The following is a 452,883-nucleotide window of genomic DNA, read 5'->3' as shown; positions in this document are numbered from 1 at the left end:
CGGTCTTGCCGGTTCCGGTGGCGGCCTGGCCGAGCAGGTCACGGCCCTCCATCAGGGAGGGGATGGTCTCCCGCTGGATCGCCGTGGGCTCCTCGTAGCCGAGGTCGGCGAGCGCGTCGAGCAGTTCCGGACGGAGTCCCAGGTCGGCGAAGTAGACCTGTTCCTCGATGGTGTTCTGGGTCATTGCGGCTCCTCGTCGCTGAACAGACGCACGGGACCGGCCGACTGCCTCGGCGTCTCACCCCCGCGCTCACAACGGCCCCTTACCGTGCGCGATCCCCCCCTCGCTCAGCACGGTCAGCCGCCGCGCCCCGTGGGGCGCGGAAGACACCGGGGATCAGGGACATCCGCGCCCGCCTTCCGGGGTGGGCGCGGAGAAGACCGCTCAATCAAGAAGCCACTGTAGGTTTACCACTCTCCTCACCCGGATGCGGACCGGCATGCCTGCCGCCGGGGGCTCCGTCCCCGGTGCGCGGCTGCCCGGGCCCCCGGGCGGCCTCGGCCGCTCCGGCGAGCATGGCCGAGGCGATCCACTCGTAGACCGTGACCCACGCCGAGCCCACCGAGGGCGCCCACTCCAGGGAGACGTCGCGGGCCGCCTCGATGAGGGCGTGGCCGACGCAGCGGTACTCCTCCGGGCCGAGTCCCCACCGGACGTAGTGGTACCCACCGAGTCTACGCAGGTTGTCCCAGGTTTTGTCGGGTTCGTCCAGGTGGTGGACGACCTCGACGAGGACCCGGGCCATCCGGACGTGCTGGCTGCCCATGTCGGACGGGAACAGGTCGCGGCTGCTCGGCAGCAGTCGGAACAGGTGGTGGTAGAAGCGCTCGGCCAGTACCTCCGGCTGGTCCAGCAGGTCCGCGCAGAGGGCCCGGACCGTCGTGACGGTCCGGGCGTCGGGGCGGGGCAGTTCACGGGTCGCCATGATGGCCATAACGCTTCTCTCCTGTTCTCCGGTCGTCCAGAAACCTTTTCTCCGCGGCCCCTCAGGCCCCGGGGTGCCGCGTGGAATTCAGAATTTCCCGTGAACCATTCCTCATCCTCTTGAAAAAATGACGTAGAAAGTCCCGGAAGTCATTCGTCACCTGCCAGGACGCCGTTCAGGGACACTGTAAACCGCCGTTTTCGAAGGGGTTGACACAGGGTTGCTCCCCACGGGCGGACACCTTTTTTTCAAACGGACTTCTCTCGACTGTTTTCGGGACTTTGGCCCCTGGCGCTCCCGGGATCGCGCCCGTTTTCTCCAGCGCTTTCGGCACGCTGCGGAGCGGAGCGGGCGCACAGCGGAGCCGCACCCCCGAAAAACGGTGATTTCACCGACTGCGCCCCCGGAATCCCTGTGATAGACATCACGACAACCCGGCGTGACCGGCCCCTGACCGTCCCGACAGATCCGGAGCAGCCATGAACGCCGTCCCTTCCCCGTCTTCCGCCTCCCCGTCCGCCCTCCGGTCGCTGAACGCGGCCACCGTCCCCCTGCTGTGTTCGGGTTCCCGCTTCGAGATGGCCCAGGTCGAGGTGGGCGGCGTCCCCGTCCGGGTCTGGGCCGGCTCCAGCCCCCACCTGCGCGCCGTGCTGGAGGCCAGCCTGGAGCACGGCGACCGGGAGGCGCTCGTCTTCGAGGGCGAGCGGATCTCCCACACCGAGCACTTCCGCCGCGCCGCGACCCTGGCCCGCCGTCTCGTCGAGGACTACGGCGTGGCCAGGGGCGACCGGGTGGCCCTGGCGATGCGCAACTACCCCGAGTGGGTGACCGCGTTCTTCGCGGCCGTGAGCGTCGGCGCGATCGTGGTGCCGGTCAACGCCTGGCTGAGCGCCCCGGAACTGGAGTTCGTGCTGCGCGACAGCGGGGCGCGCCTGCTCGTCGCCGACTCCGAGCGGCTGGAGCGGCTCGGCGCGGCGCTGGAGCGGCTGGACCTGGCGGTGATCGCGGTCCGCTGTGCGGGCCCGCTGCCCCGTGGGGCGCGGGCCTGGGCGGAGGTGCTCGGCGAGGTGGCCCCCGATGCCGTGCCGCCCGAGGTGGCCCTGGCCCCCGACGATCCCGCCACGCTCTTCTACACCTCGGGGACCACCGGCAGGCCCAGGGGCGCGCTGGGGTCGCACCGCAACATGGTCAGCAACGTGCTGTCCATGGCCTTCATGAAGGCCCGCACCCTGCTGCGGATGGGAGCGGACGTCGCCGAGGCGCTCGCGCTCACCTTCGAGGCGGCCCCCGCGAAGGTGCTGTGCGTGTTGCCGCTGTTCCACGTCACCGGAGCGCAGACGGTCATGCTGCCCACCCTGTCGGCCGGGGGCACCCTGGTGTTGCTGCGCCGGTGGGACGCCGAGGCGGCGCTGGAGACGATCGAGCGCGAACGCGTCAGCGGGATGACCGGCGTCCCCACGATGCTGGCCCAGCTGTTCGCCGCGCCGAGCTTCGCCGAACGCGACCTGTCCAGCCTGGTGTCGCTGGGCAGCGGGGGCGCGCCCGCCGCCCCCGCCCTGGTGGAGCGGGCCCTGCGGGGCGGCCTGCGGCCGGAGGCGACGCTGCTGGGCGCCGGGTACGGGCTGACCGAGTGCTCGGCGACGGCCTCGGTCAGCTACGGTCCCGACTACCTGGCCCGCCCCGACAGCGTCGGCCTGCCCGTGCCGGTGGTGGACGTGCGGATCGTGGGCGCGGACGGTGCGGACCAGCCGCCCGGCCGGGTCGGGGAGATCTGGATCAGCGGCCCGGGCGTGGTGCACGGGTACTGGAACCGTCCCGAGGAGACCGCCGCGACCTTCGTCGACGGCTGGCTGCGCACCGGCGACCTGGGGCGGGTGGACGACGCGGGGTTCCTCTACGTCGTGGACCGCGCCAAGGACATGATCCTGCGCGGCGGCGAGAACGTGTACTGCGCCGAGGTGGAGGCCGCGCTGCTGGAACACCCGGCGGTGCTGGACGCGGCCGTGCTGGGCCTGGCCCACGAGGAGCTGGGCGAGGAGGTCGGCGCGGTGGTGCGGGTGGCCGCCCAGGCGCCGCCGGACGCCGGGGAGCTGCGTTCCTTCCTGGCGGGCCGGCTGGCGGCCTTCAAGATCCCCTCCCGGATCGCCTTCACCGTCGACGAGCTGCCCCGCAACGCCGCGGGGAAGCTGCTGAAGCGGCGGCTGCGCGACGAGGCGGCCTGGCCGTCGGCCGACTGATCCGGGCACGCCGCGGGCCCCGCCGGGCAGGTGGCCGGGCGGGGCCTCGTCGCGGTCGCCGGGGTCAGGGGCTGGGGTCGTCGGGGGGCGGCGTTGCGGGGGCGTCCTTCTTGCGGGGGCGGCCCCGTCGGGGGATGGCCTTGGCCTGCCTGGGCATGCGGCCCGCGTCGGTCAGCGCCCGACGCAGCAGGAACTCGATCTGCGCGTTGGTGCTGCGCAGCTCGTCACCGGCCCATCTGGCGAGCGCGTCGTATACCGCCGGGTCGAGCCGGAGCAGGATCTTCTTGCGCTCACTTGCCACCGGACCAACCTTATGAGTAGAGCGTTCCCGTGTTGATGACCGGCTGGGTGGCGCGGTCGGCGCACAGCACGACCAGCAGGTTGCTCACCATCGCGGCCTTGCGTTCCTCGTCCAGTTCCACCACGTCCTGCTCGGCCAGGCGGCTGAGCGCCAGGTCCACCATGCCCACCGCGCCTTCGACGATACGCTGGCGCGCGGCGATGATCGCGCCCGCCTGCTGGCGCTGCAGCATGGCCTGGGCGATCTCGGGGGCGTAGGCCAGGTGGGTCAGCCGCGACTCGATGATGCGCACGCCCGCGGACTCCACGCGTTCGGCGATCTCGGTGGAGAGCTTCTCGGTGATCTCGTCGGCGTTGTCGCGCAGGGACAGCCGGTCGGTGTCGTCGTGGTTGTCGTAGGGGTAGTTGTTGGCGATGTGCCGGACGGCCGCCTCGGTCTGGGTGCTGACGAACTGGACGAAGTCGTCGACCTCGAAGACGGCGCGGGCGGTGTCCTGGACCTGCCAGACCACGACGGCGGCGATCTCGATGGGGCTGCCGCCCGCGTCGTTGACCTTCATGACGGCGGTCTCGTGGTTGCGGATGCGGGTGGAGACGGGCTTGCGGGTGCTGAGCGGGTTGACCCAGCGCAGTCCGTCGGTGCGGACGGTGCCGATGTAGCGGCCGAAGAACTGCAGGACCCGCGCCTCGTTGGGGGCGACGATCGTCAGTCCGCAGGCGAGGAAGAGCCCGACCAGCAGGACCAGTGATCCCGTGGCGAGCAGCGCCACCGCCGCGGCGTCCATGGTGCCGGTGACGCCCGTGTAGACCCCCCAGCCACCCATGGCGGCCCCGGCCAGCAGCAGCGCCAGCACGAGGAGGAGCATCGGCAGTCCCGCCAGGCCGTCGGTGGTGTGCTCCCGTACCTGGGGCTCGGGCATCTCCACCGAGGAGAGGGCTTCTCGGTTCATCTCTGTTTCCTTTCGCTGTCAACCTGATGACTTGAGACTAGCATTGTGATATCACTTTTTCTAGCCCCGGAGAGAAGGGACGACCGCGATGATCCGAGTACGCGGACTCACCAAGCGCTACGGCGCCACCACCGCCGTGGACCGCCTCGACTTCGACGTCCACCCCGGCGTGGTCACCGGCTTCCTCGGCCCCAACGGCGCCGGGAAGAGCACGACCATGCGGATGATCCTCGGCCTGGACACCCCCACCGCCGGAACGGCCACGGTCAACGGCCGCCGCTACCGCGACCTGCCCGCACCGACCCGCGAGGTTGGCGCGCTCCTCGACCCCGGTGCGGCCCACCCGGGCCGCACCGCCCGCGCCCACCTGCTGTGGCTGGCCCGCGGCGCCGGCCTGCCCCGCCGCCGCGTCGAGGAGGTCCTCGACCTGGTCGGACTGGCCTCCGCCGCCCACCGCCGCGTCGGCGGCTTCTCCCTCGGCATGCGCCAGCGCCTGGGCATCGCCGCCGCACTGCTGGGCGACCCGGGGGTGCTGCTGTTCGACGAGCCCGTCAACGGCCTGGACCCCGAGGGCATCCGGTGGATCCGCGGCCTGCTGCGGGACCTGGCCGCCGAGGGCCGCACCGTGCTGGTCTCCAGCCACCTGATGAGCGAGATGCAGGCCACCGCCGACCACGTGCTCGTCATCGGCCGCGGACGGCTGATCGCCGACGTGGGCGTGGCCGAACTGACCGCGCGCGGCTCCGGTGACGTGCGGGTCGCCGCGGCCGATCCCGCCGTCCTCGCCGCGGCGCTCGCCGCGGAGGGCGCCGCGGTCCGCACCGCCGACGACGGTGCGCTGCTGGTGGGCGGGCTGGACGCGGCGCGCGTCGGAGAGGTCGCCCTGCGCCGCCGCATCGCGCTGCGGGAGCTCACCCCCCGGCGCGCCAGCCTGGAGGAGGCCTTCATGGAGCTGACCGCCGCGAGCGTGCAGCACCGCTCCGGCACCACCCCCGTCCCCGAAGGGAGCCCGGCATGACCACGACCACCACCGCGCGCACCACCACCCCGCGCGTCGTCTCCCCCGGCCTGGGAGCGGCGGTCCTGACGGAGTGGACCAAGCTCTTCTCGCTGCGCTCCACCTACGTGTGCGTGGCCCTGGCGCCGCTCATCGGCGTCGGCCTGAGCGCGCTGGTCTCCCTGGGCGCCGGCGCGGCCGGTCCCGAGGCCCTGCCTCCCGGGGCCGACCCGGCCGACCAGGCCGCGATACTGGCCTACCTCGGGCCGGTCTTCGGGGTGATCGCGCTCGTCGTGCTCGCCGCCCAGGTCTCGGCCGGGGAGTACCCGGACCGGATCAGGCTCACCCTCACCCTCCACCCGCGCCGCTGGCGGGTGCTGGCGGCCAAGACCGCGGTGCTGTCCGCCGTCAGCCTGGCCGTGGGACTGGTGACCGCCTTCGCCGCCTTCCTGGCCGCCCAGGCGGTCCTGGACTCCTTCGGCATGCCCACGGTCGGCCTGGGCGACGCCGACCGCCTGCGCACCACGCTGCTGCTGGGCGCGACCTTCCCCGTCTTCCCACTGCTGACGCTGGGCCTGGGGTTCCTGCTGCGCGGCACCGCGGGGGCGATCACCGCCTCCCTCTCGCTGATGCTGCTGCCCCCCATGTTCGGCGGCCTGCTGCCCCCGTCCGTCCAGGAGCACGTGCTGCGCTACCTGCCGGCCAGCGCCTGGGACAACGTCACGGGGGTCAACCAGCCGCAGGCGCCGGTCCACATGGACCCCTGGGCGGCGTTCGCGGTGGTCGTCTGCTGGCTGGCGCTCAGCCTGGGCGCGGCCCTGTGGGTGCTGCACCGCAGGGACCCCTGACCCCCCGGCGGCGGCCACGGGCACGCGCCGCCGCCGGGGCCGCCGCTCCGGCGACCGCGACCACGCCGCCCCCGTACGGCGTGGTCGCGGTCGCCGCTGCTTCCCGGAACGGCGCGGCAACAGGCACGGCTTGGTGACGATTTGGCGGTAAGTCTGGCGAGAAGATGGCGGGCAGTTGTATTTTGCGCGACAATACGCCAAACCATCGGAGATTTTAGTGACACAGATCACCCAACGTAGTGCCCTGCGTCTCAAAATGGGCTTGCTTTATTCCGCCAATAACGGTTAGCTCTGAACTCTCAGACGGACCTTCCGTTTCGGGCACACGGGCCGCATCCCGTCTGTCCTCCGCACAGCCATCCCCCCCATCCGCACTCAGAGCGAGTCCATGACCAAAGAGCAGCGCCGTCCCCTCCGCTGGCTGCGCCTCCTGTCCGCAGAACAGCGCGGCACCATCCGTTCGCGTCTCCTCGCGCTGGCCCTCATCCCGAGCAGTGCCCTGCTGATCCTCTGGGTCGGCACCCTCGTCACGCCGGTGAGCAGCCTGCTCTCCCTGCACCGGAGCACCGCGTTCATCGAGGAGGCGGGCATCCCCTCCCTGGAGGTCATCTCCGCACTGCAGGCGGAACGCCAGTCCACGATGGAGTACCTCGCCCACGCGGGGACCTCGGCCGGCGGCCGCTCCCTCACCCCGGAACTGCGGGAGGACCGCGCGGCCACCGACGCGGCCGTCTCCGACTTCCGCGCCGGGATCGAGGAGGCCGGCCTGAACAGCTTCCCGGAGCAGACCCGCGACCGCATCGAGCGCTTCCTCAGCACCCTGGAGGTGCTCCCGATGCACCGCGACGTCCTCGACACCTCCACGCCCGCCCGGGAGGGCGCCGTCTCCACCTACAACGAGGCGATCGAGGCCGGCCTGCAACTGTGGGACCTCCAGGAGAAGCTGGTCGACAGCGAGCGGACCCACCGGATGCGCAGCCTCACCTCCCTCATCCGGGCCGAGGAGCTGCTCTCCCAGGAGGACGGGATGCTGGCCTACTCCAGCATCTCCGGCGTCTTCACCACCGCCGACCACATCGACTTCGCGACCGCGGTCGGCGCCCAGCGCTACCTGTACTCCCAGATCGCCCCCGAACTCACCGGACCCGTCCGGGCCGACTACGACGAGGTCATCGGAAGCGCCCAGTTCCGCACCGTGCAGTCGCTGGAGAACGAGGCCATCCGCTCCGGGGCCGCCTCCGACGAGCCCCCCATCGACATCGAGCTGTGGCAGTCCGCCCGGGAGACGCTGGACCAGTCCTTCAGGGAGCTGACGGACAAGCGCATCGCCGCCCTCGCCGAGGAGAGCCGCTCCGAGGCCCTGCAGCTCACCGCCCTCCTCGCCCTGTTCAGCGTCGCGACCCTGGCCGTGGTCGTGGCCTCCGTGCTGTTCAGCTCCCGGGCCGTCGCCTGGCTCAACCGGCGGCTCGGCACGCTGCGCGAGGCCACCCTGGACTACGCCAACCGCCGCCTGCCCGAGATCACCGCCCGGCTGCGCGCCGGGGAGAAGGTGGACGTCGACACCGACGCCCCGCTGATCCCCGTCGACGTCAACGACGAGATCGGCCAGGTCACCGAGGCGTTCAACACCGCGCAGCGCGCGGCCGTGACCTCGGCGACCCAGGAGGCGAAGCTGCGCGAGGGCGTGCGCAACATCTTCCGCAACATCGCGCGGCGCGCCCAGACCCTGGTGCACCGCCAGCTCAGCCTGCTGGACTCCCTGGAGCAGTCCGAGACCGACCCGAAGGTGCTGGAGTCGCTGTTCCGGATCGACCACCTGAGCACCCAGATGCGGCGCAACGCCGAGAACCTGATGCTGCTCACCGACGACCGGCCGTCCCGCAAGCCCGGCGAGCCGCTCTCCCTGGCCCAGGCGGCACGTGCCGCCTCCAGCGAGATCGAGGACTACTCCCGGGTCAAACTGCTGCCGATGCCCGCGGTGCAGCTCAAGGGCTCCGTCGCCTCCGACAGCGTGCGGCTGCTGGCGGAACTGCTGGAGAACGCCGCCTCCTTCTCCCCGCCCAACACCACGGTGACGGTGCGCGGCGAGGCCCTGCCCCACGGCAGCTACGCCCTGGAGGTCGAGGACCGGGGCCTGGGCATGCTCCCCGAGGGCTACGCCGAGGCCAACGAGCTGCTCGGCGGCTCCTCCCGCCGTTTCAACCTCGCCGACATGCGCGAGGACTCCCAACTGGGTCTGATCGTGGTCGCCACCATCGCCCAGCGGCACAACCTGAAGGTGACCCTGCGCCCCTCCCCCTACAACGGGACCCAGGCGATCATCGTGTTCCCGCCCGAGACGATCGACACCACCCCCGTCACCCCGCCCGCGGTCCCCCTCGAACCCGCGCGCCCCGCCCCCGCAGAACTGGAGGCACCTCCCGTGACGGCCCCCTCCGCCCCCGCCGAGTCCGCGCCGGCGGCCCCGGCCACCAGCGCCACCGGTGCCACCGCGCTGCCCGCCGCCCCGCGCTCCGCGGAGTCCGACACCTACAAGGGCCTGCCGCGCCGCAGGCGCTCCCAGCGACGCCCCCAACCGACACCACCGGCACCCGCACCGTCCATCTCCCGCCCGGTCAGCACCGACCGGTCACTGGAGGAGATCCGGCAGATGATGAGCGCCTTCCAACGGGGCACCCGGACCGGACGCGCCGAAGGCAACACCGATCACCCCACCACGGAGACACGATGACTGAGCAGACGACCACCCACCGTTCCACCTCCTCCGAACTGGACTGGCTGCTGACCGACCTGGTCTCCCGGACCGAGGGAGCCCGCGAGGCCGTACTGCTGTCCGCGGACGGACTGCTGCTGTCGGCCTCCAGCGGCATGGACCAGGAGCGCGCCGAACGGATCAGCGCCATCGCCTCGGGCTTCTCCAGCCTGGCTCGGGGCGCCGGCAAGCAGCTGGGCGCGGCCGAGGTCCGCCAGACCGTGGTGGAGATGGACAACGTCTTCCTGTTCGTGCTGTCCGCCGGGCACGGCGCCTGCCTGGCGCTGGTCGCCGCCTCCTCCTGCGACGTCGGACTGGTCGCCTACGAGATCAACCGGCTGGTGCGCCAGGTCGGCCCGCACCTGTCCACCCTGCCCCGACACCGCCGGCCTGTGCAGGGGCGAGTGGCCGAGGGGCTCTGAGCGCCATGTCCGGCTCCCCCGACGACGGCGGTCGGCTGATCCGGCCGTACTCGCTGACGCGGGGACGCACCCGTCCCTCGCGTTCCGACTTCGCGATGACCTCCCAGGTGGTGGCGGTGCCGACCGTGGCGCCGCCCACCGATCTGGAACCCGAGCACCACTCGATCCTGGACGCGTGTGCGGCCCCGGCCTCGGTGGCCGAGCTGGCCTCGCGCACCGGACTGCCGCTGGGCGTCCTGCGTATCCTGCTGTCCGACCTGCTCGACGGAGGACACGTCATGGTGCACGAGTCGCAGTGGCAGCGTAGGCGACCGGATGTCCACACCCTGAGAACGGTCCTCGACCGCATCCGTGCGCTGTGAAAGGAGACCTCTGCATGTCCGAGAGGGTCGGGCCCGTTCCCGACGCGTTGAAGATCCTGGTGGCCGGCGGGTTCGGTGCCGGGAAGACGACTCTGGTGTCCGCGCTCAGCGAGGTGGAGTCGCTGCACACCGAGGAGGTGATGACCGCCGAGAGCGTCGGTGTGGACGACCTCGACGGGGTGGAGTCCAAGACGACCACCACCGTCGCGTTGGACTTCGGCCGCATCACCCTGGACGAGCAGACCGTCATCTACATGTTCGGAACCCCGGGCCAGCAGCGTTTCTCCTTCATGTGGGAGGAGTTGGCCGAGGGGGCGCTGGGCGCGATCGTCCTGGCCGACACCCGCCGCCTGGAGGACTGCTTCGAGACGATCGACTTCTTCGAGCAGCGCGGCGTGCCCTTCGTCGTCGCGGTGAACTGCTTCGACGGGGTGCGCACCCACATGCCCGCCGACGTGCGGATCGCCCTGGACGTGGACCCCGACGTCCCGGTGCTGCTGTGCGACGCCCGGGAGCGCGAGTCGGTCAAGCGGGTGATGATCGAACTGGTCTCCCACGTCCTGGAACTGGAACTGTCGGGGGCCTGAGCAGGGGAGCGGACCGGCTGCCGCGGCGGTCCGCACACCGTCGCGGGGCACCGCGCCGCGAGGGGGTGGGCCGCCCACCGCCACGGCGCGGCCGCGCCCGACCGGCGCCGGTCACTCGCAGCCGCGGACCCCCGTGAAGGGCCCCTCCTCGTAGCGCTGGTGGGCGGTGTGGACCAGGGCGGCCTCGACGATCGGGTAGACCTCGAAGTCGCGCTCCAGGTGGAGTGCGGCCAGCACCCGCTCGACCGCGGCCGAGGGCTCGGCCAGCACCATGTGCCGCCCCTCCCAGGTCAGGACACGGAAGCACTCGTACAGCGCCCGCACACCGCTGAGGTCCATGAACTCCACCCTGGACAGGTCGACGACCAGACAGTGGCACTCGGGCCGGTCGGTGGCGTGCAGCAGCGCCGCGCACAACTGGGTGGCGTTGGCGATGTCGATCTCGCCGCGCACGGCGAAAACGACCGCCTCACCACACGGAAAAGACTCCTGCCTCTGTCCGGACACGCCGCCACACCCTCCCTCTCGACAACGCCTGCCGTCCCCCCCGTGACCCACGATCGTATCCGTCCGGGGGGCGCCGTACCGGGAGAAACGCAAAACCGAAGGGATATACGGCGTTTTTGCACTGATTGGTGCATTTTCGTAGCGGCGCTGACCGCTGTGACTGTCCCCACCCTCCGCTGGTTTCTGCTTCGGCCCCGCACCCCGAAGCGACCACCTCGGGAGGAGCACCGTGTCCCCCGCGCCCGACCCCCTGGCGCTCTTCCCGGAGCTGCGGGAGTTCGGCCGCCCCGCGCTGCTGCTGCATCCGCGGCTGAGCGACCGCCCGCTCACCCCGCACGACAGTTCGTTCGCCGCCCCCCGCTGTGGCCCGCCGAACCCCGGCCCACCCGCGCCCAGGAGCACCTCGTGGGGACGCCCGGTTCTCCGGGCTTCGCGGAGGTGGTCTTCGACGAACCGGTCGCCCTGCAGCCGGTCCTGCAGATGTTCGCCCGCGACCTGCCCGAGGGAGCCGCCGTGCTGCAGGTGCTGTGGTGTCCCAACGAGCCCGAGGAGACCCCCGAGTCGTTCGGGGGCCTCTTCGGCCCCTCCGTCGCCGTCCGCCGGTGGCGCGACGCCGACCTCACCGACCCGCGGGACGACCGCCCCACCGCGCACCCGAGGAACCCGGACCACGACCTCTCCGGCCGCCCCGGCGGCGCCCCGGCCCCCGAGAGCACCGTCGACCACCCCTCGGTCTTCGCCCTGCCGGACTCCCCTGCCGAGCGGATCCGCGCCTGGCAGGAGGAGACCGGCACCACCGCCTCCACCGACGGCCTGTCCTCACTGCAAGGGCTGAACCCCGGCGGCCATCCGGCCTGGGGGTGAGCTCCCCCTTCCCCATGCCCGGCACCGAGTGCGGGGCCGAACTGGAGCACCTGCTGCAGACCGGCACCACCAGCCTCGGCGAGACGCCCGTCTTCCTGGGCCGGGGCTACGCGCTGAGCGTCTACCGCTGCCCGGCCTCCCTGGCCCACCCGCACCGCATCGACATCCGGTGACGCCCGTGTCCCGGTGCGGCGCGCACCGTCGCCGCACCGGGACACGGGCGGGCCTCACAGCCAGCCGCGGCGCTTGAAGATCGCGTACAGCGCCACGCTCACCGCCGCCATCAGCCCGACCGCCATCACGTAGCCGTACTTCCAGTGCAGCTCCGGCATGAAGTCGAAGTTCATCCCGTAGATGCCGCCGACCACGGTGGGGGCGAACAGGATGGCCGCCCACGAGGAGATCTTCTTGACCTCCTCGCTCTGCGCGTAACTGGCCTCGGTGAGGTGCTTCATCTCCTCGTTCTGGGCCTGGCTGACCAGGGTGGCGTTGACCGCGAGGATGGAGTTGAGCAGCTGGCGGAAGCCGTCCACCCGTTCGGCCACGGTGGTCGCGTGGTCGGCGACGTCACGCAGGTGGCGCTGCAGCTCCTCGCCCGTGCCGTACTTGTCGAACCCGGCCTCCAGGTCGGCGAGGATCCCCAGCAGCGGACTGGCGGCCCGCTGGAACTCGATGACCTCGCGCAGCAGTTCGTAGATGCGCCGCGACACCCGGGGGTCGCGGTTGAACACCTGGGTCTCGATCTCGTCGATGTCGTTCTGCAGCCCGGCGACGACCGGCGCGTAGCCGTCCACCACCGCGTCGAGCACCGCGTACAGCACCGCCTCGGGGCCCAGCCGCAGCAGGTCGGGGTCGTCCTCCAGGCGGCGGCGCACCGCCGACAGGTCGGGGGCCTGGCCGTGCCGCACGGTCAGCACGAAGTCGGTGCCGACGAACAGGTGGATCTCGCCGAAGCACACCTCCTCCGCCTCGTCCAGGTAGCGGGCGGCGCGCAGCACCACGAACAGGGTGTCGCCGTAGCGTTCCAGTTTGGGCCGCTGGTGGGCGACGATGGCGTCCTCCACGGCCAGTTCGTGCAGGCCGAACTGGTCGGCGGCGGCGAGCAGCTGGGCCTCGGAGGGCTGGTGCAGCCCGATCCACGCCATCGCGCCATCGCGCCGCGGCACCAGGGCGCGCAGCCGGGACAGGTCGGGACTGCCGGGCTGGCGGCGGCCGTCGACGTAGATCGCGGCGTCGACGACGCTGTCCTCCACGGGAGGGGCGCTCTCCTCCGCGCGGGGGTCCATGGAGTACTCGGGTGCGTCGGTGTGGTCCTTGCCGCCCGAGACGGCGGCGGGGCGCAGGCTGGGCAGCCACACCCGCATGCGGCGTTGCGACATGGGGACTCCCGGGGCGAGTTCGACGGTTCTGCGGCAACCGGTCGCGGGGCGCGCGCACGGCGGACGCCGGGGCACACTCCGCGGGGGAAGGGGCTGGGGCTGGGGTGCCGTGCCCTCGGGACGCTCTACCCGCCAGGGGGAGCACACACGGGAGGACGCTCCCGTGGACCGTGATCACCAGCGCGGAGCGCTGGCCGGGCACCGCACTAGTTGGTACTAGGAGGTTGGCTCATGGTCGGCCTCACCTCCACAGTCCACGGCCCGACGGCCTCGAATCTCGCTACGCCCCAACCTTAGTACGACCGGTGCGCTGTTTGGACCCGCGCGGATCCGGTAGCGGAACGGCACTCCCGAGACGTGAGAGGACCCCCCTCATGGGCATGGCCGTAAGTCTGCTGTTCATCGCCGTGGGAGCGGTGTTGGTGTTCGCCCTGCGACTCGACGGCGTCGGAGTGCTCAACATCACCATGATCGGCTGGATCCTCATGGGCACCGGTCTGGTCGCTCTGGGGCTGCGGTTCGTGTCCTGGCGTCCCCGCCGCCCCACACCCCGGGTGCCGCCGGGGGAGGAGGAGCGCGGCCCGGGTTTCCGGGACGCCGGTCCCCCGCCGTGACGGCGTGCCCCGCGGCGCGGGTGCCGGGAGGCATCCCGCTGCCCGCGGCCTCTCCCCGCCGAGGTGCCCGGCGCCGCACCCGGGCGGCCGCACTGTCCGACCCGCGGGGAAGAATCACCCTGCTATGACTGATCCGCTTTTTTCCCCCGCCCCCGTCGAGATCGCTCCGGGGGCGGTGCACGTGCCCGGCTGGCTGGACCACGCCGAACAACGCAGACTGGTGGACCTGTGCCGCGCGTGGGTGCGCGGCCCCGGCGGGATGACGCGCCACCGGACGCGCGGCGGGACGATGAGCGTCGCGATGACCTCGCTGGGCTGGTACTGGCGTCCCTACCGCTACTCCGCGACCCTGCCCGACGGCACTCCCGTGCCGCCCCTCCCGCCGATCCTGGGAGAACTGGCGCTGCGCGCCCTCAAGGACGCCTACGGCGCCCTTCCCGATCCCGCTCCCGACTACGACGTGGCGCTGGTGAACTTCTACGGCGCCGGCGCGACCATGGGCATGCACCAGGACCGCGACGAGCGCGACGACGCACCGGTGGTGTCGCTGAGCCTGGGCGACACGTGCGTGTTCCGCTTCGGCAACACCGCCACCCGCACGCGTCCCTACACCGACGTGGAGCTGCGCGGCGGCGACCTGTTCGTGTTCGGCGGGCCGTCGCGGCTGGCCTACCACGGGGTGCCGCGCACCCGGCCGGGCACGGCCGACCCGGCCTCGGGGATGCGGTCGGGCCGGCTCAACATCACGGTGCGCGCCTCGGGCCTGCGCCGCGACTGAGCCGGCGCGTCCCCCGCACCGCCCCGCCGGCCGGGGGCCGACCGGCCTCCGGCCTCCGTTCCCGGCCCGCGGGCGGGCCTGCCCGCGGGCCCGCTCAGCGTCGCAGCAGGTCGCGGAGGTTGATGTAGAGCAGGCTGACCACGGCCAGCGCCATCGGCACCAGGACGGTGATCCGCCAGTTGACCAGGAACGCCGCGATGACCGCGCTCACCAGTCCCACCGCCACGACGACGAGCGCCAGGCCCACCAGGAAGGACAGGAACCGGCGGCGGGCCAGCGCGTCGAAGGCGGCGAACAGCACCACCACGCCCAGCGCCGCCAGCAGCGCCAGGCTGCCGCGCAGCAGCACCATGACCGTGCCCAGGGCGATGAGCAGCAGCGGCGTGCTCAGCGTCGCCCACACGTGCAGGAACCGGGTGGTGCGCTGCTTGCCGGAGGCGTACGGCAGGTGCGGGGAGCGCAGGTGCGCCTGCGGCGGCAGCTCCAGCGCCTCACCGCTGTCCAGGGCGGCGCGGTGCATGTCGCGCTCGTCCGCCAGGTGGGTGCGTTCGCGGTAGCGGGCGGCCAGGGCGCGTTCGGCCTCGGCGATGCGCTGGCGGTACTCCTTGGCGCGCGACTCGGCGTTGGCGTGGCGGCTCAGCACGATCTCGGCGGCGGCCAGGCGGCGCAGCGCCGCCCGCTCCTCCTCGATCGCGGCGTCGGCCTCGGCGATGCGGGCGTCCAGGTCCTCCAGGTGGGCCAGCAGGTCCGCGCGCGCGGCCTCGGGCGTGGGCGGGACCTTGTGCAGCCCCACCCACCACAGCGGGTCGGACCAGGAGCGGCGGACGGTGCCGTCGCGTTCGTAGCGGGGGCCGCTGGGGGCGCGTTCGCCGTCGAACCAGTCGCGGGTGTTGCGGCCCCACAGGCCGCGGTAGCCCCGGATCCAGGGGGTGGTGTCGTCGATGACGACCGGGGTCCACACGCGCTGCCCGCCGGGGCCCACGCGCACGCCGTCGCCGCGCGCGTAGTCGACGAAGGGCACCCCGATGCCGCGGAGCCGGTGCGAGGAGGGCAGGAAGCGGGCGGTGAAGCGGCGCCAGGCCCGCAGCGCCCCGCGCAGGAAGGAGGGGTCGACCTGGATGAGGTAGTCGCCGGGCAGCATCTGGTGGGAGTGCGATCCGGCGCCCACGTAGATGATCGGGTGGTCGCCGTCGCGGTGCAGTTCCGGGTCGTCCCAGCGGCGGCGCAGGTCGTCGCCGAGGTACTCGTGGGAGGAGGCGCCCACCCACGCCGGCCGGTACTCTCCGTCGGCGTCCTGGACCAGGTAGACGGTGACCTTCTCCCAGTCGGCCTCGTGGTCGTTGACGCCGCCGTAGACCGACCGCCAGTCGTTCATGGCGTAGAAGAACCAGTACTGCAGGGCGACGTAGCCGCCCTCGCGGACGACGCGCCCGTAGTAGGTGGCGGTGTCGCCGGTGTCGATGCGGTCGTGGTAGCGGGTGGCCGCGGCCGCGGCCACCCCGCCGGGAACCGCTCCGCGGATCAGCAGGGACAGCTTCATCAGCACGTCCACGATCCGGCCCAGGACGCCGACCGCGGCCAGCCGGCCGCTCTTGGGGATGATGGGGCGTTCCCGGCGGCGGAAGCGGCGTGCCTCGGCCCGTAGCGACGATTCCTGCACGAACCGCAGGTGCTGGCGGTACCCCGGCCACTCGGTGTCGGCCCGGGCGAGCCTGTCGATGGTGAGCTCGCCCGCCGGGACGACCTCCCGCTCCCCGCCTCCGGGCAGGTCCAGCCACAGGCTGCAGCAGCGCAGGTAGGCCTCGACGTCGGTGGGGAAGAACAACTCCCCCTTGGTGAACATCAGCACCGGCTCAAAAGCGCGCAGGAGTTCCAGGTCAGTTTTAGCGCTCATGATTGCGCCTGACATTAACGGATGCTCCGGACGGTTGGGCACGGGTCCGGCCTTCCCCCTCTTCCCGGTGTCGCGGGCCCGCCCCCGGTTCGCCGCCCGTTCCCCGCCGCGGCCGTGCGGACCTGCGTCGGTGCGGAGGCGGACCGGTCCGGGGAGCGCACCGCCCCGTACCGCGCGCCGGTTCGTGTAACGATGATCACACCGGGGCCGGGGCGGCGGCGTCCCGCCGTTCGTCGTCACCCCGGCGGGGATCGGTGTCCTCCGGTCCGCCGCTTCCCGATCCGGCCTCCCGCGTCCCGTCCGCGGGGCGGGCGCCGTCGCCGCGGGTGGCGCCCAGGCCCGCGGCCACGACCAGCGCCATGCCCGCCAGCTGTACCGCGACGGGCACCTGGCCGATCAGGAGCAGCCCCATGAGCAGGCCGATCGCCGGGTCCACGGAAGCGAGGACGCCGAACGCGCCGCGGCTCATCCGCTGCAGGGCCGCCATCTCCAGCAGCAGCGGCAGCAGCGGGTAGACCACGGCGAGCGCGAGGGTGGCCGCCAGGAGGCGCCCGTCGGCCGCCGCGGCGGCGCGCGGCAGCCCCAGGGGGAGGGTGACCAGGGCGGAGACGGTCATCGCGAGGGTCAGTCCGGGCAGGACTCCCAGACGGGAGCCGACGCTCTGGGAGAAGACGATGTACAGCGCCACGCAGGCGCCCCCGAGCAGGCCGAAGGCCACGCCGAGCAGGTCGGCCTCCCCCTGCCAGGGCCGGGTGAGCAGCAGCACCCCGGCGAGGGCGAGGAGGATCCACAGCGCTTCCCGGCGGCGGCGCAGGGCCAGCACGGCCACGGTGAGGGGGCCGAGGAACTCCACGGCGGCGGCGGTGCCCAGCGGGATGCGGTCGGTGGCCAGCGAGAACATCACCGTCATCCCGGCGCTGACCACGCCCAGGACCGCGGTGGCGGCGATGTCGGCCCAGGTCGCGGTGCGCACGGCGCGCAGCAGCGGCCGGCCGCCCACCGCGGCCAGGAGCAGCGCCGCCCAGCTCAGGCGCAGCCAGGTGACGCCGAGGGGGCCCGCGGTGTCGAACAGGTGCACCGCGCCCGCGCTGCCCGTGTGCAGCAGGACCATCCCGGCGACCAGGAGCAGCGGAGCGGGCACCCGTCGCCGGGCACGACGAAGCGACAGAGGAAGAGAGCGGATCATCCCACCACTGTGTCCCCCGTTGTCTGTTGCCGTCCAGGCACCGTTGGTTGATGAAATGTTTCCTTCTGGTGGAAGGTTGGCGGCCCTGAGGGCAGGGTCACGGGATTTGTCAGGTTTAGTCACGCCCGGGAGCGGTATGAACCTGAGTCGGCGGACATCAATTTTGGTGAGCAGCCACCGGGAGGAGGTTCCGCGCACCGCGTGGAGCGACCGAGTCACACCCCCCGATGTCCGCCCGACGGCCGGTCCGCCCGGTACGACCACCGCGGACCGCAGACCTCTCGGCCCTGGGCGGACCACTGCCCCGGGCGCGGCGCGTACGGCCCACCCGGCCGCGCGACCGCGGGACCGCTGCCCCGCCACGACGATGAGAGGAGAACTGTGCTGACCCAGGTTGAGGCACCGGCGACGCGAACGCTGAACCCCTTCCGCCGGACGCGCGCGATCGCCGAGCACACCCTGCGCGAGGCCAAGGACGACATCACTCATCTGCAACTGCTCTCCCTGTTCCACGCGCTCGCCGCGTGCGAAACCGCGCTCGCCAACGCCCCCGGGACCCTGGCGGAGCGGCTGGACGGGCTCCGCTCGGCAGCGGCCGACCTGGTGGGCGGGGCATGGCTGAGCGCCAACGCCGACCACCCCGACGTCCGGGCGTTCGACCGCTTCGACGGTACGGCCCTGCTGAGCCGGCTGGACGAGGTCCTCGCCAACCTGCTGCGGGCGCGCTTCTTCCGTCTCGCGGCCTGAGCCGTTGAGGCGGCGGGCGCCGGTCGGGAACGGTCCCGACCGGCGCCCGCCGTCTTCTACGGTTGGAGGGTGGACCTGACACGGCTGAGACTGCTGGTGGAACTGCGGAGGCTGGGCACGATGACGGCGGTCTCCGAGGTCACCGGCATGGGCACCTCGGCGGTCTCCAAGCACCTGGCCGTGCTGGAGCAGGAGGCGGGGGTGCGGCTGCTCGCCCCGGACGGGCGCCGGGTCCGGCTGACCCCTGCGGGGCGGCGGCTGGCCGAGCACGCGGTGGACATCCTGGGCCGGGTGGAGGCGGCCCGGGCCGAGATGGCGGGCGAGGGGCCGCCGGTGGGCCGGATCGACCTGGTGACGTTCGTCAGCATGACCGTCCCCGTGGTGCTGCCCGCGATGGAGCGGCTACGCGAGGAGCATCCGGGCATCGAGGTGCGCCTGATCGAGCACGAACCCGACCAGGCCATGGACCTGCTGCTGGGCGGCGAGGCCGACCTGGGGCTGATCTACGAGTACAGCCTGGTGCCCCGCCGGATCCCCGAGGGGATCACGCTGCACCCCGTGGGCTGCGAACCGCTGTTCCTCGCGCAGTCCTCGGCGACCGCTCCGAGCCGCGCGCCCATGACCCGCGAACGGCTGCGCGCACTGGCGGACGCCTCCTGGATCGCCAACTCGCGCGGCAGCGACGAGGACGAACTGGTGCGCCGCATGTGCGCGGCCGCCGGGTTCCGGCCGCTCATCCGGCACCGCATCGACACGCTGGAGGCGGTCAGCGCGGTCGTGGCCGCCGGGTGGGGGGTGGGGCTGCTGCCCAAGCTGGCCGCCGCCCCGCGCCGCCGCGGGGTGGTGCACACCCCCCTGGGCGAGCTGGCCGGGGTGCGCCGGATCTACCTGGCCTCCCGGACCGGGGCGTGGGCGTGGCGTCCGCTGCGCGCGGTGGCCCGCCGGATCCGGCTCGCCGCACGCGACGTGCTGGACCCCGTCGCGGAGGCCGCGCCCGAGGAGGGGGTCGAGCGGTGATCAGGCGCTGAGGATGAACCGGCCGGAGGGGACGGTGATCCTGCTGGCGGCCTGCCGCATCGCGGTGAGCAGCGGTTCGGGGTCGGCTCCGCTGCGGGTGACGGCCAGGACGTGGCGCCGGGGGCCGTTGCGGACCGAGCGCACCACCATATAGGGGGTGCCCGCCCCGTGCCAGGCCAGACGGGGCACCATCGCCACGCCCAGACCCGCGGTGACCAGGGAGAACGCCGCACCGAAATCGGTGACGACATGGGTGTTGCGGGGGTGGAACCCGGCCTGGTGGCAGGCGGCGGCCACCGTGTCGAACCAGGCGGTGCCGGGCCCGGACATGATCCAGTCGGCGTCGCTGAGGTCGGCGGCCAGGTCCAGTTCCGGCCTGGTCGCCAGCGGGTGCTCGTAGGGCAGGACCACGTCCAGCGGTTCGACCATGACCGGGTGGAACTGGAAGCCCGGGGTGCCGCTGGCGGGCAGGTGCGGTGAGGACATGGTGACGGCGATGTCGATCGCGCCGCTGCACAGCAGTTCCGTGCTGTGCTCGGGTTCGGCCTGCACGACGGAGAAGCGCCAGCCCGGGTGGGTGCGGCGCAGTCCGGCCACGGCGGGGGCGACCAGGTTGGAGATGCCGGTGGCGAAGGAGCCGACCCGCACTACCCCGAGGGACCCCTCCGCGTACCTGGCCAGGTCGGCCTGGGCCCGTTCCAGTTCGGTGAAGACCACCTCGGCGCGTTCCAGCAGCACCCGGCCCGCCCCGGTGAGGGCGAACCGGCGTCCGACCCGCTCGACCAGGGGGACCTCGGTCTCCTTGGCCAGGGCCGTGAGTTGCTGGGAGACCGCCGACGGGGTCACTCCCAGCGCTTCTGCGGTGGCCGCCACGGTGTGGTGCTCGGCGAGCGCGCGCAGCACCTGCAACCGCCGGACATCAATCATGGGTTCATCCTATGAAACGTCTCACCCTGCTCTTCGCCCCCCGCCCCGCACCGGCCCGGACGTGATCCCTCACACTTTGCCACAACTTTCGGTGTCCCCCCGGCCACCGGGGGCAGCCGGAGGGCAGCCCACAGACGGGGAACACCTGTTAAAAAAGACAAAACTTTCGCTCTAGTCACGAGAGGCGCCCTTTTCCCTTCCCCTCTGACGCAGCACTCCCCAAACTGGCAAGTAGGCTCATAAGCAACGCTCAGACCGGCATCGAATAGGGACGATCGCCACTGCGCGCATCACATCACCACATCGGGGACAGGTGAGAAAAAGATGCAAACTTCGTTGGAGACCAAACCCCACACCGGGGTTTCGGGCGTGCTGCGCTTCCGCTACATCGGTCCCTTCGAGGTAGCAGAACTGGCCGAGCTGTGGGGGGCCCTGCACCGGCAGCACACGACGATCGCGTCTCACCTGGAAGACCTCCTCGGCTCGGTGAGCGTGGAGGAGTCGTGGCGCCGCCGCAGTCGGCGCTACGTGGAGTGGCTGTCCGAGCCCGACACGATCGCCGTCATCGCGGAGAGCGACGGGGTCGACGTCGGCTACGCGATGGTGACCGTCCGTGACGAGTACCACGGCTCCTGGGACCGGGGCGACCGGGTCGCGGTCGTCCAGACGCTGTCGGTGCACCCCGACCACTCCCTGGACGTCGTGGGCGGCGGCCTGCTCGACGAGGTCCGCCGGCAGCTCGCCGAGATCGGCGTGCGCGACCTGGAGCTGCCCGCCGTGTCCGGCAACTCCGCGGCCATCCGCTTCTACGAGAGCCAGGGCTTCCGCCCGTTCGTGACCACCATGGTCTCGCGGATCGGCGCGGGCCCGCACGACTGACCGACGGCTCTCTCCTCCCGGGGCCGTGCCGAAGGCCGAGGACGTCCGCTCCTCGGCCTTCGGCGTGCCGCGGACCTCCGCGCGTACCGACCGCCCGCGCGGCCACGCCGCCGGCGCCGATCGCCCCACCGGTCCCGTGCGGAGCCGTTAGGCTCGTCGGCGTGGCCGAAACCGACTCCACCCTGTGCAACTTCCCCGGGTGCACCCGTCCCGTCGTCCGCCCCTCCTCCCCGGGACGCCCACCGCAGTACTGCGACCTTCCCGAGCACACCCGGTGGCGCGCCTGGCGGGAACGCCAGCGCCTGCAGCAGGAGGCGCAGGCCGCACAGGAGCAGGCCGCACCCCGGCGACCGGCCGACGGGAGCACCCCGTCCCCGCCCCCAGCCTCCCTCGCCGAGGCCGCCCCGATCACCACCGCGCGGCTGCGCGCCGAGGACCTGCTGACCCGTTTCGCGGTCCAGGCCGAGCAGCTCACCGCGACCCTGCAGGAGGCCACCGCGGCCTTCACCACCATGACCGATCCGGCCGCCGCCGAGGCCCAGGTGGAAGCGGCCCGGATCGCCGCGGCACGCCAGGTCGCCGACGCCGAGGCGGCCCGGCTGGCCGCCGACGAGGAGCGGCGATCCGCCGAACGGGCGCGCCGGGCGGCCGAGTCCGAGGCCGCGCGGGCCGGGGAGGCCGCCGAGGCGGCGGTCGCCGCGGCGGGCGCGGCCGAGCGCATGGCCGATGCGGCGCTGGTCGAACGGGACGAGGCCCTGGCCGAACGGGAGAAAGCCCTGGCCCAGGCCCGCGAACGCGCCGAGGAGCGCGACGCGGCCGCCGCCGAGGCGGCGGCCGCCATCGCCGAACGGGACGCGGCGCGGGCCGAGGCCCGTGAGCAGGTGGCGCGGGCCCGTGCCGAGGCCGAAGCCCTGGTGGCGCGGGAACGCGACCGGGCCGGTCAGCGCGTCGCCGAGGTCGAACGGCGGGCCGCCGCCGAGCGGGCTGACCTCGCCGAGCAACTGGACCGGCTCCGGGAACGCCTGGCCGAGGCCGCCGCCGCCCGCGACGCGGCCGAGGCGCGCGCCGAGCGGTCCCTCGCCGAGCGCGACCGGCTCGCCGCGGAACTGGACCGGGTCCGGGAGGCCGCCCGCGCCGACCTGAAGGCCGAACGCGACGCCTTCACCGCCTCGCTGGCCGAGGCCCGGCAGGCCGCCGCCGAACGCCTGGCCGCGCTGGAGGAGGCACGCGCCCAGACCCTGCGCCGCGCCGAACGCGCCGAGGCCCAGCTCGACGACGCCCTGGCCGAACTCCGCCGCCTGCGCGCGGCCGCCGCGGAACCGGACCGCCCCGCCGGGGCCCACCACCGCGGCGAGGACCCGCCGGACCGGTCCTGAGCCCCGAGCCCGTCCGCTTCCGCGGCGGGCCCGGGGCTCCTCCGGGCCTGCCGCAGGCGCCGGGACGTTTCGCCGGGGTCCGATCCGGGCCCGGACGGCGGTGAGCGGTGGTGTGCTGTGGCACGGCCCGCGGCCACCGGGCGTCCGCCGGGGTCTCCAGGCCCCGCAGGCGCCGACGGTCGGGCCGCCGCCCCGCGGCCCGTGCCGCGTTCCGTTCCCGCCGCGGGCGTCCCGCCTTCGCGGCACTCCCACCACCGAAAGGCGACAAGGCCGACAAATTACCAAAAATTGCAGGCTCTAGCATGGGCCTCGTGAACGGTCAGGAAACGGACGACAGCAGCAGTCCCCCGCCCGAGGGGCGGCCGCCCGCCCGGATCCGGGCCAGGATCGCCGAGCGCCCCCGGCCGCGCCTCGACCTCCGCGCGGTCTTCGGTCTGGCCCCGGGCCCCTGGGGGTGGACCCGGGGGCTGCGCGCCGGAATCGCGATGAGCCTCTCCTTCGGCCTGGTCGCCGCCCTCTTCTCCCCGTCCCTCGGCTCACTGGCCGCCCTGGGCTCGATGACCGCGCTGTACGAGCGGAACACCCCCTACGCGCACCGGGCCGCCTCACTGGCGCTGATCGCGGCGGGGTTCGTCGCCAGCGTCGCGGTCGGCTCGCTCAGCGCGGTCTCGCCGTGGTCGGCGGCGCTGGCCATCGGCGCGGTGGCGGGCACCGCCACCTGGGCCTGCCAGTCGCTGCGCGTCGAAGCGCCCGGACCGTTCTACTTCGTCCTGGTCTGCGCGATCGCCACCATCGTGCCCGGCGGGATCGCCGCGGTTCCCCAGCACGCCGGGGTGGCCGCGATCGGCGCGGGCGTCGGCTGGCTGGTGTCCATGTCGGGCGTGCTGCTGCGCTCCCGCCGCCCCGAGGAGCGGGCGGTGGCCGCCGCCTTCCGCCACCTGGGCGCGCTGCTGCGGGCCGTGGGCACCCCCCGGGTGGACCACGCCCAGCACGACGCGTCGCTGGCGGTCGCCGCCGCGTGGCGGATCGTGCTCCAGGCCCAGACCCGCGGCCACCGGGACAGCCCGCGCGCCGCCCGGCTGCGCGCGCTGCTGCGCTGGGTCTCCGACATCCACCTGATGGCCACCGAGGTGACACTGGGCCGCACCACTCCCCTGCCCGGGGTGGTCGCCGACTTCGCCGACGACCTGGCCCGCGCGGTGGCCCGGCCCGAGGCCTCGCCCGCCCCGGAGCGGCTCGACGGGGCGCGCCGCGGGCTGCGGCCCCGCTCCCTGGAGTCGCGGCTGTACCGGCTGCTGGCGCGGGCCGCGCGCAGCGCCCGCCGGCTCGACCACGAGGTGGAGGGGCGCGGGGTACAGCTGTACGACCGGCGCACCCCGCCGCTGCTGGACTCGCTGCGCTCGGGGTGGAGCAGCGAGTCGCTGGTCCGGCCGACCGCGCTGCGCATGGGCATCACCGTGGCCGTCGCCGGGCTGCTGGCCATCCTGCTGGGTTTCGAGCGGTTCTACTGGGTGCCGATCACCGCGGCCTCGGTCCTGCAGGGCGGCAACGTGGTGCTCACCGCCAACCGGTCGGCCCAGCGCGCGATCGGCACCGCGGTCGGCGTGGTGCTCGGCGGGCTCATACTGGCCCTCCCGCTCCCGCTGCCCGCGGTGGTCGCGGTCGCGGCGCTGCTGCAGGCGCTGGCCCAGACGGTGCTGCCGCGCAGCTTCTGCTACGCCAGCATCGCGCTGACCCCGATGGCGCTGCTGCTGGCGTACACGGCCGCGCCGTACCCGGTGGAACTGCTGGTGCGCGAACGCATCGTGGACACCCTGGTCGGTTCGCTGGTGGGAGTGGCGGGGGCGCTGCTGCTGTGGCGGCGCGCCTCGGCGAGCCGCCTGCCCCAGACCATCGCCACGACACTGCGGACCAGCCGCCGGGTGCTGCTGGAGGCCCTGGACCCGGATGTGCGCCTCGGGCCGGAACAGCGCTACCGGCTGCGCCGGGACCTGCGCGCGGACCTGCTGCGGCTGCGCGGCGTCTACGACAGCGCGGTGGGCGACGTGCCGCGCGCCGAGCACACCGCCCCGCTGTGGCCGGTGGTCATCGCCGCCCAGCGCACCGGCTACCTGGCGCTGGCGACGCTGGCGGCCGAGGACGTGCCGCCCACCACGCACATCACGCTGCAGCGGCTGGGACTGGCCTTCGACGAACTGTCGGCGGCGCTGCGGGAGCGGCGCGCCCCCCGCCTGGGGGCGCTGCCCAGCATGCCCGACCACCCCCGGCTGGTCATGGAGGTGCGGGCGCTGGCTGCGGCCCTGCGCACCGCGGCCGCGGGCCGGGGCTCCCCGCAGTCGTGACCCGGCCGGAGGGGGCGGGGGCGCCCCGGCGGAGCCGAGCGGGGCCCGCCAGGGCTTCCGGCCTGCGGTCCCCCCAGGGGAGGAGCGGCCCCGTCCCGGGCCTCAGACGAGGGCGAAGGCGCGGACCGGCATCGTGCCCATGCCGCGGACCTTCACCGGGACCGCGAAGAACTGGAAGCCCTCCTCGGGCAGCTGGTGGAGCAGGCACAGGTGCTCCACCACGGGGATGCCGGCGGCCAGCAGGACCGAGTGCGCGGGACGGGCTCCCCCGCTGTCGGGCGAGGTGTCGTCGATGTTGACCGAGTCGATGCCCACCAGGGTGGCGCCGGCGTCGACCAGCGCCTTGGCGCCGTCCTCGGTGAGGAAGGGGTGGTCGGGTCCGCCGTAGGCCTCGGTGCGCCAGTGCCGGTCCCAGCCGGTGCGGATCAGCACGGCCCGGCCCGCCAGGTCCAGGCCGCGGAAGGCCTCGGGGCCGACCCCGCGGCCGACGGCGTCGACCACGCGTCCCGGCAGCGCGGCGACCTTCTCCAGCGGGAGGTCGGCCAGGTCCGAGCCGTCCCGGTAGCGGTGGGAGGGAGTGTCCAGGTAGGTGCCGGTGTTGCCGACCATCGAGATGCGGCGGATCTGGAACTCGGTGCCGGAGGCGTAGTCCTCCCGCGACTCCTCGAACGACAGGTGGTCCTCGACGACCGGGGCGGGAAGTCCCGGGTAGGTGGTCATACCAGCCACGATCTGGTGGCTGACATCAATCAGACGCGCCATGGTATGGATCCTCGTCTCTTCCCCGATAGGTCTAGACCACTGTAGCGCGAGATGCCGGGGAGGATTTTCCCGGCACTCCGTGACCACGCCGTTGTCTGCGACCGGTAGAGTTCCGCGCGGTCGATCGTGGCCCCGCGCGGCCACGCGCGGGTGACGACAGGGTGAAGCGAGGGGGAACGGGCCGTGCCGCTGACGCTGTACGAGGCCGCCAAGGTGATCGTGGCTCCGACCACCCGGGCGCTGTGGCCCCTGCACGTGGAGGGCCTGCACCACATCCCCGCGCACGGCCCGGTGATCCTCGCCTGCAACCACCTGTCCAACCTCGACCCGCTGTTCCTGGGCGTGGTGGTGCCGCGGCCGATCGTCTTCATCGCCAAGAAGGAGCTGTTCGCCGAGGGCAACCCGGCGCAGCGGGCCTTCACCCGGGCACTGCGCGCCATCGGCCAGCTGTCGGTGGACCGCCGCCCCGGGCAGAGCGCGCAGGAGGCGATGGACAACAGCCTCGCCGTGCTGGCCGAGGGCAGGGTGTTCGGGATCTTCCCCGAGGGCACCCGCTCCCCCGACGGCCGCCTGTACAAGGGGCAGACCGGACTGGCCTGGCTGGCGCTGTCCTCCGGCGCCCCGGTGGTCCCGGCCGCACTGGCGGGCACCAACCGCATCATGCCCGCGGGGCGCCGGATCCCCTCGCTGCGCCGGATCGGGGTGCGCTTCGGCGAACCGGTGGACCTGTCCCCGTGGGAGGGGCAGGCGGGACGGGCACGCGCCCGGCGGGAGGCCACCGAGGCGGTGATGGCCGCCATCCAGAAGCTCTCCGGCCAGGAGCGGGTGGCGCGGTTCGCCTCCTCGGTCAAGGCCGAACTGGCGGCGGGACGGACGGCTCCCGCGGCGTGACGGCGGCGCACGGCTGACCGCGCCCCCCTCCTGCCACCCGGTGTGGCCACCGCTACACTCTCGGTGGATCGTTTCCTTCGGCATATTGCCTACCTGACCGATCGGTTGACTGGATAACCGCACTCCCAGTCGGCCCCGGTCGGGTCGATCTCAACACCTCCGGGCGTCGGGGAGCGCACCGCGTTTCGCCTGACGCACCGCCCGCACGGCCCGGAGACGAGGGGAGAACCGATGACGCACCAGCTGCGCGTGGGAATCGTGGGCGCGGGGCCCGCCGGGATCTACGCCGCCGACCTGCTCACCAAGGACGAGACCCTGGCCGCCGCCGGGGTACGGCCCAGCATCGACGTCCTGGACCGGCTGCCCGCCCCCTACGGCCTGGTCCGCTACGGCGTCGCCCCCGACCATCCCCGGATCAGGCAGATCCAGGGGGCGCTGCACAAGGTCCTCGACCGGCCGCAGGTCCGTTTCCTCGGCAACGTCGACTACGGCGTCGACCTGAAGCTGGAGGACCTGCGCCGCCACTACGACGCCGTCGTCTTCGCCACCGGCTCCGACCGGGACCGGAGACTGGACATCCCCGGAATCGACCTGCCCGGCAGCCACGGCGCCGCGGACTTCGTGGCCTGGTACGACAGCCATCCCGACGCCCCCGAGGCCTGGCCCCTCGGCGGCACCGCCGCCGCCGTGCTGGGGGCGGGCAACGTCGCCGTGGACGTCGCCCGCATCCTCGCCAAACACGCCGACGACCTGCTCGACACCGACATCACCGACAACGTGCACCGCGACCTGGCCGCCAAGCGCATCACCGACGTGCACGTCTTCGCCCGCCGCGGCATCGCCCAGGCCAAGTTCACCCCCATGGAACTGCGGGAGCTCGACCAGCAGCCCGGAGTGGAGGTGGTCGTCGACCCCGAGGAGTGCGAGCTCGACGCGGCCGGCATCGCCGCCGTCAACGGCTCCAACCAGATCAGGACCAACGTCAGGATCCTGCAGGACTGGGCGGTCCGCGATCCCCGCGGGGAGCCCCGCCGGGTCCACCTGCACTTCCTGCAGCGCCCGGTGGCCGTCCTGGGCGCCGACCGCGTCACCGGGCTGCGCACCGAACGCACGGAACCGGACGGCTCCGGCGGGGTGCGCGGCACCGGAAGGTTCCTGGAGTACGAGGTGCAGAGCGTCTACCGCGCCATCGGCTACCTCGGTTCGCCCCTGGCCGACCTGCCCTTCGACGAGGAGCGCGGTGTCGTGCCGAACGCGCGGGGACGGGTCCTGGACCTCGACGAGCGGCCGGTGCCCGGCGTCTACGTCACCGGCTGGATCAAACGCGGCCCGGTCGGCCTCATCGGCCACACCAAGGGCGACGCCCTGGAGACCGTGGCCTGCCTCGCCGCCGACCTCGCCGCACTGCCGCGCGCCGCCGAACCGGACCCCGAGGCCCTGATCCGCCTGCTGCACGCGCGCGGCGTCCCGTTCACCACCTGGGAGGGGTGGCAGCGGCTGGAACGGCACGAGGAGGAGCTGGGACGCGCCCGGGGGCGCCGGCGGACCAAGGTCCGCTCCCGGGCGGAGATGACCCGGATCTGCCGGACCCGGGACTGACCGGAGACGCTCCGTCGTCCCGCTTCGCCCCCCGCGGCCGTCACGATGGGTTAGAGTCTCTGCTTGGCTGGTGTGGTAGCAAGTGTCCCCCGGGCTCTAACCCACGCCTTCGCGGAATACCGCGTGCGGCCCGCACACCGCGGCTCGCCCGCACGGTCCTTCGGAGCCGCGTTGTGCCCTGTGCCGAGAGGCGACCGCCGCACCAGCCACACACCTCTCCGTCCCGCGTCCCCTCTGCTCGCGGGGCTTCCTCCTCCCCGACCCCGATCCCTAAGGACGACGCTCTTGAGCGCGGACGACGAACGGACGTCCCGAGAACGTCCCTCTCCCTCCGAGCCTCTCCCCGCTCCCCGCCGTTGGCATGGACCACCGGGCGACCCCCACCACGACTCCGGCCCCGGCCGCCCGTACGACCCCCCGCGCGGCCGCCGTCCGGCCCCCCACCCGGCCGAGCACCACCACCGGTACGACCCCGACGAACCCCGGTACGACCACCCTGCCCCCGGCCGCCGGCACCCTTCTGACGACCCGTACGACTCCGAGGACGAGCACCGCCGCGGAGGCGGGCCGCGGAGGCGGGCCCGGCGCGGCCCGCTCCTGGCCGTCCTGGCCGCGGTCCTGGTCGTGGCCCTCGTGGGCGGAGGCGTCTACTGGTACCTGGCCTCCCGTCCCGCCCCCGAGGACACCGTGGCCGCGTACGCGGCCGCCTGGAGCTCCGGCGACCACCCGGCCCTGGACCGGCTGGCCACCTCGGGGGAGGCCTCCGCTCTCCACTCCGCGGTCGCCGAGAACCTGGGCGTGGAGTCGGTCGAGGTGACCACGGGCGCGACCGTGGTGGACGGCGACACGGCCACCGCCCCGTTCACCGCCACCCTGGCCCTCGGCGACACCGGGGAGTGGACCTACGAGGGCGAACTGCCGCTGCGACGCGTCGACGGACAGTGGAAGGTCGACTTCAGCCCCGCCGCGCTGCACCCGGCCCTCGGCCCCGGCCAGACCCTGGCACGCTCCGACACCTGGGGAGAACGCGGTCGCGTCCTGGCCTCCGACGGCACCCCCGTGGACACCCCGGACGTCTCCGGGTCGATCCAGATGATCGTCGGGGAGGTCGGCCCCGCCACCGCCGAGGACGTCGCGGAACTCGGCCCCGCCTACGACGAGGGCGACCCGGTGGGCAAGAGCGGCCTGCAGCGCTCCCTGCAGGCGCGCCTGGCCGGCACCCCCACCACCCTGATCCAGGTGGTCGAGGAGGGCACAGAACCCGTCGAGGAGCCGGAGGACTCCGCGGTCGTGGGCACCGTCGAGGGCGCCCCGGGGCAGGACGTCACCCTCTCCATCGACCTGGAGGTCCAGCAGGCCGCCGCCAACGCGATCATCGGGCAGAGCAAGGAGACCGCCCTGGTCGCGATCCGCCCCTCCACCGGAGAGGTCCTGGCCGTGGCCAACGTCCCCGGCGGGTTCAACCGCGCCCTGGAGGGCCAGTACGCTCCCGGATCGACCTTCAAGATCATCTCCTACGACGCGCTGCTCGGCGCCGGGCTGGGCACCGACGCCACCATGGACTGCGCCGAGACCGTCGACGTCGGCGGCTGGCCGTTCCGGAACGCCGGAGAGGCCGCCTACGGCGCCCAGAGCGTCACCGAGGCGTTCGCGACCTCCTGCAACACCGCGCTGATCTCCGAGGTCGTCACCCGGTTGGACGCCTCCTCCCTGGTCGCCGCGGCCGAGAGGTACGGCTTCAACCGCGACCTCGACCTCGGCGTGCCCACCTTCACCCCGACCTTCCCCACCCCGGAGAACGAGACCCTGCTGGCCGCCATGAGCATCGGCCAAGGCCAGATGCTGACCTCCCCGGTGCACATGGCCACCGTTCCCGCGGCCGTGGCCGACGGGCACTGGCGTGCGCCGGTGCTGGTCACCGATCCCGCCCCGGCCGACCGGCCCGCCCCGGTGCCGGTCGACCACGCCGAGCAGCTGCGCGCCATGATGCGCGCGGTCGTCACCGACGGCACCGCCGAGGACGTCGGCTTCACCGGCGAGGTGCACGGCAAGACCGGCACCGCCGAGTACGGCGAGTACGTCGAGGACGAGGAGATGTCGGCGCACGGCTGGTTCGTGGGCTTCGAGGGCGACGTGGCCTTCGCGGTGATCGTCGAGGACGGCGGCAGCGGCGCGGGAGCCGCCGCCCCGCTGGCCCAGCGCTTCCTCGCCGGGCTGTGACCCGGTTCCGCCGCGGGCTCTCCGGCCTGTCCGGGGAGCCCGCGCCCGCGCTCAGGGCGTGAGCGTCTGCGACACCCCGCCGCCCGGGCGGTCGGCGGGCGCGGGCTCCCCCTCAGGCCCGGCACCGGGCACCGCCACGAACAGCGCGACCAGCAGCCCCGCCACCACGACCGCGATCGCGCCGCACACCGCCCAGGGCTTCCACGCCTCCGCGACCTCCTCGGAGTCGCTGTAGTCGTCCGTGTCGAAGGAGGCCAGCACCTCGGCGAGCTCGGGATCGTCGGCGCTGAGCCGGTCCTCGATCTCGGCCAGAATCCGCCGCTCGTTCTCCCGCAAAGACATGGCGCCCTCCTTCACCGACCGGGACCCAGCACCGGTGCGCGTCTGCGACTCTGCCCCGCTACCCAGTTTCTATCCGTTCGGCGGCGGGCGATACCCGGCCTGTTGCGCCCCGACCTAACCAGAAGGTTGGTGTTGGCTCACCCCGGGGCCACCACGACGCCCTCCGCGGGCGCGCTCTCCACCCGGAAGGCGTCCAGCGCGGTCACGTGGTAGCGCACCGCCTCGGAGCCGTCGTAGGCGTCACGGTAGGTCCGCTGCTCTCCGCCGAGCACCGCCACCAGGTGTTCGGCGTCGGCGAGCGCGCAGAGGTCGGCGTCGGCGGGCACCCGGTAGACGGCGTACATCCGGTCGTCCGCCCCGCCCTCCCAGCTCAGCGTCACCCCCTCGGCGTCGGCCTCGGCGGCCAGTCCGCCCACCGGCGCGGGCGTGCCGCGGGCGTCGTCCGCCGTCGGCGGCAGCGCCGGGCGCGTGTAGTGGTCGGCCGCCACCCGCTCGACGGCCTGGCGTGCCCGGCCGTCGAGGTCCTTCATCGAGAAGTAGACGTCGCCGGTGATCTCGGGGTGGGCGGTGTTGAGGTCCAGCTGCCGCGACAGCGCGTCGGCGCCCCGCCAGCCGTCCTCCCCCACCCGGTAGGCGGCCTGTCCGATGTACAGGTCCACGCCGGTGCCCGCCACCTCCGCGGCCCACCACGGCGCCAGTTCGGCGTAGTCGGCGGTGGCGAAGCCCTGCGGCCAGTACAGCTGCGGGACGACGTAGTCGATCCAGCCCTCCCGGATCCAGGTGCGGGTGTCGGCGTTGAGGGCGTCGTAGGACTGCAGGCCGCTGGTGGCCGACCCGGACGGGTCGCTGCTGCGGTTGCGCCAGATCCCGAACGGGCTCACCCCGAACCGCACCCACGGCTTGGTCTGCTCGACGCGTTCGTGCACGTCCCGGATCAGCTGGTTGACGTTGTCGCGCCGCCACTCGGCCCGGTCGTCGAAGCCGTCCCCGTGGGCCCGCCAGCTGGCGTCGTCGTCGAAGGCCTCCCCCGCGGCCGGATAGGGGTAGAAGTAGTCGTCGAAGTGCACGCCGTCGATGTCGTAGCGGTCCACGACGTCGGCGACCACGTCGACGACCCATGCGCGGGCCTCGGGGTTGCCGGGGTCGAGGTAGCCCTGGTCGTCGTAGGTGATCATCCAGTCGGGGTTGCGGCGCACCGGGTGGTCGTCGACGAGGTGGTCGATGTCGGCCTCCTGCCAGCCGACCCGGTAGGGGTTGAACCAGGCGTGCAGTTCCAGGCCGCGCGCGTGCGCCTGGTCGACGGCGAACTCCAGCGGATCGTAGCCGGGGTCGCCGCCCTGCTTTCCGGTCAGGTAGCGGGCCCACGGTTCCCGTTCGGAGCGGTAGACGGCGTCGGCAGTGGGCCGCACGTGGAAGAACACCGCGTTGAGTCCCAGTTCGGCGGCCCGGTCCAGCTGTGCGACGAGCTCGTCCCGCTGCTCGTCGGCGCTCAGTCCGGACTCGGAGGGCCAGTCGATGTTGCGCACGGTGGCGATCCACACACCGCGCAGCTGCCGTTTGGGGAACTCGGCGGAGGTCGCGCAGTCCTCGGGCACGGGTTCGGCGCCCGCCGTACCGTTCGCCGTGGGCGGCGCCGATCCGCCGCCCGTGTCGGCGGCCGCACCGGACACGTCGGGCACGGCCCCCTCGGGGACCGATCCGCACGCGGCCGTCACCGACAGCAGCGCCGCGGCGGCGACGGCACGGGTCAACCATCCCATTGGGCACTCCCCCACAGCACACCTCGACACGGGACGAACGTTCGCCAGCCTAGACGCCCCGGACACCGCCGACACCGCTCCGGCGTTTCTGTGCTGGTGGCGGCGTCGGGGCGGTCGAGGCGGCGGCATAGACTCCATCCTCGTGATCTCTCCGACCTCCTGTGAACGTCTGACCGTGCGAACCACGGCGCTGCCCGAGGAGCGCGCCCTGCTCGACCTGCTTCCCCCCGCTGCACCGCTGAGTTGGGTACGGCGCGGTGAGGGCCTGGTGGCGTGGGGGACCGCGGCGCGGCTGGACCTGCCCGCCGAGAGCGAGCGGTCCGGCGTGTGGCGCTTCACGGCGGCGGCCGAGTGGCTGGAGTCGCTGTTCGCGGGGATCACCGTGGACGACGAGGTGCGCCGGCCGGGCAGCGGCCCCGTGGTGTTCGGCTCGTTCACCTTCGACGGCCGCGACGCCGGGTCGACGCTGGTCCTGCCGCGCGTGGTCGTGGGGCGGCGCGGCGGCCGCACGTGGCTGACGGTGGTGGGCGAGGAGGACGCCCCCCTCGCGGCCGCGCCGCCGCCGCGGCCGGTGGGCGCGCTGCGGTGGTTGCCGGGCACGGTGGGCGAGGACGCGTGGACCTCGACGGTGGCCCGGGCGGTGGAGCGCATCCGCGACACCGGGCTGGCGAAGGTGGTGCTGGCCCGCGACGTGGTGGCCGAGGCCGCGCACCCCATCGACGTGCGCACCCCGCTGGCGCGGCTGGCGGCCGACTACCCGGACTGCTACGTCTACTCGGTGGCCGGGCTCACCGGGGCCACCCCCGAACTGCTGCTGCGGCGGGCCGGGGACCGCCTGGAGTCGCTGGTGCTGGCCGGGACGGCGCCGCGGGGGGCCACCGGGCGCGAGGACGCCGCCCTGGCCGAGGCGCTGCTGGCCTCCGCCAAGGACGTCGAGGAGCACGCCTACGCGGTGGAGTCGCTGCGCGAGGCGCTGGGGCCGTTCTGCGCGGAGCTGCGCGCCCCCCGCCGCCCCGAGCTGCTGCGGCTGGCCAACGTGCAGCACCTGGCCACCCCGGTGCACGCGACGCTGGCTCCGGGGACGGCGACGCTGCGGGTGCTGGCGGCGCTGCACCCCACGGCCGCGGTGGGCGGCACCCCGACCCGGACGGCGATGGAGGTCATCGGCGAACTGGAGGGGATGCGGCGGGACCGCTACGCCGGTCCCGTGGGGTGGATCGACGCGCACGGCAACGGCGAGTGGGGGATCGCGCTGCGCTGCGCCCAGATCGACGGCGCACGGGCCCGCCTGTTCGCCGGGGCCGGCATCGTCGGCGACTCCGACCCGCGGGCGGAACTGGCCGAGACCACCGCGAAGTTCCGCGCGATGCGCGCGGCCCTGACGGACTGACCGCGCCGGGGCGGGGCCCGGTCAGTCCCGGACGGCGCGCATCCTTCCCTGCTCGTCCTGGTAGGTGCGCCAGCGCACCGGGGTGCCGTCGTGGTGGAAGTCGTGCTTGTCCAGCATCCTGCGGCGGTAGCGGCCGGTGGTCGGCAGCGACGTGAGCACGAGGAGCAGGGCCACGGTCGCCATGATCGCGGTCCGGTCCATGCTCAGCCCGAACAGGTCCACGGTGGGCCGCGGGGGCAGGAGGCACAGGGGGACGGCGACGGCCAGGTGGAGGGCGAGGAGCGACACGCCCCGGCGCAGCCAGTAGCGGCGGCCCAGGAGGTCGTCGCGCGCCCACATGCGGTACCGGAACGGCACCCGCACGTCGAACAGCCGGTACAGCAGCCAGCGTCCCATCGGGGGGCGTTCCCGCCACCGGGTGGCCAGCCCCGCGCGCACCAGGTCGCGGTACTGGGTCCGGAGCGACGCCGGGTCGGCAGGGTCGGCCAGTTCCAGCGCGGTGGCGACGATCTCCTCGCCGTGGCGTTCCCGGTAGTGGCGGGGGTAGTAGCGCAGGGCGCGGCGCAGCCGGTGCTCGTGGCGGTCACTCATCAGGCGGTCCCCCATCCCGGTCGCATCGCCAGCAGGCGGGTCCGGGCGAGGCGGGCCATCCGCGCCATGCGTTCGGTCTCCTCGGCCAGCACCCGGCGGCCCTGCTCGGTCAGCTCGTAGTAGCGGCGGTTGCGTCCGTTGACGACCTCTTCGCGGGCGACCGCGACCAGTCCCTGCTCGGCGAGGCGGTCGAGCGCTCCGTAGAGGGTCCCCGCACCGAGTCGGACGCGCTCTTCGGACAGCTCCCGCACGGTGGTGGTGATGGCGTACCCGTGCCGCGGCCCGTCGGTCAGCGCCAGCAGCACGAGATAGCTCTGCTCTCTCAATCGCATGAACTTAATATATCGGATACCGATATATATTGAAATATGAAGTGCTCCCCGGCGCGCCCCCGTCCCACCGGCCAGAGCGTGGCAGCGCCGTACCGCACCGGCCCGGGGAGGCGGGAGAACGCGCGGCGGAGGCGCCGGGTCACCGGGTGTCGTCGGCCACGTGCACCACGGCGACGGGCACCACGGCGTGGTGCAGCACGGACCGGCTGACCGACCCCAGCAGCAGTCCGGCGAACCCGCCGCGGCCGCGCGAGCCCACCACGACCAGGTCGGCGTCGGCCCCCTCGGCCAGCAGCGCGGCCGCGGGGTGGCCCTCGGGGGCCTCCGCCCGCACCGGGACCCGCTCGGTCAGCGGGGTGCGGGCGTCGTCGACCGTCCGCAGCAGCCAGTCGCGGACGCGGGCGACCTGCTGCTCGCGGTCGATGTCGACGTCGGCGTGCAGCACCGTGAACGGGTCGACGGGCGCCTCGGGCGCCTGCCAGGCGGACACGGCGACCAGCTCGGCGCGCAGCCGCTCGGCCTCGACCAGCGCAAACCGCAGCGCGGCGGCGGCGTGCACGGAGCCGTCCACGCCCACCACGACACGTCCGCGGCGCGCCGCGGGCTCCTGGCTGGTCGGCGGGACCACCACGACCGGGCAGGAGGCGTGGGCGGCGACCCGCTGGGCGACCGAGCCGAGGAAGAGCGACCTGACGCCGCTGAGGCCCCGCGAGCCCACCACGACCAGGTCGGCGGCCTCGGAGGCCCGGATCAGCGCGTGGTGCGGCTCGATCCGGGAGACCTCGGTGTCGGCGTCCAGGCTGGGCGCGGCCGCGTGCACCCGCTGCAGCGCCTCGGCCAGCAGCGCGGCGGCGGCGTCGGAGACCTCCTGGGAGGGCGCCGTCCGGATCGGTCCGCCCAGCGGAGTGGTCACCAACGGCAGGCTCATCGCGTAGACCAGGCGCAGCCTCGCACCGCGTCCCGCGGCGGCGTCGACGGCCCAGTCCAGGGCGTGCAGGCTGCCCTCGGAGCCGTCCACTCCGACCACGACCGTGCCCGCTGCGGCTTCTCGGTGCGACATGCGCTCTCCTTCTGGTTGGGGTCCCCGTGCCTTACTACCCCGGTCCTCCTCCCGCCGCTCGCGCCACCTGTCGGCGGGGCCCACGGCCAGGCGGGGTCCGCCTCTACGGCGATCAGCCGCCCCGGGAACCGGAGCACGGCCAGGAAGGCGTGGTGGAACCGGTCGGGGACGGGGGTCGGGGAGCGACGGTTCCGCACGCCCCCTCCTCGTGTCTGCCTGTGCACGACCAGATACACGTACACCTACCAAGGCGTGAACCGAGCCCCCACCCGGCCCCGAGAAGGCGCGACACCACTCGCAGCACACTCAGAGGGCCGGTGAACGCGACGAACAGGACCCGTCTCCCGCCCCTTCTTCGGAAGAGGGGCCCGCAAGAGCCCCGCGCCGCCTGCCCGCCCCGGCGGCGACGCGGCCGCGGGCGCCGGAAGGCGGCGCCCCTCCTCGGTCCCCGCTCACCGCACCGCGTCGGCCACCGCGTCCTGCAGCGCGCGGCGCAGGCGGGCCGAGGCGGCGCGGTCGGTGCGCACCTCCACCAGCCGCAGCCCCTCCCCCAACAAGGCCTTGGGCAGGTCGGTGGCCCACTCCAGGCGCGTGTAGGGCAGGTCCGCGGTGGCCGCGACCTGCTCCACGGACACTCCGTGGGGAGTGCCGAAGACCCGCTCGAAGTCGGGGTGCCCGGCCTGCTCCAGTCCGGAGAAGATCCCGCCGCCGTCGTTGTTGACCACCACGACCGCCAGGTCCGGGCGGGGCTCGTCCGCCCCCAGCAGCAGCCCGTTCTGGTCGTGCAGCAGCGCCAGGTCCCCCAGCAGCGCGAACGCCTCTCCCCCGCCGTCGGCCTGGTGGGCCAGGGCCGCGCCCACCGCGCTGGAGACCGTGCCGTCGATGCCGCTCACCCCCCGGTTGCCGACCAGGCGCAGCCCGCAGCGCGGCCGCATCACCGCGTCGAGGTCGCGGATCGGCATGCTGGCCCCGGCGAACAGCAGCGCCCCGGCCGGCAGGTGGGCGGCCAGGTCACGGGCCAGCCGCAGCTCCGACAGCGCCTCGTCGGCGTCCAGCAGCCGGTCGGCGGCCTCCCGGGCGGCCGCCTCCGCCGCCGTCCACGACGCGGCCCAGGCGGTGTCGGGCGTGGCCGCCTCCGGCGCGCGCACCGCGCCGACCACGTCGGTGGCGGTCCGCACCGGATCGGCGAACGCCGCCGGGTCCCCCACCACCACGTGCCGCTCGGCGCGGCGCAGGTAGGCCAGCAGCTGCCGGGACAGTCCCGGACGGCCCACGCTCACCACCAGTTCGGGTTCGTGGGCGGCGACGAACTCGGGGACCGCCAGCAGTTGCCGGTAGCTGGAGAGCGCCTCGGCGCGGCGGGCGTTGGAGGTGGGTTCGGCCAGCAGCGGCCATCCGGTCCGGGCGGCCAGCGCCAGCAGCGGCACCGGGTCGTAGTCGCCGTCGCCGCACACGATGACGCCCCGCTCCACCGCGGGCAGCTCCACCGGTTCGGGTTCCCCGGGCCGCGGGGCCGCCTCGATCCACGGCCGCTGCCCCGGCCTCCCGGCCAGGGGCTCCGGCCACGGCCGGCCGCCCTGGCCGGGCACCAGCGGTTCCCGGAACGCCAGGTTGAGGTGGACCGGGCCGGGTCTGCTCCCCTGGGCCGCCGCCCAGGCCCGGCAGGCCAGCGACCGCCAGTAGGCGACCATGCCCGCCTCCGGTTCGGGCACCCCCACCTCGGCGAAGAAGCGCACCGCCGACCCGTACAGGCCGATCTGGTCCACCGTCTGGTTGGCGCCGGTCCCCCGCAGCTCCGGCGGCCGGTCCGCGGTGAGCACCACCAGCCCCACCTCGCTCTGGTCGGCTTCCAGCACCGCGGGGTGGAAGTTGGCCGCGGCAGTGCCCGACGTGCACACCAGGGCCACGGGGCGGCGCGACACCCGGGCCAGCCCCACCGCCAGGAAGGATGCCGACCGCTCGTCGATACGGACGTGGGTGCGGATCCGGGGGTCGGCCACCAGGGCCAGGGCCAGGGGAGTCGAACGGGACCCCGGCGCGACGACGGCCTCGGCCAGCCCCAACCGGGCCAGCTCGTCGACCAGGACACGCGCCAGTGCGGTAGACGGATTCATGCACACTCTCTTACCGCAAGACCTACTTGCCAGTCGTATCCGCGCAAACCTGGACACCTCGTCCAGGACTCCCGCTCGGCCCTCCCGTGCGACCACCGCGAACCGACCGGGTAGGACCCGAGAATATGCCCCCTCCGCGGCGGAATCGTCACCGCCGCCCGCGGCGGCCCGCCCCAGGCCCCCGTGGTCCGCCCCGCCGGCTCACACCGCGGGTCCGCGCCCCGTCGGCGGGTTCACGGCCACGGCGACCGCTCGACGCGCTCCCACTCGGCGCGCGCCGCCGCCATCCGCTCCCGCCACGCCGCCGGATCGACCTCGACCTCGGCCAGCCGCCGCTCGGATACCTCCACCCGGCGCACGGGCAGCATTCCGCCCTCGGGCAGCAGCGGGTCGTCGCACACGTCGGAGCGCAGCAGCCGCATCGTGGCCAGCCCGCAGGCGTACGGCAGCTCCGGCAGGGCCGCGGCCAGCGCCACGCCGGCGGCCAGCCCCACCGAGGTCTCCACCGCGCTGGAGACCACCACCGGCAGCCCGCACTCCTCGGCCAGCCGCAGCGCGGCGCGTACCCCGCCCAGCGGCTGCACCTTGAGCACCACCACGTCGGCGGCCTCGGCGTCGCGCACCCGCAGCGGGTCCTCGGCGCGCCGGACCGACTCGTCGGCCGCGACCGGCACCGACACCCGCCGCCGCACCCGGGCCAGCTCCTCCACCGTGGCGCACGGCTGCTCCACGTACTCCAGGTCGAAGCGGTCCAGCAGCCGGATCATGCGGACCGCGGTGTCGACGTCCCAGGCCCCGTTGACGTCGATGCGCACCTTCCCGCGCGGACCGATCGCGTCCCGCACCGCCTCCACGCGGGCCAGGTCGTCGGCCTCGGTCTGCCCCCGCTCGGCCACCTTCACCTTGGCCGTGGCGCAGCCGGAGGAGGTGACGAGGCGCGCCGCCTCCTCCGGCCCCACCGCCGGAACCGTGGCGTTGACCGGCACCGCGTCGCGCACCGGCGCCGGCCAGCCGACCTCGGCGGCCTCGTGGCAGGCCGCCCACCAGCGGGCGCACTCGGCGGGACCGTACTCGGCGAACGGCGAGAACTCCCCCCATCCCGCCGCGCCGCGCACCAGCATCCCCTCGCGTACGGTGACGCCGCGGAACCGCGTGCGCAGCGGAATGGCGAACGCCCGGCCCGTCACGGGCGGCGCGGGAACTTGTCGAACTCGGGACGGCGCTTCTCCTTGAACGCGTCGCGCCCCTCCTGGGCCTCCTCGCTCATGTAGTAGAGCATGGTGGCGTCCCCGGCGAACTGCTGCATGCCCGCGGCGCCGTCGCTGACCGCGTTCAGCGCGCCCTTGAGCATGCGCAGCGCCAGCGGGGACTTCTCCAGCAGCTCCCGCGCCCAGGCGACGGTCTCCTCCTCCAGGCGCTCCAGCGGCACCACCGTGTTGACCATGCCCATCTCCAGGGCCTCCTGGGCGGTGTACTGGCGGCACAGGTACCAGATCTCGCGGGCCTTCTTCAGCCCCACGGTCTCGGCCAGCAGCCAGGAGCCGTAGCCACCGTCGAAGGAGCCGACCTTGGGACCGGTCTGCCCGAAGCGGGCGTTGTCGGCGGCGATGGTCAGGTCGCAGCAGACCTGCAGCACGTTGCCGCCGCCGATGGAGTAGCCCGCCACCATGGCGATGACCGGCTTGGGCAGCCGCCGGATCTGCACCTGCAGGTCCAGCACGTTGAGCCGGCCGATGCCCTGTTGGGCCACCGCGTCGTCGCCCAGGTAGCCGTCGTCGCCGCGGATCTTCTGGTCGCCACCGGAGCAGAACGCCTGGTCCCCGGCTCCGGTGAAGATGATCACCCCGACCGAGGAGTCGTCCCGGGCCACGTTGAAGGCGTGCTGCAGCTCGAACAGGGTCTGCGGACGGAAGGCGTTGTGCACCTCCGGGCGGTTGATGGTGATCTTGGCGATGCCCTCGGCGGTCTCGTAGATGATGTCGGTGTAGTCCCCGGACCGCTTCCAGTCCACCACGCTGCCCACGTCCTCGCCTCTCCTGGTCTGGTTCAACCTTGCACTTCCGGGGGTCAACCCTAGCCGCCTCCACCACCCGGTCACGCACTACCCTTGACAACCATGCCGAACCGACGTCCCCTGGAGGCGGTGGTGGGGCTCGCCGCCGAACACCTCGCCGAGCTCCTGGACGCCGCCCTGGACGGACGCGGACCCGCCCTGCTGCCGATCCCCGCGGACGTCCCCGAACCCCGCCGCCGCGTCCTGCTGGAGACGATGCGCCCGACCAGCGTGCGCACCCCCGAGGGGGTGGCGGCGCTGGCCGACGGCGTCCCCGTGGCCGACGGCACCGCGCTGGTCATCGCCACCTCCGGCTCCACCGGCCGTCCCAAGGGCGTGGAGCTGGGCTCCGCCGCGCTGCTGGCCTCCGTCCGCGCCGCCACGGCGCGGATCGGTGCGCGGCCGGGCGAGCCGTGGCTGTGCGTCCTGCCCACCGCGCACATCTCCGGCCTGCAGGTGCTGCTGCGCGCCCGCCTGCTGGACGCACCGGTGCTGCACCGCTCCTTCGACGCGGCGGCGGTCGCGGCCGCCGCCGGGCACCGCCCGCACGTGTCGCTGGTCCCCACCCAGCTGCGCCGCCTGCTGGACGCGGGCGCGGACCTGTCGCCGTTCCGCACCGTGCTGCTGGGCGGCGCCGCCGCCGACGCCGGCCTGCTGACCGCCGCCCGCACGGCCGGCGCCCGCGTCGTGACCACCTACGGCATGAGCGAGACCTGCGGCGGGTGCGTCTACGACGGTGTGCCCCTGGACGGGGTCGCGGTCGACCTCGACGAGGAGGGCCGCGTCCTGCTGTCGGGGCCCGTGCTGTTCCACGGCTACCGGCTGCGCCCCGACCTGACCGACCGCCACCTGGTGGAACGGGACGGCCGCCGCTGGTTTCGCACCTCGGACCTGGGGGTGTGGGAGGAGGGGCGGCTGCGCGTCCGCGGCCGCGCCGACGACGTCATCAACACCGGCGGCCACAAGGTGGTGGCCGCGGAGGTGGCGGCCCTGCTCACCCGGCTGGACGCGGTCGCCGAGGCCGCCGTCGTGGGGCGCCCCGACCCCGAGTGGGGGCAGCGCGTCACCGCCGTCGTCGTCCCCGCCGACCCCGCGGCGCCTCCCACCCTGGAGCAGATCCGCGACTGGGTGGGCGCCCACCTGCCGCGCTACGCCGCGCCCCGGGAACTGGACCTGCGCGCCGAACTGCCGCTGCTGCCGTCCGGGAAACCCGACCTGCGCCGGCTGAGCCGGGCCTGACCGGGAACTCCGCGGCACCGCGGACCGTCATACCCTCCACAGGGCGGGGGGCCGGGCTCCCGGCTCCCCGCCCCGGGTCCGGACCGTCTCTCTTACCCCATCCGCGACGCGTCCACCACCGAACAGGCTGGTGATCGCGCTCACTTCTGTCGATATCCAATCGAGATTCGGGAACATTTGACTCTTCCACACGTTGGACATAGTGGCGCGCCCAAGACGGCGGTTCTCCTCTTCCGCCGCGCGCCCGATTGTCTTGAAGGGAGGGAGGTGCCCTCATGTCGCGCACTGCCCTAGCCGCCTCTCCCATGACGGCGGAGGTCGAGGCCGCCTCGGCAACGCTCGACGAGCTGATCGCCCGGGGACGCGCCCAGGGACACGTGTCTCTCTCCGAGCTGCGCACCGCGTTCTCCGAGGCCGGGATCTCCCCGTCCGAGGGCCGTTCCATTCTCCGGGAGCTGTCCGAGGCCGGCGTTCGGCTCGCCAACGGCGAGGACACCGTACTGGAGTCGGTCGACCCCGACGACAACGAAGCGCTGGAAGCCGCGCTGGAGACCACGTCCGCCGGGACCACCGGCCAACGCCGCCCCCGCAGGGGCAAGAGCCGCAGGAAGAAGGCGGCCCGGGCCGAGACGGAGCAGCACGACACCCAGGAGGCCGACCTCGACGACCACTCGTCGTCCCTGGGCGACTCCGTCCACACCTACCTCAAAGCTATCGGACGCCGTCAACTGCTCACCGCCGAGCAGGAGGTCGACCTCGCCAAGCGGATCGAGGCGGGGCTGCTCGCCGAGTACAAGCTGGGCCGGCTCGACGGCGCCCCCGAACCGACCCGGCTGAGCGACTCCGAGCGCGAGGAGCTGGAGTGGATCGCCGAGGACGGCCGCCGCGCCAAGGCGCACATGCTGGAGGCCAACCTGCGCCTGGTGGTGTCGGTGGCCAAGAAGTACAGCGACCGCGGCATGTCCCTGCTCGACGTCGTGCAGGAGGGCAACCTCGGCCTGATCCGCGCGGTGGAGAAGTTCGACTACGCCAAGGGCTACAAGTTCTCCACCTACGCCATGTGGTGGATCCGCCAGGCGATCCAGCGCGGCTTCGCCGACTCGGCGCGCACCATCCGGCTGCCCGTGCACGTCCTGGAGCTGCTGAGCAAGGTCAGCCGCCTGGAACGCGACATGCACCAGGCCATGGGGCGCGAGCCCACGCCCGAGGAGCTGGCCCGCGAGCTCGACAAGACTCCCGCCCAGATCGAGGAGCTGCTGCGGGTGACCCGCCAGCCGATCAGCCTCGACTCCACGATCGGCGAGGACGGCGAGACCCGCATCGGCGACCTCATCGAGGACGTGGACGCCTCCGAGGCCTCCGAGGTGGTGGACCGCCAGCTCATGGCCGACCAGCTGCGCCGCGCGCTCGACGACCTGGAGCCGCGCGAGGCCACCATCATGTCGCTGCGGTTCGGCCTGCTCGACGGGCGGCCGCGCACCCTCGACGAGATCGGCAAGCACCTGGGCCTGACCCGGGAGCGCATCCGCCAGTTGGAGAAGCAGTCCCTGTCCAAACTGCGGCACCCCAGCCGCGCCCGGCAGCTGCTGGACTTCGCGAGCTGATCCGGCCCGCCCACGCGTCGCGGCTCCCACACCCCGGGGACGGTGTGCCGGAGCCGCGACGCGTTTCGGCTCCCCTTCGGGGACATCCCTGATCAATCCCGGAAAACCCCCCATACCGGTCTACGGCACTTCCCCGTGGCCGATACTGGGGACCATGAGCACCGATCCTGTCTCCCGCGACACCCGCGACGAGATCGCCACCTCGCTGGAGACCAGTCGCGAACTCGGCCCCGACTACGACGACGCGGTGGCCTCCGCACTCGCCGAACGCCTCGACCAGAGCATCGCCCAGCAGGTCAGCGCCCAGATCGACGCGCGGATCGCCTCCGGGGCCCTGCCCCAGGGCAAGGGGGTCCGGGGCAACACCGTGCGCCTGGTCATGGCGATCGTCTCGCTGGGCGTGTCCGTCCCGCTCACCGCGATCGGCGCGGGTCTGGCGGGTCCCGCCGGAATGGTGGTGGCCTGGTTGGGCGTCCTCATGCTCTACTTCGTCGTGGCGCGCAGCGTCAGCGACTGATGCTCTCCACCGCCGCGCGTACGATGTCGACGGCCTCCTGCCGGGGGATGCCCAGCCGGGAGACGGTCTCGGCGTAGCGGCGCGCGGCCGCCAGCGCCTCGGCGCGCTGCCGGTCGCCGCCCGCCGCGATGAAGGTCCCCGACCGGCCCCGCGTCTCCACCACGCCGGCCTGCTCCAGTTCCCGGTAGGCGCGCGCGGCCGTGTTCACCGCCACCGACAGCTCACCGGCCAGCGCGCGCACCGTGGGCAGTTTGTACCCCACCGGCAGCAGCCCGCTGGCGGCGGCGTTGGCGACGGCCGCGCGGATCTGCTCGTACGGCGGAACCTTGGAGTTCGGGTCGATGCGCACGAAGTCCGTCGCCATGGCGCTCCTTCCCTCAGGCCGCCACCGGGTCGCGCGGCACCCGCTCGATGCCGTGCAGGCGGTGCTGCTCCCGCAGGGTCAGCAGCCGCTCGGCGCATTCGGTGACCTCCTTGACCTCCGGCCGGGCCAGCCTGCGCCGCCGGTAGATGCGGTCCTCGTAGCCGCGGAGGCCGGCCAGCACCCGCTGACGGGCGTAGGCGGCGCGCACCGCCTCGGTGAGGGCGGCGTCGTAGGCGACGCCCAGCCGGTTCAGCTCCGCCGCGTCGGCGCCGTCGCGGCGGGCCCGCACCAGCTCCTCCTCGGCCTTCCGGGCCGCCTCCAGCAGCTCCGGCAGCCGCTCCGCCCTCTCCGTGTCCTCGGCGTACCGCGCACGCGCCTCTGTTCCGACCCTGCGGGCCCTCAGCACCATGCTCGCTCCCTTGTCTCGGATGGCTAGCACCAACTCTAGAGGGCTTCGGCGGCGCCGCTCCGCCACCCGACCGCCCCTGGCTTTACGCAGTAAGTCTAGGATGGCGGTGTGAGTCGCAACAACGCCGGTCTCAGCCCCGAGCTGATCGTCACCGAGGCCCTTCGCATCATCGACGGAATGGGGCTGCGCAACCTCACCATGCGCCGCCTGGGGGACGCGCTCAAGGTCGAGGCGATGGCCATCTACCACCACTTCCCCCTGGGCAAGGAGCAGCTGTTCGGCGCGATCGTGGAGTACATCAGCGATCCCGCGCGCGCCGCCGCGCCCCGCGACGCCGCGGATCCCGAGGATTCCGGGGCCGGGGAGCCCGCGGCCGACACCCGCCCCTGGGACCAGCGGCTGCGCGACTGGGCGCACGACTACCGCGCCGCGCTGCTGCGCCACTCGGGCGCTCTGCCGCTGATGATCCACCGCCGCCCCGACACGGTGGCGGCGCTGCGCGCCACCGAACTGCACTACGCGGCGTTCACCGAGGCCGGACTGCCTCCGGAGGAGGTGCCCGGCGCCGCCGCGGCCCTGGACTCCTACGTCCTGGGCGCGGTGGTGCACCAGGTGCGCGCCGAGGGGCTGCCCAGCCGCGAACCCGCGGTCCTGGACGGGCGCTTCCCCACCGTCACGGCTCTGCGCGACGTCGAGGTCGACCACGACCGGGTGTTCGCCGCAGGCCTCGACGCGCTGCTGGCGGGTCTGACCGCCCGCCGGTGACCGCCGCCGCGCGTTCCCTCGTCAGCCAGCTCCCGCCTCCCGGGCGACGATGGCCGCCTGCACCCGGCTGCGCAGGCCGAGCTTGGTCAGGATACGGCTGACGTGGGTCTTGGCGGTGGTCTCGGTGATGTACAGGCGGCGCGCGATCTGCTGGTTGGACAGCCCCTCCCCGATGCAGGCCAGCACCTCGCGCTCGCGCGGGGTGAGCCGCTCCAGCAGCGCCGGGTCCACCCCCTCCGGCCGCCTGGGCCGGGTGCCGGCGAACTCGCGGATGAGCCTGCGGGTCACCGCGGGCGCGATCATGCCCTCGCCGCGCGCCACCGTGTGCACCGCCTCGACCAGGTCGGCGGCCTCCACGTCCTTGAGCAGGAACCCCGCCGCGCCCGCGCGCAGCGCCCCGAACACGTACTCGTCCAGGTCGAACGTGGTCAGCACGAGCACGTCCACGCCGGCCGCGGCCAGCTCCCGGGTGGCGGAGATACCGTCCCTGCGGGGCATGCGCACGTCCATGAGCACCACGTCCGGACGCAGCCGCAGGGCGGTCTCCACCGCCTCCTGTCCGTCGGCGGCCTCGGCCACCACCGTGATGTCGGGGTCGGTCCGCAGGATCATCACCAGTCCCGCGCGCACCGCCGCCTGGTCCTCGGCCACCACGACCCTGACCACGTGTCCTCGTCTCCTCTGCTCCGTCACGACTCGACCGGCAACTCGGCCCGCACCCGCCAGTTTCCGGCACCGTCGGGTCCCGCGCTCAACCGGCCGCCCAGCAGCACGGCCCGCTCCCGCATCCCGGCCAGCCCCGTGCCCGCCCCCAGCTCTCCGGGCGCGGCCGGCCCGACCGGTTCCGCGACCGGGTTGACCGCCTCCACCACCAGCCTTTCGACCGCGCCGTCCGACGCCCCCGTGCGGCGCACCGTGATGCGGACCCGCTGGGGCGCGGCGTAGCGCAGCGCGTTGGTCAGGCACTCCTGCACGATCCGGTAGGCCGCGGCGTCCACCTGCGCGGGCAGCGCGCCGACCTCCGCCACACCGTCGAGCAGCACGTCCAGACCGGCGTCCCGCGCGGTGGCGGCCAGCCGCTCCGCCTCGCTGAGGCGGGGGGTGACCCGCTCCGCCTCGGCCTCCTCCCCCGCCCGCAGCACCTCGATCATCCGGCGCATCTCGGCCAGGCCCCGCACACTGTTGTCCCGGACCGTCCGCAGCACGCCGCGCACCTGCTCGGGGTCGAAGTCGCGCAGTGCCAGGGCCGCCGTGGACTGCAGGGCCACCGCGCTCAGGTGGTTGGCGACGACGTCGTGCAGCTCGCGGGCCATCCGCGCCCGCTCCGCCGCGACCGCGTTGGCCCGGTCCAGTTCGGCCATGCGCGTGACCTGCACGGCCCGCTGCCGCTCCAGCTCGGCCCGCGCCCGGTGGGCGCGCACGCTCAGCCCGCTCGCCAGCGGCGTGCCGAAGGCCAGGACGTAGAGGCCGAGCAGTTGCAGCAGCCCGAGCAGGCCGCTGTGGAAGGAATCGGAGGGCTCCAGGAAGCCGCCCGCCGCCAGGACCGCCGCACCGCCCGCGACGACCGCGGCGACCACCCCGCGGACCAGCCGCCCCCCGCCCCACACCGAGGCCGCGTACAGCAGGTCGCTGTAGGTGATCACCACCCACGGCGACGGCCCCAGCACCACCAGGTCCACGACCAGGCCGGCCGTGCCCAGGGCCAGACCGACCCCGGGGCGGGTGCGCCGCAGCAGCAGCACCGCGCACACCACCGCCAGGGGGACCAGCAGCCAGCGCGGGTCGACCCCGTCCCGGCGCACGTACACCCCCAGGGCCCACAACAGCAGCCCCACGGCCAGGTGGGCCGCCGCCCACAGCAGGCTGCCCAGCCGCGAGAGCCCGCCCAGCACCTCGCGGTCCAGCAACTCCGCCCACACCTGTCGCATGCCTCCCATCTCAGCACGGCCCCGCCACCGGCACGTCGTCCGAAAGCAGTACCTCCTCTCCTTCCTTGCGCGGACGCGCCGGGACGCTTCCGCGCGACACAGTGGGGCGGGACAACGGACCGTGGAAGACGTGGAGGAGCCCTCATGGTCGTGGCCGCGATCCTCGCGTGCGAAGTGCTGTTCTGGGTGGTGCTGCTGGGCGGGCTGAGCGCGCGCTACCTGCTGCGCCTGCGCCGGCTGAGCACCCTGCTGCTCCTGCTGGTCCCGGTGCTGGACGTGGTGCTGCTGCTGGTCATCGCCTGGCACCTGCGCTCCGGCGGCCACGCCGATTTCAGCCACGGGGTCGGCGCGCTGTACCTGGGCTTCACCGTGGCCTACGGGCACAGTGTGATCGCCTGGGCCGACGCGCGGTTCGCGCACCGCTTCGCGGGCGGCCCCCCGCCGCCGCGGCGCCCCCGCTCCGGGCTGCCCGCCCTGCGGTACGAGACGGCGGGGTGGGTGCGCGGACTGGTGGGCGCGGGGGTGGGCGCGGCCGTGCTCGGCGGCCTGGTCTGGTTCGTCGGCGACGTCGAGCGCACCGCGGCGCTGCTGCGGTTCTTCCCGCCGCTCGTGATGTTCACGGTGGTCAACACCGTGGTCTTCGTCTGGGGCTGTGCGGCGGCGCTGTCCCCCTCCCGGGATGCGAAGGACCCCGAACGCATGGCAGGTTGATCGGGTCCCTCCGCCGACCCGATCGAGGTGAGTCCGTGCCGCGTGTGATCCCCGAACTGGCCCGTGAGTCGCTGTGGCCCGCCGACGCCGACGAGGCGCGGGCCCTGCAGGACCGGTTGGCCCCCCGGGTGCGGGTGGAGCCGCTCGACCCGGGCGGGGTGCGCCTGGTGGCGGGGCTGGACGTCAGCTACGGCGCGGCCGAGCTGGTGGCGGCCGCGGTCGTGCTGGACGCGGTGACGCTGGAGGTCGTGGCGCAGGCCACGGTGCGCGCCGCGCCGTCTTTCCCCTACGTGCCGGGCCTGTTCGCGTTCCGGGAGCTGCCGCCGCTGCTGGCCGCCCTGGAGCGGTTGACCGTGGAACCCGACGCCTACGTCTGCGACGGCTACGGCCTGGCCCATCCGCGCCGGTTCGGGCTGGCCTGCCACCTGGGCGTGCTGCTGGACCGGCCGGTGCTCGGCGTGGCCAAGAACGCGTTCGTGAGCGAGGCGGCCGAGCCCGGCCCGACGCGGGGCGCGGCCGCCGACCTGGTCGACGGCGGCGAGGTGGTGGGCCGCTGCCTGCGCGTCCAGGACGGGGTCAGGCCCGTGTACGTGTCCGTCGGGCACCGCGCGGACCTGGACTCCGCGTGCGCGCTGGTGCTGCGGCTGTCGCCGCGCCACCGGATCTGCGAGCCGATCCGCCGCGCCGACCGGCTGTCCCGCGCGGAGCTGGCCGCCCCCGCTGGTGGAAAGCAAACTTGACACACCAGAATGTCAAGCGTACTTTCCATAGTGAGGACACTGTGACGGGGAGAGGAATGGACAACGACGTTCGCGCGTTGCGCACCGCACGGGGCTGGTCCCAGCAGGCCCTCGGCGAACGCCTCGGGGTCTCGCGGCAGACGGTCAACGCCATCGAGAAAGGCCGCTACGACCCCTCGCTGCCGCTGGCGATCCGTATCGCGCGCCTCTTCCAACGACCCGTGGAGGAGATCTTCCATGCAGACGAAGAACCGGCCGCGCCCTGAGAAGTCCCCGCCCGCGGGCGGCTGGCTCGTCCCCGGGCTCTCCGTGGCCCTGGGCGTGCTGCTGGCCGTCCCGGTCGCCCTGCGCGGCGACCTCGGCCTGGCCGCCGCACTGCTGGCCGTCATGGTCGGCTACGCGGTCGTCCTGGTGGTGCTGTCCCGCCGCTTCGAAGCCGCCGACCTGCTGCGCGGCGCGGCCGTCGACGAACGCCAGCACTCGGTGCACGCCAGGGCCGCGTCCTTCTGCGGCTACGCGATGGCCACGGCGGCCGTGGGCGGCTTCGGCTACGGCGTGCTCACCGACCACCCCGCCACGACGGCCTTCGCCCTGCTGTGCTTCGTCGGAGGGGTCAGCTACATCGCGGCGATGGTCTACCACGCGGTGCGCGGCTGAACCGGGCGGTCACTCGGCGCCGGGAGCGGTGCCGCGCAGCCGCGCGCGGACGTCCTCGCGCAGGGCGGCGCCCCACACGTAGTCGTCGGGCACCCGCAGCGCCTCGGCGAGCGCGGCAGGCGGCCGGGCCGCCGGACCGGTCCCGCCCGCCTCCACCGCCAGCAGGGCGTACATCCGGCTGAGCGCCGCGAACAGCTCCCCGGCGAGCAACGGCGCGCTGTCGGAGGCCACCGCCGCCTCCAGGTAGGGGTCCCACCAGAAACCGGTCTCACCGGTCTGCGCGACGGCCTCGGGGTCGGGCTCCGGAAAACCGCGCCGCAACCGGGCGCGGACCAGCGCCGCGACCCGCCCGTCGCGGTGCCCCAGACCGTCGTGCCACACCCGCTCGGCCGTCTCCGCGTCACCGCGCACCGCCAGCAGCCGCGCCAGCAGTTCCCGGGCGACCGCGACACTCGCCGGATCGTCCTCGCCGGAGTCCTGCGCCACGGCGGCGTCGAACTCGGCGATGGCCTGCTCCACGCGCACCGCGCCGAGCAGCGCCCGCAGCGCGGGCGTCTCGCGGGCGGCCAGTCCCCGCGCGACGGCCTCGGCGGCCTCGTCCGCCGCGCCGCGCTCCAGCAGCCGTTCGGCGCGGTCGCGGGCCGCCTCCGCCACCGCCACCGGGTCGTCGGACGCCTCCAGGGCCCGCTGCCAGTGGTCACGCGCGGTCTCGTGGTCGCCGGACGCCTCGTACAGGCGGGCCAGCCCGTGGTGGGCCGCCGCGGCGTGGCGCCCGCCGCCCAGGTCCAGCACCGCCCGCCAGGCGTCGGCGGCTCCCGCCGGGTCGCCCTCCCCCTCGCACAGCAGCGCCAGGTGGTAGGCGGCGCGCGGTGCGAACTCCGCGTCGGCGGTGGCGATCGCCGCCTCGTCGGCGCGCCGCGCGGCCGCGGTGTCGCCGCCGAGCTCGCGCACCACCGCCAGGCCCAGCCCGGCCTGCGCCCTGCGGCGCGGTCCGGCCTGCTGCGCCACGCGCTCGTACAGTGCGGCCGCGCGGTCCAGGCGTCCCGCCTCGGCCAGGTCCCGGGCCTGGTCGCACAGGAGGGCGGCCTCGGCGTCGTCGAGCGTGGGGGCGGAGGCGGGGCTGTCGGGCATCACGGTCGAACGCTGCTTTCCGGCCGGGGGCGAAGACTGCATCGGAGACTAGCCGCTGCCGCCCGATCGCGCACCGCGCAAAGGTCGGTCCGCTCGCGACCGCGGGGCGTCTCCCCGCCCACGCTCCCGGCCCGCCGCGGCCCGGTCTCCGGCAGTCTCCGGGGCCCGGGAAGAGTCCGGCCGCCCCCTGCCGCGGACGTCTTCCGTCCCTCCGCTTCTCTCTCCCCCGGCTTCCCGGGGTTTCCCGTCGGCCACCGGAACCGGGGGCTTTACGTCGTAGATTCACAGAGTCGTGGGTGGTGCCCGGCGTCCCGTGGGGCGGCGCGGACGTCGCGCCGCCCCACGGGACGGCTCACTCCCCGAACGCTTCCGGCGGCGGGCAGGCGCACACCAGGTTGCGGTCCCCGTAGGCCTGGTCGATGCGGCCCACCGGGGCCCAGTACTTGTTCCGCCGCAGGCTCGGCACCGGGTAGGCGGCCTCCGACCGGGAGTAGGCGTGCTTCCAGTCGTCGGCGGTGACCTCCTCGGCGGTGTGCGGGGCGTTGCGCAGCGGGTTGTCCTCGCGGTCGTAGCCGCCGTCGGCCACCCGGTCGATCTCGGCTCGGATCGCGATCATCGCGTCGACGAACCGGTCCAGTTCCGCGAGGTCCTCGCTCTCGGTCGGCTCGATCATCAGCGTCCCCGGCACCGGGAAGGACATGGTCGGCGCGTGGAAGCCGTAGTCGACGAGCCGCTTGGTGACGTCGTCGTTGCTGATCCCGGTGCGCTTCTGCAGCCCCCGCAGGTCGATGATGCACTCGTGGGCGACCAGTCCGCCCGGGCCGGTGTAGAGCACCGGGTAGTACGGGGCCAGCCGCCGGGCCACGTAGTTGGCGGCCAGCACGGCCTGCTCGGTGGCCGCGCGCAGGCCCGGCTCCCCCATCATGCGGACGTAGGCCCACGAGATCGGCAGGATCCCCGCCGAGCCGAACGGTGCCGCCGCCACCGGCCCCACGCCGGTGCGCGGCCCCGCCGCGGCCTGGAGCGGGTGGTTGGGCAGGAAGTCGGCCAGGTGGGCGCGCACCGCCACCGGTCCGACCCCCGGCCCTCCGCCGCCGTGCGGGATGCAGAAGGTCTTGTGCAGGTTCAGGTGGCTGACGTCCGCGCCGAACTCCCCCGGCTTGGCCCAGCCCACCAGCGCGTTGAGGTTGGCGCCGTCCACGTAGACCTGGCCTCCCGCCTCGTGCACCAGGCGGCAGACCTCGGCGATGGTCGCCTCGTACACGCCGTGCGTGGAGGGGTAGGTGACCATGAGCGCCGCCAGGCGGTCGCCCGCGGCGTCGATCTTGGCGCGCAGGTCGGCCAGGTCGATGTTGCCGCCGTCGTCGCAGGCCACCACGGACACCCGCATGCCCGCCATGACGGCGCTGGCGGCGTTGGTGCCGTGCGCGGAGCTGGGGATCAGGCACACGTCGCGCTGCTCCTCGCCGCGGCTGCGGTGGTAGCCGCGGATGGCCAGCAGCCCGGCGAACTCGCCCTGGGAGCCCGCGTTGGGCTGGAGCGACACCGCGTCGTAGCCGGTGACCTCGGCCAGCCACGCCTCCAGGTCCCGCACGATCCGCACCAGTCCCTCGGCCTGGTCCAGCGGCGCGAACGGGTGCAGTTCGGCGAAGGCCGGCCAGGTGATCGCCTCCATCTCCGCGGTGGCGTTGAGCTTCATCGTGCACGAGCCCAGCGGGATCATGGTGCGGTCCAGGGCCAGGTCCCGGTCGGCCAGCCGCCGCAGGTAGCGCAGCAGCGAGGTCTCGCTGCGGTGGGTGTGGAACACCGGGTGGGTGAGGTAGTCGACGTCGCGGCGCAGGTCCGCGGGGAGCGCGGCGGGTGCTGCGGCGTCCCGCTGCGGGGTCCGGGCCCCGAAGGCGCGCAGCACCGTCTCCACGTGCTCGGGGGTGGTGGTCTCGTCGCAGGAGACGCCGACGGTGTCGGCATCGGCGAGGAACAGGTTGACGCCGAGGTCCCTGGCGGCGCGGACCACGTCGGCGGCGCGTGCGGGCACCCGCACCCGCAGCGTGTCGAAGAAGGAGTCGGTGAGCACCTCCACCCCCAGTCCGCGCAGGCCCGCGGCGAGTTCGGCGGTGCGCCGGTGCACCCGCTCGGCGATGGCCCGCAGCCCGTAGGGGCCGTGGTGGACGGCGTACATCCCGGCCATGACGGCGAGCAGCACCTGGGCGGTGCAGATGTTGCTGGTGGCCTTCTCCCGGCGGATGTGCTGCTCCCGGGTCTGCAGCGCCAGGCGGTAGGCGGGCCTGCCGGCGGCGTCCACCGACACGCCGACCAGCCGTCCCGGGAGCTGGCGCTGCAGGCCCTCGCGCACCGACATGTAGGCGGCGTGCGGGCCGCCGAAGCCCATGGGCACCCCGAAGCGCTGGGTGGAGCCAACGGCGACGTCGGCGCCCAGTTCGCCAGGGCTGCGCAGCAGGGTCAGGGCGAGGAGGTCGGCGGCGACCACGGCGAGCGCCCCCCGCTCGTGGGCGGCCTCGACCACCGGCCGCACGTCGCGCACCCGTCCGCTGGCCGCCGGGTACTGCACCAGGACCCCGAACGCGTCGACGTCGGGCAGCCCGTCGGCCAGGTCGGCGACGACCAGGTCGATGCCGAGGGGCTCGGCGCGGGTCCGCAGCACCGCCAGGGTCTGTGCGAACACGTCGGCGTCCACCACGAACACCGACCGCTTCCGCTTGTCGACCCGGCGGGCCAGGGTCATCGCCTCGGCCGCGGCGGTGGCCTCGTCCAGCAGGGAGGCCCCGGCCACCGGGAGTCCGGTGAGGTCGGCGACCATCGTCTGGAAGTTCAGCAGCGCCTCCAGCCGCCCCTGGGAGATCTCCGGCTGGTAGGGGGTGTAGGCGGTGTACCAGGCGGGGTTCTCCAGGACGTTGCGGCGGATCACCGGCGGGGTGACGGTGCCGTAGTAGCCCTGGCCGATCATGGAGACCAGCACGCGGTTGCGGTCGGCCAGGGCGCGCAGCTCGGCCAGCGCCTCGGCCTCGCCGACCGGTTCGGGCAGCGCCAGCGGAGCGGGGGCACCCGGGGCGGTCAGGATGTCGGCGGGCAGCGCCGCGGCCATCAGTTCGGCGGTGGAGGCGTACCCCACGGCTTCCAGCATCGCGGCGCGCTCGGCGGGATCGGGTCCGATGTGCCGGTCGGTGAAGGTGAGCGCCGGGGGACGGAAAGCGTGACGGTCCGACATGGAGACCTCCTGGTCGCTGGGCCGGGGTACGGCGTGCTCCTTGGTCTCCCCCTCTGTCACCTGCGGTCGGCGTGCCGCCGTGCTCCAGAGTGCCTGTCCCACACGGTCCCTGGTGCCTGAGAGGTTGCTGGGGAGGTTTGCCCCGTCGGCGCTCCGCGGCGCGGAGTCTCTCCCGTGTGGTGTCAACGGCCGGTTGTCGGCGGCCGGTCAGCAGTCCGGTCCACCGCACCTCTCATGGTAGCGGCCCGCTCCTCCGAGACCTTCCGGGACTCTGCGGGATCGGCCACATCCGGCGGGACGTGCCGGGGTCAGCCGGTGCGGCGCTGCCGTCGGCGCCGGGCCAGCTCGTCCGCGGGGTGCGGGTCGGCGGCGCGCCGCTCCTCCTCGCTCAGCGGCTCCCCGTGCAGCTCGCCGAGGGTGCCCTCCAGCTCCCGCCACACCCGTCCCAACGCGATCCCGAACATGCCCTGGCCGCCCTGGAGCAGGTCCACGACCTCGTCGGGCGAGGTGCACTCGTAGACGCTGACGCCGTCGCTCATCAGGGTGATGTGGGCGAGATCGGCGGTGGCGCGCTGCCTGAGGTGCTCCACCGCGGTGCGGATCTGCTGCAGGGAGATGCCCGTGTCGAGCAGCCGCTTGACGACCTTGAGGATGAGGATGTCGCGGAAGCTGTACAACCGGTGCCCCGGGGACCCGTCGGGCACGCTGACGCTCGGCTCGACCAGGTGGGTCCGCGCCCAGTAGTCGAGCTGGCGATACGTGATCCCCGCTGCCACGCAGGCGGCGGGGCCACGGTATCCGACGTCCATCGGCAGCCCCACCACGTCCTCTTCACACAGCAGGCCCTGCTCACCCGCCAACCGCACGGCTGACCGCCGATGCTCGGAGGCTTTCTGCTTGCCGCTGATAACCGCCACGCCGAACCTCCGGCTTCCCGGCCTGCGACGGTCTGACTAGGGGAGACAACGGATTTTGACGCCGCAGGCTGCTTCACCTCCGACGGTAAGCCGGGGGCATGGACAGCGTCAACGACAGCTCTCGGCGCGTCGCGGACGACATCGTTTCGCCGATCCGCCCGGCCCGGAACGCACCTGTCCGGCACCGGCCGGAGCCGCTCAGGTCATCCTGCCGAAGTCCTCGGGCGTGATGTTGTCGAGGAACGCCCGGAAGCGCTCCACCTCGTCCTCTTGCTCGTCGGGAATCGCCACCCCGGCCTCGTCGAGGACGTCGTCGCGCACGTAGATGGGCGCGCCCGTGCGCAGCGCCAGCGCGATCGAGTCCGAGGGACGCGCGCTGACCTGCACGCCGTTGGAGAAGACCAGTTCGGCGTAGAAGACGCCGTCCTCCAGGGCGGTGATGTTGACCGTGGTCAGGGTGGTGTTCAACGCGTCCAGGACGTCGCGGAGAAGGTCATGGGTGAGCGGGCGCGCGGGCTTGACGCCCTGCTGCGCCAGCGCGATGGCGGTGGCCTCGACCGCGCCGATCCAGATGGGGAGGTAGCGCTCCCCGTCGGTCTCCTTGAGCAGGACAATCGGTTGGTTGGCCGGCATCTCGACCCGGACGCCGACGACCTCCATATGCTTCACTGCGGCTCCGTCCCACGACTTGTCGCGTTCGGAGGGGCACACGCCGAAGTGCGCTCTGCTCCATTCCCCACGGTACACCGCCGGGGGTCGCCCGCGTCAGGGCGGACGGCGCTCCCGAGGCGGGTCCTCCCCTAAAGCTCTCCGGTCCTGGGCGCGGCAAACCTGTTCCGCGGGCGGGGCCTCGGCCTGGTCGGTCCCGCCCGCTCCGCACGGTCGGCGTCGGTCGCCGGTCAGCCGCGGCGCGGGTTGGTGAGCAGTACCAGCCGGAACTTGCCGATCTGGATCTCGTCCCCGCCGCCGAGCTCCGCTTCGTCGATGCGCTCGCGGTTGACGTAGGTGCCGTTGAGGCTGCCCACGTCACGGACGCCGAAGGAGCCGCCGCGTCGGTAGAACTCCACGTGCCGCCGGGAGACCGTCACGTCGTCGAGGAAGATGTCGCTGTTGGGGTGGCGTCCCGCGGTGGTGAGGTCCTTGTCCAGCAGGAAGCGGCTGCCCGCGTTGGGGCCGCGTTTGACCACCAGCAGGGCGGTCCCGGGGGGCAGGGCCTCCACCGCGGCCGTGTCGGGGGCCGCGTCCTCGACGCTGTCGGCCTCGGCCTCCAGCGCCTGGATGCCGCTGATGGAGATCGTGGACGTCGTCTCGCCGACGCGGTCGCGGCGCTCACGTGGCTGAGACAGATCCCCTCGCGACCGGTTGACGGGGGAACCGCAGTTGGAGCAGAAGCGGGCATCATCCGCGACGGCGTGACCGCACTGCGTGCAGTTCGACATAGGTCGGCTCGGCCTCCTACCGCACGGGGCGGTCCTTGAATCGGCTTGGTGACTTACAGGTGACGGAGATGGCGGTCCGTGGACCCCGCGCCTCAGGTCAGGTCCTTTCCATATCCCTTCCCCACAATCACCTCTTTTTTCACCATCTCTTACACCAAGAGCGCTCGGCTCTAAACCTTATCCGCACGGCGCTGGGAACCGTGCAGTCCTGGAGTCTTCCCTGATTCCAGGTCGATTTCAAACTCCGCACACGCCGGGCGCGCGGCTCCGGGACCCCGGGGCCGCGCGCCCGGTCCTGGGTCAGCCCTCGGCCCGCTCGACCACGGCCGCCCACTCCTCCAGGAGGCGCTGGGCGGTGTCGTCGTCGGGGCCCTCGGCCCACAGGTGGGTGACCGCCTCGGCGGTGTCGGGGAGCACCAGCGCCCAGGAGCCGTCGGGCTCGATGACCCGGACCCCGTCGGTGGTGTCGATCTCGCGGCCGGCAGCGGCCTCCACCACCTCGCGCATGACACTGCCCTTGACCGCCCAGGGGGTGGGCACCGAGCGGCGCAGCAGGTGCGCCTGCGGAATCCTCTGGTCGATCTGGCTGAGCGACATCTTAGTGCGCGCCACCAGTCCGATCAGTCGCACGAACGCGGCGATTCCGTCGCTGGTGCGGGAGAACTCCGGCAGGATGAACCCGCCCCGGCCGTCGGCAGCGAAGATGATGTCCTCGGCCAGCGCGGCCTTGGTCAGCTCGTCGGTGGCCGTGGGGGTCCACTGCACCTGGACGCCGTGGAAGTTGGCGACCTGCTCGGCCACCCGGGTCGTGGTGACCGGGAGCGCCACCCGGCCGCCCTTCCGTTCGGCCGCCACCAGGTCGAGCACCACCAGCAGCGCACGCTCGTTGTCGACCAGTTCACCGCTGCCGTCCACCAGCTGCAGCCGCTCGGCCACCGGGTCGAAGCGGACCCCGAAGTCGGCGCGTGCCGAGGCCACCAGCTCGCCCAGGCGCTGCAGGTCACGCGTCTGCTTGGCCAGCGTGTCGGTGGGCGAGGCCTCGTCGAGGCGGTTGTTGACGGTGAGCACCTCGGCGCCGATCCGGCTGAGCAGGGCGGGCAGGATCAGCGATCCGGTGCCGCCCGCGCAGTCCACCACGACCTTGAGGTTGGCCTCGTCCACCCCGCTCAGATCGATGCTGCGCAGCAGTTCCTGCGTGTAGGCCTCGATACTGCGGGAGGGGAAGGACAACTCGGCGATCTCGCCGGGGAAGGCCCTGCGGTACTCCTGGCGGGAGAAGACCCGCTCCAGCTTGCGCTGGGCGGCCGGGGACAGGTCGGCCCCGCTGGAGTCGAGGAAGACGAGGTCCACCGACTGCGGGTCCCCCGGGGTGGTGCGCAGCGCGATGCCGCCGCTGATCCCCGACTGGGACGTGTGGAAGCGGGCCAGCGGCAGCGGGGCCGCCTCCAGGTCCTGGACGTTGATGGCCGCCGCGGTCAGCGCGCTGACCACCGCCCGTTTGAGGGTCCGCGCCGCCCGGGAGACGTCCCGGGAGGCGGTGACCACCGCGCCCTTCTTCAGGGTGGTGGCGTAGGCGCTGGCCAGCCGCACCACCAGCTCCGGGGTGATCTCCACGTTGATCAGCCCGGACACGCCGCGGGGGCCGAACAGCGAGCGCTGCCCCTTGGACTCCCAGATGACGTTGGTGTTGACGACCGCGCCGGCCTCGATCGTCTTGAAGGGATAGACCTTGATGTTGTTGGCGAGGTAGGCCTCGGCCTCGATGACGCACTCCTCGCCGACGACCGTGCCCTCCTCGACCCGGGCCCCGGCCATGATGTCGGTGTTCTTGCCGACGACGCAGCCGCGCAGGTTGGTGCGGGTGCCCACGTACACGTTGTCGTGGACCACCGCCCGGTGCAGGAACGCCTCGGAGCGCACCACCACGTTGCTGCCGAGCACGGTGAACTCGCGCAGTTCCGCCCCGGCCTCGACCTTGGCGTAGTCGCCGATGTAGAGGGGGCCCTTGAGGACCGCGTCGGGGTCGACCTCGGCGCCCTCGGCCACCCAGATGCCGGGGGAGACCTCGAAGCCGTCGATCTCGACGTCGACCTTGCCGGAGAGCACGTCGGCCTGGGCGCTCAGGTAGCTCTCGTGGGTGCCCACGTCCTCCCAGTAGCCCTCGGCGATGTAGCCGTACAGCGGCGCACCGTCCTTGAGCAGCTTGGGGAAGACGTCGCTGGACCAGTCGACGTTCTCGCCGGCGGCGACGTGGTCCAGGACCTCGGGCTCCATGATGTAGATGCCGGTGTTGACGGTGTCGGAGAAGACCTGGCCCCAGGTGGGCTTCTCCAGGAACCGCTGGATGCGGCCGTCGTCGTCGACGATGATGATGCCGAACTCCAGCGGGTTGGCGACCCGCTTGAGTCCGATGGTCACCATCGCGCCGTTCTCGCGGTGGAACCGGACCATGTCGGTCAGGTCGATGTCGGTGAGCGCGTCGCCGGAGATGACGATGAACGGCTCGCCCCGCAGGTGCTCCTCGGCGTTCTTGACGCTGCCCGCGGTGCCGAGCGGCACCTCCTCGGCGACGTAGCGCAGATTCATTCCGAGTTCCTCGCCGTCACCGAAGTAGTTGCGGATGAGGGTGGCGAGGAACTGCACGGTCACGACCGTGTCGTCGAACCCGTGTCGCTTCAGCAGGCGGAGCACGTGCTCCATGATCGGCCGGTTGACAACGGGTAGTAGTGGTTTGGGCTGGTTGGCGGTCATCGGGCGGAGTCGGGTGCCCTCACCGCCGGCCATCACGACGGCCTTCATCTCGGCCACCTCCAAGCCCCGGGGATCGTTCGGCGAACCGCCATGGCACGGGGTCTCATGGTGGGGATGCTGCTCCCTTCGTTGTCACGACGCGGTGGCCCGGAGTGACCGGAGGCGGGCTGTCCGGGCGTTCGTGCCCGGGTGCCGTGCTTCACCGCCGGTGCGGTGCCGACCGGTCCGTCCGCCGTTCGCGTCCGGGGCCCGTGTCACCTCCCTGGACGCGTTCCAGGGCGCGACTGCGTCTGATCAGCCGTGAGCCCTGGACCGAGTACAGCAGTCCGGCCCACCAGTAGAGGGCTGTTCCCCATATCGCGAAGGCCCAACCAACGATTTGCGCCACATATCCGACGGCTCCGGAATACCCGGCCAGGAACAGCAGCGGAAAGGCGTAGAGAAGGCACAGCGTGGCCGCCTTTCCGGCGAAATTGACCGGAAGCGGCCCGTACCCGTAGTAGCGCAGCACCGGCAGCGCGCCGATGATGAGCACGTCGCGCAGGACCAGGATCGCCATCAGCCACCAGGGGATGATGTCGCGCACGACCAGTCCCAGCAGCGCGGCGAAGATGTAGAGCCGGTCGGCCATGGGGTCCAGGAGCGTGCCGAGCCGGCTGGTCTGGTTCCAGGCCCGTGCGATCTTGCCGTCGAGCCAGTCCGACAGTCCGGCCGCGGCGAGCACGCCCAGTGCCCAGACGTCGGCCCGCGGGCCGAGGACCAGCCAGAGGAACAGCGGGACGCCGAGCAGCCGCAGGACGCTGATCATGTTCGGGACCGTCCAGATCCGGTCCGCGGCGTCGTCGCGCTCCCCCTGGTTCGTCGCGGTCGCCATCTCACCTCCCCGTTTGAGGTGAGCCTACCCGGCGTGCGGGGGTCCTCCTCCTGCCGCGCGCGGGAGGGGGAGGCCTGCCCCGCGGCGGCCTCAGCCTCCGGCGTGTTCGACCAGCGCCCGGAACAGCCGGCGGTCCGTCGCCTCCTCGGGACGCCAGCGCACCGCGACCCCGAAGGGGTGGTCGGCGACCTCCAGGGCCTCCACCGCCCGGGTGCCGTCCCAGGCCACGGGGACCAGTTCCGCGCCGATCCGGTTGACGCCGGGGCCGTCGGCCCGGCGCACGCGGGCGCGGTCGCCCAGGACCTTGCCGAGCACGCTGCTGACGTTGACCGTCACGTCGGTGTCGACCAGGCGTACCGCGTGGCCGGCGGCGGGCAGCAGGCTGCCCCCCATCGCGACGTTGAGGACCTGGAGTCCGCGTTCGACGGCGAGGAAGGGGCGGCGGGCGGTGACGGCGGCGCGGACGAGTTCGGTCTCGAAGCGGTCCCGCCGCGGGTCGGCCTCGCCGGAGTCCTCGTCGGCGCCCACGGGCGCCCCGGTGGTGAGGACGAAGCCGTCGAAGCGGGCGAGGAGGTCGCCGACCCGCCGGGGGTGGACCGGGGCGAGGACGACGGGCAGCCCGCCCGCGCGGTCGACCTCCCGCAGGAACGGGGTGGCCACGACCGCCGCCTCGCGCACCCAACTCCCCCAGCGCGCCGGTTCGAGGTGACTGGTGATCCCGATGAGCGGACGGGGCATACGTCCTCCTGGACGGCCGGGGAAGCGGGCGGTGAAGCGGAAATCCTATTGCCTGCGGGCTTCGCGCGCACCCTCCGCGACGTTGACGGCTTTTCCCTGTCGCCGTGCCGGCGGAGTCGGGGCGCTGACGGGGAGCGGGACCGGCCGGCCATTCCCCTTTCCCGCCTTTTCATGAAAAAGGGGCTTGTTGTGCCGCTGCCGCTCCGGGCAGGCCCTTCAGCGGCCGCGGTCGGGCTCCGGCACGAGCAGGGGCGGCAGGGTGCGCAGCGCCTCCGGTCCGAGGGGCTCCTCCGCCAGCAGCGGCACCTCCACGAGCCCGGGGGCGGCGAACAGGGCGCGGATCCGCTCCATCGTCGCCGGGGCGGGCCGGGCCGGGACCTGGTTGACGGCCCCGACCCCCAGGGTGAACCCCTCCGCCTCCAGGGCCCGGGCGGCGCGGCGCGTCTCGGCCACCACCGCCTCGCGGGGCAGGGTCACCAGGCACACCACCGCGTCGGAGCGCAGCCGCGCGGCGGCGGCCTCCAGGCGGCGCCGCCGCGCGTGCAGCTTCTCCAGCATCGGATCGGCGGTCCGGTCCGCCGCGTCGAACAGTGCCGCGGCGGGGCGGTCCGCGGCCACGGCGCGTTCCCGCTGGTGCGCCAGGCCCTGGATCCAGGGGGTGAGCAGGGTCGGCAGTGCGAGCATCCGCAGCAGGTGGCCGGTCGGCGCGCTGTCCACGACCAGCCGGTCCCAGGTGCCGGGCACCTGTTCGAGGTAGTCGACCAGCCGGTCGTTGAGCGCCGACTCGGCCATCCCGGGGGCGGCCGCGGCGTGCCGCAGGTGCCGGTGCACCGCGGGCATGACCTCGTCGGGCACCACGGTGCGCGCGTCGTCGGCGATCCGGGCGACCCTGCGGCGCACCGTCGCCCCGGCGTCGGGTTCGACCGCCCAGAGGCGGTCGGCGACCCGCCGGGGGCGGTCGCCCAGCCGTGCCTGCAGGACGTCGCCGAGGGAGTGGGCGGGGTCGACGGAGACGAGCAGCGTGCGCTGTCCGCGGTCGGCCAGGGCGAGGGCGTGGGCGGCGGCCAGCGTGGTCTTGCCGACGCCGCCCTTGCCTCCGACGAAGGTGACGGCCGCCCCGGTCAACAACACACCCCCGGGTCGCCGAACCGCTCCCGGCCCATCCGGCGGTGCCACTCGTGCAGGTCGGCGACCAGGTACGGGATGAGGTCGAGGGTCTCGTAGGACGCCGGGTCGTCCACGCCGAGCGACCGCAGCAGCAGCACCGCCCGGAAGGCGTCGGCCCGGCGGCGGTCCTCGCGGCGCAGCGCCTGGCGCCAGCGCGCGGCGAACCACTCCTCGTGGACCGCCTCGACGCGCCGCCAGGCGCGGGCCAGGCGGCCGCGGCGTGCCGGGGTCACCGCTCCCCCGATCCGGCCGGCTCCGCCGGGTCGGCGGGGTTGGCTCCGGCCGCCTCGGCCGTGCCCTCCTCCGCGCGGCCCCCGTCCGCCGGGCCGGCGGGCCCGGCGGCACCGGCGGGCCGGGCGGTGCGCGCCGTCCACGCCGAGCGCAGCGCCAGCGACGCCTCGACGATCAGCCACAGGGCCAGCGCGAAGATGACCGCGTCCAGGGGGGCGAGCAGGAACACCTGCACGGGGTCGTCGGCGGTGACGAAGCGGACCAGGTTGATCACCAGCGCCCAGGAGGTCATCACCAGCAGGAACACCAGCGGGACGAGCACCGCCAGCGGGTTGCGGCTGCTCTTGGTGACCCACACCGCGATGACGGCCAGCGCCAGTCCGGCGGTGAGCTGGTTGGTGGTGCCGAACAGCTGCCACAGGGTGCCGAAGGCGAAGTCGCCGGGGACGAGCGCCAGGGCCAGCGGCACGGCCACCGCCACCAGGGTCGCCAGGGTGAGGTTGCGGGCCAGCGGCCGGAACCGGGCGGTCTCGGCGATCTCCTGCACGATGTAGCGCTGCAGCCGCACGCCGGTGTCCATGGTGGTGGAGGCGAAGCTGATGATCACCACGGCGGCGAAGACGACGCCGACGCTCTGGGGGACTCCGAGGTTGGCGGCGAAGCTCGCCACGCCGGCGACGAAGTTGTCGGTGGCGCCGCCCGAGGCGGTCGCGTAGTCGACGTAGAGCGCGTCCCAGTCGGCGCGGGTCGCCGCCACACCCGCGGTGCAGGCCAGGATCGCGCACAGCGCGAGCGTCCCCTCGCCGAGGGCGCCCAGGTAGCCGACGTAGCGGGCGTCGGTCTCCCGGTCGAGCTGCTTGGCGGTGGTGCCCGAGGCGACCAGGCTGTGGAAGCCGGAGATCGCGCCGCAGGCGATGGTGATGAACAGCAGCGGGAACCAGGGCGGGGAGCCGTCGGGCACGTCGTTGACGACCGGCGCCACGATCCGGTCGAGGCCCACGACCACGCCGAGCAGGATCACCGCCAGCGCCACCAGCATCTGCTGCTGGTTGACGTAGTCGCGCGGCTGCAGCAGCAGCCACACCGGCAGCCGGGAGGCGACGAAGGCGTAGCCGAAGACCAGGATGATCCACAGGGTCTTGGGGGTCAGGCCGACCGCGGCGGCCAGCGGGTCGATGGTGATCGGCAGCAGCAGGCCCAGCGGGATGGAGGCGTACACCAGCGCCAGCACGACCAGGGAGGGCAGCAGCGCCGCGCTGCGCGTGCGGTAGACGTACTGGCCCACGCCGACGGCCAGGGGGATGGTGACCAGGGTGGGCAGCACCGCGCTGGGGGTGGCGACGAACAGGTTGGCGATGACCACCGAGAAGACCGCGTTGACCAGGGTCAGCAGGAAGAAGATGATGACGAGGAACAGGACGCCGGCGCGGCGGCCCACGACCTCGCCGGCCAGGGTGCCGATGCTCTTGGCGCGGTGGCGGACCGAGACCGCGAGCGCGCCGAAGTCGTGCGCGCCGGCGGCGAAGACCGTGCCCAGCACGACCCACAGCAGCGCGGGCCCCCAGCCCCAGAACACCGCGACCGCGGGGCCGACGATGGGGGCGGCTCCGGCGACCGAGATGAAGTGGTGGCTGAAGAGGACGTACCGGTTGGTGGGGACGAAGTCGACCCCGTCGGAGTAGCGGTGGGCGGGGGTGACGTAGTCGGGGTCCAGCCCGTAGACGCGCCGGGCCAGGTAGGAGGAGTAGTAGCGGTACCCCAGGGCGAAGAGCGCCAGGACGGCGACCAGCACGACGACGGCAGGCATGTCGCTCCTTCGGTCGCGGCGGCGCCCGCGGCGCGGGGTCGCCGCGCACGTTCCGTAGCGCCGCCGGTCGGCTGCGTCAGGATCCCACCGAAAGTAACATGAGATCCACGCCACACAAAGGGGGTGTCGTGGGTTCCCTCGCCACGGTCTGGGAGCGGTCGGCGGCCGCGGAGCTGTCCTGGGTCTCCCCGTCGGGACCGGTCGGTGTGCCCGTGGTCCCGCTCGTGTGGGAGGGGCGTCCGTGCGTCGCGCTGCCCTTCTCCCAGCTCGCGCTGGCCGACACGCTCACCGGCGGGCACGCCGCGTTCAGCGTCACCGACGCCCGCGCGCTGCCGGAGGGCTCTCCCGCGGTGGCCGCCGCCGGTCCGGTGCGCGTCAGCCACGACCTGTCCGGCGACGTCTTCGTGGGCGCGCTGCTGGAGCAGGAGGTCCGCAAGCACCCGCCGACCCGCCGGCGCGCGGGCGGGCTGCTGGCCCGCCGGGAGAACTGGTGGTGGGTGCCGCGCGTGCTGGTCACCCTCCTCGACACCGTGGAGGAGCGGGTGCTGCCGCCGCGCTCCCGCCCCGGCGACGCCGTGCTGGTCGGCGCCCGTGCGCGGCGGCCGACCGTCGACGTGGTGACCGCTTCCGCCTGGCCCGCGGCCCCCGGGTCGCGCATCGGGCTGCGCGGTCCCGACGGCGGTGCCCCCGCCGCACCGGCCGGGGACGGCTACGTCTTCGCCCACCGCCACAGCCCGGACTTCGAGGAGTGGGAGCGCTGGCACCGCCGCGGCGTCCTGGCGGGGGCGGTGCTGACCGTCACCGATGCGGCCGGCGCTCCGGCGGAGTCGGTGCGGCCGCTGGGGCTGTGGGCGCGGCTGCGCGCCCACCGGGACCTGGCCGGGGCCTGCCGCCGGGGCATCGCCGCCGCCGAGGCGCGCACCGGGCTGCGGTGAGCCCCGGGGCAGCACCCGGGCTCAGACCTTGCGCCACTCGGGCACCCAGGCGCCGTCGGTGACCGTGTAGTCGCCGAACAGCGCGGGGGCCTCCTTGACCAGCAGCTCGCCGATCCGGTGGAACACCAGGCGGATCTCCTCCTCCGCGCCGGGGGCGGTGCGGGTCTCCAGGGTGTGGCGGAGGGTGCGCACGTTGGCGGTCCACACCAGGCCGGTCGCCACTCCCTCGGGGGCGAAGCGGCGCATGAAGGAGGTGCGGTGCTTCTTGACCGCGAAGGGCACCCCCTCGTCGTCGAGGCCGAAGTGCTCGGCCATCCAGTGCTGGAACTCCTCCATGCGCTCCAGCAGCTCGGTGGCGCGCCCCATCAGCTCGGGGTCCTCCCGAGCCCAGTCGGGGAACCAGAACGGCAGGTCGGTCAGGCGCACGAAGCGCAGCGACTCCTGGGAGATCGCCACGCCGGGGCGGTGCCGGACGAGTTCGTGGGTGGCCACCCGGGACACGTTGTGCAGCACGAAGCTGAAGCTGACGTGCTCCAGCACCGACCCGTGCATGCTGGCCAGGATGTTGCCGAGGTAGGCGTCCTGGTCGGTGCGGACCCGGGTGACGTTGGGGTTGAGGCCGGGCTTCCAGGAGCGGTAGCACAGCCGTCCGGCGAACTCGGCGAGGTTCTGCGGGTCGTTGAGGGGTTCGTCGAGTTCCCCCCGGTCCAGCCGCGCCAGCCAGTCGCTCCCGCCCACGTCTGCGAGGTAGCGCGCGATCTCGTCGTAGTCCAGTTGCGGCCGCGCGATCAGGTGGACCTCGGGCTCGACGTGTTTCACCACCGGTTCCGTCCCCCAGCTCAGTTCCGTGTCTGCGGTCCCGGGGCGCTCGGGGCGCGGCCGGGACCGCAGAAGAACCTAGCAGTCGTACGGGGCGGGGGCCCACTCCGGTCGTGTCCGGCGGCCGTCACAGTCCCGCGAAGCTGCTCGGGGCCAGGATGACGCCGACGACGACCAGTACGACGCCCCACAGCAGCTGTCGGCGGAGGAGGGCCGCGACGCCGGCCACGATCAGCACGATTCCGAGGAGCAGCAGGAGAATGCTCAGGATGCTCATGGCCCCGCTGCTGCCCGGGGACCTCCCGGGGAAACGGCCCTCCTACCAGACGGGGCGGAAAACGCCGGTCAACCGGGGCACAATGATTTTCCCGCCTTGGTCACCGGCGGGCCAGCCGCAGCACGTTGGCCAGGATCGGCTCCCCCACCCGGGCGCTGAGGATCGACTCGGGGTGGAACTGCACCGCCCACCGGCGCTTCCCGGGGTTCTCGATCGCCATGACCACCGGGACGCCGCGGTCCTCGGTCACCGCGGTGACGTCGAAGCCCTTCACCCGTTCGGGAGTGGTGTAGGTGGAGTGGTAGCGGGCCGCGGTGAACTCGCCGTTCCCGCCCAGGCCGGACAGCAGTTCGCCGCCGGTGACCCGGATCCGTCCGGGTTTGCCGTGCACCGGTTCGTCCAGGGTGAGCAGTTCGCCGCCGGCGTGCTCCACCATCGCCTGCAGGCCCAGGCACACCCCGAAGACGGGCAGGTCGCGGGCGTCCAGTTCGTCCAGCAGTGCGCTCATCGCGAAGTCGGCGGGCAGTCCCGGTCCCGGGGACAGCACCACCAGGTCCGGGCGCATCCGGTCGAGCAGGGCCGGGTCGAAGCCGTAGCGCACCGTGGTGACCTCGGCTCCGTGGCGGCGCACGTAGTCGGCCAGGGTGTTGACGAAGGAGTCCTCGTGGTCGACGAGCAGCACCCGCATCCCCGCCCCCACCTGTTCGACGGTGCGCTCCGCGTGCTCGGGTTCCGCTCCGGCCTCGTCGGTGAGGGTCTCCAGCAGCGCGCGGGCCTTGAGGAAGGTCTCGCGTTCCTCGGCGTCGGGGTCGGAGTCGTAGAGCAGGGTCGCACCCGCCCGCACCGTGGCCACGCCGTCGCGGATGTGGGCGGTGCGCAGGGTCAGGCCGGTGTTCATCGACCCGTCGAAGTTGACCACGCCGACCGCGCCGCCGTACCAGCGGCGGGGGGAGCTCTCGTGCTGTTCGATGAAGCGCATCGCCCAGGTCTTGGGGGCGCCGGTGACGGTGACGGCCCACATGTGGGTGAGGAAGGCGTCGAAGGCGTCGAACTCGGCGCGCAGGGTGCCCTCGATGTGGTCGACCGTGTGGATGAGGCGGCTGTACATCTCGATCTGGCGGCGGCCGATCACCCGCACGCTGCCGGGTTCGCACACCCGGGACTTGTCGTTGCGGTCCACGTCGGTGCACATGGTCAGCTCCGACTCCTCCTTGGCGGAGGAGAGCAGCTCCTTGATGTTCTCGGCGTCGCCGACGGCGTCCGCGCCGCGCCTGATGGTACCGGAGATGGGGCAGGTCTCCACCCGCTGGCCCGCCCCGGGGCGGCCGCTGACCCGCACGAACATCTCCGGGGAGGCGCCGACCAGGTACTCGCCCTCGCCGAGGTTGAGGAAGAACTCGTAGGGGGCGGGGTTGCGTTCGCGCAGCCGCTCGTAGAAGCGCGCGGGCGAGGCGCAGGGGGCGTAGAGGCGGTGGCTGGGCACGACCTCGAACAGGTCGCCGCGGCGGAACCGCTCCTTGGCCTCGGCCACGATCCGGGCGTAGGAGCCGGGCTCGGGCGGCGGGGGCACCTCGGCGGCCACCACGGGCGGGGTGGGGTCGGTGCTGCGGGGCAGGCCGCGGGTGGCGGAGCCGACCGGGCCGCTGAGCGCCGCCGGGACGGTGAAGTCGTAGGAGTAGCGACGGCAGACCTCGCGCTTGCGGTCGTGCACGATGATCTCGTCGGGCAGGTGCAGCACCAGGTCGCGGTCGTCCGGGTCGCGCTTGAGGACCTGTTCGATCGGTTCGAACTGGAAGGCGAGGTCGTAGCCGAACGCGCCGTACAGGCCCAGGTGGGGGTCGCCGTCGTGGAAGAACAGCGCCACCAGGGCGCGCAGCGCGGAGAAGACGCTGGGGCGGCGGCTGCGCTCCTCCTCGGTGAAGAACTCGTCGGGGGCGGGCTCGGGGACGGCGACCTCGACCGAGTCGTCGGTGCGGGCCGTCACGGCGCCGTGGGCGGCGAGCGCCCGGACCACGGCGGGCAGCAGCACCCGGCCGCGGTCGTTGAGGGCGGCGGCGCCGATCCGCCGGTCCCGCGCGACGACCTCCAGGCACGGGTCGACGTATCCCAGGTGCCAGCGGCTGTAGCGGCCGGGGTACTCCATGCCGGAGGAGAGGACGCCGCCTCGGTGCCGTTCCACCTTGGCGGTCAGTTCGGTGAGCGCACTGGGGTCGCAGGGGACGGCCGTGCGGTGCACGGTGATGCCGCCGCCGGTTGTGTAGGAGTGGGAGGTGTCGTCCACGGGCCGGTCCTTCACTGAGGTGGTTGCTGGCTGTCGACACCCGGACCGCGGACAGCAGAAACGACCGCCGGCCCGGGCGGTCGCTGGTCATCGGGAATGCGAACCACAAGCGCCGCCTAGGAGCGGCGCCACCACTGATGCCGAGTCGGTGCTGTTCGCATGCGCAGCAGTGTAGCGCGTGACACAGGGTTTCGGGGAGCCCACGGAGAAATGATAAGCTCCCCTCTCGTTCCCAAGAGAGAATAGAAATCCTCACTTAGGAGTTTACCATAGCCATGGAGCTTCGTCAAGGCTCTGATGTCTCGCCGGGACCGGACGGCTCCGCGGCCGATCCCCGCTCCGCCGAGCTCGCCGCCGAGCAGGAACGGCTCCGCCTGCGGTACGCACGGCTGGACGAGGTGCGCGCCGAGACCGAGCGGGCGCTGCGCGCGACCTTCGGCTCCCACGGCACGGGCACCCGCCAGGCCGCGGTGGAGCGGGAGGTGCGGGCCGACGAGCTGGCGCGCCGGCTGTCCCAGCTGTCGGGGGTGGAGCGGGGCCTGTGCTTCGGCCGGATCGACCTGGCGGGTGCCGACGGCGAGGCCGGCGAGACCTACTACATCGGCCGGATCGGCCTGCGCGACGCCGACCACGAGCCGCTGCTGGTCGACTGGCGCGCCCCCGCCGCGGCCCCCTTCTACACCGCCACCCCGGCCCGCCCCCGCAACCTGGTGCGCCGCCGCCACCTGCACACCCGCGACCGCCGGGTCCTCGGCCTCGACGACGAGGTCTTCGACCTGGACGGGCTGGCCGAATCCGACCGCCGCGGCCTGGTCGGCGAGGGCGCGCTGCTGGCGGCGCTGCGCCGCGAGCGCACCGGACGGATGGGCGACGTGGTCGCCACCATCCAGGCCGAGCAGGACCGGGTGATCCGCTCGGAGCTGCCCGGAGCGCTGGTGGTGCAGGGCGGCCCCGGAACCGGCAAGACCGTGGCCGCGCTGCACCGGGCGGCCTACCTGCTCTACACGCACCGCCGCGTCCTGGCCCGCCGCGGCGTGCTGGTCGTCGGCCCCAACACCACCTTCCTGCGCTACATCGGCCAGGTGCTGCCCTCGCTCGGCGAGACCGACGTGGTGCTGTCCACCCTGGGCGAGCTGTTCCCGGGCGTGGCGGCCACACGCGACGAACCCGACCCCGAGACCGCGCGCGTCAAGGGGGACGCGCGCATGGCCGACCTGCTGCGCCACGCCGTGCGCGGGCGCCAGCGCGCCCCGCGCCGCGGGATCACCGCGCACGTCGACGACATGACGCTGCACGTGCCCGGCGAGGTCTGCCGGCGCGCCCGCGACCGGGGGCGGGCCCTGCGCCGCCCGCACAACGCGGCCCACCGGACCGTGGCGGCCGAGCTGCTCACCGCCTTCGCCCGCGACCAGGCCCGGCAGTTGTCGCGCCCCCTGGACGACGAGGACCTGCGCTACGCGCGGGCCGCGCTGCGGCAGGAGGAGTCGGTCCGCGCCGCGCTCGCCGAGGTGTGGCCGCTGCTGACCCCGCAGCAGCTGCTCACCGACCTGTTCGCCGATCCCGGCCGGCTGCACCGCGCGGCGCGGTCGGCCGGGCTGTCGCGGGAGGAGGAGCGGGCGCTGCTGCGCCCCGCGGGCGCGGAGTGGACGGTGGCGGACGTGCCGCTGCTGGACGAGGCCGCCGAACTGCTGGGTGAGGACGACTCCGCGGCGCGGGCCGCGGCCCGCGCCGCCGAACGGCTGCGGCGCGCCGAGGAACGCTACGCCCAGGGGGTCCTGGAGATCACCGGGCTGGCCGGCCGGGGCTTCCTCGACGCCGCGATCCTGGCCGGACGCCACCGCGCCCCCGAGGCGCACCTGACCACCGCCGAACGCGCGGCCGCCGACCGCACCTGGGCCTACGGGCACGCCATCGTGGACGAGGCCCAGGAGCTGTCGGCGATGGCCTGGCGCACGGTGCTGCGCCGGGTCCCCACCCGGTCGCTGACCGTCGTCGGCGACATCGCGCAGACCAGCAGCCCCGCCGGGGCGCGCTCGTGGGCGCAGGTGCTCGACCCGCACCTGGGCGGCCGCTGGCGGGAGGAGCGGCTGACCGTCAACTACCGCACCCCCGCCGAGATCATGGCGGTCGCCGCCGACGTCCTCGCCGAGGTCGCCCCCGACGTGGAGCCGCCCGAGTCGGTGCGCGACGGCGGCACCCCGCCGCGCGCGGTCCGGGTGGTCGAGGGGGCCCTGGCGGCCGAACTGCCCCCCGTGGTCGCCGCGGAGTCGGCGGCCGTCGGCACGGGGCGGCTGGCGGTGATCGCGCCGGCCGCGCGCCTGGGAGAACTGCGGCGCGCCCTGCCCGACGCCGTGTTCGGCGCGGCCTCCGACGTCCTGGACTCCCCCGTGGCGGTCCTCACCCCCGTCCAGGCCAAGGGGCTGGAGTTCGACGCGGTGGTCGTGGTCGACCCCGCGGGGATCGTCGCCGCGGCCCCGCAGGGCGGCCGCGACCTCTACGTCGCGATCACGCGGGCGACCCGCCGCCTCACCGTGGTGCACGAGGGGCCGCTGCCGCCGGTGCTGAAGCGGTTGGCGGACGCGGACTAGGCCCCGGAGCGCCCCCGCGGGGCGGCCACCGCCGCCTCCCCGCCGGGGCGGGCCGCCCGACCGGCCCGCGGGGTCCGGCCGCGGGGCGCGGCGGTCCCCCGGTCCCGGGGAGGGACCGGGGCCGGACTCAGCCCGCCGTGTCGAGGCGGGCCCGCTGCTCGGCGGTCAACTCCAGGTCGGCCGCGTCCAGCGCCTCGTCGAGCTGGGCGACCGTGCTGACCCCCACCAGCGGGATGACCGCGGGGTCGCCGCCCATCAGCCAGGCCAGCACCACCTGGTTGGCGGTGGCCCCGCACTCCGCGGCGACCTCGCGCAGCGCGGCCCGGCGCGCCTCGGTGCCGGGGTGGGCGTAGGGGGGCGACAGCTCCCGGTCGGGGCGCACGTAGGCGCCGTAGAGCAGGGAGGTGTAGGCGACCAGCGCCAGCGGACGGCCGTCCCGGTTCTCCTGGACGATGTGGTCGAGGTGGTCGACAGTGGCGTGCATGTGCCCCGCCTGGGGCAGCGGAACGTCGAAGCGGGGCTGCAGGTAGCTGTAGCGCAGCTGGGCGACCTCGTAGCGGGGCCAGCCGCGGGCGTCGCTGAGGGCGCGCGCCCGCTCCAGCCGCCAGGCCCGGTGGTTGCTGGCGCCGAGCAGTCCCACCTGCCCCTCGTCGACCAGTTCGGCCAGCGTCGCCAGGGTCTCCTCCAGCGGCACCGAGCGGTCCTCGATGTGCGGGTAGACCAGGTCGAGGCGGTCCATGCCGAGCCGTTTGCGGCTGCCCTCGACCGCGGCGCGCACCGCGGCGGCGGACAGGCCCTCGGCGTCCTCCAGTCCCCGCCCCGGGGTGCGGGGCCGGCCGCCGAACTTGGTGGCGACGAGGACCTCGTCGGTGACGCCGCGCGCGGCCCGCCACCGGCCCAGCAGCGTCTCGCTCTCGTCCCCGACGAACCCCTCCACCCAGAACTGGTAGTTGTTGGCGGTGTCGACGAAGGTGCCGCCCCGTTCCACGAAGCGGTCCAGGATCGCGAAGGAGTCCTCCTCGCCGACCTCGCTGCCGAACTTCATCGCGCCCAGGCAGATCGCGCTGACCCGGCGGGCCCGCTCCCCGCTGCCGATGGTCGTGTAGCGCATCAGCGCACCTCCTCCTTCTCCTGGTCCGGGCGGCGCTCGGCGAGCACGCCCCGGTAGTAGTCGATCTTGTGTCGGATGGCTTCCTGGCGGCGGCACAGCTCGGCGATGCGCTCGGTCAGCTGCGCGTCGTGCTCCTCCAGGAGTTCGACGCGCAGCGGAATCGTGTGGTCGCCGTCGCGGACGAGTTCGGCGAACTCGCGCAGCCGGGCGATGGGCATGTCGGTCTCCCGCAGGCAGCGCACCAGGTCGAGCAGTTCGACGTCGCCGGCGCGGTAGCGGCGGTGCCCGGAGGGGGCGCGCTCCACCTGGGTGAGCAGCCCCTCCCGCTCGTAGTAGCGCAGGGTGTCCAGGCTCAGCCCGAACCGCTGGGCCACCTCGCCGGGGGTGTAGTAGTCGGTCATGGACCACAGCCTGGATGCTGGAGTGCACTCCAGGTCAAGTCCCGGCGGCGCTTCACCCGGCGTGCGGGGCCCCGCCGCCGGTGACGGCGCCCACGACGGCCTCGGTCAGGTCCTCGATGACGTCGTCGTAGGCGATCTCGGGGTGGTCCAGCCACCACTCCCCCGCGGCCTGGACCATGCCGATGACGGCGTGCGCCACGATCTGGGCGCGCACCGGGTCGGCGATGTGCCGCTCGGCGACCAGCGTCTCGGCGAACTCCTCGCCGAAGCGGCGCACCATCAGGCCGACGTCGCCGCGGGTGCGCGGGTCCTCGGCAGTGGCGCGGTGCATCAGGAAGCGGTAGAGGTTGAGGTTGTCGCCGATCATCCGCAGGTAGGTTCCGACGGTGGCGCGCACCCGCGGGCGCAGGTCGGCGGGCTCCCGCAGTTTCTCCCGGACCCGTTCCATGAGCGGGTCGACGTGCCGTTCGGCCAGGGCGCGGTACAGGCCGCTCTTGTCCCCGAAGTGGCGGTACAGGATGGGTTTGCTGATCCCCGCCTCGGCCGCGATCGCGGTCATGGGGGCGTCGGGGCCTTCGCGCTGGATGACGGCGTCGGCGGCGTCCAGGATGGCGCGCCGGCGGCGGGGGTCGCGGCCGCGCAGGGCTCGCCCGCCCCGGGCGGTCGCCGGCGGCACTACGGGATCGGGGCTCACACCCTCACACGGTAGCGCGCACCCCGGGGATCCGGCGGAGGACGGCGGTGGCGAGGAGGCTGGCGGCCAGCACGGCGGCGGTCTGGGCGAGCACGGTGGCGACCATGGCGACCGGGTGGTCGGGGATGCCGGTGAACGAGCGCAGTTCCCGCAGCAGGATCAGGTGCACCAGGAAGACGCCGAAGCTCAGGTCGGCCAGCGTGCGCAGCCGCCGGCGGGCCGCGGTGGTGTCGCGGTCGGGCGCGGTGAGCCGCCGCCAGCGTCCGGTGAGCGGCTTGAACAGCAGGAACAGTGCCACGGACATGGCCAGCACGGTCGGTGAGAGGTAGTCGTAGGCGTAGGCGGTCTGGGCGTTCCATTCGCCGTGGGCCAGGGCGGTGGCGCCGACCAGGCCGGCGGTGGCGGCGACGGAGGCGACGAAGACCGCGCCGGCGGTCCAGACGCCCCGCCGTCCCAGGACGGTGCCGCGCAGCAGGTGTCCCAGGAGGTAGTAGCCGAGGTAGGGCAGGAAGCGGGTGACCGCGTTGGCCTCGCCGATCCCGGCGAGGTCGGAGATCGCCTGGTCCGCCACGCCCAGGGCGGTCGTCAGGACGGCCGCCCACCACAGGGTGCGCCTCGGGGCGTGGGCGGTGAGGACCCGCAGGAAGGGGGTGAGCGCGTACAGCCCGGCGAGTACGAACAGGAAGTACAGGTGCACCGCGGGCTGCCCGGCCAGGATCCGGTGCAGCGCGTCGGGCCAGTCGTTCCACCGCTCCACGAACAGGTCGACGGACAGGTAGAAGGCGCTCCAGGCGGCCAGGGGGATTCCGATGCGGCTGAACCGCCGCCGGTAGAAGGCGCGCAGGCCCTCGCGCCGGGGGGTGAGCAGCAGCGCCCCGCTGATCATGATGAACACCGGGACGCACCAGCGCACCGCCGAGTCCACCACGTTGGCGGTCCACCAGGTGGCCGTGCCCAGCGCGGTGTGGTCGCGGGTGACGACCACGGCGACGGCGTGCAGCAGGACCACGGCCGTGATGGCCGCGATCCGGGCCACGTCGAGCCAGGCCGTCTCCACCGGTGTGGCACCGGTCACGGAGCGTCGCGGCGCGGACGGTCGAGAAGCGTAGGAGGTCTGGACGGTCATGGAGGCACCCGGTGCGGTCGACGGCGAAACTGATCGAGATCGTACCGTTACCGGATTCCCATCCGACTCCCAGGTGAACGGAATCGCCGTCTCAGGGCTGCCGGAGGCGGATCCACACGGCCTCGGCGCGGGCCAGTTCGGCGCCCGCGGTGTCGTAGAGGGCGCTGGCGGTGTGGACCTTGCGCCCCTCGACGCCGAGCAGGCGGCCCAGTACCACGTGGGGCTCTCCCGGGCGGGGGACGGCGAACACGGCCGCGGTCAGCTGTCCGAGCAGCATGGGGCGCCCGGTGATGTCGACCGACCAGCCGCCCGGGCAGTCGAGCGCGGCCCAGGCCAGCGGGACTCCCGCGGGGTCCGCTCCCGGCGTCCACGCGCAGGCCACCGTGTCCGTCCGCGCCTCGTCGTCCAGCGGCCCGGCGAACAGGCGCAGCCCGTCGCCAACCCGCCGCGCGGGCCCGCACACGAAGCAGGTGGGGAAGGGGTGGCCGTGGCGGCCGCGGTAGCCCGCGCTCGCACGTTCGGCCTCGGCGAGCGGCACCGGTTCGATCCGCCGCGCCGGCACCGGCGCGGGAACCGCCTCGGCGACCGTGTCCTCGCCGAGCAGCAGGCGGACGCCGCCTCCGGGAGCGCGGCGCACCGGCATCGGGGTCCGCAGCGGCGGCGGCTGGTGCAGGCGGACGCGGACGGCGGGGGCGTCGACGTGCTGGGCGAGGAGGCCCGAGAGGTAGCCGCCGTTGGCGGAGTCGGGCGGGCCGTTGAACCGGGCGGCGACGGTGAGTTCGGTGTCGCGGCCGGAGTGCTCGGTCATCGCGTGCGCGGCGCACTCTGGGCGGGGCGGCGCCGCTGCCTCCCTTCTCCCGGACGGGGGTGCTGTCCACCGGTGGTGCCCGGCTGACACACTCTCACACCCGCGGGCCCGGACCGGGCCCCGTCCCGGCCCGGGCGGGGGCGGCGTCAGCGCTTGACGCCCAGGCCCGCCAGCATGAACTGCTGGTAGGGGTTGAGGTTGTCGGGGTCGACCGGGGTGTCGGGGCGCCACAGCGCGTGGAACACCAGCCCGGGCTCGACCAGTTCGAGGTCGCCGAAGAACGCCCGGATCTCCTCCCGGCTGCGGGCGTAGCCGACCCCCAGGGCCTCGCGCGCCATGTCGGTGATCTCCTTCTGCACCTGCAGGCCGGTGTAGGCCCAGGAGGTGATGGCCACCATGCTGCCCGCGGGCAGGGCGTCGACGTAGCGGCGCACCAGCCCAGCGGGGTCGGCCTCGTCCGGGATGTGGTGCAGGATCGCGATCAGCATCAGCCCCACCGGCTGGTCCAGGTCGATGAGCCGCTTCACCTCGGGGGTGTCGAGCACCTCGTCGGGGCGGAGGAAGTCGGCGGTGGTCACGGCCGTGTTCTCGTTCTCGGCCAGCAGCGCGCGGCCGTGGGCCAGCACCACGGGGTCGTTGTCGATGTAGACGACCCGGCAGTCGGGGTTGACCTGCTGCACGACCTGGTGGGTGTTCTGCGCGGTGGGCAGGCCCGAGCCGAGGTCGATGAACTGCGTGATGCCCTGTTCGGCCATGTGGCGGGCCAGGCGGACCAGGGTCCTGCGGTTCTGGATCGAGACCTCTTTGACGCCGGGGTAGCGGGCCTCCATCTGGTCGACCAGGGCGCGGTCGACGGGGAAGTTGTCCTTGCCGCCGAGGGAGTAGTCGTAGGCGCGGGCGATGCTCGGGACGTTCGGGTCGATGCCTTCGGGCAGCTCCCGGGGGGCGGGGAAGGTCGTCTTCATCCAGGAATGGCGGGACTCGTTCGGCATGGCGCAATGCTAGCCAGCGGTGACCCGCGGTGGGGCCGGAACTCCGGATCGGTCGGCGGACGCGTGTATTTCCGGTCCGCCGTTTCCGGCTCTGCGCAGGAAGCCGCGCACGGCGGCCGCAGATCGCTCCGGAGCGGCCGGACCGCAATCCCTCCCCGCCGGCGGTCCGGGGAAGGGGGCAGCGACGGCCCCGCAGGGTCCCCTCCGCCCTGCGGGGCCGTTCTCCTGTCGGCCGAAGAGCGTCGGCCCCCGTCCCGGACACGGCGGGGACCGGCCGGAACGACCGGATCCGGTTCCGCTTCCCGGCCGTCGCACCCCGCTGCACCCCGCCGAACGGCGAAGACGTCAGCGCAGCGGCAGGCCGGTGATGGTGCGGCCGATGATGAGGCGCTGGATCTCGGAGGCGCCCTCGAAGATGGTGAAGATCGTGGCGTCGCGGTGCCAGCGCTCCACCGGGTACTCGCGGGTGTAGCCGTTGCCGCCGAGCAGGCGGATGGCGTTCTGGGTGACCCAGGTGGCGGTCTCGCTGGCGAACAGCTTGCTCATGGAGCCCTCGGCCTGGGCGAAGTCCTTGCCCCGGCTGGCCATCCAGGAGGCCCGCCACACCAGCAGGCGGGCCGCGTCGATGCGGGTGGCCATGTCGGCGAGGGTGAAGGCGACCGCCTGGTTGTCGCCGAGCGGCCGGCCGAACTGCTCGCGCTGGCGGACGTAGTCGAGGGTGTACTCGTAGGCGGCGCGGGCGCAGCCCACCGCCATCGCGCCGACGGCGGGGCGGGACGCCTCGAAGGTCTTCATCGCGGCCTGTCCGCCGGAGCGGCGGCCCTCGCGGGCGCGGGCCAGGCGCTCGTCCAGTCTCTCCTTGCCGCCGAGCAGGCAGCGGCCGGGCACGCGCACGTCGTCGAGGATCACCTCGGCGGTGTGCGAGGCGCGGATGCCGTGCTTGCGGAACTTCTGCCCCTGGGACAGCCCCTTGGTGCGGGGCGGGACGACGAAGCTGGCCTGGCCGCGCGAGCCCAGTTCGGGGTCGACGGAGGCCACGACCACGTGGACGTCGGCGATGCCGCCGTTGGTGATCCAGGTCTTGGTCCCGTTGAGCACCCACTCGTCGGTGGCCTCGTCGTAGACGGCGCGGGTGCGGATCGCGCCGACGTCGCTGCCCGCGTCGGGCTCGGAGGAGCAGAAGGCGCCCAGCCGCACGTCGTCGGGGGTGCCGAACATCTCCGGGGTCCACTCCAGGACCTGCTCCTGGGTGCCGTTGGCGGTGACGGCCACCGCGGCCAGCGTGGTGCCGGTCAGCGACAGCGCGATGCCGGGGTCGCCCCAGTACAGCTCCTCGTAGACGACGGGGATGGCCACGCCGCTGGGGTCGAACATCTGGCTGGCGAAGAAGTCGAGGGAGTACAGGCCGATCTTGGCGGCCTCCTGCAGGATCGGCCAGGGGGTCTCCTCCCGTTCGTCCCACTCCGCGGCGGCGGGGCGGATGACGTCGCGGGCGAAGGCGTGCACCCAGTCGCGGACCTCGCGCAGGTCCTCGCCCAGTTCGAGGCTGAACGTCGGCGCGGGCGTCTCGTCGCTCATGTCGGTGTCCTCCGAGGGGTGTGGACAACAGGTGTTACCAACGGTAACATGTGTTCGGGGTCATGACACGGGGGTGGCTCCGGCGCCTGCCGGAACCACCCCCGACTTCCTCCTCCGCCCGCGGACTAGGCGATCTCGTACTTCTCCAGGAAGGTGTAGACGTCGGTCTCGTCGACCCCGGGGAACTGGCCGGTGGGCAGCGCGGCCAGGACGTGGGAGTGGGCGCGCGCCGAGGGCCAGACGTTGCCCTCCCAGCGGGAGGCCAGCTCCGAGGGCGGCCGCACGCAGCACTCGCCGACCGGGCACTCCGACTTGGTGCGGTTGGTGGTCTCCCGGCCGCGGAACCAGCGCGACTCCTTGTAGGGCACGCCCAGGGTGATCGCGAAGTTGCGCTCCCGGCTGGGGTCGACGTGCGCCACGCACCAGTGGGTGCCGTTGGGCTTGTCGGTGTACTGGTAGTAGATGGAGTAGCGGTCGGGCGAGGCGAAGACCTGCCGTCCCGACCAGTAGCGGCACAGCCGCTGGCCCTCCACCGCGCCGGTGTCGTCGGTGGGGAAGATCAGCCCGTCGTTCTGGTACGCCTTGTAGATGATGCCGGTCTCGTCGTTGCGGATGAAGTGGCAGACGAGGTCGAGGTGGCGGGTGGCCAGGTTGGTGAACCGGTGCGCGGCCATCTCGTAGGAGACGGCGTAGACGTCGCGCAGGTCCTCCACCGACAGGTCGCGCACCTGCTTGGCGTCGGCCAGGAACGGCACGGCGGTGGACTCGGGGATCAGCACCGCGGCGGCGAAGTAGTTGGCCTCCACCCGCTGGCGCAGGAAGTCGGCGAAGTCGCGGGGCGGGGTGTGGCCGAGCACGAAGTGCCCCAGCGTCTGCAGCAGGATGGTGCGGGGCGTGTGCATGCCCAGCGACTCGCGCTTGAGGTAGATGCGGCGGTTGCGGGTGTCGGTGACCGAGCGCACCGAGCGCGGCAGGTCGGGGACGTAGCGCAGGGTGAACCCGTGGTGGGCGACCATCGACAGGATCATCCCCTGCGACAGCGCGCCGCCGCGGTAGCCCACCGCGTCCAGGGTCTGCTGGGCGGCCTTCTCGATCTCGGGGAAGTAGTTGTCGCGCTCGCTCATCAGGCGGCGCAGGTCGGCGTTGGCGCGGCGGGCCTCCTCCGGGGTGGTGGTCGGCTTGGTCTCGCGCCGCTTCAGCTCCTCGTACAGGCCGACGATGTGCTCCAGCACGTCGTTGGGCACCCGCTTGCCGACCTTGAGGTGGGGCAGGTTGAGGGACTGGTACAGCGGGTCCCGCTGGGCCTCCTCCAGCGTGATCTCCAGCTGGGCGCGGCGGCTGGGGGGCTGGCGGGAGAGCAGCTCCTCCACCGAGACGTCCAGCACCTTGGCCAGCGCGGTGAGCAGGGAGAGCTTGGGCTCCCGCTTGCCGTTCTCCAGCAGTGACAGCTGCGACGGCGCGCGTCCCACGCGTTCTCCCAGCTCAGCCAGTGTCATGTTGCGGGAACGGCGAAGATGCCGGAGTCGCTGGCCAAAGGTGACGAGATCTAGGTCACCCGGCAAAGTCGGTATTTCTTCAGTCCCAAAGTACGGCATGCGTTCATCATAGGGAAAAAACTGCAAATCTTCACCCGAATCCGGCTCGAAGAACCGTGGAAGTTTGCGAAGAATGGTGATCACCGGCGGGGAACGAACCGCGAACCGCACCACCTGACGTGGGGGCTCTCCAGCCGGTGGACTTACCAGGGGATCAGACTCGTAAGGCGGGAAGACCATGAGCATCACCGGTCGTCAGCAGGAAGCCAGCGCGGCTCTCCAGAGGCAGTGGGAGACCGACCCGCGCTGGAAGGGCATCGAGCGGACCTACTCCGCCGAGGACGTGATCCGGCTGCGCGGCTCGGTCACCGAGGAGCACACGCTGGCCCGTCTCGGCGCGGAGCGCCTCTGGAACCTGCTGCACACCGAGGACTACATCAACGCCCTCGGCGCGCTCACCGGCAACCAGGCCGTCCAGCAGGTCCGCGCCGGCCTCAAGGCCATCTACCTGTCGGGCTGGCAGGTCGCCGCCGACGCCAACCTGTCCGGGCACACCTACCCCGACCAGAGCCTCTACCCGGCCAACTCGGTCCCGCAGGTCGTGCGCCGGATCAACAACGCGCTGCTGCGCGCCGACCAGATCTCCTGGTCCGAGGGCGACGAGAACGCCCCGCACTGGCTGGCGCCGATCGTCGCCGACGCCGAAGCCGGCTTCGGCGGTGTCCTCAACGCCTACGAGCTGATGAAGGCCATGATCGCCGCGGGCGCGGCGGGCGTGCACTGGGAGGACCAGCTGGCCTCCGAGAAGAAGTGCGGCCACCTGGGCGGCAAGGTCCTCATCCCCACCGGCCAGCACATCAAGACCCTCAACGCCGCGCGGCTGGCCGCCGACGTGGCCGGGGTCCCCAGCCTGATCATCGCGCGCACCGACGCCCAGGCCGCCACCCTGATCACCAGCGACGTCGACGGGCGCGACCGGCCGTTCATCACCGGCGAGCGCACCGCCGAGGGCTTCTACCGGGTCCGCAACGGCCTGGAGGCCTGCATCGCCCGCGGCCTGGCCTACGCGCCCCACTCCGACCTGCTGTGGATGGAGACCTCCACGCCGGACCTGGAGGTGGCCCGCCAGTTCGCCGAGGCGATCAAGGCCGAGTACCCCGACCAGATGCTGGCCTACAACTGCTCGCCGTCCTTCAACTGGAAGCGCCACCTGGACGACGCCACCATCGCCAAGTTCCAGCGCGAACTCGGCCACATGGGCTACAAGTTCCAGTTCATCACCCTGGCGGGCTTCCACTCGCTCAACTACTCGATGTTCAACCTCGCCAAGGGCTACGCGGCCAGCGGCATGAGCGCCTACGTCGAGCTCCAGGAGGCGGAGTTCGCCGCCGAGTCCGACGGCTACACCGCCACCCGCCACCAGCGCGAGGTCGGCACCGGCTACTTCGACCTGATCAGCACCACGATCTCGCCGGACGCCTCCACCACGGCGCTGGCCGGGTCCACCGAAGAGGAGCAGTTCCACTAATTCCCCGTCCCCCGCGCACCGGGCGGCCCCTCCCCCGCCCGGTGCGCCCCCAGACCTTCCCCCCGAGGAAGACCGGCGCTCAGCGGCTCACTGACGTCGCGGTCTTCCCCCGACGTCCGTCCCGCCCCCGCTTTCGTGGCTGGGGCGCGGGTGGGACGGACGTCCCGCCGCCGGCCCTGCGGCTCCCGTGTCACCCGCGGGGCCGGCGGCCCCCGGACCTCCCTCCCCCCGAGGAAGACCGGCGCTCAGCGGCTCACTGACGTCGCGGTCTTCCCCCGACGTCCGTCCCGCCCCCGCTTTCGTGGCTGGGGCGCGGGTGGGACGGACGTCCCGCCGCCGGCCCCGCGGTTCCCGTGTCACCCGCGGGGCCGGCGGCCCTCTCCGTTTCCGGCCCCGGCGCCGCGGCCGCCCCGTCGGCTCCGCTGGCAGAATTCGGGCATGGCCGAACCGACCCTGAACCCCGCCGACGGCTCCCCCTCCGCCCCGAGCGCCCCCGCCCCGCCGACGCGCCGGACGCTCTGGGTGGAGGTCTGCTGCGTCCTGGCCCTGTCGCTGGGCGCCTCGGCGGTGGCCGCGACGATCTCCTTCGTCGGTGCGCTCACCGCGCCGGCGGCCCTCTCCGAGCAGACCGCGAGCCTGGTGACCTCGGCCGCCGACGCCGAACGCCCCTGGCTGGACCTGTCCTGGCAGCTGTACCGGCTGCTGTTCGCGTTCGCCCCGGTGGCCCTGGTGCTGTACCTGCTGCACCGGTCCGGCGAGTCGGCCCGGACGATCGGCTTCGACCTGCGCCGCCCCGGTTTCGACCTGGGCTGGGGCGTCCTGCTGGCCGCGGGCATCGGCCTGGGCGGCCTGGTGGTCTACCTGGTGTCGGTGCAGCTGGGCGTCAACCGCCCCATCGCGCCGAGCACCCTGCACGGGCACTGGTGGCAGCACGCGGTCCTGGTCCTGCAGGCGGTCAAGAACGGCGTGCTGGAGGAGGTCGTCGTGGTCGGCTACCTGCTGCTGCGGCTGGAGCGGCTCGGCTGGTCGCCGGTGCGCGCGGCGGCGGCCTCCGCGGTGCTGCGCGCCTTCTACCACCTCTACCAGGGGGTGGGCATGTTCGTCGGCAACCTGGTGATGGGGCTGGTGTTCTGCTGGTTCCACCGCCGCTTCGGCCGGGTCATGCCGCTGGTGGTGGCGCACGCGCTGATCGACGTCGTGGCGTTCGTGGGCTCGGTGTACCTCATCGGCCGCCTCGACTGGCTGCCCGGCGCCTGAGTCGGCTCAGCGGCCCGCGGCGACCGGCTCGCCCCCCACGGCCCCCTCGATGTGGCGGGGGCGGCTGAGGAGCACGCCGCAGCCGCCGTGGGTCAGCGCGAGCACCACCAGCAGGGCGATCGACAGCCGCCAGTCCCCGCTGGCCTCCCGCAGCAGGCCGAAGAGGAGCGGCCCGGTCCCGGCCAGCAGGTAGCCGACGCCCTGGGTGGCGGCCGACAGCGCCGCGGTGCCCTGCGGGCTGCGGGCGCGCAGTCCGAAGAAGGTCAGCGCCAGGGGGAAGGAGGCCATGCCCGTTCCGATGAGGGTGGCCCACAGCCACGCGCCGCCGACCGGGGCCGTGAGCAGTCCGGCGAATCCGACCAGGTAGCAGAGGACGAAGAGGGCGACCAGGGGCCACTGGTTGCGCAGCCGGGCCACCAGCGCGGGCACCGCCAGCGAGGCGGGGATCGACAGCGCCGTCAGGTACGACAGCACCAGGCCGGCCTCGGGGGCGGGCATGCCGTGGTCGCGCAGCAGGTGCGCGAACCAGCCGAACATGATGTAGGCGACGGCCGACTGGGTGGCGAAGAACAGGACGCTCTGCCAGCCCAGGGCGGTGCCCAGGACCGCGCGCACGCTCATCGCCCGGTCCCGCGCGTCCCGTGGCGGCTCGTGGCGCAGCGCCGCGATCCAGGGCACGGCCGCGACCAGGCCGAGCAGGGCGTAGCCGCCCAGCGCGGGGCGCCAGTCGCCGCCGAAGGCGGTGGCGACGGGGACGGTGGCGGCGGCCGCCGCGGTGGTGCCCAGCGCCATCGCGGTGGTGTAGGCGGCGGTCAGCGCCCCCACCCGGTCCGGGAAGTGCTGTTTGACCAGGGTGGGCAGCAGCACGTTGCCGACCGCGCCGCCGGCCAGCGCCAGGGAGCTCAGCGCCAGGAACAGCCACTGGTCGCCGACCAGGACCCGGCCGGCCAGGCCCGCGGTGAGCGCGACCAGGGAGGAGAGCAGCACGCGGTGCTCGCCCCAGCGGCGCAGCAGGGCGGGGGTGAGCGCGCCGAAGGCCGCGAAGCACAGCACCGGCAGCGTGGTGAGCAGCCCGGCCGTGGCCGGCGACATCCGCAGTTCGGCGGTGATCTCCGCCAGCAGCGGTCCGACGCTGGTGATCGCCGTGCGCAGGTTGAGCGCGGCCAGGACCACTCCTGCGGCCAGCAGCCACCACACCCGGCGCGCCGTCCCCGTTCTCGGCGTCACACGCTCCCCCGATTGATAGGATGATCGGATATCTTCTAGAGGGTAACGTACCGGTCGCCAAGAGCCACTCCCCGCGAGAGACTTGGTCTAAGCTCCCGCGGTAACGGACATCCCCTAGGAGGTAGCGCGTGCCCCTCGCCTCGACGCGTCGCACCGGACTTGTCGACCAGGTCATCACCCAGCTGAAAGCGCAGATCGACTCGGGCGAGTGGTCGATCGGCGACCGCATCCCCACCGAGGCCGAACTGTCCGACCAGCTCGAAGTCGGCCGCAACACCGTACGCGAGGCCGTACGGGCGCTCGCCCACACCGGCCTGCTGGAGATCCGCCAGGGGGCGGGCACCTTCGTGCGCGCCTCCAGCGAACTGGGCGGCGCGCTGCGCCGCCGCCTCAAACGCTCCGAACTGCGGGAGAACTTCGAGGTACGCCGCGCCCTGGAACTGGAGGCCGCCCGGTTGGCCGCGCTCCGCCACACCGACGACGACCTCGCCGCCATCGACACCGCGATGGGCGAGCGGCTGGCCGCCTGGCGCTCCCGCGACATGCAGGCGTTCGTCGAGGCCGACTTCGCCTTCCACAAGGCGGTGGTGGCGGCCACGCACAACTCGCTGCTCATCGAGCTGTACGACGACATCGCCCAGGCCGTCTACGAGAGCATCGCGCACACGGTGTACGAGGAGGCCCCCGAGGCCCTCACCGAGGACCCCGCCCTGGACCACCAGCGGCTGGCCGACGCCATCCACGCGGGCGACGCCGACGGCGCGCTGCGCGAGGCCGCCTGCTACCTGGACGAACTGGTCACCCAGGCCGGCCCCTGAGCCCGGGCGGGAGCCTTCCCCTGCCTTCCCTCTCCGGTCCCGCCCCGCCCACCGCCCCTCACGCAGGGTGTCCAACCCGTTCCGGTCAGCCATCTCCGTCCTCCTCCGGGACGTGCTAGGATCTTCGCCCGCGGCGACCCGGACCTGCTGCGCTCCGCGCAGGGACGTGCCCCTTCCCTTGTCAAGAGGTCTTCCAAGGAGTACGGCACGTGCGGGTCTTCTGCGCGGTGTTCGCCCTCGGGCTGCGCCGCCATTCCACCTACCGGGCGGCGACCCTCTCCGCCATCGTCGTCAACTGCGTCTTCGGCGTGGTCAACGCCCTGGTCCTGCTGGCGGTGTTCGACGCGCGCCCCCGCATCAACGGCTACACCGCCGCCGACGCCGTCACCCAGGTGTTCGTCGCCCAGGCGCTGATCGGCGTCACCGCGATCTTCGGCCCGCCACTGGACGTGGGCGGACGCGTCCGTGACGGGTCGGTCGCCGCGGACCTGCTGCGTCCGGTCGACCCCCTGCTCTGGTGGCTCGCCCAGGACCTGGGCCGCGCCGTGTTCGGCCTGCTGGTCCGCAGCGTTCCCACGTTCGCCTCCGGCGCGGTGCTGTTCGCGCTGCCGCTGCCCGCCGACCCGCTGCGCTGGGCCGTCCTGCCGGCCTCCGCCGTGCTGGCCGCGCTGGTCGGGTTCGGGCTGCGCCACCTGTACGCGCTGAGCGCGTTCTGGCTGGGCGACAGCAGGGGCGTGGAGTCCGTCGGCTGGCTGCTGGGGCCGTTCTGCTCCGGCATGCTGCTGCCGCTCACCCTGTTTCCCGACGCCGCGGCCGCGGTGCTGCGCCTGCTGCCGTGGGCGGCGCTGGTGCAGATCCCCGCCGAGGTGTTCCTGGGCCGCACCGGCACCGCGGTCGGCCTGCTCCACCAGGCGCTGTGGGCCGCGGCGCTGCTGGTGCTGGGCGCGGTGCTGGGGGCGCGGGCCAGGCGCAGGGTGGTGGTCCAGGGTGGTTGACCGCGTCCTGGCCCCCTACGCGCTGCTGGTGTGGGCGTGGTGCCGCGCCGCCGCGCAGTACCCGGTGTCGCTGACGCTGCTGACACTGGCCCAGCTCGGCGCGATCGGCTCCGAACTGGTGGCCCTGCTCTTCGTGTTCGGGCACACCGAGGCGCTCGGCGGCTTCACCCTGGCCGAGGCGCTGCTGGTCTACGGGCTGGCCGTGACCTCGTTCCGGACGGCCGACCTGCTGTTGGGCAACACCGAACGGCTCGGGGAGCACATCCGCGACGGCTCCTTCGACGTCATGCTGGTGCGCCCGGTCGCCCCGCTGGTGCAGCTGGCCACCGACGGCTTCTCCCCGCGGCGGGTCGGCTCGGTCGTGCCCGGCGTGGCCGCGCTGGCGGTCGGCCTGGCCTCGGCGGGCGTGGAGTGGACGGCCGGGCGCGTCGCCGCGCTGGCCGTCCTGCTCGCCTCGGGCACCGCCCTGTGCTGCGCGGTCTGGCTGGCCGGGGCGTGCCTGCAGTTCTTCGTCACCGAGGCGCGGCAGCTCGCCCACTCCGTCACCTACGGCGGCCAGGCGCTGACCGAGTACCCGCTGTCGCTCTACCCCCGCGCCGTGGTGCGTGCGGTGACCTTCGTGGTGCCGCTGGCCTTCGTCAGCTACCAGCCCGCCCTGTACCTGCTCGACCGGCCCGACCCGCTGGGCCTGTGGCCGGGACTGCGCCACCTCTGCCCCGCCGTGGCCGTGCTCGGATGCGTCCTGGCCGCCCTGGCCTGGCGCGCGGGACTGCGCCACTACCGATCCACCGGGAGTTGACCTTGGAGCCCGTCGTCGACGCCCGCGGCCTGGGCCGCGACTTCGTCCGCACCACCGGTCCGCTGCTGCGCCGCAGACGCGAGCGGGTGAACGCGGTGCACGACGTGACGTTCTCGGTGGCCCCCGGCGAGATCGTCGGCTACCTGGGCCCCAACGGGGCGGGCAAGTCCACCACGATGAAGATGCTCACCGGCGTCCTCACCCCCACCCGGGGGCGGCTGCGGGTGTGCGGCCTGGAGCCGGCCCGGCACCGCACCCGGCTGGCCGCGCGCGTCGGCGTGGTGTTCGGGCAGCGGACGGCGCTGTGGTGGGACCTGCCGCTGCGCGACAGCCTCGCCCTGACCCGCCACCTGTACCGGGTGGACGCCGCGACCCACTCCGCCCGGCTGGCCGAACTGGTCGACCTGCTGGACCTGGGGCCGTTCCTGGGCACCCCGGTGCGCCAGCTCAGCCTGGGCCAGCGCATGCGCGGCGACCTCGCGGCGGCGCTGCTGCACGACCCCGGCCTGCTGGTGCTGGACGAGCCGACGATCGGGCTGGACGTGGTGAGCAGGTCCGCGATCCGGGAGTTCCTGCTGCGCCGCAACGCCGAACGGGGCACCACGATCCTGCTGACCACGCACGACCTGGGCGACGTGGAGCGGCTGTGCCGCCGGGTGGTGGTGATCGACCACGGCCGGCTGGTCTTCGACGGCGGCCTGGACGGGCTGCGGGCCACCGCGCCCACGCCGCGCGTCCTGGTGGTGGACCTGGCGGCCCCGGCCGACCCGGTCGAGGTCGCGGGGGCGCGCACGGTGCGTGTCGAGGGGCCGCGCCAGTGGCTGGAGCTGTCGGCCAACCCGGCGGAGGTGATCGCGGCCCTCTCCCGGTCCCACGCCGTGGCCGACCTGACGCTGCGCGAGCCCGACATCGAGGACGTGGTGGCCCGGCTGTACGCGCGCGGCCGCGGCGCCGAAGCGCCCGCTCCCGGCGGCACGGCGGACTGAGCGGGCGGCGCGCCGCCGCCGGAACCGCCGACCGGCGGGCCCGGACCGCTCCGCTCCGGCGGCGGCGCGCCGTTCCGGCTCACCCCCCGCGGGGCTGCGGAACGGCCGTGTAGGACTGGCCGTCGATGCGCTGCCGCTCCTTGGCCACCGCCAGGTAATCCCAGGTCTCGGTGTAGCTGACCTCGGGGGAGCGGCGGATCGTCTCCAGCGTCTCCACGATGGTGCGCCGGTCGGCCGCGGTGACCCCGCCGACGATGTCGTAACTGCCGAACCCGGTGGCCGCGAACGACACCCCGGTGAGCGAGGCCAGGCCGCCCGCCAGCGCCGACGCGTCGCCGCGGCAGCGCAGTCCGAAGCCCAGCCGCTCGGTCACCCCGACCGCCGAGGCCTCGATGAGTGCCGTGACGTGGATGACGCCCGCGTCGATCAGCCGGACCACCCGGGAGCGCGCCGCGGCCTGGGACAGGCCCACGGTCCGGGCGAGGTCGGCGTAGGAGGCCCGCCCGTCGGCCTGCAGGCAGCGCACCAGCCGCCAGTCCAGCGGGTCGATGGAGACCTCCCGCAGCGGCCGCACGCTGGAGTACTCGTCCTTGGCGATCTGGTCGCCGCGGAAGACCTCCGCTTCGACGACTCCGGGGATCTTCCGCACCTGGGTGAGTTCGGCGGCCAGCGCGTTGTCGTCGCGGACCCGCACGTGCGCCACCACGGGGAAGCGCCCGGCGGTCTGCGCGGTGAAGACCACCGCCTCGCGCTGGACCAGTTCCTCTATCACCGGGCGAACCGGTCCGCAAACACGGAGTGAAATGTGTCCGAACACCTCCATTCCCATGACACCGGCGTGCAGCACCCCGACGATCCGGATCGCTCCGGTCGCGATGAGGTGCCTGACCCGGGCCCGGACCGCCGTACGCGACAGCCCCACCCGGTCCGCCAGGGCCTGATAGGTCGCTCTTCCGTCCCCCTGCAGCGCCCGCACGAGCGCCGCGTCGACCGCATCGAGCACGATGAGTGCCTTTCGTTGCTGTGACGACGCCTCCATCCCCCCGGGCGTCGCCCCCTCCTGCGGCCCGATCATGGCAGCTGGCGGGGCTGTTAACTACCGATCACGGAAGAAACGGGGCCGACTTCGGCCAGCCAACCGCAAGGAATCAGACATAACATCTAGATATCCAGACAAATCACTCGGCAGGTGGAGGTACCCCATCCCGGGGACGCCGTCCCAGCCACTCCGGCGAAGCGCCACACTGGATGCGCACGACAACGCGCCCACGGGCGAGAAGCGGGACACGGCCCCGGCCCGTCCGGGCGCCCGGTGGGACGGCAGAGAAAGGGAACGGATCCCATGGGCAGAAGACGGCGGTTGACCGAAACCCCCGACCGCCCGAGGAACATGACGCGGGCCCTGCTGTGGACCGCCGCCTCCACGGTGCTCCCCGGCGCAGCGCACCTGCGCGTCGGACGCCGCTGGGCCGGAGCCGTCATCCTGACCTGCTACCTGCTGCTGGTCGCGGTCCTGGTCTCCGGCGCCCTGGTGCTGCGCGGCGACCTGGTGCTGAGCGCCACCCTGGCGACGCAGGACCACTGGCTGCTGCTCGCCGGGATCACCGCCTTCGCCGTGGCGGTGCTGTGGATGACCGTGGTGGTCCACTCCTACGTGATCACCCGCCCCGAGTCGCGGGGACTGGGCCGCCGCCTCGCCGCGGGCGTGGTCGTCACGGCGCTGTGCCTGACCGTCGCGACCCCCGCGGCCGCGGTCGGCTACGCCTCCTACACCGCCTACGACCTGTCCAACACGCTGTTCGGCTCGGCTTCCGGGGAGCCGCACGACGACGCCGACCCGTGGAACGGCCAGGACCGGGTCAACGTGCTGCTGCTGGGCGGGGACGCGGGCCAAAACCGCTACGGCATGCGCACCGACACCATGATCGTGGCCAGCATCGACGTGGAGACCGGCGACGTGCTGCTCATCGGCCTGCCGCGCAACCTGGAGAACGTGCCCTTCCCGCCGGGCAGCGCGCTGGCCGAGCGCTACCCCGCGCCCTACGGCTTCACCGACCTGCTCAACGAGGTCTACCAGGCGGTCGCCGACGACCCGACGCTGGCGCTCAACCCCTACGTCACCGACCCCGCGGCCGACACCCTCAAGCAGGTGATCGGCGCCGCCCTCGCCCTCGACATCGACTACTACGCGCTGGTCGACATGCAGGGCTTCGAGGACATCATCGACGCCATCGGCGGTATCCGGGTCTACCTGGAGGAGCCCCTCCCCTACGGACAGCGCGGCGAGTACATCGACGCGGGCTGGCAGACCCTCGACGGCCGTGAGGCGCTGTGGTACGGGCGGACCCGGGTCAACAGCGACGACTACTCCCGGATGGGCCGCCAGGGGTGCCTGATCAAGTACGTGGCCGAGCAGGCCGACCCCGCCACCATCCTCACCAGCTTCCGGTCGCTGGCCGCGGCCGCCAAGAGCACCCTGCGCACCGACATCCCCCAGCCCAAGCTCCCGCACTTCGTGGAACTGGCCGAGAAGGTCGCCGAGGCCGACATGGACACCCTGCAGCTGTCCCCGCCGCAGGTCAACACCGCCTACCCCGACTGGGAGCGCATCCGCGAACTGGTGCGCGACGCGGTCCACGGCGCGCCGGAGCCCACGTCCTCCCCCTCCGTCCCCTCCACCCCCTCCACCGCTCCCGGCACCGACGTCTCCGCCGACGCCTCCGCGGAGTCCTCCGAGTTGACCGAGTGGCAGGAGTACACCGGGCTGCCCGAGCCCTCCCCCGACTCCCCGGGCCGCCAGGTCGGGGAGGAGGCCACCGCGCTCGACGACCTGTGCCCCTGACCCCGCCGCCTCCGTCCCGAACGGCCGGGCCGGATCAACGGAACGGCTCCGGCGATCTATGATCGGCCACGGGGGACGGGCTCAACGGGGCGCCCGATCACCACCCCACACGGCCACAACCGGTGCTTCCTCCCGGCACGCCCCGAGCCGGGGCGTGCCCGTGAGGCGCGCCCCGACCCGGAGGCGACCATGTCGGCAAATCTCGACGAGAAACTCACTCCGATCTACGAAGAGATCCTGCGGCGCAACCCGGGGGAGATCGAGTTCCACCAGGCGGTACGGGAGGTTCTGGAGAGCCTCGGCCCCGTGGTGGCCAAGCACCCCGAGATCAGCCACGCCAAGATCATCGAGCGGCTGTGCGAGCCGGAGCGGCAGTTGATCTTCCGGGTGCCCTGGACCGACGACTCCGGTGAGATCCACGTCAACCGGGGTTTCCGGGTGGAGTTCAGCAGCACCCTCGGCCCGTACAAGGGCGGGCTGCGCTTCCACCCCTCGGTCAACCTCGGCATCGTCAAGTTCCTCGGCTTCGAGCAGATCTTCAAGAACTCGCTGACCGGGCTGCCGATCGGCGGCGCCAAGGGCGGCAGCGACTTCGACCCCAAGGGGCGCTCCGACGCCGAGATCATGCGGTTCTGCCAGTCCTTCATGACCGAGCTGTACCGGTACCTGGGCGAGTACACCGACGTGCCGGCGGGTGACATCGGCGTGGGCAGCCGCGAGATCGGCTACCTGTTCGGCCAGTACAAGCGGATCACCAACCGCTACGAGTCGGGGGTGCTCACCGGCAAGGGGCTGAGCTGGGGCGGCTCCCAGGTCCGCCGGGAGGCCACCGGCTACGGCTGTGTCATGTTCACCGCCGAGATGCTGCGGGCCCGCGGCGACTCCCTGGAGGGCAAGCGGGTCGCGGTGTCCGGCGCGGGCAACGTGGCGATCTACGCGATCGAGAAGGCCCAGCAGCTCGGCGCGCACGTGGTGACCTGCTCCGACTCCAACGGCTACGTGGTGGACGAGAAGGGCATCGACCTGGAGCTGCTCAAGCAGGTCAAGGAGGTCGAACGCGGGCGGGTGTCCGACTACGCCAAGCGGCGCGGGTCGCACGTCCGCTACATCGACTCCGCCTCCTCCAGCGTCTGGGAGGTGCCCTGCGACGTGGCGCTGCCGTCGGCCACGCAGAACGAGCTGACCGGGCGCGACGCCGCCGCCCTGGTGCGCAACGGCGTCATGGCCGTGGCCGAGGGCGCGAACATGCCCACCACCCCCGAGGGGATCCGGGTGTTCTCCGAGGCCGGGGTGGCGTTCGCGCCGGGCAAGGCCGCCAACGCAGGCGGGGTGGCCACCAGTGCGCTGGAGATGCAGCAGAACGCCTCCCGCGACTCCTGGAGCTTCGAGCACACGGAGCGGCGGCTCGCGGAGATCATGCGCCACATCCACGACACCTGCTACGAGACGGCCGACCGCTACGGGCGTCCCGGCGACTACGTCGCGGGCGCCAACATCGCCGGGTTCGAGATGGTCGCCGAGGCGATGCTCGCTCAGGGACTGATCTGACCGGCCCGGACGGGACCCGTCGCAGGGGCGCACCCGGAAGCGTCGCGCTCCGCACCGCTCCCCTTCCGGAGCGTTGCCAGCGCCGCGGCTCCGTGTGAAGATGCGGGGGTCCGCGACGTGTGGGACGGAGCCCCCTCATGGCCACCAACCAGCTGTGGGTCCTGATCGGTCTGGGAGTCTTCCACGGGCTGCACCCCGGGATGGGGTGGCTGCTCGCGGTCTCGCGCGGCCTGCAGGAACGCAGCCGCGCCGCGGTGGTGGGCGCCCTGCCGCTGCTGGCGCTGGGACACGCGGCCTCGGTGGGGCTGGTGGCGGTCGCGGTGACCGTGACGGACGCGGTGGCGGATTCCGGCCTCTTCCCCGTGGGCGGCGCCGCAGTGCTGGTCGCCTCCGGCCTGTGGTTCCTGCTGCGGCCCCTGGCCCACCGCGGCCACAGCCCCGACGCGCGCCTGTCGCCGTGGCAGCTGGTCGCCGTCTCCTTCCTGATGGCGTGCGCGCACGGTTCGGGGCTGATGCTGCTGCCGGTGCTGGCGGGACAGCTGGACCACGGCGCGCACGTCCACGGCGGCGCGGCCCCCGCTCCAGCCGATGCCGGGGAGGCCGCCGCGGGCGGGGCGGACGTGGCCGGTTCCGGCCACGTCGACCTGCTGGACGCGACCCTGCTGGGACTGGCCGCCACGGGCGTGCACACGCTGGCGATGCTGGCCGCGGCGGGCATCGCGGCGCTGGTCGTGCACGACTTCTTCGCCGTGCACGCGCTGCGGCTGCGCTGGGCGACCATGGACCGCGTCTGGGGGCTGACCCTCGTGGCGGGCGGCGTCTTCGTCCTGTGGGGCGCGTGGTGGTGAGGCGGGGCGGCTATCGTCGGGGGCATGACGAGACGGTGGCGGGGCCCGGTGGCGGTGCTCGCGGTCGTGGCGCTGCTCGTCGCGGGCGCGGTCGCGGGCGGGTCGTGGCTGCTGCGCAGGGCGGGCGTCGACACACTCGCCCCGTGGTGGGGGCCCGACTGCACGGTCCTGGTCGCCGGGGAGCGTGTCGGCCTGGACCGGGAGCAGGCGATGGCCGCCACCACCGCGGCCGTGCGGCGCCTCCGCGGGGAAGCCGCCGCGGACGTCGACGGTGTGCCCCCGGAGGCGGTGGCCGCCCTGGCGGAGGGGCCCGCGGACGGTCCCGGGCCGGTGCTCACCTGCTTCTCCGGTTCCGACGCCGAGCTCCCCGAGGAGGCGATGGGGCCCTCGGGGCTGACCCCGCGCGCCGAGACGCTGCTCGCGGAGATGACCGAGGTGCACGGCGAGCTGAGCCTCGGCGGCTTCCAGCCGGGCGGGGTCAGCGACGGCCACGGCGCGGACTCCACGCACTACCGCGGCGAGGCCGTCGACGTGTTCTTCCGCCCCGTCAGCGAGGAGAACCGGCGCCGGGGCTGGCTGCTGGCGCAGTGGCTGGTGGCGCACGCCGAACGGCTGGAGGTGTCGGTGGTGATCTTCGACGACCGGATCTGGAGCACCCGGTTCGCCCTGGCCGGCTGGCGGCCCTACACCTCCTCCGACGTGGCCAACGACATCCTGCAGCACCGCGACCACGTCCACGTCGACGTGCGGCGCGGCACATGAATCGGCCGCCTTCACCTGACAGGGGCGGCAGAACGCGTTACGTTTCCACCGTGCGCGAAATCGATCCCGAATTCCTCTCCCTTCCGCTACGCTCCCTCGCCGACGCGGCGTTGCAGCGTGCCCGCGACCTCGGCGCCGACCACGCCGACTTCCGACTCGAACGCATCCGCGGCCGCCACCTCGTGCTGGCCGACGGTTCCGTGGAGACCGCCCAGGAGACCGACACGCTCGGTTTCGCGGTGCGGGTGGTCCACAACGGCGCGTGGGGGTTCGCCGCGGGGACGGAGCTGGTCCCCGACGCCGCCGCCGCGGTCGCCGCGCAGGCCGTCGAGGTCGCCAAGCTCGCGTCGGTGCTCAGCAGCGACCGCGTGGAGCTGGCCCCCGAACCCGCCCACCCGGACGCCGTGTGGGTCTCCTCCTACGAGGTCGACCCGTTCACGGTCCCGCTGCGCGACACCGCCGACCAGCTCGCCGAGTGGAGCCGCCGCCTGCTGGCCGACCCCCGGGTGGACCACGTCGACGCGAGCCTGCTGGCGGCCAAGGAGCAGAAGTTCTACGCCGACACCGCCGGAACCGTGACCACCCAGCAGCGGGTGCGCCTGCACCCGGTGGTGGAGGTGATGTCCACCGCCCAGGGGCGGCTGGAGAGCATGCGGACCCTCTCCCCGCCGGTGGGGCAGGGCCAGGAGTACCTGCCGACGGTGGAGGCCGAACTCGCCGAGCTGCCCGAACTGCTGGCCGAGAAGGTCGCCGCGCCCGGGGTGGAGCCGGGCGTCTACGACCTGGTCATCGACCCGTCCAACCTGTGGCTGACGATCCACGAGTCCATCGGGCACGCCACCGAACTGGACCGCGCCCTCGGCTACGAGGCCGCCTACGCGGGCACCTCCTTCGCCACGCCCGACCAGGTCGGCTCGCTGCGCTACGGTTCGGAGATCATGAACGTCACCGGAGACCGCACCGTCGAGCACGGCCTGGCCACCATCGGCTACGACGACGAGGGCGTGGCCACCTCGTCGTTCCCCCTGGTGACCGAGGGGGTGCTCACCGGGTTCCAGCGGGACCGGCGCATCTCGCACCTGACGGGCCACGAGCGTTCCAACGGCTGCGCGTTCGCCGACTCCCCGGCGACCATGCCGATCCAGCGCATGGCCAACGTCTCGCTCCAGCCCGACCCGCGCGGCCCCGACACCCGGGAGCTGATCCGCCAGGTCGACGACGGCCTCTACATCGTGGGCGACCGCAGCTGGTCGATCGACATGCAGCGGTACAACTTCCAGTTCACCGGGCAGCGCTTCTACCGGATCCGGGACGGCCGCATCACCCACCAGGTGCGTGACGTGGCCTACCAGGCGACCACCACCGAGTTCTGGAACTCGCTGCGCGCCCTGGGCGGCCCCGAGACCTACGTGCTGGGCGGGGCGTTCAACTGCGGCAAGGGCCAGCCCGGACAGGTCGCCCCGGTCAGCCACGGCTGTCCCAGCGCCCTGTTCGAGGCGGTGCGGGTGCTCAACACCGCCCGGGAGGCCCGGTCGTGAACGGCGCGCACTCCTTGCAACCGAAGGGAACAACCGTGAGCCAGTCGCTGTCCGCGCAGGCCGTGACCGAGCGCGCGCTGGAGCTGTCGCGCGCCGACGACTGCATGGTGCTGGTGACCGAGACCAGCACGGCCAACCTGCGCTGGGCCAACAACTCGCTGACCACCAACGGGGTCACCCGGAGCCGCTCGGTCACGGTGATCTCGCTGGTGACGGACTCCGCGGGGGTCCGGGTGGGCTCGGTGACCCGCAGCGGGCTGCGCGACGACCAGCTGGAGGAACTGGTGCGCGCCTCCGAGGAGGCCGCGCGCGGGGCGGCGCCCGCCGAGGGGGCGCACCCGCTGCCGGACCCCGGTTCCGCGGGCCGCTCCACGTGCGCCTGGGACGCCCCGGTCCCCGCCTCCGACATCGGGGTGTTCTCCGACTTCGCGCCGGAGCTGGGCAAGGCGTTCCAACGGTCCGTGCAGGCGGGGGTGCGGCTGTACGGCTACGCGCAGCACTCGCTGTCCGCCACCTTCCTGGGCTCCTCCACGGGGCTGCGGCTCCGCCACGACCAGCCGTCCGGCAGCCTCGACCTCAACGCCAAGTCCGAGGGCCCGCACCACTCCACCTGGGTGGGTCAGGCCACGCGCGACTTCACCGACGTCGACGTCGCGGCGCTGGAGGCCGAGCTGGAGCGGCGGATCGCCTGGGCGCGCACCACCGTGGAGCTGCCCGCGGGACGCTACGAGACGCTGCTGCCGCCCGCCGCAGTCGCCGACCTGATGACCGACCTGTACTGGGGTCTGGGGGCGCGCGACGCCTTCGAGGGGCGCACGGCCTTCTCCTCGCCGCGGGGCGGCACCCGGGTGGGCGAGCGGCTGTCCCCGCTGCCGCTGCGGCTGCGTTCCGACCCGGCCGAGCCCGGGCTGGAGTGCGCGCCGTTCGTGCTGGCCGACGCGCCGGGGCGGCGGATCAGCGCCTTCGACAACGGAAGACCGGTCGGCGCGACCGAGTGGATCAGCGACGGCGAACTGGCGCGGCTGGTGCAGACCTACGACTCGGCGACACTGACCGCGCTGCCGCTGACGCCGGAGGCCGACAACCTGGTCCTGGAGCTGCCGGGGGCGACGGCGTCCCTGGACGACATGGTGGCCGCCACCGAGCGGGGGCTGCTGCTGACCTGCCTGTGGTACATCAGGATGGTGGATCCGCGGACCATGCTCCTCACGGGTCTCACCCGCGACGGGGTGTACCTGGTCGAGGACGGCGAGGTGCGGGGGGCGGTGAACAACTTCCGGTTCAACGAGTCGCCGGTGAGCCTGCTGGAGCGGGTGAGCGAGGTCGGCCGGACGACTCCGACGTTCTCCCGCGAGTTCGGCGAGTACTTCCCGCGGACCGCGATGCCGCCGGTGCGCGTCCCGGATTTCAACATGTCGTCGGTGAGCCAGGCTTCCTGAGCTGCCTGTCCGGTGTGCGACGGCCGGGACGTCCGTTTTCCGTGCCGTCGCACATTGGCTCCGTTTTGGTTGATCTTTTGAACAATTCGTGCTCCACGCCTCCCGCTCCGCAAAACGGGGCCTCGTCGGCAAACCCCGTGGAATCAGCGGAACTCTCCCGAGATCCCGTCGTAATAGACTCTTGACGTAATTTAGGGCACAGCGGTGTAGATTAGTCACCAGCGCCTCAGTCCCCCGCTGAGGCGTACAGACCGGTGTTTCGAGCCCCCGTCGAAACACCGATCACGACGTCGGGTGGTTTGCCCCCGTAGCCACCCGGCGTCGTTTTTCTTTTTGCCCGCCTCCTAGGCGCGCTTTCTTCGCCACGGTGCGTCAGAAAAACCGCGGCGACGCCCGGGATGCCTGGAATCCGGTTCGGATCGGCGTGGCCGCGGCCGTGTTCCCGCCGGGCGGCGCACTTTCCCCGCGGTGCTCACCGGTCGCGGCGGGCCCGCGCCAACTCCTCGGGCGTGTCGCAGTCCCGGGCGGCCTCCGCAAACGCCACCCGGGCCGGCCCCAGGGGGGCGAGCAGGCCGCGCAGCGAACTCCCGGCGTAGTCGGCGACGGCGGCGCGCACCGCCGCGGTGCGCCACACCCCCGCCAGCCACTGCGGCTGCCCCTCCGCGTCCACCAGGACGGCCCCGGCCCCGGGGGCGGCGGCCGCGCGCAGTGCCGCCACCGCAGCGCCGTCGAGGAACGGCATGTCGGCGGCCAGCAGCGCGAACCAGGCCGAGCCGACCTCGGCCAGGCCGGTGCGCAGGGCGGGCAGCGGCCCCGCGCCGGGCGGGTCCTCGCGGACGTAGCGGGCCGGCGGGCTGGGACGCGCCGGCCCCACCACGACGACCGCGGAGGCCTCGTGCACCGCCTCGACCACCCACTCCAGCATGGCGCGCCCGCCCACCCGCAGGCCGGGCTTGTCGACGCCGCCCAGCCGCCGCGCCGCCCCGCCCGCCAGGATCACCGCGTCGAAACCGTCCACTCCCGCTCCCCGTCGTCCCGTGCCGTGCGGTCCCTACGGTTTCATGGACCCATGCTGGTCCGTAACGCCCGCCCCGACGAGCTGCCCCGTGTCGGCGAACTGCGCGTACGCGCCTACACCGAGCAGGGAGTGCTCGCCCCCGACTCCCCCTACGCCCCCGTGCTGCGTGCCCTGGGCACCAGCGGCATCGGGGAGGTGCTGGTCGCCGTGGACGGCGACGACCTCCTCGGTACCGTCACGCTGCGCCCCTTCCAAGAGGACAGCGAGATCACCGTCTCCCCGGACGAGGCCGAGGTGCGTGCGCTGGCCGTGGCGCCGCACGCGCAGCGGCGCGGCGTGGGCAGGCTGCTGCTGCGCACCGTGGTCGAGCGGGCGGCGCGGGCGGGCACGGCGCACCTGGTGCTGTCCACCCAGCCGGTCATGGTCGCCGCGCGGCGGCTGTACGCCTCGGAGGGGTTCGTCCGGCTCCCGGAACGCGACTGGAGCCCGCAGCCGGGACTGCCCCTGCTCGCCTACGGGCTGCGGCTGGACTCCGCGCGGCGGGACTGAGCCGCCGGCCCCTCGGCCCCGCCGCGCTGTGCGGACACGGCGGCCGCCGCACGGGTCACCACGGCGTCATGGTGAGCTGGTCGAGCAGGGAGCGGTACTCCCGCAGCGCCACGCGCAGCCGCTCGGTGTCGCCGCCGCCCTCGCTGCGCCGCTGCCAGCTCGACTCGATGCGCCGCCTGCGTTCGTTGAGGCGGGCGGTGAGCTGTTCGATGGCTTCGCCGACGAGACCGTCGGCGGCGGCGACACTGGCACGCGGGTCGTCGACGAAGTCGCTCTGGATCCTGCGCCAGCGGGCCTGGAACCGGTCCGCGCCGGCGGGCTCGTCGGCCTCCTCTGCGGTGCGTGGCCGCGGCGCGGCGAGGCCCCGGTCGGCCCGGCCGCCGGGCTGTGCGGTGTGCTCGGTGGAGTGCGCCGCAGGCGTGTGGGTGTCGGTGCGGACGTCACGGGGTTCGTGCACGTGGTGTGCCACGGTCGTCGCCTCCTCGGTGCCGTGGTGTGGCGGTCGCTGTCGTGCCCCGGTCCTCAGCGGCGGTGCCGGCCGGTTGCGGCGGTCGGGTCGCGTTCGGCGCTGTCGCGGGGCGCCGGGACGGCGTGCCGTCCCGAGGGCTGCTCGCCGCGGGCGGTGTGGCCCAGCAGTTCGGCGAAGAGCGCGCGGTAGCGGACCATCGCGTCGCGCAGCTCCTCGGTGGTCGCCGCACCGGTGCGGCCGCGTTCGGCGCTCTCGTGGGCGCGCCGGTAGTCGCCGACGACGTCGGCGTGCTCCGCCGACCGGTCGGCGCCGTCGACGGGGTAGCCGCGGTCGGCCATCACCCGGGCCGTGAGCCGGTCGGCGCCGTCCACGGCGGCCACCGGGTCGTCGACGAAGCGTTCCTGGGTGCGCGCCCACTCGTCCTCGTAGCGGGCGCGCTCCTCGGGAGCGAGGTCGCGCAGGCCGGACGCGGAGCGCCGGCTCCTCCGCCCGCGGAGGTCCCGGTCCGCCCGTCCGCGGCCCCGCCGGTCCGCCCCGCGGCCGTGCTCGGGACCGGACCGCTCCCCCGGGTGGTCTCCTCGCTGGTGCTCCCGGAAGACGACGACCGCGGCGGCCGCGATCACCACCAGGCCGAGAAACACCGCGATACCGGTGATCAGGTCGTTGTCCATCGTGTCGTTCCTCGATCGGTTCCGGTGCCGGACTGGGGACGCCCGGCTGTGCGTCTTCACGCCTTGCGTCTGCCCGGACCGCCTCCACGAAAACCCCCGGGGTGTTCGGCGGCGGGGATCACCGCTGGTCGCAGCGGGGAGGACCGGGTCGCGGTCCCCGGTGGAGGCGGGGTGGACGCAGAGGTGTCCGGGGGCGGGACGGCTGTCGGCGGGTGGGGCCCGGTGCGCTCGCACGGCCCGTTCCGGGTCCTGTTCCGCTCCCGTACGGTGTCGGCGCCGGGCGAGTCGGTCACGCTGGTCGCGCTCATGCTGTCCGTCGCGGAGTCGACCGGCCAGGCGCTCGCGGTGGCGGCGCTGCTGCTCGTGGGGGACTTCGTGCCCGCGCTGCCGGCGCCGCTCACCGGGGTGGCGGCCGACCGGTCCGGGCCGCGGCGGGTGATGGTCGGCTGCGGGGCCGTCCGGGCGGCGGTGCCGGCGGCCGCGGCCCTGTGGCTGCCGCCGCTGCTGACGCTGGTCTCGGTGCACCCGGCCGCCGGGCAGGTGTTCCTGGCCTCCTCGCGGGCGGGCGGTGCCCGGACTGGTGCGCGGGCCTGCCCTGGCCTCCGCCAACGCCGCTGTGGGGTTCGACGCGCACGGGGCCGAGGCGCTCGGCCCGCTGCTGGCGGCGGCGCTGTTCCCGCTCGTCGGGATCAGGGGGGCGCTCGCGGTGGCGGCGCTCTGCTTCCTGTGCTCAGCGGTGTGGCTGCCGCCGCTGCCCGCCGGCGGCGGGCAGCGGGCCTTCCGGCCGTGGGCCGGGGCGCGGGACGGCCCGGGGGTGCTGCGGCGCGCCCCGGGTACGGGCGGTGGTGCTGGGGTCCGGCGCGGTGGTCGCCTGCAACGGAATCGACGACGTGGCGCGACACTGCCGACAGCCGAGCCCCTGGGCGCGGACGGCTCTGCGGTGGGGCTGCTGCTCGGCACGGTCGGGATCGGTCTGGCTGCCGGTGACGCGTGGCCGCCCCGGTCCGGGCGGTCCGTCGCGCCGGTGGTGCTGCTGCTCGCCGGGGTCGCGGTGAGCAGTCCGGCACCCTGCTGACCGGTCTGGCGTGGGCGGTGGCGGCGGCCTTCACGGTGCGGGCGGTGCGCGGCGCGGGCATCGCGGCGATGGACGTCGCGGCGACCACCCTGCTGCAGCACGGGGTGGCGCCGCGGGCACCGGGCCGCGGGTTCGGCAACTTCTCCGGGATGTTCGACACGGCCGCGGGCGTGTCCTGCGTGGGCGACGGCCTGCTGCTGGACACGCCCTCGCCGCCGGTGGTGTTCCTGGCCTCGGGGGCGGGCGGCCCGGCGGCCGCGGCCGCGACGGCGCTCCTGCTGCGCCTGCCCTCCTGACACCGCCGGCCCCGCCCTTCGGGCCGCGAAGGGCGGGGCCGGTGGTCAGCCCTTGACGCACACCACCTGCCGCAGGTGCGCCACGACCTCCACCAGGTCGGTCTGGGCCGCGATGACCTCGTTGATGTCCTTGTAGGCGGCGGGGATCTCGTCAAGGAAATACCGACGGGCACCTACTAAGCCCTGAGGGCAGCCACCCACGACCGCCCCACGGATGACCTGCACAGGAGCCTCTCAATGACCGACACCACCTCGCCTGCCCTCACCGGGCAGCCCACCAACTACCCCCTCGGGCGTCTACCGGTCGAAATCGACCCCCGTCGACGAGCGCCAGAACCAGACGAAGTCCACCATGACGCGCTGGCCCCTGCTCCTCATCGCTGCCCCGCCGCAGTAGCCACCTGGTCTGGCTGGGTCGAGTTGGGACGCATGACCGGTTTCGGCGAGGTAGCTCCCCTGCCCGGTATCTGGGACGAGCTGGTGATCAACACCGCCATCACGCTCCCGATCGGTGTGGAAGCCTATGCCGTATATGCGATCGGAGCGTGGATGTCCCTCCGTCGTCTCTCCAGGGGAACCCGCCGGTTTGCGGCTATCTCCGGCAGACGCTGCGTGGCCGAGTGATCCGGTTCCCGGTCCAGGCCGCCCCCGGTGGCATGCCACCCGAGGAACGGCACGGTACGGCAGCCGGTGGCATGCCACCCCCGCCCTCTGTTAGGCGCTGGCAACCGTGCCGGTTGGCACGTGCGTTTGGCAGGCATGGTTTGGCGGAGGGGCGTGCCGACGATTACCGGCGTGTCATCGCGACCGGGCCTGTGTTCGTGGAGAGCGTGCGGTACCGCCGCCGTCGCACGGCATGGGTGGCTGCCGGGGTTGTGGCAGCCGGTGGCATGGTCGACGTCCTGGAGGTGGGCGTGGTCGTGCCAGTTGGCATGCTGGCTGCCGTGGCTGCCACTGGCACCGCCATCGAGGCTCGCCGCCGCCTGCCAGTGGCGAGCCGTTCTCACTGCTTCCTGGCAGGCGTGGCATGCCGACTGAGAACGCGGTGGCGCATGCCCTGCCGCCGCTCGCCTAGGTGGCAGTGTCGCCCCTGCCAAGTACCGGCTGGCAGCTCCGGTCTTGGCGGGCGCTGCCGCCGAGGGGGCGGTTCTACTGGAGCACTTCATTGGTGCGTTCGGTGGGGAGGATCGGCTGTGGGCCGAGGAACTGCGGCAGCGGAACCGGTCCCCGTACCGGAGAGCGACAGCGCTCTCGCGAAGATGCTGCCCCTATGGGATCGGTCCTCGGCAGACGTGGTGCGCGGACGAGACGGGGCGGGATCGCAACCGGCAGGGGGTACCACCGCGCCGGCTTTGAGCAGGCCCTAGACCGAGCCCTGGGTGGACGCTAGAGGTGGGCTGGCCCTCTAGCTCCTCGATCCCGCCTGACCTGGGTTTTAGGGGGTATGGGTGGCTGGTGGATCTAGTGTGGAAGCCGGGTTCGGGCGTTGAGTCGGAAACGGTGAAGCCCTCCCACAAACACCTAGTGGGAGGGCTTCACCGTGCCCATGGCTGGACAGCCCTTCGCGGCCTAACAGGCCCGACGACGAGACCCTGTCCCTATCCTGGGAAGTTGCCACACTTTTCAGGAAAGGCAGGACCTCTATGTCCGAAGGGTACCAAGAGGCGTCATTCGGAAAGCGTGTCCAGGCTATTCGAGAACGGAACGGCATGACCCGTGCCACCCTTGGCGGACTCGTGGGTCGCTCTGCTGAGTGGGTTAAGAGCATCGAAAAGGGGCGTCTTCAGATGCCGCGCCTCGACATGCTCACCCAGTTGGCTGCGGCACTTGGGTGCGACCTTGCGGAGCTGGTCGGCGGAAAGCACCCGATCATCGTCGCCCCCTATGTGAAGGAGGCGCATCCCGCCCTTCTGGAGATACGGGAGGCGCTCACCTCCTATCCGATCGGGCGGGATGAGGAGCCTGCTACTGCGGCAGAGCTTGCCGAGCGGGTGCGGCACGCCTGGATGGTGTGGCATGGCAGCCGCGCCAACCACCGGACCCGTATCGCTGCGCTCCTGCCGCCGTTGCTGGCAGACCTGCGATACGCCGCTCGCGTGCATGAGGGCAAGGAGCGGCGTTCGGTGCTGGCGTCGCTGGCCGAGGCGTACCACCTTGCGCAGTTGTTTCTCAGCTTCCAGCCTGCCCCGGACCTAGTGCTGCTGACGGGTGACCGTGGCATGGAGGCCGCGTTGGAGGCCGACAACCCGAGAGCGATCGCGTCGGCGGCGTGGTACATGAACCACGTCTTCCGTGACGCTGGGGAGAGGCACGAGGCTCGGGTTGAGCTGGCCATGCAGGCCGCACGCCTGCTGGACCCCGAGAAGGACTCCGACGAACTGGCGCGGTGGGGACTGCTGCACCTGGCGGTCGCCCTGTCCTACGCGAAGGTTGGACGCGCTGGCGATGCGTGGCGCTACTGGGACATCGCGTATGAAGCGGCCCAGAAGCTGGGGCGGTCGTATGCGCACCCGTACCTGATCTTCGGTATGGGCATTGTCGAGGGCTATGCGGTGACGATGCATGACGACCTCATGCAGGGCGGGAAGGCGGTGGAGGCCGCCGCGAAGGTCGACCTGGGGCTGATCCCGTCGGCGACCCGGCGGGCGTTCCACATCATCGAGACGGCGCGTGGGCACTGGCAGCGCGGCGAACAGGCTGCCGTGGTTCACCTGCTGAACAAGGCTCATCGAGAGAGCCCGGAGACGATTAGGTTCAACATCTTCTCGCGGAGGGCCGTGTCGGACATGGTGTCGAACCCTCCGTCGATGTTGCGCGAGGACGTGGACAGTCTGGCCCAGAAGCTGGGGGTCGTAGCCCGGTAGGAGTCCAAACTGTACCCCTTGAGGTAGGGGTACCGACTGTCCCTTGAGCCGCCTGGTTCAGCCATACGGTCTTGGCATGGCCATTATTGGTTTAGGAGCAGTCGTGCGTTCCGACCCGGACCGGGCGGCTCGTGCTTTCTGCCGCCGCACTCCTGGGTGGAAGTGCCGATAGATTCCAGAGTCGGGGGTGTTCGAAGCGTGGACCTTCCGGCGTGGTCAACGGATCGTTCTCCGCGATGCTGATCTGAGCGTCTTGGAGGCTGTCGCCGACGGACGCTTGAGCTTGGAGGAGAGGCTCACCGAGGACCTCGCCAAGTTGATCCGCGAGGGGATCGAGAAGGGCGTGTTTGCGTCCTCCGAGGTCCCGGAAAGCCTGCTTGGTTCTTGGGGTGATGTCTTGCACCCGAGCGCCGGGGAGGGTTCGGGTTGATGCGCTTCGTAGCTTTGTACGGAGGTCCCCTCGACGGCGCTTGTGTCCCTGCCACGCCGATTGAAGCCTACGTTCGCCAGGGGGTTACCCGCATCCTGTTCCGGGAGCGAAGACCGGGAGGAGCTGCCGGGTTGTATCAGCTCGTCCACGGCCGGTGGACCTTTGACAGCAGGACGCCTCTATCCGATTGACGACAAGGAATCATGGAAGACATCCCCTGGGAAGACGAGAACCGCGCTGACCTGATCACCACGGACGAAGCCTTGGAGCTGCTCGCGTACTACGACATCCCCGAAGAAACCATGCAGGAGTGGGTGAAGAGCGGAACGCTCGAACAAGTCCTCACTTCTGACGGTGCGGTCCGGTATCGCCGGAAGGATATCCTCGCACTTCAGCAGCACTACTTTCCTGCCGGTGGGGAGCCGGTACCGGTTCCCTCGGCATTGATCGATCTGCGGTCCGCTGTCCTGCGCACCCTGGTGGTTCCGGGGGCGGTGCACATCGAGGTCACCGGTGACGACAGCGTGCACCTCTACCTCGGGGAGAGTGTCCTGGTCGTCCGGGAAAGGGAGCTCGGCAAGACCGGGGTTGACCTTCTCTACCGAATCGGCCAGGCGTTCATCGAAGCGGCAGCCCTCGCCCGCGATCCCGACCGCCTGAAGTCGTGGAAGAGCAACAAGCAGCTCCTCCGCTTGTTGACCAAGGAAGCCACCCGGAAAGGGCCCACCCAGGAGGGAGGGTAGGGTGCCAGCGGCCACGGCCGCCACCGCGGTCCTGCTGTGCCGGGGCCCGTGACGCCGGCGGGCGCCGGCGCCGCGGGCGGGGCGGGTCACCCCTTGACGCACACCACTTGCCGCAGGTGCGTCACCACTTCCACAAGATCAGTCTGGGCGGCGATCACCTCGTTGATGTCCTTGTACGCCGCGGGGATCTCATCGACCACGCCGAGATCCTTGCGGCACTCCACTCCCCTGGTCTGTTCGACCAGGTCGGCCTGGGTGAAGGTCTTGCGGGCCCGGGTCCGGCTCATGCGGCGGCCCGCGCCGTGCGAGGCGGAGTTGTACGACGCCGGGTTGCCCAGGCCGCGCACGATGTAGGTGCCGGTGGCCATCGATCCGGGGATGATCCCCAGGTCGCCGCGGCCAGCGCGGATCGCGCCCTTGCGGGTGACGAGCACGTCGACGCCGTCGTAGGTCTCCTCCGCCACGTAGTTGTGGTGGCAGGAGATCCACTCGGGGAACTCCACCCCGGGGAACTGCTCGCGCAGCACACCGCAGGCCAGGCCCATCATCACCTCGCGGTTGCGGCGCGCGTACTCCTGCGCCCAGAACAGGTCGCGGCGGTAGGCCTCCATCTCGGGCGTGCCCGCGACGAACACCGCGAGGTCGCGGTCGGGCAGGTCCTGGTTGTGCGGCAGTTCGCGGGCCCGGTCGATGTGGTACTTGGCCAGTTCGTTGCCGATGTTGCGCGACCCGGAGTGCAGCACCACCCACACCGCGCCGTCGTCGTCCAGGCACACCTCCAGGAAGTGGTTGCCGCCGCCGAGGGTGCCCATCTGGCAGGCGGCGCGCTCGCGGCGGTCGCGCACCCCCTCGGCGAGGGTGTCGAACCGGGCCCAGAACGCGTCCCAGTCGCGGCTGCGCACCTCCGGGACGCGGCGCACGTCGACGGGGTCGCGGTGCGCGGCGTGGCCGACGGGGACCGCCCGCTCCAGCCCGGACCGCAGCTTCCGCAGGTCGTCGGGCAGGTCCTCGGCACGCAGCGAGGTCCGCACCGCGGTCATGCCGCAGCCGATGTCGACGCCGACGGCGGCCGGGGAGACCGCGTCGCGCATCGCGATGACCGAGCCGACGGTGGCGCCCTTGCCGTAGTGCACGTCCGGCATGACGGCCAGCCCGTGCACCCACGGCAGCGTGGTGACGTTGTGGAGCTGCTCCATGGCCTGCTGCTCCACCGTGTTCGGGTCGGTCCACATCCGGATCGGGACGCGCGCTCCCGGAACCTCGGTGTAGGGCATGAGCCACCTCCTCAGGGGTTGACACGGGGCCGTGCCGACCGCTCCGGGGTCGGCTCCCCACCATGACGCCAGATCCGCCCCGGCGGGGCAACCGGTTTTCCCCGCCACTGCCCGCTCGGGGCCTCGTGCAACACCCCGCCGCGCGGTCTGCGCGGAGCGGGGACGCCGGACGCCCGGGCCGCTCAGCGGTCCGGGTCGGTGCGGGAGGCGACGCGCAGGGCGAACTCCGGTGCGTCGACCAGGCAGGCCAGGGCCTCGGTGCGGTGGGGTGGGCGGCGCCCGCCCCGGCGACGTCCACCGCGACCGCCTCCGGGGCCGCGGCCGCGCGGCGCTCCTGCTCCTCCAGCGCGGCGGCCCGCACCCGCGCCGCGTAGGACTCCAGCAGTTCGATCCGCCCGGTCACCTCCACCACGTCCTGCTCCAGCACCGCGCGGGCCTGTTCGGCCGCGGCGCGGCTGCGCTCCCCCGGGGTGGGGGTGGTGTCGATGCGCCGCCTGGCCCCGGACCGGCGCAGCAGGCTCTCGGCCACGGCCCCCTCCACGTCGGCGAGGACCACCCGGTCGCGCGTCCCGTCCAGCAGCAGTCCCCGGTGGTGCAGCGGCGAGTCCAGCACCGCGTCCACCTCCTCCTGCGTCCGCCGCAGCGGTTCCCGTGCGGGGGCGTCGAGCATGTCGGCGGTGACGCGCCGCTCCTCCGGGGCCGCGGCGGGCGGCCGGGGTTCCGGCCGCCGGACCCGTCCGGTGCGGTTCCCGACGGCCCAGGACAGGCCGAGGACCGCGCCCCAGACCGTCAGGGCCGTGAGGAACACGGGTCCGCCTCCCGTCGAGGACAGGACGGGGACGGCCAGCAGCCCGCCCACGGCGACCACGAGTGCGGCTCCGCCTTCCAGCAGCGTGAGCGGGACCCCCGCCCCGGCCCCTCCCGGCCGTCGCGGGGGCGCCGCCCGTCCGCTCCGCCCGGTCGACGACGAGGTCGGGGTGGACGGTGGCCCGCCGCGGGGCGCCCGTCCCGGAAACGGGCCGCTGTCCGGTTCCCGCCGGCCCCGGCGCCTCCGACTCCAGCAGTCCCGTGCGGACCTCGCGGCCGGACGGGGTGAGCGTCCACCGGCCCGACTCCGGATCGTAGACGACCAGGCCGAGTTGCCTCAGCCGGGTCGCGGCCCCGGTGGAGCCGTGTCCTCGGCGCAGTCTCAGCAGTGCCGGCTCCGCGGCCGCGGTCTCCGCGTCGCGGAGGGCCGCCGCCGGGTCGGGGGTGATCCGGACGGTCGTTCCGGTGGGGAGCGTGAGCCGCACTGCCGCCCTTTCCGTGGGGGTTCCGGTCCTCTCAGAGAGGATGTCGCCGCTGTCGCCCACCCGGTTCCGGAGAGTGAGGACGTGCTGCTCTGCCATCGAACCGTACAGGGCTGGAGCAGTCGGATCATACGGCACAATAGGCACGTCAGCGGCTTCTTTGGTATCCGAGGGCGGATGCCGCTGACCCGACTCCGGGGGTGGGTCCCACCCCCGGAGTTTTTCCGTCTCCCGCCGCTTCCGCCCCCGGAACTCTCTTCGGATTCCGGACAGGAACCGGCCGCAACGGCTTCTAGTCTGGGGCTGTGCGGTGGGCGTCCGACCCCCGCGCGGAAAGGCAGCGGACACCATGACACCCCTGGGACGCCGCGCCCTGAACCGGGCGACCCTGGAGCGGCAGCTGCTGCTGCGCCGCACCGACCGCTCCGCGTCGGAGGTGGTCGCCCACCTGGTCGGCCTGCAGGGCCAGGACCCCGACCCGCCGTACCTGGGGCTGTGGAACCGCATCACCGGTTTCACCGTCGAGGACCTGGCCCGCCTGCTGTACGGGCGCCGGGTGGTCCGCGCGACCCTGTTCCGAGGCACCCAGCACCTGCTGGCCGCCGACGACTACCTGTGGATCCGGCCGCTGCTGCAACCGGTGCAGGAACGCGTCTGGCGGGGGCACTTCCAACGGGCGCTGGCCGGGATCGACCCGGTCGACCTGGCCGCCGCCGCACGCGAACTCCTGGACGGCCGGGTGGTGCCGCGCCCCGAACTGGGCCGGGCACTGGCCGAGCGGTGGCCCGGCCGCGACCCCGTGGCGCTGGCCCGCTCCGTGCAGCACCTGCTGCCGATCCTGCACCCGCCGCCCGACGGCCTGTGGCGGCGGCACGGCCCCACCCCGTTCACGCTCGCCGAGCAGTGGCTGGGCCGCCCCCTGGCGGACCGCCCCGCACCGGGCGACCTGGTGCTGCGCTACCTGGCGGCGTTCGGTCCGGCCACGGTCGCCGACGTGCAGGCGTGGAGCGGCCTGACCCGGCTGCGCGAGGTGGTCGAGGAACTGCGGCCGCGGTTGCGCGTGTTCCGCGGCGAGGACGGGCGGGAACTGTTCGACCTGCCCGATGCGCCGCTGCCCGACCCGGACACGGCCGCGCCCGCGCGGTTCCTGGCCCTGCTGGACAACGTGGTGCTCGCCCACGCCGACCGCAGCCGCCTGATGACCGACGAGCAGCGCGCCCACGTCGGCTGGGAGCCGGTGCTGCTCGTAGACGGCTTCGTGCGCGGCCTGTGGCACCTGCGGCGCGGCCGCGGCGAGGCGGTGCTGACGGTGCGGCTCTTCGCCCCGCTGTCGGCCGCCCAGCGGGCCGAGGTCGCCGAGGAGGCCGCGGCCCTGCTGCGGTTCGCTGCGGAAGGAGACCGGCACGACCTGCGGTTGCGCCCGGTACAGGAGTGAGGCGGCCCGGCCCCTCACGGGTGCTCTCCGCGCACCGGCACGACACGCCCGGCTCCCCCGGCACTCCCCCGGACGCGGCGGTCGGGCCGCCAGGTGAGCAGCAGCGCCAGGGCCAGCAGGAGTTCGGCGATGTCGCCGCCGTAGTACATCAGTTCCGCACCGCCGCGCACCTGGTCGGCGGGAGCGTCCACCGCCACGAGCAGTCCGGCGTACATCAGCTGCGCCAGGGCGGCGTGCGCGGCGACGGCCACGCCCAGCACGACCAGGCGCACCGGGACCGACGGCCGCCGCGGCGCGGGGTCGGGGCCGGCGACCACCCACGCGAACAGGACACCGGAGAGCAGGAAGTGCAGGTGCACCAGGTGGTGCAGGAGCGGGTGGTGCCCGGTCGCGGCGTACAGCGGGGTGAAGTACAGCGCGGCGAGCCCGCCGACGGTGAGCAGCAGCGCGGTGACCGGGTGGGCGAGCAGCCGCACCGGAGCCAGGTGCAGCAGGCGGCCGATCCGCTGCCCGGTGCGGGACGGCACCGAGCGCAGCAGCAGGGTGACCGGGGCGGCCAGCACCAGGCCCAGCGGCGCGACCATGCCGATGAGCAGGTGCTGGAGCATGTGGCGGCGGAAGTCGCCGGCGGCGAAGGGCAGGGCCTGCGGCAGCAGCGCCCACGCCAGCAGCGCGCATCCGGCGAGGAAGGCCGCGGTGCGCCAGGAGCTCCAGCCGCGTGGTTCGCGGCGCCGCCTCCCGGCCAGGACCAGGTAGCCCACCGCGAGCGCGGCGACGGCCGCCACCGGCAGTGTCTCGACGGCGGTGTGCGCGCCGTGCGCGGTGGTCACCGCCGGGCCTCCTCGGCGGACGGCGCCGTCCCGACCGGGACGGCGCCGCGCTGCAGCAGCCACCCGCCGACGGCCAGCAGGACGCCCAGGGCGAGGAACCCCAGGTCCCACCAGAGCTGGTGGGGGCCCGGACGCACGTGGTGGATGCCGAGGACGTGGTGGTCGACGACGCCCTCGACGAGGTTGAACAGGCCCCAGCCGACCAGGACCCAGCCCCACAGCGCCCGCGATCCCCACACCCGGCCGCGGGCCTCGGTCACCCGCGAGTACAGCAGGGCCAGCCCGACCAGCACCGCCAGCCAGACGACCACGTGGAAGACACCGTCCCACACCGTGTTCATCCGCAGGCCCGGCACGGTGTCCGGTGGATAGGGGCGCAGGCCGATGGTGTCGCTGCCGGCACTGGACAGCATGTGGTGCCACTGCAGGATCTGGTGGAGCAGGATGCCGTCGACGAACCCGCCCAGGCCGAAGCCGAGGACGGTGCCGGGCAGCGCGATCTGCGCGCGGCGTGCCCCCGACCGGTGTGCCGTCCGCGATACCCGTGCTGCCACGGCGCCTCCCGTCGCTTCCGGTGGCTGACCCGTTCCGGTTACCCCGCCGCCCTCCCGCTACACACGGGCCCGCCCCGGCGGTGTCCCGGCACCGCCGGGTGGGCGGGACGGGCGCTTCCCCGGCCGGCGACGGGTGACTGTCACCGGTCGCCGCCATGATGGGGCCATGCGACGTTGTGACCACTGCGACCTGCTCGTCGGCGCCGGATGCGCCTGTTCCCCGTCTCGGCGTCCCGCCTCGGAGCACAGCGGGGCCCCGGAGTCCGGGACGTCCCCGGACAGCGGTTTTCCGCCCGGCACGATCCTGATCTCCCCGCGCAGAATCGCCCACCGGCTGGGCTGCACGCACCAGTCCGACTCCGAGATCGCGGCCCCGCTGTGGGGGTGGATCATCGACCCCGACCCGCACCTGTGGCGGCGCATCAGCCCCACCAACCCCGCCCGCGCCACGCACGGCAACACCGACCGCTCCGCGGTGCGGCGCTGCCAGAGCTGCGACTCCTGACCGGTCCGCCGCCGCGTCCGGAACGGACGGCACCGCGGGCGGACCGGGTGGTGCCGGTGGAGGGGCCGCGGTGCCGGGCACGCAGGCCCGGAGCGTACCGGAGGCCGTGTGGTTCACCCCCACGCCGGTGGCAGCCCGACACGGGCGGCGACGGCTTGTGGGGCGAGGGTGCGGCTCGACGAACCGGACCCCCGGTCCCGTCGCCTCTCCCCGGCTGCTCCCGCTTCCGAACCCGCCCTCGGCGCTCCCGCGACCGGCGGCACGACCACGGATCGCCGGTCCTCGACGATTGTCCGCTTCCGGCCAGTTTTTACTGTCACCTTGCTCCGCGACGCCCGGTCTGTTGGGTTAACAGACGACTGCCGGCGAGAACCGGAGGATGGCGTGGCGCGCTTCTCACCATTCCCGAAGACGGCACCGCCCCGGCCCCGGGGGTGCTGCCGCGGCCGTTCCCCGCAGCCGGCCGGGAACGGCGACGCCTCCCCCCTGTGCGCCGCGGCCGTTCGGACGGCCCCGGCCGTGGCGCCGGTTCTGTGGTCGCCCCACCGGCTCGGCGGCGGGACCGCACCGTACGGAGACGGGGCGTCCGCATGAACCGGGGGTGGACCGAGTGGCTGGTCGCGCTGCTGTTCGCGGTCGGGGCTCCGGTCGCCGGACTGGTGCTCGTCGTCGTCAGCACGGCCCTGGAGGTCGCGTACGGTCCCGCGTGGCTGGCCGAGAACCAGGTCGGAGGCACGCTGATAGGCCTGCTCAGGTTCACCGGGTACGCCCTGGTGCTGCTCCCCCAGCTCCGGTACACCAGCTTCGTGGTGCTCTTCGGGTCCTCCCTCGCCTTCGTCCTCGGCCTGTTCATGATCACCGACACGATCGAGGAGCGCGTGCTGCACGCACGCGGGGTGACCGACGCGTGCGTGGTGCTCCAGGTCGACAGCCGGGTGGAGACCTCGACCGACAGCGAGGAGAACACGACCGCCCGCACCTACTACGACCACACGCTGGACTGCCTGAACGCGTTGGCCACCGAGCTGACCACCGGCAGCCGGGTGTCCGAGGAGGGCGAAGAGGTCGACGTCCGCTACGACCCCGCCGACCCCCGTCCCGCCGACTCCGTGGACGAGCCGCCCGGCCTGCTGTGGCCCGGCGTCGCACTGTTCGGTGTCGGGATCGTGCTCCGCCTGCTCAGCGAACTGGGCGTCCCGGTGCTCCGCAACGAGTCCTAGGGCCTCGGCCGGGGCCGCCGTCCCGGACCGGCCTGTGCCCAGAGCCGCCTTCAGCGCCCTCCGTGTCCCCGACGGCATGGTCACCGGACTCCCCCGCCCGCTCCGGCGACCGTGGCGAGGATGTATCCGGGCCGTTTCAGGTCCTCCCAGGTGAAGCGGACGATCCGCACCCCCGGGACGTGCGCCTGCAGGGCGTTCTGGCGGACCCGGTCGCGGGCCAGCGCCTCGGGGAGGCTGTGCGGGCCCAGCCCGTCGGCCTCGCCGACGAGCCGCCGGTCGGCCCACCAGAAGTCGACGCGCGCCAGCAGGTTGCCCCGCTCGTCGTGGAACGGGTGCTGCAGGTCGCTGGGCGGCAGTCCGCCGTCGACGCAGACCAGGCGCACCCGGGTCTCCAGCGGGCTCTGCGCGCGCCCGTCCGCCAGCGACCACCACGGCCGGCTCCGGCGGCAGCCGCGCCGCCCCCGGTTGGCGGCCTCCAGCGCGGCCAGGTCCTCGGCGCGGACCAGCCGCTGGTGCAGCGCCGAGTCGAGCAGGCACACGGCGGTGGCGCGGTCCACGTCCAGCAGCAGGTCGCGCAGGGTGCGGCCGGGCGTGGTCAGCCGCAGGCCCGAGCCGGTCCGGGCGACCTCCTCGGGCGCGGTGTCCCAGGTGTGCAGCCGGATGCCGGTGATCTGCCGCTGGGCGGCGGGGGCGGGGACGACCATGTGCACCTCCTGGCCGTCCCAGGGCCGCAGCCCCTGCAGGCCCCACAGCCGGGCTGCGGTGTGCGTCCCCGCGAAGGCGGCCGGTCCCAGGGCGAGCTGGGCGGCCATGACCGCCTGGCGCAGCCTCTCCGCCTCGTCGCCCCCGTCGGTGAGGGCGCGCACCGCGTAGACCCGGGGCAGGCGGCGGCGCCACTCCTGTCTGCGGACCAGGCGGCGCACGTCGCCCCGGGGCAGCCCGCAGGAGCGCGCCTGGGCCCAGGTGAGCAGTCCGTGCTGCCGCGCGGCCACGCCCAGGGCCAGGGAGAGGGGAGCGTGGGAACGGTGGAGAGCGGAGGAAACCATGCCCCCACCCTGGCCACCGCACTCGGGCTGCGGCCACCCCGACGCGCGCCCTGTGGACAACCCCGGCCGCGGTGCTACGTGATCATGTCCCCAGTGCCATCACAGACACCCACGATGGCCCCAGAACCATGGTCGTCAGAGCCGCTCTAGGCCACGTCAGCGCGGCGGGGACGGCCGAGGAGCAGGGCGGCGGCGACGGTCAGCCTTACTTCTCTTCAGTCGGCGGGGCGGACCACTCATGAGCGAGAACAGCCCAAACGTCGCTGTCGTGACGGACACCGTTGACCATGACAGCGCTGCGGAGTGTGCCCTCATAGGTCATCCCGAGGCGTCGGGCAAGAGAGCGACCATGCGTGTTGCGCGGGCTGCTCTGGAGTTGAACACGTTGGATTCCCCGCTGGTTGATGGCCCAGTCGATCAGGTGCCGTAGCGCCTGAGTTGCCAATCTTCGGCCATGAGCCTCCGGCACAAGCCACGCACCGACCTCGGCGGTAGCCATGCAGGGGTCGAAGCTTCGGAACATCGCGGCACCAACCAGGTGACCGTTCAGCCAGATCCCTCCGTAATGGCCGGTGTCGCGGACGTGTTGGCGTGTGTACTCCTGGAGGAGACGGCGGGCACCGGTGAGGTCACGGACTCGATCTGCTATGAAAGTCCGCGACGCCAGGTACTCGCGGTTCTCCTCCACACAGGCGAATAGCGCTTCGGCATGCCAGGGCCCCAGCAGACGCAGTTCGGCATCATCGTCGAGAGGAAAGGAGAACATCGCGCCTCACCGTGCTCGGGGTGTGTCGGGGACGGGGAAGCGGGCCTTGAGATGGTGGTAGACCGCCGCCGGATCGGCAACCTCGTGTCCGAGGACGCTTCGGAGGACGTCCCGGCCGTCATCGGGTGGTGCTTGGGCCAGAACCTCCATGACCTGGGGAACTTTCTCAGCGAGAAACAGTCCGTCTCGACTTGGTATGGCCGTGCGCAGGGAGAAGAACGCCACCGGTGGAGGAAGCATGGCCCTGCCTCGGCTGTCGGTGAGTTCCACACCGGTCCAGAACCTGCCCACCATCAGCCGGACCGGAGCGTAGAGATTACGGGCCAACCAGGCAGGCCATTGCAGCAGCCGACGCGCTTCCTCCTGGTCTTTCGGCCCCAGCACAGCTATGTTGCGGCAGGCCAGTATCCCCGTGGAGCGGCGGGCGACCCGCAGTTCCTCAGCGTGCCCGAGCAACATGGCGAACAGGTCGGCCTGCTCCCCGGGTGCGGCTTGGTAAGCGGACCACAAGGTCAGTCCGCGCTGCACCGACGGTCCCAGATAGGGGCATCTGGCAATCATGTCCTGCTGGTGTGCGACCAACCCGGGGTGGATTTCGGCCGGATCGGCGGTAGCGGAGACGACACAGTGCATCAATGTCCTCGGAAATGGGTCAGTTCGGGCTGGGCGGGGGCGGCATGCAGTTCCCCCGCCCTAGGACTGTTCGGTCCGCAAGATCGGGATAACTACTCGTCTTCGTCGTTGGTGGTGGGGGTGCAGTCCCAGGACACGATCAGCGGACGCTGCTCAGCCCGCTGCCCGGAGACCCGGGTGGCCAGGTAGCGCTTGTACATCTCCTCGTCCACGGTGCCCTCGGCGTCGGCGAACCACACCCTGGGGAGGTTGCCGTAGCGCTCGTGGTACACCTCCAGCCACGACGGCGTCCCCTGTCCGGCGTCAGCCCGGTGCCCGACGAGCCGACCGACCGCCTCCAGGCACAGGGCCTCGTATTCGCGGCTGCCCAACAGCCGGTGCCACTCGGCGTCGATGTAGGCGGAGAACATCTCCGGTGCCTTCTCCGCCGTCTCCATGACGGTGAAGAACCGCGCCAGTTCCGTGCGTGCGGCCTCCCGGCTCACCTCTTGGACGCCGCAGCGCTGTTCGATAACGGCCATAAACGTCACCTTCCGTGTTTCTCTGGCCGTGGATGATTACGTCCACGACGGTAGAAGCAGCGGAGGAGTGGCCTCAACGAGTGTGCACGAGTGTGCAGAAACTCAGCCGCCCAAGATGTCGAGAGCGTTGACGACTATTTCGCGCGCCCGTTTTCCGTGGACCGCCATCCGCGAAAGCAATCCGAAGGTCTGGTCGTACATGGCGATCTCCCGGGGAGTCGTGACCCGTAGCCAACCAGAGACGAACTCTACGTTGACCTGTACCTCATCGAACATAAAGAACATTTCGACCGGGCGGAGCAGTGACCGGTCGGCGTCCAGCGGAATGATCCCCAGGCTCACAGAGGGAAGTGACATGACGCTCAGAAGATGGCGGAGCTGTGTTTCAAGGACGGCGGGACCACCGATCCGGTAACGCAGCACCGACTCTTCCAGCAGGATCGCGAATCGGTGCTCCCCCTTGTACAGGACGTCTTGTTTGGCGAGGCGGACCGCTGTCGCCTGGTCAACGTCGTCAAGCAGTTTCCGGCGGCGTCGTGTCGCATCGAGAAGGGCACGTATATAGCCTTCGGTTTGCAGCGGACCGGGAATCAGCCAGGACGAGTAGATCCTGATCCTTCGAGTCCGCTCCCACAGCGGAAGCACTGCCTCTTGGACGTGGCGCAGTCCGGTACGTTCCAGTCGCCGCCACTCGGTCCACATCGTGTCCACAGCGACCAGAGAAGACACCAGCTCCGCTGCCTGGTCCTCCGCACCGCACAGGCGACACCAGGTCCTGATGTCCTCGGCAGAGGGCATCGTGGCCGAGTGTTCCAGTTTGGAAACCTTGGTGCGGTGCCATCCAGCCGCCGCGGCCAGAGCACTGGCGGTAAGCCCAGCTTCCACCCGGATTTCTCGCAGTCTGACCGCGAGTGCCTGCCGGGCCTGTTGCAGCATTGAGGAGGTGGACACACCCCCAGGCTAGAAGAAGGACGAAGGCTTGATCACACGCGATAGTCCGCGTGGTCGATCCCGCGCTGCCACACGGACTCGAACGCTGTGGCGCACAGTTCGACGACCGCCCGGTCCGCGGAGATCTCCTTGCCTTCCGGGGAGAGCTCGCCGTCACCGGTGAAGTGGTTCCACAGCACCAGCCGTCCGTCGAACAGCCAGAAGTCGTTTCCTGGAAGGGCCAGGTCGGAGGCACGGCGGCGGGGCAGCCAGCGCACCTGTTCTCCCGCAGCGATGTTCTGGTAGGTGATGTCGTATTCGAAGCGGATGTACTCGCTCACCGGTTCGGAGACGATCCGCGCCCGACGGACCACCACGCCTCGTTCGACGGCTGAGGCGACGACGTCATGCCACGGTCGCCACCACTGCTCCCGGTCGGTGGGGTCGGGATGGTGACCGCTCTGCCAGGCGATGAATTTCGGGTCCGAACGCATGTAGCCGTCGCGCATCTCCAGATGCACCGCCGATCGTTCGGCTTTCTCCAGCAGCTCAGCGGGGGTCGGAACCGGCGAACCCACCGTCAGCCACCTCCCGGAGCAGGTTCACCATGTCTGCGGGAAAACGGATGACCGTCTCATTCTCGGGTATTTCGGAACGCTCGGAGGTCTCCAATAGTTCCGCTATCTCTTCCTGATCGTCGATCTTCCATCCTTGCAGGATCACATCACCTGTCTCTTCATCCATCCACAGGGCCGGAGAGTCACCGTCCGGTGAACGGTTCCATTTCCCGATAAACCTGAAGGCCAACGAGTTCTCCTTCATCTCACGAAGAGCCGGGTTGGTCACTGACTCTCGTACTTCAGAACGGCCCTGTCAAGCGCACTCGGTTCCAGGACCGCCGCTGCCTCGCCCGCAGCAAGTCCGGGGCCGAGTGCGCCACCAGACCCCCTCTTCCAAGGAATCAACTCTTTCGGTTCGGGGAGGACCGGATTTTTCTCTGCCCGTACGGCTGTCCTCTTTTCGGGTTCCCGGAAAGAGGACAGCCGGTTCCCGGGTCAGCCGAGGTGGCCGAGGAGGGTGCCGAGGTGGTGGGCGAGGGCTCCGGCGGCCACGGCCAGGGCGTAGCCGAGGGCGTCCAGGACCGGGGCGGGGACGGGCACGCGGAGGCGGCGACGCCGGCGGGGGCCTGGGCGGGGACGGCCGAGGAGCAGGGCGGCGGCGACGGTCAGGCGGGAGTACTCGGTGGGTGGATAGATGCTCATGTCCTGTCTTCCGGCCGGTCGCTCGATCTCCGCTTCGCGGAGCGGGATGTCTGGTCGTCAGGTGCACCGGAGTGCCGCTGCCACGGCGGTTCTGAACCCGACCGTGGCAGCGCTGTCACTTTCGTGAGTGTTCGAAGCCGTACTCGCGGAGTATCCGACCGGTCCGCGCGTCCGCCCACGCCTGGGCCAGGAAGTCCAGCGCGTCGTCGGGCAGCGCGTCCGGGTCCGCCCAGACGAGTTCGCTGCACTTGTGCGGTTCCCGGATCCGCGGCTCGCCGTCCCACTCCGACGCGGTGAAGAAGAGATCCACCCTCGGTTCCAGGGAGCGTCGAAACATCGTCCCGCACGCCCTCAGCCGTCCCGGGTCCAGGATGATCCCCACCTCCTCGGCGACCTCCCGCACCGCGCACTCGATGGGTGTCTCCCCGAGGTCGACGTGGCCCGCAGGCAGGCCGAGTTGGCCGTCGGCGTACCCGCTGCCAGCCCGGCGCATCAACAGCACCCGACCGTGCCCGTCGAGGAGGAAGACGTGCACGGCCAGCGGGTAGCGGTCGTGCCTGGTGTCGAACACGTACTCGGGGCGGGGCAACTCGGGGCTCCAAACCTTCGGTTCTCTATCACGGGCAGCATGGCTGCCGTGCCGGTACGAGGTCACCTGTTCTGTGCTTCCCGATAGGTGTTCAGCACGGCTTTCACCTCGTCGGCCACGGGCTGGTCGTCGGTGAGGGGCGTCCAGGTGTGGCCGTCGCACTCCTGGAGTGCCACGGGTTCGGGTGTGGCCACGTCCACCGCGAAGGTGAACTGTCGGCTCCTCTTCCCGCTGCCGGAAACGTAGTCGAAGCTGCCGAGGTAGCCACCGACGGCGGTCACGTCCAGGCCGGTCCCTTCGGCGACCTCCCGAACCAGCGCGGCGTCCAGTGCCTCCCCCGCTTCGACCTTGCCGCTCGGCAACTCGAAGATCCCACCCATGAAGTCGTCCCGGGGTCGCTGAAGCAGCAGCACCTTCCCGCCGTGCTGTACGACAGCGCCGACGATGAACTGCTGCACACCGTTTCGGTCGGCCTCGGCGGTGAGATCGGCAAGCAGGGAAGAAAGGTCCATGCTTTTCCTCGTTCCAGCGGGTCGCGGTGGTTCTCAGTCACTCGGTTCTTGGCCTCCGGAAGCCTTCGGGCGGGTGCTCCGGTCCGCCACCGTATCCGGAAGGCGACGGCTCGGGCCGGTGAAACAGCGAAAGTGAATTGAGCGGACACGTCGATCCTGACCGGTTCCTTCGCGGCGGCCCTCGGCCGGGGCCGTGGACCGGTGAGTGTCACCGCTGGGTGTCCGGCCGCGTCGCCTCCCGGAGTTCTCTTTCTGTCTGTCGGGTCGCCGGATGGTCCTCCCCGAGGACCGACCGCCGGATATCGAGGATCGCGGCCAGTTCGTTCCGCGCCTCCGCGGCCTGTCCCACGCCGAGCAGTGCGAGAGCCAGTCCGTGTCGGATGATCAGCGTGTTCGGATGGTCTGCGCCGTAGACCCGGTCTGCGACGGCCGCCACCTCCCGGTACTCCTCCAGTGCGGCTTGGAAGGCTCCCCGTTCCCGCAGGGTCTCCGCGAGTTCGTAGCGGAGATCCAGGGTGGTGAGGTCGGTCGCCGGGAAGGCAGAGAGTCAGGCAGTGAGGGCTTCCCGGTAGAGACTCTCTGCCTCGGCGTACCGCTGCCGGTCACGCAGGGTGCGGGCCAGGTTGTACATGGCTGCCAGGGTGTCGGGGTGGTGGTCGCCCAGGACTCTGCGCGCCATTCGGCTGATGTCCGCGAACTCGGTTTGGGCTGTCACGGAATCGCCCCGTTCACGAATCGTGCGAGCCAGGTTGACGCGGATGCTCAGGGTTTCCGGGTGCTCGTCGCCGAGCACCCGCCGCGCGGTCTCCAGTACTGCCCGGAACTCCTTCTCCGCCGCCGCGCTGTGGCCTCTCTCCCGCATGGAGCGGGCCAGCCTGTTGCGTACCCGGAGTGTTGCGGGGTCTTCGGGGCCGAAGACGGAGCTGACCGCGGCGTGGATGGTCGACAGGTCGCCGGTGGAGCGCTCGTAGCGTCCGGCCATGTACTGGTACCAGGCGGCTCCCAGCGCTGGACGCAGCGCCCGGGCCACTCGGTCGCGGTCCGGCGTCGGCGCCCCGGCCGCCGAGGACAGCGCCGCCAGCGCGTGTTCGGCGAGAAGTTCCCACCGGGGCCAGTCGCGGGTGTCCTCCGGGTCAAGGCCGGTGCTCGCGGCTTCGAGAAGGTCGACGAACAGGTCCCGGCAGTTCTCGAACATTCCCGAACGTTTCAGGTTGCCCCGGGTCACGGCGCGGACCAGGGGGTGCAGGGTGACCGTGCGGCCCCATTCGGCTTCGGCTCCGTCAGCGGTCTCGAAGGCGATCAGGCCGAGTCTCGCCAGCGCCCGCAGCGAACCGCCGAGCCGCCCGTGGGAGACGCCCGCGAAGAGTTCGTGCCGTCCGAGGATTCTGAGGTCGAGGAACGGTCGGTACGGAAGGGGAGTCGCGGCCGAACACGCCAGCAGTCGGAGCAGCGGACGCGCGAACTCATGTCCCTGGGCGGTGAGGAGGTCGAGGGAGATCTCCCAGGTCGTCGACAGCACGCGCCGGTCACGGCCACCGGAGGGCGGGGCTTCGTCCAGGGGCAGCGCGGTCAGCCTCTGTTCGAAGAATGCCCGGTAGTCCGTGAAGGAGGTGATCGCGTCCGGTGGCGGGAACGGGTCGGTGGCGGCCGAGGCCAGGTATCGTCCCGCCAGTTCCAGAGCGAGCGGGACTCCTCCCAGGGCGGCGGCCAGTGCCCGTGCGTCCCCGTGCGTCCCGCCTTCGGGCGCCAGGTCGAGGAGTACCTGCGCCCCGTCGTCAGGGGTGAGTGATTCCACGGGCAGCATCGTCGTCCAGGAAGGCCATCGGTTTCTTCGGCCGTCGCGGCTGGTGACCAGGACTGAGCCCTGCTGCCCGGTGGGGCGCAGCCATCCCGTTCCCGCTGTGAGGGTTCCGCCGTCCACGGACAGGACGTCCGGGTCGTCGACGTTGTCGAGCACCACCAGCCAGGGGCCGCCGTACGAGTCCAGATTGTTCCAGAGGACGTCGGCGGGATGGGCGTGGTCGAACTCGGTGTCGGCCGCTCCGGCGGCAAAGGCCAGGGCGTGCAGTGCGGCGGTCAGGACCGTTGTGCTGCTTCCGTTGAGCCACCAGACCCGCGTTCCCCGTCCTGCCGCCCGGTGGGCGAGTTCCAGAGCGAGGGTGGTCTTGCCGACGCCGCCGATTCCGTGCAGCACCACGGTGGAGGTTGCCTGTGCCTCCGCCTCGCGGGCACGGACGAGTTGTTCCTCCGCCAGGCGGAGTGTTTCGGTGCGGCCTCGGAGGAAGTCTGGCGGTATGCGGCGCTGCGGCAGCGCGATCGGTGGAGCCGCCGATGCCACGGACTTGGCCTGAAGCGCGCCGATGAACGTGTTGACCTGCACCCCAGAGTGCTGGGCCGCCTGTTGGGCGGAGTTCAGCGCCTGCGCGACCTGCTGTCCGTCCATGGTTGCGTCCAGCGGTGGGTCACCGCCGCGGGTCGCGGGTGAAGGTGTTGGTCTGGGTACCGCTGTACTGCACGGCCTGCTGGGCCTGACCCTCGGCGTGGGCGTGCTGGTTCCCGGTGGCGAACTGCGTCCCGATGTTCGGGGTGAGTTCCCTGATCAGCCCCAGGAGTTCCTCGGCGACCCGGAAGTCCTCGACCATCGCTTCCCTGAGCAGGTCCCGGAGACGTTCCCGCTGCGCCGAGAGGTCCCCTTCCGGATTGCGGACGACCTCTTCGTGGACCTCGTCGATCACGGTGGTGCGTTCCGCCTCCTTCTCCGGGGTACTGCGGCTGAGGATGCGCGACACCCTGTCCCGTACGGCGCTCCAGGTGTCGCCGACCATCGCCGTGACCAGGGTGGTGGCTCCGGCGGTGGAGACTGAACCGATCACTTCCACGAGTTCGGCGGACATGCACTCTTCCAGGGGATGACGGGGGCCTGTCGGTTCGGGGCGAAAGCGGTGCGTTTCACCGTTTTCGCCAGGAGGCGTAGATCGGGCTGTCCAGCAGCGGGGCCGACCGGTTGATCAGTTCGTCGGAGAGCGCGACGTACCGGGCGACGAGTTCGGGGTCCTCCACCAGGCGCGCCTCGCGCAGCCTCGCCGTGTCCTCGTCGTAGAGGAGCGCGACGACCCGCCGGTCGTCGAACAGGACGTAGTCGGAGACTCCCGTCTGCGCGAGCAGGTCGGCGACATCGGCGGAGTCGACCAGGCGGATGTCCTCGCCGCACTCCACGTCGGCCAGGTAGGCGGCCATCTCGTAGTGGACCAGGTAGGGGCTGAGCGGCAGGTCGCAGATCCGGACCCGGACCATCGAGATGCCCCGTTCCCGCACCAGCGAGTAGAACCCGGTCTGGCTTTTGACCATCTCCCGGACGAGCCGCTGGGCTTCGGCGTGGTCGCCGCGCCGGAAGGCCAGGTAGCCCTCGAAGGGCGACTCGTCGTACTCCTGGAGGCGTTCCACCTTCACCCACCGGGTGCGCAGTTCGTTGAAGAGCGCACCGAACTCCTCGACACGGCCGTCGGCGACGGTCAGGCGGGAGTACTCGGCGGGCGGGTAGATGCTTATGTCCTGCCTTCCGCTGGTTTCTCTGGTGGTCTGTTCGGTCACGGTCCGGTGGGGTCGTCTCGTCGGGGAACCGCGCGGGGACGGGGCAACGGATTATTCGAGGGGAATGTTCTCACGAGCTTTCACGAGGACACTGCGAGGCAGGACAACAATCGCCTCTCCCGGGTCGACGAAGGCATCGGGGGGAAGGTGGGGCAGGAGTTGTGCGGTGCGTTCGAAGCCGATCACCGCGAAGTCGCCGGAGTCGAGTTCCCATATGTCAGGACAGCTGTTCACCGCGGCGCTCTCGCCACCTTCGTGCGGGGGAGGACCGATACGGAGTTTGAACATCGCTTCTCCCAGCGGGATCGTGGACGGGCAACGATTGACAGTCTCCCAGAGCGGGACATGTCTGTGAAGTCCGTTGCGCACCTCAGAGAAAACACCGATCACTCTTCTGGTGATCAGCACATTCACGAGGAAAATGCATCTGGTACGGCAACCGGGCTGACACCATCGGAACGCGAATCCTCTCCCAAAAATCTCACTTTTCGAGGCGTTGGCATCCCGGGAGAAGGGTGGTGGTAGCGCACTGGTCGACGTGAAGAGGACGGGACGCCTCTCCGGTATGGCACGGGACAGCCTGCGTCTCTTCGACTGTCAGCTGTCGCCGCTAGGATCCGCTCATGCTCGATTCAGAAGCCGGCTTCGTCTACGTCCTGACCCACCCCCGTTTTCCCGAATTGGTCAAGATCGGCTTCACCTCGCGTCTTGTCGAGGAACGGATCGCTGATCTGAGCACAGCCGTTCCCGAGGACTTCACCATTGCTCTTCGCCTCACGACCCTCAACGCGCGCACAGTGGAGCGGTACACACATGAACTGCTCGGCGAGCACCGGTTCCGAAAGGACAAGGAGTTCTTCGAAGTCACCGAGGAACAGGCCTGCGCTGCAGTACACACAGCGGCCGAAGCTGTCAATGGAATTCGCGCCTGGGCTTCGGAGAAACTGCACCGCCTGCGAGCCAAGCACCGGGTTTTCCTTCCGCTACGGGCGGGCCAACACTTCGTGTGGTTGCGCTACACCGATCCGCTCGCTCTGCTCGCAGGTGGCCCGCCGTCCGTTGTCGACATCTGGGAGGTCCATTCCGAGGGGGACGTCCTCGAACTCCATGGAGCTTCTTCGGCGAAGCACATAGCGGGGTTCAGCGACGACGATCCGAACTCCTGCGATGACCCGGTGCCCTATCTGAACCGAACGGGAACTGCACCCAACGGTGATCTCCTGAGCCGGGAGCGTCTGCTCGCCGGGGATCGACTGGTCTGGCTCTCCGTCGACGAACAGACTGAGGAGTGCACGTCCGCTGTATTCGAGGTGGCTCACTACTGCCAGGCCGTCTACCGGACGTGGAACCCCCAGTCCTCGCCAGAAGGTTTTCCTCTTTTCCCCACCGACACCCTTTCGCTTCCCTCTCCCCCGGCTCAGGAACGTCTCCGGGAAATCCTGAATTTCGGCCCCCCTCGGAGCTGGTCCGAAGAGTCTCTTCACGATTCCCTGTCTTCACGGTTCGGCATCGAACCGCAACCACCGGCCCACTGGCTCCCCCCGTTGGGGGACCGCAGGGGCAGGTCGCGGCGGCGGTCCGGGCCTTCTTCTCCCACCACGTGACCATGTCCCCAGTGCCGTTTTCGGTGCTTCGCATGGCACTGGGGACATGATCGTCGGTGCGGGGTCAGCCGAGGTGGCCGAGGAGGGTGCCGAGGTGGTGGGCGAGGGCTCCGGCGGCCACGGCCAGGGCGTAGCCGAGGGTGTCCAGGACCGGGGCGGGGACGGGCACGCGGAGGCGGCGACGCCGGCGGGTGCCCGGGCGGGGACGCGCCGGGACTTCGGGGAACTCCACGCGGGTGGGAGTGGCGCGCATCCAGGCGGGCAGTTCGCCCTCCCTGATGCGGCGGGCCACCCACGGGTTGTCGCGCATCTGCTCCAGCAGGGCCTTCTCCCGGGCGAGGCGTTCGGCCTCGGTGAGCCGCCGCGCGGGCGGCGGGGCGGGGGTGTGGGAGAAGCGGCGGCCGTGCGGGGTGCCCAGGACGCTGCGCACGCGGGGTGTGAGGGCGCGGCTCATCGGGCCGCCTCGGTTCGGACGGGGCCGAACTCGGCCCACACGACGGTGCCGAGGTGGGCGCAGCCGGGGAAGGCCACTACCGGCCGGGTGCCCCACGCGGCGGCCAGGGCACTGATGAGCAGCAGGCCGCGCCCGGTCTCGGCCGTGGCCCATTCCTCGGCGGTGCGCCCGACCGGGATGCGGGGCGCGGTGTGGGGGGTGCCGTCGTCGACGACGGCCAGGCGCAGCCGGTCGGGGGCGGGCCGGGTGAGGGCGCGCACCACCCGACCGCCCGCCCGGCCGGAGCGGGTGTGGGCCACGGCGTTGGCGAAGGCTTCGCCGGCGCACAGTTCGACGGCGTCGACCAGGTCGGCGCCCGTGCCGGGCAGGGCGGCGAGGTCGGCGCGGACCTCGGCGCGCACGCGGGCGGCGTGCGCGAGGTCGCCGGGGTAGATCCGGCACGGCCACGCCCCCGTCACGGGAGGCGGGAACGGCGGGGTGTGCGGCATCATGGACATGTCGGCAACTCCTTGCTTGAGAGTGCTGTGGTTGCTGGCCGTGCTCCGGGGGTGTTGGCTCACCCGCCGGAGCTTTGCCGTGTGCGGGTGCGGGGGTCAGCGTGCGGGTTCGCGGTCGCGGCCGGCGGCCGGGACGGGTGCGGGGGCGGTCCCGGCGGTGAGGGCGCGGCGCGGCCGGTCCTCGCCCGCGCTGGCGGCGGCGTCGGCCAGCAGCGCCAGGGAGGCGTCGGCGGACAGGGCCGCGCCCTGGAGGGTGGCGAACAGGTCGGCGTAGCCCTTGACGTGGACGGCGTCGGTGACCAGGTGGCCGCTGCCGCGCGGGTGCGGCAGATAGGCCAGCGCGTGGCGGGGCGAGTACGACAGCGTCCAGAACGCACCGCGCAGCCCCGGGTGCTGGCGGGTGCCGCTGGGGATGACGTGCACGGTGACGTGGCGGGCTTGGGCCAGGTCGTGCAGGTGGGCCAGTTGCGCGCGCATCACCTCGGGCGTGCCGACCACGCGGTGCAGCGCGGTCTCGTCCACCACCAGGCAGTGGTACGGCGGGCCGGAGCAGGTCGCCATCAGGCGGCGCGAGTGCGGCCGGTCGGCGACCACGTAGTGCGGTTCCAGGGGCCGTTCGGCGGCGTCCAGGGCGCGGGTGTAGTCGGCGGTCTGGAAGTGCTCGGGGACGACGAGCGGCGCGTAGGCGCGGATCTGGAACGCCTCGGGCCACAGCCCGTCGATGTCTGATCCGCTGCTCAGGCGGTCGCTGATGTGCGCGTGCGCCCAGGCGTCCAGCAGCACTCCCTGAGCTTCGAACTCCCGGTCCAGGATCTCCACGATCCGCCGCCCCGGGTCCATGCGCCCGGCCTCCACCTCCTCCAGCACGTAGACACTGCTGACCGCGGTCTCGGCGAGGTCGTCGAGCAGTCGTCCGGTCCTCTCCCGGGCGGCACGCAGACGGGCGCCGAAACGGGGCCAGGGGTCGGAGACCGGAGGGCTGCTGCCTGCCCGCTGGTCAGTCTGTTTGTTCCTCACGAGACCCTCCCTGGAGGTCTTTGGGAAGTTTTCCGACAAGTTGCCGATAGCAAGAGAGCGTCCACACAGACAGAGATGCGGGAATCTTCTGCATGGACACGGCCGATCGGCCACAGTTAGAGTATGACTCTGCGTCACACAAATGACAAGGCTAATTGGCAACTCTAATTTGTGAGGCTTTGATGGCGACCACCCCTACCGTCGCGCAGTGGCAGCTCGCTCGCGAACTCCAAGCCCTACGAGAGCGTCGTGGTCTGAACCTCACCGAGGTGTCCGAGATCCTGAGCGTCCGGATCTCGACGGTGAGCCGCTGGGAGGCAGCGGAACGTGTCCCCAGGGAGAAGGAACTGCGAGAACTGCTGCAGTACTACGAACTCCCTGAACAGGAAGCCGAAGCTCTCCTCCAACTCCGCCGCCAAGCAGGCAAACGCGGCTGGTGGCAGTCCTATGACCTGGAGCAGCGCTACGGCACCTTCATCGGTCTCGAAGCAAGTGCGGCGGAGATCGAGGTGTACAGCAGCACTGTGGTGACGGGTCTGCTCCAGACCGAGCGCTACGCCCGCGCCGTCATCTCCGGGGTTAACAGCGCTGTCACCCCTGAAGACCTTGAACGGCAGATAGAGGTTCGCCGCGCTCGCATCAACCAGGCCCTTTCGGACGACGGCCCGAACCTGTGGGTGATCATGGGCGAGGCCGCTATCCGCCAGCAGGTCGGCGGCACCGAGGTGATGCGTGAGCAGATCACCCACCTCCAAGACCTGTCCACGCATCCAAAGGTCACGTTGCAGGTGATTCCGTATGCCGCAGGAGCCCACATCGGTCTGGTGGTGCCGACTTTCATGATCCTGAAGCTGCCCCACCCCGGACTCTCGACCGTATACGTGGAGGGGTACCGAAGTAACCTTTTTCTGGACAGCGCCCAGGATCTGACCAACCACGAAGCGATCTTCAACCAACTTCGGCTCGCAGGCGTGGGTGGCAACATGCTGCGGAACCTGCTGTCCGACATCCACAGAGAGCTATAAGAAGGACCAACAATGGTGTCGCAGAATCCGCAGGCCACGCTGAACACAGCCAACTGGAGGAAGTCGAGCTACAGCGCTGACCAGACGGCCTGCGTCGAGGTCGCCGACTGGGCCGCTGGTGCGGCGATCCGCGACACCAAGCACCGGGACCTCGGCGCGCTGGTCTTCCCCGCTGACGAGTGGCAGGCGTTCCTCGGTGCGGTGAAGAGACGCGGTCTCTGACACCTCCGCAGAACTCCCCGCACGGCAGGCTGGGATGGTCGGCGCTGGAGCGTCCTGCCACGCGCGCCTTCCAATCCCTCCCCCGGCCCAGGGGGCGGGGGAGGGACCAGCCCCTTCCCCGCCGCTCTGGGCCACACCTCTTGCACCCAGGGTCATCTTCTCCATGCCCCCGGGTACAAGTCCGGGTGGAGGACACCGACTCGCGGTCGCTGATACCCATCACACGCGGCCACCGGAGACGGAAGGACTGACGTGCACTCCACTCCCAAGACCAGTTGGTTCAAATCCAGCCACAGTGCCGCACACGGAGACTGTGTCGAGGTGACCCACTTCCCGGATTCGTTCCGAAAGTCCAGTTACAGCGCGACTGAAAGTCACTGCGTCGAGGTCGCGCACCTCCCCACCCCGTTCCGCAAGTCTTCTCACAGTGGGACGTCTTCGAACTGCGTCGAGGTGGCCCACCTCCCTGCCCCATTCCGTAAGTCGAGCTACTCGCAGGGCGAAGCCGCTTGCGTCGAGGTCGCCGACTGGGCGACCGGCGCGGCGATCCGCGACACCAAACACCGGGACCTCGGCGCACTGGTGTTCCCCGCCAACGAGTGGCAGGCGTTCCTCAACGCGGTGAAAAAACGCGACCTCTGACACCCCCGCAGCACTCCCCGCGCAACAAGCCGGGAGGGTCGACACTGGAGCGCCCTACCACCCGCGCCTTCCAACCCCTCCCCCACCCGAGGAAAGGACAAGGTTGCCGGGCCTCCCGGCCGAAGCAAGCCTGTCGGCCAACCGGGGACAGCTGCCACACACCCGGTCTGCTTCGGCCGGGAGGCCCGGCAACCTTGAGGTGGGCACAGGGCCGGTGAGGGATTAGCCCCTCCCCCACCACTGTGGGGCGCGGTCGTGTCCCTGGGGGCATGCTCGTACGCCGAGGATGGCCCCAGGGACAAGATCACTGCGGTTTTCAAGCCGGATCGTGGCGCGGGCCGTGGCCAGGCGGCGGGGTGAGGTCGGACGTAAAGTTCTCGCCGTCGATCAGCGGAGTGTCGAGGGAGACCCCGGCGTCGGCCATCCGGTCGTAGACCTCCAGGATCAGGTTCTTGGTGCGGTAGGTGCCGTACTTCCTGATCTCGTTGTTCTTGAGGCCGCCATTCTCGGTCTGGAAAGACTCCATGATGTAGTCAACATCATCACGGTCGATTCCGTAGAGGTAGAAGAAGTAGGCGTCCAACTCGGCGCGGATGATCGCGCGGCGCTCCTCGTCCCAGCGGAACGGCTCTCCCTCGTCTCCCAGGTCGCGGGCGAGCGGGGCCATGTCGTAGGCGGTGTAGACCAACTCCAGGACACGCGGGACGATGAAAGTGGTGTGGGGCTTCAAGTCCTCTGGACGCGGGACCGGAAGCTGCTTCCACGTCATGAGCGCCATATGCGCCCCGCTGCTCTTCTGACGACTGATGTAGTCGTACACGAAGGAACTCTGCACTGCCCCCAGGACCGCGACAAGGGTCGGCTGTTGCATCGGGAGCATGAGCGGGTACGTATGGCCGACCCCAACGCGAGGAATGAAGGCGGGGATGGCTGTCCGCTCATCCGTCGCCCGGGCCACATCACGCCACCCGTAGAGCCACCCCCTGTCCCACCCCAATGAGTCCAGGGCCGTCGAGACTCCCGCCGCCATGACCGGAAGGCCCTTACGGTCTGTCTTCCCCGTCGGAGTGTCCGCTTCAGGAACCCAGTAGCGAGGCATGGCCGCCGTATCCGGTGACTGCTTCTCTGAGAGTTCAAGCCCTCGGACATCGTCCGTCTCCATGCCGGTGAAGTGGTTCCACCGGTGGTCGAAGTGGTGGACCATCTTGCCTTCGTACAGCGGAAGCATCCGGCTTCCGTCACGCACGAAGACGTTCCCCTCCAGGGTCCACCCTTCGTTCTCCAAGGACTCGCGGGACCGGAAGAGCGCCGAATCGTCGGTCATGTTGAACAGGTTCTTGAACTTGATGCTCCAGTGGTTCCCGTCCCGCTTCTTCTCGTTCCACAGCACGGGAATCCGCTTGTACACGGACGCCGTGAGTTCCGCGTCGCGGCGCTTGCGGAAGATGGGAAGCGTTCCCGTGTTGGGGTTGATGAGCTTGATCTCTTCCGGGCTCAACTCGAACACCCGGTCGGCTTTACTCAGGTCCTCGACGTCGTGCAGGAAGAACGCGAGTTTGGTCACCGGTTCATGCAGTCCCTGACCGACCAGGGAGATCATGCAGAACGGGTAGCTGGAGTGAACGCTCGGGAACAGTGGTTTAGCGTTCTCGAACCCGTACAGCACCCGAATCGCACCGCGCCCGGTGAACTCCTTGAAGAGATGCTGTGCACCCGCTCCCGTGGCGATCGTCGTGGGGATGATGGCGGCATACCGCCCTTCCGGAGCGGCGATGGCCGCGAACCGCTCGGTGAACAGGTGGTCCGTCTGTAGGGAGTTGACCCCCTTGACCTTCAGCCCGTCCGCGCAGCGCTCGAAACTCCCCGACTGCGCCGCGAAGTGGAAGGTGGCCTTCTGCGTCCGTCTCGCCTCCCGGTACCGCTCCCCCGCTTCCGGGTTCTCCTCGATCCACTCGGCGATGCGGGTGCGGCGTGCTGTTCCGGCGATCGCCGCGATGGACGGTTCGACGGTCGCGAAGTACTTCTTGTCCTCGAAGTCGACCTTGTCCCACGGGGGGTTGCCCATCACGCAGTCGAAGCCGCCGGACCATCCGGTTCTCTCGTCCACTCCCCGACGGTCGTCGGGGACCGGAAACACGTCCGGGAACTCCAGGTGCCAGTGGAAGAACCGGTACTGTTCGCGCAGGCGGACGATCTCGGCGTTGGTGGCCTCCGACGCCCCGGCGCCCTCCGGGTCCTGAAGGGCCTGGAAGACGCTGTAGGTGACCGGACGCGGCGCGTCCGGTGTCTTCTTCCACATGAAGGCCGCGCACCAGGCGTCCGCGATGTGCTTGGCCTGGACGTACTCGGCGTCCTTCTGCCAGTCGCGGTACTCCTCCTCCTGGCGGCGGACGTCAGCCAGGGAGTCGGCCGGAGCGGCCGTGATCCGGCGCAGACGGCTCGCGAAGACCGTGTTGGCGACCTTGACCGCGTCCTCGTCGATGTCGAAGAAGCTCAACTGGTCGCCCCGCTCGTTGGCGTTGACCTTCTCCAACGCGTTCGCGTGTTTCGGGTCGTCGCCCTCGATCGGCTTGAACGCCTTGTCCGGAATCCCCTTGCGCAGCAGTGCCGGTGTCGCCCCGATGAGCGCGTTGCCGTGCTTGATGTGCGCGTCGAGGAAGCCGAGCGGCCTGCCCGGTTCCAGCGCCTCCAGCCACAGGGACACCTTCGCCAGTTCGACCGCCATCGGGTTGAGGTCGACCCCGTAGATGCACCGGGCGACGACCTCGTGCAGGGCGCGGCGGACCGCCGGGAGGGTCGGTTCCGGGTTGCGTTCGCGTACCGCGGCGACCTTCTTGGCGATGCGGCGGGCCGCCGCGACGAGGAAGTGCCCGGAGCCGCAGGCCGGGTCGCAGACCTTCAACTCCAGCAGTTCGGCGGCGATGCGGTCGGCCGGGTCGGGTTCTCCCGCAGCCGCGGCCTTGGCTTCGCCGCGTTTGACCGCCTCGTCGACGACCGGGTCGAGGGCGGAGTCGAGCAGGCATTCGATCAGTGAGGACGGCGTGTAGTACGAGCCGGTGGTCTTGCGGGTGTTGCCCGCCAGCTCGACGAGTTCGAAGACGCGCTCCGAGGCGCTGTACTTGGGGACCAGTTCCAGCAGGGACTCGTAGATCGACCCGAGTTCCTCGGCGTCGAGGTTGCGGTAGTCCACGGTGCGCCAGCGGCGCGACTTGGGGTCGCGGACCTGGGCGAGGTGGCGGACGGCGCCGAGCAGGGACTCGTTGGACAGTTCCAGGCCGTCGAGCACCGTGTCGGCGTCGGTGTGGTCGAACAGGCCGCCGAGGGCGGGCAGCGCCAGTTCGGGGCGGCCGTTCTCGTCGCCGAGGGCGTCCAGGACGAGGCGCAGCGCCCGGTAGCGGTCGCCGTGCGCGGTGCCCCTGCGTCTGCGGGCGTGCCTGCGCAGCCGGGCGGAGGAGAAGTACTTCTCGTACCGCTTCCGGGCCTTCTCGTGCGCCTGCTTCACCTCGGCGGGGGCGTCGTCGGGGACCGGCGGGTGCAGGGCGTCGCGGTCCTCGGCGACGAACAGGAACAGCATCCGGTACACCAGGCGCAGCAGCGCGGTGTGGAACTCGCGGGCGTCCAGGTTCTCGCGCAGCGCGGTGTTGGCGGGGTGGCGCAGGAAGCCGGTGCCGAGCACGGTGACGGCCTCCTGCACTCCCCTGCGCAGCTGCTCCAGGGCGCGGGTGCCGGAGTCGATGGCGTGGGTGCGCCACTTCTCCAGCCAGCACGCCGAGGGGGCCTCGTCGTCGGCGGTCTCGAAGCGGGTGGCGTGCAGCAGCCGGTACAGCAGCACGAACTCGCTGAACAGTTCGCCGTCGAAGATCGCTTCCAGGTCGAACTCGACGTAGGCGGCGGTGGCCAGGGCGCTGGAGTCGCGCAGCAGCCGCAGCTGCCGTCCGTTGGTGAGCACGGCCCACAGGTGAGCGGAGGTGCGGTTGAGGCACTCCTGCACCAGCGACTGCGGGGGCACGGCGCCCGCACCGGCGGGGCGCCGGTCCAGGTCGGTGTGCCACGCGGTGACGTGGACGGGCACGTGCCGCCAGTGGTGGCTGACCGGGAAGGTCTTCGTGCCGTCGTCGGCGGTGATGCCGGGCGCGGCGACCGCGGCGAGGCGGCCGAAGCCGAGTTCGGCGAAGAGCGGTTCCACCCACTCCCTGACCGCCCGGCCCGTGGGGTCGGACGGCGGCTCGGCGGGCGGGGCGACCGGCAGGTGGGTGCGCAGGTCCTTCCAGAGGCTCTTGAGGTAGTCCCAGTGGCGTTCGGCCTCGTCGCGCACCGAGCGGGAGCCGACCACGCCGTAGTCGGCGGGCGCGCAGCCGGGCACGTCCCTGCCCTCGCTGATGCGGGCCAGCATGTCGGCGGGCAGCAGGCCGCCGACGGTGTGCACGGCGGTGAAGACCTGGTTTCGGGCGATCGCGGACATCAGGCGGCTCCGGCGGAGACGGCGGGGAGGTAGACGTAGACGCCGAGCACGTCGGCGGGTTTCTGCACGGTGACCTTGAGGCCGCGGATGATCTCGCCGGCGGCGCTGCGCACGCGGCGGTGCGACTCGGCGAGTTCGGCGGCCAGTCGCTCACCGTGGGCGTCGAGGTGGCCGGTGGTGGCGGCCAGTCCGGTCAGGGTTCGGGTCATGGTGCGTTCGGCGAAGAGCGGGTCGGTGTTCTCGGTGGCCTCGGCGTCCAGCAGGGCCGTGGCCTGCCCGTGGTCGAGCCATTCGGGGTTGGCGGGGGTGCCGGTGAACGCGAGCAGGCGGGCGTCCTCGGCGACGAGCTGCCGGGTGCCGCTGCGCGAGGGCAGGGTCAGGTGGAAGCGGTAGCGGACCAGCAGCAGCGTGGTGACGCGGGTGACCGCGTCGGTGCGGACCACTCCGCAGCGGCGGGCCGGGCGGGGGCCGGTGGCGGCGGCGTCCAGGGCGGTGTCGAGGACGTAGGAGGCCAGGGCGCTCACCGCCGGGTCGGTGCGGACCAGGGCGGCCTCGCCCCGGGCCACGGCGGCGGTGCCGCGGAACGGCACCGGGCGGCCCGACTCGACGGCTTCGGCGCCGAGCGGCTGGGCGAGGGCGTCGCGCAGCCCCGCCGGGGTGGCCGACACGTCGGCGGTGAACCCGTCGTCGGCGGGACGCAGCAGGCCGCCGAGGGCGCGCAGCGACTCCTCCACGAAGGCGCGGACCTCGCCCGCGCCGCCGAGGGCGTCGCGGATCGCGGCGACCTCGCGGGCCACCTCCTCGGGGTGGATGGCGCGCTGCGCGAACCGGGTGCGGGAGGCCTTCTCGCGTTCGGCCGCGGACTGCCACTCGGCTTGCGCCCGGGCGGCCTTCGCGTCCAGCTCCTCGGCGCCGAACAGGGCCTCCTGTTCGCCGCGGCGGGACCGCAGCAGCAGCCACTCCACGATGGCGTCGGTGACCCCGGCCGACGTCTCGTCGGGCACGGAGACGCTGATGCCGAGGTCCTTGCGGATCTGGCGGTGCTTGGTGATGAGGACCTCCAGCACCTTGCCGTCGATGCCGTTGTCGCTGCCGTAGATGGTGACGACCTTCACCCGGTCGCGTTTTTGGCCGTAGCGGTCCACGCGGCCCTCGCGCTGGTCGTGGCGGGTGGGGTTCCACGCCAGGTCGTAGTGGACGACGGCGTCGAAGTAGTGCTGGAGGTTGACGCCCTCCGACAGGCAGTCAGTGGCCACGAGGACGCGGCGTGCGCCGGTGCCGGTCCCGGCCTCCTTGGCGGCCTCCTCCGCGAGTTCCTCGATGCGCTGCACGCGCTGCTGCGGGGACAGGGTGCCGGTGACGGAGCGGACCACGGTCTTCCAGCCGGGGCGGTCGCCTCTGGCGCGGCCGTTGAGCCTGCCGTCGAGGTGTTCGGCGACGTACTCGGCGGTGTCGATGTAGCGGCAGAAGACGATGGGGTTGTAGCCCTCGGCGAGCAGGTCCTTGAGCTGTGTGACGAGGACCTTGAGTTTGGTGTCCCGTTCCGGCCCTTCCAGGGCGGCGGCGCGTTCGGCGAGTTCGCGCAGGCGCGGGTCGCCCTTGGCGGCGGTCTGCTCGGTTTCGCCTTCGGTGTCGGCGCCGGGTGCGGCGTCCAGGCCCTCCAGGGTGTCGGCGTCGGCGGAGTCGCGGATGACGGGGGCGCCCAGTTCGTCGGCTTCCCGGTCCGTCTTCGCGGCCGCGGCGGCCGAGCGGGTGGTGAGTGTCTTGGCGGCGGCGCGCGGCGAGGACACCAGGGAGCGCAGCAGCGCGATCGCCGACCACCAGGCGATGCGGGCCTCACGGCGGCCCTGTTCGCCCGCCCGCTCCACGCGTTCGCCCGCGTAGGCGAGGGCGTCCTCCAGCAGTGCCCGGTACTGCGGGGACAGGGTGTAGGTCTCGTCCTTGAACAGGCGGTCGGCGGGGAAGGCGGTGCGTTCGGTGAGCGTGTCGTCGGCCAGGCCGTCCTCCGTGCCCAGGTAGGTGCGCACGTCGGCGCGTTTGCGCTGCACGAAGTGGCGGGCCAGCAGTCTGCGGCCCGCGTCGGTGTCCAGGTCGGCGTCGGCGAGTGCGGGGTTGAGCAGGCCCAGCAGGTTGCGGAACGCCGACTCCTTGCCGCTGTGCGGGGTGGCGGTCACCAGGATCAGGTGGCGTTCGGGGTCGGCGGCGACGCGTTGGAGGAGTTCGTAGCGCAGCTGGTTCTGCCGGGAGCCGACGTCGTCGGCGGCCACGCAGGTGTGCGCCTCGTCCACGATGACCAGGTCGGGGCAGTGGCGGACGAAGTCGTCGCGGTGGCGGGTGGACTTGATGAAGTCGGTGGAGACGATGACGTGCTTGTGCCGGTCGAACAGGGACTGGCCGAGGTCGAGGTCGCGTTCCAGGCGGGAGACGGTGGAGGCGAGCACCAGTTCGGCGTCGATGCCGAACTTGGTGCGCAGCTCGTCCTGCCACTGCTCGGCCAGCGCCGGGGAGCACAGGACGGCCAGGCCGCTCGCGTCGCCCTGCTCCAGCAGTTCGGCGGCGATCAGGGCGGCCTCGACGGTCTTGCCGATGCCGACGTCGTCGCTGATGAGCAGGCGCACGGTCGACTGGCGCAGCGCCATGAGCAGCGGGACGAGCTGGTAGGCGCGGGGTTGCACGGCGATCCCGGCGAGGGAGCGGAACGGGCCGGCACCGGAGCGGAAGCCGATGCGCAGCGCCGAACGCAGCAGTCCGGCGGCGCGGGCGTCGCCCAGGTCGGCGGGGGTGGGCGGGGCGAAGCTGGCGGGCTCCACTTTCTCGAAGGCGGGGAACAGCGCGGCGACGTCGTCGTCACCGCCGCCGAGGGGGCGCAGCACCAGCATGTCGGGTTCGCTCTCGGGGAGCACCACCCATTCCCGGCCGCGGGCGGCAACCAGGGTGCCGGGGGCGTACGTGGTGGTCATCGGGTGTCCTCGTGACGGGGTCGGTAGTCGGAAAAGGAGGGCGGGGCTGCGGGAGGACGGCGCCGGGCGGGGCGGCGGCGGGGGCGCGCCGGTCACGGCGCCGGCCCCCGCCGCCGCCCTCAGCGGGGGCCGGTCGGGCGGTCGGGGGTGCGGCTGCTTCCCGGGCCGAAGTAGGACGGCATGGTCGCGACGATGGCCGCCCAGTCGGCGTCGTGCGGGAAGCGCACCACGTCCCATCCGGCGTCGTACAGGCGCTGCTCGGCCTGGGCGTCGCGTTCGGCGACGCGGGCGTCGGCGTGCACGGGGCCGTCCACGAACACCGCGACCGGTGCGCCCGGCAGCCGGTACACGAAGTCGGGTCGGGCGTTCGCCTCGGGCACGTACACCTGGGCCTCGTGGGGCATGCGGTGGCCGCGCTCCTTCAACCAGGCCAGGAACCGCTGTTCCAGGTTGGTCTCGGAGCGCTCGGCCAGGACCCGCATCTGCTCGGTGCGGGTCACGCCCACGCCGGTGGGCAGGGTCTCGGCCGCGGCCAGGCGCAGCAGCAGGTCGCGTACGGCGTGCCGGTCGATCAGCCCGTGGTGGCGCTGGTTGCCGTAGGTGAGCAGGCAGTTGTAGCAGCCGCGAGAGCAGTTGTTGCCGCCCTCGGTGCCCAGGTCGGCGCCGTCCGGGCCGAAGTGGCAGATCTCCAGTGCGGTGCGCGCGGCCTTCGCCAGGTTGCCGGGCAGGGCCAGCAGCTGCCGCAGCACCCCGGCGCCGCCCTCGGCGGCCTCGGTGAACAGCATCCGGTCCCGGGTGCCGCCCTCCGGGGGCAGCAGTTCGCTGGTGAGCTCGTCGTCCTCCAGTTGGAAGGCCGCCTCGACGCCGCGTTCCAGGGCGTACATCAGGGACACGGCCCCGGCCTCCGACAGCGCCTCGGCCAGGTGCAGCACCAGGATGTTGCGGCGGTCCTCCACGTAGGGGATGACGCGCTTCTTGCGGCCGCGCGGCTCCTCGCCGTCCTCCACCAGCGGCAGCTCCTCGGCGTCGCCGACGGCCTTCTTGGCGTCCTGCTCGTTGAGCCACCGGCCGGTGGCCGGGTCCAGCCAGAAGCCGTCGGGTTCGTTCTCCCGGGCGCGCAGGCGGCCCAGGTTGGTGATGCGCACCGTCGCGGAGTCGCCGTAGTGCAGGGTCGCGATCCTCCCGGCGTCGTCGGCGACGTGGGCGTCCTGGCGGCCCAGCCGGTCGCCGTGGTCCTGGAACCGGTAGGAGGTGACCAGGCGGAACCCGGCGCGGCGGCGCTCCTCCTCGTCGGAGGAGATCTTCTCGCGGCGCCGCGTGTAGACGGTGTGCAGGTGCAGCAGGCCGTGGGCGGCCGCGCCCAGCGGGTGCCCGCACAGCTCGCAGCGGTCGGCGCGGTCGCTCGGGTCGTGGTGGTAGCCGCACTGTTCGCAGCGCTTGGCCTGGGAGGTGACCAGGTCACCGGTGCTCTCCGGCGGCAGCTGGATGCGGGTGACCTGGTAGCGGGCGCCCTCGTGGTAGATGAGCGCGCCGGGCCCGAACTCGCGGATCGCCACGAAGCGGGGGCGCTGCAGGAAGTCGCCCTCCTCGGCGCGGCGGCCGGAGGCGGGGATGTAGGCGGCCAGCGGCAGGCGCGGGAACGAGTAGCCCGGCAGGAAGCCCTCGCTGGCCAGGTAGCGGTACGGGTTGAAGTCGCTGAGCAGCGACTTGCTGTCGACGCTCTCGTTCTTGAGCAGGGTGAGCTGGGTCTCGGCCTCGCGGCGGCGGCGCGCCGCCTGGTTGCGGTCGCGTTCGGACAGGCTGTGGTCGAGGATGCGGCGGTGCTGTTCGGCGCGGTCCACCAGCGCGGCCCGGTACAGGGACCGCCAGCGGTCGAAGGCGCGGTCGAACTCGGCGGGGGCGGCCTTGACCCTCCGTTCCAGCCACTCGTCGTCCCACCAGGTCGTCGCCGCCAGCTTGGGGAGGATGTCGTCGAACACCTGCCGGGCGGCGGCGACGGTGCGCCGCTGGGCCGCCTCGTCGCCGATCGCGGCGGCGACCGTGTCGTGCAGCGGCAGTGCCGGGTCGGGGCGGCGCTGGTCCTCGTCGAAGCTGACGTCGATGACCTCGGGGACGGCGCGGCCCAGCCGCAGCCCGGTCTCGGCCAGCCAGATCGCCTGCAGGTGCGCGGCGACGAGGTCCTCGTTGGCCAGGTCCAGCCGGGGCGGCACGACCACACCGGAGACCATGCGGTCGGAGTGGCGGAAGTAGTACTGGTCGTGGCTGTTGCCGGTGGCGCAGTAGGTGGTGACCAGGGCGGGCTGGCCGCTGCGCCCGGCGCGGCCGCTGCGCTGGGCGTAGTTGGCGGGGGTGGGGGGCACGTTGCGCATCATCACCGCGTTGAGTTCGGCGATGTCCACGCCCAGTTCCATGGTGGGCGAGCAGTACAGCAGCTTCAGGTCGCCCCTGCTGAACTGCTCCTCCCGTGCCTCCCGGTCCTCCGGGGACACCTGGGCGGTGTGCTCGCGCGCGGCGAGCCCGGCCAGGGACGCGGCGGCGTCGCGGTACAGGTCGCGGAAGAAGGTGTTGACGCGCGGCCCCTGCCCGGCGGCGTAGGTGCGGGTGAGCGGGTCGTGCACGCCGTTGCGGCCGTCCCCGGCCCGCCAGATCAGGCAGGCGGCGTCAATCCGGTAGCCGGTGGCGGCCGGGGTGCTGGAGCGGCGGTACCCCGCCCGCCGCGGCGCGGCCTCCACCTCGCTGACCAGCCCCACCCCGGCCAGCGCCCGCAGCAGGAACTCGATGGCGTGCTGGGCGTCGTCGACGCCCATGTCCGGGAAGTGGACGCGGCGCAGGTACTTGCCGAACTTGCCGCGGCCCGACAGGAAGAGTCCGCTGCGGTCCATGCCGGGCCGGGAGGGCTGCGGGTAGGCGGTGCCGACGCGGGGCCGGTCGGACTCGGTGAGCGTCCACGCGTCGGAGAGCCGCTCCTCGCTGGCGCGGCGCAGGACGTCGAAGTCGTCGCGGAAGCACTGCACGTCGATGGCGAGGGAGCGGCGCATCTCGTCCATGAGGACCCGCAGGATCTCCTCGCGGACGTGCGGTTCGGCGGCGCGCAGCCAGTGCGGGGCGTCCTGCCAGGCGTCCTCCTTGGCGGCCAGCCAGTCCAGGTCGGCGTAGTCGACGCGCAGCAGCCCGGTCTGCTCCAGGTTGGGCATGGTGACCCGCCAGCCGCGTTCCAGGTCCAGGTAGAGGCGGAAGGCGACGACGTCGCGGAGCGTGGCGGCGGCGTTGGAGAGCATCTTGGGGCTCAGCTCGGTCCGGTCGGCCTTGCGGGCGTAGTCGGCCGGGTCCAGGGCGAGGGCCTCGGTGACCCGCCTGGACAGGTCCTCGTGGGTCAGTCCGTCCTCCCCCGCCTCGGCCAGCGCCCGGTACAGCGCCCCGCGCAACTGGGTGACCTGCACGAAGTCGTTGAAGTGTCCGGCCTGCAGAGAGGCGTCCTGGCGGTTGTCGACGAAAGTGAGGAGTTTGCGGGCCTCGGCGGGCAGCGCCTCGGGCGGCACCGCGTTGAGGGAGCGGACGATGGACGCCGACACCAGGGAGGTCGCCGAGGAGCGGCCTTCCTGGTCGAGGGAGGCGAGCTTCGCGAAGTCCTTGCCGCGCACCTGCTCGTAGCTGACGCCGCAGTGCAGGCAGAACAGGAACGGCGCGGGGATGAACGCGGCCTGCAGCTCGCCCCGGTCCTCGACGCCGTACGGGTCGACGGTGACGCGGCGCGGCACCCGGTCCCGGTAGGTCTTGCGGAGGCGTTCCTGGCCGTGCTCGTCGAGCTCCAGCCAGGACTCGGGGAGCCGACGCTGCTCGACGGCGTCGGCGGCCGTGGCGGGCCAGGGGTTGTCGGGGGCGACGTACAGGTAGCCCTCGACACCGCCGTCGGCGGCGGCGGTGGTGTCGCGGCGGGGCCGGTAGACCGTGCCGTCGGGGGTGTCGGCGCGCCAGACCGTCAGGTACTCCTGTCCGCACTCGCGGCAGAACGCGAGCGGCAGCAGCACCTTGCCGCCGGAGCCGGGCTGCTCCATCTGGTAGTCGCGGGTGAGGTAGCGGTGCTCGGGGTGTTCCAGGGTGACGTAGACGGTGTCGCCCTTGGACAGGAACTGGTGCAGGCGGAACGCGAACAGGGGGCGCTCGCTGACCGGGTGGCGGGCCTCGGCCCCGGCCTCCAGGGTGCTGCGGATGGCGTGCGCGCACCGGTCGTGGGGCACGCCGGTGGCCGCGGCGAGTTCGGCGGCGGCGTCCTCGATGCGGCCGGGGCGTTGGCGCACCAGGCGGCCGGTGGGCTCCTCGGCCAGTCCGAAGCGGCTCTCGATCCACCGGGCCAGCGGGTCGCGCACCAGGTCGGCGTAGGCACGCGGCGCGTCCGCGCGGGTCAGGCACTCGACGGGGACGGTGTCCGGCGCCTCGCCGGTGGCGCGGACCAGAGTCTCGGTGATGACGTCGGCCGGGTCGATCCCGGTGCCGAAGATCTCGCCGGCGACCTTGGCCACGACCTCCTTCTGGTCCTCGACGCCCCCCTCGGAGGACATGGTGGCGGAGGTGCCGACGCACTGCACGTCCGGCGCCTCGCAGGCCTGGCGGACGCGGCGGATGAGCAGGGCCACGTCGGCGCCCTGGCGGCCCCGGTAGGTGTGCAGTTCGTCGAAGACGAGGAAGTCCAGGCCGCGCGCCATGGAGATGAGGGAGCTGCGGTCGCCGGGACGGGTGAGCATCAACTCCAGCATCACGTAGTTGGTGAGCAGGATGTCGGGCGGGTTGTCGCGCAGCTCCTTGCGGCGGCGCTCGTCCTCTTGGCCGGTGTAGCGGGCGAAGGTGACCGGTTCGCGGCCCCTGCCGTAGCCGTGGACCAGGTACTTCTCCAGTTCGTTGAGCTGGCTGTTGGCCAGGGCGTTCATCGGGTAGACGATGATGGCGCGGACCCTCTTGGCGGCCCTGGCGCCCTGGGCCTCGCGGTCGCGCAGCACCCGGTCGACGATCGGGATGATGTAGGACAGCGACTTGCCGGAGCCGGTGCCGGTGGTCAGCACGTAGGACCGGCCGCTGCGGGCCGCGTGGATCGCCTCCAGTTGGTGGCGGTGGAGTTCGAGAGGGCGCCCGGTGCTGCCCGTGGTGTCGTGGGGGGACTTCCTGGTGCGGAAGATGCGGGCGCACTCGGGGTGCAGCAGTCCTTCGGCGACCAGGTTGGGCACGGTGCCGCCGGAGGCGAAGAACGGGTTGAGCGACAGCCACGGGTCGGGCCACTGGGACTTGGCGTCCAGGTCCTCGGCGAGGAACGCGGCGATGCGCTCGTCGCGGATGACGGTGCCGCCTTCGGTGAAGGCGCGGTAGTCGTCGATCAGCTGCTGGTGCAGGTCGAAGACGTCCATGACGTTGGCGGGCGCGGTGCTCGGGGCGTCCGCCCGGGAGGGGGGCCGGACGGCGGAGGCGGTCCCGGGCAGGCAGCGCAGCGGGTTGTACTCCTCCCAGCCGGGCACCGTGTCGTCGCCGGCGGCCAGCGGCAGCAGGGCGTCGCGGACCTCGGCGGCCCCGGCCGGTCGCTCGGCGGGGTCCTTGCGCAGCAGCCGGTCGACGAGGCGGGCCAGCGATCCGGGCACGTTCTTGCGCACCACGCCCACCGGGGCCGCCTCGGCCTTCTGGTGGGCCTGCCCCAGTTCCAGGAAGGTGTTCCCGGTGAACGGCGGGCCTCCGGTGAGCAGTTCGTAGAGGACGCAGCCCAGCGCGTACAGGTCGGCGGCGGCGGTGACCCGGCTGTCGAGGAACTGCTCGGGAGCCATGTAGCGGGCGGTGCCCACGGTCGCGGCGGTGCTGGTGAGCCTGCTGAGGTCGGGGTCGTCGACGACGCGGCCCATGCCGAAGTCGAGGACCTTGACCCGGCCGCCGCGCACCAGCATCACGTTGGCGGGCTTGAGGTCGCGGTGGACGATGCCGGCGGTGTGCGCGGCGTCCAGGGCGTCGGCGATCTGCGCGCCGAACGCGGCGACCCAGGAGACCGGCAGGCGCGGCTCCTCCTCGGCGAGGTCGCGCAGCGGGTGGCCGTCCAGCAGTTCCATGGCGAGGTAGGGCCGGACGCCGTCGGAGGTGTCCACGCCCCCGTCGACCAGGCGGGGGATGCCCGGGTGGTCGAGGCGGCGCATGATCTCCACCTCGCGGGCGAACCGCTTGACCCGGGCCTCGTCGGGGGCGACCGGTGCGCCGGAACGGCGCTGCAGGATCAGTTTGACGGCGACCTGACGGTCAGGAGACCCTTCGTCAGCTCTGGTGTCCTCGGCCCGGTGAACCTCGCCCATGTTGCCCCGGCCGAGGAGTCCACACAGCCGGAACCGGTCCGCCACGATCTGCCGTTCCATCGCTCTTTCTCACGCTCCGCCGTCTCCGTGGGCGCACCTGTCGGCGCGTGCGGCCATAATCCCAGACGTGATGCGGCGCTGTCAGGAGTAAACGGGATTCCCCCAGCAACCACCGCGCACCACTGTTTACTCTGCAAACATACACTGCTTTCCTGCGGCGAACAAGCCCGACCGCTCTGGAGACCAAACTCCGACCACCCCTCCCCACCGCCGTCGGCTTCGTACCGGTCCCCGGTGTTAGCGCAGCACACGCCTGTGTACTGTAGGGAGCATGGACAGCACCGCGCGCACTGTCGACGAGCAGCACGTCACCGCGGCCGACATCGCCCGGCTCGCCGGGGTGACGCGGGCCGCCGTGTCGAACTGGCGGCGGCGCCACGACGACTTCCCCGAACCGGTCGCGGGCACCAAGTCCAGCCCGCTGTTCGCGCTGTCGCAGGTGCGCGCCTGGCTGGAACGGCAGCACAAGGGCGCCGAGGAGTCGCCCGAGGTGCGGCTCTGGCACGCGCTGCGCGGCGAGTACCCCGAGAGCATGGTCCGCGGCATCTGCGAGGTCGTCGAGGCGCTGCGCGACGGCGTCGAGGACGACTCGGCGGCGCTGCGGGCCGCCCGCGCGCTCGCCGCCGAGACCTCGCCCGTGCAGGTGCTGGGCGCGCTGGTGGCGCGGCTGCGCAACTCCCCGCAGCGCGGCGACACCGACACCTCCTCCACCGACCGCCTGGTGCGCGCCGTCGCGCACGTCGCCGGGACCGACGCGGCCAGCGTGTTCGACCCGGCCTGCGGCATCGGCTCGCTGCTGCTGGCGGTGGGCTCACCCGACGCGCGGCGCACCGGCCAGGAGACCGACGCGGACGCGGCGCGGCTGGTCCAACTGCGCGCCGAGATGGAGCGCTCCACCACCGCCGAGGTGCGCCTGGGCGACTCGCTGCGCGCCGACGCCTGGCCGGACCACCGGGCCGACCTGGTGGTCTGCGACCCGCCGACGGCCAACGCCGACTGGGGCCGCGAGGAGCTGCTGCTGGACCCGCGCTGGGAGCTGGGGCTGCCGCCGCGCGCCGAGGCGGAGCTGGCCTGGCTGCAGCACGCCTACGCGCACACCGAGCCCGGCGGCCGCGCCGTGGTCGTCATGTCCACCTCGGCCGCCTACCGCCGCACGGGCCGCCGCATCCGCGCCGAGATGGTGCGGCGCGGCCTGCTCACCGACGTCGTCGCGCTGCCCGCCGGGATGGCCTCCGCGCACTCCCAGCCGGTGCACCTGTGGGTGCTGCGCCGTCCCGTCGACGCCGCCGACGCGGCCTCCGTGGTGCGCATGGTCGACCTGTCCGAGGCCGACCCCGACGGCCCGCTGGAGGCGGCCGAGCACCAGCGGGCCGAGGTGCCGCTGGTCGACCTGCTCGACGACCGGGTCGACCTGACCCCGGCCCACCACGTCACCCAGCCCGCCCCCGACCACTCCGCCGAGTACGCAGCCGTGCGCGCCGAGCTGCGCGAGGTCCTCGACGCGCTGGCGCTCGCCCTGCCCGCCCTGGGCGAGGGCGCCCCGGACGAGGCCGGCCCCCAGGTGCGCGTCGGCGACCTCATCGACAACGGCCTGGTGGAGGTGTCCGGCGACGAGCTGCGCTCCACCAGCGACCTGCTGGACACCGACTTCCTCAACGGGTTCCTGCGCAGCGCGGCCAACACACGCCGCTCCACCAGCGCCAGCGGCGTGTTCCGCACCGACGCCCGCTCGGCGCGGGTGCCGCAGATGGACGTGGCCGAGCAGCGCCGCTACGGGGCGGCGTTCCGTTCCCTGGAGGAGTTCGAACGGCAGGCGAAACGGCTGTCGGAGCTGGCGGCGCGGGCGGCGCGGCTGGCCCGCGACGGCCTCACCAACGGCGCGCTCGTCCCCGAGGAGGACTGAGCGGGCATCTGGTTGCCACCAATGGCACGCTCACCGCAGCGTCGAAGGACGGTCAGAATTCGTCCAGTCCTGCAGTGAAGGCGGTCCACTCCCTCGGAGAGAAGCAAAGAACAGTTTGGTAAGGGTGTACGGAGTCGCGGAGGCCGATGATGTTGGGGGTGTGATGGGTGATGGCAGCCTCAACGCAGCCGTAGTCGCCACTGCGATCGGACTTGCGGAAGTCAGCATCGGTGAACGGGTGGTCGTTCATGGTTCCTCCAGGAATCGGTCAGCGTTCGGCTGACAGGCCAGCGGATTCGAGGTAGTCGTCCAGCGGGATCGCGGCATCCTGGGCGGCGCGCCGCCAGGCGGCGTGCCGGGCGACGCGCTCCGGGCCGACGAACTCGACGCCGAGGAACTCCCCGCCGTCGCCGTAGTGGAGCAGGGCCGAGCGCTCGTCGTCGAACAGCCAGTAGTCCTCGGCCTCCGGCAGGCCCAGCGCGTCGGCGGTCGCCCGGTCGAGGATGCGCACGTCCTCTCCGGCGTCCACGCTGGAGGGGTAGGCGCAGGTGAGCTCGAACCTCAGGTAGTCGGTCAGCTCGTCGGGGACGATGTGGACCCGGCCGATGCTGCGCCCGCTAGAGCGGATGTCGCGGACCAGTCGCTGCCAGGGGCGCCGCCACGCCAGGTCCTGGGGGAGGCCCGCCAGGAAGCGGCGGTAGGGCTCGCGTTCGTTGTCGGCCGTGTAGGCGTCGAGGGTCTCCAGGCGGAACACCGAGGTGCGGAACCAGGAGAGGAAACGTGCGGCAAATTCGGAGGGAGGGATGATGCTCATGGTGCTCCTTGCGCCCCGCGATGCGGCCGTAGTCCTTGTGAGTAGGGTGCTTCCCCGAACACCCTCTCTTAGACTAGAAAAAGACTAGAAAAGGAAGACTTTTGTCTGAGTCGATCCAGCAACACGCGGCCCGTGCAGAACTGGCGCGACTCCTGCGCTCCCTCCGGTTGGACAGTGGCAGGTCGGGAGAGCAACTGGCCACCATACTGGGCTGGTCGCAGTCAAAAGTCTCCAAGATCGAACGAGGCCGTACTCGTCCTTCCCTAAGCGACGCCGAGTCCTGGGCACGGGTATGCGGCGCGAATACGGCTGCACTGACCAGGGTGACGGAGTTGGCCGAGGCCGCACTGGTGGAGGCACGGCACTGGCGGGTCTCGCACCAAGGAGGCCTGGCGCGTCGGCAATGCGAAATCGCCGCGATCGAAGAGCGCGCCGCTCTGGTCCGGTCTTTCCAACCCACCTTGGTGCCGGGACTGTTGCAAACGGCTGCTTACGCGCGCCAAGTGCTCGCGCTCGCCGACCTCTCGGGACGAGGGGACGTCGCAGCGGCAGTGGCCGAACGCCTGCGACGGCAGGAAGCACTCTATCGGGAGCAGACCGGCTTCGCGTTCGTGCTCACCGAAGCCGCGCTGTGGTGGCACGCCGAGGAGCGCTCCGTACTGCTGCCTCAGATCGACCGTTTGCTGTCGGTGGCTACCCTGCCCAACGTCACTATCCGGGTGCTGCCTCTGGACGCTCCTTCCGGCGCGGTGCCCTCCCACGGCTTTCTCCTGTATGAGGAGGACGAGGAGTCCCGTGTCATTGTTGAGACCCATACCCGCGAGCTCATCTTGACCGACCCTGACGAGGTCGCCGCCTACCGTGTCCTCCATCAACGCTTCACCGAACGCGCTCTGTCCGTGGCGGACACCCGCGACTTCCTGCTCGCACTGCGACAACGGATCAACGACGGATACTGAGCGGCTCCATCTCGCTCTCTTGGACACAGCCAAGTCTTTTACTAGTCTTAATTTAGTCTGATTTACTGTCTTGGCAGTTGCGAGCGAACGGGAGAGCGTGTTGGACACCTGGAAGTTGGTCAAGCCCCGGACCGCAGCAGGGGGAGCAGTCTGGCGTTCCAGGGATGGCACCCTGTTCAAGCGGACCGGCGGGATTGAGGTGCGCGACGAGGCCCGCTTCCAGCGCATGCTGGCAGAGCAGGGTTTCCCGGTGCCTCGAATCGTGCAGACCGGTCGGGGGCAGGAAGGGTTCTTCTTCGTCGAGCAGAGCCTGGGCACACAGTCGCTGCACGATATGGCGATACGCGACACCCAGGAGACCGGAGCCGTGCGTCAGACCACAGTGGACACAGCAGCAAAAGTCTCCGCCCGGCTACTGACTGCCCAGCTTCGTACAGCCGAGCCCTCCGGACAGGCGGCGGACTGGGTGAGGTGAGCCGGCTTCGTCGACACCGTGTTCGCCGAAAACCCCGATCTGGACACCCACCGGACATGTACAGCCCTGGATACAGTCTCCACTCGGCTGAGCGGGGTTCCGGTGTCGTTCGGCCACCTCGACTACGGCTTACCCAACGTCTTTCCCACCGGAGTCATCGACTGGCAGCACCACGCCTTGGTTCCTGTCGGGTTCGACGTGTATCCGATGCTCGATATCGCAGCGTTCAAAGGTGGTGACAGAGGCTACATCTTCACCCGCAGCCAGCGCCGGTCCTACCTCGCTGCTCTGGACGAGGTCAGCGAGAATCTGGCCGGTCTCCGTCTGAGTCGTTTCCTTGGCGACTTCCTGCTGGTCAAGTGCTTCTTCTTCCTCGCCCTAATGCGCCCGAAAGACCCAAACGATCGACGCAAACGAGCCAAGTGGGCTTACCGCAGAAAACTGCTCGCCCTAGGCCTCGACTCCTACGAACGTGACCACCGGATCGACACCGCGGCGTTTCCCACCCTGACGGCCTTCCCCACCGACTACGACCGGAAAGACGGGTGAACATGACCACGGCGTTCCTCGGCACCACTCTGGTACGGGACCGCGACTATCTACTGGCTGACAATGAGATCGGTTCTAGACGCACGAGCAGCGGTACACATAGCCGCTCTTGCTGAAACTCGCCGTCTGCGGGGCACTGAGATCGTCATGACCGCCACTCCCAAGGCGATAGCCAACATTGCCGCCCACGGTCTCCTGTTCCGGGAACACGAGGGCATCCGCCTGCGCTATGGCCCACATGGCCGCGTTCCCGCCCCTGCCGTGCGCCTGACGGACGTCGACCCAGCGGACCACCAGCGCATTCTGTTCCGGCGCTGGTTTCTGCCCTTGACAGTACTAGGACGGACCACCGATCTATCCAGCTCCCAAATTCCCGCCATCTTCACGTACTTCCGTAAGGCATGGTTGCTCCGCGAACAGAAAACGGCAGGGTACACGCTCCACAACGTTCGGAAGGCAATCAGAACCGGCGATCACCAGTGGATCATGCGCAAACACGTATTAGCCTCTCTACTGCGCACACTGGCACCGCCCACCACGTGCGTCAGAGACCACTCCAGCAGCATCGGAAAAGCCAGGGACCCTCTATCAGGGTAAGTTGTCAGCCGCCGATGGCGGACATGGGGCGGGCCGGTTGCAGGAAGCCGGGGTCGTCGATGCCGTGGCCGGGCCGTTTCGTGGCGACCGCGGCGCGCCACCGCTCGGCGAGTTCGGCGTCGGTGGCGCCCGCGCGCAGCGGGCCGCGCAGGTCGGACTCCTCGCGGGCGAACAGGCAGTTGCGGACCTGGCCGTCGGCGGTGAGCCGCACCCGGTCGCAGGCCCCGCAGAACGGGCGGGTGACCGAGCCGATGACGCCGACCGTGGCGGGGCCGCCGTCGACGAGGAACAGCTCCGCCGGGGCGCTGCCGCGTGCGGCCCCGCCGGCGGGGGTGAGGGTGTGGGCGGCGCTGAGGCGGTCCAGGATCTCGTCGGCGGTGACCATGCTCTCGCGCTGCCAGCCGTGCTGGGCGTCCAGCGGCATCTGCTCGATGAACCGCAGCTGGTAGCCGTGTTCCAGGCAGTAGGCGAGCAGGTCGGCCGCCTCGTGGTCGTTGACGCCGCGCATCAGGACCGCGTTGACCTTCACCGGCGTCAGTCCGGCCCGGGCCGCCCCCGCCAGGCCCGCCAGCACGTCGTCCAGCCGCCGCCGGCGCGTCAGCCTCTCGAACACGTCGGCGTCGAGGGTGTCCAGGGAGACGTTGACGCGGTCCAGGCCCGCCTCGGCCAGCGCGGGCGCCAGCCGCGCCAGGCCGATGCCGTTGGTGGTGAGCGCGGTCCTGGGGCGCGGCTCCAGCGCGGCGGCGGCCGCGACGATGCCGGGCAGGCCGCGGCGCAGCAGCGGCTCGCCGCCGGTGAACCGCACCTCGCGGATGCCCAGCAGGGTCACGCCGACCCGGACGAGGCGGACGACCTCCTCGTCGGTGAGCAGCTCCGGCCCGGGCAGCCAGTCCAGCCCCTCCGGCGGCATGCAGTAGGTGCAGCGCAGGTTGCACCGGTCGGTGAGGGAGACTCTCAGGTCGGTGGCGATCCTGCCGTAGGCGTCGGACAGCACCGGCGTCACCTCCCGTGACGTGTCGGGGCGCGGGACCGTGGCCTCCCACCCTAGCTAGTGCGCGCCGCGCCCGCGGGGGCGGCGACGGCCGGGGCGCCGCCGCCGCGGGGCGCAGGCCCGTTATCGTCGGGAGGCGACAGGCACGGCACGGAGAGGGGCTGTTGTGATCAGCGTGCGCGACTGGAACCTGCCCGGCGGGCCGCAGGGCTCGCAGCGGCTGCACGTGCGGGCGTGGGCGCACGCCGAGGCCGAACCCGACCACCTGGTGGTGCTGGTGCACGGCTACGGCGAGCACATCGGGCGCTACGAGCACGTGGCGCGCTGGCTGTGCGAGCACGGCGCGGTCTGCTACGGCGCCGACCACCGGGGCCACGGGCTGTCGTCGGGCGAGCGGGTGCTGGTCGAGGACTTCGCCGGGATCGTCGAGGACGTGCACCGCGTGGTCACCCAGGCGCGCAGCGCCTACCGGTCGCTGCCGCTGGTGCTGGTCGGACACTCCATGGGCGGGCTGGTCGCCGCCCGCTACGCGCAGACCCACCCCGGCGAGGTGGCGGGCCTGGTGCTGAGCGGCCCGGTGCTGGGCGAGTGGGCGGTCGTGGACCGCCTGCTGGAGGCGGACGAGATCCCCGACGAGCCCGTCGACCCGGCGACGCTGTCGCGCGACCCCGGGGTCGGCGCGGCCTACGCCGCCGACGAACTGGTCTGGCACGGCCCGTTCAAGCGGCCCACCGTGCGGGCGTTGCGCGTGGAGCTGGACCGCGCCGCGGCGGCCGGGCGGGTCGGGGTGCCGCTGCTGTGGCTGCACGGCTCCGACGACCGCCTGGTGCCCCTGGAGGGCACGCTGCGCGGCGTCCTCGCCCTGGCCGGTCCCGACACGGCGGCGCGGGTCTTCCCCGGGGCGCGGCACGAGGTGTTCAACGAGACCAACCGCGAGGAGGTGCTGGCGGAGGTGTCCCGCTTCGCCGCGCGGGTGGTCGCGGGGGCGCGCGGGGAGCGGTGAGCCCACCGGGCGGCGCCCGCGGAACGACGGACAACCCTTTCCGTTCCATCCCGTTCTGTCGTGATTACCCCTTCGGGGCGGCGGCACGCCAGGATCGTGCCCATGACACGACCGACTCCCCCCGGCGGCCCGTCCGCCCGCTGGCGCTCCCTGGTCGACCGGGCCTTCATCACCCCCCTGCTGCCCCCTCCCCGGCTGCGCCGCCTGGTGCAGCTGTGCGTCGGCCTGTACCTGTTCGGCCTCGGCCTGGCCGCGCAGGTGGTCACCGGACTGGGCGTGGCCCCGTGGGACGTGCTGCACCAGGGCCTGCACCTGCGCACCGGCTGGTCCATCGGCACGTGGGCGGTGGTCACCGGGGCCGCGGTGATCGTCCTGTGGATTCCGCTGCGGCAGCGCGCCGGGCTGGGCACCCTGCTCAACGTGGTGGGCGTCGGCACGGCGATGGACGTGTCGCTGCTGTGGCTGCCCGTGCCCCAGACCCTGGCGGGGCAGGTGGCGCTGCTGGCGGCGGGGATCGTGGCGGTGGCCGCGGGCAGCGGCCTGTACATCGGCGCGGGGCTGGGGCCCGGCCCCCGCGACGGGCTGATGACGGGGCTGGCCGACCGCGGCATGTCGATCCTGGCGGCCCGCACGCTCATCGAGGTGGCCGTGGTCGCCGCCGGGTTCGCCCTGGGCGGGACAGTGGGGGTGGGCACCCTGCTGTTCGCGGTGGCGATCGGGCCGTTGACCCAGGTCTTCCTGCCGATACTGCGCGCGGACCGGCGCGCGGGCGGATAGCGTGGAGGGACGGGGCCGCCGTCGCCGCCCGGCCCCCCGGGGGGCCTCCGGCGACAGAAAGGGACAATGCACACGAACGACGCAATGAGATTCTTACCTACCCTTCTTTCCGCTGAAATCTCCTCTTCGTGAGCGTTGTGTCGGGAACGTGACCTATACATCGGTCTAGGTGGCAACAGACACGCTCCGGCATGACTAACGTTGCCTCCAACAGAGCCCGGGGGGCTGCGCGTGGGGGAACCACCGCCGCACCCCCGCATTCGGCGACCCGTCCACGCACGGGGCCATCCGCAAACACTTGATGGGGGTGATCGGCGTGTCCGCACTGATCGAGGACTACGCGATGATCGGCGACATGCAGACCGCTGCCCTGGTCGGGCGAGACGGGTCGGTCGACTGGATGTGCCTGCCGCACTTCGACTCCCCCGCGTGCTTCGCCGCCCTGCTGGGAGACGAGCAGAACGGCAACTGGTGGATCCGTCCCGCGGTCGGGGAGCCCCGGGCCACCCGCCGCCGCTACCGCCACGAGACGCTGATCCTGGAGAGCGAGTGGGACACCCCCACCGGGACCGTGCGGCTCATCGACTTCATGCCCCCGCGCGGCGGCCACCCCCACCTGGTGCGCATCGTCGAGGGCGTGAGCGGGACCGTGCCGATGCGGACCGCCATCCGGCTGCGGTTCGACTACGGCAACGTGGTGCCGTGGATCCACCGCATCGACAGCGAGGTGGTGGCCGTCGCCGGACCCGACTCGGTGTGGCTGAGCGGGCCGGTGCCGCTGGAGGGCCACAACTTCATGCACGACGCGGACTTCACCGTCACCGCGGGCCAGCGCATCCCGTTCGTGATGGCCTGGCACCCCTCGCACGTCCAGGAGTCCGACCACCTCGACGCGGAGAAGGCCCTCGCGCAGACCGAGCGGTTCTGGCGCGACTGGGTGTCCCAGTGCACCTACCAGGGCCGCTACCGCGACGCCGTGGTGCGCTCCCTGATCACCCTCAAGGCCCTCACCTACCGGCCCACCGGCGGCATCGTGGCGGCGCCCACCACCTCGCTGCCCGAGGACATCGGCGGCGTGCGCAACTGGGACTACCGCTACTGCTGGCTGCGCGACGCCACCATCACCCTGGAGGCGCTGATCCGCAGCGGCTACACCGACGAGGCGCACGCCTGGCGGGAGTGGCTGGTGCGGGCCGTCGCCGGGGAGCCCCAGCACATCCAGATCATGTACGGGGTGCGCGGCGAACGGCGGCTGACCGAGTGGGAGGCCGACTGGCTGCCCGGCTACGAGGACTCGCGGCCGGTGCGCATCGGCAACGCCGCCGTGGGCCAGTACCAGCTCGACGTCTACGGCGAGGTCATGGAGGTGCTGTACCTCGCGCAGAAGTCAGGGATGAGCGCGGGCGAGCACGTGTGGGGCCTGCAGCGCTCCCTCGTCAACTACCTGGAGTGGTGCTGGTCGGAGCCGGACGAGGGCCTGTGGGAGGTGCGCGGGCCGCGCCAGCACTTCGTGCACTCCAAGGTCATGGCGTGGGTCGCCGCCGACCGGGCGGTGCGGATGATCGAGGAGTACGGCAAGGAGGGGCCGCTGGAGCGCTGGAAGGCGCTGCGCGACACCATCCACGCCGAGGTGTGCGAGTACGGCTACGACGCCGAACGCAACACCTTCACCCAGTACTACGGCAGCCGGGAGCTGGACGCGGCGCTGCTGCTCATCCCCGAGGTGGGCTTCCTGCCCTACGACGACCCGCGGGTGATCGGCACCATCGAGGCGATCCGCGAGGACCTCATGGTGGACGGCTTCGTGCTGCGCTACCGCACCGGCCTGGAGGACGCCGCCGACAAGCTGCCCGGTGACGAGGGCGCGTTCCTGGCGTGCAGCTTCTGGCTGGCCAACGCGCTGCTGTCGATCGGCCGGGAGAAGGAGGCGCGGGAGCTGTTCGAGCGGCTGCTGGCGCTCCGCAACGACGTGGGTCTGCTCGCCGAGGAGTACGACCCGCGCATCGGCCGCCAGGTCGGCAACTTCCCGCAGGCGTTCAGCCACTTCCCGCTGGTGACGACGGCGCTGAACCTGTCCCACCACGACGGGCACCGGCGCAGCGACGAGGTCTGCTGATTGGGCCGGGGGCCACGGGATAGGGGGTGGCCATGGGCGCGAGGACGGCCATGGCCACCAACCTCACCGATTTCGCGGCGCAGAGTTGGCCGCAGGCGCTGGCGCTGCTCAGCGCGCTCGTGCTGTGCTCCCTGATCGGCTTGGAACGGGAGTGGCGCAACAAGAACGCCGGGCTGCGCACCCACACCCTGGTCGGGTTGGGGTCCGCGCTGTTCATGCTGGTCGGCAAGTACGGCTTCGGGGACGTGCTCGCCGGCGACCTGGTGATGCTGGACCCCTCCCGGGTCGCCGGGCAGATCGTGTCGGGCATCGGCTTCATCGGCGCCGGGCTGATCTTCGTCCGCCGCGACATGGTGCGCGGGCTGACCACCGCCGCGGCCGTGTGGGTGTCCTGCGCGGTCGGCATGGCCTGCGGCGCGGGGCTGTGGCTGCTGGGCGTGTGGGTGACCGCCGGCTACTTCCTGGTGATGTTCGCCTACCCGCCGCTGCTGCGGCTGCTCACCCGCTCCCAGCCCACGACGGCCCTGCTGCGGGTCAACTACGACGACGGGCGCGGGGTGCTGCGGACGATCCTGGCCCTGGCCGTCGACCACGGTTTCGCGGTCCACGACGTGCACACCCAGCGCCGCACGGAACGGGACGGGGCGGCCACCGTCGACCTGGACCTGCGGTTGGCGGGCCGGACCGCCACCGGGGTCCTCGCCGCGGCGCTGTCGGAGACCGACGGGGTGCGCCAGGTGCGGGTGCTCCAGCCCGTCGAGGGCGACTGAGCCTCACCGGGCCCGCCACAGCAGCACCCCCACCACCAGGCCGGGCAGGGCCAGCACCGCGAACAGCGGACCGGGCCCCGCCCACGCCGCCCCCGCCCCGTAGGCGGCGTAGACCAGCAGTGCCACCACCTCCTCACCGACTCCGGCCAGCGAGGTGACCGTGGCCCGCGCCCGGTCGCCGACCCGCTCCTGCAACCGCGCCTCCACGGCCACGCCCGCCCACGCGAAGACCCCGAACCCGGCGGCCACCCCCAGCAGGCCCGCCGGGTGGCCGCTGAGCGCGCCGAACGCCAGCAGCACCACGCCCGCGCCCAGCACGGGGCCCGCCCACCTCATGCCGCGCCCCGCACACCACTGGCCCGCCGCGGTCCCCGCGGTGACCAGCACCACCAGCAGCGGAACGGTGGTGTCGGAGACGCCCGTGGCACGCGCCAGCAGGGGCAGGTACTCCTCCAGCGCGTCGACCACCGTGAGCGCCGACAGCAGTGCCAGCACCCCCAGCAGCGCGGGTGAGCGCCGCACCTCGGCCAGCGCACCGCGCAGCACGCCCGGCCGCGGCCCCTGCCCGGCGGCGCGGCCCCGCGGAGCCTCGGGCAGCGTCCACCCCGCGGCCGCGGCGAGCAGGCTCACCGCGACGCTGGCCCACCCCACCGCGGGGTAGCCGCCCACGGCCAGCACCGGACCGGCGAGCACGCCCGCGGCCAGCACCGCCACGGTGCCCAGCGCCCGGGAGCGGCCGATCAGGCGCGGGTAGCGGTGTGCCGCGCCCGCGGCGGCCAGCCCCTCGTAGACGAGCGCCTCCAACGCCCCGGACGCCAGCGCGCCGCCCGCGCCCCACAGCACGAAGCCGACGGCGAAGGCCGGGTAGGCGGGCAGGAAGGTCCACAGCGCGAAGGCCGCGCCGGCGCACAGGGGCGCGGCGGCCACCAGCAGGCGGCGGGAGAAGCGGTCGGCGAGCAGGCCCGAGGGGACTTCGAGGGCGAACGCGGTCAGCGACCACAGGGCGAACAGCGAGGAGAGCTGCGCGCCGGTCAGTCCGGTGTCGGCGAACAGCAGCGCGTACACCGGGTAGAGCAGGACGAGGTCCTGCAGGAACGCGTAGGCGTAGAGGCCCCGCGCCAGTCGGGACTCGGGTGAGGGTCAATGTCGCCACGTCACGGCATCCACCCTAGCGCGCGGTCCCGCCGCCGACCAGTGCGCGGCGGGACGGGAGCGCGCGGTGCTAGCTGAGGATCCGGGGGTCGCCCCACACCGCGTAGGCGTCACCGCAGTCGGGTCCCGGCTCGACCTGCAGGCGCAGCCGCAGCCCGCCGGTGACGTCGACGCTGAGCTCCCGCTCCGTGCCCAGGCCGACGGTCTCGGTGGCCACCTCGTCGCCGTCCACGATCACGCTGAAGGTGACGGTGGCCCCGGACTCGGAGGTGTCCTCCAGGCCGACGACGGTTTCGAAGGTGGTCCAGGAGCGGTTGAGGTCGTACTCGATCCACTCCTCGTCGGAGTAGCAGTCCAGGGAGCTGGCCAGCGCCCGCGGGTAGGTGACGGTGTTGACCTTCACGTTGGCCGGTTCCACGCCGTACTCGTCGATGTGCTCCAGGGCGGCCAGGTACTGCTCGCCACTGGCGGGGCGGTCCGGCCGGTCGGCGCCGACCTCCTCGGACGCGGGCTGCGCGTCGGGCTCGTCCGCCGCCTGCTCCGGTTCGGCCTCGCCGGTCCGCGGGCCGGGGGCCGGCTCCTCGGCCGCCGTGTTGATCTGGTTCCACCAGTTCATGGCGTAGAAGGTGGCGGCCGACCCGCCGGCCATCGCCAGCACCATCAGGGCGGCCACGCCGATCACCAGCGGTTTGCGCGACCTGCGTTTGGCGGGCTTGCCGGGGTCGCCGCCCGCCCCGTGGGCGGCCGGCTGCGGCGGCGGGCCGGCGGGCGGCCCCGACACGGGGGGCGCGCTCCGCGGGAGCGGGGTGGTCGGCTGCGTCGCGGGGGCGGGCATGCCGCGCAGTCCGCCGACCGGGCGCTGCGGGCCAAGACCGCCGAACGGGGCGTCCGGCTGCCGCGGGACGGCGGGCTCCTGCGGGGTGGCGGGTCCCCCCTGCTGCGGCACGGAGGGGCGGGGCGCGCCGGCCCCCTCGGCGGCCGCGGGGCCGCCCGGGGCGGGGTGGTCCGGTCCGCTCTGCGGCGGCGGACCGCTCACCCGGGGGCCGCTCGGGGGCGGCGCCGCGGGACCGGGCGGCGCGGCCGGCGTGGGCCGCGGCAGGCCCGGCTCGGTCACCGGGGCGCTCCACGGCGCCGAGGTGCTGACCGAGCGGACCGTCCTGATCCAGTCGAGCGCCGTGGGTCGGGCGTCCGGGTCGGCGGCGAACATCGCGGCGACCCGCTCCCGCTGGTCGGGGCCTGCCGCGGCCATGACCGGCAGGTTCACGAAGGCGTCGCGCAGCTGTTCGGGGGAGGGCGGCGGCTCCTCGCCCGACAGCACGAAGTAGGCGACGGCGCCGAAGGCGTAGCGGTCGCCGGCCGGGGAGTACTCGCCGTTGAAGATCTCGGGGGCGGCGTAGCCGGGGGTGAACCACGGCCGCGAGGTCAGGTGCCGGGCGGCGATGCGGCTCAGTCCGAAGTCCACCAGGACGGCCTGGCCGTCCTCGTTGACCATGATGTTGCCGGGGGACAGGTCGCCGTGCACCACCGGGCGTTTGGAGGGGGTGGCCCGGCCGGAGTGCAGCACGTCGAGGACCTCGGCGACCTGCTCCAGGTAGCCCAGCGCCGTCCGCTGCCCCCGCAGGCCCTCCACGGCGTGCTCGGCCCGCCAGTCGCGCAGGTCCACGCCCTCGACGTGGTTCATCACCAGGTACAGGGCCCGGCCGGTGGCCTCGGCGGCTGTGCCCGCGCGGTGCTCGGGGGCGCCCTCGAAGTGCTCGCGCACCCCGACCACGCCCAGCCGGGTGATGAACCGCAGCAGTTCGGCCTGCTCGCTCCAGCGCCTGCTGAGTTCGGCGAACTGCTCGGGGGAGGCGGCCGCGTCCGCGTCGAGGACCTTGACGACCACCGGCTCGGTCTGGCCCGCCAGAGTCACCTCGGCGAGGTAGAGGGTGGCCTCACCGCCCCGTCCCACCGACCGCACCAGACGGTACTTGTCCGGTTGGGAGTCCGGGCCGACGTACAACGTAGAACTCACTGGTCTGCTTCACTTTCCGGTTCGGGGGTTCGGCTGGACGGTGGAAAGCGCGAGGAGAAACGATAGCCCCTCGCGGTCACGGCGGGGGAGCCCTTCACCCCTCTGTGATCCGGATGTCCGGCGGCCGGGTTCGGCTGGATAGGTTGGCCTCGGGAGGCTCCCGCTGGAGGACGACGTGGCACAGCGTGTACTGGACGGCCGCTACCGCCTGGTCGAACGACTGGGTTCCGGAGGCATGGGGGAGGTCTGGCGTGGTCACGACGAGCGGCTGGACCGCCCCGTGGCGGTCAAGCTGGTTCACCCCGAGGCGATCTCGGACGACGGGACGGTAGCACGGTTCCGCCGGGAGGCCCGGGTGACCGCGCGGCTGGCCGGGCACCCCAACATCGTCATCCTCTACGACTACGGCGCCGACGGGCAGACCGTCTACGCGGTCATGGAACTGGTCGCGGGCCGCCCCCTCAACGTGCTGCTGCGGGAGCGGGGGCGGCTGCCGGTCGCGCTGGCCGCGCGCTGGGGCGCCCAGGTGTGCGCGGGCCTGGCCGCCGCGCACGCGGCGGGGGTGGTGCACCGCGACGTCAAACCCGGCAACCTCATGGTCGTGGACGCCGCCGCGGCCGACGGCGGCACGGTGAAGGTGCTGGACTTCGGCATCGCCGGGTTCCACGAGGCCGCGTTGCAGAGCCGTCGGCTGACCCGCACCGGCGACCTGTTCGGCACGCCGCTGTACATGTCCCCCGAGCAGATCCAGATGCTGTCCGTGGGGGCGGCCAGCGACCTGTACTCCTTCGGCGCGGTGCTGTTCCAGATGCTGACCGGGCGGCCCCCGTTCCAGGCCCCCGACCCGATGCCGGTGCTGCGCATGCACCTGACCGAGCCCCCGCCCGACCTCGCCGGGCTGCGTCCGGACGTGCCCGCGGACCTCGCCGAACTGGTGGCCGCGCTGCTGGCCAAGGACCCCGCCGAGCGGCCGGAGAGCGCCCTGTGGGTCCGCGACCGGCTGCTGTCGCTGCGCCTGGACGGCTCCGGCGCCCGGTCCGCGCCGACGGTCCCGCCGACCGCTCCCCCGCCGCCGGCGGCGGGCGCCGCCCCGGCTCCGACGGTCGCTCCGGAGCGGCGGCGGTCCCTGGAGCGGTCGCTGGAGGAGGCCGAACGCCTCGCCGACGGCGGTGCGGCGGCCGAGGCGGCGCGGCTGCTGGGCGGTCTGCTGGGCGAACTGGCCGAGGTCTACGGCGCCGACCATCCCGAGACGCTGCGGGCCCGCCGCCGCCACGCCCAGCTCACCGGCAAGGCCGGCGAGTACGCGCGGGCCGCGGAACTGCTGGGCGCCCTCGTCGCCGACCTGGACCGCCACTACGGCCGCGGCCACCCGGAGACGCAGACCGCCCGCCACTACCTGGCCGTCAACACCGGCCGGGCGGGGCGGCGCGCCGAGGCCGCAGCCCTGCGCCGGGAACTGCTGGACGACCTGGTGGCCGCGTACGGGCCGGACGCCACGCGGGTGCTCGACAACCGGCTGTTCCTCGCCGTGGACGTCGGCGAGTCGGGCCAGTACGCGCGGGCGGCGGAGCTGCTGGGCGCCCTCGTCTCCGACCTGGAGCGGCTGCTGGGCGCGGACGCCTCCCGCACCCTGGAGGCCCGCCACTACCTGGCCGCCTACACCGGGCTGGCGGGCGATCCGGCCGGGGCGGTGCGGCTGTACCGGGCGCTGCTCGACGACCACGTGCGCCGCCACGGCCCGGACCACCCGGCGACGGCGCGGACCCGGCAGCGGCTGTCCCGCTGGCTGCGTCCGGGGCACTGAGCCGCACTCCGGGACCGGGAGGCGCGAATCCGCCGCCGCTGTCGTCGGCCGCCGCTAGGGTGCCAACCATGTCGAGACCGTTGCACGAGATCATGGACAGCGGCTGGGCCGAGGCGCTGGCGCCGGTGGCCGACCGCATCGCGCAGATGGGCGACTTCCTGCGGCAGGAGGTGGCCGAGGGCCGCACCTACCTGCCCGCCGGGGAGAACGTGCTGCGCGCCTTCCGGCAGCCCTTCGAGGAGGTGCGGGTGCTGCTGGTGGGGCAGGACCCCTACCCCACCCCGGGGCACGCCGTGGGGTTGAGCTTCTCGGTGTCGCCGGAGACCCGCCGCCTGCCGGGCAGCCTGCGCAACATCTTCACCGAGTACACCCAGGACCTGGGGTACCCGATGCCGTCCAGCGGGGACCTCACCCCGTGGGCCGAACGCGGGGTGCTGCTGCTCAACAGGGTGCTGACCGTCGCGCCGCGCAAGGCGGGGTCGCACCGCGGCAAGGGCTGGGAGGAGGTCACCGATCAGGCGATCCGCGCGCTGGCCGCCCGCGACAAGCCCCTGGTCGCGATCCTGTGGGGCCGCGACGCCCGCAACCTGCGCCCCCTCATGCCGCACGTGCCGTGCGTGGAGTCCACCCACCCCAGCCCGATGTCGGCGCACAACGGCTTCTTCGGCTCCCGCCCGTTCAGCCGCGCCAACGCCCTGCTGGAGAAGCAGGGCGCCGAACCGATGGACTGGCGCCTGCCGTAACCCCGCGGCCGCCCGGACCGGAATCCTTCCCTTCCCGGCGTCCCGCTCCGGGCGGCGGGCCGCCGGGAGGCAGAATGGGAAGGGCTCCGGGCACGACGTGCCCTCGCCCTTCCCTTCCCGGAGGCTGCCGGTCTTGTCCCAGAAACCTTCCTCCGCCGCCCTGCGCGCCGACTGCTCCCGCTGCTTCGCGCTGTGCTGCGTCGCCCTGCCCTTCGCCGCCTCGGCGGACTTCGCGGTGGACAAGCCCGCGGGCAGGCCGTGCCACCACCTCCTCGGCGACTTCTCCTGCGGCATCCACGCGCGGCTGCGCGAGGAGGGGTTCGCCGGCTGCGCGGTCTTCGACTGCTTCGGCGCGGGGCAGCAGGTCGCCCAGACCACCTTCGGCGGGCGGGACTGGCGGCGCTTCCCCGAGCTCGCCCGGCCCATGTTCGCGGTCTTCCCCGTCATGCGGCACCTGCACGAACTGCTGTGGTACCTGACCGAGGCGGCGGCCCTGCCCCGGGCCCGCCCCGTCCACGGCGCGCTGCGCCGCCGCCGAGACGCAGTCGAACAGCTCACCCGCGCCGACGCCGAGACGCTGTCGGCGGTGGACGTGGCGGCCCTGCGCGACGAGGTCAACCCGCTGCTGCTGCGGGCCAGCGAGCTGGCCCGGGCCGCCGCCCCGGGCAGGCGGCAGAACCTGCGGGGAGCCGACCTGGCGGGCGCGGACCTGCGCGGCGCCGACCTGCGGGGCGCCAGTCTGCGGGGGGCGCTGCTCGTCGCGGCCGACCTGAGCGGCGCCGACCTGCGCCTGGCCGACCTGACCGGCGCGGACCTGCGCGGGGCCGACCTGTGCGGGGCCGACCTCGGCGACGCGCTCTTCCTCACCCGGTCCCAGCTCGCCTCGGCCGTCGGCGACACCTCCACCCGGCTGCCCGCCCACCTGGAGCGGCCCCCGCACTGGAGGCCGCGCCGCTGATCCCGCCCCGGGCGCCGCGGGGGTGCGGCCCGCGCCCGCGGCCCCGGATCACCCGGACACCACGCAGAACTCGTTGCCCTCGGGGTCGGCGAGCACCACGCCCCCCTTCCCGTCGGCCCCGCGGAGGTCGGAGACGAAGGTCGCGCCCAGGCCGACCAGCCGCTCCACCTCCCTGTCGCGGTCGGTGCCCGCCCCTGTCAGGTCCAGGTGGACCCGGTTCTTGGCCACCTTGTTCTCCGGCACCCGCTGGAACAGCAGCCGCGGCTGGCCGTCGGGGGTGTCGACGGAGACCTCGGGGTCGCCGGGCCTGCTGCCGGGGGCGATGGCGGCGCCGAGGGCCCCCGCCCAGAACTCGGCCAGGGCGTAGGGGTCGGCGCAGTCGAAGGTGACCGCCCGGATGATCGATCGCATTCCTCTTCTTTCCTCCCGGGTGTGCCGCCGCCGCATGGGCTCGTGCCCACAGCGGAATTTGGGCAACCGTCACGGGAACGTCACAATGGACATCCCTCCCACTCCGTAGCCGGAAGGCGGCCCCCCGTGGCGAAGAAGACCCTCTCCTACGCCGACGCCCTGCGGATCCTCGGCGGCGACGACCCGACCCTACTCGGGTTCGGTGAGGCCGTGGTCACAGGCACTCTCGGCGCGTTGGGGGTTCCCGACGTGCTGGGACTGCAGTCGCAGGTGGTGCGGTACGGGCAGGCCGCGGTCACCGGCATCCGGGAGAAGATCACCGGGGTGAGCCGCTGGGACCGCACCGAACGGGTCGCCGCCGCCGACCTGGTCCTGCGGATCACCGCGCTGTTCGAGGCCCTGGACGAGGCGCTGGACCGGCCCGGCTGCCCGCTGGCCCTGCGCGACCTGCGCATCACCCGGGAGGAGCAGTACGCGCTGTTCGGCGACGTGCTGCGCGCCCCCGAACAGGACGCCCCGACCCTGCCGCCGGCCGCGGACGGCGGCGAGCACGCGCCGCCCTACCGGGCCGCGACCGCCGCCCTGCTCCGGTTCCTGCAGGGCCTGGAGGCGTGGGAGGGGCTCGACGAGGCCGGTCGGGCCCGGGTCGCCGCGGCCCTGGACGAGGTGCCCGCACTGGCCCGCCGCCGCCACGTCGAGTCGTACCGAAAACTCGCCGCCGACGTTCCGGAATTCGGGGTGTGGGCGAACCTGGCCGCGCACGAGGACACCCGCGCACGGGTCGCGGAGGTCCGCGTCGGCCTGACCGAGATCGCCGACCTGCTGGGGCAGCTGACCGCCCCGGGCGCGCGGCGCAGGCTCACCGAACTGGAACGGCTCTACCAGTCGGTGCTGGAGGAGCCGCTGCTCGCCACCGGCGAGGCCCCCGACGGGGTGGTGCTGCCCTTGGTGCGCGACGCCTACGTGGACCTGGGCGGCCGGCTGCGGTTCACCGACGCCGACGCCGCCCCCTCCGCGGACCCGTGGTGGGACGGCGCCGCCCGCCACGACGACCTGCAGCCGCTGCTGGTGTCGCTGCTCACCCAGCGCGAGTGCCACTTCCGGCCGATCGTGCTGCTCGGCCACCCCGGTGCGGGCAAGTCGCAGCTCACCCGGATGCTGGCGGCGCGGCTGCCGTTCGGCGACTTCCTGCCGCTGCGCGTGGAGCTGCGGTCGGTGCCGGCCGACGCGCCGATCCACGCGCAGCTCGACGAGGGGCTCTCCGCGACTCTGCACACCCGCGTGTCCTGGCGGGACCTGGCCGACGCGGCCGAGGGCGCGCTGCCCGTGGTGATCCTCGACGGCTTCGACGAACTGCTCCAGGCCACCGGGGTGCACCGGTCCGACTACCTGGAGCAGGTGCAGCGGTTCCAGGAGCACCAGGCCGCCCTGGGCCGCCCGGTGGCGGTGGTCGTCACCAGCCGCACCGTGGTCGCCGACCGCGTCCGCTTCCCGCCGGGCACGCCGGTGATCCGGTTGGAGCCGTTCACCGACGCCCGGGTCACCCGCATGCTGGCGGTCTGGAACAGGGCCAACGCCGCAGCGCTGGCCGCGCGGGGGCTGCGCCCGCTGCCGGAGGAGACGCTGCTGCGCTACCGGGAGCTGGCCGAGCAGCCGCTGCTGCTGCTCATGCTGCTGGTGTTCGACGCCGACGGCAACCGGCTGCAGCGGGACGCCGCCGCGCTGGGCCGCGCCGAGCTGTACGAGCGGCTGCTGACCGCGTTCGCCGAACGGGAGGTGCGCAAGCACCGCCCCCGGCTGGGCGGGGCGGAGCTGGCGCGGGCTGTGGAGGAGGAGCTGCGCCGCCTGGAGGTGGTGGCCGTGGCCATGTTCGTCCGCCACCAGCAGTGGGTGGGCGCCGAGCAGCTGGAGGCCGACCTGGCGGTGCTGTTCCCCGACGCCGCGGTGGACGCGGGCGAGGCCGGGCTGGGCGGCCGGATCAGCGCCGCCCACCAGGTGCTGGGCCGGTTCTTCTTCGTGCACGAGGCCCGCGCCGTGCAGCAGGGGCAGACCCGCAGCGTCTACGAGTTCCTGCACGCCACCTTCGGGGAGTACCTGGTGGCGCGCACGGTCGTGGGCGAGCTCGCCGACCTGGTCGCCGACCGCGCGCACGCCGCGCGCAGGCGCACCCCCGTCCCCGTGGACACCGGCCGGTTCCACGCGCTGACCTCGTTCGCCGCGCTCGCGGGGCGTGCCGCTGCGGTGGAGTTCGCCGCCGAACTGCTCGCCGCACGCACCCGGGACGCGCGCGACCGCGCGGAGTACCGGTCGCTGCTGGTGGAGATGTTCCGGGCCGCGCTGTACCCGCGCGCCGGGGCGACGGTGGACTACCGGCCCTACGAGGCGACCGTCACGCGCCGCCTGGCCGCGCACACCGCCAACCTGGTGACCCTGCTGGTGCTGGTGGCCGACGAGGTCGGCCTGGACGAGCTGTTCCCGGACTCCGGGCAGCCGTGGCTGCCGTGGCGCGAGGTGGCCGGGACGTGGCGGGCGCTGTCCGGCGACGAGTGGTTCGGCTTCATGGACACGGTGCGGCTGCGCCACCTGGGGCACTGGGAGGAGGACGGCACACCGCGCGCGCTGCTGGTCCGGGAGCGCCGCGAGCCGGTCAACGTCGGCGAGTGCGTGGGCTTCGAGCTGCGCGTCAACGCCGCGGGACGGCTGGACATCACCGACCCGTACACCGTCACCGTGGACTACGACGGCACCACCTCGCGGCTGCTGCGCTCCCTGGGCCTGCGGATGCAGGGGTGGACGGCGCGGCTGGTGCTCATGCTCGGTCCGTACCTGAAGTACGCCAGCGCGGACCTGGGAACGTGGATCTCCGAGCCCGACCTTGCCTCGGCTCTGTCCACACGGCGCGCCGGAGAGCCGCTGCCGGTTCTCTCCTGGTCGGAGATCAGCGACGTCCTGGAGCTGCGGCTGGGACCGCCCGGCGACGAGGAAAACCAACGCAACCGGGGCAACCGGTATGCCAGACTCCTGCGAGGCCGCCAGTTGGGCCGTCTGGAGTTGGCCGTGCTGCGCCAGGCCGCCGAAGAGCTCTCCGCTCGACGGACCCAGACTTCGGCCCCCGCTGCGGTCGGCGCACACACCGCGCTTCGCTCGGTGATCCTGAGTTACCTCGAAAGGATCGACTCCGTGGTCACCGGTCCCCGGCTGGCCTCCCGGTTCGTCCGGCCGGTCCTGGACGCGCTGCGGCCCCATTTCGAGGGTTCCGAGCTCTCCGAAACCTTCGACCGAAACTGCGACCGAATCCTGGCCCTCGCCGCCGCCAACGACGCCCTCGACTCCCCCGACGGCCCCGCCGACACCCCTGTCCACCTGCCCGAAGACGGGCGGGGCGGGGCCTCGGGCCACAGCGGGTGACGGCTCTTCACCGTCTCGTACCCGTTCCGTTATCACGAAAAATCCCAAAAGACCACTGCTCGTCGTCCGGGCACGTCATGATGGGCGCTGAGACTCGGTAGCCTGCTGCCGACGGCCGTTCCCTGCGGCGTCGGCCCTTGGCGAACTTCGGTGGTGGCATTGCGCGAACCCGTCCGGTACTGCGACGCGATCCGGCTCCTCGGCGCCGACGACCCGGACGTGGTCGACCTGATCGACCGGTTGGTCGCGGACGAGGCCACCGACCTGCTCGCCGCCCGCACCGACCTGGTGGGGTTCGCCCACCAGGCCCTCAACCGGCTGGACCGGGAGTCCCACCTGCTCAGCCGGGTGGAGCGCACCCGGTTCATCGCCGCCGCGCACAGCGTCGTCGTCGTCACCGCGTTCTTCGAGTCGCTGGACGACACCGAACTGCCGTTCCGGCTGGACAACGGGCTGGACGACGCGGCGGCGGGGGTGGCCGACCGCAAACGGCTCGGCGAGTTCGTGGCGCTGCTGGTGGCGTCCGCGCCGCCGCTGCCCCGCCCGCAGCGCTCCGCCGCCGACGGGCGCACCCGGGTCCGCCGCTTCTACCTGCGCCGCTGCAAGCAGCTGCCGTCGGTGCTGCGCGGCATGCCGCTGTGGGAGGAGCTGGACCGGTCGCAGCGCGAGGCGATCACCGACCGGCTCGGCGCCTCGCTCGCCGACCGCTGCGTGCGCCGCTACGAGGAGCTGCGCGACAAGCTCGCCGCGGGCTTCCCCGAGTTCGGGGCGTGGGCGGCGCTGTCGACGGCGCGGTTCCGGCCGTCGGCGACGGACGTCCCGATGGGGCTGTCCCGGTTGCAGCACCGGCTGCAGTCGATCAGCACGGGCCGGGTGCCCAGCGCGGTGCGCGGCGCGCTGGCCCGCGCCCACCGGGAGCGGCTGGCGCTGCCGTCCACCGCGCAGACCGGCGGCACGCACGTCCCGCCGCTGTCCATCTCCTACGTCAACCCGTGCTTCCGGGTCACCGAGATCACCGCGCAGACGCGGCCGCACGACGTCGAGTGGTGGCGTGAGCACACCGAGGTCCGCGACGACCTGGCCGAGTTCCTGCTCGGCCACATCACCTCGCCGCGCGCGCTGACCCACCCCCTGGTGGTGCTGGGGCCCGCCGGGTCGGGCAAGTCGGCGCTGGCGTCGGTGCTGGCCGCGCGGCTGCCGGAGAGCGACTTCACGGCGGTGCGGGTCAGCGGCCGCAACCTGCCCGCCGACGCCGGCGCCCAGGCGCTGGCCGACCGGTTCGACCAGGCGCTGGCGGCCTCCGGCGGCGGCAACTGCGAGGCGCTGCCGGTGCTGATCCTGGACGGGGTCGAGGAGCTGACCACCCGTTCGCCGACCTCGCGCAGCGAGCTGCTGGCCGCCCTGGCCCGCTTCCAGCAGGAGCGCGCTGCGGGCCCCGACCCGGTGGCGATCGTGCTGACCTGCCGGGACTCCACGGCGGCCCGGTTGCGCTTCCCCCTCGACAGCGTGGCGGTGCGCCTGGAGGACTTCACCAAACCCCAGCTCGCGACGTGGCTGTCCATCTGGAACCGGGTCAACTCCAGCTACTTCCACCACCACGGGGTGGCCTCGCTGGACTGGGAGACGCTGGAGGCGCACTTCCCGCTGGCGCGGCGCCCCCTGCCGCTGCTGATGCTGGCGGTCTACGACGGCGTGGGCAACGCGCTGCGCCGGCTGCAGGCGCCGCTGCGGGAGACCGCGCTGTACGAGCGGTGGCTGCGGATGCTCACCGACGCCGCCGACCGGGCCGACCCGGCGAGTACGGGACGGCCCCCCGAGGCCGAGAGCGATCCCGCGGTCCGGTCGGGGCGGATCGAGCAGGCGCTGCTGACCGCGTCCCTGCTGGCACTGTCGCTGTTCCACCGCGGCGGCGCGGCGGTGGACCCCGCGACGGTGGCGGCCGACCGCGACGAGCTGGTGCGCTGGCCGTCGCACTACGCCCGCCCGCTGGACCCGCTGCGGCTGCCGTGCGTGCACCGCACCGACGCGTTGGAGGGCGCGCCGTCCGGTCTAGCGTTCACCGACCCGGTGCTCGGCGACTACCTGGTGGCGCGGCTCATCGCCGAGGAGCTCGCGGAGCTCGCCGAGGCGCGGATCCGGGAGCTGCGGTCGATCCGCCCGGCGCCGCTGGACGACTCGTTCCTGTACGCGCTGCTGTCGTTCACCCCGCTGTCGGTCTCCGGGGAGGTGCCGCGGTTCCTCGCCGAGCGGCTGCGGCTGCTGGCCCCGCACGTGCGCGACGAGCTGCGGCTGGCCCTGGCCGACCTGCTGCGGGAGGCGGGACGGCACCGCCGGGAGGCGCACTACGGCGGCTACCGGCCGGTGGACCTGGGGGCGGCGCCCCGCGACGCCGTCTACACCGCGAACCTGATGCTGGTGCTGGTGGCGGTGCACGGCGGCGCGGTGCCGCTGCGCGAGCTGTTCGGCGCGGACGCGGCGGTGCGGTGGCGGTCGCTGGCGCACCTGTGGCGCTCCCAGCTGCCCCCGGAGCAGTGGACGAGCCTGACGGACACGCTGCGGGTCCGCGACGACGGCCGCGGCGGCCTGGTGGTGCACCCGTGCGACGGGGGTCCTCCCGACGACGATCCGGGGGCGCAGACCGACCTGGGCGAGGTCGCGCGGGACGCGGCGCTGCTGGCCGACTGCGGTACGCAGCGGCTGCTGCACTCACTGTCCCCGCTGATCCGGTTGTTCGGCGGGGACGTGACGGCCCGCGTCGACGGCGGTGTCTCCGACGCGTACGCCGTGCTGGCGTTGGCCTTCGGCTCCGCGGAGCTGGCCGACGAGGACCTGGTGGCCTGCTACGAGCGGGCCTTCGCGCTGGCCGACGTGCTGGGTTCGGACGAGCGGCTGCGGTTCACCGTGTTCCTGCTGCGGCAGCTGCGGGGGCACGCGCACCGGTTGGGGGCGCGGCTGGTGCCGCTGACCGCGCGGTACGTGCGTCCGATCGGCGTGGCCCGGAGCGCGCGGGCCGCGGTGCGCCGGCTGGCCGAGGAGCACAACGGGCACGTGGCGGCGATCCGCGACGTGCTCGCGGGCCGCTGGTGACCGGTTCCGGTCAGCGGCACCACCTGCGGGGCGGGCGAAATAGTCATTCTTGAGGGTGGCGGCGGCCGGTTTTCCGGTGTTATCCCTTGAGGCGGCACTTCCCAGACTGCTCAGAAACGAGGGCGCCGTGGACCCCGAGGACGTGTTCGAACTGGCCGAGGCCATCGTGGAGGGCGACACCGAGGAGATCGTCGAGGAGACCCTGGAGATCCTCTTCGACGTCGACCTCTGATCGCGGACACGGCGGCGGCCCCGGCGGGTCCTCCGTCGGGGCCGCCGCCGTGTCCGGTCCGGTTCAGTCCGCCCCGGCGGCCAGTTTCACCAGTTCCGGCAGGACGGTCTCGACGGGGTCGCGGAGGACGGCGTCGGCGGCCTCGTCGTAGGGGGTGGGTTCGGCGTTGACGACGACCAGCCGCGCGCCGCTGCGCAGGGCGACGTCGCACAGCCCCGCCACCGGGTGCACCGTCAGGGAGGTGCCGACCGCCACGAACAGGTCGCAGTCCTCGGCCGCGGCGACGGCGGCGTCCAGGACGGCGGCGTCGAGGCGCTGGCCGAAGGAGATCGTGGCGGCCTTCTGGATGCCGCCGCAGGCCAGGCAGTGCGGGTCGGACTCCTCCGCCAGGCGGGCCAGCACCTCGGGGGTGGGGGTGCGCCGCCCGCAGGCCAGGCACTCCACCTCGTGGAGGGTGCCGTGCACCTCGATGACGCGGTCGGGGTCCATTCCGGCTTTCTGGTGCAGGCCGTCGATGTTCTGGGTGACGACGGCGCGCAGCCGCCCGGTGCGGTCCAGGTCGACCAGGGCCCGGTGGGCGGCGTTGGGTTCGGCGGTGAACGCGGGGTGGTCGCGGCGCATCTGCCACACCTCGCGCCGCACGTTGACGTCGGAGCGGTAGATGTCGATGTCGAACATGGCGGCGGCGGCCGGGTTCCGCGTCCACAGGCCCTGCGGTCCCCGGAAGTCGGGGATGCCCGAGGCGGTGGAGACGCCCGCTCCGGTGAGCACCGTCGCCCGCGCGTCGGCGAGCCAGGTTGCGACGTCGGTGATGTTCGCGGTGGCGGCCACGGCCTTCCTCTCCTCCTCAGGGGGACCGCACTCCGACGGCCTCGGCTTCGGGCGGGGGGCCGGGTCCGCGGTCGGCTGCACGGTTACCGCCTCCACCCTAGCCGCGGCCGTGACGCGTCCGTTCCCGTGTCGTGACGCCTTGGAGGAGCCCACCCCCTGACAAGCTCCCAAAACATGACAAAATCAGACCACATATGAGACAACCGCCGCACATCCTCGTGGTCAACGGGACAAAGATCCGCCGTCCCGTCTTCGTGCTGGGCGCCCCCCACTCGGGGGTCGGCCTCATCGCCCGCGCGCTGCGCCGCGTTCCCGGGTTCCACCTGGGCGGCGGCCATCCCAGCGTGCTGGACGCGGTGCACGCCGTGGCCCGGCAGCCGTCAATGGTGCACACCAGGGAGTCGGGGACGGCGGTGCTGCTGCGGGACGCCCTGGCCGAGTCGTGGACGCTCACCCCCGCCACCTGTGTGCGCTGCCGCGGGGTGCCGGTGCCGCTGCGCGAGGCGGTGGAGCCGTGCCGGCACGCGGCGGAGGCCCACCGCTACGGGGACGCCGGACCGGACCTGCTCTACAGCGCCACCGCGCTCGCGCGGGCCTTCGGTGACGCCGTGTTCATCCAGGTCATCCGGGACGGGCGGGACGTGGTGGCGGACATGCTCGACGACGAGCACCAGCTCGCCTGGTTCCGGCCCGGCGTGGCCAACCTGGACGAGGAGTTCCCCCACCCGTTCTTCGGGGTGGAGACGGAGGAGGAGCGGGAGGAGTACCCGAACCTGTCGCTGGCGGGCAAGTGCGCGCTGCGCTGGCGCAGCGCGGTGCGACTGTCGGCGCGGCTGCGCGCCGAGCTGTCCGCGGACCGGTTGATGACGGTGCGCTACGAGGAGATCCCCGGCAAGGAGATCGAGACCGCCCGGCGGCTGTCGGAGTTCGTGGACGCGCGGGTGTCGGCGGTGGAGCTGGTGAACACCGGGGACGACGGGACCGGGTCGTGGCGGACCCGGCTGGACTCCCAGCAGCGCGCCGACGTGCTGAACGCGGCCCGCCCGGAGCTGGGCCGGCTCGGATACCTCTGAGGCGGGGCGGCCTTCGCCGCGGCGCGCGGGCGGCGGGAGGGCGTCCCCACCGGCGCGGGCTCCCCGGTCCCGGTGCTCGCCTCCCGCACCGGCCTCCGCCCCTGACGCCGCCTCCCCCTCCTCCGACGGTTCCGCCGCCCTGCCGTGGGGCGTGGCGGCGGAGACCGCGGTCCTGTTCCTGCTGGCGGCGGCCGCGCTCGTCGTCGTGCCGGTCGTGGTGGTCCGCGAGCTCTCCGGCCCCGCCGCCGGGCGGCGCTTTCGGAGTCCGGGGGCCGGTGACGGGCGGGCGGTGCCGCTTCTAGGATGGGCGCATGGGAGCACTCGGAATTCCGGAACTCGTCGCGCTCGCCGTGATCATGGCCGCGCCGGTCGCCGTCCTCGTCGCGGGGATCGTCTTCACCGTCCGCATCGCCCGGCACGGCGCCCCGGCCGTCTTCGCCCGCGCCCGCCGCCACCGCGAGATCCGCTGACGGCTACCCCGCCCCGGCCGTGCCGGGGACCACGGCCGCGACCAGCTGCCTGACCGCGTCGACCAGTTCCAGGGGGCGGTCGAACATCAGGTGGTGGTAGCCGCCGGGGATCTCGATGTAGGAGGAGGGGGGCCGGTTCGGGCCGCCCCTGGCGAACTCCGCCAGCCGCTCCCGGTCCGGTGGGGGGACGACGCCCCGCTCGGCGACGACCGCCCCGAACGGGCAGCGCACCCGCGCCATGTCCGCGCCGAGGTCGGCGGGGCGGTCGGGCTGCCCGTCGGCGAACACCCGCGGGTCGAACTTGAAGGTCCACCCCTCGGGGGCGGCGGTGACGCTGTGCTCGGCGACGTGCCGGACCAGACTCGGCTCGGCCGTCGGCTGCTGCGGCAGCGGCCGGAACCGCGCGACCGCCTCCTCCCGGGTGCGGTACCACCGGCTCCGGCCGTAGGTGCGGCGGCTCCTGCTGGTGGAGGTGTGCAGCGGCGCGTCGATCGCGATCGCCGCGGCGAGGTCGGCGTCGGGCTGCTGGGCGGCGAACATCGTCACCATCCCGCCCATCGAGTGCCCGACGAGGACCGGTTTGGCCTCGGAGGGCAGGGAGTGCGCCACGGCCAGCGCCTCGGCGGCCCACAGGGCGAAGCGGTACTTCTCGCGGCGGCCGCTGTCACCGTGGCCGGACAGGTCGAGGGCGACCACGTGGTGGGTGTCGGCGAGCAGCGGGGCGGTGAAGCTCCACCACCACGCGTGGGCGGCGCCGCCGTGCACGAGGACCAGCGGCTGCCTGCCGGGCTCCCCCCAGGACAACCAGGCGATGTCGCAGTCCGCCACCCGGGTGCTCCCCCTGACGGGTCTGCGCGTGATCGCTTCGGCCACCGGTCCTGGAAGCTCCGACATCGCCACCCCTGTCGACGGTCCGTCCGTGTCGTCCCGCCGTCCGGAACCCCGGCGCCCCCGGGGTTTCCGAACAACGTTCGGAGGACACGATATCCACCGGCCCGTACCGGGCGGCCGCCCCCTCGGCCGTAGCGGACGGCGGACGCGTCGCGGAGCGTCCGCGACCGGGCGTCCTGTGCCGGGGCCCGGTCCGCCGCCCGGGTCAGGAGAGCAGTTCGCGGCGGAGCTGGCGAAGCGTCTGCGAGAGCAGACGGGAGACGTGCATCTGGGACAGTCCCACGTCGGCCGCGATCTCGCTCTGGGTCTTGTTGCCGAAGAACCGCAGCAGGATCACCCGGCGCTCCCGTTCGGGCAGGCGGTCCAGGGCGTCCTTGAGCGAGGTGCGGTCGACCACGTTCTCCAGGTCGACGTCGGCGGACCCCAGGGTGTCGCCCAGGGCGGACTCGTCGTCGGCCTCGCCGAAGGGCATGTCCAGGGAGAGCGCGCTGTAGGCGGAGGAGGCGTCGATGAGTTCGATGGCGGCCTCCAGGTCCAGCTCCAGCGCTTCGGCGATCTCCCGGGTGGTGGGCGTGCGTCCGTGCTTCTGGGTGAACTCGGCGATCACCCGGTTGAGTTCACTGCGCCGCTCCTGGTGGACGCGCGGCACCCGGACCGCCCAGGTGGTGTCCCGGAAGTGCCGTTTGAGCTCTCCGGTGACCATCGGCAGCAGGTAGGCGACGAAGGGTTTGCCGTACGACGGGTCGAAGCCCTTGATGGCCTTCATCAGGCCCAGCATGCCGACCTGGTAGAGGTCGTCCATGGGCTCGCCCCGGTTGCGGTAGCGGCGCGCCTCACGGCGGATCAGGGGCGTGTACAGCCGTACCAGTTCGTCACGGATCCGCGCGCAGGCTTGCCCGTCCCCCTGGTTGGCGGCCAGCGCGGCCAGCAGCCGCTCCGCCTGCCCGGTGCTGCGCGAGTGGTGCGCGGGGGGTCGGACCGACCCGCCGCGACGCTGGGCTGGGCTGCGGCGGCGCGCCGTCGTGCTGTTGGTGGTCATGTCGACCTCCTCGTCGCAGGCTTGTTCCGGCAGGACCGCTCCGGCCGGGCTCCCCCGCTGATCGGCCCGGTCGTTTCCCTCCCGGTCGGGGCGGGCCCGGCTGGGCGGACAAGACCGCCTTAATCGGACCTGCCCTCGCCATGCCCCCCGCATCAGGTCACAAACACGTCACACGAAGAAGCCTGAGAATTCTGGGAGTCCGCGCCCCGAAGGCGGACCGAAACCGGGCGCTTTACCTGCCTTGACCCCCGGATCTGGAACGGCGAATCCGGTTTTCGTGAAGCAGGCCACGTTTTTCTCGAACTGCCGCGGACTCCCTCCCGCGGCACCGTCCCGAAAAAGACAGGAGTGTTCCCGGAAACCGCTGGGCGAAACCGGGGGGCCGAGTGCGGACGAGAAGCGACGGTCCAGGTGGAAAGGGAAGTCCTCCCGTTCTGTTGCCGCAGCGGCCGTTCACGAACGGTTCGGCGCGTCCACCCGAGCGGAACCGGGACACCGGACCGGTCACCCCTCCGGCATTGTTCTGAGAATCCTGGGAAGCACCACCGTTGAAGACCGACCGAAATACGGTGCCCCGGGAACGGCTGCCGCCGTCCCCGGGAGCCCTCTGCCCCGCCCCGGTGGCCGGACCGCGGTGCTCCCCGCCTTCCCGCACCGGCCCGGGACCGCCCCGCGGGCTCCGCGCGCCCCGTCCCCGGTCCGGTCACCCGTCGAAGCAGCGGCGCAGCACCCGGCTCCACCGGTTCGCGCCCATCCCCGGATTGACCACGGCCACCGCCGCCGCGTACTTGCTGAAGCCCACCGGACGCACCCCGTGGCGGTGCAGCAGCCGCTCCGTGCCGGTCATCCCGTGCCGGGTCTTGACCTCCAGCAGCACCAGGTCCTCCCGCATCGTCGCCACCTGCCCGGCGTGCCGGCACACCAGGCCGGTGTCGCAGGTGATCCGCTCGGTCCCGGAGAGTTCCACCAGCGTGGTGCGCCGGTAGTCGGTCACCGCCGCGACCCGCAGCGGCCGCGGCGGCGCGGCACCGTACTCGTCCAGGACGTCGCGCAGGAACGCCGCCCCGGCGGGCGTCAGCTCGCCGGGACGCCCGTCGTGGGGGGTGCGGCGCTTGTCCGTGACCCCCCGCGCGCCCTTCAGCTTGGCCTCCAGCATGGTCAGGTCCGAGTCCAGGTAGCTGCGGGTGCGGATCTTGAAGCGGCGCCGCCGCTGCTGCCGGTGCTGGCGGAAGGTCAGCAGGTCGGGGGTGTCCAGGTAGGCGGAGGAGTAGCGGAACGCGGTGCGCCCGCCCTCGCACAGCACCCCGAAGTCGCGCTCCATGTGCTCCAGCAGGACCGGCAGCAGCCCGGCGGGGACGACGTACTTGCGGCAGGAGCGCAGGGTCAGCGACGCCAGGGCGTTGACCTCCGCCAGGGACAGCGGCCGCAGCGCGGCCGCCTCGGCCAGCGCGGTCACCGCCCCACCCCCGCGGTGCCGTGCGCGGTCCGCACCGCCTCGGCGCTCTCGCGGAACCGCACGTCGACGACCATGAGGTCGCGGACGTAGTCCACCTCCAGCACGGTCATCGCGCTGACCCTGCCGCCCAGCCGGGTCTCCAGGTCGGCGCGGAGCATCTCCGGGTTGCGGTGCACCACGTCCAGGGTGACCGTCTGCCGGCGGGTGCGCGCCATCAGCCGGGGATGGTCGGCGACGAACGCCACGGCCAGCAGCACCACGTTGAGGCCCACCAGCAGGACGGGCGTGTCCCGGGCCGCCGAGTTCACCAGGCCCAGCGCGATCGCGGTGAAGTAGTAGGCGACCTCGGTCTGGGTGACGGAGTCCGACCGCAGCCGGATGATCGACAGCACCCCGAACAGGCCGAAGCCCACCGCGAGCTCGACGCCGGCCGTCACCATCACCGCCATGGCCGCGAACACCCCGACGTTCAACGCGACGTAGGCGAACAGCAGGTCACGGCGACCGTGCCGGCGGAAGTAGAGGAAGTGGCCCAGAAGGGCGACGGCCACCAGGTCGACAGCGAGCGCAAACCAGATGTTCATGCCCTCGATGCTTCCTGGCGGCCGTGAGCCGGTCATGAGCGGATGATGAGGAGTTCCTCATCATCCGTCCAGCCGGTACCCCATGCCCCGGACCGTCTCGATCCGGTGCGCGCCGATCTTCTTGCGCAGCGCCCGGATGAAGACGTCGACCACGTTGGAACCGGGGTCGTAGTCGTAGCCCCACACGTGGGAGAGGATCTGCTGGCGGGAGAGCACCTGGCCGTGGTGGCGCAGGAACAGTTCCAGCAGGGCGAACTCGCGGGCGGTCAGGTCGACGGTGGCCTCCGGGGTGGAGGCGCGGCGGGTGCGCAGGTCCAGGGCGAGGTCGCCGGCGCGCAGCACCGTCGACTCCGCGCTGTGCCCGGAGCGCATCCGCAGCCGGATGCGGGCCAGCAGTTCCTCGAAGCGGAACGGCTTGGTCATGTAGTCGTCGGCGCCCGCCTCCAGGCCGGTGACGGTGTCGTGCACCCCGTCGCGGGCGGTCAGGATGAGGATCGGCAGTCGGCAGCCCTCCTCCCGCAGCCGCCGCAGCACCGTGAACCCGTCGGCGTCGGGCAGTCCCAGGTCGAGGACCATCAGGTCGAAGTCGCCGGTCAGGGCGTAGTCGACGGCCGCGCCCGCGCTGTCCACCACGGTGCTGGTGAACCCGTTGGCGCTCAGCCCCTTGCGGACGAACGACGCGATGCGCTCCTCGTCCTCGGCGATCAGGATGCGTCCCACGGTCCCGTACTCCTTTCGTCCACGGGCAGCACGAGTGTGAACGTCGAGCCGCGCCCCACCGCCGAGTCCAGCCGCACGGTGCCGTGGTGGGCTTCGGCGATGGCCCGCACGATGGCCAGTCCCAGCCCCGCGCCGGGACGGTCGCCGCGGGCGCTCCCGGCCCGGGCGAACCGGTCGAAGATCCGTTCCCGGTCCTCGGGGGCGATCCCGGGACCGAAGTCGCGCACCCACAGCAGTGCGGTGCGCCGGCCGTCCCGCTCGGTCAGGGCCGAGCCGAGGACGATGGTGTCCCCCGGGCCGCTGTGCCGCACCGCGTTGCTGGCCAGCTGCACCACGGCCTGGGTGACGCGCTGCGGGTCCAGCCGCACGGTGCCCTCCCCGACCTCGTCGAGCCGCCAGTCGCGGTCCCCCAGGGCCCGCACCTTGGCGTCGATGTCGCTGGTCAGCTCCGCCAGCGACACCTCGTCGCAGTGCAGGAAGTCGGGGCGCTGCGCCTTGGCGAGCAGCAGCAGGTCCTCCACGATGCGCGCCATGCGGTCCAGTTCGTCGGTGACCAGGCGCACCACCTCGCGGCGCTCCTCCGGGTCGTCGCCCATCAGCTCCAGGTGGCCGCGCACGATGGTGATGGGGGTGCGCAGTTCGTGGCTGGCGTCGTCGACGAAGCGGCGCTGGGTGGAGAACGCCTCCTCCAACCGGTCGAGCATGGCGTTGAACTGCTCGGCGAGCGCGGCGATGTCGTCGTTGCCGGTGACGTCGATGCGGCGGGTGAGGTCCTCCTCGGTGATCTGCGCCGCGGTCTGGCGCACCAGGCGGACGGGGGCCAGGATGCGTCCGGCCACCCACCAGGCGGCGCTTCCGGCCAGCACCAGTCCGGCCGCGCTGACCAGCAGCAGCAGGCGCAGGAAGCGGTGCATGTCGGCGCGGTCGGCGTCGACGAAGTAGCCGACGACGAACCAGCCGGCCGGCACGTCCGAGCCGGCCGGGGGGCCGACCCGGAGTTTGGCCCAGCGCAGTTCGCCCTCGGGGGTGTCGACCGTTCCCCGGCCGCTGGGCGAGGCGAGGACCGCCCCCAGGGTGGCGGGGTCGGCGGAGACGTCGAACAGCGGTTCCTGTCCCTGGCGGACGCGGCCGGTGGGCACGGTGGCGTCGGGGACCTCGTCGACGTGGCCGAAGATGATCTCGTTGCGGTCGGGGTACTGGCGGCCCAGGTGGACCCGGAACAGGTTGTCCAGATCGGTGAAGCCCGCCCCGGTGCGGGGGTCCACCCCGGCGGCGGCGAACTCCTCGAACTCCGCCATCTCCTGGTCGAGAGCCTGGTCGACCCGTTCGCTGACCCTGGTCTCCAGGGTCTGCCACACGACGAGGTTCACCAGCGTCAGCACGGCGGCCATGAGCAGGACGACCCACGCCATGATCCGCACCCTGGCGGGCATCCGGAACCGGCGGCCCTCCTCGGGGGGATCAGTCGTCATCGTCGTCCCAGTCGTCGTCCCCGTCGTCGTCCTCCCAGTCGTCGTCATCGTCGTCGTCATCGTCACCGTCGTCCCAGTCGTCATCGTCGTCGGTGACGGCGGGCGGCGGGTTCACCACGTCGTCCTCGGCCGGATCGGAAGCGGCGGGCGGCGACGGATCGGGCGAGCGGGAGAAGTCCTCGGAGGACTCTCCCACGACGACCTCCCCCGGCGGTCCGGGCGGCGGGTCGTTGGTCGACCGCAGCCACAGCAGCGCGGCCACCACGGCCCACACGGCGACGAAGGAGAGACAGGCGAGCAGGACACCTCGGGATATCGCTCTCATGTCTCCACACCCTGCCGCGCACGCCTTGAACCACCATGAAACGGAAATGAGGTTCTTTTCATCTTCGCAGGTGGCAGGGATGGCTCGTGCCCCCTCCCGGTCGTCCCGCAGCGTGGCCGAGGACGGCCACCGCCGTTTCCGGCCCACGCGAACCGGTCGGGGCCGGCACCGTGCGAAGGGGGTGGAAGCAACCGGCCGGCTCCCGGGAGTACGCCTGGCTGTCCGCTCCGTCCCCTCCGGCCCGGGAGCCTCCCGGAGGCCGGCCCGCCGGGAACGCCCCTGCCGGTCCCCCGTCTCCTTCCGGACCTCGATCCCCCACCGGGCCCACCGGTGCTCGGGTTCGGCGTCCCGGCCGGGGCCCGCTCCGGCTCCTCCACGGATCTCCCGGGGCCGGTCGTCCGCGAGAGGAGGCCGCTGCCCGGCCGGGGCCGGGGGCACCGCCGGAGTGCTGGCCGTTTGCGTCCGGTACGCGGTATGGGCGACCATCCGTGCAGAGGAGAAGCGGGCGTGGTCCTGTTCGTGCTCGCCGTCGTGACCGCACCGAATCTGCTCGCATCGCCGGCCGCGTTCCCGGTCGCGGCCTGGCCGGATCCGGCCGCCCCGCCGTCCGCAGCAGAGAGTACGGAGGCCGTCCCGCCGTGAACGCCCACGCCGGTCCCCCTCGCTCCTTCTTCTCCCTGTTCTCCTCCCCGGCCTCCGCCCTGCTGCGCCTGCCCGGCCGACTGTGGCCGCTTCCCCGGCGCGTCCTGTCCCTCGTGCGGCGCACCCTCCTCCCGCTGGCCGTCGGGATGGTCTCCGCCGTCCTCATGGTGTTCGGCCTCGTCCACCTTCCCCGGCTCCACCCGGACCTCCCCCTCATGCCGCCCGCTCCGGTGCTCGGGCTCGGTGTCCTCGCCGGGTTCTACTCCGGCTGCGCCGTCCTCCTGCTGAGGACCGTGCTCCGCGGGAGGAGGCCCCCGACCGGGAGGACGGACCACGACCGGCGGTCCGTCCCGGAACCGGCCCACCACGTGCGGCGCATGTTCGCGGTGGTCTTCCCCCTGGTCTTCGGCGGACAGGTGTGGCAGCTCCTGGACACGTGGCCGACCCGCGCGGTGTTCCTCGTCGCGATCAGCCCGTTCGTCTCCGTGACCCTGTTCTTCCTCCTCCTGTCCCCCCTGGCCGAGCGCCGCCGCCGGGCCCGGTCCCCGCACGGGGGCACGCCGTGAGCGCTTCCCCGGCCCCCGCTCCCGGCCGGCACCGTGCGGGCCGACGGGGTTCCCGCACCGCGGGCGCTGCGGACAGGTTCACGGTGTGCGCACGCCCGATCCCTCCGCCCCCGACGCCCCGCTCCCCCGGTTCTGGTCGTCCGCCCGGCGCTTCCCCCGGGCCTGCGCCGTGGTGGCCGCGGTGTGCGCCGGAGCGTTCTGCGGGATTCCGCTGGGGTTCGTCGGTGCGCTGACCGGTTTCAACCGTTTCGGAGCCTCCGTTCCCCTCGAAGCGGCCCACCTGCCGTTGCGGCCGGTGGTGGCTACCCTGGCCTTCCTGGTGGCCGGGGGCATCACCGGGCTTCAGACCGGTTGCCCGTGCGCCGTGCTGCTCCGTTCCGACCACGGGGGACACCTGCTGCGCGGGCGCGCCGCCCCCGCGCCGGTCCGCGCCGCCCTGGAGCGGCTGCGCTCCGGCGTCCTCGGCCCCGACCCCGAAACCAACCGGCTCGCCCGCGCCCTGGTCGATCCCGCGACGGCTCTGCTGGACCTGGCCGTGGGAGGCGCCGTGCTGTTCGGCTTCTTCGCCGCGCTGTTCCACGTCCTCCTGCTCCGGGCGGTGCGTCTCGACTTCGTCCCCGAGACGCTGCTCTTCGGTTCGCTCCTGGCACTGTTCGCGCTGCTGCTCCTGGCCGCGCTGCTCCGGCTGCCGCGGCAGCGCCGCCGGATCCGCTCCTTCCGCTGGTCCTACGACCGGGCGGCGCACCCCGGCCCCGGCCGCCCCGGCCGGCCTGCGCGCGACGAGACGTGACTCCCGCCCGGGCCGGTCCCGGTCGGATGCGGTGCCGTGGACGACCGGTTCACGGTGGTTGAGCGTCTTTGTATAGTGAATGCGGAACCCGAGGAGGAGGTGAGCTGATGGCCGTCGCGGTGGCTGCCGCCGTTGTGCGCAACGTTCGGTCCGTCCTCATCTCCCGGGACCTCGGCTGACCTCTCTCTTCTGCTTTCCCGCCCGAGCCCCGCCCGCTTTCGCGGGTCGTCCGGGTGCCTCCGGCGTGCCGGGGTCCCTTCACACGAAGGGTTTCCCACCGTTGTCCTCTGAGTTCACCTCTGCACCGTCCGACTCCGGGCTGCTCGCCGCCTACGGCTGGAACGCCTCGTTGGACGCCGCCTTCGCCGACCACCGCGCCGCCGGACTCCTGCCCTGCCGGGTCACCGGGGTGGACCGCGGCCGCTGCGACGTGGTCACCGACCACGGCCCGGTACGGGCCGTGAGCACCCCGGTCCTCTCCCCCGACCCGGTGCGTACCGTGTGCGTCGGGGACTGGGGGGCGCTGCGTCCCCGGACCGGGGAGCCGCCGCTGCTGACCGCGCTGCTGCCCCGGCGCAGCGCGATCGTGCGGTCCACCGCCTCGGCCCGTTCCGAGGGGCAAGTGCTGGCCGCCAACGTCGACACCGCCGCCGTGGTGGAGCCGTTGACCGGCCGCGTGTCCCCCGCCCGCGTCGAACGGCTGCTCGCGCTGGCCTGGGAGAGCGGCGCCGCGCCGGTGGTCGTGCTCACCAAGGCCGACCGGCATCCCGCCCCCGGCCGTGCAGCCGCCGAGACGGCCGCGGTCGCGCCGGGCGCGGACGTGGTCGCGGTCAGCGCCGTCACCGGTGACGGCCTCGACGCGCTCACCGCCCTGCTGCGGGGGACGGTGGTGCTGCTGGGCCCCTCCGGAGCGGGCAAGTCCACCCTGGTCAACACCCTGCTCGGTGCCGATGTGCTGGCCACCGGCGAGGTGCGGGACCGTGACGGCAAGGGCCGCCACACCACGGTCCGCCGGGACCTGCTGCCGCTGGGCGACGGCCGCGTGCTCATGACACCCCCGGGCTGCGCGGGGTGGGGCTGTGGGACGCCGCCGAGGGGCTGCACCGCGCCTTCCCCGAGATCGGGGAACTCGCCGAGGAGTGCCGCTTCCACGACTGCTCCCACACGAGCGAACCGGGCTGCGCGGTGCTGGCCGCCGTCGACGGCGGCATCCTGCCGCAGCGCCGCCTGGACAGCTACCGCACACTGCTGCGGGAGAACGAGTGGACGGCCGCGCGCAGCGACGCCCGCCTGCGCGCCGAGATCCGCCGCCGGCACCGGGAGGGCTCCCGGTCGCTGCGCCAGTTCTACCGGCTGCGCGGCAGGAAGGAGTAGGTTCCGGCCCGCACCGGGGCACCGCCCCGGTGCGGGCCTCGGTGCGGCCGTGGCGCGAGCGCGGCGGTCGCGTCCGGGCCCGGTCGGCACGGGCCCGTCCCGCTGGTGTTCGGACGGGTCGCGGGCGCACCCCGCCGGTCGACGGCACCGGGACGACGCGGCGGACCGTCGGCTCCGGTGATGCCGTCTCTCCCCGGGGCCGCCTCGCGCGGCGTCGCCGCCCGGCCCTCCAGGCGCCGTCTTCTCCGGTTCGGCCGCTTCCGGCGGCTCTCCCCTCGCGCACCGGGGAGGACGGTGCGGACGGCGGCGCTCAGTGCGCGGTGTCGGTGCGCAGGGAGAACGCCGACAGGCCGCGGACGGGCACCCCGGCGCGTTCGGCGTAGGTGTGCACCAGGGTGTTGACGGCACGCGGGCGGGGCCGGGTCTGCGCGATGCTCCCGCCCCGTCGCAGGCGGCGCACCAGCGGTGCGGCGGAGTCGCGTTCGGGCGCGGTCAGCACCGTGCAGGCGTGGGCCGCGTCGCCGATGCCGCGGGTGGGCAGGGCCGCGAACTCCTTCTCCAGCTGCGCGTAGCCGCCGTGGTCGGCGATGTCGAGGATCTCGCGCCAGTGGACGAACGCGCACACCGCGCACTCCAGGGGGTCGTCGGCGGGGGCGAGCAGCAGGGCGTCGCGGTCCGTGTCGACCCGCAGCGCGGGGGCGTCCTCCCGGCGGACGGCCGACAGGGGCAGGGCGAGCAGCGGGTCGGGTCCCAGGCCGGTGCCCCGGGCGAGGGTGAGGACGAGGCGGTCGCGGCGCCGGGTGACGGCTTCGGGCCAGGTGTCGGGGGGCAGGGCCGTGAGCAGGCGGCGGTACTCGGTGCCGGTCAGCGTCCTGGAGATGAGCTTGCGTCCGGGGCGGGCGCTGCGGACCAGGCGCAGCAGTTCGGTGAGCGCGGGGTCTGCGACGGGGTTGGGCAGACCGTGCGCGGTGTGCACGACCGCGATGACCGCGCTCCACCGGTCGACGGTGGCGGCCGATGCCGCCGGGCGTCCGGTGGCGGGGTCGGTCAGGTGGGAGGTGGCGAGGTAGACGGCGAGGTCGGCGGGGTCGGCGGGCAGCGGCGGCCGGTTGTTGCGCACACACCAGGCCCACCAGCGCCGCCAGTCGGAGACGTAGGCGCGGCGGGTGGTCTCCGGCCGGTCGCGCAGCCGGTCGCACAGCACGTCCAGGGTGGCCTGCTCCTCGACGGAGACCGGCCGGTCGGCGAGGGAGAAGCCGCTGGGCAGCGGGACGGCCCCGGCCAGCCGCGGCAGGAGCGCGGGCGGCAGCGCGTCCCGAACCCGGTCGTCGTGGCTGCGGGCCGGCGTGGCCACGGTCCTCCCCTCCCGGAACTGCGGAAACGTCCCCGCTTCGATTCTGGCCCACGGGAAACGGTGGCGCGTGAAAGGCGGGGACGGCGTGCCGTCGGGCCCGTCGCCCCCGCCCCGGGAAGCCGTCGTCCCGGATGCTTCGCATGCTCCACCGCGGACAGGGCGGCGGCGCGTCGTCCGTGGCCGCGGGAAGCGGGCCCCGCTCCCGGGGCTCCTCTCCGCTGGTCGGACTGTGCCCTTCGGCCCCCGCGGGCTACCCCGCCCGGAACGCCCCCCGCAGCCAGCGTCCGGCCAGGGTGCCGTCCGCCTCCACCAGCAGCCGGGGAACAAACGTCTGTTCTATCGGGCGACCGGCCAGCAGCCGCAGCCGGTCGCCCGCGACGAGGCGGGGGGCGAGGGTCAGGCACAGCTCGTCCAGGAGGTCGGCCGCGGCCAGGTCGTGCAGCAGGTGCGGGCCGCCCTCGCACAGGACGCGGCGCAGTCCCCGGTCGGCGAGCACCCGCAGCACGTCGGCGGGGGCGACCCCGTCCCCGTCGACCACGACGACCTGCTCCTCGCCCAGCCCGGCCCGGGCCTGCTCCAGCGCCTCGGAGTCGGCGGCGCGGCAGGTGAGCAGCAGGACCCCGCCCGCGTCGGCGCAGGGCTCCAGGAGCGAGGACGGCAGCCGCGCGGAGCGGCTGACCACCGCGACCACGGGGTGCGGCGCCTGGTCGGCGCGGCGCACCCAGCGCCACCGCGGCGCGGTCCTGGCCCGCCGGTACTCCTCGGTCCGCACGGTTCCCGCGCCCGCGACGATGACGTCGGACAGGGCCCGCAGCAGCGAGAAGACCGCGCGGTCGGCGCCGGTGTTGATCGACCCGGACCTGCCGTCGTCGCCGGTGACCGCGCCGTCCAGGGTCGTCACGAAGTTCGCGCGCACCCACGGCCGCCGCGCGGCCTCCTCCGGGTAGGCGTACAGCTCCGCCAGTTCCGGCCCGTCGACCTCCCGGCCCGGCCCGGCGGTGGCGGGGGCCACCTCGTTGAGCAGGACTCGCACGCAGACTCGCCTCTTTCCGTCTCTCCGGTCACCAGCGCCACTCGGCGACCGCGTACATCACCCCGTAGGGGTCGTCAGCGTAGACCAGGTCGGCCCGGGGCGGCGCGTCCTGTGCGGCGGCCGCGCCCGCGAGGACCTGGAGGGCGGCGCGGCCCTGGGCCATGAGGTCGCGGGCCAGGCCGGCGTCGAGTCCGGCCAGCCGCGCCGGGTCGCCCTCCCGCAGGGCGTCCACCAGGTCGGCGTCGAAACCGTGGGCCCGTTCGTCGAAGTGGCCGGGGGCCCTGGGGCCGCGCCGCGCGCTGCCGTCCCCCATCACCAGCAGGGCCGTGGGCCGCGGGGCCGCCGCCAGTGCGCGCCCCCGGCGCAGGCACTCGTCGGTCGGGGTGTCGTCGGCCACCGGGTGCAGTTCCACCGAGTGGGCCCAGCCGGCCTCCTCCAGCAGGTGCACGCCCACGCGCAGGCTCAGCGGCAGGCCGCGCGCCAGGTCGGGGTGGGCCGTGCCGGGGACGGCGGGCGCCCCGCCCACGACGGCGACGTGGTCGGCGTCGCGCAGGACGCGGGCCAGGACGGTGCGGCACGCGTCGCGCACCTCGGCGGCCCCGTCCTGCCGGCCGGTGAGGTCGGGCAGGAGCATCGGGGGGTGCGGGCAGACCGCTGCGATGGTGATCACGTGATCGTCTTCCTAGGCCAGTCCGCGCACGGCCCGGGCGGGGGCGCGGAGTCCCTTGATACTGCTGACCATGTCGAGGACCTGACGGGTCTCGACCACCTGGTGGACCCGGTAGACGCGGGCGCCGTGCCAGGCGCACACCGCGGTGGCGGCGAGGGTGCCCACGAGGCGCTCCTCGACCGGCAGGTCCAGGGTCTCGCCGACGAAGTCCTTGTTGGACAGCGACACCAGCACCGGCCACCCGGTCGCGGTCATCTCGTCGAGCCGGCGGGTGACCTCCAGGGAGTGCCGGGTGGTCTTGCCGAAGTCGTGCGCGGGGTCGATGAGGACGCGGGAGCGGTCCACCCCCAGCGACACGGCGCGTTCGGCGAGGGCGACGGTGTCGTCGATCGCGGAGCGCACCACGTCGTCGTAGTGGACGCGGTGCGGCCGGGTGCGCGGCCGGACCCCGCCGGTGTGGGTGCACACGAGGCCCACGTCGAACTCGGCGGCCACCTCGGCGAGGCGCGGGTCGTAGCCGCCCCACGCGTCGTTGAGGAGGTCGGCTCCGGCCCGGCACACCTCGCGTCCCACCTCGGCGCGCCAGGTGTCGACGCTGATGACGAGGTCGGGGTAGGCGTCGCGGACCTTCGCGACGAACCCGGCGACGCGGTCGATCTCCTCGGCGACGGGGATCTCCTCGCCGGGCGCGGCCTTGACCCCGCCGATGTCGACGATGTCGGCCCCCTCCGCGACGACCTGGTGCACACGGTCCAGGGCGCGCTCCTCCTGCCAGGTGGCGCCCCGGTCGTAGAAGGAGTCGGGGGTGCGGTTGACGATCGCCATGACGAGCGTCTGGTCGTCGGTGAACGTGCGACTGCCCAGTCTCAGCATCGGGCTGCCCCTCTCTCAGCCTCCGGCCCCGGTGCCGGTGGTCGTTCCGTCCGGACGGCATACCCAACGGCCGGGGGTGTCGCCCGGGGGTGCGGGTGTCCCGCGGGGGTCCGCGGCCGAGGGGCGTGCTCCGCACTCCGCCGCGGCGCGACCGGGTGCGTCGCGTCGCGACTCCCGCGCCCCCACCGCACCCCGCTCCTCCCCCCTGCCGTGTCCCCGTGTCCGGCGCGTCCGGGACGGGGAACGGCCGCCATGCTACCCATCCGCCCGCGGCGCGGGCGCCGTGGCCGCGGCCTCACCGGGGCGCGGCGTCGGCGGCGCGGTGCGGACCGGGCGGCGGCACGGGCGCGTACCGCCGCTCCTCGTACCCGGCGTCGCCGCGGCCGGTGCGTTCGGCGATCGCCCCGGCCGCCCCGGAGAGGTCGTCCGTCCCCGGCGGTGCCGTCGGCCGGCAGGGTGCGGGCGAGCCGGTGCGGACCGGTCCGGGTTCGACCGGCACCACGTCCACCCCGAAGGGCCGCACCTCGTGGCGCAGGGCCTCGCCCATCGCCTCCAGAGCGTGCTTGGTCGCGGCGTCGTGGCCGGCCAGCGGCATCACGCGGCGTCCGGCGACGGAGGAGACGTTGACGATGCGTCCGCTGCCGCGCTCCCGCATCGCGGGCGGGAACGCGCGGATCAGGCGGAGCGGGCCCGGGACGGTGGTCTCCCACGGGGTGCGCAGGTCCTCGTCGACGGCCGGCTCGACGGGGGGCGCATGCCCCGGCCCGCGTTGTCGACCAGCACGTCCACCGCCCCGACGCGGTGGGCGGCGCGCCGCACCGACTCCGGGTCGGTGCCGTCGAGTCCGCCCCGTCCGGCGACGGGCAGGTCGTCGCGGGCGGCCGCGGAACGCGCGGCGGCGACCCCCTCGTGGCCGCGTCGCGCCAGGCGGGCGGCGGGCGCGCCCCACTCCCCCCGGGGCATCCGGTGATCAGCGCACGGCGACTGCGCACGGTCCCCTCCCCGGACCTCCCGCCGCGCTTCCCGGGCCGGTACCGGGAGGCCCGGGAAGCGCGGGCTCGTCCGGGAGGGTATCCGGCCCCTCCCGGCCGCCTTCCGGCGGGGCTCCGGTCAGCCGCGGGAGCGGCGCAGGATCGCGCGGGCCTGGCGCAGCAGCGGCTCGTCGATCATCCTGCCGCGGAAGCGGAACACGCCCGAGGGCGTCCTTTCGGCCTCCTCCAGCACGCCGCGCGCCCACTCCACGGCGGCGGGGTCGGGGGCGAACGCCGCGCGGATGGGGGCCACGTGGGAGGGGTGGACGCACAGGCGCGCGCTGAACCCCACCTGGGCGGCCTCGGCGGAGGACGCGGCGAGCCCGGCGAGGTCGTCGAGGTCCAGGTGGACCGTTTCCACGGCGGGCCGCCCGGCCGCCGCGGCGGCCAGCAGCACCTGGGAGCGGGCGTGCCGGGCCACGTCGTGGTAGGAGCCGTCGGCGCGGCGGCTGGCGGCCCCGCCCAGGTCCGCCATCAGGTCCTCGGCGCCCCAGCTGAGCGCCGCGCACGAGGGGGAGGCCGCGAGGCGGGGGGCGGCGAGCACCCCGGCCGCCGTCTCGCACAGGGCGATCACGCGGGCGGGGGCGAGCGCCTCGACGTCCTCGGGGCGTTCCGCCTTCGGCAGCATCACCAGCCGCACGCCGGCCTCCCGCACCGCCGCCACGTCGGCGTCCCACCACGGGCTGCCCGGCGCGTTGACCCGCACGACCACCCGGTCGGGGTCGAGGTCGGCGAGGCCGGCGACGAGGAGGGCGCGGGCGCGGTCCTTGTGTTCGGCGGCGACGCCGTCCTCCAGGTCCAGGACGACCGCGTCGGCGCGCTCGGCGGCCTTGGCGTAGCGGTCGGGCCGGTCCGCCGGGCAGAACAGCAGGGCCGGTCCGGGCAGGTCGACCTCGGCGCGGTTCACCGCCGCTCCTCGGGCAGGCGCAGCATCAGCGCGGAGCGCTCCACCCGGGCCACCAGCACCCCGTCCTGGTTGCGGGCGCGGTGCTCGAAGCGGACGACCCCGTTGTCCGGGCGGGACCGCGACAGCCGCTTGTCCAGCACCCGGGTCTCGGCGTACAGGGTGTCCCCGGCGAACACCGGGTGCGGGAAGGAGACTTCCCCGAACCCGAGGTTGGCGACCGTGGTGGCCTGGGTGAGCTGGTTGACGCTCAGCCCCACCAGGGTCGACAGCGTGAACAGGCTGTTGACCAGGGGGCGGCCGAACTCGGTGGCCGCGCTGAAGTGGGCGTCCAGGTGCAGGCTCTGCGGGTTCATGGTGAGCGTGCTGAACAGGACGTTGTCGGCGTCGGTGACGGTGCGCCCGGGGCGGTGGACGTAGACCGCACCGGTTTGCAGCTCCTCGTAGTACAGTCCCCGCTGCTCGACGCGGACCTCTTCCTCTTCCGGCGCTGCGCCGTCCGCCGTCATCAGCTCCTCCTCGTCCCAGCGGTCCCCGTCCGTGAAACGGCCCCACCCTACCGACACCGCCGCTGCGGGGAAACGGCGCCGCTCCGGCGGACGCGGCCGGGAACCACGGCCCCGGCGGGGTGCTTCGGAGCGGGAATCGGGGGTAGTGCGCCGGGCAGGACCGGAGAGGACGCGTCCCGGGGGGCCGGGGCGCACCGCCCCACGCCTCGCAGAGGGGGAGCGCATGACCATCGACCTCGGAGCCGACGCGGCCCACGCCCTGCTCACCGACGGCACGATCGTGCTGGTGCGTCCCGCCCGCGCGGAGGACGAGGAGCGGGTGCGCGCGATGCACGAGGCGATGTCCCCGGAGAACCGGCGGATGCGTTTCTTCGTCTCCGGCTCCGTCGCGGTCGACGAGCTCTCCCACCGCATCTGCGCGGAGCCCGGCCGGGACCACCAGGCGCTGCTCGCGGTCCTCGACGGCGAGGTGATCGGCGCCGCCAGCTACGACGCCACCGACCGGCCCGACGTCGCCGAGGTGGCGCTGGCCGTCGCCGACCGGTTCCACGGCAGGGGGGTGGGCACCCTGCTGCTGGAGCACCTGGCCTCCCGGGCCCGCCGCAACGGGATCACCGCGTTCCGGGCCGACGTGCTGCCCGACAACCACGGGATGCTGCGGGTCTTCGCCGACATCGGGCTGCGTCCGCGGCAGCGCTTCGACCGCGGCGTGGTGGAGCTGACCATTCCGCTCGCCCCCGACGACCGCTACCTGGACGCCGTCGGTGAACGGGAGAGCCTCGCGGGCCGGGAGAGCCTGCAGCCGCTGCTGCGTCCGGCGTCGGTGGTGGTCCTCGGCGGCACCCGGCGCCCGGTGTCCGTCGGCAACGCGATCCTGCGCAACATCCGCGACGGCGGGTTCACCGGCCGCCTGTACGCGGTGCACCCGCAGGCCGCGACCGTGGCCGGCGTCGCCGCCTCCGCGTCGGTGGCCGATCTGCCGGAGGCTCCGGATCTGGCGGTGGTGTCGGTGCCGCCGGGCGCGGTGGTCGACGTGGCCCGCGACTGCGGCGAGCGGGGCGTGGGCGCGCTCGTGGTCATCACCGCCGACCTGGACGCGGACGCCGGCCGGGAACTGCTTGCGGTGTGCCGCCGCCACGGGATGCGGCTGGTCGGCCCGAACTGCTTCGGGGTGGCGTCCCTGACCGAGGACGTGCGTCTGCAGGCGACGTTCGCCGCGAACCCGCCGCTGCCCGGGCGGGCGGGCCTGGTCGTGCAGTCCGGCGGCATCGGCATCACGCTGCTGGAGCACCTGTCCCGGTTGGGCATCGGCGTCTCCTCGTTCGTGTCCACCGGCAACAAGCTCGACGTCAGCAGCAACGACCTGCTGCGGTGGTGGGAGGCCGACCCGGCCACCACGATGGCGATCATGCACGTGGAGTCCTTCGGCAACCCGCGCAAGTTCTCCCGGGTGGCCCGCCGCCTGGGACGCCGGATGCCGGTGCTCACGGTGCTGGCGGGGCGCTCCGCCGCCGGGCAGCGGGCCGCGGCCTCGCACACCGGGGCCTCCCTGACGCCCGCGCTGACCACGGAGACGCTGTTCGCGCAGGCGGGCGTGCTGGCGGCGCGCAGCCTCGGGGAACTGGTCGGCACCGCCGCGTTCCTCGCCCACCAGCCGCTTCCGTCGGGTCCGCGGATCGCGATCGTCACCAACGCCGGAGGCACCGGGGTGCTGGCGGCCGACGCGTGCGCCGACGCCGGGCTGGAGGTGCACGAACTCGGCGAGCGGACCCGCCGCGACATCGAGGCGCTGCTGCCGGCCGGGGCGGCCTGCGCCAATCCGGTCGACACCACGCCCGCCGCGCGCAGCGACCAGTTGCGGGCCTGTCTGGAACGGCTCGTCGCCGCCCCGGAGGTCGACGCGGTCATCGCGATCATGGTGCGGACCGCGCTGGCCGACCCGCTGCCGGTGGTGGCGACCGCGGGCCACGGCAAGCCGGTGGTCGCCGTCGCCCCGGGCCAGGCGGAGACGGTGACCAGCCTTCCCGCGGGCGAGCACGGCGTGGTGCCCTCCTACAGCGGCCCCGAGGCGGCCGCCGCCGCGCTGGGGCACGCGTGGGCGCGCGCCCGGTGGCTGGCCCGCCCTGTGGGCGCCCCGCCGACCCTCACCGCGGTGGCCGCCGACCGCGCCCGCACCATCGTGCAGGACTTCCTGAGACGCCACCCGGAGGGCGGCTGGCTGCCGCTGGACCAGGTGATGGACCTGCTGGGCTGCTACGGGATCACGGTCGCGCCGTGGCGGTGGACCCACGGCCCGGAGGAGTCGGCGCGGGCCCGGCAGGAGCTGAACGGCCCGGTGGCGTTGAAGGCGGACGTGGCCGGGGTGGTGCACAAGAAGCGGGCGGGCGCGCTGCGCCTGGACCTGACCGACGCCGGGCACGTGCGCCGGGCGCACGCGGAGCTGGCCGACCGGTTCGGTCCGCGGCTGCGCGGGGTGCTGGTGCAGGCGATGGCGCCGCGCGGGTTCGAGGTGCTGCTGGGGCTGGTGCAGCAGCCGGTGTTCGGGCCGCTCGTGGTGTGCGGGCTGGGCGGCACCTACACCGAGGCGCTGCGCACCCGGGCGGCACGGCTGGCCCCGCTCACCGACGTCGACGCCGACGAACTGGTCCGCTCGGTCCCCGCGCTGCGCACCCTGGGCGAGCAGGAGGGCGACACCGCGGTGGACCTGACGGCGCTGCGCGAGATGGCGCTGCGGCTGTCGCAGTTGGCGGTGGACCTGACGCAGGTGTCGGAGTTGGACCTGAACCCGGTGATGGCGACCCCGTCGGGGGCGGTGTGCGTGGACGCGCGCATCCGCCTGGCGGTGCCGCCGGCGGGCGACCCCTACCTGCGGGCGCTGCGGCCGCTGTGACCCGGCGGGCCGGGCCCCGCGTTCCCCGTCCCGGGGCCCGAAGACGGGCGGACCCTGAAGGAGCAACCCATGTCCAGCACTGTCGGCGACCTCATGACCACCCACGTCGTGGCCGCGTTCGAGGAGGCCGGATTCAAGAGGCTCGCGATGTCGCTGCGGATGAACGGCGTCAGCGCGCTTCCCGTCCTGGACGCCGACCACCGCGTGGTCGGCATCGTCTCGGAGAGCGATCTGCTGCTCAAGCTCGCCGCCCCGGACCTGGAGGAGGCGGTCTTCCACAGGGAGGAGTCGGGCGGGCCGGTGGCGCGGGACCTGATGAGCGCGCCCGCGGTCACCATCACCGCGGACGCGACGCCGCGGGAGGCCGCCGAGCGGATGCGCCGCCACCGGATCAAACGGCTGCCGGTGGTCACCGACGACGGGCGGCTGCTGGGCATCGTCAGCCGCTCCGACCTGCTGCGCGTCTACTTCGTCTCCGACGGTGAACTGCGGGACACGGTGGAGCGGGAGGTGCTGCGCGGCGAGTTCGACCTGTCGGGCGTGGCCGTGTCGGTGGACAACGGCGTGGTCACCCTGGACGGGCGGGTACCGGTGCGCTCGGTCATCCCCCGCCTGGTCCGCTCGGTGCGCCGGGTGGAGGGCGTGGTGCGGGTGCACGACAGGCTCTCCTACGCCGCCGACGACCTGGCTCCGCTGCACCGGGTGCGGTGAGCGTGCCCGGCCGGTTCAGCGGGCGGACGCGGCGTGCGCGGCGAGGAGGCGGCGCAACCGGTCCCGTTTCCGCTCGTCGTCGCGGACCTGCGCGCCCCAGGTGCCGCCGAGGGCGAGCGCGTGATCGCCTTCGGCGAGGGCGCGCAGCGCGGACGGCAGCCCGGCCGCGTCCGCGCCGAGTTCGCGCAGCGTCTCGGCCAGCCACTCCGGTTCGGCCAGCCACTCCCGGGTGCCCTTCCGCTCCTGTTGCAGGCGGGCACGGCACTCGTCGAGGAGCGGCCCGGCCTCGCCGGTGATCCGGCGCAGCGCCAGGGCCGCGGGGTGTCCGGCGTGGGGGTCGCCGAGCAGCGCGCGAAGCCGCGGGACCAGGCCGCGGACGGCCTCGCCGAGCCGCCCGGCGAGGTCTGCGGCCTCCGCCACGGCTCGCGCGATCCGGCCCCGTTCCAGCGTGTGCGCGGCGGCGCGCAGCGGGACCGCGGTCTCGCCGGTGGTCTCGTGCAGCAGTCGGGCGGCGACGCGGTCCGTGTCCGCGGCACGGCCCCCGGCGAGGGCGCGCAGCGCGGGCAGCAGCGGTTCGACGTCCAGGTCGTGCTGGTGGACGAGCCGTGCCGCGGCGTCCGCGGAACCGTCGGCGACCAGCCGGGCGAGGCACTGTTCCAGGGGTGTGGTGTCGCCGGTGAGGGTGGCGAGCGCCGCGGCGCAGTCCGCACGGACGTGGTCGGGTGAGGCGGGGGCCTCGAAGGCCCGCCGCAGGGCGGGAACGGCGGCGCGGGCGCGCTCCCCCATCGCGGCGAGCGCGGGGACGGCCCAGTGCTGTCCGTCCTCGACCAGGGGGAGGAGGTCGTCGACCGCGTCGGCCGCCGCCTCACCCCAGTGCCGCAGCAGCAGGGACAGTTCGACGAGCTCGTTGTGGTGCTCCTGGTGCGACCAGGGGTCCGACGGGTCGGGGCCGGCCTCCAGGACGGCGGCGGACGGCGGCGAGCAGGGCGGGGTGGTAGGCCAGGCCGCGTTCGTCGAGCAGGTCGAGCAGGGGGATGCGGCCGTGGGCGAGCGCGGCGGCGAGCAGATTCGGCACCGGGGGTCGTCGATACGGATCAGGGCGTCCAGGGCGTGGCGGACGAACACGGCCCCGGTCGACTCCTCGTCGGCGAGCGCGTCCGTCTGTGCGGCGGTGCGGGCGGCGAGGGAGTCGGCGGCGAGGCGGGCGGCCGCGAGGACGTCGTCGACCGCGAAGGCCGCTGCGGAGCGGACCGCGGGAGCGGGGTGGTCGACCGCGCAGGCCAGGAGCGGGGCCAGGGCGGGACGCGCGGACCGCTGGGCGGTGCAGCGGTCGTGGGCGACGGCGCGGGCGGCGACTCCGGCGGTGCCGTGCCGCAGCAGGGCGTCGAGCATCGCCGCCACGGCCCGCACGTCGGCGACGCCGAGGGCGATGTCGCCGAGCATGCCGCTGTCCGACCAGTGCCAGGGTCCTTTGACGGGTTCCCCGTCCCGCCAGCAGTCGACGACCGCGCTGCCGGCCTCCTCCGTCCAGGGCAGGCCGTACCGGGCGATGGCCCACGCCGCTCCGGCGCGGGCCGCGGCGGGGCGGTCGGCGGCGAGTTCGCGGGTCAGCCAGGCGCGGCCGCCCTCCGGGGCGAGCCGTCCGATGGCCGCGGTGACGCCTGCGAGCGCCGGGGGCGAGGTCTCGACCCGGCTGCGTTCCCGTAGTGCGGCCAGGACGGCGGACGCGCAGTCGGCGGGCAGGTGGCCGAGCAGGCAGGTGGCGGCGTGCCGGATCTCGTCGTCGGGGTCGTCCAGCAGCGGCAGCAGCCGGTCCGCCTCGGCGACCAGGGCCGCGCCGGTGTGCGTGAGGACCTCGTCGGGGGCGTCGTCGGCGGCGGCGACGGCGGTGAGCAGGAGGGTCCACGTCCGTCGGTGCGGGGCGGTGGGCTCGATGGCGAGCCGGGCCAGGAAGGGCACCGTAAACGTGGTGCAGTGCGGCCCAGTCGACGGCGTCGAGTCCGGTCAGGAGGGCAGGCGGCATGGGGGTCCTTCCGGGAGGGGACGTGTCCGGGAAGGGTGGCCGCGGCCCGTGACAGTTCCGGGAGCGAGGCGCCGTGGCTTCGGCGCAGGTCAGGTGTTACCTACCCCTTGTTGCACCGTAACGGACATCACGTAACATTCGTGACGAACAGCCACATACGACCACATACTTCTCAGGATCCCTGGGAGGCCGCCCCCTCTGAGTCCGACCAGATCGACCGGGCAGTACGCTCTGTTCGGCTCACTCAAATCATGATAACAATAATAAACCTCATAATGAGTTCACTCACCCCCGTCATTGGAGGAGCGATGAGTACACGCCGCTGGCTGCCGATCGGCTCGGTCGCCCTGGCCCTCACCCTGTTCGCGACCGCCTGCGGCGGCGGAGGATCCGCCGGCTCCGAGGGCGGCGACCTGGTCGAGGCGGCCCAGAACGAGGGCATCGTCACCTGGTACGTCTCCATCCCCGACGAACCTGTCCAGGCCGCGGCCGCCGCCTTCGAGGAGGAGTACGGCATCCCCGTCGAGGTGGTCCGGATGGGCTCCCCCGTCCTGGCCCAGCGCTACTCCACCGAGCGCGACTCCGGACAGTCCGTGGGCGACCTGGTCACCATCCCCGAGGCCCACGTGCTCGACGAGTACCTGGAGAAGGGCTGGATCCGCGAACTCCCCGCCGACCAGGTCGAGAACATGGCCGACTGGCCGGAGGAGGCCCTGCACAAGGACGCCTACTTCCTGGTCAACTCCCAGCCCATCGGCGTCGCCTACAACACCGACAAGCTCTCCGCCTCCGACGTGGAGAGCTGGGAGGACCTGCTCGACCCCAAGCTGAAGGGCGAGATCGACACCGCCGACCCCCAGTCGTTCCTGTCCTGGACCGAACTGCTGCGCATCCTCAAGGAGGAGTACGGCGAGGAGTTCCTGGAGGGCCTGGCCGACAACGACATCAAGAAGGTCGACAGCGCCATCCCCGGAACCCAGCAGGTGGCCGCCGGCGAGTCCCTGACCACCTTCCCCAGCCTGCCCTCGGTGGTCAACCCGCTGCAGGAGTCCGGCGCCCCCGTGGAGCTGGCCTACCTCGCCCCCACCACCGGCGTCGAGCAGTACACGGCCGTGGCGGAGGGCTCCCCGCACCCCAACGCCGCGCTGCTGTTCGCCAACTTCCTGATGTCGGAGAAGGGCCAGATCGCCCTCAACGAGGGCTTCGGCATCTCGCCGCTCGGTGAGCTGGAGGGCACCCTGCCCGAGCCCGAGGGCTACGTCACCCCGGACCTGAGCCTCGCACTGGAGGAGCAGGACCACCTCAACGAGCTGCTCGGCTTCTGATCCACCCTTCTAGGAGAACTCCCGATGACCATGACCACGCACGACACCCCGGCGTCCGCCGTCACGGAGGAGCCGCGCAACGGGGTGGACATCGTCGGTCTGCGCAAACGCTTCCGCGCGCCCGACGGAACGATCGTGGCGGCCGTCGATGACGTCACCCTGCACATGCCCAAGGGCGACTTCTGCGTCCTGCTCGGCCCCAGCGGCTGCGGCAAGACCACGCTGCTGCGCTGCCTGGCCGGTCTGGAGCACCCCGACGAAGGCCGCATCACCATCGACGGCCAGCCGGTCTTCGGGCCCGGACTGCGCACCGTCGAACCCCAGGACCGTCCGGTGGGCATGGTGTTCCAGAGCTACGCGCTGTGGCCCAACATGACCGTGGCCGACAACGTGGCCTTCCCGCTCACCACCGGCCCCCGCAAGGACCGGATGCCCAAGGAGCAGATCCGCGCCCGGGTGGACGAGGTCCTCAAGATCATGGGCCTGTCCTCGCACGGCACCCGCGCGATCGGGCAGCTCAGCGGCGGCCAGCAGCAGCGTGTGGCGCTGGCCCGCGCCATCGTCGCGGGCACCGACGTGGTGCTGTTCGACGAGCCGCTGTCCAACATCGACGCCAAGGTCCGCGAGATCCTGCGCCGGGAACTGCGCGCCATGCAGCAGGACCTGGGCTTCACCGCGGTCTACGTCACCCACGACCAGGCCGAGGCGATGGAGCTGGCCGACCAGATCACCGTGATGCGCTCCGGAAAGGTCATGCAGAACGGGTCGGCCCGCGACATCTACGAGCGGCCCCGCAACCGCTACGTCGCCGAGTTCATCGGCACCGCCAACCTGATCCCGGTGACCTCGGCCGGCGGTGACTCCCACCAGGTGGCGACCGCCATCGGGCCGATGCGGATCGCCGACCCCGGCCCCGGGGCGTCCGCGGACGGCTCCCGGTTCGTGGCCAGCCGCGCCCACCGCTGGTGGATCGACACCGTCGAGCGTTCCGGTGAGAACGTCTGGTCCGGGGAGATCACCAACGCCGTCTTCGCCGGCTCCTACACCGAGTACGTGGTCCGGGTCGGCGAGACCAGCGTCCGGGTGTGGGCGGACGACGATCCGGAACTGGTCCCAGGTCGGAAGGTGTGGGTCGGTGTGGACCCCGCCGCGTGCGTTGTGGTGCTCGATCATGACTAGTACGTTGCAACGGCCTGAAACCGTTCCCGCAGCCGCCGCGCGGCCGGCCCGGTCCGGCCGCAGGTTCTCCTCCTTCCAGCTGGTGAGCTGGGTGGCCGCGGCCGTCGTGGTCGCCTTCATCGTCTACCCGGTGGGCCGCGCCTTCATCGGCGAGCTGGGCATGGAACTGCCCGCCGTGCTCGACGTGCTCACCAGCGCCAGGACCCTGGAGGTGCTCCGCAACGCGGTCGTGGCCGTGGCCCTGGGCGGCGGGCTGGCCTTCCTCATCGGCGCCGTGCTGGCGTGGATCAACGTGCGCACCGACGCCCGGATGGGGTGGGCCGCCGAGGCGCTGCCGCTGATGCCGCTGTTCGTGCCCGCCATCGCGGGTTCGATCGGCTGGGTCTTCCTGGCCACGCCCGAGGCGGGCTTCCTCAACCACTGGCTGCGGAAGCTGCTGGGGCTGGTCGGCGTCCACCTGGAGACCGGGCCGCTGGACATCTTCACCTGGCCCGGGCTGGTCTTCGTCTACGCCCTCTACCTGACCCCCTACGCCTACCTGGCGATCTCCAGCGGGTTGCAGTCGCTGGACCCGGCGCTGGAGGAGGCGGCCCGGGTCTCCGGGTGCGGGCCGGTCAAGACCCTGTTCCGGGTGACCCTGCCCAACCTCAAGCCCGCCATGGGCGCGGCGGTGCTGCAGCTGATCACCATCGGCTTCGCGCTGTTCTCGGTCCCCGTGGTCATCGGCACCTCCGCCCAGATCCAGGTGCTTCCGGTGTCCATCGTGCAGGCGGTGACCCGCAAGTACCCGCCGGACCTGATCACGGCGCTGAGCATGAGCCTGATCCTGATCACCATCGTGGTCGTCGCCTGGTCGGTGGAGCGCCGCATCATGGCCAAGGGGCGGTTCGCCCGCATCGGCGGGCGCGGGGCCCGCGCGGCGCTGGTCTCGCTGGGCCGCTGGAAGCTTCCGGCGCGGCTGCTGGTGCTCGGCTACCTGGGGGCCACCTCGGTGCTGCCGTTCCTGGCCCTGCTGCTGGTCTCCTTCCAGGGCTTCTGGACGCCGCAGGTCGACTTCGGCACCCTGAGCGTCGACAACTACGTCGACCTGTGGGGACGCCTGGCGGTGCGCCGGGGCATCACCAACAGCCTGCTGCTGGCGCTGCTGACCGCGACCATCACCACCCTGCTGGCGGCGCTGCTGGCCTACCTGTCCTACCGGCGCCGCTCGTTCCTGGGGCGTCTCGTCGACGGCGTCATCAAGGTTCCGGCGGCGATCTCGCACATCGTGGTGGGCATCGCCTTCCTGGTGGCGTTCGCCGGTCCGCCCTTCCGCTGGAACGGGACCCTGCTGCTGCTGGTCAGCACCTACGTGGTGATCTTCCTGCCGCAGGCGTCGTTCTACGCCAACTCCGCGATCCAGCAGATCGGTCCGGAGATGCGGGAGGCCGCGGAGGTCTCCGGCGCCCGCGACTGGCGGGTCTTCCTCCGGGTGATCCTGCCGCTGATGGCGCCGAGCCTGGTGGCGGGCTGGTCGCTGCTGTTCATCCTGTCGGCGGGCGAGATCAACGCCTCGGCGATGCTCGCCGGACCGGGCTCCCCGGTCGTGGGCCAGGCCATCCTGGACCTGTGGACCGCGGGCACGTTCCCGCTGCTGGCCTCGCTGTCGGTGGTCATCACCGTGGTCTCCACGGCGGTGGTGCTGACGGTGCTGGCCCTGGGCGGCCGCCCCAACAGCGGCAGCGCCCCGTAGCGGACCGCGCCCCCGCGCCACGGCCCTCCCGCGACCCGGTCGCGGGAGGGCCGTCGTCGTGTCTCACGGCCGCAGACGGCACGGATGTCAGTCGGTGAACAGGTCGTGGGCGGTGCGTGCGGTCAGGGCCCGCTCCAGCCACCGGTCCAGGACGTCCGGATCGGCGCACTCCAGCACCCGCCGACGCGCCTCCTCGGTCACCTCCACCCCCCGCGCGGCCAGCACCCGCAGCACGGCACGGGCCTCACCCTCCGCGCGCCCCTCCGCGCGCCCCTCTGCGCGCCCCTTCTCCACGTAGCGCCTGGCGAAGTCGCTCCTGTACTCGTAGGTTCCGGTCGCCATCAGCTCCTCCAGGTGCTCACGGGCGGCTCGTCCGGACGCGTGAGGCTCCGTCGCGCTGGGCTCCGCTCTTCCCCAAGCCTCAGTCGGTGAACAGGTCGTGGGCGGTGCGTGCGGTCAGGGCCCGCTCCAGCCACCGGTCCAGGACGTCCGGATCGGCGCACTCCAGCACCCGCCGACGCGCCTCCTCGGTCACCTCCACCCCCCGCGCGGCCAGTACCCGCAGCACGGCACGGGCCTCACCCTCCGCGCGCCCCTTCTCCACGTAGCGCCTGGCGAAGTCGCTCCTGTACTCGTAGGTTCCGGTCGCCATCAGTTCCTCCAGGTGCTTACGAGCGGCCTCGGGAAGCGCCGCGAGTACGAAATCAGCGTACAACTGGGCCTGCTCCACGTCCTCGGCACTCGCCAGGGCCCCGTACAGCGCGTCCAGGACCCGGGGCTGGGACTCGCCGTGGGCCAGGGCCGACAGCACGGCCAGCTCGGGCAGGCGGGCGGCCTCCGCCACCTCGGTCACGGCGGGCAGCACGCCCGGCCCCACCACCAGGGGCCGCAGCACCCAGCCGGGGTGGCCGGTGTCGATGGGCTCGGCGCACCAGCGGGCGGTGGCGTCGTCGGGGCAGACCACCAGCAGCACCGTGGGGCAGCGCATCCGGGAACGGAGCGTGGCCAGGTAGGCGGGCCAGCTCCACTGCTTGGACCGCCGGACGTGCGCGCCGTCGCGCTGGACCTCCACCACCACCGCCATGCGTTCCCGCTCACCGCGGAGCGTCACCACCGCGTCGGCGCGGTACTCGGTGGGCGCGCACTCGGTGAGGTCCCCCGACTCCAGTCGCGCCCGGGCGTCCGCGGGCACCTCGACGTCGAACACGTCGTCGAGCAGCGCCGCGGCCAGGTCGGGCCGGTTGCGGAACAGTTCGATGAGCATCTCGTGCTCTTGGGTCGGCATGCGGCCGACGCTACCGACCGCGGCCGGGGCGTGTGACGGAATCGCGGAATTTCCCCGCTCCGCCCACTGATCCGGACGGTTCGGAACGCTTCTTTCTCCGTTCCGAACGTCTCGGAGCGCTTTGTGCGACGCATCCGCCCCGGGGCCCGTCCTTCCCGTCGGAGGGCCGCGGAAGCGAACGTCCCGCGCCGCGGGCGCGAACGCCCGTGGCGCGGGACGCCCGGCAGGCGCGGGCGGGGACGGTCCGCCGCTGCGCCGCCGGGTCTCAGACCGCCCTGTCGCTGTTCTTCCACAGCAGCGCCCGGCGGGTGACCAGGTTCATCAGCCGGTCCACGAGGAAGCCGACGATGAGCAGCGCCAGGATCGCGGCGAACGTGCCGTCGCTGTTGAACGTGCCCGCGTTCATCGACACCAGGAAGCCCAGGCCGCGGTCTCCCGCCAGCATCTCGGCGACCACCACGCCGACGATCGCCTGCGGGACGGCCAGCTTCAACGCGGCGAACACCCAGATCAGCGCGGACGGCAGCATCACCCGGAAGAGCACGTCGAGCGGGGTTCCGCCCATCACCCGGACCGAGTCGACCAGGTTCTGGCTGACGTCGCGGATGCCGAAGAAGGTGTTGTAGAAGACCAGGAAGAACACGATCGCCGCGGCGGTGAGCACCCGCAGCTCCGAGCCGATCCCGACCCACATGATGAACAGGGGGATCAGCGCGTGCTTGGGCATGGTGTAGAACGCGGTGATGAACGGTTCGAACACCTGCGCCAGCCGTTTCGACTGGCCGAGCACGCAGCCCACGACCAGCCCGGCCGCCCCTCCGCTGAGGAGCCCGAGGAAGGCGTCCTTGAAGGTGCTGGAGGCGTGGTAGAGCAGCTCGCCGGAGACGATCCAGGACCAGAAGGTCGGGAAGATCTCGGAGGGGCGGCTGGTGAGCAGGTCGTCGACCAGCCGTCCGGCGCTCAGCTCCCAGGCCGCCAGGATCGCGGCGATGAGTCCCACCTGCACCAGGTGGATCCTCCACCGGATCCGGGTGCGGCCGCGGCCCGGCTTGGCCGCCTCGGGGGCCTGCTCGGCGGTCGCCTCCCGTTCGGTGACCACGGTGCTCACCGACCTCACCCCTCTTCCTTCGCCGCCGGTACCCGCGCCTTGGTCAGCGCCTCCTGCAACTCCTGCTGGACCTGGGCGAAGCCGTCCTCGTAGGGCAGCGTCGCGGGGTCCCGTTCCGCGCCGAAGGGCATGGTGAACTCGGCCACCACTCCCCCGGGCGGTCCGCCGCCGATGACGAGGACCCGGTCGGCCAGCACCGCGGCCTCGGTGAGGTCGTGGGTGACGAACAGGACCGTCTGCTCCGTGCTGCGGACGGCCCGGCGCAGGTCGGCGTGGAGTTGCTGGCGCATCTGCGCGTCCAGCGCGGCGAACGGCTCGTCCATGAGCAGCAGCGCCGGATCGTAGATCATGCTGCGCGCGAGCAGCGCCCGGCGCCGCATGCCGCCGCTGAGCTGGGCGGGGTACAGTCCGGCCGCGTGCTCCAGGTCCAGGAAGGCGAGGTAGCGTGCGACCTCTTCCTGGATGCGCTGCTTGGGGAACCGGCGCATCCGCAGCGGCAGCGCGACGTTGGCGGCGACCGTCCGCCACGGCAGCAGGGTGTCGTCCTGCGTCATGTACCCGACGGAGGTGTTCACCCCGGTGACGGGGCGTCCGTCGAAGAGCACCTCGCCGCGGCGCGGGCGCAGCAGGCCCGCTGCCGTGTTGAGGATGGTGGACTTGCCGCAGCCGCTGGGGCCGAGCAGGGCCACGAACTCTCCCGCGCCGACGCGCAGGTCCACGCCGGCGAGGACGTCGGGCCGGTCGCCGAATCCCACGGCCATGCCCCGGGTCTCGAAGATGGTCCGCCCTGGGGCGCGGCCGGTGTCCTGGTGGTGCATGGGGGCTTCCTCGATGGAGCTTCGCACGGTCCGGGCCTCAGGACTCGCCGCGGGCGGGCTCGGCGACGAAGTCCTCGTAGTCGATGCTCGTCAGGTCCTTGTCCGTGGCCTCTCCGAAGAGCTCCACGTAGGTGTCCCAGTTCTCGCGGGTGAACAGCGCGCCCTCGGGGTATCCGGTCCGCGCCTGCTCCCAGGAGGTGGCGAAGACGTCGGCGTCCAGGTCGGCGAAGGAGTTGGCGTGCAGGGCCTCCCCGGCCGCCTCGGGGTCGGAGGCGACGAACTCCTGGGCGTCGGCGAGTGCGGCGTGGAAGGCCTCGATCACCTCGGGGTTGTTGTCCACGAACTCCCGGGTGCTGACGATGCAGACGCCGATCAGGTCGTCGAACTCCTCGATGTCGCCGCGCGGCAGCGAGATCCACAGTGTTCCGGACCCGTCGGCGATGTTGGCGTCGGCGATGCCGACGCCGAAGAAGCTGCCGTCGAACTGGCCCTGGCGGATGCCGGAGACCAGGGCGGAGGTGTCGTTGACCGGGACGATGTTGAGGTCCTTGTCGGGGTCGAGTCCCTGCTCCCTGACCAGGTGGCGCAGGGTGAGGTTGCTGGAGGAGCCGGGCGGGCTGGTGGCGATCGTCAGGCCGCGCAGGGCCTTGATCCGCTCCTCCACCGGGGCGTCGGCAGAGACGTCGAGTCCCTCGGCGACCTCGGAGTTGAGGACCACGTTGTTGATGAGTCCTCCGGTTCCGGCGACGACGACCAGTCCCGCGCCCTCGGCGACGGCGTCGGCCGCGGTGGCGGTGCCGACCCCGGCGAAGTCGTACTCGCCGGCGCGCAGCGCCGCGATCTGGTTGGTGCTGCCCGCGCCGCTCCTGGTGGGCTGCATGTCGAGGCCGTGCTCGGCGTCCAGGTCCTCGTCGATCACCAGGTTGATCAGGGCCGTGTTGAACGTGGGGGCGGCCAGGCCCACTTTCACCGTGGTGAGGCCGTCCGCGTTCTGCTCGGGGGTGTCGGACGCGGACCGGCCGCAGGCGCTGAGCGCGAGGGCCAGGGTGGCGGTCAGGGCGAGGGCGCGGACAGCTCCGCCACTGCGGGCGATACCCATCGTTTCGTCCTTCTGGTCGGGGGGAGTCCACCGCCGCGGTGCGGCGGGACGGTGGCGTTCACCGGTGGCACGGGCCGGGGCTCGGCCTCCCGACCGTGCGGGGGGAGGTGAGCCGGCCCACACCAACCTCCGCTCATGATTCAGATAATTATCAGCAATGTCAACCAATCAAGTGACTTGCGTCACTAATTTTCCGCAACGAGACGGCGGACCCGCGCCGGTGGTGTTCCGGTCCGCTGGGTCCGCCGGTCGATTCGGGGCCGGACGCTACTTCTGCAGCTCCTTGGCCAGCGCGTAGGCCTGGCGGGTGACCGCCACCAGGCGGGTGGGGGCGAAGGCGTCGCCGAGGATGTGCAGGTCCGGCACGCGCCCGCGCAGCTCGTCGTGGAGCGCCGAGTCGGAGTCGCCGCCGCAGGCCAGCACCACCGAGTCGAAGGCGCCCAGCTCGCTCTCCTGGTGGGAGTAGGTGTGGCGCAGCCGGATGCGCTCCTCCTCGATGCCGATGACGTCCTCCATGAAGCGGAACACCACGCCCCGGGCGGACAGCCGCGCCAGCATGCCGCCCAGGATGTAGCGGCCGAGCATCGGGGCGGGACCGGCCGTGGGGTAGACGATCGTCACGTCGTGTCCGCGTTCGCTGAGGTGGTCGGCGACCATCAGCGGCGGCAGGTGGTCGTCCTGGGCGACCACCAGGACCTCCTGGCCGACCGCCACGTTCCCGAGCAGCACGTCGCGGATGTCGTAGACGAAGTGGTCCTGGTCGACCCCCTCGATCTCGGCGGGACGCCGGGGGGTGGCGCCCGTGGCGACCGCGACCACGTCGAAGCCGGCGGCGAGCACGCTGTCGGCGGTGGCGCGCTCGCCGAGGCGGACCCGCACCCCCGCCGTCGCCAGGCGGCGCTCCTGCCACTCCAGGTAGCGGGCCATCTGCTGCTGGAACGGCGCGTTGACCACCGCGCGCAACTGCCCGCCCAGCCGGTCGGCGGCCTCCCACAGCTCCACGGTGTGGCCGCTCTCGGCGGTGAGGGCCGCCAGCTCCATGCCGGCGGGACCGCCGCCCACCACCAGCACCCGGCGGGGGTTGGCCGCACGCCGCCACGGCCCCTCGATCTCGTGGCTGGTGTGCGGGTTGACCGCGCAGCCGAACGGCAGCCGGTCCACGTAGCGGCGGGTGATGCACTCGTTGCCGCCGACGCACGGCCGGATGTCGTCGACGCGGCCCTCGCGCGCCTTGCTCAGCAGGTCGCCGTCGGCGATGAACGCCCGGGCCATGCCCACCACGTCGGCGTTGCCCTCGGCGAGCACCCGCTCGGCGACCCGGACGTCGTTGATCCGGCCCGTGTGGACGACCGGCAGCGACACCGCCCGCCGCAGCTCCCCGGCGAGGTCGGCCCACTGCGCGGGTTCGTAGAAGTAGGGCTGGATGTAGCTGGGGTCGCCCCACGGGCTGCCGATGACGGCGTGCAGGAAGTCCAGCAGGCCGGTGGACTCCAGGTACTGGGCGATCTCGATGCCGTCGGCGGCGGTGTAGCCGCCGGGCTCCTCCTCCCGCAGGTTGAAGCGGACGCCCAGTGCCATGTCGGAGCCGATCTCCTCGCGGACGGCGGTGAGCACCTCGACCGCGAAGCGCGCCCGGTTCTCCAGGGAGCCGCCGTAGGCGTCGTCGCGCTGGTTGGTCAGCGGCGACAGGAACCACTCCAGCATGTCGTCGTGGTTGAGGTGCAGCTCGATGCCGTCGAGCCCGGCCTTGCGGGCCTGGCGGGCGGAGAACCGGTACTCCTCCACGAACTCGGCGATCTCGTCGACGTGCAGCACGTGCGGACGGTGGTTGTACAGCGTGGAGCTGCGCCGGGTCGAGGGGGCGTGCGGCACGCCGCCGAGCAGGGTCAGCTGGGTGGTGACCACCGCTCCGGCGGAGTGCATCTCCTCGACGAAGCGCCCGATGCGCTCCACGTAGAAGGGCAGGCGGAAGTAGCCGACGGTCTCCGCGCCGTAGCCGTGCGGCTCGAACCCGGGGATCAGCTTGTTGCGGACCCGCCCGGTCACACCTCCGACCCAGGCGGGGCCGCCGTCGCTGACCCGTGAGTGCCAGTAGGCGAAGGTGCGCTCGGCCTCCTCCTCGGTGCCCCACAGGTTGCCGATCGCGGAGGAGTGCGGCGGGGCCATCACGCGGTTGCGCAGCCGCATCGGCCCGATCTGGACGGGGCTGAACAGGTGGGGGAACGCCGCGCCGTCCGTGGCCGGCACGCTCTGCTCCTGCTGGTTCTGCGTACTCCGCATCGTGCTTCCTCGTTCGTGGTTGCGGGTGTGCTCTGCGCGGACGCCCCCGCTCCGTGTAGAGCGGGGGCGGCGTGCCTCGGCAGTCCTGTGGTGCGGTCGACTTCCTCGGCGGGTTCGGGGAGGTCAGGCGCGGGGGGCCAGGCCGATGACGGCGTCCACCGCCGCCGCGCCCTGTCCGCGGAGGCCGACGATGACCGGGTTGAGGTCGACCTCGGTCATCCACGGGCTTCCGGCGAAGACCCGGGAAAGCGCGACCGCGGCGTCCACCAGCGCGTCCACGTCGTGGTGGCGGCCGCGGGCGCCCGCGAGCACGGGGTGGACGGCCAGCCGCTCGATCGCGGCGCGCACCTGCTCGGGGGCGGCGGGGCAGGGCAGGAAGACCCGGTCGGCGAAGTGCTCGGCGAGGATGCCGCCCGCCCCCACCATGAGCACCGGGCCGAAGGTGTCGTCGCGGACCGCGCCGAGGATGATCTCGGTGCCCGACAGCCGTTCGGCGACCAGGTAGCCCTCGACGGAGAGGTTCTCCTTCTCCGCGGTGCGGGCCAGGTCGGCGAGCACGGCCTCGGCCTCCTCCGCGCTGTCGAGCAGCCGCACCAGGCCCAGTTCGGACTTGTGGGTGATGCCGGAGGCGACCAGTTTGACCACGAGCGGACCGTCGATCTCGCGGGCGGCGCGCAGCGCGGCGTCGGTGTCGGCGGCGAGGGTCTCGGCGACGACGGGCACACCGCCCTCGGCGAGCAGCCGTTTGGCGGCGTGCTCGTTGAGTTCGTCGACGTCGGGCCGGGGCAGGGCGACGGGCGCGGGGGTCTCGGCGGAGGGCGTGCGGCGGACGAGTTCGGCGTAGCGCCACACGTTGGCCAGCGCGGCCATGGCGTCGTCGGAGCTGGCGAACCAGCACACCCCGGACTCGCGCAGCAGCTCCTCGGCCCGCTCGGTGAGGTCGCGGGCGGTCCAGGCGGAGATCACCGCGGGCTTGTCGCAGGCCTTGACCGCCTCGATGATGCGCGGCAGCAGCGCGTCGGAGTCGTAGGGCCCCCAGGTGGGGATGCCCAGGTTGACCATGTCCAGGTTCGGGTCGGCGGTGAAGATCCGCATGACCTCGCTGAGCAGGTCGCCGTCGCCGATGACCTGCCCGGTGGTGTCCAGCGGGTTGCCGGGCAGCGCCAGCTTCAGCCGCTCGCTCAGCTCGTCGAGGGTCTGCCGGGTGGGCAGGGGCATGTCCAGGCCGTGGGCGCTGGCGCGGTCGGCGATGTAGCCGCACTCGCCGCCGGAGGGGCTCAGCGCGCCGAGGCGGGGGCCGGCGGGCAGCGGCAGGCGGCTCAGCGCGTAGGCGGTGTTGAGCAGTTCGTCGACCGTGGCGACCTCCACCACGCCCAGGTGGTGCATCATGCTGGAGAAGACCGCCTGCTCCCCGGCCATGGCCCCGGTGTGGCCCAGGACGGTGCGCCGTCCGGCCTCCGATCCGCCGACCTTGAGCAGCACGATCGGCTTGCCGGCCGCGCGGGCGCGTTCGGCGGCGGCGGCGAACCGCTCGGCGTCGCGCAGCTGCTCCACGTAGACCGCGATCACCTCGGTCTGCGGGTCGGCGACGAAGGCGTCGAGCAGCTCCCCCATCTGGATGTCGGCCTCGTTGCCGAGGCTGACCATCGCCCGGATGCCGATGGAGCGGCCCTGCGCCCGGTTGAACAGCGCGGCGGCCATGCCGCCGCTCTGGCTGAGCAGGGCGATGGAGCCGGGCGTGTAGGAGTAGGTGATGTTGAAGGTGGGGCAGCCGACGTAGGTGTCGACCGGGTTGAGCACGCCGATGCAGTTGGGGCCGAGCAGGCGGACCCCGCGCTCCCGGGCGCGCTCCACCAGGCGCCGCTGGCGCTGCGCGCCCTCCTCGCCGAGTTCGGCGTAGCCCGCCGAGCAGATGGTGACCGTGCGGATGCCGCGCTCCAGGCAGTCCTCCAGCGCGCTCTCCACGGCCCGGGCGGGGACGAGCAGGTAGGCCGCGTCCACCTGCTCGGGCAGGTCACGGGCGGAGGGGTAGCAGGTGTGCGCGCCGATGCTGTCGTACTTGGGGTTGACCGGGTAGATGCGGCCGGGGTAGCCGGTCCGCTCCAGGTTGGCCAGGCAGCGTCCGGCGTGCCCGGCCTCGTTGGGCGAGGCGCCGATGATGGCCACCGAATCCGGGTTGATCAGCGGTTTGAGGTCGAGAGCCATGCCGTGCCGTCCTGGAAGTCGTGAACCGTATCGCATCTATCAAGACAATCATTAACATAGTTAAGGACCGCCCCTCAACCCCAGGCACCCCCTTGCCCCCCGGGGACGAGTAGGCTAATTTCATTATCATCAATAACATCGAAAGAGTGGGGTGTGCTTCATGGCGCTGAAGTTCGGTCTCGCCATCATGAACGACTTCCCCCCGGACGTGGTCCCCGCCGACCGCATCGCCGCCATGCGGGAGCAGGTCCGGATCGCCCGCGACTCGGGCATCTCGTCCATCTGGGTGCTGCAGCACTACCTCGGCAACATGCCGACCCTCCAGCCGGTGCCGATCCTGTCCGCGCTGGCCCAGGAGGCGGGCGACATGACCCTGGGCACCAACATGTTCATCCTGCCCCTGCACCACCCGGTCCAGGTCGCCGAGGACTTCGCGACCCTCGACCACATCACCGGCGGCCGCGCCATCGCCGGGTTCGGCATGGGCTACCGGGAGAACGAGTTCGACTCCTTCGGCGTCCCGATGGACCAGCGTGTGACCCGCTTCGAGGAGAGCGTCTCGCTGATCCGCCAACTGTGGTCGGGCGAGCGGATCACCTTCGAGGGGACCCACTACTCCGTCCGCGACCAGCACATCAGCCTCAAGCCGGTCCAGCCGGGCGGCCCGCAGATCTGGATCGGCGCGGGCCCGCACAAGAAGGGCGCCCAGCGCGCCGCGCGGCTCGGCGACGCCTGGATCGTCCCGCCGCACGTCAGCCCGGAGAAGCTGAAGGTCGTCCTGGGCCACTACCAGGCCGAACGCGAACGCCTGGGCCGCGGCCCCTCCGAACTGGTGGTGCGCCGGGAGCTGCTGCTCGACCGCGACGCCGAGCGCGCCCGGGAACTGGGGCTGCGCTACCGCGGCGCGCTCACCCGCAAGTACGCGGAGTTCAACGCGCCGGAGAAGGGCGAGAACTACCGCCACCTGAGCACGGAGCAGGCCGCGGTGGAGGTCGCCGACTCCTCCTACCTGTTCACCGACCCCGAGGGCGCCATCCGCGCGCTCAAGGACCTGGAGAGCCAGGGGCTGACCTACATCGTGCTGCGGGCGCAGTGGTACGACACCCCGCAGGAGCAGGTCCTGTCCACGCTGGAACTGTTCAAGAACGAGGTGCTGCCCGCGTTCCGCTGACCGTCCCGCGCAAGGCCGCGGCCCGGACCCTGGTGCCAGGGTCCGGGCCGCGGCCTTCGTCTGCTCCGGCGGGGTGCGTCCCGGTGCCCCGGAACACTCCCCGCCCGCCTCACGCGTCGGGGCCGCCCGGTTCCGGGCGGCCCCGAACAGGGTGCGGGGCGGCGTCCGCTCAGCGGCTCCGGACGCCGCCCCGGCGCGGGGCCGGCCGGCTCTGCGGCGGCCGGCCCCGCCGGCTCAGCGCTGCTGACCGGCCAGCCGGTCGTGGGTGTCGGCGGTGATGCCCTCCTCCCGCAGCACGGCCTTCTGCACCTTCTCCGAGGGGGTCTTGGGCAGCGTCTCCACGAAGCGCAGGAAGCGCGGGACGGCGAAGGCCGGGAGTCGGGAGTCGCACCACTTCCACAGGTCCTCGGGGGAGATCGGCTCGCGCACGACCACGCACGCCATGACCTCGTCCTCGCCCGCGTCGACCTCGGCGGGCACCGCGATGACCGCGCACTCCACCACCGCGTCGTAGCCGAGGATGGCCTGCTCGACCTCGTAGGAGCTGATGTTCTCGCCGCGGCGGCGCAGCGCGTCCTTGTAGCGGTCGACGAAGTAGTACCAGCCGTCGGCGTCGCGGCGCAGCGCGTCGCCGGTGTGGAACCACAGGTTGCGCCAGGCCTCGGCGGTCTTCTCCGGCATCCCGTAGTAGCCCATGCTGGTGATCCACGGGACCTTGGGGCGCACGACCAGCTCGCCGACCTCGCCGACGGGGACCTCCTCGTCGGTCTCGGGGTCGACCAGGCGCACGTCGAACCAGTCGTCGGCGGCGAGTCCGGCCGCGCCCGCGGGGCGGTCCTCGCCGTAGGGCGACAGGATCGGCGCGGAGGTCTCGGTGAGGCCGAAGACCTCGACGAAGGCCTCGATGCCGAAGCGCTTCTTGAAGTCCTCCAGGATGGAGGAGGCGGTGGGGGCGGCGAAGATGCAGCGCAGCGGGTTGTCGGCGTCGTCGGGGCGGCGCGGCTGCTTGTAGACGAAGTCCATCATGACGCCGATGAAGTTGGTGACCGTGACCTGCGACTCGCGGATCTGGTCGATCCACCGGCTGGCGCTGAACCGGCTGCGCAGCACGAACCGGGCGCCGCTGAGCAGCGCCGGGTAGGCCGACATGAACTGGGCGTTGCCGTGGAACAGCGGGGTGACCGCCATGGCCGCGTCGCGGTCGGTGAGCCGGGTCAGGCAGGCGGTCTCCGCGGAGAAGAAGAACATCTGCGCGTGCGGCATCGCCACGCCCTTGGACGGGCCGGTGGTGCCGGAGGTGAAGAAGATGGAGGCCAGGGAGCGCGGCGAGACCTCGGGCAGTTCGCCCTCGCGCTCGGTGGTCAGCTCCTCCCAGCGGTCGGCCCGCCACCCGGCCTCGCGCAGCGCGGTGATCGCCGCGTCGACGTCGCCGTTGTCGATGACCCAGAAGCGCTCGATGTCGGCGCACTCGGAGGCCACCTCGGTGAAGCGCTCGGCGAGCTCGGCGTCGATGACCGCCCAGCGGGGCCGCGAGACGCGCACCTGGTGGGTGAGGAAGTCGCCCTTGTAGGCGGTGTTGATGGGGACCTCGACCATGCCCGCCATGGCACTGCCCAGCCAGGTGAAGATGAACGCCGAGGAGTTGCGGGCCATGATGAGCACCCGGTCGCCGGGAGAGCCCTCGGCGAGCAGCGAGCGGCCGACGTTCTCGGCGGTGGCCAGCGTCTCGGCGTAGGTCCAGCGCCGGCCCTCCTCCGGGGCGTCCAGGTAGATCGCGTCGGGGGCCAGCTCGACACGGCGGCGCAGCACCGTGGGCAGGGCCCAGTCCTCGCGGTCGGGGAAGGCGGGGCGGAGATCCTTGTAGGTGCGCATCAGTTCTCCTCGGGGCTGGTGAAGAGGGGGGCGAAACGGGGGGGCCGCTTCTCGGCGAAGGCCCGGGCGCCTTCGAGCATGTCGTGGCTGGCGATGGCCTGGGCGAGCATGCCGATCCCGGAGCGGAAGGAGTCGCGGGCGCTGTTCCACCACAGGTTGGAGCTGATCTTGGCGATCTCCAGGTAGCGGGGGCTGAGCGCGAGGAGTTCGGCCGCCCACTCCTCGACGGTGGACTCCAGCTCCTCGGGTTCCACGACCGCGTTGACCAGTCCCATCTCCAGGGCCTGGGCCGCGGTGTAGCGGCGGCAGAGGAAGGACAGCTCCTTGGCGCGCTTCTCCCCGATCTGGATCGGCATGATGTTGGTGCCGCCGAGGACGGGGGCGCTGCCGACCCGGGGGCCGGTCTGGCCGAAGGTGGCCTTCGACGAGGCGACGGCCAGGTCGCAGGCGATGACCAGTTCGTTGCCGCCGCCGGCCGCCGCGCCGTTGACGGCGGCGATGACCGGGCGCGGAGAGGTGCGGATCGCGTCGAGGAGGGCGAGCGAGCCCTCGTACATGGCGCGCACCTCACGCGGGTCGGGGTCGTCCATGGTGGCCAGGTAGCCGCCCGCGCAGAATCCCCTCCCCTCACCCGTGATCACGATCACACCGCTGTCGACGCAGTCCTCGATCGCTGCGACCACGGACCGTGCCATCGGTCCGTCAAAGGCGTTGAACCGTTCCGGACGGTTCAGTCGAATCCAGGCGACCTGTCCTCGCCGTTCGACGAGCACGTCTTCCTCTGCCATGACACCTCCCACGCTTACCATATAATCATATTCATGATTAATGTTCGAGCGGTCACATTCAATCCCGCCGACCGCCCCGCCCCCTCTGGCGCCACGGCGTCATAATCATTATAATAATTAAGTGTGGCTTCCGGAGGCAGCGGGCCGGTGCGGCTCCCGCCGGGCGTACTGCGGTGAGGCGCCCACCCAGCCGACGGCAGAGGTACCGCAGCAGTCAACCACGAGTAGGAGAGTCACCGGTGTTGGACCGACCCCTGATCCACCCCTACCCCACACCCCCGACTCCGCGCCCCGCGGGGGGGTGGGCCTGATGGCGGGAGAACTCGAAGGCAAGGTCGCGCTCGTCACCGGTGCCAGCCGCGGCATCGGGGCCGCGATCGCCCGCGGCTACGCCGAACGCGGCGCGCTGGTGGTCGGCGCGGCCCGCTCCACCGACCAGCTGCGCGAACTGGAGGCCAAGGACCCGGAGCGCATCTCCACCGCCACCGTCGACCTGCGCGACGAGGAGTCGCTGAACGGCCTGGTCGACCTCGTCGTCGAGCGGCACGGCCGGATCGACATCCTGGTCAACAACGCCGGCGTGGCCCCGGCCGCCGACTTCGCCACCGAACCCGTCGCACAGTGGCGCAGCACCCTGGAGGTCAACGTCATCGCCCCGATGACGCTGGCCCAGGCCGCCGGACGCCACTTCATCACCCAGGGCGGCGGCAAGATCATCAACATCGCCTCGACCACCGGCGTGCGCGGCAAGCCCGGCCTGGTCGGCTACGCCACCTCCAAGGGCGCGGTGGTGCGGTTCACCGAGTCGCTGGCCGCGGAGTGGGCCCGCCACAACATCCAGGTCAACTGCATCGCCCCCGGCGCGTTCGCCACCGACGCGCAGAGCGCGGTGCTGGAGTCGCCCGACCTGCTGCACCGCAGGGTGCGCCGCATCCCCGCCAAGCGCATGGGGGACGTCTCCGAACTGGTGCCGCTGGCCTGCCTGCTGGCCGCACCCGGCTCCGACTTCATCACCGGATCGGTCTTCGTCATCGACGGCGGCGAGTCCGGGAAACTGTGAGGCAACCATGATCATCGACGCACACACCCATGTCTGGCCGGAGAAGATCGCGGCCAAGGCCCTGGCCGGACGCGTTCCCGGCATGGAGGCGCTGTACGACGGCACCGTCCCCGGGCTGAAGCGCTCCATGGCGGCCGCCGGGATCGACCACTGCGTCGCCTTCGGCATCGCCGACCACGCCCGCCACGTCGACCGCGCCAACGAGTTCATCTCCTCCCAGCGCAGCGACTGGCTCACCCCGTTCGGCACCGTCCACCTCGACCTGTCGGTCGAGGAGAACATGGAGATCCTGCAGCGCCACGGCATCAAGGGCGTGAAGCTGCACCCGCTGTACCAGCGGTTCTCCCTGGACGACCGGCGGCTGTGGGACCTGTTCGACGCCTTCGGCTCCGACATCGCGGTCATCACCCACGTGGGCTTCGGCGGGGAGGGCTCGGCCAACGACAACTCCACCCCGCAGATGCTCGCCGACGTGGTGCGCAACTTCCCGAAGCTGCGGCTGATGGCCTGCCACTTCGGCGGCTTCCGGCGGCTGGACGACGCGGAGAAGTACGTGGTGGGGCTGCCCCTGGTGCTGGAGACCTCGTGGCCGCCGAGCCTGGCCGAGATCCCCACCGAGCGGCTGCGCGCCCTGGTGCACCGGCACGGCCCCGACCGGATGATCTTCGGCTCCGACTGGCCGATGGTGGACCCGGCCGCCGAGATCGAGGCCATCCGGCGGCTGGAACTGCACCCCGACGACGAGGCCGCGATCCTGGGCGGCAACCTCGCCCGGATCCTCGGCCTGGAGAGCTGAGCCCGCAGAGGCTCCACAGACCGTCGCGGTGCGGCAGCGGGGACACGGCGCCGCACCGCGACCAACCACGTCCGCCAACCCCCGCTCCGTACCCCTGCTGTCCCCTGGTGCGGAGGCACGGAGCGGGCCCGGACCGGCGCCGGTGTCGGGGGAGGGACCCGGCGCCGGTCCCCGAACCTCCCGGGAACGGGGGAACGGGAGCGGAGAAGAGAAGAGGCGTCGGGGCAGCCCGGTCCGGGCCGCCCCGACGCCTCTTGGTGTCACAGTTCGCTCGGCGCGGGTTCGGTCCCCGGCCAGCGCAGGGTGAGCGGGGTGCGGAAGATCTCCGCGAGGTGCTGCACCGGGGTGACGTAGAGGAACTTCGACCTGCGCTCCCGGAACCGCCAGGCGCCGTCCTGCCGGACGTAGGAGTCGTGGTAGCGGAACGCGGCGAGGAGGAACTCCCCGTCGCGTTCGATTTCGGCGTGCCCGGCGACGGTGCCCCGCGCCGTGTCGTCGTCCACCCACTCGATCGCGATGGTGTGCGGCGAGTGCACGGTCCTGCCGTTCAGCTTCGCCCGCTCCCGCAGGAACTCCACGATCGCCTCACGGCCGCGCAGGACGGCCCCCGCGTGGTCGAACACCGCGTCGGCGGCGTACATCCCGGCCAGCGCGGCGTAGTCGCGGTCGTCCACCGCCAGGGCGTAGCGTGCGACCAGGTCGTGGATCTCCGCCCGGTCCTCCAGGCGGCGCAGCCGCCGCTCGACGTCCTCGGTCATCCCGTTGTCCTCCTGTCATCGGATGTCTCGCTCCGCGGGTGGTCCCCGGCCGCTGTCCGCTCCGACTCCGGGTCCCGCGCCGCGGCGCGCCCCGCGCGCCGTCCCCGCCCGCTCCGCCGGGCGCCGCCCGCCACGGTGGAGACCACCAGCGGCACCAGGAACAGGGCCAGCAGGTTGAGCAGCGCGGCCAGGCTGTAGTCGATCGTGAACCCCGCCCGCAGCGGGTACTGCGCCCCCTCGGGGGTCCACAGGACCAGCACCACCGTGGTCACCTGCGACAGGAGCGCCATGGAGATGGTGCGGATGATGGTGTTGATCCCGTTGGTCGCGCCCACCTCGTGCTCCGGCACCGACTCGGAGATGAGGACCGGGAGCACGCTGTAGACCGTTCCGCCGCCGATCCCGGTGATCCCCGCCCCGAGCAGGACCGTGGCCGGGCTGGTCGGGCAGAAGGCCAGGATCGCCAGTCCGGCCACGGCCGAGGCCGCGCCCACCGCCAGCGGGGGCCGGGTCCCGAAGCGTGCGACGGCCCGGCCGGTCAGCGCCCCCGCCACCAGGGTGGTCAGCGAGAAGGGCAGCAGGTACATCCCGGCCTGGGTCGCCCCCGCCCCCAGGCCGACCCCGCCCCCGGCCGGCATCTGGACCATCTGCGGCACCAGCAGGAAGGCCGTGATCTGCCCGCAGTTCACCAGGAATCCGATGACGTGCGCCAGCCAGACGTTGCGCACCCGCATCAGGCCCAGGTTGATCAGCGGGTCGCGGACCCGGCGCTCCACCACCAGCAGCGCGACCAGGGCCGCGCTCCCCGCGCCGACCAGGGCGACGACCGGGGCGGAGCGCCATCCCCACGTCGCCCCCTGGCTGACCGCGAGCAGCACGGTGCTCAGCGCGAAGGTGAGCAGGACCGCGCCGGTCCAGTCGATCCGGCCCTCGCCGTGTCCGGGCACCCCCGGCACCAGGACCGCGATCGCGGCCAGGGACACCGCCGCCATGCCCGCCGAGCCCCAGAAGAGCCCCTGGTAGCCGAAGTGGTCGGCGACCAGGCCGCCCAGGGGCAGCCCGAGCGCGCCGCCCAGGCCGAGCATGGAGCTGACCATGCCCATGCCGACCGCCGCCCGGTCCCGGGGCAGCAGCCGGCCGAGAATGGCGAAGGCCAGCGGGAAGACGCCGCCCGCCGCCCCCATGACCACCCGTCCGGCGACCACCGCGCCCAGCGATCCGCCCGCCGCGGCGATCACGCCGCCGAGCGCGAACAGGGCCAGCACGGCGAGCAGCACCGGCTTGCGGCCGAGCAGGTCCCCCAGGCGCCCGGCGATCACGGCCAGCACCGCCGAGGAGATGAAGAAGCCGGTGACCACCCAGGCCGCCTCGCTGACGGTGGAGCCGGTGGCGCGCTGGATCTCCGCGAGGACCGGGACGATCGCGTTCTGCGACATGGCGTAGGTCAGTCCGCCGAGGACCAGCGGGACGATGACCCGGCTCGGGGAGACCTCGGAGGTTTCGGTCGGGGTTCGCGACACGCTTCACCGCCTTCGTACTGTCGCGGAAAGGCCGTGCGTCACGAACGCACGGCGGCGGGGCCGTGCCGGGCACGGCCCCGCCGTTGGTCGGGGTCAGGAACCGAGCGCCGCCTCCCCCAGGAAGGCGCGGACCACCGAGGTGTTGCGGCGGGCCTGCTCCGCCGGGCCGCTGAACACCACCTCACCGCGCGCCACGACCACGACGTCGTCGGCGATCTCCAGCCCCATGTCGGCGTTCTGCTCCACCATGAGCAGCGCGATGCCGGAGTCGGCGATGGTGCGGACCGCGCCGAACACGGACTCGACCATCGTGGGGGCCAGCCCCATGGAGGGCTCGTCCAGCATCATCGCCCGCGGCGAGGACATCAGCGCCCGTCCGAAGGCGAGCATCTGCTGCTCCCCGCCGCTGAGCAGGCCGGCCGGACCGTTGCGCCGCTCCTTGAGGATGGGGAACATCTCGTAGGCGCGCTCCAGGGTTCCCGACGCCTTCTCCCGGCTCACGGTGTAGCCGCCGAGGGTCAGGTTCTCCTCCACGGTCAGCGGGGCGAAGACCTGCCGCCCCTCCGGCACCAGGGCCAGGCCCTCGCGCACGATGCGGTGGGTCGGCCGGCCGGTGACCGGCGTGCCGTCCAGCACCACCTCGCCCGAGCGGACCGGCAGCAGGCCCATGGCCGCCCGCAGCGTCGTGGTCTTGCCCGCGCCGTTGGCCCCGAGCACCAGGGTGATCCGGCCGGGGGCCGCCGAGGCGCTCACCCCGCGGACGGCCTCGATCTTTCCGTAGCTGACGTGCAGATCACGGATCTCAAGCATGGGACCGCCACCGCTTCCCCAGATAGGCCTCCTGCACCGCGGGATGGGAGACGACCTCCGAGGGCGAGCCCTCGGCCACGAGCGTGCCGGAGTTCATCGCCACGAGGTGGTCGCAGGTGTCCACCATCATCTGGACGTCGTGCTCGACGATCAGCTGGGCCAGCCCCTCGTCCCGCAGTTTGCGCATCAGCTCCGAGACCTCCTGCCGCTCGGAGTGGTTCATGCCCGCGGTCGGCTCGTCGAGCAGGAGCAGCCGCGGCCGCGCCGCCAGGGCCCGGGCGATCTCCACCCGGCGCGCCATTCCGTAGGACAGCTCCCCCGGCCAGGCGGAACGGACGTCGCCCAGCCCGGTCCGCTCGATCGCCTCCTCGACCGCCTCGGACGGCTTGTCCCGGCCCAGCCAGGACCTCAGCCGTCCTCCGGAGGCGTTCGTGTCCGCGCCGAGCTGGACGTTCTCCAGGACGGTCAGCTCCGGCAGCAGCCGCACGGTCTGGAAGGTCCGGGCCAGGCCCTTGCGGGCCAGCGTGGTCGGCGACTCCGTGTGGTACTCCCTGCCGTCGATGAGCAGACGTCCCCGGGTGAGCGGCACCAGCCGGGTCACGGCCGCCAGGAAGGTGCTCTTGCCGGAGCCGTTCGGGCCGAGGATTCCGTAGATCTTCCCCGCCGGAAGCCGGAGCCCGAAGCCGTCCACGGCCTTGATGCCGCCGTAGTGCACCGCCACGTCCTCGGCCTCCAGCACGGGAGGCGCGGTCTGGGCCGTCGTCATCGCACCCCCTCCGTGGAGTCGTCGCTGAGCGTCTCGAACACCTCGCGCTCCTCCTTGACGTCGTCCGAAGCGGTCGGGACCGTCCTGTTGCGGCCGCGGATCCGCCGGTGGAGGTCCTTGACCGCGCCCACCAGGCCGGTCGGCATGAAGATCGCGGCGAGGACGACGACCACGCCGTAGACGACGCCCTGCCACTCGCCCACGACCGACAGCAGGCTCGGCAGCCAGGTGAAGATCACGGCGCCGATGAAGGCGCCGACCCACGACCGGGAACCGCCGATGACGACCATCGTCAGGGCGAGGACGATCAGGTGGAAGTTGAGCTCCTCGGGAGAGACGGTGGTGCGCAGCAGCGTGTTCATCGCGCCGGCGCACGCGCCGAGCGCGCCGCTGACGGTGAAGGCCAGCTGCCGCATCGGAACGACCCCGATGCCCATGGACAGGGACAGCTCCGGGTCCTCCCGGACCGCCTCGATCCGCCTGCGCAGCGGTCCCCGTTCGGTGAGCGTGAGCAGCGCCGCCACCACGACGCACACCGCGATCACGCCGCCGGTGGTCAGGTCGCTGAGCGCCCCGTACAGGCCGTGCGCGCCCCCGGTCAGCTCGCCGCCGTTGACCGCGAGCACCGAGATGATCAGCACGAACGCGACCGTGGCCATCGCCAGGTACAGGCCGCTGAGCCGGGCCACCACCAGGGAGAAGAGGTAGCCGACGACCGCCGCGAGGACGACGGCGGCGCCGATCGCGGCGAAGGCGGGGACGTCGTAGCGGATGGTCAGGATCGCCGCGGCGTAGGCGCCGATCCCGTAGCTTCCGACGCCGGCGAAGGAGAAGACTCCGACCCGCAGCGGGATCTGGATGCTCAGCGCCAGGAGGAAGTTGATGAACGTGGCCTCGATCAGGACCAGGTTCGCCTCGTACCAGATCACGTCCGCCGTACCTCCTTACGGCCGAAGATGCCGCGGGGCAGGAAGAGCAGCACCAGGAAGATGAGCCCGAAAGCCACCGCGTTGGCCCAGGTGCCCGACAGGTGGGTCACCACGAGCGTCTCGGCGAAGGCCAGGATCATCGTTCCGGTGACCACGCCGGCGACCGATCCGACGCCGCCGAGAATGATCGCCGCGAACGCGCTGATGAGGAGGCTGTCTCCGGTCTCCGCGGCGATCGACCCCAGGTAGTAGGTCAGCAGGATCCCGGCGATCCCGGCCAGGGCCCCGGCCGCCGCCATCGTGCCGAGCGCCATCCGTCCCCGGTCGACGCCCATGAGGCTGGCGACCTCGGGGTTGACGCCGATGGCGCGCAGGGCCAGCCCGGCCCGGGCCGACCGCAGCCACCACGCGGTCAGCCCGGCCAGGACGGCGGCCGCCACCAGAATGACCAGTTGCACGTTGGAGATCTGCACCGGGCCGACCCAGTAGGCCCTGATCGTGAACGTGCTGGCCGAGAAGCCGAACGGCACGCTCTTGGTGAGGTTCTGGGCGATGGCCAGCAGGACGCTGGCCACCCCGATGCCGCCCACCACGATCTGCATCTCGGCCTTGAGGAGGTCGGGATTGCGGCGCTGGATCGGGTTGAAGACCAGCGCCTGGGTCAGCACGGAGACCAGCATGCCCACCGCGCCCCCGATCAGGATCATGACCGGCATGGGCAGCGAGACCTGCTGCACGAGGTAGTAGGCCACCATCGCGGAGATCATGAACGTGCTGCCGTGGGCGAAGTTGAGGATGCCGATGGTCCCCCACGCCACGCTCATGCCGAGCGCGAACAGCAGGTAGATCGACCCGAGGGTGACCGCGTTGATCAGGGTCTCCACCACTGGGGGGACCTCCTCTCAACCGTGGTGTGCCGTGTGGGTGTGGAGCGAGTGCTCACCGCTGCCTGTCTTCTTCCGACGTCTCTGGTGGTCGGGCGGTCCATCGTCAGGAACCGTCCAGCGTGATGACGATCTCCTCGGAGCCGTCCCAGCTGGCCAGCACTCCCTCGACGCGCACGTCGTTGCCCTCGAAGGTCAGCGGCCCCTGGGCGCCGTCGAAGCCCTCCTGGGCGACCTTGGCGATGCCCTCCTGGATGGCGACGCGGTCGGCGCTGTTGGCCTCCTTGATACCGCGGGCCAGCAGCCACGTCGCGTCGTAGCCCTCGGCGGCGTAGTTGTTGGGGATCTCGCCGTCGTACTTGGCCTTGTACGCCTCGACGAACTCCTGGGTGGAGGGGGCCTCGCTGCGCGCGCTGAAGTTGCTGGGCCACACGACGCCGGCGGCGTCCTCGCCCGCGGTCTCCAGGTTGCCGGCGCCCATCGTGGTCATGCCGATGATCTCGCCCTCGTAGCCCTTCTGCCGGAGCTGGCTGACGGCGCGGGGGTTCTGGGGGCCGAGGAGCAGGAGGAAGACCGCGTCCGTGTCGGCCTTGACGATCTGGGAGCTGACCGCGGTGAAGTCCTGGGTCTCGTTGGTGACCGTGTCGGAGCGCTCGATGGAGACGCCGTTGTCCTCGATCACTCCGGGGACCACGTTCTCGCCGAGTTCGGTGAGCGTCGGGTTGGCGCTGTTGTAGAGGAGCGCGGCGGTCTCGATCTTCTTCTCGGCCAGGTAGTCGCCGATGATGTGGTAGTAGCTCTCCGCGGGCGCGGTGACCCGGTAGGTGTAGTCGCCGGTGAGGACGCCCTTGCTGCCCGCCTGGTAGTAGATGACCGGCATCTGGTTCTTCTCCGCGATCGGCGAGATGGCGGAGGCCTGGCTACTGAGGCCGGGGCCGAGGATCGCGGAGTAGGAGGAGTCGGAGATCGCCTGCGTGGCGAGGCTGGCGGCCTCCTGGGTGCTGTCGGATCCGTCCTCCAGGACGACCTCCAGCTTGGTGTCGCCGAGGAACCCCTGCTCGTTGATCTGCTCGACCGCCAGGTCGACGCCCTTGGTGCTGTTCTCCCCCGCGAAGGAGACCGCACCGGTCATCTCCTTGATGGACATGACCTTGATCGTGTCCGGCAGTCCCTCGCCGGCCGTGCTCTCCGCCGGGTCGCCGCCGCATCCGGCGGCTCCCGCGAGCAGGACCGCGGCTCCGGTGGCGGCCAGAACGGAACGGGACCAGCTCTTGCGCATGTTCATGGGCCATCCAATCAACTGACCACGTAACCATGATGATTATCGTGATGGTTATCACGTTAGAGGCCCTGGTCACACCTGTCCAGCCCCGCGCAACGCGCCCACCGGCACAGAACAGCCCACCCGCCCCCGGAAACCCTCCATTCCACCCCTCCCACCTGCAGTGATGACGACAAGCGAGGGGGCGAACACAGAGAACCTCAAAGGTTCACGAGATTATAACTATTACTATCATTAGAGGGGAAGAGGCCGGGGAGGCTCTCCTCCCCGGCCGCGGTCCCCCGCCCACCGCGGCGTGGCCGACGGGGCCGCTGACGACGGCGCCCCGGTCGCCTTCGACTCCGCAAGGCAGGGAGTCGGAGGCGACCGGGGCGCCGTGGAAGCAGGACCGGTCCGGCGAACGGTTCCCGGTCGACTGTTCTCCTGGTGGTGGTGCGACCGCCGGATCGGGCCGCGCCGCTACCGCCAGTCGACGACCTCGTTCATCAGATTCGGTTCGCGTTCGGCGACCACCTCCACGTACTCCTGGAGGTGGTCGCGCATCAGACGCTCCGCGGTCTCGGCGTCACCGCCGATGACCGCCTCGGCAATCTGGGAATGCGCCTCCCTGACGTGGTCACCCTCATTGGCCACATAGACGGTCGAGGCGCGCTCGGTGAAAATGTCCTTCAACGCGCAGGCGATGAGCGTGAGCATGCCGTTTCCGGACATCGACAGCACTTTGGTGTGGAACGCGTCGGTGGCGCGCAGCCAGGCGTCGTTACTCTTGGCCTCGTACCCCTGCCGCACGATCTCCCGCAGTTCCTCGTTGTCGTCCGGGTCGTGCCGTTCGGCCGCGAGCCGGGCGACGAACGGCTCCAGCATGAGCCGGGCCTCGACGAGTTCGCTGAACCGAATGTCGAGCACCTGGAAGAACAGAGTGGCCATCCGGCCGAAGTCGCGGCTGTTCACCTCCGACAGCACGGGGCCGCCGCCCGGCCCCGGTTTCATCCGGATCAGCCCGTGCACCTCCAGGATGCGCAGGGCCTCGCGGAGTGAACCGCGCGCCACCTGGTAGCGCTTGATCATGGCGCTCTCGGATTCCAGGACGGAATTCGGAGCGGGACGTCTCTTGGCGATATCGCGCACGATCTCGCGGGCGACGATCTCGGAGACCTTCTCACTGCGCCGTTCCCACGTGACGCCGGATGACCCAAATCCACTCATAATGTTCGGCAGCATACCGCTATTCCACTCCCCCGCCGATTTCACGACGGTTTATCCCGGGAAAAGCACAGGGCCCAAATCCCGGTGACGACCGTTCCGCGAGCACGGCGGAGGAGTGGCTTCACGGTTCCTCAGCTCACCGGTCCGCGGGAGCGCTGATGACGCCGCTGTCGGCCAGTTGTGTCAACTCCGTCTCGGAGAACCGGAACTCCTCGGCCAGCACCGCGTGGGTGTGCTCGCCGACCGAGGGCACCCCGCGGTACTCCGGTCCCGAGTAGCTGGCCATGTGCAGCACCGGACCGGGCATCAGCACCGACTTGAGCGTCTCGTTGCCGGTGATCGGCACCAGGGTGCGCTCCAGGAAGTGCGGATCGGCCACGATGTCGCTGGCGTCGTTGACCGGGGAGCTGACCACCTCGTGCTCCTCCAGCACGGCCAGCACCTGGTCGCGCGGGAGGGAGCCGACCCAGTCGGCGACCTGCTTCTGCACCAGCTCGTTGTTGGCGAGCCGGGCCGCGTTGGTCGCGAACCGCGGGTCCTTGATGAGGTCGGGCTGCCCCATGGCCGCGAACAGCCGCGCCGCGATCGTCTGGCTGGAGGCGGCGATGGCCAGGTACTTGCCGTCGGCCGCCTGGTAGATGCCGCGGGGCGAGGCCGCTCCGGTGTCGTTGCCGATGCGGCTCTGGATCTCGCCCAGCCCGGTGTAGCGCAGGACCAGGTCGCCGATGATGAACATCAGCGGCTCGTACAGCGCCACGTCGACCACGTCTCCCTGGCCGGTGCGCTCCCGGCGGAACAGCGCCATGGCCGTGCCCAGGGCCGCCGAGATCCCGGCGATGGAGTCCGCGAAACCGAACGGCGGCGCGGTCGGCGGGGTGTCCGGCCACCCGTTGATGTGGGCGAACCCGCAGGCCGTCTCGGCCACGGTGCCGAACCCGGGCCGCTCGCGGTAGGGGCCGGTCTGTCCGAACCCGGAGACCCGGGTCAGCACCAGACCGGGGTTGTGCTCGCTGAGCGCGTCGTAGCCCAGTCCCCACTCCTCCAGCCGTCCCGGCCGGAAGGACTCGACCACGACGTCCACCTCGGCGGCCAGCCGCCGGACGAGCTGCTGGCCCTCCGGCTTGCGCAGGTCGACGCCGACCGAGCGCTTGCCGGAGTTGAGCCGGGAGAAGCCCAGCGACAGTCCGTCCTTCTGCGGAACCCACTGCCGGGCGTAGTCCCCGGCGACCGGGTCCTCCACCTTGATGACCTGGGCGCCGAAGTCCCGCAGCATCCGTCCCGCGGTGGGGGCGGCGTACATCGAGCCGAGTTCGAGGACCCGCACCCCCGCGAGAGGACCGCCCGCTCCGGCCCTGTTGTCCGTCATGTTCGCCTACTTTCCCAAAACCGTGCCGACGAGGGGATGGACGCGGGCGTCAGACGGCCCACTGGATGTGGCGGGGCTCCAGGAACTCCCGGATCCCCCACTCGCCCAGCTCCCTGCCGACACCGGAGCGACCCGAGCCGCCGAAGGGAGCGTCGGGGCGCATCGCGCCGCCGCCGTTGATCCACACCGTGCCGGCGCGCAGCTGCTCGGCGACGCGGCGGCCCTCCGCCAGGTCGGGCGCCCACACGTTGGCGGCCAGCCCGTAGGCGGTATCGTTGGCCAGGCGGATCGCCTCGTCGGTGTCCTTGAAGGGCAGGACGACCGCGACCGGGCCGAAGATCTCCTCCTGCACCGCGCGGGCGCTGTGCGGCAGGTTGCCCAGCAGCACGGGGTTGACGTACCAGCCCTTCTCCGGCAGCGGGGTGTCCACCTGGAGCAGCGCCTTGCCGCCCTGCTCCAGCGCCTCGGTGATGAACCCGTTGACGCGGTCGCGGTGGTCGGGGCGGATCAGCGGACCGATGTTGGTGGCCGGGTCCCACGGGTCGCCCACCTTCATCTGGTTGAAGGCCTCGGCCCCCGACTCCAGGAAGCGGTCGTAGAGGTCCTCGTGGACGAGCAGCCGGGCCAGCGCCGCGCAGCCCTGGCCGGCGTTGCGGGACCAGCGCAGGTGCATGTCGACCGAGAAGGACTCGACGTCGCAGCCGGGCAGCACGATGTTGGCGGACTTGCCGCCCAGCTCCAGGACGACGTCGTTGAGGTTGGTCGCCGCCTGCGCCATGATCTTGGCGCCCACCGCGTCGGAGCCGGTGAAGGACACCTTGTCCACGCCGGGGTGGGAGGAGAGGTACTGGCCGATGTCGGCGCCGCCGGTGACGACGTTGATCACGCCGTCGGGCAGGTTCGACTCGCGGACCAGCTCGCCCAGCAGCAGGGTGGTCAGCGGGGTGCGGGGCGAGGGCAGCAGCACCACGGTGCAGCCCGCGGCCAGCGCCGCGCCGTACTTGAAGCCCGCCAGGTTGAGCGGGTAGTTGTAGCCGGTGATCGCGGCGACCACGCCCACCGGGTAGTGGTCGACGTCGCTCTTCGTGGGCACCGGGACGTCGTAGGGGCCCAGGTGGACGGTGCGGTCCTTCTTGGCCGCCTCGGCGAACCAGCGCAGGTGGCCGATGCCCATCTTCACCTGGAGGAACTCGGCGAGGGAGACGGGGGTGCCCACCTCGTTGACGATGGAGGCCAGCAGCTCCTCCCAGCGTTCCTCCAGCAGGTCGGCGAGGCTGTTCATGGCGGCGCACCGCTCCTCGCCCGACATCGCCGACCAGGTGCCGAAGGCGGCGCGGGCCGCCCGGATGGCCTCGTCGACCTGCTCGGTGGTGGCTCCGCCGACCGTGGCGAGGACCTCCTCGGTGGCGGGGTTGTAGACGTCCCACCGCTCACCGGCGGGCTCGACGGCCCGGCCGCCGATGGTCAGGTTCCGCTCCCGGGGGACGTAGTCGCGCAGGGCCGCGATCCGTTCGGCGCTGAGGCTCATCAGGACTCCTTCTCGTTGCTGTCGGCGTCGGCAGGCTTCTTGAGCATGAGTCCCACCCGGCGGCACAGGCAGACCAGGACGTCGTCCTGGTTGTAGCCGCGGTGCTCGAACCAGACGATCCCGGAGTCGGTGCGGCTCTTGGACTCGCGTTTGTCGAGGATGGTGGTCTCGGCGCGCAGGGTGTCGCCGTGGAAGACCGGGTGGGGGAACTTGACCTCGTCGTAGCCGAGGTTGCCCAGGGTGGTGCCCATGGTCAGCTCGGGGACGTGGAACGCGCCGATGAGCGCCAGGGTGAACAGGCTGTTGAAGACGCGGCGGCCGTGGATGGTGGTCTTGGCGAACTCCTCGTCCAGGTGCAGCGGCTGCAGGTTCATCGTCAGCGAGGTGAACATGATGTTGTCCATCTCGGTGACGGTCCGGGTGAACGGGTGCTTGTACACCTTGCCCACCTCGAACTCCTCGAAGTACAGCCCTCGCATCGTCATTTCGCTTCCTCCCCGTTCGTCGCGTCGCGTGCCCGCAGGCGCTCGGCACGCTCCAGCCACTCCAGTGCCTTGTCGTAGTGGGCCTTGTCGATGTGCACGCCCCGGTAGCGCAGCGCTCCGATCCCCTCCGCGGCGGCCTTCTCGTAGGCCTCGACCAGGCCCCGGTAGAAGGCGACGTCGGCGTCGGAGGGGGTGAACACGTCGTTGATGACCGCGACGTGGCTGGGATGGATCGCGATCATGCCCCGGAAGCCGAGCTGGCGGCCCCGCCGCGCGAACTCGCGCAGGCCGTCGAGGTTCTCCAGGTCCTCCCAGAGCCCGGTGAGGGCGTGGATGCCGGCCTCGCGGCAGGCGAGCAGGATGCGGCTGCGGTGGTAGAGCGTCTCGGTGCCCTCCAGCGTCCACTCGTACCCGACGGCCCGGGCGATGTCGGCGTGCTCGGCGGTCGGGCCGATCATGGCGCCCACCCGGGGGGAGGCGGTGGCCACCTCCAGGCAGGAGTGGATGGCCCGCACCGTCTCCACCGGGATGATGTACTCCAGTCCGCTGACGCCGTTGCGGGCCTCGAAGTGGTCCAGCAGCGCGTCGTAGCGCAGCACGTCGGTGGCCTGCTCCACCTTGGGCGCGAAGATGCCGGTCAGCCCGGGGACCACGACCTCCTCCAGGTCCGCCCCGGTCATCTTGGTATTGAGCGGGTTGACCCGGACGAACAGGCCCACGTCGGGGTTGTCGGCGCGCACCCGCCGGATGGACTCGGCGACCGTGGCCCGGGCGGCGGCCTTCTCCGCCTGGGGCACCGAGTCCTCCAGGTCCAGCACGATCGCGTCGGCTCCGGAGGCCAGCGCCTTGGCCACCCACGCGGGGCGGTGGCCGGGGACGAAGAGGACGGAACGGTACGGCTGCATCAGTAGCTCCTCGGCAGTCCCAGGACGTGCTCGGCCACGTAGTTGAGGACCATCTCCTGGCTGATCGGCGCGATGCGCATCAGCCGCGCCTCACGGAAGTACCGCTCGATGTGGTACTCCTTGCTGTAGCCGTAGCCGCCGTGCGCGCTCAGCGCCGCGTCCGCGGCGAAGAACCCGGCCTCGGCCGCGAGGTACTTGGCCGCGTTGGCCTCCCGGCCGCTGGGGTGGCCGTTGTCGATGAGCCAGGCGGCGCGCTGGCACATCACGTCGGCGGCGTCCAGCTTGATGAGGGCCTCGGCCAGCGGGAAGGCGATGCCCTGGTTCTGGCCGATCGGGCGGCCGAAGACGGTGCGCTCCTTGGCGTAGTTGGTGGCGCGGCGCAGCGCGGCGCGGCCGATGCCGATGGCGGCGTTGGCGGAGATGACCCGCTCGGCGTTGAGGCCGGCCAGGATGGTCCGGAAGCCCTTGCCGACCTCGCCGATGACGTCTTCGTCGGCGACGAAGAGGTCGTCGATGAACAGCTCGTTGGTGTCGATGGCGTTGCGGCCCATCTTGGGGATGGGGCGCACGGTGACGCGCTCGCGGTCCATGGGCGCGAAGAACAGGGTCAGCCCGTCGGTCTTCTTGGCCACCTGGTCGCGCGGGGTGGTGCGGGCCAGCAGGATCAGCCGCTCGGCCTCCTGGGCCTTGGTGATCCAGACCTTCTTGCCGGAGACCAGCCAGCCGCCGTCGACCTTGCGGGCGAAGGTGGAGAGGTTGGTGGTGTCGGTGCCCGCGTCGGGTTCGGTGACGGCGAAGGACACGTGCAGGTCGCCGGTGACCAGGCGGGGCAGGAAGCGCTGCTTGAGGTCCTCGCTGCCGTGCTTGATGATCGGCTCGAAGCCGAAGATGCCGATGTGCACCGCGCTGCAGCCGTTCATGCCCGCGCCGGAGGCGGCGATCTCCTGCTCCACGATGGCGGCCTCGGTGACGCCGAGTCCGCCGCCGCCGTACTCGGTGGGAACGGTCAGGCCCAGCCAGCCGCCCTTGACGACCGCGTTGTAGAAGTCCCAGGGGAACTCCTGCGACTGGTCGTGCTCCATCCAGTAGTCGTCGGAGAAGTTGGCGCACAGGTCCCGCACCGCCGCGCGGATGTCCTCGTGCACCGTGTCCTTGCTGAAGTCCATGGGGTCCTCCCGGTCGGCCCCCGTCCGCGCGGCGTGCGGGACCGCGTGGACGGGGGTGGTGTCCGTGTCGCTACTTGGCGGTCAGCCCGCCGTCGACGGGGATGGTGACGCCGGTGACGTAGCTGGCGTCGTCGCTGGCGAGGAAGGCGATGACGGAGGCGATCTCCTCGGGCTGGGCACCGCGGCCGAGCGGGATTCCGCTGATGAAGTCCTTGGTCAGCTCGGAGACGTCGGCTCCGGGCTCACGGCCGAAGAACTGGGCGAGCATGGGGGTCTGCACGGTGCCGGGGCAGATCACGTTGACACGGATGCCGTCGGGGGCGCCCTTGAGGGCGAGGGCGCGGGTGAAGGGGACGAGGGCTCCCTTGGTCATCGAGTAGAGGGGGCTGAAGGGGGAGCCGACGAGCGCCGAGGTGGAGGAGGTCATGGTGATCGACCCCTTGCCCTCGGCGGCCTTGAGCAGGTCGTATCCGAGGGTGCAGGTGTAGTAGGCGCTCTTGACGTTGACGTCGATGTTCTTCTGCCACTGGGCGTCGTCGGTGTCGATGCCGCCGGGGCCGGGCATGCCGACCTGGGCGTGCAGGACGTGCAGGACGCCGTGCTCGGAGCGGATGCGGTCGAACAGCGCCTTGAGGCTGTCGTTGTCGGTGGCGTCGACCTGGACCGGGGTCGCCTTGCCGCCCTCGGCGGCGATCTCCTCGGAGACCTTGCGCGCCGCGTCCTCGCTGAGGTCGGCCACGTAGACGGTGGCGCCCTCGGAGGCCAGGCGGTGCGAGATGGCGCGGCCCATGCCGGATCCACCGCCGACAACGGCGGCGATACGTCCTTCAAAACGGCGCATTATCGCGTCCCTTCACAGTGGTCTCGTGTCGTGATCGTCCGTGTGGCGCTTCCCGTCCGCCGCGACGTCGCGATTCCCCACACCGTATTACTTCTAATCATCATAATGGTTTTCTGTGATGTGGGTCAAGGGAGTCGGTCGCGCAGGACACACGCTGCGTCGCGGCGGGACGGGAGAGGGATCAGCGGCTCCGCTTGTCGAGGCGGCGGGCCAGGGAGTCGAGCAGCACCTCGGTGGCGCCCTCGTAGATGCGCAGCGGGCGCGCGTTGCGGTAGAGCCGCTCGATCTTGGAACCGCGGACCAGGCCGAAGCGCCCCATGGTCTGCACCGAGCGGTCGACCACCCTCCCGGCCGCCTCCGTCGCGCTGACCTTGGCAATCGAAGAGTAGTCCAGGTGGGCCAGCGGATCGCTCTTGGCCAGCGCCGCCGCCCGGTAGGTGATGGCCCGGGCCGTCTCGACCTCGGTCCACGACCACGCCAGGCTCTGCGAGACCGCGCCCAGCTCCAGCAGCGGACGGCCGAACTGCTCCCGGGTCCGGGCGTGGTTCAGCGCCTCGTCCAGGGCCGCCTGGGCCAGCCCGACGGCCGAGCCCGCCACGGTCACCCGGAACACCGCCAGGGTCTGCAGCATCAGGGAGAACGCCTTGCCCGGCACGCCGAGGCGGTGGCTCTCGGGCACCTCGACGCCGTCGAAGTGCAGCTCGCCCAGGATGTGCGGGGCGATCAGGTCGTCCCCGCGCCGGATGGTGAGTCCGGGCGAGTCCGCCGGGACCAGCACCATGGAGTAGCCCTCGCCCTCGCGGCCGAGGACGCAGTAGAAGTCGGCGGCGCCGCCGTTGGTGATGAACGACTTGCGGCCGTCGACCCGCACGCCCGTGGCGGTGGCCTCGATCGTCGTGGTGACGCCGCGCAGGTCGGAGCCGATGTCGGGCTCGGTCAGGGCGAGCCCGGCGATCGCCTCCAGGCGCGCCACCCGGGGCAGCCACTCGCGCTTCAGCTCCTCGGTCCCGCCGACGGTGAGCGAGTAGCTTCCCACCCCCTGCATGCCGAACAGGGAGTCCAGGTGGGCCGAGCTGTACATGAGCGCCTCGCGGACGACGGCGATGGCCAGCGGGTCGAGGACGTCGCTCTCACCCCCGTAGGCCGCGGGCACCACCTGGCGCGCCAGGCCGCTGTCGCGCAGCACCTCCGCCACACCCTGGTGCACCTCCACCGCGGCGTCCGCCTCGTCGGCGAACTCCGCCACGCGTTCGGCCACGGAACGCGCGACCCTCTGGACCTCGCGGTGGCGCGGCCCCAGGTCGAACATCTGCCCCTCTTCCACGATCGCCCTCTTCTCGCTCGAAGCTGTGTGCTGAAACGGCCCGTCCAGGGCCTGTCCGGCAGACCGTCCCGCGGACACCGCCCGGGTGGCCCCGCCGCATCCCGCGGCGGGGCCACCCGTTCCCCGGGCCCGCCGAGAGGCCCTAGCGGCGCTGGTTGAACTTGCGGCCCAGCAGTTCGGAGACGATGCGCATGCGCTGCATGTTCGGCGTGCCGCCCGCGATGGCCCAGCCGTGGGCGTCGCGGTGCAGCCGCTCGATGCCGTACTCCTCGGTGTACCCGTTGCCGCCGTGCAGCTGCATGGCCAGGTCGGTGACCCGCTTGGCCATCTCGTTGGCGGCGCACTTGGCCAGGGAGACCTGCAGCGGGTCGGGCAGCTTGCCGCCCTCGGCGCTGGCCGCGGCGCGCTGCTGCAGCAGCCGGGCGGAGTCCACCTGCATCACCATGTCGGCCAGGGTGAGCTGGACGCTCTGGAACTCGATGAGCTGCTTGCCGAACTGCTCGCGCTCCTGGACGTACTTGATGGTGCGGTCCAGCGCCTCCTGGCCGATGGCCAGGCTCATCGTGGTGTTGCCGAGCCGCTCGATGGAGAAGACCCCGAACAGCTTGCCGAAACCGCCCGCGGGGACGACCAGGTTCTCCTTGGGGACCCACACCTCGTCGAAGATGACGTCGGCCGAGGGGATGCCGCGGAAGCCCATGAGCCGTTCCGGGGGGCCGAAGCTGAGGCCGGGGGTGCCCTTGTCGACCACCAGCGCGCCGATCGCCCGGGAGCCGGGTTCGTCGTTGAGCCGGGCGTAGACGAGGTACTGGTCGGCCTCGCCGCCGTTGGAGATCCACCGCTTGTTGCCGGTGATCACGTAGCCGTCGCCGGAGGGGCGGGCGGTGGTGCGCATGTCGGTCGCGGCGGAGCCGGCGTCGGGCTCGGAGATGGCGACGGCCATGGTCTTGGCCCCGGAGATGATGTCCGGCAGCCAGCGCTCGCGCTGCTCCTCGGTGCCCAGGTGGTTGATCACCTGGGCCGGTCCGGTGTTGGCCTCGAAGATCTGGAAGGCGGCCGGGCGGCAGACCCGGGCGAACTCCTCGATCACCGCCAGGGCCTGGGCCAGCGGGGCCCCGGCGCCGCCGTAGCGCTCCGGGTGGGCGATGCCGAGGAAGCCGAGTTCGCCCAGGCGGAGCCGCTCTTCGACCGAGATCGGCTTCCGCTCGACGTCCAACTGCTCGGCGATCGGTCCGTACACCTCACGGGCGACCTTCGCAGCCAGTTCGCGGATCTCCGTGTACTCATCGACGGGTCTGGCCGTCATGGGGCTGTCCCCTTCCGGTCTTGGTTAATCATTATACTAGATTTCAGCATCCAGCTTCCCCCAGGTCAACAGCCACCTCACGGCGACCGCCCCCGGGGGCACTCCCCCGCCGTCCGGAACACCGGGCACCGGACGCGCCCTTCGACCCGCCCTCCCCCGCGAAACCCCCGCCCCGCGACTCCGGGACGGGCGCCCGCCGGGCGTGCCGGGAGGCCGCGGCGACACCTCTCACATCAGAAACGATCCTACCATAATTATGCTTATGTTGATCAGCAATTATGTGCTGATTTCGGTCCCGGGCCGGCCCCCGCCGTGACACGTCGGGGGCGCCCCCGTGAGGGCGCCCCCGAGCTTTCCGTATTCCACACCCCGCGCGGCCGCGGCGGTGCGGTCCCGGTCCTCCCCGGACCGCACCGCCTGCGCGAACCGGCCTACCGGCCGGTCCAGCGCGGCTCGCGCTTCTCGACGAACGCGAGCGCCCCCTCCTTGGCGTCGGCGGAGTTGCGCACCGGGTCGACGTACTCCTCCTGGCGCTCGAACTGGGTGTCCAGCGGCCAGTCCACCGAGTTGACCAGCACCTGCTTGGAGGCGGCCAGGGCCAGGGGCGCGTTGGCGGCGACCTCCTCGGCGAGGTCGAGCGCCGCTTCGAACGCCTTGCCGGGCTCGGTGAGCCGGTTGACCAGACGCACCTCGGCGGCCTCGGTGGCCGGCCACATCCGGCCGGTGAGGACGAGTTCCATGGCCAGGTGGTAGGGGATGCGGTGCTGCAGCCGCAGCAGGCCGCCCGCCGCGGCGGTGAGCCCGCGCTTGACCTCGGGCAGGCCGAACTTCGCCTCCCTGGAGGCCACGATCAGGTCGCTCGCGAGCACGATCTCGAAGCCCCCGGCCAGCGCGTAGCCCTCCACCGCCGCGATCAGCGGCTTGCGCGGCGGCTTCTGGACCAGGCCGGCGAACCCCCGCCCCGGCACGATCGGACGCTCGCCGCGGGCGAAGCCCTTGAGGTCCATCCCCGCGCAGAACGTGCCGCCCGCCCCGGTGATGACGCCGACGCTGAGGTCGGGGCGGCTGTCCAGGGTCTCCAGGGCCTCGGCGATCTGGAAGGCCATCGCCTGCGACATCGCGTTGCGGGCCCGGGGACGGTTCATGGTGAGCACGAGCACCCGCCCGCGTTCCTCGACGAGGAGCTCGGGTGCGTCGTCGTTGGTGGTGCTGCTCATCTTCGGTTCTCTCTCCTGCTGCCCCGCCGCGGCGGGTGGGTCCGGTTCCTCAGCGCGCGCTCATGCGCATGGCGCCGTCGAGACGGATGACCTCGCCGTTGATCATCTTGTTCTCGATGATGTGCTGGGCGAGCATGGCGTACTCGTCGACGTGGCCCAGCCGGTTGGGGTGCGGCACCGACCTGCCGAGGGCGTCGCGGATCTCCTGGGAGAAGCGGCTGAGGATGGGGGTGTCGAACACGCCCGGGGCGATCGTGGCGACCCTGATCTTCTTGGAGGCCAGGTCGCGGGCGGCGACGATGGTCATCCCCGCCACACCGGCCTTGGCCGAGGCGTAGGGGATCTGCCCGATCTGGCCCTCGTAGGCGGCGACCGAGGCGGTCAGCACGCACACGCCCCGCTCCTCGTCGGCGACCTCGTTCTTCGCCATCCGGGCGGCGGCCAGGCGCAGCACGTTGAACGTGCCGAACAGGTTGATCCGGACGATCTGCTCGTAGGTCTCCAGGGAGCCGGGGCTGCCGTCCTTCTCGACCACGCGCACGGTGGCGCCGCGGCCGGCGCAGTGCACCAGCGCGCGCAGCGGGGCCTTGGCCTCGGCGAGGTCGAGCGCGGCGTCGACCGCGTCGGGGTCGGTCACGTCCGCGGGGGCGAACTGCCCGCCGATCTGCTCGGCCACCTCCGCGCCCTTCGACTGGGGCAGGTCGACGATGACCACGTGGGCCCCCTGCTTGGCCAGCCGCGCCGCGGTCGCCGCGCCCAGGCCGGAGGCCCCTCCGGTCACGACGACGGAAGCTCCGTTGACGTCCACGCTGTCTCCTCCGAAAGTCGGTGTCGCTGTCAGATGCGTTCGATGATGGTGGCGTTGGCCATCCCGCCGGCCTCGCACATCAACTGCAGGCCGAACTGCTGGTCGTTGTCCTCCAGGGCGTGCAGCATCGTGGTCATCAGCCGCGCGCCCGAGGCGCCGAGCGGGTGTCCGAGCGCGATCGCGCCGCCCCTGGGGTTGACCTTCGCGGCGTCGATGTCGAACTCGGCGAGCCAGGCCAGGGGGACCGGGGCGAACGCCTCGTTGATCTCGACGTGGTCGATGTCGGACAGCGACAGGCCGGAGCGCTCCAGGACCTTCCGGGTGGCCGGGATGGGCGCGGTCAGCATGAGCAGCGGGTCGTCACCGCACACCGCCATGGAGTGGACGCGGGCGCGCGGGGTGTAGCCGAGCTCCTCGCACTTGGCGCGGCTCATCAGCAGCAGCGCGCTGGCCCCGTCGGTGATCTGCGAGGAGTTGCCCGCGGTGATGCTCCAGTCGATCTCGGGGAAGCGCTCGGACAGCTCGGGGGTGGCGAAGACGGTCTTGAGGCCGGCGAGCTTCTCGACGGTGCTGTTCGGGCGGATCGTCTCGTCGCGGTCGACGGTGCCCGCAGGCGTCTGTACCGGGACGATCTCCCGGTCGAACAGGCCCGCCTCCTGGGTCTGGGCGGCGAGTCGGTGGGAGCGGACGGAGTACTCGTCCAGCGCGGTGCGGTCCAGTTTCCAGCGCGCCGCGACCAGTTCGGCCGCCACTCCCTGGGAGACCAGGCCGGGGGCGTAGCGCTCGGCGACCAGGGCGCCGTAGGGGTCGGCACCCATGCGCGCGGAACCCATGACGACGCGGCTCATCGACTCCACGCCGCCGGCGACCACGATGTCGTAGGAGCCGGCCATGATGCCCTGGGCGGCGAAGTGGACCGCCTGCTGGCTGGAGCCGCACTTGCGGTCGATGGTCGTGGCCGGGACGTGGGTGGGGAAGCCGGCGCCGAGCCAGGCCATGCGGCCGGGGGTCGCCGACTGCTCGCCCACCTGCGACACGCATCCGATGATGACGTCGTCCACGGTCCCCGGGTCCAGGTCGTGGCGCGAGATCAGTTGGCTGAGGGTCTGGGCGAGCAGGTCCACCGGGTGGACGTCGGCGAGGGCTCCGCCCTCACGTCCGCGACCGGCGGCGGTGCGCACCGCGTCGACGATGACCACATCGTTGGATCGCGCTTTTGCCATACATATTTCTTATCATGATTCAGATCATTCGTCTATATGTATGGTGGTGTGGGCGTGGACCTTTGACGCGGACCACCGGGACGGGGTGGCGTCGCCGCCGTCACCGTGCGCCGCTCAGGAGCTCCAGACGATGGGCGCGTCGAGCACGTCGGGGAACTTCTTCTCGGCGTAGCGGACGTACTCGTGGATGTGCCGGGCCATCGCCTCGGCGGACGCCTCGGGGTCGCGGGAGGCGATCGCCTCGTAGATGCTCAGATGGGCCTTGTGCACCGCGGCGCGCCGGAACTGGGGGTAGTCGATGCCTATGGCCGAACCGTCCAGGATGCCGAGCAGGGAGTCCACCAGGTAGCCGAACATGACGTTGCCGGAGCCGTGGGCGATGAGGTCGTGGAAGCGCTTGTTCTCCTCCAGGAAGACCTCCTGGTCCTCCAGGTTCTCGTGCATGTTGTCCACGCTCTCCTTGAGCTCCGCCAGCTTCTCGTCGCTCATGCGCTCCGAGGCCAGCCGCGCCATCATCGGCTCCAGCGCGGTGCGCGCCTCGGTGATGGTGCGGAAGGGCGCCTTCTCGAACTGCATGAGCAGGGTCAGCGTGGTGGTCAGGCTGCTGGCGTCCGGCTGCTGGACGACGGGGCCGCCGCCCGGGCCGGGACGCAGCGAGATGACCCCCTGCAACTCCAGGAAGCGCAGCGACTCGCGCAGGGTCCCCCGCCCCACGGAGTACTCGTCGAGCATGACCCGCTCGGGGGGCAGTCGGTCTCCCACCGTGTTGCCCCGTCGATTGATGTCGGCCACGATCTGCTGGGCGACCAGCATCGCCGTCTTCTGCGGCCTCAGGGGCGGCTGCGCCATGGCAAGCACCTCCACGTCTCGGTCGGCTCTCCGGCGGCACGGATACCCCCGGATAGATTAATGATACGCATGGTTAAACTAATTTACCTTAGTACTAATACCACCCGTAACAAATCAAGCACAGAGAGCCTTAGATTGGGCCAATTTCCGCGCACGAACGGGTGGGCCGCCGCTCCGCGCGGAGCGGCGGCCCACCCGTGACATCCCTCGGGGGCTGCGCCCCGAGGGGCTCAGGCCCGAAAACCGGGCGCCGGCGCGGCCCCGGCCCTCACCGGGTGAAGACGATCTTGCCGAACAGCTCCCCCGCGATCATGGCCGCGAAACCGTCGCGCGCCCGCTCCAGCGGCATCGTGTCGTGGATGACCGGACGCACTCCGGTGATGTCGAGGAAGTTCACCAGCTGGTCGAGTTCGCGGCGGGTGCCCATGGTGGAGCCCTGCACGCGCATCTGCTGGAAGAAGATCCGCGTCAGTTCGGCGTTGTCGGGGTTGGCGCCCGAGGTCGTCCCCGCGATGACCACGGTGCCTCCGGGACGCAGCGACTTGACCGAGTGCGACCAGGTGGCCCTGCCGACGGTCTCCATGACGGCGTCCACCCGCGCCGGAAGACGCTCGCCGGGCTCGAAGGTCTCGTGCGCGCCCAGTTCCAGGGCGCGTTCGCGTTTGGCGCTGTCGCGGCTGGTGGCGAAGACCCGCAGTCCCGCCGCGCGGCCCAGGGCGATCAGCGCGGTGGCCACACCGCCGCCCGCACCCTGCACCAGCACGCTGTCCCCCGGCTTCAGCCCGGCCTGGGTGAACAGCATCCGGTAGGCGGTCAGCCACGCGGTCGGCAGGCAGGCGGCCTCCTCGAAGGACAGCGACTTCGGTTTGGGGACGAGGTTGCGCCGGGGCACGGCCACCTTCTCGGCCAGGGTCCCCTGGTGGCGTTCGCTGAGCAGGGAGCGCTTCGGGTCGAGGGTCTCGTCGCCGACCCAGTCGGGGCTGCTGACGACGGCGTGGACGACCACCTCGTTGCCGTCCTCGTCGTACCCGGCGGCATCGCAGCCGAGGATCATCGGCAGCTGCTCCTCGCGCAGGCCCACCCCGCGCAGCGACCAGACGTCGTGGTGGTTGAGGGAGGCGGCCCGGACCGTGACCACCGCCCAGCCCGCGGCGGGTTCGGGGTCGGGGCGCTCCCCCAGGCGCAGCGCGGACAGCGGGTCATCGGGCGAGAAGCTCTCGGCGTAGACGGCGAACATCCACTTTCCCCTCGGCGTCGTGGGCGATCGGTCTGCCGGAGTATAGATCCCGCCCCTTCTCGGAGCTGCTGCGACCACCGGGACCGGGCCGTGTGCCGGGGCCCCGCCTCTCCAGGGGGAGACGCGGCCCCGCGCCCGGTTCGCCTCACTCGACGGTGATGGCCCGCTCCGGGCAGACGTCCGCGCCCTCCCTGGCCGCGGCCTCCAACTCCGGGCCCACCTCGTCGTGGAGCACGTAGGCGTGCCCGTCCTCCTCGCGCGGCGCGAACACGTCGGGCGCGGTCATGTAGCACACACCGTGCCCCTGGCACTGCTTTCCGTCGACTCGGACGCGCATGTTGCCCTCCTCGGGACCAGAGACCCCTTACTCCCTGGCCATCTTGACATTGATGCTTTTGAGTATAACGATTATCACCAGGACCGCAATGAAAATCACACAGCATCCGAGCACTGGTCACAGACCATAACCACACAGGTCACAACGGACTTCCGCGCACGACAGGAAGGGCACACAGCATGAGCAACCCCACGCGCTGCCCGGTGATCAACTTCGACCACCACTCACCGGAGCACGCCAGCGACCCGGTGGCCTCGTACCGCGCCCTGCGGCAGTCCCACAAGCGAGGCTGGACCGAGGCGCACGGCGGCTACTGGGTGCTGTCGGACTACCAGAGCGTGTTCGACGCGGCCCGTGACGACGAGCTGTTCTCCTCCACCCGCGAGGCCGCCGGCACCGACGGCCTGGCCATCGTCATCCCCCCGACCCCGATGTACCACCACATCCCCATCGAGGTCGACCCGCCGGAGTTCCGCAAGTACCGCAAGATCGTCAACCAGGTCACCGCGCCCTCCGCGGTGGACCGGATGAAGGAGATGGTGGAGCGCTACACCACCGCCTTCGTCGACAGCGTCATCGAGACGGGCGAGTGCGACTTCACCACGATCATCGGCGTGCCCGCGATCGTCACCATCGACTGGCTGGGCCTGCCCGTGAAGGACTGGAAGCGCTACGCCGACGCCCACCGCGCCACCCTGGCCGAGCCCCAGGGCAGCGAGGCGTTCCGCCACGCCGTCGAGGTGGAACTGCCCGCCCTGTCCCAGCAGATGTGGGACACCATCCGGGCCCGGCGCGAGCAGCCCACCGACGACGTGATCAGCTTCCTGGTCTCCCAGGAGATCGACGGCCGCCCGATCACCGACGAGGAGGTCTTCGCCATGGTCGACCTGCTCGTCTCCGGCGGCACCGGCACCACGGCCTCGCTGGTGAGCCAGGCCCTGGTCTGGCTGGCCAAGAACCCCGACGTCCGCCAGGAGCTCATCGACGACCTCAGCCTGCTCGACCGCGCGGTGGAGGAGTTCCTCCGCGTCTTCTCCCCCACCCAGGCCCTGGCCCGGACCGTCACCCGCGACGTGGAGTTCCACGGCTGCCCGATGAAGAAGGGCGACCGGGTCCTGCTGTCGTGGGCCTCGGCCAACCGCGACGAGGAGCAGTTCGAGAACCCCGACACCATCGACATCAAGCGGTGGCCCAACCGCCACGTCGCCTTCGGCATCGGCGTCCACCGGTGCGCGGGCTCCCACCTCGGCCGCCTGATGGCCAAGCGGCTGCTGCAGGAGATCCTCACCCGCATGCCCGACTACACGATCGACTTCGACTCCCTGCAGCACTTCCACGACCAGGGCACCAACGTGGGCTTCCGCAGCATCCCCGCGAAGTTCACCCCCGGCGAGCGGGTGCTGCCCCCGTCCGAAGCCGTCATCGGCTGACCCCGCCGGCGGGAGGCGTCCACGACCATGGAACGATCCACGACCATGGAACGAATCGTCATCGCGGGCGGCGGGCTGGCCGCCGCCCGCACGTGCGAGCAGCTCCGCTCCCGGGGGTACGAGGGGGAGCTGGTCATGCTCTGCGCCGAGCCGCACCGGCCCTACGACCGGCCGCCGCTGTCGAAGGCCGCGCTCACCGAGGAGGAGCACGACTCCACCTTCCCCACCGACTACGCGGAGCTGTCGGTGGACCTGCGCCTCGGTGTCGCCGCCACCGCGCTGGACCCCGCGTCCCGCACCGTGCGGACCACCGGGGGCGACGTGACCTACGACGCGCTCGTCATCGCCACCGGCGCCTCCCCCGTCCGGCTGCCCGGACCGGGCCGCCAGTTCACGGTGCGCACCGTGGAGGACGCGGCCCGGCTCAGGGCCGAGCTGAAGCCCGGCCAGCGGGTGGTCCTGGTGGGGGCCAGCTGGATCAGCGCCGAGGTCGCCACCGCGGCGCTGCGCCGGGGCTGCTCGGTGACCTGCGTCGAGGCGGGGCCGGCGCCGCTCTCCGCCGCCCTGGGGGCGAAGGTGGGCGAGCGTTTCCTGCCCTGGTGGTCGCAGGTCGACCTGCGGCTCGGCACGGGAGTCGCGGAGGTCACCGAGACCGGCGTGCGGCTGACCGACGGCGACCACGTGGACGCCGACGTGGTCGTGGCCGGCGTCGGGGTCCGCCCCGACACCGGCTGGCTGGCCGGCTCCGGGATCGAACTGGACCGGGGCGTGGTGGTGGACGAACACCTGCGCACCTCGCTGCCGGGGGTCCTCGCCCTCGGCGACGTGGCGGTGCGCTGGTCGCCGCGGTGGAACGCCCGGGTGCACGTCGAGCACTGGGACGACGCGCGGGAGGCGGCGCGGACCGTCGCGGGTGTCCTCCTGCACGACCCGTCCGAAGGGACGCCGCTGCCCGTGCACGACCCGGTCCCCTACTTCTGGAGCGACCAGTTCGGCCACAAGATCCAGTACGTGGGGCACCACGGCCCCGACGACACCCTGGTCGTCCGCGGCGACGGCGGTGCGCGGTGGGCCGCGGCGTGGCTGGCCCCCGACGGTCGGCTCACCGCCCACCTGAGCATCGACTCGCCCCGGCAGATGATCGACGCGCGGATGGCCATCGAGGCGGGGGCGCGCCCCGACGAGGCCGTGCTGCGCGACCCCGAGGCGAAACTCGCACCGCCCCGCAGGAAGTAGCCCTGCGGCGGAGGCCCGCCTGCCGTCCCCGGCTCCGCGGCCGCGGAGCCGGGGACGGCGTGTTCGGCGGCACCGGCGTTCCGGAACGCCGGTGCGTCCGCACCCGGCCGGGTAGGGGGTCGGGCATGCAGACCTTCCTGCCGCTTCCCACCTTCGCGGCCTGCGCCGCGGTCCTGGACGACCGCCGGCTGGGCAAGCAGCGCGTGGAGACCCTGCAGATCCTGCGCGCGCTGGTGTGGCCCGCCTACGGCTGGCAGCGGCACCCGGCCGTGGCCATGTGGCGCGGGTTCGTCCCGGCGCTGGTGGCCTACGGGGTGGCGGTCTGCGCCGAGTGGCGCCGGCGGGGCCGCTCCGACGCCACGCTGCCCGCCCTGCTGGAGTTCACCGGGGGGCGCGTCCCCCGGGAGGGGGACCTGTTCGCCCGCGACCTGCTGCCGCCGTGGCTGGGCGACGCGGCCCTGCACCGGTCGCACCGCTCGGCCCTGCTCCGCAAGGATCCCGGGTACTACCGGCCGCTCTTCGGCGACCTTCCCGACCACCTGCCCTACGTGTGGCCGCCGCCGGTCTTCCCCCGCTGGCCGCTGCGCCGCACCGGACACGACCCGCTGCCGCTCGACGCGGCCCTGGAGCTGCTGGACTGGGCGGACCCGCCGCCGGAGCAGGTGGCGGCGGTGCGGCGGCTCGCCGCCGGGGCCGACGCCGCCGTGCACGTGCCCGATCCGCACGGCCATCCCGCGGTGGCGCTGCTGGCCGGGCTGTGCACGCCCGGGGTGACGCTGTGGCTGGTGCCCGGGCAGCCCCCGCCCGAGCCTCCGCCGCACGATCCCGCCGCGGAGGCCGACTTCACCCGGGCGGTGGGCCGCATCAGCCGCTCCGTGGCCCGCCGGCCCGGTCCGGCGGAGACCGCGGCGACCCTGGAGGAGGCCGTCGCCGAACCGGAGTTCCACTTCCGCCGGGTGCCTCCCCCGGGAAAGGCCGCGGCGGCGCCCGCGGGGACCGGACTCGTCGTGGTCTCCGGGGCCGACCTGGCCGCCCCCGAAGGGGCCGCGCCGGTGCTGCGCCTGCTCCCCGCCCCGCCGGCGCCGTCCTGACCGGGGCTTCCCGCTCTCCCCGAGCGAAAGCCGACACGGCGGCTAAGACTGCGCCAAGCGGACACGATGTGTAACCATACACTCACCAAGCGACGTGACATTGGGGGGAGTCATGCGTCGTTTCACCAAGATCGCTCTGACCGGAGCGCTGACCGGCGCTCTGGTGGCCGCGGGCATGTCCGGAGCCGCGGCCGAAATCGACCATCAACCGGTGATCCTGCCCGACTGCGCGGTGACCTTCGTGCCCGACGGCGGGGACCTCGGGGACGCCGAGTGCCTGCAGCCGGCCCGGGAGACCGCCAGCGCGTCCAGCGGCCGGGACTGCCGGGACGGGAGGGACGGGCGGCACCGGGGCTGCCGGGACGGCCACGGCCACGACGACCACGTCTCCTACGTGGTCGTGACCGAGCACGGCCCGTGGGGCTCCCGCGCCGAACGCGAGGGCTGGCACCTCTACTTCGTCGAGCCCGGCCTCTACTACGTCCCGCGCCGGTTCAACGACCAGGCCAGCGCGTGGGCGTCCTACGGGTTCTGCGGCCACTTCCACGTCCACGCCCCGGGCACCCAGCCGGCGGCGTTCTTCCCGAAGAACCGGGCGGGCAACTTCCCGTACGGCAGGGTCGGCAACGACGAACTGTCCGGAGTGAGCGTCTACGACCACTGCGGCTAGCGGTCCGGCCGCGGGGCGGGTGCGCGCACAGCGCTTCCCGCCTCCGCGGCCGCCGAGGTTACGGCGCGCCGGCGGGGGCAGATGAGCAGCGTTGGGGAACAGTCGCACCCGCGCGGAGAGTTCCTTATGGCGCACCGGACAGAACACCGCCGACACCCCAACGGGTCCGCTGTCGCGGACCCGTTGCTGCTCCAGAAGGCCCTGACCGGACTGGACGTCGGCGTGTACGTGACCGACGAGCAGGAACGGATCGTCGCGGTCAACCCGCACGCGGAGGAACTGCTGGCCCGGTCCGCAGCGTTCCTCGTCGGCCGCAACGCCCACGACCTGCTGCACCGGGGAGCGGGCGGCACCCCGCTGCCGCGCGCCCAGTGCCAGTTGATGAAGGTCTTCCGCAGGGGGCGGGGCAGCCACGGCGGCAGCAAGTGGTTCATGCGCGGCGACGGGACGCTGCTGCCGGTGGTCTGGCTGGTCACCCCGTACGAACTGGCCGACGGGTCGACCGGGGTGGCGGTGCTGTTCCACGAACGCGCCGCGGAGCAGTCCGAGGCGCTCGGCGCGGTGGAGTCCGGCGACCACGTGGCGGCGTTGGCGGCCCTGGCCGACAGCCTGTCCCTGATCTCCGCGACCACCACGGTGCTGACCTCCAGCCTGGAGATGGCCGAGGCGCTGCGCCGACTGGTCCGGCTGGTCCTGCCGCGCCTGGCCGACTGGGCCGTGGTGGACCTGGTGGACGAGGACGGCGATCTGCAACGGGTCGCCGTGACGCACTACCGGGACGGACAGCACGTGCGGGTCGAGGAGTTGGAGGGACCGCTGCCGGCGGTTCCCCCGGACTCCGTGATGCCGCTGTCGCGGGTGCTGATGGGAGCGCCCGTGACCCGGCTCAGCTCCAGGGACTACACCGATCCCCTGGACTCGGACATGGCGGTGGTGCAGCGGAGGCTGTTCGAGGCGACGGGGATGCGCTCGGCGATCGCCGCGCCGCTGCGCGGCCGGGGCGGTGAGGTGCTGGGAGTGCTGACCCTGGGACGTTCCGGGCAGCGCCGCGACTTCGACTCCACCGAGATCACGCTGGTCGACGACATCGCCCACCAGGCGGGGCTGGCGCTCGACTACGAGCAGCAGCGCCGGGTGGCCGAGGCGATGCAGCGCTACCTGCTGCCGCAGCTCCCCCGGGTCCCGGGGGTGGACCTGGAGGCGCGCTACCATCCCGCGCCGCAGTCCTCCCGGGTCGGCGGCGACTGGTACGACGCGTTCGTGCTGCCCGACGGCACGCTCACCCTGGTGCTGGGCGACGTGATGGGGCACGACCTGCGCTCGGCGGCCCGCATGGCCGAGGTCCGCAGCATGCTGCGCGCGTTCGCCTGGGACCGCGAGTCGTCTCCCGCCGAGATCGTCTCCCGGCTCGACCGGGCGCTGGCCACCATCGGCATCCCCACCATGGCCACCCTGGTGTTCGCCCGGCTCGTCCGGACGGCGGCCGGTTCCTGGACGTTGAGCTGGACCAACGCGGGGCATCCGCCGCCGCTGCTGCTGACCCCCGACGGCGGTGCCCGCTTCCTCGACCACGGCAGCGACCTCCTGGTGGGCCCCGACCCCCTCACCGACCGGCACACCGCCGGCGTCGCGCTGGAGCCGTCGTCCACGGTGGTGCTCTACACCGACGGCCTCGTCGAGTCCGCCACGCACTCCATCGACGCGGGTCTGGCCGCGCTGCGCCGCCACGCCGTCGACCTGGTGCGCGGCCCGCTCACGGACCTGTGCCGGGGCCTCATCGAACGCGTCCGCCCCTCCGACAACGACGACGACGTGGCTCTGCTGGCCCTGCGTGTCGCCGACGGCCGGACCTCGACGGCCTCGGGGGAGGACGCCGGTCCGCGCTGACCGGTCCGCCGTCCCGGCGACCGGGTCGTGCGCCCCGGCGCACCGCCCACGGCCTCCGCCCTGCGTCCGGTGCCCCGGCCGGAGCCTCCTGCCGGGGCGTCCGCGCCGCTTCCCCGGGCCCCTACCCCTGGGCAACCATCTATGAAATTAATAATAAGCAATATATTGTTATCTGCGTCTCACAGTCGAGCCCAGGGGAGGCGTTGATGAAAGCTGCCGTCCTGCACGAGTTCCACAAGGATCTGGTGATCGAGGACGTCACTGTCTCGGAGCCCGCTCCCGACGAGGTCCTCGTCCGGGTCGTCGCCTCCGGCGTCTGCCACACGGACCGGACCATGCAACTGGGGGCCAACGACCTTCCCCTGCCGCTCATCCTCGGCCACGAGGCCGCCGGGATCGTGGAGCGCGTGGGAAGCGCCGTCACCTACGTCAAACCCGGCGACCCCGTCGCGACCTGCGCCTCCGCCTTCTGCGGCAGCTGCCGCTGGTGCATGCGCGGCGAACTGCAGCACTGCGAGCGCAAGCGGCGCTCCCGCGAGCCCGGCCGGCCGCCCCGGCTCTCCCAGGGCGACACGCCCGTCGAGCCGTTCGTCGGCCTCGGCGGGTTCGCCGAGCAGCTCCTCGTGCACGAGAGCGCCGTGGTGAAACTGCCCGAGGAGATGCCCCTGGACCGTGCCGCGCTGCTGGGCTGCTCGGTCATCACCGGCGTGGGCGCGGTCCGCAACGCCGCGAAGGTCCAGGTCGGCCAGACCGTGGCGGTCATCGGCTGCGGCGGTGTCGGCCTCAACGTGGTGCAGGGGGCCCGCATCGCCGGAGCCGCGCAGATCATCGCGGTCGACCGGATCCCCGACAAGCTCGCCCTCGCCCGGCAGTTCGGCGCCACCCACACCGTCGATGCCGGCACCACCGACCCGGTGGAGGCCGTGCGGGAGCTGACCGGCGGCGGTGTGGACCACGCCATCGAGGTGGTCGGCATCGCCGCGACCATGGAGCAGGCGTTCCAGATGCTCGACACCCAGGGCACCGCCACCGTCGTGGGCGTGGCCCGCCCCGACGTGCAGGTCCGCGTCCCGGCCACCGACCTGCTGCTGGAGAAGCGCCTCCAGGGCTCCAAGATGGGGTCGTCCCGGTTCCGGATCGACATCCCCCTCTACTGCCGGCTCTACCTGGACGGCCGCCTGAAGCTCGACGAACTCCTCAGCGCCAGGGTCCCCCTCACCGAGGTCAACCGCGCCCTCGCCGACCTCGACAACCCCCTCGGCGCACGCACCGTCCTCACCTTCTGAGCCTCCCAGCCGCCGATGCCCCCCGCCGTCTCTCCCGCGGGGTGTTCCGGTTCTCCTCCGTACCGCATCCGGTCAACGGCATCGGCCCCGGGGCGCCCCCGCGGGGGCGCCCCGGTTTCCCCCCGACCGCACGCGGGTAGCGGCGGACGGCACGGGAGGAGGTCCGCACAGGGCGGCACGGACCGAACCGTTCGTCGCGGCCTCGGGCCGGTGGACGGACGAGGACGGCGTGCGGCTGCCCGCGGGTGAGGCGCGCGCCTGTTGGCCGGGGCAGAACCAGACGCTGTGCGGGCTGGCACTGCACCGCTCCCGGCTGTGGCGCTTCCCCCACGTGCCGTGGCCGGACGTGTTCCCCGAGTCCGGAGGCGCGGCGGACGAGGTCCGCCGCCTCCGCCCGAAGTGCCGCGCAGCCGCGGGCGGGAAACGCTCCGCGCGTCGTGGACACGGCTGGACCAGGACGTTCCCCCGCCCCTGACCCCGCGTCCGCCGCCTGCTGGGAGAGAGGGTGTCCGTGCTGCGCGACCGGGCCGCCTCCCCGGTGCGGCCGTGGGCGCCCGCACCGCCCGAGGGGAGGCGGGAGTACCGGCGCGAACGCCTGCGACTGGTGGCCAAGGCCCCTGGCCACCGTGGTGGCCTGGGTGGTCGCCGGGTACGCGCTGGGGCACGCCGCCCCGTCCCTCGCGCCCGCTGGCCGCGCTGCTGGGCGTCCACCCCACCATCGCGCTGTCGGTTCGGGAGGGCCCTCCGGTTTTCTGCTCGGCGGGCTCCCGGCGGTCCCCGTCGGCGCGCTCCTCGGCCCCACCACGCCGGGCATCGCCGTGGTGGTCGCGCTCTCACCGCTGCTGTCGAGCTGGCGGCGGATCCTGGGCGGCCAGAGTCCGCAGGTGTCCTCCACCGCGCTGTTCGCCCTCCTGTTCGGCGGCACCGACCTGGCGTCCCACGTGCTGCCCCGCCTCGCCGACGTCGGTGTCGGGGGGTGGGACCGGGGGCAGTGCCCTGCTGTTTCCCCCACCCACCTGGGACGGGCGCACCGCGTCCTGCCGACGCTGCGCTCCGACGCGGCCGCCGCGGCACAGGCCCTCGCCGACGGCTTCGCCGATCCGGCGGAGGACCTGTCCCGGAGGAGCGGTCCACGGCCGGGGTCCGTTCAGGACTTCTCCACGAGCGCGGCGAGGCGGTCCATGCTCTCGCGGGCCCCCTCCTCCATGCCCGACTCGGTCATGGCGTCGCGGTCGGCCACCGACTGGAAGACGGAGGTGGCCACGTACCGGGTCTTCGCGCCCTCGGCCTCCTCCAGGACGGCGGTCTCCAGCGAGACGTGGCCGGGCATCCCCTCGTACTCGAAGGTCTGCACCATCCGCTCGGGCGCCGCGACGTCGTGGAAGATCCCCCGGAACGCGTACTCGTCGCCCTGGTCGCCCTGGTGGATCATCCGCCAGGAGCCCCCGGGCCGCGCGTCCAGGTGCTCCACCACGGTCCGGTACTCCTTCGGCCCCCACCACTGCGCCAGGAGGTCGGGGTCGGTGAGCGCCCGGAACACCGCGTCGCGGGGCGCGTCGAAAACACGCGTCATGACGATGTCCTGGTGGCCCGGTTCGATGACGATCTCGGTCTCACCCATCGGTCTCTCCTCACTTCCCGCCGCTGGGTTCGCGGGGTCTCCCGGTCGCAACGGCCACTCCGGGTCGTCCGGCCACCCGGAGGGCGCCGGGTCCCCTGCTCCTCACGCCGGGGCCGCGGAGCACCGGGAGGCCCCGCCATCCCCCTTCCCGCGGCTCCCGGGGCAGTCCGCCCGCACCGCAAAAAGAGTCCAAAAAATCAGTTGATCCTTTGCCACAAATGGCAATTCTCCACGTTTTTCGGCTTCAGCGCAGAACACCTGAGACGTAGACTCGGCCCCATAAAGACCCGCAAAAGCCGCTACTCCTGGACAGCATGGAGGCAACCGCCATGACCATGACGACCAGCAAGGAATCCGCTGTTGCGGAATTTCGTCGACTCAGCGATTCCGACCCGGAAATCCAGGCGCACGGGAAATATTTCTCCTGTTCGTTTCTGTGGGACATGGAGGAGAAGAAGTTCCTCATCCGGATGCACCGGGGCAAGGTCGAGGACCTGATCGTCGACCCCGAACCGCTGGAGGCCTACGACTTCGCCATCCGGGCCAGCGCCGACACCTGGCGGGAGTTCGGCCGACCGACGCCCGCCCCGATGTTCCACGGCATCTGGGCCGCCACCTTCCAACGCGACATGCGCCTGGAGGGCGACCTCCTGGTGCTCATGCAGAACCTGCGCTGCGTGACCCGGCAGATCGAACTGCTGCGCACCACCGGCCCGCTGGTCTGACCCCGGAAAGGACACTCCCGATGACCACACCGATACAAGTCTCCCCGGTGACCGGCCACTACGTCACCATCGAGGTCGAGGGGACGCAGTACCGCGTCTTCTACCTGGAGAACGGCAGCGGCCAGCCGCTGGTCTGCCAGCACACCGCCGGCTGCCACAACCACCAGTGGATGGGGCTGCTGGAGGACCCGGAGATCACCGAGAACCACCGGGTGATCGCCTACGACCTGGCCCGGCACGGCAAGTCCGACCCGCCGATGAACGCGGAGTGGTGGAAGGAGGAGTACCGGCTCACCGCCGACCACTACGTCGCGTTCGTCGTGGCCTTCTGCGACGCCCTCGGCCTGGAGGACCCGATCTTCATGGGCTCCTCCTTCGGCGGCAACGTCGCCCTGCAACTGGCGCTGCGCCACCCCGACCGGTTCAAGGCGGTCATCCCGGTGGAGGCGGCCGACTACTCGCCCGGCTTCTTCCTCGACTGGTGGCAGCACCCGCACGCCAACGCCGCACAGGTGTGCGCGAGCGGCGTGTGGGACCTGATGGCGCCCCAGTCGCCGGAGCACGACCGCTGGCGCACGTGGTTCTACTACTCGCAGGGCTCCGAGGCGTTCCGCGGCGACCTGTACTTCTACTCGGTCGACCACGACCTGCGGGGCCGCTGCGGGGAGATCGACACCTCGCGCTGCCCGGTGGTCATGCTGACCGGCGAGTACGACTACCTGACTCCGCCCGAGGCCGGCCGGCGCACCGCCGAGCAGATCCCGGGGGCCGAGTTCATCGAGATGACGGAGATCGGGCACTTCCCGATGAGCGAGAACTACCCGAGGTTCGCCGGCTACCTGAAGCAGGCGCTCGACCTCATCGAACGCCGTCTGGGGTCGGAGGAGGCGGCCGCACCCCGCCCCAGGACCCCGGGCGAACCCGTCAGCGGCAGGTGACCGGCCCTTCGGGCCGCTTCCGGCCGCCCGGTCCGCCGGGCGGGGCCGCTCCCTCCGGGGCCGCGTCCCGCCCGCCGGCCGTTCAGCGCCGTCCGTCCTCCCGCTTCTCCCGCCACCGGCGGACGACCTCGTCCGCGTCGTAGGGCACGAGGGTGAGCGGGGGCCCGGGGATCGGGCGCAGCATCAGCGCGCGGATCTGGCCGTTGAGGTCCGCCACGATGCGGCGCACCTCGGTCTCGGAGCGCGCCCGCATCGCCTCGGCCATCGCCCGCTCGGCCTCCTTGCGCAGGGCGAGCGCGGGCGGCAGTGCGGAGACGCCCTCCCGCTCCAGCTTCCGCCTGACCCACCACATCTCGTCGTAGGGCCGGTCGATGTCGGGGATCGGCTTGCCCAGGCCGGGCAGGTCGTCGAACTCGCCCCGTTCGACCGCCTCGCGGATCTGCCGGTCCACCCACGACTCGAACGGCTCTCCGGACGGCCTGCGCTCGGTCACGGCTTCCCCTCTCCCTCCGGGCCGGGCGGACGACTCCCCCTCCAGCCTACGTTCGGCCGTGCGGCGCGGACCGGTCCGCGCCAGCAGCGTCGGGGCGCTCGCGCGGCCCCGCCCCGCCTTCCCATACACTCCGTCGACTTTCCCGCGAACACCAGGGCGTTTTGTACATATTTTTTCCTTTTATCACTACACAGCGAACAGGTGGAACAACGGATTGACCAGGACAGATCCCCTTATTTTGGTCACTGTCTGTTTTTGATCAATATCTCTGGGTAACATGCCCTTAGCGTGGGAACGCTCCCACGCCCGGAACCCCCACATCCGGAATTTGGAGATCAGACAATGCATCGTCATGTTCACGCCGGGACCTCCCGGTGGACCGTGCGCGCTCTGGCCGTGCTGTTCGCGGCCCTGCTGGGCCTGACCCAGTGGACCGCCCCCGCGGCCGCCCACGGGTCGGTCATCAACCCGGCGACGCGCAACTACGGCTGCTGGCTGCGGTGGGGCAACGACCACCTCAACCCCAACATGCAGCACGAAGACCCCATGTGCTGGCAGGCCTGGCAGGACAACCCCAACGCCATGTGGAACTGGAACGGCCTGTACCGCGACAACGTGGGCGGCAACCACCGGGCCGCGCTGCCCGACGGGCAGCTGTGCAGCGGCGGTCTGGCCGAGGGCGGCCGCTACCGCTCCATGGACGCCGTGGGCCCGTGGAAGACCACCGACATCAACAACACCTTCACGATCCACCTGTACGACCAGGCCAGCCACGGTGCGGACTACTTCGAGGTCTACGTCACCAAGCAGGGCTTCGACCCGACCACCCAGCCGCTGACCTGGGGCAGCCTGGACCTGGTCCACCGGACCGGCAGCTACGCGCCCAGCCAGAACATCCAGTTCACGGTCAACGCGCCCAACCGCAGCGGCCGCCACGTGGTCTTCACCATCTGGAAGGCCTCGCACATGGACCAGACCTACTACCTGTGCAGTGACGTGAACTTCGTCTGATCCACCCGTTCGGACCGACACGTCACGGGCCCCGCCGGAAGCCACACCGGCGGGGCCGCCGCGTCCTCCGCCACGGCGTCCTTCCCGGCACGCGCGGCGGCCGGAGTTCAGGCCGCGGACTCGCGCGCGTGCTCGTGGGCGGCGCGCAGCGCCGACAGGAACGTCCCCACGGGCTGGGCCCCGGAGACCGCGAAGGCGCGGTTGAGCACGAAAAACGGCACCCCGCTGACGCCCAGCGCACGCGCCTCGGCGAGGTCGGCCCGGACGTCCCGGACGTAGTCGTTGCCCAGGACGACCCGGCGGGTCTCCTGCTCGGGCAGTCCGATCTCCACCCCCAGCCGGACCAGGGTGTCGACGTCGTCGAGGACCTGCGCCTCGACGAGCTGGGCGCGCAGCAGCCGCTCGTGGGCCGCGTCCCCCAGGCCGTGCGCCCGGGCCAGGTGGGTCAGGCGGTGGGCGTCGACCGTGTTGACCATCGTGGCGCGGTCGAGGTCGTAGGCCAGGCCCTCCTGCGCGGCCAGTTCGGTGATCTCCGCGTTCATCCGGCGGGCCTGCTCGACCGAGCCGCCGATCTTCTCCGCCAGCATCTCGGGCACCGGCTGGCGGACTCCCACGGGAAAGGTCGGGTCGAGCTGGAAGCTGCGCCAGACCACCTCGACCTCGGCGGCGTGCTCGAACTGCTCCAGGGCGCTCTCCAGGCGGCGCTTGCCGATGTAGCACCACGGGCAGACGATGTCCGACCAGACCTCGACCGTCACGGTCCGGTCCGGGGCGTTCACCGGCACACCCCGTCGGTGCACGCGGGGGCGTCGGAGTCGCCGAGCACGACCAGTCCGGGCGCTGCCGTGAGCGGGGCGGCCTCGGCGCCGTGCTGCGGGTCCGGCTGTGCGGAGGGCGGCGCCTCCGCGGGGTGCGGCGTGTCCATGGGGGTCCTCACCTACCTGATCTGGGGAACAAACCCGACCATAACGGGTCAAGCTTCCAGATCAACGCCCACGGCCGCCGTGGTCTTCCCACCGGCTGCCGCCCGCACACTGCCGCCTTCCGCCGTCGCGGTCCCGCGACGGGACCGCGACGGCGCACACCGCACCGTCAGTCCGCGGTCCGCTCCACCGGGATCCACAGCTGGGCCTCGGCGTGCGCACCGTCCTGCGACAGGACGGTGCGCAGGATCTCCGGGCCCGGCACGCTCCGGTACGGGTTGGACGGGAACCACTGGGTGAACACGTCCCGCCACAGGTACTGGATGGCGTGCGGCGCCTCGCCGGAGGCCTCGAACACCGCCCATGTGCCTGCCGCGACCGGCAGGACCTCCATGTCCTCGGGCGCCTCCGCGCCGGTCACCACACCGTGGTAGTAGTCCAGCTCGGTGCCCTCCGGCGCGTCCACCCGGTGGCCGGCGAAGTTGTGGACGGCCGCGACGATCCCGCGCGGCTCCTGGTCGGACAGCTCCGCCAGGCGCCGCAGCGTCGCGGTGCCGATGCCCCGCACGAACTCGACGATCGCCGGGTTCTGCCCCTCGTACACCAGGGGCACCCGGGCCCTCTTCCCGACGACGCGGAAGGCGTCCTTCTCCACGATCCGGTACCGCATGTCACCGCTCCCTTCGACGACGAGGCGGAAGGACATCCGGGGCTGGGAGCGCAGCTCCGCGCCGGTGCGGCGGGCCTCGCCGGGGCCCACGCCGTGCATGGCGCGGAACGCCCTCGCGAACGCCTCACCCGAGCCGTAGCCGTAGCGCACCGCGATGTCGAGCAGGGTGTGCTTCCCCGCGAGCACCTCGGCCCCGGCGACGGTGAGCCGCCTGCGCCGGACGTACTCCGACAACGGCATCCCCGCCAGCGCGGAGAACAGCCGCCGCAGGTGGTACTCGGAGGTGGCGGCGATCCGCGCCAGCTCGGCCCCGTCGATCCGCTGGTCGAGGTTGCGCTCGATGTGCTCCATGACCTGGTTGAGCCGGTCCAGCATCCCGGGTCTCCTTCCCGTACGGCACCCACGTTAGGAAGGGGCGCCCCCGCCGCACCCGACCTTCGGTGCCCGATCCGGTCGGGTGGGCGGCCCCGTCCGGCGGTACCGGCCCCCGCACCGACCGGGGATCTGCTCGACGAGGACCGCCGCATCCCTGCGGAGGAATTCCCCAATATCGATGAATTCCGGGAGAAACCCCTGGACCGGAGCGACCAGCGCATAAGTTACCGAACGACGCGACCGCCCCACGACGAGGAGGCGTCCGTCCGAGAAACCTCGCGCGGGGGACTTCGCCCCCCGCGCAGCCCACCGGGTCCCTCCCTGCTCCAGGAGTCGTCATCTACCGTTACAACCCGCCCCCGAACTGGCCCGTTCCACCCGACGGGTGGACTCCTCCACCGGGCTGGCGTCCTGATCCCTCCTGGGGGCCGCCGCCTCCGGGATGGCAGTTCTGGCTCCCCGCCGGCTCCCCGCAGCCCTCCCCCGCCACCGCCGTCCCGGCCCCGCCGGGCTCCGCTCATCCGCAGCCCTCGACCTCCCCGGTCGGCTCCCCGGCCACCGCGTCCCCCACGGTCCAGCGGGTCGACACCACCATCGGCCTGTTCGGGGTCCGCGGCAAGGCGAAGGAACTCGCCCACGAGGTGAACCGGCTCTCCGCGGAGAACACGGAACTGCGTGCCTCCCTGGAGCGGCTCGGAGCGCTCGACGTTCCCGAACTGGAACGTCTCAAACAGCGGTTGCGGGAGGAGATCACCGCCGAACGCGCGAACCGGGAGGCCGAACGGCAGCGGATGCGGACCGAGCACGAGGCTCGGCTCGCACAGGCCGCCGCCGAACTCGACGCGGTCGCCGAGCGGCTCGCCGCACTCCGGCAGCAGGTGGTCCTCACCGAGGACCTGCTGGTCCTCCAGGAAGCGGGGGTCTACGAGTACACCCACCCGCTCGACGACTCGGTCGCCCACAAGACCGCCCTCACCTCCCTCAAAGAGCAGATCCGGGCGATGGCCCGCAAGAACGGCGGCGCGGTGGAGGCCACGACCTCGTTCACGATGAACGGCTCGCTGGCACAGGGCAGGAAGATGGTGGGCGAGTTCTCCACCCTCCTGTTGCGCGCCTACAACAACGAAGCCGACAACCTGGTGCGCGGAATGAAGCCGTACAGGCTCGCCGCGGCCAAGGACCGGCTGGAGAAGTCCCGCGCGACGATCGAGAAGCTCGGACGGTCCATGGACATCCGGATCTCGGCCCGCTACCACGCGCTCCGTGTGAAGGAACTGGAACTGACCGCCGACCACCTCGCCAAGGTCGCCGAGGAGAGGGAATGCGAGCGCGCGGAGAAGGCCCGCCTCCGGGAGGAACGCCGGGCCCAGGCCGAGCTCGAACGAGAGCGGGCGCGGCTGGACAAGGAGCGTCAACACTACGAGAACGCCCTGGCGGCGCTGCGCGCCAAGGGGGACGACGAGGGAGCCTCCCGTCTGGCGGTCCGGCTGGACGAGATCTCCCGGGCCATCGACAACGTCGACGACCGGGCCGCGAACGCCCGGGCCGGATACGTGTACGTGATCTCCAACATCGGTTCCTTCGGCGAAGGCGTGGTCAAGATCGGCATGACCCGGCGGCTGGACCCGATGGACCGGGTCCGTGAACTCGGTGACGCCTCGGTCCCGTTCACCTTCGACGTGCACGCCCTGCACTTCTCCGAGGACGCCGTCGGAGTCGAGGCGGAACTGCACCGCCGGTTGGCGGACCGTCGGGTCAACCGGGTCAACCAGCGGCGTGAGTTCTTCCACGCCACCCCGGCGGAGGTGCGGACGCTGCTCTCCGAGGTCGCCGGAGACCTGCTGGAGTACACCGAGGTGCCCGAAGCCGCGGAGTACCGGCAAAGCCGCGCCGGGAGCGCGTGACCCCGGCGGCCCGTTCTCCCGGGACTCCCGACGCCGCTGCGGCGCTCCGGTGCCTGCTCCCCCTCTCACCGCACCGGTCCCGCGTTGTGGAGTACCGACGGAGGAGGCCTGCCTTTGACTGCGCGTTCAGGGACTCGACTCCGCCGTGCCTCTGGCCGGGAGGCCGGCTCCGGTCGAGCCGCCCGTGCGAACGGCGCCGTCCCGGCCCCGGTCGGGGTTTTCCGATCGGAGCCGGTTCCCCGAGGGTGCGGCGCTGCGCAACGCGGTGACGGCGGCGCCCACGGCTCTGCGCGGGAGCGGCTGCCTCCCGGCGGAGTCACTCGCGTCCGGAGAGGCGGGCGACGGTGCGGAAGAGCGCGGAGTGGTCGAGGTTCCCGTCGCCGCTCGCGCGGGCGGCGGCGACGAGCTGGGCGGCCAGTGCGGCGACCGGGGTGACGACGCCGGCCTCGCGGGCGGCGGAGGTGACGATGCCGAGGTCCTTGTGGTGCAGGTCGAGGCGGAAACCCGGTTCGAAGGAGCGGTCCAGCATCTGGGGGGCCTTGTGCTCCATGATCGCCGAGTGCGCGAGTCCTCCGCCGAGGACCTCGATCGCGGCCGCGGTGTCCACGCCGTAGGCCTCCAGGAAGACGACGGCCTCGGCGAGCACCGCGAGGTGCCCGGCCACGATGAGCTGGTTGGCGGCCTTGACGGTCTGGCCGGAGCCGTTGGGGCCGACGTGCACGACCGTCCGGCCGACGACGTCGAGCACGGGCCGGGCGGCGGCGAAGTCCTCCTCGGTGCCGCCGACCATGATGGACAGCGTGGCGTTGCGGGCGCCCGCCTCGCCGCCGGAGACGGGGGCGTCGATGATGCGGAAGCCCTTGCGGCGGGCCTGTTCGGCGAGGTCGGCGGTGACGTCGGGACGGATGGTGGAGAAGTCGATGACGAGGGTGCCGGGCCTGGCGGTCTCGAAGACCCCGCCCTCGCCGGTGAGGATCTCGACGACGTCGGGGGTGTCGGTGACCATGAGCGCGACGACGTCGGCGTCGGCGACGGCCTCGGCGACGCTCGCCGCAGCACTTCCCCCGGCCTCGACCAGCGCTCGGGTCTTGTCCGGGGTGCGGTTGTAGCCGACGACCCGGTGTCCGGCGTTGTGCAGGTGGACGGCCATGGGGCTGCCCATGATGCCCAGTCCGATGAAGGCGATGCGGGCCATGTCGCTGTGGTTCCTCTCCACTCGGTCGGGTTCAGGCGGCGCGTGCGGCGCGCGGCAGCCAGGCGAACGGGTCGGCGTCCCCGCTCGTGTACTCCAGCCCCACCGGGCCGGTGTAGCCGCCGCGGCGCAGGTCCTCGATCCAGTCGGCGACGGGCAGTCCGCCGGTGCCGGGGGCGCCCCTGCCCGGGGCGTCGGCGATCTGCACGTGGGCGATCCGGTCGCGGTGGGCGGCGATCTCGGCGGCGACGTCCGCGCCGTTGACGGAGAGATGGTAGACGTCGCAGAGCAGCCCGAGGTTGGTCGAGCCGTGCTCCGCGGCGACCCGGTCCAGTACGGCGACGGCGTCGGCGGAGGTCCGCAGCGGATAGGCGGGGGCTCCGGAGAGCGGTTCGAGCAGCACGGTGCCGCCGATGCGGGCCACCGCCCGGGCGGCCAGGTGCAGGTTCTCCGCCCCCAGGGCGTCCTGGGCCGCGGGGTCGGCTCCGGGGATGCGGTTGCCGTAGAGCGCGTTGAAGGCCCGGCAGCCGGTCCGCTCCCCGATCTCGGTGACCACGTCGAGGTTGGCGCGCAGTTCGGCGGAACGGTCGGGGTGGGAGACGAGCCCCCGGTCGCCGCCCGGCATGTCGCCCGCGTCGAAGTTCAGCCCGGTGAGCTGGACTCCGGCGGTGGTGACGGCGGTGACGAAGGCGTCGACGTCAGCCCGGTCGGGGGTGGGGGTGGGGAAGGGCCACCAGAACTCGACGCCGCTGAAGCCCGCCGCCCTCGCCGCCGCGGGGCGTTGGAGGAGGGGCAGGTCCGTCAGCAGGATCGAGCAGTTGACGGTGTACGGGACGGGTGGAGCGACCATCACACAATTCCACCATGCGAAATCATTCTTTTGGCTGGCGAAACCCTATCCGGGTCGTGCGGAGCGGTCAACACTCCGTCCCGTCCCCGCGGGTCGGCGGCCTCCCTCCCGCGGCACCGTCACGCGGCCCCGGGCCCCTCCCCGGCGGCGCGGGGCGGGCCCCGGCACGGGCTACAGGTTGGCCTCCTGGCGGAGGCGTTCGGCCTGTCCGGCGTGGGTGGCGTCGACGTAGACGTCGTAGCGCTGCGCCTGCAGGGTCTGCACGCTGGAGAAGTCCCGCTGGCCCCGGGTCGCCCAGTGGGCGATGAACCCGAAGACCCCGCCCCACAGCGCGCCGATGGCCACACTGACCAGGATCACCCAGAACCATGCCGGACCGACCGCGAACAGGCCGAACAGCAGGCCGATGAACAGGCCGAACCAGGCTCCGGCCCCGGCTCCGGCCAGCGCGGCCTTGCCCTTGGTCATCCGTCCCGTGACCTGTTCGACGGTACGCACGCCGTCCCCGATGATGCGCACGTGCTCCACGGGGAACCCCCGGTCGGACATCTGGTCCACCAGCCGCTGGGCTTCGACGTAGGTGGAATAGCTCGCCACCAGCCGCTGCCCCCGCTGGGCGGGGACGCCGCCGGAGGGAGCGTCGAACTCGGGACCGTTCATCATCGCCTCCGTGGACTCGTCCGTCTGTCCGGGACCGCGCGGGCCGGGCTCGGCGGTCCGTGTTCTCTGGCACGGCTGCCCGCAGCGGCTCGGTCCAATCGCGTCGCACGGCGACGGCGTCCCACGTCCACCGCCCTGTTGTCCCGCCCGCGGCCACGGGTAGGGGGCGGATGTCGCCGTCCGAAGAGGACTCATGGAGAACTACACCGTCCAACTCGCCCTCGTCGCGGTGCTGGTGCTGCTGAACGCGGTCTTCGCGGGCAGCGAGATCGCGCTGATCACGTTGCGCGAGAGTCAGCTGAGGAGGCTGGAGCGGCGCGGGGCGGGCGGCCGCGCGGTGGCGCGTCTGGCGCGGGACCCGAACCGCTTCCTGGCCACCATCCAGGTCGGCATCACCCTGGCCGGGTTCCTGGCCTCGGCGACCGCGGCCGTCTCCCTGGCCCGGCCCCTGGTCGATCCCCTGGGGGCGCTGCTGGGCGCGGCGGCCGCACCGGTCGCGGTCGTGCTGGTCACCGTGGCGCTCACCTTCGTCACCCTGGTGTTCGGGGAACTCGCCCCCAAACGCGTCGCCATGCAGCGGGCCGAGACCTGGGCGCTGCTGGTGGCCCGGCCGCTGACCCTGCTCTCGGTGCTCTCCCGGCCCGCGGTGTGGCTGCTCAGCGTCTCCACCGACCTGGTGGTGCGGCTCAGCGGCGGCGATCCGGAGGCGGCCCGGGAGGAGATGTCGGAGGAGGAGCTGCGCGACATCCTCGCCACCCAGCCCGGTATCACCCGGGAGCAGCGCACCATCCTCACCGGCGCCTTCGAGATCACCGACCGGAGCCTGCGGCAGGTCCTCGTCCCCCGCCGCGACGTCGTCGTCGTGCCCGCGTCCATGCCCGCCGGCGAGGCCGCGCGCTTCCTCGCCGAACAGGGGCACTCGCGCGCCCCGGTCGTGGCCGACGGCGACCGCGACACGGTGGTGGGCGTCGTGCACTGGTCGGACCTGCTGCTCGGCCGGGGCAGCACCGGTGCCGTGGCCCGCCCTCCGCTGCTGCTGGCCGACTCCCTGCCGGTGTCGCTGGCGCTGGAGCGCATGATCGCCGAACGCCAGCACCTGGCGCTGGTCGTCGACGGCACGGGGGCGGTCGACGGCATCGTGAGCCTGGAGGACCTGCTGGAGGAGATCGTCGGCGACATCTACGACGAGACCGACTCCGACGTCCGCACCGCCACCCGGCTGCCCGACGGCTCGCTGCGGCTGCCCGGCACGTTCCCCGTGCACGACCTGCCCGACGTCGACGTGCACCTCACCGCGCCGCCCCCGGGCGACTACGTGACCGTGGCCGGGATGCTGCTGGCACGGCTCGGCCACATCCCGCAGCAGCCGGGGGAGCAGGTGGACCTGGGCTCCTGGACGGGCACGGTCACGGCCGTGGCCGGGCACGCCATCACCGAGGTGGTCCTCACCCCCCGGTGACTCCGGCGCCGGGGCCCGGGTGTCCTGCGGCCCCGCGGAAACCGGGCGACAGCCGGCCGCCGTCGCCCCTGGACTCCGCGGCATGGACGGCTCCCCGGATCTGCTCGACGTCGTCGACGTCGAGGCCACCTGCTGGGCGGGCGCGCCACCTCCCGGACAGGTCAGTGAGATCATCGAGGTCGGGGTGACCGTCGTCGACCTGGCCGCGGGACGGCGTCTGGAGCGGCACCGTGTGCTGGTCCGGCCCGAACGCTGCACCGTCAGCGCCTTCTGCACCGAACTGACCGGGCTGTCCCAGGAGGAGGTGGCGGACGGCGTCAGCTTCGCCGAGGCCTGCCGCCTGCTCGCGACGCGGCACCGGGCCGGAGCCCGTCCGTGGGCCAGTTGGGGCGACTACGACCGCAAACAGTTCGTCCGGCAGTGTGCGGCCACGGGGACGGCCTACCCCTTCGGCCCCCGGCACACCAACGCCGAGGCGGTCTGCGCCGACGCCCACGGCCTGCGCGGACAGCTCGGTATGGCGCGGGCGCTGGAGTTCGCGGGCCTGCCGTTGGAGGGACGCCACCACCGGGGCGAGGACGACGCCTGGAACATCGCCGCGCTGGTGCTGCACCTGGCCGGACGCGGCTCCTGGCCCCTCCTCTCCCGGGGATGAGCCCCGGCCGTTCCCCGACGGCCCCGCAGGCGCCCGCGGCAAGCGGGGACGGCCTCCCGCCGCGTCGGGCGAGGCGGTCGGCGCAACGCAGTCGGGGCACCGGAGCAGCCCTCGCCGCGCCACCTCCGTCCCGCCCACCGGCCCGTCGCCGGGGTCGACGTCTGCCCGACCCTCCGGCCTGCGGGGCGGGCACGGCCCGGCCGGGCAGACGGACGTCGGGGGCCACGGTCCGCGCCTCCCGGACGCACGCGTCCGCCGGGTGGGCGGTGATCGGTGTCGTGAACCGCTGCCGGGTCCTCCCGTCGTCCGCGCCGTCTCCCCGGATCCGCGGGGCTCCGGCACCGTCCCGGGGACGGCGCCCCGGGGCAGGGGTCGGGAAGACCGCGGCCGTCGACGCGGCGCCCCGGTACCGGTGTCGTCGACCGTCTTCCCCGTCGTGCCTCCCACCCCGCCGAGGGGCCGCCCGGGCGCCATCCCCGGGACGGGAAGCCTGTTCGCGCCTCTGTGAATTGCGGACACCAGCTGACCGCAACAGCACCTGGTCCGGTCGGGGACGGCGGGGGAACCGGCCTGTCGTCCCGGTGTGTGCGAACGCGACTCCCCGCCGGTCCTCCTCGGCGTACGGGGGCTGCGCACGGCTCACCGGCGGGCAGGACCGCTCGCGTCCCGCCTCCGGCGCGCCCCCCCGACGCCCCCGGCCGGGCGGACACCGCCGGGGCGTCGGACCGAGCACCGGGAAACCCTGTTCCCGGGGACTGCCTCCTCCGCACCGGTCGCCACCGGGCCGGGCGGACCGGCGGTTCCTCCGGGGGCGGGTCAGTGCCGGGCGGCGTGGTAGGCGTCGATGATCGCCTGCGCGATGCGTCCCCGGTCGCTGACCTGCCGGCCCTGGGCCTTGGCCCAGGCCCGGATGGCGGCGCTGCGGTCCCGCCCCACGGCTGCGTCCCCGTCCGCGTGGGGCCGGGGGCGCCGGGGCGGGACCCGGCGGGCGGCGGTGATGAACGGGGCGAGCGCCTCGCGCAGCCGGGCGGCGTTGGCGTCGCTGAGGTCGATCTCGTAGGCGCGGCCGTCGAGGTTGAACGAGACGGTCTGCCCGGCCTCGCCTCCGTCGAGGTCGTCGATGAGCAGCACCCGGGCCTTTCGCGCCATGACGGTTCTCCGTTCCGTTGGGAAATGGCGTGGTGATCCCGGTCAATTTAACGGGATCGCCTTCTCCCGGATGTCGCCGCTGTCGGAAATCCGCCGTGTTCTGCGTCACGCGGAGGCCGCGTCCTCCGCTCCCGTCCCCCCGGTCCCGGCCCCGTCGCCGGGGCGGTCAGCCGAGCATTCCCCTGAGCAGTTCGCGCAGGCCGAGGCGGAGGTCCTCCGGTGTCGGCTCGGTTCCCGCCCCGGCGATCGCGTCGAACAGCACCCCCTCCGCGAAGGCCACGAGCCGGTGGCCGTGCCGCACGGGGTCGGTGGAGCCCGCCGCGGAGAGCACGGTGACGGCGGCCTCCCGGAAGCGCCGTCCGGAACGGTCGTAGATCCTGCGCAGCTCGGGGCGGCGGGTGGCCTCCAACGCCAGTTCGTAGCGGGCGATGGTGCGTTCGCGCCCGACAGTGAGCTGGAGGTGCGCCAGGTGCGCCATCAGGTCGACGAGCGTGTCCACGTCGGCGGGCGGTCCGCCGGCCAGCAGGGGCGCGAACAGGGCCTCCTCCTGCTCGGTGAGGTGGTCCAGGGTGAGTTCCAGCAGGGCGGCGCGGGTGCGGGCCAGGTTGGAGGTGGATCCCGGCGGCAGGCCCGCGGCCTCGTCCACCGCGCGGTGCGTGAGCCCGCGCATCCCCCGTTCGACCAGCAGGGCGATGGCCGCCTCCGCGATGACCTCGGCTCGCTTCACAGCAGGGATACTACAGTTGCAGTGATACTACGCCTGTAGTATTTTTCACTACACAAGTAGTGGAGGAGGGGACGTGTCCCACGCGGTGGTGGTCGGCGGCGGCATCGGCGGACTCGCGGCGGCGCTGGCGCTGCAGCAGCGGAACTGGGCGGTGACCGTCTGCGAGCGGGCCCCGTCGCTGGACCCGGTGGGCTCGGGCCTGGCCGTGGCCGCCAACGCGCTGAAGGCCCTGGACGTCCTCGGGGTCGGCGACGCGGTCCGCGCACTGTCGACGCTCAGGGGGGAGGGCGGGATCCGCAGGCGGGACGGGCGCTGGCTGGTCCGCACCACCGAGGAGGCCGCCGCGGCACGCTACGGCGACTCGGTCGTGCTGCTGACCCGCGCCGCCCTCGTCGACCTGCTCGCCGAACACCTCGCCCCCGGCACGCTGCGGCTGGGCACCGAGGTGCACGCGGTCGATCCGGACACCGGACGGGTGTCCACCGGGGCGGGCGAGCTGACCGCCGACCTGGTGGTGGCCGCCGACGGCCTCCACTCCGCGGTCCGCCGCGCCCTGTTCCCCGACCACCCCGGCCCGGCCTACGCGGGCGTGACGAGCTGGCGCCTGCTGGTCCCGCGCGGCGGCCTGCCCTGCCCGGCGTCGGAGACCTGGGGCGCGGGACAGGTCTTCGGGGTGCTGCCGCTCGCCGGTGACCTGGTGTACTGCTACGGCACCGCCACCGTTCCCGCGGGCGGCCGCGCCGACGACGAACGGGCCGAACTGCTCCGCCGGTTCGGGGACTGGCACGCCCCGATCCCCCGGCTGCTGGAGGCCGCCGGGGCGGGGCGCATCCTGCGCACCGACCTGTACTCGCTGGCCACCCCGCTGCCCGCCTTCCACCGGGGCAGGGTCGTCCTGCTCGGCGACGCCGCGCACGCCATGACGCCCTACCTCGGCCAGGGCGCCTGCCAGGCGATCGAGGACGCGGTCGTGCTCGCCCACCTGGCCGACCGGCCGGACGGCCCGGCCGCCTACACCGCTGCCCGGCTGCCCCGGGCCACGCGGGTGGTACGGGCCTCCGACACGCTCTGCCGGATCACGAAGCTGCGCAACCCGCTGGCGGTGCGGCTGCGGGAGGCGGCGATGGTGCTGGGCGGACGGCTCCGACCCGACCTGATGCTCACCGCCGCGGACGAGATCCTGCGGTGGCGCCCCCCGGTCTGACCGGTACCGGCCAACCGGCCCTCGCCCCGCGCGCGGGCGGCTACGGTCGTCGACCGTGACCGAGTCCCTCCTGCGCACCGTCCGCGCCTCCTACGACGCCATCGCCGCCGACTACGCCGCGCTGTTCGACGACGAGCCCTGCAGGCCGCTGGACCGGGCGCTGCTCGCGGCGTTCGCCGAACTCGTGCGGGACTCCGGCGCCGGGCCGGTCGCCGACCTCGGCTGCGGCCCCGGCCGGGTGACGGCCCACCTCCACTCCCTCGGCGTGGAGGTCTTCGGTGTCGACCTGTCGCCGCGGATGGTCGCCCTGGCCCGCGCCGGGTACCCGCACCTGCGCTTCGTCGAGGGGAGGCTGGACTCCCTGGGGGTGGCGGACGGCTCTCTGGGCGGCGTCGTCTCCTGGTACTCCATCATCCACACCCCGCCGGAGCGGCTGCCCGCGGTGCTGGCCGAGTTCCACCGGGTGCTCGTGCCGGGCGGGCACCTGCTGCTCGCCTTCCAGGTCGGCGACGAACCGCTGCGCCTGCGGGAGGCGTTCGGCCGTGCCGTGGAACTCGACTTCCTGCGCTGGCGGCCCGACCGCGTCGCCGAGGCGCTGGAGCGGGCCCGCTTCAGCGTGACCGCCCGGACGCTCCGCCAGCCGGACGGCACCGAACGGGTCCCGCAGGCCTGCCTGCTGGCCCGCCGCTCCGGGGCAGGAAAGCCACCGGAGGCCGCTGCGGCCGCGCACCACGGCGACGTGTCGACGCGGAAATAACGGCGCGCCGAAAAACGACGGACGGGCTCCGGCCCGCCCCGGGCCCCCTTCCGCACGGAAACGGCAAAGACCCTCGCGGACCAGAAATACCGACAACAATTCCGAGAAGTTTTTCCGGTGACTGCCCCGGGGTCGTTCCACGGCCACCGGGGCGCCCGCGGCCGACGGCCCTCTCAGGCCGCCTCGGGCCGCGGGCCGAACAGGTAGCACACCGACATCTCGACGAGGTGGCGTACGAAGGCGTCGTGGTCCAGCACCGGCTGGACGAATTCCGGTCCGTAGCCGATGCGCATGACCAGGGCGGAGTAGACGGAGGTGAAGCACACCCGCACGGCCGTCTCCGGGTCGGGGTGGGCGATGTGCGGCTTGATCGTCAGGAGCAGGCCGGCCATCCGGTCGGCGAGCCGGTGGCTGTAGCAGTGGGCCCGCTGGTAGATCCCGCTGTGGGTGGCGGGGGAGATGGACATGAGCGACCTCGTGAAGGCCTCGTGGCGGCGGAGGATGTCGCCGAACTCGGCGAAGAGCGCTGCGACCAGTTCGGGGCCGTCGAGGCCGGCCCAGCGCTCCTCGTCGTCGAAGACGCGCATCTCCTCCCAGATCTGGCTGACCCGGTGCTCGTAGACAGCGACGAACAGCGCCTCCTTGCTGGGAGTCCGGTCGTAGATGGCACGGGGGGCGACCCTGGCCCGCTCGCAGACGGCCGCGATGGTGAACGCCTCGTACCCGCCCTCCTCGAACAGGGCCACACCGGCTTCCAGCACCCGCGCCCACGCCCTGCGACTCCGCTCCTGACGCGGCGGCCGGATCAAGAATTCCTCGGTGAGCGCCTGCGCGCCTGCCTCTTTCACGGTCTTCCCCTCACCCGTCCAGACCACCGGGGAAAACCCTACCCCTCTCCAGGCTATTCTTCAGGTGTTTGCCCGCCATTCCATTAACCGTAGCTAAAGTTACGTTCTTTGCAGGGGGAGAGCGTCCGACGCCGCACCGAATAATCCGCTGTTTCCCCCGGACGGTTTCGCGGGAACGCTTTTCCTCACCTGCACGCGGAGAACGGCGGACCGCTGCGGGCGAGGGCACACCACCGGCAGCCGTTTCCGCGCCCCGGGGCACTCCGGTGTCCCGCCCCGCCTGCCGGGCCGCGCTCCGCCGAAGAAGTCCGGGGCCGGGAAGGTGCCGACCGTGGAGCCGGGGTCAGGGGGACAGCGCCCGGTACGCCGCCTCGACCGCGGCCTCCCGCACCTCCGGGGCGGGGTCGGCGGCGAGGATCGCGGCGTCCTGGAGGCCGCCCGTGGCGACCGTCGCCCGGACCGCGTCCACCGCGGTGGCGCCGGGGCCGATCAGCACGCCGTGGACCCGGCCGCGCCAGGCGAAGATCTCGGCGACGAGGTCCAGTTCCTCCAGCGTCCCGATGTCGTTGAGCAGCACCATGAACACGGCGCGGTTGCGGGAGATCGCGTCGAAGTAGTCCCCCAGGAAGGCGCGGGGCTCCAGCCGGTCGGCCCGCTCGGCCGCGTCGAGCAGTGCCGCGACGTCGTCCATCAACGGCTGGACCAGTTCGCGCAGCAGGTCGGTCTTGGAGGGGAAGTGGTAGTACAGCGCGGCCTTGGTGATGCCGAGGCGCTCGGCGATCTCGCGCAGGCTGGTCTTGGCGAACCCCTTCTCCGCGAAGAGCTCCAGGGCGACCGCACGGATCTCCGCCCTGGTGTCGGTCCGCTGCCTCGCCACTCCCCCGCCTCCTCGCACGACGGCCTCCCGCCCCGCCGCTCCACCCTATCGGAGACCGGTCGGCCGGTAACTTACTTGCCGCCCGGCAAGTACGGCGCCTACTCTGGGCGGCGAGCGGTCCACGGCGCGGCCACGGGGCCCGCCCGGGCCGCCACTCCAGAAAGGAGGAGGACATGCCCTCCACCGACCGCACCGTCCTCGTCTCCGGGGCGAGCATCGCCGGCCCCGCCCTCGCCTACTGGCTGCACCGGCTCGGCTTCACCCCCGTCGTCGTCGAGCGCGCACCCCGCCTGCGCGACGGCGGCTACGCCATCGACGTCCGCGGCGCCGCCGTCGAGGTCCTCGACCGGATGGGCCTGCTGCCGCAGGTCCGCCGCGCCTACACCGACCTGCGCCGGATGTCCGTGGCCGACTCCACCGGACGCCGCCGCGTCACCGTCGACATCACCCTGTTCGACGACGGCACCGGCGGGCGCGACGTCGAACTGATGCGCGGCCACCTCAGCCGCATCCTGTATGCCGCGACCGAACACGACGTCGAGTACGTCTTCGACGACTCGGTCGCCGCCCTGGAGGAGACCGCCGACGGGGTGCGCGTGACCTTCGAACGCGGCGCACCGCGCACCTTCGGCCTCGTCGTCGGCGCGGACGGCCTGCACTCCACCGTCCGCCGCACCGCCTTCGGCCCCGAGGAGCGGTTCCGCCGCGACCTGGACCGCTACATCTCCATCTTCGGCGTGCCCAACCACCTGGGCCTGGACCGCGAGGTGGTGCTGCACAACGTCCCCGGCAGGCTCGTCGGCCTCTACAGCGCAGCTCCCCACACCGGCCGCGTCGAACCGCCCGCCCCGCAGGAGGAGGCCGCGTCCGGGGTGAACCCGGAGGCCAAGGCGGTCCTCGCGTTCTCCGCCCGCGCACCGATCCCCTTCGACCCCCGCGACGCCTCCGCCCAGAAGCAGATCCTGCGGACCGTCTTCGCCGACATGGGGTGGGAGACACCGAGGCTGCTGCGGCTGCTGGACGACACCCCGGACTTCTACTTCGACTCCATCAGCCAGATCCGCATGGACCGCTGGTGGCGAGGGCGCGTGGTGCTCCTCGGCGACGCCGCGCACTGCCCCTCCCCGCTGTCCGGCCAGGGCACCAGCCTGGCCCTGGTCGGCGCCTACGTCCTCGCCTGCGAACTCGCCGCCGCCGACGGCGACCACCGCACCGCGTTCCCCCGCTACGAGGCCCGGATGCGTCCCTACGTCGAACAGAACCAGGCCCTCGTCTCCTCCGGGGGCGGCCTGCTCCTCCCCGCCACCCGCCCGCGCCTCTGGCTGCGCGACCAGCTGCTGCGTCTCGCCGCGCGCCTTCCCGCCCTCAGCCGGCTCGGCAGCGGCGTCCAGCGCGCCGCCAACGCCGTGGAACTGCCCGACCACCGGGCCGCGACCGGCCACGCCACCTGACCGGGCCCCGGCGGGGAACCCCGTGTCCGCGGGCCCCTTTCGAAGGCCCGCCGCCGCTCCTCCACCGCCCGGGCCGGGGCACCGCCTCCGGTGGCGCCCCGCTATCCTGTGCGGCGGCGAGGTCGCGGGCCTCGGCCCCGGACGAGGTGCGTCGTACCCGGTCAGGACAAGACGGCGCGGCACTTCCCACGATTCGGAGGCAACGATGGCCTGGCTGCTCCTCATCCTGTCCGGACTGCTGGAGACCGTGTGGGCGATCGCGTTGGACGCGTCGCGCGGTTTCACCCGGCTGTGGCCCTCGGTGGTCTTCCTCGTCGCCCTGGTACTGAGCATGGGCGGCCTGGCGCTGGCGCTGCGGTCCATCCCGGTGGGCACCGGCTACGCGGTGTGGGTGGGCATCGGCGCGATCGGCACCGCCGTGGTCGGCATGGTCTGGCTCGGCGAGGCGGTGAGCGTGGCGCGGATCTGCTGCCTGCTGCTCATCGTCGGCGGCGTCGTCGGCCTCAGACTGCTGCACTGAGCGGCCGGGGCCGCGGCTGCCGAGGCCCCGCAGCGGCCTACAGTTCCCGGATGACGCGCGCCGGGTTGCCGACCGCCACCACGTTGGCCGGCAGGTCGCGGGCGACGACCGCTCCCGCACCCACCACCGTGTTGTCGCCGATGGTCACGCCGGGGCAGACGATGACGCCGCCGCCCAGCCAGACGTTGTCGCCGATGGTGATGGGCTCGGCGGCCTCCCACTTGGCCCGCCGCTGCTCGGGGTCGAGCGGGTGGGTGGGGGTGAGCAGCTGCACGTTGGGGCCCAACTGGGTGTCGGCGCCGATGCGGATGGGCGCCACGTCCAGCATGACCGCGCCGAAGTTGACGAACGTGCGCGGCCCGACGCTGATCTGGTAGCCGTAGTCCACGTACAGCGGCGGACGGATCTCCACCTCCTCGCCGACCTCGCCCAGCAGTTCGCCGAGGATCTCCCGCCGCTGCTCGGGGTCCTCGGCGGTGGAGGCGTTGAACCGCTCCATCAGCGTCGCCGCGCGCAGGGCGTCGGCCGCCAGTTCGGGGTCGTCGGCGATGTAGAGCTCACCGGCGAGCATGCGCTCCTTCTGACTTGCCACGGTCCGCCTCCTGTCGGCTCCGGGGGTCCGCCGGCCCCACCCTACCGGCGGGGCCCGTCCGGCGTCCCGGGCACCGCGGGACACCGGACGGGGACGGTCACCGCGCGAGGAACGCGTCGATCAGCCGGGCCGCGTCGTCGGTGGCGACCGCCCGACCGATCGTCGCGGCCTCCTCGGCGACGCTCTGCTGCGGCGTCACCGTCCAGGAGCCGCGGATCAGCCGCTTGGCCTGGCCGAGCGCGAACGCCGGCCCGTCGGCGAGCCGCGCGGCGACCTCCTCGGCCCGGGCGACCGCGTCCGCGTCGTCGACGACCTGCGTGACCAGACCCCACTCCTGGGCCTCCGCGGCGGTGAGCGCGCGGTTGAGGAGGGCCATCTCCAGGGCGCGCTGCTGTCCGACCGCCCGGGGCAGCAGGTAGGAGACCCCGCAGTCGGGGGTCAGGCCCACACCGGAGTAGGCCATGAGGAACCTGGTGGAGCGCGCCGCCACCACCAGGTCGGCGGTGAGCACGAAGGCGAGTCCCGCGCCGGCGACGGCGCCGTGCACGGCGGCCACCACGGGCTTGTCCAGTTCGGCGAGCCGCAGCAGTTCCGTGCCGAGCGCGGCGGCGAGCTCGTTCAGGTACGCCGACCGGTCCTCGGCCGCCGCCATCGACGCCACGTCCCCGCCGGCGCAGAACCGCTTGCCCTCACCGGTGATCAGGACGGCCCGCACCGACGGGTCCTGGGCCCGGTCGACGGCCTCGCCGAAGGCCCGCGCGGTCGCCATGTCGACGGAGTTCGACACCTCCGGGCGGGCGAGCGTGATCCGCGCGACCCCTCCGTCCACGGCACAACGGACACCGTTCATCCGACCAACCACCCTCTCCTCGCGCCTGTACCGTTCCCCCGGCCGCGGGAAGCAGGAACCGCCGAGGTCGGCGCCGCTGCCGGAGCACCACCGAAACCCTAGGACGCCGCGTGGTCGGACCGTCCGGCGGCCCCGCCCGCGCGCCCCGGCGCCTCTCGGACCGGTACCGGCCCGTTACCGGTAGGTGAGCAGGGCGCGCCGCTCGCCGGAGAAGTGCGCGTGGTCGTTGAAGGACAGCAGGCTCGTCCCGGAGGCGCCCACCGCCAGGGTGGTGATCGCGGCGTTGACGGCGACCCGGTTGAGCGCCACCACGCCCTCCGCGGACGCCGACAGCAGTCCGGCGCACAGCGCGGCCAGCACCCCGCCGGAGGTGACCACGACCGCGTCGCGTCCGGGGCCGAGGTCGGCCGCCAGCGCGTCGAGCGCCGCCGCGGCCCCCGCGGCGAACCGGCGCCACCCGTCGCCCTCCTCGATCCACGCCCGCAGCGCGTGGTCCAGCAGCACCTGGAAGCCGTGCGGCTCCGCGGAGCTCCGGTCGGAGGCGGTCCCGTAGCGGTCCACCAGGTCGGTGTGGTCGTACTCGTTCCACCGGGCGTCGGTGCGCGGCCGTCCGGGCAGTCCGGCCGCCTTCATGAGGATCTCCGCCGTGTCGTGCTGCCGCCGCAGGGTGCCGCAGACCACCAGCGGGGAGCGCGGGCCGCGCCGGGCCAGTTCCGCGCCGACGACCTCCGCCTGGCGGCGTCCCAGGTCGGACAGCACGTCGTAGTCGCTGGCGCCGTAGGACGCCTGGCCGTGGCGGACGAGGTAGATGACCGGCATCGCCGTCTCCTGGAGTGGGGGGAGGGGGAACGGTGTCGGTCCGGTGCCCGGTGGATGCGGCCACCGGCCGGTTCGGCCCCGACCCTACGCCAGCGCCGGTTGCGGCCCCGCAGCGGGTGGGCGCGTGCGGCCGGCCGCTCGTCGCCGCCGGGACCGTGGACGGCGAAGAAGGTGCCGCGCCGCCGCCCCGCCGGGGCCGGGCGCCCGGCCCCGGCGGGGCGGCGGCGCGGCGGACGTTCCGGTCGTCGGCGCCCGCGCCCCTCTCAGGCGGGGTCCGCGGTCACCCACAGTTCACGGGGGCGGTTCACGAACAGGCTCCTGACCCGCTCGGGTTCGCCGTCGAGCAGGGCCAGGCCGGGGAAGCGCGCGAACAGCTCGGGCAGCACCACGGTGAGTTCCAGGCGGGCCAGGGGCGCGCCCAGGCAGTGGTGGGGGCCGTGCCCGAACGTCACGTGGCGGCTGTCGGTCCGGGTGACGTCGAAGGCGTCGGGGGCGGTACGGGCCCGGCCGTCGCGGTTGGCCGCCAGGTAGACCATCATCACCGGCTCGCCCGCGCCGATGGTGTGGCCGCCCAGCTCCAGGTCGCGGGTGGGGAAGCAGAACGGCAGCATCGCCACCGACGCGCTGTGGCGCAGGCACTCCTCCACCGCCCGCTCCCACGGCACCGCGCCGGAGGCGACCAGGGCGAGCTGGTCGGGATGCTCCAGCAGCAGCCGCACGGCGTTGGAGATCTGCCCGACCGTGGTCTCGTAGCCCGCGTCGACGAGCAGGACCACCGTCCAGACGAGCTCCTCCTCCGACAGCCTGGCGCCGTCCTCGTCGTGGACCCGCAGCAGGGCGCTGATCAGCCCCTCGTCCGGGCTCTTCCGCTTGGCCGCCACCATGTCGGCGACGTAGGCGTACAGCTCCTCGTGCACCGTGGCGTCGGTGCCCGACAGCAGGCGGGTGACCAGGGAGTCGAGGGCTTCCCGGTCCGCTTCGGGAACCCCCAGCAGGCGGCCGAGGACGCCCGTGGGCACCGGACGGGCCAGGGCCGCGACGACGTCGAACGGCCGCGCGGCGTCGATGCCGTCCAGGCAGGCCCGGGTGAGGTCGCGCACCGCCGGGCGCAGTGCCTCGACCCGGCGGGTGGTGAACGCGTACTGGACGAGGCGGCGCAGCCGGGTGTGCTCGGGCGGGTTCTTGCTGAGCATCGACCCCATGGAGACCAGCTTCACCAGCGGGTGCCCGGCGGGGACCTCCCCCCGGGCCACGGCCGCCCAGTGCTCGCCCCCGCGTTTCACCGCGGGGTCGGCCATGAGCGCCCGCAACTCCTCGTCGCCGGTCACGGCCCACACGTCCAGACCCATCACATCGAGCCGGACCACGGGACCCAGAAGAGTCAGGGCGCGAATGTCGTCCTCGGTGACACCGCTGTCGGCGTCGAGCACGATCCGGGGTGGGGAAGCCAAGGGGACTCCTTACTTCGGGAGCGGGACAACCGGGGGTCTCCTACCCCGTTGGAGTCCGTTCCCGCCCCCGCGGGGGACTCCGCCGCTCGGAGCACGCCGCTTCGCGGACGGCCGTGTGCCCGGACCGCTGCCGGGTAGAGGCCCGGTCAGTCGACACGGGAGGTCACCATGCTGCAGGAACGGACACGGGAGGTCGCGGACGCGACGAGGCGTCCGGCCCGGCTCGCGGCCGGCGTGGCGGGCGCGCTGTTCCTCCTCGCCGGAATCCTCGGCTTCGTTCCGGGTGTCACCAGCGACTACGCCTCCCTGGCCCTGTCGGGCCACTACTCGGAGGCGAGGCTGTTCGGCGTGTTCCAGGTGTCGGTGCTGCACAACCTGCTGCACCTGCTGCTCGGTGCCGCCGGACTGGCCGCGGCATGGCTGGGCGCCCGGCTCTCCCGCCTGTACCTGCTGGCCGGCGGCCTGGTCTACCTGGCGCTGTGGCTGTACGGGGCGCTTCTGGACCTGACGACCGTGGAGAAACTGTTCGGTCCTATCCCGTCCGGGACGAGCCTCGTGTCGTTCGCCCCCGCCGACGACTGGCTGCGCTTCCTGGTGGCGGCGGGGATGCTCGCCCTGTACTTCCTGGTGCGGCCGGCGCGCGGCATCCCGGAGTGACCGGCCCCGGAGCCAGAGGTGAGGAGACCGCAGGCCGCGTCCGTGGGGACGGGGCCGACCGAGCAGACGGGGGGACCAGTGGAGCTGAACGACTACCGCATCGTCGTCACCGGGGCCGCGCGCGGCATGGGAGCGGCCACGGTCCGCGCCTACGTCGGCGCCGGGGCCACCGTGGTGGCCATGGACGTCAACGAGGCCGACGGCGTCCGGGTCGCCGAGGAGGCGACCCGGGTGGGGCCGGGCCGGGCGACGTTCACGGCCGTGGACGTGTCCGACGCCGACGACGTGGCACGCGCCTTCGACGCCGCGGCCGACCGGATGGGCGGGCTGGACGTGCTGGCGCACCCCGCCGCCATCCAGCGGCCCGCCAGCGCCTCCGACGTCCCGGTCGCCGACTGGGACCTGATGATGGCGGTGAACGTGCGCGGCACCGTGCTCACCAACCAGGCCGCCCACCGCCTGATGGCGCCGAACCGGCGCGGGTCCGTCATCAACTTCGGGTCGATCTCCGGGCTGCGCCCCGAACCGTCCGCGGCGGCGTACTCGGCGTCCAAGGGCGCCGTGCACTCCTGGACCCGCACCGCCGCCGCGACCTGGGGCCCCGACGGCATCCGGGTCAACGCGATCCTGCCCGCCATCGCCACCCCCATGTACGAGGAGGCCAAGGCGCGCATGACCGAGGAGCAGCTGACCGCGCACTACTGGCAGAACGAGAACTCGATCGCGCTGGGCCACGCCTACGGCGACCCGGACCGCGACCTGGGGCCGGTCATGGTCTTCCTCGCCTCGGAGGCGTCCCGGTTCATCACCGGGCAGCTCATCCCGGTCGACGGCGGCCAGGCGTCGGTGCGCTGAGGGCGCCCGGACGTGTCCGGCGGCGGGGGCGGGGCGGCCGGCCTCCGCCGCCGGACGGATAACGGCACCGTGGAAAAGGGGGATCCACCCCTGACCGGAACCGGGGTGTCCGGGGTCCCGCCTCTCCCCGAACTGTTCGGAAGCACGTCCTTGACCTGCGAGATCATGGTGCTTTCCGGGGCTCGCCCGCCCGGCGCCGCCTCGGCCGCGCCGGGGGCGGAACTCGCTTCGGGAACCGGGCGTTGCCGGGACGTCATGGCGCCGCGCGCCTCCCGCACCGGGCCGGTCCCGGAAACGGCGGTCGCGGGCCTTCCCCGTAACGGCGAGAAGGGCAGCATGGTCTTCAAGCGTTTTCTCATGGCTTTCGGGGTGGGCGGTCCCAGCATCGACACGGTGCTGCGTTCCCCGCACACCAGTCCCGGCGCGTTCCTGGAGGGGGTGGTCGAACTCTCCGGCGGCGACAGCCACGTGCTCATCGAGGAGATCGCCGTGTGCCTGGCCTCGACCGTGGAGGTGGAGGCCGGTGACTCCGAGGGCGTCGCCGGCATCGAGTTCGCCCGCTTCCCCGTGGCCGGTGCGTTCCACCTCGCGGCCGGGGAGCGTCGCTCGATCCCGTTCCGCTACCCGGTGCCCTGGCAGGCGCCGGTCACCGCGGCGGGCGGCGGCCCGCTGCCGGGGACCGGGGTGGGCCTGCGCACCGACGTGGTCGTCGGCCAGGCCCCCGACAAGGGCGACCTGGACCCCGTGCTGATCCATCCGCTGCCCGTCCAGGACCGCATCCTGGAGGCGTTCGCGCGGCTCGGTTTCGCCCTCAAGCACACCGACCTGGAGCACGGGCACCTGGTGGGCACCGCGCAGCAGTTCCCGTTCTTCCAGGAGATCGAGTTCCACCCCTCTCCCCGCTACGCCCACGAGATCGAGGAGGTCGAGGTCAGCTTCGTCGCCGACCCCGAGGGCGTGGACGTGATCATCGAGTTCGACCGGCGCGGCGGACTGTTCACCGAGGGGCAGGACCTCTACGGCCGGTTCCGGGTCGCCCACTACGACGTCGACCGCGTGGACTGGGTCGCGCAGGTCGACGCGTGGATCGCCCAGTCCCTGGAACGGCACCGCAGCCTCTTCGGCGGCTACGGCCACGGGTACCCGGGGCACCCCGGCCACGGCTATCCCGGACACCCCGGGCACGGCTATCCCGGCCACGGGTACCCCGAGCACGCGTCCCCCAAGTACCAGGAGCACGGCCACCACGGCGGAAGCGGGCTGGGCGGGGTCGTCGCGGGGATCGCCGGAGGACTGGCGGCCGGCTACGTCGCGGGCGAGATCATCGACGAGATCGGCGACGCGTTCGAGGGCGACGACGAGGACGAGGGCGGCTGGGAGGAGGACGAGTAGCCGCCGGCGCGGGTCCGAGGGCAACGCCGGTGGCGACCAGGACGCTGTCGGCGCCCGCCCCGGACGCCGTGCCCGAGCCGAGCACGGCGGCGCCGTCCCGCGGTGCGGGCGGCGACGTCGAGGCGGTCGTGCCGGTGCTGGAGGTGTTCGGCACGGTGCCGCGCCGCGGGCCGTCCGGTTCCGGCGCGGCACTGAAGGCGGTGCTGGTCAACGCGATGATCGGCGGCGTCGCACTGGTCGGCGGGGCCCTGGCACTGGGCGACGCCCCGGGCCTGCCCGAAGACCTGCTCCGCACCGGACCGGACCGGGGACCGCTGGGCGGCCTGCTGCGGCGGGCCTGGGCCGCCGACGCCCGCTCCCCGCCGCGCCTCGCGGCCGAGGACGTCGACCTGGGCCGCCTGACCGACCGCCTCCGCTCCCCCGAAGGGAAACCCGGTGAACATGGCCGCGCGGTCCCGGCACGTGCTGCGCGCCGAGGGCGCGTCGCCGGCCGACGCGGTGAGTACCCGCACCTTCGTCACCGACCTGTCCCGGCTCGCCGAATACGGGGCCGTGCGCGCCGAGTTCTTCCCCGCCCCGCCGACCAGTGTCACCGTCGAGGTCTCCGCCCTGTTCCGCCCGGGCGCGGTCATCGAGGTGGAGGCGGTCGCCGCCGTTCCCGCGGCGTCGACCGGCCGCTGAGCGGCCCGGGCGGTGGGGCGGCACCGCACGGCCGGCAAATCGCATGACACCGCACGGGGGCCGCTCTAGGATCGGCCGGACGCGACGGTTGCGCCGCAGCCCGCTTCCCGCTTCGGCTGAAAGGCGGTCCCCATGACCGACACCCTCCAGTATCTCGACGGTGTCCCCGTTCTCGTGTGCGGTGCCGACGGCGAACCGGTGCGGGGCGAACGTGAGGCCACCGACCTGCTCGGCAACGCCTTCCACCACGGCGCCGCCTGGGTCGCCGTCCCCGTGGAACGGCTGACCGACGACTTCTTCCGGCTGCGCACCCGCCTCGCCGGGAACATCGCGCAGAAGTTCGTCAACTACCGGATCGGCCTGGCCGTTCTCGGCGACGTCTCCCGCCACGTCGAGCAGAGCACCGCGCTGCGCGACTTCGTCCGCGAGAGCAACCGGGGCGGGCAGTTGTGGTTCCTCGCCGACCTGGCGGAACTGCGGGCCCGCCTGGCCGGGGCGGGACGCTGAGCCGCCGCGCCGACCTGACCGGCGCGGCGGAACCGGTGGCACGGGACGTGCCGCCGGTGGCATCATGCCGGGATGCCGGTCTCCCGTGTCGATCTGCTGCTGCGCCAACTCGACATCGCCTGGGCGCTGCTGGAGTACCACCTGGACGGCCTCGACGACGAGGTGTGCCTGTGGCAGCCCGCGCCGCACTGCTGGACGGTCCGTCCCGACGGGCGCGGCCGGTGGACGGCCGACTGGCAGGTTCCCGAGCCCGACCCGGTGCCGGCCGTGACCATCGGCTGGCTGACCTGGCACATCGGTTTCTGGTGGACCACCACCCTGGGCCACTGCTTCGGCTCAGGGGCTCCCGAACGGGAGGAGATCACCTGGCCGGGCAGTCTGGCCGCCGCGGCCGCGTGGCTGCGCGGGCTGAAGGACCGGTGGCGCTCCCACCTGTCCGGCCTCACCGACGCCGACCTGGACTCCACCGACCGGACCGCGTCCCTGCCCTGGGGCGGGGGGCAGACCCTGGCCGACGTCGCGGGCTGGGTGAACGTGGAACTGACCAAGAACGTCGCCGAGATCGGCCTGCTCCACACCCTGCACGGAGCGCGCGGGTGAACCGGGCCGTCCCGCACCGGTGATCCGTCGTCCCGGACCTGTCGCCCGCGCCTTCCCCGCGCCGAAGCGGTCCCCGTCCGGGGCTGCTCACGGTGTGGTCTCGCCGAGCAGGCCGGGGGCGGCGTAGACCCACCGGCCGCCGGTCTCCCGGTAGAGGCCGGCGACTCCGAAGCGGGTGAGGAAGAGGAGGCGTTCGGATCCGTCGTCCCGCACCAGCCCGGTCAGGTCGGCGGCGGGAATGGCCAGTCCGTCCAGAGGACCGGCGTACAGGGTCACGAGACTGTCGGTGTGGTTCATGTGTGTGCCTGGAATGCGGGGTGGGACCGGGACCGGGCGCGGACGGCCTCGTGTCACCGGTCGGGGATTCGGAACGGCCGCTGTGAACCGGTCGGGCCGTCAGGGGGAACGGGGGTGGCGGCCGTCCGGGCGTTCCGGGGGCCGAAGGGCTCGCCGGGGTCGCCGGAGCGGGGGCGGCGGACGGCGTCGGCGGCCGGTTCCGCCGCGCTCGGCCCAGCCCGTTCGGCCGTCCTGCCGGAGGCGTCGGCTCCGGGCCGCGGGCGCGGCGCACCGGTGGGGGCGGCCGCTTCGTCGGGGGTGCCGGAGAAGGTCGCGGGGGCACCGCCGGTCCCGCGCACGGGACGCGGGGCGCGCCGCACGCGCCGGACCGCAGCCTGGTTCACGGATCACCACCTGGATGACAGATTCGGGGTCGGCTTCCCGGCTCAACGCTGTCGTCCCGAATCGGGAAAGCACCGGGGAGGCCGGCGCCGGGAGGAAACGGGTTCTTCCGTCCTCCTCCGCTGTTCAGCGTCTCCGAACCGATGGTCGCCTTCCACCCGTTTGACTAAAGTGGAGCAACAAGTCCGACACGGTGGTTAACTGTGCCGAATTAGTGCAGAATCGGGGAAAGGTGTGCAGAAAGACGGGGGGCGCTGGGTCCGGATCGGGGGGAAGATCCGAGAACACCGCCAACACGCTGGGCTTTCCCAGGAGGGGTTGGCGAGGCTGGTGGCCCTCTCGCCGACCATGCTCAGCGCGATGGAGCGTGGTGTACGCGGCATCAAAAGGGACCATGTGGAACGTATCGACACCGCGCTCGGCACAGCCGGTTCACTGACCGAATTATGGGACCGGTCCCAGACCACCGGTCCGCCGACGTGGTACGAGAAGGTGGCCGACATCGAACGGGCCGCCTCGGAGATCTGGGTCTACCACCCTCTTGCAGTCCCGGAACTGCTGCAGACCGAGGAGTACGCCCAGCACCTCTTCCGGGTCGGCCGCCCCCGGGCCACTCCCGCCGAGATCGAGGACCTGGTGCGCGGTCGGACGAGCCGCCAGGCGGTCCTCGACCAGGAGCGTCCGCCCCGACTGGTCGTGGTCCTGGACGAAGGAGTGCTGCGCCGTCCCACCGGGGGGCGCGAGGTGATGCGGCGGCAGCTCGGACACCTGTTGGCCGAAAGCGCCAAACCGTCCGTGTCCCTCCAGGTGGTGCCCTACGACAGCGACCACCATCCGGGGCTGTCCAACGGCTTCACCCTGTTCGCGGTCCCGCGGAGGAGTCCCGTCCTGTACGTGGAGGCCCGGCACTTCGCCAAGCCCACGGAGGAGGCGGAGGCGGTGGAGGACTACGTCCAACTGTTTTCCGACCTGCGGGGCGCGGCCCTGCCCCTGGGGGCGTCCCGCAGGCTGGTCGCACAACTCCACCGGGAGCTCTGCGGGGGAGCGCGGCCCGGCCTGCCCCCGCTCCGCTTTTAACGCGACAAAAGTAGCATTAGGCTAGCCCCATGCCTCCTTCCGGGATCCGGAGACGACCCGGCGGCCGGAGCGCACGGGTCCGCGCCACCGTCCTCGCCGCCGTGGACGCCCTGCTCGCCGAGGTCGGTGACGAGGGGCTGACCCTCGACGCGGTCGCCGAACGCTCCGGCGTCCACCGCACCACGCTCTACCGCAGGTGGGGCAGCGTGCCGATGCTCCTGGTCGACCTGCTCGACGCGGGCACCGAGGACGACTGGCGGGCGCCGGACACCGGTTCGCTGGAGGGTGACCTGGTCGCGATCAACCGGGAGGTCCACGCCGCGCTGACCGCCGAACCGTCGGTGACCGCCGCGGTGGTCGCGGCCTCCTTCCGCTCCCCCGAGGCCGGGGAGGCGCTGCGCCGGTTCTGGGAGGACCGCTACGAGCGGTGTGCGGCGGTGGTCCACCGGGCCGTGGAGCGCGGCGAGGTCCCTCCCGGCACCGATCCGCGGAGGCTGCTGGTCGCGGCGACCGGACCGCTCTACCACCAGCGGATCCTGCTGGGCGGGCCGCTCACCCGCGAGGAGGCCGACGCCCACGCCCGCGCCGCCCGCGCCGCGGCGGCCTCCGGCCTGCTGTGACCCCGGCCGCGGCCCTTCCGCGAACGCCGTGGCCCCGAAGGACTCCCCGCTGCTCGTGCCCTCCCGGGAACGGGACCGCTCCCGGGAGGGCCCGGTCACGGCGCCCGCCCCCGGTCCGCACGGATCAGGCGCGCACCGGGTACGGGCGGTCCGGCCAGCGGAGGACGAAGTAGACGCCCTCGGCCGGGGTGGCCAGGCCGCCCCACCTGGTGGCCAGCAGGTCGACGAGGAACAGGCCGCGGCCGGTCGCGCGGCAGGGGTCGCCGGCGTGGGGGAGCACGTGCGGCGCGGTGTGGGGCGTACGGGGTTCCCGGGTGCGGACCTCGGCGCGGATCTCGCTGCGGTCCACCTCGACGCGGACCTCGTAGGAGCCGCCGGGGTCTCCGGAGCGGGTGTGGCGCACGGCGTTGGTGGCGAGTTCGGAGGTGATCAGTTCGGCCCGCTCGACCAGCTCGTCGGGGACGGTGCTCCCCGGAGTGCTCCGCAGGCACTCGACCACGAACGCGCGGGCGGCGGCCACGCTGTCGGGAATCCCCGGAAGAACCGTGGAGGACACGCTCATCCTCCCGCTCCCGCGCGCCGGGCGGACCGAGGGCGGGGCTCCCGGAGGCGCGCACGGGGTGTTCGCCACGACTCGGACAGGTGACAGACAGCCTCAACCATCAGGTCCTCATCCTGCGCTCTCGGTCGGGGGGCGCGGTGCCGGTCCACATGGTGCGCGTACCGGAAACCCCACCCCTGTTCTCGGTGGTGCGGGGCCCGGTCCGGCGTGCCGCTCCGCGGGCGGGGCCGTTCGGCCGGAACCGCACCACTCGTCCCAGCAGGGGTGACCGTCACGCTACGCGTGATCGCCCTCACAGGAAAGCGAAGGACCCACCTTTTCCGACACTTCATGACGAAAGCCAGGAAAGTGACTATTTCGCCCCGTGCCGTACGGTTGGCCGGCCGACGCCCCGCCGGCTCGCTTCCGCGGGGCTCCCGTCGAAGCGGACGGGGCCGACCTCCCGGGGGACGAGCGTCGCCGTTGAGTGCGCCGACCACAGGCGCGATGCCCGCCGGTCTCCGCCCGCGCCCCGGCCGGTGCCGCCGGTGGGCGGTCGGTCCCGTCCTGCTGCCAGCCCCGACCGCCCGGCGGCCACGGGGCGCCGTCGGCCCGAGCGGACCCCCGCGTCCCCGGTCGGGGCCGCGACTCGACGTGCGCAGGCTCTGACGGCGGAAGCGGGAGCCGCGTTCGACGTCGTCCCCGGAGGCGGCCCGGCGTCCACTGTTTCATCCCGTCGGCGCCCTCCTCCAACGGAATCCGACAGCGGTGCGGTCCCGGGCCTGCGCCCGCGGCCCGCGGGCGGGCCGCGGGCGGGCGGCCCCGAGCCGCATTCCCTGTCGGAACGCAGAGCAGGATGGTGACGCGGGGGCGGCCGCCCGCGCGACGGCCGCCCCGGTCCGCGTCTCAGAACTGTCGGTTTCGAGGACTTGACTTTTCGCCCGAAACCGGCTCTCCAGCGTGTGGGAACGCTCCCGAAAAGACGGTCACTCCCGACGGGCCCCCTCCGGCCAGATGACGTCGACCGGCACTCCCCTGGCCCGCGCGGCCGCGACCGCGTCGGCGGTCCCGCCCTTCCCCGCGGCGGGCCGGCCGTCCCAGACCGCGAACAGCCGGTCGACACTGCCGATGACCGCCTCGTTGGCGTCCTCGTAGGCCTGGCGGCCCGCGCTCAGGTGCGACATGTAGCGCACCCACGAGGAGCGGACCAGCAGCCGGTCGAACCGCTCCCGGTTGTCCGGCTTCACCTTGGTCTCCCGGTAGTCCGCGGACGGCAGCACCACCTCCAACCGCCCCCCGGCGTCCAGCACCGCCTCGGCGAAGAGCTGGTCGGCGCCGCGTGCCAGGCAGGAGACCCCCACCAGGTCGGAATCCGCGTACGGCGCGAGCGCGTCGGCCAGCGCCCGGCGCACCGGGTCCATGCTGTCAGCGGTCAGATTGGAATGCCCGGTAATCCCAATTCGCACTCCTGAAGCCCTTTCATCACGTTTGACTCTTGGCCAGGAGCGTACGGGACAGTTCCGCGCGCAGTTCCGCCACCACCGGTTCCCGGTGGAACGGCGCGGCCTCCCGGTGCCAGTCGTGCAGGCGCCGCCGGACCCGGCCCGAGCCCAGTCCGCCCGCGACGGCCACGGCGTCGCGGACGGCCCTGGCGGCCTCCACCGGTTCACCCAGCAGCAGGTAGGTGCGTCCCAGGCCGATGAGGTCGAACGCCTGGTTGCGGCGCTGCTCGGCCGGCCGCAGCCGCAGGGCCCTGGTGATGTGGTGGACCGCCTCCTCCGCGTTCTTCCGTTTCGCCGCCGGGTCCTCCTGCCCCTGGGCGAGGTCCCGGTAACGGGCCCCCACCACCCCGGACAGCTCCGCGTGGTCGATCGTCCTCGCCCACTCCGGCAGCGACTCCGACGTGTCGCCGTCGAGCAGCTCCTCGGCCTGCGCGACGGTCCTCCGGTAGGCCTGGACGCGTCCCATCCGCGCGTACGCCCACCCCTCCCGGGTGTACAGCATCGACATCATCGGTGCGGGGGCCCTGCGGGCCCGGGCGCCGTCCAGCGCCAGCCGGGAGATCTCCAGCGCGTCCTGGGGCCGGTGCAGGTCGAGCATCTGCCGGGCCATGTCCGCGAGCACGCCCACCCCGTACAGCTCGTATCCGGGCCCCGCCTGGTGGGCGGCCCGCAGGGACAGCGTGTAGTACTTCTGCGCGTTGGGGTGGTCGCCCTCGTCGTAGGACATCGACGCCACGATCCGCGACAGTTCGGCCATCGCCAGGAACAGCCGGGGCTGCACCGCCGCGGGCTGCATGCCCCCGGCCAGCTCCGCCACCTCCGACAGCTGGGCCACCACCGCCTTGCGGCCGATGCCCAGCCGCCACCGGTCGTCCCAGCGCCGCAGGACGGCCACCCCGGCCTCGATCCGCTCCAGGTCCGACTCCCCGAGCGCGCCGCGACGCGGCGCGCTCGGGGGCCGGGCCGGGACGAGCCAGTTCTCCAACGTCTCGGTCAGCGCCGTTCCGACGACCAGCGCACCGCCCGCCGCCAGCGCGTTTCTGCGTTTCATCAGATCATTCACCGTGGTCTCAGCGATGTCGCGGATCGTTCCCGATACCGGCCACAGGTCACGGGAAGACCCTGGAGGAGAATGGTCGGCGCCGGTGGACGACCCCGTCGTTTTTCCGCCACTGTCTGACTTTGTGTCGGAATCCCCAGCGGCCGCAGTGACCAAACGCAGGGCACGGCTGAGAACTCCCCCTGTTTCGAGCACTTCGTCGAAGTGCCGCGCCAGATCAGGCGGGCAGGAACGCTCGGCGGCCTCGATCCGTCCGACCAGGCTCGTGCTGACCCACACGCGCTGGGCGAGTTCCCGCTGGGTCAGTTTCCGGTGTTCACGCCAGTACCGAAGTTCCGCGCCGAACCAGTCGGCGGGCGACCGTTCGGGCCGCAGCGGCTTCGGGGGTCGGGGCACCGCTTCCTCCTCTGCGGTTCAGGACGGCGGGACACGATGTCGGATTCAGCATCTCCTTTTACCGGGTAGCGGTCTACTGATTGGTAAGGATTATTCATGATCGGACTGGGTTATGCGGGTTTCAGGGGGCGCCTCCTCTCCCCTCTCCCAGCGGAACCGCTTCCACCAGCGACGACATCGATCTCCTGTGTCAAGGCTCACCTTCCGGCGGTCCCCGGAACCACCCGCACCGTTTCCCCGCTGACCTGCGCTTCTGCGGAAAGGGACGGAATTTCCGCTTCCGGATTCCCCGTCCCCGGTTTTCGCGGCACGCGGTCAAAGCGGCGGAGGCGGGAAGTCCGGTGGACGGCCGAGGCCGGCGGCGGCCTGCCCCGGTCGGAGCGTTCGGCGCTGCGGTGGCCCCCGACGCGGCCCGGGAATTCCGGTGTTTCCGACCGTTGGCGGTGTCCGTTTCCGGGGCTCGACCCCGCGGGGTCCGATACCGCTCAATAGGTGGGGCAGCGGCACCCGAGAACAGCGCTGCCCTCTCCCCGAGAACTGCACAGGAAGAGGAACCATGCGCGGCGGCAGGCCACCCGAAACCTCCACCGGGAACTGCATCCAGGCCCTCCTCGCCACGGGGCGGACCGCGATGACGGGGCACGGGCAGACCACTGTTTCTCCCCTCCCGCCGGCGCCCCGCCCCGGCGACGGGCACGGCACCGCCGCGCGGTGGGAGATCGGCTCGGGGCTTCCCCACCGCTGCCCCCCGAAAACCCGCGGCTACGTGGGACGGCGCCGCCGGAACCGCCCCCCGGTCACCGAACTCCACCGGGTACGGGTCCACGATCCGGGCAGGCTGCTGCCCGTCGACCTGCCCCGGCCCGCGGCGGTGGTCTACGCGTCCTGTCTGCGCGCGGGTCCTGCCGGGGCGCGGGTGGTGGACCTCGCGGTCGACGCGGGCCTGCCGCTGGGAACGACCGCGGTGCTGGTGGGACTGCTGCGGGAGGCTGCTCTGGTGGTCGACGTGCCTCCCGCCCGCGTCGACCGGGCCCTGCTGGAGCGGGTGCTGGTGGGACTGCGCAGCCTGTGAGCGGCGGCCGCCCGGGCCTCGGCGTACGGCGGCGCGGCCCGCCGACCGGGCCCGTGGGACCGTGGCGTCCCGGGGGCCCGGTCGGCGGCACAACAGGAACGGTGACCGCCTCGCCCGGGGCGTGAAGGCCCCGGCCGGCCGGACCGCCGCGGTTCTCGGCCGGGAGTGCGGCGGGGCCAGAGGTCACCCCCAGTCCACGGCCGGATACAACCCGAACCCGTACCTCGACGGCACCCGCAGGTCCCAGTACAGGACGGTGAAGACACCCACGGTGATGAAGGCCACCGCCGTCACGGTCGCGAGCCGCGCCGGTTTGGCGGTCAACCAGTTGACGAAACGGCCCCGGCTCCCGTGCACGAGGACGGGGAACAGCACGGCGACGACGGTGATGTTGCCCAGCGACTGCAGGACGAAGACCCCCGCACCGTACAGCGGGTTGGCGGTTTCGACCGCGTACTCGAACATCGCCCGGAACAGGGGGAACGGCCGTCCGATCAGGAATCCGCCGATCAGGGCGCCGATCACCACGGACCGGGCGTTGGGGAACCGGGCGGGCAGGGCGCGCAGCGGGCCGGGGACCAGGCGCAGCGCGGCCAGGCCGAGGTAGCTGAAGGCCAGACCGATCACCCCGAAGACGATCGAGGCCTGCAGCAGCCGCACCGGCACCCCCGAGGCGAGCGTCGCCTCCGACAGTTGGGGGAGCCGGTCCCCGACCAGTACGCCGACCACGCCGTATCCGGCGGAGACGACGACCGCGCCGAGGCACAGCCAGCCGATCGGCCGCAGCGAGGCCGCGATCCCGGACGCGGGGACAGTCTCCCCCTGCCGTCGGCGAGGCCCGTGGTGTGCGTCATGGGTGCGATCGCACCGAACACCGCGATGTTGCAGGCCGTGAACGCCCCGGCCAGTCCCGTGACGAAGGCGAAGACCGTGCCCGCCACGAGCCCGCTGATCGGCGTCTCCTTGGCGTCGTACCCCAGCAGCGTGTTGGCGACGTTGTCGCCGATGACGCGGTCGACGAGTTCGAAGGACCACAGCGAGGCGGCCAGCGCCCCGGCCAGGACGCTGAGGACGACCACGACCCACCGCCGCCGCGGCAGGTCCGGCGGGCGGCTTCGGGGGGGGAGGAGGCGGCGGTGTCGGAACCGGTCTGGGGCATCGGATCCCCCTCCTGTCCTGCTCGGTCTGTGCGGTCCCCGCGTCGCACCGGGGGGTGTCGTTGCTTCGTCGGGTGTCTTCACGCCGCCTTCCGGCGGGCGGTCCACGGGACCGGTGCTGTCCGCGGACAGCACCGGTCCCGTGGTCAAGGACGGTGCGGCGGTGGGTCCTCCGCTTCGGGGGTGCCGGGCGGTCCGGGCCGTGCCGTGCTCTGCGTCGGGGACACCGTTGTCCCCGCGCTCCGGCGGGTCGTGCACCGCCGGACCGGTACGCCTGGGGGCACCCCGCCGGGGCCCGCTGCTCTCCGTCACCTGCTGAGCGCTCTCAGCATGGGCCGCCGGGGGCACGTCGTCTTCTCTGTTCGTGCTTGATGCGGGAGTCGGTTCGGTTCCGGCAGGAGGCGGGCAGGACCGTTCTTCGCCGGTGGGGCGGGCTGACTCGCGGCGGAACACGCCGCCCCCGCGCGTCGGGGCTCCGGAAGCGACCGGGGTCGCGCGGGAGTCCCCCGGCGGCACGGAGGTGCGGCCGGGCCGGATCAGGCCGCCGTGCTCCCCTCGGTCGCGCAGGACCGCGGCGACGGGATCCGCGCGCTCAGGGTGATGGCGATCGGCGGGTCGAGCGGTGTCAGGTCGCGCAACCGCGGTGACCCGGGTGGCGTGTCCCGGGGTGACCTCCACCCGCCTTCGAAAACTTCCGAGGAGGCGGGGGTGCGGGCCGGTTCCGGCCCGGCAGGCCACCACGATGACCGTCCACCGGCCCGCGGGGACGTTCTGGATGGCCATCTCGGCGGCGTCGGCTCCGCTTCCGGCACGGTAGGCGACGGGGGCACGCTGCGGAATGGGATCGGTGAAGAGTCCGGCCAGGACATGCACGCGTCCCGCCGAACGCGGCAGTTCGATCGCGCAGTCGACGGCTCCGGCGCCCAGCCTCCTCACCCCCTCGGCGGTCCTCGCCCGCCGGATCAGGTCGAGGGCCGGGAGACGCTGGAACTCCGGGGAGATCGCGAGCATCGCCCTGCGGACCTCGGGGTGGCGGTAGTGTGTCGGCGACATCCCGACGGCTCGGGTGAACTTGCTGGTGAATGTGCCCACGCTGGTGTAGCCGACTCGGCCGACGCTGTTGGAGACCGTCAGGGAGGTCGTCAGCAGCAGCCGTTTCGCCTCGAAGAACCGGACCCCGGACAGGTACTGGCCGGGGGTCACCCGGCCTCACTGGAGAAGACGCGCGAGAAGTGGTAGGGGCTACGAAGGCTTCCGCCGCAAGGCCGCTCAGGGTGAGCGGCTCGGAGTATCTGCTGCGGATGGAAGACACGGCTTGCCGGATGACTTCTCTCACTATCACTCCAGTCGAATCACGGCGCACAGCAGGAGTCACACCAGAGGAAACGCCGGTCCGACCGGAAGCGTCTTCGGGGGCTGGATCTCCGAAGAGCGGAGTGGCATTCTTTTCCCGCCCCTTTCAAAGAAGTGAAGAGAACCAAACTTTTCCGGCCGCCCCGACACCCCCGCAACGCGGGCGCAGACACCGTCTCCGGTAAATACCGGGATTCGTCGATCCGCAAAATAAAAGAAGCGCAGGAAAGAGCTTTCTATACCCGCTTTCCATCGAAGTCGACCAGTTCCCACCTCCACAGGAATCTCTCCTGATCAGGAATGAATGACCAGGTCAGATGACAGGTTCGAACGGGAGGCCTCCGGCCCTGAAACCGGTCCAGCGCCTGCTCGAAGGGAGATTTCCGCTGCTCAGAGAACAGAAAGGCAGGCCGGTCGTCCGGGCACCAGGACCGCACGAATAGCTCACTGAACGGCAGCCGGAGCCGCGCCCCCTCACGGCAGTTGGTTCGGAGCCGAAACGCCCGTCGAACGGTTTCGAACGAAATGGAACACGTTCACTGCCTGCCGGTTTCCGGTCACGGCCGCGGACGGCGCTCGCACGAGACCCCCGAGGCCCCGAAGAGCCCGGTGGCCGGCCCCGGGCCGCGGGGGCGGGCCGGCCGTGCCGCCGGGGCGTCGAGCCGCTCCCGGGGAGGCCGACGCGGAGCGGGCGGGGGCCGGGGCGGCTCTCGGTCGTCCGAGAGGCCAGGGGTCCTTCAGGACACTTCCTGCCCTCCTGCGGAGGGGGCCCGGGATGTCGGTCGCCTGCCCGGCGGGCCGGACGCGCAGTGCGGTGCGGTGACCGCCGAGCGGTCGGGCACTCCCCGGCCTCCCGGCCGGGCCGGGGTCGGGCGAGGAGCGCTCATCCGCCCGCGAGCGTCCGCACGGCCCGCGCGGCCTGCGCGGCGGTCGGCAGCGCCTCCGGGGCGAGGAGCCCCTGCAGGATGTAGCCGACGATCAGGGAGTACACCAGCGACCCCAGCCCCCGGGCGGTGTCGTCGTCGACCTCCTCGGGGGACACGCCCAGGATCATGGCCGCCAGTCCCTCCCGCGCCTGCTCGAACGCCCCCACGAGGAACCGGCGGACCTCCTCGACGAACTGGGCCTGCTCATAGGCCTGCACGGTCGCCACCAGCAGCGGCCGTTCCCGCGGGATCGCCGCGAAGAGCTCGTCGAGGAAGACCTCCAGCCTGCGGGAGTGGGTCTCCGCCCGGGCCGCCCGCACCGCGGCCTCGATCGTGTCGCCCCACTCGCTCGTCGCCTCAAGGACCGCCGTGTTCATGAGGTTGTCCTTGGAGCCGAAGTGGTAGCCGATGGACGCCAGGTGCGCGCCCGAGGCGGCGGCGATGTCGCGCGCCGTGGTGCGGCTGTACCCCTTCTCGACGAGGCACTTCTTGGCTCCGGCCAGCAGGTCCTCTCGTTGTCCCATGGCGGCAGCCTAGCATTTGTACGGACGTACGTCTTGTACATGGATTTGTACGGACGTACGATCAAAACATGGCTTCTTCTCTCTCACCCCGAGCGTCGGCCCGCACCTGGTGCGGGCTGGCCGTGCTGCTCCTGCCCGCCCTGCTGGTCTCGATGGACCTGTCGGTCCTGTTCGTGGCCGGACCGGCCATCACCGAGACGCTCGCCCCCACCGCGACGCAGTGGCTGTGGATGATGGACGTCTACGGCTTCGTCCTGGCGGGCCTGCTCATCACGATGGGCAGCCTCGGCGACCGGATCGGCCGCAGGAGACTGCTGCTGGCCGGAGCGGCGCTGTTCGGCGCGGCCTCGGCCGTGGTCGCCTTCGCCTCCTCTCCCGAGACGTTCATCCTCGCCCGGGCCCTGCTGGGGCTCGGCGGCGCCACCCTCGCCCCGTCGACGCTGTCCCTCATTCGCGGGATGTTCACCGACCCGCGGCAGCGGAGCACCGCGGTGGGCGCCTGGACCGCCGCGTTCAGCGGCGGAGCGGTCGTCGGCCCCGTCCTCGGCGGCCTGCTGCTGGAGCACTTCTGGTGGGGGACGGTCTTCCTGGTCAACGTCCCCGTCATGCTCCTGCTGCTGGCGACGGCCCCGCTTCTGGTCCCCGAGGCCGAAAAGGCCGCGCCCACCCCGTTCGACCTCGTGGGCGCGCTCTCCTCACTGACGGCGGTCCTCGCCCTGGTGTTCACGATGAAGCACCTGGCCGGGCACGGCCCGGACCCGGTCGCCGCCGCTGCCGCAGCCGTCGGCGCCGCGGCGGCCGCGGTGTTCCTGCGGCGGCAGCGACGCGCCGCGCATCCGCTCGTCGACGTCGACCTGTTCCGCGTCCCGGCCTTCAGCGCCTCCGTCTGCGCCAACACCGCCGTGGCCCTGGCCGCCTCGGGCCTGGGCGTGCTCGCGTTCACCTTCCTGCAGACCGTCCACGGCCTGAGTCCGCTGCACGCGGCGCTGTGGGCCCTGCCGACCTTCGCCGGAACCCTGGCGGGTGTCGCGGCGGCGACCACCCTGGCCTCCCGGCTCACCCCGGCGGTCCTGGTCTTCGGCGGGCTCCTCGTCACGGCCTGCGGGTTCGGCGTCGTCGCCGTGGCGCCGCCGGAGACCGGACCGTGGGGGTTCATCGGCGGCTACACCGTCCTCACGCTCGGCGTCGGCGTAACCGCCACCGTGACCAACTCCCTCATCCTCACCGCCGCGCCTCCCGAACGCGCCGGGACCGCCGCCGGGATCTCCGAGACCAGCAGCGAACTCGGCGCCGCCCTGGGCATCGCCGTCCTGGGGACGGTCGCGCACACGGTCTACCGCTCCGTCATGACCGCACACGCCCCCGAGGGCACGGACCCCGCCGCGGTCGAGACGGTCTCGGGAGCCGTCGCCGCGGCCGGACCGGACCCCGCGGGCGCCGCGGCCGAACTCCTGGGCACGGCCCTGTCCGCCTACACCGACGGCGTCACCGCGGCGGCCCTCACCGGCGCGGTGCTGCTCACGGCGGTGGCGGTACCGGTCTCCCTCGCCGTGCGCGGCCTGCCCCGACCGGGCTGAGGGGCCGCCGCCACGCCCCCGAGGCACCGTCCTTCGCGGAGACCGCGTTCCACGACACGTCCCCCCGCCTCGGTGCTCCACGGCCTCCTCGACGGCGCCGCCACCCGGCTCAGCGGCGTCCACCCCGGACTGACCCGCCGAGCCGGCGACGCCGGGAGCAGGCGGGCCCGGCGGGCCCGGCGGGCCCGGCGCCGGGCCGTGGAGGAGCAGCGGCACGCGGCGGTCACCGTGGTGCCGCTGCCTGCGGTCCGCCGGGGTGCTCCCCGGAGTCCGGGCGGCGTGCCCGGCGCCGCCCGGCCGCGCGGGCGTGGGCCGCGCGCAGCAGGGAGCGCGCCAGCTCGCCGGTGGCCTCCCCCGGGTTGAGGATGCGGATCCAGCCCTGGGCGGCGTACACCGGGTGCGGCAGGATCCGGTCGGCCGCCGTGTAGTCGATGCGGGCGTGGTGCTCGGCGTGCGCCGCGGGCGGGTAGCCGAGGCACTGGTGGAACCCGGTGCGGCCCACGTCGATGTTGAGCGCGAACACCCCGGGCCGGTTCAGGGCGGAGGCGGTGTCGAAGCCGTCGTAGTCGCTGACGACGAGGGTCGCGAAGGGGAAGCGCTGGTCCGCCTCCTCCCCGTCGGGGGCGTGGAAGAAGAAGGAGTCGCCCCACGCGGCCTCGGGGGCTCCGCCGGCCTCGTCAGCGGTCATGACGACGGTCTCGGGCAGGCCGGAGACGAAGCGGATGACGTCGTCGGCGTCCATCGGGATTCCTTTCGCAGGAGAAGGGGTCCACGGTGCTCTGCCTTCGATGTTCTCATTGGACTGCTTTCGAGGCTTTCTCCGTGATCAGCGGCATCGTCCGAGGAGAACGTCCCCTGACCCTCAAACGGGGCGGAATCCCGGTCGGGAGGTGCGGCGCGCCGTCCCGTCCGCCGCGGACGCCGCCGCCACCGGCGACGGGACGCGGCCGCGGCGACGGACCGCGGGCGGCCTGTCACTCGGAGTGTTTGACGGCGCGGCGGGCAGGCTAGTCGCCGGGCATGGACGACACGGAAAACGCGGTCGGGCCACCGCGCACCCCAGCAGCCTCCCGGTCCCGGACGACGGTTCCCGGCCGGTGCTTCGCCGCCGTGTGGCTTCTGCTGTCCCGGATGTGGTTCGTCGTGTTCTGCGCGGCGGTCACCGCGCTGTGGGCGTGGTCGTTCCTCCTGGCCGACGGCGTCGACACCGGGTGGCCGGTGCTCGGTTCGGTCGTCGCGACCGTCTCGGTGCTGCCGGGAGCGCTGCTGCTGTTCCTCCAGATCCGTTCCCAGCGGGAGGCCCGCAGAGGTCCCGCCGCGGTCCCCGTCAGCCTGACCGACCTCCTCACCGACCCGGACCGGCGGGCCGCCGCGTGGGAGGGCTGCTCCGGGGAGCTGCGGGCCCTCCTGTGCAGGATCCGGGAGGCCGCGCCCCCGCCGCTGCGCCTCGACCGGGCCGGCCGCGGACGGGGGTGAGGAGCCCGCACCCGGTCCCGGGGCTCGGCCGTCCCCGTCGCGTGCGCCGCGGCGGCGCACCGCCTCCCCGCCGTTTCCACCGGACCGGCACCGACAGGGCCTTGGGCTCGGGGCGTGCGCTCGACGTGCCGGTGTTCCCCGCTTCGACCGCCGCCCCGCTCAGGCGCCCAGGTAGGTGAGCACCGCCAGGACGCGGCGGTTGTCCTCCGGCGCCACCGGCAGTCCGAGCTTGGCGAAGATCCCGCTGACGTGCTTGGCCACCGCGGCCTCGGTGATCACCAGCGCCCTGGCGATGGCCGCGTTGGAGCGGCCCTGCGCCATCAGGCCCAGCACCTCCCGTTCCCGCGGACTCAGCCGGTCCAGCGCCGACCGGTTGCGGTGGCGGCCCAGCAGCCGCCGCACCACCTCACGGTCGACCGCCGTCCCCCCGGCGGCCACCCGTTCCAGGGTGCGGAGGAACTCGGCGACGTCGCCGACCCGGTCCTTGAGCAGGTAGCCGACCCCCGCCGTGGCGCTCTCCAGCAGTTCCGCGGCGGTCGCCCGCATGACGTACTGGGACAGGACCAGGATGGCCACCCCGGGATGGGTCCGGGTCAGCCGCACCGCCGCACGCAGCCCGTCGTCCTCGTGGCCCGGCGGCATGCGCACGTCGGTGACCACGACGTCCGGCTCGTGCTCGGCCACGGCCGCCAGCAGTCCCGGAGCGTCGCCGACCGTCGCCACGACCTCGTGGCCCCCCAGGGCGACCAGCTGCGCCAGGCCCTCGCGCAGCAGGGCCGAGTCCTCGGCGATCACGACACGCACGGAATCCTCACCTCCACCGTCGTGGGGCCTCCTCGGGGGCTGTGCAGCACGACCGTGCCGCCGTGGACCGCCACCCGGTCCGCCAGTCCCGTCAGCCCTGTTCCCCGCCGGGGATCGGCGCCGCCCACACCGTCGTCGGTCACGGTGATCACCAGGAGCCTCCTCCTCGTCCCGGTGACGCGCAGGCACAGCCGTACCCGGTCGGCCCGTGCGTGCCGGACCGCGTTGGCGACGAGCTCGGCGACGCAGAAGTAGGCGGTGGACTCCACCGGCTCGGGCAGCCGTCCGACCGTGTCGGCGTCGACGGCCACCTCCACCGGGCAGGAGTCGGCCAGTTCCTCCACGGCCGCGGCGAGCCCCCGTTCGGTCAGGGCCGCGGGATGGATGCCGCGGACGAGGTCGCGCAGCTCCTCCAGGGTCTCCTGCGCCTCCCGGTGCGCCCGCTCGACCAGGGTGCGGGCCGCTTCCGGATCGTCGTCGAACCGGGCCAGCGCCATGCCCAACCGCATGACGAGGGCGGTGAGGCGCTGCTGGGCGCCGTCGTGCAGGTTCCGTTCGATGCTGCGCCGCTCGGCGGTGAAGGCGTCCACGATCCGGGCGCGCGACCGGATCACCTCGCCGAGCCTCCGGTCGAGCTCCTCCCCGCGGTCGGCGGTGAGCAGCAGCCGCGCCACCCTCGCGTGCCCCGCCGCCAGCACCGTCACGAGGTAGGCGGCCACCGGCAGCGCGAGCAGTCCGAGGAGTACGCTGCCGGCGTCGCCGAGGCCCGGGAGCAGCCGCCCCCCGGCGAGTCCGGCCAGGTCGCCCGCCGGCACGAGGCCGGCGGCCCGCAGGACGGGCGCGGCCAGGAGCGTGAGCGGAATCCCCGCCGCGACGACCGCGGCCACCCACTCGACCAGGCCGAACACCGTCAGCAGCAGGCCGTAGGAGAGCTCCAGCCACGTCGCCGCCTCCCGCAGCCGCAGCCTCGCCCAGCCGAACGGCCCCCCAGAGCCCGCCGGCTCGTGGGGGGTGTCCGCGGGCCGCCGTTCCAGCAGCCGCAGCCTGCGCCGCTCCACCGCGCCCAGGGGTATCCCCGCGACCGCCAGCAGCGGCCAGCACAGCGACAGCCAGAGCACGGCCAGGGGGAGGGACGTCACCAGGTAGAGCAGGCCGCGCCACGGCCACGAGGTGGCCAGCACCCCCAGCGGCGCCCGCGCGGCGGCCTGCCAGAAGGTCGCGTCCGCCGTGCGGCGCTCCCGCCCCGCCGTGGGACGGGGTCGGTCGGGCGTCCCCGTCCCGCTGTCTTGCGCGCCCGTCGCGGCAGGCCCACGCACCCGCCCTCCCCGTTCGTCCTCCGCCGCTTCCGGCGTCCCGCTGCTCTCCGACCGCATTCAAGCACGGGGCCGGTAGGCGGCACAGGAGGAGAAGTTCGACCGTCGACGGTCGAACTTCTTCGACCCGGTTCCTCCCACCACCGCCAGTGACGGGGCCGCTCCGTCCCGCTTGACTGGGCGGCGCGGTCGTCGTGCGGCGCGCAGCACGGCCGCGTTCCCCCTGTTTCACCAGCTGAGGAAGACGGAGCAGCGCATGGAGCGGACCACGACCGGAGCCGGCCGCGACCGGCCGGACCGGGCACGCCGCGACAGGTCCACGCCGGTGTGGACGGTCGCTCTGACCAAGACCCACGGGAAGGGCCCCGCCGCCGTCCGCGCCCTGGACGGAGTGACCGCGTCCTTCGAACGGGGCGCCCTCACCGCGGTCATGGGGCCGTCCGGTTCCGGCAAGAGCACCCTGCTGCACTGCCTGGCGGGGCTGGAGCGCCCCGACTCGGGGGAGGTCGTCGTGGCGGGCCGCGACATCACCCGGCTGTCCGAACGGGAGCTGACCCGGCTGCGCTCGGAGCTGCTCGGGTTCGTGTTCCAGTCGTTCAACCTGCTGCCCACCCTGACCGTGGCGGAGAACATCACCATCGGCCAGCGCCTGTCCGGCCGTCCCGTGGACCCCTCGTGGCGGGACGAGCTCATCGCCTCCCTGGGGCTGGTCGAGCGGGTGCGGCACCGGCCGTCCGAGCTCTCGGGCGGCCAGCAGCAGCGGGTCGCGGTCGCCCGCGCCCTGGTCCACCGGCCGGCGGTGGTCCTCGCCGACGAACCCACCGGCAACCTCGACTCCCGGTCCGGGGAGCGGGTGCTGGACGCCCTGCGCCAGGCGGTGACCCGCCACGGGCAGAGCGTCGTCATGGTCACGCACGACCCGGTGGCGGCCGGGTACGCCGACCGGGTGCTGTTCCTGCGTGACGGGCGGCTCGCCGGCGAGCTCGCCTCCCCCGCCCCCGCCGCCGTCCTGGAGCGGCTCCGGCAGTTGGAGCAGCCGTGATCACGCTGGTCGTCCGCAGTGTCGCGGCACGGATGCGTGTCCTGCTGCTGTCCCTGCTGGCGGTGGCGCTGGGCGGCGGGTTGACCACCGCCGCGTTCGCGTTGCAGGACTCCGCGGACCGTCTGTCCGCCGCGGGCGGGACCGCGTCCTGGCGGTTGGCGGCGGCCCCCGTCGTGGTGACGGGACGGGTGCCCGCGGAAGGCACCGCGCTCGCCGCCACCCCCTCGGGGGAGCCGGTCCGGCTGCCCCCCGCGACCGTGGCGGAGATCGCGGCCCTGCCCGGGGTCGGCCGCGTCGAGACCGAGGCCCCCTTCCCCGCCTACGTGCTCGCGGACGGCCGCCCGCTCGGAGGCATGGCGGACCGCTCCTGGGGCCACTCCTGGGCCCTGGCCGACGCCGAACCGGCCGCACCGGTCACCGGGCGCGGCCCCCGGCATCCCGGGGAGGTCGCGGTCGACGAACGGACCGCGGCCGAGGCCGGTCTGGCCGTGGGGGACCGGGCACGGGTGCTGACCCCCGAGGGGGTGGTGCAGGCGCGGGTCAGCGGGACGGTCGCGAGCCGGACCGCGGAGCGGTCGGTGTTCTTCCCGCCCGGCACGGCCGAGAGGCTCGGCGGGGATCCGGTGGCCGCCCTGGTCTGGCCCTCCCCCGGCACCGACCCGCTCACGGTCGCCGAGGCCGTCCGCGAGGCCGCGCCGCAGACCCGGGTCCTCACCGGCGCGGCCCGTTCCGACGCGCTCCTCCTGGACCGCACGGAACGGGAGCTGACCCTGGGCATGGGCCGTTTCCTGGGCACGATGGCCGGACTGGCGCTGGCGGTCGCGGCGGTCATGGTGGCGAGCCTGGCGGCGTTGACGGTGCGGGACCGCCTCCGGGAGTTCGCGCTGCTGCGCCTGGCGGGGGCGACTCCGGGCCGGATCCGCCGCCTCGTGCTCGGCGAGGCGCTCGTGCTGGGAGGCCTCGCGGTCCCGCTCGCCTGCGGGGTCGGGGTGCTGCTCGTCGAGGGGCTGGTCCGGCTCTTCGACCACCGGGGGGTGCTCCCCCACGGGTTCGAACCGGTCGTCGGCTGGCCGTCGCTGGCCGCCGGCGCGGCCGTGTCCGTGGCGGTCCCCCTCGTCGCCTCCTGGCGTCCGGCGCGGACCGCGGGCCGCACCCCTCCGGTGGAGGCGCTGCGCGCGGCCGAGATCGACCCCGCTCCGCTTCCCCGTCTCCGGACGGCCGCGGGCGTGGGGGCGGCGTGCGCGGGAGCCGGTCTGCTGGCGGCCGCCGTGGTCGCAGCCGGCACCCAGGGCGCGGTCGTCGCGGCGCTCTTCGGGGCGGCCGTGCTCGTGCTCGGCGCCGTGCTGCTCGCCCCGCTGCTGGTGCGGGGAGCGCTGCCGCTCCTCCTCCGGGCGGGCGGGCGCGGGCCGGTGGCGCTCCTGGTGCTGCGGGACCTGCGGGCGGATCCGCGGCGCGCGGCCGGGACGCTCGTCCCGCTGCTGGTCACGACCGCGGTGGCGGTTCTGCTGCTGTTCCAGGGGCCCACCACGGACCGTGCCCTGCTCCACATCCACGGGGAACGGATCGCGGCCCAGGCGGTGGTCTCCGGGGCGACCGGGGTCGGTCTGCCCGACCGGGTCGTGCGGACCGCCGAACGGGTTCCCGGGGTCGCCGCCGCGGGAGGGTTCCGGCAGACGGCCACCGCCGCGGTCGGCCCGGGCGGCCCCGGCCCCTCCCTGTCCACCTACCTCGTGGACCCGGCGGCGGTGCCGCACGTCTACCGGCTCGGCCCGGTGGAGGGCTCCTGGGAGGACTTCGGCGCGGGCACGGTCGCCCTGCACGCGGACGTCGCCCGGGAGCACGGGTGGGCGGTCGGCGACACCGCGACCCTGCTGGGCCCCGACGGGGTCCGCCTGGAGGCGCGGGTCGCGGTCGTCTACCGGGCGGGACTCGACTTCCCCAGGGTGCTGCTCCCCCGGGAGTCGCTTGCTCCGCGCATGCTGGACAGCATGGCCGGCGCCGTCTACGTCGCCTTCGCCTCCGACGCCGACCCGGCACAGACCCTGCGCGCCCTGGAGCGGGCGCTCGACGCCGGCCCCGCGACGCTGGTCACCGACCGCGCCGCGTACCTGCACCAGCAGGGACAGCTCGGTGCGGAGGACGACTGGATCCTGCACCTGATGGTGGCGCTGGTCGCGGGCTACGCCGGGATCAGCGCGGTCCACTCCCTCCTCGTCTCCGTCAGGGGGCGCGGCCGCCGGTTCGCGCTGCTGCGTCTCGTGGGCGCCTCCCCCCGGCAGGTCGTCGGCGTGGTCGCGGCCGAGGCGCTGCTAGTCTGCCTCACCGCGCTCCTGGTGGGCAGCGGCGTGGCGTTCCTGGGGCTCGCCGCCATGAGCGCCGCCCTGACCGGGGGGACCGTCGTGCTCGCGGTGGCTGCGGACCAGTACGCGGCGGTGGTGACCGTCGTCACGGCGGTCGGCCTGGCCGCGAGCACGGTCCCCGCCGCCGTGGCGCTGCGCTCCCGTCCCCTGCACGCGGCGCGGCGGTCCTGACCGTCCGGGCCTCCGCTGCCGGGCTCACGGCCGGGGGACGTCCGCCGGGGCGGTTCCCCGGCGCCTGCTCCGCGAGGAGGTCAGGCGACGGTCTCGGGGGTGGCGCCCCCGACCGGCACCGCGTCGGCGGCGATCCGGTCGACCGCGGCGAGGTCCTCGGCGCTGAGGCGGGCCTCCGCCGCGGCGAGGCAGCGGTCGATGGTGTGGAGGCTGTGCACCCCCACGACCGCCGCGTGCACGCCGGGCTGCGCCAGCACCCACGCGATCGCCAGTTGGCCGACCGTGAGGCCGCCGGCGCCCGCCAGGTCCGCCAACCGGTCGACGAGCGCGAGGTTGCGGCGCAGCGCCTCACCGTGGAACGCCGGGGAGTGCGCCCGCCAGTCGCCGGGCGCGAACACGGTGTCCGCGGTGAGGCGGCCGGTGAGCAGCCCGCCGGCCAGCGGGCTGTGGACCAGCGTCCCGATGCCGTGTTCGCGGGCGTAGGGCAGGAGCTCCTCCTCGATGCCGCGGCGGAACAGGTGGTACGGCGACTGCGCGGTGTCGACCGGACGGACCGCGTCGAGGGCGGCCAGCTCCTCGGCGCCGTAGTCGGCCACGCCGACGTAGCGGACCTTGCCCTCGTCGACCAGCTCCTGCAGGACCTCGGCGACCGCCTCGGCCGGGGTCGCCGGGTCGGGCCAGTGCACCTGGTAGAGGTCGAGGTGGTCGACGCCGAGGGCGCGCAGGGCGCCCTCGGCGTCCTGGCGCAGCCAGGTGGGCCGGGAGTCGCGCGGGCGGCCGGGGTTGGCGGTGAGCCCGCCCTTGGCGGCGATCACCAGGCCGTCCCGGTCGCGGCGGAGTTCGTCGCGCAGCGCCGCGCCCAGCACCCGCTCCGCGTATCCGGCGCCGTAGACCTGCGCGGTGTCGAAGAGGTTCACGCCGAGTTCGCGGGCGCGGTGGACGGCGCGCACCGCGTCGCGTTCGTCGAAGACCCCCCGGTCCGTACCGAACTGCCCGGTCCCGAAGGCGATCCGGGAGACCTCCAGACCTGTCCTGCCCAGAAGGGTGTAGCGCATGTCTCCATGACAGCCCACCCTCGGTCATCGGTCGGCAAGGCGCGCCACCACCCACCTCACAGAAAGGACAAAAAGGGGGCAACCGGGCATGGGGTGCGGGGGCCGGCCGGGACCGGTTCCTCAGCGGTATCCGGTCGGGTCGGCGGGTTTCCCGGCGTCCTGGACCTCGACGAGGTAGCGCCAGGAGTCGGGGCGGCTGCCGTCCAGGTCGGTGAAGCCGTAGACCTGCGCGAGCTGCCCGCTGGACAGGGAGGCCCCGTTCCAGCGGGCGACGTCGGGGTCGGCGGCCAGGGCGGCGACCGCGCGTCCGACGTAGCGCGGGGTCTCGGAGATGCAGAAGTGCGGTTCCCGCTCCAGCGCGTCCCGCCAGTTCTCCTCGGTGACCCCGTAGATGTCCAGCATGAGCTCGGAGCGCAGCCACCCGGGGGTGAGCGCCACCGAGGTGGCGCCGCGCGGCCCCACCTCGCGGGACAGGGCGAAGGCCATGCGCAGCACGGCCGTCTTGACCAGGTCGTAGAAGAACGAGCTGCGGTAGTGGGCGCCGTTGTACTCGGCGGTGCCGTCGGTCACCTCCACCACCAGTCCGCCGGGGCGGCGCAGCAGCAGCGGCAGGGCGTGGTGGCTGGTGATGGCGTGGGTGTCCACGCCCAGCCGCAGCATCCGCAGCCCGTTGTCCAGGTTGTGCTCCCACACGGGAGCGTCCCACTCGAAGAGCAGTTCGCCGCCCCAGATGTCGTTGACCAGGACGTCGAGCCGCCCCTGCTCCTCGTCGATGCGCCGCACCAGGGCGCGGACCTGGTCGGACACCAGGTGGTCGGTGGGCACCGCGATGCCCCGGCCGCCCGCGGCGGTGACCAGGTCCGCGGTGTCCTCGATGGTCTCGGGCCGGTTGTACTCCGAGCGTCGTGCGCGGGTGCTGCGCCCGGTCACGTAGACGGTGGCCCCGGCCGCGCCGAGTTCCACCGCGATCCCCCGGCCCGCGCCCCGGGTGGCCCCCGCCACCAGGGCGACCTTCCCCCGAAGCGCCGGTGTCCTGTCTGCGTCCATGCCGCGTCCCCTTTCCGGGTGCCCGTTCCGTACGGTCGCCCGCGATACTGCCTCCGGTCCCTGACATCTCCTGTCAGGTTTCCCGGAAGAGGCCGTCCGCGTCCGGAGCGCCTCGTCCCGGACGCTCCGCGCCGACGCGCGGCGTCGCCGGCCCGGCCGCCGGCGGTCGGGGCTAGGCCGTCCTGACGCGCAGTCCGTCGCGCCCGCTGATCCGAGCGAGGTGCGCGGCCTCGGCCGCCAGCTCCTCTTCCGGCGGCGGTTCGGCGCCGGGGAACAGCGAGACGACCACCTCGTCGTCGGCGAGTTCCCAGACCCCGCGGATGCGGCCGCCCACGACGACGACCGGGGAGATCCACCCGGCTCGCCGGCTCACCCTGCTCCGGTGTTCGGCGGGCAGGATCCAGGTGTCCTTGGTGCCGGGGCCGAGGACGTACTGGTCGAACGCGCCGAGCAGGCGCACCGACCGGCTCGGTGTGCCGTCGGCCAGTTCGTCGGCGTGCTCGGCCAGCAGGTAGGCGGACCGGCCGTCCGCCTCGACCCGGGTCAGGTGCTCCCCCATGTCCTCGAACCATCGGCGCAGGAGCGTCTTGCGCAGGCTGTTGCGGGTCAGCCACGCGTCGAACGCCTCCGGGGTCGCCGGGCCGTGGGCGCCCAGGTAGGCGGCGATCACGACCGGCGCGGCCGCGTCCGGTTCGGGCAGTCCCCTCCAGTGGGGGACCAGGTCGGCGGGCCGGGCGAAGACGGTCCTGCTGCCCTGGCCCGGCGCGTGGCACAGCACCCCCTGCCACGCCAGCGGTTTGAGCAGCGCTCCCCACCCGGACCGCAGCTGTTCCGCCATGCCGTGGAACCTGCGGTCGGCGAGGAGTTCGGCGACCAGCTCCTCCCGGGTGAGCGCGCGGCCGTCCAGGATCTCGGTGACCGCGTCGGCGAGTGCGGCCACGTCCTGCGGTGTCGCGCCGAAGTGCCGCTGCCACACGGGCTTGGTCCAGGTGCGCGCCGCGGCGATCAGCGACAGGTAGGCGGGGGCTTCGGCGGAGCGGAGCAGGTGCAGGGTGCCGCGCATCGCCCAGATCCGCAGCAGCGAGCCGTCGGCGAGCCCCCGCCCGATCCCCGCTGTCGCGGGGGTGCGCTGCCTGGCCCCCACGGCTGTCTCCGCGGCGGAGGCGACCTGCGCCTGTACGCCGCACAGCCGGCCGATGACCTCGGCGGCCGCCGCGTCGCCGCGCGGGTCGACGAACTGCCTCCGCAACCGCCAGGCGAGGACCTGGTCCCGGGTGACCTTCACGTCGTCATCCCCCTTGGACGGGATCGGGGTTCGCGTGTTCTGTGGGCGGCTCACCCTACAACCGCGCTCTGACACTCCGGGGGAGCCGTGCCCGGCCGGACGGGCCCGGCCCGTCCGGCCCTCCGGAGGGGACCCGCGCCGTGGGGACGGCGGTGGGGCCGTGGCGGGAGGGGCGGCCGACGGGCTCTCGGCCGCGGTGTCGGCCCGTGCGTGTGACGCGGGGGCCCGGCGTGCGCGTCCGGACGGGGTCGGCCGGTCAGGACGCAGGAGACGTCGAGGCTCGATCAGCCTGGGGGCGGGCCCCACCGGGCAGCACGGAGGCTCCCGGGGACTCCGGAAGCTCCTCGGCGCCGGCACCCCGGACCGGTTCCGGTGGCGGGCGACCGGCGCCGGACCGGGGCGGAGGAGCCCGTACAGGCCGTCAGCGCGCCCCTCGTTCCGCTCCACCCGGTACTGCTCGACCAGTTCGGAGTAGAACTCCCGGAGGGTCATGGGGTCGTCGTGTCCGTCGATCAGAGTGTCCCCGTCGAAGCCGGAGATCCCCCAGGGGACCCTGCAGGGCCCCCGGTGCTCGGGATCGGGGCGCAGCAGCAGCGCGATACGTTCCACCACCTGCTCCACCTGGGTGCGGGTGGCGTAGACACCGACCCTGGTCTCGTGGGCGTCACGCTGCTCCGGTGGGCGCTCCTCACTCACCGCCCCTTCCAGCCGCGCCGTGTCGGCGCCTGCGGTGCTCCTTCCCGTGCCGACCGCCGCGGGCCCGGTGTCGGCCTCTTCCCGACCGCGGGTGTGTCCCCGGCCTCCTCTGTTCTCCTTCGGGCTCGGTGGCCCTCCACCGCAGCACGGAAACCCCCGGGAGGCCACCGAGTGGTCCGACCGGCGGTCCGCGGCCCGCCGCCGACCACGGGCTGCGGGGTGGTTCAGGAGGTGACCGGGCCCGGGTCCGTGGCCGACGTCGGTTGTCCGGAGACCGCCGTCCCGGTCACCGGGGGCTGAGTTCCTGGCGCCACCCGGCTTCCTTCTTGATGTACTCGTTGTCGGCGTAGTCGGCGAAGTCCTCCATCTCGTTGACCCGCCGCACCTCCAGCTTGGTGCCGGGGCCCAGCGGGGCGCGCTTCGCCCACTCCACGGCCTCCTCCCGGCTGGCAGCCTGGATGATCCAGAAGCCGTTGAACAGCTCGTGGGTCTCGCCGTAGGGCCCGTCGGTGACCAGGGGCTCCTCGGCGTCGAAGTCGACGACGGCCCCCTCGGCCGCGTCGGCCAGGCCCTCCCCGGCCAGCAGCACGCCCGCCTTGACCATCGCCTCGTTGTAGGCGCCCATCTCGTTGATGACCTCTTCGAAGTCCCGCTCCTTGGACGCCTGCACGGCCTCGTCGGTGGCGCGCATGATGAGCATGTACTTCATCGTCTCTCCCGGTGTCGGGGGAACCGCTGTCCGTGTCCCTCTACCCCCTGCGTCGAACGGGCACCGCCCCGATCGACACCGGTCCGGGAAAAACTTCGGCGGACCTGTCTCCCGGACCGTCCCCGACGGCCCCGATGACACCGAAGACAAGAGCACCGGGGCACGAATACGGATGCGCCACACCCTCCGGAGAGGTTATATGTACTGAGAGTAGGGAATACACCACTAGACGTGTTGACTGGTTCCGGTGGCGGGAGGACCGCACTCCTCGCCGCCCCGGTGACCGGTCGACGGGGGCACACCCGCAACACCCTCATGGGAGACGTCATGGACCCACTGCTCTGGCAGGTGACCGTCCACCCCGCGTTCGAGGGCCGGCCGACGATGCTGACCGTGGTGCGGTCGGACGGCAACCCCGTCACCCAGGCCGACGCGGACCGGGCGGCGGCCCTCCTCAACCGGTCCGAGACCCCCGAACCGCGCCCCCAGGGGCCCTGCTGGTGGGCGTCCATGCTGTTCATGGCCTCGACTGTGGCGATGCTGTGCGCGTGGGCCTGGACGGAGGAGTGGCGGTGGGGCCTCACCGCGCTCCTTTCCGGACTGGCCGGACTCGTGTGCTTCTCCTCCTCCCTTCCCCCCGGACCGGTCGAGAGCCCGGCGGCTGACGGCGGCTGGACGGCCCGCCGACGGCCCCGCGGCCCCGAACCGTTCCCGGGGTAGGGGGCCGCACCCCGGTCACCCGGTGGCCGCCCGTCGGCCGCGGAGCACGGCGGGGGCGAGCGCGAGCGCGGCGGCGGCGAGGACCAGGTTGCCGACGAGCGCGGCGGTGAAGGCGGTGGCGGAGGCGGCCGGTCCCGCGCCGGCTTCCAGGCCGACCGCGAAGACCAGGCCCAGCACGGTGACGCCGAAGGACATGCCGATCTGCGTCGTGGTCTCCACCACGCCGGAGGCCGCTCCGGCGTCGGACCGCGGCACGTGGGCGAGGACCGCGCCGAACAGCGGACTCACCCCGAGCCCTTCGCCGAAGCCGACGGCCGCCAGCGCCGGTGCCATGATCCAGCCGCTGAGGCCGGCGTCGAAGGCCAGCGCGCATCCCAGCAGCATCAGGGTTCCCGCGGCGTTGACGGCGTAGCCGAGGACCAGCACCCGCGGGCCGACGCGTTCCTGGATCCTGGGCGCCAGCAGCGAGGCGGCGACGAAAGCCACCGCGAGCGGGGTGAAGGTCAGCCCCGCGGCCAGCGGCGAGTACCCCATGCCGCCCTGCAGGTGCAGGGTCAGCACGAAGAACAGTCCGGCGTTTCCCGCGAAGAACACCAGCGCGAGGACGGTTCCCGCGGTGAAACCCGGCAGCCGGAACAGCGACGGGGGCAGCAGGGGGAGACCGCCGGCCCCGGCCAGTCGGCGCTCCCAGACGGCGAAGGAGACGAACCCCGGGACGGCCAGGAGCAGCATGCCCCAGGCCCACAGCGGCCACCCCGCTGCCTGCCCCTGCACCAGGGGAACGGACACCAGCAGCAGCGCGGCGCTGAGCAGCGCGACGCCGCACAGGTCGAGGCCGGGACGCGCGGCCGCGCGCGCGGCGGGCAGGACCGCGGCGGCGAGGAGGAGCGTGGCCACGCCGACGGGGATGTTGATCAGGAAGATCGGCCGCCAGGACAGGCCGAACAGGTCCGCGCTGACCAGTGCCCCGCCGACGAGCTGACCGGCGACGGAGGCCAGGCCGATGGTGGCGCCGAAGACCGAGAAGGCGCGGGTGCGGGCGCTTCCGGTGAACGCGGTCTGCAGCACCGACAGCACCTGCGGGTAGAACAGGGCCGCGCCGGCGGCCTGCACGACGCGGGCGGCGACGAGGAACTCCGGGGTGGGCGCCAGTCCGCACGCCAGCGAGGCCGCGGTGAACAGCGCCAGCCCCGCCAGGAACACGCCCCGGTAGCCGAACAGGTCGCCCAGGCGTCCTCCCGTGACCAGCAGCAGCCCGTACACGAGGACGTATCCGGCGACGGCGAGTTCGGTCTGGGCGTAACTGGCGTCCAGGTCGGCGCGGATCGACGGCAGGGCGACGTTGACGATGAACGAGTCCATGATCGCGACGAACGTGGCGGCCATGACGGCGAGCAGGAGCCACCGCCGGCGGGCGGGCCGCCCTGTTCCCCCCGACCGGACGGCCGCGGCGGAATCGGCCGCGGGAAAAGAGGCTGCTTCAGCCACAGGAATGCGTCCTTTCGTGGAAAAGACCTCACAAGAATGGCCGCAGGGCCTTCTCCACGGTGTCGGCCCTTTCGGTGTGGAACAATGGCGGATCGTGAAAGCAGCGAGAAGTCCCGCTCATCATCGGGGTGGCGGTGCTGGACCTGCGTGAGATCGAGGCGTTTCTCGCCGTCGCCGAGGAGGCGCATTTCGGGCGGGCCGCCGAGCGGCTGCGGATTTCCCAGCCCCGTATCAGCCAGCTCGTGCGGGCCCTGGAGCGCCGTATCGGCGCGGCGCTGTTCGTCCGCTCCAGTCGGCGTGTCGAACTGACCCCGCTGGGCGGGCAGCTCCACGAGGAGCTGGTGCCCGTCCACAGCCGACTGCACGAGGTGGTGCGCCGGGCGCGCGACGCCGCGCGCGGCGTCGAGGGCGTGCTGCGCGTCGGCTTCCTCGGTTCGGCGGCCAACGAGTTGACCCCGCGGATCCTGTCCGCCTTCCACGACCGCCATCCCGGATGCGAGGTGCTGATGGTGGAGACGCACTTCGCCGATCCGCTCGGGCCGCTGCGCCGCGGAGAGGTCGACCTCGTCTTCACCCGGCTGCCGGTGGAGGAGCCGGACCTGGTGGTCGGCCCGGTCGTGGTCCGCGAGCCCCGCGTGCTCGCGGTGGGCGCCTCCCACCCCTTCGCCCGACGGGAGCAGGCCAGCCTGGAGGACCTGGCCCGCGACCGGGTCTTCGCCGTGGCCTCACCGGCTCCCGCCTACTGGTGGGACTTCCACGTCCCGCCGACCACGCCCAGCGGGGTTCCCGTGGAACGCGGCCCGGCCGTGGCCACCTTCCAGGAACTGCTGGCGCACATCGCCGCCGGGCACGGAATCTCTCCGGTGGCCGCGTCCGTGGCCCGCTATTACGGCCGTCCCGACATCGTCTACGTTCCCCTGCCCGACGCGCCGCCCACCGAGGTGGCGCTGGTGTGGCGCGCCCAGGGGGCGACCGCCCGCGTGGCGGCGTTCGCCCGTGCGGCGGCCGACGTCGTCCGGCTCAACGGCGGTCCCGCCGGCCTGGCGGAGCAGGGCTGAGGCCGGGCTGTCCGCCCGGCCGTCCGGTGCGGGGAGCACACCGGCGCCGAAAGACCGGAAGAGGGTGTCCGGCGCCCACCGGGGGCGGCCGCTCCCCGCGGGCCCCACGGGCCGACCGTCACGCCCGGATCTCCTCCCCCGGCTCCGTCCCGGGCAGCTCCCGCCCGGTGCCGCACGCCCCGCCACAGCGCGGCCGGCAGTGGCGGGGTGGTCGCCAAACTTCCGTAACCTCCGGCGATTGCCGGCGGGACACCGCCGCCACCCCTGGAAAAGCGGGGGCATGGCCACTTCGCACAGCAGTCCGACCGTCTCGCCCTTCCGCATCGAGATCCCCGAGGAGTCCCTGGCCGACCTGCGCTCCCGGCTGCGGTCGGCCCGGTTCCCGCAGCCGCTGCCGGGCGACGACTGGGACACCGGTGTCCCCGTGGCGTACCTGCGCCGCCTGGTCGAGGCGTGGGAGGGGTTCGACTGGCGCGCCTTCGAGGCCCGGCTGAACCGCCTGCCGCACCACACCACCGACATCGACGGGCAGACCATCCACTTCGTCCACGTCCGCTCCGCCGTTCCCGGCGCGCTCCCCCTGCTGCTGACCCACGGCTGGCCGGGTTCGTTCCTGGAGTTCGTCGACCTGATCGGTCCGTTGACCGACCCCGAGGCCCACGGCGGCACCGCCGCGGACGCCTTCGACGTGGTGATCCCCTCGCTGCCCGGGTTCGTGTTCTCCACGCCCCTGCACGGCACCGGCTGGACCTTCACGCGGATCGCCTCGGCCTGGATCACTCTCATGGACCGGCTCGGTTACCGGCGTTTCGCCGTCCAGGGCGGCGACCTCGGTGCCGCGATCGCCCCGCAGGTCGGCCGGCTCGCCGCCGACCGGGTGATCGGGGTGCACGTCAACGGCGCGCTGGGCGACTTCGCCGGCGAGATGGACGAGGAGGCCCTGGCCTCCCTCACCCCGCTGGAGCAGGACCGGATGCGCCGTATCGGCGAGTTCATGCGCTCGGGGTTCGGTTACATCGCCGTGCAGTCCACCCGCCCCGGCCTCATCGGCGTGATGGCCGCCGACAGTCCGGTCGCCCAGCTCGCGTGGATCGTCGACAAGCTGCGCGCCTGGACCCACCCGCTCGACGCGCTGCCCGAGGAGGTCCTCGGCTGGGATTTCGTGCTCGGCAACGCCTCCCTGTACTGGTTCACCGCCTGCGCGGGGGCCGCCGCGTACGTGGGCTACGCCCAGCGCGAGGAGCCGGAGGCGACCTCCCGGAATTCGGGTGTGCCGACCGGGGCCGTCCAGTTCGCGCACGACATCGGGATACGCCGCTTCGCCGAGCGGTCGAACACGATCGTGCGCTGGACCGATGTCGAGGGCCGGGGCGGCCACTTCGCCGCGTTGGAGGAGCCGGAGCTGTTCCTCGACGACCTCCAGGCGTTTTTCCGTCCGCTGCGCGGGGTCCACTCCGCCTGACGGCCGGGGTCCGTCCTGTCCGCGCTCTCCCGCCCGGCAGCGGCCCGCGTGGCATGCTGGGTCCATGGACGAAGCGGCCCTGGTTCTGCGTTTCTCCCCCGATCTGCGGTTCTTTCTCGCGCCACGCAACCGCGGGGCCCAGGTGCGGGTCGACCACGACGGCTCCTCCTCCCTGGGCCACGTGGTGGAGTCGCTGGGGGTGCCGCTGACCGAGGTCGGTCTCCTCAGCGTGGACGGCCGCACCGTCGCCCCCTCCCACCGGCCCCGCCACGGCGCCGTCGTCGACGTCGCCGCCGTGCGGTGGCCGCAGCCGCTGCCGTTCTCCCCGGTGCGGTTCCTGCTCGACGTCCACCTGGGCACCCTGGCCCGGCGGCTGCGGCTGCTGGGCGTGGACACGGCCTACCACACCGACCGCGACGACCCGGAACTGGTCGAGCAGGCCAACGCCGAACAGCGGGTGCTGCTGACCCGCGACCGCGGCCTGCTGCACCGCAGGAACCTGCGCGCGGGCGGGCACGTCCGCGCCGACCGGCCCGACCACCAGTGGCGGGAGGTACTGGACCGGTTCGCCCCTCCGCTGCGGCCGTGGACCCGCTGCCTGGCGTGCAACGGGCTGCTGTCCCGGGTCGCCAAGGACGAGGTTGCCGCGGAACTCCCGGAGGGCACCCGCGCCACCTACGGCACCTTCCTGCGCTGCGCCGACTGCGACCAGGTGTACTGGCCGGGGGCCCACCACCGGCGGCTCGCCCAGCTCGTGCGCGAGGCCGAGGAGTACGTGGCGGCCCGTTGACGGGTTGTCTGCGGAGCCGCCGTCGGGAACGCTCGACCGTCTCCGACGCCGTCGACCGCACGGCACCGGTCGGCGACCTGGGTGGTCGTGCGTCCCGGTTCGTCCTCGGGCGGTTCCCGGCAGCGGGCTCGTCCCGGTGGGTCCGTACCGGAAGCCCGGCTCTCCCTGGAGGCGCGCGAAAAGCTGTCACGACCATGCCGCGCGATGCGCTACAGTTGAACGCGTTGGCAGGCGAAAGCGGCCGACACCGGGACGTAGCGCAGTTTGGCAGCGCACTTGACTGGGGGTCAAGGGGTCGTGGGTTCAAATCCCGCCGTCCCGACCGAGAAACAGCAGGTCAGGGGCCTGTCACCCAACGAGGTGGCGGGCCCCTGAAGCCGTTTTGGGAAAAGAGTGGGAAAAAACTGCCCGGGCGGACAGCTGGATCGGGATATAGGTCGACCGAAAACCCCGGTAAGGGTCAAGGAGACGGTCGAGAATCGGCAGCTGCGATGAAGGCCACATTCGGGCGCGGGTCTTCAGGGACTCCTCCCAGTGCCGCTCCAGGAGCGTGATCAGCTCCTCACGCATGGCGGGGGTCACGTGGGTGTAGGCGCTCTGCACGGTGCCGTCGGTGTGGCCGAGGCGCTCGTCCTGGAGGGCGCGGTGAATGCGGGCCTCCTCCATCAGGGTCTTGTGGGAGTGGCGTAGTCCGTGCGCGGTCAGCCCTGGGGCGGATCGGCAGCCAGCTCAGCTCAGATCGCTCTGCGGCGTTCTTGGTGCCGGTGATGGGGTTACCGGTCCATCCGGCGCGTTTCAGCGGGACGGGGTGCTGCGGAGTGGAGCCCTTCCGGAGGATCTGGCCCTCGGCGGCTGGCTTCCAGACCCACTGGCTGAAACCGTTGCGGCGGTAGTGGGGCGCGGCTCTGCCTGCTCCTCGGCCGGGGCGGCCGCGGAACAGGTGCACGCCGACGGGGTGGCCGTACTGGGCGACGTATTCGGGGTCGTCGAGGAACTTCACGCAGCGGCAGATGCGGGTGGTGGCCGGTTTGTCGGGGAGGGAGCGGAGCTGGTGGTGCAGCAGGTCGACGCTGGTGCGGTTGTGTTCGAGGGCTCAGCACCAGACTGCGCTGCCCGAAGTAGACCACGATGATGTCGGGGGTGGGCACGTTGATGTGGATCCGTCCCGGGTAGGCGAGAGCTTCGGCCACGGCCACGCTGAGGTCGACCGTCTCGTCGTAGGCGTAGGGCCACCAGCCCAGCGGCCGGTCCGGATCCGGTTTTTCCGGATTGTTCCGGTCCCAGTCGCGCAGCTGCATGAACTCCTTGATCGACGACCTGCGGTAGACGAACTTCCCGTCAGGTCGAAGCTCGTGGGGGAAGTAGGGGCGCCACTCCTGGAGCTGCTGAACGGTGATCCCCAGCATGCCCGCGGCCTTGCGGGCGCTGATGACGTCGTCATCGGTGGTTGTCTGCTCCGTCTCCATGAGGGGTAGCGTAGCCGCACGTGAACGCGGTTAACCCGAGTTAACTGCGCTGGTATCTGTTTGAGAGCGCTGGCCTGCGGTTATCTAGGGTCGCGTCATGGACTGGACCGTTCCCAACGACCGCTACGGCCCCGACACCGAACTCGATCCGGAGGCCGCAGACCCGGTGTGGTACCAGCTCGCCGCGATCCTTACTGCGCGGATCGTGGCTGGCCGCTACAAGCGGGGCCGGGTGATTCCGTCGGAGAACCAGGTGATCGGCGAATTCGGGGTGGCCCGCTCCACGGTCCGCAAGGCCGTGAAGCTCCTCGTGGAGAAGGGCCTGGTGCGCACGGTGCACGGTCGCGGCTCCTACGTCAGAGAGGACCTGGACGTGTGAACCCGGGCGGCAGACCGCGGTCGGGGACGTGGACCCACTGTCCGTCCACCAGTTGGTAGACGCCGTTGCGCCCGTCCGGGGTGGCGAACCGGATCACGGAGCAGTCCGGAAAGCCAGCCTTCCGCACCAGCCGGTCCAGTTCGGCGCGACCGAGTACGGCCCCGTCCAGCGGGCCGCCCCGCAAGGTGACCTTGTCGTCCACGGTCACCTCCTGCTTCGGGACAGTTCGAACCACACGCTGGTGCGGCCGTCAGCGTGCCATGCCGTCCCCCACTGGGTGGCGGTGGTGTGGACAAAGAACAGCCCGAACCCGCCCTCGCTGTCGACGTCCGGCGGCCGCGGGACGGGGAATCGCAGTTCTCCCTCGGGTTGGCCGTCGTCGATGACGCGGACCTGCACCCGGTCGGGCAGCATCACCAGGGTCACGGTGACCTCGCCTCCGGGCAGGCCGGAGGCGGTGTGGCGGATCGCGTTGTTGAACAGCTCGCTGGCCAGCAATTGGATGCTGTCGCGGAGGCCGACCGGGAGGGCTGCGGTGAGTACCGCCAGGCGGCTGCGCACCTCCGTGGCCTGCTCGGGCAGGCCGGGCAGGGTCACCGAGCGGCCGTCCACGGTCGTGTCGAGCACCATCGGGGCCCGGTCATGCGGGTTGGTGGTGCGGCGGGGCAGTGTCGTGGTCACCGGGCCACCCCCGCGGGCAGTGCGGCCAGGTGGGCCGGGACGGCCTGGGGCAGGCACCGGTGGGTGACGCCCCAGCGGAGCAGGAAGGCCAGCTCGGCGTCGAGCCGCTTCTCCCGGGACAAGTGCTGGATGGCCTGCCAGGCCACCCATTCGGTGCAGTTACGCGGGCAGAGGGTCACTGGGAGTTCTCCTCCCCCGCGTCCTGGGCACCGTGGTCTGAGGGCAGTTCGGGGGGCTCGTCCGGCCAGGGGCCGTGCAGCAGGTCCCGTTCCTCTTGTCGGTCTCGTCTGCTCATGTCCACCTCCACTGGAGTGGACGTTACACACCGCTCACCAGGGGTAACAGTGACGGAGCGCACCCGTTCGAGACAGGTGCGCTCCCAGTGTGTGCGCGACGTACCAACCCGCAGGTCAGGCAGGCACACCGAGGAAATCGGCGAGGTCCCGCTGCTCGGCCGAGGGCATGCGGGTGCGCGCGGCGAGGATATCCTCTGCGACCTCACGCGCTGACTGCTGGTGGCGCAGCCACCCCGGCACGGTGGAACGCAGCTCGGCGAGGGTTCCGGTGGCGGCCTCGGCGTCCCCGAGCAGCACCTGAGACTTGGCCACGTCGATGCGGTGGCGGTGGACAGCGAGCGAGTAGGTCAACCCCACGTCTTGTGGCAGCTGTTCGGCGAGCTGGAGAGCCCGGTCCGGGCGCCCGGAAATGAGGATGTTCTCCACCTCCTTCATCGCCACGGTCAGCGGCCCGAACGGCCTGCGGCCCGTCACCTCGGTCTCGCGGCCCAGGCGGGCCGCGGCCGCCGCCGCTGCCCGTAGGTAGTCCGCGGCCTCCTCAGGCCGGTTGTTGCGGGCGGCTGCCGCGGACGCCCACAGCAGCAGGTGGCCCCATGCGCCGAGCTCGTCAGGGGTGGCCTTGGACAGTTTGGTGGGCTCCACCTTGTCCGCGGTGCGCTCGCACAGCTTCTCGACCTCGTCGAAGCGCGCCTGGCGCAGCAGTGCCCAGCTCTGCACGGGCACCACGGCCGCGGCGAACACCGGGTCGTCTGCGGTCAGCGCGTCGGTGAGCGCGTCCCGCAACGCCATCAGCGCCAGGTCGTGCTCGCGCACCTGGATCAGCCACCGGCCCGCGGAGACGAGGATGTCGGCGCGCAGCCGGTGGGCCCGCCGCCTCTCGTGTCCGTCCAGGGCCTGGACGTGCTGGTGGGCCGACTGCACCACGGCGGGTAGCAGCGACGCCAGCTCGTTGTAGGTGCCTCGGGCGTAGTGCCCGGCCAGGGCGTCGGCGGCGCTGCTGAGGATGTCCAGGTTCGGTTCGGCGTCCTCCACGGCGGGGAAGATCAGGCCGCCATCGATGGAGACGGGCGGGTTGATGACGGCGCGGATCTGCGCTAGGGCCGTGTCGCGGTGAGGGTCCGCGACCGGCTCGGGGTCTTGGGGGGGAGACGAACATCAGGGTGCGCACGCCCAAGGCGCGGGCGATCGCGTGGTAGGTCTCCATGCGCGCTGTTCCGCCGAGCTCGATCTTGGCGACGACTTCCCGGGAGAGGTCGGCGCGTGCGGCGAGTTCCTCCTGCGTCCAGCCGCGCCGCTGGCGCAGCTTGCGAATTTCGGTACCGATAGTCGTATCCTTCACTTGAGCCCCGTTCCTGTCCTGTGCGTGTCCCACCGTCAGGATAGGGCGGGGCTGTAGGTCTGTCAGGGGCTTTCAACCAGCCAGCTCCACCGTGAACATGCCCTCCCCGCGTCCAGCAGATCGGTGTAGGTGCACACGACCTCGTCACCGTCCCGGACCGCATGGGATTGCACGACTTCCCATCCGCTACAGGTGCGGCGGATCACTGCGTTCGCTCTCGCGCCCAGCAGCATCCACCGGTACCGCAGGGGCGCGGCGAGCAGCGGGTGAGCAGTCTCAGGCACAGCAGGACTCCAGGAGTGTTCGGCAAGGGGAGGGCAGGCTGATTGTCGTAGTGTGCAGCAGCAGCCAGCAGGGAACGCGGTCACGCCTGTGGATAACACCGTCTAGAAGGACGGATGGCCCGCCCCGCAGCGAGGAAAACAGGCTGCCCTGTCACACTTTGTGACGTTCATTCTTGCAGGTCGCGGGCGTGACACGGGGTAACAGCGGGCGTGACAAACACCCCTGTGTCGCACCACCTGTCACCCGCCTGTCACAGGGGATGGAACCAGCGTTCCACCTCCGGTGGCACATCCCGGCGGCCCTCACGGACCGTTTCGGCGGCGGCCTCACGGACGGCCTCGCCGTGCTCCCACATGGTCTTGGCGATCTCGTAGGCCCGGGTTGTCCCATGCCTGGGCCGCGGCCCGCAGCGGGGTGTACCTGTCGATCAGAGCGGTGACGGACGCCTGCCTCCCAGCCGTTCACGCCGTTGGCCAGGGATCGCACCTTCTCCCACGCCGCGTCCATCGCAGCGCGTGCCTCCTGGTATTTCTCCCAGGCGGGAGCCGCGTCGCGGATGAGCTCCTTCAGGGTGGTGACGGTGCGGCACATAGCCCACATCCGGTAGGCCGCCTGGTATTCGTCGTAGACCAGCTCGGCTACCTCCCGGCCCTCACGGTCCAGCAGTTCGCGGTCGAGCAGCGTCAGCGGGTCGGGGGCGTCCTCGCTGAACGTCTCCCAGGTGTACCGCTGCTGGGTGCCCCGGGGGAGTTGCTCCAGTTGGAGGCAGGCAGCCGCGGGTGGTGGGGGTGCTTCGGCTCCCAGGTGGTGATCTTCGAGCTACCGGTGGGGCACTGGTGGGCGCGGGCCTCCTTCAGTTCCTCGACGGCCTGGTCGAGCTGGGCACGGAGCTGATGGGCCTCGGTGGCTGTGCCTTCCGCGTCCTGACGCAGGCCTTCGGCCCGCTGCTGCAGGGCGTCGATCTGCTTACGCAGACCGTTCAGGTGCTTGGTGGTGGTCACGGTGATCACAGGTGTCTCCTTCTCGAGAGTCGTGTGGATGCGTGCGGTCCCCCGGAACCCGCCCGAAGGCAGCGGTCGGATGCCGGGGCCACCGCACGCGGGTGGAAGAGGATCTAAGCAGCAGGTGGGCTCACGTTGTCGGGGACGCAGGCGAGGCTGGCGCACTGAGGTTCGGGCGCCGTTCACCTCAGCGGCCGCGGCGGTGGCGCGGCGCAGGCTTCTACTTGTACCGGCCCTGTCCTCAGCGGTCCCAGCGCACGCTCAGCAGGAGGAGACGGAGGGAGCCAGAAGCACCCAAATCCTCTCGAATTTGGTGTTTCCGCAGGTAGCGGCATTGGGAGCGCCAACCTGGAGACAGGGGGTCGCAGGTTCAAATCCTGTCAGCCCGAAAATGGAAACCCTGGCGAGAGTAGGTTTCTCATCGGGGCTTCGTCATGTCCGAGGGTGGTTTTTCGTGGTCCCCTCTGGTTCACAGCAAGATCCCCGCTTTGACGAGGATTTTGGCATTTCAAAGAGGGCGGTTGCGCTTTCGTTCGCGTGCTGAAGTCCATCGAGCGCTGTCTCGCATCACTCCATCAGCGTTCCTTGTTCCAGGTTGCGAACCCGAAACTGTCCGCGCAACAGTTCGCGTCCATGGTTCGTGTCGTTCCGAGCAACCGCACCATGCTTCTCGGAACGACACGGACCATGGACGCGGACGACCTCCGCTCGATCATCGACGACGGCGTCGATGCCTTTCTCCGCGCACACAGTATGACAAGACCATCGGGTGAGAGGCTGTCGTCATGAAAACGATGGCCTGGTCCTTGCCCACACTGTGCTCCGATGAACTCCGAACTGACGCGCAACTTCCTTCACGCTGATTCCTTGCTCGCGGGTTGTTCGTACAGCGTCCACTTCCTTGTCCGTGAACCGTGTTCGAGGTCGTCTACTTGGTTCCGCCACCGCACCGATCAGCGGATCATCAGCACTCCCCGTAAACTCGGCGGCACCGTGGAGGCCTTGATTTCACGCGGAAACTAGCTTCTCGACTCGTGGTCGCCTGTTCCCACAACGCTCCATTGCTTCCACCCAAGTCGTCTTACGGGAACACGCGGCACTGAAACAATGTTGTGGGTTCCCGTTTGGCGTTTCCGAGTCCGTTCCCCGTGCTGCCGCGTCAGTCGAGTTGTATCGACATTTGATAGTTCCGAAATGCGACACCTCGCACGGTAGGCGTGCGCACGTTGTCTACCGCGAACCCGTGGGATTCAAAAAATGGCCGTGCCGTAATGCTGGCATGGGTGGAGAGTTCTCCAGCACCGGCCATCCGTGCGTGTTCTCTCGCCCACCTCAAGAGCGCAGAAGCCACCCCCTGCCTCTGATGGGATGGATCAACGAAGAGCATGCCGATGTACCCGCTCGGCGATACGCCGATAAACCCCACGAGCCGCCCGTCAATCACGGCGACCTGCGTGCTTGTGCTTGCTCGCGCATCATGCCAATGCGCTAGGTTTCGGTCAGGGCCAGCCCAGGCATCGACCTGGCGCTGAGAGTAATCGCGACGCGCCGTGACCTGCACGGCCCGTGTAAAGACATCGAGCGTTTCCCTGGCATCTGACTCGCTATAAGCACGGAGGAGCATGACCCGGACTCTAGTTCCTACCCCACTTCTCCCCGGCCTCTGGCAGTCTGCAACTCAACCTCTGTTCTGCCGAATGCACTCAGCTACTCCCATCAGCACCGTTAAGATTCGTGCCCGCGTGAACGGGCACGCCCGGTGCGGTCGTCACTGCGATGGGGTGGATGAGGTCGGAGCGGAAGCGCTGCTGCCTAGCAGCCCGTCGAGGAACGCTGAGATTCCCTCGGCATACGTGTCACGCCGGGCGATCTCAGGCCAGGCATCGCCGATGGCTGCGATGGTCGGTAGCGCTTGGGCATCGCGGCTGGTGAAGCGGGTTTCCCCCTCCCGGAGCAGCTTGGTCCGGTCGATCGGCGCAACGGCAGACCGCGCCCGCACGAGGATCTCTCCGACCGTGTAGAACCACAAGTGCCGAAACACCTCGACGGCGCGCTCCTTGCTGCAGCCTGCCTCGATCGCCGCGTTGAGGACCACTTCGACCATCCAGATCGAGTTGTCCCCGAGGCGTCCCATGAAGCCGTCCACGGTCAGCACCTCTGCAGCCCAGGGCATCGATGCCAACACGTCGCGGGAACGGTGCATCACCGTCACGATCCTGGCCCGAGGGTCGGCGGGTAGGTCAGGCCGCTCGATCTGCTCGATCGCCTGCCCGACCAGAAGCACCAGCAGTTCCTCTCGGTCGCGCACATGGTGATAGAGGGTCGTGGCTCCGATTCCGAGCTCTGCAGCGAGCCGGCGCATGGTCAGACGCTGCCATCCGTCGGCTTCGATGAGCCGACGCGCAGCGGCGAGGATCTGCCCGCGGGAGGTCACCGGTGGCCGACCGGTCCTACCACTGCTGGTGCGCGACGAGACCATAAGTTCATTCTACTTCGCCTGTCTCGACACCGCTGTGCTACTTTAGGAACATGTTCCATAAATCATCTACGGCAGCGATCCTCACCACCGTGGCTCTAGCACAGTTCCTGGTGTCGCTGGACCTGTCAGTGATGAATGTCGGGCTGCCGAGAATCCAGGCGGCCCTGCAGTTTGGCCCGGCCGCACTGTCCTGGGTGATCCACGCGTATGCGTTGGCCTTCGGTGGACTCCTGCTGCTCGGCGGTCGACTGGCTGACCGGTACGGCCGACGCCGGTTGCTTCTGATCGGACTGACCCTCTTCGCGGCCGCCTCGCTGCTCGGCGGGTTCGCGGCCACACCAGCGCACCTCGTGGCGGCCCGCGCTGCCCAAGGCATCGGCGCCGCCATGCTCGCACCAGCGGCGCTGGCGCTGCTCACCTCGACATTCCCGAGCGGGAAGGCGCGAGTCCGTGCTTTCGGAGTGTGGAGCGCCACCAACGCCGCTGGTGGTGCTGCGGGTGTTCTCGTCGGCGGACTGCTGACCGAGTACGCGGGGTGGCAGTGGGTGATGTGGGTCAATGTGCCGATGGCCCTGCTCACCATGCTTTTGGCCTGGAAGGGCATGGAGGATGACGGCACGCACTCGGGTGGTCGCGCGGACGTGCTCGGCGCCGTGCTGGTCACGGCAGGGATGGCCCTGACCGTGTTCGCCGTGGTGCGTACGGAGGTGGTCGGCTGGGCCTCACTGGCCACCCTGGGGTGCCTCGGTGCCGCTGTGGTGCTCCTGGTGCTGTTCGTGCGGGTGGAGCAGACCACCAGCCGAGAGCCGATCGTGCGCCTGGAGGTCCTGACGAACCGATCGGTGGCCGGGGCGAACCTGGCCAACCTGATGATCGGCGGTGCGATGGCCTCAGCCTTCTACTTCATGACCCTCTACCTCCAGGAGGTCCTCGGGCACGGGGCAGCACGGGCAGGAGTGGAGTTTCTCCCGTTCGCCCTCGGCGTGGTGGCAGGTTCGGTCCTCGCCATCAAGCTCGGGTACCGGCTCCCGGCGCGCACACTGCTGATCGGTGGCGCCATCGTGTCTGCTGCCGGGTTTGCCTGGTTCTCCTTGATCGACGCCAACGGCACGTTCGCCGCTGATGTCCTGGGGCCCTCCCTAGTGGCTAGCGTCGGTTTCGGTCTGTGTCTGGGACCCGTGGTCTCGACAGCCACGATCGGCGTCCCTGCCAGCCAGAGCGGTGCTGCCTCAGCGTTGCTGAATGCCTCGAGGCAGATCGGCGCCTCGTTAGGGCTCGCCGTCCTCGGAACCGCCTCGCTGGCACGGATCAACGGTTCCACCTCGGCCTCGGCACTGGCCAGCGGATACTCCCTCGGACTCGCTCTGGCCGCCGGCCTTCTCCTCATCGCTGCCGTGTTCACCGCCACCGTCGTACCACGATCATCAACCTCCACTCCCGAAAGGAGCGTTCTCTCATGACGATGCCTGCCCTCCGAGCTACCCGGGTCCTGACTGTGCTTGGTCTCGTCCTCACCCTGGCGCTGGGTCTGTGGCCCTTCATGACGCCGGATCTGTTGGCCGATCACATCCAGCACGGATACCCCGATTACACCGATGCTGAGGTCGGCGCTGCCGTGAACACCTGGCAGGTGGCACTCGCCACCGTGGCAGGCCTCGGTGTGATCGGCTGGATCTGGACCCTCGTGACACTGCGTCAGCCACACCGATGGGCGCCGTTCTCAGCGACGGCGTTGCTCGCCGTGGCGCTCATCGTCGCCGTAGTTCTGATCACCACGCCGGACACCTCCGGCGAGGTAGGGCTCGTACCCGTCATGGGATGGGCGTGGCTGGCACCATGCGTGGTCGGCATCGTGGTCACCGGTTCTACCTGGCGCATCCGCCGCGCCGCGTCGCCGTCTCGATGAACCGTATCCTGAGAACGGTCCACCATGCGATCGCGCGCCGCCTGTATCCAGGTGGACGCCCGTCATCGATCGCCCGCGCACTGAACCGAGTCGCGGCTCGCCACCATGCACGAGGAGTGCTGACGGACCGTGCCAGCGCAACGTTGATCGTTGCCGGGCGTCGTACCGGGCGGACGATCGCCGTCGCTGTGGCGGTGGCCGAGGTCAGCGGCGACGACTACCTGGTGTCGATGCTCGGTGAGACGGCCGACTGGGTGCGCAATGTCCGAGCGGCGCACGGACGGGCAGTCCTCGTGCGCCATCGGCAGCGCCGGCAGGTTCGCTTGCGCGAGGTACCGGTCGACGAGCGAGCACCGATCCTGCAGAGCTATCTCGATGTGGCTCCCGGAGCCCGTCCGCATCTGGGGGTCGACCGGAGCGAGCCACTGGAGTCGTTCGCCCGGATCGCTGGGGACTTTCCCGTGTTCCTGGTGTGCCCGGACGCCGAGTGACCACGCGGTGCCAGGGATCGATACCGACAGCCCAGGACCTCAGGTCGATACGACCGTTGAGGGCGCTCAGCCGACGGGTTCTCAATCTCGTCAACGACAGTCTGCGGCGGAGAGGCAGGACTGGCCACGATCGTCGGTGAGCAGCACGGTGGAACCGCACCAGTACCGCCCGCTGCGGTCGACGGACTCGAGGACAGCCGGTGGGCTCAAATAGGTCCAGCCCCGGGCGCGATGGTCACCGCAGACACCCAACTGGGCGATGTTGACACGGGCGATCGGTTGCCATTAGTCGGGGACGAGGCTGCTCTCGTCGACTACGCGCCGTCGGTCATTGCAGGGCGAGGTGAAAGGGCCTGAGCCGCCGACGACGAGCACCCAGGTGCCCGTCGCCACGGCGGCTTCCAGCACTGCCATGGTGAGCCCGGTGAGCTGATCCTCCTGCCCAGCGGCGGGGCGGAGCCCCAAAACCGCGGCGTCGGCACCGGTCAGTGTGGGGCCGACGTCGTCTACTCCGACGTCGATGCGTCGAACCTCGGGCCGGTCGTGGATGCCGTGGTCGCGAGACCGCGGTGATCTGGTTCCCTCACGCCAGCGCCTCGGTCACGGCCTCGCGACCGACTATGCCCGCGGCTCCGAGTACAGCCATCTTCATCGTCGTCTTCAGGGTGAGACGATGGGCCGGTAGTCGTCCTCCGGCTCAGGACGTATCAGCGGCCCGCGAAGAAATCGGCGACCTTGCGGGAGAAAATCCGCATCGGTCACAGAGTTGTGCGAGCCGGCTACGACCCCGAACTACTGACGTGCAGGCCAGCGCGTGCGCCGGCATCGACGGATGACTCTTGGTGCAGCGGATCGCATCAAAGGCGTTGGATCGGTGCGCTGCTGGTGAGTCGGCGTGGACTCGCACCGTCCAAGAACCCGCCACCCGCATCAGCACTGAGGCAGGCGTCCGCGGCGCCCCTCAGGAGTTGCGCGAACAGATCGCAGTGGCAAACACCTTGGCGCTTGAGGACTGTTTCTCGATTCCCCGCCCGACTTCGCCTGCGCCGGAGCATGTCGCGAACCTGACGAACTTGCGGGTAGTGCAGGTCGAGACAGAACTGCGCGCACTCATCACCGCCCATATCCCCGAACGGGAGCCGGAGCACCCCGACATGCGCGAACACGCGGCCGTGCTCGGGCAGCGCCTCGACGTAGGTCAGTTCGACACCTCCGCAGCGGTCGCCTCGCATGATCCGCTGCTAATCGTGGAGGACGCGACAGGCGCGGGCAAGACGAACATGCTCGCAACGGCAATCCACACCACCGAACAACAAGGCGGCAGCGTAAGGGACGTTACACCGACGAAGCACGCCGCTGTTCATTTTCCGAACTCGCCGCACACGCCTGCCTCTCCACCAGCCGGTACGGCCAACTGTTCAAAGATCCGTTCGGGGCGACGCCCTGTGTCGATCCTGCGCGTGCAGGAAACGGCCTGCCTGATCCGCGAGGCAGACCTGCTCATTGGCACGATCACCCATCAAGTCGGCTGGTGCCAGCATTGAGGTTTTCTTTTCTCAACGGATCGAGTGTTCGTAGCGGTGGAGGACCAGGGCAGCCTGGACGATACGGCCAACAGCGGAGGGGCTGAGGCTGATGCGGCGCAGAGTTGTGCACCGTCCGACCGGTACGGCCATGGCGCGTTCGCCCACCGCGCGCAGGCCGCGCAGCAGCCGGTTGTAGGCCAGGTTGTCGATGTGCATGCGCGCATACGACACCCTTCGAGAGGCGCGGACCGGGGTGTGGATGCCGACACCGGCGCCGTCGTAGCCGCCATCAGCCAGCACCATCAGGCCCTCGCGGGCCGCGGCGTGGCGCAGCAGCGGCAGGGCGTGGATGCGCGGCACCCAGCTCCGAGACCGATCCGGGTTCGGCATCGAAGACGCACAGCGGGCTGCCTGCGGCATCGGCAAAGAACTGGATGTTGGGGCCGTGGTGGTGCTTGTGCGCCGAGTACCACACATCGGTACCGCGCTCACCTGGCTGGGCGCACCGGGTAGTAGCGAAGACCTTGCCTTCGAGGATGGCCAGAGACTCGTCCCGGTCACGCAGTTCGCACAGCACCTGCTGCAACTCAGGGGCTTGGGCGGCGAGTACGTCGATGCCTTCGTGTACGTAACGATAGGCGGTGGCCAGGCTGACGGCATGGTCGCGGGCCAGGGCATCGGCACGGCTGCCGTCACGGAACCAGCGCAGGACCATCACCGCTTGACGGAACGGGGTAAGTGCACGCGAGCGGCGTGGGGTGCTGATGGTGCGGCGGTAGGCGGCCAGCAGGCGAGCCAAGTAGGTGACCACAGGGCGGGGAACATCGAGCATGGCAGAATAGGGAACCAACGGAAGCCTCTGCTTCAGTAGACGCAGTCTTGTGCCGAGAACCGTCCTACCAGGGACTTCACGGCTGCCTAGAGTCAGAGGGCGCCCTCACCGCCTCGCCCCCGCTCCACTGATCCGTTGAGAAAACCTCAATGAGCCTCGTGCTACTCGGCTACGTCCGAGTCCAGGAGCACGAAGCCCGAAAGGATGCCAGCGCAGACGATGGTGAGGGGGACCAGAATCATGGGAACCGTGCATGTCGTGACGTGCTCTGCATGATCTTAGGCCCAGAATCACGCGGAAATCGGTCTCACGGAAGCCGTCTGAACGCCTGGGGGTCAAGGGGTCGTGGGTCCAAATCCCGCCGTCCCGACAGGAGACGGGCGTTCACCCAGGTGAACGCCCGTTGGTCGTTTCCTGGGGAAGATCGGTCCCGGCTGCGGTGCACCTCCAGTGCATATGGACACCGGCGGCGCCACCCCGGTCAGGTCCCGTGGGCACCCGCTCCGCTGCCGGTCGCCGTCCCCCCGTTGAAGCGTCGGGAACGGCCGGCGCGCCCTGGGACGGCCCGGGCGGGGACCGGCGTCGACCGCGGTCACCAGTCGCCGTCGCGGACGTACGGGTGCGCCCACAGTGCCGCCTGCAGGGCCACCGCCTTGAACCACGCCTGGTGCATGGCCTCCACCTGCTCGGCGCTGTGGCCCTTGGCGGCCAGGAAGGGCCGCACGGTGGCGGTGATCGGGTAGATGAAGGCGATGACGTAGCGCAGCGGGATGTTGTCCACCGCTCCGGCGCCGTCGGCGGTGTTCTTCTTCTCGTGGGTGTGGCGCAGGGCGATCTCTTCCTGGTAGTCCAGCCAGGACTGGTCGTAGGGGCGGCGGCAGGTGTCGAGGATCCACTGGCCGAACCGCGACCGCACCCGGTCCAGGTACTCCTGGACCGGCTTGCCGTCGGGGGTGGAGAAGTAGGCCAGCAGGTGGGGGTGGTCGGCCACGAAGCCGTACCACACGTCGAGCACCTGCCCGACCTGGTCTTCGAGGACGTCTCCGGCCATGCGCAGCGCCTCCTCGTCGGCGCTGGTGAACATCACGGTGGCCTTGAGCCGGTCCAGCTCCTCCAGCCCGATCGGCGACCGGGGCAGGGTGTCGCTGCCGTAGGTGTAGCCGGGGATCATCGTCTTCGGCATTTCCACTCCTCCACGCGTTTCCGGAGATGACGGACTTGCAGCGTAGGTTCCGCGGGAGAGCGGGTGGAGGAGGGACACTCAGCGGTCAGCGGGTTTTTAGGGAGACCAGGGCTGGCGGTGACGCCGTCGGCCCGGCGGCCGCTGTCCGGCCGGACAGCGGAGTGGCGCGGCGGCTCACCGCCGCCGCGCCACGTGCGCGGTGTCTGGGCCCTCAGAGGGTCAGTTCGCGCTGCAGGAGACCGACGGCCAGGTCCAGTTGCCGTTGTGCTGGATCGTCATGCCCCAGTTGTTGCCGTTGCCGTTGGGGCGGGCCACCAGCGTCTGGGCGTCGGGGTAGTTGGCGGTGATGTTCCACGTGGCCATGACCTTCGCCGGGGCGGGCACGTTCACCGTCACGGTCCAGTTGTTGGAGCCGCTGACCGAGACGTTGAGGTTGTAGCGGTCGCCCCACTGCTGTCCCGCGGACAGCGTCGCGGTGCAGCCGCCCCCACCCGGGTTGCCCGGGTTGCCGGGGTCGCCGCCGTTGGAGGAGCCCAGGGTCACGTTGGAGCTTCCGCTGCTCTGGTAGCCCTCGGTCGCCATGATCATGTAGTCGTGGCTGCCCAGGTGCATACCGTGGCGGGCCCAGGCGTCGAAGTGGTTGCCGGCGGTGATGGTTCCGCTCGTCCGCTTCTGCTGCCGGACGCTCCAGTACTGGTCGAAGGTCCGGGTGCCCTCGATGGAGGGGGCGTTGTACCGCGTCGTCTTGTAGATGTCGTACGTTCCACCGTCGGTGGTCACCGTGCCCATGTAGGTTCCGGTGGGCCGGTAGGTGCCCCAGCTCTCGACGATGTAGTACTCCACGAGCGGGTTCCGGGTCCAGCCGTAGAGGGTCAGGTAGGCGTTGCCGGACGGGTTGAAGCTGGCCGAGTAGCTCACCGTCCTGCGTCCACCGGTGCTCCATCCCTTGCCGGCGACGAAGTTTCCGGTGTTCCGCCACGAGGTGCTGTAGTTGCCGCCGGAGCCCAGCTCCATGGAGACCGTTCCGGGGGCGTCCGTCCAGAAGGAGTAGAAGTAGCCGCCGTGGTTGCCGGTCTGGTTGGAGGTCACGGCCGCGTTGGCGGTACCGGGCAGCATCGTCACCGCCGCGACCAGCGCCGCGGCGAAGGCTCGGCCGATGAGTCGCCCGGTGCGGCCGCGTCTGCGGCTTCTCGGGCGGGCGGGGGCGTCGATCATGTGAGTCTTTCCTCCTTGTGAGGGATGGAGGGACCAGGCAGCGCGGCACGGCCCGGCGGGGCTGTCGGCGACCGGGGGTGGCGGCCGCACGTCGGCGTCGTGCGACGCGGCGGGATCGGCCGACTGCACGAGGTCGACGACCGGGGCCAGGACGCGGCGGCTGGCCTGGATCGACAGTGGGCAAGATCTGTCGACACCGACAGTGTTCGCCCAACTCTGAGGAGTTGTCAATAGTTTCCGGAACCTTTCGGAAAAATTCTCACCTCGAGAGCCCTTCCGAGGACATCAGACCTCGCACCCCATCCCACCTCTCCCCCGCCCTTTCACAGGTCATCCACACCGCACCGGGACCTCCGAAACTTTCGAAGAATTTCTGAACCACGCCGTGCGCAGTGCGGTGTGACGGACAGGGGCCGTCGCCGAGGCGGTACCGCTCCCCCGCGCCCCGGGACGGGAACGCCCCGGACTCCCCTCCCCTGCGGAGCCGGGGCGCCCGGCGTTCCGCCCCGGGAGCCGGTCAGTCCCCGGCAGGCCAGTACGGGGTCTGGCGGGTGATGTCGAGCAGGGACAGCACGGCGTCGCGCAGCCCGGGAGTGACCGCGATCGTGCACCGGGACCGCGTGGTGTGCGGACTGCCGTCACTGTCGACGACGGCCGCGCCCGCCTCACGGGCGATCACGGCTCCGGCGGCGGTGTCCCAGGTGCAGTTGCCCAGGGTGATGCTGGCGTCCAGGGCCCCCGCGGCGAGGAAGGCGAGGTCCACGGCCGTGGCGCCCAGGCGGCGCAGCCCCTGGGTGCGGACGGACAGTGTGCGGTCCAGCTCCGCGGAGATCAGGTCGCGCACGGGGGCGTCCCCGCCTCCGCCGTAGTTGCTGAGCGCGACCAGCGCCTCGGACAGGTCGGTGGTCTCGGACACGCGCAGCCGGGTGTCGTCCCGGTAGGCGCCGTGGCCGTCGGCGGCCCAGTAGCGGCCGCCCAGGAACGGCAGCGCGATCACCCCGAGCACCGGCTGGTCCCCGTGCACCAGGCCGAGCGAGACCGCGTTGAGGGGCAGCCCGTGGGAGAAGTTGGTGGTGCCGTCGACGGGGTCGAGCACCCAGTAGGTGTCGCGGCCGCCGGTGGCCCCGGTCTCCTCCCCGAGGAAACCCAGGTCGGGGGTCTGTCGGGTGAGGCGGTCGCGGACGATGCGTTCCACGGCCTCGTCGGTGTCGGTGACGATCTGCCGGCCGCCCTTGTCGCGGATTCCGGTGACGGGATGGGTCACCACGTACTCGACGGCCGCGTCGACGGCCTCCTGGGCGACGGGCAGCAGCGCCTTGGCGTCGGACAGTGGCATGGGGGGCTCCTCCGGTCTCGGCTGGTGGGGAACGGGAAGGGAGACGCCGATTCGGGCCGTCGCGGCGTGGGCGGCGCCGACGGCACCACCGGCCGCTCCGGCGCCTCCGTCTGGGACTCTACGCACCCGTCGCCCACCGTCCGGAGACGGACCGTCGTCAGCGCCGCGCGTGTCGGCGGCCAGGGGCGGCGGGCGCTGCGGGCCCGTCTCCCGGACCGCCGACCGGTCCGGTCGCCCCGCTCCGCCCGTGCAGGCATAAGCTTCTTCGGGGACGTGCCCACCGGCGGGTCGGCGGTCCGGCGTGTTGCGGAAACCCGGCGGCCGCGCCAGGATGAGTTGTCTAACAAACGGTAGGTTTCATTAGTGTCACGGGGAGTGCGATCGCGCTCACCACGGTCACGGGGGAAACGATGGCGAACCCGACAGGGCTGGCAGGACGCCGCTCGGCGGCGGAGCGCAAGCCGCGGAAAGAGCGCTGGGCCGAACTGATCGAAACAGCCACCCAGGTCTTCTACGAGAGGGGCTATGAGGCCGCTTCGCTGCAGGAGATCGCCAACCGGATCGGCATGCTGAAAGGCAGCCTGTACTACTACATCCAGTCCAAGGAGGACCTCCTCTTCGAGGTGGTCAACGAGGTGCACCAGAAGGGGCTGGCCGTGGTCACCGCGCTCGCCCAGGGGCCGTCGCCCTCCCCGTTGGAGCGCCTGCACCGGGTGATCCGGGGGCACGTGGAGCACACCTGCCACAACCTGGTCCCCACCGCGGTCTTCCTGCACGAGCTCTCCGCCCTGCCCGAGGACAGGCGCCGGCAGGTCCTGGGCGACAAGCACTCCTACCAGGGGGTGTTCCGCTCACTGATCGAAGAGGCGAAAGCCGCCGGCGAGGTCCGCGAGGACGTCGACCCCAAGCTCGCCGCCCTCTCGATCCTGGGCTCGGCGAACTGGGTCTACCGCTGGTACCGCCCCGACGGCGAGTTCTCCGCCCAGCAGATCGCGTCGCACCTGGCGGAGACGGCGATCCGGGGCATCGCCTCGGAGGCCGGCCTGGCCTCCTGCACCCGCTGACGCGCGGGTCCCGGGTTTCTCGCCTCCGACAGCGGCGGGGCCGCGACACCGGCCGACGGACGGAGCGAGCGTGACCGACGACAGACACGTGACGGGAGGGACACACGTGGCCGAACTGCTGCCGCTCCGTGCGGAGGACCCCGAGCGGCCCTGGAGCGAGCCGGGGGTCTACACCGTGGCTCCGGGAATCCACAGGATTCCCCTTCCTCTTCCCGGAGACGCGTTGAAAGCCGTCAACGTGTACGCCGTTGATCTGGACAGCACCGGCGGCACGATGCTCGTGGACTCCGGCCAGATCGGCAGCGGGGCCCTCGAAGGGCTCGCCGCCGCCCTGGCCGCCCTGGGCCGCGGCCTCTCCGACGTACGCCGGATCCTCGTGACCCACCTGCACCGGGACCACTTCACCTTGGCCGTCGAACTGCGGCGGCTCTTCGGCGCGACCGTGGAGTTGGGCGCCGGCGAGCGCGACTCGCTGTCCGCGGTGCGAAAGATGGTGCACGGCCTCGAAGCGCAGCTGGACGTACTGGTCCGCTGCGGCGCCCGGGACCTCGTGGCGCAGCTGCGGACGGTGGACGGCACGGGCGGCATGCCCCAGGAGATCTGGGAGGAGCCCGACCACTGGCTGCTCGACGGCGCCGTCGTCCCCGCGGGGCAACGCTCCCTGACCGCCGTGACGACTCCCGGCCACACCCGCGGCCACCTGGTCTTCCACGATCCGCGCGGGGCTGTGATGTTCACCGGCGACCACGTGCTGCCGCACATCACCCCCTCCATCGGTTTCGAGGCCGCGCCGGTCGCCCAACCGCTGCGGGACTTCCTCGACTCGCTGCGTCGTCTCCGTGCGCTGCCGGACGCCCGCATGCTGCCCGCCCACGGTCCGGTCTCTCCCAGCGTCCACGCCCGCGTCGACGAACTCCTGGCCCACCACGACGCCCGCCTCGCCGCGACGGCCGCCCAGGTGGCGCGGGGGCGGGACAGTGCGGCCTCCGTCGCCGCCGGCCTGACCTGGACGCGCAGGGAGCGCACCCTGGCGGAGCTGGACCCGTTCAACCGGATGCTGGCGGTGTTGGAGACCAAGGCCCACCTGGACCTGCTCGAACTCCAGGGGGTGCTGACCGGCGAAGAGGTGGACGGAGTGCGGCGCTACCGCACCCGGTGACGGACACGGGCGCCCCGCCGCCCGTCTCGCCGCCGTCTCTCCGTTCGCTGCGGACACGACGAGGCTCCCCGCGCCGATACGGCGCGGGGAGCCTGCTCGATGCCGCACGGGTGCGGCGGTCCCGCTGCCCGGGGGTGCGGGGGACCGTTCCCGCCCCGGGCCCCGGCTCGCCGGGGCGGCGGTCCCTACGACGCCTCGCCCGCCGCTGCCTTGGCCTGGTACCTGAGCCGCGGCGCCTCGGTGATGCCCTTCTCACGGAGTTCCTGGGTGATCTGCTCGCGCAGCACGTACTTCTTGATCTTGGTCCCCGACATGGGCCACTCGTCGACGAAGCGGACGTACCGCGGGACGCGGTACGTGGCGATCTTCCCCAGGCAGAAGTCGATGAGCTCCTCCTCGGTGACGGTCATCCCCGGCTTGCACTGGATGAACGCCGCGGGGACCTCGGTGTAGTAGGCGTCCGGTGCGGCGACCACCTGGGCGAAGTCCACAGCGGGGTGGCGCATCAGATAGCCCTCGGCCTCGGCGGCCGCGACGTTCTCGCCCCCGACTTTCAGCATGTCCTTCACCCGGCTGACGAAGGTCACCCGGCCGTCCGGGTCGATCGTGCCCAGGTCGCCGCTGTGGAACCAGCCGTCCTCGTCGAAGACCTTCCGGGTCAGCTCCGGATCGCGGAAGTAGCCGTGGAAGCAGTTCGGACCGCGGTAGATCAGTTCGCCCAGGGTGTTGGGCGGGACGTCCTTTCCGGTCTCGGGGTCGACCACCCGGCACTCCATGCCGGGCAGGACCTGGCCGCCGGTGGTCACCCGTTCCTCAAGGGAGTCGTCGACCGAGCTCACCGAGAGAACGGAGCACGCCTCCGTGGCGCCGAACGTCGACACCTGGACCACGTGCGGCAGCTGCTCCTGCATCGCCCGCAGCCGTTCGGCCACCCCGGTCACCAGCACGGTCCGGAGCGCGGACAGGTCGTACTCGGCGAAGTCCGGCCGGTCGAGGACCGGCTTCCAGATCGTCTCGAAGCAGGGGAGCGCAAGGGTGCACCGCTCCTCCTGCAACTGCTGGAGAGCGGTGTCGGGCCGGTAGAACCCGGAATGCACGTACACGCTCCTGGCGTGGATGGTCATGACCGAGAAGGCGATGCCGCCGATGTGGAACAGGGGGAGCGGCACCCACACCCGGTCGTCGGGGGTGAGCCGGAAGCGGTCGTTCGCCAGGGTGTCCGCGAAGCGGCACAACGCCTCGTGGCTCAGCATCGCTCCCTTGGGCGCCGCGGTGGTCCCGGAGGTGTAGATGATGATGGCCGTGTCGCGGGTCTTGACCCGCTGCGCCCTTCTGGTCACCTCGTCTGCGGAGGCGGCCCGGGCCACCGCGTCGAAGCTCGCCTCCGGGAGGTAGCCGGGGCGTTCCTCGCTGCCGAGCAGCAGGACCTGCCGCAGGTCGGGGGCGTCGGCCAGGTCCAGCCGCTCCGGACGGGCCTCTGCCAGTCCCGGCAGCACCGCGTCGACGAGTTCGGGGAAGTCGGTCCCGCCGGGCTGCGGGGGCCTGGTGACCAGCACGCTCATACCGGAGTGGTTGAGCAGGTGGGAGAGCTCGTACTCCTTGAACCTCCCGTTGACCGGGACGGGGATGACGCCGACCTTGGCCGCGCCGAAGATGGCCGCGATGATGTCGGCGCAGTCGGGCAGGAGGATCCCCACCCGGTCGCCGGCGCCGACGCCGAGGCCGACGAAGCCGCGCGCGAACCAGTCGGCGCGTTCGGCGAGCTCCGCGTAGGTCATCCGCCTGTCGGGGAACACGAGGGCTTCGCGGTCCGGGTGCTCCGCTGCCCGTGCGTCCAACAGGTCTCCCAAGCTGGTAACGGCGATCCATCTGCGTTGCGCAGCCTTTACCACCACAACCGCTCCCCTTTAAAGGACGAGTAAGTCCCAGCGCAAGACCAGCTGCAGTGACGTTAGCCACACGGCAACCGTACTGTCAACCATACGGTTGGTTGATTAATCGGCACCCGCTCCGGACGCGGAGTCCCGCACCCCCGCCGGGCCCGACCGGCCACCCCTCCGGGCCGCGCCCGCCACGCACCGCCGGGGGGCTGGAAATCGACTAACTGGTAAGTCAACTTTGGTGGCACCGGAGGTTCGGCTTCCGCCCCCGTGCGGCGGTCGCGTTCACCGCCGCGGCGGCACGGCGCTCCCGCCGCTTCCCCGACCTGCCGGCGTCGCCGCGCCACCACCCGCCCTCGACACCGTCCGGCCCCGGAGGCCCCTCCGGTCCGGCGAGCCGGCAGCCGTCCGAGCCCTCCCCCTCTCAAAGATCCCACCTCGTAAGGAAGAGCCGTGGATTTCTCGTTCACTGCGGAACAGCAGGAGTTTCGGAAGGTCGTCCGCGACTGGGTCGAGAAGAACTGTCCCAAGAACGTGGCCCGGGACCTGGAGAAGGAAGAGTTCGCCTACCCGTTCGAACTCTGGGACAAGATGAGCGCCGCGGGACTGCACGGCATCGGCATCGACGAACGCTACGGAGGATCCGGGGGCGACATCGTCGTCCAGGCGATCACCGCGCGGGAGCTCGCCAGGTCACTCGCCGGCCTCACCTGGGTCTGGGCGATCTCGTCGTTCGCCGGCGCCAAGTCCGTCGGCCTGTACGGCTCCGAGGAGCAGAAGGAGCGGTTCCTCCCGGAACTGGCCCAGGGCAGACTGCGCTTCTCGATCGCGGTCACCGAACCGTCGGGCGGCACCGACCTCCTCGGCGGGATGCGCACGAAGGCGAGGAAGGTGGACGGCGGCTGGCGCATCACCGGGCAGAAGATGTGGTCCACCGCCGCACACGTCGCCGACTACCTGCTCCTCCTCGCCATCTCGGACGAGGAGGCGCCCAAGAGGACCCAGGGCAAGACCCTGTTCCTGGTCCCCGCGGACTCCCCCGGTGTGGAGACCCGCCAGATCCCCAAACTGGGCATGCGGGCCGTCGGCTCGTGCGGGGTGTTCCTCGACGACGTCTTCGTCCCCGACGACCTGGTCCTGGGAGAGGTCGGCCGGGGCTGGTACACGCTGCTCGGAACCCTGAACAACGAGCGGATCCTCCTGGCGGCGCTGTGCACCGGCATCATCGACGGCGTCCTCGAAGAGTCCCTCGCCCACATGGACACTCGGACCGCGTTCGGCCGGAAGATCGGCCAGTTCCAGTCGCTCCAGCACTACATCGCCGACATGGTGATGTGGCAGAAGCAGGCCGAGCTGATGGTGTTCAACGCCGCCTGGCTGCAGAGCCAGGGCAAGCCCTGCGGTCTGGAGGCCAACATGGCGAAGGTCGTCGCCTCCGAGTACGCCAACCGCGCCGCCGACCTCGGTATCCAGATCCTGGGCGGCATGGGCTACGCGGCGGAGACGGACGCCCAGCGGTACTGGCGGGACAGCCGCCTGCTGCGCATCGGCCCCATCTCAAGCGAGATGGCCCGCAACTCCATCGCCGAGAGCGTGGGGCTGCCGCGCTCGTTCTGACCTTCCGGTTCCGCGCCGCCCGGTCGGCCCCGGGCGGCGCGGAACCGAGACGCCGTCGACAGCCGGGGACCGGCGGGCCGCACCGGGGCACGGCGGCGCTCCCCTCCCGGTCACGGGCTCCCCGGCCCCGCGACGCGGGGACGTCCGGTCGACGGCACCCCGGGAGCGGGCCTCTCCGGTGGGCGGCACCGGCGTGGGCCGACCAACCGCGCCCACCGTGGCCGCCCCGGCCTGGCCCTCCGACGCGCCCGCCCTCAAGAATCCGGACTCCGCTCCCCGGTGCCCGCAGGCGCCGATGAGGGCACCGCCCCTCGCGGGCGCGCGCACGTCGGCACCGGAGCAGAGCCACCTGCGACGGCACCGCTGCCGCCACCGGCGTCCTCGGCCGGCGGCCCCGCGCCCCGGCACCGCTCACGTCCGCACCTGTGCGCGGGCGCGTGCGTCCGGCCACAAAGGCGGACGCCTGGCCCGACCGTCCTCGTCCGGCGGAGCCAGGCGTCCGTGTGCCACGGGGACGGCGTCAGCCCGCAGCGGGCTGCGGCTCCCCCGCACCACCGGTGTCGGCGACCATCCCCGCCCTGCTGTCGAGCCGCGGTGCTCTGGTGATGCCCTTGGCCTTCAGCTCCTCGGCGATCCGCGCGCGCAGGTCGACCTTCTTGATCTTCGTGCCGGACATCGGCCACTCGGTGACGAACCGTACGTACCGCGGCACCCGGTAGGTGGCGATCTTGCCCAGGCAGAAGTGGATCAGCTCCTCCTCGGTCGCTTCCTGGCCGGGCTTGAGTTCGATGAAGGCGGCGGGGACCTCCACGTAGTAGTCGTCCGGGGCCGCGACCACCTGGGCCAGCTTCACCGCGGGGTGGGTGATGAGCAGCCCCTCCACCTCCGCGGCCGAAACGTTCTCCCCGCCGACCTTCAGCATGTCCTTCAACCGGCTGACGAAGGTGATCCGGCCGTCCTCGTCCCGGCGGACCACGTCACCGGAGTGGAACCAGCCCTCCTCGTCGAAGACCTCCCGGGTCAGCTCCGGATCGCGGAAGTAGCCGTCGAAGGCGTTCGGTCCCCGGAAGAGGAGCTCCCCCTCCGCGCCGGGCGGCAGGTCCTCCCCGGTCTCGGGGTCGACCACGCGGACCTCCATGCCGGGCATGGGGTGGCCGCCGGTGGTGACCCGGACCTCGAAGGGGTCGTCCAGCCGGTGCAGCGACAGGAAGGCGCAGGACTCCGTCATCGCGACGCACGAGACCTGCGTCGCCCACGGCAGGGCCTCCGCCATCTGGCGGAGCCGCTCCTCCACTCCGACGACCATCACCGCCCGGATGCTCGTCAGGTCGTGCTCCTGCGGGTTGTAGCGCGAGAGCACCGGCAGCCAGATCGTCTCGAAGGCGGCGAGCGCCACGGTCACCCGGTTGTCGATGAGGAGCGGGAGCGTGGTGGCGGGGTCGAACAGTCCCGGGTGGACGAAGGTCGCGCCGGCGCTGAGCGTGCTGATCAGGAAGCTGATACCGCCGCCGTGGAAGAGCGGGATGGCGGTCCAGACGTTGTCCTGCCGGGTCAGTTCGAGCCGCTCGACGATCCCCGTGGTCAGGCGGCTCACCGCCTCGTGGCTCAGCATCGCGCCCTTGGGGGCCGCGGTGGTCCCCGAGGTGTAGACCAGCATCATCGTGTCCCGCAGGCGGACGGAGCTCTGCCGGGCGCGGACCTGCTCGGCGCTGATCGCACCGCCCATCTCGATCGCCTCGGCCACGCCGATCGCGTACCCCGGGACCTGTGCGCCCTCGCTCACCACCACGCGCCGCAGTTCCGGCAGTGTGGGCAGCTCCACCGCTCCGCCCGTGACGTCCGCCAGTTCCAGGAAGGTGCGGACCAGCAGCTCCAGCGGCGAGTTCACCGGCGTCTCCGCGGTGAACAGCACCTTCATCCCGGAGTGCTTGACGATGTGCTCCAGCTCGACCGGCTTGAACCGGGCGTTGACCGGAACCGCGACGGCTCCGATCTTCGCCGCCGCGAACAGCAGTGCGGCCAGCTCGGTACAGGCCGGCATGAGGATTCCCACCCGGTCGCCCCGGTCCACCCCCATCGCGAGCATGCTTCTCGCCAGAGCGTCGGCTCGGGCCGCCAGCTCCTGGTAGGTCGCGCGCTCCTCCGGGAAGACCAGGGCCGGCTCAGAGCCGAGCGCCTCCGCCCGGCTGTCGAGCAGGTCTCCAACGGTCTCCGCACGGACCCATCCAGAGCCCGACAAGGACTGCAGCTCGCTCACCTCTGACCACGCTTCCTTCCTGACATCGCTCCACAGGCCGAAGCCCCGCGCTGCCCACAGTCAGCGGCACCGGCCTTTATCTGACGGCCGTTTGTTTGACGGGGGACTATAAGCTACATCACACCGGACAGACCCGCCAGTGTTGGCGACCCTCCGGCCCACAGCGCGACAGAAACCCTGTTCTGTCAGGTCATGCGGCTGAAACTCCCCCCGGGAGAGTGACCGCGACGGTGCGGAGCGCACCGGCCTCCCGGTGCGCGGGCCCCGGAAACGGACCGGTCCTGCGTGCCGCTCCTCCCGGGGAGGCCGTCGGAGCCCCGGGAGGAGGACGGCCAAACCGTCGCGGGCATCCGCTACCCGACCGTGCCCCGGCCCCCGGTCACCACTGCCGGTCCCCCCGGAGTTGTGCGTCGGCACCGCCGTCGACATACACCGTCTGCCCGGTGACGGCGGTGTTGTCCGGGTCCGCGAGGAACCGCACGGTCCGCACGATCTGGCCCACGTCGATCGGCCCCCGGGTCAACGGCATCGGAACCTGCCTGCTCAGGGCCTCCCGCCCGGCCGGGCTGGCCCACTCCGCGGCGATCATCGGGGTCAGCACCACCCCCGGCCCCACCGCGTTCAACGCGATCCCGTGTCCGGCCCACGCCTCGGTGGACGCCGTCCGCCGCACCCAGCGCGCCAGGGCCTGCTTGGACGCGGCGTAGATGCCGATGCCCTTGCCCGCCTCCACCGCCCGCCGCCCCAGGTCCAGCGCCGCCTCCTCGTCGTGGTCCAGGCAGGCCTGGACGAGGGAGTCCAGTGTCCGGTGCACCGCGGCCACCGACGACACCACCACGACCCGGGGCGACCGGCCGCGCCGCAGCAGCGGCAGCAGCCCCGCCAGCAGGTCGACCACGCCGAAGTAGTTGACGCTGAGGGTCACCGGCTCGGGCCGCGCCAGTCCCGCACAGGCCACCACCACGTCCACGGCGGCCGCCCGCCGCGTGAGCTGCTCGACGGCGAAGCGACGCCCGTCGGGCCGGGACAGGTCCGCGTGGACGTCGCCTCCGGCCACGTCCACGCCGATGACGGTGTGTCCGCTCGCCCGGAAGCTCTCGGCCACCGCGGCGCCGATCCCGGACGCGGCTCCGGTGACCACACACGTGCGCTCCGTCACGATCCTGCCTCCTCTGCCGTCTTCCGGCGGCTCCGCCACTCCTCGATGGTGTCGCGGATCGCCGCGACCAGTTCGAGCGGGCGGTCGAACATGAGGTGGTGCCCCCCGTCGATCGGCCAGTACACGACAGGGCGCTCGGCCGGCGCCGTGCGCGCCATGTCCGCGATCCGTTCCCGGTCGGACTCGGGGACCACGTCGGACTTCTCCGCCGCGATGACGCCCAGGGGGCAGACGAGGGAGTCGAGCACGCCCAGCAGGTCCTTGAGGCGGTCCTCCGGATGCTCCAGGAAGACCTTCGCGTCGAACTTCCACGACCAGCGGCCGTCGCCGGTGGACGCCACGCTGTGCCGGGCGACGTGGGCGAGGAGCTCGTCGGCGACGACGTCCTGGGGCGGCAGCAGGCGGAACCTGGCCACGGCCTCGTCCCTGCTGGAGTAGCTCCTCGTCTGCGCCAGGACCCCGTTGTCCTTGGTGAAGTTGGCCGCGTCCGCCTTCGACAGCGGCGAGTCGATGCTGATGAGCCCCGCCATTCGGCTTCCGTGTTCGAGGGCGAAGAGCGTGGCCACCATCCCGCCCATCGAATGCCCCACCACGATGGGCGGGAGCCCGCCGGGAAGCCGCTCGACCACCGCGGCGACCTCCTCCACCCACCCCGCGAAAGAGTAGTGGGCACGGTGACCGCTGTCACCGTGCCCGGACAGGTCGAGTGCGACCACGTGGTAGCGGTCGCTGAGCAGCGGCGCGGTGAAACTCCACCACCAGCTGTGCGCGGCCCCGCCGTGGACGAACACCACGGGCTGCCGGGTGGCGTCCCCCCAGGAGAACCACGAGATGTCGCATCCCGCCACCGTGGTCACCTGCGGGACCGGGGCCGCTGCCAGGGCCTCTCGCAGCGGTGCCGGCACACCGGGGAGTGCCTCTTGTGTCACCTGTCCTCGTCCTCTTTCCGTTTCCGTGGTCACCCTTGCCCTTCCGGCCCGTGCGCCGCCTCCGCTCTGCGCGCGTTCGCCGGTCCCGGAGCGGGACACGGCACGGTCCCCGGGGACCGCCGGTGCGGCCGGAGGGATCCGGCCGCACCGGGCCTGCCCCGGAGGAGCGCCGCCGGGCCGGGACGGGTCAGTCGATCAGGCGCAGCGCCGCCACGGGGCAGGCCGACACCCCCTGCTGCGCCTGCCGCTCCTCGTCCGGCGGGACCTGCATCCCCGCGTCGGTGAGCGCGGTGTAGCCGTCCTCGTTCAGCGGGAACAGGTCCGGATCGGCGATGTTGCACTGGGCGTGGCCTTCGCACCGGCTGCTGTCTGCGATGATCTTCACGTTCGTCTCCTGCGGGCGGTCGTCACCGGTGGGTGGGCAGTGCGTCGTGGGCGACGGGAAGCCTGTGGAGGGCGCGGGCGGCGAGGCTCTCCTTGTAGGAGAGTTCTCCTGCCAGGCGCAGTCCCGGCAGCCGCCGCACGACGCTGCCGATGGCGATTCTGGTCTCCAGGCGTGCGAGCTGCGCCCCCAGGCAGGCGTGGATCCCCTTGCCGAAGGCGATGTGCGGGTTGGGGCTGCGCCGCAGGTCCAGGGCGTCCGGGTCGGTGAACTTCGCGGGGTCCCGGTTGGCCGCGGACAGCACCAGGTAGACGCGCTCTCCGGCCCGGATCTGCTGACCGGCCAGCTCGGTGTCCTGCGTCACCCAGCGGTTGATCACCTTGATCGGGCCGTCGAAGCGGAGGAGCTCCTCCACCGCGGAGGAGATGAGATCCGGCTCCTCCCGCAGCAGGGCCAGCTGGTCGGGGTGCTGGAGCAGGGCCACGATCCCGTTGGCGATCGAGTTCGTGGTCGTCTCGTGGCCGGCGAAGAGCAGCAGGGCGCACATGGCGACGAGTTCGTCCTCGGTGAGCTCGTCGCCGCTCCCGTCGCCGGCCATCATCGCGGTGAGCATGTCGTCCCCCGGTTCCCGGCGGCGGAGTTCGATGAGCTCGCGGAAGAACGAGACCATCTCCTCCATCCCGCGCAGCGCCCGCTCGTGCCGCTCCTCCCTGGCGTCTCCCCCGGCCCCGAAGGCCACCAGCGCCAGTTCGTCGGACCAGTGCCGGAAGCGGTCACGGTCCTCCTGGGGAGCGCCGAGCATCTCCGCGATCACGATCGCGGGCAGCGGGTAGGCGAGGTGTTCGATGAGGTCGGTGTGCCCCCCGGCGATGAACCGGTCGAGCAGGTCGTCGACGAGCTGCTGGATCCGCTGGTTCATGTCCACGATCCGCTGCTGCTTGAAGGCGCCCGCGGCGAGGCGGCGCAGCCGCGTGTGCTGCGGCGGATCGCTGACCACCATCCACTGGCTCAGCAGTTCCCGTACGCGGGTCGTCGCGGTCGACTGCTCGTTCTCGTCCTTGTTCATGGCGAGCAGCGGGCGGACCCGGTCGGACGACAGCGCACGGTTCCGGTAGGCCTCCGAGATGTCGTTGTAGCGGGTGGCCAGCCAGGCGCGGTGGGGCTCGCTCCAGTGGATCGAGTCCAGCTCACGCAGACGGGCGAGCGCCTGGTGCGGGTCGGCATTGACATCGGGCCTCAGGAGGTCGTCGATGATCTGGGCACCAGCGGCCATGACGGTCGTCCTTTCCACCACACGAATCCGGTCGACACCCACGCCGCCCGCGCGGGCGCTTCCGCACGCAGACGGCACCGGTCGGCCTTCTTGGTCTCCAGACCCCGGCCGGCCCCGGGCTTTGGGACCCTGTCGGGCGTCCCGCCACTATACTAACTTACTAGTAAGTCGAATTTCAAAGCCTTCCGCTCCCTCTCGGGGACGGCGGGGCGGGCGGCACGTGCGGCCCGCCTCCGTCGACGCGGCCGGGACGCCTGCTTCCCCGGCGGCCGGGCGGTCAGGCCGTCTCCGCCTCCAGTTCGGTCAGGCGGGCCTGGGCCTCGGGGAGCTCGTCCTCGCTGAAGACGTCGATGCCGTGGTCGCGCAGCAGCAGGGTGGTCAGTCCCGCGCCCGGGGCCCTGGTGCCGGTGAAGGACCCGTCGAAGACCCGGTGGACCCCGCAGGAGGGGCTGTTCTCCTTCAGCACGGCCAGCCGCACCCCCTGCTCCCGGGCGGCGTGCAGGGCCGCCCGGGCCCCGGCGAGGAAGAACGCGGTGACGTCGCGGCCCTCGGGGGTGCGGATGCGCGCCCGGCCCTCCAGGACGGCGCGCGCTCCCCGGCCGCCCTCGATCTCGGCGGGCGGTCGGGGGACCGGCAGGCCGCCGACGACCTCGGGGCAGAACGGGATGAGCCGGCCCTCCTCCCGCCAGCGCAGGAAGATCTCGTGGTCGGTGGGTTTGGCCCGTCCGTCGAAACGCACCGCCCGCCCCATCAGGCAGGCGCTGACCAGAATCCGCTCCATCGGCTCCTCCTCACGGCTTCCCGTCCGGGCGCGCCCGCACCGGCGCCGGGTCCTGCTCCGCGCGTCCGTCGTGGCGTCCACGGACCCGCCGGGCCCCGGCGCCCCTCCCCGGACTCCGACCGCGGTCACGGGCTTTCCGGTGCGCGAAGGCCGGGGACGGTGTCCGTGAGGCGCCTCCGTACCCGCCAAGGTACCGCCTGCCGTGCAGGCCGCCCGACGGTCGGACTGCGGACCGCGTCCGGAGCCTCCCGGGCGGGCTCGGGGCCCGCGGGGCCGGGGAGCGTCTGCTCCGGGTCCGGGCGGGGCGTGACCGCGGCGCGTCCCGTGCCCCGGGGGCTCACCGGTCGAACAGCAGCCGGATGACGGGACGGGCGGCCTCCCCCGGGTCGTCGCCCGGGGCGGCGGGCAGGGCGCCGTTGAGCCACAGTTCGGCGAAGCCGTGCACGATCGACCAGGCGGCCCGTGCGGCGGTGTCGCTCTCCCCGTCCACCGCCCGCCGGACCCCGCCGTGCAGGACGTCGTGGGTACGGGCCCGGGCGGCGCGCACCTTCGGGTCGTCGGCCCGGTACAGCCGGGGGCGGAACATCACCTCGAAGTGGGCCCGGTGGGTGTCGGCGAAGCGCACGTAGGCCACTCCCATGTCGAGCAGGTCCCCGCCCGCGCCGGCCAGCGCCTCGGCGAGCAGGTCGAAGCCCTCGGCGGCGACCGCCGTGAGCAGTCCCGCCCTGTCGCCGAAGTGGTGGGCGGGCGCGGCGTGGGAGACTCCCGCGCGGCGGGCCAGTTCACGCAGGCTCCATCCGGACGGCCCCGACTCGGCGATCGCGGCGACCGCCTCGTCCAGCAGGGCCCGTCTCAGGTCGCCGTGGTGGTAGCTGCGGGCGCCGATCGTCCTCACGTCCTCTCACTCGCGGCGGGTGCCGCCCCCGACCCCAATCTTGCCATTGACAAGTTCCTTGCGGACGGGGTGGAATCTTGTCACTGTCCAGATCAGGGGGTTCCCGTGGTTCCGCTCATCGTCCTGCTCGGCGGTTTCGCCGCGCTGCGCCTGCTCGGCCTCGCCGGTGTCGACGCACTCGACCACTGGCAGGCGGCACTGCGCGGCGGACTCGCGCTGATGTTCGCCGTCACCGGCTCCGCGCACTTCACCCGGCCCCGGCGCGACGACCTCGTCGCGATGGTCCCGCCCGCCCTCCCCCGCCCCGCCCTGCTGGTCACCGTCACCGGCGTCCTGGAGTTCGCGGGCGCCGCGGCCCTGCTGCTCCCCCCGGTCGCCCCCTACGCCGCGGTCGCCCTGGCGCTGCTGCTGCTCGCCCTGTTCCCCGCGAACGTCTCCGCCGCCCGCCGCGGCCTCACCCTGGCCGGACGCCCCGTCACCCCGCTGCCGCAGCGCACGGCGCTGCAGGCGGTGTTCGTCGGCGCGGCCCTGGCCGCCGCGGTCCCGGTGTGATCCCGGAACCGCGGCCCCGCGGGTCTAGCTCCGCCTGCCGTGCACCTTCTGGACCTTTCCGCCCTTCTTCTCGCGGATGCGCATGCTCACCTTGATGGGCGTGCCCTCGAACCCGAAGTCCTCGCGCAGGCGCCGCTCGATGAACCGGCGGTAGCTGTCCTCCAGGAAGCCGGTGGTGAACAGCACGATGTGCGGCGGCCGGGTGTCGGCCTGGGTGGCGAACAGGATCTTGGGCTGCCTGCCGCCGCGCGCGGGCGGCGGGGTCGCCGCGACCAGCTCCTTGAACCAGGTGTTGAGGCGTCCCGTGGGAATGCGGGTGTCCCAGCTGGCCAGTCCCTGCTCGATGGCCGGAACCAGGCGCTCGACGTGCCGCCCGGTCCTGGCGGAGATGTTGACGCGCGGCGCCCAGCTGACCCGCGACAGCTGCCGGTCGATCTCCTTCTCCAGGTAGTAGCGGCGCTCCTCGTCCAGCAGGTCCCACTTGTTGAACGCCAGCACCAGCGCCCGGCCGGCCTCGACGACCTGCTCGACGATCCGCACGTCCTGGTCGGCCAGCGGTTCGCTGACGTCCAGCAGCACCACGGCGACCTCGGCGCGCTCCAGCGCCGTGGTGGTGCGCATCGTGGCGTAGTAGTCGGCGCCCTGCAACGCGCGGAACCGGCGCCGGATACCGGCGGTGTCGATGAACTTCCAGGTCCTGCCGCCCAGTTCGACGAGCTCGTCGACGGCGTCGCGGGTGGTGCCCGCCACCGAGTCCACGACCACCCGCTCCTCCCCGGCGAGCTTGTTGAGCAGGCTGGACTTGCCGACGTTGGGCCGCCCCACCAGGGCGATGCGGCGCGGTCCGCCCGGCCCGGGCTCGGACTCGCGGGGCGCCTCCTCGGGCATGGCCGCCAGCACCGCGTCGAGCAGGTCCCCGGTGCCGCGGCCGTGCAGCGCGCTGACCGGGTACGGCTCGCCCACGCCCAGGTTCCACAGCTCCAGCGCGTCGGCCTCGCCCATCGGCCCGTCGACCTTGTTCGCGGCCAGCACCACGGGCCGCCTGGTGGCGCGCAGGACACGGGTGACCGCCTCGTCGGCGTCGGTGATGCCGACGGTGGCGTCCACCACGAACAGGATCACGTCGGCGGTCTCGGCGGCGTACTCGGCCTGGCGGGCCACCATCGCCGCCAGCCCGCTGGCGCTGGTCTCCCATCCGCCGGTGTCGACGAGGGTGAACTCGCGGCCCTGCCAGACGGCGTCGTAGGCCACCCGGTCACGGGTGACCCCGGGGACGTCCTCCACGACCGCCTCGCGGCGTCCGATGATCCTGTTGACCAGGGACGACTTGCCCACGTTGGGGCGTCCCACCACGGCCACCACGGGTTTGACCCGTGTCGTCTCGTCGCTGGTGGCCGCTGCGGCGCGCTCGTCGACGATGTCACTCATCACACATACTCCCGGTAGCAGTGTCCCCACGCGCCCAGGATGCGTGCCGTGAGGACCGTGTTCTCCGCGCCGGTCCCGGCACGGGTGCCGCGGCCCCGGCGGGGCCGCGGGGAATCAGGCGGCCGACGCCCGCGCCTCGTCGGCGAGTTTGACCACCAGCGCGATGACCTCGTCCAGGGACAGGCCGGTGGTGTCCAGTTCGGTGGCGTCGGGGGTCTGCGTCAGGGGGGACACCGCGCGGGTGGAGTCGAGCCGGTCGCGTCGGACCAGGGCCTCCCGGGTGGCCGCGACGTCGTCGGACCGCACCTCCCTGCTGCGCCGCTGCGCGCGGGCCTCGGCGCTGGCGGTCAGGAACAGCTTCACCGGCGCGTCGGGCGCGACCACGGTGGTGATGTCGCGGCCCTCGACGACGATGCCGGGGGCGGTGGCGCACGCCTCGGCGATGATCTCCCGCTGGCGGGCCACGAGCAGCTCCCGCACCCGGGGCACGGCGCTGACCGCGCTGACGTTGGCGGTGACCTCGTCGGTGCGGATCTGCCGGGCCACGTCCACCCCGTCGACGTGGACGGTGGGCGCGTCCGGGTCGGTGCCCATGGTGATGACCGGGCGGGCGGCCGCGTCGGCGACGGCCGAGGCGTCGGCGACGTCGATCCCGTTGGTCAGCATCCACCAGGTCATGGCGCGGTACATCGCGCCGGTGTCGAGGTACCTGAGGTCACGCGCCCGGGCCACGCCCTTGGCCGTGCTGGACTTTCCCGACCCCGAAGGGCCGTCGATGGCGATGACGAACCCCTCGCCGCGCCCCTGCCCGCTCACGTCTGCCGCTCCCTGCACAACGTCCGCCTTGTCGTCTTTTCCGGTTCAGACTACAGGCCGTCCGGCCCGCCTCCGCCATCGTCGGGGGACGGCCGGGACCGGCCGACGCCTCAGCGGTGCACCGACCAGCCGCCCTCCGTCAGGGCGCGCGCCAGACGGTCCCGCGCCTCGGGCACCACCGACAGCTGCGCCACGCCCAACGGCAGCCCCGGGGAGTGGTCGATCCGCACGTCCTCGACGTTGACCCCCGCCTCGGCCGCCGCCGCGAACAGCCGCCCCAGCGCGCCGGGCTCGTCGGGGATCACCACCGACAGCACCGCGTCGTCGGGGGTGGGTCCGGCTCCGCGCTTGCCGGGGACCCGGGCGTGTCCGGCACGGCCGCGCTCCAGCAGGTCCTCGACCACCCCCGGGTCGCCGGACCGCAGTGCGGCGGCCGCGGCGGCCAGGTCCGCGGCGACCCGCTCCAGCACGGCGGCCACGGGCCCGGCGTTGTGGCCGAGGATCTCCCGCCACAGGCCCACGTCCCCTCCGGCGATGCGGGTCATGTCGCGCACCCCCTGGCCGGCCAGGGCGAGCGCGGTGGCGTCGCCGTCAAGCAGGCTCGCGGCCACCGCGGCCGAGACCGCGTGGGGGGCGTGGGAGACCAGCGCCACCGCCCGGTCGTGCGCGGCCTCGTCGACCACCAGCGGGTCGGCCCCGCACAGCTCGGCGAGCAGGGTGACGGTCTTGACCGCGGCGGGATCGGTCCCGGCGGCGGGGCACAGGGCCCAGGACCGTCCCAGGAACAGGTCGGCGCGGGCCGCGCCGGGCCCCTGGCGTTCGCGTCCGCCCATGGGGTGGCCCGGCACGTAGCTGGTCAGGTCGCAGCCGAGTTCCGCGACCCGGCGGACCACGGAGGACTTGACGCTGGCCACATCGGTGTAGACGCGGGCGAGACCGCGCCGCTGGGCGTCGCGCAGCACCGCGGGCACCGCGCCCGGCGGCACCGCGACCACGGCGACGTCGGCGGGTTCGGTCTGCTCCTGGGCGAGGGGGCGTCCGGCGCCCAGGTCGCAGGCCAGCCGCAGGGCCGCCGGATCACGGTCGCTCAGCGCCACGTCGACGCCGCGCTGGTGCAGCGCCAACGCGATCGACGTCCCGATCAGCCCGGTCCCGACCACGACCGCGCTCTCGACCATGTCCCCTCCTCGTCTCCCGTTTCCGGCCGTCCGCACCGGGTTCCCGCCCGGGCCGGGGCGGTCCGCGGCGGCGGGGTCCGCCCCCGCCGCCGGCTACTGCGCGATGTCCAACCGCAGGACCTGGGCGCCCCGCAGGTAGACGTGGTGCAGCTCCGAGCGGGGACGGTCGGTCTCGACGTGCGCCATGAGACGCACCACCCGGGGCAGCGCGTGCGGCACCGCGATCTCGGTCGAGCACATCAGGGGGACGTCGGTGAACCCGAGTTTGCGTGCGGCCAGGGCCGGGAACTCCGCGTTGAGGTCCTGGGTCGCGGTGAACAGCACACTGATGAAGTCGTCGGTGCCCAGTTCGTTCCGGCGCATGACCTCCGCGACCAGCTCCTCGGTCGCCTCCAACACGAGGTCACGCTCGTTGGCGTCGACCTGGACCGCGCCGCGGATCGCTCGTACCGCCACTGTTCTCGTCCTCCCGAATCCTGGGCTACATCCCTGCGGCAGTGTAGAGCTCACTGACCTCCTTCGAGGTCAACGCCCTCACCGTGCCGGTCTTGAGGTTGTTGAGTCCGACCGGCCCGATCTGCGTGCGGGCGAGGTCCGACACGGGGTAGCCCACCGCCTCCATGAGGCGGCGCACGATGTGCTTGCGCCCCTCGTGCAACCGGATCTCCACCAGCGCCTTCGGCTCGATGTTGTCGACCACCCGGAAGGAGTCGACCGCCACGAACCCGTCGTCCAGCTCCACCCCCCTGCGGATGCGTCGGACGACCTCGCGCGGCACCGGCCCCGGCACCTTCGCGATGTAGGTCTTGACCACCTTGTAGCGGGGATGGGTGAGCCGGTTGGCCAGCTCGCCGTCGTTGGTGAGCAGGATGAGGCCCTCGGTCTCGGTGTCGAGCCGGCCGACATGGAACAGCCGTTCGTCGCTCTGGCCCGCGTAGTCGGCGATCGTGGGCCGTCCCTGCGGGTCGAACATGGTGCTGACCACGCCGCGCGGCTTGTTCAGGGCGTAGTAGCGCAGGTCCGGGGCGGTGACCACCCGCATGCCGTCGACGCGGATCTCGGACTTCTCCGGGTCGACGCGGGCGCCGAAGCGCCGCACGACCTGGCCGTCGACGGTGACCCGTCCGGCGGCGATCAGTTCCTCGCTGGCGCGGCGGCTGGCCACCCCCGCCTGGGCGAGGGCCTTCTGCAGCCGGATGCCGCCGGGGACGTCGGCGTAGGTGTCGCGCTCCTCGTCGACGGGGTCGTCGTCACGGGGGTCGTACTCGGCGCGCAGCACCCTGAGCCGGGCCCTGGCCTGGGCCGACAGCTCCCGTTCGGAGCCGTGTCCGGTGCGGGGCCGCCCCGGACGGCGGTCGCGTCCGGGCCGCTCGGCACGCGGTCGGCCGTCCCGCCGGTCGTCGCGGCGGTCCCGCTCGTCCCGGTCGCGGAAGCCGCGTCCGCTCCCCCCGGACGCCCGGTCGAAGCGTTCGGCCCGGTCGTCCCGCTCGCGGCCACCGCGCCGCTCGCCGCGGGCACGGGGGTCGCGTCCGGGCCGCTCGGTGCGCGAACGGCGGTCCCGCTCGCGGGACCCCCCGTCCCGCCGGTCGTCACGCCCGCCGCGGTCGCCGCGGTGGTCCCGGCCGCCGCGGCGGCCGGACTGGTCGTGGTCGCCGCGCCCACCGCGCGGGGTGGAACGGCCGCGCCCACCGCGCGGCCCGCCGTCGCCGCCGTGGCGACGGGTGTCATCATCGTGTGGCTTGTTCACCGGTGTCGTCGAGACCTTCGATGTCGTCGGGTAGGAAGGGGGCGAGGTCGGGAAGTTCGTCCAGGCTGCGCAGCCCCAGCCGCTCCAGGAAGTAGCTGGTGGTGCGGTACAGCACCGCCCCCGACTCCGGGTCCTGGCCGGCTTCTTCGATCAGCCCCCGCAGTACGAGGGTACGCATAACTCCGTCGCAGTTCACCCCGCGTACCGCCGAGACCCGGCCCCGGGAGACGGGCTGGCGGTAGGCGACCACCGCCAGCGTCTCCAGCGCCGCCTGGGTGAGCCGCACCTCGTGGCCGTCGCGCAGGAAGTGCTCGACGGCCTCGGCGCACTCGGGACGGGTGTAGAAGCGCCACCCCTCGGCGACCTCCCGCAGGTCGAAACCGCGCCCCTGCTCGGTGTACTCGCGGGCGGTCTCGCGCAGCAGGCGGGTGACGGTGTCGACGTCGGAGCCGAAGGCGCGCGCCAGGTCGTAGGCGGTGACCGGCTGGTCGACGACCATCAGCACCGCCTCCAGGTTGCGGCGCAGCACCGCCGGTCCGGTGTCGGGCGCGGTGTGGCTCACTGTGTCCCCCCGTCGTCGCGATCCCTGGTCTGGCCGTAGTCGTCGGCCACCGTGACCTCGCCCCGGCCGCTGCCGGTCCAGGTGACCCGCAGCTCTCCCAGGGGTTCGGGCTGGTCGAAACTGACGTTGGCGGCCCGGTACAGCTCCAGCAGCGCCAGGAACCGCGCCACCACCTCAAAGGTACCGGTGCACTCGCGGGTCAGTTCGGCGAAGGTGAGGGAGCCGTGTTCGCGCAGCGCCGCCACGACCAGCACCGCCTGCTCGGCCACGGAGGTCTTGGGCTGGTGGATGTGGGTGACCGGGACACTGGGCGGCTCGCGCGGGGTGAGGGTACGGGCGGCCAGCGCCGCGAACTCCTGCGGGCCGAGCCGGAGGAACACGTCGGGGCGCAGCGCGGCGAAGCGCGGCTCCGGCGGCACGGCCCGTGCGAAGCAGCGGCCCTGCGCGGCGATCCGCTCCGCGAACAGCGCCGCGACCTCCTTGTAGGCCCGGTACTGCAGCAGCCGGGCGAAAAGCAGGTCGCGTGCCTCCAGCAGCGCCAGGTCGGCCTCGTCCTCCACCTCCCCGCGGGGCAGCAGCCGCGCCGCCTTCAGGTCCAGCAGGGTGGCCGCCACCAGCAGGAAGTTGCTCGCCAGGTCCAGGTCCCAGGAGTCCCCGTAGGCCTTGATGTGCGCGATGAACTCGTCGGTGACCTTCGACAGCGCCACCTCGGTGATGTCCAGTTTGTGCTTGGCGATCAGCGCGAGCAGCAGGTCGAAGGGCCCCTCGAAGTTGTCGAGGCGGACCAGGAACCCCCCCTCGGGGGCGTCCTGGGCCGTCATGGGCGCCCCGGGGCACGCCCCGGCGTCGTTCGTCGGATCATGGCCACCGGACGGGTCAGGTCTCGCTGAGCCGCTGCACCAGCATGCTGGCCTCGCCGTACTCCTCGAAGTCGGCGAGCAGCACCGCGACGGCCTCCCGCACGATCCGGCCGCGGTCGGCGGTCAGTCCGTAGTCGGCGCGCAGGGCCAGCCTGGTCTGTTCCAGGGCGAGCAGTTCCGCCGCGGAGATGTAGACGGTGATCTTCTCGTCGTGGCGCTGCCGTCCGCTGGGCTGCGGCACGATCCGCCGCCGGACGGCCGGGGTCCGGTCCCGCTGCGGCGGCTCGGCGTCCGCGTCCGCCGCCTCCGCGGGGGTCCGGGACGCTTCGCCGCGGGGTGCGGTGGAGCGGAAGAACAGTTCGTCCGCGCCGGGCAGCGTCACGCGTCGCGAACGCCGAGAGGCCACCGGGCGAGCACCTCCTTGGCCAGGTCCCGGTAGGCGCGGGCGCCCGCCGACGAGGAGTCGAAGCGGGTGATCGGCTCACCGGCGACGGTGGCGTCGGGAAACCGGACGGTCCGGTTGATCACGGTGTGGAACACCTTGTCGCCGAACCCCTCGACGATGGTGGCCAGCACCTCGCGCGCGTGCAGGGTCCTCGGGTCGTACATGGTGCCGAGGAACCCGTCGATGACCAGGCGGTCGTTGAGGCGTTCCTGGACCTTCTGGATGGTGTCCATGAGCAGGGCCACCCCGCGCAGCGCGAAGAACTCGCACTCCAGCGGCACGATGACGCCGTGCGCGGCGGTGAGCGCGTTGACGGTGAGCAGGCCCAGCGACGGCTGGCAGTCGATGAGCACCACGTCGTAGTCGTCCAGCACCGGCGCCAGGGCTCGGCTGAGCATCTGCTCGCGGGCGACCTCACCCACCAGCTGCACCTCGGCGGCCGACAGGTCGATGTTGCTGGGGATCAGGTCCAGCCCCTCGACCTCGGTCTTGAGCAGCACCTTGTCGATGGTGACGTCGCGCTGCATGAGCAGGTTGTAGATGGTCAGATCCAGTTCGCGCGGGTCGCGCCGGCCCAGCCCCACCGAGAGCGCGCCCTGGGGGTCGAAGTCCACGAGCAGGACCCGGCGCCCGTACTCGGCGAGGGCCGCGCCCAGGTTGATGGTGGTGGTGGTCTTGCCGACCCCGCCCTTCTGGTTGCACAGCGCCACCACCCGCGCGGGGCCGTGGTGGTCGAGCGGGGCCGGTTCCGGAAATTCTGGTTTCGGCCGTTTCATGCCGCCCAACATCGCCCCCGTGCTGTGCGTCTGCGCCCAGGGGCTGTTCGCCGGCTCGGCCGCCGCAGTGTCTGCGGACGCCCGCGCGTCCACGTCGTCGTATCCGGACCAGCTCACAACCCAGGACCTCCCTACGGACCACACCGCTTCCCACGAACCGGTTGACAGGCCGTTGGAAAAACTCAATTTGTCGACAAGTGTTGCACCGTCGTGCGGCGACTCTAGGCCGTCGGGTGCGGTGAATCAACGCGACACTCGCGCCCGGGGGTGTGCCGCAGCGTACACCTCCCGCAGCCGGTCCACGGTGACGAGGGTGTAGACCTGCGTGGTGGTGACGGACGCGTGCCCTAAAAGCTCCTGGACGACCCGCACGTCCGCGCCCCCGTCGATGAGGTGGGTGGCGAAGGAGTGCCGCAGGGTGTGCGGGGACACGTCGCTGAGCCCGGCCCGTTCGGCCGCCGCGCGCAGCACCGCCCAGGCGCCCTGGCGGGTGAGCCTGCCGCCGCGCGCGTTGAGGAACAGCGCGGGCGTGCCCCGCCCGGCGGCGGCCAGTCCGGGACGGGCGCGCACCAGGTAGGTGTCCAGGGCGGCGCGCGCGTACCTGCCGACGGGCACCACCCGCTCCCTGCCGCCCTTGCCCCGGAACCGCACCACGCCGACCTCGGTTCCGGAGTGCGGGCCGGAACGCAGCCGGGTGACGTCGTCCACGTCCAGTCCGACCACCTCGGAGATGCGTGCCCCCGTGCCGTACAGCAGCTCCAGCAGGGCGCGGTCGCGCAGCGCCCGGGGGCCCTCCTCGGTGTCGGCCGCGGCGATCAGCGCCTCCACCTGCTCCAGGGGGATGGCCTTGGGCAGTCTCCGCGGCGGGGTCGGCGGCCGTACCTGGTGGGCGGGGTCGTGCGCGGTCATCCCCTCCCGCAGCGCGAACCGGTGCAGGCCGCGGACCGCGACGACGGCCCGTCCGGCGGAGTTCGCACACAGCGGCCGGTGCCCGGGGCCGCCCTCGCGGAGGGTGCGGACGAAGCAGGCGATGTCCTCGGAACGCACCTCGTCGAGGTCGTCGATCCCGCGTTCGACCAGGAAGTCCAGGTAGCGGCGGAGGTCCCGGCGGTAGGACAGCAGGGTGTTGGCGGCCAGGCCGCGCTCCACCGTCAGGTGGTCCAGGTATCCACGCACCGCCGAACGCAGTCGGGGCGCCCGTTCCGGCATCCTGCTGCCTCCCTCCACTGCGTTGGTTCCGACGGCGGCGGGCACCGCACCTGTGGTCGCGGTGCCCGCCGCCGTCAGGATCAGCCGAGCGCGGGGCGAAGGGACGCGAAACCGTCCCGGGACGCGGCGTGCGCGGCGAGGATCCCGATCACGGTGGCGGCGTTGTGCAGCCGCCCCGCCAGGACCGCGGCCACCGCCTCGTCCAACGGCAGCCACTCGACGGGCATGTCGGCCTCCTCGTGGATGCGGACGAAGTCCACCTCCTCTTCGGGGACCCGGACGAGGTCACGGGCGAGGAAGACGTGGATGCGCTCGGTGGAGAACCCCGCCGAGGGGAAGAAGTCGGCGAGCTCGTGCCAGGTGTCGGCCCGGTAGCCGGCCTCCTCCAGCAGTTCGCGTTGCGCCGTGCGCACCGGGGGCTCGCCCTCGACGTCGCGGACGCCCGCGGGCAGCTCCCACAGCCGGTGCCGCACCGCGTGCCGGTACTGGCGCAGCAGCAGCACCCGCCCGTCCTCGTCCAGGGCCAGCGCCGCGACCGCTCCGGGATGGACGAAGCGGTCACGGGCGACGGTCTCCTCCCCGTCCAGCCCGGGCATGCGCACCCAGTCGGTGACCATGCCGACGATGCGGCTGCGGTAGCGCGTCTCGGAACGCTCCACCGGCCAGGAGTCGGGGGTGTCGGCGATCCCGCCGTGGCCGCCCATCAGTGCGCGACCTTTTCCACGGAGTACTTCAGTGCCGCGTTGATGAGCCCCACGAACAGCGGGTGCGGGCGCGTCGGTCTGGAGCGCAGCTCCGGGTGGGCCTGGGTGCCGACGAAGAACGGGTGCCTGTCCTGCGGCAGCTCCACGTACTCGACCAGCGAGCCGTCGGGGGACAGCCCCGAGAAGACCAGTCCGGCCTCCTGGAGTGCGGACCGGTAGGCGTTGGCCACCTCGAAGCGGTGGCGGTGCCGCTCGGAGACCTCCGCGGCCCCTCCGTAGAGCTCCCGCACCAGCGAGTCCTCGACGAGCCGGGCCGGGTACAGCCCCAGCCGCATCGTGCCGCCCATGGCCCGCTCCCCGGCGACCACGTCGACCTGGTCGGACATGGTGGAGATGACCGGGTGCTCGGCCTTGTCCTCGAACTCGGTGCTGTTGGCGCCGTGCAGCCCGGCCACGTCGCGGGCGTACTCGATGACCATGCACTGCATGCCCAGGCAGATGCCGAGCAGGGGGATGCCGTGCTCGCGGGCGTGGCGGATCGCCCCCACCTTGCCCTCGATGCCGCGCACCCCGAAGCCTCCGGGGACGAGCACGCCGTCGACCCCGTCCAGTTCGCGTCGGGCCCCCTCGGCGTCGGCGCAGTCGTCGCTGGCCACCCAGCGGATGTTCACCCGGGTACGGTGGGCGAACCCGCCGGCGCGCAGCGCCTCGGTGACCGACAGGTAGGCGTCGGGGAGGTCGACGTACTTGCCGACCAGGGCGATGGTGACCTCGTGGTCGGGCTGGTGGACGCGGCTGAGCACGTCGTTCCACTCGGTCCAGTCCACGTCGCGGAAGGCCAGCCCCAGCCGGCGCACCACGTAGGCGTCCAGTCCCTCGCGGTGCAGCACCTTGGGGATGTCGTAGATGGAGGGCGCGTCCGGGCAGGAGACGACGCCGGCCTCCTCCACGTCGCACATGAGGCTGATCTTCTGCTTCAGGCTGGTGGGGATCGGCCGGTCGGCGCGGCAGACGATCGCGTCGGGCTGGATGCCGATGCTGCGCAGCGCGGCCACCGAGTGCTGGGTGGGCTTGGTCTTCAGCTCACCGGAGGGCCCCAGGTACGGCAGCAGGGAGATGTGCAGGAAGAAGCAGTTGTCGCGGCCGATCTCGTGCCTGATCTGTCGGGCCGCCTCAAGGAACGGCTGCGACTCGATGTCGCCGACCGTACCGCCGATCTCGGTGATGACGACGTCCACGTCCTCGCCGTCCATCGCGAGGATGCGGGCCTTGATCTCGTTGGTGATATGCGGAATGACCTGCACGGTGTCGCCGAGGTAGGCGCCCTGGCGCTCCTTGGCGATCACGCTGGAGTAGATCTGACCGGTGGTGACGTTGGCCGAGGCGGACAGCTCGGTGTCCAGGAACCGCTCGTAGTGGCCGATGTCCAGGTCGGTCTCCGCCCCGTCGTCGGTGACGAACACCTCACCGTGCTGGAACGGGTTCATCGTGCCCGGGTCGACGTTGAGGTAGGGGTCGAGCTTCTGCATCGTGACCCGCAGCCCTCGCGACTTCAGCAACCGTCCGAGGCTGGAAGCGGTCAGTCCCTTGCCGAGGCTGGAGGCGACGCCGCCGGTGACGAAAAGGTGTTTGCTACTCGCGGCGGATGCCAAGGTTGCTCCCGTGGTTGTGCGGCTACGGAACGCCTTCAAGTCCGACAGGCGACCGTGCGGTGTCCGCCGACGGCACGCAGCCGAACACACTCTGCGGACTCCACGGGCCCCCAGGATAACACCCTGTCCGCACGGGCGGATGACGGCGGCCTCCCGCCGGAAACGGGCACGGACCGAGAGCCGGTCCGCGCCCGTGCCCCGCTGCTCAGCGCAGCGCCAACGCCGGGCGGACCTCCCAGGTGGTCCACAGCGGCCGGTAGCCCATCCGGTGCCAGAACGGCCCCGACAACGGGTTCATCACCGCGTAGTTGAGCAGGGTGACCTCGATGCCGTGGGTGTCCAGGGCGTGGTGCGCATGGCTGATCAGGGTCGTCCCGATGCCCTGCCCCCGCTCCTCCTCGGCCACCGCTCCGTAGCCGATGTAGGCGGCGGGAGCCGCGTTGACGAGGGGGGCGACCCAGCGCGCCCGGTGCGGCGGGGACACCCACACCAGGCCGACGGGGCGGCCGCGCCGTTCGGCCAGCCAGATCCACGACGGGTTCCGGCTCAGCGCCCGGGCCGCCACGCGCCGCGTCTGCTCGGCCGTCTCCGGCTGGATGAACACGCTGCCGAAGTGCTCCTCGTAGCGGTGCTCCTCCATGACCAGGCTGACCACGGCGGCCAGGTCCTGGAGGTCGGCGAGCCGGATCGTGACGTCCCGCGGCGGCAGCGCGGGCGGCACGCCCCGGCGCCGCTGCCGCACCGCCATGACGGTGGCCGGCTGCATGCCGTGGCGCTGCAGCGGACGGATCCCGCACACGTCCCGGGCGGGCCAGGTCAGCAGCGCCGCCGATTCCGAACCGGTCCCGCTGGGCAGTTCCTCCAACTGGTCGCGCCAGCTGGTCAGCAGCGAGTCGAGCGCCCCTTCGGGGTCGGAACCGCCCACGAGCGGAGTGATCCAGTGCTGGTCGGGGACTCCCCAGGTCCGTCCCGCCTCCCCGGGCTGGTACCAGGAGTAGCGCATGGTGCCGATCGCCATCGGGCGGCCCATCTCGTCGCTGACGGTCAACAGCGGGTGGGTGTTGAGCCTCGGGTGCGACGGCTCGGGCAGCAGCGGGTCCACCGCCGCCCACCGCCTGGCCACCGATTCCACGAGTCGGTCGAATTCGGCTGTCCCGTTCGGTGGACTGTCATGTCGCACCCGTGCGACATAACCGCTCATTCATCCCTCCCTGGCGGTGGCACGCTCGCGCGTACGCACCGGGGGTCGCTAGCGCCCCGCCGCTAGAACCCTTGTCGATCACTTAAAGTCGTACATCGACTACCGAAGCGTACGGTATCGCCTCAGACCGCGGAATACAGGTAAAACGCCAGAAGTTCTCGCCTTTGTTCTGAAATTGTCGTCAGACAATCTCCCGCGGTCCACCCGTTCGGCGACAGACCTTCTCAACCGTAACCAAAATCAAAGAATCTTCAGAAACCGGCCTGGCAGTGGCTGACACCAGGGACGGTCACGGTACGGCGTCACCGCCTTCCTCAACGACGTTTCCGCTCCCCAGATCGGTGACGACCGGATCCCCCGAAGCGTAGTGGACGGTGTTGTCGGACCCCAGCAGGCTCACCTCCGTGGCCGACCCCACACTCACCTGGTTGCCGCTTCCGGCGATGGTGACCAGGGCACAGGAGCCGTTGAGCGTGACCGTGGCCCCGCTGGCCACCACGTTCGCGCTGCGTCCGCCGCAGTCCTGGGTCACCGTCCCCCCGTCCGTGGCGACGTTGATCAGTTCGTCGGTGACCAGGGCGCCCCCGTCCGAGGACCCCGGGGTCCCGTCCCCGGAGATCTCGACCTCGGTGCTGCCGTCCCCCACCGAGATGTCGCCGTCCCCGTCGATCGAGATCCCCGCACCGTTCTCGTCACGCAGGTCGATGCCGCCCGCACAGCCTGTTCCCACGGCCGCGACGAGCACCACCGCACCGGCCACCACCGGAATCCGGCTCCGCATCCCGCCTCCTCGTCTCCCTCTCCGCACGGCACACCGGCCGCTTCCTCCATGAGATCCTCCCGACGGCGGAAAAGTTCGCGGCGGCCGGTCAGCCGATGCCGGCCTCCTCCATCCCGCGCAGTTCGCGCTTGAGCTCCCGGATCTCGTCGCGCAGCCGGGCCGCCAGTTCGAACTGCAGGTCGGCCGCGGCCTGGTGCATCTGCTGGGTGAGCTGCTCGACCAGGTCGGCCAGTTCCTCGCGCGGCAGGTTCGCCACCCCCTCGGCACGCCCCCGGCCGCGCACCTGCCCCGGGACCGGGGTCGCGGCCCCCCGCTCCCCGCGCCGGCCCTCGGCGAGCAGTTCGGCGGTGTCGGCGTCCTCGCGGGCCAGCGAGTCGAGGATGTCGGCGATCTTCTTGCGCAGCGGCTGGGGGTCGATGCCGTGCTCGGCGTTGTAGGCGAGCTGTTTGGCCCGCCGCCGGTTGGTCTCCTCGATGGCCGCCGCCATCGAATCGGTGACCTGGTCGGCGTACATGTGCACCTGTCCGGCCACGTGGCGCGCGGCCCGCCCGATCGTCTGGATCAGCGAGGTCTCCGACCGCAGGAACCCCTCCTTGTCCGCGTCCAGGATCGCCACCAGCGACACCTCCGGCAGGTCCAGTCCCTCCCGCAGCAGGTTGATGCCGACCAGCACGTCGAAGACCCCCACCCGCAGCTCGCGCAGCAGCTCCACCCGGCGCAGCGTGTCGACCTCGCTGTGCAGGTAGCGCACCCGGATGCCGAGGTCGGTGAGGTAGTCGGTGAGGTCCTCGGCCATCTTCTTGGTGAGCGTGGTCACCAGCACCCGCTCGTCGCGTTCGGCGCGGACCCGGATCTCGTGCACCAGGTCGTCGATCTGCCCCTCGGTGGGCTTGACCACCACCTCCGGGTCCACCAGCCCGGTGGGCCGGATGACCTGCTCCACCACGTCGCCGCCGACCCGCTCCAGCTCGTAGGGGCCCGGCGTGGCCGACAGGTAGAGGGTCTGGCCGATACGCTCGCGGAACTCGTCCCACTTCAGGGGGCGGTTGTCCATCGCCGACGGCAGCCGGAAGCCGTGGTCGACCAGGGTGCGCTTGCGCGCGGCGTCCCCCTCGTACATGCCGCCGATCTGCGGCACGGTGACGTGCGACTCGTCGATGACCAGCAGGAAGTCCTCGGGGAAGTAGTCGAGCAGGGTGTTGGGCGGGGTCCCGGGAGCACGGCCGTCGAAGTGCCGGGAGTAGTTCTCGACGCCGGCGCAGGTGCCCATCTGCTCCAGCATCTCCAGGTCGTAGGTGGTGCGCATGCGCAGCCGCTGCGCCTCCAGCAGCTTGCCCGCCGCCTCCAGTTCCGCCAGCCGCTCGGCCAGTTCGGCCTGGATGTCGGCGATGGCGCGCCGCATCCGCTCGGGCCCGGCCACGTAGTGGGAGGCGGGGAAGATGTAGACCCGCTCGCTCTCCCCCAGCACCTCGCCGGTGATCGGGTGCAGCGTCAGCAGCCGCTCCACCTCGTCGCCGAACATCTCGACGCGGATCGCCAGCTCCTCGTAGACCGGGATGATCTCGACGGTGTCGCCGCGCACCCGGAAGGTGCCCCGGGTGAACGCGACGTCGTTGCGGCTGTACTGCATCTCCACGAGCCGGCGCAGCAGCTCGTCGCGGTCGATCTCCATGCCGACCTCGACGGTCGCCATGCGGTCGACGTACTCCTGGGGGGTGCCCAGGCCGTAGATGCACGACACCGACGCCACCACGACGGTGTCGCGGCGGGTGAGCAGCGAGGTGGTCGCCGAGTGGCGCAGCCGCTCCACCTCCTCGTTGATGGAGGAGTCCTTCTCGATGTAGGTGTCGGTCTGCGGGACGTAGGCCTCGGGCTGGTAGTAGTCGTAGTAGGAGACGAAGTACTCGACGGCGTTGCCGGGCAGCATCTCGCGCAGCTCGTTGGCGAACTGCGCGGCCAGCGTCTTGTTGGGCTGCATGACCAGTGTGGGGCGCTGCAGCTTCTCCACCAGCCAGGCCACGGTGGCGGTCTTGCCCGTGCCGGTGGCGCCCAGCAGCACCGTGTCGGCGGCCCCGCCCTCGATCCGGCGGGCCAGTTCGGCGATCGCCGCGGGCTGGTCTCCCGCCGGGACCATCTCCGAGACCACCTCGAACGGCTTGGCCGTGCGCTGGATGTCGGTGACCGGTCGCATGCGTCCCCCTGGCGTGTCGAAAGCCTCCCCGACCCTGTCCACTCTAGGCGGCGCCGGGGACACTCCGCGCGGGTCCCGGCCCCGCCACCGCGTCAGCGGGCGACCGCGGTGGCCGCGAGCAGCCGGCGGGCGGCCTGCTCGGCGGCCGTGGCCTGCTCGGTGGAGAAGTCCCGCCGGTCCACGGCTCGCCGCCGGCGACCGAGGAGGTCTCCCGCGGGGAGAGCACGGCCCGGGAGAGCCGGGCGCGGGCCGGGGGCAGCGCCCGGGGCCCCGGCGCGGACACGGCGCAGTTCCGCCTCCGCGGCCCGGCCCCTCCAGTGCCGCACGCAGTCGCGCAGCGGCCCCGCGGCCGGCCGCCACGGTGCTGACGCCGCCCCGGCCAAGCGCGCCGAGCCGGGTCGCCGCCCCCGCCCCGCAACGGCCTGCGCGGCCTCTCCGGTTCGGCCAGCGGGGGACCGCCGGGGCCAGCGGGGTGGCGAACACGACCGCGAACGCGGAGCTGGCCATGATGACCGGGTCCGCCGCGACCCGGCAGAGCACCACCGCCGCGACGCTCCCCGCCGGGGGGTGAGGTCCAGGCCGCACAGGGCCGGGGCCGCGCCGAGCGGGGTGCCGGTCGCGCGCTGCACGGTGCGGTGCCCCAGCCGACCGGCCATCGCCCACACCGGCACCCCGCGACCGCGCCCGCCGCCGCAGCGGCCTCCCACAGCACCGCCTGCGCGGTCCGGGGCAGGCCGACCGCCGCGCCGACCGCGGACCGCGTCCCAGCCGGCTCACCCGCGAGACGGTCCCCTCGGCAGCGGCGACGGCCGAACGGCCGGCCCGACCGGAACGCGACGGCCTGCTCACCCGGGCCGTCTCCGCGCACGACCGCCGCGAGGTGGACGTGCGGCTCACCGCGGACGGACGGCGGCTCGTCGACCGCCTGCCGCCGCCGGGGCCGGCCTCCCGGAGGCGCTCTTTGCCGAGGAGCGCGCGCACCTGTCCGCACTGCCGACCAGGATCCTCACCCCTCCGGAGGGCCCGGCCCGGTGACCGGCCGGACCGCGGGCCCCGTCGGCGCCCCGCCCGCGCCTGACGGGGTCAGGGCCGCCGGAGCAGCCGCACGACCTCCCCCAACTCCAGACCGGCGCCCTCGTCGAGCGCGCGCTCCAGCCCCCGCTCCCCCAGGTCCGCGCGGAGCCTCGCCACACAGCGCTCCTGCTGCCGCAGCAGGTAGGGAAAACCGAGGAGGCGGGGGACCGCTCCGCGCAGCAGCGTCCGGGCCGCCCCCAGCAGGCGCGCCGCGAGCACCGCCTCCCCCCGCTCCGCCAACGTCCAGGCGAGTGCGTCGACCACCATCTCGCCGCCGAGCCGGTCGTCGAACTCCGCGTTGATCTCCAGGCCCTCCAGGAGCGCCTCGACCGCCGCGGCCGTCTCCCCCCGCCGCCGGAGGTACAGCCCGAACGTGTACAGCAGATAGGAGCGGTGCCACCGCTCCCCCCGCCGCCTGCTCGACTCCAGCGCCTCCCGGTGGTACTCCGCCACCGGCTCGCCGTCGCCCGCACCGGTCAGCGTGAGCAGCCCCAGGGTGACCTGCGCACCGAACCGGTCGTCGTGACGGCGGTACTCCTGCAGCGCCCGCAGCGCCTGGGCGCGGGCCGCTCCCACCTCGCCGCGGGAGAACGCGGCCAGTCCCCGCAGCAGGGCCGCACCGGCCCCGGCCGTCGGCTCGCCGCCGTCCAGCCCCATCCGCTCGATCTCCTCGGCGCAGCGGTCCACCGCGTCGAGATCCCGCTGCAGGGCCGCGACGAACCCGCACGCCCACAGCGCCTTCACGCGCTCCTCCCCCGGCTCCCCGCAGCACCGCAGCGCCGACTCCAGCCAGTGGCGGCTCTCGCTGAGCGGTACGCACAGCAGCCAGTACGGCCACAGCGTCCCCATCGCCCGGAGCGTGCGCCGCGCGGTGGCGGGGTCGGCGAGCCCCGCGTCCAGCGCCGCCCGCAGGTCGGCGTGGCCCCGGCGGAGCCGACGGAACCAGAGCGCCTGCTCGGCCCCGCTCCACGCGCTCTCGGCCTGCTCCACCAGCGCCAGGTACCAGTCGCGGTGGCGGCGGCGGACCTCCTCGGCCGCGCCGCTCTCGGCCAGCCGGTCGCGGCCGTAGCGCCGGACCGGCTCCAGCATCCGGTAGCACCGGTCCTCCCCGGCCTCGTGGACGGTCAGCACCGACTGGTCCAGCAGCCCGGTGACGGCGGCGAGCGCGCTCTCCGGCCCGCGGCCGTCACCGGCCAGCACCGCCTGCGCCCCCTCCAGCGTGAAGTCCCCGGCGAAGACCGACAACCGCGCCCAGGCCCGCCGTTCCTCCTCGGAACAGAGGTCGTGGCTCCAGTCCAGGACCGCGCGCAGGGTCCGGTGCCGGTCCGGCGCGGTGCGCAGCGAACCGTCCGGAAGCGGCAGCCCCTCCTCCAGGCGCTCCAGAAGCTGCTGCGGGGACAGCACACGCAGCCCGCGAGCCGCCAGCTCCAGCAGCAGCGGCACCCCGTCGAGCAGCCGGCACAGCCCCGCCACCGCCCGGTGGTTGCCCTCGTCCACGGCGAATCCCGGAACCACCGCCGCGGCCCGGTCCGTCAGCAGCGCGACCGCCTCGTAGGCACCCAGCCGTTCGACCGGTGTCGCGGTCGCCGGCACCCTCAGGGGCGGGACCCGCCAGAGGACCTCCCCGGAGTATCCGAGGGCCCGTCGGCTGGTCGCCAGGACCCGCACCCCCGGGGCCCGGCGCCGCAGGGCCTCCACCAGGGCGGCGCAGCTCTCCTGCTGGTGCTCGCAGTTGTCGAGCACCAGCAGGAGCTCGCGGTCGGCCAGGGCCTCCGCCAGCGCGTCCGCCGGCGAGTCCGCGGAGCCGTCCGAGATCCGCAGGGCGGCTCCCACCGCCCAGGCCACCGCCCCCGGGTCCACGACCGCGGCCAGTTCCACCAGGCACGCCCCGTCCCGGTAGCGGTCGCGCAGCCGGGCGGCGACCCGCAGTGCGAGCCTGGTCTTGCCGATGCCGCCGGCCCCGGTGAGCGTCACCGTTCCGCCGTGCTCCAGCCGTTCCACCACCTCGGCCAGGTCCGTCTCGCGTCCCACGAACGTGGTGACCTCGGCGGGCAGGCCGCCCGCCGGGACCACCTGCGCGGACGGGCCGTCCGCGGCCCCGGCCGGGGGATCCGGCGGTGCGGCGGCCAACGCGTCGCGGGTGCGCCGCCACCGCCGCTTCCACTGGTCGACCAGGGCGTCCTCGTCCCACCGCCCGGTCCGGTCGGGGCGGGTCCGGGCGTGGGCGGCGCAGGCCCGGACGAACACCACCGTGGCCTCCAGGGTGGGCAGCACCCGTCCGGAGGCCACGGTGCGCAGGGTCGTGTCGGAGTACCGGCCCCCCAGTTCGGCGGTGAGCGCAGAAAGTGTCCGAAAAGTCGGCATTCCCGCCCTCGTCCGCAACTCGCGCAACCCTGTTGCGAATTTTCCCAGCGGACTTTCGGGTTCGGGTACCGGATTGGGTCGACGTCCCGGCCGCGTCTCCTGGACCACCAGACCTCCGTTTCGCAACCGCCGTACCGTCCACCAGTATTCCGAAAAAGAGCCGAACGCGGAACTCCGCGGCCTCCCCCACCCGGTTCCCGGCATCCTCCCAGATGAGGCCCCACAGCCACCGGTCCGCCCCCGCGGAGCACGCAAAAGAAGAACAGCACCGACGCGCAATCAATCAATTAATTGATCACCTCGGGCAAGGGAACGGAGAATTGTTATCTCTTCTGGAGCAGGGGCAGGGAAATCATGGGCCGCCACGCCTTTCAGAAGACACAGCGGTGATTGCTGCCGGAGGAAACCACCTCCCCGAACTCCAAAAGCTCACAGAACTGCTTCACCGGAGGGGCGATCGGCTCCCCGAGCAGCGAAAGCCGAACATCGTCGTCTGCGGACAGACCGGAGTCGGCAGGACCACCACGAGCAACCCCCTCTTCGGCAGGGAGGGGGGCGCCGTCGGCGACTACTCCAGAGGCAGTGTGACCGACGAACTCCACGAGTGGGAGGCGCCCGGTCAGTACATCGACATCGTCGACCTCCCCGGTCCGGGGCCCCCCGAACGCGACCGCGCGTACCGCGAGATGGACCGGCGCCGGATCCCCGAGGCCGACGGCTTCCTCGTGGTCGGCACCCCTCCCCGCCCGTTCAACTCCGCCACGAAGGGCACCGTTGCCCTGCTCATCGCCTGCGGGGTGGAGCCGGAGAAGATCGTCTTCGCCCACAACCGCCTCGGGTCGCTCACCGCGCGGACCAACGGGGAACGGCGTCCCGTCACGCTCAACGGGATCACCGGTCCCGTCTCGGAAGCCGACCGTGAGGCCGTCGAACTGGCCCGCCGTGCTTTTCACGAGGACCTGCGGGAGGGGATCCACGGCGGCCGGTACCGCGAACGCTGCTCCCTCGACCAGATCGTGCCCTACGACGCCCTGCACGGATGGACCATCTTCGCCCTCTTCACCCAGGTCCTGCACCCCCTCCCCGGGGAGGCCCCGGCCGACTGGCACAACGCCGTCTCCCGGGGCGTCCGCGAACTCCAGGACCGCGCCCCGCGGACAGATTCGCGCCGAGAAGGAGCAGTTGCTCCACGACTGGGAGGAGTTCCCGACGAAACAGGAGAAGGCGATCACCCAACGGGAACGGGAGCTCGCCCGCCGCGGGAAGTCACTCTCCCGGCGCGAGGAGGAGATCGACGGACGGGAGCCGAACAGAAAACCAACAGCGCGAGCCGGTGGGAGAGGCGACCGGTGGGGCAGCCGCGGGATGCCGGTCCCCCGAAACGCTTCACCCCCTCGCCGCTCTCTGCCCCGACCCCTCGGGACGACACCGCCGGCACGCGCCGGAAACTCCGGGAACGCACGGAGCGGATCAGAGAACGGCAGGAGGGGGTGGACCGGCTCGCCGCGGACGTGGCCGAGCACGAAACGCAGACCGAACGCCGGTTCCGGGACTGGCTCTCGGGCACGTTGGAACAGGGAGCCGAACTGGTCGGAAGGTTCGTCCACGGCCTGTGGCAGGCGTCCGTGGAGGGCTGGCCCCGTCCCGGCAGGACCGCGGCGGTCCGGACCTCAGGAGGCCGGGTCGGCGGGACGGGTGTCGCGCAGCCGGCGCTGCAGCTCCTCCCAGACCTCGGCGACGCGGACGTCCAACTCCTGTTCGGAACCGGAGTTGTCGATGAGGATGTCGGCGACCGCGCGACGCTGCTCCCGGGTGGCCTGGGCCCTGATACGGGCGCGCACCTGCTCCTCCGGCATCCCCCGGGTGGCCGTCACCCGCTCCACCTGGGTCCGGACCGGGACGTCCACCACGACCACCACGTCGTAGAGGTCAGCCAGACCGTTCTCGACCAGCAGGGGCACGTCGTAGACGACGACCGTGCCCTCCTCGGCGCGTTCCATCAGCTCCTGGGTGCGCTGCCCCACCCGGGGGTGCACGATCGCGTTCAACCGGGCCAGTCGAGCCTCGTCGGCGAACACGATCTCGCCGAGCTTCGGCCGGTCCAGCCGCCCCTCGGGGGTGAGCACCTGTTCGCCGAACTCGGCGACGATCTCGGCCAGCGCCTCCGTGCCCGGCTCCACCACCTCGCGGGCGATGGCGTCGGCGTCGATGACCAGGGCCCCGTATTCGGCCAGACGGCGCGCCACCGAGCTCTTCCCCGAGCCGATCCCGCCGGTCAGTCCCACTTTCAGCATGCCGACGATCCTACGGACCGCCTCCGCCGAACGCGGAGGGGGCCGCCCCGTTCCCGGGACGGCCCCCTCCGGTCAGCCGGTGGGACGGATCAGCTCTCGCCGCCGCCCGCGAGCTTCTCCCGCAGCGCGGCCAGGGCCTCGTCGGAGGCCAGCGCGCCGCTGCCCTGCCCGGCACCGGTGTCCTCCGGCTCGGGCTGGTACGGGGCCTGCGCGGCCTCGGCCTCGGCGGCCTGGGCCTCCTGGACCTGCTTGCGGTGCGCCTCGAAGCGGGCCTGCGCCAAGGCGTACTGGCGCTCCCACTCGTCGCGCTGGGCCTCGTAGCCCTCCATCCACTCGCCGGTCTCGGGGTCGAAGCCCTCGGGGTACTTGTAGTTGCCGTGCTCGTCGTACTCGGCGGTCATGCCGTACAGAGTCGGGTCGAACTCGGTCTGGTCCGGCGAGACGCTCTCGTTGGCCTGCTTCAGCGACAGGCTGATGCGGCGCCGGTCCAGGTCGATGTCGATGATCTTGACGAAGATCTCGGTGCCCACCTGGACGACCTGCTCGGGGATCTCCACGTGGCGCTCGGCCAGCTCGGAGATGTGCACCAGGCCCTCGATGCCCTCCTCGACGCGGACGAACGCGCCGAACGGCACCAGCTTGGTGACCTTGCCCGGGACGACCTGCCCGATCTGGTGGGTGCGGGCGAACTGCTGCCACGGGTCTTCCTGGGTGGCCTTCAGCGACAGGGAGACGCGCTCGCGCTCCATGTCGACGTCGAGGACCTCGACCGTGACCTCCTGGCCGACCTCGACGACCTCGCTCGGGTGGTCGATGTGCTTCCAGGACAGCTCGGACACGTGCACCAGACCGTCGACACCGCCGAGGTCGACGAACGCGCCGAAGTTGACGATCGAGGAGACCACACCCTTGCGGATCTGGCCCTTCTGCAGGGTGTTGAGGAAGGTCTGGCGGACCTCGGACTGGGTCTGCTCCAGCCAGGCGCGGCGCGACAGCACGACGTTGTTACGGTTCTTGTCAAGCTCGATGATCTTGGCTTCGAGCTCGCGACCCACGTAGGGCTGCAGGTCACGCACGCGACGCATCTCGACGAGGGAGGCGGGCAGGAAGCCGCGAAGGCCGATGTCGAGGATGAGACCGCCCTTGACGACCTCGATAACGGTGCCGGTGACGACGCCGTCCTCCTCCTTGATCTTTTCGATCGTGCCCCAGGCGCGCTCGTACTGGGCGCGCTTCTTGGACAGGATGAGGCGGCCCTCCTTGTCCTCCTTCTGGAGGACAAGAGCCTCGACATGGTCCCCGACGGCGACGACCTCGTTCGGATCGACGTCGTGCTTGATCGAGAGTTCGCGTGAGGGGATCACACCCTCGGTCTTGTAGCCGATGTCGAGCAAGACCTCGTCTCGATCGACCTTCACGATGGTGCCTTCGACGATGTCACCGTCGTTGAAGTACTTGATGGTCTCGTCGATCGCGGCGAGGAAGGCTTCCTCGGAACCGATGTCGTTGACCGCTACCTGCGGTGTCGAGGTGGCCTCGGTGCTGCTCGTCATGTGTGGGTGGACTCCGGTACGGACATGGATAGAAGCTTGGACACGCTGTGAGTACACATTGATTCGGACCCGGCCGGCAGTGTCCGGACGGAAGGTCCGCCACACCGGGGCGTGGCTTCCCCCACCATCCGCACGTCGACCGGTCGACTCTCCCCCGACCCCGGGCGAACCCCGAATCGAGTGTGTGCATGCGAATCCACAACGCTCACACCAGCCTATGAGACGACTGCCCCTTGGTCAATCGCAAGCGGGGGTGAGCGCCGGGATCAATCCTGTTTCACCGTGTTTCGAGGCTGCGGAGGGAGCAGACTCACCTCTCAGTGACCTTGACCGAAGTCCACAACGGATGCTACAAGGCGCAACTCCGTCTTTGAAGGTTTCCGGTGAGTAAAATTTCCGTCAAGAGCGTTTGGCGGCCTCAGTCGTCGTGGCGTCCCGAACGGAGGCGCTTGAGGGCGGAGCGGTGCCGCTTCTCCCGCAGCCGGCGTTCCCTGGCCGCCCGTTTCGGCCTGGTGGGCCGCCTGCTCCGCGCCGGGGGCCGCGCCGCCTCGCCCAGCAGTTCGGCCAGTCTCCGCCGCGCCGCCTCCCGGTTGCGCCCCTGGGACCGGAAGTCCTGCACCGACACCGTCAGCACCCCGTCGACCAGCCGCGGCCCCAGCCGCCGCAGGGCGCGCTCGCGCTCCTCCTCGGTGAGCACCGCGGTGGCGGTGACGTCCAGGGACAGCGACACCCGGGTGTCGGAGGTGTTGACGTGCTGCCCGCCCGGCCCCGAGGAACGAGAGAAACGCCACATCAGCTCGTCCTCGCGCAACTCCACGGCGGGAGCACCGCGCGGCCTTCCCATCACCGCTCCCTCCACGGATCGACACCCTTCACCGGAATTTTACCCGCTTGTCGCATGCCGGGGAGGCGTTTCGGGGAGGCTCCGTCGCCCCCCCGACGCCCTCCCCGGCCCCTGTCCTGCTCAGTGCGCCGCGTCGTGCCAGTTGGGGCCCACCCCCACCGACACGGCCAGCGGGACCCGCAGCTGCTGGGCGCCCGCCATGTGCTCGACCACCAGCTCCCGCACCGTGTCCAGTTCGCCGGGAGCAACCTCCAGCACCAGTTCGTCGTGGACCTGCAGCAGCATCCGCGAGGCGAGCCCCTCGTCCCGCAGTGCCCGGTCCACCCGCAGCATCGCGAGCTTGATGATGTCGGCGGCCGACCCCTGGATGGGCGCGTTGAGCGCCATGCGCTCGGCCATCTCCCGACGCTGCCGGTTGTCGCTGTTGAGGTCCGGCAGATAGCGGCGCCGCCCCAGCATGGTCGCGGTGTAGCCGTCGCGCCGCGCCTGGGACACCACGGCCTCCAGGTAGTCGCGGACCCTGCCGAAGTGGGAGAAGTAGTCCTCCATGAGGACCCGCGCCTCCTTGGGCGTGATGCCCAGCTGCTGCGACAGCCCGTAGTCGCTCAGCCCGTAGGCCAGGCCGTAGTTCATGGCCTTGATCCTGGCCCGCGCCTCGCCGTCGACCTGCTCCACCGGGATGCGGAAGACCCGCGCGGCGATCTGAGCGTGGAAGTCGTAGCCGCTCTGGAACGCCTCGATCAAGGCCTCGTCCTGGGACAGGTGCGCCATGATGCGCAACTCGATCTGGCTGTAGTCGGCGGTGAGCAGCTGCTCGTAGCCCTCGCCCACCACGAAGGCACGGCGGATGCGCCGCCCCGCGTCGGTGCGCACCGGGATGTTCTGCAGGTTGGGGTCGGCCGAGCTGAGCCGTCCGGTGGCGGCCACCGTCTGGTTGAAGGTGGTGTGGATGCGCCCGTCCTCGGCGACGGTCTTGATCAGCCCCTCCACCGTGGTGCGCAGCTTGGTCTGGTCGCGGTGGCGCAGCAGGATGACGGGGAGCTCGTTGTCGCTCTGGGTCGCCAGCCAGGCCAACGCGTCGGCGTCGGTGGTGTAGCCGGTCTTGATCCGCTTCGTCTTGGGCAGCCCCAGCTCGTCGAAGAGGATCTGCTGCAACTGCTTGGGCGAACCGAGGTTGAACTCGCGGCCCACCAGCCGGTGGGCCTCGTCCACCGCCTGGCGCACCGCGGCGGCGAACTCGGCCTCCAGCTCCCGCAGGTAGTCGAGGTCGGCGGCGATGCCCGCGGCCTCCATCCGGGCCAGCACCCCCGCCAGGGGGATCTCCAGGTCGCGCAGCAGTTCGGCGGCCCCCCGCTTGGCGAGGTCGGCGTCCAGGGCCAGGGCCAGCTCCAGCGTGGCCAGGGCACGGGTGGCCAGCAGGTGGCGGGCCGCCTGCTGGTCGTCCCCCGTGCCGTCGAGGTCGAGCGCGAGCTGGGTGCCGTCGGAGTCGCGCTCGGTCAGCTCCCGGCCGAGGTAGCGGGTGCACAGGTCGGCCAGGTCGAAGTTGCGGCGGCCGGGCATCGCCAGGTATCCGGCGATGGCGGTGTCGGAGTCGAGTCCGGCCAGTTCCCAGCCGCGCGCCCGCAGCGCCAGCATCGGCCCCTTGGCATCGTGCAGCGCCTTGGGGTAGGCCGGGTCGGCCAGCCACGCCGCGAGCGCGGCCTCGTCGGCGGGGTCCAGCCGCGCCGGATCGAGGCAGACCGCCCGCCCCGACGGCGCCGCGAGGGCCAGCCGGACGACGTCGCCGCCGCCGCGCTCCCAGGTCCCCTCGACGGCCAGCCCGGTGCGGGCCCCGGCCGCGACCTCGGCGGCCAGCCACTCGCCGAGCGCGCCGGGCGCCACCTCGACCAGTTCGACGGCGAACCCCTCGTCCGGTTCCGCCTCCGCGTCCTCGGCGGACGTGCTCTCCCCCAGCACCGCGAACAGCCGGTCGCGCAGCGTCGAGGCGAACTCCAGGTTGTCGAAGAGCAGGTTGACCCCGTCGCGGTTCCAGCCGTCCAGCGTCATGTCGCCCACCTCGACCCCGACCTCGACATCGGTGTCGAGCCGGTTGAGCCGCTGGTTGCGCAGCACGTCGTCGAGGTGGTCGCGGAAGTTCTGCCCGGCCTTGCCGCCGATCTCGTCGGCGCGGGCCACCAGCTCGTCCAGGGACCCGTACTTGGCCAGCCACTTGGCGGCGGTCTTGGGCCCCACCCCCGGAACCCCCGGCAGGTTGTCGGCCTTCTCCCCCACCAGCGCCGCCAGGTCGCGGTAGCGCTCGGGCCGCACCGCGTACTTGGCCTCCACCGCCTCGGGGGTCATGCGGACCAGGTCGGACAGGCTCTTGCCCGGGTACAGCACCGTGCAGTCGTCCCCGACCAGCTGGAAGGTGTCGCGGTCCCCCGAGGCGATGAGCACCTCCATCCCCTCGGCGAGCCCGCGGGTGGCCAGCGTGGCGATGATGTCGTCGGCCTCGTAGCCGGCGGCCGACAGGCTGGTGACGCCGATCAGCCCCAGCAGCTCCTGCAGCAGCCCCACCTGGCCGGGGAACTCCGGAGGGGTCTCGGAGCGCCCTGCCTTGTACTCGGCGTACTCCTCGTGCCGGAAGGTCGGCTCGGAACGGTCCCAGGCCACCGCGATGTGCGTGGGCCGCTCGTCGCGCAGCAGCTTGACCAGCATCGAGGTGAAACCGTAGATCGCGTTGGTGGCCTGGCCCGCGCTGTTGACGAACTTCTCCGCCGGAAGCGCGAAGAACGCGCGGAACGCCAGGGAGTGGCCGTCCACCAGCAGCAGCCGGGGACGCCCACCCCCCTCGCCGGTCTCGGAGGAACGGGTCTGCCCGGGAGTCGCCTGTGTGTTCACCACACGACGAATCCTAGGATGCGCGGGAGACATTTTCGCGGTCCCGGCGGCACTCCGCCCGAACCGCCCCGCACGACGACGGAGCGGCCCATGTCACTGGACATCGAGAAGCTGACCGAACTCCTCGGCCACGCGCCCACCCTCGGCACGCTGGCCGAGCGGATGGGCATGGAACTGCTGGAGGCCTCCGCCGAGCGCGTGGTCGGCCGCCTCCCCGTCGAGGGCAACACCCAGCCCTACGGCCTGCTGCACGGCGGCGCCTCCTGCGTGCTCGCCGAGACCCTCGGCTCGATCGGCTCGGCCCTCCTCGCCGGACCGGGCCGCATCGCCGTGGGCATCGAGATCAACGCGACCCACCACCGCAGCGCCACCTCCGGCCACGTCACCGGGGTGGCCGTCCCCGTCCACGCCGGCCGCACCCTGGCCACCTGGGACATCGAGATCACCGACGACACCGGTCGGCGCGTGTGCACCTCCCGCCTGACCTGCATGCTGCGCGACGCCCCGGGCCGCTGAGCCCCCGTACCGGAAGACATCGGAGGACCGGATGCCTGGCCTGGGCACCCTCGTCAACGTCGTCGCGATCACCGTGGGCTCGGGACTCGGCCTCGCCCTCGGCAGCCGCCTGCCGGAACGCACCCGCACCGTGGTCACCGACGCGCTCGGCCTCGTGGTGCTCCTCATCGCCGCGCTCAACGCCGCCGAGGTCGGCTCCCCCGCCCTCGGCGCGGCGGTCGGCACGGCCGCCCCCACCCTCATCGTGCTCGGCTCGCTGCTCCTCGGCGGGATCATCGGCTCCCTGCTCCACGTGGAACAACGCCTGGAACAGCTGGGACGCCTGGTCCGCACCGCACTGACCCGCCGCGCCGCCGCGGTCGCCGCCCCCGCCCCGGCGGACGGCCCCCCGTCCCCCCGCTCCTCCCCGACCGAACGCTTCGTCGAGGGCTTCGTCAGCTCCTCCCTGGTCTTCCTCGTCGGCCCCCTGGCCATCCTCGGCGCCCTCAGCGACGGCCTGGGCAACGGCATCGACCAGCTCGCTCTCAAAGCCGCCCTGGACGGCTTCGCCTCGATCGCCTTCGCCGCCGCCCTGGGCGCGGGCGTCCTCGCCTCCGCGCTGCCCGTCCTCCTCTACCAGGGCGCCTTCACCCTGCTCGGCGTCGCCCTGGGCAGCGTCCTGCCCGACGCCCACATCGCCGCACTCACCGCGACCGGAGGGCTGCTGCTCGTCGGGGTGGCCCTGCGCCTGCTGCGCATCCGCGACCTCCCCGTCGCCGACCTGCTGCCCGCCCTGTTCGTCGCCCCCGTCCTCACCGCGGTCGTCGCCGCTTTCTGAACCGAATCCCGCCACCGTTCCACCCCGCCCTTTTCAGGGGTTTCCGTAATCCGATATTCCCCCTCCACCACCAAAAGCCCACAGCGCACAACTCTCCGTAAAAACTCCCAACACCCCCCAGATATTCGGCTACAGGTGCGTAACAGCATGAACCCGAGTCGGCAGCGACAGATCGCACCATCTTCCTGAACCGCAGAGCTCGGAGTTAAGCTCCGCTAACGCCCGCCGTTAAGCCCGTCGGAACATGACGGCCGGGCGGACGTGGAGATTCACACGCGATCAACGCGGGTCGAATGGAGAGATGGATGCCTAACACGAAGGCGCTGGGCTTCACTGCCGCGGTCGCGGCGCTGGCCCTGGGACTCACCGCGTGCGGCGGTGGCGGCGAAGACGGAGGGGAAGGCGGCGGAGGCGACGCCCTGCAGTTCGGCTACATCTTCCCCGAAAGCGGCGACCTGTCCTTCCTCGGCCCGCCCCAGATCGCCGCGGCCGAATACGCGATCCAGGAGATCAACGACGCCGGAGGCGTCCTGGAAACCGAACTGCCCGGCCTCATCGGCGGCGACGAGGCCGGCGACGCCGCCCAGGCCAACGAGGCCGCCAACCGCATCCTCGACCAGGGGGTGGACGCCGTCCTGGGCGCCGCCGCCTCCGGCATGACCATGGCGATCATCGACTCCGTCACCGGCGCCGAGGTCGTGCAGTGCTCCGGCTCCAACACCTCGCCCGACCTCACCGACTACGAGGACGGCGGCTACTACTTCCGCACCGCCCCCAGCGACCTGCTGCAGGGACCGGTGCTCGCCGAGACCATCCTCGGCGACGGCCACCAGAGCGTCGCCGTAGCCTACCGCGCCGACGACTACGGCGAGGGCCTGGCCAACTCCGTCATCGAGGCCCTGGAGGCCAGCGGCGCGGAGATCACCGCCAAGGAGAGCTACGACCCCAACGCCACCAACTTCGACTCCGTGGTCAACGCCATCGCCGACTCCAAGCCCGACGCGGTCTTCCTGGCCTCCTTCGAAGAGGGCGTCCAGGCCATCTCCGGCCTCCTGGAAGCCGGCATCGGCGCCGACCAGATGTACAGCGCCGACGGCATGAACTCCAGCGGCCTGAGCTCCACCGTCGACGAGAACGACCCCTCGGTCCTGGCCGGCTTCAAGGGCACCGCCCCCGGCGTGAACGCCCCCGAGTTCGAGCAGGCCCTCTCCGAGTTCGACCCGGAGCTGCAGGACTACCAGTTCGCCGCCCAGGTCTACGACTGCGCCATCACCGTGGCCCTGGCCGCCGAGGCCGCGGGCAGCACCCAGCCGTCGGACTTCGTCGCGGAGATGGTCAACGTCAGCCGCGACGGCGAGAAGTGCACCACCTTCGTCGAATGCCGTGACCTGCTGGCCGACGGCGTCGACATCGACTACGACGGCGTCAGCGGTCCCCTGGACTTCGACGACAACGGCGACGTCACCGCCGCCTCCTTCATGATCTACGGCTTCAACGACGACGGCGAGTACGAGGTCCTCGACTACGTCCAGAGCGGCGAGGAGTAACCCCTCCCGCCCCGCTCCCCGGGGGTCGGAACCGACCGGTTCCGGCCCCCTTTCCCGTCCCCGGCCACGGCCCCGGCACGCGAAGAGGGGCCCCGGAACACTCCGGGGCCCCTCCGGGACGACCGGCGCCGCTCAGGCCTTGGCCAGCGTCCCCAGGTACAGCTCGATCACGTTGGGGTCGTTCAGCAGCTCCCGCCCCGTGCCGGTGTAGGCGTTGCGCCCCTGGTCCAGCACGTAGCCCCGGTCGCAGATCTGCAGGCAGCGCCGGGCGTTCTGCTCCACCATGAGCACCGAGACCCCGGTGGCGTTGATCTGCCGGACCCGCTGGAAGACCTCCTCCTGGTAGATCGGCGACAGGCCCGCCGTCGGCTCGTCCAGCAGCAGCACCGACGGGTTCATCATCAGCGCCCGCCCCATCGCCACCATCTGCCGCTCACCCCCCGACAGCGACCCGGCCTTGGCCTTGCGCCGCTTCGCCAGCAGCGGGAACAGCTCGGCGACCGCCTCGAACCGCTCGGGCACCTGCTTGGGCCGCAGGTAGGCGCCCATCTGCAGGTTCTCCTCGATCGTCAGCGACGGGAACACGTTGCGCGTCTGCGGGACGTAGCCCACCCCCCGCTTCACCAGCTCGTGCGCGGGCAGCCCCACGATGCTCCGCCCCCGCAGCGACAGACCGCCGCTGCGCACCGGGATCAACCCGAAGACCGTCTTGATCAGCGTGGACTTGCCCGCGCCGTTGGGGCCGATGATCGCCACGATCTCGCCCTCCGACAGCGTCAACGTGCACCCGTTGAGGATGTTCACCCCGGGCACGTACCCCGCCACCAGGTCGCGCGCCACCACCAGGTAGTCGCCGTCGTCCCCGACCTCCTCGGCCGCGGCGCGCTCCAGGACCTCCTCCCGCGCCTGCTGCTGGGCCTCGACGGCCGCCTCGTCCGGCACCGCGCCGCGGCCGCTCTCCTCGTGCTCACTCATGGCTCTCCCCGGTGTCGGTCTGCGGTTCCTGCTCCGCCCCGTCGTCGTGGCCGGCCCCCAGGTAGGCGTCGATCACCCGCTGGTCGGCGCGGATGTCCGACGGCCGCCCCTCGGCGATCACCCTCCCCTCCGCCAGCACCACGATCCAGTCGCTGATCCCCATGATGACGTCCATGTCGTGCTCGACGAAGAGCACCGTCACCCCGTCGTCGCGCAGCGCGGTGATGTGCTCCAGCAACGACTGCACCAGCGCCGGGTTCACCCCCGCCATGGGCTCGTCGAGCATGATCATCGACGGGTTCACCATGAGCGCCCGGGCCATCTCCAACAGCTTGCGCTGGCCCCCGGACAGGCTGCCCGCCATCTCGTCCTTCTTGGCCAGCAGCTTGAAGCGCTCCAGCAGCTGCTCGGCGCGGGCCCGGTTGGCCTCCTCCTGCCCGCGCCACACCGGACGCAGCAGCGCGCCCAGCATCCGCTCCCCGGTCTGCCCCGGCGCGGCCAGCAGCATGTTCTCCATGACCGTCAGCCGGGTCAGCGCCTTGGTCAGCTGGAAGGTCCGGACCATCCCCCGCCGGGCCACCCGGTGCCCGCCCAGGCCGTTCAGCCGCCTGCCCTCGAACGTCCACTCGCCGGCGTCGACCCGGTCGAACCCGGTCAGCAGGTTGAACAGCGTGGACTTGCCCGCGCCGTTGGGGCCGATCAGCGCCGTGATCGTGCCGCGCTGCACCTCCAGGTGCGCCACGTCGACCGCGGTCAGCCCGCCGAAGGAGCGCCGCACCCCGGTCGCCACGAGGATCGGGTCGGGCTTGGCCACCCCGGGAACCGGTTCCACCCCGGCCATCCGGTCGACCGCGGCCCCGTTCACGTCACTTGACATTGACCAGCATCTCCTTGCGGTTGCCGATGAGCCCCTGCGGCCGGAAGACGATCAGCACCAGAAGCGCCACACCCACCAGCGCGTGCCGGATCCCGCCGATGTCGGAACTACTGATGAACGTGATCACCTCGGCGGAGGTGAGCTGGCGCAGCACACTGTCGGAGGCGGACAGCAGGAACCACATCACCACCGACCCCAGCACCGGTCCCAGGGTGCGCCCCGCCCCGCCCAGCAGGAGGATCGCCCACAGGTAGAACGTCACCTGCGGCATGAACTGGTCGGGGGTGATCGTCTGCTGGTTGATCACGAACATCGCACCGGCCAGCGCACCGAACACGCCGCCCAGGACCAGGCTCTGCATCTTGTAGACGAAGACGTTCTTGCCCAGACTGCGCACCGCGTCCTCGTCCTCGCGGATGCCCTTGACCGCCCGCCCCCACGGACTGTGGACCAGCAGCCACATCAGCACGCTGCACAGCAGCACCAGCCCCCACGTCACCGTCATCATCCACAGGTCGCGGGCCCCGAAACTGAACCATCCGAAGCCGTAGCTGCCCGCGGGAAACGGGTTCCAGTCGTAGAAGCTCCCCGCGAAGCCCTGGAGGCCGTAGACCCCTCCGGTGACGTCACGGAGGAACTCCGCCCGGTAGACCAACCGCGCCACCTCGGCCACCGCGATCGTGGTGATCGCCAGGTAGTCGGCGCGCAGCCGCAGCGTCGAGACCCCCAGCAGCAGCGCCAGCACCACCGCGCAGGCGATCCCCACCAGGAAGCCCGCCCACAGCGGCAGGTCGAAGGTCCGCACACTGACCGCGACGCCGTAGCCGCCCACGAGCATGAAGCCCACCTGGCCGAAGTTGAGCAGGCCGGTGTAGCCGAAGTGCATGTTCAGGCCGATGGCGGCCAGCGCGTAGGCGGCGGCCACCGGACCGATCGCCGACCGGGTGGCGTCGGCGAGGACCTGCAGAATATCCATCGTCGCTCTCCTAGCCGACCCGCTCGCGCCGGCCCAGGATGCCCTGCGGCCGGACCAACAGCATGATGATCATGAGCCCCAACGCCCAGGCGTTCATGAGCTGCGAGGGGAACCACAGCGTGGACAGCTGCGCCACCAGGCCGATGACCAGGCCGCCGACCATCGCGCCGTAGGCGGTGCCCAGACCGCCCAGGATGACCGCGGCGAACATCAGCAGCAGCAGGTGGAAGCCCATCTGCCAGTAGACGACCTGGTTGAGCCCGTAGAAGACGCCGCCCAGCGCGGACAGGGCGCCGCCCAGCGTCCACACGTACAGCGTCACCCGGTCCACGTTGATCCCCGAGGACTCGGCGAGGTCGCGGTTGTCGGAGACCGCCCGCATCGCCTTGCCGACCCGGGTGAACTGCAGCAGGGCGGCCACCCCCACCAGGACCAGCACCGACAGGACCATGAGCGTCAGGTCCCGGGGGGTGATCGCGACCGGCCCCAGCCGCATCACCTCCTGCAGCTGGAAGTCGGGGTAGGTCATCCGGTTGCTGCCGAAGGCCACCATCAGGACGTGCCGCAGCACCATCGCCAGACCGATGGAGACGATGAACATCTGGATCAGCGCCACGTTGCGCCTGCGCAGCGGACGCCAGACGAACCGCTCCAGCGCCGCGCCCAGGGCCGCGCCCAGCAGGACCGCCACCAGCGTGGCGAGCACCATGGGCCGGAACACGAAGCCCAGCGCCGGCCCCAGCAGCCACACGCCCGACAGCGCGTCGGCGATCGCGGCGTGCAGCCGGGAGAACAGCGTCATGCCGCTGAACACCAGGGCCATCAGGGCGCCGAAGGTCACCATGTCGCCGTGGGCGAAGTTGGTCAGCCCGGTCGTGCCGAAGATCAGGGACAGGCCGACCGCGGAGATGGCGATGATGAGCCCGTAGAGCAGTCCGGCGACGGTGAGCTGGACGACCCGGTCGCCGAAGGAGGAGCCGGCGGAGACGCCCGGTACGGTCGCCGCCCCCTCGGCCTCGTCCCCCGAGCCCTCCGGGGTCCCCTCCGCGGAGTCGCCGCTGCTCTGTGTGGGCGACGGCGAGGAGCCCCCCTCCTCACCGGGGTGGGCGAGGACGAAGATCACGGTACGTTGCTGTCCCGGTCGGACGTTGACGCCGGTGTGCTCGGCTCCGGGCCGTTCGGCGACGACGAACTCCTCGGGGACGGACTCCTCGTCCAGTACGACGCGGTAGTCGCCCGGTCCGGGCAGCTCCACTTCCCATCTTCCCTCAGAGTCGGTGGTCGCGGTCCCGATCTCCTCGTCCCCCCGGAAGACCGTGATGTCGATGCCCTCGACGGTCTCGGGTTTGCGGATCTGACCGTTGAGCGTCTCACCGCCCTGGGTGTCTGCCACCGCCACCACCGGTGTCGCCAGGATGGCGGCGACCACGGCGAGGAGGACAGTCACGAGGCGTCTGCGCACGTGCGCGCTCCCTTGCGCATCTTGAGAAGGCCCCTGGGGCTCACCCACTGGGCCGTACCTGGGTTGTTTCGGTGGCGCGAGTTTAGCCCGATTTAGCCGATTCGTTCAGGAGCGCTTAAGCCACGTGATCCAAACGTCACTGCTTCGTGCGCAACCGTGACGCAATCGGAACCCTTCTGCAGTTGACCCGTCTTCCCTGCTGCAAGCAGCGAAAAGGCCGCCCGCCGAGGTGCGGGCGGCCCTGGGGCGCGGTCGGGGTCCGGCGGTTCTCCGGAGGGTCGGCTACTGGTCACCCAGGGTCTCCACCACCGTCTCGGCCACCCTGCGCATGGTGAGCCTGCGGTCCATGGAGTTCTTCTGGATCCACCGGAACGCCTCGGGTTCGCTGAGGCCGTAACGGCTCTGCAGCAGCCCTTTGGCGCGCTCGACGATCTTGCGGGTCTCCAGACGCTCGTTGAGCCCGGTGACCTCGGCCTCCAGGGCGGTGATCTCCGCGTACCGGCTCACCGCCATCTCGATGGCGGGCACCAGGTCGCTCTTGGTGAACGGCTTGACCAGGTAGGCCATCGCCCCGGCGTCGCGGGCCCGCTCCACCAGGTCGCGCTGGGAGAAGGCGGTCAGGATGACCACGGGCGCGATCCGCTCGGCGGCGATCCGCTCGGCGGCGGACAGTCCGTCCAGAACGGGCATCTTGATGTCGAGGATGACGAGATCAGGCCGCAGCTCGGTGGCGAGGCGGACGGCGGCCTCCCCGTCGCCGGCCTCTCCCACGACCTCGTAGCCGTCCTCCTCCAGCATCTCCTTGAGATCCAGTCGGATCAGGGCCTCGTCTTCCGCGATCACCACGCGGCTCTGCGTCTGCGTCTGCGTCACAGACAAGAGGGTACAGAGATCCGCTAAGATGGTCTGCACCGCCGGGGCTCGACGTCCCACGGACAGAGCGCCCCGGAGAAGCGGTCGAGAATTTTGGAAAAGCGTTTTTCAAACACTCGACAAATCAACAGAGCCCCGGTAATCCAATTGGCAGAGATGGTGGATTCAAAATCCATAAAGTGTCGGTTCGAATCCGACCCGGGGTACTTTTCAATTCAAATGAGAAAGTCGCCTTGCGCAGGCGACTTTCTCATTTGAAACCCCCTTTCCACAAGATTTCCCCAATTTCACTGTTCATCGAACAAAAGTTCGACGGTTGGCCGATCGTGGAGACATGTACCCTCTCCACATCCGCCGCCAGGCGGTCTCCATGCACCGTTCCGGGCTGTCCATCAGTGAGGTCAGCCGCCAGACCGGCATCTCCCGCGCGGCTATCCGCGACTGGGTCGTCAACCCCGAGAAACTGACCGAACGCGCGGAAGAGATGTGCGTCCGCTGCGCTCCATTCCCTTCTCTGCCTGAGCCGCAGTCCTCCTACAGCTACCTGCTCGGCCTCTACCTCGGCGACGGCTGCATCAGTTACGCCGGCGACCGCAAGAAGGAGGTGTGGGGTCTGCGCATCTTCTGCGCCAACACCTGGCCCGGTCTCACCCACGAGTGCGTCGGCACTCTCCAGGCCCTCCTGCCTCACCACAGGATCGGCACCGTTCCCAGGCCGGGGTGCACCGAGGTGGTCGCCCGGTGGAAGCACTGGCCCTGCCTTTTCCCGCAGCACGGCCCCGGCAGGAAGCACAAGCGCAGGATCGAACTGACTCCCTGGCAACGCGACATTGTCGACCGCCACCCCGAGAAACTGGTCCGCGGCCTGTTCCACTCCGACGGCTGCCGCGTCACCAACCGGGTCAGGCGCACGGTCGCGGGCCGGGAGAAATGGTACGAGTACCCGCGCTACTTCTTCGCCAACGAGTCGCAGGACATCATGGAAATCCTGGGCTCCGCCCTCGACCGCATTCACATCGAGTGGAAGGTGTCCAGCGCCAGGAACCTGTCCGTCGCCAAGCGCGACTCGGTCGCCCGCCTCGACTCCTTCGTCGGCCCCAAGTACTGCCCCTTCGCCCCGCACTCTCCGCAGCGGACCCTGTCCACAAGCTCCCCGAAATTCGAACAAAGGTTCGATAAATGGGCGACAATCACGGCATGGACCCTCGCGAAATCGTGGACAGGGCCCTCCGACTGCACGCCCGGGGATGGACCGACCGCGCCGTGGCCCAGGCGTGCGGCGTGTCTGTCCACACCGTCCGCCACTGGCGCTCCGGCAGGCGCCGCGGCCCCGAGGTCGAGGCGCGGCGGGCCGCCCGTACCTCCTACTGCCCGCGCTGCTCCTCCGCCGAACTCGATGCCGCCGCCTACGCCTACCTGCTCGGCCTCTACCTCGGCGACGGGCACATCACCGCGCACCGGCGCGGTGTCCACTTCCTGGCGGTCTTCTGCGACAACGCCTACCCCGGCCTGATCCGGGCGTGCGGCGAGGCGATGGAGGCGGTCTTTCCCGTCTCCGCTTTCTCCGTGCCCCGCCGGGGCTACACCGAGGTGAAGAGCGCCTCCACGCACTGGCCGTGCCTGTTCCCCCAGCACGGCCCCGGCAGGAAGCACAGTCGGACGATCAGCCTGGACCGGTGGCAGCAGGAGGTCGTCGACGCCCGCACCCGCGAGTTCGTCCGCGGCCTGTTCCACTCCGACGGCTGCCGCGTCACCAACCGGGTCAGGCGCACGGTCGGCGGGACGTGGAAGTACTACGAGTACCCCCGCTCCCTCTTCTCCAACACCTCCGAGGGGATCCTCGACCTGCTCGGGACCGCGCTCGACCGACTCGGCGTCCGGTGGTCGCTGCGGTTCCGGGACAACGGTCCGCACCGGCGGTCCGGAATCCTCTCCGTGGCCGAGCGCACCTCCGCGGCACTCCTCGACTCCTTCGTCGGCGACAAGCGCTGACAAGTGCGTCTACCTGCAACTTTTCGGCTTTTCGGGACGTAGCGGATCACATCACGGCCACAACCTGAGTACAACATGCCGCTTTGGTTTCCGTCGCCGCCCGGGGTCCTCGATCCTGGAAGTGTCGGGTTTTCTTCGTCCTGCCACGGACGGCGGGGAGAGGGGTGAGGGGTGTTCACCGCGGTGGCCGGGGTCATGGGCGCGCTGGCGATCGGCGCGTGGACCGTGGTGTCCTGGGCGTCCAGGCGCCGCCTGCCGTGGTTGATGGCTCCTCTGGCGCTGCTCATCGCACTGCTCGTCGTCGCCGGTCTTCCCGGGTGGTCGCTGCTGCCCACGGCGGCCCTGGTCGCGGGCACGTTCGCCGAGCTGGTGGTGGGGGCGCGCGAGGCTCCCGCGCTGCGTACCGGGGAGCCGGACGCGCCGTTGAGCACCGAGCGGTGGGCGGCCGCGGTGGCCGCGCCGTTCCGGGTGGCGCTGGCCGAGCCGTGGGACGTGGTGGTCCGGCCCCAGCTGCGGTGGCGTTACCGTCGGACGTTCGTCCGGGAGCGGGGCATCACCGACCGGGCGGGGCTGTTGGCCGAGATCGAGCGCCTCTGGGCGGAGTTGCACGCCGCTCCCGAGAGCGACCTGTTCGTGGACCTGCGTTCCGGTGTGGCGCGCAGTCGCCGCTCCGACGGTTCCCGGCCCGACCGGACGGTGGTGCTCTCCGCCGAGCAGGTGGCGCGGCTGCGTACGGTGGCCGGGGCGGAGTCCGCCGATTCGGTGGTGGTGGGCGCCTACCAGTGGTGGCGGGCGGTGTACCTGGTCCCGTTGATCTGCGGCGGTGCGACGCTGGACTGGCTGAGTCCGGTGGAGACGCAGAGTCTGCTGCGCCGGGTGGCCGCGGACCTGCAGCGGCGGTTCGGCGGGTGGAGTCAGCTGTCGGCGGCTTTCCACGCGGGGGTCCTGTTGGAGCAGGACGGTCCGGCCACGGCGGGGGCGGAGCGGCTGTGGGCCGCGCTGGGGCTGTTGACGACCGATCCGGCGAGTCCGTGGCGGCTGCTGCCCTGGGACATGCCGCTGGACCGGGTGGTCGCGGGGGACCGGGGGGAGAGCCGTCCCTGAGGGTGCTCCTCCCCTGTCGGGGGTGTGGTGCCGGGCTCCCCGGGCGGGGTGCGGCGTGGTCACCCCGCCGGGGAACGGAAGTGGTGGGGGCGGATCACCGGTTGGTGATGGCGTCGCCCATGCGGTGCACTCGCAGCATGTTGGTGGAGCCCTGGGTGCCGGGGGGGCTTCCGGCGACGATGACGACCTTGTCGCCCTTCTGGTAGTCCATGTCCAGCAGTTCGGTCTCGACCTGGCGGACCATGTCGTCGGTGTTGTCCACCCACGGCACGAGGTGGGTCTCCACACCCCAGGTGAGGGAGAGCTGGGCTCGGGTGGAGGGCTCGGTGGTGAAGGCCAGCAGCGGGATGGGCGAACGGTAGCGGGCCAGGCGGCGCGCGGTCTCGCCGCTGCTGGTGAAGGCGACCAGGGCCTTGGCGCCGACGGTGGCGCCGACCTCGGCGGCGGCTCGGGCGATGGAGCCGCCCACGGTCTCGGGGACGCGGTTGAGGATGTGCGAGGCCCGCAGGGACTCCTGTTCGGCGGCGGCGACGATGCGCGCCATGGTCTGCACGGTCTCGACGGGGTACTTTCCGACGCTGGTCTCGCCGGAGAGCATGACCGCGTCGGCGCCGTCGAGGACGGCGTTGGCGACGTCGGAGGCCTCGGCCCGGGTGGGGCGGGGGGCGCCGATCATGGATTCGAGCATCTGGGTGGCGACGATGACCGGTTTGGCCTTGTCGCGGCAGCGTTCGATGGCGCGTTTCTGCACCATCGGGACGTTCTCCAGAGGCAGTTCCACGCCGAGGTCGCCGCGGGCGACCATGACGCCGTCGAAGGCTTCGATGATGTCCTGGAGGCGCTCGACTGCCTGGGGCTTCTCGATCTTGGCGATGAGCGGGACGCGTACGCCCACCTCGTCCATGACCCGGTGGACGTCCTCGGCGTCGGTGGGGCTGCGCACGAAGGAGAGCGCGACGAGGTCGACTCCCTGTTCGAGGGCCCAGCGCAGGTCGCGTTCGTCCTTCTCGGTCAGCGCGGGGACGGCGACGGACACCCCGGGCAGGTTGAGTCCCTTGTGGTTGGAGACGGGGCCGCCGATGATGACGCGGGTGTGGACGTCGGTGCTGGAGCTCTTGACGCATTCGAGGACGACGCGGCCGTCGTCGACGAGGACGCGGTCGCCGGGGCGGACGTCGCCGGGGAGTCCCTTGTAGGTGGTGGAGACCCGGTGGCGGTCGCCGGGGACGTCGTCGACGGTGATGGTGAACTCGTCACCGGGGTTGAGGGTGACGGGTCCGTCGGCGAAGGTGCCGAGGCGGATCTTGGGGCCCTGGAGGTCGGCGAGGATGCCGACGCTGCGCCCGCTGGCCTCGGCTGCCGCGCGGACGTTGGCGTAGTTGGCGCGGTGGTCGTCGTGGGTACCGTGGCTGAGGTTGAGTCGCGCTACGTCCAGTCCGGCGTCGACGAGCTTGCGGAGGATCTCCGGGCTCGAAGTGGCCGGTCCGAGGGTCGCGACGATCTTTGCTCGACGTGTCACGTGTAACACTTTAGAGCTTTTCTGGTGTCGATTGGTCTAAACCAGGTTGCGAGCAGGCGTCACGGAGTCGACTTCGCTGCGAACGCGCTGACCAGAGCCTTGTTGAAGACGGGCAGGTCTTTGGGGGTGCGGCTGGTGACGAGTTCGTTGGGGCCGTCGGTGGAGACGACGACCGGTTCGTCCACCCAGGTGGCTCCGGCGTTGGTCAGGTCGGTGCGCAGGCTGGGGTAGGAGGTGAGGGTGCGGCCGCGGACGACGTCGGCTTCGATCAGGACCCAGGGGGCGTGGCAGATGGCGGCGACGGGGCGCCCGGTGTCGAAGAACTCGCGGACGAAGGCGACGGCGCGTTCGTGGGTGCGCAGGTGGTCGGGGTTGGCTACGCCTCCGGGCAGCAGGAGCGCGGCGAAGTCGTGGGCGCCGGCCTGGTCGACGGTGGTGTCCACGGCGAAGGTGTCGGCCCGGTCGAGGTGGTTGAAGGCCTGGACGCGTCCGCCGGCGGTGGAGACCAGGCGGGGTTGTCCGCCGGCCTCGCGGATGGCGTCCCAGGGGCTGGTGAGTTCGATCTGCTCGGCTCCCTCGGGGGCGACGAGGACGGCGACGGCGGCTCCATCGAGTCCGTTGGCCATGGTGGTGCTCCTTCCGGCGGTCCGGGTGCGGACGGTGTGGGGTCCTCTGCCCGGGGAGGCGGTGTTCATGCGTCGGCGGGGAGCGTGGGGCGGGGCATGGTGCGCGGGGCGGGCTGCGGGAGGCGTCCGTAGGCGCGCAGGGTGAGCAGGCGCTGCACGGTGAGGGCGCCGCGCTGTTCGGCGTCGGGCGCGGTGGCCCAGGGGCGGGTGAGCGGCCAGCCGCCGTCGGTGTCCTGGGTGGCGCGCAGCGCGTCGAGGTGGGCGTCGATCTCGGTGTCGGTGAAGAGGGTGCGGGCCAGGTCGCCGGGGTGGCGGGCCAGGTCCAGGGGGGTGTGGACCCGGCCCTGGGCCGCGGGGTCGAGTTCCACGACGGCGCGGATGACGGGGACGAGTCGGGTGAATTCGGCGCGGGCGCGTCTTCGGTCGGGGGCGTGCTGGAGGAAGACGCAGACCGCGTCGGCTTCTTCGGGGTCGGTCCAGTGCAGGGTGGAGATGCGGCTCCAGCAGAAGGCAGTGGCGCGGTCCCGCCAAGGGCCGGTGACGCGGTGCTTGTGGAGCAGGCCCGTGATGGTGGCGGTGGGGTTGAGGGCGCCGGTGAAGTCGCGGTGCTCCCGCCACCAGGGGGCGGACTCGGTGTGGCGGACGCTGGGGAGGACGGGCGGGACTCCTCCGTCGGGCCGGGTGATGCCGGTGAGGTAGCGGCAGACGTGCTTGGCGGTGTCGGTGGGCAGGGGACCGAGTTCGTCGAGGAGGCGCAGGGCCAGTGTGGTGCTGAGTGGTTGGCTGCCGTGGCCGCGCAGTTCGGGGTCGAGGGCGTTGCCGTAGCCGCCGTCGATGTTGCGGTAGGTGTCGAGTACGGTGCGGACGGTACGGGGCGGTTCGCTCTGGAAGTGGTGGGCGTAGCGGTAGCGGTCCAGGAGTCGGGCGTTGCGGGCGAGGAAGTGTTCGGCCGCGTAGAGCATGTCTCGTGTGGTGGTGTCCATGGTGGACACGTGCCGCCGGGAGGGGGGTTCAAACGTGGGAGCGGTTCTGCTTCTCCGTTGTCGCTGCGGGTCAGGGAGTCGACCGGGGTCGGTGTGCGGTGCGGCGGCGGGCGAGGAGTGCGGCTCCGAGCCAGGAGAGGGCGACGGTGGCGGCCGCGGCCAGTTGGATCTCGCGCAGGTGTTCGGCGGGGTAGACCACACCGGTGAGGTAGTGCGAGATGAAGCCCCCGGCATCCAGGCCCTGTTGTCCGGCGTTGGTCCGTCCCCAGTGTTCCAGCCAGGTGAGCGGGCACAGCCAGCCGATGACGGTGACGCCCAGGCCGTAGGCGGCCGCCGCCAGGTGCGGCCAGACGGCCCTGGGCCAGCGCCAGGCGAGGAAGCCGCCGCAGACGACGTAGGCGATGAAGGCGAAGTGGACCGCCATGGCGGCTTCGGCCACGAGAAGGTATCCCATGTCCGGGACGCTACCTACCGTGTCCGCTCCGGGGTATCGGGGTTTTCACCGGTGGCGTGGGGGCGGCCGGTGCGTTCTCGGAGCGGTCCGGGACGGTGGGCGAGGAGTGCGGCTCCGGCCCAGGAGAGGGCGACGGTGGCGGCCGCGGCCAGTTGGATCTCGCGCAGGTGTTCGGCGGGGTAGACGACACCGGTGAAGTAGTGCGAGATGAAGCCCCCGGCATCCAGGCCCCGCTGCCCGGCCGCGGTGCGGGCCTGGTTCTCCAGCCGGGTGAGCGGACAGGGCCAGCCGATGACGGTGACGCCCAGGCCGTAGGCGGCCGCCGCCAGGTGCGGCCAGACGGCCCTGGGCCAGCGCCAGGCGAGGAAGCCGCCGCAGACGACGTAGGCGATGAAGGCGAAGTGGACCGCCATGGCGGCCTCCGCCAGGAGTGTGTGGGCCACGGTGGTGGACCTACCCGCTGCGGCCGTGCGCAGTGCCGGATGGCCGACCGGGTTCGGTGGTCGGCGCGGTGTCGGGGCCGGGGCCGCTCGGCAGCGGCCCCGGCCGGGTGGCGCTGTGCGCCGGGCGGGTCAGGCGGTCAGCGGTCGCGCGGTCGGCGGGATCGCGGTGGGCAGGCCGGTGTCGCCGGTCAGGTAGGCGTCGACCGCGGCGGCGGCGCTGCGTCCTTCGGCGATGGCCCACACGATGAGGGACTGGCCGCGGCCCATGTCCCCGGCGCAGAAGACCCCTTCGACGCTGGTGGCGTAGCCGGCGTCGCGTCTGACGTTGCCGCGCCCGTCGAGTTCCACGCCGAGCTGCTCCAGCAGGCCCTCCCGCTGCGGGCCGAGGAAGCCCAGGGCGAGGGTGACGAGCTGGGCGGGGATCTCCCGTTCGGTGCCGGGCACCGGTTCGAACCCGCTGTCGGTGCGGTTGACGTCGACCATTCTGAGGGCGCGCACGTTGCCCTCGTCGTCGCCGAGGAACTCCAGGGTGTTGACCGAGTACAGGCGTTGGCCGCCCTCTTCGTGGGCGCTGGTGACCTTGTAGAGGAGGGGCATGGTCGGCCACGGCTGGCTGTCGGGCCGCGTGGTCGGGGGCTTGGGCATGATCTCCAGTTGGGTGACGGAGGCCGCGCCCTGGCGGTGTGCGGTGCCGACGCAGTCGGCGCCGGTGTCGCCGCCGCCGATGACGACGACGTGCTTGCCCTCGGCGGTGACGGGCGGGGCGGCGAAGTCGCCTTCCTGCACCCGGTTGGCCAGCGGCAGGTACTCCATGGCCTGGTGGATGCCGTTGAGGTCGCGGCCCGGGACGGGCAGGTCGCGCCAGGCGGTGGCGCCGCCCGCGAGGACGACCGCGTCGGTGTCGGCGCGCAGCTGTTCGACGCTGAGGTCCACGCCGACGTCGACGCCGGTGCGGAACTCGGTGCCCTCGGCGCGCATCTGGGCGAGGCGCCGGTCGAGGTGCCGCTTCTCCATCTTGAACTCGGGGATGCCGTAGCGCAGCAGGCCGCCGATGCGGTCGGCCCGCTCGTAGACGGTCACGGTGTGCCCGGCGCGGGTGAGTTGTTGGGCGGCGGCCAGTCCGGCGGGGCCGGAGCCGACGACGGCGACCCGCTTTCCGGTGCGCCGGGCGGGGGGCCGGGGGCGGACCCAGCCTTCTTCCCAGGCCCGGTCGATGATGGAGACCTCGACGTTCTTGATGGTGACGGCGGGCTGGTTGATGCCCAGGACGCAGGCGGACTCGCACGGGGCGGGGCACAGGCGTCCGGTGAACTCGGGGAAGTTGTTGGTGGCGTGCAGCCGTTCGACGGCCTCGCGCCAGTCGTGCCGGTAGACCAGGTCGTTCCACTCGGGGATGAGGTTGCCCAGGGGGCAGCCGTTGTGGCAGAACGGGATGCCGCAGTCCATGCAGCGCGACGCCTGCCTGATGAGGGTGCCGCGGTCGAAGTCCTCGTGGACCTCGCGCCAGTCCTGGAGTCGGATGTCCACCGGGCGGTGCCGGGGCAGCTCCCGGTCGGTGATCTTGAGGAAGCCCTTGGGGTCGGCCATGTCTGTTCGTCCCTCCTTTCTCGGGTGCGGTGGTCAGGACTGGGCAGCGGCCATGACGGCCTCGGCCACGTCCCGTCCGTCGCGTTCGGCTTCGGCTCGGGCGTTGAGGACGCGCTTGTAGTCGCGCGGCATGATCTTGGCGAAGCGTTCGACGGCGGTGTCGAAGTCGGCGAGGAGCCGCTGGGCGACGGTGGAGCCGGTCTCGGCGTGGTGGCGGGTCAGCACGTCCTCCAGGAAGGCGCGGTCGGTGTCGTCGAGCGGGTCGATGTCGACCATCTCGGTGTTGACGCGCCGGTGGTCCAGGTCGAGGACGTAGGCGATGCCGCCGGACATGCCGGCCGCGAAGTTGCGTCCGGTGCGTCCCAGGATGACGGCGCGTCCGCCGGTCATGTACTCGCAGCCGTGGTCGCCGACGCCCTCGACGACGGCCAGGGCTCCGGAGTTGCGCACGCAGAACCGTTCGCCGACGACGCCGCGGAGGAACAGTTCGCCGGAGGTGGCGCCGTAGGCGATGACGTTGCCGGCGATGACGTTGTCCTCGGCGGTGAAGCGGGCGCCGTCGGCGGGGCGGACGGTGATGCGGCCGCCGGACAGGCCCTTGCCGACGTAGTCGTTGGCGTCGCCGATGAGGCGCAGGGTGACGCCGCGGGGCACGAACGCGCCGAAGGACTGTCCGGCCGAGCCGGTGAAGGTGATGTCGATGGTGTCGTCGGGCAGGCCCGCGGCGCCGTAGCGCTTGGTGACCTCGTGGCCGAGCATGGTGCCGACGGTGCGGTTGACGTTGCGGACCGGCAGGTCCAGCTTGAGGGGGGTGCCGTACTCCAGGGCTCCCTCCGACAGCTGGATGAGGGTGTGGTCGAGGGCCTTGTCCAGGCCGTGGTCCTGGGCGCGGACCCGGCGACGGTGGTCGCCCGCCCAGGGCTGCTCCCGGTGCAGGATCGGGGTCAGGTCGAGTCCGGAGGCCTTCCAGTGGTCGACGGCGTCGCGGGTGTCGAGCATCTCGACGGCGCCGACGGCCTCGTCGAGGCTGCGGAAGCCGAGGGCGGCCAGGTGCTCGCGGACCTCCTCGGCGATGAACTCGAAGAAGTTCACGACGAACTCGGGCTTGCCGCGGAAGCGCTTGCGCAGTTCGGGGTTCTGGGTGGCCACGCCCACCGGGCAGGTGTCCAGGTGGCACACGCGCATCATGACGCAGCCGGACACCACGAGCGGTGCGGTCGCGAAGCCGAACTCCTCGGCGCCCAGGAGGGCGGCGACGACGACGTCGCGGCCGGTTTTGAGCTGGCCGTCGACCTGCACGACGATGCGGTCGCGCAGTCCGTTGCGCAGCAGGGTCTGCTGGGTCTCGGCCAGGCCGAGCTCCCAGGGGGTGCCCGCGTGCTTGATGGAGGTGAGCGGGGAGGCTCCGGTTCCGCCGTCGTGTCCGGAGATGAGGACCACGTCGGCGTGGGCCTTGGCCACGCCCGCGGCCACGGTGCCCACTCCGGCTTCGGAGACCAGTTTGACGTGGATGCGCGCCGCCGGGTTGGCGTTCTTCAGGTCGTGGATGAGCTGGGCGAGGTCCTCGATGGAGTAGATGTCGTGGTGGGGCGGCGGGGAGATCAGGCCGACGCCGGGCGTGGAGTGCCGGGTGTCGGCGACCCACGGGTAGACCTTGTGGCCGGGGAGTTGGCCGCCCTCGCCGGGCTTGGCTCCCTGGGCCATCTTGATCTGGATGTCGTCGGCGTTGGTCAGGTACAGGGAGGTGACGCCGAAGCGGCCGGAGGCGACCTGCTTGATGGCGCTGCGGCGCAGGTCCCCGTCGGGGTCGGGGGTGAAGCGGCGGGGGTCCTCGCCGCCCTCGCCGGTGTTGGACTTGCCGCCGAGCCGGTTCATGGCGATGGCGAGGGTCTCGTGGGCCTCCGCCGAGATGGAGCCGTAGGACATGGCTCCGGTGGAGAAGCGCCGGACGATCGACGAGACCGGTTCGACCTCTTCGATCGGCACGGGTTCGCGCACGCCTTCCCGGAACGTGAACAGGCCGCGCAGGGTCATGAGGTCCTCGGCCTGCCGGTCGACCCTGGAGGTGTACTCCTTGAAGATCTCGTAGCGCCGGGTCCGGGTGGAGTGCTGGAGTTTGAAGACCGTTTCGGGGTTGAACAGGTGGGGTTCGCCCTCGCGGCGCCACTGGTACTCGCCGCCGACGGGCAGGCGGCGGTGGTCGGCGGGGTTGGGCGCGTGGGCGGCGGCGTGGCGGCGGCGCACCTCTTCGGCGAGGACGTCGAAGCCGACGCCGCCCAGGCGGGAGGTGGTGCCGGTGAAGGCGCGGTCGATGACCTCCTGGCCGAGGCCGAGGGCTTCGAAGATCTGCGCGCCGGTGTAGGAGCTGACCGTGGAGACGCCCATCTTGGACATGATCTTCAGGACGCCCTTGCCGAACGCCCGGACGGTGTTGCGGGCGGCGGTGTCGGGGTCGATACCGCTGATGACGCCGCGTTCGGCGAGGTCGCGGACGGTGGCCAGGGCCAGGTAGGGGGCGACCGCGGAGGCGCCGTAGCCCAGCAGCAGGGCGACGTGGTGGCATTCGCGGACGTCTCCGGCCTCGACGACGAGGCCGACCTCGGTGCGGGTCTTCTCCCGCACCAGGTGGTGGTGGACGGCGCCGGTGAGCAGCAGCGACGGGATGGGGGCGCGGTCGGCGTCGGCTCCGCGGTCGCTGAGGACGACGATGTGCGCGCCGTCGGCGATGGCCCGCGACACCTCGGCGCAGATCTCGGCTGGGACAGCACCGCGACGGGGGTGTCGGTGCCCATGGAGCCGACGGCTTCGGCTCCGGTGCGGGCCATGGGGGTGAGCAGGAGGCGCAGCTCTTCTTCGGTGTAGCCGAAGACCCGCTGGTGGTGGGCGATGTCGTCGACGGGGGCGGGTTCGGCCGCGGGCAGGTCCGCCAGGCGGACGACGTTGTCGGCGAGCCATTCGGCGTAGGGGTGTTCGGCGGCGAGTTCGGCCTTGACCTCCTCGTCTTCGAGGATGCGTCCCCGGGCGGTGTCGACGACGAAGATGCGGCCGGGTTGCAGGCGGCCCTTGCGGACGACGCGTTCGGGGGCGATGTCGAGGACGCCGACCTCGCTGGCCATGACGACGAGTCCGTCGTCGGTGACCCAGTAGCGGCCGGGGCGCAGTCCGTTGCGGTCCAGGACCGCGCCGATGAGGGTGCCGTCGGTGAAGGTGACGGAGGCGGGGCCGTCCCAGGGTTCCATGAGCATGGAGTGGAACTCGTAGAAGGCCCGCACCGCCGGGTCCATCTCGGTGTGGTTCTCCCACGGCTCGGGGATCATCATGAGCACCGCGTGCGGCAGTGGGCGTCCGCCCAGGTGCAGCAGTTCCAGTGCGGCGTCGAAGGACGCGGTGTCGGAGTCGGAGGCGTCGACGACGGGGAAGATCCGGGACAGGTCGCCGGGGATGAGGTCGCTGGCGAGGGTGGCTTCGCGGGCGCGCATCCAGTTGCGGTTGCCCTTGACGGTGTTGATCTCGCCGTTGTGGGCGATGTAGCGGAAGGGGTGCGCCAGGGGCCACGACGGGAAGGTGTTGGTGGAGAAGCGCGAGTGCACCAGCGCCAGGCCGGAGGCGTAGCGGTGGTCGGACAGGTCGGGGAAGAAGGGCTCCAGCTGCGGTGTGGTCAGCATGCCCTTGTAGGTGATGGTGCGCGGGGACAGGCTGGCGAAGTAGACGCCGGTCTCGTGTTCGGCGCGCTTGCGCAGGCAGTAGGCGTGGCGTTCCAGGTCGATCCCGGTGAGCCCCTCGGTGGGGGTGCCGGGGCGGCCGGTGAGGAACAGCTGGCCGAAGAACGGCATGGTCTGCCGGGCGACCGGGCCGCAGTGGCGGGGGTCGACGGGCAGGTCGCGCCAGCCGAGGACGGTGAGGTCCTCCTCCTCGGCGATGCGGTTGACGGCGGCGACGGCCGCGGCGCGCTCGGCCTCCCCGGTCGGCAGGAACGCGGTGCCCACGGCGTAGGCGCCCGCCTCGGGAAGCGCGAAGCCGCAGGTCTCGCGGTAGAGCTCGTGGGGGATCTGGGTGAGGATCCCCACACCGTCGCCGTCGTCGGGGTCGGCGCCGGAGGCGCCGCGGTGGTCGAGGTTGCGCAGGACGGTCAGCGCCTTCTCGACGATGGTGTGGCTGCGGCGTCCGGAGAGGTCGGCGACGAAGCCGACACCGCAGGAGTCGTGTTCGTAGGAGCTGTCGTACAGGCCCCGGGTGGTCGTGGTGTTCGGTCGGGTCGTCGGACGCCGTGGTCGGCCAGCGGGCATCGGCCCCTCCTGTCGTCTTCTCTGTGCTTCGTGCAAAAGCGCAGAGGGACGACGTTGGCCCTGCTGCGTCCGGCGTGTGCCGCACTGCCCGCACCTGGTGTACGCGGATCTGGTCGATCGGTCCGCGGGACACGCCATCGTGACCGTCGGTACTCGCCTGGACAGTGTGCCACCCGCCGGTGGCCCACCCGGTTCGGTGGTCCGGTCTTCACTGTAACTCGTGGTCTAGACCACGCCCCGCCGAGGCGGGCTTTTCCCGCCCGCGGTGGCGGTGGCCGCGGTGCCGCACGGGGTGGTGCGGCGTGCGGTTACGTATCCCGCGGACGGTGTGGTGAAACCTCGCGGGGAGAGGTTCGCCGACGAGCGGGGCAAGCTTACCTGCCGGGGGGCCGGTGGCTGCGGGGCGGCCCCGGTTGGTGTGCTCCGGGGCCGGTGTCCCCGGTGGGCGGCGGCAGTGCCGCGGCGAGCCGGCGCAGTGCGTCGTCGAGTGCGGCGAAGCGGTGCAGCGGCAGGTCCAGCAGGGTGTGTCCGGCCAGCCACGGCAGTGCCGCGGCGACGTGGGTGCGGGCCCACTTCTTGTTGACGGGGCGTCCGGTGCGGGCCGCGAGCTGGACGAGGCTCTCACGCAGCACGGAGGCCACCGATCCGTGGGCGCGGTGCCGCAGGCGGTGGGCGAGCCAGGCGGCGGGGTCGGCGGTTTCGTCCGGGGGCCGGGCCGCCGCGCCCACCTGGATGACGGTGTGCCGCGCGTCCGGGAGGCCGCGCAGGAACCGCAGGGGGCGGCGGGAGCCGACGACGCGGCGCAGCGCCTCCTGTCCGGCGGCGTCGCGGACCTGGGGGGCGTGGGAGTCCACCACGACGCGCAGATCACTGGCTGGTGAGGCGAGGATCACACGTTCGGTGAGCGCTTCGGCTCCGCCGGTGAGGTTCACGGCGGCGCTGCGGGCGGGGGCCGGTGTGGACAGCCAGGTGTCCAGGGGGACGCGGCGCACCTCCGCGGGGAGTGTGCCCGGCCAGTCGCCGACACAGGCCTCGGGGGGTGTGTCGGCCCAGACCCGCCGGGCGGTCTCGGCGGTGAGGGTCGCGGCGGACTCGCGTGCGTGGGCTCCCTGGCTGTAGATGCGCGCGGTCGTCTCCTCCGCGCGGCCCAGGGGGGTGCGGGCGGTGGCGCGCAGGACGTACAGGTCGCTGGCCGCGCCGATGGCTTCGGCTCCCAGGTAGCGGTTGAAGTCCGGCCAGAGGGCCTCGATGGCGAGGTGGAGGCGGGTGAGGCGCCGCTGGACGCGGGCGGCGAGGGCCGGGGTGGTCTCGCTGGCGCCGTAGGCGAGGAGCACGCGCGTGGTCCGGGGGTCGGCGCTGCCCTCCAGGCCGCGGCGGACGAACAGTTCCACGCCCTCGGGGGTGTAGGGCGGGTCGGTGAAGACCAGGTCGGCGCTGCCGCGTACCGCCGGGGGCAGGCCGAACCGCAGGTCGGCGAAGTAGCAGCGGACCTTCCGGCCGAGCCGGGCCGCGGCGGTGTCGATGTAGTCGAGCATGCGCTCGTCGATGTCCACCACGGTCGCCTCGGCGTCGGGGTCCACCAGGGTCAGGGCCAGGGAGGTGAGGTCGTGGTCGCCGACACACAGCAGGCGGGCGCGGTGGGTGGTGAAGCGGGTGGTGAGGAACAGGGCGCGGCGCAGCGCGGTGCGGGCAGTGGCGGACACGTGGTCCAGGTCCGCTCGGGGCGCGGGCGCCTCGGCGACGAGCCGGCGGAGTTCGGCCTCGGCCTCGGGGTGGGCGTCGACCAGGTGGCCGACCGGGTCGGCGAGGCCGGGGCGGGCGGCGAGGGACGCGTAGCGGGCGGGGTCGCGCAGGCGGACGCGGTCGCCGTCGCGGTCCAGTTCGGCCTCGACCGCGGCGAGGGTTTCGGCGACCACCCGGTGGGCCACGGCGGTGGCGCGCACGAGGTCGCGGGTGGTCCACCACCGTCCGTCGGCGAGGGCGCCCAGGACGAGGTGGCCGCGGACGGCGTGCACGCCCTGCCCGGCGAGCAGGGCGTGCGGTGCGGCGGTGTCGTCGCTCATGGGGCCGGGGTCACCCGGTTCCCTGCGGGAGTTCCGTGCCTTCGACGCCCGTTCCGGTCTCCCCCGTCCCGGCGTCCCCGGCCCCGGTCTCCCCCGTCCCGGTGTCTTCGGCGCCGGCGTCCTCGGCGCCGGTGTCCTCGCCGTGGGCCTCCAGGAAGTTCTTGCGTTCGTTGATCCGCTGGTAGATCGGCATGTCGAAGCGGCTCAGCGTGACCAGCGGCTGCTGCAGGACCTCGATCTCCTCGGCGGAGGCGGAGTCCTTGGACTGCACCCACAGCACGACCAGGTAGTGGCCGTTGACGGTGGCCTCGGCCGAGCTGTAGCCGGAGCCGAGGAGGTTGAAGGGCTCCTGCGAGGTGGGCGGGACCAGGAAGCCGCCCTCAGCCTTCTCGGCCGCGTCCTCCTCGGCGGGGGCCAGTCCCTCGGCGAGGGTCCGTGCGGCCTCGACGTCGCGGAGCTTGAAGACCGCGGCCACGCCGATGTGCTCGTCGGAGACGTAGCCGGCGCGCACCACCTGCGAGCAGTCGGCGCTCTCCACCGCGGCCAGGGCTCTGGGGCCCCACACCGCCTCGGTGCAGTTCTCGCTGATGTCCTGGGCCTGGAGGGCGAAGGTCAGCTCCCGGGAGCTGATGTCGGTGTCGCCCTCGGAGAAGAAGTCGTGCTCGGTGAAGGGGCGCGGGTCGTCGTCGCGGTCGGCGAGGAGTTCGTTGGCCTGTCCCGCCTCGTAGACCTGGTAGCGGGAGGGCATGGCCTGGACGGTCTCCGGGGTGCCGGGGCCGGTGAACCTCATGACCACGACCACGGCCAGCGCGATCACCGCGACGACCAGCACACCGACGAGGACCGGCACCAGGGGGAAGCGTCTGGTGGCGCGTCGCCCGCCTCTGCGGCGTCGGGTCCCCCGGCTCCGCCCGGAACGCTCCTGGGGGGTGCTCGCGGGGGGTTTCCTGCGTCGGCCGGGGGCGCCGGACACGGGCGACTCGGTAGATGACACCTGTGACCTCTTCGATGAGCGGATGGTTTCGGGAGGGCTGTAGGGAAGGATAGAGGACTCTTCGGCGACCCGCCGGAGGTCAGTCCTTCTCCCCCTCCTTGGCGTCGCGGACCTGCTCGTAGACGACGAGGGCGGCGTCCATCGCGGCCACGTTGAGGGTGGCCATGGAGTCGTCGCCGGAGGGTTCGGCGCCGTCGGCCCGGGCGACCCAGAACACCGCGACGTAGTGGCCCATGGCCTGGGCGGTGGCCTGGCTGTAGCCGGTGTGCAGTCCTTCGACGTCCTCCAGCATGGGCAGGACGAAGCCGGGGCTCTGCGGGGAGTCGAGGCTGCGCAGGGTGGCGCTCGCGGCCTCGGCGTCGGCCAGGTCGAACAGGGTGAACTGCGCCACGTACTCGCCGTTGCCGTCCTGGTAGACGCCGCGGGCCGCGGAGGTGCACGCGCCGGTGGACAGGGTCTGGGCGAGCTCCTCGCCCCACACCAGCGCGGTGCAGGTGTCGGTGACCTCGGAGTCGCGCAGGGTCAGGTCCATGCCGCCCAGCGACAGCTCCTCGACCGAGCCGAAGATCTCCTCCTCGGTGAGGGGTTCGGCGTCGGCGGCGCGCTCCGCGATGGGGTCGAAGATGTCCTGCTGGTCCTGGGCGTGGAACAGTTCCGGGCGCAGGGTGCTGTGTCCGGGGGGCGGCTCGACGATGGGCGCGGGCACCCGGTTGGTGGCCGCCTGCGGGTTGAGCACCTGGAAGACGAGTGCGGCCAGCAGTGCGAGCAGCGAGATGACCGCCATGACCAGCAGTGTGATCAGCACGTAGGTGCCGTGTTTCTGCCGGCTCTGCTCGGCGAGGGTGTAGACGACCTGTTCGGGGCGGTCGCCCAGCACCGTGACCTTGCGCAGCGCCGACGCGGAGAACCGGGAGACGCGGTCGACGGTCCGGGGTTTGCGGACGCGGGTGGCGCGGCGGGAGCCGTCGGAGGACCTCCCGGCCCGTTCCGGGGCGCCGCCCCGGTCGGCGGTCTGCTGCGCGCTCCTGCGGCCCCGCTGGGCCGTGTCCTGTCTGATCCGTCCGGTGGAGCGGCGGCCTCCGCGGGGCTTGTGGCGGGCCCGGGAGGAGCGCTGCTCGGTCTCGGCGGGGTGGTCGTGGCCGTCCGGGTGGTGCTCTGTCGCGGTCCGGCGTCCCGACGTGCGGTTCCCGGCGGGATCGGCGTTGTGCAGCTTCACGTACTCATCCAAGGGGTGCGGGCCCCTCGCGGCGGTGCCGCGAGGGGGAGAGCCTTGTGTGTCAGTCCCGCGACTCGTCTTCTCGGGTCGGGGGCTCGGTCGAAGCGGTGTCCTCGCCCTGCGCCGACGGCCGGGAGCCCGACCGCACGGTTTCCTCCTCGGCGAGCGACTCGGTGGCCAGGACGGTGTCCGGTCCCTCCTCGTCGATCTCGGCGCCGATCATCTGGGTGCCCTCGTCCTCGCCTTCGGGCAGCACCCGGGAGGAGAACGTGTTGAGCCGCCGCCCGGCCCACACGAAGTAGGCGAGGGCGCCGAGGAAGACCAGGAGGGAGGTCCAGTTGTTGAGGCGCAGGCCGATGACCTCGTGGGCGGGGTCGACCCGCAGGTACTCGATCCAGAACCGTCCCACACAGTAGCCCATGACGTAGAGCGCGAACAGCCTTCCGCCGCGCAGCGCCTCGCCGTAGCGGCGTCCCAGCCAGGCGAGCGCGACCGCCAGGGCCAGGCACCACAGGAACTCGTAGAGGAACGTGGGGTGGTAGGTCTCGGCACCGGGGACCATCCCGGGGCGCAGCGCGCCGTTCTCGTAGGGCTCCACGCGCAGCGCCCAGGGCAGGTCGGTGGGGGCGCCGAACAGCTCCTGGTTGAAGTAGTTGCCCCAGCGTCCGAAGGCCTGGGCGAGCGGGATGGTCGGGGCGATCGCGAACGACAGCTGCGACAGCGACAGGCCGCGCCGGTGGGCCACCCACCACACGCCCAGCGCGCCCAGCGGGATGGCCCCCCAGATGCCCAGGCCGCCGTTCCAGATGTAGAGGGCGCCCATGGGGTCCTTGCCCGGGGCGAAGTACAGCTGGTAGTCGGTGATGACGTGGTAGAGGCGCCCGCCGAGGAGCCCGAGGAGCACCGCCGGGACCGCCAGGTCCATGATCGTGCCGGGGCGTCCGCCCATGGCCGCCCAGCGGCGCTCGCTCCAGTAGACCGCGACGATGACTCCGGCCAGGATGCACAGCGCGTAGAAGTGGATCTTCAGCGGCCCCAGCTCGATGGCGTTCGTGCCGGGGCTGGGAATAGCCGCGAGGGCGCGGCCGAGGTCGGCCGCGCCCGCGGTGGTGCTCAACGGACTCGTCATAACTCCGGGTTTTCCTTAGGCCGGTGGGGAGGACGGCGAAGCCGAGGGCGTCACGGAGTCGTCCTGGACTGCCGGGCGTGTGTCGACCTCACCGGCGGGTGCGGACCGGACCACTTCACGGAAGTCGGTCGCGGAGTAGGTCTCGTTGCCCAGGAGTTCACCGTTGACGTAGATGGACGGGGTGCCTCCGAACGCGTTGGCGCCCTCGGAGTACTTGGCGTTGACCGCGGCGGTGGCGTCGAGGACGGTGCGGACGTAGCTGCCGTCCAGGAAGGAGGAGTCCACGCCGTTGTCCTCACCCCATTCGATCAGCTCGCTCAGCCGCATGGTCCGGAGCTGGTCCTCGGGGAGCTCGGCCTGAGCCTTGGTCGACAGTTCAGGGTAGTAGCTCGTGACGAACTCCTCCACGACCTCGCTCTCGGAACGCACCCGTTCGGCGAAGGCGGGGTCGGTGATGCCGGCCTCCTCCCCCCAGGCGACGAGGTCCTCGACGGTGTAGCCGTCCTGGTTCATGCCGGGCTGGTGGTCGAAGAGGAGGTCGTTGTACTCGACGAACCTGCCGTGGTCGGCGGCGGCCCGCGCCGCGGCGGCCGCGCGCAGCGAGTTGGCGCCGGCGGGGGCGCCCGCGTCGGCGAAGATGCTCACGGGGCGGAAGTGGACGATCGCCTCGCCCTCGGCCGCCAGCTCCTTGAGGTTCTCGCCGTTGACCAGTTCGAACCTGGCGCAGTGGGAGCACTGGTAGTCGGCGTAGACCTCCACAACGGGCGCTTCGGCTCCGTCGCGGGCCATGACGACGCTGCCGTCCTCCTGGAGGGTCTGGGGGGCGAGCGCCCCCTGGTACTCCTCGGCGGAGGTTCTGTTCGACGCCTGCATGATCAGGTAGCCGCCGCCCACGACGAGGGCGACCACGGCGACCGCCGCGCCGATGGTGGCCAGGAGTCTGTTGCGTTTGGCCCGCTGCTGCTCCCTGATGCGCTCCTGCCTGAGGCGCTCGCGGTTGGCGCGCCGCGACTCCTTGCTCATCAGCCGATCACCATTTCCTCGTTGGACCACTGTGTCTGCCGGATCGGGGCATGGCCGCCGTCCGTGTCCGCACCGCCCGGGGCGTGCCGCCGCCCGCGGGGTCGGTGGAGTTCTACCGTTCCCGGTCGGAGTCCGGGTAGAGGCCAAGGGCCCCGTCCAGGGCGAACCGCGAGCGCGGCCAGATCGCGAGGAACAGTCCCAGCGCCATGAAGCCGAGGTCGCGGGCGATGTCCAGCCCGTAGGCGGTCTCGTCGGCGTCCACGGGGCCGCCGGTGCCGAAGCATCCGCAGTCGATGGCCAGACCGCGTGCCCACGCCGAGGCGATGCCCGCGATGAACACCAACATGAGCAGGGCGGAAACGATTCCGGTGGCCCGGGTGGCCAGTCCGGCCAGCAGCAGCAGCGCCAGGGCGATCTCGAACAGGGGGAGGGTGTAGCCGATGAACTGGTTGAGGCCGTCTCCGAAGAGTTCGTAGGCCGCCACCGACTCCACCGAGAGGGCGGGCACGATCACCTTGGTGTATCCGGCGTATCCGAGGATGCCCGCCAGGGCCAGTCGCACGGCCAGGCTCAGCCACGGCTGGAGCAGGGCCCATCCGGAGGCGGTGGCCGGGCGCCCCTCGCCGTGGGCGCTGTCCGCGCTGCCGCTCCGGGCGTTCTCTTCGGTGCCGGTCGACATGCCTCTCCCCGAACGTGTCGTGAGGTGTGCGGGCGTCGTGGACGCGGGTGCGGACGCCGCAGGAACGACACAGAGACTACTACTCTCCGTGTCGGAAGCGTCACATCGCGCCCGAAGGGCCGGTCGCGGCGTCTCTTCCGCACCCTAGCCCCCCGGTGGGGACCGGGGGGCTGGGGACGGAATTCAGCGGGGAACTCTCACCGAATTTTCACCGAGCGGCCGCGCGCACGCCCTCGGCGAGCTCGGCGGCGAAGGAGCGGACCCGCGCACCCGCGGTGTCCAGGTCGGGGGCGTCCAGCACCCGCCGGCAGAAACCGGTGCCGACGATGACCCCGTCGGCGTAGGAGGCGACCTCGGCGGCCTGGTCGCCGTTGGAGATCCCCAGGCCGACGCAGATCGGCAGGCCGCTGTCCCGGGTGGCCTCGCGGGTGCGCTCCACCAGCTTCCGCGCGGTCGCGGCGACCTTGTCCCGGGTGCCGGTGACCCCCATCAGCGACGCCGCGTACACGAACCCGCGGGAGGCGTCGCAGGTCAGCTTGAGGCGCCGGTCGGTGGAGGAGGGGGCGACCAGGAAGATCCGGTCGAGGCCGGCGGCGTCGCTGGCGCTGATCCAGGGTCCGGCCTCCTCGGGGATCAGGTCGGGGGTGATCACCCCCGATCCTCCCGCCGCGGCCATGTCGGCGGCGAACGCGTCCACGCCGTACCGTTCGATGGGGTTCCAGTACGACATGACCAGGGCCGCCGCTCCGGCCTCGGCGACGGCGCGCACCACGGCGAACACGTCCTTGGGGGTGGTGCCCGCCGCGAGCGCCCGGTCGGCGGCCTGCTGGATGACGGGGCCGTCCATGGTGGGGTCGGAGTAGGGCAGGCCGACCTCGACGACGTCGCAGCCGCCCGCCACCATCTCCTGGACGATCCGGATGGAGGACTCCACGTCGGGGAATCCCGCCGGGTAGTAGCCGATCAGCGCGGCCCGTCCCGCCGCCCTGGCCTCGGCGAGTGTGCGTTGCAGCGTGGTCATCGGCTCTGCTCCCCCTCGCCGCCGAGCAGTCCGAAGTAGGCGGCGGCGGTGTTGACGTCCTTGTCACCCCGGCCCGACAGGCTCACCAGGACGGTGGCGTCCGGGCCGAGTTCGGCTCCGATGGTGCGGGCCCCGGCGAGCGCGTGCGCGCTCTCGATCGCCGGGATGATGCCCTCGGTGCGGCACAGCAGGCGGAACGCCTCCATCGCCTCGGCGTCGGTGACGGGGGCGTAGGTGGCGCGTCCGCTGTCGGCGAGCCAGGCGTGCTCGGGGCCGACCGCCGGGTAGTCGAGGCCGGCGGAGATGGAGTGGCTGGGCACGGTCTGGCCGTACTCGTCCTGCAGGACGAAGGTGCGGGCGCCCTGGAAGACGCCGACGCTGCCGCCGGTGATGGAGGCGGCGTGCCGGTCGGTGTCCACCCCCTCGCCGCCCGCCTCGAACCCGTACAGCCGCACCGTCTCGTCAGGGATGAAGGCCGCGAAGATGCCGATGGCGTTGGAACCGCCGCCCACGCAGGCGGCGACGGCGTCGGGCAGGGCCCCGGTGCGTTCCAGGACCTGTTGGCGCGCCTCGGCCCCGATGACGTAGTGCAGGTCGCGGACCATGGCCGGGAACGGGTGGGGGCCGGCGACGGTGCCCAGCAGGTAGTGGGTGGTGTGGACGTTGGCCACCCAGTCGCGGAACGCCTCGTTGACGGCGTCCTTGAGGGTGCGGCTGCCCACGGTGACGGGGACGACCTCGGCGCCGAGCATCCTCATGCGGGCGACGTTGAGCGCCTGCCGGCGGGTGTCCTCCTCCCCCATGTAGATCACGCACTCCAGGCCCAGCAGCGCGCACGCGGTGGCGGTGGCCACGCCGTGCTGGCCCGCCCCGGTCTCGGCGATGACGCGGGTCTTGCCCATGCGCCTGGTCAGCAGCGCCTGGCCGAGCACGTTGTTGATCTTGTGGGAGCCGGTGTGGTTGAGGTCCTCGCGCTTGAGCAGGATCCGCGCGCCGTTGCAGTACTCGCTGAAGTTGCGCGCCTCGGTCAGCGGGCTGGGGCGGCCGGTGTACTCGGTGAGCAGCCGGTGCAGCTCGGCCTGGAACTGCGGGTCGTTCTTGGCCTCCTCCCAGGCCGCGGCGACCTCGTCGAGGGCCGCGACGAGGGCTTCGGGGCTGAACCGGCCGCCGAAACGGCCGTAGTGCCCGCCCTCGCCCAGGTAGGGAGGCACGGGGTGTGCGCTGTTGGTCTTCATCGGGTCTCCAGGTGCCCCTCGGGGCACGGGCGTGAGGTGGACGGTGTCGCGGCGCAAAACCCGTGTTCAGGCAGCCGCACGGGTTTCCTGCTGAGGCCACGTGGACGGTCTGCGGTCGCCCTGTGGGGCGGTCGGGCCAGGTGGCTGTGGTCCTGCACCCCGCCTGCGATCGGCGCGCACCCGCTGCCCGGCACCGAGGATCGTGCCGCACCTACCGACAGTATGCACGGAAACGTCCGGCTCGGGGCGGGGCCGAGGGGGCGGTACGCAGCCCGCCGACCGGTCCGCGTGGCCTCCGGCGCCATCGCCGGGGCGGCGTCGCCGCGCGCGGCGCACGGAGCACGTCCACGGTCAGTGCCGGTCCCGCAGCGCGGGATGCGCTCCGGCCGTGACGAGGTCGGCGACGGCCTCCCGGGGTTTGCGTCCGATCACCAGGCTCTCGCCCACCAGCACCGCGTCGGCTCCGAAGCTCGCGTAGGCGAGCAGGTCGTGGGGGCCGCGCACACCGGACTCGGCGATCTTGACCTTGTCGTCGGGGATCATCGGGGACAACCGGGCGAAGGTCTCCCGGTGGACCTTCAGGGTCTTGAGGTCACGGGCGTTGACGCCGATGACCGTGGCCCCGGCGTCCAGGGCACGCTCGACCTCCTCCTCGGTGTGCACCTCGACGAGCGGGGTCAGACCGAGCGACTCGGCCCGTTCCACCAGGGAGACCAGGGCTTCCTGGGACAGCGCGGCCACGATCAGCAGGACGGCGTCCGCGCCGTACACGCGCGCCTCCCACAGCTGGTAGGAGCTGACCACGAAGTCCTTGCGCAGCAGCGGCGTCTCCACGGCGGCGCGCACCGCCGCCAGGTCGGCCAGGCTGCCGCCGAAGCGGCGCTGTTCGGTCAGGACGCTGATCATGCAGGCACCGCCCGCGGCGTAGTCGCGGGCCAGCGCCGCGGGGTCGGCGATCGCGGCGAGCGCGCCCTTGGAGGGGCTGGAGCGCTTCACCTCGGCGATGACCTGGACTCCGGGAGCACGCAGCGCCGCCACCACGTCCTTGGGCCACGGTAGGGTCGCGGCCTGCTCTTTGAGCTGATCCAAGGGTACGGCGGCCTGGCGTTCCGCGAGATCCGCGCGCACTCCGTCGATTATCTCGTCGAGCACGCTCACGTGAGAGGGCCCCTTCTTGCTGTCGACTGGGTGACTGGGAGTGAGAGGGCTCACTCCCGCCGTGTATTCACGATCGTATCCACCCCGGCGAGTCACCGGACACCGGCACCGCTGTTGGCGTCTTCGGGGGTGGGGTTCGGCCGTGGGGCGGCCGTGCGCGGCGGGGCGCCGGCTAGGCCAGGAGCGGCGCCGGGATCCCGCCGGGGGCGAGGAAGGCCCCGAAGGGGAGGTTGCGCACCAGCCAGAAGACGAGGATGACGCCGGGCAGCGCCCACGCCCAGAACGGGTGGAGCCGCGCGGGCGGCCGGTCGGAGGGCCGGAAGGAGCGGTAGACCCAGCGCAGGTAGGCGAAGGCCATGAACGGCAGCGCGGCCAGCAGCAGGATGTTCAGCTGCGCGGCGGCGAGCACGTCGAGGTGGGTCAGCGCGTGCAGGGCCCGGGTCGTGCCGCAGCCGGGGCAGTAGGTGCCGGTGAGGGCCAGCCACGGGCAGGTGGGGTAGAACCCGGGTTCGTTGGGGTCGACGAGGTGCACCACGACCGCGCCGACCGCGCCCAGGGCCCCCAACGCCAACGGCGCCGTCGCAGGGTGCAGACGGCGCCGCAGTCGCTCCAGTACCGATGCCTCGGTCATCGCTCAGTAGGTGGAGTAACCGGGGTCGTAGGTCGCCGCGGCACCGACGAGGGCCACCGCGAAGATGATGTAGAGGATGACGGAGATCACCGTCAGGATGAAGCCGATGAGGCTGATGATCCCCAGGATCTTGGCGGTGTTGGCCGAGCTCTCCGCACCGGCGTAGTCGCCCATGCTCCACTTGCTGTTGACCTGGAGGGAGAAGATCAGGCCGATGATGCCGATGATCGTGCAGCCGAAGATGCCCAGGATGTTCATCCACAGGTAGTTCTTGGGCGGCTGCGCGGCGGGCTGTCCGCCGCTGGGGTAGGCGCCGGGAGGCGGACCGTAGCCGCCGGGGGGCGGGGGGCCGGGAGGACCGTAGCTCATGGTTGGTGTGTCTTTCCGTTGTGGCGGATCGTCAGGTGTGCGTCGCGACCCGGAGAGAGGACCAACGGGTGTCACGGTTGGCTGTACCGCTCCATTGCACGCCGCAGACGCGCGAACGACCGAATCATGCCAGATTTTTTTGTTGTGTGCGCACTCGGAACCAGTAACGATCGGCGATCGATCCCGAAGCGGACGGGCCGGTCCCCGGGACGGACCCGGAGACCGGTCGGTCACACCCCGGCGGTCTCGCCGCTCTCGACGGTCTTCTGCTGCGCGGCTTCGGCGAGCTTCGCCTCGTACTCCTCGCGGGTCATCGGGTAGGGGCGAGGCGCCTTGCGGCCCATTCCCGCCTTCTTCATCACACCGGCCACGATGGCGCAGACGACGCTGGCGCCCAGGCCGATGGCCGTCCAGACGAAAAGGTCCAGGCCGGCGATGATCGCAACCGCGGCCGCTGTCCAGACGACGATCCACGAGATGGTGAGGAACCAGCCGGCAACGGTGTTGCCGTGGTCGTCGTGGTGTTCTTCGGCCATCAACGCTCCTTCGGTTCAGCGTTCTCATCGGTGGGATCCGCGCCGCTGTCGAGCGACCTCCACAGCTCTGCGGGAGCGTCGGTGCGGGTCGCGCGGGGGGCGCTGTGGCGATCGTATCGGCTACTCATGGCGGGCCACGCGGTGCCCCTGACCAGGGCCAGTACTCCCGACACGAGCAGCACCGCCGCGCCGGCGCAGGCCAGTGCCGGCCACGCCCATGCCACGGTGAGACCGTCGAGCCCTCCTTCGGCGGTGGCGGACCGCGCCGCGGCGTCGGCCAGGGCGGCCGGACGCAGACCGGCCGCGACGGAGCCGAGGGCGCCGAGCCCCAGCAGCGCCACCAGGGCTCCGACCAGGCGGCGGGCCGCTCCCGTGGTCGCGACCAGCGCGGCCAGCGCGGCCAGCGCGGCCCAGCCCAGCGCGGAGACGGCCGGGACCGCCTGGGAGGCGGACAGTTCCACGGTGACGGGGGCGAGGTCGCCCGCCAGTTCCATCCGGGCTCTTGCCCAGACCTGCGCGGAGGAGGCGAGCAGGGCGACCGCGCCGAGCGCGGTGAGCGCGAGCGCGGCCAGGTACTCCCGGCGGCGGACCGCGTCGGGCGCGGCGGCTGCTGCGGCTCTCACAGCAGCCGGTCCGCGTCGAAGCAGGTGCGGTCACCGGTGTGGCAGGCCCCGCCGGTCTGGTCGACCTTGACCAGCAGGGTGTCGCCGTCGCAGTCGAGCGCGACGGAGACGACCCGCTGGGTGTTCCCGGAGGTGGCCCCCTTCACCCAGTACTCGCCTCGGCTGCGCGACCAGTAGGTGGCGGCCCGTGTGGTGAGGGTGCGCCGCAGCGCCTCGTCGTCCATCCAGGCGAGCATGAGGACCTCCCCGGTGTCGTACTGCTGCACGACGGCGGGCACCAGGCCGTCGGGGGTGCGCTTGAGGCGTGCCGCGATACCGGGGTCCAGTCGGGGAGGGCTGCTGCTCATGTCTGCAAGACTACGGCCGCCCGGTCGCGGGCGGGGACGGGGGCCGGGCTTGTCCGGTCCGGAGGGCCCGCCGCCGCGCCTGCGGCCTCCCGCCGCCCGCGCACCGCCGGGGATGCGAGGATGGAGCTGTGGTGACCGTCGAACAACTCGCGGCCGACCTGTCCGCCAAGGCCGCGGCCCTGCACGGACTGGCCGACCACCTGTCCCGCCACGACCCCTATGCGGCGCTGCCCTCCCTGCTGGACGACGAGCCCGCCGCGGTCGTGCTGCTGGGGGTGGGGGCGGGGTACTACGCCTGCCAGGCCGCGGGCCTGCGGATGCGCCGTTTCGGCCTGGGGGCGTTCGCCGAGTCCGCGACCTCGGCGCACCTTCCCCCCGGCGGCCCGGACACCCTGGTGGTGGCGGTGGCGCTGGGCAGTGGGCGGCGTGAGCTGCGCGAGTCGCTGGAACGCTACGCGCACTCCGGCCCGGTGGTCGTGCTGACCGACTCCCCCGAGTCCCCCGAGGCCCGCTACGCCGACGTGGTGGCGCCGCTCATGGCCGACGGCTCCGCCCGGGAGCTGGAGGTGGTGGCCTACCAGCAGGCGGTGGCGCTGCTGCTGGTGCTGGCGGCCCGGCTGGGCGCGGCCGCGCCGGGGGTGGCCGACCCGTCGGCGACGCTGCGGCGCGCGGCGAACTCCGTCACCGACCTGTGGGAGCGCGCCCCGTCCTGGGTGCCCGGGGTCGCCGAGGCGTTGCGGGGACGTTCCGGGACGGCGCTGGTGGCCCCGGCGGAGCTGCTGGCCTCGGCCCGGTTCGGCGCGTTGACGCTGCGGCGCGGCCCGGTGCTGGTCGCCCACGCCTGCGAGACCGGTGAGTGGTCGCACGTCGACCGCTATCTGGCGGCGGTGCAGGACTACCGCGCGCTGCTGTTCACCGGGTCGCGGTTCGACGGGCGGTTCGCCGAGCACCTGGCCGCGCTGCGGGGCGTGTTCGTCGCCGTGGGCGGGGAGGTCCCGGGGGCGGCGGTGAGTCTGCGCTACCCGGGGGAGAACGACCCGGACGTGCGTCTGCTCGTCGACCCGCTGGTCGCCGAACTGCTGGCGCTGCACTGGTGGCGGGAGCGCGGCGGCTGAGCGGCGCGGGGGCGGGGAGTCCGCCGCGTCCGGGGAACCGGGCCCGCCCGTCTCCCCGTGCTCACGCCGAACTGCTCACCCAGGAGGCGTGCAGGTCCGCGTAGACGCCCGGACACGCGACGAGGTCGGTGTGGGTGCCGCGTTGCACGATGCGGCCGCGGTCGAAGACGAGCACCTCGTCGGCGGCCTCCGCGGTGGAGAGCCGGTGCGCGATCGCCACCGAGGTGCGGCCCCGGGTGAGCCGGTCCAGGGCGTGTTGGATACGCACTTCGGTGGCCGGGTCGACCGCCGAGGTGGCCTCGTCCAGGACCAGCAGGTCGGGGTCGGCGATGAAGGCCCGGACCAGGGCCACGAGCTGGCGCTCCCCCGCCGACAGGGACTCGCCGCGCTGTCCCACGGGGGTGTCCAGGCCGTGCGGCAGGCTGTCCAGCCAGTCACGCAGTCCCAGTTCGGCGATCGCCTCGCTGATCTGCTCGTCGGTGGCCTCGGGGCGGGCGAAGCGGATGTTGTCGCCCAGGGTGCTGTCGAACAGGAAGCCTTCCTGGGGGACCATGACCACCCGGGACCGCAGCGAGGGGAACGTCACGTCGCGCAGGTCGACCCCGTCCAGCAGGACCGTGCCCTCGACCGGGTCCATGAGTCGGGTGAGCAGTTTGACGAAGGTGGTCTTGCCGGAGCCGGTCTCGCCGACGACCGCGACGCGGCTGCCCGGGGCGATCTCCACGTCGATGTCGTCGAGCACGCGGGGGCCGCCGGGGTAGGCGTAGCTGACGTGGTCGAAGCGGATCGTGACGGGGCCGCGCGGCAGCTGCCTGCCGGCGGGGCCGGGGTCGGCGATGTCGGGGTCGGTGTCGAGGACGCCGAGCACCCTGCGCCATCCGGCGATCGCGTTCTGCGCCTCGTTGAAGATCTCCGTGGCCATGGTCATGGGCGCGATGAACAGGTTGATGAGGAACAGGAAGGCCACCAGCTGCCCGGCGGTGAGGGAGCCCGTGACGCCCAGCGCCACCCCGACCGCGATGACGACCGCGTAGGTGAACGCCGAGACGAGTTCGGCGAGCGGGGAGATGGCCATGGACAGGCGCTGGGCCCTGACCTGGGCGGCGCGGGTGGCCAGGACGGTCGTGTCGACGCGTGCGGCGGTGCGCTGCTCGGTGCCGTGGGCGCGGATGACCGCGGCGCCGACGACGGTCTCGCTGACGACGCCGAGCATCTCGCCGGTGCGTTCCCGCACCTTCAGGTAGGCCTTGGACAGCAGCCGCTGCAGCCGGCGCACCCCGAACAGCAGGGGCAGGAAGCACACCCACACCAGCAGGGTCAGCTGCCAGGAGTACACGGCCATGAGCACGGTGGCGATCGCCAACTGCCCGGTGCTGACCACCAGCAGGATGCCGCCCCACTGCATGAAGGTGCTGATCTGGTCGACGTCGCTGGTGACCCGGGACACCAGGGCGCCCTTGCGTTCGCTGTTCTGGGTGAGCACCGACAGGTCGTGCACGTGGCGGAACGCCTTGCGGCGCAGGGTGGCCAGGCCCGACTCGGTGGACCGGTACAGGCGTGTGTTCATCGCGTAGGAGCACAGCGCGGTGACGGCGACCAGGACGGCGCACAGTGCGACCGTGCCGACCACGAAACCGATGTCCGGGCCGCCCTCGGCGAGCAGGCCGTTGTCGATGATCTGCTGCACCGCCAGGGGCACCACGACCTTGCCGACGGTGGCGAGTGCCGCGAGGGTGACGGTGACCGCCAGTCCGCGGGTGAACTCGGGGGACAGCGCGATGCCGCGGCGCAGGGTGGCCCACGCCGAGTCGGTGGAGCGGTGCAGCGCGGGGGCGGTCTTCCGGTTGTCGGTGCGGGGGGTCCGGGTGCGGGCCGGGGCGCTCATCGGAGGGCCTCCTGGTCGGCGGGTCGGGCGGCGGCTTCGGCTCTGCGTTGTGCGGCGGCCTGCTCGTAGGCGGTGACGAGCCGGTGGTATCCGGGGGAGCGCACCAGCAGCTCCTCGTGGGTCCCCCGGTCGCGGACCGTGCCCTGTTCGAGGTAGACGACCTCGTCGGCGAGTTCGATGGTGGCCCTGCGGTAGGCCACGACGACGACGGTGGCTCCCGCGAGGTCGGCTTCCCGCAGCCCGCCCAGGATCTGCGCCTCGACCTGGGGATCGACCGCGGAGGTGGCGTCGTCCAGGATGAGCAGTCGGGGGCGGCGGACCAGGGCGCGGGCCAGGGCCAGGCGTTGGCGCTGGCCGCCGGACAGGCTGGTGCCGCGCTCGCCGAGCCGGGTGTCGAGCCCCTGTGGGAGGGCGGCGACGAAGGAGTCGGCGCGGGCCAGCCGCAGCGCCTGCCACACGGCGGCGTCGTCGACGTCCATGCCCAGGGTGATGTTGTCGCGGACGCTGTCGTCGAAGACGAACGTGGTCTGCGGGACCAGGGCGACGGCGCGGGACAGTTCCCCGGGAGCGTAGTGGCGGGCGTCGACCCCGTTGACGAGCACCTCGCCCCGGTCCGGGTCGACCAGCCTGGCCAGCAGCATGGTGAGGGTGGACTTGCCCGCCCCGGTGGGGCCGACCAGGGCGGTGACCCGTCCGGGGGCCAGTTCCAGGTGCACGTCGCGCAGGACGGTGGTGCGCGGCAGCTCCGCGTCGCCGTCCGCGTTCAGGCCGCGTCCGCCGTCGTCGCGGTTCTCGGTGTAGGTGTCGACGTAGGAGAAGCTGAGGCCGCGGACGCTGACCGCCAGGCCGCCCTCGCCGCGGAGCACGGCGTCGCCGTGGTCGGTGCCGCCCTCGGCGTCGAGCACCGCGCTGACCCGCCGCCACCCCACCACGCTGCGCGGCAGGTCCCCCAGCAGCCAGCCGAGGGAGCGCACCGGCAGCGACAGCAGGGTGAACAGGTAGGCGATCTGGACGACCTCGCCGGAGGTGACGGCGCCCAGGTCGAGGCGGATCAGGCCGATGAGCAGCACCACCAGCACGCCGAGGTTGGGCAGCGCCTCCAGGAGCGGGTCGAACGCGGCGCGCATCCGACCGACCCTGATCTGGGCGTCGCGCAGCTGGTCGGCGGCACGGGCGAACCGTTCCGTCTCGGTGTCCTCGCGGCCCAGCGTCTTGACCACGAGCGCGCCGTCGAAGGACTCGTGCGCGACCTCGCTGACCTGGGAGCGCAGCGCCTGGGCGCGGGTGGCGGCGGGTGAGACCCTGCGTTGGAACACGATGTTGGCCACGGCCAGCGTGGGAAAGACCACGAAGCCCACCAGGGCGAGCACCGGGTCGGTGACGAGCATCGCGACGGCGGCGATCAGCAGCATGACGACGCTGCCCACGGCCATCGGCAGCGGTGCGAGCGGCTGCCAGGCGGCCTCGACGTCGGCGTTGGCGTTGGACAGCAGCTGTCCGGCGGGGTGGCGCTGGTGCCAGGCCAGCGGCAGCTGCAGGTACTTGCGGGCGACCGCGCGCCGGTACCGCGCCTGCATGCGGAACTGCATGAGGCCGGCGTAGAAGCGGCGTGCGCCCAGGCCCAGCGCCCTGAGCGCGCCGACGCCGAAGACCACCGCCGCGGCGGTGGCCACCGCGGCGGTGGTGGTGTGTCCGTTCTCGACGGCGGGCAGGATGACCTGTTCGGAGACGGCTCCGAGGACGGAGGCGGAGGCGACGGAGGCGGCCGCGTAGAGCACTGCGCCGACCAGTGCGGCGGTGAAGACCGCCGGTTCGGTGCGGATCGCGGTCCACAGGACGCGCATCCCCTCGGTGAAGACCCGAGAGCCGGCGTTGGACTTCGCGGCGGCCGACCCCTGTGCCATTCGTCCCCCCGTTGTGTTGTTGCGGTGGTTGGCGCCCTCCCCTGGCAGGCGCAACGGTTTCCCACCGTACCCACCGGACTGTCGGACTGCACCGGTCTGGTTCAGCGTTGTGGACAACTCGGCTATTCCGTCCGCCCACGGCAGGAGTGTCCGCTTGTGGCCACCGTCGCCGGGGTCCCGTTCGCGGGGCCGGTGCGGGGCGGCGGTCTCCCGGCGGGGGCCGCTCGGAGCCGCCCCCGGCCTCCTCCCCGAGCCGGCCGAAGAACGCCGGGGGCGGGACCCGCGACGGTCCCGCCCCCGGCCGGTGTCGTGCGGCCCCGTGCCGGGGCCGTGCTTCAGCGCACCGGATGGCCCTTGGCGCGCAGGTCCGCCTTGACGTCGTTGATGGTGAACTCGCCGAAGTGGAACACGCTGGCGGCCAGGACCGCGTCGGCGCCCGCCTCCACGGCCGGGGCGAAGTGCTCCACGGCGCCCGCTCCTCCGCTGGCGATCAGCGGCACGGTCACCACCTCGCGCACCGCACGGATCAGCTCCAGGTCGAATCCGTTCTTGGTGCCGTCGGCGTCCATGGAGTTGAGCAGGATCTCGCCGGCGCCGAGTTCCACGGCCTGCTGGACCCACTCGACCGCGTCGATGCCGGTCCCCTGGCGGCCGCCGTGCGTGGTGACCTCGAAGCCGCTGGGGGTGGCGGTGCCGTCGGCGGTGCGCCGCACGTCGGCGGAGAGGACCAGGACCTGGCTGCCGAACCGCTGGGCGATCTCCCGGACCAGTTCGGGGCGGCGGACCGCGGCGGTGTTGACGCCGACCTTGTCCGCTCCGGCGCGCAGCAGCCGGTCGACGTCGTCGGTGCTGCGCACTCCGCCGCCGACGGTGAGCGGGATGAACACCTGTTCGGCGGTGCGGCGCACCACGTCGTAGGTGGTCTCGCGGTTGCCGCTGGAGGCGGTGACGTCCAGGAAGGTCAGTTCGTCGGCGCCCTCGGCGCCGTAGCGCCGGGCCAGTTCGACGGGGTCGCCCGCGTCCCGCAGGTTCTGGAAGTTGACGCCCTTGACCACCCGTCCCGCGTCGACGTCCAGGCACGGGATGACACGGACCGCCAGGCTCATCGGGCGGCCTCCCGCACCACGGCCAGGGCCTCCTCCAGGGTGAACGCGCCCTCGTACAGGGCGGTGCCCATGATGGCGCCCTCCACTCCCTCGGGCACCAGGGCCGCCAGTGCCCGCAGGTCGTCGAGGCTGGACACGCCGCCGCTGGCCACGACCGGCCTGTCCGTGCGCGAGCACACGTCCCGCAGCAGGTCGAGGTTGGGGCCCTTGAGGGTGCCGTCCTTGTTGACGTCGGTGACGACGTAGCGGGCGCAGCCCGCGGCCTCCAGGCGCTCCAGGGTCTCGTACAGGTCGCCGCCCTCGCGGGTCCAGCCGCGCGCGGCCAGGGTGGTGCCGCGCACGTCCAGGCCGATGGCGATCCGGTCGCCGTGCTCGGCGATGATCCTGGCGCACCAGTCGGGGTTCTCCAGTGCGGCGGTGCCGATGTTGACGCGGCGGCACCCCGTGGCCAGCGCCGCGTTCAGCGACTCGTCGTCGCGGATTCCCCCGGACAGTTCCACCTGGACGTCGAGCCTACCGACGATGGAGGCCAGCAGTTCCCGGTTGTGGCCCCGGCCGAAGGCGGCGTCCAGGTCGACCAGGTGGATCCACTCGGCTCCGGCGTTCTGCCAGGCCAGGGCCGCTTCCAGCGGGTCGCCGTACCGGCCGCCGGTGTCCGCCCTGCCCTGGACGAGTTGCACTGCCTGGCCGCCCGCGACGTCGACGGCGGGCAGGAGTTCGAGTGTGGGCGCCATGTGGGTGAACCTTTCACGGAGATGGGAGGGTGGCGTCAGGGCCTGTCCGGCCGCGTGACGGCCTGTTCAGAGCGTCGCGATCCAGTTGGCGAGCAGTCGGGCCCCCGCGTCACCGGACTTCTCCGGGTGGAACTGGGTGGCCCACAGCGGACCGTTCTCCACGGCCGCCACGAACGGGGAGCCGTGGGTGGACCAGGTGACCAGCGGCGGCTTCAGGTGTGGGCTGGTCGCCTCCATCTCCCAGGCGCGCACGCCGTAGGAGTGGACGAAGTAGAAGCGCGTGTCCTCGTCGAGCCCGGCGAACATCTCGGATCCGGCGGGCGTGTCGACGGTGTTCCAGCCCATGTGCGGGACGACGGGGGCGTCGAGCCGGTCCACGGTGCCGGGCCACTCCCCGCAGCCCTCGGTGGTGACGCCGTGTTCGACCCCCCGGTCGAACAGGACCTGCATGCCGACGCAGATGCCCAGCACGGGACGGCCTCCCGCCAGGCGTTTGCCGATGACGCGGTCGCCCCGGACGGCACGCAGCCCTCTCATGCAGGTCTCGAACGCCCCCACGCCGGGCACGACGAGCCCGTCGGCCTCCAGGGCGGTGTGCGGGTCGCCGGTGACGGTGACGCGGGCGCCGACCCGTTCCACGGCCCGCTGCGCGGAGCGCAGGTTTCCCGATCCGTAGTCGAGGATGACGACGTGTGGCTGCACGGGTGGACGTGCCTTCCTGTGGGGACGGTCAGAAGTAGCCGAGGCGCAGCACCCCGGCCGCCAGGGCCAGGACCGCGCAGGCGGCCAGGCCCACGGCGATGGCCTTGTTGGTCTTCCACAGCGACAGGGTGCCGCCGAACAGCAGGCCGCCGAGGCCGATCAGCAGCACCCCCAGGACCGTGGTGCTCACAGGGCTCCCTTGGTGGAGGGCACCCCGCTGACGCGGGGGTCGCGTTCGCAGGCGAACCGCAGGGCCCGGGCCAGCGCCTTGAACTGGCACTCCACGATGTGGTGGGCGTTGCGTCCGTAGGGGACGTGGACGTGCAGCGCGACGCGGGCCTGGGCGACGAAGGACTCGAAGATGTGCCGGGTCATCGTGGTGTCGTAGTCGCGGCCGATCACCGGCGCCATGCCCGCGGGCTCGGAGTGCACCAGGTAGGGCCGGCCCGAGACGTCGACGGTGACCTCGGCGAGCGCCTCGTCCAGGGGGACCTTGACGTCGGCGAAACGGCGGATCCCGGTCTTGTCGCCCAGGGCCTCCCGGAAGGCGGCGCCGAGGGCGAGGGCGGTGTCCTCCATCGTGTGGTGGGAGTCGATGTGCAGGTCGCCCTCGGTGTGCACGGTCAGGTCGAACAGTCCGTGCTTGGCGATCTGGTGGAGCATGTGGTCGTAGAAGCCGACGCCGGTGGAGATGTCGGCGGCGCCGGTGCCGTCGAGGTTGATCTCGACCAGGACCTTGGTCTCGTTGGTGGCGCGTTCGACGCGGCCGATGCGGCTCATGGGTGGTTCTCCTCGTCGTGGCGGTGCCAACCGCCGGGTGTCGGGTCGTGTGTCGGGAAAGGACCGTGGTCAGGCACGGCCGGTCGCCGTGAGCAGCGCGTCGCGGAAGAGCGCCATCTCCTCCGGGGTGCCGACGGTGACGCGCAGCCACTCGGGTGGTCCCACCTCGCGGATGAGCACCCCCTGTTCCAGCAGTTTCCGGAACACCTCCGAGCGGTCGGGAAGACGGCCGAACAGCACGAAGTTGGCGTCGGAGTCGGCGACCTCGAAGTCGTGGGCGCGCAGCCAGTCGACGAGCGCGTCGCGTTCGGCGCGCAGCGTCTCGACCGCGCCCAGCAGTTCGTCGGCGTACTCCAGGGCGGTGCGGGCCACCGCCTGCGTCACGGCCGACAGGTGGTAGGGCAGCCGCACCAGTTGCAGGGCGTCGACGACGGCCGGGTGCGCGGCGAGGTAGCCGAGGCGGGCCCCGGCCAGGGCGAACGCCTTGGACATGGTGCGCGAGACGATGACGTTGGGGTGGATGGGCAGCAGCGACAGGGCGCTGGGGGTGCCCTCGCGGCGGAACTCGGCGTAGGCCTCGTCGACCACGACGACGCCGGGGGCGGCCGCGGCGACCGCCTCGACGGTCTCCAGCGGCAGCGCGGTTCCGGTGGGGTTGTTGGGCGAGGTCAGGAAGACCACGGAGGGCTGGTGCTCCTTGACCGCGGCCACGGCGTCGGCGGCGTCCACCTCGAAGCGTGCGGTGCGGGGCACCGACACCCACCCGGTGGCGGTGCCGCGCGCGATGATCGGGTGCATGGAGTAGGACGGCTCGAAGCCCACGGCCGTGCGGTCGGGGCCGCCGAACGCCTGCAGGATCTGCTGGAGGATCTCGTTGGAGCCGTTGGCGGCCCAGACGTTGGCGGCGTCCAGGCCGTGGCCGAGGTGGTCGGCGAGCGCCCGGCGCAGGTCGACGGCGTCGCGGTCGGGGTAGCGGTTGAGGCCGGCGGCCGCCTCCGCGGCGGCGCGGCCGATGGCCTCGGCCAGCCGGGGCGACGGCGGGTACGGGTTCTCGTTGGTGTTGAGGACGGCCCGCACCGTCAGCTGCGGGGCGCCGTAGGGGGACTGTCCGCGCAGGTCGTCGCGGAGGGGCAGGTCCTCCAGCCCGAAGTCGGTGTGTCCGAAGTCGCTCACGTCTGCTGTTCCTCCAGCGGGATGCGCGCGGTGACGGCCTCGCCGTGCGCGGGAAGGTCTTCGGCCTGGGCGAGGGCCACCACGTGGTGGGCGACCTCGGCCAGTGCGGCGCGGTCGTACTCGACGACGTGGATGCCGCGCAGGAAGCTCTGCACGCTCAGTCCGGAGGAGTGGCAGGCGCAGCCGCCGGTGGGCAGCACGTGGTTGGAGCCCGCGCAGTAGTCGCCCAGGGACACCGGCGAGTGGTCCCCGACGAAGATCGCTCCGGCGTTGCGCACCCGGGCGGCGACGGACCGGGCGTCGGCGGTCATGACCTCCAGGTGTTCGGGGGCGTAGGCGTTGACGACGTCCAGGCCGTGGTCGAGGTCGTCGACGAGGACGATGCCGGACTGGGGTCCGCCCAGGGCCTGGGCGACGCGGTCGCTGTGCTTGGTGGCGGGCACCCTCGCGGCGAGTTCGGCCTCGACGCCGGCGGCGAGGCGCTCGGAGGGGGTGACCAGGACCGAGGCGGCGACGACGTCGTGCTCGGCCTGGCTGATCAGGTCGACGGCGACGTAGCCGGGGTCGGCGGTGTCGTCGGCGAGGATGGCGATCTCGGTGGGCCCGGCCTCGGAGTCGATGCCGATGATGCCCTTGAGCAGGCGCTTGGCCGCGGCGACCCAGATGTTGCCGGGGCCGGTGACCATGTCGGCGCGGGCGCACTCGCCCGCGCCGTAGGCGAACATGGCGACGGCCTGGGCGCCGCCCACGGCGTAGACCTCGTCGACGCCGAGCAGGGCGCAGGCGGCCAGGATGGTGGGGTGCGGCAGCCCGCCGAAGTCCGCCTGCGGCGGCGAGGCCACGGCCAGGGAGGGCACCCCGGCCTCCTGGGCGGGGACGACGTTCATGACGACGCTGGAGGGGTAGACGGCGCGGCCGCCGGGCACGTACAGCCCGACCCGGTCGACGGGGACCCAGCGTTCGGTGACCGTGCCGCCGGGGACGACCCGGGTGGTGGTGTCGGTGCGGCGCTGGTCGCGGTGGACCAGGCGGGCCCGGCGGATCGACTCCTCCAGCGCGGCGCGCACGGCCGGGTCGAGCTCGGCCAGGGCGGTGTCGAGGGCGTCCGCGGGGACGCGGAGGTGGGCGGGGCGCACCCCGTCGAAGCGCTCCCCCAGCTCGATCAGCGCCTCAACCCCGCGATGGCGCACGTCTTCACAGATGGGGCGGACTTTCTCGACCGCGGACGCGACGTCGGTCTCGGCGCGCGGCAGGGACTCGCGCGGGTCAGCGGGGTTGCCTCGGAGATCGATTCGGGAGATCACGGACCTCATTGTAGGGGCGGCTCCGCGTCGGGGCCGTCGGGGCGGCGCCGCCTGTGGACAGGCGCGTCTCCCCGGTTTCCGCATACTTCGTCCCGGTGTGGTCAGCGGCACGGTATGACTACCGACGTCCACGGTTCCGAGCACGGTCTTTCCAAGTTCCACCAGCTCCTCGTCGACCAACTGCGCCACGAGTTCACCGCCTCGCAGCAGTACGTGGCGCTGGCGGCCTGGTTCGACGGCCGGGACCTGCCGCGGCTGGCCGGGTTCTTCTACCGCCAGGCGCTGGAGGAGCGCGACCACGCGATGATGATCCTGCGCTTCCTGCTCGACAGCGGCGTGCCGGTCACGGTGCCGGGGACCGACGCGGTCCGCAACGACTTCGACACGCCGCGCGACCCGGTGGCGCTGGCCCTGCGGCAGGAGCGCGCGGTCACCGACCAGTTCCACCGGCTGGTCGCGGCCGCGCGCGAGGAGAACGACTACACCGGCGAGCAGTTCCTCCAGTGGTTCCTCAGGGAGCAGGTGGAGGAGGTCGCCACGATGTCGACGCTGCTGGCGGTCGTGGACCGGGCCAGTGGCGACCTGTTCGACGTGGAGACCTTCGTGGCCCGGGACCTGCGCCCGGCGGAGGCCGTGGAGGCCGGCGCCCCGGAGACGGCGGGACCGGCCGCCTCCTGACGCGGCCCCGCCGACGGCGCGGCGTGCCGCCGGCGGGCATACTTGTACGGTGTCCACCACGCTGCCGCTCTTCCCGCTCGGCTCGGTCCTCTTCCCGGGGCTGACCATGGCCCTGCACGTGTTCGAGGACCGCTACCTGAGACTGGTGGACGACCTGCTGGACCTGCCCGCCGACCGGCCCCGCCGCTTCGGGGTGGTCGGCATCAAGCTGGGCCGCGAGGTCGGGGAGGGGGCGACGCACCAGATCGCCGAGGTCGGCTGCACCGCCGAGATCAGCACGGTGCAGCACCGCTCCGACTCCGGTCTGGACCTGGTGGTGACGGGCGTGGAGCGGTTCCGGGTGGTGGAGCCGGTGGAACCGGACGAGGAGACGCCCTACCGGCGCGCGCGGGTCGCCCCGCTGGCCGAGGAGGTCGGCGAGGACGCCGGGGCCTGGTGGGAGCGGACGGCCCGGCACTTCACGGTGTACCTGGAACGCCTGGACCGCATCGGGGTGGTCGTGGCGGCCGGCGCGGAACTGCCCGCCGAGCCGGTGGAGTCGTCCTACACGGTGGCCGACGCGATGGTCCTGGACATGTCCGACAAGCAGGCGCTGCTGGAGGCCCCCTCCGCGGCCGAGCGCCTGGCGCTCGCCGTCGACCTGCTGCGGCGGGAGAACCGGGTGCTGTCGGCGTTCCGCCTGCTGCCCGCGGGCCGGTTCCCCCACCAGGTGATCAACCTGAACTGACCGGTTCACGGCACGGAAGGCGGACGGCGTTGGGCGGTAGGGGTACTCCGGCCACGGTCGCGGCCGCGCGCGGCGGTATCGCGTTCACCCTGCACACCTACACGGTCACGGGGACGGGCTCCTATGGGGAGGAGGCGGCCGGGGCGCTGGGGGTGCCGCCCGAGCGGATGTTCAAGACCCTCGTCGCCGAGGTCGACGGCACGCTGACCGTGGGGGTGGTGCCGGTGGCGGGAAGGCTGGACCTCAAGGCGCTGGCGGCGGCGGTGGGAGGGCGGCGGGCCCGGTTGGCCGATCCCGCCGCGGCCGAGCGCGCCACCGGGTACGTGCGCGGCGGGATCAGTCCGCTGGGCCAGCGCAGGCGGCTGCGGACGGTGGTGGACTCCTCGGCAGCGGACCACGAGACGGTGTACGTGTCCGCGGGCAGGCGGGGCCTGCAGATGGAGGTGGCCCCCGCCGACCTGGTGCGGCTGACCGGGGCCGTCACCGCGTCGATCGCCGCGCGGGACTGAGCCCGGCGGGGCGGCGGGCCGCGGCCGGTCACGCCGCGGACACGGAGCGGTCACCGCCCTTTCCAGGCCCGAGGAACCGGCCTACTGTGATCAATATCCGGTTGACACAGGACAGGCGAGGAGTCCGCGATGGTCGCCGCGATCGTGTTGGGCACGGCTCTGCACTACCTGCTCGTCACGTTCTGCTATGTGGTGACCCGGGTGCGCTACTCGCGGGTGCGTGCGGCCGGTCCGCTGCGGCCCGCGGTGGGACCGGAGGACCTGGACCCCTACGAGCTCGCCCTGCTCGCGGGGGGCCGGACGCGGGTGGGCGAGGTCGCGGTGGCCGAACTGTTCCTCACCGGGCGGCTCACCGCGTGGGGGCCGGGCATGGTCGCGGGGGTCCCCGGACGCTGCGGCGCCTCCCCCGCCCCGCTGTCGGACGCGCCTTTCGTACGGGCGCTCTCCGCGCGCCTGGTGGCGGGCCGGCCGTTGTCCGTGGACCGGCTGGCGTCGGCGGCGACGTGCGGGGACGCGATCACCGCGGCGTTGTGGCGGCTGCGCCGGCTGGGGCTGTTCCTGGCGGCGGGGCGGCTGCTCGGGGTGGTGGCGCTCCGGCGGGCGGCGTGGCTGTCCCAGGTGGCTCTGGGGGCCGTGGGCGTGCTGGCCGCGGGGTTCGTGGTGGGGTGGACGGTGTCGTCGGCTCCGGTGGACCGCTCCCCCGTTCCGCTGCTGCTGGTCCTGCTGCTGGGGTACCCCTTCCTGCTGCACGTGGGGTTCCGGGCGGTCGGCGGGGCCGCGGGAGCGGTGGGGGCGGCGGCGCTGGTGGTGGCGGTGAGCGCGGTGGCCGGGGGGTCGGCCGGAGAGCTGCTGGCCGCCGTGGTGCCGTTCGGCGGGTGGTTCGCGGCGTACGCGGTCTACCGGGGTACCGGGGGCAGGCTGGGGCCGCGCACGGTGGCCGGGGACGTCCTGCTGGCCGAGGCCCGCGCGGAGGTGGCGGTGCGGTGCGACGGCGGGGCGCTGCTGCGGGTGACCGCGGTGGCGGGGTTCCGGGGGCTGCGCACGGGGAGCGTTCCGGCGACGGGTGCGCCCCGGTTGGCGCGGCTGGCCGCCTTCGCCGCGGCGTGCGGGCGTTCGTTCGGCTCGGCGGACCGGGGGGTGGGCGGTGACTTCGGTTGGGACGGGGCGCGCGGCGACTGGACCGTGCACGGTGAGGTGCTGCCGCTGCCGTCGTCCGCCCCGCGCGGGGGGCGGGACCGCCGGGGGCCAGCGAACGGCCGTTCCTGATCCGGGGCCCGTGCCGCCGGGGCGGCTCCGGTGGCGGACTTGGGCATTGCCATCGACCAGTATCCGATATATCGTCAACATGTCGATAGTTCGAATACTGTCGCAAGTGTTCCGAAGGAGGGACGATGGTCACCGCAGCGATGCCCTGGGACTGGAGGCGCGGCCCCCGCCGCGTCGGTCGCCGCACCTGGCTCTTCGCGCAGTGGGCGGGCGGGGGCGGTCCGCACCGCCGTAGCGGGTTCGGGCCCCCGGTGCCGCCCCCGCCGCCGAACGGACCGTGGGGGATGCCCCCCGCCGGGCCGTTCGGCGCCCACCACGGCCCGTTCGGCCTCTTCGGCGGCCGTCGCGGCGGCCGCGGTCCGCGCGCCCGGCGCGGCGACGTGCGCACCGGAATCCTGCTGCTGCTGGCGGAGAAACCGATGAGCGGCTACGAGATCATCAAGGAGGGCCGGGAGCGCAGCAACGGCGCGTGGCGGCCCAGCCCCGGCTCCGTCTACCCGATGCTGCAGCAGCTGGAGGACGAGGGCCTGGTCGCCCCCGCCGCCGGCGGGGAGGGGCGCCGCCGCCCCTACGAACTGACCGAGGAGGGGCACGCCCACGTCGCCGAGCACGCCGCGGAGCTGACCCCGCCCTGGGAGAGCGCCGCCCGGGAGTACGAGGAGGAGCACGCCCAGCACGCCGAGCTCGCCTCCCTGGCCGCACAGCTGGCGGCGGCCGCGGCCCAGGTCTCCCACGTGGGCACCGCCGAGCAGGTCGAGCGGGCCAAGCGGTTGCTGGCCGAGGCGCGCAGGGGCGTGTACCGCATCCTCGCCGAGGACGAGGACGGGGCCCGGTGACCGGGCGCGGCCCCGTGCCCCGGTTCAGTCCCGGCCGGGGCGGCCCCCGCTCCCGGCGGCCGCCCCGGTCCGGGCGGACTCCTCCGCCCCGTCGTCCGGCTCCGCCTGCCACAGGGTGAGCGCCTCGAACAGTCCGTACTGCAGGACCGCGCTGAAGGGCCACAGCAGCAGCGCGCTGTGCGCCCGCAGGGCCAGCCCGGTGCGGACGACGTCGCCGGGGCCGGCCAGCAGGAGGGCGTCGTCCGCGGCGCGCAGGTCGAGTCCGACGCCCACGCCCCAGGCGACGAGGGAGCCCGCCGCGGTTCCGGCGGCGACCCCCAGCAGTGTGGGCAGCCGCAGGTCCAGGCGGTGCCGGTGGGATACCCGCTGCTGGACGAGATAGCAGACGTAGCCGACGGCGAGCCCGGCGACCAGCATCATGAGCGAGTAGTGGCCGTCGACGGCGAACCAGGTCTGGGAGAGCGGGTAGTAGGCGAGTCCCCGGGAGGTGACGGTCGCCTCGGGGCGTGGGGCGATCAGCCACCACAGCAGTCCCAGCGGCAGTCCGAGCAGTGTGATGCCGCCGAAGACCACCGTTCCCACGGCGAGTTTACGCCCCATGACCGGCCCACCCGTTCACCCTCGGTCGTTGTGCCCACCAGAGGGTATCCCCTGCCGGGACGGCTCCCCGCCGCACCGGCCCGGCGGGAGCGGGACGCCCCGAAAAGAAATCAAATTTTGAACCAAAATTCAGCGGCCGCTCACCGCGACTTTCCCGGGACGCTCCCCTTCCCCCGCTCCGCATCTCCCGAAAACTCCCGCCGACACCCTTCGCCCACCCACCTACCGGGTGGTCTATTCGTATTGCGAATCGTCCTCGGTCAGCCGTTCCGGCTCCGCCCTCCCCCCGTCGCCGCCCCTTCCTCCACCGCAGCCGCCCACTCCCGTTCCCAGCAGCGCCGAAGCGAATAACGGGACCGGTCGGGACGCTTCCCGGAGCACTCCCGCCCCCCGGAGGCGGCCGCCCGGCGACGGGGCCACTCCTCCGACCTCCCGCGGCCGACCGCCCCCCGAAAGGCCGCCACCGCCCCTCCCGACCTCTCGACACCTCCGCAAAGACACCGTTCCCACCAGCGAGAACACGTCCCTTTACCACTCTTGCGCACCACAATCCACCCCCTCTTTTATGTCACCATTCGTCTTACCAATCCTTTCTTCTCGCACCTGTTGCCATACGCATCGGAATCCCCTAGCCTTTGTGCCGCATGCCGGCAGTTACCCAGAGCGCTCACCCAGATACCCCTTTCAGGAGGAGAGGCAGATCATGCAGGAAAAGAAGCCGACGCAGCGCAAGAAGTACACCGCCCCGCAGATCGCCAAGGCCGGCGGCTTCAAGGAGTCCACCGGCTGGTACACCGCGAATTCGGGCGTCGAGATCTACCTCATCTTCCCCCGCTGGCTCCGCTAGTCGCCCGTCTGCACGCAACATCGTTTCCGGAGGGTCCGTGGTCGGTCGTATCAGCCCCTACTTCGCCGTTTTCCCCGACGAGGACGCTCTCGGGCGTGCGGCCGACCGCCTTCCGGCAGCGCAGTGCCTGGCCACCCACCGCTCGGGACGCCCCTGGATCGTGGGCTCCCTCCCCGACGACCAGTTCCTGCTGGTCGAAGCCGGGGAACGGCGCCTCGCCGTGATCGGACGCTGCGCGGTCGGGCCCGAGCGGCTGCGCGCCGAGCTTGAGCGGCTCGACGGCCTGGCCGGGCTCGACCGGGTCGCGCACGCCCTGCCGGGCAGCTTCCACCTCGTCGCGGTGGTGGGCGACCGGATGCGCGTGCAGGGCAGTGCCTCGGGACTGCGCCGGGTCTTCCACGCCCGGGTCGGAGCGGCCCGCGTCGCCGCGGACCGCTCCGACGTCCTGGCCGGCCTGTCCGGCGTCTCCCCCGACCCCGACGTCCTGGCCCTGCGGCTGTTCAACGGCCTGCCGCACCCGCTCACCGAGACGTCCGTGTGGCCCGGCGTCGACCCCGTTCCCGCGTGGCACTACCTCGACCTCGGCCTGCACGGCGGCGACCACCGGGTGGTCCGGTGGTGGCGGCCCCCCGAACCGGAGCTGGACATCGCGGCCGGGGCCCCGCTGCTGCGCGCGGCCCTGACCGACGCCGTGGACGCGCGCACCCACGGCGGACAGGTGGTCAGCGCCGACCTGTCCGGCGGCCTCGACTCCACCCCGCTGTGCGCGCTGGCCTCCTCCGGTCCCGCGAAGGTCGTCGCCCTGACCCTCAGCAGCGACCTGGACACCGACGACGACCTGCACTGGGCGAGGATCGCCCTGCGCTCCTTCCCCTCGGTCGACCACGTCGTGTTCTCCACCCGGGACCTCCCCGACTTCTACGCCGGTCTCGACGGGGAGGAGCTGCCTCTGCTGGACGAGCCGTCGGTGGCCGTCCTGAGCGCCCCGCGGGTGCTGGGCCGACTGCGGCTGGCCCACCGGCACGGCGCCCGCCTGCACATGGACGGCCTGGGCGGCGACCAGCTGCTGTGCGGGACCCCCACCCTCTACCACGACCTGCTGCGCAGCCGTCCGCTCACCGCGCTGCGGCTGGTCCGCGGCCACCGCCTGCTGCTGGGCCTGCCCCTGTCGGAGACCGTCTCCTCCCTGGCCGACCGCCGCGACCTGCGCGCGTGGTTCGCCGCCACCCGACGCCTCGTGGCCACCGGGGAGGCGCCCCGCAACGCCCTGTTCGGCTGGGACTCACTGCCCAGCTGCGGCCCCTGGCTGACCGCCGAGGCCAGGGAGCGCGTCCTGGCCCGCTTCGACGCGGCGGCCGAGACGCTGGAGCCGCTCGCCCCCACCCGCGGCCGCCACGCCGACCTGGCCACGGTCCGCTCCACAGGCCGCGACCTGCGGCTGATCCACCAGATGAGCGTCGACGGCCTGCCGAGCGCGGAGTCGCCCTTCCTCGACGACCGGGTCGTGGAGGCCTGCCTGCGGGTGCGCCCCGAGGGGCGGTCGACCCCGTTCGAGTTCAAACCCCTCATGAAGGCGGCCGTGTCCGACCTCCTCCCCGAGGAGTTCCTGCACCGCCGCTCCAAGACCGACGGGACTCCGCTCGCCGCGGAGGGGTTCGCCGAACAGCGTGACCGAATAGTTCAGATATGGCGGGAGTCCCGGCTCGCGGAACTGGGCCTGATCGACCCGGAGCCGCTGGTGGAGCAGGTCATGCGGCCGTACTCGTTCCACGGGCCGAACTGGGGGATGGAACTGACCCTCACCGTCGAGTTGTGGCTGCGTTCCCGCGAACGAGTCCTACAGGGAGCAAACGGTGGAGACAACAGGAGCTGAGTTCCGGCTGCGCCCGGACGTCTCGGCGGCCGAGACCGACTACGGCATGGTGCTGCTGGACGGCCGCAGCGGCGAGTACTGGGAGCTCAACGACACCGCGGCGCAGATCGTCCAGCGGCTGCTGGACGGGCAGGCGCCCGCCGACGTCGCCCAGTTCCTGGTCGGCGAGTACGAGGTGGAGCAGGCCACCGCCGAACGCGACGTCGCCGCGCTCGTCACCGGCCTGCTGGAGAGCGGGATGGTCCTGCGATGAGCGAGAACGTGGTGCTGCAGCGCAGCGACGTCCGGCTCACCGTGCGGGAGAAGTGGGCCGCGCGCTGCGCGGTGGGACTGGCCCGGCTGCTGGAGCGCAGGTCCCCCGAGCGCATCAGCGCGACCCTGCGGCGCATCCGGGGCTCGGCGCGCCCCGCGACCTACGCGGAGGCCAAGGCCGCCCGCGACGCGGTGCTCGCGGTGAGCCTGCGCTGCTCCGGCCTGGGGGCATGCCTGCAGCGCTCCCTGGCCGTGGCGCTGCTGTGCCGGATGCGCGGCACCTGGGCGGTCTGGTGCGTGGGGGTGCCCCGGCGTCCGCCGTTCGCCGGACACGCCTGGGTGGAGGCCGAGGGCCGCCTGGTCGAGGAGGGAGTCGGTTACGACTACTTCAGCCGCCTGATCACCGTGGACTGACCCCGCCGTGTCCTCCTCCCCTCCCCGTTCCCTGCGGCTGCTGGCCGCGCACCTGTGGCCGCACCGCAGGGCCGTCGGCTGCGGCGCGCTGCTGGGCCTGCTCGGCGGCGTCGGCACACTCGCCGAGCCCCTGGCCGCCATGGCCGTCGTGGACGCGCTCGCCGACGGCTCCCCGCTGGGCGGGCTGCTGGCCCTGCTCACCGCCCTGGTGGTCGGCGGGGCGCTGGTCGCCGGGCTGAGCTCCTACGTGCTGCAGCGCACCGCCGAGAGCATGGTCGCCGCGGCCCGCGACCGCCTGGTCTCCCACATCCTGCTGCTACGCGTCCCCGAACTGGACCGGCTCAAGCCCGGCGACCTGCTGTCCCGGGTCACCTCCGACACCGCCCACATCCGGTCGGCCGCCGGCCAGGCGCTGGTCGACTCCGGCAGCGCCCTGCTCGTGGCGGTCGGCTCGATCGTGCTGATGGCCTGGATCGACCTGCCGCTGCTGCTGGTCTGCCTGGCGGTGATCGCGGTGATCGGCGCGGGCTCGGTGCTGCTGATGCCGCCGATCCGCCGGGCCAACGAACGCTCCCAGCGGGCGGTGGGCGAGGTCGGCGCGCTCCTGGAACGCTCCCTGGGCGCGTTCCGCACGCTCAAGGCCAGCGGGGCCGAGCAGCGCGAGACCGTCTCGGCCCGGGCCGCGGTGCGGCGCGCCTGGCGCGACGGGGTGCGCGCCGCCGCGTGGACGGCGGCCACCCACGTCGCCGGGGTCGTGACCTCCCAGGCGGCGTTCCTGGTGGTGCTGGGCGTGGGCGGTGCCCGTGTGGCCACGGGCGCGCTCGACGTCTCCGGACTGATCGCGTTCCTGCTCTACCTGATGCGGCTGACCGGCTTCGTCGTGCAGTTGGCGCAGGGCGTCAGCGGACTGCAGAGCGGGCTGGCCGCGATGCGCCGCATCGACGAGGTGGAGCGGCTGCCGGTGGAGCGGCGCGGAGCGGCCCCCCGGCGCGGCGCCCAAGCTCCCGCTCCGGCGTCGGTGTCCTTCACCGGGGTGTCGTTCCGCTACCGCGACGACGCGCCCCCGGTGCTGCGGGACGTGACGCTGGACGTGCCCGCCGGAGGGCTGACCGCGCTGGTCGGCCCCTCCGGTGCGGGCAAGACCACACTGTTCTCCCTGGTGGAACGGTTCTACGACCCCGCGGAGGGCACGGTCTCGCTCGACGGCGTCGACGTGCGTGACCTGCCGCTGGCGCACCTGCGGTCCATGATCGGCTACGTGGAGCAGGACGCCCCCATCCTCTCGGGCACCCTGCGCGACAACCTCTGCTACGCCGCTCCCGACGCCGACGAGGCGGAGGTGCGCCGCGTCGTGGCGCTGACCCGGCTGACCGCCCTGGTGGAGCGGCTGCCCGACGGGCTGGACACCGAGGTCGGCCACCGCGGGACCACCCTGTCGGGAGGCGAGCGCCAGCGGGTGGCGGTCGCCCGGGCCCTGCTGCGCCGTCCCCGCCTGCTGCTGCTGGACGAGGCCACCTCGCAGTTGGACGCGGCCAACGAGACGGCGCTGCGCGAGGTGATCGCCGACGTCGCGCGGACCACCACGGTCATGGTCATTGCGCACCGGCTGTCGACGGTGGTCGACGCCGACCAGATCGCGGTCGTCGAGGGCGGCCGGGTCCGGGCGGTGGGCCGCCACGCCGACCTGCTGCGCTGCGACGACCTCTACCGGGAGCTGATCCAGGCCCAACTGCTGGACGCCTGAGGCGGCCGGCGCCGCGGGCCGGCGAGTCCGCCGATCGCCTCGGCCAGCTCCGCCGACGCGGGCCGGCGGTCGGGGTCGGTGTGCAGTGCCGCCTCCACCCAGGGGCGCAGGAGGCCGGGGGTGCCGTGCAGGTCGGCCTCGCCGTTGAGGACCCGCGCCGCGGTCTGCCGCAGCGTGCCCGCCCCGAAGGGACGCCGCCCGGTCGCGGCGTAGGCGACCAGCCCGCCCCAGGCGAAGACGTCGGCGGCGGGGCCGGGAACGCGGTCGTGGAACTGCTCGGGGCTGATCCATCCGGGAGACCCCAGGATCTCCCCGGAGCCGGCGTCGAGGTCCTCGTCGCACCTGCGGGCGATGCCGAAGTCGATGATCCGGGGACCGTCCCCGGCCAGCAGCACGTTGCCGGGTTTGAGGTCGCGGTGCACGATGCCGCCGCGGTGCACGGCCGCGATCGCCTCGGCCAGTCCGGCGGCGAACTCCAGCAGCGCCACCCCGGCCAGCGGCCCCTCGGCGTCGACATGGCCGCCGACGGTGGGGCCCGCGATGTAGTGCATGGCCAGCCAGGGCCGTGCCGCACCGACGTCGGCGTCGAGCAGCGGGGCGGTGTACTCGCCGGCCACCGTGCCGAGCAGGGCGACCTCCCGGGCGAACCGCTTCCGGCAGGCCGCGTCGGCGGCGACCGCGGGGTGCAGGACCTTGACCGCCGTCCACCGCCCCGCGGGGTCGAGTGCGGCGTAGACCGCCGCGGCACCTCCGGTTCCGATCCGTTCGACGATCCGGTGTCCTCCGACCTGCGTCGGCTCCTCGGGTTCGTCTGCGCCGTCCGCGCCTTCCACCAGGGTGTAGGGAACCGTGCCCAGCTCACCGGAAACCACCATGAAAGTCCCCCCGAACGCAAAGCAGTCAGGTGCTCACCTACCGGCCGCCACTTCCCAAACCGCCCACTGTTCTCACACGCGCGCTCGGAGAAAACCGGCAAACACTCGGTGGAGGGTCAAACGGTCACGTTCCGCCCCCACAGCGCAGGCGGTCGGCGTCCAGGTGGGGGCCGCAGAAGTTCCCGCCGACGGTGGGGCCCTCGGGGTCCAGCTCCTCGGCGGGGACGCCGGCCTCCCACTCGGGGGCGAACACCTCGGCGTCGTCGCGCGGCGTGTACCCCAGCGAGCGGGCCTCGTCCAGGGACCACCAGCGCCGGGTGTTGTCGGAGACGCCCCACACCACGCGGAATCCGGGGGCGGGGGCGCTCAGGCAGGACTCCACCAGGTTCGCGCAGTCGTCGGGGGACAGCCAGGTGCCCAGGCCGTGCCGGCCGAGCGGGCGCGGACCGCAGTAGCCGATGCGCAGGCACACGACGTCCATGCCGTAGCGGTCGGCGTACAGGCTGCCCAGCGCCTCCAGGGTGACCTTGCTGACCCCGTAGTAGGTGTCGGGGCGGGGGAACAGGTAGTCGGGCGCGGTCCCGGCGGAACGGGGGTGGAATCCCACGGCGTGGTTGGAACTGGCCAGCACCAGTCGCGTGACCCCGGCGCGCCGGGCCGCCTCCAGCACGACGTAGCCGCCGTGGATGTTGGTGTGCAGGATCTCCTCCCAGGCCGCCTCGGTGCTGCGGGCGGCCAGGTGGACCACGGCGTCCACCCCGTCCATCGCCTCGGTCACGGCGTCCAGGTCGGTGGCGTCGCCGGTGACGACCTCCACTCCCGGGCCCGGTTCGAGGGGGCGCCGGTCGTGCAGCCGCAGGACACGTCCGGGGCGGGTCATCCGGGGGCGCAGCAGGGTGCCGATCCGGCCCCCCGCGCCGGTGAGGAGGATGCGTTCGGTCACGTGGCTTCCTTCCGGACTGTGCCCAGCAGGGCGAACACCGCCCACCCGAGCACCGGGGCGGTGAGTGCGGCGGCGACCGCGTTGAGGCCGCCGTACCCCAGGTGCGCCAGCAGAATCCCGGAGAGGGCTCCGCTGGCGGCCCCGCTCGCGTTCATCAGCAGGTCGGACAGCCCTTGCACGGCGGGACGCCGTTCGGGCGGCAGCGACTCGGCCAGCAGCGCGGAACCGGAGACCAGTCCGAGGGACCAGCCCACCCCCAGCAGGACCAGACCGACGGTGATCATCGCGGTGCCGTGGCCGGCCAGGCCGGACACGGCCGCGGCGGCGAGCAGGACCCCCTGGCCGGCCAGCAGCACGGGAACCCGGCCGAGGCGGTCGGCGAGCCAGCCCACCAGCGGGGACAGCGCGTACATGCCCGCGACGTGCAGGCTGATGGTGAGGCCGACGGTGGTGAGGTCGGCCCCGCCGCGCTCCATGTGCACCGGCGTCATGGTCATCACCATGATCATGACGGCCTGCCCGCTGGCGACCGCGACCAGCGCCAGCACGGCCCGCGGCGCCCCCCTCAGCGCGGCCAGCGCGCCGGACCGTGGGCCGCGCGCGGCCGCGGCGGGAGCGGGGGAAGGGGCGAGGGCGCGGGCGGTCAGCAGCGGGTCGGGGCGCATCAGGGCGAGGATCAGCAGGCCCGCGACCGTGAACGCGGCCACGGAGATGGCGAAGACGCCCAGCAGCGGACGCAGGCCGAGCCATCCGGCGACGACCGCTCCCGGTTCGGTGAGGTTGGGGCCGAGGACGGAGCCGATCGTGGTGGCCCACACCACGACCGACAGGTCACGGCCCCGGGTGCGGTCGGCGGCCAGGTCGGCGGCGGCGTACCGGGACTGCAGGTTGACGGCTCCCCCGGCGCCGAACAGGACCATGCCGAGCAGGAAGACGGAAAACAGTCCGGCTTGCGCGCCGGCCACGGCGACGGCCCCGCCTCCGGCCGCGAACAGCCAGCCCGCGCCGAGGGTGACGCGCCGGCCCCGGCGGGCCGCCGCTCCGGCCAGCGGCAGCGCGAACACCGCCGCCCCCAGGGTGAACATGGTGGTGGCCGTTCCGGCCCAGGCCTCGGTCCCGGTGATGTCCCGGGCGACGATTCCGCCGACCGTCAGCGAGGCCCCCACCCCGATTCCGCCGACGGCCTGGGCGGCCACCAGCACGGTCAGGACCCGCCGTTGGATCCCGCGGACCCGGGAGTCGGCGGGAGCGGTCCCACCCGCCCGCTCTCCTGTCTGCGTCATCAACCACCACCCGGGGCTCCCGTGGGATTTCGTCCCACCTCCTGTGTCGGCGGTCAGAGCCTAGTGCCCCCGCCCGCCCGGGACGAGCGGTTCTCCTCCGGGGCGGGCGCGCCCCGGCCCGCACCGGAACGGCCGTCCCGCCGCCCCTGTCGGCCCTGGCGCACGACACGCCGCGGCGGTGCGCCGTGCGCCCCGGGGCCGCGGCACTGGACTCTCCCACGAGGGGAGGGGGCAGGATGGCCTCATGTCCGAAGAGCTGATGTCGATCGGCGCCTTCGCCCGGCTGTGCCGGTTGAGCGTCAAGCGGCTGCGCCACTACGACGAACTGGGGCTGCTGCCGCCCCGGCACGTCGACCCCGCCACCGGCTACCGGTACTACGGTCGCGACCAGGTCCGCGACGCGATGACCATCGCCCTGCTGCGCGGGTTCGACATCCCGCTCCCGGTGATCACCCGGGTCCTCGCCAGCGACCGGGACGCCCGGGAGGCCGCGCTGCGCGCCGAGCAGCGCCGGCTGGAGGAGCGCATGGCGGCCCAGCGGCGGGCCTGGCAGGCGCTGGAGCGGCTGGTGAGCGACGGCCTGCTGCACCAGGAGGTCGCGCTGTCCCGGGAACCCGCCCGGCGCCTGCTCGTCAGCGCGGCCGAGTGCGCGCCGGAGGAGATCGGCGCGGCCGTGAGCCGCTGCGTCGCCCAGGTGACGTCGGCCGCGGCGGACCTCTCCTGGACCCCGCCGCTGTGGGGGTGTTTCCCCGTCGACCTGCGGGAGCGGATGACCGTGGCCGCCGGGGTGGAGGCGCCGACCGCCGCCCCGGTCCCCGGCACCCGGGTGGAGCACCTGCCGCCCGGGCTCGCCGCGACCGCGGTGCACACCGGCCCCTACGAACAGCTGACCCTGACCTACCAGGCGGTGTTCGCCTGGATCCACGAGCGCGCGCTGCGCCCCCGCGGCACGGTCTACGAGGCGTACCTGGACGATCCCGCGACGAGCGACCCGGCCCGGCTGCGGACCCGGATCGTCGTCCCACTGCACGAGGAGGAGTGACATTGACCACCGTGCCGAGGACCGACTTCAAGAAGCAGTACCGGAACCTGTACTCGGCCACCGCGGCCCCCGCGGTCGTGGACGTGCCCCCGCTGCGGTTCCTCGCGGTCGACGGGGTCGGCGACCCCTCGGGGCCGGCCTACCGCAGGGCCGTCGAGGCGCTGTACGCGACCTCCTACGCGCTGCGGTTCGCGTTGAAGCACGACGCGGTGGTGGAGTACCCCGTCATGCCCCTGGAGGGGCTGTGGTGGGCCCCGGGACGCCACGACCTGCCCATGGAGGACCGGGACGCGTGGCACTGGACCATGATGATCATGCAGCCGCCCCAGGCGGACGCCGGACGGGTCGCCGACGCCCTGGCCGTGGCGGCCCGCAGGAGGCCCTCCACCGCCGTGGACCGGGTCGAGTTGCGGGAGTTCGCCGAGGGCCCCAGCGTCCAGGTCCTGCACACCGGACCGTACGCGCAGGAGTGGCCCGCGGTCGAGCGGCTGCTGTCCTTCGCCGACGCGCACGGCTACCGGATCTGCGGCCGGCACCACGAGATCTACCTGTCGAACCCGGCGCGGACGGCGCCGGAGCGACTGCGCACCATCCTGCGCTACGCGGTCACCGGACCCGGTGCGGCTCCCTCCGCTACGCCGGGGGAGCCTCCAGCTGCACCATGATCGCGCTGCCCTCGGCGGTGACCTTCCCGTCGCAGCGGATCTCCCCGGAGACGAACACCTTGCGGCGCTCCACGCCGGTGATGCGGGAGGAGACGGTCAGCGGGGTGTTGAGGGGGGTGGGCCGGCGGTAGTCGACGGTGAGGTTGCCGGTCATGCAGACGCGGCCGAAGACCGCGGTGGCCTCGCCGAGCACCTGGTCGAGCAGGGCCGCGACCCATCCGCCGTGCACGAATCCGGGCGGCCCCTCGTAGAAGCTGTCGAGGGTGACCTCGCCGTACAGGCCGTCGTCCGTCGCGCGCAGGTTCCGCAGCGGCGCGACCGGGTTGGCCGGGCCGCTCACCACGTTGGCGAGCGTGTTGTAGTCGACGCGGCCGCCCTCCCAGGTCTGGCGCACCATGGCGCCGACGGGGCGGCGCCGGGCGCCGAGGCGTTCGGTGAGCTCGTCGACCGTGCGGCTCGCGGCGGCCAGTTCGGCGGGGTCGGCGTCGGTGTGCGCGACGGCGTCGACCAGTTCGCGCACCCGGTCGACCAGGGTCAGCAGCTCGGCGGGAAGCTCGTGGGGGTCGACCACGGTGAACCCGTAGTCGGCCGGGTTGGGCAGCTCCGCGATCGGGTGTGCATCGACCGTCATGGGAATGTCGTCAGCCCTTCGTGAAGATCAACTCGGCGCGGGGTGCCGCGACCACCCGAAATGTTACTTGTCAGTAAGTGGACGGGCCACCTCGACCGCCGGAAAACCGAGCGAAATTCGGGTTATCTTGGCCACGCTGCCCGGCCCCGCGTCACCCGCCGCGCCGCGCCAACTCCTTGCGCATGCTCCGGTGCGCGATGCCCGCCTCCTCGAACTCCGGCCCGTAGGCGGTGTACCCCAGGCGCTCGTAGAACCCCAGCGCGTGGGTCTGGGCGTGCAGCTCCACCGCGACCAGCCCCCGCCGCACGGCCCGCTCCTCGATGGCGGCCACCAGCGCCGCCCCCACGCCCGCCCCGCGGAACCGGCGCAGCACCGCCAGCCGCCCCAGCACCCCCTCGTCACCGTGGACGACCAGCCGCCCGGTCCCCGCCGGGACACCGTCCCGCAGTGCCAGGAAGTGGTCGGCCACGGCGTCGCGCTCGTCCCACTCCTCCTCGACGGGCACGCCCTGCTCGGCGACGAAGACCGCGCCCCGCAGGACGAAGACCGCCGCACGCTCCCGCTCACTCCGGGCCACAACGATGTCCAGCACGCCACGACGATAGTCCGGTCCGCTTCCCGATCGGGACAGCGGATCGGCTAGGTTCGCTGACGTGAACCGTCCAGCCCTGCTTCCCCGTCTGTCCTCCCTGGCCCGCAGGCCGCCCGTCCGTGACGGATTCGGTGTGGGCCTCGCCGTCGGATTCTCCGGACTCGCCTTCGGCACCACCGCGGTCACCTCCGGCCTGTCGGTGGCGCAGGCGTGCGTGCTCAGCCTGGTGGCGTTCACCGGGGCCTCCCAGTTCGCCCTGGTCGGCGTGGTCGCGGGCGGCGGCAACCTCATCGCGGGGGCGGTGGGCGCGCTGCTGCTCGGCTTCCGCAACACGCTCTACGGGCTGCGGCTGAGCGAACTGCTCGGCTGGCGCGGCCCCGGGCGGGCGCTCGCCGCGCAGGGGGTGATCGACGAGACCACCGCGGTGGCGCTGGCCCAGCACGGACGCTCGGACGTCCGCGCGGGGTTCACCACCACCTTCGTCACCCTGTTCGTCCTGTGGAACGCCACCACGCTGCTCGGCGCGGTCGCCACCGAGAGCATCGGCGACCCCACCACGTTCGGCCTGGACGTGGTGGGTCCGGCGACCTTCCTGGCCCTGCTGTGGCCGCGGCTGAAAGAGGGCGGCCGCACCCTGGTCGTGGCGCTGCTGGGCGCGGCGATCGCGCTGGCCGCCACCCCGCTGCTGCCGCCGGGCGTGCCGGTGCTGCTGGCGTCGATCGCGGCCCTGGTCGCGCTGGGCGAGGACGGGGAGAAGACCGGGTCGGAGGGGAGCGGGGCGTGATGCTGTGGCTCGCCGTCCTGGTCACCGGACTCGGCTGCTACCTGCTCAAGTACGCGGGCCTGGCCGCTCCGCGCGCCCTGCTGGAACGACCGCTGGTGCGCCGTTTCGCGACGGCGGTCCCGGTGGCGCTGCTGGCCGCGCTCATCGCCCTGCAGAGCGTGGCCGAGGGCAACCACCTGGTCGTCGACCTGCCCCGGCTGGGCGGTATGGCCGCCGCGGTGGTGGCCCTGCTGCTGCGTGCTCCCTTCCTGCTGGTGCTCGTGGTGGCCGCGGCGACCACGGCGGGCCTGCGGGCGCTCGGAGTGGGCTGAGCGGGCCGCGCCGACCGATACCGGAGCCCGGAGGTCCGCCCCGCCGGGCTCGCCGCGGACCCGTCTCCCCGGCGGACGTCACCCCAGGTTCTCCTGGTAGAGCTCGAACGCCCGGAGCACCGCCTCCGGGGCGGCGTGCTCCTCGGTCTCGCCCGCCAGCAGACCGTCCAGGTCCCCCACCTCCACAGCGGTCAGCAGCTCCCCCCGGACCGCTGTCTCACCGCTGTCGACGACGTAGACGGCCTGACCGCCGCCCCCACCGATTTCCTCGTCTCTGTCAGGCATGGTGAGCTTTACCGCTTTCCCTCTCGGTGGCTCTCGCCCGGAGAGCAAAAATTTTTCAGAGAGTAACAGCGCCAATCCCGAGAGACAACAGCAGAAAACGAATATCGTCCTTTTTCCCACCCTTCACCCGGCGAATTCGGCCCGCGGTACGGAACGGCCCGGACCGTCTCCGGGAGGGGGCGCACCGCGCTGTCCCGGCAGGGTTCCCGCTCTACGGGTTCCCGGGGCGGCCGAGGCGGCCACCGGGAGATTCCATTGCGTTCCGCGTGCCCGGTGCGCCTCTGCGATTTCCGCTCCCGCGGCCGGAGCGCGTCCCTTGGCGGCGACCGGCGGCGGAACGGAGCCACCGCGGGAATCCGTTTCGTCCGCGGCCGGGACGAAGCCGTGGAAACGGCGGCGGCCCCGAAGGGGAACCGCTCCGCCGCCGCCTACTCGCGGCGGGGCGGACCGACCTCGCGGCGCAGTTCGGCCCGTTCGATGTCGGTGGCGGCCCAGATGTATCCGGCCAGGGCGGCCAGCTCCTCCTGCGTGGCGCCGCGCCAGACGACCTGGACCCGGGTCGACAGGGCGAGGTCCAGGTAGAGGGTGGGGCCGTTGCGGGGGTCGCGCAGCAGGACGAACCCGTCGTCCCTGAGGGCCTCGTCCCCCTCCCCCACCTCGATCTCGTCCCACGACCACCAGTCCGCCGCCTCGGGACGGTAGGCGTACAGGGTGAGCGGCTCCGCGTCCGCCCTCTTGACGTGGCGGTACTCCACCAGCACCTCTCCCTGGTCCGGGGACGCCTCGACCTCCGCCAGGTCCCAGTCGGGGTGGCGCAGCACCGGGATGGCGGCGTGCCGGTCGAACTCGGCGCGCGGCGCGATCCGCGTCACCGTGCCGCCCAGGCCCACTCCCCCGGCGAGCACGGCGAGGGCGAGTACGGCGACGGCCGCCGTCACCGCCCTGCGGCCGCGCAGCCCGGTCGCGACCAGGCAGACCAGCGCGCCGGAGAGTGCGGCGAGTCCCATCGACCACCACAGGACGCCGACCGGACCGTACAGCGCCCCCTGAGCCGCCGCGTGTCCCACCGGGACCACCAGGGCGAGCGAGGCGGTCGCGGCGGCGCGCCGGACGCCGAGGCCGTGCAGGGTCCGTGCCAGCACCGCCCACAGCCCCAGCAGGGTCAGGAGCCCGGCCAGGCCGAGGGCGGCGGTGGCGCCGGGGGCCAGCATGGTGTGCCCGCCCGGCCGCAGCAGGTCGACCGGTGCGGCGACGGCCGCCACCGCCGCCACCGCCATCACCGCGGAGGCGACGGCGAACAGCAGCGCCCCCAGGACGCGATGCCACCACACCACCGGCGGGGGTTCACCGATGTCGGTCGCAGGGCCGGGGCGTTCGGACAGGGAAGCGGTCATGGGTTCGCAGTCCAGTCGTCTAATCTGATGATTGGGAGCGCTCCCACAATCTAGACCACTCCGGTTGGGAACAGTACGCGCTCACCCCGTCCCCGAGTGTGATGTTCACTGCAGTCCCCATCCCGGAGCGGGCATCCGCCCCTCCGCACAGCGGAGACAGCACCAATAATCCGTTCACATACTGCAATATTACCTTTATGGCGTAGATCTGTCGTTGTGAACCGTTCTGCGCAGACCGCCGATTCGGGCCTCCCCCTCTCCTCTCCGGGAGTGCGGGAGTAGTCTCGCCGCGTGACGAACACCGAACCGCGCGGCGACGTACGCCCGCCGAAGATCCGCGCCGACGAGCGGACCACCCTGCTCGCCTTCCTCGACTACCTGCGCGAGTCGATCTCCCTGAAACTGGCGGGACTGACCGAGGAGCAGGCCCGCACCCCGGGAGTGCCGTCCGGCACCAGCCTGCTGTGGCTCGTCAAGCACCTGGCGGCGGTGGAGCACGACTGGTTCGCCTGGGCCTACGCCGGGGACGCGGGTCCGCAGCGCCACCCCGGGCTCCGGGTCACCGGCGAGGACACCGTGGAAAGCGTGCTGGCCGCCTACCGCGAGGCGGCGCGGCGCTCCACCGAGATCGCGCTGGCCTGCGACGGCCTGGACCGCCCCGGTGTGCGGTCGCTGCGGGAGCACGAGCCCGCGCCGTCACTGCGCTGGGTGCTGGTCCACCTGGTGGAGGAGACCGCCCGCCACTCCGGCCACGCCGACATCCTGCGGGAGCGGATCGACGGCGCGGTGGGACGGTAGCCGGCCCTCCGGCGAAGCGGTTCCCCGGCGCGGGGTCCCGGTTCCCCGGTGCGCCGGCACCGGAAACAATGGACACGCCGGGAGGCCCGGCGGAGGAGGACACCCATGACCGCCCGACGGATCTGGCTGGACGTGCCGTTCGCGGAGAAGGACGAGGCCAAGGCGGCGGGCGCGCGCTGGGACGCGGCCGCGAAGCGGTGGTACGCGCCCCGGCCGGGCATGGCCGCGCTGCAGCGGTGGGCCGCCGCCCCCGAGGTGCCCGATCTGCTGCCCGGGGAGGACCGGTCGCTGGGGTCGGGGCTCTTCGTCGACCTGGTGCCCAGCACCTGCTGGTTCACCAACGTCCGCTCGTGCGTGGACGCCCGCGACTGGGAGCGGCTGCGGCGGATGGTGACCCGCCGGGCGCAGCGGCGCTGCGAGATCTGCGGGGCACCGGAGGACCGCACGGTGCGGCGGTGGCTGGAGGCGCACGAGCGCTGGGTCTACGACGAACGGTCCCGCGTGCAGACGCTGCGCCGCCTGATCTGCCTGTGCACCGACTGCCACACCGTCACCCACTTCGGCTACGCGCAGGTGCGCGGCCTGGGCGCACGGGCGCTCGCGCACCTGCGGGAGGTCACCGGCATGACCGAGGCGCAGGCCCGCCGCCACGTCGAGGACGCTTTCGCCGTGTGGGAGGCGCGGTCACAGGTGGTGTGGACGCTGGACCTGAGCATGCTCACCGACGCCGGCATCCGCCTGGCCCCGCCGCCGGAGGCGGTCGAGCGCGCGGCGGTCGCCGAGCGGCGGCTGCGTGCGGAGCACGGGACGGGCCGGTGGTGAGTCCTCTCCTGTGTCCTGTGCCCCGCTGTCTGTGGAGAGTGACCCGTCAGGGCTTGCGCAGGACGCCGCCGAGCTCCCAGATCTTCTTGCCCTCCGCCGCGCGGCCGACGTAGGGCCGCAGCGGGGCGGGGACGGGGCTGAGCGGCGGCTGGTCGGGGTCGGGCCGCCACTGGGAGACGTCGACGATGCCGGGGTCGACGGGCTCCAGGCCGGCGACGAACGCGTGCAGTTCCTCCGGGCGGCGCACCCGCCCCCACGGTCCCAGGGCGAGCATCTCCTCGGTGAAGGCGTCCCCCGCCGCCACGTCGTCGCTGCACAGGTGGGAGACGGCGAGGTGGCTGCCGGACGGCACCGCGTCCAGCATGGTCCGCAGCACTCCGCCGGGGTCGGCGCTGTCCGGCAGGCAGTGCAGCACGGAGAAGTACAGCAGGGCGACCGGCTGGTCGAAGTCGATGAGGGAGCGCAGGTCCTCGTGGGCGAGGATCTCCTCGGGTTGGGCCATGTCGGCCGTGATCACCGTGGTGGTGTCGTTGTCGGCGAGGAGTGCGCGCCCGTGCGTCAGCACGATGGGGTCGATGTCGACGTAGACGACGCTGGCGTCCGGCTGGAACTCCTGGGCGACCTGGTGCACGTTGTTCCGGGTGGGCATGCCGCTGCCCATGTCGATGAACTGGCGGATCCCGGCGTCGCGGGCCAGGTACCGCACGGCCCGGTAGAGGAAGAGGCGGTTCTCCCGGGCGACGTCGAGCATTTCGGGCGAGGTCCGGGCCAGGAGGAGCGCGGCCTGCCGGTCGACCTCGAAGTTGTCCTTGCCCCCCATCCCGTAGTCGTAGATGCGCGCGACGGTGGGCTGGTCGGTGCGGATGTCGGGGGGAAAGGACGAAGCCGATGAGGACACCTGGCGCACACTCCTCGCGGGGGACTGTCACTAGTTCGCGGGCGTAACGATACTAATCGCTGAGGGAAAGCTCGACGGCCCTTTTGCCGGAACCGATTCGCGACCGTTGAGTGCCTCCGGGGGGAATGTGCCGGGGATGACTTTTGTGGACATCTGACGTGTTTCCTGCGAAAGGGCTGGGTGTGCGGGGTACGGCGCACTCGGGCGGCGGGCGGGGCCCTCTCCGGCCCCGCCCCACCCCCGCGCGGTGGCCGGTTCCGGCCACCCGGCTCCTCCCCCGACGGGGCTGGACGGGGGCGTGCGCCGTTCCCCCACAGTGATCTTGTCCCCAGAGCCAACTGACACGTCGTTCATGGCCCTGGCGCCATCACGGATCGGGGCCCGCAAGAACGTGGACCGCACAGCGGAACGGGCGGCGCAGTGGGCGGCACGCGGGTTACAGTGACGCACACAGCCAGCAGGCGCTCCCCCGTCGAGAATGGAGTCGGTTCCATGGCCGGTACGGTCGAACACCGCGTCTACACGGTCCGTGAAGGACTGCTGGACGAATGGGTACGGCGCTGGCGCGAGGAAATCGTCCCGCTGCGCCTGGAACTCGGGTTCACCATCGGGGGAGCGTGGGTCGACCGGGAGAACAACCGGTTCATCTGGACGCTCGGCTACGACGGGCCCGAGGGCTTCGCCGAGGCCAACCGCCGCTACTGGGCCTCCCCCGAACGCGCGGCGATGCAGCTCGACCCCGAGGACTACCTGGTCTCCACCGAGAAGACCGTGGTCACCCGGGTCTACTGACCTTCCGAACTGCTTGATCTTGTTCCCAGAGTCAACCGACACGTCGATCATGGCCCTGGCGCCATCACGGAGACGCATGCGGAGCTTTCCGTTCCCTCCCACAACCGACGCCACCGGGACCGGAGTCGTCCAGGTTCCGGTGCTGCGGGCCGAACACAGGGGGAGGCGGTGCTTGCTACCGTGTCACCACAACCAGCACACCGGGGAGGAAACGTGGATCTGTCGCGTGTGAACGACGACTCCGTGGACTACGTGACTCCCCGTGCCAGGGGAATGGCTGACCCGTGGTCGGCACAGGGTGGTGGAAAGACTTCGCAACGTCTGGCCGAGGTGGCCGAGGTCCCCGCTCCCAGGCCGGTAGCCGAGGCGTTTGCTCTTGCGGAGGGCAGCCCGGTCGTACTGCGCCGCCGGACCATGCTGTTCGACGGTCGACCGGTGGAGTTGACCCACTCCTACTACCCGGTACCGATCGCGTCGGGCACTGGCCTGGCCGAACCGCGCAAGATCCCCGGGGGCGCGCCCACACTGCTGGCCCGACTGGGATATCCACCCCACGAGGTGATCGAAGATGTCAGTGTCCGCCCGGCCACGGCTGCCGAGGCCGCCGAACTGGAGATCGCGGAAGGGCACCCCGTACTCGTCCTGTTTCGGGTCACCCGCACCTCCGACGGCACCCCTTTCGAGGTGTCAGTGATGGTTATGCGTCCGGAAGGCCGCCATCTGCGCTACCGGATCGTGGTGGGCTGAACGGTGGCGCGTAAGAAGGACTCCCGTCCCCGACACCAGCAGATCGCGGCCGAACTCCGCGCCGCCATCATGTCCGGGGTGCTGGCCCCCGGCCAGCGGTTGCCCACCACACAGGAACTGGCATCGCGCTACCAGGTGACCGGGCAGACCGTGCAGCGCACCCTGAAGGTCCTCAAAGAGGAGGGGTTCATCGTCGGCCGGGCCGGGGTCGGAGTGTATGTGCGGGACGAGACACCTCTGACTCTTCAGCCTGCCTCCTACTTCCCTCCGGCCGGTGAGCAGCAGCCCTACCGGTGGATCAGTGAGGCGGAGCGCCGCTCCCAGCGAGGCTCCACACGCCTGGTCACCGTGGGTGAGGCCGTTCCTCCGCCCGAGGTGGCTCGGGAGTTGGGAATCGAGGCGGGGCAGCGTGCGGCACTGCGCCACCAGGTGCTGCTTCTGGACGACGAACCCGCCGAACTGGTGTGGAACTACTTTCCGATGGAGATCGCGCGCGGCACCCCCCTGCTGGAGAGGAAGAAGATCCGCGGCGGCTCCCCGCGCCTCCTCGCCGACCTGGGGTATCCGGCGCGCGAACACGTCGACCGGGTGTCTGCCCGCTTGGCCACCACCGAGGAGTTCGAGGCACTGGAACTGCCCGACGACGTCCCCGTGTTGCGTACTCTGCGCACTGTCTACACCGACCGGGCCCGCCCCGTCGAGGTGTCCATCCTCATCAAGGGCGCCCACCGGTACGAACTGCTGTACCGGGACGTCATCGGGTAACCACCGGAACACCTGTACTTGGCGGGGGGAACACAATCTTTACCTTGATTGCTTAATCATCAAAGAAGTAAGGTTGTGGCGTTTCAACCTCCTCATCTCAGCCAGGAGCCCTTCGTGCTGGAAGACTTCGAGCGCGACCGGATCACCGCTTACTTCACCAGAGTCACCAGCCAATTCGTCCCCACTCGACGCGCGTCCTCCATCGCGGTCACCCACTTGCTCGCGGAACGCCCACTCTTCCTACACGCACTCGCCCAACTGACACAGGTGTGCGCGTTGCTTCCCAAACCCAAGAGCATCGATCCCACAGCGCACCGGGAAGCCTCCCGGCACTGGAGGTGCGACCGACTCGACCGGGACCGCTTCGCCTGTCCCGAACAAGCCGTGTCCTACCTGGAGGAGCGAGCGCCCGGGCAACGTCTGGTCCTGCTGGACGTCGGCGGGTACTTCGCGCCAACTCTCCCGCAGATCTGCGACAGGTTTTCCGGACAGCTCCTGGGCGTGGTTGAGGACACCGAGAATGGGCACCGCCGCTACCTGGCCCACGACAAACCACCGTGCCCGGTGTACAGCGTGGCCCGTTCCCCGCTCAAGATCCCCGAGGACTACCTCGTGGGCCAGTCAGTCGTGTTCTCCACCGAAGCGCTGATCCGTTCCCGGGGCGAAATCCTCTACGGCCGCAGCGCGACAGTCATTGGGTTCGGGAAGCTGGGTTCCTCGGTGGCTCACATGCTGCACGCCAGGAACGTACAGGTCACGGTGTTCGACACCGACCCGGTCAAACGTACACACGCACTCGCCCAGGGGTTTCGCACGACCTGTTCCCTGCGGGAAGCACTCATTGATGCCGGCATCATCGTGTGCGCGACCGGCAACCTGGCGCTCAAGCACGGGGATTTCAACCGTGTCGCCAACGGCGCCTATATCGCATCAGTCACTTCGTCCGACGACGAACTGGAACTTGACGTACTCAACCGGAGCTACACCCGCGAGCATGTCACTCCCCATATCACTCGCTACTCCCGCACCGGTCACTACTTCTACGTCCTCAACAACGGCAACGCCGTCAACTTCCTGCACGGCGCCAGCGTGGGCGCCTTCATCTTCCTGGTTCAGGCCGAGATACTCGCTGCCGCCGCGCTGCTGGCCGATCGGGAGCACGAGCCCGGGCACCACGAACTTCCCACGGATATCCGCGAATCGATTGCGGCCACCTGGCTGGACCACTTCACTGGAGCACCATGACCGTCACCAATGACCAGATCCGCATCACCCTGGACCGCTACCTCGTGCGTTTCCCCGACGAGTACGACCAGGTCGGGCTGTTGCGTCAGGCCCTGACCGAGCGCCACGACCTGTCCTCACGCAAGGAATTCCGCATCGGCCACGTCACCGCCGGGGCGGCGGTGGTCGCTTCCGACGGTCGGGTGCTGATGATCCGACACAAAGCGCTGGACACCTGGCTGCTGCCCGGCGGGCACCTGGAGCCCGAGGACGCCGACCTGCTGGCCGCGTCCCTGCGTGAACTGGCTGAGGAGACCGGCCTGCACCGCGAGCACGTCGAACCGCTCGGCGGAGCGGACCCGGTCCCGATCGACCTCGACATCCACCAGATTCCCGCCAACCCTGCCAAGGGTGAGCCCGCACACTGGCACTTCGACTTCCGCTACCTGCACCGCGCCTCCGCTCACGGGGTGCGTCTCCAAGCGGAGGAGGTCACCGGCCACGCGTGGCGCGGCCCGGCAGAGCTTCCCTCACCGCGGCTGGTCACCAAACTCACGACGATCACCGGATGACCTCCCGGCGCCGTCGCCGTGAACGCGTCCCTGCACTGGCGGGTCCGCACCCGTGGTTGGGTTCAGGAGCGCTGGTCTTCCCGTCGAAGGGCTTACCTGCTGGATGGGCAGAGCTGTCGGGGTACGGGGCTGCTTCGGCCGGGCCTCCCGGCCGAAGCTGGACGGACAGGAGAAGCATCCGCTGAGCCACAGCCCGACGGACGTCCCGCAGTCCGGCTACAGTCGGCCGTTCCTGAGGCCGGCGAGGAACGCCACCCACTCGGCCGCAGTGAAGTCCAGGTGGCCGAGGTGACGGTGCTGGGTGTCACGCACCAGGACCGAGCCGGGGGTCCCGGCCACCTCGACACAGTTGGACACCCCGATCGAGTGGGACGACTTGTGCCAGGGGACGGCGGCCTCGACGCCGTTGCCCGCATCGCCGCTGTGGCTGGATTCGTGCCAGGTGTCTTCGAGAGCGCCCACCGATAGCTCCTCACCGCTTCGACGACCGTGCCGCCATAGTCATGCCCGTGAACGGGCCCGACCGTGGCGGCCACAGCGGTGAGAACCTACTGACCACAGCCGGTCGTTCCTGAAGTCGGTGAGAAAGGCGGTCCATCCAACCGGAGCGAAGTCCCAGTGATGACCGACCTCGCACAGCCCTCCACCTGAATCAGTCCAGGTATGAGGACCGTCCGGTACTCCCGGGTCTCTGTCGCCGACTGTTCGGGGACGGGGATGTCGGCGCGCCGGTCAGGAATCTCTTCTTTGTCGGCGAGGTTGCCCCGTAGCCGCGTGAACGATCTTCCCGTGTCGGGAAGGGAGTCCGGTGCTTCCGCGAAGTCCTTTTCGGGGACGCGTGTTCCGCGCTCAACAGCACTGAACACGGAGAGGGAAATGTTGGTGTTCTTGGCCGACTGAGCCTGCGGCAGCCCAGCCGACTGCCGGAAGCGTTGAACCTCGGAGCCGAACCTGGTCCATACCGGGTGCGGTTTCTCCACCATTTTCTACAGAACAACACAAGCCAACCGGGTTGGCCACCGGTTCCGACCGAAAAGTTCAGACAGGTGGAACCCCTGACAGGGCCTTCTGTGCGGTGGGAGCGTAATGACGGGTCTGCGGTTCCTTGGTGCACGCGACCCCCGAAGCTGCAACACAGGCGACCCCAAACCGGTGTTCCCGCACCGGATCAGGGCCTTAGCCCCCAACCTGGAGAAAGCAGGTCAAGGACTCATGCCCCAGGCTACTGCCCGCCCCACTCCCCCACCCCGGCGTACCTCCCGGGGACGCGCCCACGTGCCGTGCCGTGTTCCGGGGACGGCCCGGTGACCGTCGCGTTCACGTCCTTTCCCGGCATCCCCGACAGCGTGGCCGCCGCCCGCCGGTTCGTCGCCGCGGCGATCCGCCTGTGCCCGCAGGCCACCGCCCCGGACGAGGTGGTGGACCGGGCCGTCCTGATCACCTCGGAACTGGCCACCAACGCCCTGCGCCACACCCACTCCGGCGACCCCGGTGAGACGTTCACCGTCCGGGTCCGCACCGACGCCCGCAGTGTGCAGGCCGAGGTGCACACCCGCGCCCCACGCCGCTGGAACTCCCTTCCGCACGTGGTCGCCCCCGACGTCCCGTTCGCCGCACACGGCCGCGGCCTGTACCTCGTCGACCAGCTCGCCACCACGTGGGGCCCCCTCGCCCCCCACCGGCACGGCGTCTACTTCCACCTCACCTGGAACGACGCCCCCCTCGGCAGACTCGTCGGATAGCCGCCGCGTGGGTGGGCGCGTCTCCCGCAGGCGTCCCCGCCCGCATGGTCCGGGCCCTCCCGCAGCCCGGTGGCGGACAGGGCTGCCGCGTCTCGCGGCCGACGCGGGCCCGCGGGTCCGCTCCGGGGCCTGGCGACGGCCGTACCCGTTGCGGCCGCGCGGCCCGGCTTCTTCTCCCCTCCCGCCTCCCCGGTCAGGGGCGGGGCTGCTCCTTCCCCGGCCCCGCCCCGCTCTTCCGATCTCTGTTTCTCCACGCAGAAAGCAGCCACCCGCATGGACGACGACACCGCCGACGGTTTCGTGACCCTGTACGCAGGTCCCCTGGACGGGCTGGTGCTCACCACCGCCGCCCTCGCCGCCCTGGTGCAGGACTACGGCGCCGAACGCCTCTGCTTCCTCGCCAACCGCGGTGTCTCCGGCCTCTACCAGGAGGTCCGCGGCCGGTGGGTCTACGCCACCCCGCGCCTGCTGGACACGCCCGAGCAGCCGCCGACACCCCCGGAGGAGACCGCGTGAACCGCAACCGCACCGTTCGCACCACCGCCCCGCCGGGGAGTCCGCCGAGCACGTCCACCTGGTGCGCGGCGACCGGGTCTGGCATGGCGGCGCCGAACTGACCGGCGCGCAGGTCCGCGCCCCGGCCGCCGCGGCCCGCGCCCGCCACCGGCGCGACCGCGGACCCCGCCCCGGACACCGCCGCCTGATCGTGCCCGGCCGCGCTGTTCGGCGCCGTCCTCGGCGGCTACGCCTGCCTCACTCCCGCCACCCCCGCTGCCCTCTGTGCACCCCCTGGGACAGTGCGGACCACGCCGCCGGACCGGGGATTGTCCCCCTGGTCCGGCGGTGTTCTCCGGTCCTCGGCGAAGGAGAACCGGACACGGCGGCACGTCCCGACCGCTCCGTACACACCAAGCAGCAAACACCCCAACAACTCATAAGTAAGTTGACGGAGTTTTCGTTTTTCGCCTATGTTCACACCATCGGAACGGCGAAGCCCCCGCTCCCGGCCCCGCCGTCCGCATCCCCGCTCGCGTCCGCCCCCGCGTGTTGGAGCCCGCCATGCCCTCCCCCGACCGGCAGCCCCGCAGGGTCACCTCCACCCAACTCCTCGACATCCGCGAAACCGAGTGGCGGCCCCGCCTGGAGTCGCGCTCCCTCGTCAGCGAGACCGCGCTGCCCCAGAAACACCTGGACCAGGCCGCGATCGCGCTCGGCCGCGTCCTCACCCAGGCCCTCGACCGGGGACGCGAGCCCCGCCTGCTCCGCTGGCCCGCCTGCGTGGCCGCCGTCACCGCCGGCATCGCCACCGCCCGCTACTCCCAGGGCGCGTTCTGGCCCGCACTGTGGGAGACCGCCCGCGTGCCCGCCGCCCGGCAGGACGCCGACACCTGGGGGAAGGCGTTCCTGGGCGCCCTGGACCGGCTGGGCCTGGACCCCTTCCCCGACGAGCACTTCCCCTACGTCACGCCGATCCTCATGCACGCGGGCATCCCCACCTACTGCCTGGGCGACGTGTTCACCCTGCTGCTGGAACGCAGCGTGCGCACCCCCGGCCTGGACGCCCCCGCCTTCCACCACTGGGCCGTGTCCGGACGGCACCGCCTCAACAGCCTCGACGTGCCCGCGCGGCGGTTCATCACCGAGGGCGGCGACTACGCCCTGGAGGTCGTCGACCGCTGCCTGGACCTGCTCGACCGGCTCCGTGACGACCCCGACGCCGACTGCCGGTCCGTGGGCCTGCCGCCGCGCTTCCTCGCCCCCGCCCGCGAGGCCCTGGAACGGGCCGCCGCGTCGGGGACCCCGGTCGCGCGCCCCGCCACCGGCGGCCCCCGGCGGCAGCAGGGCGCCCGGCCCCGGCTGCGCCTCGACCCCTACGCGCACGGCGTGCACGTCGCGCTGCCCGTCATCGGCGACAGCGACGACCACATCGTGCGCTGGCGCATCACCACCGACAGCGGCACGTACCAGGTGCGCGGCCACGGCCGGTGGGCCGCCGCCGCGGGCACCGCCTCCCCCACCCTGTTCCCGCTGCCCGCCCCCAGCCGCACCGTCCGCGTGGAACTCGGCGACACCGGCTTCACCGAACACCTGCCGCTGGTCGACCCCGAGGACCCGCTGCTCGTCTTCACCGACGACGGCGACCCGCTCGACCCCCGGCTCGCGCTGCCGCCCGGCCGCCTGTGGCTGCTGCACCCCGCCGACCGGGCCCTGCTGCGCTCCGGCGGCGACACCGGCGACGACCTGGTCGGCGACACCCCCTACGGCTGGGAGGGGTGGACGCTGCTGCGGGTGAGCCTGCGCCGCGGCGACCGGATCGGCCTGGAGGGCTGCCCCGAGCGCCTCGTGCACGGCCGCGCCCGCCCCCACCTCGACCAGTCCGCTCCCGTGCGGGGCGTGGCCACCGCGGCGGGCTCCCCCGTCCACGCCGACCTGCCCGTGGTGGTGCTGCCCGACGCCGAGGGCGAGGCCGTGGACTGGCACATCGACGTGCTGCACGCCGACACCGGACGGCTGCTGGCCGGCGCCACCGGCCGCAGCGGGCAGCGCGTCAGCCCGCTGGAGGGCCTGCCCCGCCCGGTGCTGGGCTCGTTCCTGGTCACCGTGCGCGGCCCTCTCGGCCGCGGCCTGCGCCGCCACCTCACCGTCGCCGAAGGGCTCACCGCCCGCTACGAGCCCGCCTTCCGGGCGCTCACCCCCACCGGGCTGGAACCGGTGGAGGCCGTCCTGGCCGGCCCCGCCGGGCTGGACGTCGAACCGGAGGCGCAGCGGCTCGGCTCCGGCGAGGCGACGCTCGCGGCGCGGCTGCGCACCGCCGCCGCCGAGCTGGCCGTCACCGTCCGCCCGCCGCACCTGGCCGTACTGTGCACCGGCGACCCCAGCCCCCAGTGGCGGCCCCAGCCGCTGCGGCTGGCCACCGAGACCGTGACCGGGGTCGGCGACCTGCTGCTGCGCCTCCCCGAAGGCGAGGAGGACAGCGGGCTGCCCGGGCCGCTGTCGGTGATCTCCGGTGAGGACGTGGTGCAGCGGGTGGAGCCCGCGGCGCACCGGGGCGGCGCCACCGTCCGCTACCCGATCGCCCAGCTCGGCGACACCGCCGCCGCCCACCGGCACCTGCGGATCGTCGCCCCCTACCGGGACCGGGTCCTGCACGTCGCCGTGGTCAGCCCGCGCCGCCTGGCCACCGGGGCGCACCAGGAGGACGGCACCGTCGTCCTGGCGGACTTCCCCGGCCTGCCCGGGGTCGACGCCGCCCTCTACCCGCACCACGCGCCGTGGCGGCCGCCCCGGGTGGTGCCGGTGTCCAAGGACGGCCGCATCGCCCTGCCCGAGGACCTGCGCGACGGCGGCCCGCTGGAGGTGCTGCTGGCCGTGGACGACCCGTGGTCGGCGGCGGAGTGGCCCGACTGGCCCGACCGGCGCGACGCCAACCGGCTCACCTGCCCCGCGCCCGGCGTCCCCGACTCCGACGACCCCGAGGAGGTGCTGCTCTCCCGGGTCCTCGCCGGGGAGGCCGACGCCGCCCGGCTGCGCGGCACCGACGAGACCGCCGCCCGGCTGTGGCGGGTCGTGGGCCTGGCCGACCGGCTCACCGCCGTCGGCGTGGACCGCGCCGCCGTCGACGCCTGCGCCCGCGCCCTCGGCGCACACCCCGTCACCGCGCTGCTCGCCCACGGCTCCGCCGGGCTGGCCCCCGCCGACAGCGTCCGCACCCTCATCGCCAGCGGCCTGGCCGCCGCACCCCAGCACGACCGGGTCACCGTGGACGAGGCGGTCCGGCTGTGGCAGCGGCTGCCCGCCGCGGCCGCCCTGGCCACCAGCGACCTGCTGCCCCGCATCCCCACCGACCCCGCCCGGCAGCGGCCCGAGCACGCCGAACTGCTGGAGGAGCTGGAGCACAGCTGCGGGCCCGCCGCCGCGCAACTGCTGGCGGGCCGGGCAGACCCGCACGCCCGCGTCGGCCGCTTCGACGCCTCCGCCGAACACCTCGCCCGCATGCCCGAGGCTCAGGTCAAGGCCGCGTGGCGAGCCGCTGGAGTGGTGCCCCGGGCGCTGCTGGACGCCGACAACCGCTCCCAGGCCGCCCTCGCCCTGTTCGGGGTGCGCAACGACACTGCGCTGCACGGGGTGCGCTCTCGGGCGGCCACCGTCCTGAAGCTGACCGCCGCGGTGTGCGGCCGGCTCCCCGAGGCCTACCGGACGGCGGCACGCGCCCTGATCGACAGCCGCCGCCCCGACCGACCCGGGTCCTGGCGCGACCTGCCCGCCCTGTCCGCCGCGCTGGCCACCGCCGCCCGCCTGGCCGCCCGGGACGTGGACGACTGCCGACGGCTGGTGGACCGCTACCGGCAGACGTGGGCGGAACTGGCCGCCGCGGCCCCCGACCTCGCCGCCGTCGACCTCGTCCTCGCCGAACTCACCCTCGCCGGAACCGAACGCGCCCGACTGTTCAAGGAGCCGACCGCGTGACCACCACCCTGGACCCCATCGGCGTCAGCGCCCTGATCAGCGACAGCTACCGCCGCTACCTGCGCTCCCTGCTGCCGCTGCGCGACCGCACCCTCGCCCACGCCCTGGAGGAGCAGATCAGCGGCAGCCCACTGCTGACCAAGGGGCCGCTGCTGGAGGCCACCCCGCCCTACCGGACCGGCGCCACCCCGCGCCAACTGGTCGGCGAAGGCGTGCTGTCGCCCTCCTTCGCCGCGCCCGGCGGCCCCGCGATCCACCTGGACCGGCCCCTCTACCTGCACCAGGAGCAGGCGATCCGCAAGGCCCGTGCCGGACGCAACCTGGTGGTGGCCACCGGCACCGGGTCGGGCAAGACCGAGAGCTTCCTGCTGCCCATCCTCAACGAGCTGGAGGAGCAGCACCGGCGCGGCGAGCTCGGGCCGGGCGTGCGCGCGCTGCTGCTGTACCCGATGAACGCGCTCGCCAACGACCAGTTGAAGCGGCTGCGGGAGCTGCTCTCCGGCAGCCCGCACATTACCTTCGGCCGCTACACCGGCGAAACCAAGGACAGCGACCGGCAGGCCCTCGACTCCTACCACCGCCTGCACGGCCAGCGCGACCCGCTGCCCAACGAGCTCATCAGCCGCGAGCAGATGCGGCGCAGGCCGCCGCACCTGCTGCTCACCAACTACGCGATGCTGGAGTACCTGCTGCTGCGCCCCGCCGACCTCGACCTGTTCGAGGGCGAGCACGCCGGGCACTGGCGGTTCGTCGCCCTGGACGAGGCGCACGTCTACGACGGGGCCAAGGCCGCCGAACTGGCGATGCTGCTGCGCCGCCTGCGCGACCGGGTCGCCCCCGGCCGCCGCCTGCAGTGCATCGCCACCAGCGCCACCGTCGGCGACGACCCGCAGGCGGTGATGACGTTCGCGTCCCGGCTGTTCTTCGACGCGCCGTTCGAGTGGGACGCGACCGACCCCGACCGGCAGGACCTGGTGACCGCCGCCCGCCGCACCGATGCCCCGGGCCGGCCGTGGGGGCCGCTGTCGGCCGCCGACTACGCGGCGATCGGCCGCGCCGCCGACCCCGGGGCCGAGCTCGTCGCCGCCGCCCGGCGGCACGGCGTCCCCGACGGCGACGCCTACCGGGTGCTCGCCGCCGAACAGCGCGTGCGGAAACTGCGTGCCCTGCTCGCCGACGGCGGCCCGCAGCCGCTGGAGGACCTGGCCGTGCGGGTCTTCGCCGGAGAGCACGACGGCACCGTGCGGCCCGCCGCCGCGCTGGCCGCCCTGGTCGCCCTGGGCAACCGGGTCCGCGACTCCGACGGCAACCCGCTGCTTTCGGCGCGCTACCACCTGTTCACCCGCGCCACCGAGGGCGCGTTCACCTGCCTGTCCGCCAGCGGGCCGCACGTCTTCCTCTCCCGCCACGAGCACTGCCCCGACTGCCACGCGCCCGCGTTCGAGCTCGCCGCCTGCAAACGCTGCGGCGACGCCTACCTGGTGGGCACCACGGCGGCCGAGGACGCGGCGGTCCGCTTCCTGCCCCAGCGCCGCCCCCAGGACCAGGTCCTGTGGCTGCATCTGGGCAACTCCCCGATCGCCGTCGACGACGATGACGACACCCTGGAGGAATCCGCCGCGCAGACCACCCCCGAGGACGACCGCCTGTGCGTCGGCTGCGGCGCGCTCGGCACCGCGGCGCGCGCCTGCGTCCCCACCTGCCCGGGCCGTGCCGTGCGCGCGGTGCGGAAGCTGCGCAGCAGGAACAGCCGCCCCAGCGGCTGCCTGTCCTGCGGGGCACGCGGCCTCGACACGGTGCGCCGCCTGGAGAGCGGCAACGAGGCCGCGGCGGCCGTGGTGGCGACCGCGCTCTACCAGGCGCTGCCCGAGGACGCCGACGCCGGGCGCGCCGACCGCCCCGGCGGGGGCCGCAAACTGCTCACGTTCAGCGACAGCCGCCAGGCCGCCGCGTTCTTCGCGCCCTACCTGGAGCACAGCTACTCGCTGCTGCAGCAGCGGCGGCTCATCCTCGAAGGGCTGGAGCACGGCTTCGACGCCGACGACGACTTCCGGGTCGACGACCTGATCGGCCACACCGCGCGGCGGGCCGCGCGCGCCGGGAGCTTCGAGCGGCGCGTCTCCCGCCAGCGCCGGGAGCACGCCGCCGGCCTGTGGGTGATGCGGGAGCTCGTCGCCACCGACGACCGGCAGTCCCTGGAGGGGCGCGGCCTGCTGCGCGTCCGCCTGGAGCACCCCGAGGGCGTGCGGCTGCCCCCGGCGCTGACCCGGATGCTCGGGCTGGACGAGGACGAGGCGTGGGACCTGCTCGGCGAGCTCGTGCGCACCCTGCGCCAGCAGGGCGCGCTGACCATGCCCGAGGGGGTGGCCCCCGACGACGAGGCGTTCGCGCCCCGGCGCGGCCCCGTCTACGTGCGGGAGAGCGGCCCCGACCCCAAGCGGAAGGTGATCTCCTGGCTGCCCGGCCAGGGCAGCAACCGCCGCGTCGACTACCTGCGGCGGCTGCTGGACCGGCTCGGCGTCACCGGCCCCTCGCTCACCCCCGAGGACCTGCTGCGCGGCGCCTGGAAGCTGCTCACCGGGCTGGGCGGCGGGCGCGAGGGCGAGGGGTGGCTGTGCTCGGACAGCGACCGCGTCCTCGGCACGGTGTGGCGGGTCGACCACACTGCCCTGCTGCTGGCCCCCGTGGGCGCGCACGCCCCGCTCCACCAGTGCGACAGCTGCCGCCGCCTGCACCCGGTGTCGGTGCGCGGGGTGTGCCCCACCCTCAACTGCCCCGGCACGCTCCACCCGTTCACGCCGCCCGCCCCCGAGGAGGACGACGACCACTACCGGCGCCTCTACCGCAGCCTCAACCCGGTGGTGCTGCGCGCCCAGGAGCACACCGCGCAGTGGTCCACCGAGGAGGCCGCCCGCATCCAGGAGGACTTCGTCGAGGGCCGCGTCAACATGCTGTCCTGCTCCACCACTTTCGAGCTCGGCGTGGACGTGGGCGAGCTCCAGGCGGTGCTGCTGCGCAACATGCCGCCCACCACCGCCAACTACGTGCAGCGCGCCGGACGCGCCGGGCGGCGCACCGACTCGGCCGCGCTGGTGGTCACGCACGCCCAGCGCCGCTCCCACGACCTGTTCCGCTACCAGGAGCCCGAGCAGATGATCGCCGGGCAGGTGCGCGCCCCCTACGTGCCGCTCGCCAACGAGCGCATCGCCCGGCGCCACGCCCACTCGGTGGCGCTGGCCGCGTTCTTCCGGCACTGGCACCGCGCCACCGGGGAGACCTGGGCCACCGTCGGCGCGTTCTTCCTGCCCGGCGACGACGGCTCCCCCGCGCCGGTCACCCGGGTGCCCGCCTTCCTCACCCCGGTGCCCGAGGAGGTCAGCGCGGCACTGCGGCGCGTCCTGCCCGAGGCGGTGGCCGACGAGCTCGGCGTGGACCGCGGCCGGTGGGCCGCGGAGCTGTGCGGACTCCTGGAACAGCTCCGCGAGGAGGTCACCCAGGACGTGGCCTACTTCGAGCAGCGCCGCCGGGAGGCGTTCGAGCAGCGCAAGGACTCCCTGGCCGCGCGGTTCGGCAAGACCGTCAACACCATCGTGCGCCGCTCCCTGCTCGGCTTCCTGGCCACCCGCAACGTGCTGCCCAAGTACGGCTTCCCCGTGGACACCGTGGAGCTGCGCACCCACCACGCCGAGGACCAGGTGGGCGGCCGTCTGGAGCTGGCCCGCGACCTCACCTCCGCGATCTACGAGTACGCGCCGGGCGGCGAGGTCGTCGCGGGCGGCAGGAAGTGGACGTCGCGCGGCGTTTACCGGCTGCCCGGGCGGGAGCTGCGCCGCTTCCACTACCGGGTGTGCGGCTCCTGCGGGTACTACGAGGAGGCGGCGGAACGCCTCGACGCGGCCTGCGCGGCCTGCGGGACGGTGGAGGGGCGCACCCCCACCGTGTACTGCGTCCCGGAGTTCGGGTTCGCGGCCGACGCCAAACCCGAGTCGGCGGGCCTGGTCCCGCCGCAGCGCTCCTGGCACGGCACCACCCACGTACTGCGCCTGGCCACGGACCCCGTCGAGCACCGGTGGCCGCTGCCGGGCGGCGGCGAGGTGCACTGCCTGGCGGGAAGCCGCGGCGAACTGGTGGCGCTGTCCGAGGGGCCGTCCGGGCGCGGGTTCTGGATCTGCGAGTGGTGCGGCTGGGGCGGCAGCGTGGCCCGGCGCAGGCCCGAGGAGCACCCCAAGCCGCTCGGCGGCGGCTCCTGCACCGGGCCGCTCACCCGGCTGACGCTGGGGCACAAGTACGAGACCGACCTCGTCGACGTCGTCGTCAACGGCGGGTTCCACCTCGACAGCGCCTCGCCCGCGACCCGCTACTCGCTGCTGTACGCGCTGCTGGAGGGGGCGTCGGCCGCGCTGGAGATCAGCCGCGACGACATCGACGGCACCCTGTACCACCGCCACGGGGGCAGCACCAGCCTGGTGCTGTTCGACACGGTGCCCGGCGGCGCGGGCGGGGCCACCCGGATCGCCGAGCACTTCCCCGAGGTGCTGCTGGCAGCCGTGAAACGGGTGGACGGCTGCGACTGCGGCGCGGAGACCTCCTGCTACGGCTGTCTGCGCACCTACCGCAACCAGACCCGCCACGAGCTGCTGGTGCGCGGTGCGGCCCTGGAGGCGCTGCGGCTGCTCGTCTGAGGCCCCTCCGATGATCTCGACGCCGGTGGGCCGCTTTCCATGGGACGGCGCCCACTGGCGTCAAGATCATCAGGACGTCAGGACTCGGCGCGCAGGATCTCCAGGGACTTGTCCAGGTCCTCGGGGTAGGGGCTCTCGAACTCCACCGGGCGGTGCTCGGTGGGGTGCTCGAAGGCCAGCCGGACCGCGTGCAGCCACTGGCGGCGCACGCCCAGGCGCTGCGCCAGGGTCGGGTCCGCCCCGTACAGCAGGTCGCCCACGCACGGGTGGCGGGTGGCCGCCATGTGCACGCGGATCTGGTGGGTGCGCCCCGTCTCCAGGTCGATCTCCAGCAGGCTGGCCGCGCGGAACGCCTCCAGCGTGTCGTAGTGGGTGACCGACGGGCGTCCGCCCGCCACCACCGCGAAGCGGCCGTCGCCGGAGGGGTGCCGGTCGATGGGCGCGTCGATCGTGCCGCGCAGCGGGTCGGGGTGCCCCTGCACCAGCGCGTGGTAGGTCTTGTCGACCGTGCGTTCCTTGAAGGCGCGTTTGAGGACGCTGTAGGCGACCTCGCTCTTGGCCACCACCATCAGGCCGGTGGTGTTGGCGTCCAGGCGGTGCACGATGCCCTGCCGCTCGGCCGCGCCGCTGGTGGCGACCGTGACGCCCGCCGCCAGCAGGCCGTCCAGCACCGTCGGCCCGGTCCAGCCGAGGGTGGGGTGCGCGACCACGCCGACCGGCTTGTCCACCACGACGATGTCGGCGTCCTCGTACACGACGGCCAGGCCCGGCACCGGTTCGGGGCGCGGCGCCGGCGCGCTCGGCGGCGGGGGCAGGGTGACGTCCAGCCACGCCCCCGCGCTCACCCGGTCGGACTTGGCCGCGGCCGCGCCGTCGACCAGCACGTTGCCCTCGGCGATCAGTTCGGCCGCGCGGGTCCGCGACAGGCCGAACAGGCGGGCGATCGCCGCGTCGAGCCGGTCGCCCTCCAGCCCGTCGGGCACCGGCATGCTCCGGTGGTCACTCACCTTCGCCTCCTCGCGTCGCACTCCCGGACCGGTCCGCCTCGCGGGTGCCGTCGATGTTGATCCCGCGGAAGGCCAGCAGCACGGCGAGCGCGCCGCCGCACACGATCGCGGAGTCGGCGATGTTGAACACCGGCCAGTAGGGCACCTGGATCCAGTCCACCACGTGGCCGTGCAGCGGGGACGGCGGGCTGAACAGCCGTTCCGCCCACGTGCCCGGCGCGTCCGGACCGACCAGTGCCGCCGGCACCTCGCGGGTGTCGGGCCGCCAGACGCGGTCGATGAGGTTGCCGGCGGCCCCGCTGAGGATCAGGCCGAGCGACACCGCCCACCCGACGCTGCGCAGCCGGGGCGCGGTCCACAGGATGTAACTGATGACACCCACCATGATCAGGCTGAACACCCAGGTCATGCCGGTGCCGATGGAGAACGCCGCCCCCGGGTTGAACACCAGGGTCAGTTTGAGCAGGCCGCCCAGCAGCACCACCGGATCGTACGGCGAGAAGGACGCCAGCGCGATCTCCTTGGTGGCGAAGTCGGCGACCAGGGGCACGGCGGCCACGGCCAGCAGCACACCGGTCCGGCGCGGCCGGACCGGCGGGGAAGCGTTCTCGGTCTCCTCGGTGCCCCGGGCGGGGTCGACGTCGCTCAGCGGAACTCCTCAACGTGGGGTGCGGCGCACCGCCGCTTCTGTACTCTCGCGGCTGTCCCGTCCGCGCGGCGTGCGGGCCAGCCTCATTGTATGCGCCCGCACGGCTCCTCCTTCCAGGGCCGTGCGAACCGCCGCTACTCCTCGACGTGGGTGAACCCGCCGTACTCCTCGGCCAGCGCGGACAGGCCGTCCTCGTCCATGACGGCGGGGGCGCCGCCCGGTCCGGTGCGCACCTCCACCACCCAGTCGACGTCCTCGTCGTCGTCCTCGCCCGCGTACATGTCCCGGTGCACCGTGCACGGCGCGTAGCCCTGCTCCAGCAGTTGTTCGGCCAGTTCCTCGGCGGCGTCGCGCTCCGCCAGGGTCACCAGCACGGCGCCCTCGTGGGTCTGTCGTGTCACCTGTCTCTCCTCGGTCTCGCGGATTCCGGCGCAAGTATGCCCCCACCACGTCACGGCCGGAAAACAGCGCGTTCCGGCGTCCCGCGGTGGGTTATCCTCAAGCCAGCAAGGCGTTGATGGGGACGAGTACCGGCGGACACAGCCGCGAGCGACCCGGGGACGGTGGAAGCCCGGGGGCATGCCCGCACGGGAAGATCACCCCGGAGCCGCCGGAAGAACGGCGTCCCGCGTAGGCGCCCAGTAGACCCGGCAGCGTCAGGAACGAAGTGGGACGCGCGGCGCGTCGGCCGCGCGGCCAAGGAGGGTGGTACCGCGGGGCCTCGCCGCCTCGTCCCTCCGTCAGGTGACAGCACCCCTGATGGAAAGGTACGCCACGTGTCGAAAGAGTCGACCCGACCGTTCCCCGCGCTGCCCGCCCAGATCGACCTGCCCTCGATGGAGCACGAGGTGCTGCGGCGCTGGGCGGAGCACAAGATCTTCGAACGGTCCCTGGAGCAGACACAGGGCGGCCCGAACTGGGTGTTCTTCGAGGGTCCCCCCACCGCGAACGGCACCCCCGGCGTGCACCACGTCGAGGCGCGCGTGTTCAAGGACCTCTTCCCCCGGTTCAAGACGATGAAGGGCTTCCACGTCGAGCGCAAGGCCGGCTGGGACTGCCACGGCCTGCCCGTCGAGGTCGCCGTGGAGAAGGAACTGGGGATCTCCGGCAAGAAGGACATCGAGGCGTTCGGCGTCGCCGAGTTCAACGCCCGCTGCCGCGAGTCGGTGCTGCGCAACGTGGACGCGTTCACCGAGATGACGCGGCGCATGGGCTACTGGGTCAACATGGACGAGGCCTACCGCACCATGGACCGCGAGTACGTGGAGTCGGTGTGGTGGGCGCTCAAGCAGATCTGGGACAAGGGCCTGCTGGTGCAGGACTACCGGATCAGCCCGTACTGTCCGCGCTGCGGCACCACGCTGTCCGACCACGAGCTGGCGCAGGGCTATGAGACCGTCACCGACCCGTCGGTGTACGTGCGCTTCCCGCTGACCTCCGGACCGCTGGCCGGCGAGGCGGCGCTGCTGGTGTGGACCACCACCCCGTGGACCCTGGTGTCCAACACCGCCGTGGCGGTGCACCCCGAGGTGGACTACGTGGTGGCCACCAACGGCTCCGAACGGCTGGTCGTGGCCGAGCCGCTGGTCGGTGCGGCGCTCGGCGAGGGCTGGGAGCCCACCGGGCAGCGGTTCAAGGGCGCCGAGATGGAACGCTGGACCTACCAGCGCCCGTTCGAGCTGGTGGAGTTCGACACGCCCGCGCACTTCGTGGTGCTCGGCGACTACGTCACCGTCGAGGACGGCACCGGCCTGGTCCACCAGGCGCCCGCCTTCGGCGCCGACGACATGCAGGTCTGCCGCGCCTACGGGCTGCCCGTGGTCAACCCGGTGCGCGCCGACGGCACCTTCGAGGAGCACCTGGCCCTGGTGGGCGGCGTGTTCTTCAAGACCGCCGACCGGGCGCTCGTCGCCGACCTGGACGAGCGCGGCCTGCTGTTCGCGCACCTGTCGTACGAGCACAGCTATCCGCACTGCTGGCGCTGCCACACCGCGCTGCTGTACTACGCGGTGCCGTCCTGGTACATCAAGACCACCGCGATCAAGGAGCAGCTGCTCGCGGAGAACGCGAAGACCAACTGGGTGCCGGCCAACGTCAAGGACGGCCGCTACGGCGAGTGGCTGCGCAACAACGTCGACTGGGCGCTGTCCCGCAGCCGCTACTGGGGCACCCCGCTGCCGATCTGGGAGTTCCCCGACGGGCGGCAGATCTGCGTGGGCTCCCTGGCGGAGCTGAGCGAGCTGAGCGGGCAGGACCTGTCCGACCTCGACCCGCACCGCCCCTACGTGGACGACATCGTCATCCCCGACCCCGACGCCGACCCGTCGCTGCCGCTGGAGCAGCGGGTGGCCCGCCGGGTGCCGGAGGTCATCGACGTGTGGTTCGACTCCGGCGCGATGCCGTTCGCACAGTGGGGCGCCCCGCACCGCAACCTGGAGAAGTTCCAGGCGAACTTCCCCGGCCAGTACATCTGCGAGGCCATCGACCAGACCCGCGGCTGGTTCTACTCGATGATGGCGGTCAGCACGCTGGTGTTCGGCCACTCCTCCTACGAGAACGTGGTCTGCCTGGGCCACATCCTCGCCGAGGACGGCCGCAAGATGAGCAAGCACCTCGGCAACATCCTGGAGCCGATGCCGGTGATGGACCGGCACGGTGCCGACGCGCTGCGCTGGTTCATGGCGGCCAGCGGCTCGCCGTGGATGCCGCGCCGGGTGGGCCACACCGTGCTGGAGGAGATCGTCCGCAAGGTCCTGCTGACCTACTACAACTCGGCGTCCTTCTTCACCCTGTACGCGGGCGCGGGCGAGGGGTGGAGCCACGAGCGGCTCGCCGAGGCGCCTCCTCCCGCCGAGCGGCCGCTGCTGGACCGCTGGCTGCTGTCGGAGCTGCACTCGCTGGTCAAGACGGTCGACGAGGCGCTGGAGCGGTTCGACACGGCGGTCGCGGGCCGCGCGCTGACCGCGTTCGTCGACGACCTGTCCAACTGGTACGTGCGCCGGTCGCGCCGCCGCTTCTGGGCGGGCGCGGACACGCCCGAGGGGGCGTCGGCGTTCGCGACGCTGTTCGAGTGCCTGGAGACCGTCACCCTGCTGATGGCTCCGATCGTGCCGTTCATCACCGACCACGTGTGGCAGGCGCTGCGCCGTCCCGACGCGCCGGAGTCGGTGCACCTGGCGTCGTGGCCGAAGGCCGAGGAGTCGCTGATCGACCCGGAGCTGTCGGAGCAGATGGCGCTGGTGCGCCGCCTGGTGGAGCTGGGGCGGGCCGCGCGGGTGGACTCCGGGCAGCGGGTCCGGCAGCCGCTGGCGCGGGCCGTCGTGGGCGCCCGGGGCTTCGAGGGGCTGCCCGAGCAGCTGCGGGCGCAGATCTCCGAGGAGCTGAACGTGCTGCAGCTCGACCCGCTGTCGGTGGTCGGCGGCGACCTGGTGGACTACTCGGTCAAGCCGAACTTCCGGGCGCTGGGCAAGCGGTTCGGCAAGGGCACCCCGCGGGTCGCCAAGGCCCTCCAGGCCGCCGACGCCAAGGCGCTGGTGGAGCGGCTGCGCGCCGAGGGCTCGGCCACCGTGGACGTCGACGGCGAGCAGGTCGCGCTCTCCGCCGAGGAGGTGCTGGTCACCGAGCAGCCGCGGGAGGGCTGGGCGGTGGCCTCGGAGGCCGGTGAGACGGTGGCGCTGGACCTGGAGCTGACGCCGGAGCTGCGCCGCGCCGGTCTGGCCCGCGAGGTGGTCCGGCTGGTGCAGGACGCCCGCAAGTCCAGCGGCCTGGACATCTCCGACCGCATCGACCTGTGGTGGTCGGCCACCGACGCGACGACCGCGCAGGCGATGGTCGAGCACGCGGAGACGATCAGCGGCGAGGTGCTGGCGGTGTCCTTCACCGAGGGGCCCGGTGCGGCGGACGCCCACGAGGTGGTCTCGGAGGAGTTCGGCATCACCCTGCGGCTGCGCAGGGCCTGACCGGAACCGGCGGCGGGGCCGCGGACCGACCGGGTCCGCGGCCCCGCCGCTGTCCGCGGAGTCGGGGACGTCGGTACGGTCGCTCTCCTCTCCGCCTTCTGCGGGGGTCGGGAGCGGTCGGGAAGGGCTGGAAGGCGCGGGGTCAGTCCTCGGGGTCCTTGGGCGCGGCCGTGCTGCCGCGGGGCGCGTCGGCCGCGGGGGCGTCCCCGTCGGAGCCGGGAGGGGCACCGTCGTCGGAGCCGGTCCGCTCCGTTTCGGTGGTCCCGGTGTCGGAGGCCAGGTCGTCGCCGGTGGGGGTCCACCGGGCGGCGAGCGCGGCGATGGCCGCGGCGGAGACGTTCTTGTTCTCCCGCTGCTCCCTGGAGGGCAGGGTGAAGGGCGGGTCCCACTCGGCCGGCTCGCGGAACGCGATCGCGTCCGTCTCGTCGGTCTCCGTCCCGGCGGGGTCGGTGTCCGGTCCGTCCGCGGTGTCCGCGTCGTCGGAGCCGTCGTGTCCGGTGGTGCGGGCCTCGGGTTCGTCGACGGCGGTGCCGGCCACGGCAGCGTCGCGGGAGCCGGTGTCCGCTGCGGCGTCGGGGTCGGCCTCCGGGGTCTCCTCGGCAGGGGCTTCGGGGTCGTCGCTGTCGCGGGGACCGGTGTCCGCTGCGGCGTCGTCCTCGGAACGGGTTTCGGGGGTCTCCTCGGGGGCGTCCCCGTCCCCGGTCGTTGTGTCGGCGGGGTCGCGGTCCTCCACCGCGGTGGACCCGTGCGGTTCACCGGTGAGGACCGGCAGGACCTGGGTGGCGCCGGCGTCCGGGGTCCGAGCGGTCCCGGGGTCCGCTGCGGCGTCGTCGGTGCCGCTCCCGTCCGGGGGAAGGTCTGCGTCCGCCTCCTCGGGGGCGGCGCTCTCGTCAGGGTCGTCGCCCTCCTCGGGGGCGGCGTTCGTGTCGGAGGCGGCGACCTCGTCGGGGCCGCCGTCCCCTGCTGTCCCTTCGCCGTCCGTGTCGTCGGAGGCGGCCTCCTCGGAGGCGGTCTCCGACTCCGTGCGGACGGTCTCGGCCTCCTCCTCCGGGCTGTCGACCGGGGTCGGCCCGTGCGGCTCCGCCCGGGACCCGCCCGCGCCGGAGACCTCGGTCTCGACGGCGGGGGACGGGGCGGAAGCCGCCCGCACCGGTCCGGAAACCGGCGCGGGGACGGAGGGCTCGGCCACCACGATCCTGTCCCCGGCGTCCTGGACGGCCACGGGAGGACCGCCGACATCGGCGGTCGGGACCGCCCGGCCGGTGGTCGCAACCGTGCTCGGAGACTGGACGGACGCCTTCCCCAAATCGTCCGTCCGCACCTGTCCCGTCACGGCCCCGTGGAGTCCGGGAGTCCGGTGATCGGGCGGCGACTCCGCACGGCCCTGCCCGAACAGGGTTCTCCTGTTGCGGACGAACTCCACCGCGAGCAGCACGGCGGCCAGGCCGCCGAGCCCGAGCGCGATGTTGACCAGAGTCAGCTCTGCGAGCGCCAGTGCCACGCCGATCACGACGAACGCCGCTACGACCAGCACCAGGCAGACGATGATCACCGGGTGAACGCCTTCTCAGGGGTCAGGGATCGGATTGGACCGTGCGTCCCGTGGACCGTCGGTCAGTGACGGTCGTGCGGGTCGTTCGGGTGGTAGCCGTGCGGTGCCGGTTCGGGTGAGGCGAACGGGTTCGTGGCGCCCCCTCCCGGACTGGTGTGCTGCAGCGACGGGCTGCCTCCGGTGGGAGGCGACATCGTCTGGAAACCACCCGTGGTGTTCGGGTTGCTGTCGTAGCCGGGTGCCCCCTCGTTGAGCTCCCTCAGCTGCCGTTCGAAGTAGTCCTTGAGGCGGCTGCGGTACTCGCGCTCGAAGTCCTTGAGCACGGCGACCTTGTGCTCCAGCTCGTCGCGCTGCTGCACGAGCGACCCCATGACCTGGCGGTGCCGCTCCTGGGCGTCGCGGTCCAGGTTCTCCGACCGGGCGCGGGCCTCGTTGATGATCTGCTCGGCCTGGCGGCGGGCCTTGCCGAGAATGTCCTCGGCCTCGTGGCGGGCACGGCCCAGCGTCTCGTCGGCCTCCCGACGGGCGTCGGAGATGGCCTGGTCGGCGGTCTGCTGGGCGAGGGCCAGAACCCGTGCGGCGGTGTCCATGTTGTCCTCACCGCCGGGCAGTCCCATGGCCTGGGCGGGAGCCGGGGCGGGCTCGGGCGGCCGCATCGGCTCGGGCTGCCGCATCGGCATCTCGGCCTGGGGGGCCTCCTGGGGAACAGGGGGTTCCTGGGGCTGGAAGTCGTTCATTCCCGCGGGGGGAACCTTGCCACGCAGGCACTCGGCGAGCTTGCCGCGCAGCTCCTCGTTCTCCTGGATCAGACGATCGAGTTCGGCTTCGACCTCGTCGAGGAAGGCGTCGACCTCTTCTTCGTCGTATCCCGGCCGCAGCCGGGTCGTACTGAACTGTTTATTGCGTACATCCGCAGGTGTCAGCGGCATGTTCGTCTCCTTGGCGCGCTTGGACTCTGTCCGTAGGGACGCTACCTGATCGTGACCTTATGGCACTCCAGATCATGACCAAGACTCATGTATCGGAACCGGAGCCTACCTTTCTGCCGTCTCGGGTCTCGCTACATGGTCACGACAACAGACGTCACGACCTGGAGGAGGATCGACACCACAAGGAACAGGATCATGAAGCTCAAGTCGAGCGCGACACTCCCCAACCGGATGGGTTTGATGAAGCGACGCAGGAACTTGAGCGGCGGGTCCGTGACCGTGTACACCGTCTCGGCCAGGACCAGTACCAATCCGGCGGGCCGCCATGATCTGGCATACATCTGAACCAGGTCGAACACCAGCCGCCCGATCAGGGCGAACAGGAAGAGGTACAGGACGAAGATCAGAACGTTGCCGAGCACGACTTGGACGATGTTCACTCCCGTACTCCGGCTGCCTCGCTGGATGTGTGTGCTGCGCTAACTCTGATTGAAGAACCCTCGCTCAGCGATACGTGCTTTGTCTTCAGCGGTCACCTCAACATTAGCCGGAGACAACAGGAACACCTTGTTGGTCACGCGTTCGATGCTTCCGTGCAGGCCGAAGATCAGCCCCGCCGCGAAGTCGACCAGTCGCTTGGCGTCACTGTCGACCATCTCGGTGAGGTTCATGATCACCGGAATGCCCTCACGGAAATGCTCTCCGATAGTACGCGCTTCGTTGTAGGTCCGGGGATGGAGTGTCGTGATCCGGGCGAGGTCTGCGGTGGCGGGGGCTGGAGAACGCCGCTCGTTGCGTGACGAGGAGTGATCGACCGAATCCTTCACGGAGTCGCCCCGGGCGTCGTCACGGGGACCGCGCTCCCGACCGGGCCGCTCGTCGGCGGCCTCGTCGAAGTCCTCGAAGTCATCGTATTCGTCCGCATAACGGTGATCGTAACGGTCGTCCTCCACGAGGCCGAGGTAGACCGCCATCTTGCGCATCGCGCCGGCCATCTCTTGTCCTCCGTCGTCCCTGTGGTGATTCACCGCAGATGACTTGTCGATGGATTCGGTCCCCATCCACCCCTGAGCGGCGGGAACAGCGTGTGCCCCAGAGTCATCTGGGGACATTACCCCACGATCAACCCCCGATTGCCAAGCAACGCCGTACCGATTCTCAGATGTGTCGCGCCCCGTTCCACCGCGGCTTCCAGATCCCCGCTCATCCCCGCGGAGACCACCGTGGCATGAGGGTAGCGAGCCTGCAGATCGTCGGCGACCGCTTTGAGCCGGTCGAAGGCCGCCCGCGGATCGCCCTGCCGCGGTGCGACGGCCATCACACCCCCCAGGGACAGCCCCTCCTCGGCCTCGATCGCCTCGGCCAGGCCCGGCACGTCCGCCGGATCGGCGCCGCCCCGGGGGCCGAGCACTCCCTGCTCCGACTCGGGATCCAGGTTGACCTGCACCAGGCAGGTCAGGGTCCGCCCCGCGGCGCGGACCCGGCGTCCCAGCTCCGTGACCAGCCGGAGCCGGTCCACCGAGTGGACCACGTCGGCGTAGCGCACCACCGAGCGGGCCTTGTTCGTCTGCAACTGTCCGACGAAGTGCCAGACGAGATCGAGATCACGGCATTCTGTGGCCTTCGGCGCAGCCTCCTGGTCGCGGTTCTCGCCCACGTCGCGCACGCCCAGTTCGGCCAGGATGCGCACGTCGGAGGCGGGATACTGCTTCGTCACCGCGATGACGCGGACCTCCTCGGGCCTGCGTCCGGCCGCCGTGCAGGCGGCGGCCACCCGCTCCCGCACCTGCTGCAGGTTCGCGGCGAGCTGCGTGCGTCGCGCTTCCCCGCTCATGGGACCCTCCAGACGTATCCGGCGAACCGGCCGGTGGTCGACTCCCTCCGGTACGAGAACAGGTCGGGGCTCTCCCTGGTGCACCGGGCGTCATGAGTGATGTTCGCCACGCCCAGATTCTTCAGCTGTGCGGTGACTCCCGCCCGGATGTCCACCCCCGGGGTGCCCGCCCCGGTGGTGCACCGGGCCTCCGGAACGGCGCGGGCCACCTCGTCCTGCATCGGCCGGGGCACCTCGTAGCAGCGTCCGCAGATGACCGGTCCCAGCAGTGCGGCGCACCGCTCGGGACGCGCACCGTGCCGCGCCATCTCCGCGAGCAGCGCGCTCACCACCCCCGCCGCCATGCCCGGACGTCCCGAGTGCGCCGCGCCGACGACTCCCGCCTCGGCGTCGGCGACCAGCAGCGGCAGGCAGTCGGCCACCAGGACGGCGAGGGCCAGCCCCGCCTCGGCGGTGACGACCGCGTCCACGTCCCCGGCGTGGCCGGGACCGGTGACGGTCACCGCGTCGGCACCGTGCACCTGGTTCATCCACACCACGCGGTCCGGGGAGAGCCCGAAACCGCGCGCGGCCCGCCTCCGGTTCTCGGCCACCGCCTCGGGGTCGTCCCCGACGTGGCCGCCCAGGTTCAGGGTCGCGTACGGCTCCCGGCTGACTCCGCCGGCGCGGCCGGTGAACCCGGCACGCACTCCGGGGGCCAACTCGACCACGGTGCTCATCCCGCGAGCACCTCCTATCCGATTCGTGGGGGAGCGAACGGCGCGGCCGGCCCCGGGCGGGCCGGCCGGAAGCACGACTACTTGAGGAAGTCGGGGACGTCGAGGTCGTCCCCCTCGTCGAAGACCACGCGGCGCCGCGGCGTGGGGATCTCGCCGGTCCGGGAGAACGGGCTGTCGGAGGCGCGGGGGCGGCTGTACCCGCTGTCCCCCAGCGGGTGGATGCTCCCCGGCCGGTAGGGCCGCTCCTCCTCCCGGTTCTCCCGGTTGTCCCCGTCCTCGGCGGTCGGCGCGGCGTCGGCCGGCGGCTCCTCCGCCTTGGGCGGCTCGGGCGCCGCCTCGACCTCGCGGACCGGTTCGGGGGCGGGACGGACGGTGGACTCGGGCAGGGACGGCCGGCTGGAGCGGGGGGGTTCCGCCGCGCGGGGCGCGGCGGGCGGAGCCACCGGGGCGGGCGGCTCCGGTCGCCGCTCCCGCGACGGCGGTGCGGGCACGCTCGCCGCCCGGGGCGGGGGCGCCGCCTCTACCTGGGGTTCGTCGAACCCGGCCGCTATGACCGTGACCCGCACCTCGTCGCCGAGCGCGTCGTCGATGACCGCGCCGAAGATGATGTTGGCCTCCGGGGCCGCGGAGTTCGCCACCAGCTGGGCCGCCTCGTTGATCTCGAACAGCCCCAGGTCCGAACCTCCCTGGATGGACAGCAGCACCCCGTGGGCGCCGTCGATGCTGGCCTCCAGCAGGGGCGAGGAGATCGCCATCTCGGCCGCGGCGACGGCGCGGTCGTCCCCGCGCGCCGAACCGATGCCCATGAGCGCCGACCCGGCCCCCGACATGACCGACTTGACGTCGGCGAAGTCCAGGTTGATCAGGCCGGGCGTGGTGATCAGGTCGGTGATGCCCTGCACGCCCGACAGCAGCACCTGGTCGGCGGCCTTGAACGCGTCCAGGACGCTGACCTGCCGGTCCGAGATCGACAGGAGCCGGTCGTTGGGGATGACGATGAGCGTGTCGACCTCCTCCCGCAGCATCGCGATGCCCGCCTCGGCCTGGGTGGCGCGCCGTTTGCCCTCGAAGCCGAAGGGGCGGGTGACCACGCCGATGGTGAGCGCCCCCAGGGAGCGGGCGATGTTGGCGACCACCGGGGCGCCCCCGGTTCCCGTGCCGCCGCCCTCTCCCGCGGTCACGAAGACCATGTCGGCGCCCTTGAGGACCTCCTCGATCTCCTCGCGGTGGTCCTCGGCCGCCTTGCGTCCCACATCGGGGTTGGCGCCCGCTCCCAGACCTCGGGTGAGTTCCCGGCCGACGTCGAGCTTGACGTCGGCGTCGCTCATGAGCAGCGCCTGAGCGTCGGTGTTGATGGCGATGAATTCGACGCCCTTGAGACCCTCTTCGATCATGCGATTGACGGCGTTGACACCGCCGCCGCCGATTCCGACGACTTTGATGACCGCGAGGTAGTTCTGCGGTGCTGCCACGACGAGGGGCCTTTCCGCTCGCTCTTGCCAACTCCGCCGACCCTCCGGGAGGAGCGGCCGTGGGGGGCGTCCCTCCCGGATCCGGATCGGCGCGAAAGCTGTCCGGTTCTGCTTGCTTCGGTGGTTCCGGGCGTCTCCGTGGAGCCGCCCGGGAGCCGGGGGTGCGGACCGTGCGGGCACGTCCGTGTCCCCGTCCGCGCCACACGGTGGCACGGGGGTGCTCGTAGTTATGTCAACTAAAGACTGTGCTTTCCGACAGTAAGCCGCCACCCTGGTAACGGGCAACTAACCACCGACTTCAGCCTATCGGCGTGTCGCGCGGACGGGTCACCGCACGACCGCCACGCCCTCCGCGCTGACGTCGTAGTGGCGTCCCGGTTCGGGGGGGTGCTGCTCCATGAGCACCTCCAACGCCCGGGCCTTGTCGGCCGCCCGCCCGGCGTCCCCCCACATCACGGTGGAGCCGTCGGCGAGTTCCAGTGTGATGCGGGCGCGGTCGGTCGCCACGACCGTGTCGACCGCGGCCGCCAACGGGTCCGGCAGCGCTTCGACGACCAGGCAGCTCTCGGCCACGGCGGGGTTCCCCTCGACCTCGCCCGAGACCCGGACCAGGGGATGGTCCTCGGGGCGGGTGTCGGTCCGCGTCACCGCCACCCCCTCCCGGTCCACCAGGAGGTAGCCGCCCTCCTCGGCGAGGGCGAGCACGGGGACGCGTTCGGCCACCTCCAGGTGGAGCGTGGTGGGCCAGCCGCGGCGGACCTCGACGGACTCGACGAGGCGCAGTTCGGCCACGCGCGCCGCGACGGCGTCGGTGTCCACCCGGGCCAGCGGGGTGCCGACGGCCACGTCCGCGGCGGCCAGCACCTCGGCCTCGGCGAGCCGGTCCAGACCGGTGACCTCGATCTGGCGGACGGCGAGCAGCCGCGAGCCGAACAGCACCCAGAGCACCGCCCCGGCCAGCCCCACCAGGAGCAGGACGACGAAGGCGGCCCGCCACGGGTCGGACTGGCGGGAGCCGACGGAGTGGTCGTCTGTCTCCCGCCGTTCCTCGACCGTCACCCTCCTCCTCCCGGCACCGGCGGTCGGCCGCGGTCCGCGGGGCCTGCCGCGGGCGGCCTCATCCCAACGCGGCGAGGATCGCCGGGCCGAGTTCGGTGACGTCTCCGGCGCCCATCGTCAGCACGATGTCGCCCGGCCGCGCCACCTGCGCCACGCACTCGACCGCGGCCTCCCGGTCGGGCCGGTGGTAGACCCGGTCGTGGCCGACGCGGTCGGTGATCAACTCGGCGGTGACCCCCGGCTCGGGGTCCTCGCGGGCGGCGTAGATCCCCAGGACGACGACCTCGTCGGCCTTGGTGAGCGCCGCGGCGAACTCGGCGGCGAAGATCCGGGTGCGGCTGAACAGGTGGGGCTGGAACAGCACCACGATCCGCCCGGCCGCACCGCCGTCCGCGGCCTGCGAGTCCAGTGCGGCGCGGACGGCGTCCAGGTCCGCCGCGATCTCGGTGGGGTGGTGGGCGTAGCTGTCGTAGACGCGCACCCCGTTGGCCTCGCCCTTGAACTCGAAGCGGCGCGCCGTGCCCGCGAACTCGGCGAGCCCCTCGGCCGCGACCTCGGGGTCGTGGCCGAGTTCGTCGGCGACCGCGATCGCCGCCGCGGCGTTGAGCACGTTGTGCCGGCCGGGCACGGCGAGGGTGCAGTGCACCGGGTCGCCGGAGGGCGGGGTCAGGACGAAGGCCGTGGTGAACCCGGCCGCCTCGATGCCGCTGACCCGGTAGTCGGCCTCCGCGGCCTCGCCGTAGGTGAGCACCCTGCGGCCGCGTTCGCGGGCGACGGCGGCGACCCGGCGCGCGCCCGGGTCGTCTGCGCCCACCACCAGGGTCTCGGTCACCCGGTCGACGAACGCGGCGAAGTTGGCGTGGATCTCCTCCAGGCCGCCGTAGTTGTCCAGGTGGTCGGCCTCGACGTTGGTGACCACCGCGATCCTGGGCGACAGCATCAGGAAGGAGCCGTCGCTCTCGTCGGCCTCCACCACGATGACGTCGTCGGCGCCCGCGTCGGCCCCCAGCCCGGTCGTCACCAGCTGTCCGCCGATGACGTAGCCGGGGGCGGCGCCCAGGTGCTGCAGCACCACGGTGATCATGGACGTGGTGGTGGTCTTGCCGTGGGTGCCCGCGACCGCCACCCCGCGCCGGTCCAGCAGCAGCGCGCCGAGTGCGGCGGCGCGCGGCAGCACGCGCAGCCCGCGGGAGCGCGCCTCGGCCAGTTCCGGGTTGGTGTCGCGGATGGCGGAGGAGACCACGACCGTGTCGGCGGTGTCCACGTGCTCGGCGGCGTGGCCGACGTGCACGGTCGCGCCCAGCTCGGCCAGCTCCTGCAGCAGGGCGCTGTCGCGCGCGTCGCTGCCGGACACCTCGACCCCGCGCTGCAGCAGCACCCGCGCGATGCCGGACATGCCGGCCCCGCCGATCCCGACGAAGTGGACCCGCCCCAGTTTGTCGACCTCGACCGGCTCGGTCGGTTCGACCAGGCTCATCGGGTGTCTCCCGGTTCCTCCGAGTAGTCGATGGGCATGTCCACCCCGGAGCGGTCGCCGGTGGCGACGGCGATGACCTCCCGGGCCAGCGCCATGTCGGCGTCCCGGCGTCCCAGCCGCGCCGCGGCCTCCGACATCGCCACGATCCGGTCGGTGTCGGTGAGCAGGGGGATGAGCTGCTCGCGGATCCACTGCCGGTTCAGTTCCGAGTTGGCCACCATGAGGCCACCCCCGGCCTGCACGATCGGCTCGGCGTTGAGCCGCTGCTCGCCGTTGCCGATGGCCAGCGGGACGAACGCGCCGGGCAGGCCCACCGCGGTCAGCTCGGCGCAGGTGAGCGCGCCGGAGCGGCACATGGCCACGTCGGCCGCCGCGTAGGCCAGTTCCATCTCGTCGACGTAGGGCACCACCACGTAGGGCACGCCGCCGCGGGTGCGGTCCTCGGGGCCGTCGGCGTTCTTGGGGCCGACCACGTGCAGCACCTGGATGCCCGCCTGGTGGAAGTCCTCGGCGCTGTCGAAGGCGGTCTGGTTGATGACCTGGGCGCCCTGCGAGCCGCCGAAGATCAGCAGGGTCGGCAGATCGGGGCGGAGCCCGAACTTGGCGCGGGCCTTGTCGCCCACGGCCAGCCGGTCCAGGCTGGAGATCCGGGTGCGCAGGGGGATGCCGATGTAGCGGCCGTTGCGGATCTCGGTGTGCGGGTGGCCGGTGAACACGTGCGGGGTGAGCCGTGCGCCGAGCCGGTTGGCCAGGCCGGGCAGCGGGTTGGCCTCGTGCACCACGATCGGGATGCGGCGGCTGCGCGCGGCCAGGTATCCGGGGGTGGCCACGTAGCCGCCGAAGCCGACCAGGACGTCGGCCTGGATGCGTTCCAGGTGCTTGGCCGTGGTGCTGATCGCGTTGGCCAGCCTGCCGGGAACCGACAGCAACTGGGGGGTGAGCTTGCGCGGCAGCGGCACCGCGGGGATCTCTCCCAGCTCGTATCCCCGCATGGGGACGAGCCGCTGCTCCAGTCCCCGCGCGGTGCCCAGGCACAGCACCTGGGTGTCGGGGTTGATTCGCCGCAGCGCATCGGCCAGAGCCAGTGCGGGTTCCACGTGTCCGGCCGTGCCGCCGCCGGCGAGGACTACCCTCATCGTCGCCGATTCCTCCTCGCTTGAACCTGCGTCGGGCGTGTCTTGGGAGCCCGGTTGGCGCGTGCGGATCCACGGCCCGCGTCGTTACCCAGGCCCAGCCAGCTTAGAGCCCTTTGCGTAGATGTAGGACCCCGAGCCGCCAGCGCGGTGCGCGCGGCCGGCTCGTTCCTGGCCAACGCCAGCAGGACGCCCATGCCCAGCATCGTGGGGATGAGTGAGGAACCCCCCGCGGAGACGAAGGGCAGCGGGATGCCCGTGACGGGCAGCACCCCGATGACGGTGCCGATGTTGACCATCGCCTGGACGCAGATCCATGTGGTGATCGCCACCGCGGCCAGCCGCACGAACGGGTCGGCGGCCCGGGCCGCCACACGCAGCCCAGAGTAGCCGAGGACGCCGAAGAGCCCGATCACCAGGAGTGTGCCGAGCAGTCCGAACTCCTCGCCGATGATGGCGAAGATGAAGTCGCTCTCCGGGTGCGGCAGGTGCCCCCACTTCTCCCGGCTGGCGCCGATGCCGACGCCCAGCAGTCCGCCGGTGCCCAGCGCGTAGAGGCCGTGCAGCAGCTGGTAGCCGCTGTTGAGCGGGTCCTCCTCGGGGTTGAGGAAGGCGGTCAGGCGCTTGAGCCGGTAGGGCTCGACCGCGATCATGATGGCGACGAGCAGCCCGACCAGGCCGACCACGCCGAGGAACAGGCGTCCGGGGGCGCCGATGATCCACAGCAGCGCCACCAGGACCGCCATCAGGACGAACGAGGTGCCCAGGTCGCTGCCGACCAGGACCAGCAGCACCAGGATGCCGCAGCCGGGCAGCAGCGGCACCAGCAGGTGCCGCCACTCGGTCAGCTCCCGCAGCTCCTCCTTGCGGGCGAGCACGCCCGCGCCCCACAGCGCGAAGGCGAGCTTGGCGGGTTCGGAGGCCTGGACCGTGAGGCCGCCGATCTCCAGCCACCGGGTGGCGCCGTAGTACTCCACCCCCCGGAAGACGGTCAGGACCAGCAGCAGGACGGAGAGCAGCAGCAGCGGTCCGCCCAGCAGCCGCAGCACCCGCAGCGGCAGCCGGGAGGCGAGCAGCATCAGCGGGACCCCGATGAGCGCGGCGACCGCCTGTTTGAGGAAGAGGGAGAACGCCGACCCGGTCTCGGTGTAGGAGTCGACCATGGAGGAGGACAGCACCATGACCAGGCCGAGCACGATGAGCAGGATGCTGCTGCCGAACAGCAGGTAGTAGGAGGTCAGCGGACGGTCCAGCAGCCGGGCGAACTCGCGGACGCGGTCGAGCGCGGCGCCGCGGGCCGTCCGGGGACGTGCTCCTCGCCGCGCGCGGGCGGCACCTCCCCCGGAAACCGGGGAGACCGATGTGGTGGCCGCCATGTCCTTCCTCCCGCTCACGCCTCCTGGGAACCTCTCCGGTGGACGACTCCACCGGTGCTGCACCAGTCTGGCGGTTGGGAGGGGCCCGGGCCCCGCACATAACCGGCGTGTTGGGGTTTTTTCTGACACCGCGACGCCGGGGACGCACAACTCGCCGAAAGGTTCACCCGCCCCCGGTGTCGATACGGACGCGGTTCGGTCGCGGTTCGGGTCAGGCGAGCAGGGCGCGGACCTCCCGGGCGAACGCCTCCCCGCGCTCGACGTAGTTGGTGAACATGTCCATGGAGGCCGCCGCCGGGGCGAGCAGCACGGTGTCGCCCTTCTGGGCGAGCCGCGCGGCCTCGGCGACGACCTCGGCCATCGCCGCCTCGTCGGTCCGGGCCACGTCGACGACGGGGACGTGCGGCGCGTACTCCTCCAGCGCCTCGCGCAGGTGCTGCCGGTCCGCCCCCAGCAGCACCACCCCGCGCAGCCGGTCGGCGGCGCTGCGCACCAGGTCGGTGACGTCGGCTCCCTTGAGCAGTCCGCCGGCCACCCACACCACCGAGGGGTAGGCGGCCAGGGACGCGGCGGCGGCGTGCGCGTTGGTGGCCTTGGAGTCGTCGACGTAGTCGACCCCGTCGACGGTGGCCACGTGGGCGATGCGGTGCGGTTCGGGGCGGAAGTCGCGCAGTCCGGCGCGCACCGCCTCGGGGGCCGCGCCGACCGACCGGGCCAGCGCGGCGGCGGCCAGCGCGTTGGCGACGTTGTGCGGCGCGGCCGGGGTGACGTCGGCCAGCGAGGCCAGCTCCACCGCCCCGGTGCGCGGGTCGGCCACGAACGCGCGGTCCACCAGCAGGTCCTCGACCACGCCGAGTTCGCCCGCGCGCGGAACGCCCAGGCCGAAGCCGACCAGCGGGGCCGCGGGGTCGCCGTGGGTCTCGGCGAGTTCCCGGATGAACGGGTCCGCGGCGTTGACCACCCGGATGGTCCCGGCGCCGTAGACACGGGCCTTGGCGGCGGCGTAGGGGGCCATGCCGCCGTGCCAGTCCAGGTGGTCGGGGGCGATGTTGACGATCGCGGCGGCGTGCGGGCGCAGCGTGGCCGACCAGTGCAGTTGGAAGCTGGACAGTTCCACGGCGAGCACGTCGTAGCGGTCGGGGCCGTCGGCGAGCGCCGCGTCGATGACGGGGGTTCCCACGTTGCCCACGGCCAGGGCGCGGCGGCCGTCGGCGCGCAGCATCGCCTCCAGCATGCGCACCGTGGTGGTCTTGCCG

The 452,883-nt window shown here is 72.5% G+C and carries 422 protein-coding genes, 2 tRNA genes, 5 pseudogenes and 2 riboswitches (2 of these 431 cut by a window edge); of the genes and pseudogenes, 163 read left to right on the top strand and 266 right to left on the bottom strand.

Features of this window, described 5'->3' with window-relative positions; all coding sequences use genetic code 11:
• Both FOF52_RS04450 and FOF52_RS04445 read right to left on the bottom strand, forming a co-directional pair.
• On the bottom strand, positions 1–184 hold the 5' end (the start) of the coding sequence (locus FOF52_RS04450; protein WP_248592560.1) for a DEAD/DEAH box helicase. Its footprint begins 1,502 nt before the window's first position; only the first 184 of its 1,686 coding nucleotides appear in the window; it begins with the start codon at positions 182–184; its stop codon lies beyond the left edge, outside the window.
• A gap of 205 nt (positions 185–389) precedes the next feature.
• Positions 390–935 carry a globin domain-containing protein gene (locus FOF52_RS04445; protein ID WP_248592559.1) on the bottom strand — a complete coding sequence of 182 codons (546 nt, stop codon included), beginning with the start codon at positions 933–935 and terminating at the stop codon, positions 390–392.
• Positions 936–1,405: 470 nt separating this feature from the next.
• Here FOF52_RS04445 and FOF52_RS04440 point away from each other — a divergent pair, with 470 nt between their 5' ends.
• The gene (locus FOF52_RS04440; RefSeq protein WP_248592558.1) at positions 1,406–3,163 is read left to right on the top strand and encodes a class I adenylate-forming enzyme family protein; all 1,758 of its coding nucleotides are present in this window, start codon (positions 1,406–1,408) and stop codon (positions 3,161–3,163) included.
• Positions 3,164–3,227: 64 nt separating this feature from the next.
• On the opposite strand, the gene FOF52_RS04435 is transcribed toward FOF52_RS04440, so the two are convergent.
• Positions 3,228–3,464, bottom strand: coding sequence for a type II toxin-antitoxin system antitoxin (locus tag FOF52_RS04435; protein WP_248592557.1), 237 nt, complete (start codon positions 3,462–3,464; stop codon positions 3,228–3,230).
• Positions 3,465–3,474: 10 nt separating this feature from the next.
• Complete coding sequence (locus tag FOF52_RS04430) at positions 3,475–4,413, bottom strand: SPFH domain-containing protein (RefSeq protein WP_248592556.1); 939 nt, start codon at positions 4,411–4,413, stop codon at positions 3,475–3,477.
• Positions 4,414–4,501: 88 nt separating this feature from the next.
• Between FOF52_RS04430 and FOF52_RS04425 the strand changes: the two genes are divergently transcribed.
• From FOF52_RS04425 to FOF52_RS04400, 6 genes are all read left to right on the top strand, one after another.
• The gene (locus tag FOF52_RS04425; protein ID WP_248592555.1) at positions 4,502–5,431 is read left to right on the top strand and encodes an ABC transporter ATP-binding protein; all 930 of its coding nucleotides are present in this window, start codon (positions 4,502–4,504) and stop codon (positions 5,429–5,431) included.
• On the top strand, positions 5,428–6,258 hold the full coding sequence (locus FOF52_RS04420; RefSeq protein ID WP_248592554.1) for an ABC transporter permease subunit: 831 nt from the start codon (positions 5,428–5,430) through the stop codon (positions 6,256–6,258). Before FOF52_RS04425 ends, FOF52_RS04420 begins: the two co-directional genes overlap by 4 nt.
• Positions 6,259–6,646: 388 nt before the next feature.
• Positions 6,647–8,989, top strand: a complete 2,343-nt coding sequence (locus FOF52_RS04415) for a sensor histidine kinase (protein WP_248592553.1) — start codon at positions 6,647–6,649, stop codon at positions 8,987–8,989.
• The gene (locus tag FOF52_RS04410; RefSeq protein ID WP_248592552.1) at positions 8,986–9,432 is read left to right on the top strand and encodes a roadblock/LC7 domain-containing protein; all 447 of its coding nucleotides are present in this window, start codon (positions 8,986–8,988) and stop codon (positions 9,430–9,432) included. The genes FOF52_RS04415 and FOF52_RS04410 overlap by 4 nt, the downstream gene beginning before the upstream one ends.
• Before the next feature lie 5 nt (positions 9,433–9,437).
• A complete protein-coding gene (locus tag FOF52_RS04405) occupies positions 9,438–9,794 on the top strand; it encodes a DUF742 domain-containing protein (RefSeq protein WP_248592551.1) in 357 nt (118 codons plus the stop codon).
• Positions 9,795–9,808: 14 nt separating this feature from the next.
• On the top strand, positions 9,809–10,381 hold the full coding sequence (locus FOF52_RS04400; RefSeq protein ID WP_248592550.1) for a GTP-binding protein: 573 nt from the start codon (positions 9,809–9,811) through the stop codon (positions 10,379–10,381).
• Positions 10,382–10,492: 111 nt separating this feature from the next.
• Here the strand turns inward: FOF52_RS04400 and FOF52_RS04395 are convergent, their stop codons facing one another.
• On the bottom strand, positions 10,493–10,888 hold the full coding sequence (locus FOF52_RS04395) for an STAS domain-containing protein (RefSeq protein ID WP_248592549.1): 396 nt from the start codon (positions 10,886–10,888) through the stop codon (positions 10,493–10,495).
• A 405-nt stretch (positions 10,889–11,293) separates the two neighbouring features.
• Here FOF52_RS04395 and FOF52_RS04390 point away from each other — a divergent pair, with 405 nt between their 5' ends.
• The gene (locus FOF52_RS04390; RefSeq protein WP_248592548.1) at positions 11,294–11,752 is read left to right on the top strand and encodes a hypothetical protein; all 459 of its coding nucleotides are present in this window, start codon (positions 11,294–11,296) and stop codon (positions 11,750–11,752) included.
• Positions 11,749–11,925 carry a hypothetical protein gene (locus FOF52_RS04385; protein WP_248592547.1) on the top strand — a complete coding sequence of 59 codons (177 nt, stop codon included), beginning with the start codon at positions 11,749–11,751 and terminating at the stop codon, positions 11,923–11,925. Before FOF52_RS04390 ends, FOF52_RS04385 begins: the two co-directional genes overlap by 4 nt.
• A gap of 54 nt (positions 11,926–11,979) precedes the next feature.
• Here FOF52_RS04385 and FOF52_RS04380 read toward each other — a convergent pair whose 3' ends face one another.
• On the bottom strand, positions 11,980–13,131 hold the full coding sequence (locus FOF52_RS04380; protein ID WP_425265530.1) for a magnesium and cobalt transport protein CorA: 1,152 nt from the start codon (positions 13,129–13,131) through the stop codon (positions 11,980–11,982).
• 374 nt (positions 13,132–13,505) lie between these two features.
• On the opposite strand from FOF52_RS04380, the gene FOF52_RS04375 reads away from it, so the two are divergent.
• Together FOF52_RS04375 and FOF52_RS04370 are read left to right on the top strand one after the other, a co-directional pair.
• A complete protein-coding gene (locus FOF52_RS04375; RefSeq protein WP_248592546.1) occupies positions 13,506–13,745 on the top strand; it encodes a hypothetical protein in 240 nt (79 codons plus the stop codon).
• 124 nt (positions 13,746–13,869) lie between these two features.
• Complete coding sequence (locus tag FOF52_RS04370) at positions 13,870–14,523, top strand: alpha-ketoglutarate-dependent dioxygenase AlkB family protein (protein ID WP_248592545.1); 654 nt, start codon at positions 13,870–13,872, stop codon at positions 14,521–14,523.
• Positions 14,524–14,617: 94 nt separating this feature from the next.
• On the opposite strand, the gene FOF52_RS04365 is transcribed toward FOF52_RS04370, so the two are convergent.
• Positions 14,618–16,417, bottom strand: a complete 1,800-nt coding sequence (locus FOF52_RS04365; protein WP_248592544.1) for a hypothetical protein — start codon at positions 16,415–16,417, stop codon at positions 14,618–14,620.
• A gap of 196 nt (positions 16,418–16,613) precedes the next feature.
• Entirely contained in the window at positions 16,614–17,603 is a 990-nt protein-coding gene (locus tag FOF52_RS04360) for an EamA family transporter (protein ID WP_425265529.1), read from the bottom strand.
• A 381-nt stretch (positions 17,604–17,984) separates the two neighbouring features.
• Between FOF52_RS04360 and FOF52_RS04355 the strand changes: the two genes are divergently transcribed.
• Positions 17,985–18,350 (top strand): hypothetical protein, encoded by a 366-nt coding sequence (locus FOF52_RS04355; RefSeq protein WP_248592542.1) that lies wholly within the window; start codon positions 17,985–17,987, stop codon positions 18,348–18,350.
• 69 nt (positions 18,351–18,419) lie between these two features.
• The gene (locus tag FOF52_RS04350) at positions 18,420–19,367 is read left to right on the top strand and encodes a LysR substrate-binding domain-containing protein (RefSeq protein ID WP_248592541.1); all 948 of its coding nucleotides are present in this window, start codon (positions 18,420–18,422) and stop codon (positions 19,365–19,367) included.
• Here the strand turns inward: FOF52_RS04350 and FOF52_RS04345 are convergent, their stop codons facing one another.
• A complete protein-coding gene (locus tag FOF52_RS04345; RefSeq protein ID WP_248592540.1) occupies positions 19,368–20,294 on the bottom strand; it encodes a LysR family transcriptional regulator in 927 nt (308 codons plus the stop codon).
• A 324-nt stretch (positions 20,295–20,618) separates the two neighbouring features.
• Between FOF52_RS04345 and FOF52_RS04340 the strand changes: the two genes are divergently transcribed.
• The 3 genes from FOF52_RS04340 (at position 20,619) to FOF52_RS04330 (ending at position 24,891) form a co-directional block, all read left to right on the top strand.
• Complete coding sequence (locus FOF52_RS04340) at positions 20,619–21,173, top strand: GNAT family N-acetyltransferase (protein ID WP_248592539.1); 555 nt, start codon at positions 20,619–20,621, stop codon at positions 21,171–21,173.
• A 161-nt stretch (positions 21,174–21,334) separates the two neighbouring features.
• Positions 21,335–22,549, top strand: coding sequence for a hypothetical protein (locus tag FOF52_RS04335; RefSeq protein WP_248592538.1), 1,215 nt, complete (start codon positions 21,335–21,337; stop codon positions 22,547–22,549).
• 311 nt (positions 22,550–22,860) lie between these two features.
• Positions 22,861–24,891 carry an FUSC family protein gene (locus FOF52_RS04330; protein WP_341849740.1) on the top strand — a complete coding sequence of 677 codons (2,031 nt, stop codon included), beginning with the start codon at positions 22,861–22,863 and terminating at the stop codon, positions 24,889–24,891.
• A gap of 102 nt (positions 24,892–24,993) precedes the next feature.
• Here FOF52_RS04330 and FOF52_RS04325 read toward each other — a convergent pair whose 3' ends face one another.
• Positions 24,994–25,653 carry a cyclase family protein gene (locus tag FOF52_RS04325; RefSeq protein ID WP_248592537.1) on the bottom strand — a complete coding sequence of 220 codons (660 nt, stop codon included), beginning with the start codon at positions 25,651–25,653 and terminating at the stop codon, positions 24,994–24,996.
• 189 nt (positions 25,654–25,842) lie between these two features.
• Between FOF52_RS04325 and FOF52_RS04320 the strand changes: the two genes are divergently transcribed.
• From FOF52_RS04320 to FOF52_RS04310, 3 genes are all read left to right on the top strand, one after another.
• Complete coding sequence (locus FOF52_RS04320; RefSeq protein WP_248593748.1) at positions 25,843–26,544, top strand: lysophospholipid acyltransferase family protein; 702 nt, start codon at positions 25,843–25,845, stop codon at positions 26,542–26,544.
• Between the two features lie 249 nt (positions 26,545–26,793).
• A complete protein-coding gene (locus FOF52_RS04315) occupies positions 26,794–28,143 on the top strand; it encodes an FAD-dependent oxidoreductase (protein WP_248593747.1) in 1,350 nt (449 codons plus the stop codon).
• 285 nt (positions 28,144–28,428) lie between these two features.
• Positions 28,429–30,363: a penicillin-binding transpeptidase domain-containing protein gene (locus tag FOF52_RS04310; protein WP_248592536.1), complete on the top strand. Its 1,935-nt coding sequence runs from the start codon at positions 28,429–28,431 to the stop codon at positions 30,361–30,363.
• A gap of 51 nt (positions 30,364–30,414) precedes the next feature.
• Here FOF52_RS04310 and FOF52_RS04305 read toward each other — a convergent pair whose 3' ends face one another.
• Together FOF52_RS04305 and FOF52_RS04300 are read right to left on the bottom strand one after the other, a co-directional pair.
• Positions 30,415–30,705 (bottom strand): DUF3040 domain-containing protein, encoded by a 291-nt coding sequence (locus tag FOF52_RS04305; RefSeq protein ID WP_248592535.1) that lies wholly within the window; start codon positions 30,703–30,705, stop codon positions 30,415–30,417.
• A gap of 137 nt (positions 30,706–30,842) precedes the next feature.
• Positions 30,843–32,465 carry a glycoside hydrolase family 10-like protein gene (locus FOF52_RS04300; RefSeq protein ID WP_248592534.1) on the bottom strand — a complete coding sequence of 541 codons (1,623 nt, stop codon included), beginning with the start codon at positions 32,463–32,465 and terminating at the stop codon, positions 30,843–30,845.
• A 142-nt stretch (positions 32,466–32,607) separates the two neighbouring features.
• Between FOF52_RS04300 and FOF52_RS04295 the strand changes: the two genes are divergently transcribed.
• Positions 32,608–33,855: an isochorismate synthase gene (locus tag FOF52_RS04295; protein ID WP_425265528.1), complete on the top strand. Its 1,248-nt coding sequence runs from the start codon at positions 32,608–32,610 to the stop codon at positions 33,853–33,855.
• Between the two features lie 21 nt (positions 33,856–33,876).
• Here the strand turns inward: FOF52_RS04295 and FOF52_RS04290 are convergent, their stop codons facing one another.
• The 6 genes from FOF52_RS04290 to menB form a co-directional block, all read right to left on the bottom strand.
• The gene (locus FOF52_RS04290; RefSeq protein WP_248592533.1) at positions 33,877–34,446 is read right to left on the bottom strand and encodes a DUF5313 family protein; all 570 of its coding nucleotides are present in this window, start codon (positions 34,444–34,446) and stop codon (positions 33,877–33,879) included.
• Positions 34,446–34,778 (bottom strand): PadR family transcriptional regulator, encoded by a 333-nt coding sequence (locus tag FOF52_RS04285; protein ID WP_248592532.1) that lies wholly within the window; start codon positions 34,776–34,778, stop codon positions 34,446–34,448. Before FOF52_RS04285 ends, FOF52_RS04290 begins: the two co-directional genes overlap by 1 nt.
• Before the next feature lie 139 nt (positions 34,779–34,917).
• Positions 34,918–35,838 (bottom strand): universal stress protein, encoded by a 921-nt coding sequence (locus FOF52_RS04280; protein WP_248592531.1) that lies wholly within the window; start codon positions 35,836–35,838, stop codon positions 34,918–34,920.
• Positions 35,839–36,290: 452 nt separating this feature from the next.
• Positions 36,291–37,952 (bottom strand): 2-succinyl-5-enolpyruvyl-6-hydroxy-3-cyclohexene-1-carboxylic-acid synthase, encoded by a 1,662-nt coding sequence (gene menD, locus FOF52_RS04275; protein WP_248592530.1) that lies wholly within the window; start codon positions 37,950–37,952, stop codon positions 36,291–36,293.
• Positions 37,953–38,185: 233 nt separating this feature from the next.
• A complete protein-coding gene (locus FOF52_RS04270; RefSeq protein ID WP_248592529.1) occupies positions 38,186–39,139 on the bottom strand; it encodes an o-succinylbenzoate synthase in 954 nt (317 codons plus the stop codon).
• On the bottom strand, positions 39,136–39,975 hold the full coding sequence (gene menB, locus FOF52_RS04265) for a 1,4-dihydroxy-2-naphthoyl-CoA synthase (protein ID WP_248593745.1): 840 nt from the start codon (positions 39,973–39,975) through the stop codon (positions 39,136–39,138). The genes FOF52_RS04270 and menB overlap by 4 nt, the downstream gene beginning before the upstream one ends.
• 93 nt (positions 39,976–40,068) lie before the next feature.
• On the opposite strand from menB, the gene FOF52_RS04260 reads away from it, so the two are divergent.
• The 3 genes from FOF52_RS04260 (at position 40,069) to FOF52_RS04250 (ending at position 43,365) form a co-directional block, all read left to right on the top strand.
• The gene (locus tag FOF52_RS04260) at positions 40,069–41,244 is read left to right on the top strand and encodes an AMP-binding protein (protein WP_248592528.1); all 1,176 of its coding nucleotides are present in this window, start codon (positions 40,069–40,071) and stop codon (positions 41,242–41,244) included.
• 275 nt (positions 41,245–41,519) lie between these two features.
• On the top strand, positions 41,520–42,848 hold the full coding sequence (locus FOF52_RS04255; RefSeq protein WP_248592527.1) for a sigma-70 family RNA polymerase sigma factor: 1,329 nt from the start codon (positions 41,520–41,522) through the stop codon (positions 42,846–42,848).
• Between the two features lie 154 nt (positions 42,849–43,002).
• Positions 43,003–43,365: a hypothetical protein gene (locus FOF52_RS04250; protein ID WP_248592526.1), complete on the top strand. Its 363-nt coding sequence runs from the start codon at positions 43,003–43,005 to the stop codon at positions 43,363–43,365.
• On the opposite strand, the gene FOF52_RS04245 is transcribed toward FOF52_RS04250, so the two are convergent.
• Together FOF52_RS04245 and FOF52_RS04240 are read right to left on the bottom strand one after the other, a co-directional pair.
• Positions 43,355–43,729 (bottom strand): GntR family transcriptional regulator, encoded by a 375-nt coding sequence (locus tag FOF52_RS04245; RefSeq protein ID WP_248592525.1) that lies wholly within the window; start codon positions 43,727–43,729, stop codon positions 43,355–43,357. The two genes, FOF52_RS04250 and FOF52_RS04245, sit on opposite strands and share 11 nt — an antisense overlap.
• Positions 43,730–43,742: 13 nt before the next feature.
• On the bottom strand, positions 43,743–44,138 hold the full coding sequence (locus FOF52_RS04240) for a hypothetical protein (protein WP_248592524.1): 396 nt from the start codon (positions 44,136–44,138) through the stop codon (positions 43,743–43,745).
• 108 nt (positions 44,139–44,246) lie between these two features.
• Between FOF52_RS04240 and FOF52_RS04235 the strand changes: the two genes are divergently transcribed.
• Positions 44,247–44,903: a TetR/AcrR family transcriptional regulator gene (locus FOF52_RS04235; RefSeq protein ID WP_248592523.1), complete on the top strand. Its 657-nt coding sequence runs from the start codon at positions 44,247–44,249 to the stop codon at positions 44,901–44,903.
• A 21-nt stretch (positions 44,904–44,924) separates the two neighbouring features.
• On the opposite strand, the gene FOF52_RS04230 is transcribed toward FOF52_RS04235, so the two are convergent.
• Together FOF52_RS04230 and FOF52_RS04225 are read right to left on the bottom strand one after the other, a co-directional pair.
• Positions 44,925–45,569 (bottom strand): response regulator, encoded by a 645-nt coding sequence (locus FOF52_RS04230; protein WP_248592522.1) that lies wholly within the window; start codon positions 45,567–45,569, stop codon positions 44,925–44,927.
• A gap of 23 nt (positions 45,570–45,592) precedes the next feature.
• Entirely contained in the window at positions 45,593–46,831 is a 1,239-nt protein-coding gene (locus tag FOF52_RS04225) for a sensor histidine kinase (protein WP_248592521.1), read from the bottom strand.
• Between the two features lie 144 nt (positions 46,832–46,975).
• Here FOF52_RS04225 and FOF52_RS04220 point away from each other — a divergent pair, with 144 nt between their 5' ends.
• Genes FOF52_RS04220 through FOF52_RS04205 form a run of 4 tightly spaced genes read left to right on the top strand, consistent with a single transcriptional unit; the run spans position 46,976 to position 48,939 of the window.
• Positions 46,976–47,542 (top strand): hypothetical protein, encoded by a 567-nt coding sequence (locus FOF52_RS04220; protein ID WP_248592520.1) that lies wholly within the window; start codon positions 46,976–46,978, stop codon positions 47,540–47,542.
• A 35-nt stretch (positions 47,543–47,577) separates the two neighbouring features.
• On the top strand, positions 47,578–48,282 hold the full coding sequence (locus FOF52_RS04215; protein ID WP_248592519.1) for an endonuclease V: 705 nt from the start codon (positions 47,578–47,580) through the stop codon (positions 48,280–48,282).
• A gap of 56 nt (positions 48,283–48,338) precedes the next feature.
• Positions 48,339–48,548 carry a helix-turn-helix transcriptional regulator gene (locus FOF52_RS04210; RefSeq protein ID WP_248592518.1) on the top strand — a complete coding sequence of 70 codons (210 nt, stop codon included), beginning with the start codon at positions 48,339–48,341 and terminating at the stop codon, positions 48,546–48,548.
• A complete protein-coding gene (locus FOF52_RS04205) occupies positions 48,520–48,939 on the top strand; it encodes a hypothetical protein (RefSeq protein ID WP_248592517.1) in 420 nt (139 codons plus the stop codon). Before FOF52_RS04210 ends, FOF52_RS04205 begins: the two co-directional genes overlap by 29 nt.
• A gap of 9 nt (positions 48,940–48,948) precedes the next feature.
• Here FOF52_RS04205 and FOF52_RS04200 read toward each other — a convergent pair whose 3' ends face one another.
• The 11 genes from FOF52_RS04200 to FOF52_RS04150 form a co-directional block, all read right to left on the bottom strand.
• On the bottom strand, positions 48,949–50,070 hold the full coding sequence (locus tag FOF52_RS04200; RefSeq protein ID WP_248593744.1) for a tetratricopeptide repeat protein: 1,122 nt from the start codon (positions 50,068–50,070) through the stop codon (positions 48,949–48,951).
• Between the two features lie 352 nt (positions 50,071–50,422).
• Positions 50,423–53,296 (bottom strand): aminomethyl-transferring glycine dehydrogenase, encoded by a 2,874-nt coding sequence (gene gcvP / locus FOF52_RS04195; RefSeq protein ID WP_248592516.1) that lies wholly within the window; start codon positions 53,294–53,296, stop codon positions 50,423–50,425.
• Positions 53,297–53,389: 93 nt separating this feature from the next.
• Positions 53,390–53,481: riboswitch (glycine riboswitch) on the bottom strand.
• Positions 53,482–53,604: 123 nt separating this feature from the next.
• A complete protein-coding gene (locus FOF52_RS04190) occupies positions 53,605–54,213 on the bottom strand; it encodes a MerR family transcriptional regulator (protein ID WP_282573852.1) in 609 nt (202 codons plus the stop codon).
• Between the two features lie 198 nt (positions 54,214–54,411).
• Complete coding sequence (locus tag FOF52_RS04185) at positions 54,412–54,882, bottom strand: bifunctional nuclease family protein (protein WP_248592515.1); 471 nt, start codon at positions 54,880–54,882, stop codon at positions 54,412–54,414.
• A 230-nt stretch (positions 54,883–55,112) separates the two neighbouring features.
• Positions 55,113–55,652, bottom strand: coding sequence for an FHA domain-containing protein (locus FOF52_RS04180; protein WP_248592514.1), 540 nt, complete (start codon positions 55,650–55,652; stop codon positions 55,113–55,115).
• Between the two features lie 300 nt (positions 55,653–55,952).
• Positions 55,953–58,451, bottom strand: a complete 2,499-nt coding sequence (locus FOF52_RS04175) for a mannose-1-phosphate guanyltransferase (protein ID WP_248592513.1) — start codon at positions 58,449–58,451, stop codon at positions 55,953–55,955.
• A gap of 151 nt (positions 58,452–58,602) precedes the next feature.
• Positions 58,603–59,277 (bottom strand): cardiolipin synthase ClsA, encoded by a 675-nt coding sequence (clsA, locus tag FOF52_RS04170; protein WP_248592512.1) that lies wholly within the window; start codon positions 59,275–59,277, stop codon positions 58,603–58,605.
• Positions 59,278–59,367: 90 nt separating this feature from the next.
• Positions 59,368–60,015 carry a gamma-glutamyl-gamma-aminobutyrate hydrolase family protein gene (locus FOF52_RS04165; protein ID WP_248592511.1) on the bottom strand — a complete coding sequence of 216 codons (648 nt, stop codon included), beginning with the start codon at positions 60,013–60,015 and terminating at the stop codon, positions 59,368–59,370.
• Between the two features lie 216 nt (positions 60,016–60,231).
• Positions 60,232–61,146: an ArsA family ATPase gene (locus tag FOF52_RS04160; RefSeq protein WP_248592510.1), complete on the bottom strand. Its 915-nt coding sequence runs from the start codon at positions 61,144–61,146 to the stop codon at positions 60,232–60,234.
• Positions 61,137–61,415 carry a cory-CC-star protein gene (locus FOF52_RS04155; protein WP_248592509.1) on the bottom strand — a complete coding sequence of 93 codons (279 nt, stop codon included), beginning with the start codon at positions 61,413–61,415 and terminating at the stop codon, positions 61,137–61,139. The genes FOF52_RS04160 and FOF52_RS04155 overlap by 10 nt, the downstream gene beginning before the upstream one ends.
• The gene (locus FOF52_RS04150) at positions 61,412–63,220 is read right to left on the bottom strand and encodes a carbon starvation CstA family protein (protein WP_248592508.1); all 1,809 of its coding nucleotides are present in this window, start codon (positions 63,218–63,220) and stop codon (positions 61,412–61,414) included. Before FOF52_RS04150 ends, FOF52_RS04155 begins: the two co-directional genes overlap by 4 nt.
• 128 nt (positions 63,221–63,348) lie before the next feature.
• Between FOF52_RS04150 and FOF52_RS04145 the strand changes: the two genes are divergently transcribed.
• A complete protein-coding gene (locus FOF52_RS04145) occupies positions 63,349–64,155 on the top strand; it encodes a hypothetical protein (protein ID WP_248592507.1) in 807 nt (268 codons plus the stop codon).
• Between the two features lie 21 nt (positions 64,156–64,176).
• On the opposite strand, the gene thyX is transcribed toward FOF52_RS04145, so the two are convergent.
• From thyX to FOF52_RS04130, 3 genes are all read right to left on the bottom strand, one after another.
• Positions 64,177–64,974, bottom strand: a complete 798-nt coding sequence (thyX, locus tag FOF52_RS04140; protein WP_248592506.1) for an FAD-dependent thymidylate synthase — start codon at positions 64,972–64,974, stop codon at positions 64,177–64,179.
• A gap of 127 nt (positions 64,975–65,101) precedes the next feature.
• On the bottom strand, positions 65,102–65,242 hold the full coding sequence (locus tag FOF52_RS04135) for a GPGG-motif small membrane protein (RefSeq protein WP_248593742.1): 141 nt from the start codon (positions 65,240–65,242) through the stop codon (positions 65,102–65,104).
• Positions 65,243–65,351: 109 nt separating this feature from the next.
• The gene (locus tag FOF52_RS04130; RefSeq protein WP_248592505.1) at positions 65,352–67,532 is read right to left on the bottom strand and encodes an anthranilate synthase component I; all 2,181 of its coding nucleotides are present in this window, start codon (positions 67,530–67,532) and stop codon (positions 65,352–65,354) included.
• Positions 67,533–67,807: 275 nt separating this feature from the next.
• Here FOF52_RS04130 and FOF52_RS04125 point away from each other — a divergent pair, with 275 nt between their 5' ends.
• The gene (locus tag FOF52_RS04125) at positions 67,808–70,120 is read left to right on the top strand and encodes a HelD family protein (RefSeq protein WP_248592504.1); all 2,313 of its coding nucleotides are present in this window, start codon (positions 67,808–67,810) and stop codon (positions 70,118–70,120) included.
• Between the two features lie 127 nt (positions 70,121–70,247).
• Here FOF52_RS04125 and FOF52_RS04120 read toward each other — a convergent pair whose 3' ends face one another.
• From FOF52_RS04120 to FOF52_RS04085, 8 genes are all read right to left on the bottom strand, one after another.
• Positions 70,248–71,231, bottom strand: a complete 984-nt coding sequence (locus FOF52_RS04120; RefSeq protein WP_248592503.1) for an aldo/keto reductase — start codon at positions 71,229–71,231, stop codon at positions 70,248–70,250.
• Complete coding sequence (locus FOF52_RS04115; RefSeq protein ID WP_248592502.1) at positions 71,231–71,632, bottom strand: MerR family transcriptional regulator; 402 nt, start codon at positions 71,630–71,632, stop codon at positions 71,231–71,233. The genes FOF52_RS04120 and FOF52_RS04115 overlap by 1 nt, the downstream gene beginning before the upstream one ends.
• Positions 71,633–71,684: 52 nt before the next feature.
• Positions 71,685–72,326: a TetR/AcrR family transcriptional regulator gene (locus tag FOF52_RS04110; RefSeq protein ID WP_248592501.1), complete on the bottom strand. Its 642-nt coding sequence runs from the start codon at positions 72,324–72,326 to the stop codon at positions 71,685–71,687.
• Between the two features lie 4 nt (positions 72,327–72,330).
• A complete protein-coding gene (locus tag FOF52_RS04105; protein WP_248592500.1) occupies positions 72,331–73,452 on the bottom strand; it encodes an acyltransferase in 1,122 nt (373 codons plus the stop codon).
• Between the two features lie 91 nt (positions 73,453–73,543).
• On the bottom strand, positions 73,544–74,260 hold the full coding sequence (locus FOF52_RS04100; RefSeq protein ID WP_248592499.1) for a hypothetical protein: 717 nt from the start codon (positions 74,258–74,260) through the stop codon (positions 73,544–73,546).
• 146 nt (positions 74,261–74,406) lie between these two features.
• Complete coding sequence (locus tag FOF52_RS04095) at positions 74,407–75,252, bottom strand: SAM-dependent methyltransferase (protein WP_232306814.1); 846 nt, start codon at positions 75,250–75,252, stop codon at positions 74,407–74,409.
• A 345-nt stretch (positions 75,253–75,597) separates the two neighbouring features.
• Positions 75,598–76,830, bottom strand: a complete 1,233-nt coding sequence (locus tag FOF52_RS04090) for an acyl-CoA dehydrogenase family protein (protein WP_248592498.1) — start codon at positions 76,828–76,830, stop codon at positions 75,598–75,600.
• A 125-nt stretch (positions 76,831–76,955) separates the two neighbouring features.
• On the bottom strand, positions 76,956–78,392 hold the full coding sequence (locus tag FOF52_RS04085; RefSeq protein WP_248592497.1) for a helix-turn-helix transcriptional regulator: 1,437 nt from the start codon (positions 78,390–78,392) through the stop codon (positions 76,956–76,958).
• A gap of 211 nt (positions 78,393–78,603) precedes the next feature.
• On the opposite strand from FOF52_RS04085, the gene aceA reads away from it, so the two are divergent.
• Both aceA and FOF52_RS04075 read left to right on the top strand, forming a co-directional pair.
• The gene (gene aceA / locus FOF52_RS04080) at positions 78,604–79,893 is read left to right on the top strand and encodes an isocitrate lyase (protein ID WP_248592496.1); all 1,290 of its coding nucleotides are present in this window, start codon (positions 78,604–78,606) and stop codon (positions 79,891–79,893) included.
• 438 nt (positions 79,894–80,331) lie between these two features.
• The gene (locus tag FOF52_RS04075; RefSeq protein ID WP_248592495.1) at positions 80,332–81,150 is read left to right on the top strand and encodes a CPBP family intramembrane glutamic endopeptidase; all 819 of its coding nucleotides are present in this window, start codon (positions 80,332–80,334) and stop codon (positions 81,148–81,150) included.
• Between the two features lie 6 nt (positions 81,151–81,156).
• Here the strand turns inward: FOF52_RS04075 and FOF52_RS04070 are convergent, their stop codons facing one another.
• Complete coding sequence (locus tag FOF52_RS04070; protein ID WP_248592494.1) at positions 81,157–82,377, bottom strand: MFS transporter; 1,221 nt, start codon at positions 82,375–82,377, stop codon at positions 81,157–81,159.
• A gap of 128 nt (positions 82,378–82,505) precedes the next feature.
• On the opposite strand from FOF52_RS04070, the gene FOF52_RS04065 reads away from it, so the two are divergent.
• The 4 genes from FOF52_RS04065 (at position 82,506) to FOF52_RS04050 (ending at position 85,975) form a co-directional block, all read left to right on the top strand.
• The gene (locus FOF52_RS04065; RefSeq protein ID WP_248592493.1) at positions 82,506–83,195 is read left to right on the top strand and encodes a FadR/GntR family transcriptional regulator; all 690 of its coding nucleotides are present in this window, start codon (positions 82,506–82,508) and stop codon (positions 83,193–83,195) included.
• Between the two features lie 209 nt (positions 83,196–83,404).
• Complete coding sequence (locus FOF52_RS04060; RefSeq protein ID WP_248592492.1) at positions 83,405–84,190, top strand: ABC transporter permease; 786 nt, start codon at positions 83,405–83,407, stop codon at positions 84,188–84,190.
• Positions 84,183–84,989 (top strand): ABC transporter permease, encoded by an 807-nt coding sequence (locus FOF52_RS04055; protein ID WP_248592491.1) that lies wholly within the window; start codon positions 84,183–84,185, stop codon positions 84,987–84,989. Before FOF52_RS04060 ends, FOF52_RS04055 begins: the two co-directional genes overlap by 8 nt.
• Entirely contained in the window at positions 84,986–85,975 is a 990-nt protein-coding gene (locus tag FOF52_RS04050; protein ID WP_248592490.1) for an ABC transporter ATP-binding protein, read from the top strand. The genes FOF52_RS04055 and FOF52_RS04050 overlap by 4 nt, the downstream gene beginning before the upstream one ends.
• 79 nt (positions 85,976–86,054) lie before the next feature.
• Here FOF52_RS04050 and FOF52_RS04045 read toward each other — a convergent pair whose 3' ends face one another.
• Positions 86,055–86,978, bottom strand: coding sequence for an Lrp/AsnC family transcriptional regulator (locus tag FOF52_RS04045; RefSeq protein ID WP_248592489.1), 924 nt, complete (start codon positions 86,976–86,978; stop codon positions 86,055–86,057).
• Positions 86,979–87,317: 339 nt separating this feature from the next.
• On the opposite strand from FOF52_RS04045, the gene FOF52_RS04040 reads away from it, so the two are divergent.
• The 6 genes from FOF52_RS04040 to FOF52_RS04015 all read left to right on the top strand — a co-directional run bounded on the left by FOF52_RS04040 (position 87,318) and on the right by FOF52_RS04015 (position 94,952).
• On the top strand, positions 87,318–88,817 hold the full coding sequence (locus FOF52_RS04040) for an LCP family protein (protein WP_248592488.1): 1,500 nt from the start codon (positions 87,318–87,320) through the stop codon (positions 88,815–88,817).
• Between the two features lie 189 nt (positions 88,818–89,006).
• Positions 89,007–90,365 (top strand): NADP-specific glutamate dehydrogenase, encoded by a 1,359-nt coding sequence (gene gdhA / locus FOF52_RS04035; protein WP_248592487.1) that lies wholly within the window; start codon positions 89,007–89,009, stop codon positions 90,363–90,365.
• A 137-nt stretch (positions 90,366–90,502) separates the two neighbouring features.
• Positions 90,503–91,213 (top strand): cell wall anchor protein, encoded by a 711-nt coding sequence (locus FOF52_RS04030; protein WP_248592486.1) that lies wholly within the window; start codon positions 90,503–90,505, stop codon positions 91,211–91,213.
• A gap of 24 nt (positions 91,214–91,237) precedes the next feature.
• A complete protein-coding gene (locus FOF52_RS04025; protein ID WP_248592485.1) occupies positions 91,238–91,975 on the top strand; it encodes a VldE C-terminal domain-containing protein in 738 nt (245 codons plus the stop codon).
• Positions 91,972–93,513, top strand: a complete 1,542-nt coding sequence (locus FOF52_RS04020) for a TldD/PmbA family protein (RefSeq protein ID WP_425265527.1) — start codon at positions 91,972–91,974, stop codon at positions 93,511–93,513. The genes FOF52_RS04025 and FOF52_RS04020 overlap by 4 nt, the downstream gene beginning before the upstream one ends.
• A 35-nt stretch (positions 93,514–93,548) precedes the next feature.
• The gene (locus FOF52_RS04015) at positions 93,549–94,952 is read left to right on the top strand and encodes a metallopeptidase TldD-related protein (RefSeq protein ID WP_248592483.1); all 1,404 of its coding nucleotides are present in this window, start codon (positions 93,549–93,551) and stop codon (positions 94,950–94,952) included.
• Positions 94,953–95,424: 472 nt separating this feature from the next.
• Here the strand turns inward: FOF52_RS04015 and mobA are convergent, their stop codons facing one another.
• Positions 95,425–95,970, bottom strand: a complete 546-nt coding sequence (gene mobA, locus FOF52_RS04010; RefSeq protein WP_248592482.1) for a molybdenum cofactor guanylyltransferase — start codon at positions 95,968–95,970, stop codon at positions 95,425–95,427.
• A gap of 51 nt (positions 95,971–96,021) precedes the next feature.
• Here mobA and FOF52_RS04005 point away from each other — a divergent pair, with 51 nt between their 5' ends.
• On the top strand, positions 96,022–96,519 hold the full coding sequence (locus FOF52_RS04005; RefSeq protein WP_248592481.1) for a GNAT family N-acetyltransferase: 498 nt from the start codon (positions 96,022–96,024) through the stop codon (positions 96,517–96,519).
• A 55-nt stretch (positions 96,520–96,574) separates the two neighbouring features.
• Here FOF52_RS04005 and FOF52_RS04000 read toward each other — a convergent pair whose 3' ends face one another.
• Positions 96,575–96,988 carry a hypothetical protein gene (locus FOF52_RS04000; protein WP_248592480.1) on the bottom strand — a complete coding sequence of 138 codons (414 nt, stop codon included), beginning with the start codon at positions 96,986–96,988 and terminating at the stop codon, positions 96,575–96,577.
• 53 nt (positions 96,989–97,041) lie between these two features.
• Positions 97,042–97,659, bottom strand: coding sequence for a hypothetical protein (locus FOF52_RS03995; protein ID WP_248592479.1), 618 nt, complete (start codon positions 97,657–97,659; stop codon positions 97,042–97,044).
• Between the two features lie 580 nt (positions 97,660–98,239).
• Between FOF52_RS03995 and FOF52_RS03990 the strand changes: the two genes are divergently transcribed.
• Positions 98,240–98,734 (top strand): hypothetical protein, encoded by a 495-nt coding sequence (locus FOF52_RS03990; RefSeq protein ID WP_248592478.1) that lies wholly within the window; start codon positions 98,240–98,242, stop codon positions 98,732–98,734.
• A gap of 17 nt (positions 98,735–98,751) precedes the next feature.
• Positions 98,752–99,030, top strand: a complete 279-nt coding sequence (locus FOF52_RS03985) for a hypothetical protein (RefSeq protein ID WP_248592477.1) — start codon at positions 98,752–98,754, stop codon at positions 99,028–99,030.
• Positions 99,031–99,075: 45 nt separating this feature from the next.
• Here the strand turns inward: FOF52_RS03985 and FOF52_RS22115 are convergent.
• A pseudogene (locus FOF52_RS22115) lies at positions 99,076–99,186 on the bottom strand (RtcB family protein); the annotation flags it as partial.
• 81 nt (positions 99,187–99,267) lie between these two features.
• Between FOF52_RS22115 and FOF52_RS03975 the strand changes: the two are divergent.
• The 4 genes from FOF52_RS03975 to FOF52_RS03960 all read left to right on the top strand — a co-directional run bounded on the left by FOF52_RS03975 (position 99,268) and on the right by FOF52_RS03960 (position 103,067).
• Positions 99,268–99,654: a hypothetical protein gene (locus FOF52_RS03975; RefSeq protein ID WP_011291796.1), complete on the top strand. Its 387-nt coding sequence runs from the start codon at positions 99,268–99,270 to the stop codon at positions 99,652–99,654.
• A gap of 1,019 nt (positions 99,655–100,673) precedes the next feature.
• The gene (locus FOF52_RS03970) at positions 100,674–101,894 is read left to right on the top strand and encodes a helix-turn-helix domain-containing protein (protein WP_011291794.1); all 1,221 of its coding nucleotides are present in this window, start codon (positions 100,674–100,676) and stop codon (positions 101,892–101,894) included.
• A 187-nt stretch (positions 101,895–102,081) separates the two neighbouring features.
• Positions 102,082–102,324: a hypothetical protein gene (locus FOF52_RS03965; RefSeq protein WP_016188610.1), complete on the top strand. Its 243-nt coding sequence runs from the start codon at positions 102,082–102,084 to the stop codon at positions 102,322–102,324.
• Between the two features lie 203 nt (positions 102,325–102,527).
• Positions 102,528–103,067: a hypothetical protein gene (locus FOF52_RS03960; protein ID WP_011291792.1), complete on the top strand. Its 540-nt coding sequence runs from the start codon at positions 102,528–102,530 to the stop codon at positions 103,065–103,067.
• An 86-nt stretch (positions 103,068–103,153) separates the two neighbouring features.
• Here the strand turns inward: FOF52_RS03960 and FOF52_RS03955 are convergent, their stop codons facing one another.
• Positions 103,154–104,341 carry an RtcB family protein gene (locus FOF52_RS03955; protein ID WP_248592475.1) on the bottom strand — a complete coding sequence of 396 codons (1,188 nt, stop codon included), beginning with the start codon at positions 104,339–104,341 and terminating at the stop codon, positions 103,154–103,156.
• 1,638 nt (positions 104,342–105,979) lie between these two features.
• Between FOF52_RS03955 and FOF52_RS03950 the strand changes: the two genes are divergently transcribed.
• A complete protein-coding gene (locus tag FOF52_RS03950; protein WP_248592474.1) occupies positions 105,980–107,065 on the top strand; it encodes a winged helix DNA-binding domain-containing protein in 1,086 nt (361 codons plus the stop codon).
• 14 nt (positions 107,066–107,079) lie between these two features.
• Here the strand turns inward: FOF52_RS03950 and FOF52_RS03945 are convergent, their stop codons facing one another.
• Both FOF52_RS03945 and FOF52_RS03940 read right to left on the bottom strand, forming a co-directional pair.
• Positions 107,080–107,895, bottom strand: coding sequence for a cytochrome c oxidase assembly protein (locus tag FOF52_RS03945; RefSeq protein WP_248592473.1), 816 nt, complete (start codon positions 107,893–107,895; stop codon positions 107,080–107,082).
• Positions 107,892–108,449 (bottom strand): DUF2243 domain-containing protein, encoded by a 558-nt coding sequence (locus FOF52_RS03940; RefSeq protein ID WP_248592472.1) that lies wholly within the window; start codon positions 108,447–108,449, stop codon positions 107,892–107,894. The genes FOF52_RS03945 and FOF52_RS03940 overlap by 4 nt, the downstream gene beginning before the upstream one ends.
• A gap of 166 nt (positions 108,450–108,615) precedes the next feature.
• Here FOF52_RS03940 and FOF52_RS03935 point away from each other — a divergent pair, with 166 nt between their 5' ends.
• Both FOF52_RS03935 and FOF52_RS03930 read left to right on the top strand, forming a co-directional pair.
• Positions 108,616–108,954, top strand: a complete 339-nt coding sequence (locus tag FOF52_RS03935) for a hypothetical protein (RefSeq protein ID WP_068758516.1) — start codon at positions 108,616–108,618, stop codon at positions 108,952–108,954.
• Between the two features lie 590 nt (positions 108,955–109,544).
• Positions 109,545–110,174 (top strand): hypothetical protein, encoded by a 630-nt coding sequence (locus FOF52_RS03930; RefSeq protein ID WP_248592471.1) that lies wholly within the window; start codon positions 109,545–109,547, stop codon positions 110,172–110,174.
• 80 nt (positions 110,175–110,254) lie between these two features.
• Here FOF52_RS03930 and FOF52_RS03925 read toward each other — a convergent pair whose 3' ends face one another.
• The 15 genes from FOF52_RS03925 to FOF52_RS03855 all read right to left on the bottom strand — a co-directional run bounded on the left by FOF52_RS03925 (position 110,255) and on the right by FOF52_RS03855 (position 120,438).
• Positions 110,255–111,220: a type IV toxin-antitoxin system AbiEi family antitoxin domain-containing protein gene (locus tag FOF52_RS03925; protein WP_248592470.1), complete on the bottom strand. Its 966-nt coding sequence runs from the start codon at positions 111,218–111,220 to the stop codon at positions 110,255–110,257.
• A 205-nt stretch (positions 111,221–111,425) separates the two neighbouring features.
• Positions 111,426–111,986 carry a GNAT family N-acetyltransferase gene (locus FOF52_RS03920; RefSeq protein ID WP_248592469.1) on the bottom strand — a complete coding sequence of 187 codons (561 nt, stop codon included), beginning with the start codon at positions 111,984–111,986 and terminating at the stop codon, positions 111,426–111,428.
• A gap of 6 nt (positions 111,987–111,992) precedes the next feature.
• Positions 111,993–112,619 (bottom strand): hypothetical protein, encoded by a 627-nt coding sequence (locus FOF52_RS03915; protein WP_083948410.1) that lies wholly within the window; start codon positions 112,617–112,619, stop codon positions 111,993–111,995.
• A gap of 92 nt (positions 112,620–112,711) precedes the next feature.
• Positions 112,712–113,140: a glycine-rich domain-containing protein gene (locus tag FOF52_RS03910; RefSeq protein WP_068758511.1), complete on the bottom strand. Its 429-nt coding sequence runs from the start codon at positions 113,138–113,140 to the stop codon at positions 112,712–112,714.
• A gap of 102 nt (positions 113,141–113,242) precedes the next feature.
• A complete protein-coding gene (locus FOF52_RS03905; protein ID WP_248592468.1) occupies positions 113,243–114,091 on the bottom strand; it encodes a DUF5753 domain-containing protein in 849 nt (282 codons plus the stop codon).
• 32 nt (positions 114,092–114,123) lie between these two features.
• Positions 114,124–114,648, bottom strand: a complete 525-nt coding sequence (locus FOF52_RS03900; RefSeq protein WP_083948408.1) for a DUF6879 family protein — start codon at positions 114,646–114,648, stop codon at positions 114,124–114,126.
• Positions 114,620–114,916: a hypothetical protein gene (locus FOF52_RS03895; RefSeq protein ID WP_157080265.1), complete on the bottom strand. Its 297-nt coding sequence runs from the start codon at positions 114,914–114,916 to the stop codon at positions 114,620–114,622. The genes FOF52_RS03900 and FOF52_RS03895 overlap by 29 nt, the downstream gene beginning before the upstream one ends.
• A gap of 209 nt (positions 114,917–115,125) precedes the next feature.
• Positions 115,126–115,332: a hypothetical protein gene (locus FOF52_RS03890; RefSeq protein ID WP_068758509.1), complete on the bottom strand. Its 207-nt coding sequence runs from the start codon at positions 115,330–115,332 to the stop codon at positions 115,126–115,128.
• A gap of 115 nt (positions 115,333–115,447) precedes the next feature.
• Positions 115,448–115,921 carry an NUDIX hydrolase gene (locus FOF52_RS03885; RefSeq protein ID WP_248592467.1) on the bottom strand — a complete coding sequence of 158 codons (474 nt, stop codon included), beginning with the start codon at positions 115,919–115,921 and terminating at the stop codon, positions 115,448–115,450.
• A gap of 62 nt (positions 115,922–115,983) precedes the next feature.
• Positions 115,984–116,433, bottom strand: coding sequence for an NUDIX hydrolase (locus FOF52_RS03880; protein WP_248592466.1), 450 nt, complete (start codon positions 116,431–116,433; stop codon positions 115,984–115,986).
• Positions 116,434–116,641: 208 nt separating this feature from the next.
• The gene (locus tag FOF52_RS03875; protein WP_282574040.1) at positions 116,642–116,947 is read right to left on the bottom strand and encodes a tetratricopeptide repeat protein; all 306 of its coding nucleotides are present in this window, start codon (positions 116,945–116,947) and stop codon (positions 116,642–116,644) included.
• 33 nt (positions 116,948–116,980) lie between these two features.
• Positions 116,981–118,876 (bottom strand): tetratricopeptide repeat protein, encoded by a 1,896-nt coding sequence (locus FOF52_RS03870; protein WP_248592465.1) that lies wholly within the window; start codon positions 118,874–118,876, stop codon positions 116,981–116,983.
• Between the two features lie 19 nt (positions 118,877–118,895).
• Positions 118,896–119,327, bottom strand: a complete 432-nt coding sequence (locus FOF52_RS03865) for a hypothetical protein (protein ID WP_248592464.1) — start codon at positions 119,325–119,327, stop codon at positions 118,896–118,898.
• 55 nt (positions 119,328–119,382) lie between these two features.
• Positions 119,383–120,024 carry a DUF6879 family protein gene (locus tag FOF52_RS03860; RefSeq protein ID WP_248592463.1) on the bottom strand — a complete coding sequence of 214 codons (642 nt, stop codon included), beginning with the start codon at positions 120,022–120,024 and terminating at the stop codon, positions 119,383–119,385.
• Between the two features lie 51 nt (positions 120,025–120,075).
• Positions 120,076–120,438, bottom strand: a complete 363-nt coding sequence (locus tag FOF52_RS03855) for a hypothetical protein (protein ID WP_248592462.1) — start codon at positions 120,436–120,438, stop codon at positions 120,076–120,078.
• A gap of 209 nt (positions 120,439–120,647) precedes the next feature.
• On the opposite strand from FOF52_RS03855, the gene FOF52_RS03850 reads away from it, so the two are divergent.
• On the top strand, positions 120,648–121,628 hold the full coding sequence (locus FOF52_RS03850; RefSeq protein WP_248592461.1) for a GIY-YIG nuclease family protein: 981 nt from the start codon (positions 120,648–120,650) through the stop codon (positions 121,626–121,628).
• A 64-nt stretch (positions 121,629–121,692) separates the two neighbouring features.
• On the opposite strand, the gene FOF52_RS03845 is transcribed toward FOF52_RS03850, so the two are convergent.
• The 3 genes from FOF52_RS03845 to FOF52_RS03835 all read right to left on the bottom strand — a co-directional run bounded on the left by FOF52_RS03845 (position 121,693) and on the right by FOF52_RS03835 (position 123,596).
• Entirely contained in the window at positions 121,693–122,082 is a 390-nt protein-coding gene (locus FOF52_RS03845; protein WP_248592460.1) for a hypothetical protein, read from the bottom strand.
• Positions 122,079–122,579 (bottom strand): ATP-binding protein, encoded by a 501-nt coding sequence (locus tag FOF52_RS03840; protein ID WP_248592459.1) that lies wholly within the window; start codon positions 122,577–122,579, stop codon positions 122,079–122,081. Before FOF52_RS03840 ends, FOF52_RS03845 begins: the two co-directional genes overlap by 4 nt.
• Positions 122,580–122,675: 96 nt before the next feature.
• Positions 122,676–123,596 carry a helix-turn-helix domain-containing protein gene (locus FOF52_RS03835; RefSeq protein WP_248592458.1) on the bottom strand — a complete coding sequence of 307 codons (921 nt, stop codon included), beginning with the start codon at positions 123,594–123,596 and terminating at the stop codon, positions 122,676–122,678.
• A 182-nt stretch (positions 123,597–123,778) separates the two neighbouring features.
• Here FOF52_RS03835 and FOF52_RS03830 point away from each other — a divergent pair, with 182 nt between their 5' ends.
• The 4 genes and pseudogenes from FOF52_RS03830 (at position 123,779) to FOF52_RS22020 (ending at position 125,485) form a co-directional block, all read left to right on the top strand.
• Positions 123,779–124,621 (top strand): helix-turn-helix domain-containing protein, encoded by an 843-nt coding sequence (locus FOF52_RS03830; RefSeq protein WP_248592457.1) that lies wholly within the window; start codon positions 123,779–123,781, stop codon positions 124,619–124,621.
• Positions 124,622–124,633: 12 nt separating this feature from the next.
• Positions 124,634–124,843, top strand: coding sequence for a DUF397 domain-containing protein (locus tag FOF52_RS03825; protein WP_248592456.1), 210 nt, complete (start codon positions 124,634–124,636; stop codon positions 124,841–124,843).
• A gap of 252 nt (positions 124,844–125,095) precedes the next feature.
• A pseudogene (locus FOF52_RS03820) lies at positions 125,096–125,176 on the top strand (DUF397 domain-containing protein); the annotation flags it as partial.
• Positions 125,177–125,296: 120 nt separating this feature from the next.
• Positions 125,297–125,485 carry a DUF397 domain-containing protein gene (locus FOF52_RS22020; RefSeq protein ID WP_341849822.1) on the top strand — a complete coding sequence of 63 codons (189 nt, stop codon included), beginning with the start codon at positions 125,297–125,299 and terminating at the stop codon, positions 125,483–125,485.
• Between the two features lie 316 nt (positions 125,486–125,801).
• On the opposite strand, the gene FOF52_RS03810 is transcribed toward FOF52_RS22020, so the two are convergent.
• The 3 genes from FOF52_RS03810 to FOF52_RS03800 form a co-directional block, all read right to left on the bottom strand.
• Positions 125,802–129,947, bottom strand: coding sequence for an Eco57I restriction-modification methylase domain-containing protein (locus FOF52_RS03810; protein ID WP_248592455.1), 4,146 nt, complete (start codon positions 129,945–129,947; stop codon positions 125,802–125,804).
• Positions 129,947–132,907 (bottom strand): DEAD/DEAH box helicase, encoded by a 2,961-nt coding sequence (locus FOF52_RS03805; protein ID WP_248592454.1) that lies wholly within the window; start codon positions 132,905–132,907, stop codon positions 129,947–129,949. Before FOF52_RS03805 ends, FOF52_RS03810 begins: the two co-directional genes overlap by 1 nt.
• A 119-nt stretch (positions 132,908–133,026) precedes the next feature.
• A complete protein-coding gene (locus FOF52_RS03800) occupies positions 133,027–139,284 on the bottom strand; it encodes a protein kinase domain-containing protein (protein ID WP_248592453.1) in 6,258 nt (2,085 codons plus the stop codon).
• Between the two features lie 271 nt (positions 139,285–139,555).
• Between FOF52_RS03800 and FOF52_RS03795 the strand changes: the two genes are divergently transcribed.
• Positions 139,556–141,187 carry an N-6 DNA methylase gene (locus tag FOF52_RS03795; protein WP_248592452.1) on the top strand — a complete coding sequence of 544 codons (1,632 nt, stop codon included), beginning with the start codon at positions 139,556–139,558 and terminating at the stop codon, positions 141,185–141,187.
• Between the two features lie 52 nt (positions 141,188–141,239).
• Here FOF52_RS03795 and FOF52_RS03790 read toward each other — a convergent pair whose 3' ends face one another.
• Complete coding sequence (locus FOF52_RS03790) at positions 141,240–141,437, bottom strand: DUF397 domain-containing protein (protein WP_083948397.1); 198 nt, start codon at positions 141,435–141,437, stop codon at positions 141,240–141,242.
• Between the two features lie 18 nt (positions 141,438–141,455).
• Positions 141,456–142,001 carry a DUF6879 family protein gene (locus FOF52_RS03785; protein ID WP_068758495.1) on the bottom strand — a complete coding sequence of 182 codons (546 nt, stop codon included), beginning with the start codon at positions 141,999–142,001 and terminating at the stop codon, positions 141,456–141,458.
• A gap of 101 nt (positions 142,002–142,102) precedes the next feature.
• Between FOF52_RS03785 and FOF52_RS03780 the strand changes: the two genes are divergently transcribed.
• The 3 genes from FOF52_RS03780 (at position 142,103) to FOF52_RS03770 (ending at position 143,984) form a co-directional block, all read left to right on the top strand.
• Positions 142,103–142,960: a helix-turn-helix domain-containing protein gene (locus FOF52_RS03780; RefSeq protein ID WP_248592451.1), complete on the top strand. Its 858-nt coding sequence runs from the start codon at positions 142,103–142,105 to the stop codon at positions 142,958–142,960.
• 100 nt (positions 142,961–143,060) lie between these two features.
• On the top strand, positions 143,061–143,435 hold the full coding sequence (locus FOF52_RS03775; protein WP_248592450.1) for a hypothetical protein: 375 nt from the start codon (positions 143,061–143,063) through the stop codon (positions 143,433–143,435).
• A gap of 18 nt (positions 143,436–143,453) precedes the next feature.
• Positions 143,454–143,984: a hypothetical protein gene (locus FOF52_RS03770; protein WP_248592449.1), complete on the top strand. Its 531-nt coding sequence runs from the start codon at positions 143,454–143,456 to the stop codon at positions 143,982–143,984.
• A gap of 601 nt (positions 143,985–144,585) precedes the next feature.
• Here FOF52_RS03770 and moaA read toward each other — a convergent pair.
• On the bottom strand, positions 144,586–145,575 hold the full coding sequence (moaA, locus tag FOF52_RS03765) for a GTP 3',8-cyclase MoaA (protein ID WP_248592448.1): 990 nt from the start codon (positions 145,573–145,575) through the stop codon (positions 144,586–144,588).
• A gap of 163 nt (positions 145,576–145,738) precedes the next feature.
• Between moaA and FOF52_RS03760 the strand changes: the two genes are divergently transcribed.
• The 4 genes from FOF52_RS03760 to FOF52_RS03745 all read left to right on the top strand — a co-directional run bounded on the left by FOF52_RS03760 (position 145,739) and on the right by FOF52_RS03745 (position 150,238).
• A complete protein-coding gene (locus FOF52_RS03760; RefSeq protein WP_248592447.1) occupies positions 145,739–146,575 on the top strand; it encodes an alpha/beta hydrolase in 837 nt (278 codons plus the stop codon).
• 102 nt (positions 146,576–146,677) lie between these two features.
• On the top strand, positions 146,678–147,352 hold the full coding sequence (gene yczE / locus FOF52_RS03755) for a membrane protein YczE (protein WP_248592446.1): 675 nt from the start codon (positions 146,678–146,680) through the stop codon (positions 147,350–147,352).
• 301 nt (positions 147,353–147,653) lie between these two features.
• Complete coding sequence (locus FOF52_RS03750; protein WP_248592445.1) at positions 147,654–149,468, top strand: glycoside hydrolase family 15 protein; 1,815 nt, start codon at positions 147,654–147,656, stop codon at positions 149,466–149,468.
• Between the two features lie 32 nt (positions 149,469–149,500).
• On the top strand, positions 149,501–150,238 hold the full coding sequence (locus tag FOF52_RS03745; RefSeq protein ID WP_248592444.1) for an MgtC/SapB family protein: 738 nt from the start codon (positions 149,501–149,503) through the stop codon (positions 150,236–150,238).
• Between the two features lie 3 nt (positions 150,239–150,241).
• Here FOF52_RS03745 and FOF52_RS03740 read toward each other — a convergent pair whose 3' ends face one another.
• Positions 150,242–151,303, bottom strand: coding sequence for an MFS transporter (locus FOF52_RS03740; RefSeq protein ID WP_248592443.1), 1,062 nt, complete (start codon positions 151,301–151,303; stop codon positions 150,242–150,244).
• Between the two features lie 157 nt (positions 151,304–151,460).
• Positions 151,461–153,404 (bottom strand): protein kinase domain-containing protein, encoded by a 1,944-nt coding sequence (locus tag FOF52_RS03735; RefSeq protein ID WP_248592442.1) that lies wholly within the window; start codon positions 153,402–153,404, stop codon positions 151,461–151,463.
• A 175-nt stretch (positions 153,405–153,579) separates the two neighbouring features.
• On the opposite strand from FOF52_RS03735, the gene FOF52_RS03730 reads away from it, so the two are divergent.
• The 3 genes from FOF52_RS03730 (at position 153,580) to FOF52_RS03720 (ending at position 156,909) form a co-directional block, all read left to right on the top strand.
• Complete coding sequence (locus FOF52_RS03730; RefSeq protein WP_248592441.1) at positions 153,580–155,208, top strand: serine/threonine-protein kinase; 1,629 nt, start codon at positions 153,580–153,582, stop codon at positions 155,206–155,208.
• A gap of 68 nt (positions 155,209–155,276) precedes the next feature.
• On the top strand, positions 155,277–155,951 hold the full coding sequence (locus FOF52_RS03725; RefSeq protein WP_248592440.1) for a uracil-DNA glycosylase: 675 nt from the start codon (positions 155,277–155,279) through the stop codon (positions 155,949–155,951).
• Between the two features lie 133 nt (positions 155,952–156,084).
• On the top strand, positions 156,085–156,909 hold the full coding sequence (locus FOF52_RS03720) for a pentapeptide repeat-containing protein (protein WP_248592439.1): 825 nt from the start codon (positions 156,085–156,087) through the stop codon (positions 156,907–156,909).
• A 48-nt stretch (positions 156,910–156,957) separates the two neighbouring features.
• On the opposite strand, the gene FOF52_RS03715 is transcribed toward FOF52_RS03720, so the two are convergent.
• Positions 156,958–157,320, bottom strand: coding sequence for a VOC family protein (locus tag FOF52_RS03715; protein WP_248592438.1), 363 nt, complete (start codon positions 157,318–157,320; stop codon positions 156,958–156,960).
• Between the two features lie 126 nt (positions 157,321–157,446).
• Between FOF52_RS03715 and FOF52_RS03710 the strand changes: the two genes are divergently transcribed.
• From FOF52_RS03710 to FOF52_RS03700, 3 genes are all read left to right on the top strand, one after another.
• A complete protein-coding gene (locus FOF52_RS03710) occupies positions 157,447–160,728 on the top strand; it encodes an NACHT domain-containing protein (RefSeq protein WP_248592437.1) in 3,282 nt (1,093 codons plus the stop codon).
• 153 nt (positions 160,729–160,881) lie between these two features.
• Entirely contained in the window at positions 160,882–163,815 is a 2,934-nt protein-coding gene (locus FOF52_RS03705; RefSeq protein ID WP_248592436.1) for an NACHT N-terminal helical domain 7-containing protein, read from the top strand.
• Positions 163,816–163,891: 76 nt separating this feature from the next.
• Positions 163,892–164,047: a hypothetical protein gene (locus FOF52_RS03700; protein ID WP_248592435.1), complete on the top strand. Its 156-nt coding sequence runs from the start codon at positions 163,892–163,894 to the stop codon at positions 164,045–164,047.
• 63 nt (positions 164,048–164,110) lie between these two features.
• On the opposite strand, the gene FOF52_RS03695 is transcribed toward FOF52_RS03700, so the two are convergent.
• Positions 164,111–164,878, bottom strand: a complete 768-nt coding sequence (locus FOF52_RS03695) for an SIR2 family NAD-dependent protein deacylase (RefSeq protein ID WP_248592434.1) — start codon at positions 164,876–164,878, stop codon at positions 164,111–164,113.
• Positions 164,879–165,072: 194 nt separating this feature from the next.
• Between FOF52_RS03695 and FOF52_RS03690 the strand changes: the two genes are divergently transcribed.
• Both FOF52_RS03690 and FOF52_RS03685 read left to right on the top strand, forming a co-directional pair.
• Positions 165,073–165,951, top strand: a complete 879-nt coding sequence (locus FOF52_RS03690) for a sulfotransferase (RefSeq protein WP_248592433.1) — start codon at positions 165,073–165,075, stop codon at positions 165,949–165,951.
• A gap of 311 nt (positions 165,952–166,262) precedes the next feature.
• Positions 166,263–166,421, top strand: a complete 159-nt coding sequence (locus tag FOF52_RS03685; RefSeq protein WP_248592432.1) for a hypothetical protein — start codon at positions 166,263–166,265, stop codon at positions 166,419–166,421.
• A 3-nt stretch (positions 166,422–166,424) separates the two neighbouring features.
• Here FOF52_RS03685 and FOF52_RS03680 read toward each other — a convergent pair whose 3' ends face one another.
• The 7 genes from FOF52_RS03680 to FOF52_RS03650 form a co-directional block, all read right to left on the bottom strand.
• The gene (locus FOF52_RS03680; protein WP_248592431.1) at positions 166,425–167,315 is read right to left on the bottom strand and encodes an alpha/beta fold hydrolase; all 891 of its coding nucleotides are present in this window, start codon (positions 167,313–167,315) and stop codon (positions 166,425–166,427) included.
• A 202-nt stretch (positions 167,316–167,517) separates the two neighbouring features.
• On the bottom strand, positions 167,518–168,351 hold the full coding sequence (locus FOF52_RS03675) for an RNA polymerase sigma factor SigF (protein WP_248592430.1): 834 nt from the start codon (positions 168,349–168,351) through the stop codon (positions 167,518–167,520).
• 703 nt (positions 168,352–169,054) lie between these two features.
• Positions 169,055–169,807 carry a polyphosphate polymerase domain-containing protein gene (locus FOF52_RS03670; protein ID WP_248592429.1) on the bottom strand — a complete coding sequence of 251 codons (753 nt, stop codon included), beginning with the start codon at positions 169,805–169,807 and terminating at the stop codon, positions 169,055–169,057.
• Positions 169,804–170,391: a DUF4956 domain-containing protein gene (locus FOF52_RS03665; RefSeq protein ID WP_248592428.1), complete on the bottom strand. Its 588-nt coding sequence runs from the start codon at positions 170,389–170,391 to the stop codon at positions 169,804–169,806. The genes FOF52_RS03670 and FOF52_RS03665 overlap by 4 nt, the downstream gene beginning before the upstream one ends.
• Before the next feature lie 60 nt (positions 170,392–170,451).
• Positions 170,452–171,111, bottom strand: a complete 660-nt coding sequence (locus FOF52_RS03660) for a response regulator transcription factor (RefSeq protein WP_248592427.1) — start codon at positions 171,109–171,111, stop codon at positions 170,452–170,454.
• Positions 171,096–172,631 carry a sensor histidine kinase gene (locus FOF52_RS03655; RefSeq protein ID WP_425265526.1) on the bottom strand — a complete coding sequence of 512 codons (1,536 nt, stop codon included), beginning with the start codon at positions 172,629–172,631 and terminating at the stop codon, positions 171,096–171,098. Before FOF52_RS03655 ends, FOF52_RS03660 begins: the two co-directional genes overlap by 16 nt.
• Positions 172,573–172,908 (bottom strand): hypothetical protein, encoded by a 336-nt coding sequence (locus tag FOF52_RS03650; RefSeq protein WP_248592425.1) that lies wholly within the window; start codon positions 172,906–172,908, stop codon positions 172,573–172,575. Before FOF52_RS03650 ends, FOF52_RS03655 begins: the two co-directional genes overlap by 59 nt.
• 507 nt (positions 172,909–173,415) lie before the next feature.
• On the opposite strand from FOF52_RS03650, the gene FOF52_RS21860 reads away from it, so the two are divergent.
• The 5 genes and pseudogenes from FOF52_RS21860 (at position 173,416) to FOF52_RS03630 (ending at position 176,280) form a co-directional block, all read left to right on the top strand.
• Positions 173,416–173,550, top strand: coding sequence for a hypothetical protein (locus FOF52_RS21860; RefSeq protein WP_282573847.1), 135 nt, complete (start codon positions 173,416–173,418; stop codon positions 173,548–173,550).
• The gene (locus FOF52_RS03645) at positions 173,547–174,116 is read left to right on the top strand and encodes a hypothetical protein (protein ID WP_248592424.1); all 570 of its coding nucleotides are present in this window, start codon (positions 173,547–173,549) and stop codon (positions 174,114–174,116) included. Before FOF52_RS21860 ends, FOF52_RS03645 begins: the two co-directional genes overlap by 4 nt.
• A gap of 85 nt (positions 174,117–174,201) precedes the next feature.
• Positions 174,202–174,906, top strand: coding sequence for a hypothetical protein (locus FOF52_RS03640; protein WP_248592423.1), 705 nt, complete (start codon positions 174,202–174,204; stop codon positions 174,904–174,906).
• A 244-nt stretch (positions 174,907–175,150) separates the two neighbouring features.
• Positions 175,151–175,915, top strand: a pseudogene (gene rsgA, locus FOF52_RS22015) (GTPase RsgA); the annotation flags it as partial.
• Between the two features lie 62 nt (positions 175,916–175,977).
• Entirely contained in the window at positions 175,978–176,280 is a 303-nt protein-coding gene (locus FOF52_RS03630; protein ID WP_248593986.1) for a ribosome small subunit-dependent GTPase A, read from the top strand.
• Between the two features lie 310 nt (positions 176,281–176,590).
• Here FOF52_RS03630 and FOF52_RS03625 read toward each other — a convergent pair whose 3' ends face one another.
• The 8 genes from FOF52_RS03625 to FOF52_RS03590 form a co-directional block, all read right to left on the bottom strand.
• Positions 176,591–177,634 carry a site-specific integrase gene (locus FOF52_RS03625; protein ID WP_248592422.1) on the bottom strand — a complete coding sequence of 348 codons (1,044 nt, stop codon included), beginning with the start codon at positions 177,632–177,634 and terminating at the stop codon, positions 176,591–176,593.
• 250 nt (positions 177,635–177,884) lie between these two features.
• Entirely contained in the window at positions 177,885–178,667 is a 783-nt protein-coding gene (locus tag FOF52_RS03620; RefSeq protein ID WP_248592421.1) for a pyrimidine reductase family protein, read from the bottom strand.
• A 28-nt stretch (positions 178,668–178,695) separates the two neighbouring features.
• Positions 178,696–179,337 (bottom strand): class III extradiol ring-cleavage dioxygenase family protein, encoded by a 642-nt coding sequence (locus tag FOF52_RS03615; RefSeq protein ID WP_248592420.1) that lies wholly within the window; start codon positions 179,335–179,337, stop codon positions 178,696–178,698.
• 12 nt (positions 179,338–179,349) lie between these two features.
• Positions 179,350–180,210, bottom strand: a complete 861-nt coding sequence (folP, locus tag FOF52_RS03610) for a dihydropteroate synthase (RefSeq protein ID WP_248592419.1) — start codon at positions 180,208–180,210, stop codon at positions 179,350–179,352.
• Between the two features lie 295 nt (positions 180,211–180,505).
• On the bottom strand, positions 180,506–180,886 hold the full coding sequence (locus FOF52_RS03605) for an SDR family NAD(P)-dependent oxidoreductase (protein WP_248593739.1): 381 nt from the start codon (positions 180,884–180,886) through the stop codon (positions 180,506–180,508).
• Positions 180,886–181,173: a Rossmann-fold NAD(P)-binding domain-containing protein gene (locus FOF52_RS03600; RefSeq protein ID WP_248593985.1), complete on the bottom strand. Its 288-nt coding sequence runs from the start codon at positions 181,171–181,173 to the stop codon at positions 180,886–180,888. Before FOF52_RS03600 ends, FOF52_RS03605 begins: the two co-directional genes overlap by 1 nt.
• Positions 181,174–181,320: 147 nt before the next feature.
• Entirely contained in the window at positions 181,321–182,148 is an 828-nt protein-coding gene (locus FOF52_RS03595) for an HpcH/HpaI aldolase/citrate lyase family protein (RefSeq protein WP_248592418.1), read from the bottom strand.
• On the bottom strand, positions 182,145–182,654 hold the full coding sequence (locus FOF52_RS03590; RefSeq protein WP_248592417.1) for a MaoC family dehydratase: 510 nt from the start codon (positions 182,652–182,654) through the stop codon (positions 182,145–182,147). Before FOF52_RS03590 ends, FOF52_RS03595 begins: the two co-directional genes overlap by 4 nt.
• A 223-nt stretch (positions 182,655–182,877) precedes the next feature.
• Between FOF52_RS03590 and FOF52_RS03585 the strand changes: the two genes are divergently transcribed.
• Together FOF52_RS03585 and FOF52_RS03580 are read left to right on the top strand one after the other, a co-directional pair.
• Positions 182,878–185,544: a bifunctional acetate--CoA ligase family protein/GNAT family N-acetyltransferase gene (locus FOF52_RS03585; protein WP_248592416.1), complete on the top strand. Its 2,667-nt coding sequence runs from the start codon at positions 182,878–182,880 to the stop codon at positions 185,542–185,544.
• A 69-nt stretch (positions 185,545–185,613) separates the two neighbouring features.
• Entirely contained in the window at positions 185,614–186,255 is a 642-nt protein-coding gene (locus tag FOF52_RS03580) for a CBS domain-containing protein (RefSeq protein WP_248592415.1), read from the top strand.
• Between the two features lie 15 nt (positions 186,256–186,270).
• Here the strand turns inward: FOF52_RS03580 and FOF52_RS03575 are convergent, their stop codons facing one another.
• Positions 186,271–188,214 carry a hypothetical protein gene (locus FOF52_RS03575; protein ID WP_248592414.1) on the bottom strand — a complete coding sequence of 648 codons (1,944 nt, stop codon included), beginning with the start codon at positions 188,212–188,214 and terminating at the stop codon, positions 186,271–186,273.
• 372 nt (positions 188,215–188,586) lie between these two features.
• Between FOF52_RS03575 and FOF52_RS03570 the strand changes: the two genes are divergently transcribed.
• From FOF52_RS03570 to FOF52_RS03560, 3 genes are read left to right on the top strand one after another with little or no spacing between them, the layout of a single operon-like run.
• Positions 188,587–189,603 (top strand): ABC transporter substrate-binding protein, encoded by a 1,017-nt coding sequence (locus FOF52_RS03570; RefSeq protein WP_248592413.1) that lies wholly within the window; start codon positions 188,587–188,589, stop codon positions 189,601–189,603.
• Positions 189,604–189,627: 24 nt separating this feature from the next.
• Entirely contained in the window at positions 189,628–190,782 is a 1,155-nt protein-coding gene (locus FOF52_RS03565; protein ID WP_248592412.1) for an ABC transporter ATP-binding protein, read from the top strand.
• Complete coding sequence (locus FOF52_RS03560) at positions 190,775–192,514, top strand: ABC transporter permease (protein ID WP_248592411.1); 1,740 nt, start codon at positions 190,775–190,777, stop codon at positions 192,512–192,514. Before FOF52_RS03565 ends, FOF52_RS03560 begins: the two co-directional genes overlap by 8 nt.
• Before the next feature lie 87 nt (positions 192,515–192,601).
• On the opposite strand, the gene FOF52_RS03555 is transcribed toward FOF52_RS03560, so the two are convergent.
• The 7 genes from FOF52_RS03555 to FOF52_RS03525 all read right to left on the bottom strand — a co-directional run bounded on the left by FOF52_RS03555 (position 192,602) and on the right by FOF52_RS03525 (position 201,309).
• Complete coding sequence (locus tag FOF52_RS03555) at positions 192,602–192,856, bottom strand: RpnC/YadD family protein (RefSeq protein WP_248592410.1); 255 nt, start codon at positions 192,854–192,856, stop codon at positions 192,602–192,604.
• A 79-nt stretch (positions 192,857–192,935) separates the two neighbouring features.
• The gene (locus tag FOF52_RS03550; RefSeq protein ID WP_248592409.1) at positions 192,936–193,799 is read right to left on the bottom strand and encodes a hypothetical protein; all 864 of its coding nucleotides are present in this window, start codon (positions 193,797–193,799) and stop codon (positions 192,936–192,938) included.
• A gap of 265 nt (positions 193,800–194,064) precedes the next feature.
• Positions 194,065–194,916, bottom strand: a complete 852-nt coding sequence (locus FOF52_RS03545) for an ABC transporter permease (protein WP_248592408.1) — start codon at positions 194,914–194,916, stop codon at positions 194,065–194,067.
• Entirely contained in the window at positions 194,913–195,725 is an 813-nt protein-coding gene (locus FOF52_RS03540; protein ID WP_248592407.1) for an ABC transporter ATP-binding protein, read from the bottom strand. Before FOF52_RS03540 ends, FOF52_RS03545 begins: the two co-directional genes overlap by 4 nt.
• 37 nt (positions 195,726–195,762) lie before the next feature.
• Positions 195,763–196,824, bottom strand: coding sequence for an ABC transporter substrate-binding protein (locus FOF52_RS03535; protein WP_282573845.1), 1,062 nt, complete (start codon positions 196,822–196,824; stop codon positions 195,763–195,765).
• Between the two features lie 267 nt (positions 196,825–197,091).
• The gene (locus FOF52_RS03530; protein ID WP_248592406.1) at positions 197,092–199,104 is read right to left on the bottom strand and encodes an oxidoreductase; all 2,013 of its coding nucleotides are present in this window, start codon (positions 199,102–199,104) and stop codon (positions 197,092–197,094) included.
• Between the two features lie 123 nt (positions 199,105–199,227).
• Positions 199,228–201,309 carry an acetate--CoA ligase family protein gene (locus tag FOF52_RS03525; RefSeq protein WP_248592405.1) on the bottom strand — a complete coding sequence of 694 codons (2,082 nt, stop codon included), beginning with the start codon at positions 201,307–201,309 and terminating at the stop codon, positions 199,228–199,230.
• A gap of 160 nt (positions 201,310–201,469) precedes the next feature.
• On the opposite strand from FOF52_RS03525, the gene FOF52_RS03520 reads away from it, so the two are divergent.
• Positions 201,470–202,480 (top strand): LLM class flavin-dependent oxidoreductase, encoded by a 1,011-nt coding sequence (locus FOF52_RS03520; protein ID WP_248592404.1) that lies wholly within the window; start codon positions 201,470–201,472, stop codon positions 202,478–202,480.
• Between the two features lie 234 nt (positions 202,481–202,714).
• Here FOF52_RS03520 and FOF52_RS03515 read toward each other — a convergent pair whose 3' ends face one another.
• Together FOF52_RS03515 and FOF52_RS03510 are read right to left on the bottom strand one after the other, a co-directional pair.
• Positions 202,715–204,352 carry an ATP-dependent acyl-CoA ligase gene (locus FOF52_RS03515; protein WP_248592403.1) on the bottom strand — a complete coding sequence of 546 codons (1,638 nt, stop codon included), beginning with the start codon at positions 204,350–204,352 and terminating at the stop codon, positions 202,715–202,717.
• Positions 204,352–205,140, bottom strand: a complete 789-nt coding sequence (locus FOF52_RS03510; RefSeq protein WP_248592402.1) for an enoyl-CoA hydratase/isomerase family protein — start codon at positions 205,138–205,140, stop codon at positions 204,352–204,354. Before FOF52_RS03510 ends, FOF52_RS03515 begins: the two co-directional genes overlap by 1 nt.
• Before the next feature lie 310 nt (positions 205,141–205,450).
• Between FOF52_RS03510 and FOF52_RS03505 the strand changes: the two genes are divergently transcribed.
• Both FOF52_RS03505 and FOF52_RS03500 read left to right on the top strand, forming a co-directional pair.
• A complete protein-coding gene (locus tag FOF52_RS03505) occupies positions 205,451–206,200 on the top strand; it encodes an SDR family NAD(P)-dependent oxidoreductase (RefSeq protein WP_248592401.1) in 750 nt (249 codons plus the stop codon).
• 7 nt (positions 206,201–206,207) lie between these two features.
• Positions 206,208–206,996: an amidohydrolase family protein gene (locus FOF52_RS03500; protein WP_248592400.1), complete on the top strand. Its 789-nt coding sequence runs from the start codon at positions 206,208–206,210 to the stop codon at positions 206,994–206,996.
• A 260-nt stretch (positions 206,997–207,256) separates the two neighbouring features.
• Here FOF52_RS03500 and FOF52_RS03495 read toward each other — a convergent pair whose 3' ends face one another.
• The 22 genes from FOF52_RS03495 to FOF52_RS03390 all read right to left on the bottom strand — a co-directional run bounded on the left by FOF52_RS03495 (position 207,257) and on the right by FOF52_RS03390 (position 229,743).
• Positions 207,257–207,754 carry a nuclear transport factor 2 family protein gene (locus FOF52_RS03495; RefSeq protein ID WP_248592399.1) on the bottom strand — a complete coding sequence of 166 codons (498 nt, stop codon included), beginning with the start codon at positions 207,752–207,754 and terminating at the stop codon, positions 207,257–207,259.
• Positions 207,751–209,274: an MFS transporter gene (locus tag FOF52_RS03490; protein WP_248592398.1), complete on the bottom strand. Its 1,524-nt coding sequence runs from the start codon at positions 209,272–209,274 to the stop codon at positions 207,751–207,753. The genes FOF52_RS03495 and FOF52_RS03490 overlap by 4 nt, the downstream gene beginning before the upstream one ends.
• Before the next feature lie 93 nt (positions 209,275–209,367).
• Positions 209,368–210,084: an ABC transporter ATP-binding protein gene (locus FOF52_RS03485; RefSeq protein WP_248592397.1), complete on the bottom strand. Its 717-nt coding sequence runs from the start codon at positions 210,082–210,084 to the stop codon at positions 209,368–209,370.
• The gene (locus tag FOF52_RS03480; protein WP_248592396.1) at positions 210,077–210,850 is read right to left on the bottom strand and encodes an ABC transporter ATP-binding protein; all 774 of its coding nucleotides are present in this window, start codon (positions 210,848–210,850) and stop codon (positions 210,077–210,079) included. The genes FOF52_RS03485 and FOF52_RS03480 overlap by 8 nt, the downstream gene beginning before the upstream one ends.
• The gene (locus FOF52_RS03475) at positions 210,847–211,779 is read right to left on the bottom strand and encodes a branched-chain amino acid ABC transporter permease (protein ID WP_248592395.1); all 933 of its coding nucleotides are present in this window, start codon (positions 211,777–211,779) and stop codon (positions 210,847–210,849) included. Before FOF52_RS03475 ends, FOF52_RS03480 begins: the two co-directional genes overlap by 4 nt.
• On the bottom strand, positions 211,776–212,666 hold the full coding sequence (locus tag FOF52_RS03470; RefSeq protein ID WP_248592394.1) for a branched-chain amino acid ABC transporter permease: 891 nt from the start codon (positions 212,664–212,666) through the stop codon (positions 211,776–211,778). The genes FOF52_RS03475 and FOF52_RS03470 overlap by 4 nt, the downstream gene beginning before the upstream one ends.
• 103 nt (positions 212,667–212,769) lie before the next feature.
• Positions 212,770–213,948, bottom strand: a complete 1,179-nt coding sequence (locus tag FOF52_RS03465; RefSeq protein ID WP_248592393.1) for an ABC transporter substrate-binding protein — start codon at positions 213,946–213,948, stop codon at positions 212,770–212,772.
• A gap of 456 nt (positions 213,949–214,404) precedes the next feature.
• Entirely contained in the window at positions 214,405–215,166 is a 762-nt protein-coding gene (locus FOF52_RS03460) for a FadR/GntR family transcriptional regulator (RefSeq protein WP_248592392.1), read from the bottom strand.
• A 121-nt stretch (positions 215,167–215,287) separates the two neighbouring features.
• Positions 215,288–216,517, bottom strand: a complete 1,230-nt coding sequence (locus FOF52_RS03455; protein WP_248592391.1) for a CaiB/BaiF CoA transferase family protein — start codon at positions 216,515–216,517, stop codon at positions 215,288–215,290.
• Between the two features lie 49 nt (positions 216,518–216,566).
• Positions 216,567–218,045: an aldehyde dehydrogenase family protein gene (locus FOF52_RS03450; RefSeq protein ID WP_248592390.1), complete on the bottom strand. Its 1,479-nt coding sequence runs from the start codon at positions 218,043–218,045 to the stop codon at positions 216,567–216,569.
• The gene (locus FOF52_RS03445; RefSeq protein WP_248592389.1) at positions 218,045–218,530 is read right to left on the bottom strand and encodes a MaoC family dehydratase; all 486 of its coding nucleotides are present in this window, start codon (positions 218,528–218,530) and stop codon (positions 218,045–218,047) included. The genes FOF52_RS03450 and FOF52_RS03445 overlap by 1 nt, the downstream gene beginning before the upstream one ends.
• A complete protein-coding gene (locus FOF52_RS03440) occupies positions 218,527–219,435 on the bottom strand; it encodes an HpcH/HpaI aldolase/citrate lyase family protein (protein WP_248592388.1) in 909 nt (302 codons plus the stop codon). The genes FOF52_RS03445 and FOF52_RS03440 overlap by 4 nt, the downstream gene beginning before the upstream one ends.
• On the bottom strand, positions 219,435–220,601 hold the full coding sequence (locus FOF52_RS03435; RefSeq protein ID WP_248592387.1) for an acyl-CoA dehydrogenase family protein: 1,167 nt from the start codon (positions 220,599–220,601) through the stop codon (positions 219,435–219,437). The genes FOF52_RS03440 and FOF52_RS03435 overlap by 1 nt, the downstream gene beginning before the upstream one ends.
• 70 nt (positions 220,602–220,671) lie before the next feature.
• Positions 220,672–221,442, bottom strand: a complete 771-nt coding sequence (locus tag FOF52_RS03430) for an SDR family NAD(P)-dependent oxidoreductase (RefSeq protein ID WP_282573844.1) — start codon at positions 221,440–221,442, stop codon at positions 220,672–220,674.
• A 181-nt stretch (positions 221,443–221,623) separates the two neighbouring features.
• Positions 221,624–222,766, bottom strand: a complete 1,143-nt coding sequence (locus tag FOF52_RS03425) for an acyl-CoA dehydrogenase family protein (protein ID WP_248592385.1) — start codon at positions 222,764–222,766, stop codon at positions 221,624–221,626.
• A 142-nt stretch (positions 222,767–222,908) separates the two neighbouring features.
• Positions 222,909–224,072 carry an acyl-CoA dehydrogenase family protein gene (locus tag FOF52_RS03420; protein WP_248592384.1) on the bottom strand — a complete coding sequence of 388 codons (1,164 nt, stop codon included), beginning with the start codon at positions 224,070–224,072 and terminating at the stop codon, positions 222,909–222,911.
• Positions 224,073–224,503: 431 nt separating this feature from the next.
• Positions 224,504–225,289 carry a crotonase/enoyl-CoA hydratase family protein gene (locus tag FOF52_RS03415; RefSeq protein WP_248592383.1) on the bottom strand — a complete coding sequence of 262 codons (786 nt, stop codon included), beginning with the start codon at positions 225,287–225,289 and terminating at the stop codon, positions 224,504–224,506.
• A gap of 49 nt (positions 225,290–225,338) precedes the next feature.
• Entirely contained in the window at positions 225,339–226,097 is a 759-nt protein-coding gene (locus tag FOF52_RS03410) for an SDR family NAD(P)-dependent oxidoreductase (RefSeq protein ID WP_248592382.1), read from the bottom strand.
• A 29-nt stretch (positions 226,098–226,126) separates the two neighbouring features.
• Positions 226,127–227,320, bottom strand: coding sequence for a thiolase family protein (locus FOF52_RS03405; protein ID WP_248592381.1), 1,194 nt, complete (start codon positions 227,318–227,320; stop codon positions 226,127–226,129).
• A 114-nt stretch (positions 227,321–227,434) separates the two neighbouring features.
• Positions 227,435–228,169, bottom strand: coding sequence for a FadR/GntR family transcriptional regulator (locus FOF52_RS03400; RefSeq protein WP_248592380.1), 735 nt, complete (start codon positions 228,167–228,169; stop codon positions 227,435–227,437).
• Positions 228,170–228,437: 268 nt separating this feature from the next.
• The gene (locus tag FOF52_RS03395) at positions 228,438–229,406 is read right to left on the bottom strand and encodes a zinc-binding dehydrogenase (protein WP_248592379.1); all 969 of its coding nucleotides are present in this window, start codon (positions 229,404–229,406) and stop codon (positions 228,438–228,440) included.
• A gap of 145 nt (positions 229,407–229,551) precedes the next feature.
• Entirely contained in the window at positions 229,552–229,743 is a 192-nt protein-coding gene (locus tag FOF52_RS03390) for a ferredoxin (protein WP_248592378.1), read from the bottom strand.
• 179 nt (positions 229,744–229,922) lie between these two features.
• Here FOF52_RS03390 and FOF52_RS03385 point away from each other — a divergent pair, with 179 nt between their 5' ends.
• From FOF52_RS03385 to FOF52_RS03360, 6 genes are all read left to right on the top strand, one after another.
• Complete coding sequence (locus FOF52_RS03385) at positions 229,923–231,173, top strand: cytochrome P450 (RefSeq protein WP_248592377.1); 1,251 nt, start codon at positions 229,923–229,925, stop codon at positions 231,171–231,173.
• Between the two features lie 45 nt (positions 231,174–231,218).
• Positions 231,219–232,409 (top strand): NAD(P)/FAD-dependent oxidoreductase, encoded by a 1,191-nt coding sequence (locus FOF52_RS03380; RefSeq protein WP_248592376.1) that lies wholly within the window; start codon positions 231,219–231,221, stop codon positions 232,407–232,409.
• A gap of 125 nt (positions 232,410–232,534) precedes the next feature.
• A complete protein-coding gene (locus tag FOF52_RS03375) occupies positions 232,535–233,500 on the top strand; it encodes an MSMEG_6728 family protein (protein WP_248592375.1) in 966 nt (321 codons plus the stop codon).
• A gap of 112 nt (positions 233,501–233,612) precedes the next feature.
• Positions 233,613–234,170 (top strand): hypothetical protein, encoded by a 558-nt coding sequence (locus FOF52_RS03370; protein ID WP_248592374.1) that lies wholly within the window; start codon positions 233,613–233,615, stop codon positions 234,168–234,170.
• Positions 234,171–234,353: 183 nt separating this feature from the next.
• Entirely contained in the window at positions 234,354–236,057 is a 1,704-nt protein-coding gene (locus FOF52_RS03365; protein ID WP_248592373.1) for a SpoIIE family protein phosphatase, read from the top strand.
• Between the two features lie 206 nt (positions 236,058–236,263).
• A complete protein-coding gene (locus FOF52_RS03360; RefSeq protein ID WP_248592372.1) occupies positions 236,264–237,343 on the top strand; it encodes a Zn-dependent alcohol dehydrogenase in 1,080 nt (359 codons plus the stop codon).
• 1,147 nt (positions 237,344–238,490) lie between these two features.
• On the opposite strand, the gene FOF52_RS03355 is transcribed toward FOF52_RS03360, so the two are convergent.
• Positions 238,491–238,964: an SRPBCC family protein gene (locus tag FOF52_RS03355; protein ID WP_248592371.1), complete on the bottom strand. Its 474-nt coding sequence runs from the start codon at positions 238,962–238,964 to the stop codon at positions 238,491–238,493.
• A 329-nt stretch (positions 238,965–239,293) separates the two neighbouring features.
• Between FOF52_RS03355 and FOF52_RS03350 the strand changes: the two genes are divergently transcribed.
• Positions 239,294–239,689: a hypothetical protein gene (locus FOF52_RS03350; RefSeq protein WP_248592370.1), complete on the top strand. Its 396-nt coding sequence runs from the start codon at positions 239,294–239,296 to the stop codon at positions 239,687–239,689.
• A gap of 20 nt (positions 239,690–239,709) precedes the next feature.
• Positions 239,710–240,627 carry an alpha/beta fold hydrolase gene (locus FOF52_RS03345; protein WP_248592369.1) on the top strand — a complete coding sequence of 306 codons (918 nt, stop codon included), beginning with the start codon at positions 239,710–239,712 and terminating at the stop codon, positions 240,625–240,627.
• A gap of 82 nt (positions 240,628–240,709) precedes the next feature.
• On the opposite strand, the gene FOF52_RS03340 is transcribed toward FOF52_RS03345, so the two are convergent.
• Positions 240,710–241,120 (bottom strand): DnaJ family domain-containing protein, encoded by a 411-nt coding sequence (locus tag FOF52_RS03340; protein ID WP_248592368.1) that lies wholly within the window; start codon positions 241,118–241,120, stop codon positions 240,710–240,712.
• Positions 241,121–241,462: 342 nt separating this feature from the next.
• Here FOF52_RS03340 and FOF52_RS03335 point away from each other — a divergent pair, with 342 nt between their 5' ends.
• Positions 241,463–242,131: a lytic polysaccharide monooxygenase auxiliary activity family 9 protein gene (locus FOF52_RS03335; RefSeq protein WP_248592367.1), complete on the top strand. Its 669-nt coding sequence runs from the start codon at positions 241,463–241,465 to the stop codon at positions 242,129–242,131.
• 107 nt (positions 242,132–242,238) lie between these two features.
• On the opposite strand, the gene FOF52_RS03330 is transcribed toward FOF52_RS03335, so the two are convergent.
• From FOF52_RS03330 to FOF52_RS03320, 3 genes are all read right to left on the bottom strand, one after another.
• Positions 242,239–242,910: a DsbA family oxidoreductase gene (locus FOF52_RS03330; RefSeq protein ID WP_248592366.1), complete on the bottom strand. Its 672-nt coding sequence runs from the start codon at positions 242,908–242,910 to the stop codon at positions 242,239–242,241.
• On the bottom strand, positions 242,907–243,056 hold the full coding sequence (locus FOF52_RS03325) for a hypothetical protein (RefSeq protein ID WP_248592365.1): 150 nt from the start codon (positions 243,054–243,056) through the stop codon (positions 242,907–242,909). The genes FOF52_RS03330 and FOF52_RS03325 overlap by 4 nt, the downstream gene beginning before the upstream one ends.
• A gap of 167 nt (positions 243,057–243,223) precedes the next feature.
• Complete coding sequence (locus tag FOF52_RS03320; RefSeq protein ID WP_248592364.1) at positions 243,224–244,099, bottom strand: AraC family transcriptional regulator; 876 nt, start codon at positions 244,097–244,099, stop codon at positions 243,224–243,226.
• 641 nt (positions 244,100–244,740) lie between these two features.
• Here FOF52_RS03320 and FOF52_RS03315 point away from each other — a divergent pair.
• Positions 244,741–246,003, top strand: a complete 1,263-nt coding sequence (locus FOF52_RS03315) for an SNIPE associated domain-containing protein (protein ID WP_248592363.1) — start codon at positions 244,741–244,743, stop codon at positions 246,001–246,003.
• A gap of 316 nt (positions 246,004–246,319) precedes the next feature.
• On the opposite strand, the gene FOF52_RS03310 is transcribed toward FOF52_RS03315, so the two are convergent.
• From FOF52_RS03310 to FOF52_RS03300, 3 genes are all read right to left on the bottom strand, one after another.
• Positions 246,320–247,198 carry a 2-hydroxy-3-oxopropionate reductase gene (locus FOF52_RS03310; protein WP_248592362.1) on the bottom strand — a complete coding sequence of 293 codons (879 nt, stop codon included), beginning with the start codon at positions 247,196–247,198 and terminating at the stop codon, positions 246,320–246,322.
• 31 nt (positions 247,199–247,229) lie between these two features.
• Positions 247,230–248,045 (bottom strand): hydroxypyruvate isomerase family protein, encoded by an 816-nt coding sequence (locus FOF52_RS03305; RefSeq protein ID WP_248592361.1) that lies wholly within the window; start codon positions 248,043–248,045, stop codon positions 247,230–247,232.
• A 171-nt stretch (positions 248,046–248,216) separates the two neighbouring features.
• On the bottom strand, positions 248,217–248,708 hold the full coding sequence (locus FOF52_RS03300) for a YflT domain-containing protein (RefSeq protein ID WP_248592360.1): 492 nt from the start codon (positions 248,706–248,708) through the stop codon (positions 248,217–248,219).
• A gap of 190 nt (positions 248,709–248,898) precedes the next feature.
• Between FOF52_RS03300 and FOF52_RS03295 the strand changes: the two genes are divergently transcribed.
• Complete coding sequence (locus FOF52_RS03295; RefSeq protein WP_248592359.1) at positions 248,899–250,164, top strand: hemolysin family protein; 1,266 nt, start codon at positions 248,899–248,901, stop codon at positions 250,162–250,164.
• A gap of 82 nt (positions 250,165–250,246) precedes the next feature.
• Positions 250,247–250,819 (top strand): 3'-5' exonuclease, encoded by a 573-nt coding sequence (locus FOF52_RS03290; protein ID WP_248592358.1) that lies wholly within the window; start codon positions 250,247–250,249, stop codon positions 250,817–250,819.
• An 816-nt stretch (positions 250,820–251,635) separates the two neighbouring features.
• On the opposite strand, the gene FOF52_RS03285 is transcribed toward FOF52_RS03290, so the two are convergent.
• Positions 251,636–251,968: a histone-like nucleoid-structuring protein Lsr2 gene (locus FOF52_RS03285; protein ID WP_248592357.1), complete on the bottom strand. Its 333-nt coding sequence runs from the start codon at positions 251,966–251,968 to the stop codon at positions 251,636–251,638.
• A gap of 166 nt (positions 251,969–252,134) precedes the next feature.
• Positions 252,135–252,695: a TetR/AcrR family transcriptional regulator gene (locus FOF52_RS03280; RefSeq protein WP_248592356.1), complete on the bottom strand. Its 561-nt coding sequence runs from the start codon at positions 252,693–252,695 to the stop codon at positions 252,135–252,137.
• A 73-nt stretch (positions 252,696–252,768) separates the two neighbouring features.
• Here FOF52_RS03280 and FOF52_RS03275 point away from each other — a divergent pair, with 73 nt between their 5' ends.
• Positions 252,769–253,899: an FAD-dependent monooxygenase gene (locus tag FOF52_RS03275; RefSeq protein ID WP_248592355.1), complete on the top strand. Its 1,131-nt coding sequence runs from the start codon at positions 252,769–252,771 to the stop codon at positions 253,897–253,899.
• 55 nt (positions 253,900–253,954) lie between these two features.
• Positions 253,955–254,656, top strand: coding sequence for a class I SAM-dependent methyltransferase (locus FOF52_RS03270; RefSeq protein WP_248592354.1), 702 nt, complete (start codon positions 253,955–253,957; stop codon positions 254,654–254,656).
• A 173-nt stretch (positions 254,657–254,829) separates the two neighbouring features.
• On the opposite strand, the gene FOF52_RS03265 is transcribed toward FOF52_RS03270, so the two are convergent.
• Together FOF52_RS03265 and FOF52_RS03260 are read right to left on the bottom strand one after the other, a co-directional pair.
• Entirely contained in the window at positions 254,830–255,504 is a 675-nt protein-coding gene (locus FOF52_RS03265) for a TetR/AcrR family transcriptional regulator (protein WP_248592353.1), read from the bottom strand.
• A gap of 343 nt (positions 255,505–255,847) precedes the next feature.
• The gene (locus FOF52_RS03260; protein WP_248592352.1) at positions 255,848–256,381 is read right to left on the bottom strand and encodes a TetR/AcrR family transcriptional regulator; all 534 of its coding nucleotides are present in this window, start codon (positions 256,379–256,381) and stop codon (positions 255,848–255,850) included.
• A 173-nt stretch (positions 256,382–256,554) separates the two neighbouring features.
• Here FOF52_RS03260 and FOF52_RS03255 point away from each other — a divergent pair, with 173 nt between their 5' ends.
• On the top strand, positions 256,555–257,832 hold the full coding sequence (locus FOF52_RS03255; RefSeq protein WP_248592351.1) for an FAD-dependent monooxygenase: 1,278 nt from the start codon (positions 256,555–256,557) through the stop codon (positions 257,830–257,832).
• Between the two features lie 115 nt (positions 257,833–257,947).
• Positions 257,948–258,013, top strand: a riboswitch (guanidine-III (ykkC-III) riboswitch).
• Positions 258,014–258,037: 24 nt separating this feature from the next.
• On the top strand, positions 258,038–258,352 hold the full coding sequence (locus FOF52_RS03250; RefSeq protein WP_248592350.1) for a DMT family transporter: 315 nt from the start codon (positions 258,038–258,040) through the stop codon (positions 258,350–258,352).
• A 37-nt stretch (positions 258,353–258,389) separates the two neighbouring features.
• Here FOF52_RS03250 and FOF52_RS03245 read toward each other — a convergent pair whose 3' ends face one another.
• The 4 genes from FOF52_RS03245 to FOF52_RS21855 all read right to left on the bottom strand — a co-directional run bounded on the left by FOF52_RS03245 (position 258,390) and on the right by FOF52_RS21855 (position 262,064).
• Positions 258,390–258,923 (bottom strand): sugar O-acetyltransferase, encoded by a 534-nt coding sequence (locus tag FOF52_RS03245; protein ID WP_248593738.1) that lies wholly within the window; start codon positions 258,921–258,923, stop codon positions 258,390–258,392.
• 118 nt (positions 258,924–259,041) lie between these two features.
• On the bottom strand, positions 259,042–259,794 hold the full coding sequence (locus FOF52_RS03240) for an enoyl-CoA hydratase/isomerase family protein (RefSeq protein WP_248592349.1): 753 nt from the start codon (positions 259,792–259,794) through the stop codon (positions 259,042–259,044).
• Between the two features lie 174 nt (positions 259,795–259,968).
• On the bottom strand, positions 259,969–260,613 hold the full coding sequence (locus FOF52_RS03235) for a histidine phosphatase family protein (RefSeq protein ID WP_248592348.1): 645 nt from the start codon (positions 260,611–260,613) through the stop codon (positions 259,969–259,971).
• 263 nt (positions 260,614–260,876) lie between these two features.
• Complete coding sequence (locus FOF52_RS21855; protein ID WP_282573843.1) at positions 260,877–262,064, bottom strand: cytochrome P450 family protein; 1,188 nt, start codon at positions 262,062–262,064, stop codon at positions 260,877–260,879.
• A gap of 168 nt (positions 262,065–262,232) precedes the next feature.
• On the opposite strand from FOF52_RS21855, the gene FOF52_RS03225 reads away from it, so the two are divergent.
• The 6 genes from FOF52_RS03225 (at position 262,233) to FOF52_RS03200 (ending at position 266,756) form a co-directional block, all read left to right on the top strand.
• On the top strand, positions 262,233–262,721 hold the full coding sequence (locus FOF52_RS03225; RefSeq protein ID WP_248592347.1) for a DUF4383 domain-containing protein: 489 nt from the start codon (positions 262,233–262,235) through the stop codon (positions 262,719–262,721).
• Between the two features lie 78 nt (positions 262,722–262,799).
• On the top strand, positions 262,800–263,576 hold the full coding sequence (locus FOF52_RS03220) for an SDR family NAD(P)-dependent oxidoreductase (protein ID WP_248592346.1): 777 nt from the start codon (positions 262,800–262,802) through the stop codon (positions 263,574–263,576).
• Between the two features lie 336 nt (positions 263,577–263,912).
• A complete protein-coding gene (locus FOF52_RS03215; RefSeq protein ID WP_248592345.1) occupies positions 263,913–264,968 on the top strand; it encodes a sporulation protein in 1,056 nt (351 codons plus the stop codon).
• Positions 264,969–265,409: 441 nt separating this feature from the next.
• Positions 265,410–265,649, top strand: coding sequence for a RidA family protein (locus tag FOF52_RS03210; RefSeq protein ID WP_248593736.1), 240 nt, complete (start codon positions 265,410–265,412; stop codon positions 265,647–265,649).
• Between the two features lie 132 nt (positions 265,650–265,781).
• Complete coding sequence (locus FOF52_RS03205) at positions 265,782–266,156, top strand: DUF4180 domain-containing protein (RefSeq protein WP_248592344.1); 375 nt, start codon at positions 265,782–265,784, stop codon at positions 266,154–266,156.
• 72 nt (positions 266,157–266,228) lie between these two features.
• Positions 266,229–266,756 (top strand): DinB family protein, encoded by a 528-nt coding sequence (locus tag FOF52_RS03200; protein ID WP_248592343.1) that lies wholly within the window; start codon positions 266,229–266,231, stop codon positions 266,754–266,756.
• An 87-nt stretch (positions 266,757–266,843) separates the two neighbouring features.
• Here FOF52_RS03200 and FOF52_RS03195 read toward each other — a convergent pair whose 3' ends face one another.
• Complete coding sequence (locus FOF52_RS03195; protein ID WP_248592342.1) at positions 266,844–267,053, bottom strand: hypothetical protein; 210 nt, start codon at positions 267,051–267,053, stop codon at positions 266,844–266,846.
• A 615-nt stretch (positions 267,054–267,668) separates the two neighbouring features.
• Here FOF52_RS03195 and FOF52_RS03185 point away from each other — a divergent pair.
• Positions 267,669–268,511, top strand: a complete 843-nt coding sequence (locus tag FOF52_RS03185; RefSeq protein WP_282573842.1) for a helix-turn-helix domain-containing protein — start codon at positions 267,669–267,671, stop codon at positions 268,509–268,511.
• 29 nt (positions 268,512–268,540) lie between these two features.
• The gene (locus tag FOF52_RS03180) at positions 268,541–269,131 is read left to right on the top strand and encodes a TetR/AcrR family transcriptional regulator (protein WP_248592341.1); all 591 of its coding nucleotides are present in this window, start codon (positions 268,541–268,543) and stop codon (positions 269,129–269,131) included.
• Positions 269,132–269,255: 124 nt separating this feature from the next.
• On the opposite strand, the gene FOF52_RS03175 is transcribed toward FOF52_RS03180, so the two are convergent.
• The 3 genes from FOF52_RS03175 to FOF52_RS03165 form a co-directional block, all read right to left on the bottom strand.
• On the bottom strand, positions 269,256–269,693 hold the full coding sequence (locus FOF52_RS03175) for an ATP-binding protein (protein WP_248592340.1): 438 nt from the start codon (positions 269,691–269,693) through the stop codon (positions 269,256–269,258).
• A gap of 965 nt (positions 269,694–270,658) precedes the next feature.
• Positions 270,659–271,093: a hypothetical protein gene (locus FOF52_RS03170; protein ID WP_248592339.1), complete on the bottom strand. Its 435-nt coding sequence runs from the start codon at positions 271,091–271,093 to the stop codon at positions 270,659–270,661.
• 61 nt (positions 271,094–271,154) lie between these two features.
• Positions 271,155–272,630, bottom strand: a complete 1,476-nt coding sequence (locus tag FOF52_RS03165) for a helix-turn-helix domain-containing protein (protein WP_482258127.1) — start codon at positions 272,628–272,630, stop codon at positions 271,155–271,157.
• A 556-nt stretch (positions 272,631–273,186) separates the two neighbouring features.
• Here FOF52_RS03165 and FOF52_RS03155 point away from each other — a divergent pair.
• Positions 273,187–273,702: a helix-turn-helix domain-containing protein gene (locus tag FOF52_RS03155; protein ID WP_248592338.1), complete on the top strand. Its 516-nt coding sequence runs from the start codon at positions 273,187–273,189 to the stop codon at positions 273,700–273,702.
• 183 nt (positions 273,703–273,885) lie between these two features.
• Here the strand turns inward: FOF52_RS03155 and FOF52_RS03150 are convergent, their stop codons facing one another.
• The 3 genes from FOF52_RS03150 to FOF52_RS03145 form a co-directional block, all read right to left on the bottom strand.
• Positions 273,886–274,431 carry a hypothetical protein gene (locus FOF52_RS03150; RefSeq protein WP_248592337.1) on the bottom strand — a complete coding sequence of 182 codons (546 nt, stop codon included), beginning with the start codon at positions 274,429–274,431 and terminating at the stop codon, positions 273,886–273,888.
• The gene (locus FOF52_RS22110; protein ID WP_425265525.1) at positions 274,326–276,062 is read right to left on the bottom strand and encodes a helix-turn-helix domain-containing protein; all 1,737 of its coding nucleotides are present in this window, start codon (positions 276,060–276,062) and stop codon (positions 274,326–274,328) included. The genes FOF52_RS03150 and FOF52_RS22110 overlap by 106 nt, the downstream gene beginning before the upstream one ends.
• 1,033 nt (positions 276,063–277,095) lie before the next feature.
• Positions 277,096–277,662, bottom strand: coding sequence for a TetR/AcrR family transcriptional regulator (locus tag FOF52_RS03145; protein WP_248592336.1), 567 nt, complete (start codon positions 277,660–277,662; stop codon positions 277,096–277,098).
• 68 nt (positions 277,663–277,730) lie between these two features.
• Between FOF52_RS03145 and FOF52_RS03140 the strand changes: the two genes are divergently transcribed.
• A complete protein-coding gene (locus FOF52_RS03140) occupies positions 277,731–279,239 on the top strand; it encodes an MFS transporter (RefSeq protein ID WP_248592335.1) in 1,509 nt (502 codons plus the stop codon).
• A gap of 223 nt (positions 279,240–279,462) precedes the next feature.
• On the opposite strand, the gene FOF52_RS03135 is transcribed toward FOF52_RS03140, so the two are convergent.
• A complete protein-coding gene (locus FOF52_RS03135; RefSeq protein ID WP_248592334.1) occupies positions 279,463–279,981 on the bottom strand; it encodes a DUF6194 family protein in 519 nt (172 codons plus the stop codon).
• A 278-nt stretch (positions 279,982–280,259) separates the two neighbouring features.
• Between FOF52_RS03135 and FOF52_RS03130 the strand changes: the two genes are divergently transcribed.
• Positions 280,260–280,715: a hypothetical protein gene (locus FOF52_RS03130; protein WP_248592333.1), complete on the top strand. Its 456-nt coding sequence runs from the start codon at positions 280,260–280,262 to the stop codon at positions 280,713–280,715.
• Between the two features lie 159 nt (positions 280,716–280,874).
• Here FOF52_RS03130 and FOF52_RS03125 read toward each other — a convergent pair whose 3' ends face one another.
• On the bottom strand, positions 280,875–281,519 hold the full coding sequence (locus FOF52_RS03125; protein ID WP_248592332.1) for a response regulator transcription factor: 645 nt from the start codon (positions 281,517–281,519) through the stop codon (positions 280,875–280,877).
• Positions 281,507–282,835 carry a sensor histidine kinase gene (locus FOF52_RS03120; protein ID WP_248592331.1) on the bottom strand — a complete coding sequence of 443 codons (1,329 nt, stop codon included), beginning with the start codon at positions 282,833–282,835 and terminating at the stop codon, positions 281,507–281,509. The genes FOF52_RS03125 and FOF52_RS03120 overlap by 13 nt, the downstream gene beginning before the upstream one ends.
• Positions 282,836–283,088: 253 nt before the next feature.
• On the opposite strand from FOF52_RS03120, the gene FOF52_RS03115 reads away from it, so the two are divergent.
• Together FOF52_RS03115 and FOF52_RS21850 are read left to right on the top strand one after the other, a co-directional pair.
• On the top strand, positions 283,089–283,874 hold the full coding sequence (locus FOF52_RS03115) for an ABC transporter ATP-binding protein (protein WP_248592330.1): 786 nt from the start codon (positions 283,089–283,091) through the stop codon (positions 283,872–283,874).
• Entirely contained in the window at positions 283,871–286,405 is a 2,535-nt protein-coding gene (locus FOF52_RS21850) for an FtsX-like permease family protein (protein ID WP_282573841.1), read from the top strand. Before FOF52_RS03115 ends, FOF52_RS21850 begins: the two co-directional genes overlap by 4 nt.
• An 80-nt stretch (positions 286,406–286,485) precedes the next feature.
• Here FOF52_RS21850 and FOF52_RS03105 read toward each other — a convergent pair whose 3' ends face one another.
• The 4 genes from FOF52_RS03105 to FOF52_RS03090 all read right to left on the bottom strand — a co-directional run bounded on the left by FOF52_RS03105 (position 286,486) and on the right by FOF52_RS03090 (position 291,197).
• Complete coding sequence (locus FOF52_RS03105; RefSeq protein ID WP_248592329.1) at positions 286,486–287,460, bottom strand: aldo/keto reductase; 975 nt, start codon at positions 287,458–287,460, stop codon at positions 286,486–286,488.
• Positions 287,461–287,580: 120 nt separating this feature from the next.
• Entirely contained in the window at positions 287,581–288,507 is a 927-nt protein-coding gene (locus tag FOF52_RS03100) for an SDR family oxidoreductase (protein WP_248592328.1), read from the bottom strand.
• 172 nt (positions 288,508–288,679) lie between these two features.
• Complete coding sequence (locus FOF52_RS03095; protein ID WP_248592327.1) at positions 288,680–289,792, bottom strand: winged helix DNA-binding domain-containing protein; 1,113 nt, start codon at positions 289,790–289,792, stop codon at positions 288,680–288,682.
• A gap of 982 nt (positions 289,793–290,774) precedes the next feature.
• Complete coding sequence (locus tag FOF52_RS03090; RefSeq protein WP_248592326.1) at positions 290,775–291,197, bottom strand: YciI family protein; 423 nt, start codon at positions 291,195–291,197, stop codon at positions 290,775–290,777.
• A gap of 327 nt (positions 291,198–291,524) precedes the next feature.
• Between FOF52_RS03090 and FOF52_RS03085 the strand changes: the two genes are divergently transcribed.
• Positions 291,525–291,917, top strand: a complete 393-nt coding sequence (locus FOF52_RS03085) for a hypothetical protein (RefSeq protein WP_248592325.1) — start codon at positions 291,525–291,527, stop codon at positions 291,915–291,917.
• 15 nt (positions 291,918–291,932) lie between these two features.
• Here the strand turns inward: FOF52_RS03085 and FOF52_RS03080 are convergent, their stop codons facing one another.
• Positions 291,933–293,303 carry an MFS transporter gene (locus FOF52_RS03080; protein WP_248592324.1) on the bottom strand — a complete coding sequence of 457 codons (1,371 nt, stop codon included), beginning with the start codon at positions 293,301–293,303 and terminating at the stop codon, positions 291,933–291,935.
• 236 nt (positions 293,304–293,539) lie between these two features.
• On the opposite strand from FOF52_RS03080, the gene FOF52_RS03075 reads away from it, so the two are divergent.
• The 4 genes from FOF52_RS03075 to FOF52_RS03060 all read left to right on the top strand — a co-directional run bounded on the left by FOF52_RS03075 (position 293,540) and on the right by FOF52_RS03060 (position 297,037).
• The gene (locus tag FOF52_RS03075) at positions 293,540–294,463 is read left to right on the top strand and encodes a LysR family transcriptional regulator (RefSeq protein WP_248592323.1); all 924 of its coding nucleotides are present in this window, start codon (positions 293,540–293,542) and stop codon (positions 294,461–294,463) included.
• Positions 294,464–294,743: 280 nt separating this feature from the next.
• A complete protein-coding gene (locus FOF52_RS03070) occupies positions 294,744–295,925 on the top strand; it encodes an epoxide hydrolase family protein (RefSeq protein ID WP_248592322.1) in 1,182 nt (393 codons plus the stop codon).
• 64 nt (positions 295,926–295,989) lie between these two features.
• Entirely contained in the window at positions 295,990–296,715 is a 726-nt protein-coding gene (locus FOF52_RS03065) for a Mut7-C ubiquitin/RNAse domain-containing protein (protein ID WP_248592321.1), read from the top strand.
• A 248-nt stretch (positions 296,716–296,963) separates the two neighbouring features.
• Positions 296,964–297,037 (top strand) — tRNA-Pro (locus tag FOF52_RS03060).
• A gap of 26 nt (positions 297,038–297,063) precedes the next feature.
• On the opposite strand, the gene FOF52_RS03055 is transcribed toward FOF52_RS03060, so the two are convergent.
• Together FOF52_RS03055 and FOF52_RS03050 are read right to left on the bottom strand one after the other, a co-directional pair.
• A complete protein-coding gene (locus FOF52_RS03055; protein ID WP_248592320.1) occupies positions 297,064–297,381 on the bottom strand; it encodes a hypothetical protein in 318 nt (105 codons plus the stop codon).
• A gap of 107 nt (positions 297,382–297,488) precedes the next feature.
• Positions 297,489–298,181: a hypothetical protein gene (locus FOF52_RS03050; RefSeq protein ID WP_248592319.1), complete on the bottom strand. Its 693-nt coding sequence runs from the start codon at positions 298,179–298,181 to the stop codon at positions 297,489–297,491.
• A gap of 97 nt (positions 298,182–298,278) precedes the next feature.
• Here FOF52_RS03050 and FOF52_RS03045 point away from each other — a divergent pair, with 97 nt between their 5' ends.
• Positions 298,279–298,560 carry a GntR family transcriptional regulator gene (locus FOF52_RS03045; RefSeq protein WP_248592318.1) on the top strand — a complete coding sequence of 94 codons (282 nt, stop codon included), beginning with the start codon at positions 298,279–298,281 and terminating at the stop codon, positions 298,558–298,560.
• On the opposite strand, the gene FOF52_RS03040 is transcribed toward FOF52_RS03045, so the two are convergent.
• From FOF52_RS03040 to FOF52_RS03015, 6 genes and pseudogenes are all read right to left on the bottom strand, one after another.
• Positions 298,538–298,762 carry a hypothetical protein gene (locus FOF52_RS03040; protein ID WP_248592317.1) on the bottom strand — a complete coding sequence of 75 codons (225 nt, stop codon included), beginning with the start codon at positions 298,760–298,762 and terminating at the stop codon, positions 298,538–298,540. The two genes, FOF52_RS03045 and FOF52_RS03040, sit on opposite strands and share 23 nt — an antisense overlap.
• 2 nt (positions 298,763–298,764) lie before the next feature.
• Complete coding sequence (locus FOF52_RS03035; protein WP_248592316.1) at positions 298,765–299,241, bottom strand: ATP-binding protein; 477 nt, start codon at positions 299,239–299,241, stop codon at positions 298,765–298,767.
• Positions 299,238–299,420 carry a hypothetical protein gene (locus tag FOF52_RS03030; protein WP_248592315.1) on the bottom strand — a complete coding sequence of 61 codons (183 nt, stop codon included), beginning with the start codon at positions 299,418–299,420 and terminating at the stop codon, positions 299,238–299,240. The genes FOF52_RS03035 and FOF52_RS03030 overlap by 4 nt, the downstream gene beginning before the upstream one ends.
• 231 nt (positions 299,421–299,651) lie before the next feature.
• Complete coding sequence (locus FOF52_RS03025; RefSeq protein WP_248592314.1) at positions 299,652–300,569, bottom strand: hypothetical protein; 918 nt, start codon at positions 300,567–300,569, stop codon at positions 299,652–299,654.
• 190 nt (positions 300,570–300,759) lie between these two features.
• Positions 300,760–300,876: pseudogene (locus FOF52_RS03020) on the bottom strand (helix-turn-helix domain-containing protein); the annotation flags it as partial.
• A gap of 968 nt (positions 300,877–301,844) precedes the next feature.
• Complete coding sequence (locus tag FOF52_RS03015) at positions 301,845–302,171, bottom strand: hypothetical protein (RefSeq protein ID WP_248592313.1); 327 nt, start codon at positions 302,169–302,171, stop codon at positions 301,845–301,847.
• 528 nt (positions 302,172–302,699) lie between these two features.
• On the opposite strand from FOF52_RS03015, the gene FOF52_RS22105 reads away from it, so the two are divergent.
• Positions 302,700–302,951 carry a TetR/AcrR family transcriptional regulator C-terminal domain-containing protein gene (locus FOF52_RS22105; protein ID WP_425265524.1) on the top strand — a complete coding sequence of 84 codons (252 nt, stop codon included), beginning with the start codon at positions 302,700–302,702 and terminating at the stop codon, positions 302,949–302,951.
• On the opposite strand, the gene FOF52_RS22100 is transcribed toward FOF52_RS22105, so the two are convergent.
• The 3 genes from FOF52_RS22100 to FOF52_RS03010 all read right to left on the bottom strand — a co-directional run bounded on the left by FOF52_RS22100 (position 302,946) and on the right by FOF52_RS03010 (position 304,641).
• Positions 302,946–303,059 carry a helix-turn-helix domain-containing protein gene (locus FOF52_RS22100; RefSeq protein ID WP_425265523.1) on the bottom strand — a complete coding sequence of 38 codons (114 nt, stop codon included), beginning with the start codon at positions 303,057–303,059 and terminating at the stop codon, positions 302,946–302,948. The two genes, FOF52_RS22105 and FOF52_RS22100, sit on opposite strands and share 6 nt — an antisense overlap.
• Positions 303,060–303,321: 262 nt before the next feature.
• Positions 303,322–303,786 (bottom strand): GNAT family N-acetyltransferase, encoded by a 465-nt coding sequence (locus FOF52_RS22095; protein ID WP_425265522.1) that lies wholly within the window; start codon positions 303,784–303,786, stop codon positions 303,322–303,324.
• A gap of 144 nt (positions 303,787–303,930) precedes the next feature.
• The gene (locus FOF52_RS03010; RefSeq protein WP_248592312.1) at positions 303,931–304,641 is read right to left on the bottom strand and encodes a TetR/AcrR family transcriptional regulator; all 711 of its coding nucleotides are present in this window, start codon (positions 304,639–304,641) and stop codon (positions 303,931–303,933) included.
• Positions 304,642–304,691: 50 nt separating this feature from the next.
• Between FOF52_RS03010 and FOF52_RS03005 the strand changes: the two genes are divergently transcribed.
• The 4 genes from FOF52_RS03005 to FOF52_RS02990 all read left to right on the top strand — a co-directional run bounded on the left by FOF52_RS03005 (position 304,692) and on the right by FOF52_RS02990 (position 308,582).
• Complete coding sequence (locus FOF52_RS03005; protein WP_248592311.1) at positions 304,692–306,101, top strand: MFS transporter; 1,410 nt, start codon at positions 304,692–304,694, stop codon at positions 306,099–306,101.
• Positions 306,098–306,547, top strand: a complete 450-nt coding sequence (locus FOF52_RS03000; protein ID WP_248592310.1) for a hypothetical protein — start codon at positions 306,098–306,100, stop codon at positions 306,545–306,547. The genes FOF52_RS03005 and FOF52_RS03000 overlap by 4 nt, the downstream gene beginning before the upstream one ends.
• A 116-nt stretch (positions 306,548–306,663) precedes the next feature.
• A complete protein-coding gene (locus tag FOF52_RS02995; RefSeq protein ID WP_248592309.1) occupies positions 306,664–307,038 on the top strand; it encodes a nitroreductase/quinone reductase family protein in 375 nt (124 codons plus the stop codon).
• Between the two features lie 968 nt (positions 307,039–308,006).
• Positions 308,007–308,582, top strand: coding sequence for a DEAD/DEAH box helicase family protein (locus tag FOF52_RS02990; protein ID WP_248592308.1), 576 nt, complete (start codon positions 308,007–308,009; stop codon positions 308,580–308,582).
• 12 nt (positions 308,583–308,594) lie between these two features.
• Here the strand turns inward: FOF52_RS02990 and FOF52_RS02985 are convergent, their stop codons facing one another.
• The 5 genes from FOF52_RS02985 to FOF52_RS02965 all read right to left on the bottom strand — a co-directional run bounded on the left by FOF52_RS02985 (position 308,595) and on the right by FOF52_RS02965 (position 313,130).
• Complete coding sequence (locus FOF52_RS02985) at positions 308,595–308,924, bottom strand: transposase family protein (RefSeq protein ID WP_248592307.1); 330 nt, start codon at positions 308,922–308,924, stop codon at positions 308,595–308,597.
• Positions 308,854–309,396, bottom strand: coding sequence for a hypothetical protein (locus FOF52_RS02980; RefSeq protein WP_248592306.1), 543 nt, complete (start codon positions 309,394–309,396; stop codon positions 308,854–308,856). The genes FOF52_RS02985 and FOF52_RS02980 overlap by 71 nt, the downstream gene beginning before the upstream one ends.
• 592 nt (positions 309,397–309,988) lie before the next feature.
• Positions 309,989–310,579 carry a protoglobin domain-containing protein gene (locus tag FOF52_RS02975; RefSeq protein WP_248592305.1) on the bottom strand — a complete coding sequence of 197 codons (591 nt, stop codon included), beginning with the start codon at positions 310,577–310,579 and terminating at the stop codon, positions 309,989–309,991.
• Between the two features lie 219 nt (positions 310,580–310,798).
• A complete protein-coding gene (locus FOF52_RS02970) occupies positions 310,799–311,794 on the bottom strand; it encodes a glycoside hydrolase family 11 protein (protein ID WP_248592304.1) in 996 nt (331 codons plus the stop codon).
• 517 nt (positions 311,795–312,311) lie between these two features.
• Entirely contained in the window at positions 312,312–313,130 is an 819-nt protein-coding gene (locus FOF52_RS02965; RefSeq protein ID WP_248592303.1) for an inositol monophosphatase family protein, read from the bottom strand.
• Positions 313,131–313,540: 410 nt separating this feature from the next.
• Between FOF52_RS02965 and FOF52_RS02960 the strand changes: the two genes are divergently transcribed.
• Together FOF52_RS02960 and FOF52_RS02955 are read left to right on the top strand one after the other, a co-directional pair.
• Positions 313,541–314,194, top strand: a complete 654-nt coding sequence (locus FOF52_RS02960; RefSeq protein WP_248592302.1) for a TetR/AcrR family transcriptional regulator — start codon at positions 313,541–313,543, stop codon at positions 314,192–314,194.
• 70 nt (positions 314,195–314,264) lie between these two features.
• The gene (locus FOF52_RS02955) at positions 314,265–315,353 is read left to right on the top strand and encodes an MBL fold metallo-hydrolase (RefSeq protein ID WP_248592301.1); all 1,089 of its coding nucleotides are present in this window, start codon (positions 314,265–314,267) and stop codon (positions 315,351–315,353) included.
• A gap of 185 nt (positions 315,354–315,538) precedes the next feature.
• On the opposite strand, the gene FOF52_RS02950 is transcribed toward FOF52_RS02955, so the two are convergent.
• Complete coding sequence (locus FOF52_RS02950) at positions 315,539–317,191, bottom strand: AMP-binding protein (protein WP_248592300.1); 1,653 nt, start codon at positions 317,189–317,191, stop codon at positions 315,539–315,541.
• Positions 317,192–317,686: 495 nt separating this feature from the next.
• Here FOF52_RS02950 and FOF52_RS02945 point away from each other — a divergent pair, with 495 nt between their 5' ends.
• Positions 317,687–318,850, top strand: a complete 1,164-nt coding sequence (locus FOF52_RS02945) for an acyl-CoA dehydrogenase family protein (protein ID WP_248592299.1) — start codon at positions 317,687–317,689, stop codon at positions 318,848–318,850.
• A 520-nt stretch (positions 318,851–319,370) separates the two neighbouring features.
• Here the strand turns inward: FOF52_RS02945 and FOF52_RS02940 are convergent.
• From FOF52_RS02940 to FOF52_RS02910, 7 genes are all read right to left on the bottom strand, one after another.
• Complete coding sequence (locus FOF52_RS02940; protein ID WP_248592298.1) at positions 319,371–321,107, bottom strand: AMP-binding protein; 1,737 nt, start codon at positions 321,105–321,107, stop codon at positions 319,371–319,373.
• A gap of 379 nt (positions 321,108–321,486) precedes the next feature.
• Entirely contained in the window at positions 321,487–322,266 is a 780-nt protein-coding gene (locus tag FOF52_RS02935; RefSeq protein ID WP_248592297.1) for an SDR family oxidoreductase, read from the bottom strand.
• The gene (locus FOF52_RS02930) at positions 322,263–323,195 is read right to left on the bottom strand and encodes an alpha/beta fold hydrolase (protein WP_248592296.1); all 933 of its coding nucleotides are present in this window, start codon (positions 323,193–323,195) and stop codon (positions 322,263–322,265) included. Before FOF52_RS02930 ends, FOF52_RS02935 begins: the two co-directional genes overlap by 4 nt.
• A gap of 187 nt (positions 323,196–323,382) precedes the next feature.
• Positions 323,383–323,580, bottom strand: coding sequence for a ferredoxin (locus FOF52_RS02925; protein ID WP_248592295.1), 198 nt, complete (start codon positions 323,578–323,580; stop codon positions 323,383–323,385).
• A 22-nt stretch (positions 323,581–323,602) separates the two neighbouring features.
• Positions 323,603–324,850 (bottom strand): cytochrome P450, encoded by a 1,248-nt coding sequence (locus FOF52_RS02920; RefSeq protein WP_248592294.1) that lies wholly within the window; start codon positions 324,848–324,850, stop codon positions 323,603–323,605.
• A 277-nt stretch (positions 324,851–325,127) separates the two neighbouring features.
• Positions 325,128–325,631 (bottom strand): 2-thiouracil desulfurase family protein, encoded by a 504-nt coding sequence (locus tag FOF52_RS02915; RefSeq protein ID WP_248592293.1) that lies wholly within the window; start codon positions 325,629–325,631, stop codon positions 325,128–325,130.
• A gap of 337 nt (positions 325,632–325,968) precedes the next feature.
• Positions 325,969–326,526 (bottom strand): TetR/AcrR family transcriptional regulator, encoded by a 558-nt coding sequence (locus FOF52_RS02910; protein WP_248592292.1) that lies wholly within the window; start codon positions 326,524–326,526, stop codon positions 325,969–325,971.
• 105 nt (positions 326,527–326,631) lie between these two features.
• Between FOF52_RS02910 and FOF52_RS02905 the strand changes: the two genes are divergently transcribed.
• On the top strand, positions 326,632–327,078 hold the full coding sequence (locus FOF52_RS02905; RefSeq protein WP_248592291.1) for a DoxX family protein: 447 nt from the start codon (positions 326,632–326,634) through the stop codon (positions 327,076–327,078).
• A 24-nt stretch (positions 327,079–327,102) separates the two neighbouring features.
• On the opposite strand, the gene der is transcribed toward FOF52_RS02905, so the two are convergent.
• The 21 genes from der to polA form a co-directional block, all read right to left on the bottom strand.
• Entirely contained in the window at positions 327,103–328,506 is a 1,404-nt protein-coding gene (der, locus tag FOF52_RS02900) for a ribosome biogenesis GTPase Der (protein WP_248592290.1), read from the bottom strand.
• A gap of 114 nt (positions 328,507–328,620) precedes the next feature.
• On the bottom strand, positions 328,621–329,322 hold the full coding sequence (cmk, locus tag FOF52_RS02895) for a (d)CMP kinase (protein ID WP_248592289.1): 702 nt from the start codon (positions 329,320–329,322) through the stop codon (positions 328,621–328,623).
• A gap of 110 nt (positions 329,323–329,432) precedes the next feature.
• Positions 329,433–330,500, bottom strand: coding sequence for a prephenate dehydrogenase (locus tag FOF52_RS02890; RefSeq protein ID WP_248592288.1), 1,068 nt, complete (start codon positions 330,498–330,500; stop codon positions 329,433–329,435).
• A 93-nt stretch (positions 330,501–330,593) separates the two neighbouring features.
• Positions 330,594–330,956: a chorismate mutase gene (gene aroH / locus FOF52_RS02885; RefSeq protein WP_248592287.1), complete on the bottom strand. Its 363-nt coding sequence runs from the start codon at positions 330,954–330,956 to the stop codon at positions 330,594–330,596.
• A gap of 25 nt (positions 330,957–330,981) precedes the next feature.
• A complete protein-coding gene (locus FOF52_RS02880; RefSeq protein WP_248592286.1) occupies positions 330,982–332,247 on the bottom strand; it encodes a pseudouridine synthase in 1,266 nt (421 codons plus the stop codon).
• A complete protein-coding gene (scpB, locus tag FOF52_RS02875; RefSeq protein WP_248592285.1) occupies positions 332,228–332,809 on the bottom strand; it encodes an SMC-Scp complex subunit ScpB in 582 nt (193 codons plus the stop codon). Before scpB ends, FOF52_RS02880 begins: the two co-directional genes overlap by 20 nt.
• Entirely contained in the window at positions 332,806–333,630 is an 825-nt protein-coding gene (locus FOF52_RS02870; protein WP_248592284.1) for a segregation and condensation protein A, read from the bottom strand. Before FOF52_RS02870 ends, scpB begins: the two co-directional genes overlap by 4 nt.
• 55 nt (positions 333,631–333,685) lie before the next feature.
• Positions 333,686–334,075: a hypothetical protein gene (locus tag FOF52_RS02865; RefSeq protein WP_248592283.1), complete on the bottom strand. Its 390-nt coding sequence runs from the start codon at positions 334,073–334,075 to the stop codon at positions 333,686–333,688.
• Positions 334,048–335,007 (bottom strand): ParA family protein, encoded by a 960-nt coding sequence (locus FOF52_RS02860; RefSeq protein ID WP_248592282.1) that lies wholly within the window; start codon positions 335,005–335,007, stop codon positions 334,048–334,050. The genes FOF52_RS02865 and FOF52_RS02860 overlap by 28 nt, the downstream gene beginning before the upstream one ends.
• A 126-nt stretch (positions 335,008–335,133) precedes the next feature.
• The gene (locus tag FOF52_RS02855) at positions 335,134–336,099 is read right to left on the bottom strand and encodes a site-specific tyrosine recombinase XerD (protein ID WP_248592281.1); all 966 of its coding nucleotides are present in this window, start codon (positions 336,097–336,099) and stop codon (positions 335,134–335,136) included.
• An 80-nt stretch (positions 336,100–336,179) separates the two neighbouring features.
• Positions 336,180–336,803 (bottom strand): NUDIX domain-containing protein, encoded by a 624-nt coding sequence (locus tag FOF52_RS02850; protein ID WP_248592280.1) that lies wholly within the window; start codon positions 336,801–336,803, stop codon positions 336,180–336,182.
• Positions 336,803–338,455: a CTP synthase gene (locus FOF52_RS02845; protein WP_248592279.1), complete on the bottom strand. Its 1,653-nt coding sequence runs from the start codon at positions 338,453–338,455 to the stop codon at positions 336,803–336,805. Before FOF52_RS02845 ends, FOF52_RS02850 begins: the two co-directional genes overlap by 1 nt.
• A 205-nt stretch (positions 338,456–338,660) precedes the next feature.
• On the bottom strand, positions 338,661–339,656 hold the full coding sequence (locus FOF52_RS02840) for a GNAT family N-acetyltransferase (RefSeq protein WP_248592278.1): 996 nt from the start codon (positions 339,654–339,656) through the stop codon (positions 338,661–338,663).
• 289 nt (positions 339,657–339,945) lie between these two features.
• Positions 339,946–340,437 (bottom strand): DUF3060 domain-containing protein, encoded by a 492-nt coding sequence (locus FOF52_RS02835; protein ID WP_248592277.1) that lies wholly within the window; start codon positions 340,435–340,437, stop codon positions 339,946–339,948.
• Between the two features lie 88 nt (positions 340,438–340,525).
• Positions 340,526–342,628, bottom strand: a complete 2,103-nt coding sequence (gene uvrB, locus FOF52_RS02830) for an excinuclease ABC subunit UvrB (RefSeq protein ID WP_248592276.1) — start codon at positions 342,626–342,628, stop codon at positions 340,526–340,528.
• Between the two features lie 1,083 nt (positions 342,629–343,711).
• Positions 343,712–346,066: an ATP-binding protein gene (locus FOF52_RS02825; RefSeq protein ID WP_248592275.1), complete on the bottom strand. Its 2,355-nt coding sequence runs from the start codon at positions 346,064–346,066 to the stop codon at positions 343,712–343,714.
• Positions 346,067–346,437: 371 nt separating this feature from the next.
• A complete protein-coding gene (locus tag FOF52_RS02820; RefSeq protein WP_248592274.1) occupies positions 346,438–347,298 on the bottom strand; it encodes a hypothetical protein in 861 nt (286 codons plus the stop codon).
• Between the two features lie 438 nt (positions 347,299–347,736).
• Positions 347,737–348,360: a dephospho-CoA kinase gene (gene coaE / locus FOF52_RS02815; protein WP_248592273.1), complete on the bottom strand. Its 624-nt coding sequence runs from the start codon at positions 348,358–348,360 to the stop codon at positions 347,737–347,739.
• An 89-nt stretch (positions 348,361–348,449) separates the two neighbouring features.
• Complete coding sequence (rpsA, locus tag FOF52_RS02810) at positions 348,450–349,913, bottom strand: 30S ribosomal protein S1 (protein ID WP_248592272.1); 1,464 nt, start codon at positions 349,911–349,913, stop codon at positions 348,450–348,452.
• A gap of 418 nt (positions 349,914–350,331) precedes the next feature.
• Positions 350,332–350,757 carry an alternative ribosome rescue aminoacyl-tRNA hydrolase ArfB gene (arfB, locus tag FOF52_RS02805; RefSeq protein ID WP_248592271.1) on the bottom strand — a complete coding sequence of 142 codons (426 nt, stop codon included), beginning with the start codon at positions 350,755–350,757 and terminating at the stop codon, positions 350,332–350,334.
• Positions 350,758–350,877: 120 nt separating this feature from the next.
• Positions 350,878–353,670 (bottom strand): DNA polymerase I, encoded by a 2,793-nt coding sequence (gene polA, locus FOF52_RS02800; protein WP_425265521.1) that lies wholly within the window; start codon positions 353,668–353,670, stop codon positions 350,878–350,880.
• A gap of 57 nt (positions 353,671–353,727) precedes the next feature.
• On the opposite strand from polA, the gene FOF52_RS02795 reads away from it, so the two are divergent.
• The 3 genes from FOF52_RS02795 to FOF52_RS02785 all read left to right on the top strand — a co-directional run bounded on the left by FOF52_RS02795 (position 353,728) and on the right by FOF52_RS02785 (position 356,517).
• A complete protein-coding gene (locus tag FOF52_RS02795) occupies positions 353,728–354,153 on the top strand; it encodes a PaaI family thioesterase (protein WP_248592269.1) in 426 nt (141 codons plus the stop codon).
• A 31-nt stretch (positions 354,154–354,184) separates the two neighbouring features.
• Positions 354,185–354,970 (top strand): DUF554 domain-containing protein, encoded by a 786-nt coding sequence (locus FOF52_RS02790; protein WP_248592268.1) that lies wholly within the window; start codon positions 354,185–354,187, stop codon positions 354,968–354,970.
• A gap of 305 nt (positions 354,971–355,275) precedes the next feature.
• A complete protein-coding gene (locus tag FOF52_RS02785) occupies positions 355,276–356,517 on the top strand; it encodes an ABC transporter substrate-binding protein (protein WP_248592267.1) in 1,242 nt (413 codons plus the stop codon).
• 132 nt (positions 356,518–356,649) lie between these two features.
• On the opposite strand, the gene FOF52_RS02780 is transcribed toward FOF52_RS02785, so the two are convergent.
• From FOF52_RS02780 to FOF52_RS02760, 5 genes are all read right to left on the bottom strand, one after another.
• The gene (locus FOF52_RS02780) at positions 356,650–357,492 is read right to left on the bottom strand and encodes an ABC transporter ATP-binding protein (protein ID WP_248592266.1); all 843 of its coding nucleotides are present in this window, start codon (positions 357,490–357,492) and stop codon (positions 356,650–356,652) included.
• Positions 357,485–358,369 (bottom strand): ABC transporter ATP-binding protein, encoded by an 885-nt coding sequence (locus tag FOF52_RS02775; protein WP_248592265.1) that lies wholly within the window; start codon positions 358,367–358,369, stop codon positions 357,485–357,487. The genes FOF52_RS02780 and FOF52_RS02775 overlap by 8 nt, the downstream gene beginning before the upstream one ends.
• Positions 358,359–359,345: a branched-chain amino acid ABC transporter permease gene (locus tag FOF52_RS02770; protein WP_248592264.1), complete on the bottom strand. Its 987-nt coding sequence runs from the start codon at positions 359,343–359,345 to the stop codon at positions 358,359–358,361. The genes FOF52_RS02775 and FOF52_RS02770 overlap by 11 nt, the downstream gene beginning before the upstream one ends.
• 10 nt (positions 359,346–359,355) lie before the next feature.
• Positions 359,356–360,807, bottom strand: a complete 1,452-nt coding sequence (locus FOF52_RS02765) for a branched-chain amino acid ABC transporter permease (RefSeq protein ID WP_248592263.1) — start codon at positions 360,805–360,807, stop codon at positions 359,356–359,358.
• 282 nt (positions 360,808–361,089) lie between these two features.
• Positions 361,090–361,653, bottom strand: coding sequence for an ANTAR domain-containing response regulator (locus tag FOF52_RS02760; RefSeq protein ID WP_248593732.1), 564 nt, complete (start codon positions 361,651–361,653; stop codon positions 361,090–361,092).
• 159 nt (positions 361,654–361,812) lie between these two features.
• Here FOF52_RS02760 and FOF52_RS02755 point away from each other — a divergent pair.
• Positions 361,813–361,886: transfer RNA gene (locus FOF52_RS02755), tRNA-Leu, on the top strand.
• A gap of 44 nt (positions 361,887–361,930) precedes the next feature.
• Here the strand turns inward: FOF52_RS02755 and FOF52_RS22010 are convergent.
• Entirely contained in the window at positions 361,931–362,695 is a 765-nt protein-coding gene (locus FOF52_RS22010; RefSeq protein WP_341849725.1) for a hypothetical protein, read from the bottom strand.
• 182 nt (positions 362,696–362,877) lie between these two features.
• Here FOF52_RS22010 and FOF52_RS02745 point away from each other — a divergent pair, with 182 nt between their 5' ends.
• Both FOF52_RS02745 and FOF52_RS02740 read left to right on the top strand, forming a co-directional pair.
• Entirely contained in the window at positions 362,878–363,672 is a 795-nt protein-coding gene (locus FOF52_RS02745; RefSeq protein WP_248592262.1) for a helix-turn-helix domain-containing protein, read from the top strand.
• A gap of 171 nt (positions 363,673–363,843) precedes the next feature.
• Positions 363,844–364,776, top strand: coding sequence for a DUF1266 domain-containing protein (locus FOF52_RS02740; protein ID WP_248592261.1), 933 nt, complete (start codon positions 363,844–363,846; stop codon positions 364,774–364,776).
• Between the two features lie 94 nt (positions 364,777–364,870).
• Here the strand turns inward: FOF52_RS02740 and pyk are convergent, their stop codons facing one another.
• From pyk to hisI, 21 genes and pseudogenes are all read right to left on the bottom strand, one after another.
• Positions 364,871–366,295 (bottom strand): pyruvate kinase, encoded by a 1,425-nt coding sequence (gene pyk, locus FOF52_RS02735; RefSeq protein ID WP_248592260.1) that lies wholly within the window; start codon positions 366,293–366,295, stop codon positions 364,871–364,873.
• A gap of 59 nt (positions 366,296–366,354) precedes the next feature.
• Complete coding sequence (locus FOF52_RS02730; RefSeq protein ID WP_248592259.1) at positions 366,355–366,921, bottom strand: type 1 glutamine amidotransferase domain-containing protein; 567 nt, start codon at positions 366,919–366,921, stop codon at positions 366,355–366,357.
• A gap of 65 nt (positions 366,922–366,986) precedes the next feature.
• On the bottom strand, positions 366,987–367,904 hold the full coding sequence (locus tag FOF52_RS02725; protein WP_248592258.1) for a prenyltransferase: 918 nt from the start codon (positions 367,902–367,904) through the stop codon (positions 366,987–366,989).
• A 70-nt stretch (positions 367,905–367,974) separates the two neighbouring features.
• On the bottom strand, positions 367,975–368,358 hold the full coding sequence (locus tag FOF52_RS02720; protein ID WP_248592257.1) for a DUF2784 domain-containing protein: 384 nt from the start codon (positions 368,356–368,358) through the stop codon (positions 367,975–367,977).
• Positions 368,359–368,372: 14 nt separating this feature from the next.
• Positions 368,373–368,801: a DUF2784 domain-containing protein gene (locus FOF52_RS02715; protein WP_248592256.1), complete on the bottom strand. Its 429-nt coding sequence runs from the start codon at positions 368,799–368,801 to the stop codon at positions 368,373–368,375.
• A gap of 129 nt (positions 368,802–368,930) precedes the next feature.
• Positions 368,931–370,388, bottom strand: a complete 1,458-nt coding sequence (locus FOF52_RS02710; RefSeq protein ID WP_248592255.1) for a glutamate synthase subunit beta — start codon at positions 370,386–370,388, stop codon at positions 368,931–368,933.
• Between the two features lie 33 nt (positions 370,389–370,421).
• Positions 370,422–374,674: pseudogene (gene gltB, locus FOF52_RS02705) on the bottom strand (glutamate synthase large subunit).
• 374 nt (positions 374,675–375,048) lie between these two features.
• The gene (locus tag FOF52_RS02700; protein WP_248592254.1) at positions 375,049–376,737 is read right to left on the bottom strand and encodes a bis-aminopropyl spermidine synthase family protein; all 1,689 of its coding nucleotides are present in this window, start codon (positions 376,735–376,737) and stop codon (positions 375,049–375,051) included.
• 10 nt (positions 376,738–376,747) lie between these two features.
• Positions 376,748–377,587 (bottom strand): hypothetical protein, encoded by an 840-nt coding sequence (locus FOF52_RS02695; RefSeq protein ID WP_248592253.1) that lies wholly within the window; start codon positions 377,585–377,587, stop codon positions 376,748–376,750.
• Positions 377,588–377,810: 223 nt separating this feature from the next.
• The gene (locus FOF52_RS02690; RefSeq protein WP_248592252.1) at positions 377,811–378,959 is read right to left on the bottom strand and encodes a hypothetical protein; all 1,149 of its coding nucleotides are present in this window, start codon (positions 378,957–378,959) and stop codon (positions 377,811–377,813) included.
• Positions 378,960–379,008: 49 nt separating this feature from the next.
• Positions 379,009–380,076 (bottom strand): prolipoprotein diacylglyceryl transferase, encoded by a 1,068-nt coding sequence (gene lgt / locus FOF52_RS02685; protein ID WP_248592251.1) that lies wholly within the window; start codon positions 380,074–380,076, stop codon positions 379,009–379,011.
• 15 nt (positions 380,077–380,091) lie between these two features.
• Positions 380,092–381,099, bottom strand: a complete 1,008-nt coding sequence (locus FOF52_RS02680) for a DsbA family protein (protein ID WP_248592250.1) — start codon at positions 381,097–381,099, stop codon at positions 380,092–380,094.
• Between the two features lie 112 nt (positions 381,100–381,211).
• Positions 381,212–381,778: a MauE/DoxX family redox-associated membrane protein gene (locus FOF52_RS02675; RefSeq protein ID WP_248592249.1), complete on the bottom strand. Its 567-nt coding sequence runs from the start codon at positions 381,776–381,778 to the stop codon at positions 381,212–381,214.
• Positions 381,779–381,986: 208 nt separating this feature from the next.
• Positions 381,987–382,799, bottom strand: a complete 813-nt coding sequence (trpA, locus tag FOF52_RS02670) for a tryptophan synthase subunit alpha (protein WP_248592248.1) — start codon at positions 382,797–382,799, stop codon at positions 381,987–381,989.
• Positions 382,796–384,034 (bottom strand): tryptophan synthase subunit beta, encoded by a 1,239-nt coding sequence (trpB, locus tag FOF52_RS02665; protein WP_248592247.1) that lies wholly within the window; start codon positions 384,032–384,034, stop codon positions 382,796–382,798. The genes trpA and trpB overlap by 4 nt, the downstream gene beginning before the upstream one ends.
• Before the next feature lie 351 nt (positions 384,035–384,385).
• The gene (gene trpC, locus FOF52_RS02660) at positions 384,386–385,192 is read right to left on the bottom strand and encodes an indole-3-glycerol phosphate synthase TrpC (protein ID WP_248592246.1); all 807 of its coding nucleotides are present in this window, start codon (positions 385,190–385,192) and stop codon (positions 384,386–384,388) included.
• Between the two features lie 172 nt (positions 385,193–385,364).
• The gene (locus FOF52_RS02655; RefSeq protein ID WP_248592245.1) at positions 385,365–385,823 is read right to left on the bottom strand and encodes a DUF2752 domain-containing protein; all 459 of its coding nucleotides are present in this window, start codon (positions 385,821–385,823) and stop codon (positions 385,365–385,367) included.
• A 3-nt stretch (positions 385,824–385,826) separates the two neighbouring features.
• Positions 385,827–386,192 carry a CD225/dispanin family protein gene (locus tag FOF52_RS02650; protein WP_248592244.1) on the bottom strand — a complete coding sequence of 122 codons (366 nt, stop codon included), beginning with the start codon at positions 386,190–386,192 and terminating at the stop codon, positions 385,827–385,829.
• 230 nt (positions 386,193–386,422) lie between these two features.
• Positions 386,423–386,728 (bottom strand): HGxxPAAW family protein, encoded by a 306-nt coding sequence (locus FOF52_RS02645; RefSeq protein ID WP_248592243.1) that lies wholly within the window; start codon positions 386,726–386,728, stop codon positions 386,423–386,425.
• Positions 386,728–387,351, bottom strand: coding sequence for a Trp biosynthesis-associated membrane protein (locus tag FOF52_RS02640; protein ID WP_248592242.1), 624 nt, complete (start codon positions 387,349–387,351; stop codon positions 386,728–386,730). Before FOF52_RS02640 ends, FOF52_RS02645 begins: the two co-directional genes overlap by 1 nt.
• Positions 387,348–387,698 (bottom strand): phosphoribosyl-AMP cyclohydrolase, encoded by a 351-nt coding sequence (gene hisI, locus FOF52_RS02635; protein ID WP_248592241.1) that lies wholly within the window; start codon positions 387,696–387,698, stop codon positions 387,348–387,350. Before hisI ends, FOF52_RS02640 begins: the two co-directional genes overlap by 4 nt.
• Positions 387,699–387,829: 131 nt before the next feature.
• Between hisI and FOF52_RS02630 the strand changes: the two genes are divergently transcribed.
• On the top strand, positions 387,830–388,813 hold the full coding sequence (locus FOF52_RS02630; RefSeq protein WP_248592240.1) for a MurR/RpiR family transcriptional regulator: 984 nt from the start codon (positions 387,830–387,832) through the stop codon (positions 388,811–388,813).
• Between the two features lie 61 nt (positions 388,814–388,874).
• Here the strand turns inward: FOF52_RS02630 and FOF52_RS02625 are convergent, their stop codons facing one another.
• The 9 genes from FOF52_RS02625 to hisD form a co-directional block, all read right to left on the bottom strand.
• Positions 388,875–390,698: an ABC transporter ATP-binding protein gene (locus tag FOF52_RS02625; protein ID WP_248592239.1), complete on the bottom strand. Its 1,824-nt coding sequence runs from the start codon at positions 390,696–390,698 to the stop codon at positions 388,875–388,877.
• A complete protein-coding gene (locus FOF52_RS02620; protein WP_248592238.1) occupies positions 390,695–392,602 on the bottom strand; it encodes an ABC transporter ATP-binding protein in 1,908 nt (635 codons plus the stop codon). The genes FOF52_RS02625 and FOF52_RS02620 overlap by 4 nt, the downstream gene beginning before the upstream one ends.
• Positions 392,603–392,937: 335 nt before the next feature.
• On the bottom strand, positions 392,938–393,708 hold the full coding sequence (gene hisF / locus FOF52_RS02615) for an imidazole glycerol phosphate synthase subunit HisF (RefSeq protein WP_248592237.1): 771 nt from the start codon (positions 393,706–393,708) through the stop codon (positions 392,938–392,940).
• Positions 393,705–394,442 (bottom strand): bifunctional 1-(5-phosphoribosyl)-5-((5-phosphoribosylamino)methylideneamino)imidazole-4-carboxamide isomerase/phosphoribosylanthranilate isomerase PriA, encoded by a 738-nt coding sequence (priA, locus tag FOF52_RS02610; protein WP_248592236.1) that lies wholly within the window; start codon positions 394,440–394,442, stop codon positions 393,705–393,707. Before priA ends, hisF begins: the two co-directional genes overlap by 4 nt.
• Positions 394,443–394,508: 66 nt before the next feature.
• Positions 394,509–395,144: an imidazole glycerol phosphate synthase subunit HisH gene (gene hisH, locus FOF52_RS02605; protein ID WP_248592235.1), complete on the bottom strand. Its 636-nt coding sequence runs from the start codon at positions 395,142–395,144 to the stop codon at positions 394,509–394,511.
• Positions 395,145–395,172: 28 nt separating this feature from the next.
• The gene (locus tag FOF52_RS02600; protein WP_248592234.1) at positions 395,173–395,334 is read right to left on the bottom strand and encodes a hypothetical protein; all 162 of its coding nucleotides are present in this window, start codon (positions 395,332–395,334) and stop codon (positions 395,173–395,175) included.
• Positions 395,331–395,924: an imidazoleglycerol-phosphate dehydratase HisB gene (gene hisB / locus FOF52_RS02595; protein ID WP_248592233.1), complete on the bottom strand. Its 594-nt coding sequence runs from the start codon at positions 395,922–395,924 to the stop codon at positions 395,331–395,333. The genes FOF52_RS02600 and hisB overlap by 4 nt, the downstream gene beginning before the upstream one ends.
• Before the next feature lie 69 nt (positions 395,925–395,993).
• The gene (locus tag FOF52_RS02590; RefSeq protein ID WP_248592232.1) at positions 395,994–397,097 is read right to left on the bottom strand and encodes a histidinol-phosphate transaminase; all 1,104 of its coding nucleotides are present in this window, start codon (positions 397,095–397,097) and stop codon (positions 395,994–395,996) included.
• A complete protein-coding gene (hisD, locus tag FOF52_RS02585; protein WP_248592231.1) occupies positions 397,094–398,401 on the bottom strand; it encodes a histidinol dehydrogenase in 1,308 nt (435 codons plus the stop codon). The genes FOF52_RS02590 and hisD overlap by 4 nt, the downstream gene beginning before the upstream one ends.
• A 114-nt stretch (positions 398,402–398,515) precedes the next feature.
• Here hisD and FOF52_RS02580 point away from each other — a divergent pair, with 114 nt between their 5' ends.
• The 5 genes from FOF52_RS02580 (at position 398,516) to FOF52_RS02560 (ending at position 402,417) form a co-directional block, all read left to right on the top strand.
• On the top strand, positions 398,516–399,079 hold the full coding sequence (locus tag FOF52_RS02580) for a ferritin (RefSeq protein ID WP_248592230.1): 564 nt from the start codon (positions 398,516–398,518) through the stop codon (positions 399,077–399,079).
• 49 nt (positions 399,080–399,128) lie between these two features.
• Entirely contained in the window at positions 399,129–399,806 is a 678-nt protein-coding gene (locus FOF52_RS02575) for an LON peptidase substrate-binding domain-containing protein (protein ID WP_248592229.1), read from the top strand.
• Between the two features lie 29 nt (positions 399,807–399,835).
• On the top strand, positions 399,836–400,315 hold the full coding sequence (ybaK, locus tag FOF52_RS02570; protein WP_248592228.1) for a Cys-tRNA(Pro) deacylase: 480 nt from the start codon (positions 399,836–399,838) through the stop codon (positions 400,313–400,315).
• Between the two features lie 129 nt (positions 400,316–400,444).
• Complete coding sequence (locus FOF52_RS02565) at positions 400,445–401,581, top strand: TIGR04222 domain-containing membrane protein (RefSeq protein ID WP_248592227.1); 1,137 nt, start codon at positions 400,445–400,447, stop codon at positions 401,579–401,581.
• Between the two features lie 125 nt (positions 401,582–401,706).
• Positions 401,707–402,417, top strand: a complete 711-nt coding sequence (locus FOF52_RS02560) for a PadR family transcriptional regulator (RefSeq protein ID WP_248592226.1) — start codon at positions 401,707–401,709, stop codon at positions 402,415–402,417.
• 24 nt (positions 402,418–402,441) lie between these two features.
• On the opposite strand, the gene FOF52_RS02555 is transcribed toward FOF52_RS02560, so the two are convergent.
• A complete protein-coding gene (locus tag FOF52_RS02555) occupies positions 402,442–403,017 on the bottom strand; it encodes a hypothetical protein (protein ID WP_248592225.1) in 576 nt (191 codons plus the stop codon).
• 703 nt (positions 403,018–403,720) lie between these two features.
• Between FOF52_RS02555 and FOF52_RS02550 the strand changes: the two genes are divergently transcribed.
• The 5 genes from FOF52_RS02550 to FOF52_RS02530 are packed head-to-tail and all read left to right on the top strand — an operon-like array spanning position 403,721 to position 408,147.
• Entirely contained in the window at positions 403,721–403,864 is a 144-nt protein-coding gene (locus FOF52_RS02550) for a keywimysin-related RiPP (RefSeq protein WP_248592224.1), read from the top strand.
• A 37-nt stretch (positions 403,865–403,901) separates the two neighbouring features.
• The gene (locus FOF52_RS02545) at positions 403,902–405,737 is read left to right on the top strand and encodes an asparagine synthase-related protein (RefSeq protein ID WP_248592223.1); all 1,836 of its coding nucleotides are present in this window, start codon (positions 403,902–403,904) and stop codon (positions 405,735–405,737) included.
• Complete coding sequence (locus FOF52_RS02540; protein ID WP_248592222.1) at positions 405,718–405,990, top strand: lasso peptide biosynthesis PqqD family chaperone; 273 nt, start codon at positions 405,718–405,720, stop codon at positions 405,988–405,990. Before FOF52_RS02545 ends, FOF52_RS02540 begins: the two co-directional genes overlap by 20 nt.
• Positions 405,987–406,403: a lasso peptide biosynthesis B2 protein gene (locus FOF52_RS02535; protein WP_248592221.1), complete on the top strand. Its 417-nt coding sequence runs from the start codon at positions 405,987–405,989 to the stop codon at positions 406,401–406,403. The genes FOF52_RS02540 and FOF52_RS02535 overlap by 4 nt, the downstream gene beginning before the upstream one ends.
• Positions 406,404–406,410: 7 nt before the next feature.
• Entirely contained in the window at positions 406,411–408,147 is a 1,737-nt protein-coding gene (locus tag FOF52_RS02530; protein ID WP_248592220.1) for an ABC transporter ATP-binding protein, read from the top strand.
• Here FOF52_RS02530 and FOF52_RS02525 read toward each other — a convergent pair.
• The 3 genes from FOF52_RS02525 to FOF52_RS02515 all read right to left on the bottom strand — a co-directional run bounded on the left by FOF52_RS02525 (position 408,108) and on the right by FOF52_RS02515 (position 411,248).
• On the bottom strand, positions 408,108–409,022 hold the full coding sequence (locus FOF52_RS02525) for a serine/threonine-protein kinase (protein WP_248592219.1): 915 nt from the start codon (positions 409,020–409,022) through the stop codon (positions 408,108–408,110). The genes FOF52_RS02530 and FOF52_RS02525 overlap by 40 nt on opposite strands.
• Before the next feature lie 124 nt (positions 409,023–409,146).
• Positions 409,147–409,965 carry an NAD-dependent epimerase/dehydratase family protein gene (locus FOF52_RS02520; protein WP_248592218.1) on the bottom strand — a complete coding sequence of 273 codons (819 nt, stop codon included), beginning with the start codon at positions 409,963–409,965 and terminating at the stop codon, positions 409,147–409,149.
• Positions 409,962–411,248, bottom strand: coding sequence for an MFS transporter (locus FOF52_RS02515; protein WP_248592217.1), 1,287 nt, complete (start codon positions 411,246–411,248; stop codon positions 409,962–409,964). Before FOF52_RS02515 ends, FOF52_RS02520 begins: the two co-directional genes overlap by 4 nt.
• Before the next feature lie 244 nt (positions 411,249–411,492).
• Here FOF52_RS02515 and FOF52_RS02510 point away from each other — a divergent pair, with 244 nt between their 5' ends.
• Complete coding sequence (locus tag FOF52_RS02510) at positions 411,493–412,290, top strand: MerR family transcriptional regulator (protein ID WP_248592216.1); 798 nt, start codon at positions 411,493–411,495, stop codon at positions 412,288–412,290.
• Entirely contained in the window at positions 412,287–412,955 is a 669-nt protein-coding gene (locus FOF52_RS02505; RefSeq protein ID WP_248592215.1) for a GyrI-like domain-containing protein, read from the top strand. The genes FOF52_RS02510 and FOF52_RS02505 overlap by 4 nt, the downstream gene beginning before the upstream one ends.
• Here FOF52_RS02505 and FOF52_RS02500 read toward each other — a convergent pair.
• A complete protein-coding gene (locus tag FOF52_RS02500) occupies positions 412,924–413,586 on the bottom strand; it encodes a PaaI family thioesterase (protein ID WP_248592214.1) in 663 nt (220 codons plus the stop codon). The genes FOF52_RS02505 and FOF52_RS02500 overlap by 32 nt on opposite strands.
• Positions 413,587–413,737: 151 nt before the next feature.
• The gene (locus FOF52_RS02495; RefSeq protein ID WP_248592213.1) at positions 413,738–414,178 is read right to left on the bottom strand and encodes a GNAT family N-acetyltransferase; all 441 of its coding nucleotides are present in this window, start codon (positions 414,176–414,178) and stop codon (positions 413,738–413,740) included.
• 61 nt (positions 414,179–414,239) lie between these two features.
• Here FOF52_RS02495 and FOF52_RS02490 point away from each other — a divergent pair, with 61 nt between their 5' ends.
• Positions 414,240–414,962 carry an AzlC family ABC transporter permease gene (locus FOF52_RS02490; protein WP_248592212.1) on the top strand — a complete coding sequence of 241 codons (723 nt, stop codon included), beginning with the start codon at positions 414,240–414,242 and terminating at the stop codon, positions 414,960–414,962.
• On the top strand, positions 414,959–415,273 hold the full coding sequence (locus FOF52_RS02485) for an AzlD domain-containing protein (protein WP_248592211.1): 315 nt from the start codon (positions 414,959–414,961) through the stop codon (positions 415,271–415,273). Before FOF52_RS02490 ends, FOF52_RS02485 begins: the two co-directional genes overlap by 4 nt.
• A gap of 78 nt (positions 415,274–415,351) precedes the next feature.
• Here FOF52_RS02485 and FOF52_RS02480 read toward each other — a convergent pair whose 3' ends face one another.
• Together FOF52_RS02480 and FOF52_RS02475 are read right to left on the bottom strand one after the other, a co-directional pair.
• Positions 415,352–415,558 (bottom strand): hypothetical protein, encoded by a 207-nt coding sequence (locus FOF52_RS02480; RefSeq protein ID WP_248592210.1) that lies wholly within the window; start codon positions 415,556–415,558, stop codon positions 415,352–415,354.
• Between the two features lie 428 nt (positions 415,559–415,986).
• Positions 415,987–416,952, bottom strand: a complete 966-nt coding sequence (locus FOF52_RS02475; protein WP_248592209.1) for a hypothetical protein — start codon at positions 416,950–416,952, stop codon at positions 415,987–415,989.
• A gap of 291 nt (positions 416,953–417,243) precedes the next feature.
• Here FOF52_RS02475 and FOF52_RS02470 point away from each other — a divergent pair, with 291 nt between their 5' ends.
• On the top strand, positions 417,244–417,750 hold the full coding sequence (locus tag FOF52_RS02470; RefSeq protein ID WP_248592208.1) for a DinB family protein: 507 nt from the start codon (positions 417,244–417,246) through the stop codon (positions 417,748–417,750).
• Positions 417,751–417,855: 105 nt separating this feature from the next.
• Positions 417,856–418,572, top strand: a complete 717-nt coding sequence (locus tag FOF52_RS02465) for a DUF5710 domain-containing protein (protein ID WP_248592207.1) — start codon at positions 417,856–417,858, stop codon at positions 418,570–418,572.
• A gap of 46 nt (positions 418,573–418,618) precedes the next feature.
• Here the strand turns inward: FOF52_RS02465 and FOF52_RS02460 are convergent, their stop codons facing one another.
• On the bottom strand, positions 418,619–419,392 hold the full coding sequence (locus tag FOF52_RS02460) for an SAM-dependent methyltransferase (protein WP_248593731.1): 774 nt from the start codon (positions 419,390–419,392) through the stop codon (positions 418,619–418,621).
• Between the two features lie 570 nt (positions 419,393–419,962).
• On the opposite strand from FOF52_RS02460, the gene FOF52_RS02455 reads away from it, so the two are divergent.
• The 5 genes from FOF52_RS02455 (at position 419,963) to FOF52_RS02435 (ending at position 423,570) form a co-directional block, all read left to right on the top strand.
• Positions 419,963–420,262 carry an NIPSNAP family protein gene (locus FOF52_RS02455; RefSeq protein ID WP_248592206.1) on the top strand — a complete coding sequence of 100 codons (300 nt, stop codon included), beginning with the start codon at positions 419,963–419,965 and terminating at the stop codon, positions 420,260–420,262.
• Positions 420,263–420,475: 213 nt separating this feature from the next.
• Complete coding sequence (locus tag FOF52_RS02450; RefSeq protein ID WP_248592205.1) at positions 420,476–421,009, top strand: UTRA domain-containing protein; 534 nt, start codon at positions 420,476–420,478, stop codon at positions 421,007–421,009.
• Positions 421,010–421,012: 3 nt separating this feature from the next.
• Positions 421,013–421,774: a GntR family transcriptional regulator gene (locus FOF52_RS02445; protein ID WP_248592204.1), complete on the top strand. Its 762-nt coding sequence runs from the start codon at positions 421,013–421,015 to the stop codon at positions 421,772–421,774.
• 114 nt (positions 421,775–421,888) lie between these two features.
• Positions 421,889–423,019, top strand: coding sequence for an adenosylhomocysteinase (locus FOF52_RS02440; RefSeq protein WP_248592203.1), 1,131 nt, complete (start codon positions 421,889–421,891; stop codon positions 423,017–423,019).
• Positions 423,016–423,570 (top strand): NUDIX hydrolase, encoded by a 555-nt coding sequence (locus FOF52_RS02435; RefSeq protein ID WP_248592202.1) that lies wholly within the window; start codon positions 423,016–423,018, stop codon positions 423,568–423,570. The genes FOF52_RS02440 and FOF52_RS02435 overlap by 4 nt, the downstream gene beginning before the upstream one ends.
• A 216-nt stretch (positions 423,571–423,786) precedes the next feature.
• Here the strand turns inward: FOF52_RS02435 and FOF52_RS02430 are convergent, their stop codons facing one another.
• A complete protein-coding gene (locus FOF52_RS02430; RefSeq protein ID WP_248592201.1) occupies positions 423,787–424,032 on the bottom strand; it encodes a DUF397 domain-containing protein in 246 nt (81 codons plus the stop codon).
• Positions 424,033–424,118: 86 nt separating this feature from the next.
• Entirely contained in the window at positions 424,119–424,553 is a 435-nt protein-coding gene (locus FOF52_RS22090) for a helix-turn-helix domain-containing protein (RefSeq protein ID WP_425265520.1), read from the bottom strand.
• A 321-nt stretch (positions 424,554–424,874) separates the two neighbouring features.
• Here FOF52_RS22090 and FOF52_RS02425 point away from each other — a divergent pair, with 321 nt between their 5' ends.
• The 4 genes from FOF52_RS02425 (at position 424,875) to FOF52_RS02410 (ending at position 434,461) form a co-directional block, all read left to right on the top strand.
• Complete coding sequence (locus FOF52_RS02425; RefSeq protein WP_248592200.1) at positions 424,875–425,312, top strand: ATP-binding protein; 438 nt, start codon at positions 424,875–424,877, stop codon at positions 425,310–425,312.
• A gap of 273 nt (positions 425,313–425,585) precedes the next feature.
• A complete protein-coding gene (locus FOF52_RS02420) occupies positions 425,586–425,828 on the top strand; it encodes a hypothetical protein (protein ID WP_248592199.1) in 243 nt (80 codons plus the stop codon).
• Between the two features lie 543 nt (positions 425,829–426,371).
• Positions 426,372–429,779: a hypothetical protein gene (locus FOF52_RS02415; RefSeq protein ID WP_248592198.1), complete on the top strand. Its 3,408-nt coding sequence runs from the start codon at positions 426,372–426,374 to the stop codon at positions 429,777–429,779.
• Positions 429,776–434,461, top strand: a complete 4,686-nt coding sequence (locus FOF52_RS02410; RefSeq protein ID WP_248592197.1) for a DEAD/DEAH box helicase — start codon at positions 429,776–429,778, stop codon at positions 434,459–434,461. The genes FOF52_RS02415 and FOF52_RS02410 overlap by 4 nt, the downstream gene beginning before the upstream one ends.
• A 77-nt stretch (positions 434,462–434,538) precedes the next feature.
• Here the strand turns inward: FOF52_RS02410 and FOF52_RS02405 are convergent, their stop codons facing one another.
• The 3 genes from FOF52_RS02405 to FOF52_RS02395 all read right to left on the bottom strand — a co-directional run bounded on the left by FOF52_RS02405 (position 434,539) and on the right by FOF52_RS02395 (position 436,518).
• Entirely contained in the window at positions 434,539–435,468 is a 930-nt protein-coding gene (locus FOF52_RS02405) for an RluA family pseudouridine synthase (protein ID WP_248592196.1), read from the bottom strand.
• Positions 435,461–436,027, bottom strand: a complete 567-nt coding sequence (locus FOF52_RS02400) for a signal peptidase II (RefSeq protein ID WP_248592195.1) — start codon at positions 436,025–436,027, stop codon at positions 435,461–435,463. The genes FOF52_RS02405 and FOF52_RS02400 overlap by 8 nt, the downstream gene beginning before the upstream one ends.
• A 224-nt stretch (positions 436,028–436,251) precedes the next feature.
• Positions 436,252–436,518: a divalent-cation tolerance protein CutA gene (locus FOF52_RS02395; protein WP_248592194.1), complete on the bottom strand. Its 267-nt coding sequence runs from the start codon at positions 436,516–436,518 to the stop codon at positions 436,252–436,254.
• A gap of 375 nt (positions 436,519–436,893) precedes the next feature.
• Between FOF52_RS02395 and ileS the strand changes: the two genes are divergently transcribed.
• A complete protein-coding gene (ileS, locus tag FOF52_RS02390) occupies positions 436,894–440,076 on the top strand; it encodes an isoleucine--tRNA ligase (RefSeq protein WP_282573800.1) in 3,183 nt (1,060 codons plus the stop codon).
• 142 nt (positions 440,077–440,218) lie between these two features.
• Here ileS and FOF52_RS02385 read toward each other — a convergent pair whose 3' ends face one another.
• The 12 genes from FOF52_RS02385 to murD form a co-directional block, all read right to left on the bottom strand.
• Positions 440,219–441,628 (bottom strand): hypothetical protein, encoded by a 1,410-nt coding sequence (locus tag FOF52_RS02385; protein ID WP_248592193.1) that lies wholly within the window; start codon positions 441,626–441,628, stop codon positions 440,219–440,221.
• A gap of 62 nt (positions 441,629–441,690) precedes the next feature.
• A complete protein-coding gene (locus FOF52_RS02380; protein ID WP_248592192.1) occupies positions 441,691–442,557 on the bottom strand; it encodes a DivIVA domain-containing protein in 867 nt (288 codons plus the stop codon).
• A 131-nt stretch (positions 442,558–442,688) separates the two neighbouring features.
• Positions 442,689–442,997, bottom strand: a complete 309-nt coding sequence (locus tag FOF52_RS02375) for a YggT family protein (protein ID WP_248592191.1) — start codon at positions 442,995–442,997, stop codon at positions 442,689–442,691.
• Between the two features lie 39 nt (positions 442,998–443,036).
• Entirely contained in the window at positions 443,037–443,552 is a 516-nt protein-coding gene (locus FOF52_RS02370; RefSeq protein WP_248592190.1) for a cell division protein SepF, read from the bottom strand.
• Positions 443,553–443,668: 116 nt separating this feature from the next.
• Positions 443,669–444,391 (bottom strand): YggS family pyridoxal phosphate-dependent enzyme, encoded by a 723-nt coding sequence (locus tag FOF52_RS02365; protein ID WP_248592189.1) that lies wholly within the window; start codon positions 444,389–444,391, stop codon positions 443,669–443,671.
• Positions 444,388–445,110: a peptidoglycan editing factor PgeF gene (gene pgeF / locus FOF52_RS02360; RefSeq protein WP_248592188.1), complete on the bottom strand. Its 723-nt coding sequence runs from the start codon at positions 445,108–445,110 to the stop codon at positions 444,388–444,390. Before pgeF ends, FOF52_RS02365 begins: the two co-directional genes overlap by 4 nt.
• A 77-nt stretch (positions 445,111–445,187) precedes the next feature.
• A complete protein-coding gene (ftsZ, locus tag FOF52_RS02355; RefSeq protein ID WP_248592187.1) occupies positions 445,188–446,582 on the bottom strand; it encodes a cell division protein FtsZ in 1,395 nt (464 codons plus the stop codon).
• Positions 446,583–446,909: 327 nt separating this feature from the next.
• On the bottom strand, positions 446,910–447,641 hold the full coding sequence (locus tag FOF52_RS02350) for a cell division protein FtsQ/DivIB (RefSeq protein WP_248592186.1): 732 nt from the start codon (positions 447,639–447,641) through the stop codon (positions 446,910–446,912).
• A gap of 58 nt (positions 447,642–447,699) precedes the next feature.
• On the bottom strand, positions 447,700–449,118 hold the full coding sequence (gene murC / locus FOF52_RS02345) for a UDP-N-acetylmuramate--L-alanine ligase (RefSeq protein WP_248592185.1): 1,419 nt from the start codon (positions 449,116–449,118) through the stop codon (positions 447,700–447,702).
• On the bottom strand, positions 449,115–450,254 hold the full coding sequence (gene murG / locus FOF52_RS02340; protein ID WP_248592184.1) for an undecaprenyldiphospho-muramoylpentapeptide beta-N-acetylglucosaminyltransferase: 1,140 nt from the start codon (positions 450,252–450,254) through the stop codon (positions 449,115–449,117). The genes murC and murG overlap by 4 nt, the downstream gene beginning before the upstream one ends.
• Positions 450,251–451,627, bottom strand: coding sequence for a putative lipid II flippase FtsW (gene ftsW / locus FOF52_RS02335; RefSeq protein WP_248592183.1), 1,377 nt, complete (start codon positions 451,625–451,627; stop codon positions 450,251–450,253). The genes murG and ftsW overlap by 4 nt, the downstream gene beginning before the upstream one ends.
• A gap of 211 nt (positions 451,628–451,838) precedes the next feature.
• Positions 451,839–452,883, bottom strand: partial view of a UDP-N-acetylmuramoyl-L-alanine--D-glutamate ligase gene (murD, locus tag FOF52_RS02330; protein WP_248592182.1) — the 3' portion only. 365 nt of this gene lie beyond the right edge of the window; 1,045 of the gene's 1,410 nt are visible here — the last part of the coding sequence; the start codon falls outside the window, past its right edge; it ends in the stop codon at positions 451,839–451,841.

Origin of the sequence: Thermobifida alba (assembly GCF_023208015.1) — a bacterium.
GTDB classification, from domain to species: Bacteria; Actinomycetota; Actinomycetes; order Streptosporangiales; family Streptosporangiaceae; genus Thermobifida; species Thermobifida alba.
Note: the sequence above shows the minus strand (reverse complement) of the source record. Positions and strands in the feature narration are given on the sequence as shown.

Excerpts from the sequence above, each read along its gene's own strand:
- FOF52_RS02550 (WP_248592224.1), top strand. The coding sequence starts at position 403,721 with ATGCAGGAAAAGAAGCCGACGCAGCGCAAGAAGTACACCGCCCCGCAG.
- FOF52_RS02675 (WP_248592249.1), bottom strand. The coding sequence starts at position 381,778 with ATGTCGACCGGCACCGAAGAGAACGCCCGGAGCGGCAGCGCGGACAGC.
- FOF52_RS04105 (WP_248592500.1), bottom strand. The coding sequence starts at position 73,452 with ATGACCGTCCAGACCTCCTACGCTTCTCGACCGTCCGCGCCGCGACGC.
- FOF52_RS03925 (WP_248592470.1), bottom strand. The coding sequence starts at position 111,220 with ATGGTTTCCTCCGCTCTCCACCGTTCCCACGCTCCCCTCTCCCTGGCC.
- FOF52_RS03405 (WP_248592381.1), bottom strand. The coding sequence starts at position 227,320 with ATGGCAAAAGCGCGATCCAACGATGTGGTCATCGTCGACGCGGTGCGC.
- FOF52_RS03525 (WP_248592405.1), bottom strand. The coding sequence starts at position 201,309 with ATGGCTCTCGACCTCAAACCGCTGATCAACCCGGATTCGGTGGCCATC.
- pgeF (WP_248592188.1), bottom strand. The coding sequence starts at position 445,110 with ATGAGCACCGTGGTCGAGTTGGCCCCCGGAGTGCGTGCCGGGTTCACC.
- FOF52_RS02435 (WP_248592202.1), top strand. The coding sequence starts at position 423,016 with ATGACCGTCACCAATGACCAGATCCGCATCACCCTGGACCGCTACCTC.
- FOF52_RS03930 (WP_248592471.1), top strand. The coding sequence starts at position 109,545 with ATGAACCGGGGGTGGACCGAGTGGCTGGTCGCGCTGCTGTTCGCGGTC.
- lgt (WP_248592251.1), bottom strand. The coding sequence starts at position 380,076 with ATGACGAGTCCGTTGAGCACCACCGCGGGCGCGGCCGACCTCGGCCGC.
- FOF52_RS03790 (WP_083948397.1), bottom strand. The coding sequence starts at position 141,437 with ATGAACGACCACCCGTTCACCGATGCTGACTTCCGCAAGTCCGATCGC.
- FOF52_RS03435 (WP_248592387.1), bottom strand. The coding sequence starts at position 220,601 with ATGGACTTCAGCAAGGACACGGTGCACGAGGACATCCGCGCGGCGGTG.
- trpA (WP_248592248.1), bottom strand. The coding sequence starts at position 382,799 with ATGACCACGCTGCAACGCACACTCGCCGAGGCCAGGGCGGCGGGACGG.
- FOF52_RS03825 (WP_248592456.1), top strand. The coding sequence starts at position 124,634 with ATGGTGTCGCAGAATCCGCAGGCCACGCTGAACACAGCCAACTGGAGG.
- FOF52_RS03005 (WP_248592311.1), top strand. The coding sequence starts at position 304,692 with ATGTTCCATAAATCATCTACGGCAGCGATCCTCACCACCGTGGCTCTA.
- FOF52_RS04040 (WP_248592488.1), top strand. The coding sequence starts at position 87,318 with ATGGGCAGAAGACGGCGGTTGACCGAAACCCCCGACCGCCCGAGGAAC.
- FOF52_RS03210 (WP_248593736.1), top strand. The coding sequence starts at position 265,410 with ATGGCCGCGCGGTCCCGGCACGTGCTGCGCGCCGAGGGCGCGTCGCCG.
- FOF52_RS04430 (WP_248592556.1), bottom strand. The coding sequence starts at position 4,413 with ATGAACCGAGAAGCCCTCTCCTCGGTGGAGATGCCCGAGCCCCAGGTA.
- FOF52_RS03105 (WP_248592329.1), bottom strand. The coding sequence starts at position 287,460 with ATGCGCTACACCCTTCTGGGCAGGACAGGTCTGGAGGTCTCCCGGATC.
- FOF52_RS04415 (WP_248592553.1), top strand. The coding sequence starts at position 6,647 with ATGACCAAAGAGCAGCGCCGTCCCCTCCGCTGGCTGCGCCTCCTGTCC.
- FOF52_RS03685 (WP_248592432.1), top strand. The coding sequence starts at position 166,263 with ATGGGAGCACTCGGAATTCCGGAACTCGTCGCGCTCGCCGTGATCATG.
- FOF52_RS03395 (WP_248592379.1), bottom strand. The coding sequence starts at position 229,406 with ATGTTCGCCGTCTACGCCGAGAGCTTCTCGCCCGATGACCCGCTGTCC.
- FOF52_RS03675 (WP_248592430.1), bottom strand. The coding sequence starts at position 168,351 with ATGACCACCAACAGCACGACGGCGCGCCGCCGCAGCCCAGCCCAGCGT.
- FOF52_RS03800 (WP_248592453.1), bottom strand. The coding sequence starts at position 139,284 with ATGGAACGGCAGATCGTGGCGGACCGGTTCCGGCTGTGTGGACTCCTC.
- FOF52_RS03680 (WP_248592431.1), bottom strand. The coding sequence starts at position 167,315 with ATGTCGGAGCTTCCAGGACCGGTGGCCGAAGCGATCACGCGCAGACCC.
- arfB (WP_248592271.1), bottom strand. The coding sequence starts at position 350,757 with ATGGGAAGGCCGCGCGGTGCTCCCGCCGTGGAGTTGCGCGAGGACGAG.
- FOF52_RS03725 (WP_248592440.1), top strand. The coding sequence starts at position 155,277 with ATGTCGAGACCGTTGCACGAGATCATGGACAGCGGCTGGGCCGAGGCG.
- FOF52_RS03520 (WP_248592404.1), top strand. The coding sequence starts at position 201,470 with ATGGCGCTGAAGTTCGGTCTCGCCATCATGAACGACTTCCCCCCGGAC.
- FOF52_RS03375 (WP_248592375.1), top strand. The coding sequence starts at position 232,535 with ATGCAGACCTTCCTGCCGCTTCCCACCTTCGCGGCCTGCGCCGCGGTC.
- FOF52_RS04175 (WP_248592513.1), bottom strand. The coding sequence starts at position 58,451 with ATGAAGGCCGTCGTGATGGCCGGCGGTGAGGGCACCCGACTCCGCCCG.
- FOF52_RS03415 (WP_248592383.1), bottom strand. The coding sequence starts at position 225,289 with ATGAGCAGCACCACCAACGACGACGCACCCGAGCTCCTCGTCGAGGAA.
- FOF52_RS04380 (WP_425265530.1), bottom strand. The coding sequence starts at position 13,131 with ATGTCGCAACGCCGCATGCGGGTGTGGCTGCCCAGCCTGCGCCCCGCC.
- FOF52_RS03555 (WP_248592410.1), bottom strand. The coding sequence starts at position 192,856 with ATGGCGACCGGAACCTACGAGTACAGGAGCGACTTCGCCAGGCGCTAC.
- priA (WP_248592236.1), bottom strand. The coding sequence starts at position 394,442 with ATGGCGCCCACACTCGAACTCCTGCCCGCCGTCGACGTCGCGGGCGGC.
- FOF52_RS02790 (WP_248592268.1), top strand. The coding sequence starts at position 354,185 with ATGCCTGGCCTGGGCACCCTCGTCAACGTCGTCGCGATCACCGTGGGC.
- FOF52_RS04445 (WP_248592559.1), bottom strand. The coding sequence starts at position 935 with ATGGCCATCATGGCGACCCGTGAACTGCCCCGCCCCGACGCCCGGACC.
- FOF52_RS03400 (WP_248592380.1), bottom strand. The coding sequence starts at position 228,169 with ATGGCGCAGCCGCCCCTGAGGCCGCAGAAGACGGCGATGCTGGTCGCC.
- FOF52_RS03135 (WP_248592334.1), bottom strand. The coding sequence starts at position 279,981 with ATGGACGCCGACGACGTCATCCGCTTCGTCTCCGGCCTGCCCGAGACC.
- FOF52_RS03000 (WP_248592310.1), top strand. The coding sequence starts at position 306,098 with ATGACGATGCCTGCCCTCCGAGCTACCCGGGTCCTGACTGTGCTTGGT.
- FOF52_RS03155 (WP_248592338.1), top strand. The coding sequence starts at position 273,187 with ATGCGCGGCGGCAGGCCACCCGAAACCTCCACCGGGAACTGCATCCAG.
- FOF52_RS03010 (WP_248592312.1), bottom strand. The coding sequence starts at position 304,641 with ATGGTCTCGTCGCGCACCAGCAGTGGTAGGACCGGTCGGCCACCGGTG.
- FOF52_RS03175 (WP_248592340.1), bottom strand. The coding sequence starts at position 269,693 with ATGAGCGTGTCCTCCACGGTTCTTCCGGGGATTCCCGACAGCGTGGCC.
- FOF52_RS03100 (WP_248592328.1), bottom strand. The coding sequence starts at position 288,507 with ATGGACGCAGACAGGACACCGGCGCTTCGGGGGAAGGTCGCCCTGGTG.
- FOF52_RS02625 (WP_248592239.1), bottom strand. The coding sequence starts at position 390,698 with ATGAGCGCCCCGGCCCGCACCCGGACCCCCCGCACCGACAACCGGAAG.
- FOF52_RS03385 (WP_248592377.1), top strand. The coding sequence starts at position 229,923 with ATGAGCAACCCCACGCGCTGCCCGGTGATCAACTTCGACCACCACTCA.
- FOF52_RS03665 (WP_248592428.1), bottom strand. The coding sequence starts at position 170,391 with ATGAACATCTGGTTTGCGCTCGCTGTCGACCTGGTGGCCGTCGCCCTT.
- FOF52_RS03995 (WP_248592479.1), bottom strand. The coding sequence starts at position 97,659 with ATGGACAACGACCTGATCACCGGTATCGCGGTGTTTCTCGGCCTGGTG.
- FOF52_RS02555 (WP_248592225.1), bottom strand. The coding sequence starts at position 403,017 with ATGGGGCGTAAACTCGCCGTGGGAACGGTGGTCTTCGGCGGCATCACA.
- FOF52_RS03200 (WP_248592343.1), top strand. The coding sequence starts at position 266,229 with ATGCCGGTCTCCCGTGTCGATCTGCTGCTGCGCCAACTCGACATCGCC.
- FOF52_RS03935 (WP_068758516.1), top strand. The coding sequence starts at position 108,616 with ATGCGACGTTGTGACCACTGCGACCTGCTCGTCGGCGCCGGATGCGCC.
- FOF52_RS03910 (WP_068758511.1), bottom strand. The coding sequence starts at position 113,140 with ATGGCCGTTATCGAACAGCGCTGCGGCGTCCAAGAGGTGAGCCGGGAG.
- FOF52_RS02980 (WP_248592306.1), bottom strand. The coding sequence starts at position 309,396 with ATGCTCGATGTTCCCCGCCCTGTGGTCACCTACTTGGCTCGCCTGCTG.
- folP (WP_248592419.1), bottom strand. The coding sequence starts at position 180,210 with ATGCTGAGACTGGGCAGTCGCACGTTCACCGACGACCAGACGCTCGTC.
- FOF52_RS03650 (WP_248592425.1), bottom strand. The coding sequence starts at position 172,908 with ATGAGAGCGATATCCCGAGGTGTCCTGCTCGCCTGTCTCTCCTTCGTC.
- FOF52_RS03300 (WP_248592360.1), bottom strand. The coding sequence starts at position 248,708 with ATGATGAACGGTCCCGAGTTCGACGCTCCCTCCGGCGGCGTCCCCGCC.
- FOF52_RS04260 (WP_248592528.1), top strand. The coding sequence starts at position 40,069 with ATGCCGAACCGACGTCCCCTGGAGGCGGTGGTGGGGCTCGCCGCCGAA.
- FOF52_RS03085 (WP_248592325.1), top strand. The coding sequence starts at position 291,525 with ATGGACCCACTGCTCTGGCAGGTGACCGTCCACCCCGCGTTCGAGGGC.
- FOF52_RS02655 (WP_248592245.1), bottom strand. The coding sequence starts at position 385,823 with ATGACCGAGGCATCGGTACTGGAGCGACTGCGGCGCCGTCTGCACCCT.
- FOF52_RS02415 (WP_248592198.1), top strand. The coding sequence starts at position 426,372 with ATGCCCTCCCCCGACCGGCAGCCCCGCAGGGTCACCTCCACCCAACTC.
- FOF52_RS04300 (WP_248592534.1), bottom strand. The coding sequence starts at position 32,465 with ATGGGATGGTTGACCCGTGCCGTCGCCGCCGCGGCGCTGCTGTCGGTG.
- rpsA (WP_248592272.1), bottom strand. The coding sequence starts at position 349,913 with ATGACGAGCAGCACCGAGGCCACCTCGACACCGCAGGTAGCGGTCAAC.
- FOF52_RS03540 (WP_248592407.1), bottom strand. The coding sequence starts at position 195,725 with ATGCACCACCAGGACACCGGCCGCGCCCCAGGGCGGACCATCTTCGAG.
- FOF52_RS03530 (WP_248592406.1), bottom strand. The coding sequence starts at position 199,104 with ATGCGGAGTACGCAGAACCAGCAGGAGCAGAGCGTGCCGGCCACGGAC.
- FOF52_RS04205 (WP_248592517.1), top strand. The coding sequence starts at position 48,520 with ATGCAGACGAAGAACCGGCCGCGCCCTGAGAAGTCCCCGCCCGCGGGC.
- coaE (WP_248592273.1), bottom strand. The coding sequence starts at position 348,360 with ATGCTGAAAGTGGGACTGACCGGCGGGATCGGCTCGGGGAAGAGCTCG.
- FOF52_RS02560 (WP_248592226.1), top strand. The coding sequence starts at position 401,707 with ATGGTCACCGCAGCGATGCCCTGGGACTGGAGGCGCGGCCCCCGCCGC.
- hisF (WP_248592237.1), bottom strand. The coding sequence starts at position 393,708 with ATGAGCCTGGCGGTCCGTGTCATCCCGTGCCTGGACGTCGACGCGGGA.
- FOF52_RS03205 (WP_248592344.1), top strand. The coding sequence starts at position 265,782 with ATGACCGACACCCTCCAGTATCTCGACGGTGTCCCCGTTCTCGTGTGC.
- FOF52_RS02510 (WP_248592216.1), top strand. The coding sequence starts at position 411,493 with ATGTCCGAAGAGCTGATGTCGATCGGCGCCTTCGCCCGGCTGTGCCGG.
- FOF52_RS04245 (WP_248592525.1), bottom strand. The coding sequence starts at position 43,729 with ATGGCGACGGACTTCGTGCGCATCGACCCGAACTCCAAGGTTCCGCCG.
- FOF52_RS04125 (WP_248592504.1), top strand. The coding sequence starts at position 67,808 with ATGGAGCTTCGTCAAGGCTCTGATGTCTCGCCGGGACCGGACGGCTCC.
- FOF52_RS04020 (WP_425265527.1), top strand. The coding sequence starts at position 91,972 with ATGAATCGGCCGCCTTCACCTGACAGGGGCGGCAGAACGCGTTACGTT.
- FOF52_RS22090 (WP_425265520.1), bottom strand. The coding sequence starts at position 424,553 with ATGGTGGAGAAACCGCACCCGGTATGGACCAGGTTCGGCTCCGAGGTT.
- FOF52_RS03600 (WP_248593985.1), bottom strand. The coding sequence starts at position 181,173 with ATGCCCCGGGGGGAGTGGGGCGCGCCCGCCGCCCGCCTGGCGCGACGC.
- FOF52_RS03920 (WP_248592469.1), bottom strand. The coding sequence starts at position 111,986 with ATGTTCTCCTTTCCTCTCGACGATGATGCCGAACTGCGTCTGCTGGGG.
- murC (WP_248592185.1), bottom strand. The coding sequence starts at position 449,118 with ATGAGCCTGGTCGAACCGACCGAGCCGGTCGAGGTCGACAAACTGGGG.
- FOF52_RS02720 (WP_248592257.1), bottom strand. The coding sequence starts at position 368,358 with ATGGGATACCTTCTCGTGGCCGAAGCCGCCATGGCGGTCCACTTCGCC.
- FOF52_RS04225 (WP_248592521.1), bottom strand. The coding sequence starts at position 46,831 with ATGCGACAGGTGTGGGCGGAGTTGCTGGACCGCGAGGTGCTGGGCGGG.
- FOF52_RS02850 (WP_248592280.1), bottom strand. The coding sequence starts at position 336,803 with ATGGGCGGCCACGGCGGGATCGCCGACACCCCCGACTCCTGGCCGGTG.
- FOF52_RS03830 (WP_248592457.1), top strand. The coding sequence starts at position 123,779 with ATGGCGACCACCCCTACCGTCGCGCAGTGGCAGCTCGCTCGCGAACTC.
- FOF52_RS03420 (WP_248592384.1), bottom strand. The coding sequence starts at position 224,072 with ATGACGGCCAGACCCGTCGATGAGTACACGGAGATCCGCGAACTGGCT.
- FOF52_RS04100 (WP_248592499.1), bottom strand. The coding sequence starts at position 74,260 with ATGACCGAGCACTCCGGCCGCGACACCGAACTCACCGTCGCCGCCCGG.
- FOF52_RS04025 (WP_248592485.1), top strand. The coding sequence starts at position 91,238 with ATGACGAGACGGTGGCGGGGCCCGGTGGCGGTGCTCGCGGTCGTGGCG.
- FOF52_RS03115 (WP_248592330.1), top strand. The coding sequence starts at position 283,089 with ATGGAGCGGACCACGACCGGAGCCGGCCGCGACCGGCCGGACCGGGCA.
- FOF52_RS03950 (WP_248592474.1), top strand. The coding sequence starts at position 105,980 with ATGACACCCCTGGGACGCCGCGCCCTGAACCGGGCGACCCTGGAGCGG.
- hisI (WP_248592241.1), bottom strand. The coding sequence starts at position 387,698 with ATGAGCAGCAGCCCTCCCCGACTGGACCCCGGTATCGCGGCACGCCTC.
- clsA (WP_248592512.1), bottom strand. The coding sequence starts at position 59,277 with ATGGCGACCGCGACGAACCAGGGGGAGCGCGACGACGCCGCGGACCGG.
- FOF52_RS02380 (WP_248592192.1), bottom strand. The coding sequence starts at position 442,557 with ATGCCGCTGACACCTGCGGATGTACGCAATAAACAGTTCAGTACGACC.
- FOF52_RS04420 (WP_248592554.1), top strand. The coding sequence starts at position 5,428 with ATGACCACGACCACCACCGCGCGCACCACCACCCCGCGCGTCGTCTCC.
- ftsW (WP_248592183.1), bottom strand. The coding sequence starts at position 451,627 with ATGGCGGCCACCACATCGGTCTCCCCGGTTTCCGGGGGAGGTGCCGCC.
- FOF52_RS04200 (WP_248593744.1), bottom strand. The coding sequence starts at position 50,070 with ATGCCCGACAGCCCCGCCTCCGCCCCCACGCTCGACGACGCCGAGGCC.
- FOF52_RS03745 (WP_248592444.1), top strand. The coding sequence starts at position 149,501 with ATGGGCGCGAGGACGGCCATGGCCACCAACCTCACCGATTTCGCGGCG.
- FOF52_RS02645 (WP_248592243.1), bottom strand. The coding sequence starts at position 386,728 with ATGGCCGAAGAACACCACGACGACCACGGCAACACCGTTGCCGGCTGG.
- FOF52_RS02960 (WP_248592302.1), top strand. The coding sequence starts at position 313,541 with ATGGCGAACCCGACAGGGCTGGCAGGACGCCGCTCGGCGGCGGAGCGC.
- FOF52_RS03145 (WP_248592336.1), bottom strand. The coding sequence starts at position 277,662 with ATGGGACAACGAGAGGACCTGCTGGCCGGAGCCAAGAAGTGCCTCGTC.
- FOF52_RS22095 (WP_425265522.1), bottom strand. The coding sequence starts at position 303,786 with ATGCTCCTCCGTGCTTATAGCGAGTCAGATGCCAGGGAAACGCTCGAT.
- FOF52_RS03295 (WP_248592359.1), top strand. The coding sequence starts at position 248,899 with ATGGAGAACTACACCGTCCAACTCGCCCTCGTCGCGGTGCTGGTGCTG.
- FOF52_RS04210 (WP_248592518.1), top strand. The coding sequence starts at position 48,339 with ATGGACAACGACGTTCGCGCGTTGCGCACCGCACGGGGCTGGTCCCAG.
- FOF52_RS03235 (WP_248592348.1), bottom strand. The coding sequence starts at position 260,613 with ATGCCGGTCATCTACCTCGTCCGCCACGGCCAGGCGTCCTACGGCGCC.
- FOF52_RS03170 (WP_248592339.1), bottom strand. The coding sequence starts at position 271,093 with ATGGACCCGGTGCGCCGGGCGCTGGCCGACGCGCTCGCGCCGTACGCG.
- FOF52_RS03865 (WP_248592464.1), bottom strand. The coding sequence starts at position 119,327 with ATGTCCGCCGAACTCGTGGAAGTGATCGGTTCAGTCTCCACCGCCGGA.
- FOF52_RS04180 (WP_248592514.1), bottom strand. The coding sequence starts at position 55,652 with ATGTCGAACTGCACGCAGTGCGGTCACGCCGTCGCGGATGATGCCCGC.
- FOF52_RS03975 (WP_011291796.1), top strand. The coding sequence starts at position 99,268 with ATGACCGACACCACCTCGCCTGCCCTCACCGGGCAGCCCACCAACTAC.
- FOF52_RS04250 (WP_248592526.1), top strand. The coding sequence starts at position 43,003 with ATGAGCACCGATCCTGTCTCCCGCGACACCCGCGACGAGATCGCCACC.
- uvrB (WP_248592276.1), bottom strand. The coding sequence starts at position 342,628 with ATGCGACCGGTCACCGACATCCAGCGCACGGCCAAGCCGTTCGAGGTG.
- FOF52_RS03585 (WP_248592416.1), top strand. The coding sequence starts at position 182,878 with ATGACCATCGACCTCGGAGCCGACGCGGCCCACGCCCTGCTCACCGAC.
- FOF52_RS02535 (WP_248592221.1), top strand. The coding sequence starts at position 405,987 with ATGAGCGAGAACGTGGTGCTGCAGCGCAGCGACGTCCGGCTCACCGTG.
- FOF52_RS02455 (WP_248592206.1), top strand. The coding sequence starts at position 419,963 with ATGGCCGGTACGGTCGAACACCGCGTCTACACGGTCCGTGAAGGACTG.
- FOF52_RS03570 (WP_248592413.1), top strand. The coding sequence starts at position 188,587 with ATGAGTACACGCCGCTGGCTGCCGATCGGCTCGGTCGCCCTGGCCCTC.
- murG (WP_248592184.1), bottom strand. The coding sequence starts at position 450,254 with ATGAGGGTAGTCCTCGCCGGCGGCGGCACGGCCGGACACGTGGAACCC.
- FOF52_RS03510 (WP_248592402.1), bottom strand. The coding sequence starts at position 205,140 with ATGGCAGAGGAAGACGTGCTCGTCGAACGGCGAGGACAGGTCGCCTGG.
- FOF52_RS02770 (WP_248592264.1), bottom strand. The coding sequence starts at position 359,345 with ATGGATATTCTGCAGGTCCTCGCCGACGCCACCCGGTCGGCGATCGGT.
- FOF52_RS04255 (WP_248592527.1), top strand. The coding sequence starts at position 41,520 with ATGTCGCGCACTGCCCTAGCCGCCTCTCCCATGACGGCGGAGGTCGAG.
- FOF52_RS03810 (WP_248592455.1), bottom strand. The coding sequence starts at position 129,947 with ATGTCCGCGATCGCCCGAAACCAGGTCTTCACCGCCGTGCACACCGTC.
- FOF52_RS03250 (WP_248592350.1), top strand. The coding sequence starts at position 258,038 with ATGGCCTGGCTGCTCCTCATCCTGTCCGGACTGCTGGAGACCGTGTGG.
- FOF52_RS04005 (WP_248592481.1), top strand. The coding sequence starts at position 96,022 with ATGCTGGTCCGTAACGCCCGCCCCGACGAGCTGCCCCGTGTCGGCGAA.
- FOF52_RS03055 (WP_248592320.1), bottom strand. The coding sequence starts at position 297,381 with ATGGAGGAGGCCCGCATTCACCGCGCCCTCCAGGACGAGCGCCTCGGC.
- FOF52_RS02650 (WP_248592244.1), bottom strand. The coding sequence starts at position 386,192 with ATGAGCTACGGTCCTCCCGGCCCCCCGCCCCCCGGCGGCTACGGTCCG.
- FOF52_RS03285 (WP_248592357.1), bottom strand. The coding sequence starts at position 251,968 with ATGGCGCGAAAGGCCCGGGTGCTGCTCATCGACGACCTCGACGGAGGC.
- FOF52_RS03805 (WP_248592454.1), bottom strand. The coding sequence starts at position 132,907 with ATGACCACCACGTACGCCCCCGGCACCCTGGTTGCCGCCCGCGGCCGG.
- FOF52_RS03915 (WP_083948410.1), bottom strand. The coding sequence starts at position 112,619 with ATGCACTGTGTCGTCTCCGCTACCGCCGATCCGGCCGAAATCCACCCC.
- trpB (WP_248592247.1), bottom strand. The coding sequence starts at position 384,034 with ATGAAGACCAACAGCGCACACCCCGTGCCTCCCTACCTGGGCGAGGGC.
- FOF52_RS04345 (WP_248592540.1), bottom strand. The coding sequence starts at position 20,294 with ATGATTGATGTCCGGCGGTTGCAGGTGCTGCGCGCGCTCGCCGAGCAC.
- FOF52_RS03245 (WP_248593738.1), bottom strand. The coding sequence starts at position 258,923 with ATGCTCGCCGGTGAGCTCTACATCGCCGACGACCCCGAACTGGCGGCC.
- FOF52_RS04290 (WP_248592533.1), bottom strand. The coding sequence starts at position 34,446 with ATGAGTGACCGCCACGAGCACCGGCTGCGCCGCGCCCTGCGCTACTAC.
- FOF52_RS04165 (WP_248592511.1), bottom strand. The coding sequence starts at position 60,015 with ATGCCCCGTCCGCTCATCGGGATCACCAGTCACCTCGAACCGGCGCGC.
- FOF52_RS02780 (WP_248592266.1), bottom strand. The coding sequence starts at position 357,492 with ATGAGTGAGCACGAGGAGAGCGGCCGCGGCGCGGTGCCGGACGAGGCG.
- FOF52_RS03050 (WP_248592319.1), bottom strand. The coding sequence starts at position 298,181 with ATGGAGACGGAGCAGACAACCACCGATGACGACGTCATCAGCGCCCGC.
- FOF52_RS02700 (WP_248592254.1), bottom strand. The coding sequence starts at position 376,737 with ATGAGCGACGACACCGCCGCACCGCACGCCCTGCTCGCCGGGCAGGGC.
- FOF52_RS04425 (WP_248592555.1), top strand. The coding sequence starts at position 4,502 with ATGATCCGAGTACGCGGACTCACCAAGCGCTACGGCGCCACCACCGCC.
- FOF52_RS02970 (WP_248592304.1), bottom strand. The coding sequence starts at position 311,794 with ATGATCGACGCCCCCGCCCGCCCGAGAAGCCGCAGACGCGGCCGCACC.
- FOF52_RS02870 (WP_248592284.1), bottom strand. The coding sequence starts at position 333,630 with ATGACGGCCCAGGACGCCCCCGAGGGGGGGTTCCTGGTCCGCCTCGAC.
- FOF52_RS04095 (WP_232306814.1), bottom strand. The coding sequence starts at position 75,252 with ATGCCGAACGAGTCCCGCCATTCCTGGATGAAGACGACCTTCCCCGCC.
- FOF52_RS03430 (WP_282573844.1), bottom strand. The coding sequence starts at position 221,442 with ATGCGCCGTTTTGAAGGACGTATCGCCGCCGTTGTCGGCGGTGGATCC.
- FOF52_RS03840 (WP_248592459.1), bottom strand. The coding sequence starts at position 122,579 with ATGTCCATGATGCCGCACACCCCGCCGTTCCCGCCTCCCGTGACGGGG.
- FOF52_RS04440 (WP_248592558.1), top strand. The coding sequence starts at position 1,406 with ATGAACGCCGTCCCTTCCCCGTCTTCCGCCTCCCCGTCCGCCCTCCGG.
- FOF52_RS03460 (WP_248592392.1), bottom strand. The coding sequence starts at position 215,166 with ATGCTGCCGAACATTATGAGTGGATTTGGGTCATCCGGCGTCACGTGG.
- FOF52_RS02730 (WP_248592259.1), bottom strand. The coding sequence starts at position 366,921 with ATGGCCAACGGACTCGATGGAGCCGCCGTCGCCGTCCTCGTCGCCCCC.
- FOF52_RS04150 (WP_248592508.1), bottom strand. The coding sequence starts at position 63,220 with ATGCCTGCCGTCGTCGTGCTGGTCGCCGTCCTGGCGCTCTTCGCCCTG.
- FOF52_RS02840 (WP_248592278.1), bottom strand. The coding sequence starts at position 339,656 with ATGAGCGGTTATGTCGCACGGGTGCGACATGACAGTCCACCGAACGGG.
- FOF52_RS03970 (WP_011291794.1), top strand. The coding sequence starts at position 100,674 with ATGTCCGAAGGGTACCAAGAGGCGTCATTCGGAAAGCGTGTCCAGGCT.
- FOF52_RS04115 (WP_248592502.1), bottom strand. The coding sequence starts at position 71,632 with ATGACCGACTACTACACCCCCGGCGAGGTGGCCCAGCGGTTCGGGCTG.
- FOF52_RS02370 (WP_248592190.1), bottom strand. The coding sequence starts at position 443,552 with ATGGCCGGCGCGATGCGCAAGATGGCGGTCTACCTCGGCCTCGTGGAG.
- FOF52_RS03070 (WP_248592322.1), top strand. The coding sequence starts at position 294,744 with ATGGCCACTTCGCACAGCAGTCCGACCGTCTCGCCCTTCCGCATCGAG.
- FOF52_RS03140 (WP_248592335.1), top strand. The coding sequence starts at position 277,731 with ATGGCTTCTTCTCTCTCACCCCGAGCGTCGGCCCGCACCTGGTGCGGG.
- polA (WP_425265521.1), bottom strand. The coding sequence starts at position 353,670 with ATGTCTCCCGCGCATCCTAGGATTCGTCGTGTGGTGAACACACAGGCG.
- FOF52_RS04280 (WP_248592531.1), bottom strand. The coding sequence starts at position 35,838 with ATGTCGCACCGAGAAGCCGCAGCGGGCACGGTCGTGGTCGGAGTGGAC.
- FOF52_RS03550 (WP_248592409.1), bottom strand. The coding sequence starts at position 193,799 with ATGCCGACCCAAGAGCACGAGATGCTCATCGAACTGTTCCGCAACCGG.
- FOF52_RS02745 (WP_248592262.1), top strand. The coding sequence starts at position 362,878 with ATGGACCCTCGCGAAATCGTGGACAGGGCCCTCCGACTGCACGCCCGG.
- FOF52_RS04285 (WP_248592532.1), bottom strand. The coding sequence starts at position 34,778 with ATGCGATTGAGAGAGCAGAGCTATCTCGTGCTGCTGGCGCTGACCGAC.
- FOF52_RS03080 (WP_248592324.1), bottom strand. The coding sequence starts at position 293,303 with ATGGCCGCCACGTTCGTCGCGATCATGGACTCGTTCATCGTCAACGTC.
- FOF52_RS03380 (WP_248592376.1), top strand. The coding sequence starts at position 231,219 with ATGGAACGAATCGTCATCGCGGGCGGCGGGCTGGCCGCCGCCCGCACG.
- FOF52_RS03305 (WP_248592361.1), bottom strand. The coding sequence starts at position 248,045 with ATGGTCGCTCCACCCGTCCCGTACACCGTCAACTGCTCGATCCTGCTG.
- FOF52_RS02460 (WP_248593731.1), bottom strand. The coding sequence starts at position 419,392 with ATGGGGGGCAAGGACAACTTCGAGGTCGACCGGCAGGCCGCGCTCCTC.
- FOF52_RS02795 (WP_248592269.1), top strand. The coding sequence starts at position 353,728 with ATGTCACTGGACATCGAGAAGCTGACCGAACTCCTCGGCCACGCGCCC.
- FOF52_RS04340 (WP_248592539.1), top strand. The coding sequence starts at position 20,619 with ATGCAAACTTCGTTGGAGACCAAACCCCACACCGGGGTTTCGGGCGTG.
- FOF52_RS02680 (WP_248592250.1), bottom strand. The coding sequence starts at position 381,099 with ATGAGCAAGGAGTCGCGGCGCGCCAACCGCGAGCGCCTCAGGCAGGAG.
- FOF52_RS02915 (WP_248592293.1), bottom strand. The coding sequence starts at position 325,631 with ATGGAGCGGATTCTGGTCAGCGCCTGCCTGATGGGGCGGGCGGTGCGT.
- FOF52_RS02775 (WP_248592265.1), bottom strand. The coding sequence starts at position 358,369 with ATGTCAAGTGACGTGAACGGGGCCGCGGTCGACCGGATGGCCGGGGTG.
- FOF52_RS04360 (WP_425265529.1), bottom strand. The coding sequence starts at position 17,603 with ATGATCCGCTCTCTTCCTCTGTCGCTTCGTCGTGCCCGGCGACGGGTG.
- FOF52_RS03890 (WP_068758509.1), bottom strand. The coding sequence starts at position 115,332 with ATGAGCATCTATCCACCCACCGAGTACTCCCGCCTGACCGTCGCCGCC.
- FOF52_RS03500 (WP_248592400.1), top strand. The coding sequence starts at position 206,208 with ATGATCATCGACGCACACACCCATGTCTGGCCGGAGAAGATCGCGGCC.
- FOF52_RS03345 (WP_248592369.1), top strand. The coding sequence starts at position 239,710 with ATGACCACACCGATACAAGTCTCCCCGGTGACCGGCCACTACGTCACC.
- FOF52_RS02835 (WP_248592277.1), bottom strand. The coding sequence starts at position 340,437 with ATGCGGAGCCGGATTCCGGTGGTGGCCGGTGCGGTGGTGCTCGTCGCG.
- FOF52_RS03955 (WP_248592475.1), bottom strand. The coding sequence starts at position 104,341 with ATGCCCTACACCGAGGTTCCGGGAGCGCGCGTCCCGATCCGGATGTGG.
- FOF52_RS03450 (WP_248592390.1), bottom strand. The coding sequence starts at position 218,045 with ATGAGCCTCAGCGCCGAACGGATCGCGGCCCTGCGCGACTACGTCCCC.
- FOF52_RS03495 (WP_248592399.1), bottom strand. The coding sequence starts at position 207,754 with ATGACCGAGGACGTCGAGCGGCGGCTGCGCCGCCTGGAGGACCGGGCG.
- FOF52_RS04305 (WP_248592535.1), bottom strand. The coding sequence starts at position 30,705 with ATGTCTTTGCGGGAGAACGAGCGGCGGATTCTGGCCGAGATCGAGGAC.
- FOF52_RS03350 (WP_248592370.1), top strand. The coding sequence starts at position 239,294 with ATGACCATGACGACCAGCAAGGAATCCGCTGTTGCGGAATTTCGTCGA.
- FOF52_RS03335 (WP_248592367.1), top strand. The coding sequence starts at position 241,463 with ATGCATCGTCATGTTCACGCCGGGACCTCCCGGTGGACCGTGCGCGCT.
- FOF52_RS02825 (WP_248592275.1), bottom strand. The coding sequence starts at position 346,066 with ATGCCGACTTTTCGGACACTTTCTGCGCTCACCGCCGAACTGGGGGGC.
- FOF52_RS04405 (WP_248592551.1), top strand. The coding sequence starts at position 9,438 with ATGTCCGGCTCCCCCGACGACGGCGGTCGGCTGATCCGGCCGTACTCG.
- FOF52_RS02975 (WP_248592305.1), bottom strand. The coding sequence starts at position 310,579 with ATGCCGAAGACGATGATCCCCGGCTACACCTACGGCAGCGACACCCTG.
- FOF52_RS03715 (WP_248592438.1), bottom strand. The coding sequence starts at position 157,320 with ATGCGATCGATCATCCGGGCGGTCACCTTCGACTGCGCCGACCCCTAC.
- FOF52_RS04375 (WP_248592546.1), top strand. The coding sequence starts at position 13,506 with ATGGGCATGGCCGTAAGTCTGCTGTTCATCGCCGTGGGAGCGGTGTTG.
- der (WP_248592290.1), bottom strand. The coding sequence starts at position 328,506 with ATGAGTGACATCGTCGACGAGCGCGCCGCAGCGGCCACCAGCGACGAG.
- FOF52_RS02525 (WP_248592219.1), bottom strand. The coding sequence starts at position 409,022 with ATGGTGGTTTCCGGTGAGCTGGGCACGGTTCCCTACACCCTGGTGGAA.
- FOF52_RS03795 (WP_248592452.1), top strand. The coding sequence starts at position 139,556 with ATGGACAGCACCGCGCGCACTGTCGACGAGCAGCACGTCACCGCGGCC.
- FOF52_RS03560 (WP_248592411.1), top strand. The coding sequence starts at position 190,775 with ATGACTAGTACGTTGCAACGGCCTGAAACCGTTCCCGCAGCCGCCGCG.
- FOF52_RS03195 (WP_248592342.1), bottom strand. The coding sequence starts at position 267,053 with ATGAACCACACCGACAGTCTCGTGACCCTGTACGCCGGTCCTCTGGAC.
- aceA (WP_248592496.1), top strand. The coding sequence starts at position 78,604 with ATGAGCATCACCGGTCGTCAGCAGGAAGCCAGCGCGGCTCTCCAGAGG.
- hisB (WP_248592233.1), bottom strand. The coding sequence starts at position 395,924 with ATGAGCCGCATCGGCCGCGTCGAACGCGCCACCAACGAGACCAAGGTC.
- FOF52_RS03870 (WP_248592465.1), bottom strand. The coding sequence starts at position 118,876 with ATGGACGGACAGCAGGTCGCGCAGGCGCTGAACTCCGCCCAACAGGCG.
- FOF52_RS04075 (WP_248592495.1), top strand. The coding sequence starts at position 80,332 with ATGGCCGAACCGACCCTGAACCCCGCCGACGGCTCCCCCTCCGCCCCG.
- FOF52_RS04220 (WP_248592520.1), top strand. The coding sequence starts at position 46,976 with ATGGTCGTGGCCGCGATCCTCGCGTGCGAAGTGCTGTTCTGGGTGGTG.
- FOF52_RS03255 (WP_248592351.1), top strand. The coding sequence starts at position 256,555 with ATGCCCTCCACCGACCGCACCGTCCTCGTCTCCGGGGCGAGCATCGCC.
- FOF52_RS03215 (WP_248592345.1), top strand. The coding sequence starts at position 263,913 with ATGGTCTTCAAGCGTTTTCTCATGGCTTTCGGGGTGGGCGGTCCCAGC.
- FOF52_RS03370 (WP_248592374.1), top strand. The coding sequence starts at position 233,613 with ATGCGTCGTTTCACCAAGATCGCTCTGACCGGAGCGCTGACCGGCGCT.
- FOF52_RS03655 (WP_425265526.1), bottom strand. The coding sequence starts at position 172,631 with ATGACGACGACTGGGAGGACGACGACGGGGACGACGACTGGGACGACG.
- FOF52_RS02465 (WP_248592207.1), top strand. The coding sequence starts at position 417,856 with ATGACCGCCCGACGGATCTGGCTGGACGTGCCGTTCGCGGAGAAGGAC.
- FOF52_RS03130 (WP_248592333.1), top strand. The coding sequence starts at position 280,260 with ATGGACGACACGGAAAACGCGGTCGGGCCACCGCGCACCCCAGCAGCC.
- FOF52_RS04365 (WP_248592544.1), bottom strand. The coding sequence starts at position 16,417 with ATGAGCGCTAAAACTGACCTGGAACTCCTGCGCGCTTTTGAGCCGGTG.
- FOF52_RS04120 (WP_248592503.1), bottom strand. The coding sequence starts at position 71,231 with ATGCGCTACACGACCATCGGCAGCGGGGAGCGGGCCCGCCGGGTCAGC.
- FOF52_RS03180 (WP_248592341.1), top strand. The coding sequence starts at position 268,541 with ATGCCTCCTTCCGGGATCCGGAGACGACCCGGCGGCCGGAGCGCACGG.
- FOF52_RS03390 (WP_248592378.1), bottom strand. The coding sequence starts at position 229,743 with ATGCGCGTCCGAGTCGACGGAAAGCAGTGCCAGGGGCACGGTGTGTGC.
- FOF52_RS03590 (WP_248592417.1), bottom strand. The coding sequence starts at position 182,654 with ATGACGGCGGACGGCGCAGCGCCGGAAGAGGAAGAGGTCCGCGTCGAG.
- FOF52_RS03090 (WP_248592326.1), bottom strand. The coding sequence starts at position 291,197 with ATGAAGTACATGCTCATCATGCGCGCCACCGACGAGGCCGTGCAGGCG.
- FOF52_RS03480 (WP_248592396.1), bottom strand. The coding sequence starts at position 210,850 with ATGACGACGGCCCAGACCGCGCCTCCCGTGCTGGAGGCCGAGGACGTG.
- FOF52_RS03505 (WP_248592401.1), top strand. The coding sequence starts at position 205,451 with ATGGCGGGAGAACTCGAAGGCAAGGTCGCGCTCGTCACCGGTGCCAGC.
- gcvP (WP_248592516.1), bottom strand. The coding sequence starts at position 53,296 with ATGTCGGACCGTCACGCTTTCCGTCCCCCGGCGCTCACCTTCACCGAC.
- FOF52_RS02620 (WP_248592238.1), bottom strand. The coding sequence starts at position 392,602 with ATGGCACAGGGGTCGGCCGCCGCGAAGTCCAACGCCGGCTCTCGGGTC.
- FOF52_RS03290 (WP_248592358.1), top strand. The coding sequence starts at position 250,247 with ATGGACGGCTCCCCGGATCTGCTCGACGTCGTCGACGTCGAGGCCACC.
- FOF52_RS03880 (WP_248592466.1), bottom strand. The coding sequence starts at position 116,433 with ATGGACCTTTCTTCCCTGCTTGCCGATCTCACCGCCGAGGCCGACCGA.
- FOF52_RS03785 (WP_068758495.1), bottom strand. The coding sequence starts at position 142,001 with ATGAGCATCATCCCTCCCTCCGAATTTGCCGCACGTTTCCTCTCCTGG.
- FOF52_RS03465 (WP_248592393.1), bottom strand. The coding sequence starts at position 213,948 with ATGAACATGCGCAAGAGCTGGTCCCGTTCCGTTCTGGCCGCCACCGGA.
- FOF52_RS02365 (WP_248592189.1), bottom strand. The coding sequence starts at position 444,391 with ATGAGCGGGGAAGCGCGACGCACGCAGCTCGCCGCGAACCTGCAGCAG.
- FOF52_RS03580 (WP_248592415.1), top strand. The coding sequence starts at position 185,614 with ATGTCCAGCACTGTCGGCGACCTCATGACCACCCACGTCGTGGCCGCG.
- FOF52_RS03850 (WP_248592461.1), top strand. The coding sequence starts at position 120,648 with ATGCTCGATTCAGAAGCCGGCTTCGTCTACGTCCTGACCCACCCCCGT.
- FOF52_RS02890 (WP_248592288.1), bottom strand. The coding sequence starts at position 330,500 with ATGGTCGAGAGCGCGGTCGTGGTCGGGACCGGGCTGATCGGGACGTCG.
- FOF52_RS03440 (WP_248592388.1), bottom strand. The coding sequence starts at position 219,435 with ATGCAGCCGTACCGTTCCGTCCTCTTCGTCCCCGGCCACCGCCCCGCG.
- FOF52_RS03535 (WP_282573845.1), bottom strand. The coding sequence starts at position 196,824 with ATGGGTATCGCCCGCAGTGGCGGAGCTGTCCGCGCCCTCGCCCTGACC.
- FOF52_RS03240 (WP_248592349.1), bottom strand. The coding sequence starts at position 259,794 with ATGAACGGTGTCCGTTGTGCCGTGGACGGAGGGGTCGCGCGGATCACG.
- FOF52_RS04370 (WP_248592545.1), top strand. The coding sequence starts at position 13,870 with ATGACTGATCCGCTTTTTTCCCCCGCCCCCGTCGAGATCGCTCCGGGG.
- FOF52_RS02855 (WP_248592281.1), bottom strand. The coding sequence starts at position 336,099 with ATGCCGGAACGGGCGCCCCGACTGCGTTCGGCGGTGCGTGGATACCTG.
- menD (WP_248592530.1), bottom strand. The coding sequence starts at position 37,952 with ATGAATCCGTCTACCGCACTGGCGCGTGTCCTGGTCGACGAGCTGGCC.
- FOF52_RS04030 (WP_248592486.1), top strand. The coding sequence starts at position 90,503 with ATGGCCACCAACCAGCTGTGGGTCCTGATCGGTCTGGGAGTCTTCCAC.
- FOF52_RS02500 (WP_248592214.1), bottom strand. The coding sequence starts at position 413,586 with ATGACGGTCGATGCACACCCGATCGCGGAGCTGCCCAACCCGGCCGAC.
- FOF52_RS02965 (WP_248592303.1), bottom strand. The coding sequence starts at position 313,130 with ATGCCACTGTCCGACGCCAAGGCGCTGCTGCCCGTCGCCCAGGAGGCC.
- FOF52_RS02580 (WP_248592230.1), top strand. The coding sequence starts at position 398,516 with ATGACTACCGACGTCCACGGTTCCGAGCACGGTCTTTCCAAGTTCCAC.
- FOF52_RS03065 (WP_248592321.1), top strand. The coding sequence starts at position 295,990 with ATGGACGAAGCGGCCCTGGTTCTGCGTTTCTCCCCCGATCTGCGGTTC.
- FOF52_RS03690 (WP_248592433.1), top strand. The coding sequence starts at position 165,073 with ATGAGACAACCGCCGCACATCCTCGTGGTCAACGGGACAAAGATCCGC.
- gdhA (WP_248592487.1), top strand. The coding sequence starts at position 89,007 with ATGTCGGCAAATCTCGACGAGAAACTCACTCCGATCTACGAAGAGATC.
- FOF52_RS03225 (WP_248592347.1), top strand. The coding sequence starts at position 262,233 with ATGCTGCAGGAACGGACACGGGAGGTCGCGGACGCGACGAGGCGTCCG.
- FOF52_RS02515 (WP_248592217.1), bottom strand. The coding sequence starts at position 411,248 with ATGACGCAGACAGGAGAGCGGGCGGGTGGGACCGCTCCCGCCGACTCC.
- FOF52_RS02480 (WP_248592210.1), bottom strand. The coding sequence starts at position 415,558 with ATGCCTGACAGAGACGAGGAAATCGGTGGGGGCGGCGGTCAGGCCGTC.
- FOF52_RS02565 (WP_248592227.1), top strand. The coding sequence starts at position 400,445 with ATGGTCGCCGCGATCGTGTTGGGCACGGCTCTGCACTACCTGCTCGTC.
- FOF52_RS04240 (WP_248592524.1), bottom strand. The coding sequence starts at position 44,138 with ATGGTGCTGAGGGCCCGCAGGGTCGGAACAGAGGCGCGTGCGCGGTAC.
- FOF52_RS03360 (WP_248592372.1), top strand. The coding sequence starts at position 236,264 with ATGAAAGCTGCCGTCCTGCACGAGTTCCACAAGGATCTGGTGATCGAG.
- FOF52_RS02785 (WP_248592267.1), top strand. The coding sequence starts at position 355,276 with ATGCCTAACACGAAGGCGCTGGGCTTCACTGCCGCGGTCGCGGCGCTG.
- FOF52_RS03750 (WP_248592445.1), top strand. The coding sequence starts at position 147,654 with ATGGGGGTGATCGGCGTGTCCGCACTGATCGAGGACTACGCGATGATC.
- FOF52_RS02710 (WP_248592255.1), bottom strand. The coding sequence starts at position 370,388 with ATGGCCGACCCCAAGGGCTTCCTCAAGATCACCGACCGGGAGCTGCCC.
- FOF52_RS04090 (WP_248592498.1), bottom strand. The coding sequence starts at position 76,830 with ATGAGCGACGAGACGCCCGCGCCGACGTTCAGCCTCGAACTGGGCGAG.
- FOF52_RS02420 (WP_248592199.1), top strand. The coding sequence starts at position 425,586 with ATGGACGACGACACCGCCGACGGTTTCGTGACCCTGTACGCAGGTCCC.
- FOF52_RS04400 (WP_248592550.1), top strand. The coding sequence starts at position 9,809 with ATGTCCGAGAGGGTCGGGCCCGTTCCCGACGCGTTGAAGATCCTGGTG.
- FOF52_RS03355 (WP_248592371.1), bottom strand. The coding sequence starts at position 238,964 with ATGGGTGAGACCGAGATCGTCATCGAACCGGGCCACCAGGACATCGTC.
- FOF52_RS03455 (WP_248592391.1), bottom strand. The coding sequence starts at position 216,517 with ATGACGGACAACAGGGCCGGAGCGGGCGGTCCTCTCGCGGGGGTGCGG.
- FOF52_RS03485 (WP_248592397.1), bottom strand. The coding sequence starts at position 210,084 with ATGCTTGAGATCCGTGATCTGCACGTCAGCTACGGAAAGATCGAGGCC.
- FOF52_RS03325 (WP_248592365.1), bottom strand. The coding sequence starts at position 243,056 with ATGGACACGCCGCACCCCGCGGAGGCGCCGCCCTCCGCACAGCCGGAC.
- yczE (WP_248592446.1), top strand. The coding sequence starts at position 146,678 with ATGACACGACCGACTCCCCCCGGCGGCCCGTCCGCCCGCTGGCGCTCC.
- FOF52_RS03565 (WP_248592412.1), top strand. The coding sequence starts at position 189,628 with ATGACCATGACCACGCACGACACCCCGGCGTCCGCCGTCACGGAGGAG.
- FOF52_RS04410 (WP_248592552.1), top strand. The coding sequence starts at position 8,986 with ATGACTGAGCAGACGACCACCCACCGTTCCACCTCCTCCGAACTGGAC.
- FOF52_RS03310 (WP_248592362.1), bottom strand. The coding sequence starts at position 247,198 with ATGGCCCGCATCGCCTTCATCGGACTGGGCATCATGGGCAGCCCCATG.
- FOF52_RS03445 (WP_248592389.1), bottom strand. The coding sequence starts at position 218,530 with ATGACGATGCGAGGGCTGTACTTCGAGGAGTTCGAGGTGGGCAAGGTG.
- FOF52_RS03045 (WP_248592318.1), top strand. The coding sequence starts at position 298,279 with ATGGACTGGACCGTTCCCAACGACCGCTACGGCCCCGACACCGAACTC.
- FOF52_RS03960 (WP_011291792.1), top strand. The coding sequence starts at position 102,528 with ATGGAAGACATCCCCTGGGAAGACGAGAACCGCGCTGACCTGATCACC.
- FOF52_RS02475 (WP_248592209.1), bottom strand. The coding sequence starts at position 416,952 with ATGACCGCTTCCCTGTCCGAACGCCCCGGCCCTGCGACCGACATCGGT.
- FOF52_RS02725 (WP_248592258.1), bottom strand. The coding sequence starts at position 367,904 with ATGGACACCACCACACGAGACATGCTCTACGCGGCCGAACACTTCCTC.
- FOF52_RS03845 (WP_248592460.1), bottom strand. The coding sequence starts at position 122,082 with ATGAGCCGCGCCCTCACACCCCGCGTGCGCAGCGTCCTGGGCACCCCG.
- FOF52_RS04325 (WP_248592537.1), bottom strand. The coding sequence starts at position 25,653 with ATGGCGCGTCTGATTGATGTCAGCCACCAGATCGTGGCTGGTATGACC.
- FOF52_RS03515 (WP_248592403.1), bottom strand. The coding sequence starts at position 204,352 with ATGCGCACCTACAAGGATCTCCGCCCCGCCTTCCCCGACCGCGAGGAC.
- FOF52_RS02920 (WP_248592294.1), bottom strand. The coding sequence starts at position 324,850 with ATGGCCGCTGGTGCCCAGATCATCGACGACCTCCTGAGGCCCGATGTC.
- FOF52_RS03320 (WP_248592364.1), bottom strand. The coding sequence starts at position 244,099 with ATGCTGGACCGGCTCAACCAGGTCATGGAGCACATCGAGCGCAACCTC.